Origin of the sequence: Loigolactobacillus backii, assembly GCF_001663675.1 — a bacterium.
Lineage (GTDB): Bacteria > Bacillota > Bacilli > Lactobacillales > Lactobacillaceae > Loigolactobacillus > Loigolactobacillus backii.
In genome coordinates, this window is sequence record NZ_CP014873.1 from 1,095,761 (window position 1) to 1,557,133 (window position 461,373).

424 protein-coding genes, 12 tRNA genes, 3 rRNA genes, 1 other RNA gene, 8 pseudogenes, 1 riboswitch and 3 other annotated features (2 of these 452 only partly in view) are annotated in these 461,373 nt (G+C 40.7%); of the genes and pseudogenes, 333 read left to right on the forward strand and 115 right to left on the reverse strand.

Annotation, left to right across the window (positions count from 1 at the left end; translation table 11 throughout):
* Window positions 1–11, reverse strand: the beginning of a protein-coding gene (locus tag AYR53_RS04725; RefSeq protein WP_068225746.1) for an MDR family MFS transporter. 1,429 nt of this gene lie to the left of the window's left edge; the window shows 11 of its 1,440 coding nt (coding positions 1–11); its start codon is at window positions 9–11; its stop codon lies off the left edge, out of view.
* Between the two features lie 681 nt (window positions 12–692).
* Here AYR53_RS04725 and AYR53_RS04730 point away from each other — a divergent pair.
* The 9 genes from AYR53_RS04730 (at window position 693) to AYR53_RS04770 (ending at window position 10,487) form a co-directional block, all read left to right on the forward strand.
* Window positions 693–1,256 carry a TetR/AcrR family transcriptional regulator gene (locus AYR53_RS04730; RefSeq protein ID WP_068225745.1) on the forward strand — a complete coding sequence of 188 codons (564 nt, stop codon included), beginning with the start codon at window positions 693–695 and terminating at the stop codon, window positions 1,254–1,256.
* Between the two features lie 256 nt (window positions 1,257–1,512).
* A complete protein-coding gene (pxpB, locus tag AYR53_RS04735) occupies window positions 1,513–2,235 on the forward strand; it encodes a 5-oxoprolinase subunit PxpB (RefSeq protein WP_068281239.1) in 723 nt (240 codons plus the stop codon).
* Complete coding sequence (locus AYR53_RS04740) at window positions 2,235–3,242, forward strand: 5-oxoprolinase subunit C family protein (protein WP_068281238.1); 1,008 nt, start codon at window positions 2,235–2,237, stop codon at window positions 3,240–3,242. The genes pxpB and AYR53_RS04740 overlap by 1 nt, the downstream gene beginning before the upstream one ends.
* 223 nt (window positions 3,243–3,465) lie before the next feature.
* Window positions 3,466–3,873, forward strand: a complete 408-nt coding sequence (locus AYR53_RS04745; RefSeq protein WP_068281237.1) for an acetyl-CoA carboxylase biotin carboxyl carrier protein — start codon at window positions 3,466–3,468, stop codon at window positions 3,871–3,873.
* 275 nt (window positions 3,874–4,148) lie between these two features.
* Window positions 4,149–5,477 carry an acetyl-CoA carboxylase biotin carboxylase subunit gene (locus AYR53_RS04750; protein WP_068281236.1) on the forward strand — a complete coding sequence of 443 codons (1,329 nt, stop codon included), beginning with the start codon at window positions 4,149–4,151 and terminating at the stop codon, window positions 5,475–5,477.
* Between the two features lie 127 nt (window positions 5,478–5,604).
* Window positions 5,605–6,402, forward strand: a complete 798-nt coding sequence (locus tag AYR53_RS04755) for a putative hydro-lyase (RefSeq protein ID WP_416361152.1) — start codon at window positions 5,605–5,607, stop codon at window positions 6,400–6,402.
* A gap of 223 nt (window positions 6,403–6,625) precedes the next feature.
* On the forward strand, window positions 6,626–7,375 hold the full coding sequence (locus AYR53_RS04760) for a LamB/YcsF family protein (RefSeq protein ID WP_068281234.1): 750 nt from the start codon (window positions 6,626–6,628) through the stop codon (window positions 7,373–7,375).
* A gap of 185 nt (window positions 7,376–7,560) precedes the next feature.
* Complete coding sequence (locus tag AYR53_RS04765) at window positions 7,561–8,775, forward strand: NRAMP family divalent metal transporter (RefSeq protein WP_068281233.1); 1,215 nt, start codon at window positions 7,561–7,563, stop codon at window positions 8,773–8,775.
* A 518-nt stretch (window positions 8,776–9,293) separates the two neighbouring features.
* Window positions 9,294–10,487 carry an NAD-dependent formate dehydrogenase gene (locus tag AYR53_RS04770; protein ID WP_068281232.1) on the forward strand — a complete coding sequence of 398 codons (1,194 nt, stop codon included), beginning with the start codon at window positions 9,294–9,296 and terminating at the stop codon, window positions 10,485–10,487.
* 318 nt (window positions 10,488–10,805) lie between these two features.
* On the opposite strand, the gene AYR53_RS04775 is transcribed toward AYR53_RS04770, so the two are convergent.
* Together AYR53_RS04775 and AYR53_RS04780 are read right to left on the reverse strand one after the other, a co-directional pair.
* Window positions 10,806–11,288: a pyridoxamine 5'-phosphate oxidase family protein gene (locus AYR53_RS04775; RefSeq protein WP_082920436.1), complete on the reverse strand. Its 483-nt coding sequence runs from the start codon at window positions 11,286–11,288 to the stop codon at window positions 10,806–10,808.
* A 203-nt stretch (window positions 11,289–11,491) separates the two neighbouring features.
* Window positions 11,492–12,799: an aspartate aminotransferase family protein gene (locus AYR53_RS04780; protein WP_068281230.1), complete on the reverse strand. Its 1,308-nt coding sequence runs from the start codon at window positions 12,797–12,799 to the stop codon at window positions 11,492–11,494.
* Window positions 12,800–13,529: 730 nt separating this feature from the next.
* On the opposite strand from AYR53_RS04780, the gene AYR53_RS04785 reads away from it, so the two are divergent.
* From AYR53_RS04785 to AYR53_RS04830, 11 genes and pseudogenes are all read left to right on the forward strand, one after another.
* Window positions 13,530–14,720, forward strand: a complete 1,191-nt coding sequence (locus AYR53_RS04785) for an acetate/propionate family kinase (RefSeq protein ID WP_068225734.1) — start codon at window positions 13,530–13,532, stop codon at window positions 14,718–14,720.
* A 511-nt stretch (window positions 14,721–15,231) separates the two neighbouring features.
* Window positions 15,232–15,696, forward strand: a pseudogene (locus tag AYR53_RS04790) (ATP-binding cassette domain-containing protein); the annotation flags it as partial.
* A gap of 131 nt (window positions 15,697–15,827) precedes the next feature.
* Window positions 15,828–17,186, forward strand: coding sequence for an IS4 family transposase (locus AYR53_RS04795; RefSeq protein ID WP_056973869.1), 1,359 nt, complete (start codon window positions 15,828–15,830; stop codon window positions 17,184–17,186).
* Window positions 17,187–17,206: 20 nt separating this feature from the next.
* Window positions 17,207–18,436, forward strand: a complete 1,230-nt coding sequence (locus AYR53_RS04800) for an ABC-F family ATP-binding cassette domain-containing protein (RefSeq protein ID WP_068281228.1) — start codon at window positions 17,207–17,209, stop codon at window positions 18,434–18,436.
* A gap of 72 nt (window positions 18,437–18,508) precedes the next feature.
* Entirely contained in the window at window positions 18,509–19,903 is a 1,395-nt protein-coding gene (locus AYR53_RS04805; RefSeq protein WP_068281227.1) for an FAD-binding oxidoreductase, read from the forward strand.
* A 412-nt stretch (window positions 19,904–20,315) separates the two neighbouring features.
* A complete protein-coding gene (locus tag AYR53_RS04810) occupies window positions 20,316–21,095 on the forward strand; it encodes an ABC transporter ATP-binding protein (protein WP_068477247.1) in 780 nt (259 codons plus the stop codon).
* 72 nt (window positions 21,096–21,167) lie between these two features.
* Window positions 21,168–21,980: a sugar-phosphatase gene (gene yidA / locus AYR53_RS04815; protein WP_068281226.1), complete on the forward strand. Its 813-nt coding sequence runs from the start codon at window positions 21,168–21,170 to the stop codon at window positions 21,978–21,980.
* Window positions 21,981–22,221: 241 nt separating this feature from the next.
* A complete protein-coding gene (locus tag AYR53_RS04820) occupies window positions 22,222–22,554 on the forward strand; it encodes a thioredoxin family protein (RefSeq protein WP_068225729.1) in 333 nt (110 codons plus the stop codon).
* A gap of 106 nt (window positions 22,555–22,660) precedes the next feature.
* Entirely contained in the window at window positions 22,661–22,810 is a 150-nt protein-coding gene (locus AYR53_RS13630; protein ID WP_100070757.1) for a hypothetical protein, read from the forward strand.
* A gap of 172 nt (window positions 22,811–22,982) precedes the next feature.
* Window positions 22,983–23,714, forward strand: a complete 732-nt coding sequence (locus AYR53_RS04825; protein ID WP_068225728.1) for an SDR family oxidoreductase — start codon at window positions 22,983–22,985, stop codon at window positions 23,712–23,714.
* Between the two features lie 161 nt (window positions 23,715–23,875).
* Window positions 23,876–25,225 (forward strand): IS4 family transposase, encoded by a 1,350-nt coding sequence (locus AYR53_RS04830; protein ID WP_068281225.1) that lies wholly within the window; start codon window positions 23,876–23,878, stop codon window positions 25,223–25,225.
* A gap of 148 nt (window positions 25,226–25,373) precedes the next feature.
* Here AYR53_RS04830 and AYR53_RS04835 read toward each other — a convergent pair whose 3' ends face one another.
* Window positions 25,374–26,183 (reverse strand): lp_1002 family arylesterase, encoded by an 810-nt coding sequence (locus AYR53_RS04835; RefSeq protein ID WP_068225727.1) that lies wholly within the window; start codon window positions 26,181–26,183, stop codon window positions 25,374–25,376.
* 154 nt (window positions 26,184–26,337) lie between these two features.
* Here AYR53_RS04835 and AYR53_RS04840 point away from each other — a divergent pair, with 154 nt between their 5' ends.
* The 5 genes from AYR53_RS04840 to AYR53_RS04860 all read left to right on the forward strand — a co-directional run bounded on the left by AYR53_RS04840 (window position 26,338) and on the right by AYR53_RS04860 (window position 31,682).
* Window positions 26,338–27,225 (forward strand): NAD(P)-dependent oxidoreductase, encoded by an 888-nt coding sequence (locus AYR53_RS04840; protein WP_068225726.1) that lies wholly within the window; start codon window positions 26,338–26,340, stop codon window positions 27,223–27,225.
* Window positions 27,226–27,248: 23 nt separating this feature from the next.
* Entirely contained in the window at window positions 27,249–27,827 is a 579-nt protein-coding gene (locus AYR53_RS04845) for a TetR/AcrR family transcriptional regulator (RefSeq protein ID WP_068225725.1), read from the forward strand.
* A 123-nt stretch (window positions 27,828–27,950) separates the two neighbouring features.
* Window positions 27,951–29,501, forward strand: coding sequence for an accessory Sec system glycosyltransferase Asp1 (gene asp1, locus AYR53_RS04850; RefSeq protein ID WP_068281224.1), 1,551 nt, complete (start codon window positions 27,951–27,953; stop codon window positions 29,499–29,501).
* Window positions 29,502–31,025, forward strand: coding sequence for an accessory Sec system glycosyltransferase Asp1 (asp1, locus tag AYR53_RS04855; RefSeq protein ID WP_068281223.1), 1,524 nt, complete (start codon window positions 29,502–29,504; stop codon window positions 31,023–31,025). It abuts the gene before it with no gap.
* Window positions 31,026–31,307: 282 nt separating this feature from the next.
* Window positions 31,308–31,682 carry a DUF190 domain-containing protein gene (locus AYR53_RS04860; protein ID WP_068281222.1) on the forward strand — a complete coding sequence of 125 codons (375 nt, stop codon included), beginning with the start codon at window positions 31,308–31,310 and terminating at the stop codon, window positions 31,680–31,682.
* A 60-nt stretch (window positions 31,683–31,742) separates the two neighbouring features.
* On the opposite strand, the gene AYR53_RS04865 is transcribed toward AYR53_RS04860, so the two are convergent.
* Window positions 31,743–33,101 carry an IS4 family transposase gene (locus AYR53_RS04865; RefSeq protein WP_056973869.1) on the reverse strand — a complete coding sequence of 453 codons (1,359 nt, stop codon included), beginning with the start codon at window positions 33,099–33,101 and terminating at the stop codon, window positions 31,743–31,745.
* Between the two features lie 141 nt (window positions 33,102–33,242).
* On the opposite strand from AYR53_RS04865, the pseudogene AYR53_RS04870 reads away from it, so the two are divergent.
* From AYR53_RS04870 to AYR53_RS04920, 12 genes and pseudogenes are all read left to right on the forward strand, one after another.
* Window positions 33,243–33,539, forward strand: a pseudogene (locus AYR53_RS04870) (DUF190 domain-containing protein); the annotation flags it as partial.
* Window positions 33,532–33,900, forward strand: coding sequence for a fluoride efflux transporter FluC (locus tag AYR53_RS04875; RefSeq protein WP_068225721.1), 369 nt, complete (start codon window positions 33,532–33,534; stop codon window positions 33,898–33,900). The pseudogene AYR53_RS04870 and the gene AYR53_RS04875, both read left to right, overlap by 8 nt.
* Before the next feature lie 144 nt (window positions 33,901–34,044).
* Window positions 34,045–34,401, forward strand: coding sequence for a fluoride efflux transporter FluC (locus tag AYR53_RS04880; protein ID WP_068281220.1), 357 nt, complete (start codon window positions 34,045–34,047; stop codon window positions 34,399–34,401).
* 712 nt (window positions 34,402–35,113) lie between these two features.
* Window positions 35,114–37,024, forward strand: coding sequence for a heavy metal translocating P-type ATPase (locus AYR53_RS04885; protein ID WP_068281219.1), 1,911 nt, complete (start codon window positions 35,114–35,116; stop codon window positions 37,022–37,024).
* Window positions 37,025–37,117: 93 nt separating this feature from the next.
* Window positions 37,118–37,348: a heavy-metal-associated domain-containing protein gene (locus tag AYR53_RS04890; RefSeq protein WP_068225718.1), complete on the forward strand. Its 231-nt coding sequence runs from the start codon at window positions 37,118–37,120 to the stop codon at window positions 37,346–37,348.
* A gap of 15 nt (window positions 37,349–37,363) precedes the next feature.
* Window positions 37,364–37,915, forward strand: coding sequence for a ferritin-like domain-containing protein (locus AYR53_RS04895; RefSeq protein WP_068225717.1), 552 nt, complete (start codon window positions 37,364–37,366; stop codon window positions 37,913–37,915).
* Window positions 37,916–38,068: 153 nt separating this feature from the next.
* Window positions 38,069–38,740, forward strand: a complete 672-nt coding sequence (locus tag AYR53_RS04900; protein WP_068225716.1) for a response regulator transcription factor — start codon at window positions 38,069–38,071, stop codon at window positions 38,738–38,740.
* Window positions 38,737–40,107: a HAMP domain-containing sensor histidine kinase gene (locus AYR53_RS04905; protein WP_068225715.1), complete on the forward strand. Its 1,371-nt coding sequence runs from the start codon at window positions 38,737–38,739 to the stop codon at window positions 40,105–40,107. The genes AYR53_RS04900 and AYR53_RS04905 overlap by 4 nt, the downstream gene beginning before the upstream one ends.
* Before the next feature lie 97 nt (window positions 40,108–40,204).
* Complete coding sequence (locus AYR53_RS04910) at window positions 40,205–41,275, forward strand: FtsX-like permease family protein (protein WP_068281218.1); 1,071 nt, start codon at window positions 40,205–40,207, stop codon at window positions 41,273–41,275.
* Complete coding sequence (locus tag AYR53_RS04915; RefSeq protein ID WP_068225713.1) at window positions 41,272–41,946, forward strand: ABC transporter ATP-binding protein; 675 nt, start codon at window positions 41,272–41,274, stop codon at window positions 41,944–41,946. Before AYR53_RS04910 ends, AYR53_RS04915 begins: the two co-directional genes overlap by 4 nt.
* A gap of 194 nt (window positions 41,947–42,140) precedes the next feature.
* Window positions 42,141–42,275, forward strand: a complete 135-nt coding sequence (locus AYR53_RS13860) for a hypothetical protein (RefSeq protein WP_257749635.1) — start codon at window positions 42,141–42,143, stop codon at window positions 42,273–42,275.
* Window positions 42,276–42,515: 240 nt separating this feature from the next.
* Entirely contained in the window at window positions 42,516–43,331 is an 816-nt protein-coding gene (locus AYR53_RS04920; RefSeq protein ID WP_068225712.1) for a Cof-type HAD-IIB family hydrolase, read from the forward strand.
* Between the two features lie 79 nt (window positions 43,332–43,410).
* Here the strand turns inward: AYR53_RS04920 and AYR53_RS04925 are convergent, their stop codons facing one another.
* Window positions 43,411–44,751: an Nramp family divalent metal transporter gene (locus AYR53_RS04925; RefSeq protein WP_068226262.1), complete on the reverse strand. Its 1,341-nt coding sequence runs from the start codon at window positions 44,749–44,751 to the stop codon at window positions 43,411–43,413.
* 385 nt (window positions 44,752–45,136) lie between these two features.
* On the opposite strand from AYR53_RS04925, the gene AYR53_RS04930 reads away from it, so the two are divergent.
* Complete coding sequence (locus AYR53_RS04930) at window positions 45,137–45,658, forward strand: PadR family transcriptional regulator (protein WP_068225711.1); 522 nt, start codon at window positions 45,137–45,139, stop codon at window positions 45,656–45,658.
* Window positions 45,659–45,791: 133 nt separating this feature from the next.
* Here AYR53_RS04930 and AYR53_RS04935 read toward each other — a convergent pair whose 3' ends face one another.
* On the reverse strand, window positions 45,792–46,433 hold the full coding sequence (locus AYR53_RS04935) for an SDR family oxidoreductase (protein ID WP_068225710.1): 642 nt from the start codon (window positions 46,431–46,433) through the stop codon (window positions 45,792–45,794).
* A 220-nt stretch (window positions 46,434–46,653) separates the two neighbouring features.
* On the opposite strand from AYR53_RS04935, the gene AYR53_RS04940 reads away from it, so the two are divergent.
* On the forward strand, window positions 46,654–47,814 hold the full coding sequence (locus AYR53_RS04940) for a pyridoxal phosphate-dependent aminotransferase (RefSeq protein ID WP_068225709.1): 1,161 nt from the start codon (window positions 46,654–46,656) through the stop codon (window positions 47,812–47,814).
* Between the two features lie 122 nt (window positions 47,815–47,936).
* On the opposite strand, the gene AYR53_RS04945 is transcribed toward AYR53_RS04940, so the two are convergent.
* From AYR53_RS04945 to AYR53_RS04955, 3 genes are all read right to left on the reverse strand, one after another.
* A complete protein-coding gene (locus AYR53_RS04945) occupies window positions 47,937–48,326 on the reverse strand; it encodes a hypothetical protein (protein WP_068225708.1) in 390 nt (129 codons plus the stop codon).
* A gap of 65 nt (window positions 48,327–48,391) precedes the next feature.
* Complete coding sequence (locus tag AYR53_RS04950) at window positions 48,392–49,531, reverse strand: ABC transporter permease (RefSeq protein ID WP_068225707.1); 1,140 nt, start codon at window positions 49,529–49,531, stop codon at window positions 48,392–48,394.
* Window positions 49,509–50,261, reverse strand: coding sequence for an ABC transporter ATP-binding protein (locus AYR53_RS04955; RefSeq protein ID WP_068225706.1), 753 nt, complete (start codon window positions 50,259–50,261; stop codon window positions 49,509–49,511). The genes AYR53_RS04950 and AYR53_RS04955 overlap by 23 nt, the downstream gene beginning before the upstream one ends.
* 175 nt (window positions 50,262–50,436) lie before the next feature.
* Here AYR53_RS04955 and AYR53_RS04960 point away from each other — a divergent pair, with 175 nt between their 5' ends.
* From AYR53_RS04960 to AYR53_RS04980, 5 genes are all read left to right on the forward strand, one after another.
* Complete coding sequence (locus AYR53_RS04960) at window positions 50,437–51,087, forward strand: TetR/AcrR family transcriptional regulator (protein ID WP_068281217.1); 651 nt, start codon at window positions 50,437–50,439, stop codon at window positions 51,085–51,087.
* 146 nt (window positions 51,088–51,233) lie between these two features.
* Window positions 51,234–52,172: a dihydroorotate oxidase gene (locus AYR53_RS04965; RefSeq protein WP_068225704.1), complete on the forward strand. Its 939-nt coding sequence runs from the start codon at window positions 51,234–51,236 to the stop codon at window positions 52,170–52,172.
* Between the two features lie 175 nt (window positions 52,173–52,347).
* Complete coding sequence (locus tag AYR53_RS04970) at window positions 52,348–53,787, forward strand: FAD-binding oxidoreductase (protein WP_068225703.1); 1,440 nt, start codon at window positions 52,348–52,350, stop codon at window positions 53,785–53,787.
* Between the two features lie 302 nt (window positions 53,788–54,089).
* Entirely contained in the window at window positions 54,090–54,644 is a 555-nt protein-coding gene (locus AYR53_RS04975; RefSeq protein ID WP_068225702.1) for an ECF transporter S component, read from the forward strand.
* A 145-nt stretch (window positions 54,645–54,789) separates the two neighbouring features.
* The gene (locus tag AYR53_RS04980; protein WP_068225701.1) at window positions 54,790–55,650 is read left to right on the forward strand and encodes an aldo/keto reductase; all 861 of its coding nucleotides are present in this window, start codon (window positions 54,790–54,792) and stop codon (window positions 55,648–55,650) included.
* A gap of 164 nt (window positions 55,651–55,814) precedes the next feature.
* Here the strand turns inward: AYR53_RS04980 and AYR53_RS04985 are convergent, their stop codons facing one another.
* Complete coding sequence (locus tag AYR53_RS04985; RefSeq protein ID WP_068225700.1) at window positions 55,815–56,036, reverse strand: P8 family protein; 222 nt, start codon at window positions 56,034–56,036, stop codon at window positions 55,815–55,817.
* Between the two features lie 591 nt (window positions 56,037–56,627).
* Between AYR53_RS04985 and AYR53_RS04990 the strand changes: the two genes are divergently transcribed.
* The 11 genes from AYR53_RS04990 (at window position 56,628) to AYR53_RS05040 (ending at window position 68,962) form a co-directional block, all read left to right on the forward strand.
* On the forward strand, window positions 56,628–56,828 hold the full coding sequence (locus AYR53_RS04990) for a cold-shock protein (protein ID WP_068225699.1): 201 nt from the start codon (window positions 56,628–56,630) through the stop codon (window positions 56,826–56,828).
* A 275-nt stretch (window positions 56,829–57,103) separates the two neighbouring features.
* Window positions 57,104–57,538 carry a CopY/TcrY family copper transport repressor gene (locus AYR53_RS04995; RefSeq protein ID WP_068225698.1) on the forward strand — a complete coding sequence of 145 codons (435 nt, stop codon included), beginning with the start codon at window positions 57,104–57,106 and terminating at the stop codon, window positions 57,536–57,538.
* Between the two features lie 300 nt (window positions 57,539–57,838).
* The gene (locus AYR53_RS05000; protein ID WP_068281216.1) at window positions 57,839–59,878 is read left to right on the forward strand and encodes a heavy metal translocating P-type ATPase; all 2,040 of its coding nucleotides are present in this window, start codon (window positions 57,839–57,841) and stop codon (window positions 59,876–59,878) included.
* Between the two features lie 231 nt (window positions 59,879–60,109).
* Window positions 60,110–60,850, forward strand: a complete 741-nt coding sequence (locus tag AYR53_RS05005) for a class I SAM-dependent methyltransferase (protein ID WP_068281215.1) — start codon at window positions 60,110–60,112, stop codon at window positions 60,848–60,850.
* Window positions 60,847–61,260, forward strand: coding sequence for a MarR family transcriptional regulator (locus AYR53_RS05010; RefSeq protein WP_068225695.1), 414 nt, complete (start codon window positions 60,847–60,849; stop codon window positions 61,258–61,260). Before AYR53_RS05005 ends, AYR53_RS05010 begins: the two co-directional genes overlap by 4 nt.
* A gap of 424 nt (window positions 61,261–61,684) precedes the next feature.
* On the forward strand, window positions 61,685–62,401 hold the full coding sequence (gene apf, locus AYR53_RS05015) for an aggregation-promoting factor (protein WP_068281214.1): 717 nt from the start codon (window positions 61,685–61,687) through the stop codon (window positions 62,399–62,401).
* Window positions 62,402–62,649: 248 nt separating this feature from the next.
* Window positions 62,650–63,900 (forward strand): MFS transporter, encoded by a 1,251-nt coding sequence (locus tag AYR53_RS05020; RefSeq protein ID WP_068225693.1) that lies wholly within the window; start codon window positions 62,650–62,652, stop codon window positions 63,898–63,900.
* Between the two features lie 289 nt (window positions 63,901–64,189).
* Window positions 64,190–65,746 carry a ClC family H(+)/Cl(-) exchange transporter gene (locus AYR53_RS05025; protein ID WP_068226261.1) on the forward strand — a complete coding sequence of 519 codons (1,557 nt, stop codon included), beginning with the start codon at window positions 64,190–64,192 and terminating at the stop codon, window positions 65,744–65,746.
* 27 nt (window positions 65,747–65,773) lie between these two features.
* On the forward strand, window positions 65,774–66,700 hold the full coding sequence (locus AYR53_RS05030) for a manganese-dependent inorganic pyrophosphatase (RefSeq protein WP_068225692.1): 927 nt from the start codon (window positions 65,774–65,776) through the stop codon (window positions 66,698–66,700).
* A 251-nt stretch (window positions 66,701–66,951) separates the two neighbouring features.
* Window positions 66,952–67,833 carry a cation diffusion facilitator family transporter gene (locus AYR53_RS05035; RefSeq protein WP_238595638.1) on the forward strand — a complete coding sequence of 294 codons (882 nt, stop codon included), beginning with the start codon at window positions 66,952–66,954 and terminating at the stop codon, window positions 67,831–67,833.
* A 295-nt stretch (window positions 67,834–68,128) separates the two neighbouring features.
* Window positions 68,129–68,962, forward strand: coding sequence for a YitT family protein (locus tag AYR53_RS05040; RefSeq protein WP_068225691.1), 834 nt, complete (start codon window positions 68,129–68,131; stop codon window positions 68,960–68,962).
* 148 nt (window positions 68,963–69,110) lie between these two features.
* Here AYR53_RS05040 and AYR53_RS05045 read toward each other — a convergent pair whose 3' ends face one another.
* Window positions 69,111–69,629 carry a DUF308 domain-containing protein gene (locus tag AYR53_RS05045; RefSeq protein WP_068281213.1) on the reverse strand — a complete coding sequence of 173 codons (519 nt, stop codon included), beginning with the start codon at window positions 69,627–69,629 and terminating at the stop codon, window positions 69,111–69,113.
* A gap of 205 nt (window positions 69,630–69,834) precedes the next feature.
* Window positions 69,835–70,134, reverse strand: coding sequence for a cupin domain-containing protein (locus AYR53_RS05050; protein WP_068281212.1), 300 nt, complete (start codon window positions 70,132–70,134; stop codon window positions 69,835–69,837).
* A 333-nt stretch (window positions 70,135–70,467) separates the two neighbouring features.
* Between AYR53_RS05050 and asnB the strand changes: the two genes are divergently transcribed.
* Window positions 70,468–72,360 (forward strand): asparagine synthase (glutamine-hydrolyzing), encoded by a 1,893-nt coding sequence (gene asnB, locus AYR53_RS05055; RefSeq protein ID WP_068281211.1) that lies wholly within the window; start codon window positions 70,468–70,470, stop codon window positions 72,358–72,360.
* 67 nt (window positions 72,361–72,427) lie between these two features.
* Here the strand turns inward: asnB and AYR53_RS05060 are convergent, their stop codons facing one another.
* The 4 genes from AYR53_RS05060 to AYR53_RS05075 form a co-directional block, all read right to left on the reverse strand.
* Entirely contained in the window at window positions 72,428–73,489 is a 1,062-nt protein-coding gene (locus tag AYR53_RS05060; protein WP_068225687.1) for a hypothetical protein, read from the reverse strand.
* Entirely contained in the window at window positions 73,482–74,372 is an 891-nt protein-coding gene (locus AYR53_RS05065) for a hypothetical protein (protein WP_068225686.1), read from the reverse strand. Before AYR53_RS05065 ends, AYR53_RS05060 begins: the two co-directional genes overlap by 8 nt.
* A gap of 449 nt (window positions 74,373–74,821) precedes the next feature.
* Complete coding sequence (locus AYR53_RS05070) at window positions 74,822–76,192, reverse strand: FAD-dependent oxidoreductase (RefSeq protein ID WP_068281210.1); 1,371 nt, start codon at window positions 76,190–76,192, stop codon at window positions 74,822–74,824.
* A 389-nt stretch (window positions 76,193–76,581) separates the two neighbouring features.
* The gene (locus tag AYR53_RS05075; RefSeq protein WP_068225684.1) at window positions 76,582–77,154 is read right to left on the reverse strand and encodes a DUF2179 domain-containing protein; all 573 of its coding nucleotides are present in this window, start codon (window positions 77,152–77,154) and stop codon (window positions 76,582–76,584) included.
* Window positions 77,155–77,433: 279 nt separating this feature from the next.
* On the opposite strand from AYR53_RS05075, the gene AYR53_RS05080 reads away from it, so the two are divergent.
* The 3 genes from AYR53_RS05080 (at window position 77,434) to AYR53_RS05090 (ending at window position 80,950) form a co-directional block, all read left to right on the forward strand.
* Window positions 77,434–78,300 (forward strand): hypothetical protein, encoded by an 867-nt coding sequence (locus AYR53_RS05080; RefSeq protein WP_068281209.1) that lies wholly within the window; start codon window positions 77,434–77,436, stop codon window positions 78,298–78,300.
* Between the two features lie 539 nt (window positions 78,301–78,839).
* On the forward strand, window positions 78,840–80,264 hold the full coding sequence (gene nhaC, locus AYR53_RS05085) for a Na+/H+ antiporter NhaC (RefSeq protein ID WP_068225682.1): 1,425 nt from the start codon (window positions 78,840–78,842) through the stop codon (window positions 80,262–80,264).
* A gap of 131 nt (window positions 80,265–80,395) precedes the next feature.
* The gene (locus tag AYR53_RS05090) at window positions 80,396–80,950 is read left to right on the forward strand and encodes an NUDIX hydrolase (protein ID WP_100070788.1); all 555 of its coding nucleotides are present in this window, start codon (window positions 80,396–80,398) and stop codon (window positions 80,948–80,950) included.
* Window positions 80,951–81,088: 138 nt separating this feature from the next.
* Here the strand turns inward: AYR53_RS05090 and AYR53_RS05095 are convergent, their stop codons facing one another.
* From AYR53_RS05095 to AYR53_RS05110, 4 genes are all read right to left on the reverse strand, one after another.
* The gene (locus tag AYR53_RS05095) at window positions 81,089–81,922 is read right to left on the reverse strand and encodes a transporter substrate-binding domain-containing protein (RefSeq protein ID WP_068281208.1); all 834 of its coding nucleotides are present in this window, start codon (window positions 81,920–81,922) and stop codon (window positions 81,089–81,091) included.
* Window positions 81,923–82,046: 124 nt separating this feature from the next.
* On the reverse strand, window positions 82,047–82,784 hold the full coding sequence (locus tag AYR53_RS05100; protein WP_068225679.1) for an amino acid ABC transporter ATP-binding protein: 738 nt from the start codon (window positions 82,782–82,784) through the stop codon (window positions 82,047–82,049).
* Window positions 82,777–83,466, reverse strand: coding sequence for an amino acid ABC transporter permease (locus AYR53_RS05105; RefSeq protein ID WP_068225678.1), 690 nt, complete (start codon window positions 83,464–83,466; stop codon window positions 82,777–82,779). Before AYR53_RS05105 ends, AYR53_RS05100 begins: the two co-directional genes overlap by 8 nt.
* Window positions 83,447–84,106: an amino acid ABC transporter permease gene (locus tag AYR53_RS05110; RefSeq protein WP_068225677.1), complete on the reverse strand. Its 660-nt coding sequence runs from the start codon at window positions 84,104–84,106 to the stop codon at window positions 83,447–83,449. The genes AYR53_RS05105 and AYR53_RS05110 overlap by 20 nt, the downstream gene beginning before the upstream one ends.
* Before the next feature lie 61 nt (window positions 84,107–84,167).
* Window positions 84,168–84,409: a binding site (T-box leader), on the reverse strand.
* Window positions 84,410–84,827: 418 nt separating this feature from the next.
* Here AYR53_RS05110 and AYR53_RS05115 point away from each other — a divergent pair.
* The 6 genes from AYR53_RS05115 (at window position 84,828) to dhaM (ending at window position 91,535) form a co-directional block, all read left to right on the forward strand.
* Window positions 84,828–85,922, forward strand: coding sequence for an SLC13 family permease (locus AYR53_RS05115; protein ID WP_068281207.1), 1,095 nt, complete (start codon window positions 84,828–84,830; stop codon window positions 85,920–85,922).
* A 57-nt stretch (window positions 85,923–85,979) separates the two neighbouring features.
* Window positions 85,980–86,546, forward strand: coding sequence for a sugar O-acetyltransferase (locus AYR53_RS05120; protein WP_068281287.1), 567 nt, complete (start codon window positions 85,980–85,982; stop codon window positions 86,544–86,546).
* 912 nt (window positions 86,547–87,458) lie between these two features.
* Complete coding sequence (locus AYR53_RS05125) at window positions 87,459–89,153, forward strand: BCCT family transporter (protein ID WP_225359723.1); 1,695 nt, start codon at window positions 87,459–87,461, stop codon at window positions 89,151–89,153.
* Between the two features lie 199 nt (window positions 89,154–89,352).
* Window positions 89,353–90,357, forward strand: coding sequence for a dihydroxyacetone kinase subunit DhaK (gene dhaK, locus AYR53_RS05130; protein WP_068225674.1), 1,005 nt, complete (start codon window positions 89,353–89,355; stop codon window positions 90,355–90,357).
* 228 nt (window positions 90,358–90,585) lie between these two features.
* Window positions 90,586–91,170 (forward strand): dihydroxyacetone kinase subunit DhaL, encoded by a 585-nt coding sequence (gene dhaL, locus AYR53_RS05135; RefSeq protein WP_068225673.1) that lies wholly within the window; start codon window positions 90,586–90,588, stop codon window positions 91,168–91,170.
* The gene (gene dhaM, locus AYR53_RS05140; RefSeq protein ID WP_068225672.1) at window positions 91,167–91,535 is read left to right on the forward strand and encodes a dihydroxyacetone kinase phosphoryl donor subunit DhaM; all 369 of its coding nucleotides are present in this window, start codon (window positions 91,167–91,169) and stop codon (window positions 91,533–91,535) included. The genes dhaL and dhaM overlap by 4 nt, the downstream gene beginning before the upstream one ends.
* Window positions 91,536–91,661: 126 nt before the next feature.
* Here dhaM and AYR53_RS05145 read toward each other — a convergent pair whose 3' ends face one another.
* Window positions 91,662–92,204 (reverse strand): hypothetical protein, encoded by a 543-nt coding sequence (locus AYR53_RS05145; protein ID WP_068225671.1) that lies wholly within the window; start codon window positions 92,202–92,204, stop codon window positions 91,662–91,664.
* A gap of 644 nt (window positions 92,205–92,848) precedes the next feature.
* Between AYR53_RS05145 and apf (AYR53_RS05150) the strand changes: the two genes are divergently transcribed.
* Complete coding sequence (gene apf, locus AYR53_RS05150) at window positions 92,849–93,466, forward strand: aggregation-promoting factor (RefSeq protein WP_225359719.1); 618 nt, start codon at window positions 92,849–92,851, stop codon at window positions 93,464–93,466.
* Between the two features lie 146 nt (window positions 93,467–93,612).
* On the opposite strand, the gene AYR53_RS05155 is transcribed toward apf (AYR53_RS05150), so the two are convergent.
* Window positions 93,613–94,461 (reverse strand): DNA/RNA non-specific endonuclease, encoded by an 849-nt coding sequence (locus tag AYR53_RS05155; protein WP_068225669.1) that lies wholly within the window; start codon window positions 94,459–94,461, stop codon window positions 93,613–93,615.
* Window positions 94,462–94,845: 384 nt separating this feature from the next.
* Here AYR53_RS05155 and AYR53_RS05160 point away from each other — a divergent pair, with 384 nt between their 5' ends.
* Both AYR53_RS05160 and AYR53_RS05165 read left to right on the forward strand, forming a co-directional pair.
* Window positions 94,846–96,174 carry a dihydrolipoyl dehydrogenase family protein gene (locus tag AYR53_RS05160; protein WP_068225668.1) on the forward strand — a complete coding sequence of 443 codons (1,329 nt, stop codon included), beginning with the start codon at window positions 94,846–94,848 and terminating at the stop codon, window positions 96,172–96,174.
* A gap of 190 nt (window positions 96,175–96,364) precedes the next feature.
* Window positions 96,365–96,598 (forward strand): hypothetical protein, encoded by a 234-nt coding sequence (locus AYR53_RS05165; RefSeq protein ID WP_068225667.1) that lies wholly within the window; start codon window positions 96,365–96,367, stop codon window positions 96,596–96,598.
* Window positions 96,599–96,757: 159 nt separating this feature from the next.
* Here AYR53_RS05165 and AYR53_RS13865 read toward each other — a convergent pair whose 3' ends face one another.
* Both AYR53_RS13865 and msrA read right to left on the reverse strand, forming a co-directional pair.
* Window positions 96,758–96,892: a hypothetical protein gene (locus tag AYR53_RS13865; RefSeq protein ID WP_257749630.1), complete on the reverse strand. Its 135-nt coding sequence runs from the start codon at window positions 96,890–96,892 to the stop codon at window positions 96,758–96,760.
* A 256-nt stretch (window positions 96,893–97,148) separates the two neighbouring features.
* On the reverse strand, window positions 97,149–97,679 hold the full coding sequence (gene msrA / locus AYR53_RS05170) for a peptide-methionine (S)-S-oxide reductase MsrA (RefSeq protein WP_068281206.1): 531 nt from the start codon (window positions 97,677–97,679) through the stop codon (window positions 97,149–97,151).
* Between the two features lie 198 nt (window positions 97,680–97,877).
* Here msrA and AYR53_RS05175 point away from each other — a divergent pair, with 198 nt between their 5' ends.
* The 11 genes from AYR53_RS05175 to AYR53_RS05225 all read left to right on the forward strand — a co-directional run bounded on the left by AYR53_RS05175 (window position 97,878) and on the right by AYR53_RS05225 (window position 107,851).
* Entirely contained in the window at window positions 97,878–99,149 is a 1,272-nt protein-coding gene (locus tag AYR53_RS05175; RefSeq protein ID WP_068279055.1) for an ISL3 family transposase, read from the forward strand.
* 68 nt (window positions 99,150–99,217) lie between these two features.
* Window positions 99,218–99,502: a binding site (T-box leader), on the reverse strand.
* Between the two features lie 128 nt (window positions 99,503–99,630).
* Complete coding sequence (locus tag AYR53_RS05180; RefSeq protein WP_068225665.1) at window positions 99,631–100,578, forward strand: NAD(P)-dependent oxidoreductase; 948 nt, start codon at window positions 99,631–99,633, stop codon at window positions 100,576–100,578.
* Window positions 100,579–100,651: 73 nt separating this feature from the next.
* Window positions 100,652–101,050, forward strand: a complete 399-nt coding sequence (locus AYR53_RS05185; RefSeq protein WP_068225664.1) for a hypothetical protein — start codon at window positions 100,652–100,654, stop codon at window positions 101,048–101,050.
* An 18-nt stretch (window positions 101,051–101,068) separates the two neighbouring features.
* Entirely contained in the window at window positions 101,069–101,395 is a 327-nt protein-coding gene (locus tag AYR53_RS05190; RefSeq protein ID WP_068225663.1) for a heavy metal-binding domain-containing protein, read from the forward strand.
* A 163-nt stretch (window positions 101,396–101,558) separates the two neighbouring features.
* The gene (galE, locus tag AYR53_RS05195) at window positions 101,559–102,548 is read left to right on the forward strand and encodes a UDP-glucose 4-epimerase GalE (protein ID WP_068225662.1); all 990 of its coding nucleotides are present in this window, start codon (window positions 101,559–101,561) and stop codon (window positions 102,546–102,548) included.
* Window positions 102,549–103,119: 571 nt separating this feature from the next.
* Window positions 103,120–104,130 carry a uroporphyrinogen decarboxylase family protein gene (locus AYR53_RS05200; RefSeq protein ID WP_068225661.1) on the forward strand — a complete coding sequence of 337 codons (1,011 nt, stop codon included), beginning with the start codon at window positions 103,120–103,122 and terminating at the stop codon, window positions 104,128–104,130.
* Window positions 104,131–104,142: 12 nt separating this feature from the next.
* The gene (locus tag AYR53_RS05205) at window positions 104,143–104,886 is read left to right on the forward strand and encodes an amino acid ABC transporter ATP-binding protein (protein ID WP_068225660.1); all 744 of its coding nucleotides are present in this window, start codon (window positions 104,143–104,145) and stop codon (window positions 104,884–104,886) included.
* Window positions 104,887–104,897: 11 nt separating this feature from the next.
* Window positions 104,898–105,569 (forward strand): amino acid ABC transporter permease, encoded by a 672-nt coding sequence (locus AYR53_RS05210; RefSeq protein ID WP_068225659.1) that lies wholly within the window; start codon window positions 104,898–104,900, stop codon window positions 105,567–105,569.
* 107 nt (window positions 105,570–105,676) lie between these two features.
* Window positions 105,677–106,387: an amino acid ABC transporter permease gene (locus AYR53_RS05215; protein WP_068225658.1), complete on the forward strand. Its 711-nt coding sequence runs from the start codon at window positions 105,677–105,679 to the stop codon at window positions 106,385–106,387.
* A gap of 14 nt (window positions 106,388–106,401) precedes the next feature.
* A complete protein-coding gene (locus tag AYR53_RS05220) occupies window positions 106,402–107,265 on the forward strand; it encodes a transporter substrate-binding domain-containing protein (protein WP_225359721.1) in 864 nt (287 codons plus the stop codon).
* A 13-nt stretch (window positions 107,266–107,278) separates the two neighbouring features.
* A complete protein-coding gene (locus AYR53_RS05225) occupies window positions 107,279–107,851 on the forward strand; it encodes an L-2-amino-thiazoline-4-carboxylic acid hydrolase (protein WP_068225656.1) in 573 nt (190 codons plus the stop codon).
* Window positions 107,852–107,981: 130 nt separating this feature from the next.
* Here the strand turns inward: AYR53_RS05225 and AYR53_RS05230 are convergent, their stop codons facing one another.
* The gene (locus AYR53_RS05230; protein ID WP_068225655.1) at window positions 107,982–108,212 is read right to left on the reverse strand and encodes a hypothetical protein; all 231 of its coding nucleotides are present in this window, start codon (window positions 108,210–108,212) and stop codon (window positions 107,982–107,984) included.
* 241 nt (window positions 108,213–108,453) lie between these two features.
* On the opposite strand from AYR53_RS05230, the gene AYR53_RS05235 reads away from it, so the two are divergent.
* From AYR53_RS05235 to AYR53_RS05260, 6 genes are all read left to right on the forward strand, one after another.
* A complete protein-coding gene (locus AYR53_RS05235) occupies window positions 108,454–109,266 on the forward strand; it encodes a Cof-type HAD-IIB family hydrolase (protein WP_068225654.1) in 813 nt (270 codons plus the stop codon).
* 41 nt (window positions 109,267–109,307) lie between these two features.
* Entirely contained in the window at window positions 109,308–109,841 is a 534-nt protein-coding gene (locus AYR53_RS05240; protein WP_082918526.1) for a VanZ family protein, read from the forward strand.
* 1,218 nt (window positions 109,842–111,059) lie between these two features.
* Entirely contained in the window at window positions 111,060–111,302 is a 243-nt protein-coding gene (locus AYR53_RS05245; protein ID WP_068225653.1) for a DUF1858 domain-containing protein, read from the forward strand.
* Complete coding sequence (locus AYR53_RS05250) at window positions 111,289–113,025, forward strand: DUF438 domain-containing protein (protein ID WP_068281205.1); 1,737 nt, start codon at window positions 111,289–111,291, stop codon at window positions 113,023–113,025. Before AYR53_RS05245 ends, AYR53_RS05250 begins: the two co-directional genes overlap by 14 nt.
* A gap of 241 nt (window positions 113,026–113,266) precedes the next feature.
* Window positions 113,267–114,583, forward strand: a complete 1,317-nt coding sequence (locus tag AYR53_RS05255) for a C1 family peptidase (RefSeq protein WP_068281204.1) — start codon at window positions 113,267–113,269, stop codon at window positions 114,581–114,583.
* A gap of 120 nt (window positions 114,584–114,703) precedes the next feature.
* Window positions 114,704–114,976 carry a hypothetical protein gene (locus AYR53_RS05260; protein WP_068225651.1) on the forward strand — a complete coding sequence of 91 codons (273 nt, stop codon included), beginning with the start codon at window positions 114,704–114,706 and terminating at the stop codon, window positions 114,974–114,976.
* A gap of 122 nt (window positions 114,977–115,098) precedes the next feature.
* On the opposite strand, the gene AYR53_RS13870 is transcribed toward AYR53_RS05260, so the two are convergent.
* Together AYR53_RS13870 and AYR53_RS05270 are read right to left on the reverse strand one after the other, a co-directional pair.
* The gene (locus tag AYR53_RS13870) at window positions 115,099–115,842 is read right to left on the reverse strand and encodes a C40 family peptidase (protein WP_068281203.1); all 744 of its coding nucleotides are present in this window, start codon (window positions 115,840–115,842) and stop codon (window positions 115,099–115,101) included.
* A gap of 297 nt (window positions 115,843–116,139) precedes the next feature.
* Window positions 116,140–118,074 carry a M13 family metallopeptidase gene (locus AYR53_RS05270; protein ID WP_068281202.1) on the reverse strand — a complete coding sequence of 645 codons (1,935 nt, stop codon included), beginning with the start codon at window positions 118,072–118,074 and terminating at the stop codon, window positions 116,140–116,142.
* Between the two features lie 182 nt (window positions 118,075–118,256).
* On the opposite strand from AYR53_RS05270, the gene AYR53_RS05275 reads away from it, so the two are divergent.
* Both AYR53_RS05275 and AYR53_RS05280 read left to right on the forward strand, forming a co-directional pair.
* Window positions 118,257–118,946, forward strand: a complete 690-nt coding sequence (locus tag AYR53_RS05275; RefSeq protein ID WP_068281201.1) for a hypothetical protein — start codon at window positions 118,257–118,259, stop codon at window positions 118,944–118,946.
* Between the two features lie 56 nt (window positions 118,947–119,002).
* Window positions 119,003–120,838 (forward strand): DUF2207 domain-containing protein, encoded by a 1,836-nt coding sequence (locus AYR53_RS05280; protein ID WP_068281200.1) that lies wholly within the window; start codon window positions 119,003–119,005, stop codon window positions 120,836–120,838.
* Window positions 120,839–120,982: 144 nt separating this feature from the next.
* On the opposite strand, the gene nrdI is transcribed toward AYR53_RS05280, so the two are convergent.
* A complete protein-coding gene (gene nrdI, locus AYR53_RS05285; protein WP_068281199.1) occupies window positions 120,983–121,441 on the reverse strand; it encodes a class Ib ribonucleoside-diphosphate reductase assembly flavoprotein NrdI in 459 nt (152 codons plus the stop codon).
* A gap of 269 nt (window positions 121,442–121,710) precedes the next feature.
* Here nrdI and AYR53_RS05290 point away from each other — a divergent pair, with 269 nt between their 5' ends.
* Both AYR53_RS05290 and AYR53_RS05295 read left to right on the forward strand, forming a co-directional pair.
* Window positions 121,711–121,911 carry a DUF2187 family protein gene (locus AYR53_RS05290; RefSeq protein WP_068225645.1) on the forward strand — a complete coding sequence of 67 codons (201 nt, stop codon included), beginning with the start codon at window positions 121,711–121,713 and terminating at the stop codon, window positions 121,909–121,911.
* A gap of 302 nt (window positions 121,912–122,213) precedes the next feature.
* Window positions 122,214–122,543 (forward strand): hypothetical protein, encoded by a 330-nt coding sequence (locus tag AYR53_RS05295; RefSeq protein WP_068225644.1) that lies wholly within the window; start codon window positions 122,214–122,216, stop codon window positions 122,541–122,543.
* A gap of 53 nt (window positions 122,544–122,596) precedes the next feature.
* On the opposite strand, the gene AYR53_RS05300 is transcribed toward AYR53_RS05295, so the two are convergent.
* Window positions 122,597–123,127 (reverse strand): DUF4811 domain-containing protein, encoded by a 531-nt coding sequence (locus AYR53_RS05300; protein ID WP_068281198.1) that lies wholly within the window; start codon window positions 123,125–123,127, stop codon window positions 122,597–122,599.
* A gap of 2 nt (window positions 123,128–123,129) precedes the next feature.
* Window positions 123,130–124,629, reverse strand: a complete 1,500-nt coding sequence (locus AYR53_RS05305) for an MDR family MFS transporter (RefSeq protein ID WP_068281197.1) — start codon at window positions 124,627–124,629, stop codon at window positions 123,130–123,132.
* A 646-nt stretch (window positions 124,630–125,275) separates the two neighbouring features.
* Between AYR53_RS05305 and nhaC (AYR53_RS05310) the strand changes: the two genes are divergently transcribed.
* The 3 genes from nhaC (AYR53_RS05310) to AYR53_RS05320 all read left to right on the forward strand — a co-directional run bounded on the left by nhaC (AYR53_RS05310) (window position 125,276) and on the right by AYR53_RS05320 (window position 128,484).
* Window positions 125,276–126,658, forward strand: coding sequence for a Na+/H+ antiporter NhaC (gene nhaC, locus AYR53_RS05310; protein ID WP_075168902.1), 1,383 nt, complete (start codon window positions 125,276–125,278; stop codon window positions 126,656–126,658).
* A 104-nt stretch (window positions 126,659–126,762) separates the two neighbouring features.
* A complete protein-coding gene (cls, locus tag AYR53_RS05315; protein WP_068281196.1) occupies window positions 126,763–128,220 on the forward strand; it encodes a cardiolipin synthase in 1,458 nt (485 codons plus the stop codon).
* Between the two features lie 99 nt (window positions 128,221–128,319).
* The gene (locus AYR53_RS05320; protein ID WP_156519999.1) at window positions 128,320–128,484 is read left to right on the forward strand and encodes a hypothetical protein; all 165 of its coding nucleotides are present in this window, start codon (window positions 128,320–128,322) and stop codon (window positions 128,482–128,484) included.
* Between the two features lie 212 nt (window positions 128,485–128,696).
* Here the strand turns inward: AYR53_RS05320 and AYR53_RS05325 are convergent, their stop codons facing one another.
* Window positions 128,697–130,061 carry a hemolysin family protein gene (locus AYR53_RS05325; RefSeq protein WP_068281195.1) on the reverse strand — a complete coding sequence of 455 codons (1,365 nt, stop codon included), beginning with the start codon at window positions 130,059–130,061 and terminating at the stop codon, window positions 128,697–128,699.
* Between the two features lie 367 nt (window positions 130,062–130,428).
* Here AYR53_RS05325 and AYR53_RS05330 point away from each other — a divergent pair, with 367 nt between their 5' ends.
* Both AYR53_RS05330 and AYR53_RS05335 read left to right on the forward strand, forming a co-directional pair.
* A complete protein-coding gene (locus AYR53_RS05330; protein ID WP_068281194.1) occupies window positions 130,429–130,986 on the forward strand; it encodes a CvpA family protein in 558 nt (185 codons plus the stop codon).
* A gap of 268 nt (window positions 130,987–131,254) precedes the next feature.
* Complete coding sequence (locus AYR53_RS05335) at window positions 131,255–132,400, forward strand: ArgE/DapE family deacylase (protein ID WP_068281193.1); 1,146 nt, start codon at window positions 131,255–131,257, stop codon at window positions 132,398–132,400.
* Window positions 132,401–132,463: 63 nt separating this feature from the next.
* On the opposite strand, the gene AYR53_RS05340 is transcribed toward AYR53_RS05335, so the two are convergent.
* Both AYR53_RS05340 and AYR53_RS05345 read right to left on the reverse strand, forming a co-directional pair.
* Window positions 132,464–133,264, reverse strand: coding sequence for a tyrosine-protein phosphatase (locus tag AYR53_RS05340; protein ID WP_068225636.1), 801 nt, complete (start codon window positions 133,262–133,264; stop codon window positions 132,464–132,466).
* A 284-nt stretch (window positions 133,265–133,548) separates the two neighbouring features.
* A complete protein-coding gene (locus AYR53_RS05345; protein ID WP_068477251.1) occupies window positions 133,549–134,160 on the reverse strand; it encodes a TetR/AcrR family transcriptional regulator in 612 nt (203 codons plus the stop codon).
* A 312-nt stretch (window positions 134,161–134,472) separates the two neighbouring features.
* Here AYR53_RS05345 and AYR53_RS05350 point away from each other — a divergent pair, with 312 nt between their 5' ends.
* Window positions 134,473–138,744, forward strand: a complete 4,272-nt coding sequence (locus tag AYR53_RS05350; protein ID WP_068281192.1) for a 2-hydroxyacyl-CoA dehydratase — start codon at window positions 134,473–134,475, stop codon at window positions 138,742–138,744.
* Between the two features lie 122 nt (window positions 138,745–138,866).
* On the opposite strand, the gene AYR53_RS05355 is transcribed toward AYR53_RS05350, so the two are convergent.
* From AYR53_RS05355 to AYR53_RS05365, 3 genes are all read right to left on the reverse strand, one after another.
* Window positions 138,867–139,232 (reverse strand): DUF488 domain-containing protein, encoded by a 366-nt coding sequence (locus AYR53_RS05355; protein ID WP_068281191.1) that lies wholly within the window; start codon window positions 139,230–139,232, stop codon window positions 138,867–138,869.
* A 110-nt stretch (window positions 139,233–139,342) separates the two neighbouring features.
* On the reverse strand, window positions 139,343–140,101 hold the full coding sequence (locus AYR53_RS05360; protein ID WP_068281190.1) for an SDR family NAD(P)-dependent oxidoreductase: 759 nt from the start codon (window positions 140,099–140,101) through the stop codon (window positions 139,343–139,345).
* A gap of 239 nt (window positions 140,102–140,340) precedes the next feature.
* Window positions 140,341–140,994 (reverse strand): HAD-IA family hydrolase, encoded by a 654-nt coding sequence (locus tag AYR53_RS05365; RefSeq protein WP_068281189.1) that lies wholly within the window; start codon window positions 140,992–140,994, stop codon window positions 140,341–140,343.
* Between the two features lie 120 nt (window positions 140,995–141,114).
* Here AYR53_RS05365 and AYR53_RS05370 point away from each other — a divergent pair, with 120 nt between their 5' ends.
* Window positions 141,115–141,990, forward strand: a complete 876-nt coding sequence (locus AYR53_RS05370; protein ID WP_068225630.1) for a hypothetical protein — start codon at window positions 141,115–141,117, stop codon at window positions 141,988–141,990.
* Between the two features lie 218 nt (window positions 141,991–142,208).
* The gene (locus AYR53_RS05375) at window positions 142,209–143,036 is read left to right on the forward strand and encodes an SDR family NAD(P)-dependent oxidoreductase (RefSeq protein WP_068281188.1); all 828 of its coding nucleotides are present in this window, start codon (window positions 142,209–142,211) and stop codon (window positions 143,034–143,036) included.
* A 295-nt stretch (window positions 143,037–143,331) separates the two neighbouring features.
* Here AYR53_RS05375 and spxB (AYR53_RS05380) read toward each other — a convergent pair whose 3' ends face one another.
* Window positions 143,332–145,080 carry a pyruvate oxidase gene (gene spxB / locus AYR53_RS05380; protein WP_068225628.1) on the reverse strand — a complete coding sequence of 583 codons (1,749 nt, stop codon included), beginning with the start codon at window positions 145,078–145,080 and terminating at the stop codon, window positions 143,332–143,334.
* An 839-nt stretch (window positions 145,081–145,919) separates the two neighbouring features.
* On the opposite strand from spxB (AYR53_RS05380), the gene AYR53_RS05385 reads away from it, so the two are divergent.
* Both AYR53_RS05385 and AYR53_RS13515 read left to right on the forward strand, forming a co-directional pair.
* Entirely contained in the window at window positions 145,920–146,105 is a 186-nt protein-coding gene (locus tag AYR53_RS05385; RefSeq protein WP_068225627.1) for a PspC domain-containing protein, read from the forward strand.
* A 447-nt stretch (window positions 146,106–146,552) separates the two neighbouring features.
* Entirely contained in the window at window positions 146,553–146,726 is a 174-nt protein-coding gene (locus tag AYR53_RS13515; RefSeq protein ID WP_156519998.1) for a hypothetical protein, read from the forward strand.
* A gap of 57 nt (window positions 146,727–146,783) precedes the next feature.
* Here the strand turns inward: AYR53_RS13515 and AYR53_RS05390 are convergent, their stop codons facing one another.
* Window positions 146,784–149,333 (reverse strand): YfhO family protein, encoded by a 2,550-nt coding sequence (locus tag AYR53_RS05390; RefSeq protein WP_068281187.1) that lies wholly within the window; start codon window positions 149,331–149,333, stop codon window positions 146,784–146,786.
* A gap of 666 nt (window positions 149,334–149,999) precedes the next feature.
* Window positions 150,000–151,526: a zinc ribbon domain-containing protein gene (locus AYR53_RS05400; RefSeq protein ID WP_068281186.1), complete on the reverse strand. Its 1,527-nt coding sequence runs from the start codon at window positions 151,524–151,526 to the stop codon at window positions 150,000–150,002.
* Window positions 151,527–152,108: 582 nt separating this feature from the next.
* Here AYR53_RS05400 and AYR53_RS05405 point away from each other — a divergent pair.
* From AYR53_RS05405 to AYR53_RS05415, 3 genes are all read left to right on the forward strand, one after another.
* Window positions 152,109–152,915 (forward strand): alpha/beta fold hydrolase, encoded by an 807-nt coding sequence (locus tag AYR53_RS05405; RefSeq protein WP_068281185.1) that lies wholly within the window; start codon window positions 152,109–152,111, stop codon window positions 152,913–152,915.
* Complete coding sequence (locus AYR53_RS05410) at window positions 152,908–153,642, forward strand: GntR family transcriptional regulator (RefSeq protein ID WP_068281184.1); 735 nt, start codon at window positions 152,908–152,910, stop codon at window positions 153,640–153,642. Before AYR53_RS05405 ends, AYR53_RS05410 begins: the two co-directional genes overlap by 8 nt.
* A 325-nt stretch (window positions 153,643–153,967) precedes the next feature.
* A complete protein-coding gene (locus AYR53_RS05415) occupies window positions 153,968–156,343 on the forward strand; it encodes a phosphoketolase family protein (protein WP_068225619.1) in 2,376 nt (791 codons plus the stop codon).
* 129 nt (window positions 156,344–156,472) lie between these two features.
* Here the strand turns inward: AYR53_RS05415 and AYR53_RS05420 are convergent, their stop codons facing one another.
* A complete protein-coding gene (locus AYR53_RS05420) occupies window positions 156,473–157,648 on the reverse strand; it encodes an IS256 family transposase (RefSeq protein WP_068223443.1) in 1,176 nt (391 codons plus the stop codon).
* A gap of 167 nt (window positions 157,649–157,815) precedes the next feature.
* Between AYR53_RS05420 and AYR53_RS05425 the strand changes: the two genes are divergently transcribed.
* The 7 genes from AYR53_RS05425 to AYR53_RS05455 all read left to right on the forward strand — a co-directional run bounded on the left by AYR53_RS05425 (window position 157,816) and on the right by AYR53_RS05455 (window position 165,131).
* Window positions 157,816–159,420, forward strand: a complete 1,605-nt coding sequence (locus AYR53_RS05425) for an APC family permease (protein WP_068225618.1) — start codon at window positions 157,816–157,818, stop codon at window positions 159,418–159,420.
* A gap of 315 nt (window positions 159,421–159,735) precedes the next feature.
* Entirely contained in the window at window positions 159,736–160,653 is a 918-nt protein-coding gene (locus tag AYR53_RS05430; RefSeq protein ID WP_068225617.1) for a DMT family transporter, read from the forward strand.
* Between the two features lie 138 nt (window positions 160,654–160,791).
* Complete coding sequence (locus tag AYR53_RS05435) at window positions 160,792–161,343, forward strand: SDR family oxidoreductase (protein ID WP_335625432.1); 552 nt, start codon at window positions 160,792–160,794, stop codon at window positions 161,341–161,343.
* Between the two features lie 33 nt (window positions 161,344–161,376).
* Window positions 161,377–161,841, forward strand: a complete 465-nt coding sequence (locus tag AYR53_RS05440) for a hypothetical protein (protein ID WP_068225615.1) — start codon at window positions 161,377–161,379, stop codon at window positions 161,839–161,841.
* A gap of 209 nt (window positions 161,842–162,050) precedes the next feature.
* The gene (locus tag AYR53_RS13935) at window positions 162,051–164,102 is read left to right on the forward strand and encodes a zinc ribbon domain-containing protein (protein ID WP_068225614.1); all 2,052 of its coding nucleotides are present in this window, start codon (window positions 162,051–162,053) and stop codon (window positions 164,100–164,102) included.
* Between the two features lie 167 nt (window positions 164,103–164,269).
* Window positions 164,270–164,836 (forward strand): TIGR01440 family protein, encoded by a 567-nt coding sequence (locus tag AYR53_RS05450; RefSeq protein ID WP_068225613.1) that lies wholly within the window; start codon window positions 164,270–164,272, stop codon window positions 164,834–164,836.
* Window positions 164,837–164,954: 118 nt separating this feature from the next.
* A complete protein-coding gene (locus AYR53_RS05455) occupies window positions 164,955–165,131 on the forward strand; it encodes a CsbD family protein (RefSeq protein ID WP_068225612.1) in 177 nt (58 codons plus the stop codon).
* Between the two features lie 331 nt (window positions 165,132–165,462).
* Here AYR53_RS05455 and carB read toward each other — a convergent pair whose 3' ends face one another.
* Window positions 165,463–168,561: a carbamoyl-phosphate synthase large subunit gene (carB, locus tag AYR53_RS05460; protein ID WP_068281183.1), complete on the reverse strand. Its 3,099-nt coding sequence runs from the start codon at window positions 168,559–168,561 to the stop codon at window positions 165,463–165,465.
* On the reverse strand, window positions 168,554–169,627 hold the full coding sequence (locus AYR53_RS05465) for a carbamoyl phosphate synthase small subunit (RefSeq protein WP_068225610.1): 1,074 nt from the start codon (window positions 169,625–169,627) through the stop codon (window positions 168,554–168,556). The genes carB and AYR53_RS05465 overlap by 8 nt, the downstream gene beginning before the upstream one ends.
* A gap of 239 nt (window positions 169,628–169,866) precedes the next feature.
* Here AYR53_RS05465 and argC point away from each other — a divergent pair, with 239 nt between their 5' ends.
* The 5 genes from argC to argF all read left to right on the forward strand — a co-directional run bounded on the left by argC (window position 169,867) and on the right by argF (window position 175,239).
* Complete coding sequence (gene argC / locus AYR53_RS05470) at window positions 169,867–170,895, forward strand: N-acetyl-gamma-glutamyl-phosphate reductase (RefSeq protein ID WP_068225609.1); 1,029 nt, start codon at window positions 169,867–169,869, stop codon at window positions 170,893–170,895.
* 30 nt (window positions 170,896–170,925) lie between these two features.
* On the forward strand, window positions 170,926–172,137 hold the full coding sequence (gene argJ, locus AYR53_RS05475; RefSeq protein ID WP_068281182.1) for a bifunctional glutamate N-acetyltransferase/amino-acid acetyltransferase ArgJ: 1,212 nt from the start codon (window positions 170,926–170,928) through the stop codon (window positions 172,135–172,137).
* A 21-nt stretch (window positions 172,138–172,158) separates the two neighbouring features.
* Window positions 172,159–172,905 carry an acetylglutamate kinase gene (gene argB, locus AYR53_RS05480; RefSeq protein ID WP_068225607.1) on the forward strand — a complete coding sequence of 249 codons (747 nt, stop codon included), beginning with the start codon at window positions 172,159–172,161 and terminating at the stop codon, window positions 172,903–172,905.
* A gap of 143 nt (window positions 172,906–173,048) precedes the next feature.
* Complete coding sequence (locus tag AYR53_RS05485; protein ID WP_068225606.1) at window positions 173,049–174,197, forward strand: acetylornithine transaminase; 1,149 nt, start codon at window positions 173,049–173,051, stop codon at window positions 174,195–174,197.
* Between the two features lie 13 nt (window positions 174,198–174,210).
* Window positions 174,211–175,239, forward strand: coding sequence for an ornithine carbamoyltransferase (gene argF / locus AYR53_RS05490; protein WP_068225605.1), 1,029 nt, complete (start codon window positions 174,211–174,213; stop codon window positions 175,237–175,239).
* A gap of 41 nt (window positions 175,240–175,280) precedes the next feature.
* On the opposite strand, the gene AYR53_RS05495 is transcribed toward argF, so the two are convergent.
* The 5 genes from AYR53_RS05495 to AYR53_RS05515 all read right to left on the reverse strand — a co-directional run bounded on the left by AYR53_RS05495 (window position 175,281) and on the right by AYR53_RS05515 (window position 179,918).
* A complete protein-coding gene (locus AYR53_RS05495; protein ID WP_068225604.1) occupies window positions 175,281–175,592 on the reverse strand; it encodes a DUF960 domain-containing protein in 312 nt (103 codons plus the stop codon).
* 87 nt (window positions 175,593–175,679) lie between these two features.
* Entirely contained in the window at window positions 175,680–176,555 is an 876-nt protein-coding gene (locus tag AYR53_RS05500; protein ID WP_068225603.1) for a DUF4097 family beta strand repeat-containing protein, read from the reverse strand.
* Complete coding sequence (locus tag AYR53_RS05505; RefSeq protein WP_068225602.1) at window positions 176,552–177,166, reverse strand: DUF1700 domain-containing protein; 615 nt, start codon at window positions 177,164–177,166, stop codon at window positions 176,552–176,554. Before AYR53_RS05505 ends, AYR53_RS05500 begins: the two co-directional genes overlap by 4 nt.
* Window positions 177,159–177,476 carry a PadR family transcriptional regulator gene (locus AYR53_RS05510; RefSeq protein ID WP_068225601.1) on the reverse strand — a complete coding sequence of 106 codons (318 nt, stop codon included), beginning with the start codon at window positions 177,474–177,476 and terminating at the stop codon, window positions 177,159–177,161. The genes AYR53_RS05505 and AYR53_RS05510 overlap by 8 nt, the downstream gene beginning before the upstream one ends.
* A gap of 990 nt (window positions 177,477–178,466) precedes the next feature.
* Entirely contained in the window at window positions 178,467–179,918 is a 1,452-nt protein-coding gene (locus AYR53_RS05515) for an aminotransferase-like domain-containing protein (protein ID WP_068281181.1), read from the reverse strand.
* A gap of 229 nt (window positions 179,919–180,147) precedes the next feature.
* On the opposite strand from AYR53_RS05515, the gene AYR53_RS05520 reads away from it, so the two are divergent.
* Window positions 180,148–180,765 (forward strand): LysE/ArgO family amino acid transporter, encoded by a 618-nt coding sequence (locus AYR53_RS05520; protein ID WP_068225599.1) that lies wholly within the window; start codon window positions 180,148–180,150, stop codon window positions 180,763–180,765.
* A 242-nt stretch (window positions 180,766–181,007) separates the two neighbouring features.
* On the opposite strand, the gene AYR53_RS05525 is transcribed toward AYR53_RS05520, so the two are convergent.
* The gene (locus AYR53_RS05525; protein WP_068225598.1) at window positions 181,008–182,513 is read right to left on the reverse strand and encodes a multicopper oxidase family protein; all 1,506 of its coding nucleotides are present in this window, start codon (window positions 182,511–182,513) and stop codon (window positions 181,008–181,010) included.
* A 175-nt stretch (window positions 182,514–182,688) separates the two neighbouring features.
* Between AYR53_RS05525 and AYR53_RS05530 the strand changes: the two genes are divergently transcribed.
* Complete coding sequence (locus AYR53_RS05530; protein ID WP_068225597.1) at window positions 182,689–182,886, forward strand: hypothetical protein; 198 nt, start codon at window positions 182,689–182,691, stop codon at window positions 182,884–182,886.
* A 188-nt stretch (window positions 182,887–183,074) separates the two neighbouring features.
* Window positions 183,075–183,272: a hypothetical protein gene (locus AYR53_RS05535; RefSeq protein ID WP_068225596.1), complete on the forward strand. Its 198-nt coding sequence runs from the start codon at window positions 183,075–183,077 to the stop codon at window positions 183,270–183,272.
* Between the two features lie 65 nt (window positions 183,273–183,337).
* Here the strand turns inward: AYR53_RS05535 and AYR53_RS05540 are convergent, their stop codons facing one another.
* Window positions 183,338–183,877 carry a dihydrofolate reductase family protein gene (locus AYR53_RS05540; RefSeq protein ID WP_068225595.1) on the reverse strand — a complete coding sequence of 180 codons (540 nt, stop codon included), beginning with the start codon at window positions 183,875–183,877 and terminating at the stop codon, window positions 183,338–183,340.
* Window positions 183,878–184,471: 594 nt separating this feature from the next.
* Window positions 184,472–185,782, reverse strand: coding sequence for an IS1380 family transposase (locus AYR53_RS05545; RefSeq protein WP_068279064.1), 1,311 nt, complete (start codon window positions 185,780–185,782; stop codon window positions 184,472–184,474).
* A 284-nt stretch (window positions 185,783–186,066) separates the two neighbouring features.
* Here AYR53_RS05545 and AYR53_RS05550 point away from each other — a divergent pair, with 284 nt between their 5' ends.
* From AYR53_RS05550 to AYR53_RS05620, 15 genes are all read left to right on the forward strand, one after another.
* Complete coding sequence (locus AYR53_RS05550) at window positions 186,067–187,029, forward strand: hypothetical protein (protein WP_068225594.1); 963 nt, start codon at window positions 186,067–186,069, stop codon at window positions 187,027–187,029.
* A 19-nt stretch (window positions 187,030–187,048) separates the two neighbouring features.
* On the forward strand, window positions 187,049–187,735 hold the full coding sequence (locus AYR53_RS05555) for an NAD-dependent protein deacylase (RefSeq protein ID WP_068225593.1): 687 nt from the start codon (window positions 187,049–187,051) through the stop codon (window positions 187,733–187,735).
* A 108-nt stretch (window positions 187,736–187,843) separates the two neighbouring features.
* Window positions 187,844–188,119, forward strand: coding sequence for a chorismate mutase (locus AYR53_RS05560; protein WP_068225592.1), 276 nt, complete (start codon window positions 187,844–187,846; stop codon window positions 188,117–188,119).
* Between the two features lie 452 nt (window positions 188,120–188,571).
* On the forward strand, window positions 188,572–189,054 hold the full coding sequence (locus AYR53_RS05565; protein ID WP_068225591.1) for an NUDIX hydrolase: 483 nt from the start codon (window positions 188,572–188,574) through the stop codon (window positions 189,052–189,054).
* A gap of 262 nt (window positions 189,055–189,316) precedes the next feature.
* A complete protein-coding gene (locus AYR53_RS05570) occupies window positions 189,317–189,793 on the forward strand; it encodes an Rrf2 family transcriptional regulator (protein WP_068281180.1) in 477 nt (158 codons plus the stop codon).
* 1 nt (window position 189,794) lies between these two features.
* Window positions 189,795–190,112: a hypothetical protein gene (locus tag AYR53_RS05575; protein ID WP_068225589.1), complete on the forward strand. Its 318-nt coding sequence runs from the start codon at window positions 189,795–189,797 to the stop codon at window positions 190,110–190,112.
* Window positions 190,113–190,216: 104 nt separating this feature from the next.
* A complete protein-coding gene (locus tag AYR53_RS05580) occupies window positions 190,217–191,062 on the forward strand; it encodes a DUF72 domain-containing protein (RefSeq protein ID WP_068225588.1) in 846 nt (281 codons plus the stop codon).
* Window positions 191,063–191,082: 20 nt separating this feature from the next.
* Window positions 191,083–191,655 (forward strand): DNA-3-methyladenine glycosylase I, encoded by a 573-nt coding sequence (locus tag AYR53_RS05585; RefSeq protein ID WP_068225587.1) that lies wholly within the window; start codon window positions 191,083–191,085, stop codon window positions 191,653–191,655.
* A 127-nt stretch (window positions 191,656–191,782) separates the two neighbouring features.
* The gene (metG, locus tag AYR53_RS05590) at window positions 191,783–193,813 is read left to right on the forward strand and encodes a methionine--tRNA ligase (RefSeq protein WP_068225586.1); all 2,031 of its coding nucleotides are present in this window, start codon (window positions 191,783–191,785) and stop codon (window positions 193,811–193,813) included.
* A 152-nt stretch (window positions 193,814–193,965) separates the two neighbouring features.
* The gene (locus AYR53_RS05595) at window positions 193,966–194,745 is read left to right on the forward strand and encodes a TatD family hydrolase (protein WP_068225585.1); all 780 of its coding nucleotides are present in this window, start codon (window positions 193,966–193,968) and stop codon (window positions 194,743–194,745) included.
* Window positions 194,738–195,322 carry a ribonuclease M5 gene (rnmV, locus tag AYR53_RS05600; RefSeq protein ID WP_068281179.1) on the forward strand — a complete coding sequence of 195 codons (585 nt, stop codon included), beginning with the start codon at window positions 194,738–194,740 and terminating at the stop codon, window positions 195,320–195,322. The genes AYR53_RS05595 and rnmV overlap by 8 nt, the downstream gene beginning before the upstream one ends.
* Before the next feature lie 230 nt (window positions 195,323–195,552).
* Window positions 195,553–196,431, forward strand: a complete 879-nt coding sequence (rsmA, locus tag AYR53_RS05605) for a 16S rRNA (adenine(1518)-N(6)/adenine(1519)-N(6))-dimethyltransferase RsmA (RefSeq protein WP_068225583.1) — start codon at window positions 195,553–195,555, stop codon at window positions 196,429–196,431.
* Window positions 196,432–196,549: 118 nt separating this feature from the next.
* Window positions 196,550–196,807 carry a Veg family protein gene (locus tag AYR53_RS05610; protein ID WP_068225582.1) on the forward strand — a complete coding sequence of 86 codons (258 nt, stop codon included), beginning with the start codon at window positions 196,550–196,552 and terminating at the stop codon, window positions 196,805–196,807.
* A 480-nt stretch (window positions 196,808–197,287) separates the two neighbouring features.
* Entirely contained in the window at window positions 197,288–198,118 is an 831-nt protein-coding gene (gene purR, locus AYR53_RS05615) for a pur operon repressor (RefSeq protein ID WP_068225581.1), read from the forward strand.
* 19 nt (window positions 198,119–198,137) lie between these two features.
* On the forward strand, window positions 198,138–199,295 hold the full coding sequence (locus AYR53_RS05620) for a VanZ family protein (RefSeq protein WP_068225580.1): 1,158 nt from the start codon (window positions 198,138–198,140) through the stop codon (window positions 199,293–199,295).
* 61 nt (window positions 199,296–199,356) lie between these two features.
* On the opposite strand, the gene AYR53_RS05625 is transcribed toward AYR53_RS05620, so the two are convergent.
* Window positions 199,357–200,538 (reverse strand): MDR family MFS transporter, encoded by a 1,182-nt coding sequence (locus AYR53_RS05625; protein WP_068225579.1) that lies wholly within the window; start codon window positions 200,536–200,538, stop codon window positions 199,357–199,359.
* Window positions 200,539–201,226: 688 nt separating this feature from the next.
* Between AYR53_RS05625 and AYR53_RS05630 the strand changes: the two genes are divergently transcribed.
* From AYR53_RS05630 to AYR53_RS05645, 4 genes are all read left to right on the forward strand, one after another.
* A complete protein-coding gene (locus tag AYR53_RS05630; RefSeq protein ID WP_068225578.1) occupies window positions 201,227–201,523 on the forward strand; it encodes an HIT family protein in 297 nt (98 codons plus the stop codon).
* Window positions 201,524–201,620: 97 nt separating this feature from the next.
* On the forward strand, window positions 201,621–203,000 hold the full coding sequence (glmU, locus tag AYR53_RS05635) for a bifunctional UDP-N-acetylglucosamine diphosphorylase/glucosamine-1-phosphate N-acetyltransferase GlmU (RefSeq protein ID WP_068281178.1): 1,380 nt from the start codon (window positions 201,621–201,623) through the stop codon (window positions 202,998–203,000).
* A 148-nt stretch (window positions 203,001–203,148) separates the two neighbouring features.
* Complete coding sequence (locus AYR53_RS05640) at window positions 203,149–204,126, forward strand: ribose-phosphate diphosphokinase (protein WP_068281177.1); 978 nt, start codon at window positions 203,149–203,151, stop codon at window positions 204,124–204,126.
* Window positions 204,127–204,492: 366 nt separating this feature from the next.
* A complete protein-coding gene (locus AYR53_RS05645) occupies window positions 204,493–205,422 on the forward strand; it encodes a YdcF family protein (protein ID WP_068281176.1) in 930 nt (309 codons plus the stop codon).
* A 303-nt stretch (window positions 205,423–205,725) separates the two neighbouring features.
* Here the strand turns inward: AYR53_RS05645 and mscL are convergent, their stop codons facing one another.
* The gene (gene mscL / locus AYR53_RS05650) at window positions 205,726–206,148 is read right to left on the reverse strand and encodes a large-conductance mechanosensitive channel protein MscL (protein ID WP_068225574.1); all 423 of its coding nucleotides are present in this window, start codon (window positions 206,146–206,148) and stop codon (window positions 205,726–205,728) included.
* A gap of 190 nt (window positions 206,149–206,338) precedes the next feature.
* Between mscL and rlmN the strand changes: the two genes are divergently transcribed.
* On the forward strand, window positions 206,339–207,334 hold the full coding sequence (rlmN, locus tag AYR53_RS05655) for a 23S rRNA (adenine(2503)-C(2))-methyltransferase RlmN (RefSeq protein ID WP_068281175.1): 996 nt from the start codon (window positions 206,339–206,341) through the stop codon (window positions 207,332–207,334).
* 218 nt (window positions 207,335–207,552) lie between these two features.
* Window positions 207,553–208,026 (forward strand): NUDIX hydrolase, encoded by a 474-nt coding sequence (locus AYR53_RS05660; RefSeq protein WP_068281174.1) that lies wholly within the window; start codon window positions 207,553–207,555, stop codon window positions 208,024–208,026.
* Here AYR53_RS05660 and AYR53_RS05665 read toward each other — a convergent pair.
* Complete coding sequence (locus AYR53_RS05665; protein ID WP_068225571.1) at window positions 208,023–209,375, reverse strand: HD domain-containing protein; 1,353 nt, start codon at window positions 209,373–209,375, stop codon at window positions 208,023–208,025. The two genes, AYR53_RS05660 and AYR53_RS05665, sit on opposite strands and share 4 nt — an antisense overlap.
* Window positions 209,376–209,529: 154 nt before the next feature.
* Here AYR53_RS05665 and AYR53_RS05670 point away from each other — a divergent pair, with 154 nt between their 5' ends.
* From AYR53_RS05670 to AYR53_RS05695, 6 genes are all read left to right on the forward strand, one after another.
* Entirely contained in the window at window positions 209,530–209,976 is a 447-nt protein-coding gene (locus tag AYR53_RS05670; RefSeq protein WP_068225570.1) for a YwiB family protein, read from the forward strand.
* A 121-nt stretch (window positions 209,977–210,097) separates the two neighbouring features.
* Window positions 210,098–210,748, forward strand: coding sequence for a DNA-directed RNA polymerase subunit delta (gene rpoE / locus AYR53_RS05675; RefSeq protein WP_068281173.1), 651 nt, complete (start codon window positions 210,098–210,100; stop codon window positions 210,746–210,748).
* Window positions 210,749–211,123: 375 nt separating this feature from the next.
* The gene (locus tag AYR53_RS05680) at window positions 211,124–212,722 is read left to right on the forward strand and encodes a CTP synthase (RefSeq protein WP_068225568.1); all 1,599 of its coding nucleotides are present in this window, start codon (window positions 211,124–211,126) and stop codon (window positions 212,720–212,722) included.
* Window positions 212,723–213,028: 306 nt separating this feature from the next.
* Window positions 213,029–214,312, forward strand: a complete 1,284-nt coding sequence (locus AYR53_RS05685; RefSeq protein WP_068225567.1) for a UDP-N-acetylglucosamine 1-carboxyvinyltransferase — start codon at window positions 213,029–213,031, stop codon at window positions 214,310–214,312.
* A 137-nt stretch (window positions 214,313–214,449) separates the two neighbouring features.
* Window positions 214,450–215,742, forward strand: a complete 1,293-nt coding sequence (rho, locus tag AYR53_RS05690; RefSeq protein WP_068225566.1) for a transcription termination factor Rho — start codon at window positions 214,450–214,452, stop codon at window positions 215,740–215,742.
* Between the two features lie 112 nt (window positions 215,743–215,854).
* Window positions 215,855–216,130: a type B 50S ribosomal protein L31 gene (locus AYR53_RS05695; protein ID WP_068225565.1), complete on the forward strand. Its 276-nt coding sequence runs from the start codon at window positions 215,855–215,857 to the stop codon at window positions 216,128–216,130.
* A 480-nt stretch (window positions 216,131–216,610) separates the two neighbouring features.
* On the opposite strand, the gene AYR53_RS05700 is transcribed toward AYR53_RS05695, so the two are convergent.
* Window positions 216,611–217,846, reverse strand: a complete 1,236-nt coding sequence (locus AYR53_RS05700; RefSeq protein WP_068281172.1) for a multidrug efflux MFS transporter — start codon at window positions 217,844–217,846, stop codon at window positions 216,611–216,613.
* Between the two features lie 517 nt (window positions 217,847–218,363).
* On the opposite strand from AYR53_RS05700, the gene AYR53_RS05705 reads away from it, so the two are divergent.
* From AYR53_RS05705 to AYR53_RS05750, 10 genes are all read left to right on the forward strand, one after another.
* A complete protein-coding gene (locus AYR53_RS05705; protein WP_068225563.1) occupies window positions 218,364–218,930 on the forward strand; it encodes a LemA family protein in 567 nt (188 codons plus the stop codon).
* A 17-nt stretch (window positions 218,931–218,947) separates the two neighbouring features.
* Window positions 218,948–219,847, forward strand: coding sequence for a zinc metalloprotease HtpX (gene htpX / locus AYR53_RS05710; RefSeq protein ID WP_068281171.1), 900 nt, complete (start codon window positions 218,948–218,950; stop codon window positions 219,845–219,847).
* Between the two features lie 330 nt (window positions 219,848–220,177).
* Window positions 220,178–220,951, forward strand: coding sequence for a hypothetical protein (locus AYR53_RS05715; protein ID WP_068225560.1), 774 nt, complete (start codon window positions 220,178–220,180; stop codon window positions 220,949–220,951).
* A 25-nt stretch (window positions 220,952–220,976) separates the two neighbouring features.
* On the forward strand, window positions 220,977–222,050 hold the full coding sequence (locus tag AYR53_RS05720) for a D-alanine--D-alanine ligase family protein (protein WP_068281170.1): 1,074 nt from the start codon (window positions 220,977–220,979) through the stop codon (window positions 222,048–222,050).
* A gap of 21 nt (window positions 222,051–222,071) precedes the next feature.
* Window positions 222,072–223,451, forward strand: a complete 1,380-nt coding sequence (locus tag AYR53_RS05725; protein WP_068281169.1) for a UDP-N-acetylmuramoyl-tripeptide--D-alanyl-D-alanine ligase — start codon at window positions 222,072–222,074, stop codon at window positions 223,449–223,451.
* 488 nt (window positions 223,452–223,939) lie between these two features.
* On the forward strand, window positions 223,940–225,493 hold the full coding sequence (gene cshA, locus AYR53_RS05730) for a degradosome RNA helicase CshA (protein WP_068225557.1): 1,554 nt from the start codon (window positions 223,940–223,942) through the stop codon (window positions 225,491–225,493).
* 194 nt (window positions 225,494–225,687) lie between these two features.
* A complete protein-coding gene (gene acpS / locus AYR53_RS05735; RefSeq protein WP_068281168.1) occupies window positions 225,688–226,047 on the forward strand; it encodes a holo-ACP synthase in 360 nt (119 codons plus the stop codon).
* Complete coding sequence (alr, locus tag AYR53_RS05740) at window positions 226,047–227,156, forward strand: alanine racemase (protein ID WP_068281167.1); 1,110 nt, start codon at window positions 226,047–226,049, stop codon at window positions 227,154–227,156. Before acpS ends, alr begins: the two co-directional genes overlap by 1 nt.
* 109 nt (window positions 227,157–227,265) lie before the next feature.
* On the forward strand, window positions 227,266–227,514 hold the full coding sequence (locus AYR53_RS05745) for a hypothetical protein (RefSeq protein ID WP_068225554.1): 249 nt from the start codon (window positions 227,266–227,268) through the stop codon (window positions 227,512–227,514).
* Window positions 227,515–227,535: 21 nt separating this feature from the next.
* Entirely contained in the window at window positions 227,536–227,892 is a 357-nt protein-coding gene (locus AYR53_RS05750) for a type II toxin-antitoxin system PemK/MazF family toxin (RefSeq protein WP_068281166.1), read from the forward strand.
* A gap of 146 nt (window positions 227,893–228,038) precedes the next feature.
* Here AYR53_RS05750 and AYR53_RS05755 read toward each other — a convergent pair whose 3' ends face one another.
* Both AYR53_RS05755 and cbpA read right to left on the reverse strand, forming a co-directional pair.
* Window positions 228,039–229,310, reverse strand: a complete 1,272-nt coding sequence (locus AYR53_RS05755; protein WP_035457977.1) for an ISL3 family transposase — start codon at window positions 229,308–229,310, stop codon at window positions 228,039–228,041.
* Window positions 229,311–229,730: 420 nt separating this feature from the next.
* A complete protein-coding gene (gene cbpA / locus AYR53_RS05760) occupies window positions 229,731–230,369 on the reverse strand; it encodes a cyclic di-AMP binding protein CbpA (protein ID WP_068281165.1) in 639 nt (212 codons plus the stop codon).
* A 113-nt stretch (window positions 230,370–230,482) separates the two neighbouring features.
* On the opposite strand from cbpA, the gene AYR53_RS05765 reads away from it, so the two are divergent.
* The 4 genes from AYR53_RS05765 to AYR53_RS05780 all read left to right on the forward strand — a co-directional run bounded on the left by AYR53_RS05765 (window position 230,483) and on the right by AYR53_RS05780 (window position 235,884).
* Window positions 230,483–231,175 (forward strand): O-methyltransferase, encoded by a 693-nt coding sequence (locus AYR53_RS05765; RefSeq protein ID WP_068225551.1) that lies wholly within the window; start codon window positions 230,483–230,485, stop codon window positions 231,173–231,175.
* 330 nt (window positions 231,176–231,505) lie between these two features.
* Complete coding sequence (ppdK, locus tag AYR53_RS05770) at window positions 231,506–234,157, forward strand: pyruvate, phosphate dikinase (RefSeq protein ID WP_068281164.1); 2,652 nt, start codon at window positions 231,506–231,508, stop codon at window positions 234,155–234,157.
* Window positions 234,158–234,292: 135 nt separating this feature from the next.
* Complete coding sequence (locus AYR53_RS05775) at window positions 234,293–234,928, forward strand: helix-turn-helix transcriptional regulator (protein WP_068225549.1); 636 nt, start codon at window positions 234,293–234,295, stop codon at window positions 234,926–234,928.
* A 140-nt stretch (window positions 234,929–235,068) separates the two neighbouring features.
* A complete protein-coding gene (locus AYR53_RS05780; RefSeq protein WP_068225548.1) occupies window positions 235,069–235,884 on the forward strand; it encodes a pyruvate, water dikinase regulatory protein in 816 nt (271 codons plus the stop codon).
* 243 nt (window positions 235,885–236,127) lie between these two features.
* Here AYR53_RS05780 and AYR53_RS05785 read toward each other — a convergent pair whose 3' ends face one another.
* Together AYR53_RS05785 and AYR53_RS05790 are read right to left on the reverse strand one after the other, a co-directional pair.
* On the reverse strand, window positions 236,128–236,793 hold the full coding sequence (locus AYR53_RS05785) for a histidine phosphatase family protein (RefSeq protein ID WP_068225547.1): 666 nt from the start codon (window positions 236,791–236,793) through the stop codon (window positions 236,128–236,130).
* 79 nt (window positions 236,794–236,872) lie between these two features.
* Entirely contained in the window at window positions 236,873–237,781 is a 909-nt protein-coding gene (locus tag AYR53_RS05790; protein ID WP_068281163.1) for a proline-specific peptidase family protein, read from the reverse strand.
* Window positions 237,782–237,994: 213 nt separating this feature from the next.
* Between AYR53_RS05790 and AYR53_RS05795 the strand changes: the two genes are divergently transcribed.
* The gene (locus AYR53_RS05795; protein WP_068225545.1) at window positions 237,995–239,011 is read left to right on the forward strand and encodes a DUF1002 domain-containing protein; all 1,017 of its coding nucleotides are present in this window, start codon (window positions 237,995–237,997) and stop codon (window positions 239,009–239,011) included.
* Between the two features lie 12 nt (window positions 239,012–239,023).
* A complete protein-coding gene (locus tag AYR53_RS05800) occupies window positions 239,024–240,454 on the forward strand; it encodes a C69 family dipeptidase (RefSeq protein WP_068281162.1) in 1,431 nt (476 codons plus the stop codon).
* Window positions 240,455–240,609: 155 nt separating this feature from the next.
* On the opposite strand, the gene AYR53_RS05805 is transcribed toward AYR53_RS05800, so the two are convergent.
* The 3 genes from AYR53_RS05805 to AYR53_RS05815 form a co-directional block, all read right to left on the reverse strand.
* The gene (locus AYR53_RS05805; RefSeq protein WP_068225543.1) at window positions 240,610–241,191 is read right to left on the reverse strand and encodes a hypothetical protein; all 582 of its coding nucleotides are present in this window, start codon (window positions 241,189–241,191) and stop codon (window positions 240,610–240,612) included.
* Window positions 241,188–243,023, reverse strand: coding sequence for a cation:proton antiporter family protein (locus tag AYR53_RS05810; RefSeq protein WP_068477254.1), 1,836 nt, complete (start codon window positions 243,021–243,023; stop codon window positions 241,188–241,190). Before AYR53_RS05810 ends, AYR53_RS05805 begins: the two co-directional genes overlap by 4 nt.
* 274 nt (window positions 243,024–243,297) lie before the next feature.
* A complete protein-coding gene (locus AYR53_RS05815; RefSeq protein WP_068225541.1) occupies window positions 243,298–243,951 on the reverse strand; it encodes a VTT domain-containing protein in 654 nt (217 codons plus the stop codon).
* A 343-nt stretch (window positions 243,952–244,294) separates the two neighbouring features.
* Here AYR53_RS05815 and helD point away from each other — a divergent pair, with 343 nt between their 5' ends.
* A complete protein-coding gene (helD, locus tag AYR53_RS05820) occupies window positions 244,295–246,589 on the forward strand; it encodes an RNA polymerase recycling motor HelD (RefSeq protein ID WP_068225540.1) in 2,295 nt (764 codons plus the stop codon).
* Window positions 246,590–246,882: 293 nt separating this feature from the next.
* Here helD and AYR53_RS05825 read toward each other — a convergent pair whose 3' ends face one another.
* Both AYR53_RS05825 and AYR53_RS05830 read right to left on the reverse strand, forming a co-directional pair.
* Window positions 246,883–247,749: a DegV family protein gene (locus tag AYR53_RS05825; RefSeq protein WP_068225539.1), complete on the reverse strand. Its 867-nt coding sequence runs from the start codon at window positions 247,747–247,749 to the stop codon at window positions 246,883–246,885.
* Window positions 247,750–247,822: 73 nt separating this feature from the next.
* Window positions 247,823–248,383 carry an SGNH/GDSL hydrolase family protein gene (locus tag AYR53_RS05830; protein WP_068225538.1) on the reverse strand — a complete coding sequence of 187 codons (561 nt, stop codon included), beginning with the start codon at window positions 248,381–248,383 and terminating at the stop codon, window positions 247,823–247,825.
* Between the two features lie 291 nt (window positions 248,384–248,674).
* On the opposite strand from AYR53_RS05830, the gene AYR53_RS05835 reads away from it, so the two are divergent.
* The 4 genes from AYR53_RS05835 to AYR53_RS05850 all read left to right on the forward strand — a co-directional run bounded on the left by AYR53_RS05835 (window position 248,675) and on the right by AYR53_RS05850 (window position 253,488).
* Entirely contained in the window at window positions 248,675–249,178 is a 504-nt protein-coding gene (locus AYR53_RS05835) for an acyl-CoA thioesterase (protein ID WP_068225537.1), read from the forward strand.
* 299 nt (window positions 249,179–249,477) lie between these two features.
* Entirely contained in the window at window positions 249,478–250,401 is a 924-nt protein-coding gene (coaA, locus tag AYR53_RS05840; RefSeq protein ID WP_068226256.1) for a type I pantothenate kinase, read from the forward strand.
* Window positions 250,402–250,674: 273 nt separating this feature from the next.
* The gene (guaA, locus tag AYR53_RS05845) at window positions 250,675–252,231 is read left to right on the forward strand and encodes a glutamine-hydrolyzing GMP synthase (protein ID WP_068225536.1); all 1,557 of its coding nucleotides are present in this window, start codon (window positions 250,675–250,677) and stop codon (window positions 252,229–252,231) included.
* Window positions 252,232–252,777: 546 nt separating this feature from the next.
* Window positions 252,778–253,488, forward strand: coding sequence for a class I SAM-dependent methyltransferase (locus AYR53_RS05850; protein WP_082918521.1), 711 nt, complete (start codon window positions 252,778–252,780; stop codon window positions 253,486–253,488).
* Window positions 253,489–253,636: 148 nt separating this feature from the next.
* Here the strand turns inward: AYR53_RS05850 and AYR53_RS13285 are convergent, their stop codons facing one another.
* Together AYR53_RS13285 and AYR53_RS05855 are read right to left on the reverse strand one after the other, a co-directional pair.
* Window positions 253,637–253,975, reverse strand: a complete 339-nt coding sequence (locus AYR53_RS13285) for a DUF3781 domain-containing protein (RefSeq protein WP_333781132.1) — start codon at window positions 253,973–253,975, stop codon at window positions 253,637–253,639.
* Window positions 253,976–253,993: 18 nt separating this feature from the next.
* A pseudogene (locus AYR53_RS05855) lies at window positions 253,994–254,725 on the reverse strand (DUF554 domain-containing protein).
* 184 nt (window positions 254,726–254,909) lie between these two features.
* Between AYR53_RS05855 and AYR53_RS05860 the strand changes: the two are divergent.
* Window positions 254,910–255,713: pseudogene (locus AYR53_RS05860) on the forward strand (fumarylacetoacetate hydrolase family protein).
* Window positions 255,714–256,253: 540 nt separating this feature from the next.
* Window positions 256,254–256,643 carry a hypothetical protein gene (locus tag AYR53_RS05865; protein WP_068225534.1) on the forward strand — a complete coding sequence of 130 codons (390 nt, stop codon included), beginning with the start codon at window positions 256,254–256,256 and terminating at the stop codon, window positions 256,641–256,643.
* A gap of 184 nt (window positions 256,644–256,827) precedes the next feature.
* Here AYR53_RS05865 and AYR53_RS05870 read toward each other — a convergent pair whose 3' ends face one another.
* Complete coding sequence (locus tag AYR53_RS05870) at window positions 256,828–257,508, reverse strand: alpha/beta hydrolase (protein ID WP_068225533.1); 681 nt, start codon at window positions 257,506–257,508, stop codon at window positions 256,828–256,830.
* A gap of 130 nt (window positions 257,509–257,638) precedes the next feature.
* Here AYR53_RS05870 and AYR53_RS05875 point away from each other — a divergent pair, with 130 nt between their 5' ends.
* From AYR53_RS05875 to AYR53_RS05885, 3 genes are all read left to right on the forward strand, one after another.
* On the forward strand, window positions 257,639–258,181 hold the full coding sequence (locus tag AYR53_RS05875; RefSeq protein WP_068225532.1) for a TetR/AcrR family transcriptional regulator: 543 nt from the start codon (window positions 257,639–257,641) through the stop codon (window positions 258,179–258,181).
* A 544-nt stretch (window positions 258,182–258,725) separates the two neighbouring features.
* Window positions 258,726–259,661 (forward strand): alpha/beta fold hydrolase, encoded by a 936-nt coding sequence (locus tag AYR53_RS05880; protein WP_068281160.1) that lies wholly within the window; start codon window positions 258,726–258,728, stop codon window positions 259,659–259,661.
* Window positions 259,662–259,985: 324 nt separating this feature from the next.
* On the forward strand, window positions 259,986–260,639 hold the full coding sequence (locus AYR53_RS05885) for an SDR family oxidoreductase (RefSeq protein ID WP_068225530.1): 654 nt from the start codon (window positions 259,986–259,988) through the stop codon (window positions 260,637–260,639).
* A gap of 349 nt (window positions 260,640–260,988) precedes the next feature.
* On the opposite strand, the gene AYR53_RS05890 is transcribed toward AYR53_RS05885, so the two are convergent.
* The 6 genes from AYR53_RS05890 to AYR53_RS05915 all read right to left on the reverse strand — a co-directional run bounded on the left by AYR53_RS05890 (window position 260,989) and on the right by AYR53_RS05915 (window position 265,291).
* On the reverse strand, window positions 260,989–261,195 hold the full coding sequence (locus tag AYR53_RS05890; protein ID WP_068225529.1) for a helix-turn-helix domain-containing protein: 207 nt from the start codon (window positions 261,193–261,195) through the stop codon (window positions 260,989–260,991).
* A 9-nt stretch (window positions 261,196–261,204) separates the two neighbouring features.
* A complete protein-coding gene (locus AYR53_RS05895) occupies window positions 261,205–261,684 on the reverse strand; it encodes a DUF2975 domain-containing protein (protein ID WP_068225528.1) in 480 nt (159 codons plus the stop codon).
* A gap of 212 nt (window positions 261,685–261,896) precedes the next feature.
* On the reverse strand, window positions 261,897–263,144 hold the full coding sequence (locus AYR53_RS05900) for an MFS transporter (protein WP_068225527.1): 1,248 nt from the start codon (window positions 263,142–263,144) through the stop codon (window positions 261,897–261,899).
* Between the two features lie 3 nt (window positions 263,145–263,147).
* Entirely contained in the window at window positions 263,148–263,849 is a 702-nt protein-coding gene (locus AYR53_RS05905; RefSeq protein WP_068225526.1) for a hypothetical protein, read from the reverse strand.
* Window positions 263,846–264,559 (reverse strand): ABC transporter ATP-binding protein, encoded by a 714-nt coding sequence (locus AYR53_RS05910; RefSeq protein ID WP_068225525.1) that lies wholly within the window; start codon window positions 264,557–264,559, stop codon window positions 263,846–263,848. Before AYR53_RS05910 ends, AYR53_RS05905 begins: the two co-directional genes overlap by 4 nt.
* A 99-nt stretch (window positions 264,560–264,658) precedes the next feature.
* Window positions 264,659–265,291, reverse strand: a complete 633-nt coding sequence (locus AYR53_RS05915) for a TetR/AcrR family transcriptional regulator (RefSeq protein ID WP_068225524.1) — start codon at window positions 265,289–265,291, stop codon at window positions 264,659–264,661.
* A gap of 182 nt (window positions 265,292–265,473) precedes the next feature.
* Here AYR53_RS05915 and AYR53_RS05920 point away from each other — a divergent pair, with 182 nt between their 5' ends.
* Together AYR53_RS05920 and AYR53_RS05925 are read left to right on the forward strand one after the other, a co-directional pair.
* Window positions 265,474–266,142 carry a response regulator transcription factor gene (locus AYR53_RS05920; protein ID WP_068225523.1) on the forward strand — a complete coding sequence of 223 codons (669 nt, stop codon included), beginning with the start codon at window positions 265,474–265,476 and terminating at the stop codon, window positions 266,140–266,142.
* Entirely contained in the window at window positions 266,139–267,035 is an 897-nt protein-coding gene (locus AYR53_RS05925) for a sensor histidine kinase (RefSeq protein ID WP_068225522.1), read from the forward strand. The genes AYR53_RS05920 and AYR53_RS05925 overlap by 4 nt, the downstream gene beginning before the upstream one ends.
* A gap of 88 nt (window positions 267,036–267,123) precedes the next feature.
* Here AYR53_RS05925 and AYR53_RS05930 read toward each other — a convergent pair whose 3' ends face one another.
* Both AYR53_RS05930 and AYR53_RS05935 read right to left on the reverse strand, forming a co-directional pair.
* The gene (locus AYR53_RS05930; protein ID WP_068281159.1) at window positions 267,124–267,810 is read right to left on the reverse strand and encodes an ABC transporter permease; all 687 of its coding nucleotides are present in this window, start codon (window positions 267,808–267,810) and stop codon (window positions 267,124–267,126) included.
* Window positions 267,803–268,729, reverse strand: coding sequence for an ABC transporter ATP-binding protein (locus tag AYR53_RS05935; RefSeq protein ID WP_068225520.1), 927 nt, complete (start codon window positions 268,727–268,729; stop codon window positions 267,803–267,805). The genes AYR53_RS05930 and AYR53_RS05935 overlap by 8 nt, the downstream gene beginning before the upstream one ends.
* A gap of 425 nt (window positions 268,730–269,154) precedes the next feature.
* Between AYR53_RS05935 and AYR53_RS05940 the strand changes: the two genes are divergently transcribed.
* The 4 genes from AYR53_RS05940 to AYR53_RS05955 all read left to right on the forward strand — a co-directional run bounded on the left by AYR53_RS05940 (window position 269,155) and on the right by AYR53_RS05955 (window position 274,413).
* A complete protein-coding gene (locus tag AYR53_RS05940; RefSeq protein ID WP_068225519.1) occupies window positions 269,155–270,924 on the forward strand; it encodes a CocE/NonD family hydrolase in 1,770 nt (589 codons plus the stop codon).
* A 131-nt stretch (window positions 270,925–271,055) separates the two neighbouring features.
* Entirely contained in the window at window positions 271,056–271,964 is a 909-nt protein-coding gene (locus AYR53_RS05945) for a LysR family transcriptional regulator (protein WP_068225518.1), read from the forward strand.
* Window positions 271,965–272,279: 315 nt separating this feature from the next.
* Window positions 272,280–272,846, forward strand: coding sequence for a PadR family transcriptional regulator (locus AYR53_RS05950; protein ID WP_068225517.1), 567 nt, complete (start codon window positions 272,280–272,282; stop codon window positions 272,844–272,846).
* Entirely contained in the window at window positions 272,833–274,413 is a 1,581-nt protein-coding gene (locus AYR53_RS05955; RefSeq protein ID WP_068225516.1) for an MFS transporter, read from the forward strand. The genes AYR53_RS05950 and AYR53_RS05955 overlap by 14 nt, the downstream gene beginning before the upstream one ends.
* Window positions 274,414–274,771: 358 nt before the next feature.
* On the opposite strand, the gene AYR53_RS05960 is transcribed toward AYR53_RS05955, so the two are convergent.
* Window positions 274,772–275,755, reverse strand: a complete 984-nt coding sequence (locus AYR53_RS05960) for a choloylglycine hydrolase family protein (protein WP_068225515.1) — start codon at window positions 275,753–275,755, stop codon at window positions 274,772–274,774.
* A 226-nt stretch (window positions 275,756–275,981) separates the two neighbouring features.
* Here AYR53_RS05960 and AYR53_RS05965 point away from each other — a divergent pair, with 226 nt between their 5' ends.
* The 9 genes from AYR53_RS05965 (at window position 275,982) to AYR53_RS06005 (ending at window position 285,959) form a co-directional block, all read left to right on the forward strand.
* Entirely contained in the window at window positions 275,982–276,434 is a 453-nt protein-coding gene (locus AYR53_RS05965; protein WP_068478781.1) for a MarR family winged helix-turn-helix transcriptional regulator, read from the forward strand.
* Between the two features lie 46 nt (window positions 276,435–276,480).
* Entirely contained in the window at window positions 276,481–277,455 is a 975-nt protein-coding gene (locus AYR53_RS05970; RefSeq protein WP_068225513.1) for an amidohydrolase family protein, read from the forward strand.
* Window positions 277,456–277,828: 373 nt separating this feature from the next.
* The gene (locus AYR53_RS05975; RefSeq protein ID WP_068226254.1) at window positions 277,829–278,113 is read left to right on the forward strand and encodes an ArsR/SmtB family transcription factor; all 285 of its coding nucleotides are present in this window, start codon (window positions 277,829–277,831) and stop codon (window positions 278,111–278,113) included.
* Between the two features lie 91 nt (window positions 278,114–278,204).
* Entirely contained in the window at window positions 278,205–279,647 is a 1,443-nt protein-coding gene (locus tag AYR53_RS05980; protein ID WP_068477280.1) for an MFS transporter, read from the forward strand.
* Between the two features lie 125 nt (window positions 279,648–279,772).
* Window positions 279,773–280,813, forward strand: coding sequence for a zinc-dependent alcohol dehydrogenase family protein (locus AYR53_RS05985; RefSeq protein ID WP_068281158.1), 1,041 nt, complete (start codon window positions 279,773–279,775; stop codon window positions 280,811–280,813).
* 604 nt (window positions 280,814–281,417) lie between these two features.
* Window positions 281,418–281,756 (forward strand): ArsR/SmtB family transcription factor, encoded by a 339-nt coding sequence (locus tag AYR53_RS05990; protein WP_068225511.1) that lies wholly within the window; start codon window positions 281,418–281,420, stop codon window positions 281,754–281,756.
* A 1-nt stretch (window position 281,757) separates the two neighbouring features.
* Window positions 281,758–282,762 (forward strand): NADP-dependent oxidoreductase, encoded by a 1,005-nt coding sequence (locus AYR53_RS05995; protein ID WP_202971684.1) that lies wholly within the window; start codon window positions 281,758–281,760, stop codon window positions 282,760–282,762.
* Between the two features lie 109 nt (window positions 282,763–282,871).
* Window positions 282,872–285,406, forward strand: a complete 2,535-nt coding sequence (locus AYR53_RS06000) for a M1 family metallopeptidase (protein ID WP_068281157.1) — start codon at window positions 282,872–282,874, stop codon at window positions 285,404–285,406.
* 31 nt (window positions 285,407–285,437) lie between these two features.
* Entirely contained in the window at window positions 285,438–285,959 is a 522-nt protein-coding gene (locus AYR53_RS06005) for an NUDIX domain-containing protein (RefSeq protein ID WP_068281156.1), read from the forward strand.
* Window positions 285,960–286,118: 159 nt separating this feature from the next.
* Here AYR53_RS06005 and AYR53_RS06010 read toward each other — a convergent pair whose 3' ends face one another.
* Window positions 286,119–287,138 carry an NAD-dependent epimerase/dehydratase family protein gene (locus AYR53_RS06010; protein ID WP_068281154.1) on the reverse strand — a complete coding sequence of 340 codons (1,020 nt, stop codon included), beginning with the start codon at window positions 287,136–287,138 and terminating at the stop codon, window positions 286,119–286,121.
* Window positions 287,139–287,255: 117 nt separating this feature from the next.
* On the opposite strand from AYR53_RS06010, the gene AYR53_RS06015 reads away from it, so the two are divergent.
* A complete protein-coding gene (locus AYR53_RS06015; protein WP_068281152.1) occupies window positions 287,256–287,678 on the forward strand; it encodes a MerR family transcriptional regulator in 423 nt (140 codons plus the stop codon).
* Between the two features lie 204 nt (window positions 287,679–287,882).
* Here AYR53_RS06015 and AYR53_RS06020 read toward each other — a convergent pair whose 3' ends face one another.
* Window positions 287,883–289,121, reverse strand: coding sequence for an MFS transporter (locus tag AYR53_RS06020; RefSeq protein ID WP_068281147.1), 1,239 nt, complete (start codon window positions 289,119–289,121; stop codon window positions 287,883–287,885).
* Between the two features lie 336 nt (window positions 289,122–289,457).
* Here AYR53_RS06020 and AYR53_RS06025 point away from each other — a divergent pair, with 336 nt between their 5' ends.
* Complete coding sequence (locus tag AYR53_RS06025) at window positions 289,458–291,041, forward strand: cation:proton antiporter (protein ID WP_068281146.1); 1,584 nt, start codon at window positions 289,458–289,460, stop codon at window positions 291,039–291,041.
* A gap of 258 nt (window positions 291,042–291,299) precedes the next feature.
* On the opposite strand, the gene AYR53_RS06030 is transcribed toward AYR53_RS06025, so the two are convergent.
* The 4 genes from AYR53_RS06030 to AYR53_RS06045 form a co-directional block, all read right to left on the reverse strand.
* Entirely contained in the window at window positions 291,300–292,055 is a 756-nt protein-coding gene (locus tag AYR53_RS06030) for an ABC transporter permease (protein ID WP_238595652.1), read from the reverse strand.
* The gene (locus AYR53_RS06035; RefSeq protein ID WP_068281142.1) at window positions 292,045–292,758 is read right to left on the reverse strand and encodes an ABC transporter ATP-binding protein; all 714 of its coding nucleotides are present in this window, start codon (window positions 292,756–292,758) and stop codon (window positions 292,045–292,047) included. The genes AYR53_RS06030 and AYR53_RS06035 overlap by 11 nt, the downstream gene beginning before the upstream one ends.
* A complete protein-coding gene (locus AYR53_RS06040) occupies window positions 292,751–293,128 on the reverse strand; it encodes a GntR family transcriptional regulator (protein WP_068225503.1) in 378 nt (125 codons plus the stop codon). Before AYR53_RS06040 ends, AYR53_RS06035 begins: the two co-directional genes overlap by 8 nt.
* 154 nt (window positions 293,129–293,282) lie before the next feature.
* Window positions 293,283–293,852, reverse strand: a complete 570-nt coding sequence (locus AYR53_RS06045) for an LOG family protein (RefSeq protein ID WP_068281140.1) — start codon at window positions 293,850–293,852, stop codon at window positions 293,283–293,285.
* Between the two features lie 496 nt (window positions 293,853–294,348).
* Here AYR53_RS06045 and AYR53_RS06050 point away from each other — a divergent pair, with 496 nt between their 5' ends.
* The 3 genes from AYR53_RS06050 to AYR53_RS06065 all read left to right on the forward strand — a co-directional run bounded on the left by AYR53_RS06050 (window position 294,349) and on the right by AYR53_RS06065 (window position 298,186).
* Window positions 294,349–294,669: a MazG nucleotide pyrophosphohydrolase domain-containing protein gene (locus AYR53_RS06050; RefSeq protein WP_068281137.1), complete on the forward strand. Its 321-nt coding sequence runs from the start codon at window positions 294,349–294,351 to the stop codon at window positions 294,667–294,669.
* A 237-nt stretch (window positions 294,670–294,906) separates the two neighbouring features.
* Window positions 294,907–296,688 carry a DNA helicase RecQ gene (recQ, locus tag AYR53_RS06055; RefSeq protein ID WP_068281136.1) on the forward strand — a complete coding sequence of 594 codons (1,782 nt, stop codon included), beginning with the start codon at window positions 294,907–294,909 and terminating at the stop codon, window positions 296,686–296,688.
* Window positions 296,689–296,914: 226 nt separating this feature from the next.
* Window positions 296,915–298,186, forward strand: coding sequence for an ISL3 family transposase (locus AYR53_RS06065; RefSeq protein WP_068279055.1), 1,272 nt, complete (start codon window positions 296,915–296,917; stop codon window positions 298,184–298,186).
* Between the two features lie 200 nt (window positions 298,187–298,386).
* Here AYR53_RS06065 and AYR53_RS06070 read toward each other — a convergent pair whose 3' ends face one another.
* Entirely contained in the window at window positions 298,387–298,665 is a 279-nt protein-coding gene (locus tag AYR53_RS06070; RefSeq protein ID WP_068225499.1) for a hypothetical protein, read from the reverse strand.
* A 260-nt stretch (window positions 298,666–298,925) separates the two neighbouring features.
* The gene (locus tag AYR53_RS06075) at window positions 298,926–299,759 is read right to left on the reverse strand and encodes a lp_1002 family arylesterase (protein ID WP_068281132.1); all 834 of its coding nucleotides are present in this window, start codon (window positions 299,757–299,759) and stop codon (window positions 298,926–298,928) included.
* 95 nt (window positions 299,760–299,854) lie between these two features.
* Between AYR53_RS06075 and AYR53_RS06080 the strand changes: the two genes are divergently transcribed.
* From AYR53_RS06080 to AYR53_RS06105, 6 genes are all read left to right on the forward strand, one after another.
* Window positions 299,855–300,418 (forward strand): GNAT family N-acetyltransferase, encoded by a 564-nt coding sequence (locus tag AYR53_RS06080; RefSeq protein ID WP_068281130.1) that lies wholly within the window; start codon window positions 299,855–299,857, stop codon window positions 300,416–300,418.
* A 123-nt stretch (window positions 300,419–300,541) separates the two neighbouring features.
* Window positions 300,542–301,105 carry a hypothetical protein gene (locus AYR53_RS06085; RefSeq protein WP_238595653.1) on the forward strand — a complete coding sequence of 188 codons (564 nt, stop codon included), beginning with the start codon at window positions 300,542–300,544 and terminating at the stop codon, window positions 301,103–301,105.
* 268 nt (window positions 301,106–301,373) lie between these two features.
* Window positions 301,374–301,889, forward strand: coding sequence for an Rrf2 family transcriptional regulator (locus tag AYR53_RS06090; RefSeq protein WP_068281127.1), 516 nt, complete (start codon window positions 301,374–301,376; stop codon window positions 301,887–301,889).
* Window positions 301,890–302,641: 752 nt separating this feature from the next.
* Window positions 302,642–304,318, forward strand: a complete 1,677-nt coding sequence (gene alsS / locus AYR53_RS06095) for an acetolactate synthase AlsS (protein ID WP_068281124.1) — start codon at window positions 302,642–302,644, stop codon at window positions 304,316–304,318.
* A 23-nt stretch (window positions 304,319–304,341) separates the two neighbouring features.
* The gene (budA, locus tag AYR53_RS06100) at window positions 304,342–305,061 is read left to right on the forward strand and encodes an acetolactate decarboxylase (protein ID WP_068281122.1); all 720 of its coding nucleotides are present in this window, start codon (window positions 304,342–304,344) and stop codon (window positions 305,059–305,061) included.
* A 41-nt stretch (window positions 305,062–305,102) separates the two neighbouring features.
* A riboswitch (Lysine riboswitch) is annotated at window positions 305,103–305,279 on the forward strand.
* Window positions 305,280–305,486: 207 nt separating this feature from the next.
* Window positions 305,487–306,938, forward strand: a complete 1,452-nt coding sequence (locus AYR53_RS06105; RefSeq protein WP_068225492.1) for an amino acid permease — start codon at window positions 305,487–305,489, stop codon at window positions 306,936–306,938.
* Window positions 306,939–307,303: 365 nt separating this feature from the next.
* Here AYR53_RS06105 and AYR53_RS06110 read toward each other — a convergent pair whose 3' ends face one another.
* The 3 genes from AYR53_RS06110 to AYR53_RS06120 form a co-directional block, all read right to left on the reverse strand.
* Window positions 307,304–308,800 carry a helix-turn-helix domain-containing protein gene (locus AYR53_RS06110; protein WP_068281120.1) on the reverse strand — a complete coding sequence of 499 codons (1,497 nt, stop codon included), beginning with the start codon at window positions 308,798–308,800 and terminating at the stop codon, window positions 307,304–307,306.
* A 239-nt stretch (window positions 308,801–309,039) separates the two neighbouring features.
* Window positions 309,040–310,350, reverse strand: a complete 1,311-nt coding sequence (locus tag AYR53_RS06115; RefSeq protein ID WP_068279064.1) for an IS1380 family transposase — start codon at window positions 310,348–310,350, stop codon at window positions 309,040–309,042.
* A gap of 320 nt (window positions 310,351–310,670) precedes the next feature.
* Entirely contained in the window at window positions 310,671–311,342 is a 672-nt protein-coding gene (locus tag AYR53_RS06120; RefSeq protein ID WP_068281118.1) for a deoxynucleoside kinase, read from the reverse strand.
* Window positions 311,343–311,655: 313 nt separating this feature from the next.
* Here AYR53_RS06120 and AYR53_RS06125 point away from each other — a divergent pair, with 313 nt between their 5' ends.
* From AYR53_RS06125 to rpoC, 22 genes are all read left to right on the forward strand, one after another.
* Window positions 311,656–312,333 (forward strand): Crp/Fnr family transcriptional regulator, encoded by a 678-nt coding sequence (locus AYR53_RS06125; RefSeq protein ID WP_068281116.1) that lies wholly within the window; start codon window positions 311,656–311,658, stop codon window positions 312,331–312,333.
* A 536-nt stretch (window positions 312,334–312,869) separates the two neighbouring features.
* Window positions 312,870–314,438, forward strand: a 16S ribosomal RNA gene (locus AYR53_RS06130).
* A 97-nt stretch (window positions 314,439–314,535) separates the two neighbouring features.
* Window positions 314,536–314,609, forward strand: a tRNA-Ile gene (locus AYR53_RS06135).
* 14 nt (window positions 314,610–314,623) lie between these two features.
* Window positions 314,624–314,696: transfer RNA gene (locus AYR53_RS06140), tRNA-Ala, on the forward strand.
* Window positions 314,697–314,850: 154 nt separating this feature from the next.
* Window positions 314,851–317,776, forward strand: a 23S ribosomal RNA gene (locus AYR53_RS06145).
* An 87-nt stretch (window positions 317,777–317,863) separates the two neighbouring features.
* Window positions 317,864–317,979: ribosomal RNA gene (gene rrf, locus AYR53_RS06150) — 5S ribosomal RNA — on the forward strand.
* Together the 16S, 23S and 5S rRNA genes with 12 tRNA genes alongside form the textbook arrangement of a ribosomal RNA operon.
* Before the next feature lie 10 nt (window positions 317,980–317,989).
* Window positions 317,990–318,062, forward strand: a tRNA-Val gene (locus AYR53_RS06155).
* A 3-nt stretch (window positions 318,063–318,065) separates the two neighbouring features.
* Window positions 318,066–318,138, forward strand: a tRNA-Lys gene (locus AYR53_RS06160).
* Window positions 318,139–318,150: 12 nt separating this feature from the next.
* A tRNA-Leu gene (locus tag AYR53_RS06165) sits at window positions 318,151–318,232 on the forward strand.
* A 21-nt stretch (window positions 318,233–318,253) separates the two neighbouring features.
* A tRNA-Thr gene (locus AYR53_RS06170) sits at window positions 318,254–318,326 on the forward strand.
* 13 nt (window positions 318,327–318,339) lie between these two features.
* A tRNA-Gly gene (locus AYR53_RS06175) sits at window positions 318,340–318,411 on the forward strand.
* A 22-nt stretch (window positions 318,412–318,433) separates the two neighbouring features.
* Window positions 318,434–318,519, forward strand: a tRNA-Leu gene (locus tag AYR53_RS06180).
* Window positions 318,520–318,533: 14 nt separating this feature from the next.
* Window positions 318,534–318,607 (forward strand) — tRNA-Arg (locus AYR53_RS06185).
* Between the two features lie 27 nt (window positions 318,608–318,634).
* Window positions 318,635–318,708: transfer RNA gene (locus AYR53_RS06190), tRNA-Pro, on the forward strand.
* Window positions 318,709–318,728: 20 nt separating this feature from the next.
* Window positions 318,729–318,800, forward strand: a tRNA-Gly gene (locus AYR53_RS06195).
* A gap of 17 nt (window positions 318,801–318,817) precedes the next feature.
* A tRNA-Pro gene (locus tag AYR53_RS06200) sits at window positions 318,818–318,891 on the forward strand.
* A 365-nt stretch (window positions 318,892–319,256) separates the two neighbouring features.
* Window positions 319,257–319,727, forward strand: coding sequence for a CtsR family transcriptional regulator (locus AYR53_RS06205; RefSeq protein WP_068225488.1), 471 nt, complete (start codon window positions 319,257–319,259; stop codon window positions 319,725–319,727).
* Window positions 319,728–319,747: 20 nt separating this feature from the next.
* Window positions 319,748–322,246 carry an ATP-dependent Clp protease ATP-binding subunit gene (locus tag AYR53_RS06210; protein ID WP_068225487.1) on the forward strand — a complete coding sequence of 833 codons (2,499 nt, stop codon included), beginning with the start codon at window positions 319,748–319,750 and terminating at the stop codon, window positions 322,244–322,246.
* Between the two features lie 373 nt (window positions 322,247–322,619).
* Entirely contained in the window at window positions 322,620–323,543 is a 924-nt protein-coding gene (locus AYR53_RS06215; RefSeq protein WP_068281114.1) for a peptidase U32 family protein, read from the forward strand.
* A gap of 1 nt (window position 323,544) precedes the next feature.
* Entirely contained in the window at window positions 323,545–324,777 is a 1,233-nt protein-coding gene (locus tag AYR53_RS06220) for a peptidase U32 family protein (protein ID WP_068281112.1), read from the forward strand.
* 564 nt (window positions 324,778–325,341) lie between these two features.
* Window positions 325,342–328,929 carry a DNA-directed RNA polymerase subunit beta gene (gene rpoB / locus AYR53_RS06225; protein ID WP_068281285.1) on the forward strand — a complete coding sequence of 1,196 codons (3,588 nt, stop codon included), beginning with the start codon at window positions 325,342–325,344 and terminating at the stop codon, window positions 328,927–328,929.
* A gap of 15 nt (window positions 328,930–328,944) precedes the next feature.
* Window positions 328,945–332,604, forward strand: a complete 3,660-nt coding sequence (gene rpoC / locus AYR53_RS06230) for a DNA-directed RNA polymerase subunit beta' (protein ID WP_068281110.1) — start codon at window positions 328,945–328,947, stop codon at window positions 332,602–332,604.
* Between the two features lie 131 nt (window positions 332,605–332,735).
* Here the strand turns inward: rpoC and AYR53_RS13940 are convergent, their stop codons facing one another.
* Entirely contained in the window at window positions 332,736–333,422 is a 687-nt protein-coding gene (locus AYR53_RS13940; protein ID WP_068281108.1) for a prepilin peptidase, read from the reverse strand.
* A gap of 465 nt (window positions 333,423–333,887) precedes the next feature.
* On the opposite strand from AYR53_RS13940, the gene rpsL reads away from it, so the two are divergent.
* The 3 genes from rpsL to fusA all read left to right on the forward strand — a co-directional run bounded on the left by rpsL (window position 333,888) and on the right by fusA (window position 337,183).
* Window positions 333,888–334,301, forward strand: coding sequence for a 30S ribosomal protein S12 (rpsL, locus tag AYR53_RS06240; protein WP_068225482.1), 414 nt, complete (start codon window positions 333,888–333,890; stop codon window positions 334,299–334,301).
* 48 nt (window positions 334,302–334,349) lie between these two features.
* Window positions 334,350–334,820: a 30S ribosomal protein S7 gene (rpsG, locus tag AYR53_RS06245; protein ID WP_068225481.1), complete on the forward strand. Its 471-nt coding sequence runs from the start codon at window positions 334,350–334,352 to the stop codon at window positions 334,818–334,820.
* Window positions 334,821–335,083: 263 nt separating this feature from the next.
* The gene (gene fusA / locus AYR53_RS06250) at window positions 335,084–337,183 is read left to right on the forward strand and encodes an elongation factor G (protein ID WP_068225480.1); all 2,100 of its coding nucleotides are present in this window, start codon (window positions 335,084–335,086) and stop codon (window positions 337,181–337,183) included.
* Between the two features lie 103 nt (window positions 337,184–337,286).
* On the opposite strand, the gene AYR53_RS06255 is transcribed toward fusA, so the two are convergent.
* Window positions 337,287–337,844, reverse strand: coding sequence for a cysteine hydrolase family protein (locus tag AYR53_RS06255; RefSeq protein WP_068281107.1), 558 nt, complete (start codon window positions 337,842–337,844; stop codon window positions 337,287–337,289).
* A 340-nt stretch (window positions 337,845–338,184) separates the two neighbouring features.
* On the opposite strand from AYR53_RS06255, the gene rpsJ reads away from it, so the two are divergent.
* From rpsJ to AYR53_RS06430, 36 genes and pseudogenes are all read left to right on the forward strand, one after another.
* The gene (rpsJ, locus tag AYR53_RS06260; protein WP_068225479.1) at window positions 338,185–338,493 is read left to right on the forward strand and encodes a 30S ribosomal protein S10; all 309 of its coding nucleotides are present in this window, start codon (window positions 338,185–338,187) and stop codon (window positions 338,491–338,493) included.
* A gap of 30 nt (window positions 338,494–338,523) precedes the next feature.
* Window positions 338,524–339,159, forward strand: a complete 636-nt coding sequence (gene rplC, locus AYR53_RS06265; protein ID WP_068281105.1) for a 50S ribosomal protein L3 — start codon at window positions 338,524–338,526, stop codon at window positions 339,157–339,159.
* 22 nt (window positions 339,160–339,181) lie between these two features.
* On the forward strand, window positions 339,182–339,805 hold the full coding sequence (gene rplD / locus AYR53_RS06270; RefSeq protein WP_068281103.1) for a 50S ribosomal protein L4: 624 nt from the start codon (window positions 339,182–339,184) through the stop codon (window positions 339,803–339,805).
* Window positions 339,805–340,089: a 50S ribosomal protein L23 gene (gene rplW, locus AYR53_RS06275; protein WP_068225476.1), complete on the forward strand. Its 285-nt coding sequence runs from the start codon at window positions 339,805–339,807 to the stop codon at window positions 340,087–340,089. Before rplD ends, rplW begins: the two co-directional genes overlap by 1 nt.
* A 36-nt stretch (window positions 340,090–340,125) precedes the next feature.
* On the forward strand, window positions 340,126–340,965 hold the full coding sequence (gene rplB, locus AYR53_RS06280) for a 50S ribosomal protein L2 (protein ID WP_068225475.1): 840 nt from the start codon (window positions 340,126–340,128) through the stop codon (window positions 340,963–340,965).
* Window positions 340,966–341,016: 51 nt separating this feature from the next.
* The gene (gene rpsS / locus AYR53_RS06285; protein ID WP_068225474.1) at window positions 341,017–341,298 is read left to right on the forward strand and encodes a 30S ribosomal protein S19; all 282 of its coding nucleotides are present in this window, start codon (window positions 341,017–341,019) and stop codon (window positions 341,296–341,298) included.
* A gap of 18 nt (window positions 341,299–341,316) precedes the next feature.
* Window positions 341,317–341,664 (forward strand): 50S ribosomal protein L22, encoded by a 348-nt coding sequence (gene rplV / locus AYR53_RS06290; protein ID WP_068225473.1) that lies wholly within the window; start codon window positions 341,317–341,319, stop codon window positions 341,662–341,664.
* 13 nt (window positions 341,665–341,677) lie between these two features.
* Window positions 341,678–342,322, forward strand: a pseudogene (rpsC, locus tag AYR53_RS06295) (30S ribosomal protein S3); the annotation flags it as partial.
* A 131-nt stretch (window positions 342,323–342,453) separates the two neighbouring features.
* Window positions 342,454–342,888: a 50S ribosomal protein L16 gene (gene rplP / locus AYR53_RS06300; protein ID WP_068281101.1), complete on the forward strand. Its 435-nt coding sequence runs from the start codon at window positions 342,454–342,456 to the stop codon at window positions 342,886–342,888.
* On the forward strand, window positions 342,878–343,075 hold the full coding sequence (gene rpmC, locus AYR53_RS06305) for a 50S ribosomal protein L29 (protein ID WP_068225470.1): 198 nt from the start codon (window positions 342,878–342,880) through the stop codon (window positions 343,073–343,075). Before rplP ends, rpmC begins: the two co-directional genes overlap by 11 nt.
* A gap of 39 nt (window positions 343,076–343,114) precedes the next feature.
* A complete protein-coding gene (gene rpsQ, locus AYR53_RS06310; RefSeq protein WP_075168919.1) occupies window positions 343,115–343,390 on the forward strand; it encodes a 30S ribosomal protein S17 in 276 nt (91 codons plus the stop codon).
* 32 nt (window positions 343,391–343,422) lie between these two features.
* Window positions 343,423–343,791: a 50S ribosomal protein L14 gene (gene rplN / locus AYR53_RS06315; protein WP_068225469.1), complete on the forward strand. Its 369-nt coding sequence runs from the start codon at window positions 343,423–343,425 to the stop codon at window positions 343,789–343,791.
* A gap of 32 nt (window positions 343,792–343,823) precedes the next feature.
* On the forward strand, window positions 343,824–344,135 hold the full coding sequence (rplX, locus tag AYR53_RS06320; protein WP_068225468.1) for a 50S ribosomal protein L24: 312 nt from the start codon (window positions 343,824–343,826) through the stop codon (window positions 344,133–344,135).
* 27 nt (window positions 344,136–344,162) lie between these two features.
* A complete protein-coding gene (gene rplE, locus AYR53_RS06325) occupies window positions 344,163–344,705 on the forward strand; it encodes a 50S ribosomal protein L5 (protein ID WP_068225467.1) in 543 nt (180 codons plus the stop codon).
* Window positions 344,706–344,719: 14 nt separating this feature from the next.
* Window positions 344,720–344,905: a type Z 30S ribosomal protein S14 gene (locus AYR53_RS06330; RefSeq protein WP_010011761.1), complete on the forward strand. Its 186-nt coding sequence runs from the start codon at window positions 344,720–344,722 to the stop codon at window positions 344,903–344,905.
* Between the two features lie 29 nt (window positions 344,906–344,934).
* The gene (rpsH, locus tag AYR53_RS06335) at window positions 344,935–345,333 is read left to right on the forward strand and encodes a 30S ribosomal protein S8 (RefSeq protein ID WP_068225466.1); all 399 of its coding nucleotides are present in this window, start codon (window positions 344,935–344,937) and stop codon (window positions 345,331–345,333) included.
* 28 nt (window positions 345,334–345,361) lie between these two features.
* Entirely contained in the window at window positions 345,362–345,898 is a 537-nt protein-coding gene (gene rplF / locus AYR53_RS06340; RefSeq protein ID WP_068225465.1) for a 50S ribosomal protein L6, read from the forward strand.
* 35 nt (window positions 345,899–345,933) lie between these two features.
* Complete coding sequence (gene rplR / locus AYR53_RS06345) at window positions 345,934–346,299, forward strand: 50S ribosomal protein L18 (protein WP_068225464.1); 366 nt, start codon at window positions 345,934–345,936, stop codon at window positions 346,297–346,299.
* Between the two features lie 21 nt (window positions 346,300–346,320).
* The gene (rpsE, locus tag AYR53_RS06350) at window positions 346,321–346,827 is read left to right on the forward strand and encodes a 30S ribosomal protein S5 (protein WP_068225463.1); all 507 of its coding nucleotides are present in this window, start codon (window positions 346,321–346,323) and stop codon (window positions 346,825–346,827) included.
* Between the two features lie 14 nt (window positions 346,828–346,841).
* Window positions 346,842–347,024, forward strand: coding sequence for a 50S ribosomal protein L30 (gene rpmD, locus AYR53_RS06355; protein WP_068225462.1), 183 nt, complete (start codon window positions 346,842–346,844; stop codon window positions 347,022–347,024).
* A 22-nt stretch (window positions 347,025–347,046) separates the two neighbouring features.
* Window positions 347,047–347,481 carry a 50S ribosomal protein L15 gene (rplO, locus tag AYR53_RS06360; RefSeq protein WP_068225461.1) on the forward strand — a complete coding sequence of 145 codons (435 nt, stop codon included), beginning with the start codon at window positions 347,047–347,049 and terminating at the stop codon, window positions 347,479–347,481.
* On the forward strand, window positions 347,481–348,779 hold the full coding sequence (secY, locus tag AYR53_RS06365) for a preprotein translocase subunit SecY (protein ID WP_068225460.1): 1,299 nt from the start codon (window positions 347,481–347,483) through the stop codon (window positions 348,777–348,779). Before rplO ends, secY begins: the two co-directional genes overlap by 1 nt.
* Before the next feature lie 60 nt (window positions 348,780–348,839).
* Entirely contained in the window at window positions 348,840–349,499 is a 660-nt protein-coding gene (locus tag AYR53_RS06370) for an adenylate kinase (RefSeq protein ID WP_068225459.1), read from the forward strand.
* Window positions 349,500–349,762: 263 nt separating this feature from the next.
* Window positions 349,763–349,981, forward strand: coding sequence for a translation initiation factor IF-1 (infA, locus tag AYR53_RS06375; protein WP_068225458.1), 219 nt, complete (start codon window positions 349,763–349,765; stop codon window positions 349,979–349,981).
* Between the two features lie 75 nt (window positions 349,982–350,056).
* Entirely contained in the window at window positions 350,057–350,173 is a 117-nt protein-coding gene (gene rpmJ / locus AYR53_RS13290; protein ID WP_068225457.1) for a 50S ribosomal protein L36, read from the forward strand.
* Window positions 350,174–350,206: 33 nt separating this feature from the next.
* On the forward strand, window positions 350,207–350,572 hold the full coding sequence (gene rpsM, locus AYR53_RS06380) for a 30S ribosomal protein S13 (protein ID WP_068225456.1): 366 nt from the start codon (window positions 350,207–350,209) through the stop codon (window positions 350,570–350,572).
* A gap of 24 nt (window positions 350,573–350,596) precedes the next feature.
* Complete coding sequence (rpsK, locus tag AYR53_RS06385; RefSeq protein WP_068225455.1) at window positions 350,597–350,986, forward strand: 30S ribosomal protein S11; 390 nt, start codon at window positions 350,597–350,599, stop codon at window positions 350,984–350,986.
* An 87-nt stretch (window positions 350,987–351,073) separates the two neighbouring features.
* Window positions 351,074–352,012, forward strand: coding sequence for a DNA-directed RNA polymerase subunit alpha (locus AYR53_RS06390; protein ID WP_068225454.1), 939 nt, complete (start codon window positions 351,074–351,076; stop codon window positions 352,010–352,012).
* 43 nt (window positions 352,013–352,055) lie between these two features.
* On the forward strand, window positions 352,056–352,439 hold the full coding sequence (gene rplQ / locus AYR53_RS06395) for a 50S ribosomal protein L17 (RefSeq protein WP_068225453.1): 384 nt from the start codon (window positions 352,056–352,058) through the stop codon (window positions 352,437–352,439).
* Window positions 352,440–352,970: 531 nt separating this feature from the next.
* Window positions 352,971–353,819 (forward strand): energy-coupling factor ABC transporter ATP-binding protein, encoded by an 849-nt coding sequence (locus AYR53_RS06400; RefSeq protein WP_068225452.1) that lies wholly within the window; start codon window positions 352,971–352,973, stop codon window positions 353,817–353,819.
* Window positions 353,795–354,673, forward strand: a complete 879-nt coding sequence (locus AYR53_RS06405) for an energy-coupling factor ABC transporter ATP-binding protein (RefSeq protein WP_068226249.1) — start codon at window positions 353,795–353,797, stop codon at window positions 354,671–354,673. The genes AYR53_RS06400 and AYR53_RS06405 overlap by 25 nt, the downstream gene beginning before the upstream one ends.
* Window positions 354,663–355,457, forward strand: coding sequence for an energy-coupling factor transporter transmembrane component T family protein (locus tag AYR53_RS06410; protein ID WP_068225451.1), 795 nt, complete (start codon window positions 354,663–354,665; stop codon window positions 355,455–355,457). The genes AYR53_RS06405 and AYR53_RS06410 overlap by 11 nt, the downstream gene beginning before the upstream one ends.
* Before the next feature lie 69 nt (window positions 355,458–355,526).
* Complete coding sequence (gene truA / locus AYR53_RS06415) at window positions 355,527–356,297, forward strand: tRNA pseudouridine(38-40) synthase TruA (RefSeq protein WP_100071634.1); 771 nt, start codon at window positions 355,527–355,529, stop codon at window positions 356,295–356,297.
* Between the two features lie 231 nt (window positions 356,298–356,528).
* Window positions 356,529–357,296, forward strand: a complete 768-nt coding sequence (locus tag AYR53_RS06420; RefSeq protein WP_068281099.1) for a YveK family protein — start codon at window positions 356,529–356,531, stop codon at window positions 357,294–357,296.
* Window positions 357,297–357,304: 8 nt separating this feature from the next.
* A complete protein-coding gene (locus AYR53_RS06425; RefSeq protein WP_068222928.1) occupies window positions 357,305–358,051 on the forward strand; it encodes a CpsD/CapB family tyrosine-protein kinase in 747 nt (248 codons plus the stop codon).
* Complete coding sequence (locus AYR53_RS06430; RefSeq protein WP_178378352.1) at window positions 358,048–358,818, forward strand: tyrosine-protein phosphatase; 771 nt, start codon at window positions 358,048–358,050, stop codon at window positions 358,816–358,818. The genes AYR53_RS06425 and AYR53_RS06430 overlap by 4 nt, the downstream gene beginning before the upstream one ends.
* Window positions 358,819–358,893: 75 nt before the next feature.
* Here the strand turns inward: AYR53_RS06430 and AYR53_RS06435 are convergent, their stop codons facing one another.
* Together AYR53_RS06435 and AYR53_RS06440 are read right to left on the reverse strand one after the other, a co-directional pair.
* Window positions 358,894–360,165, reverse strand: a complete 1,272-nt coding sequence (locus tag AYR53_RS06435) for an ISL3 family transposase (protein ID WP_068279055.1) — start codon at window positions 360,163–360,165, stop codon at window positions 358,894–358,896.
* 78 nt (window positions 360,166–360,243) lie between these two features.
* Window positions 360,244–360,948, reverse strand: coding sequence for a DUF3862 domain-containing protein (locus AYR53_RS06440; RefSeq protein WP_068281097.1), 705 nt, complete (start codon window positions 360,946–360,948; stop codon window positions 360,244–360,246).
* Between the two features lie 340 nt (window positions 360,949–361,288).
* Here AYR53_RS06440 and rplM point away from each other — a divergent pair, with 340 nt between their 5' ends.
* The 5 genes from rplM to AYR53_RS06465 all read left to right on the forward strand — a co-directional run bounded on the left by rplM (window position 361,289) and on the right by AYR53_RS06465 (window position 366,001).
* The gene (rplM, locus tag AYR53_RS06445; protein ID WP_068222934.1) at window positions 361,289–361,732 is read left to right on the forward strand and encodes a 50S ribosomal protein L13; all 444 of its coding nucleotides are present in this window, start codon (window positions 361,289–361,291) and stop codon (window positions 361,730–361,732) included.
* Window positions 361,733–361,746: 14 nt separating this feature from the next.
* Window positions 361,747–362,142, forward strand: a complete 396-nt coding sequence (gene rpsI / locus AYR53_RS06450; protein ID WP_068222939.1) for a 30S ribosomal protein S9 — start codon at window positions 361,747–361,749, stop codon at window positions 362,140–362,142.
* A gap of 228 nt (window positions 362,143–362,370) precedes the next feature.
* A complete protein-coding gene (locus AYR53_RS06455) occupies window positions 362,371–362,586 on the forward strand; it encodes a hypothetical protein (RefSeq protein WP_068222941.1) in 216 nt (71 codons plus the stop codon).
* 221 nt (window positions 362,587–362,807) lie between these two features.
* On the forward strand, window positions 362,808–364,187 hold the full coding sequence (locus tag AYR53_RS06460) for a class II fumarate hydratase (protein ID WP_068222947.1): 1,380 nt from the start codon (window positions 362,808–362,810) through the stop codon (window positions 364,185–364,187).
* A gap of 389 nt (window positions 364,188–364,576) precedes the next feature.
* Window positions 364,577–366,001, forward strand: a complete 1,425-nt coding sequence (locus tag AYR53_RS06465) for an APC family permease (RefSeq protein ID WP_068222949.1) — start codon at window positions 364,577–364,579, stop codon at window positions 365,999–366,001.
* A gap of 92 nt (window positions 366,002–366,093) precedes the next feature.
* Here the strand turns inward: AYR53_RS06465 and spxB (AYR53_RS06470) are convergent, their stop codons facing one another.
* On the reverse strand, window positions 366,094–367,827 hold the full coding sequence (gene spxB, locus AYR53_RS06470) for a pyruvate oxidase (RefSeq protein ID WP_225359761.1): 1,734 nt from the start codon (window positions 367,825–367,827) through the stop codon (window positions 366,094–366,096).
* 189 nt (window positions 367,828–368,016) lie between these two features.
* Between spxB (AYR53_RS06470) and AYR53_RS06475 the strand changes: the two are divergent.
* From AYR53_RS06475 to accA, 7 genes and pseudogenes are all read left to right on the forward strand, one after another.
* Window positions 368,017–369,122 (forward strand): annotated as a pseudogene (locus tag AYR53_RS06475) (lactate oxidase).
* A 448-nt stretch (window positions 369,123–369,570) separates the two neighbouring features.
* Window positions 369,571–370,548, forward strand: coding sequence for a beta-ketoacyl-ACP synthase III (locus tag AYR53_RS06480; protein ID WP_068222955.1), 978 nt, complete (start codon window positions 369,571–369,573; stop codon window positions 370,546–370,548).
* 15 nt (window positions 370,549–370,563) lie between these two features.
* A complete protein-coding gene (locus AYR53_RS13635) occupies window positions 370,564–370,767 on the forward strand; it encodes a hypothetical protein (protein WP_167574653.1) in 204 nt (67 codons plus the stop codon).
* A complete protein-coding gene (locus AYR53_RS13295) occupies window positions 370,700–370,957 on the forward strand; it encodes an acetyl-CoA carboxylase biotin carboxyl carrier protein (RefSeq protein ID WP_239691360.1) in 258 nt (85 codons plus the stop codon). The genes AYR53_RS13635 and AYR53_RS13295 overlap by 68 nt, the downstream gene beginning before the upstream one ends.
* Window positions 370,957–372,288 carry an acetyl-CoA carboxylase biotin carboxylase subunit gene (locus tag AYR53_RS06490; protein ID WP_068222961.1) on the forward strand — a complete coding sequence of 444 codons (1,332 nt, stop codon included), beginning with the start codon at window positions 370,957–370,959 and terminating at the stop codon, window positions 372,286–372,288. Before AYR53_RS13295 ends, AYR53_RS06490 begins: the two co-directional genes overlap by 1 nt.
* Window positions 372,285–373,079: an acetyl-CoA carboxylase carboxyltransferase subunit beta gene (locus AYR53_RS06495; RefSeq protein WP_068222963.1), complete on the forward strand. Its 795-nt coding sequence runs from the start codon at window positions 372,285–372,287 to the stop codon at window positions 373,077–373,079. The genes AYR53_RS06490 and AYR53_RS06495 overlap by 4 nt, the downstream gene beginning before the upstream one ends.
* Window positions 373,072–373,839, forward strand: a complete 768-nt coding sequence (gene accA / locus AYR53_RS06500; protein WP_068222969.1) for a carboxyltransferase subunit alpha — start codon at window positions 373,072–373,074, stop codon at window positions 373,837–373,839. Before AYR53_RS06495 ends, accA begins: the two co-directional genes overlap by 8 nt.
* 55 nt (window positions 373,840–373,894) lie before the next feature.
* On the opposite strand, the gene AYR53_RS06505 is transcribed toward accA, so the two are convergent.
* A complete protein-coding gene (locus tag AYR53_RS06505) occupies window positions 373,895–374,965 on the reverse strand; it encodes an LCP family glycopolymer transferase (protein ID WP_068281095.1) in 1,071 nt (356 codons plus the stop codon).
* A 174-nt stretch (window positions 374,966–375,139) separates the two neighbouring features.
* A complete protein-coding gene (locus AYR53_RS06510; RefSeq protein WP_225359762.1) occupies window positions 375,140–375,457 on the reverse strand; it encodes a chromosome partitioning protein ParB in 318 nt (105 codons plus the stop codon).
* A 178-nt stretch (window positions 375,458–375,635) separates the two neighbouring features.
* Here AYR53_RS06510 and AYR53_RS06515 point away from each other — a divergent pair, with 178 nt between their 5' ends.
* Window positions 375,636–376,577 (forward strand): AEC family transporter, encoded by a 942-nt coding sequence (locus AYR53_RS06515; RefSeq protein ID WP_068222982.1) that lies wholly within the window; start codon window positions 375,636–375,638, stop codon window positions 376,575–376,577.
* Between the two features lie 212 nt (window positions 376,578–376,789).
* Here AYR53_RS06515 and thrB read toward each other — a convergent pair whose 3' ends face one another.
* Window positions 376,790–377,653, reverse strand: a complete 864-nt coding sequence (gene thrB, locus AYR53_RS06520) for a homoserine kinase (protein WP_068222985.1) — start codon at window positions 377,651–377,653, stop codon at window positions 376,790–376,792.
* A gap of 453 nt (window positions 377,654–378,106) precedes the next feature.
* Between thrB and AYR53_RS06525 the strand changes: the two genes are divergently transcribed.
* On the forward strand, window positions 378,107–378,784 hold the full coding sequence (locus tag AYR53_RS06525; protein ID WP_068222988.1) for a 2,3-bisphosphoglycerate-dependent phosphoglycerate mutase: 678 nt from the start codon (window positions 378,107–378,109) through the stop codon (window positions 378,782–378,784).
* 297 nt (window positions 378,785–379,081) lie between these two features.
* Here AYR53_RS06525 and AYR53_RS06530 read toward each other — a convergent pair whose 3' ends face one another.
* From AYR53_RS06530 to AYR53_RS06540, 3 genes are all read right to left on the reverse strand, one after another.
* Complete coding sequence (locus AYR53_RS06530; RefSeq protein ID WP_068281091.1) at window positions 379,082–381,166, reverse strand: KUP/HAK/KT family potassium transporter; 2,085 nt, start codon at window positions 381,164–381,166, stop codon at window positions 379,082–379,084.
* A 285-nt stretch (window positions 381,167–381,451) separates the two neighbouring features.
* Entirely contained in the window at window positions 381,452–382,789 is a 1,338-nt protein-coding gene (locus AYR53_RS06535) for a C1 family peptidase (protein WP_068222994.1), read from the reverse strand.
* A 108-nt stretch (window positions 382,790–382,897) separates the two neighbouring features.
* On the reverse strand, window positions 382,898–383,176 hold the full coding sequence (locus tag AYR53_RS06540; RefSeq protein ID WP_068222997.1) for a GNAT family N-acetyltransferase: 279 nt from the start codon (window positions 383,174–383,176) through the stop codon (window positions 382,898–382,900).
* A gap of 147 nt (window positions 383,177–383,323) precedes the next feature.
* Here AYR53_RS06540 and AYR53_RS06545 point away from each other — a divergent pair, with 147 nt between their 5' ends.
* From AYR53_RS06545 to AYR53_RS06585, 9 genes are all read left to right on the forward strand, one after another.
* On the forward strand, window positions 383,324–383,863 hold the full coding sequence (locus AYR53_RS06545) for a dCTP deaminase/dUTPase family protein (RefSeq protein ID WP_178378338.1): 540 nt from the start codon (window positions 383,324–383,326) through the stop codon (window positions 383,861–383,863).
* Window positions 383,864–384,155: 292 nt separating this feature from the next.
* On the forward strand, window positions 384,156–385,526 hold the full coding sequence (gene radA / locus AYR53_RS06550) for a DNA repair protein RadA (RefSeq protein WP_068223000.1): 1,371 nt from the start codon (window positions 384,156–384,158) through the stop codon (window positions 385,524–385,526).
* A gap of 89 nt (window positions 385,527–385,615) precedes the next feature.
* On the forward strand, window positions 385,616–386,752 hold the full coding sequence (locus AYR53_RS06555) for a PIN/TRAM domain-containing protein (RefSeq protein WP_068223002.1): 1,137 nt from the start codon (window positions 385,616–385,618) through the stop codon (window positions 386,750–386,752).
* A gap of 123 nt (window positions 386,753–386,875) precedes the next feature.
* A complete protein-coding gene (gltX, locus tag AYR53_RS06560) occupies window positions 386,876–388,366 on the forward strand; it encodes a glutamate--tRNA ligase (RefSeq protein ID WP_068223005.1) in 1,491 nt (496 codons plus the stop codon).
* A gap of 566 nt (window positions 388,367–388,932) precedes the next feature.
* Window positions 388,933–390,342, forward strand: coding sequence for a cysteine--tRNA ligase (cysS, locus tag AYR53_RS06565; protein WP_068281089.1), 1,410 nt, complete (start codon window positions 388,933–388,935; stop codon window positions 390,340–390,342).
* On the forward strand, window positions 390,342–390,767 hold the full coding sequence (locus AYR53_RS06570; protein ID WP_068223014.1) for a Mini-ribonuclease 3: 426 nt from the start codon (window positions 390,342–390,344) through the stop codon (window positions 390,765–390,767). Before cysS ends, AYR53_RS06570 begins: the two co-directional genes overlap by 1 nt.
* Window positions 390,745–391,545: a 23S rRNA (guanosine(2251)-2'-O)-methyltransferase RlmB gene (rlmB, locus tag AYR53_RS06575; RefSeq protein ID WP_068223017.1), complete on the forward strand. Its 801-nt coding sequence runs from the start codon at window positions 390,745–390,747 to the stop codon at window positions 391,543–391,545. Before AYR53_RS06570 ends, rlmB begins: the two co-directional genes overlap by 23 nt.
* Window positions 391,542–392,075, forward strand: a complete 534-nt coding sequence (locus AYR53_RS06580; protein WP_068223020.1) for an NYN domain-containing protein — start codon at window positions 391,542–391,544, stop codon at window positions 392,073–392,075. The genes rlmB and AYR53_RS06580 overlap by 4 nt, the downstream gene beginning before the upstream one ends.
* 349 nt (window positions 392,076–392,424) lie before the next feature.
* Window positions 392,425–392,997, forward strand: coding sequence for an RNA polymerase sigma factor (locus AYR53_RS06585; RefSeq protein ID WP_068223023.1), 573 nt, complete (start codon window positions 392,425–392,427; stop codon window positions 392,995–392,997).
* 165 nt (window positions 392,998–393,162) lie between these two features.
* Here the strand turns inward: AYR53_RS06585 and AYR53_RS06590 are convergent, their stop codons facing one another.
* The 5 genes from AYR53_RS06590 to AYR53_RS06610 all read right to left on the reverse strand — a co-directional run bounded on the left by AYR53_RS06590 (window position 393,163) and on the right by AYR53_RS06610 (window position 398,849).
* Complete coding sequence (locus AYR53_RS06590) at window positions 393,163–394,434, reverse strand: ISL3 family transposase (protein ID WP_068279055.1); 1,272 nt, start codon at window positions 394,432–394,434, stop codon at window positions 393,163–393,165.
* Between the two features lie 294 nt (window positions 394,435–394,728).
* Entirely contained in the window at window positions 394,729–395,709 is a 981-nt protein-coding gene (locus tag AYR53_RS06595) for a polyprenyl synthetase family protein (protein ID WP_068223025.1), read from the reverse strand.
* Entirely contained in the window at window positions 395,696–396,316 is a 621-nt protein-coding gene (locus tag AYR53_RS06600) for a Gx transporter family protein (RefSeq protein WP_068223028.1), read from the reverse strand. The genes AYR53_RS06595 and AYR53_RS06600 overlap by 14 nt, the downstream gene beginning before the upstream one ends.
* A gap of 13 nt (window positions 396,317–396,329) precedes the next feature.
* Window positions 396,330–396,734 carry a NusG domain II-containing protein gene (locus tag AYR53_RS06605; protein ID WP_068226184.1) on the reverse strand — a complete coding sequence of 135 codons (405 nt, stop codon included), beginning with the start codon at window positions 396,732–396,734 and terminating at the stop codon, window positions 396,330–396,332.
* A 144-nt stretch (window positions 396,735–396,878) separates the two neighbouring features.
* Window positions 396,879–398,849, reverse strand: a complete 1,971-nt coding sequence (locus AYR53_RS06610; RefSeq protein WP_068223030.1) for an NAD(P)/FAD-dependent oxidoreductase — start codon at window positions 398,847–398,849, stop codon at window positions 396,879–396,881.
* An 833-nt stretch (window positions 398,850–399,682) separates the two neighbouring features.
* Here AYR53_RS06610 and AYR53_RS06615 point away from each other — a divergent pair.
* The 9 genes from AYR53_RS06615 to rplL all read left to right on the forward strand — a co-directional run bounded on the left by AYR53_RS06615 (window position 399,683) and on the right by rplL (window position 406,127).
* Window positions 399,683–400,660 (forward strand): UbiA family prenyltransferase, encoded by a 978-nt coding sequence (locus AYR53_RS06615; RefSeq protein ID WP_068223034.1) that lies wholly within the window; start codon window positions 399,683–399,685, stop codon window positions 400,658–400,660.
* A 221-nt stretch (window positions 400,661–400,881) separates the two neighbouring features.
* Window positions 400,882–401,031: a 50S ribosomal protein L33 gene (gene rpmG / locus AYR53_RS13300; RefSeq protein ID WP_075168922.1), complete on the forward strand. Its 150-nt coding sequence runs from the start codon at window positions 400,882–400,884 to the stop codon at window positions 401,029–401,031.
* A gap of 8 nt (window positions 401,032–401,039) precedes the next feature.
* The gene (secE, locus tag AYR53_RS06620; RefSeq protein ID WP_068223036.1) at window positions 401,040–401,222 is read left to right on the forward strand and encodes a preprotein translocase subunit SecE; all 183 of its coding nucleotides are present in this window, start codon (window positions 401,040–401,042) and stop codon (window positions 401,220–401,222) included.
* A gap of 236 nt (window positions 401,223–401,458) precedes the next feature.
* Complete coding sequence (gene nusG / locus AYR53_RS06625) at window positions 401,459–402,010, forward strand: transcription termination/antitermination protein NusG (protein ID WP_068223037.1); 552 nt, start codon at window positions 401,459–401,461, stop codon at window positions 402,008–402,010.
* A gap of 140 nt (window positions 402,011–402,150) precedes the next feature.
* Window positions 402,151–403,113, forward strand: a complete 963-nt coding sequence (locus AYR53_RS06630) for an alpha/beta hydrolase (protein ID WP_068223040.1) — start codon at window positions 402,151–402,153, stop codon at window positions 403,111–403,113.
* Between the two features lie 148 nt (window positions 403,114–403,261).
* A complete protein-coding gene (rplK, locus tag AYR53_RS06635; RefSeq protein ID WP_068223043.1) occupies window positions 403,262–403,687 on the forward strand; it encodes a 50S ribosomal protein L11 in 426 nt (141 codons plus the stop codon).
* Between the two features lie 165 nt (window positions 403,688–403,852).
* Window positions 403,853–404,551, forward strand: coding sequence for a 50S ribosomal protein L1 (rplA, locus tag AYR53_RS06640; RefSeq protein ID WP_068223045.1), 699 nt, complete (start codon window positions 403,853–403,855; stop codon window positions 404,549–404,551).
* A 344-nt stretch (window positions 404,552–404,895) separates the two neighbouring features.
* Window positions 404,896–405,041, forward strand: a sequence feature (ribosomal protein L10 leader region).
* A 51-nt stretch (window positions 405,042–405,092) separates the two neighbouring features.
* Complete coding sequence (gene rplJ, locus AYR53_RS06645) at window positions 405,093–405,605, forward strand: 50S ribosomal protein L10 (protein ID WP_068223048.1); 513 nt, start codon at window positions 405,093–405,095, stop codon at window positions 405,603–405,605.
* Window positions 405,606–405,758: 153 nt separating this feature from the next.
* Complete coding sequence (gene rplL / locus AYR53_RS06650; RefSeq protein ID WP_068223052.1) at window positions 405,759–406,127, forward strand: 50S ribosomal protein L7/L12; 369 nt, start codon at window positions 405,759–405,761, stop codon at window positions 406,125–406,127.
* 343 nt (window positions 406,128–406,470) lie between these two features.
* Here rplL and AYR53_RS06655 read toward each other — a convergent pair whose 3' ends face one another.
* Window positions 406,471–407,157, reverse strand: a complete 687-nt coding sequence (locus AYR53_RS06655; protein WP_068223055.1) for a hypothetical protein — start codon at window positions 407,155–407,157, stop codon at window positions 406,471–406,473.
* Window positions 407,158–407,610: 453 nt separating this feature from the next.
* Between AYR53_RS06655 and AYR53_RS06660 the strand changes: the two genes are divergently transcribed.
* The 6 genes from AYR53_RS06660 (at window position 407,611) to AYR53_RS06685 (ending at window position 413,865) form a co-directional block, all read left to right on the forward strand.
* Window positions 407,611–407,868 (forward strand): transposase, encoded by a 258-nt coding sequence (locus AYR53_RS06660; protein ID WP_017866964.1) that lies wholly within the window; start codon window positions 407,611–407,613, stop codon window positions 407,866–407,868.
* Between the two features lie 35 nt (window positions 407,869–407,903).
* Window positions 407,904–408,215 carry an IS3 family transposase gene (locus tag AYR53_RS06665; RefSeq protein WP_167574658.1) on the forward strand — a complete coding sequence of 104 codons (312 nt, stop codon included), beginning with the start codon at window positions 407,904–407,906 and terminating at the stop codon, window positions 408,213–408,215.
* A gap of 146 nt (window positions 408,216–408,361) precedes the next feature.
* Window positions 408,362–409,672, forward strand: a complete 1,311-nt coding sequence (locus AYR53_RS06670; RefSeq protein WP_068279064.1) for an IS1380 family transposase — start codon at window positions 408,362–408,364, stop codon at window positions 409,670–409,672.
* 188 nt (window positions 409,673–409,860) lie between these two features.
* Window positions 409,861–410,421, forward strand: a complete 561-nt coding sequence (locus AYR53_RS06675; RefSeq protein WP_068281284.1) for an IS3 family transposase — start codon at window positions 409,861–409,863, stop codon at window positions 410,419–410,421.
* Between the two features lie 184 nt (window positions 410,422–410,605).
* Entirely contained in the window at window positions 410,606–413,293 is a 2,688-nt protein-coding gene (gene mprF / locus AYR53_RS06680) for a bifunctional lysylphosphatidylglycerol flippase/synthetase MprF (RefSeq protein WP_068223058.1), read from the forward strand.
* 206 nt (window positions 413,294–413,499) lie between these two features.
* A complete protein-coding gene (locus AYR53_RS06685) occupies window positions 413,500–413,865 on the forward strand; it encodes an iron-sulfur cluster biosynthesis family protein (protein WP_068223063.1) in 366 nt (121 codons plus the stop codon).
* A gap of 236 nt (window positions 413,866–414,101) precedes the next feature.
* Here AYR53_RS06685 and nrdF read toward each other — a convergent pair whose 3' ends face one another.
* The 3 genes from nrdF to nrdH form a co-directional block, all read right to left on the reverse strand.
* The gene (gene nrdF / locus AYR53_RS06690) at window positions 414,102–415,091 is read right to left on the reverse strand and encodes a class 1b ribonucleoside-diphosphate reductase subunit beta (protein ID WP_068281087.1); all 990 of its coding nucleotides are present in this window, start codon (window positions 415,089–415,091) and stop codon (window positions 414,102–414,104) included.
* Between the two features lie 120 nt (window positions 415,092–415,211).
* On the reverse strand, window positions 415,212–417,383 hold the full coding sequence (gene nrdE / locus AYR53_RS06695; RefSeq protein ID WP_068281085.1) for a class 1b ribonucleoside-diphosphate reductase subunit alpha: 2,172 nt from the start codon (window positions 417,381–417,383) through the stop codon (window positions 415,212–415,214).
* Between the two features lie 329 nt (window positions 417,384–417,712).
* The gene (gene nrdH, locus AYR53_RS06700; RefSeq protein WP_068223071.1) at window positions 417,713–417,940 is read right to left on the reverse strand and encodes a glutaredoxin-like protein NrdH; all 228 of its coding nucleotides are present in this window, start codon (window positions 417,938–417,940) and stop codon (window positions 417,713–417,715) included.
* 308 nt (window positions 417,941–418,248) lie between these two features.
* Here nrdH and AYR53_RS06705 point away from each other — a divergent pair.
* From AYR53_RS06705 to tadA, 4 genes and pseudogenes are all read left to right on the forward strand, one after another.
* Window positions 418,249–418,853, forward strand: a pseudogene (locus AYR53_RS06705) (class I SAM-dependent methyltransferase).
* 252 nt (window positions 418,854–419,105) lie between these two features.
* Window positions 419,106–419,444 carry a hypothetical protein gene (locus AYR53_RS06710; protein WP_068223074.1) on the forward strand — a complete coding sequence of 113 codons (339 nt, stop codon included), beginning with the start codon at window positions 419,106–419,108 and terminating at the stop codon, window positions 419,442–419,444.
* Window positions 419,445–419,567: 123 nt separating this feature from the next.
* The gene (locus tag AYR53_RS06715) at window positions 419,568–420,416 is read left to right on the forward strand and encodes an aldo/keto reductase (protein ID WP_068223076.1); all 849 of its coding nucleotides are present in this window, start codon (window positions 419,568–419,570) and stop codon (window positions 420,414–420,416) included.
* A 26-nt stretch (window positions 420,417–420,442) separates the two neighbouring features.
* Window positions 420,443–420,949 carry a tRNA adenosine(34) deaminase TadA gene (gene tadA, locus AYR53_RS06720; RefSeq protein WP_206602491.1) on the forward strand — a complete coding sequence of 169 codons (507 nt, stop codon included), beginning with the start codon at window positions 420,443–420,445 and terminating at the stop codon, window positions 420,947–420,949.
* A gap of 135 nt (window positions 420,950–421,084) precedes the next feature.
* Here tadA and AYR53_RS06725 read toward each other — a convergent pair whose 3' ends face one another.
* On the reverse strand, window positions 421,085–421,765 hold the full coding sequence (locus tag AYR53_RS06725; protein WP_068281283.1) for an MgtC/SapB family protein: 681 nt from the start codon (window positions 421,763–421,765) through the stop codon (window positions 421,085–421,087).
* A 188-nt stretch (window positions 421,766–421,953) separates the two neighbouring features.
* Window positions 421,954–423,264, reverse strand: coding sequence for an IS1380 family transposase (locus AYR53_RS06730; RefSeq protein WP_068279064.1), 1,311 nt, complete (start codon window positions 423,262–423,264; stop codon window positions 421,954–421,956).
* Between the two features lie 552 nt (window positions 423,265–423,816).
* On the opposite strand from AYR53_RS06730, the gene apf (AYR53_RS06735) reads away from it, so the two are divergent.
* Complete coding sequence (apf, locus tag AYR53_RS06735) at window positions 423,817–424,770, forward strand: aggregation-promoting factor (RefSeq protein WP_068223079.1); 954 nt, start codon at window positions 423,817–423,819, stop codon at window positions 424,768–424,770.
* Window positions 424,771–424,846: 76 nt separating this feature from the next.
* On the opposite strand, the gene AYR53_RS06740 is transcribed toward apf (AYR53_RS06735), so the two are convergent.
* Both AYR53_RS06740 and AYR53_RS06745 read right to left on the reverse strand, forming a co-directional pair.
* Complete coding sequence (locus AYR53_RS06740) at window positions 424,847–425,725, reverse strand: IS3 family transposase (protein WP_238595646.1); 879 nt, start codon at window positions 425,723–425,725, stop codon at window positions 424,847–424,849.
* Window positions 425,722–426,444 carry a helix-turn-helix domain-containing protein gene (locus AYR53_RS06745; protein WP_057823861.1) on the reverse strand — a complete coding sequence of 241 codons (723 nt, stop codon included), beginning with the start codon at window positions 426,442–426,444 and terminating at the stop codon, window positions 425,722–425,724. Before AYR53_RS06745 ends, AYR53_RS06740 begins: the two co-directional genes overlap by 4 nt.
* A 229-nt stretch (window positions 426,445–426,673) precedes the next feature.
* On the opposite strand from AYR53_RS06745, the gene ffs reads away from it, so the two are divergent.
* The 13 genes from ffs (at window position 426,674) to AYR53_RS06810 (ending at window position 441,237) form a co-directional block, all read left to right on the forward strand.
* An RNA gene (gene ffs / locus AYR53_RS06750) (signal recognition particle sRNA small type) lies at window positions 426,674–426,770 on the forward strand.
* Between the two features lie 392 nt (window positions 426,771–427,162).
* Window positions 427,163–428,890, forward strand: coding sequence for a DNA polymerase III subunit gamma/tau (gene dnaX, locus AYR53_RS06755; RefSeq protein WP_068223084.1), 1,728 nt, complete (start codon window positions 427,163–427,165; stop codon window positions 428,888–428,890).
* A gap of 345 nt (window positions 428,891–429,235) precedes the next feature.
* Window positions 429,236–429,553, forward strand: a complete 318-nt coding sequence (locus AYR53_RS06760; RefSeq protein WP_178378335.1) for a YbaB/EbfC family nucleoid-associated protein — start codon at window positions 429,236–429,238, stop codon at window positions 429,551–429,553.
* A 154-nt stretch (window positions 429,554–429,707) separates the two neighbouring features.
* Complete coding sequence (gene recR / locus AYR53_RS06765; protein ID WP_068281083.1) at window positions 429,708–430,304, forward strand: recombination mediator RecR; 597 nt, start codon at window positions 429,708–429,710, stop codon at window positions 430,302–430,304.
* A gap of 2 nt (window positions 430,305–430,306) precedes the next feature.
* On the forward strand, window positions 430,307–430,585 hold the full coding sequence (locus AYR53_RS06770; protein ID WP_068223093.1) for a YaaL family protein: 279 nt from the start codon (window positions 430,307–430,309) through the stop codon (window positions 430,583–430,585).
* Window positions 430,586–431,213: 628 nt separating this feature from the next.
* A complete protein-coding gene (locus AYR53_RS06775) occupies window positions 431,214–434,609 on the forward strand; it encodes an SNF2-related protein (RefSeq protein ID WP_068223095.1) in 3,396 nt (1,131 codons plus the stop codon).
* 299 nt (window positions 434,610–434,908) lie between these two features.
* Window positions 434,909–435,553 (forward strand): dTMP kinase, encoded by a 645-nt coding sequence (gene tmk, locus AYR53_RS06780; protein WP_068223097.1) that lies wholly within the window; start codon window positions 434,909–434,911, stop codon window positions 435,551–435,553.
* Between the two features lie 523 nt (window positions 435,554–436,076).
* Window positions 436,077–436,409, forward strand: a complete 333-nt coding sequence (locus AYR53_RS06785; RefSeq protein WP_068223100.1) for a cyclic-di-AMP receptor — start codon at window positions 436,077–436,079, stop codon at window positions 436,407–436,409.
* Between the two features lies 1 nt (window position 436,410).
* Window positions 436,411–437,391 carry a DNA polymerase III subunit delta' gene (gene holB / locus AYR53_RS06790; protein WP_068281081.1) on the forward strand — a complete coding sequence of 327 codons (981 nt, stop codon included), beginning with the start codon at window positions 436,411–436,413 and terminating at the stop codon, window positions 437,389–437,391.
* A gap of 96 nt (window positions 437,392–437,487) precedes the next feature.
* Window positions 437,488–438,276 (forward strand): PSP1 domain-containing protein, encoded by a 789-nt coding sequence (locus AYR53_RS06795; RefSeq protein WP_068223103.1) that lies wholly within the window; start codon window positions 437,488–437,490, stop codon window positions 438,274–438,276.
* Between the two features lie 479 nt (window positions 438,277–438,755).
* Window positions 438,756–439,130: a DNA replication initiation control protein YabA gene (locus AYR53_RS06800; RefSeq protein ID WP_068281079.1), complete on the forward strand. Its 375-nt coding sequence runs from the start codon at window positions 438,756–438,758 to the stop codon at window positions 439,128–439,130.
* Between the two features lie 458 nt (window positions 439,131–439,588).
* Complete coding sequence (gene rsmI / locus AYR53_RS06805; RefSeq protein WP_068281077.1) at window positions 439,589–440,455, forward strand: 16S rRNA (cytidine(1402)-2'-O)-methyltransferase; 867 nt, start codon at window positions 439,589–439,591, stop codon at window positions 440,453–440,455.
* A 23-nt stretch (window positions 440,456–440,478) separates the two neighbouring features.
* Window positions 440,479–441,237, forward strand: coding sequence for an acyl-[acyl-carrier-protein] thioesterase (locus tag AYR53_RS06810; protein ID WP_068281075.1), 759 nt, complete (start codon window positions 440,479–440,481; stop codon window positions 441,235–441,237).
* A gap of 174 nt (window positions 441,238–441,411) precedes the next feature.
* Here the strand turns inward: AYR53_RS06810 and AYR53_RS06815 are convergent, their stop codons facing one another.
* Window positions 441,412–441,924, reverse strand: coding sequence for a hypothetical protein (locus tag AYR53_RS06815; RefSeq protein ID WP_156520041.1), 513 nt, complete (start codon window positions 441,922–441,924; stop codon window positions 441,412–441,414).
* Window positions 441,925–442,112: 188 nt separating this feature from the next.
* On the opposite strand from AYR53_RS06815, the gene AYR53_RS06820 reads away from it, so the two are divergent.
* Together AYR53_RS06820 and AYR53_RS06825 are read left to right on the forward strand one after the other, a co-directional pair.
* The gene (locus AYR53_RS06820; protein WP_017866964.1) at window positions 442,113–442,370 is read left to right on the forward strand and encodes a transposase; all 258 of its coding nucleotides are present in this window, start codon (window positions 442,113–442,115) and stop codon (window positions 442,368–442,370) included.
* The gene (locus AYR53_RS06825) at window positions 442,355–443,239 is read left to right on the forward strand and encodes an IS3 family transposase (protein WP_105782191.1); all 885 of its coding nucleotides are present in this window, start codon (window positions 442,355–442,357) and stop codon (window positions 443,237–443,239) included. Before AYR53_RS06820 ends, AYR53_RS06825 begins: the two co-directional genes overlap by 16 nt.
* Before the next feature lie 31 nt (window positions 443,240–443,270).
* Here the strand turns inward: AYR53_RS06825 and AYR53_RS13945 are convergent, their stop codons facing one another.
* The 3 genes from AYR53_RS13945 to AYR53_RS06835 form a co-directional block, all read right to left on the reverse strand.
* Window positions 443,271–443,681 carry an acyltransferase family protein gene (locus AYR53_RS13945; RefSeq protein ID WP_418287619.1) on the reverse strand — a complete coding sequence of 137 codons (411 nt, stop codon included), beginning with the start codon at window positions 443,679–443,681 and terminating at the stop codon, window positions 443,271–443,273.
* A gap of 514 nt (window positions 443,682–444,195) precedes the next feature.
* Window positions 444,196–445,080 carry an IS3 family transposase gene (locus tag AYR53_RS06830; protein WP_105782191.1) on the reverse strand — a complete coding sequence of 295 codons (885 nt, stop codon included), beginning with the start codon at window positions 445,078–445,080 and terminating at the stop codon, window positions 444,196–444,198.
* A complete protein-coding gene (locus tag AYR53_RS06835; protein ID WP_017866964.1) occupies window positions 445,065–445,322 on the reverse strand; it encodes a transposase in 258 nt (85 codons plus the stop codon). The genes AYR53_RS06830 and AYR53_RS06835 overlap by 16 nt, the downstream gene beginning before the upstream one ends.
* Before the next feature lie 212 nt (window positions 445,323–445,534).
* Here AYR53_RS06835 and AYR53_RS06840 point away from each other — a divergent pair, with 212 nt between their 5' ends.
* The 18 genes and pseudogenes from AYR53_RS06840 to AYR53_RS06930 form a co-directional block, all read left to right on the forward strand.
* On the forward strand, window positions 445,535–446,476 hold the full coding sequence (locus AYR53_RS06840; protein ID WP_068281072.1) for an NAD-dependent epimerase/dehydratase family protein: 942 nt from the start codon (window positions 445,535–445,537) through the stop codon (window positions 446,474–446,476).
* Between the two features lie 19 nt (window positions 446,477–446,495).
* A complete protein-coding gene (locus AYR53_RS06845) occupies window positions 446,496–447,170 on the forward strand; it encodes a sugar transferase (RefSeq protein WP_068281070.1) in 675 nt (224 codons plus the stop codon).
* Window positions 447,157–447,996, forward strand: a complete 840-nt coding sequence (locus AYR53_RS06850; protein ID WP_068281068.1) for a glycosyltransferase — start codon at window positions 447,157–447,159, stop codon at window positions 447,994–447,996. The genes AYR53_RS06845 and AYR53_RS06850 overlap by 14 nt, the downstream gene beginning before the upstream one ends.
* A 43-nt stretch (window positions 447,997–448,039) precedes the next feature.
* Entirely contained in the window at window positions 448,040–449,041 is a 1,002-nt protein-coding gene (locus AYR53_RS06855; protein ID WP_068281067.1) for a Stealth CR1 domain-containing protein, read from the forward strand.
* 220 nt (window positions 449,042–449,261) lie between these two features.
* Window positions 449,262–450,419, forward strand: a complete 1,158-nt coding sequence (locus tag AYR53_RS06860) for a hypothetical protein (RefSeq protein ID WP_068281066.1) — start codon at window positions 449,262–449,264, stop codon at window positions 450,417–450,419.
* Between the two features lie 71 nt (window positions 450,420–450,490).
* Window positions 450,491–451,558, forward strand: a complete 1,068-nt coding sequence (locus tag AYR53_RS06865) for a glycosyltransferase (RefSeq protein ID WP_068281063.1) — start codon at window positions 450,491–450,493, stop codon at window positions 451,556–451,558.
* Window positions 451,559–451,607: 49 nt separating this feature from the next.
* On the forward strand, window positions 451,608–452,192 hold the full coding sequence (locus AYR53_RS06870) for a glycosyltransferase family 2 protein (protein WP_068477258.1): 585 nt from the start codon (window positions 451,608–451,610) through the stop codon (window positions 452,190–452,192).
* A gap of 146 nt (window positions 452,193–452,338) precedes the next feature.
* Window positions 452,339–453,649 carry an IS1380 family transposase gene (locus tag AYR53_RS06875; RefSeq protein ID WP_068279064.1) on the forward strand — a complete coding sequence of 437 codons (1,311 nt, stop codon included), beginning with the start codon at window positions 452,339–452,341 and terminating at the stop codon, window positions 453,647–453,649.
* Between the two features lie 636 nt (window positions 453,650–454,285).
* Complete coding sequence (locus AYR53_RS06885; RefSeq protein ID WP_068281056.1) at window positions 454,286–455,317, forward strand: glycosyltransferase; 1,032 nt, start codon at window positions 454,286–454,288, stop codon at window positions 455,315–455,317.
* 149 nt (window positions 455,318–455,466) lie between these two features.
* A pseudogene (locus AYR53_RS06890) lies at window positions 455,467–455,772 on the forward strand (sugar nucleotide-binding protein); the annotation flags it as partial.
* Between the two features lie 188 nt (window positions 455,773–455,960).
* A complete protein-coding gene (locus tag AYR53_RS06895) occupies window positions 455,961–456,143 on the forward strand; it encodes a hypothetical protein (RefSeq protein ID WP_068222411.1) in 183 nt (60 codons plus the stop codon).
* On the forward strand, window positions 456,133–456,507 hold the full coding sequence (gene tnpB / locus AYR53_RS06900) for an IS66 family insertion sequence element accessory protein TnpB (RefSeq protein WP_068222408.1): 375 nt from the start codon (window positions 456,133–456,135) through the stop codon (window positions 456,505–456,507). The genes AYR53_RS06895 and tnpB (AYR53_RS06900) overlap by 11 nt, the downstream gene beginning before the upstream one ends.
* A 53-nt stretch (window positions 456,508–456,560) precedes the next feature.
* Entirely contained in the window at window positions 456,561–458,069 is a 1,509-nt protein-coding gene (gene tnpC / locus AYR53_RS06905; protein WP_068222405.1) for an IS66 family transposase, read from the forward strand.
* 175 nt (window positions 458,070–458,244) lie between these two features.
* Window positions 458,245–458,427, forward strand: a complete 183-nt coding sequence (locus AYR53_RS06910; protein WP_068222411.1) for a hypothetical protein — start codon at window positions 458,245–458,247, stop codon at window positions 458,425–458,427.
* Entirely contained in the window at window positions 458,417–458,791 is a 375-nt protein-coding gene (tnpB, locus tag AYR53_RS06915) for an IS66 family insertion sequence element accessory protein TnpB (protein ID WP_068222408.1), read from the forward strand. Before AYR53_RS06910 ends, tnpB (AYR53_RS06915) begins: the two co-directional genes overlap by 11 nt.
* A 53-nt stretch (window positions 458,792–458,844) precedes the next feature.
* Complete coding sequence (tnpC, locus tag AYR53_RS06920) at window positions 458,845–460,353, forward strand: IS66 family transposase (protein ID WP_068222405.1); 1,509 nt, start codon at window positions 458,845–458,847, stop codon at window positions 460,351–460,353.
* A 434-nt stretch (window positions 460,354–460,787) separates the two neighbouring features.
* A complete protein-coding gene (locus AYR53_RS06925) occupies window positions 460,788–461,180 on the forward strand; it encodes a DUF6978 family protein (RefSeq protein WP_068281054.1) in 393 nt (130 codons plus the stop codon).
* Window positions 461,170–461,373, forward strand: partial view of a DUF1828 domain-containing protein gene (locus tag AYR53_RS06930; RefSeq protein WP_068281053.1) — the 5' end (the start) only. Its footprint extends 615 nt past the window's final position; 204 of the gene's 819 nt are visible here — the first part of the coding sequence; it begins with the start codon at window positions 461,170–461,172; the stop codon falls past the right edge of the window. Before AYR53_RS06925 ends, AYR53_RS06930 begins: the two co-directional genes overlap by 11 nt.

Consider the following 461,373-nt stretch of genomic DNA (forward strand, 5'->3'; position numbering starts at 1 on the left):
GTATCCATCATAGTAAAGACCTCGATTAATAAATTTGCTAAACTGATTGTATCAGGTTATAAAGTATTATATACTGTTTTTAACAGAAAATAAACTGTTTATATAAGTTTGTTTTCAAAGCAAGTTATTTATTAGTCAAAATCTTGTTAAAAAGGGACCGCGTGACGGATTCTTATGGTAAAAATTCTGGCGTAAATTAATTGAAGTGGGCTATTATTGAAGTTAGATTATGGTTGGGGAATGTTTTTACTAGTATTTTTCAAACTAGTTTAATGGAAACGTGTTTGAAAAAGCAGATTCCTGCGGTTGCCATGCTTCAACTTGGCGATTTTCGCCATAGTTGAATGGACAACGTATGGAGCATCAAGATTATTAGCGCATCTGGCTAATAATCCTCAATTGCGGAATAGTAGCTACAACAGCCAAATCATCTGTTGCACAGATAATTCGTCCGTTTAGGCTGCGATTCGGACTTTGGTTCATCTTAGTCCGATCGACAACGTCAGTAATCCTCAGAATCTAACCGCTTTTTAAGGCACTCTCATTGGAAACGTGTTTGAAAAAGCAGATTATTGCGTATAGCTACGCTAGTCGAACGATCCGCTGCGCGGCTCTTTTCGCCTAGCTAGGCTATACTCCATAATCTAACCGCTTATTCAAGCACTCTAGATTAACGTGTAAGGAGCAACATAATGGTAAAGAAAAGAACGTTAACTAAAGAAAAGGTTTTAGAAATGGCCGAACAGTTAATTGAAGAAAAGGGTATCAATCAACTGACCATTCGTGATTTAGCGTCGGCCTTAGAAGTGCGCCCGCAGTCGATTTACAACTACGCCCATAGTCTTGGCGATTTGTTGGATCAAGTAGGGCTGCACTTCATCAACCAAATTTCACAACAATTAACAAAACAGTTGATTGGCATCTCTGGCCGCAAAGCGTTAATGACCTTTGCTCAAGAATTTCGCCAAGCTTGTAAGCAACATCCAGGGTTAGCGCCGTTATTACTAGATTTGAACACTTTACCCCGCACATCAAAAACGCACCAAGCACTGATCGAACTTTATCGAGATGTCTTTACGCCATTGCAATTAACCGATGACACCACAAAGGTTGAGGCGACTTTGTACCGCTCAACCCTGTTTGGTTTCATTGTTCAAGAAATTGGTGGTTTTCTCAATTTACCCGCTGAAGTGGTTGACGAACGCTTTGACCAAACTATGACGCTGGCAATTGATCAAGTCAGAAAAATGAAATAAAGCGTCGTGTAAAAAGCGGGCCTAATGATCCTTTTTAAAATGTGGCCAACATAAAGAAGTGCAGCAAAATAAAATTTGTTGCACTTCTTTATGTTGGCCTCTTTTATTGCCAATGTCAGCAGATCTGTCATATACAAAGATAAGTATGACGTAGTTTAAAAATAATTAGATATTAATTTGAAATTAAGATTGATTTTAATCTTAATTTAATCTAGAATGAATTTATTCTTTAAACTAGCTAAGGGGGTCATTGTAATTGTTACCCTATGAATTAATTCCCGCCAGTGACCAGGCGCTCAATGTAACCTTTTCTAACAAAATTGATCCACAGATTAATTTAATCATTAGTCGCTTGGCGGCAAAGTTAAGTAAACAAGCCGCAATTACAGCTTTATTACCAGCGTTTCGAACGTTGACGGTTTTTTATCAACCATTGGAGACAAGTTTGGAACAAATAGAGGCGTTAGTGACCACTTCACTTCAGCAATTGGATTTACACAAAGGTAGTGAGGCGCGAGTCGTTCATATTCCTGTTTGTTACACGACTGAATTTGGTCCTGATTTAGAAAAAGTGGCCGCCCACGCAAAATTAGATACCGCAGAATTAATTAAACGACACACAAAACCAAATTACTTGATCTACATGTTAGGCTTTCTGCCAGGGTTTGCCTATCTAGGCGGACTAGATCCACAGATTGCAATGCCCCGGTTGACTTCACCACGAGCAACAATTCCGGCGGGCTCGGTTGGCATTGCCGGTGAACAAACGGGGATGTACCCAGTGGTTTCACCAGGTGGTTGGCAATTAATTGGTCGCACGCCAATTAAATTGTTTGATCCCCAACGCGATCAGCCGCTATTGTACCAAGCAGGGGACTACATTCATTTTGATGAAATTAGTCAATCGGAATTTACCCAAATTACGGATAATTCGGCAGCTTACCAGATTAAAGTAACTCGAGAGCAGGTGAAAAGCTGATGAGTATTACGGTACTAAGTGGTGGTTTACTAACCACTGTTCAAGACTTTGGCCGCACAGCCCAGCAGGCAAGTGGCTTTTGTGTTTCCGGAGTGATGGATCCGTGGGCTTTTCGCTTAGCCAATTTATTAGTTGCCAATGATCCCAAAACTGCTGGGTTAGAAATCACCAGTATTGGACCAACGTTGCAGTTTAATCAGGATTGCATTGTCGCGTTGACAGGCGCAACTGGCAAGGCAAGTTTGGATGGACGGCCGTTTCCTTTTTACCAGGCACAGCTGGTATCAGCTGGTCAATGTTTAGCAATCAAACAGCTAACCAACGGTGTTCGGAGTTATTTGGCCGTTGCTGGTGGCTTTGCCTTACCTGAAGTGATGGGCAGTTTGGCAACCAGCACACGTTACCAGCTGGGTGGTTTTCACGGACGAGCTTTGCAGGCCGGGGATGTTTTACCGTTACAGCAGGCATCACCCTACGTCCCAAGCTATGGCAGTCGCAAGTTAGCTGTTTCGAGTTATGCCGAAAAACAGGTGACGGTGCGGGTGACGCCGGGCCCACAATTTAAGCAATTTACTGAGCAAGTTCAACAAGAATTTTTAAAAACGAGCTTTACGATTAGTGACGCTTCTGATCGAATGGGCTACCGCTTAAACGGTGCAAAATTAACCGTCGCGCAGACCGGAAACTTGTTGTCAGAAGGAACCTTCTTTGGCGGCGTACAAATTCCGCAAAATGGTGAACCAATTATTTTGTTAGCTGATCGCCAAACAACTGGTGGGTACCCAGTTATTGCAGTTTTGGCTAGCGTTGATTTGCCGTTGATTGCCCAAGCACAGCCGGGGATGCAAGTTAATTTTAAATTAATCCCCATCATGGCGGCCCAGAAGTTGTTACAAGAACGGCAAAAACAACTAACCCAGTTAACCCAACAAGTACAGCAACCAAGTCGGGAAGATTTAAGCCCCCGATTGCCAGCAAGCCGCGTGAGAAGGTTGTTTGACGACTAGAGTGTTTGGAAAGGCGGTTAGATTCTGAGGATTACTAACGTTGTCGATCGGACTAAAATAAACCGAAGTCCGAATCGCAGCCTAGATTGACAAATTATCTGTGAAACAGATGATTTGGCGATCGTAGCTAACCGCAGGAATCTACTTTTCCAAACACGTTTAATCTAGTTCGGCCCAAACCCAATTCCCAACACAATCTTATCGAGGAAGGATCGATAATTACATGAATGTGGATGAAATAAAAGCACTGATGGATCACATGGCGGCCAGCAATTTGACCTCATTTACCTATCAAAATGAACAAACAACATTAAAGCTAACTAAGGAACCAAGTAATTCCCCACAACCTGAATCAACTCAGCCGACGCCAGCGTTGGGAAAAAATCCAGCTGACACCAAGTCAACGCTGAAGTCACCTTTGGTAGGTGTCTTCTACGCTTCGGCTTCTCCCGATGAGCCACCATTTGTCAAAACTGGCGATAACGTCGAAGTCGGCCAGACGATTGGCATCATTGAAGCAATGAAAATGATGCATGATGTGAAAGCCGACAAGGCCGGTAAAGTTACCCAGATTTTAGTTGGTAACGAACAGCGCGTGGGTTACGACGATCCGCTGTTTGAACTGGACTAGAGAGTGTTTGAAAAAGCGGTCAGATGGGAGTGGGACAAAAGTCTGTTTTGGGTTGAAGCACGTGAACCCAGATTTTTGGTTCACGCTCTAGAGTAATGATCGGAAATAGTGATTTTATGACCAATTCTAGTGTAAACGTGTTTGAAAAAGCAGATTCCTGCGGTTAGCTACAACAGCCAAATTACCTTTTTCAAAGGTAATTCATCTGTTTAGGCTAATCCTCAGAATCTAACCGCTTTTTCAAACACTCTAGTTTTTAATTAGGAAGTGAGCTCGTGAAAAAAGTATTGATTGCAAATCGTGGTGAAATCGCGGTACGAATTATTCGGGCCTGTCGCGAACTTAATTTGCGGACAGTTGCCATTTATTCCGTGGCTGATAAAACGGCATTACACGTGCAACTTGCCGATGAGGCGGTTTGCGTTGGCGCGGCCGATCCACAAAAGAGTTACTTAAATATTAATAATATTGTTGCGGCGGCGGTTACTACTGGGGCGGACGCCGTTCATCCGGGCTATGGTTTCTTGTCAGAAAATGCCGATTTTGCCAAAAGTTGTGAAGAACAAGGCTTAACTTTTATTGGTCCTGCGGCAAAAGTGATCGCACAAATGGGTGACAAGGCAGCAGCCCGGGAGATTATGCAGGCCGCTGACGTGCCGGTTATTCCCGGCAGTCCTGGTGGCTTTACAGAACAAAAAGTTGGCTTGCGCTTAGCTGCCGATGTCGGCTACCCGGTCATGCTAAAAGCTGCGGCAGGCGGTGGTGGCAAAGGAATGCGTGTGATTGAGTCAGCCAAACAATTTAATCATGACTTTCAGTTAGCTCAAAGTGAAGCCGAAAAATCATTTGCTAATGGCGAAATGTACCTTGAAAAATACATCGATCGACCGCGGCACATTGAGGTTCAGATCATTGGTGATGAAAAGGGCCACGTTTTAGTTTTAGGTGAGCGTGATTGTTCGTTGCAGCAGCACCACCAAAAAATGATTGAAGAGGCACCTAGTGATGTGCTTGATGAAGCAACTAGGCAGCAAATGTACGCAACTTCCGTTAATGCGGCCAAAACAATTCATTACGTTGGCGCTGGCACAATTGAATTTTTATACGCTGGCCCAGGCCAATTTTATTTTATGGAAATGAATACGCGGGTTCAGGTGGAGCACCCAATAACGGAGCTCATCACCGATCAGGATATTGTTGCTTTACAGTTAAAAGTTGCGGCTGGTGAAGAACTGCCAGAAAAACAGGCAGCGGTTCACGGTCACGCTTTAGAATGCCGGGTGAATGCACAAACGCCCGGTAAGATTACTGGTTTACATTTACCTGGCGGCAACGGTGTTCGCGTCGACACGGCCCTTTATCAAGGTTACGAAGTTCCGCCGGATTATGACGCGATGATCGCCAAGATAATCGTTTACGCCAGCGACCGCCCAACTGCGGTTGCCAAAATGAAAGTTGCCATTGAAGAAACCGTGATTAGTGGCATTCAGACTAATCTTGATTTCTTGGACGAGCTGTTAAATGCGCCGGCCTATACCGCCGATGACATTAATATTACGTTTATTGATGATTTTGTGGCGACCAAAGTGGGCAGTAACGCTTAGAAAACTGGGCCGCGTTTGAAAAATACATTTATTAGCATTTATCTAACTAATTTAGTGTAACCGTGCTTGGAATATGGGTGCTTTTTCAAACACTTTCTAGGTTTTGGAAACTAAGGAGATGCATGGGATAGTGGAGACTGAACTAACACTGACGCCTACTAAATTGCGCCAGGCGTGTCGAACTGAGCAGTTTTGCGATCAAACAAGTGGCCTATGTCCCGGCTATACGCAAGCTAATTTAGTGATTTTACCGGAGAAAGATGCGTACGATTTTTTGCTATTTGCACAGCGTAATCCTAAACCGTGCCCTATTTTAGAGGTTACGGATAGCGGGAGTCGCCAGTTACAAAAATTTGCTCAGGATGTGGATTTGGCCCGGGATTTTCCCCAATACCGAATTTATCAAAGGGGCAAACTAGTGGCTGAGCCATTAAATGTGGTCGATTATTGGCGGCCTGATTTGGTTAGTTTTCTCATTGGGTGCAGTTTTTCGTTTGAAGCGGCCATGATTGCAGCGGGGATCGAAATGCGCCATATTACGGAGCACGTCAATGTGCCGATGTACAATACCAATATTCCGGCCAAGTCAGCTGGTCGTTTTCACGGCAATTACGTTGTCAGCATGCGGCCAATTCCGGAAAATCAAATTGTTCGCGCCGTAACCGTGACCGAACAGTTGCCGCAAGTCCATGGTACGCCATTGCAGATTGGCGATCCGGCGACAATTGGCATTACGGATATCTCTAAACCAGATTACGGCGATGCAGTGACCATTAATCCTGGTGAGGTCCCAGTATTCTGGGCCTGTGGGGTGACACCACAAGCTGTTGTCGTTGCAAGCAAACCAGATTTCGTTATTACCCACGCACCAGGGCATATGTTGGTAACTGATATCAAAGATACCGATTTGAAGTATCAACTGTAATGAAGAGTGCTTCAAAAAGCGTTTAGATTCTGAGCATTAGCCTAAATTGACGAATTATTTGCAAAGCAAATGATTCGTCAATTGTAGCTAAGCGCAGGAATCTGCTTTTTTAAGCACGTTTAAGCAAGATTCAAAAAGCGGTTAGATTCTGCTTCTTTAGGTACATTTTAGAATAGGTTTAGATGCTGAAATTAGTCCTTAGAAAACTTAGGAGGTTTTTAACGTGGCAAAGATAGATTTAAATTGCGATCTTGGTGAGAGTTTTGGTCGTTATACCTTAGGTTTGGACGCTGAGGTTTTGCCTTACGTCACTTCGGCCAATATTGCTTGTGGTTTTCACGCCGGCGATCCAACCGTGATGGCTAGTACCGTTGCGTTGGCCGAAAAAAATCACGTGGCTTTAGGCGCTCATCCTGGTCTACCGGACTTAATGGGCTTTGGTCGCCGCAAAATGCAAATAACACCTGCTGAGGCCAAAGACTACGTTCAGTACCAAGTTGGCGCTTTGGCCGCTTTTAGCCAAACGGGAAAGTTACACCACGTTAAGCCGCACGGTGCGCTATACAACATGGCGGCTAAGGATTACGATTTGGCCCGGGGAATTTGTTTAGGCATCAAGGCAGTTGATCCAACGCTGATTTTATTCGGCCTGGCTAACAGTCAGCTGATTAAAGCGGCCCAGGACGTTAATTTACCTTACGCCCAAGAAATTTTCGCCGACCGAAATTATTTAGCTGATGGATCATTAGTCCCACGTTCACAGCCCAACGCGATGGTAACCGATGAAGAAACGGCCGTTAAACGGACGATTGCGATGATTGAATCGCAAAGTGTCACTGCGGTTGATGGCCAAAAAATTGCTTTAAAGCCAGATTCGGTTTGTGTCCACGGTGACGGTGCAAAGGCAGTCGCTTTCGTTCAAAAAATTCACGCAGCGTTGTTGGCTGCTGGAATTGACGTCAAGGCAGTTTAGCGAGTGTTTAAAAAGGGCATTCAGGTTTCGAGCATTACTGACGATGTCGACCGTATCAAGATCAATCAAAGTCTGAAGCGCTGTACAGGCTAATAATCTTGATTGGCCATCTATTGTCGGTTCAACTATACAAGCGCAGAGATCTGCCTTTTTAAACACGCTCGAGCATGAGGGGAGAGAATTGAATGAAAGAGAATCAAACAGCAAAGAAACGTTCACCACTTAGTGTTGCCATGGGGGCAGCCTTTATGATGGCAATGGCCGCAGTTGGGCCAGGTTTTCTAACGCAAACGGCAACCTTCACGGGGAAGATGGGCGCCGATTTTGGATTTGCAATTTTAATTTGTATCATTGTTGATGTTGTTGTTCAATTGAATATTTGGCGCATTATCGTGGTTTCGGGAAAAAGGGCACAGGTTTTAGCCAACGAAGTGGTTCCTGGACTTGGGTATTTGCTGACGGCCCTCATTGTTATTGGTGGTTTCTTCTTTAACATCGGGAACGTTGGTGGTGCAGGCCTTGGGCTAAACGTCCTCTTTGGTATTTCACCGGAAAATGGTGCCCTGATTGCCGCCGCCGCAGCAATCGTTATCTTTTTAGTTAAGAATGCCATGTTAGTTGTTGATCGTTCGGTTCAATTTTTGGCCGTCATTAAGGTTTGTATTTTGATTTACATTTTGGCGGTATCGACAGTTCCGATTCAGCCAGCAATCGTGCATACATTTATGCCGACCAACGTTAATTTCTATTCAATCGTGACCATTGTTGGTGGGACGGTTGGCGGCTATATCTCTTTCTCCGGGGGCCATCGTTTGTTAGAAGGCGGCGTTCACGGTCAAGAGAACATCAAGTACGTTAAGGAAGGCGCATTAACCGGGATTACGATTGCGTCAATTATTCGGATCATGTTGTTCTTAGCTGGTTTGGCCGTTGTTATGGCCGGCCATAAACTGGATCCAGCTAATCCTGCTGCTTCAATTTTCAAAGACGCTGCTGGCCAGTTTGGTTATAAATTCTTTGGCCTATTGCTATTAGCGGCCGGGATGACTTCAACTTTAGGGTCAACCTTCACCTCCGTTTCTTTCTTAGATTACACAGTCAATCAAAGTAGTGAAAATAAGTATCTGCGTTTCCGTTCCTGGTTGATTGTTGCCTTTATTGTTGCTTCAACCGCAATTTTCTACTTTATTGGTAATCCGGCCAAAGTGCTCGTTTTTGTAGGTGCACTTAATGGATTAATTTTACCAATTGCGTTGGCGATTCTGTTAGTTGCTGCAACAAAAGAAAAGATCATGGGGGCGACTTACCGCCATCCACGGTGGTTGCTGATCACTGGTTGGATTGTCGTTGCGTTTATGGCCTATGCAGGCGTGCGCGCGCTTTTGACAATGCAGTTTTAGAAATAAAGAATTTTAAGAACGTTTAGATTCAGCTTTGTGATTTAGAATTACTGCAGTAAACACATTGCTACAAAAATAAGATGAGACTAGGGCTTTTGCTGTACCAGTCTCATCTTATTTTTTGCGCAATGCTACTGGCCAGTGTTACTTTTCGACAATACTTATCGGTTAAAGATCAACCCGGCAAATTTTCAAATTAAACTGCCGGCAGGCCAGTATTTTTTCTGAGCGGTTGGGACAAAAGTTCTAGCCCCTGACTTATTCCCGAGCATTACGCTAGAACGTGTGCCAAAAGTCTGGGTTCACGTGCCTAACTGCAGCTAATCTAATAACCACAGTGCGGTTATTAGATTAGCTTACGTTACGCAGTAAACCCAAAACCAACTTTTGGCACACTCCTTTAATTTATCGACGGATAAGAAAAATAATTCAAAAAAATGAAGCGCTTTCCCAAAATTAAAGTATAATGAAAAATGTAAATAAAATTTTCACTTTAAATTAAGAAAGAAGGATTTTAAATGGCTAAAATCTTATGTGTTTTATATCCCGATCCAATTAATGGCTATCCAACTGACTACGCCCGGGATTCAATTCCGCAAATTACGCAGTATCCGGACGGTAGCAGTGTGCCAACGCCTAAGGCAATCGACTTCACTCCGGGGCAATTACTAGGCAGTGTTTCTGGTGAACTTGGATTACGAAAGTTTCTTGAGGCCCAAGGTCATGAATTAGTTGTTACTTCTGATAAAGAGGGCCCTGATTCCGTTTTTGATCGTGAATTGCCAGATGCAGATGTGGTGATTTCGCAACCATTCTGGCCAGCCTATTTAACGGCTGAACGGATTGCAAAGGCTAAAAAATTAAAATTGGCGATTACGGCCGGAATTGGTTCTGATCACGTTGATCTTAATGCGGCTAATCAGCATAGTATTACTGTGGCCGAAGTCACATATAGCAATAGTGTTAGTGTTGCCGAACATGATGTGATGCAGGTCCTCGCCTTGGTCCGCAACTTTGTGCCCGCTCACGATGTTGTTCGTTCCGGCGGTTGGAATATTGCTGACATCGTGGAACATGCTTATGATTTAGAGGGTATGACAGTTGGCGTGGTTGGTGCCGGGCGAATTGGCCAGGCAGTGCTGCGGCGCCTCAAACCATTTGATGTTAATTTGTTTTACAATAAACGTCACCAGTTGTCGACTGAGTTAGAACAAGAACTTGGTGCAACCTACATCAAAGACGTTCACGAGTTGGCGGCAAAAATGGACGTAGTTGTTTTATGCCCACCTTTGCACAGCGAAACTTACCATCTATTTGATACGGAAATGATCAATTCAATGAAGCGCGGCGCCTACATTGTTAACGATAGTCGTGGTGAATTAGTTGATCGCGATGCCATCGTTACTGCCTTGAAATCTGGCCAATTAGCTGGTTACGCTGGGGACGTTTGGTACCCCCAGCCTGCGCCCGCTGACCATCCATGGCGATCAATGCCCCATGAGGCCATGACGCCACATATGTCAGGCACAACGCTGTCGGCCCAAGCACGCTATGCCGCGGGAACCCGGGAGATTTTGGAAGCCTTTTTGGCAAATAAACCAATTCGCCCAGAATATTTGATTGCCGAAGGGGGTCAACTTGCTGGGACTGGGGCTAAATCTTATACCGTTAAAAAAGGTCAAGATACTCCTGGTAGTGGGCACAAAGAATAATAGCGAAAACTTTTTAACGATAATTGTTTGCGCAGGACACATTAAAACGGCTACGACAAAATCTTATTTTTGCCGTAGCCGTTTTAGGTTATAAAATTAGTTTTTTAATATTATTTAGGCCGTGTCCTCAAATTTAAAATTGTTCGTTATTTATAAGAATTCAACTATTTTCAAAGCAAGTGTCCGACTGTTCCTAAATTACCTTACTAAATAACCGCAAAATTTCAGTAACGGAATAGGTTTATTGATTTTGAAAAGACACCCTAATTTTTTAAATCAAAATTCACTGCTCCTAGCTGCAAATTCAGCTAACATCAATTAAAACGTTAACGTCTCTGTTTGCTTATCAGCGGTAACGTCAACTGAATTAAAGTCAACCGTAAAGAAATCATTATGTGCAGCATAAGCGGCACTATTTGGGAATTTATCAAAGTAAGCCTGCTTCATTGAGTCAGTTAACGTTACTTTTTGAATCTTGGCCTGCTTGGCGCGGGCGTACTTTTGTTCACTAACTGCTTGCGTGGTAAAGGCCGCAACGGAATGAGCGGTGATTTCCGCGACTTTCGCTGAATCAGCACCGGACATGAACAATAGTTGATGTGTTTCTGGTAGGTAAACAAATAAAACGATTCTAACATCTGGTGCTTGACCATCAACCGTTAACGTTGCAATGGCTACTTGAGCGGCTTCTTGCATAATTTGATCAAATTTATCCTGTACATTCATAAATAATGCATCTCCTTGATAACAAAAATTAACACTGTTCATTATTTGGATAAAATCAGCAATTTTGTTTCTCATGCTTTATCCAACTTTATTATAAGATTTTAAAAATCACTGTCCATTAAATCGCTGTTCAAATTAAAGCAAAATTACGCACATAATTAGTCGTAGTCACGGTGGTTATACGACTTATTTGGAAAAGAGCTCAGGCCCTGAGTATTACTGCCGTTGTCGCTTGGACCAAGTCAGAGTAGCGCAAAAGTCAGATTTAGCAACACGCTTTAATAACGTTTAAAAGCCTGATCAATCACCGTAAAGGCTTGATCCAATTGTGCGCGGGTGATTACCAGTGGTGGTTGGAACCGTAAAATGTGATCCAGACCAGTAATCATTAAAACGCCGTGTTCAAAGCAGTCGCGGATAATCGTTTGGGCAGCGTTCACTGCTGGCTGCTTTGTTTGCCGATCGGTAACTAGCTCAATCCCGGCGTTAAGGCCAATGCAGCGCACATCGCCAATTAAGGGGTACTTTTGTTGTAGTGCCCGCCATTTATCGGCGGCATACTGACCATCAATTTTTGATTTAGTGACTAATTTTTCTTGATCAATGACGTCCAAAGTGGCTAGGGCGGCCGCACAACAAATTGGGTTGGCCGCAGTTGTTGTAGCGTTGGCCGGTGCCGGTAAACTGTCCATAATTTCAGAACGACCAATCACTGCCGACAAAGGCATGCCGGACGCTAGCGATTTACCAGTAGCCAATAAATCAGGGACAATACCGTAGTGATCAATCGACCAGTAAGTACCGCTGCGACCTAATCCTTGGTTGATTTCGTCAACGGCAAACATGATCCCATTTTGCCGACAAAAGTTAGCCAAGGACTGTAGGTAGGCCTTAGGCGGTGCAACAATGCCAGCGTCACCTTGAATCGGTTCAATGATAATTGCCGCTACCTCTTCAACAGGTAGGTCACGCTCAAATAATTGTTTGAATTCGTAAAAGCTACGTTTGGCAAAGGCCGCTGTCGATTCGTTGGGTAATTGATCACGGTAAGCGTTTGGAAAATGAACATGGTAGACGTCAGGCAATAAAGGGCCCATTTTTCGGTGCATGTTTGGGCTAATTGCGGACAAAGTTGCGGCACCCAAAGTCGTACCGTGCCAGCTGTTACTGAAAGAAAGGATGATTGGCCGTTTGGTATAGGCGCGGGCAAATTTAATTAAGCCCTCGGCGGCCTCAGAGCCAGAGGTACTAAAAGAAACCTTCTTCGACGCAGTACCAGGGGCTAATTTGGCCAAACGCTCAGCCAATTCAATTTCAGGTTGGTGGTAAAAGTAGCCCGAAATATAGTGAACGAGCTGATCAGCCTGCTGTTTGATGGCCTGGACCACTTCCGGCCTGCTGTGCCCGACATTAACGGCCGATACACTGGCCAGCAAATCAATGTAGTGATTGCCATCAACGTCCCACAACTCGGCTCCTAAACCATGATCAACGACTAAATTAAAAAAAGGTAAACGCCCTGCGCCAGCAAAATAGCGCTGGTCTTGGGTGACTAATTGTTCATCCCGTTGATGCTGTCTTGTCATAACTGCCACCTCCAAGGGAGTGTTTGGAAAAGCGTCCAGATTCTGAGGATTAACCTAAACAGACGAATTACCTTTGAAAAAGGTGATTTGGCTGTTGTAGCTACTATTACGCAATTGAGGATTATTACTAGCCTCGCTGACGATGTCGATCGGACTAGAATGAACCGAAGTCCGAATCGCAGCACAAAACGCTAATAATCTAGATGCTTCATACGTTGTCCATTCAACTACTACTTCGCAATTATGGTTAGTTATTTGCAAAGATCGCAAATAACTCATGATGCTTCGAATGTTGTCTATTCTTGTGGCAAAGTACGTGCCGCAAGAACTAGCACGGCCAAAACCGCCAAGTTGAAACATGGCAACCGCAGGAATCTGCTTTTTCAAGCACGTTTATACTAAATTAGTCAAGTAAATAACTAATAAAGGTGTTTTTTAAATATGACCCAAATTCTACCATTCAAACACTCTCTAATTATAGCAAAAATAAATGTGAAAATAGAAGTTAGATTTTGAACGCAACTTTATTCATGCTTTACTAGGATATAAGTTTTAAAAATTAAAGTAGGTAAGGTTGATATTGTTTGTAAAATGGTTGTGCTAAGAGTGAACCGCGGCTTCAATAACGGCCTTTGCAATAATTTAAAAACTTTATTTTCTGAAAACGTTGTATAAGGCTTTTCCCACCGCGCATTTATCTGTATGATAAAAGTGATAACGGAGGTGCGCTATGCAAAAGATTTTGATTTTAAATGCAGGAAGTTCGTCACTTAAGTGGCAGCTATTTGAAATGCCCAGTGAAACGGTGATCGCCAAAGGTGCAGTTGATCGTTTGGCGATGACCGATTCGATTTTTACCATTAAATATGCGGGCAATCAGAAATATACGAAAACAATTGATCATTTAGATCACGAAGACGCCGCACAATTATTGCTAGCCAAATTACAAGAGCTCAACATTATTACGAGTCTAAGTGATTTAAGTGGTGTGGGCCACCGCGTCGTTGCCGGTGGGGAAGTCTTCAAACACGCGGTGAAAGTAACACCAGAACGTCTAAAGCAAATTGATTCAATGAAGGCTTTTGCGCCCTTACACAACCCAATGGAAGTTAACTATATTAAAATAATGCAGCACGTCTTACCCCAAGTTGCGCAATATGCAGTTTTTGACAGTCAGTTTTTTACTGATTTACCAGAAGAAAACGCCATTTACAGTATTCCCTACGAAGATACGCAAAAGTTCAATATTCGGCGTTACGGCGAACACGGAATTAGCCATCAGTACCTGGCCAATCGCGCTGCCGAGCTACTTGGTAAACCATTAGCCGATTTAAAAATGATCACTTTACATTTAGGCAGTGGTTCATCAGTGGCTGCCGAAAAAAGCGGTAAGGCCTATGATACCTCGATGGGCTTTACGCCGCTGACTGGCCTGACGATGGGAACACGCGCGGGCGATGTTGATCCGGCGGTTGTGCCCTATTTAATGGAGAAGCTGCATCTAGACTCAGCAACGGATGTCATTAAACGTTTAAATCAGCAGTCAGGCCTACTGGGTATTTCGGGAATTTCTTCTGATATGCGTGATTTAAAGGCGGCCACCGATAATCCCCGGGCGCAGTTAGCAATTGAAATTTTTATCAACCGCGTAGTTAAATACGTAGGAAGTTACTTTGCCGAATTAGGTGGTTTGGACGTCCTTGTTTTTGCGGGCGGTATTGGTGAACATAACGCCGAACTACGGGCTGAGATTGGCAAACGGCTGGCAGCACTAGGTGTCACGATTGATTCAAAATTGAACGCGGCCGGCAAGGAAGGACTACTGTCAATGCCAGAAGCCAAGGTGCAAGTGATGCTAGTGCCAACCAATGAAGAATTGGCGATGGTTCGCCAGGTGGGAGCATCGCTAGAGAGTGTTTGAAAAAGCGGTTAGATTATGGAGTATAGCCTAGACGGGCGAAAAGAGACGCGCAGCGGATCGTTCGACCGGCGTAGCTAACCGCAGGAACCTGCTTTTTCAAACACGTTTCCGCTAAATCCGCTAGGGGGCTACTGTTAAAAATATTTTCAAAACACGATCTAAATCAATGTACGGTAAGCTGGATTCCTTTAAAATGAACCCTAATTAACTTAATTTTAAATACCGCAAACATCCTTTGCTTCAAATGGCCTGACTTAAACTATAAGTGCTACATTGACCCCTTAACTTAAACAGAGTCCCCCGTAATCCAGATTTCTTTTCTAGATTACGGGAGGCCCTTTTTTTGCTAGAAAGGCGTTTCTATGTTAAAGTGGTCCTTTGGGTCAATTTGAAATTTTTAATGAAAAGATTGTTATAGTAGTACTTTTAGTGTTGATCGAAATTGAAAGTTTAATAAAATTATAAAAATGCTGTTTATATTGTAGAAACACGAATTAAGGAGGTTCATTCATTGATTACTGTTAGTAATATGAGTTTAAGTTTTTCCGACCGTAAGCTGTATGATGACGTCAATTTGAAATTTACGCCAGGTAATTGTTACGGCATTATTGGTGCCAATGGTGCTGGCAAATCAACTTTTTTGAAAATATTGGAAGGTAAAATCAAACCGACTACAGGAACGGTTTCGATTTCACCAAATGAACGAATGGCGAGCCTGAACCAGGATCACTATGCTTTTGAAGATGAAACGGTGCTGAACACGGTTATCCAGGGGCATAAGCGTTTATACGAAATCATGCAGGAAAAGGATGCCTTGTACGCTAAGGCTGATTTTAGTGACGCCGATGGGATGAAAGCTGCCGAACTAGAAGGCGAGTTTGCTGAATTAGATGGTTGGAGCGCCGAAACTGAAGCTGATCAATTGCTGCAACAATTAGGCATTGATGAAAAAATGCAGCAGTTAAAAATGAGTGACTGAAACTTGAAAGCTAATAATCACGCCAAAGGCGTGTGGTTATTGGCTTTTTTGGCAAAAAAATAAACGCAAGCTCTCCTGCGTTGTATACTTTAGTCGACCAAAACCAAGATACAAAGGAGACTTACGTCATGAATATTATAAGACAAAAAAATACAGAAAACGAGCTTCACAATATTGTTCATCAATTTACTTCCCTCATTGGTCTATCTAAACTCACCAAGTTGGTGAATTATCGCCGGCATTCAGAAATCAGCTTGATGAAGGTCATTGAATGGCTGCTCACGACAAAGTTCCTGGGACGCTCGCTTTATCGAGCCCATGAAACACCTAACTTTACCAGTCGCACCGTCAGAAATAATTTGAACGATGGCCGGATCAATTGGCAACGCTTGATTTGTCAAGTTGGGAGTCATTTAATCAAGCATTTACGACCGTTTATTGACCGCCGGCGGCGGTTAGCATTGATCATTGACGATACACTCTTTTCCCGTGAGTACGCCACCCAAACCGAATTACTAGCGCGAGTCTTTGACCATGACAAACAGTTATATATTAAGGGATACCGGGCTTTAACTTTGGGTTGGAGTGACGCCAATACATTCTTACCGATCAACTTTGCATTAATGTCTTCCAAGAAGCCACAAAACGTCCTTGGAAAATCAGCTAAAACAACCGATCAACGAACAATTGCTGGCCGGAGACGTCGCCAAGCACAGCAAAAAATGAACCTCGTTTCATTGCAACTTGTCAAGCAAGCCCTCGCAAATGGCGTTCTAGCTGACTATGTGTTATTTGATAGCTGGTATAGCTCACCAAAAATGTTCTATGAATTAACCAAGTTGGGATTAAACGGCGTGGGCATGCTTAAACGGTCCAGCAAAATTTACTATCAATATCGCGGACGGCAATATTCAGTTAAAGCATTATACAAGCGACTGCAGGCCTCAAAATATCAACCCAAGCAAGCTTATCAATACAGCTGCTTTGTCGAAGCGCACGTCGGGAACCAAAAATTCAAGCTTCGCTTGGTATTTGTGGCTAATCGGGCCCGTCAAGATGACTACCTAGTACTGGCAACGACTCAGTTAGGCCTTCAGCCACAAGAGATCATTCAACTATACGCCCGAAGATGGCAAATTGAGAATTACTTTAAAGTTGCCAAGCAATACTTGCGGCTCGACAAATCACAAGTTCAAAATTATGACGGGCTTTGTGGGCATTTAGCAATTGTCATGATGACTTATGACCTATTAGCTTGGCAGGAACGGCAAAATCAGGATGATCGCACCATTGGGGATTTATTCTTTATAATGAACGAAGCCATGCCAGATATTGAGTTGTCTCAAGCACTGGTATGGCTTCTAAATTCGTTAAAAACGATTATTAATCATGAAGTTTATGCAAGAAGAGCCCAAATTATTCAGATGATGAATCAGTTCTTCACATTTTTGCCGAAACGGTTAGTTTCGCTGTTAACAGCAAGCTAAATGGTTAAATTAATTAAAATATGCCCTGTGATACCAAGGGATCAGTCTGTCTTCATACTTTCAAGTTTCAGATGAGTGAACTAACTGAAAACGATAAAGTTAAGGTCTTGTTGGGCCAAGCCTTATTTGGCAAACCTGATATTTTGTTATTGGACGAACCAACAAATGGCCTGGACACGCAGACAATTCAATGGTTGGAAAATTTCTTGGGCGATTTTCCCAATACAGTCATCGTTGTCTCACATGATCGCCATTTTCTGAACACGGTTTGTACCCAAATGTGTGACGTTGATTTCGGTAAAATCCAACTATTCGTTGGTAATTACGATTTCTGGCTGGAATCCAGTCAATTAGCTGCCAAGTTGAAATCTGACGCCAATGCCAAAAAAGAAGATCAAATTAAGGAATTACAAGCATTCGTGGCTCGTTTTAGCGCCAACGCTTCAAAATCGAAACAGGCAACGTCACGGAAAAAGCAATTAGAGAAAATTACCTTAGATGATATTAAGCCATCAAGTCGCCGCTACCCGTACATTAAATTTGAAAGCGAACGACCTCTGGGTAATGACTTATTACGTGTGGAAAATATTTCCAAAACCGTCGATGGCGTTAAGATCTTGGATAACATTACCTTTACCATTCAGCCGGGCGAAAAGGCGGCCTTAATTAGTCGTAGCGATTTGGCAACGACAACTTTAATGCAGATTTTAGCAGGCAAATTGCAGCCTGATCACGGCACGGTTACTTGGGGAATTACGACGCAACGTAGTTATTTGGCGAAGGATATTAACGCTGAATTTGATAATAGTGAACTTTCCATTTTGGACTGGTTACGCCAGTTTGCATCCAAGGAACAAAGCGATAATACGTTTTTACGTGGTTTCTTAGGCCAAATGCTATTTTCAAATGATGATGTGTTGAAAAAACTAAACGTACTATCTGGTGGCGAGAAGGTTCGCTGCATGTTAGCGAAGTTGATGCTAACCAAGGCCAACGTGCTCTTGTTAGATGATCCAACTAATCATTTGGATCTTGAATCAATTACAGCATTAAATAATGCTTTAGTTGATTATAAGGATTCCATTATTTTAACTTCCCACGATTACGAATTTATCCAAACCATCGCTGACCACATTGTCGAAGTAACGCCAAATGGTGCGATTGATCGTGCCGAAACGACTTACACGGAGTTCCTAGATCACCAAGACGTTCAAAAAAAGGTTGCGGCACTTTACGCCGAAGCCAAATGATTGAGCTAGCGTATGATAAATGGTAAAGTGGCTCCTGGAACTTGATTTTATTAGTTGAAGGGAAGTTTTAGTATGGCCGTTTTTCGTGCGTACAGTGATGAACAAAAAATTGAATATTTAAAACAAGCAGCGCCTAACTCTGATGTTTATACCGATAATGCAACCTTGGCGAAGCATTTAAATGCACCACAGGGAATGCAAGTCGCAACTGGTAAATTATTTGCTTATGTAGCGGTCAGCAATGTCGCGGATATTCAGGGCGTTTTACAGGCCGCCCGAAAATTTCACATTGCGGTTATTCCACAAACAACGGCAACTAGTACCGTTTCCGGCTCTGATGGCATTGATGGCGCGATTATCTTGTCGACTGCCAAGATGGCCAAAATTTTAGAAGTCAACCGTGAGGACCAAGTTGCCGTTGTCCAACCTGGTGTTATTAATAAGGATTTGGACACTGCCGCTAGAAAAATTGGTATGTTTTACGCACCAGATCCGGGTTCTAAACCAATTTCCGCAGTTGGCGGCAACGTTGCGACTAACGCAGGTGGGATGAGTACCGTGAAATACGGTGCAACTAAGGATTCGGTATTAGGGATGAAGGTCGTCTTGGCTGATGGCCGCGAAATCTCACTTGGTCACCGCACTTTAAAGCAGGCTTTTGGTTACAATTTAACCCAATTATTTGTTGGGTCAGAAGGAACTTTAGGCATCATTACTGAAATTACCGTTAAATTGTTCCCAATTCCTTTGGGCACATCCGTAACGGGGGTTGCTTTTTTCAAGGATATGACCGAATTATCTAAAGCAGTTACTGAAATTCGCGCCTCTGGTGTTTACCCAGCAATGCTTGAAGCCTTGGACGCACACACGGTTGAAGCAATTGATAAGTATGAAGGAACCCACTATTCTGATAATAGTGGCGCCATGTTGATTTTACGCCTTGATACTGGTGGCGATGCGGCCTTGAAGGCTACTGAAAAAATTCTGGATCAGTTTAACGCCCAGAACTTGCAGGTTACTTCTGATCCAAAGAAGGCTGCTGCAATCGAAAAATTGCGCCAAGATATGTTACCAGCAGTTTTTGCCAATGGTAATCACGTGATGGAGGATATGGCAGTTCCCATGTCTAAGCTGGCGCCAATGATGGATTACATCAGTGAAGTTGGCAAAAAATTGGACGTTGATATTTATACGGCAGGTCACGCCGGCGATGGCAATGTTCATCCAAGTTTAATTTGGCCAAAAGAAGAAAAGGAAGTCCCTGAAAAAGTTATTCAGGCTTTACAACTAATGTTCCACGAAACTTTACGCCTAGGTGGCACAATTTCCGGTGAACATGCAGTTGGCATGTTGAAAAATCAGTGGGTAAATGAAGAATTAGGTGACGATGTTGATATGCTTCAACACCAGATCAAAGATTTATTTGACCCAATGAATTTGTTAAATCCAAAACGGAAGATTGACTAGCAAGATCTACTTAAGAATTATAGCTAGTGTTTGGTACGTTTAAACTTAATTAATCTTTTTATACAATTGAATACGCTAATAACTAGGACCAGCTGATCAATTTGTCATCGGTTAGTAGGTCAAGGAGTGTTTTCCTGATTATTTTGATGGAAACGTGTTTGAAAAAGCAGATTATTGCGTATAGCTACGCCAGTCGAACGATCCGCTGCGCGTCTCTTTTCGCCTAGCTAGGCTATACTCCATAATCTAACCGCTTTTTCAAACACTCTCCTAGTTATTAGCGTATTTTTGTGCACCTAAAACAATTTTCGCAAGCAAATTGATGTATAAATATTAGGCCGCTTCTGCTAAAATAGGGCTATTTAATTGAAAACGTTTCTCAATTATGAATATGAGCCAAAGGTGGATTAGTATGGCAAAGTTAGTTGGAAAAGATTTGGTTATTGGTTACCGCCAGCAGGTTATTATTAAGCAGTTGAACGTTGTTTTTCCTGAACATGAGATCATTGGCCTAATTGGACCTAATGGTAGTGGCAAGTCGACCCTTTTAAATGTGTTATCCGGATTTCGGCAACCTAAAGCTGGCGTTGTTGAACTTGATGGGCAAAAGCTTAGTGATCTAGCGCCAAAACAACGCGCGCAAAAAATTGCTAGTTTACCGCAAAATCCCAGTGCACCAATGGATACGTTAGTGCGTGACCTAGTCGGTTATGGTCGTTATGCGTACCAAAAGCCACTGCAAGGACTGCAGAAAACTGATCAGGTGGCAATAAATACAGCGCTGGAACAGGCCGGAATGGTTGGTCTGGAACAGCGAACCATTAAGAATTTATCCGGGGGTCAACGGCAGCGTGCCTTTATTGCAATGATTTTAGCGCAAAATAGTGATATTTTATTGCTGGATGAACCGACCAGCTCACTGGATTTAATGCACCAGTTAGAAATTTTGAAATTATTACGTCAATTAAATCAGAAATTACACAAGACAATTATTTTAGTTATTCATGACCTTAATCAGGCCGCGCGTTTTTGCGACACGTTACTGTGTTTACGTGCCGGCAAGGTTCGTTATCAGGGTGCCCCGAGTAAAGTTTTTACTGAGCAAATGCTGGCCGAAGTTTTTCAAATTCACGCCAAAATGGGTATTGATCCGTTAACTAAACAGCCCATGATTTTGAGTTATGACATCTAATTGCCTGCTTGTAAATTAAAGGTTATTCCGCTAATCTTAAGAAGATTAGATTATGTTTAGAGGAGGATGACTATGGCTATTGAGTTAATAGCAATTGATATTGATGGAACATTACTAAATGAGAGAAATGAGCTGGCACCGGCCACGACGCAAGCGATAAAAGCCGCAACGAAAAAAGGAATTAAGGTCGTTTTATGTACCGGCCGACCAATGACCGGGGTCACTGCCTACCTTGATACTTTAGGCATAAATGCCGCCACGGATCAGTACGTTGTGACCTTTAATGGTGCTTTGGCCCAGACAACTGACGGAAAAGTTATAAGCGCAAACGCGTTAAGCTACGACGATTACCTTGATTTAGAGGCGTTGGCCCAGAAGCTTTCGATTCATTTTCACGTTGAAACTAGCGATCGAATGTACACGGCCGATCGCGATATGAGTGAATACACGGTTCACGAGGCCAAATTAGTTTCACTGCCACTTTCATATCGAACAACGGGGGAAATGCGTGGAATTACGATTTCCAAGGGCATGTATATCGATCAGCCTAAAGTGCTTGATGCAGCAATTGCGCACCAGGATATTTGGCGTCCTTTTGAAGAACAATTTACCTTTGTTAAAAGTGCCCCGTTTTACCTTGAGGCCACTAAAAAGGGGACGAATAAGGGGAACGCGTTGTCAATGTTGGCCCAAACGCTTAACTTAACGGCGGATAACGTGATGGCGATTGGTGATCAGCAAAATGATCTCAGTATGATTGAATATGCAGGCTTTGGGGTAGCTATGGGAAACGCCATTCCTAGCGTTAAGCAGGCAGCGCAAGCAGTTACTTTAGATAACGTGCACGATGGCGTTGCGGCGACAATTAATCAAATGTTAAGTTAGAGTGCGTTTGGCAAGATGCACGATAAATTGTACTTACCGTATTTCGGTTTAGCTTGTTTTTGACAAGTTGCTTTTGGCCGTCAAATCACTGGACATTTTAGTGGTTTGCGTTATTCTTTAAGCTAAGAAGTCAAGTTATGGCGGTGGCCAAAATTAGGTGTTTGATAAAAATTTTGTTTCACAGTGCCTGAAGATAGATTAATAATAGGTTACAATTATCGCAACCTGAGGAGGTTCTTCCATGGAAGCTTTACCAAAAGTTACGCAAGCAGAATTATTAGAGCGAATTAAGTCTGGTAAGTACATGTTATTCTTTTCGGCGGATTGGTGCCCAGATTGCCGCTTTATTAAGCCAGCAATGCCAGAAATTGAGGCCGAATATTCGGACTTTACGTTCTTAGCTGTCGATCGGGATGAAAATATTGATTTAGCGGCTGAACTGAATATTTTTGGCATCCCAAGTTTTATCGCTTATCAAGATGGCAAGGAACTAGGCCGCTTTGTTAACAAGGACCGCAAGACTAAGGTTGAAGTTGAAAAGTTCATTAACGAATTGCCAGTAACTGCAAAATAATATTTATTGTGTGTCAAAAAAGCTAAAGATGGTTATACTGAAGACAGAGGGTTCGGTAATCAACAATGTTGCTAACTCTGGTTCACTATAAAAGAGGCGAGACAGCATGGCAGAAAAACTCAGTAAAGCACAGAAAAAAGAAATGATTCAAAAAGCTGAAGAAGATCGTGCTAAACATCCTAAGGCCAAAAGTGACATTTCTGGTTTTGAAACAATCGATAAAGAGTCTAGAAAATTAGAAAAAGAGAACCAATAATGTTAATCATGTGGTATAAAATAGTTATACTCCGTGGCTACCTTAATCTTTAGTTAATGAGAATGAGGTGGCCATTGAGCCATATTTTATACCACATTTTTTGTGCAATAAAATAAGTTGAATTTTAAATAGATCCGCAAAATAATCCTTAAAGAATTTAGGAGGCATAAACATGGCGATTAAAGGAAAAGTTGTTGTAATTACTGGTGCATCTAGTGGTATTGGCGCGGCAACAACCCGGCGGCTAGCACAAGCAGGAGCCAAGTTGGTGATTGGCGCCCGGCGAAAGGATCGCCTGGAAGATTTGGTGACCGCTTTGGCACCGGCTGAAGTAATCTACCAGGTAACTGATGTGACTGATAAAAAGCAAGTACAGTCTTTAGTGAATTTAGCCGTAGAGAAATTCGGCCGCGTGGATGTTCTGTTTAACAACGCCGGTTTAATGCCACTTTCTGAGTTGAATGAGTTAAAAGTAAACGAGTGGGAACAAATGATTGACGTTAACATCAAAGGCGTATTGTACGGCATTGCCGCCGTGTTACCAATCATGGAAAAACAGGGCTCTGGTCACGTCATAACAACCGACTCGGTAGCTGGTCACGTTATTCATCCTGGAACTGCCGTTTACTCTGGTACCAAGTGGGCAATCCAGGCCATTATGGATGGTTTGCGGCAAGAACAAGCTGGTAAAATTCGGACAACGATGATTTCACCTGGTGCAGTTAACACTGAACTTTACCGAACCATCACTAACGAAAAAAAGCGGCAGCAAATTAAAAATGACGAGCAAACGTCTGGTTTAGCAGCAGAAGATGTTGCTAACGCGGTGGCTTATGCGATTGACCAACCAAATAATGTTGGTATTAACGAAATTTTATTGCGACCAATTACGCAACAACGTTAAGCAACAAAGCGCTAATGCTGTAAAACTAAAGGTTGAAAGTTAAATAGTTACCCAATACCCCAGTCTGCTGGGGTATTTTAATACAAAAATAGACATGAAACCATTCACATCTGTATACTTAAAGCGTCTAAACAAAAACCATACAGAGGAGTTTCATGCCCATGTCTATTATACAATACAATGACACTGATATTCATCATTCTTTTGCTCATTTTTCAAAATTGGTCCATCTCTCCGCTATTTTGCGTCGTGTCAATATCCATAAATCGCGCGGTATTAAAACTGAACGCTTATTTGAGTGGTTATTGACCACAATCTTTAATCGCTACTCCATTTTTAGAGCAGAAAAGGCTAACGATTTTTCAAAACGAACTGTTCGAAATTGCCTAAATGACCCGCATATTAATTGGCAACGGCTGGTTCAGCTATTAGCGATTCATTTGATTCAATACGTTCAACATTTTACCGATCCAAGACGGCGACAGGCTTTGATCATTGATGATTCATTGTTTAAACGTGAATTTTCACGCAAAACTGAACTATTGGCCCGTGTTTTTGACCACGACAAACAGCAGTATTTTAAAGGCTTCCGGACACTAACTTTAGGCTGGAGTGACGGCAACACTTTTTTACCGCTGAACTTTGCCTTGATGTCATCAAGCCACGCCAAAAATCGATTTGGGCGCCTTAAGTCCAATGATCAACGATCACTGTCCGCAAAACGACGTACGCAGGCAACACGTAAAATGACCGCTGTCGCTTTAGAATTGGTAGATGAGGCAATCAAATCTGGAATCAAGGCCAAATACGTCCTATTCGATAGCTGGTACACGTCACCGCGGATGTTTGCGGCATTGCTAAAACGTCACTGTCATGGGATTGGCATGTTGAAAAAAACTAAAAAGGTTTATTTTCGTTATCGTGGCCGCGAAATGGATATTAAGACCTTATACGCTAATTTGCGGCGCAGTAAATGGCCAATTAAGGATAACTATCTATACAGTCCCATCGTCACATTTGAAGTTGATGGCGAAAAGATCCCAATGAAATTAGTTTTCGTAACCAAACGCGGCCAGGTTGATCAATATCTTGTATTGGCGACCACAATGACTGCTCTAAGACCAGAAGCAATCATTCAGATGTACGGTCGGCGGTGGCAGATCGAATGTTATTTTAAAGTCGCCAAACAATACCTGCAATTTGATCAGACTCAAGTCCAAAGCTACGATGGGCTCTGCGGTCATCTAGCAATGGTCATGTTAAGCTATGACGTCCTTGCATTGGCACAACGCGAAAACATGGACGACAGGACACTGGGTGACTTATTTTTCGATTATGGGCGCCCGTTGCCCGATATTAAGTTAGTAAGTGCGTTGAATTGGTTGATACAAACAATTACTGGTCTAGGTGAAAAACTCGACATGGCGGTTGAAACATTAAATATGATTTTTGACGAATTTATAAAAGCATTACCGAATAGCCTTGGCAGGCTACTCGGTAATGCTCAATGAAGTGGAAATTAGTAATATAATGTGCCATAACCGTTTGGCATCAATGGTTACGGTCCATTTTGATACTTTCAACCTTTAGCTGTAAAAGTAAATTAATAAATTAAAGCGAAGTGCCGTGATTTCTAGGCACTTCGCTTTTTTGTTATTTTTAATCTAAAATATCATTCAACCATTCAGTGGCAAGTTCAAACCAATGACCAACGTGGGGATTAACCGTCTCACTATCATTACCCGTTTGTTGGTTGGCTAATGCAAGACCATGGGGACCGTGGCGGAAAAGGTGACTTTCAACTGAAACTTCGGCGGTCTTTAACGCCTCTACATAAGCGAGTGAATTAGCAGAAGGAACAACGTTATCATCCAAAGTTGTCCAAACAAAAGTTGGGGCGTTGGTGGCGGTCACTTGTTCGTCCGCGGCGATGAAGTCTGGATCGTCCGCCCACTTTTGAACGGTTGCGGCATCCTTTGGAAAACCGAGCTTAGGACTGACAACAGGATAGCCCATGATTGCGGCGTTAATTTTTAATTCATCGGCGCCAAAACCAGTTGCCTTAGTTAACCAAGCACTATCCCAATAATCATTATAAAGCCCAACAATATGGCCACCAACCGAGAAGCCAGCAATGACAATCTTGTCAGAATCAAGCTGCCATTCATCAGCGTTTTGGTGTAGTAGCTGGACGGCCTTAGCCAGTTCAATTAATGGTTGGGGCATTAACGGTTGGGCTTCATCCATAAAGGAATAACGAAGGTAAAAGCTCTGGAAGCCTTGGTTGGCGAAAGCCAGTGCCATTGTTTCGGTTTGTTCAACTGGAATATGCGTATAGGCGCCGCCCGGAATGATGATAATTGCTGGTAGTTTGGTCTGACCAGCAGCTGGATCAGGGGATTTTAATAATCCCTTCAAATAGGGACCGGCCATCCCTTTAGCCGTTAATGGTTTTTCAATAATCTGCATAAGCATCCTCCTTATCAAATTTGTTTCTAATCAATTCTAGTATGGGCCAACTAAGAAGAGAAGCAAGCACTTTACATTGTAAAATTTTAAAGTTCACAAAATCCAGTTAGTGGACTAAGCTAGTAGGGAGTACAACTGGAAAGAAGGCAAAAATATGGAAAAAATTGGTTTTGTGGGAACTGGTGTTATGGGTAGTGGCATCATCAATAACCTTTTGCAGGCAGGTTATCAGGTTGTTGTTTACAATCGGACAAAGGCACACGCAGCAGAGGTGCTTGCGGCTGGTGCAACCTGGGCGGACACACCAAAGGCCGTCGCACAGTCAAGTGATGTGACTTTCACAATGGTTGGTTTTCCGGCCGACGTTGAGGCAGTCTATTATGGTGCTGCTGGTATCTTTGCCGGTGCCAAGGCCAACCAGTTGTTAGTCGATATGACGACAAGTACGCCAACTTTAGCAAAAAAACTAGCGACGGATGGACAAGCGCAACAGTTTCAAGTAGCAGATGCGCCTGTTTCTGGTGGTGATATTGGTGCCAAAAATGGCACTTTGACCGTTATGGTTGGGGCTACGAAAGCGGCCTATGAACAAATGCAGCCAATTCTGAAAGCTTTTAGTCAACGCGTTAATTTATTTGGTGGACCTGGTTTGGGTCAGCACGCCAAGATGGCCAATCAGATTATGATTGCCGGCACGATGACTGGCTTGACCGAAATGTTAGTTTACGCACAGGCTGCTGGGCTTAACCTAACCGATGTTTTGGCCACCTTACATGCTGGTGGTGCTGACAATTGGAGTATGAATACGTACGCACCGCGAATCTTGCAGCACGATTATACGCCAGGCTTTTTTGCCAAACACTTCTTGAAGGATTTGCGAATTGCGCTGGATGAAGCCAAAAAGATGAAATTAGATTTGCCAGCAACCAAAACAGCTGCGCAACTATACGAGCAGTTAGTTGATCAAAAACAATTGGGCAATGACGGAACGCAGGCATTGATCAAACTCTGGTGGCCAGCTGGCGATCAGCCAACTAAATAACTAGGAGTAGTTTAGACTAAATTATGCGAATAAAAGACGATCAAAAACGCTTGGCTATTTTAAAAAGTGCAACTAATTTAATTGTTAAAAATGGATTGAGCAGTGTGACAACGGCCAAGGTTGCTAGGGCTGCGGGTCTTGTTCAGTCTAATTTGTATATTTATTTTTCTAGTAAGGAAGTTCTTCTAGCAACTGTTTTTAAAACAACGCAGGAACAGCTTGCCGATTATTTGCGGCAACAATTAACGGATGTTGAAACGCCGAAAGAACAGCTGGGAATTTATATGCGTGCGCTCTATCAATATAGTATTGAACATCCAGAACATGTTCAGTTGTTGCAACAATTTGCGGCCGATCCAATCTTACAGACACTGCCAGTACCAATTCAACAGCGGCAGGCCATTTTTAATGCCCCAACCGATTTTTTGGCGGCCGGTATCAAGGCAGGTGTTTTCCGTAAAACGGCTGCGTCAATTCTGCAAACCATGATTAGCACAACTTTATTGACTTACGCTCATGCAGTGACGGCTAAACAGTTAGATCCAGTCAAAGTACCATTAGAACAAATTTTAACGTTACTTAAGGCGGCCGTTTTAATTTAAAAGAGGCCTGAATTAATTAATGGATTGTGTTTAAATAGGTACTTTCCACCCACTGTTGTACAACCGGCTTTGAGCGTATAATAAAATTAAGTGGGATCTTAAGAACTGAGGAGGACTGACTAAATGTATTATTTTTTAAATGATAATATGCAAGCCCAAAAATCTGGTATTGAGCACGCCGAAATTAAGCGGTTAATGCTATTCAATAAAAATAATGTCGCCGCAAAAATTGTCACGCGTTCATTTGCGCTGGATCTTCATCAGGTACTGGCACAAGCGAATATTAGTACTGCTAATTTTATTAACTTATTTGATTTTTTTAATAACACTGAACAAGTGGATTATCAGCAGGTTACCGTGAATGATTTAAAGCTGCCAGATGATTGTTCGTTGCAAAAAAATGGTCATGATTATGTTGTGACCCAACAGGATAAGCGCTTGATGATTATCACAACGCGCGAACCAGAGTTTACTGATCTTAAAAATATTCAGTATCTAGAACCTAATGGTAAAACCGTAAAAATGATTTGGTACGATACGCGGGGCTTCATCAGTTTGGAGCAATATTTTGATTGGGATGGTAAGATTGCTAACGAACAATACCTTGGTCGCGATGGTGTGGCCCACATTCAAAAATTACATTTGTTGGATCGCCAAGGAAATGAACAAAATTCGTGGCGGATTTTAAATTATCACGGTCAAGACTATTCTTTTAACGGCATGGCCGAACTAACACGTTTCTTCTATGATGAACTGAATCAAAGTGATGGCGGGCACAATGTTTTCATTTGTGATCGAACGGTTGAGCTAGCTTGGTCGTTGTTCCACATGGAAACAAAGGCCTTCAAAGTGTTGCACTTGCATAACGACCACGTTAATGATCCTAGCGATATGCAACATTCAACTTTGAATTCCAATTACGAACATGCCCTTAATAATTTGGGCCAGTGGAATGCGGTTATTTCAGCAACGCCACAGCAAACAACTGATATGGTGGCGCGTTTTGGTGAAAAGGTTCCTGAATTTACGATTCCAGTTGGGTTTGTCGCCAATGAAACACTGAATGAGCCCCACGTCGATTGGCAAACGCGGACGCCTCAAAAATTGGTTGAAGTTGCTCGTTTAGCACCAGAAAAACAGCAAGATCAGGCCATTAAGGCGTTTGAAAAAGTTCACCAGCATTATCCTAAGGCAACCTTGGAATTCTGGGGTTACAGTAACGGCGATACTGAAGAAAAATTACGCAAACAAGTGACTGAAGCTGGCTTGACGGACAGTGTTAAATTTATGGGCTATTCAGAAAATGTTAGTGAGATCTATAATAGTGCGCAAATTGGGTTATTACCAAGTCGGGCAGAAGGCTTCTCACTGATGTTATTGGAAGCCCAGGCGCACGGGCTGCCGTTGATTGCCAACGATATTAAGTATGGTCCCGCTGATATTATTCAGGATCAGAAAACGGGAATTCTAACTAAAAATGATGATATCGACGGTTTGGCCGAGGCCATTCTTGATTTATTAAGTAATCCGGCAAAATTGATGAACTTTAGTGAGGCTGCTTACGATAATAGTCGGCGTTATTCAGAAGATGCAGTTATGGCTCAGTGGCAACTTTTAATTACTGAGGCTGATCGTTTTTACCAGCAGCAACAAACTGTCGCGGAGGTTGATTAAATGTATTACTTTCTAAATCAATATATTTTTGAACGCAATTCAGGGGTTGAACACGCAGAAATTAAGCGGGTGCAGCTATTTGACGCTAAGGGTGTTCCGGCAAAAATTGTTACGCGGGATTTCGATCGTTCACAGCACCGAACGATTAAGCAATTTGGGTTAACTGACGATGATTTGGTTAATATGTTCGACTATTTTCAAAACGCTGAGCACATTGATGAATCCGATTATAAAACCTTGCACATTCAAGACCTACATTTGCCAGTTGATTATCAAATTGAACCAGGCGCCAATGTAAGTCACGTTCGTAGTGGCGATCATTTGGTAGAAGACGTTTGGTTTACGCCGGGAACGATTGGCCAATTGTATTACGTTAACTTTTTTGATGCTTCGGGGAATTTAAGTCAAACTGATTTATATGATTGGCGCGGCTTCAAGTCTGCGGAACAACTCTACGGGCAAGATGGCCAATTAATGGCGGAAAATCTGTATACACCAACTGGTAAGCGCGTAATGGAGCGCTATTACGTTAAGGATACGCAGGGCAATCCACTGAACACGTTGATTAGGCTCATTACTGATCAAGACGTAGAGCACTATTTTACTAATGTTGAAGATCTATTTACCTTCTTCCTCGATAAATTAAATCAGCAAACTGAGGAAACTAACACCTTTATCGCCGATCGACCAGGAGTTGCCAATCAACCGCTACTGGCGATGACAACTAAGGCGCGCAAATACATCTTTTTCCCAATTGCCCACGCAACTGAACCAGAAGATCAGCTGAATGCGCCATTAGATGGCTATTATCAAGTTCCGTTAAGCATGCAAGGCTTGGCAAAATTGGACGGTCTAATTACGATGACTAACCGGCAGCGTGGTGATTTAGAAATGCGCTTAAAACAGCCGCAAATGCCAATTATGGCAATTTCCGGTGGTGTTATTCCGGCTGAACAGGCCGCAAAGGCACCAATTATGATGGCCAAACGAACATCACACAAGCTCTTATTTGTTGGGCGCTTAGGCTCAGAAAAGCGGGTTGATCAGCTTATTCGAGCGTTTAATTTAGTGCATAACGGTATGCCAGACGCAACGCTGGAACTACGGGGTTATGGTCCTAGTGAAACAATTGATGAGCTTAACGCTTTGATTAAGGAGCTTAATCTAACTGACGCAGTTAGCATTCCGGGCTACACGGCGGACTTAAACGATATTTATGATAGCGCCCAAGTCTTTGTCATTGCCAGTCGGATTGATGCCCAGCCTTTAGCCATGATCGAAGCCTTGAGCCATGGCTTACCAATTGTTAGTTATGATTTCAATTATGGACCCAATGAAATTATTGAAGATGGCGAAAATGGCTTTTTAATTGAAAATGGAAATATGTTTAGTATGGCCAATAGTATTATTGAGTTATTTAAGGATCCAAATAAATTACAGAAATTCAGTGAACAGGCCTATAGCAGCAGTTCACGCTTTTCTGAAGATACCGTTTGGCAGCAGTGGCAACAAATTGTCCAGTAGCACAGGCTTTTAGTGCACACTAGAATAATGATCGGAAATAGGAACCGCGATAACAAGCAATTTTGTCGTGGTTTTTTTTTTTGTTCGATTTTCTATTTTCAGAAAACTAAATAACGAGTAGACTAATAGCAATTAGGAATGGTGCTTAACTGGCGGCCCAACTTTTGTAAAAAATGACCGCCAACAATAATTTTTAGTTATCAATATTTTTTGTTGTCTAATCAATATGCATTAGGAAAGTAAGTCTTTACATATATAAAAAAATAAAGGAGGCCTGAACAGATGGCGACAGGCTATTTATTACGAATCGTTTTTAATGAATTAGAGATGGATAGTGGACACCATACGTTGGCCCACCGTGTGCTACGTTACTTATGGGCGCAGCATGTTGCCGGCGTTACTATGCGTAAAGGCATGACCGGAATTGATCAACATAATAAACGGCATGACAGTATTTTGGAGGACGAACCATTTAATGATTTGCCGCTCATTATTGAATCAGTCTTACCAGCGGAAACCTATCAGGCAGTTGTACCAGGCGTTAATCGGATTATTGCAAACAAAGGACAAATTAGTGCGGCTAGTGGTCAGATTGGGAGTGAAATGATGCAAACTGAGGGACAACATTACGTTGTAAAATTATTTACTGAAACTTGAAAGTATGAAGACAGACTGATCCCTTGGTATCACAGGGCATATTTTAATTAATTTAACCATTTAGCTTGCTGTTAACAGCGAAACTAACCGTTTCGGCAAAAATGTGAAGAACTGATTCATCATCTGAATAATTTGGGCTCTTCTTGCATAAACTTCATGATTAATAATCGTTTTTAACGAATTTAGAAGCCATACCAGTGCTTGAGACAACTCAATATCTGGCATGGCTTCGTTCATTATAAAGAATAAATCCCCAATGGTGCGATCATCCTGATTTTGCCGTTCCTGCCAAGCTAATAGGTCATAAGTCATCATGACAATTGCTAAATGCCCACAAAGCCCGTCATAATTTTGAACTTGTGATTTGTCGAGCCGCAAGTATTGCTTGGCAACTTTAAAGTAATTCTCAATTTGCCATCTTCGGGCGTATAGTTGAATGATCTCTTGTGGCTGAAGGCCTAACTGAGTCGTTGCCAGTACTAGGTAGTCATCTTGACGGGCCCGATTAGCCACAAATACCAAGCGAAGCTTGAATTTTTGGTTCCCGACGTGCGCTTCGACAAAGCAGCTGTATTGATAAGCTTGCTTGGGTTGATATTTTGAGGCCTGCAGTCGCTTGTATAATGCTTTAACTGAATATTGCCGTCCGCGATATTGATAGTAAATTTTGCTGGACCGTTTAAGCATGCCCACGCCGTTTAATCCCAACTTGGTTAATTCATAGAACATTTTTGGTGAGCTATACCAGCTATCAAATAACACATAGTCAGCTAGAACGCCATTTGCGAGGGCTTGCTTGACAAGTTGCAATGAAACGAGGTTCATTTTTTGCTGTGCTTGGCGACGTCTCCGGCCAGCAATTGTTCGTTGATCGGTTGTTTTAGCTGATTTTCCAAGGACGTTTTGTGGCTTCTTGGAAGACATTAATGCAAAGTTGATCGGTAAGAATGTATTGGCGTCACTCCAACCCAAAGTTAAAGCCCGGTATCCCTTAATATATAACTGTTTGTCATGGTCAAAGACTCGCGCTAGTAATTCGGTTTGGGTGGCGTACTCACGGGAAAAGAGTGTATCGTCAATGATCAATGCTAACCGCCGCCGGCGGTCAATAAACGGTCGTAAATGCTTGATTAAATGACTCCCAACTTGACAAATCAAGCGTTGCCAATTGATCCGGCCATCGTTCAAATTATTTCTGACGGTGCGACTGGTAAAGTTAGGTGTTTCATGGGCTCGATAAAGCGAGCGTCCCAGGAACTTTGTCGTGAGCAGCCATTCAATGACCTTCATCAAGCTGATTTCTGAATGCCGGCGATAATTCACCAACTTGGTGAGTTTAGATAGACCAATGAGGGAAGTAAATTGATGAACAATATTGTGAAGCTCGTTTTCTGTATTTTTTTGTCTTATAATATTCATGACGTAAGTCTCCTTTGTATCTTGGTTTTGGTCGACTAAAGTATACAACGCAGGAGAGCTTGCGTTTATTTTTTTGCCAAAAAAGCCAATAACCACACGCCTTTGGCGTGATTATTAGCTTTCAAGTTTCAGTTATTTACTAAAGCTGATAATCAGTGGTTTAGAAAAGATCACTACGAAGATGTGCTTGATTTGTTGCAGAAACACCATGTCGGCTGGGCAACCGTTACCCGGGGAATTGCCGGCTACGGCAAGGATCACGAAATCCACCGACCAAAAGTTTTTTCGTTTAGTCATAATGAACCAATTGTTGTCGAAGCGATTGTTGCTCAAGTTGACTTACAGCCACTATTAACGGCTATGGCTCCTTTGGCTGCGGATGGTGTCTTGTTTACAACGGCAGTGGATTTAGTTAATGGCGGTGATGTGAATGGATAGTTTAGCGGTTGCTTTTTTCGCCTTTCTCGGTGGCGATCTACGTTTTTTCTTAAGCTCAATCATCCCTAACCAGCATTTTCCAATTGCGACAGTATTAATTAATTTAACTGGGAGTTTTTTGCTGGCCTTTATCACAACTTACATTGCGGAACGCTGGCCCTTGCCCCATTGGCTTGTCGTTGGTATGAGTACGGGCTTTGTCGGTGCATTTACGACCTTTTCCGGTTTTAGTTTAGAGGAATTAACGTTACTAACGCGGCACCAACTGGGTCTAGGTGTAATCTATTTACTGACCTCATTAATCGGTGGTTTCTTATTGGCTAGTTTTGGAATGGCACTGGGACGAAAACTTTTAAATTAGCACGTATCGCAAAGGTACTTAGGTGTACTTTTAAACTAATTTTATTAGCAGCTTTCAATCAATTTAACACAATCACATTTGCAAAAAGTATTCGGTTCACGCGGCATAATTTTTTAGCCGTCGTTAAAAAAGGGGGAAGCGAAAATGGCATTTATGTTGGTTGATTTAGGTGCGGCAATTGGAGCGGTAATCCGCTTTACAATCAGTAATTGGGTTAAACGAGTTGCAAATATTCGCTTCCCAATCGCAACGTTTGGGATTAATCTAGTTGGCAGCTTCTTAATCGGATTATTAAGCTTTAATCCGGCCACTTCAATTAATCACCTACTATTTAGTACTGGTGTTTTAGGTGGGCTCACCACCTTTTCAACTTTGATGAACGAGTTAGTCATCTTTCAACGAAGGGGACAGTGGTATTCATTGCTGCAGTACTTAATATTATCTACCGTGTTAGGTGTTGGGCTGGCCTACTTAGGTGTTTGGGTTGCTGGGTGGCTGTAGGTGAGTTCTTGACTAGTGCATTGTCAACCATAAAACTGTGGTTCCTATTCAATTGTGTACTAACTAAACAATTAAATTAATCAATAATCAGAGTTCAATCACTGCCAAGGTGAAATGGAGGCGCTGGCGTATCAGCCGTGTCGAAGGTACTTGATGACCGAATTGTGGTCATTTAGTACCTTGCGTGATTGACAAGATCCATTTTCTTTTCCGAATGGGTTTAATCGGAAAGAAAATTAGCTTGGCAACGCGCCACTGTCGCTCATTCTTAACAACTAATTTTAGCAAGTATTAATTACTAGAGCATATTCGCTAAACAGGACTTGTTTCCCGTTGTCGATTGGACTAAGCCGAAGTCCGGCAAGTCCAAGTCGCACGCGTTCCATACGCCAGCGCCGCAGTGTAACCTAACCAAATCTGCCCACGTGGAATTCAGTAGCCAAGCGGTCTAAGCATTATTTTTAGTAGCGATATATTAAATATGAGCGCTACATCCCATTAGCCGCGTTTGGCAAATACCTTTACTAGTATTTACCTAACTCATTTAGTGGAAACCTGTTTGAACTTCCCATCTAGGCATTGTTGTGCTTAAATTAACTGCTTTTAAATTATTTTGATCAAAACTTGATGGTGATCAAGTTAAACTGAACAAAACCTCAGTATACTAAAGTCATTCAATCGATAAGGGTATTTTATTAAAGGAGTGACTGAGATGAAGTTTGAACGTTTTATTCAGAAGAACACGAACAATATTACGATTGCAACGGCGATTTTAATTGCCATTGGTTTTATTGCAAATTGGCTAGGGTTGCACACATTGTATACGGTGGCGTTTATCATCGCTTCGATTATAGCGGCGGTGCCAATTATCATTCGCGCGTATGAATCTTTGCGCGTTAAGACGATCAGCATTGAATTACTAGTCAGTATTGCGGTAGTCGGTGCTTTCATCATTCAAGAGTACAATGAATCAGCAATTGTTACTTTTCTTTTCTTGTTTGGCGGCTTTCTAGAAGAGAAAACTTTGGCCAGAACGCGCCAGTCAATTAAATCGTTGACTGAAATGGCCCCAACCACTGCCTTAGTGGTTCAGGATGATGGGACAACGGTTGAGACGGACGTTGATGATGTTGACGAAGGTGATGTCGTCTTGGTTAAAACTGGCGCGCAAGTCCCAGTTGATGGCGATATTGTTGATGGTGCTGGCTATTTAAATGAGGCCAGTGTTACTGGTGAGTCAAAGCTAGTGACTAAACGGGAAAAGGATGCCGTTTTCTCTGGAACAATTCTCGATAACGGAACCTTACAGATTCGTGCCACTAAGGTTGGTGATGACACCACTTTTGCTAAAATTATTGAGTTAGTTGAGGATGCTCAGGACACCAAATCTCATGCCGAGAAATTTATTGATCGGTTTGCCACTTACTACACACCAGCAGTTATTTTAATTGCTTTAATCGTTGGTCTGATTTCCCGGGATTTTCGTTTGGCAATCACGGTTTTGGTTCTAGGTTGCCCTGGTGCTTTGGTTATCGGTGCGCCAGTTTCTAACGTTGCTGGGATCGGTAATGGTGCCAAAAATGGTGTTTTGATTAAAGGTGGCGAGGTTGTGGATACCTTCGCCAAAGTGGATACATTAGTCTTTGACAAAACGGGAACCTTGACTAAGGGAACAACTGAAGTTTCTGCGGTCAAGAACTACGCGGCCGATGCCAAGCAGGTGTCCGCGCTCGTTGCTAAAATCGAGAGTCTTTCGGATCATCCGTTAGGTAAGGCAATCACTGATTACGCAACTAATAAACAAATCGATTTTGATAAATTGGCCGTCACTAATAGCACGACAGTCAAGGGACAAGGGGTTAGCGCCACAGTTTCTGATCACCAGTTGTTAGTCGGCAATCAAAAAATGATGACTGCTAATCAGGTTGAATTAACCACCTCACAGTTGGCTGACTTACACCAATTACAATCTGAAGGCAGCTCGACAGTGATTGTGGCAGTCGATCAGGTCATTCAGCAGATTATCGGTGTCTCGGATGTTGTCCGGGACAATGTGCGGCCAGCCTTGGCGCAGTTAAAGCAAATGGGGATTAAACATTTGGTTATGCTGACAGGGGACAATCAGATTACTGCTAATTACGTTGCTGAGCAATTAGGAATTGATGAAGTTCACGCCAATTTATTGCCTGAGGATAAAGTGAAATTTGTTAAACAGTTTAAGGTTGCCGGCCGAACAGTTGCTTTCATCGGTGATGGGATCAATGATAGTCCTTCAATTGCAACCGCCGATATTGGCATTGCCATGGGCGGTGGCACGGATGTCGCCGTTGAAACGTCCGATATTGTGTTAATGCGTTCCAGCTTTGCCGAACTAGTGCACGCGTATGGCTTGGCCAAAAAGACAGTTTTAAATACTCGCGAGAACATCGTCATTGCCATTGGGACCGTTGTTTTCTTACTCATTGGTTTGATCTTCGGTTATATTTACATGGCTAGTGGGATGTTTGTTCATGAAGCCAGTATCTTAGTGGTTATTTTTAACGCAATGCGCCTGATTCAGTACCGACCGCGCAGCTCTAAGCAACAAACAGCTACCAAACAATCAGAAGTATCCCACGCCTAATTAAAAGCAAAAACTTGATTTCAATCAATTTTTTTATAAAGCAGGCGTTCTATACTATAGATAATCAAATAAAGAAGAAATGAGGTTTTCACTATGGCAAAAGCAATTATGCAATTAGATGGTTTAACTTGCCCGTCATGTATGCAAAAAATTGAAGGGGCATTAAAGAAACAAACTGGTGTTGAGAACGTTAAAGTTTTATTTAACGCTAGTAAAGTAAAGACGGATTTTGATGAAAGTCAAACAACGGCCGAAGATTTGGCCGCAGTCGTAAATCGCCTGGGCTATGAAGTGCAAAGCCTCAAGGTTAAACAACCTAAATAACTGGAGGAAACAACAATGGCAGAACTAACAATCGATGAAAAATTTGAACAGGAATTAAAGCAAGCAGATATTGATCACCACACACCAACTGCTGGTGCCATGACGGGCCATATTTTGTCCAATTTGGTTATTCAGGCTAGTAAATTACAGCAGGCCGCGTGGTACGTTAAAGGGCCCGAACGTTTTTCATTGGTCCCTAAGTTCACTGAATTATTGGCCCAAAGCCAACAGTTAAGCAGTGAATTAGGTCACCTTTTGTTAGACGAAGGGGAAGTACCACCATCCACAACTGCTGATTATCAAAAGTACAGTATGCTAGAAGAATCCGGCAAGAATAAATATTTCACAGCAACGGCCATTGTCGACGCTACTGTGCATGACTACGATACGGAAAATTTATTTATCGATCGCGCAATTAAATTGGCTGAAAAAGAAGAACGACCGGCGTTGGCCGCCTTTCTAGTCAAATTGCGTGGCATTAATAATCATAATATCCGTGACCTTCAATTCTATCTTGGTAACGACGCACGAACTGGCCTGGATGAAGAAGACGATGACGACGATTAAATATCCGCGCTAATTAGTCAGATAGATACCAGCAAAAGTATTTTACAAACACTTTCTAAGGAGTTGTGCCAACTTATGGTGCAACTCTTTTTTGTCCGCTTGACTTACTTTTTGGTTACGCTTTTAATTAACGTAACGAGTGGGGGGACATTTATGCAGCAAATTTTAATTGCGGACGACAATACCGATTTGCGACGTTTAGTGCGTAATCAGCTAGCGGCAGCAGGCTTTGACACAATTGAGGCCAGCGATGGCCAACAGGCGGTTACGTTGGCTGAACAGTATGATGTTGTTCTGGTAATTTTAGATATCATGATGCCTAAGCTGGATGGCGTTGCGGCCTGCGCGGCGATTAAACGTGCGAAAGATTTACCGGTGATTATGCTAACGGCTAAAAGTGATATTTTTGATAAGCAAAAGGGTTTTGCGGCTGGCTGTGATGATTATTTAACCAAACCATTTGATGAGCGGGAATTGTTATTTCGGGTTCAGGCTTTATTGCGCCGTTACCATAATTTACTGGCCAATGTGATTGAGATTGGCAAAATCCGTTTGAGCCGGCAACAATATTCTTTAGAAGTGGCCGGGGAAGAACTTTATTTGCCACTGAAGGAATTCGAGTTGTTATACCAATTGGCGGCACGACCACAACAAATATTTCCCCGGGAAACTCTGATCCAGCACATCTGGGGCACTGATTACGATGGAAGTGACCGAACGGTTGACGTGCACATCAAGCGTCTCCGTAGTCATTTGCCAGCCAATAGTGGCATCGAGATTAAAACAATGCGGGGCGTTGGCTATAGCTTGGAGGTTACGGTATGAAAGCTTCGTTGTACCGTAAAAGTGTCCTAGTGATCGTGATCATTGTTGCCAGCAGTCTCTTCCTCGCTTTTTTAGGTGCAAATCACTATTATCACCAGCGATTACAACCGGCCAATGATAATAAAATGACGGCAATTACTAAGAAGGTTGGTCGTTTTTACCAACAGTTACCAATCAAACAGCGGCAAACGTATTTACAAACCATTGCCAAAAGTGGTTACCAGATTGCAGTAATTGACCGTAATGGTAAAACTGATTTTTACGGGCGCCAATTCCGGCAGAAAAATTTCCCGGGAAATAAACGACAATCCATTTTTGCCGGGCAAACGTACCACGGAATTCGGGCCTTTCGTAAAGGAATCTTGGTTACGGGCTTTTTTGACAGTGATATTACGGATACGATTGGTGTTCGGCTGAATCGACAGCAGGCGCTATTATTGCGAACGGACCCAAATGTTCAATTTGGCGAATTACGGGTTTACTTTACGGTGCTGAGTGTTTTAGCGGTTATTCTGGCCTTAGTGTTACTTTTTATTGCGCTGCGAATGCTAGTGCGGCCGATCTTACGGTTAACTAAGGCAACGGAAAAAATTGCGGCGGGAGATTACCAAAAGCCAGAAATTAAAGTATCTTCCCGGGATGAACTGGGGCGGCTAATTGTGGCATTTAAAAAAATGACGGCCGCACTAGCCCAGGTAGAAGCATCGCGAAATCAGTTTGTTGCTGACGTTTCACACGATCTTCAGTCGCCGTTAACCGCGTTAAATGGTTACGCTAAGGAATTACAGCAATCCGATTTACCAGCAGCCACCCGGGCAGAGTACCTCCAAATCATTCAACAGGAAACTGAGCGTTTATCTTCGCTAACCAAACAACTGCTTTTACTGGCTTCAGTTAGTCAGGAACAAGTTTTAACGCAAAAAGAATCAATTCAAGTGGCGGAACAGTTGCGCCAAGTGATTCAAACATTTTTATTTCAATTAGACGAAAAGGACTTACTAGTGAGCACACATTTAGTTGAAGCCATTGTGCTAGGGAACGCCGATCTTTTGTTTCAGGTTTGGCAAAATTTGTTAACCAACGCCATTCGTTACGCACCAGTGGGCAGTACTATTTCAATCACGCAACAAGTAAAAGCAGAAACGCTTCAAGTCGAAATAAGTAATCAAGGAGCACAAATTCCGCCAGCTATTCAGGCACATTTATTTGATCGTTTTTATCGGGCCGATCAAACTCGTGGGACGACCCATAGCGGATTGGGTCTGGCAATCGCCCAGGAAATTGTCACAATACATGGCGGTCAAATTTCCGTTAAATCAACGCCTGAAGTAACTTCTTTTTGTGTTTCGTTACCTTTAAAGCGGTAAGCTCAATTAAAATACGCTTTGTAATCACTTGTTCATATTCAGTTCATACTTCCTCTTTATAGTAATCTTATCAATACAAAAAGAGGAGTAGATGCAGATGTTTTTAGCATTACGTGATTTGCGCCACGCTAAACTGAAATTTGGGCTAATCAGTCTGATTATCTTTTTAATCGTCTTTTTAGTTCTTTTCATTACTGGACTAGCCGCTGGATTGGCTAGTGACAATGGCGCTGCAATTTCTGAAAGTCCGGCAAGTGGCTATGTTTTACAAAAGGGAGCAGAAAATCGTTTTAGTCGTTCAACTTTGACGAAGACTAAGGCGCAGCAGCTTGCTAAGAAATTTAAGCAGGCAACACCGTTAACGATTCAGCAAGGAACGATTCAAAGGGCAAAAGACGCCGCTAAAAAAACGGATATGGCCTATTTTGTGGTTAAACAAGGAAGTTTTATCGCGCCAAAAAGTGTTAGTGGCCAGACCCTAAATACTACTGGCGTGGTTGTTAGTGATAAATTAAAGGCTTCCGGCTATCGTTTGGGCCAAAAATTCAAGGACAGTCAAAGTGGTGTGACGTTAAAAATTATTGGTTTCACCACGGCGATGACCTATTCCCACACGCCGGTTGTTTACGTGACACCCAATCAATGGCAAAAAATGATGCCGCAAGAAACGCAAACTGTCAGTGCATTGGCGGTTAAACAAACAACAACCACCAAGCCTAAATTGGCCGGAGCAAACTTAGTGTCGAAAGAAGCAATTATTCAAAACGTGCCGGGATATTCGGCCGAGCAAGGTTCTTTAGATATGATAATTGCCTTTCTTTACATTATTTCCGTCGTTGTTCTGGCCGTTTTCTTCTACGTCATTACGATTCAAAAGATCCGCGAATTTGGCGTTTTAAAGGCTTTAGGAACCAAAACGAGTTATCTGGCACGTTATTTGATCGGTGAAATTGGTGTTGTTGCACTCTTAGCAGTCATCATTGCCGATATTGTTGTTGCGGCCCTAGCACAGGTGATGCCAGCAGCGATGCCGTTCATTATTTCCGGCCAGATTATACTAACGACGAGCCTGATCTTTGTTGTCGTTGCTGTTTTAAGTGCGGTGGTGTCACTGGTTAAGGTTGCCCGAGTAGATCCGAATACAGCGATTGGAGGTGCTGGCGAATGACTGAAACATTGAAATTGACCAACGTCGTTAAGTATTATCAAGATGGGGACGCACGGATTGAAGTATTACGGGAAGTTTCCTTGGCCGTTAAGCCTGGAGAATTTGCAGCAGTGGTAGGACCTAGTGGTGCCGGTAAAAGTACTTTTCTATCCATCGCCGGTGCGCTTTTACGGCCAAGTGAAGGTCAAGTTTATCTGGCGGGGCAAGAAATTACTCAATTATCGCAAAAACAGTGGACCAAAATACGTTTGGAACAAATTGGTTTTATTTTCCAAAATTCAGAGCTAATTCCTTACCTGACGGTTATGGATCAATTACGCTACATGAGTGTGTTAGCAAAGCGAAAGGGGCAGGAACAACGTGCTCAGGACTTGCTGACTCACCTTGAATTAGCCAATCGATTGCAACAATATCCAGCTGCCTTATCTGGTGGTGAGCGGCAGCGGGTGGCAATTGCCCGGGCGCTAATGAATGATCCCCAACTTATTTTGGCCGATGAACCAACTGCTAGTTTGGATTCAAAACGTGGTCGTGAGGTTGTGACGATGTTACGCGATGAAGTTCACGCAAATCATAAGGCGGCCGTCATGGTCACCCACGATGAACGTGTGCTGGATTTGGTTGATACCGTTTATCAAATTGAAGATGGTGTTTTGAAGAAAAAGGACTAAAGTGTGTTTGAAAATGGCCAGCAGAGGGCTTAACTAGATACTGCCTACTCGCGGATTCCACGTAATTTTGACTGTAAATAAAATAAGAATTTAATTTTAAGTTGTCAAAGCCGAATTAAATTGATATGATAGGAGCAGTTATTGTCTTGCTAATAGTGAGGTAGTTTAGAAGATTGTGAGAGGAGGGTTGCAGAATGGCACAAAATAACCATACTGGTGTCGGTAATAACCGCCGCCCAACAAACCATAAGAACCGTGATAAAAAGGCTAAAAGCACAAAAGCTGTTTTGGACTTCTTAAAAGAACGGGAAGCACAAGAAAGCAAATAAGTACGTTAGATGTCTATCTTTTTGGGTGGGCATTTTTTATTTTTTACTTATTTGTAATCGCTTTAATAATACTGGTTAAAGAAATAGTTTGGGTGGTAACATAAAATAGCCCTTAGAGAATTTAGGAGGAGCCATGTTTCGAGTACGCGTAGTTCGCGCAAGGAGAATGGACATCCTCCGTAACTAAGATTTTACGGTGCTAACGTAAAATAATCCTTAAAACATTTAGGAGGAGCTTTCTTGATTAAATTAATTGCAACTGATATTGATGGCACATTTTTAAATGATCAAAACGAGTATCCTGTCGAACGTTTTAATCAACAATTAAAGCAAATGCAACAGTTTGGTATTCATTTCGTCGTGGCGAGTGGCAATCAATACCACCATTTACAAGATATTTTTAAAGAAAAATCGCCGGTTAACACCTTTATTTCCGAAAATGGTGGCCTTATTATGCACCGTAATCAAGTGATCGATGCTGAACCATTGCCACAGCCACAACTAACGATGGTTCTCCAGCGTTTAACGCATGATCCTGCGTTCGCGGATAGTTCGATTAATTTATCTGGCCGTAATGGTAACTACATGGAAAAGGGCGACCGTCTAAGCGATGATCCGGAGATGCAGTATTACTTCAGTAATATCAAATTTGTTTCAGATCTGGCCGCCGTTCAAGATGAAATATATAAGGTAAATTTGATTAGTGAACACGCCAAGGTAGCACCGAACGCCCGGTATTTAAAGCAGATTTTGCCGACTGAGTTTCAGGCAACACCAAGTGGCTTTGGCAGTATTGATATTATTCCGACGGTGGTTAATAAAGGAACGGCGCTGGCGTTGTTAGAAGACTATTGGCAGCTGAATCCTAATCAGGTGATGGCCTTTGGTGATAATCTAAATGATGCGGAAATGTTGCAGCATGCTCACTACGGCTATGCGATGAAAAATGCGCGGCCAGAGTTAAAGGCACAGGCTAGTTTTGTGACTAATTTGGATAATAATTCCGCGGGAGTATTTGATGTCATTGATCAAGTTTTAACGCAGGTAAATGAATAAAAAAATGGGGTTACGACAAAAGTGAATTCTGCCGTAACCTCATTTTTTAGTGGTGCTTATTATTATCAAATTTCAAATGTTAAGCCACAACGCCAAGTGTTTGAAGGATTAAATAAATGTTTAGAACAATCAGGACAACAGCGATTATCCAAGCGGTCCATTTAACCCAGGGGCGGTTGGCGAAGGGTCCCATTAGTTCTTTATTACTGGTGAACATAACTAGGGGAACCATCGCAAACGGTAGCGCAACACTAAGGAAAACCTGCGAGAAAGTCAGGAGGTTTTCAATTTTGGCCTCATTACCATGATAGTAAATGGCAAAGATTAAAACTGGCGTAATTGAAAGTAGCCGGGTGATTAAACGTTGTGCCCAAAGTGGCATCTTCAAATGAATGAAGCCTTCCATAATGATTTGCCCTGAGAGTGTACCAGTAATCGTTGAACTTTGACCAGAAGATAGCAGCGCAACAGCGAATAGCATGCTGAGCACAGGACTGGCAATTGCACCAACGATTTTTTTATCACCAAGTGCGTGGTATAGATCAACGAAGCGTCCGAGATCACTGTGTGTGCCATAGAATAAAGCAGCGCCAAGGATTAAGAGCAAACAGTTAACAACGAAAGCGACGGTTAGCTGAATATTTGAATCAGCAACCGTGAAACGAATTGATTTAGCAACGTGTTTTTCGTTTTTGCGGTCAATGTGCCGTGTTTGCGAAATTGACGAACCAAGGTATAAGTTATGGGGCATAACTGTCGCTCCAACAATACCAAGTGCTAAATACAACATTGATTTATTCGTTACAATCTGGGTGGTCGGGATAAAGCCGCGGAAGATTTCTGGGACGTTTGGCTGAGCCAGAATAACTTCATATAAGAAAACAAAGAGAATAACTGCAACTAATGTCGCAACAATGGCTTCGATTTTGCGGAAGCCCATTTTCATTAATAATAGCAAGATTAAAACGTCAAAACCGGTGATGATAATACCGACGATCAGCGGAAAGCCAAAGAGTAATTCGATAGCAATCGCTGACCCAATGATCTCCGCAATATCAGTCGCCATAATGGCTAACTCAGTAATGATCCAAAGTATGGTTCCGACTGATTTTGAAGTTCGCTCACGGGTTAATTGCGCAAGATCGCGCCCAGTTACAATGCCTAACCGAGCGGCCATTGCCTGTAACAACATCGCAATTAAACTAGAAAGTAAAATGACGCTGATCAATACGTACTTGAATTGTGCACCACCGGCGATTGATGTAATCCAGTTACCGGGATCCATATAACCAACGGCGACTAGCGCACCAGGCCCTGTGTAAGCGAGTAAGGTTCGCCAGTAACCTGCATTTTCAGGAACGTCAATACTCCCGTTAACCTCAGATAAAGACTGCTGATTTGAACTAGTCGAATCAAAAATCTTTTCGTGTTTCTTCGGTTCAGTTGATGCCGATTTTTCTTTATTTTTCAAAATGTTTCCCTCTTTTCTATTGGCTTAGAATTGAGTGCGTTCTCCTAGGCCTTCAATCGAAAGTAAGCAATTGATTACTCACTTACTGCGACTATTATCATAAGCTTTTTTTGAAAAAAGTCAATAGTTATTGGATTAAAGTTAACCATACCTAAGTTTTTTTTAAAGGATTACAGTTTAATATCAACGAAGCGAATTCAAGCTTGTGTTTAGGTTTGATTAAACTTAACATAGACTTTACACATAGGTCGTGTTTGGAAAGGCAGATTCCTGTGGCCAATCCTTGGAATCTAAACACTTTGCCAAACGCTTCCGGCTTAAGGAGTTGTGAAAAATGATTAAGTTATTAATCTTGGGTCTACTGGCCCAAAATGGTATTAGTTACCCGTACGAATTATTGCAGTTAGTTAAGAAGCGCCACTACGATGCGTTTATTACAGTAACAAAGGGTTCGTTTTATTACAACGTAGATGCATTAGAGGCAGCAGGTGATATCGAAGTTGTTGCTTACTCACCGACTAAAAATGCCTTTGTCAGCAAAACAAGTTACCAGATTACAGCACAGGGTAAACAAACCTTTGCGGCCTTAAGCGTCCAGTATTTGAAACAACCAGACAAGGGCCAATCACCATCAAAGGTTGGTTTGCTATTTGCCGACCAAATTGAACCAACTGTTTTGCAAGCGGCACTAACGCAACATATTAGTCAGTTGAAGGCCGATTGTTTAGTACTAGCAGTCGCAATCAAGGAGGCACCAACAGCTGGTTTGGCCGCGGAGCTGTTAACACACAAATTGCAGGTGCAACAGGCAGAAATCAATTGGTACCAGAACGTAAAAGAAAAAAGCAATCGGTAAATTTAAGTATCTAAAGGCTAACAAACAATACTAAGCATCATTTTAGCCGATTAAAAAGGACAAGTATAGAAAAAGGGTTCAACCGTGATCTACTTTTTGGTTGAACTCTTTTTTGAATTAACTAAATTAAATTTTAATACCAAGCAGGTTTGGCACCATCGGTATTTGCTTTGTTAACGCCAATTGAGTGGTGAACTTCTTGCGTTGGGTCTTGGGTTAATTTAACGACAAGGTCGGCAATGCTCTTCCGGGATACCTCAGTACCTTTAAATGGCTCACCTTTTTGAGTTAATTCATAGTCGATTTCGTCTGTATTAGTTAACCAGGCTGGGCGAACGATTGTGTAATCTAGATCGGAAGCTTCGATGACTTTGGCTGCGGCAGCGTAGGTTTCGAGGTAACCACCGTCAAGCATTTGGTGGTTCCATTGGCCGAATTTACCCGGAACTTCATCGTAAATACCGAGTGTCGAAATCCAAATTAGCCGTTTAATGTTAGCGGCATCCATTGCCTTAACGACACTTTTGGCCTGAGCTTCAATATTGGCGCCAGCAAGGTTGGCGTAAACAACGTCTTGTCCTTTTACGGCCGCAGTCAATTTGGCTTCATCAATGGTATCACCGTCGATCAGCTTTTCCCGTTGCTCATCAGTGGCCGTTAAACGGTTGGCACGACGCAAATAAAGGGTTAACTTGTCATCAGTACGATCTAAAAATAATTGGGTTGCTAAACGTGCAATTTTACCTGCGGCACCTAAAATTAAAACGTTGCTCATAAAAAAACTTCCCTTCAATTTGATTTCAAATTAACTGTAATACTAAAAGTTACATTATGCAACTGAAGACACTTTTTAACTTATTCAAATAATAGTTGTCGCTGCTGCACAAAAAGTTTACGTAGTTTCTGACATTCCGATTAATAATGGAATAAATGAAAAATTTCTGCTGAACAGGTATAATTAAATTAGAATTAGCTTTGAAAGTGGGGAGAAAATTTTGCGCGAAGATTTTAATGAAGTGGTCAAGTCAATTGCAGTTTCAGATATTCGCCAGTTTGATAATGAAGTTAGCCAGATTCCAGGAATGTTGAAACTAACTTTAGGTGAACCAGATTTTAATACGCCTGAACACGTTAAGCAGGCTGGAATTAAGGCAATTGAAAATAATGAATCCCATTATACGCCTAATCCAGGCACACCAGAATTACGCCAGGCAGCCGCTGAATACTATAATGCTAAATTTAAATTAAATTATTCAGGCGAAAATGTGATTACAACGGTGGGGGCAACTGAAGGCATTGCGGCTGCATTACAGACCTTATTGAATCCAGATGATGTTGTCTTGATTCCAACACCAATTTTTCCAATTTATATACCCGATACCCAGCTCAATCACGCTACACCTGTTTTCATTGATACTAGTGCAGATGGTTTTGTTTTAACGCCGCAGCGTCTGGAAGCAGCGATTCAGGCTCAGGGCGACAAAACCGTTAAGGCGTTAGTTTTAAATTATCCAAGTAATCCGACTGGCGTTACTTATAGTTCAGCCGAGTTAGCAGGGCTAGCCAAGGTAATTAAGGCCCACCAACTTTGGGTGCTGAGTGATGAGATTTATGGCGAATTATCTTATTCTGAACCACACACATCACTGGCCAGCTATATTCCTGATCAAGTTATTATGGTGAACGGCCTTTCTAAATCACACGCCATGACCGGCTGGCGCTTAGGCTTTGTGCTGGCGCCAACGAATTTTGTTGAACAGATGGTTAAGGCACACCAGTACATGGTAACAGCGCCGACGACAATGGTGCAGGCAGCAGCTTTAGAGGCCGTTAAACATGGCCAGAGTGATAGTGCCATTATGGCTGTAGAGTATAAGAAGCGGCGTGATTATTTGATCTCTGCGTTGCAACCGTTGGGCTTTAAAATGGCACGACCAGATGGCGCCTTTTATTTATTTGCTAAAATTCCCGCTAATTGTCCGCAAAAGTCCTGGGATTTTGTTCGTGATTTGGCCAAAACTGAAAAGTTAGCACTAATTCCCGGAATTTCCTTTGGTCCTGGTGGGGAAGGCTACGTTCGAATTAGTTACGCTGCTAGTATGGAAAATCTACAAAAAGCAGTTACTAAGCTACAGGCCTACGTGGGAAAACACTAGTAAAAGTGGGTTGTAGGTTGGCACATCACACAAAAGTTGAGTGCACTTTAAAATACAACTTAAAATTGGCCCTAAATTCAGTTAATCCGACTGAATTTAGGGCCAATTTAAGTTGTTATTTTTTAATTTAGATGATATTTACGATCGTAGGCGGCGACTGTTCTAACCGTGAAATCATTGGTGTAGTAACTGGTTGCGTTGTTTTCTTGGTCAACTTGAACTAAATGGTTAGTGAAACTGTTCAAAAAGTGGCTGATTAAGTGGTGAATTTGAAGTTGTTCATCGTGGTAATCTGGTTCGATTGCCGCATCATCATCCTTTTTAAAACATTTACGCAGGATTTCCTCGGTAATATCAGTGAATAGCTGCGAATCGGGTTGGGTTTCATCGCTGCTTTCAGCAAGAAAAAACTGACCTTTCTCGGTTAACTGCCGGCGATATTCAATACTGACACGATCAAAAATAATTTCTTCGGCGAGCGTGTACTGCTCGTCAGTTAATAAATTTAGCATTCGTGGGCCTCCTTCCGCTTACTTTTATGATAGCATGCTTTAATCATTGGGTTCAATTTTAGCGGTTAGACCTTACGGAAACGACGCATACCCCGAATATTAAGCCAGATGAAGAGAATTGCGAAGCCCAGCAAAATTAGCAGGTTCAAACCAATGTCACTGAATGTGTAGCCCTTTGTAATGACGTTTTGAAGGCTAGTGCCAGCGTAGTAAAGGGGCATAATATGTGCAATGGCTTGGAGCCAGTGGGCCATGCCGTCAATTGGAATTAATCCGGAAAAGAAGACTTGCGGAATGACTAAAAGTGGAATGAACTGCATCATTTGAAACTCATTCTGAGCAAAGGTTGAGGCAAAGATTCCCATTGCTAACGCGATTAACGCGACCAAAATATTGGTTAATAGGACTAACCAAATACTGCCAACTAGTTGTATTTTTAGAATATAAACGGTGAAAAAGACAATAATAAAAGTTTGGATAACGGCGAAAATACCGTAGCCGCATAAATAACCGTAAATAATCTCATTCCGCTTAATTGGTGTTGCTAGCAAGCGACTCAAAGTACCTGAAGTTCGTTCGCTTAATAATGAAATGCCGGAAATCAAGAAAACAAAGAAAAAGACAAAGAAGGCAATGAGTGCCGGAAGTGCTTGATCAAAGAAGGTTGCACTGCCATTCGAATACAGATAGTGATTACTAATCTGATAGTTGGTTGGTTTACTTGGTACTTTTTGTGCTGGTGGCTGCTGCTTGGTGAGCACTAGTAAGGCCTGTTGTTGTCGCGTAATAACGTCACGCTGGGCCTTGGTCACATTAATTAACGCCTTGGTGTTCATTTTCATTAAACCAGCCCGTAGCGTGTTTTTGACGTAGGCGGTTTTGCTGAGATCACTGTTTTGGTAAGTGACGTCGATCTTCTTGCCTGAAACGGTGATAAAGGCATCTAGATCATGTTGTTTCATTTTGGCCTGCAACTTATTTTTGTTATTGAATGATTTGAGCGTTAATTTATTACTTTTAAGGTTAGTCACAATTGTGTCGTTAACTTGATAAATACCGACACGCGTTTTAACTGTATTGTTTGTGCTCAGTAGCAAGTACATTAGGGTGAGGATAAATAGGGGAGCAACAAACATTAATATAATTGTCCGTGGTGAGCGGCGCATTTGTTTTAAAATTCGATTAACCAACGCGATTATTCGCATCTTGAAGCCTCCCTGCCTTTAGAAAAACATCATCAATTGTTGTGACGTCAAACTGCCTTTTGAGCGCTGCTGGCGTTCCTTGAGTAATGGCCAAACCGTTCCTAATGAGCATTAAATAATCACACTGCTCCGCGTCTGCCATAACGTGGGTTGTAATGATAATTGATTTAGCGGCCTTCTTTTGAGCTTCCAGTTCCTGCCAGATTTGTTCTCTAAGTTCGGGATCAATTCCCACTGTTGGCTCGTCCAGAATTAAGAGATCAGGTGACTGAATGAGCGCTATTGCGACGGATAGGCGCCGTTTCATCCCGCCGGAGTATGCACTAACTCGGCGATCCAAAACGTGATCCAAATTAACAACTGCCGAGGCGTGTTGGATTGCCTGTTCCAGTTGGTTTTTAGGAACTGCCATTAGTTGACCAAAGAATTGTAAATTTTCCCGTGCAGTTAGCTCTTCATAAAGAGCATCACTTTGTGCCATGTAACCAATTCGGGCCATAATCTTTCGGTTCGGCATGGTTGTTCCAAAAATTTTAATTTCCCCGCGATCGATAGCTTCCATACCTAAAATAGCTTTAATCAAAGTTGTTTTTCCAGCACCAGATGGCCCAATTAGGCCTAGAATTTCTCCGGGGTGGAGGGTTAAGCTGATGTTCTTCAAAACAGGTTGACCACTGGTATAACTTTTGGCTACTTGCTTAACTATTATTGGTTCTGCAGTAGATGACATAACAAGGCCTTCTTTTTTAGATAATTTTGTTTAGTGAGGAACTACTCACTCACTCATAAAGTCATTCTTGCTCATTTTCATACAGTTGTCAATTGTTTTTTGAAATTGACAAGTTTCTAAAATTACGCTAACTTTGTTAGTGAATAACGACTCACTTTAGAAGGGAGTTTACATCTTGGCAATTTCAAAAACATTCGCGCTATACCAACAAAATTTAAATAATGATCCAACCTTACCGAAGAAACAGAAAGATATTCTACAGGCTAGTTTAAAGCTATTTGCCGCAAAGGGATTCCATGATACGAGTACCGCCGACATAGCTCAGGCTGCCGGAGTTGCGGAAGGCACCGTTTATAAACGGTTTAAGACTAAGGATGCACTATTAAGTGCAGTTTTATCACCGCTGACCAGTACTGTACTAGCCGAAACGGTTGCTGAATTTTCGGAAACAACGTTGGCTAAAGAATACACAACTTTGCACGCCTTTATTTCGGACGTTGTTACTAATCTGCTTGCTTTTGTTAATGATAATTTGGCCACCATTAAGATCCTTGTTGGAGAGGCTATCTATAATACTTCGATTCGTAATCAAATTGTTAGTGCAATGCAGGCGGTCTTAACCAATCAATATGCACATAGTGTTAAAGCACTGCAGCAAAAAAATTTAATTGTGGATTGGCCAATTAAATTGATTTTTCAATATACAATTTCAAGCATCGGTGGTTATTTAGTTAAACAAATAACTTTTCCAAAGCAGGTTAATTCTCCAGACGAGGAAGCACCACAAGTCATTCATTTTTTAGAAAAAGGCCTAGCACCAGAATAAATTTTAGGACTCTGATTAACGCGTCATACTGCTGATTTTGATTATCCGAGACGGAATTAATTGAGCTTGTGAGTTGACGAACAACCTAAAATACGTTAAAGTAACGTGAACTAAAAATAAGATCAGACAGGGAGCTGAACTTTTTAATGACAACTTTAAAAACAACTTTAGCAGGGTACAAATTTGATAATTGCATGATGAACGCAGCGGGAATTCGGTGCGCAACGGTGACTGATTTGGCTGGTTTGCGGGATTCACGAGCTGGCTCGCTAGTTACGAAGAGTGCAACGCCACAACCCCGTGATGGTAATCCAGAACCTCGGATGCGTGGCCTCCAATATGGCTGTATTAATTCAATGGGGCTACCGAATCACGGCTTTGACTACTACTTGAACTTTTTGTTGGAAGAGCAGAAGAGCCATCCCCAGCAAACGAATTTTATGTCAATCGCTGGTACCACGCTTGAAGATGACTTGAGTATGTTAAAGCAGATTCAAGAGTCTGCGTTTGCTGGGTTAACGGAATTAAACCTTTCTTGTCCCAATGTACCGGGCAAGCCCCAAGTAGGCTATGACTTTGATGCAGTAGAGCGCTATTTGACGGCGGTTTTTGCCTTCTTTAAAAAGCCATTAGGTGTTAAGTTACCACCTTACTTTGACTTGATGCACTTTGATCAAATCACGGCGATCTTAAATCAATATCCACTTGCTTTTGTTAATTCGATTAATAGCGTTGGTAATGGGTTGATGATCGATCCAGAGTCGGAAACCGTTTTAATTAAGCCGAAAGGCGGTTTTGGTGGAATCGGTGGTGCATACATCAAGCCAACTGCTTTGGCCAACGTTCGGGCTTTGGCTCAGCGCTTGAATCCTGGGATAGCGATCATCGGGACTGGTGGCGTGCAGAATGGGATGGACATTTTTGAACATATCTTGTGCGGTGCCAGTATGGTTCAAGTTGGGACCCAACTTGGTTTTGAAGGGCCAAAAATTTTCAACCGCTTAAGCCAGGAATTAACGCGAATTATGGCGGCAAAAGGATACGACAGCATTGCTGATTTTCGAGGTAAATTAAAAACTTTATAATAATAATTGCGGCTGAAGTTAAAGTAACACTTTAACTTCAGCTTTTTTATGCGAAATTTTTATCTGATTGATCGTTGCTTTGAATAAAAATAGCGTGCAAGTAAAATTAGTAGGTAATTTTGAAAAGTCATGCTAGAATGCTAATGTAAGCGAATACAAAAAAGGAGACATAATCATGGCCTATAATAAAGTGACTGAAGTAGACGTTGCGGCATTAACCAAGATTGTTGGTGCCGATCGCGTCATTTATCCAGCGACGGTTCATTATGATCACGATCAAATGAAATCTGTCCGTAGTTTGCCTGATGTTGCGGTGCAACCAATAAATGATGATGAGGTTGCAAAAATCATGGCGTACGCTAATGTGCATACAATTCCAGTAACAGTTCGGGGAAACGCAACTGGTTTGATGGGTGCTAACGTTGCAATTGAACACGGAATTGCACTTGATATGATAAAAATGAACCAAGTACTTGAATACGATCCAGAGAATTTAACCATAACGGTTCAAAATGGCCTACGGATTCGTGATATTAACGAATATTTGGCGGATAAACGGTTTATTTATGTGCCGGCCCCAGCAATGAAGTGGGCAACTATTGGCGGCAATGCTAGCACTAATGCTGGTGGGATGCGAGCAGTTAAATACGGAACCACCCGCGATTATGTACGCGGAATAAAAGTTATTTTGGCCGATGGTACGAGTCTACAGCTAGGCGGAAAAACGGTAAAGAATAGTTCGGGATATGATTTAAAGGACCTTATTGTAGGTAGTGAAGGAACTTTAGCCGTAATAACCGAGCTTGTTTTACGCTTGATTCCGCGACCAGTAATCACGATTGATGTTTTATTACCATTTGATTCAGTTGAGACAGCAATTAAGGTTGTTCCCAAATTTCTAGAGGCCGGAATTATACCAACAGGAATTGAATTCTTTGGTAGCCGTGAAATAGGTTATTGGGAAAAATACGCCGAAAAGCAGTTTGTTGATCATAGCGGAGGCGGCTATTTATTATTGACGTTTGATGGTAGTAATAAAGACGCCGTTCAGGCTGATTACGAACGAGCACTGGAGATTGCCAAAAACGCTGGTGCGAAGGCGCCAGTCTTAATGAATACGGCTGATCAGGCGGCACTAGTGTGGGAAGCACGAAATCAATTACTGACGGCAATTCAGGCGACTACGCCAGCAATGGATGAAGTTGATATTGTTGTGCCCCGTAGTAAAATTGCGGCCGTTTTGGAACAAGTGCACCAGATAGAAGAGACCGATCAGGTTCGGATGCCTAATTTTGGGCACGCAGGTGATGGTAACTTGCATATTTATATTTGTCAGGATAATTATTCGGCGGCCGATTTTGCGGTTAAAGTAGATATTGTCATTCGAAAATTATATCAAGTTGCGAAGAATATTGGTGGTGAGATGTCCGGTGAACACGGTATTGGTTATGCGCGGGAACCGTATTTTGCTGCATTTTATGGTGCCGATCGCGTTGCCTTATTAGATCGAATTAAGGATGCCTTTGACCCGAAACACATTTTGAATCCAGATAAGGTTTTCCCAGTTAAAGGGGAGACCGATCGACCTAATCGACCATTAGAATTAAAAAATTAGACGTGAAAATGTCACAATAAGTTATTGCTCGGCAAAAGTGTTGTCACAAAGGGAATTAATGATCCCTTGGGCAACACTTTTTTGGACTGCTTTTTTTCCGGTTGATTGGTACTTGTTCAAGAAAAGGGGCAGTTTATACTAAGGAGTAACTTATGGGAGTAAAATCTAACCACTTTTTCAAGTGCTTCCTAGGTTCTGCAACTGATGGGATTACTGGCCAAGAACTTACTACTTGGCCAAGTATTTTTAGAGGTACTTTAAATTGGTTATCTGTTTTGCTTTTATAAAAGGGGGAGTTGTCCGTGCAACACGATCATTTACGTTTAGTCACACAAGCGGCAATGTTTGCCGCTATTGATTATATTCTTGCAATGTTTCAATTTCACGTGCCATCACCAGTAGGCCATCCGTTTGTAGACCTTGGTTTCACTTTTGTGGCACTTGGAACACTATTTTTGGGTTGGCGTTATGCCATGCTGGCTGGTGCAATTGGGCTCGGCCTTTTTGATTTAATGAATGGGTACGCCAACCACGCTTATCTAACCGTTTTAGAAGTGGTTTTGTTAGTTGGTGTCGTTGCGCTTGCTTTTAAATTAATGCACCATCAATTGACTTCTGGTGTGGTTGTAAGTCTCGGTATTATCGCTGGCTTGACCAAAATGGTAACTGGCTTTATTCGTTATTTTATTGAAAGTAGTGTTGATCTAGGGTTGCCACCAATGCGGGCCTCCGTTCAAGCATTAGTTGGAATGCCTGCCGATATTTTAACGGGAATTTTGATGTTTTTTACCGTTCCATTATTCTTTTTTGTCTTACAACGAGTAACTCGACAAGTTCATTGGTATAGTTGGCAATAATTTTTACCAAATGACTTGACTAGGTGAATTGGAATGACTTTAATGGAAGTGGAAACTAAGTAATTTTAGAAGCTTAGTGGGGAAATAAAAATTACTAGCCGTTTCTGAAATACTTTACGGATGAGCTAAAAATAGGAGGTTGAGTATGACACAATTAACTAAATTAACGGATACTTATACGTTAAATAACGGGACACAAATTCCAATTGTTGGATTTGGTACTTGGCAGACGCCAGATGGTGATGTTGCCCGCCAATCGGTTAAAACTGCTATTAAGGCCGGTTATCGGCACATTGATACAGCCTTTGCTTATGGTAACGAGAAGAGCGTTGGTGCTGGTATCCGCGAAAGTGGTGTTAAGCGCGAAGATTTATGGGTAACGACTAAATTAACGAACGATGTCCATGGTTACGATAAAACTAAGGCTGCCATTGAGACATCGTTACAGAATCTTGGATTAGATTATTTAGATTTATATTTAATTCACTGGCCAAATCCAATTGCATCCCGTGCTAATTGGGAGGCAGATAATGCTGGTTCATGGCGTGCGATGGAAGAAGCGCAAAAGGCCGGTAAGTTACGCGCAATCGGCGTTTCCAATTTTCGACCTAAGCATATTGATGCACTCTTGAAGACAGCGACGGTTGTTCCCCAAGTCAACCAAATTTTCTTAAATCCAAGTGATCTTGAACCTGAGGTTGTTGCGTATAATAATGCACATCATATTTTATCTGAGGCGTACAGTCCGCTTGGTACTGGTAAGATATTTACCGTCCCCGAATTAAAGGAATTAGCGAAAAAATATGGTAAGAGTGTTGCTCAGTTGGTTCTACGGTGGTCATTACAACATGGATTTTTACCGTTGCCCAAATCCGTTCACGCCGAACGAATTGAAGCAAATACGAAGTTGTTTGATTTTGAGATCACTGCCGCCGATATGCAAAAAATTGACGGCTTACGTGGGGTTGCCGGCTTGGCAGCCGATCCAGATACAACAACATTTTAATTTGATTGGGAAGTGTTTGAAAAGGCGCAGGAAGTTGTTTTTTTAAGGCACAAAAACATTTGGTTGAAATACTAAAGAAAGATCTTATGGAAAACTATAAAAAGACGTGGTACCAGAATTAATCTTAATCCTAGTACCACGTCTTTTTTCATTGTCAATTCAAGCTATTTCTTTATGTTCTTTTCAACAAAGTCTTTAACTTTAGCATCATCTTGGCCATCAACGTATGGTTTCATTTCTGTTAATGACTTTTCAGTATCATGGTTATTATTTTCCATGAAATAATTCCAAACTGCATCACGAACGGGAATCGTATCCTTACTCCAGTCAAATGCTTCATTCATTTTCTTATCTAGAATTTTAGGTTCTGTAACTTCTTCTGCCATAGTGATAACCTCCGTATAATTATTTTTTCTTTCCTACAACTTCATTGTAGTCCTTTTTTGGAAAATGGTAAGTAATTCGCTTTTTTAGCGAAATAGGGTGACGAGCTGTTTACTTGCACTAATCGGGTAACTATGGTTAACTATACAAGTTGGTTTAAAACAACAACCCATGTTTTATCGGAACACCAACACTTCCAGTAGTTAGATAAGAAAGGAAGTGTGACTTATCAAGCAACAAGATTTGCAAAGTAAGGTACACAGCAATCCTGATTGGCGCTCCAAATCAGCAATCAGTGATTACTTAAATAATTTTATTGTTGTGCTTAAGCGTGAACAAGCACAACGTTCAAAACAAAATTAATTTATTGGTAGTCCGCATTCCCATTATAGTGGGATTTAGTGGGCTACCTTTTTAATTAATTAAAGATAATCGTCAAAACTAGTTGCTTTTTGTAGGATTAGTTGTTAAGCTAGACTCATGTATTTAATAATGATGACTTTAAAGAGCGCCAGGTTCCATTAAGTGCAATCCTCTTTAGTTTCACTTGATAAATGCAAAATTTTTGTGCAAAAGCACTGGAGGTTTCACTTATGGAACATGGTACAGTAAAATGGTTTAACGCAGACAAAGGTTACGGTTTTATCACAGCTGATAGTGGTACAGATGTATTCGTACATTTCTCAGCTATCCAAGGCGACGGCTACAAGTCATTAGACGAAGGCCAGAGCGTTAACTTTGATATCGAACAAAGCGACCGTGGACCACAAGCTTCAAACGTTACTAAAAACTAATTTTAGTTATTATGTAACTTTAAGGGTTGTTACTCATTTATTTGAGTAACAACCCTTTTTTTATTTCTGGTATAATGAAGTTGATTTAAAATTTGGATTAGCCAAAAGGTTTTCCAGATGAGCATTGCATAACTATTAACCCTAGAAGTATGATGGCGCAAAACTAGAATTCAAAAAGTATTCTAGTTTTTTGCTAGAGTTAATAATTGATACTTTTAGACTACGGATGTAAACTTACTTAACGATTTATGCTTATTCGAAAGGGAGGGTGAGTTATGGAAGTTAAAGCGCAAATGGAGATCAGTGATGCCGAATGGGAAGTAATGCGCGTTATTTGGACGCTGGGTTCGGCGACAAGTCATACGGTAATTGAGGCCTTATCTGAAAAGATGGGCTGGAAAGCGGCTACGACTAAAACACTATTAGGGCGTTTAATGAAAAAAGGGGCCTTAACGGCCAAAAAGAACGGCCGCGCTTTCACCTATTTCCCTGAAATCCCGGAGCAGGAAGCAATGGACGTTGCAACCATCTCCTTGTTTGATCATTTATGTCAGATGCGTGCCGGAGCGACACTAACTGCCTTAGCGAAGCATGTAAGCTTAAGTCAGACCGACATCGCCAACTTGCAAAAATTATTAACTGAAAAAGCTAAAACGGCACCAGAAAAGGTTTCGTGTAATTGCTTACTGGATGATTGTCACTGTCAATGATTTAGCGTGGTTTTACCAATTGTCCGGTTACTATTTTTTAAAATTCACTAGGCCAAGCAAGTCAATTAAGGGTAGTTAGATTAAACTATTTTCAATTGATTTACTTGGCTTTTTGTATTGTAAAGCGAATAGGTTGAGTTGTTTAATTTTCCTTTGTTACGATGAAGTAAAGGCGAAAGTTACCTAAACCAAGTAGTTTGGCTTGACACTTTTACTCCTACGATGTAATCTATGTTTATGGTTTACAAATGTAAACGTAAAAGGCCTTGTTTATTAAAAGCAACTAAGGGGGAAACAACGATGACTGATGATAAGATGACGATGCCAATGAATGGTGATCACTCTGATGATATGATGATGCACGGTGGACACATGATGCACATGGGAAATCTCCGCCGTAAGTTTTGGATTTCACTGGTACTGACCATTCCGATGTTACTAATGTCTGACATGATGGGAATGAAATTACCCTTCCAAATTACGTTTACGGGTTCCGATTGGGTAGTGGCCGTGTTAGGTACAATTCTCTTCGTTTATGGTGGCGCGCCGTTTTTCTCGGGGGCCAAAGGTGAACTGCAAGAACACAAACCTGCCATGATGACCTTGATTACGATGGGGATTGGCGTTGCTTACATTTATAGTATTTATGCCGTAATTGCGAATAATATTTTTCAAGTTCACCCGCTAGTTACTAATTTTTTCTGGGAACTCGCTACTTTGATCGATATTATGTTGTTAGGGCACTGGATTGAAATGAACGCCGTTATGAGTGCAGGCTCGGCGGTTGATAATTTGGCCAAATTACTACCAAGTACAGCGCACAAATTGGTTTCTGGTAAAATTCAGGACGTTGCGATTAGCGAATTGGTTGCGGGCGACCAGCTTCAAGTCAAGGCCGGTGAAAAAATTCCTGCTGATGGGAACTTAGTTAGTGGTGAAACTAGCGTAAACGAATCAATGGTGACTGGTGAAGCACGTCAGGTTACAAAAAGAAGTCAAGATAAGGTTGTTGGCGGTTCGGTAAATGGCGCTGGTACGTTTGAAATGACAGTCACTGGCACCGGGGATTCTGGCTATTTAGCACAAGTAATGAAATTGGTTAGTGATGCCCAACAATCTAAATCAAGTCAAGAAAATATGGCGGACCGCGTTGCCGGCTATCTATTCTATGCTGCCTTATTTGTTGGAATTTTAGCGTTCTTCATTTGGCTCTTTGTTGATAACTTAACGATGGCACTGCCGATTGCTGTAACGGTCTTTATTATTGCCTGCCCCCACGCATTAGGACTTGCGATTCCGCTGGTTGTTGCGCGAAGTACGTCGATTGCGGCCAGCAACGGTTTATTGATTCGAAACCGCGATGCTATGGAACAGGTAAAAGGACTCCGTTACACATTAATGGATAAAACTGGAACCCTTACGGAAGGTAACTTTAAAGTTGCCGCTTTTAAGAGCGTGGTGCCAGAACAAAATGACCAGGAGATTTTAGCACTTTTTGCCGCTTTAGAGAATGGTTCTAGTCACCCATTGGCCGTTGGTATTTTGAATGCGGCAAAGCAAAAAAAGCTTTCCCTACAACAAGCTAGTGACGTTAAGCAATTAACTGGTGTAGGTTTACAGGGTGTTATTGATAAAACAACTTACCGAATTGTTTCTGGTGCGTATCTAGATAAACAGCAGGTAAGTTATGATCGAAAGGCTTTTAGCAAATTAGCTTCCGCCGGTAATTCGGTTAGTTTCCTATTAAAAGGAAAAAATGTTTTAGGTTACGTTGCACAAGGTGATCAAATTAAACCAGCGGCCAAGAATTTAATTACTAGTTTAAAAGAACAAAATATTACCCCAGTGATGTTGACTGGTGATAATGAAGAAACCGCCAAAAAAGTTGCCCAACAGCTGGGTATTACCGAGTATCAGGCCCAGTTATTACCTGAGGATAAAGAACGACTTGTTCGTCGTTATCAGAAAAAAGGTAAGGTCATGATGGTTGGTGACGGCATCAATGATGCGCCAAGTCTGGCACGGGCCGATATTGGGGTTGCGATCGGTTCAGGCACGGACGTTGCAATTGACTCTGCCGACGTTGTTTTAGTCAAAAGTGATCCCAATGATGTCGTTGAGTTTCTTGAATTGGCGCGTAAAACAACGCGGAAAATGACCCAGAATCTCTGGTGGGGAGCCGGCTACAATATTTTGGCGATTCCATTAGCGGCCGGTATATTGGCACCAATCGGTTTTATTTTAGATCCGATGGTGGGGGCCGTTTTAATGTCATTGAGTACGGTTATCGTTGCAATCAACGCACTGACGTTACACGTTCGAAGGGAAAAAACTGAATAGCGATTATTGGAAAAAGATGGACCAAGATAAGTGATTTCAGCGATTACTTATCTTGGTCCATTTTATTGCGCTAGGTCGCTATTTAAGATGCTATACTGAAATTAATGATTTGTGGCAGCTAGGTTTCTTACTATAAGAAATAAAGTATATGTGGTGTGACTTTAGTTAGTGCGGGAGTGGTTACTTAATAATAGCTAAACCGTTATTTATTTGCGTAAAGGAGAATTCACCGTGGATGATGAGGAAAAAGAGGTAGCCGCTTTTTGGGATGATTTTGCGGCCAGCTATATTGCGGCCCAGCGGGAATCGCAGGTGCCAATTGTGCGGGATGTTATTCGAACGTTGCGCACCCAATTGACCGATCAGATTGTTTTGGATGTTGCTGCTGGTGCCGGGCGCTTTGCGTTACCTTTTGCCAGTAGTGCCAAAAGGGTTATTTTAAGCGATATTTCGGAAAATATGTTGGCTTATGCTAGCCAAATGGCGGCAAAACAGAAGTTAACCAATCTTAGTTTTCGGCATGAATCCTGGTCCCATTTAAGGCGCCAGCAATCACTGGCTGATGTTGTTTTTGTAAATATGGCGCCTTTTTTGCAGGCAGATGATTTAGCTGCTTTAACTAGACTTGCGCGAAAATTGGTGATTGTCAATCGTGTGGTTCAACGAAAAGACGTTTTACTGGATGACTTATTAGAAGGAATTAGTGATCCTTCTAATGAGCTGGAGTTAATGGCGACGTACGAAAAATGGTTGAACGCTAACAAAATCGATTACCGGCAACGGGTTTTTCATTATGCGGTTCATGAACAAGTTGAGCGGCAAGAAATCTGGGATAGTCTGGTTGACGAGCTTAATTTTAAACAACAACGGCTTGTGTTGCGGCGCTTAGAACAACGTTTTAAGCTGGAAACAGTATTTGAAAATACACGTTATTATGATTTTAAATTAATTTGGTGGCGGAGGATTAGATGAATTATTTAGAGCTCAGTACGGCTATTTTATTAATTAATCGGCAAATTGAAAGGCAGTTGAGCCTTTTTTTGCGGCAAAAAAAATTACCATTGACGCTACCAGAATTAAATCTACTATTACTGGTTGGTCAAACAGCGACAGTTAATCAACACACCATTGCACAAAAAATGCTTTTGGCAGACGATGAAATAACGCGAATGGTGCGTAAACTAATTAAATTGGCTTACCTTACTCGTGAGCAGGATATAGCAGATCATCGGAAAAAGTTACTTAATCTAAGTACTAACGGCCAAAAAGTTTTGGCGGCGGTGCAGCGTGAACTTCAAGATTGGTGGCAGCAGCAACCAGCTGATTTAGTCAATGAAGAGCTTGTTTCTAAACTTAAATTGATGGTGCACGTGCTAAAGTAACATTCAGAAATAATAAGAGGCTAGGACTTTTGTTCCAGCCTTTTTTGGTGGTTAAAAGAATAAAATCGGTCAATTTTTCATTTATTTTGCAGTTAAAAAAGTTTTTTCCGTCTTTTTAACACTAAAATTGCTAAAAAAAATCAATTTTGTAATTTTTATGTACATACGTTCGTACTTAGGTAAGAGTAGGATGATTGTATTTTACCGGTTTTATTATATTGCAGGATATGTCAGTGGTATGACAGTGTTGCGAAATTATTGATTTTTGTAACGCTCTAGGTATTTGTTTGTTACACCGAGTTGCTATACTAGGTCTCGTTGAATGTGATGGAAACAAATTAGCATTCTACTAAGAAGAGAGTTAGACAAAACAAACAAATCCCATTTAGGAGTGATTCTTATTTTATTAAGTAAACATATCAAAATGTTATTAGTTACAACTGCTGGTGCCGCTGGTTTATTAGTTGGTGGCGTTCAGGCCGCAAATGCCGCAACAGTTACTGCACAACAAGGAGACACGGTTGCCAAGCTAGCTACAAAATACGGTTCAACCGTTGATGCCATTGAAAAAACCAATGGTATTAGCTCAACAACGCATTTGATCTATGCTGGTCATCAATATAATATTCCTGATGGTACAACACAATCTACTGCGTCAACGCAGACAACTGCTGCAACACAGCAAACAACTCCTGTACAGCAGGCACAACCTGTTCAGCAGAAGCAAACTGTAGCGGCGCCAGTTCAGAAACAGGCACCAGTACAACAGACTCAACAAACACAAACAACAAACAATCAAAGTCAGGCACAACCAACAAGCCAAGCAACGATTAGTCAAAGTCAAGCACAGACAACAAGTCAGGCTCCGGCAACGACTAACCAAAGTCAGGCAACTACGCAAACAAGTACAGCTAGTTCATCTGAAGATGCTGCAAAAGCATGGATTGCTAACAAAGAATCTGGTGGTTCATACTCAGCAACTAATGGCCAGTACATTGGTAAATATCAATTAAGTTCTTCATACTTAAATGGTGATTACTCTGCCGCTAACCAGGATCGTGTTGCTAATCAATACGTTACTTCACGCTATGGTTCATGGACTGCTGCCCAGGCTTATTGGCAAGCTAACGGCTCTTACTAAAAGATAGATTAAGAGTTTAAATAACTAAATAAAGATAACGAGGAAGAGACTACGACAAAATTAATTTTGCTGTAGTCTCTTTATTTGTTATAAGTTACGAAAATTAATCCATTTATTTTTTTATTATCCGTTAAATGATAATTTGGTGAAGATATAAGTAAGATTACTAGCTAAAATAATGAAAGCGCTTTATAATTCGTTCATGATCTATTTTTGGGTAATAAGTCAATAAAAGGAGGCCAACAATTATGGCACAAAATGTACAAAAGAAACAAAGCTCACGGGGAATGTTGATGTTAGTGATACTTTGGCTAGCCTACGTTCTATTCGCAATGAACTGGGTAACAGGGTCAACGTTAACGCCTGAAATTATTAAGGCGTTTTTCAAAGGTCCAGTATCGCCATTAACGATGCAAGTAGTAAATTATTCGATTACATTAGCACGAGTTTTTGCTAATTTCTTGGCTGCATTTATTTTAATTAAATTAGGGCCAAAACATGCGGTTACGACTGCACTGGTTCTATTAATGTTTTCAATTATCGCTGTGTGGATTCCTAACTATTGGGGGTACACAGTTGCACGGATGATTATGACTTTAGGTGGTTCGATGATTATTGTTTATATGAACCCTGTAGTAGCGCGTTATGTCCGAACTGATCGTAAAATTATTGCTAATGCACTTAATACGGTTTCGTATAATTTTGGTGCCTTTGTGGTTGCACTAGCCTTTCTATTTGCGGGTAAATTTTTACGTTTTGATTGGCAAATCACATTAACTGTTTTGGCCTCTGTTAGCATTCTTTATTTACTTATTTGGCAATTAGAAGCAGTTAACTTCAACACAAAGCAAGATGTTGATGTCGGTGCACATGAAGAAGTGCATTATGGTTACCGGGATGCAATTCGTGATCCTTTTGTTTGGCACTATTCTTTAGGTTTTGGCGGTTTTCTTTTCCTTTATGTTTTATCGATTACCAGCCTGCCTTCATTATTTGCAACTTATGCACCTCGGGTTAATGGTTCTTTGATTGAATTGATGGTTACTGGTTTTGGTATCTTAGGCACAGTAGTAGGGACTATGATTGGCCTAACCAATCACGCGCGTAAGCCAATTCTTTTTTGGACTGGTGTGTTAATGATTTTAGGCTCAGCGGCTACGTTAATTTTTGCCGCCAAGGCACCTAGTTTGGCTTATGTGGCAGCTGGTGCAACAGGTTTTATTATGTTTATTATGTATCCGCTATATATGAATCTTCCTCACGAAATGCCTGATATGTCACCAGAAAAATTAACGATCATTTTTGGGATGTTCTGGGCAATTTCTTACTTCGTGTACACAATTCTTAATATTATCTGGAGTGTTATTCTAGGCAATTTAGGTTGGACCGCGGCGGGTGAGTTCTGGATTTTCGGTTCGTTATTGTACCTAGTTTTTGTTCTGCAATTACCAGAAACTAAACCACATGAATTACCGAAGTCAATGATTAAGCCAGTTTAATCGTTGTAAAAGGGGAGTTAGAAAATTAATTTTTCACATATCGATTTAGACTTACTTTTTGCAGATATGCTTGTTAAAAATGTTTGGCGGCATAGAAAAATAGGTACACCATTGAAAACCAACGATAATTTGATGAAAAAGTGGTCCTTTTAGTTTTTGCAGTAACTGGTATTGAAGTTAATTGCTAAAGTTTGTTATGATGAATAAGAAACTACGAGTGGCGGCACCGGTGGCTAGAGCTAACGGTGCTGTTTTTTTCGTTAAATGAAGTTGAAAGTGAGTGGGTATTTTGGTGGCACCAAAAAAGTTGCATCGTGTGGATACGACACACTTGGTTTTTATCCTGAAGGGATTGTTGGTTGGTGTTTTAACGGGAATTGTTGTTAGTTTATTTCGCTTGTTTATCGAAAAATCATTAGCGGCGTGGACCTGGGCGTACTTACAGGCTCAAAAACAACCGTTGTTATTATTGGCCATATTAGCTGGCCTCATGTTAATGGCCGTTTTTATTGCCTGGTTGATTAAGGCACAACCACATATTATGGGATCAGGGATTCCGGAAGTTGAAGGCCAGTTAGCCGGAGAGCTAGAAGTTCATTGGTGGTCAATTCTTTGGCGTAAGTTTATTGGCGGAATTTTGGGTATTGGTTCGGGTCTGTTTTTAGGTCGTGAGGGGCCCTCCATTCAGCTTGGTGCCGCGGTTGGTCAAGGAGTTGCCGAACGTTTTAAGGATGGCGGGATGCAGCGGCGCGTTTTAATTGCAAGTGGTGCTGCTTCTGGATTGGCGGCAGCTTTCAATGCACCGATTGCGGGAACTTTGTTTGTTCTGGAGGAGGTTTACCATAATTTTTCTCCTTTAGTGTGGATGAGTTCATTAGCAGGGGCGATTGGTGCTAATTTTGTTACAACTAACTTTTTTGGATTAGTGCCGGTCTTACATATCACTTACGCCCACAGTTTTCCATTGCGACTGTATTGGCATTTAATTTTACTGGGTTTGATTTTAGGTGGTCTGGGTTATTTTTATCAAATTGTCTTATTAAAATTACCAAGTTGGTACGCGCGTTTTATTCGGTTACCACGTTATTTAAACGGGCTGATACCATTTATTCTGGTTATTCCGATTGGTTATTTTTGGCCCCGGACACTGGGTGGTGGCAACGGTGTTATCCTCACTATCGCCAAAGTTAACCCTAGTATTCGTATTTTAATTGGGTTGCTAATTCTTCGGTTCGTTTTTTCGATGATTTCGTATGGCTCTGGATTACCAGGGGGGATTTTCTTACCCATTCTAACGTTAGGGGCAATTATTGGCGCACTTTACGGAACAATTATGTTCCACCTAGGTTTGTTGCCTAAAGATGATATTTTGAATTTACTAATCTTTTCAATGGCAGGTTATTTTGCCGGCATTGGAAAGGCGCCATTTACGGCCATTCTATTAATTACGGAAATGGTTGGAACCTTGCAGCATTTGATGCCGCTGGCAGTTGTTTCGTTAACGGCGTACGTTGTTGTCGACCTATTAGGGGGTGCACCGATTTACGCCTCACTGTTAGAACGGATGAATTTAGGTAAAAAATTAACCGTTTTAAGCGGGAAAAATGACCGAGTAGAGATTCCTATTTTTACGGACAGTCATTTTGCGGAGCAACAAGTTCGGGATATTAAGTGGCCGGATAATACTTTATTGATGGCAATTCGCCGCGGTGAACGGGAAATAATACCGCGGGGTGATACAAGTATTCATTCCGGAGATACGTTAATCGTATTGACGGATCATAATCAGCGGGCACACATTCGGCGAATGCTAACTATACTTGGCAAAAGTCAACCGATGAAGTAATCAATAATAATGAGGGGAAGAACTTTTTTGGAAAAGCAACTTGTTTTTGGACATAAAAGCCCTGATACCGATGCGATTGTTGCTGCAATTGGACTCAGTTATTTAGAAAATCAGTTAGGCAGGAATACAGAGGCAGTTGCTTTAGGTGATCCAACCGCTGAAACGCGCTTTGTTCTGGATTATTTTGGTGAAACAATGCCGCGAGTAATTACTAAGGCGGCAAGTGAAGTGTCAACGGTAATGTTGGTTGATCATAATGAACGGCAACAAAGTATTGCTGATATTGAGCAACTTAAGATATCCGTAGTAGTTGATCATCATTGTCTTGCTAATTTCACAACTGATCGGCCGCTGTATTATCGTGCTGAGCCAGTAGGGTGTACCAGTACTATTTTATGGGAATTGTTTAACGAATTAAACATTGCTATTCCCGTCAAATTGGCCGGACTATTACTATCTGCCATCATTTCGGATACTTTACTATTAAAATCACCAACAACAACTTTGTTTGATCGACGAGCATTAGCCAATTTGGCCACAATTGCTCAAGTTGATCCAGCCTTTTATGGACCAAAAATGTTACGTGCTGGAACACAAGTGGACACGAAATCGGTTCAGCAACTATTAGGTGCCGACGCCAAAGATTTTATAATGGTGGACCACGCAGTAAAAATCGCGAACGTTAACGTTGTGGCGGAGGCGGACATTTTTAAACGGCAGGCCGTGTTTGAACAGGCAATGCAACGAGAGGCGGATACTGGTTATGATTTAGTTATATTAATGGTGACGAATATTTTGCTTGGTCAAGTTGAATTATTAGTGATTGGAAACCAAATAAAGATAGTTGAAACGGCGTTTAATAAAAAGTTGCGGCAAAATCGAATGCAATTACCAAATGTAGTGTCACGAAAAAAACAGATTGTCCCGGCATTAATGGCGGCCTTTAAGCGTTAGAACAATGGACCAAAAAATACTTAAGGCAGAGCAGCATTTTTTGCTAAGTTGTGCCTGGGTAACACTTTTACTAGTATTTTCCGGGTTTATTTAGTGTCCCGTGGAAATCTGAACACCTTCTTTGTACGCGCTGTTAAGCGCCAAAACCTTGAGCTATTCTCTAGAAAAAGAGTTGACTAAGTAACAGCCAATATGCTAAATTTAATATATGAACAATTGAACATATATAAATATGACTGAGGTGTAAAAACATGCAAACGGGCCAAATGACGTACAGTAAAGCATTTAAAATCGGTGTTTTTTTAAATTTACTTTTTATTATTATTGAGGTTGGCTACGGCGTTACTAGTAATTCGTTGGCGTTAATTGCTGATGCTGGGCATAATCTTAGTGACGTCCTTGGTCTTGCCGTTTCGTGGATTGCTGTTTGGTTAAGTGGTAAAAATTCTAATCAGCGTTACACCTATGGCTATAAAAGTTCATCCATTCTTGCGGCCTTACTAAACGCAATTTTTCTTTTAATTGCAGTTGGTGGGATAGCAACGGAAGCCATTCAACGTTTTAATCAGCCAGCGGCAGTTGCTGGTTGGCCGGTTATTATTGTTGCAGCGATTGGTGTATTAATTAATGGGTTTACTGCGTTGTTATTTATGTCCGGGCGAAAAAAGGATTTAAACATTAAAGGAGCCTTCTTGCACATGGCGGCCGACGCTGGGGTTTCAATTGGCGTTGTTATTGCTGGATTTCTGATGTTATTTACAGGTTGGACGTGGCTTGATCCGTTAATTAGTTTACTGATTGCGTTGCTAATTCTTTTTGGGACTTGGGGCCTATTACGGGATGCACTCAATTTGGCTTTGGCAGCAGTCCCGGCAGCGATCAATCTTCCTGAAGTGAGGCAGGCCATCGAGGCGCATCCTGAAGTGAAGGCAATCCATGATTTACACATTTGGGCAATCGGAACCACTGATACGGCTCTAACTGTCCACATTGTTCGAACTGAATTAGCTAATAATAATGAATTGTTAGAAAACTTAAATCAAGAATTAATGACCAAATTTGCTATTAATCACGTCACGATTCAACCTGAATTAGGCAAGGTCACTCAAGAAACCTCAGACAATTGCATTTAACCAGGGCGTATCCAAAAAATATGCCGGTTCTGCGCTGCAATTAGTCACAAAAGTGCAGATAGCTTTTTATACTGTAAACAATTGTAATTTAGGTCTTTCAGGTTCGCCTAATAACTAAATTTTAGGTACTTGTACAAATAATGTGAGTAGGGTCTAGCAACAGTATTTTTAGATGTGCTTGAACCATTTTTTGCAAAATTCACAAAAATAGTTTTGCTGTTCCATATTAGCTGCAAATGAAATTAATTTTTGACATACTGGAAGTGGACAAACAAAATTAAAGTGAGTTGAAATAATGAAGAGAATTACCATGAAAAATATTCGTCAAGCTTTATTAATGTTGGTTGCCCTAGAAATTATCGCAATTAGTATCAATTTATTTTACGCACCGCATCAGGTTGCTGCTGGTGGTGCAACTGGGATCGCTATCCTATTGGAAGCAGCCTTCAATTGGAACGTTTCGCTAGTCGTTTTAGTTATTAATCTAGTGATGCTGGTTCTTTCTTACTTATTCTTGGGCAAAGGGACGACCTTAAGAATTATGGCCGGAAGTTTTTTGCTGCCAGTTTTCTTGGCACTAACGCCGCAGGTTAAAGTGGTTAATGATCGATTGCTGGCCGTAATTGTGGGTGGCGCGATTTTTGCGATTGGCCTGTCGATCCTCTATCGGATTGACGCCTCTAGCGGCGGAACGTCGGTGCCACCACTGATTATAAAAAAATATTTCCAAATTAAACCTTCGATTAGTCTTTTAGTAATTGATGGCATTGTTTGTTTCTTTAATATCTTTGTTTCCGGAACAGAAGCGTTTATTCTGGCACTGTTTTCATCAGTGATTACTTCGATACTGATGAACTATATTGAGACTGGTTTAGATCGTAAACGAGCAGTTTACATTATGAGCAATGAGGATTTAGCAGAGATTAAAATTCGTTTGTTACAACGGCTGGAAAAGGGACTGACCGTTTTTGCTGTAACGGGTGGTTATACCGGGGTTGAACGGGAAATGTTAATGTTAGTGGTTGAAAATCAAGATTATCAGGACGTCATTAACCAGATTCACGCAGTAGATTCGACGGCCTTTATCTTCACAACGCCAATTACCGAAATTCACGGTGGTCAAATTTAAAAGTAGGAAAAGGTTTGATTTTTGCAAATTTTCCGGCTGTAATAGCGATAAATATAAATAGGAGCAAGTGGGACAAAAGATGGTTTTGTCCCACTTGTTCCTAATTTAATTAATCAATTGAATTAGCCTTTGTACTATGGCTGTTTAATTAGCGATTACGAATGGTTTCGACTAACTCACGGCAGCCAATAACGACAAGGCTAACGCCGAAGATTTGTAGACCGAAGAGTACACTACGGAAAGGATTAAAGAGTAAGAAACCACCGACAATGATGATAATTGCGCTGTAAATAATCTCGGGGAAGCGACTAACGTTTACAAAATGACGGTGATTAAGCACGCCGACTAAGTGGCTAATTCCATAAATTAGAATGATAATTCCCAATAGGAAAGGCAACATGCTCACCAGGCCCGGGGCAAAGATTAGAACGAACAGTGCGGCCAAGCAAAGGACAATTCCAGAAGTACGCTGGTTTCTGTAACGACCACTTTGTTTAAATTCTTTATGCGCGGCCCATAAGGCAATAACCCCGAGGTAGATTAGATAAAGGGCAATTAGATAAATGACAATTTTAAAGATTGGGTGAGGCCAGATAATTAAAGCAATACCCGCAACAATGGCCAATAGCGTTTGCAGTACGCGATTTTTTTTAAATGAATTTGACATAGATAAGCTCCTCTCAAGTTTTTTACTTACTTCAAAGCCTACCACATTTAGCAGGCAGTACCATACGCCTTGAGACGGAAATTAGGCGGGAAAATAAAAAAACGTTTCGGTTAGCGGCTAGATAATAACTCGTTTTCGCCGTACTAACAAGAAACGTTTTTTTCATTAAACCTGTAAGTATTTAATAAGTACTTTTAAGTAATTGCTAACGGAGCAAATCTAAAACGACAATTATTTCGCTGTCTTCAATGCCGCGCATACAGTGGAGCTCACCTTTTTCCATTACGACGACTTTGCCAGGGTAGATCTCTTCGCTGTACCCATCTGTTTTGAATTCAATTCGGCCCTTAACCGGAATAACAACCCCGTGGGCTGGTGCCGGGTGAAGTTTACCATTACCGGTAATTTGTCCCTTTGCGATGATGCGGTGCCCAATTCGTTGTCCGTCGCTATTTAAAAGATGTTCGTGAACATCTGTACCTTGTGTACCTGTCAAAAATTGCATTGTGCCACTTCCCTTATTTCATTGACGTGGAAACCACGTTAAGTCTATTAAAGAAAAGGAAAAGTGAAAAGTCAATTAAAATTTCTTCATGTTACTAAAAATAAAAGCGCTACCGTCGCTACTTAATTTTCCAAAGGCTTAAACTTACGCTAAGAGTTGAGCGAAGTTTGGAAAAATTAGTTCATTTTATGTTAAAATAGCAAACATGATGAATTGTGCGGCTGGTCTTATTTAGTAACAGGTTAAGAACTAACTAGCCGTATTTTTTATAACTATGACTCGGAATAAGGTAGTCAAAGCACTACTTTTGATTTAAAAATGGAGGGTATGCACATGTGTGGCATCATCGGCTTTGCAGGCGGCGCTTTAAATCTTGAGGATAAGCAAACAATCCTTGATAAACAGGTAGAAGTTATTAAACATCGAGGCCCTAACGACAAGGGCTCTTTTGTTGATGACGATGTTGCGCTAGGTTTTCGGCGCCTATCAATTATTGATTTAACTAATGGTAAACAACCAATCTATAATGCCGATAATTCGAAATTAATTGTTTTTAACGGTGAAATTTATAACTATCAGGAAGTTCGTGATGAATTAGAAGGTCTAGGCTACGTTTTCAAAACGCACACTGACACTGAAAGCCTTCTTCACGGCTATGAAGCGTGGGGTCCTGATGTGTTAAAGAAGGTCCGGGGAATGTTTACTTTCTTTATTTGGGACACGGTTAAGGAAGAACTATTTGGCGCCCGGGACTTTTTCGGAATTAAACCACTTTATTATACTTATCTAGATGATGGTACTTTTATGTTTTCATCTGAGTTAAAAACATTTATGAAGCACCCTAAGTTTAAGAAGCAATTAAACAAAGAGGCGTTAAAACCGTACTTGATGAATCAGTATAATGACCTAGATGAAACCTTCTTTAAGGGCGTCTTTAAATTTCCTGCGGGCCATTATTTTATTTGGAAAGACGGTAAGGTGGACGTTGAACAATACTGGGATGCGGACTATACGCAAAACAACCTAAGTTTTGAAGATACAGTTAAGGAAATTAATAAGTCGGTTGAGGAATCAGTTAAATACCATAATATTGCTGATGTTCCGGTAGGTAGTTTCTTATCTGAAGGGGTTGATAGTAGCTACGTTACCAGTATCCTTAAACCACAAAAGGTGTTTAGTGTTGGTTTTGACGAGGCTTACAACGAAGCTGGCCGAGCCAAAGAGTTATCCGATAAACTAGGGTTAGAATTCAAGCAAACCACTGTAACGGCCGAGGAAGCCTTTGATAAGTTTCCGCTGATGCAATATCACATGGATGATCCCGATGGCAATCCAAGCTTGATTCCACTGTGGTTTTTATGTGAATTAGCCGCCAAAGATGTTACTGTTGTGCTATCTGGTGAAGGTGCCGACGAAATGTTTGCCGGTTATGTGAACTACGGAATGCACACGCATAATGAGGTTATTAAGGTCTTTGCTTCTGGTCTAAAAAAATTACCCCGCAATACCCGTTACCATTTGGCACAACGAATTAAGAAGGGCAGTAACTTCCGTGGCAAGGTTCATCTGTATACTACTTTGGCAAAACCAAGCGAATATTATGTGGGTCAATCGGTCATTTATAATTTTGAACAACCAACTATTTTTACGGCCAAACAGGCCAATGGTTTGGTGACTGAAAAATACCGTAATACGCTTGATATTAGAGGAAATTATACCCACGACTTTAAAAAAGTTGCTAACATTGATGAAGTGAAACAAATGCAGTACATTGATCTGCATCACTTTATGTATAACGATATTTTACAAAAGGCTGATAAAATATCGATGGCACACAGTTTGGAATTACGGGTACCATTTTTAGACGTTAAGGTTGCTCAATTGGCCAACAGCATTCCCACTAAGTACCTGCTGAATAACAAGGATACTAAGTATGCATTCCGCAAGGCCTCTGAAATGCATTTACCGAAGAGTTGGGCTGATCGACCTAAGTTGGGCTTCCCGGTTCCAATTAAGCAGTGGTTAGCTGAGGATAAGTATTACCAGAAGGTTCGGGATTTATTCACCCAGGATTTTGTTCAAGAATTTTTTGAGCAAGATAAAATTTTGAATATCTTGGACAAAACACATTCTGGTGAGCTAAATGGCCGACGTGAAGTTTGGGTCATTTATACATTCTTAGTTTGGTACCAGGATTACTTCATTAACTTAGATCAATTTCAATAAAAGGTTACAAAAAAGTCAAACTACGTTGTCGCAAAAGCGATTTGGTAGTTTGACTTTTTTAGCCTTTTTAATTTGCTTGAATAGCGAGATCCAACCATTTACTAAAGAATGGATAGAGGTGATTCAATTCATAAATTTGGGTTTCTGGATCGGGATAGTGGAGGCTCAATGTTTCATTTTGTGAGTTAATTGTTAGTTCAAGTTCTTTTTGATTTGGTAATTCTAACTTATAAGTACCAATCGTACTACCAGTTTTCATTAAAATATTATTACTGGAAGAGGTCACAAAAAGATCCTCTAGACAAGGTAATGCATCAACTTCAACCGCCGAAATGGTTAAGGTTAATTCATGGTTTAGTAGATCAGGAATTGTTTCGGCTTCCCAAGTAAATAGACCACTATCGGATATTTTGGAACGGCCGAGATCCGTCACGTCATTTTTTTCATCATCGTTAACTTTAAAATGACGAACATCAAAATTGCCAATATTGATGCTAAGCTTGGCCGGTTCATGAACGTTATCAGTAACGATTGTCCGAGTTGAAAAGCTCTTGTCCGCCGGGAAAATAACTTTAAAGTTCAGGTTATTAACTGGTTGCAGGACAGTTTCCCGCGGTGTTTGAAATTGAATTTTAGCCGCATAAAGCAGTTTGATCATTTGCATAAGGGCAGGAAATTGTTCCTCATCCATAAAGTAGGCCTCAGAAGCGTTTTCTTTGATTTGTTGTAGCGTTGGTAAATGTTGGGCCGTTAAGTAAGCCTTGGCTGTCAACGCCTCGTTAATTGAAAATAAGATTGTGTTATTTTGACCGTCGTCACTAGCGTAGTTAAGATTGATTGCCAGCCGTTGATTAGTATCCGACGCAACATTCATCCAAATGTGTTCCAATAATTCAGCCTGGCTGATTAACTTATCGTTATTAAAGGCCTCCCAGATTTTATCGGCGAAAACGCGCGTATAACTGGCAGTTAGCTCTAGTAGTGCCTGATCATTTTGCATCCATTGTTGTTTATCAATAACGTACTGGCGCTGTTTTTGGTAAAGGGTCATCGTTGTTTGCCGAATTTGGCCAATATCTGCTGGTGCAGCAATTAGATCTCTTAGCTGTGGCTGGTTAAAATTAAGCATGCTGGTCATCTCCTTCGCTAGCTAGATTAGGTGCTACCTGAAGATTATCTAAATAGCTTTCTTGAATATGAACCAGTGCATTTTCAAATTGAGTTAGCGAGCTATACTGATTGACGATTGCTTGGTATTCGTAGCGAATGACGGCCACTTCAACTTCTAACTGTCGTTTTTGCTCATCATAATGGGTATCGGCCAATTGTTTGGCGGCGGTAAAACGAGTCTTTAGATCATCAATTTCTGCCGCATTTGGTGCGGGAGTGGTTGTTTCAGAGTCCGCGGTCTCTTCATTTCCAGAATTATTGTCCATAAAATTAAGTAAATTTTTTAAGCGGCCACTATTCTGTTGTGGTGCCTTATCCCGATTTAGGCGGGACTGTGCTACGGCAGAGTCCGCGTTTTCTGTTGCTCGATCTAGATCGGCATGTAATTCGTTGGCCTCTTGGTAAAGCTGCTCGTGTAATTGATCTAATCGATTCTGTAAGTAGTTATCATTGTCCTTTTCGTAACCTTCAAGCTCAGGGAGAATTTGTTGTTGCAATTCATCCGTTTGAATAATTTGTCGATTCCACACGTCTAAAACACCAAATTGACGACGGTGGTACCAATCACCAAACATAACAACTCCTTCACTGTTAATTTCGAAGAAAGGAATATAAGTGCGTAACCATTTGGTAAGGCCTCTTTGTAAATAGGCTTTAAGCTCAGCTTGTGCTTGTTTATCGTAGGCCAGAATATAGGCCGGTACTTCCGAGGTCTCTAAACGAAGAGATGAGGCCGTTGTATCAATTTTACGATAGAGTTCTAAATCTGAACGATCGTGCCATGCCTGCGCAAAATCGATAAAAAACTGTTTTTGGTAGTTTAAACATTTTTCCGTATCCATTAGCGAAACTCCCCCGAATTTTTATTTAATTAACGCCAGAACAGTTGCTTTGCGCCAAAGCTGTTAATTGTTATAACGTAAAATTATTCTCTATAATTCTATTCTACAGCTTTTGAACGGTGCTTGGAAAGGATTAATGTTGCTTTAGTAAGATTCCTAGTGTAATTTTAAAGATTATTATCAAAAAATGAAAGTAGCAGTATTTTTAGGGGAAACTTATTTTAAATTGTTGCTGGGTAATTTTGAATTTTTAGTTCTTTTCTTCAGGTTAATATAAAAATTAAGTAGCTAAATAGAGGTAGGAGTGGAATAAAAGTCGCTTTTGGTGTACGTTCTAGAGTAATATGCACGGGAAAATAAAAACGAGGCTAGGATTTTTGTCCCAGCCTCGCCCCTATTAAAGTTATAACGTAAGAAAAGATTACTTTACAATACTTTAAAAAATTTAATTAGTCAGTAATTTGTTGGTGACCGTCTTCAATTGCCATTGCGTTTTGTGCAGCAACGTTCATGATATTCCACGGACGATTAAAGTTTGGCATAAAGAAGAAATCAGCGTAAGCTAAGTCATCAATTGTCCACTTAGCGGAAATTGCAACGGAAATGGCGTTAATATTAGCCGTTTCATTTAAGGTAGACATGATTTGACCGCCTAGAACACGACGAGTCTTTGGTTCGTAAATTAACTTAAACCAAACAGGTGCGTTACCAGCCTCATCAGGAACAAATGATGGGCGGGCAGTATCTTTGACCAAGACTGCTTTAACATCAAGGCCCATGAAGCCAGCAGTGGCTTCTTTAACGCCAGTTGAAGCAAACTTATAGTCAAATAATGAGTAGGCCACTGAACCGTTAACACTTGGGACGGGTTGATTAGCATTAACTAAATTCTTACCAGCAAAACGGCCTTGACGACGAGCGTTAGTTGCTGATGGAATAGGAGCAAGTGCGTTTCCAGCAGGGCCAAACTTAACCATTGTTGCGTCACCAACAGCAAAAATGTCGGGTTGGCTAGTTTGCATATATTCGTTAGTCTTAATTCGACCTTTTTTGTCTAATTCAAGCGTATCACTCAACCAATCCGTTGCGTAAGTTGTACCAGTAGCCTCGACAACAAGATCAGCTGGATATTCACCCTTATCGGTAATAACCTTAGTAACTTTTCCAGCTTGACCTTCATAGCGCTGAACAGTTTGGCCAGGGGCAGGCGTAATATTATGCTTAGTCATTTCATCCGTCAAGATATCGGTGAATTCTTTGTCTAAGTACGCTGAGAATAAACGATCAGGCTGGTCAATGAAAGTAACGTGTTTACCAGCAAGTGAGTAGATTTCAGCAAGCTCAATTCCAAAGCCGATAACGACAACGTTTTGGACGTCTGGATCAACGGTCTTTTGTTTGAGCTTAATTGCCCAATCACGACCACGCATGCTATAGATATTGTCTAGGTCACGGCCAGGAACCTTAAGTTCTGCAGGGTTGGCACCAGGACTAAGAACTAATTTATCGTAATTCTCGTCGCGTTCGGAACCATCATTATGATTTTGAACGTGAACAGTATGTTTTTTTGGATCAACTGCAGTGATTTCTTCACGAGTATAGACGTCAACACCCTTGGCCTTCATGCCTTCAGGAGTAGCATAGCGAACGCTGTTAACGTCCTTGACCACGCCCTCTAAGTAGAGCTGCATCCCACAAGATAGGAAGGAGAGAAAATCACCTTTTTCGTACCACTGAATTTTTGCGTCTGGATAGTCAGAAAGTGTCTCACGGACTGCCTCATAACCACCATGTGATGAACCGACAACAATAACCTTCATTAAAAATCAGCCTCCTAAATTTCATTTAGTACAGACTTATTATAGCAAGAAAACGTTTAATAGTATAGTTTTCTTTTAATAATCATTATCAACTGGAAAGGCTGCTTTTACTTAGTTGCTGATTAATTAATGCTAAATTACAAATAAATAGTTATTCTAATTTAAGTCAGATTTAAAAATGGCTTTCATCAACATTTCATAACAAAACTGGCGTAAATGTATTTTTTCAAACACACTTACGCCAGTTTGGTCAAGAAATATTCTTGTAGAAGTGATTTTCAAACACAATTGTTGCCGAAAATCGGTAAATTCAAGCGACAAAGTTAGCGGGGCAGCAATAATTTTCAATCGTAAAGTGGGATCTGGCTGCCTTGAGCTGGTTTCTGAATTTAATCCTTCTTTTTTTTCTTCATTACATTGCGAAAACGGTGATCAACTTCCTTGCTCCAAAACCCTCCAGAAAATTCAGTGGGCTCTTCAACCATGACAAATGCCTCTGGCGATAATTCCTTGATCGATTGCATTAAACGTTTATCGGCCTTCCGCGGTGCCAAAATGCTAAGAATTAAACGGGCACCATCACGACCGTAGCCCCAGGTTTCGGTGACACCATAACCACGGTCACGTAATTTTTCAGGTAAATCATGATTTTGTTGATAATTAGGTGCGTCATCGTTAATTTGGACGGTAACTTGGAAATTAACGTAACCTAAGGCCACCCGATCCTCCAACAAAATGCCGAGGTAAATCCCAATCCCGAAACCAATCGCATATGCAGCAACGTTAAGTGGTTTATCAATGTTCTGCAACGCGATTGCCAAAGCAATAACGTAAACTAATTCTTCGACAACGGCAAGTAAGGGTGCGAGATAACGCGAACGGCGAACAACTAACATTGTCCGTAAAGTATTTAATGTAATGTATCCGGCATTTAATAGTAAAATAGTTAAAGCAAGCTTCATAAAATCATCCTTTCGATTTAAACTAATGATTCTTCGGTCAGAATAAGTAAAGCATATCAAGTTTACGTGTTAAAAAGTAAAGATATGCTTGACCTAATACCGACACTAATTTGGTGAAATGGTAAATATAAATTGAATAATAAGTGAGTGTATCTGGTTTATACTGTAGGGAAGGTCAATAAGAAAATTAAAAATTGTGACATCTTTTAACCTAACAACAGTTAAGCAAATTTTATAACTAATCTGATATAAATCAACAATTATGAGGAGAAAAATAACGTGAGAAATGTTTATCGTGGTACTGTGGACCCTGCAATAACGACAGGTTGGGATTTTAATGGAACAAATGCCGCAAATTATTTACGAGCTCATTTAGATGGCGTTTGGCAAACTGCACAAACGCAAGGTGGCACTGGCCAACCACCGTTTACGTTAGAACAAGCGGAACTCGATAACTTGCAGACATTTACGCAATTTGATTTTGAAATTACGCGGCGTGCCGCACTTAATAGTTCCTTTGGTCAGTGGTACCAAGATTTTTTGATTAATTTATTAACGGATAAAACAAAATTAAAATTTTGGCCTAAAAAGCAAATTACGGATCATGGTCTGGCACATTTTAAGCACGATATGTATTATTGCTTATTGTTGGCGCAATTAGATCAAATGGCACAGCGGGATGCGCTTGTTCTACTGTTAACCGCGGCGCTACATGATATCGGGCGTTTTGATAATACTGCAGAAACAAGTCACGGGGAGCTAGCAGTTGAAAAGTTTTTGGCCTTATTTGAAATGACCAAGCAAACGGCCAATTATACGGCCCTGACGACGGCGTTTAATTTGCAGGTGTTAGCGCCATTAAATAGTACGAGTAATGCGCCTATTCCTGAGTTGACCAAAAATGATATGCACACAATTTTAGATCTAGTTGCGTATCATTGCCGTGATGAGCAGCAGGCAGCAGTGGATTTTAAGGCGGCGTATAACGATCGGGCTGCTGGACGCCGAATTAGATTGTTGGCCTACTTTAAAGATGCGGACGCACTAGATCGTGTTCGTTTTGCCGGGTTAGACGTAGGTTATTTACGGCAAGCGACTAGTAAGCGATTAGTTAGTATTGCGTGGCAGGCACAGGCTAAAATTTAAAAAGATTAGCCATTTAGAGCGGGAGTGGGCCAAAAGTCGTTTTTGGGTTCACTGCGTAACGCAGGCTAATCCTCAGAAGCTAACCGCTTTTTCAAATACTCTTTAGATTAAAATTAAATGATAAAAATTAGTTGACACTCATTAATTAGCGTGATAAGCTCTTATTAATCTCATAAATGAACGTTGAACGTCATACATGAAGTAGTTTAATTATCTGGGTGTCAGAAAGTCGGTGGGTGCTGCGAATCGATCAGGATAATTTAACCAAATACTTTGGCGGAGTTTCAATTTTGAACGGCTAATAACTAGATTCCGTTATCATCTAGTGAGTGGAGGGTAAGTTTGACTTACTTTCAAACTGGGTGGTACCACGGTAAATCGTCCCTATTGCAATTATTTGCAGTAGGGATTTTTTTATGGCCAAAATTTTGAGAAAAGAGTGCGGATAAATGTTGAAAACTTGTGGTGGGATGCCTCGTTACTGATTTTTTAAACGAATTTGACAAAGTTGGTTTGAAAAATTGAAAGAGGTAAATAAAATGAAAAAAATTCAAAAAGTAAACGTTGTGGAAGCAGGTTTAATTTTAATCATCGTTTTAGGCATTATGGGTGTTGGCGTCATTGGTTTTGGTCTATCACCACAAGTTCCCGTAATGTTGGCGATGAGTGTTGTTATTCTGTGGGCCAAACTACGCCATTTTGATTGGGAAAGTGTGAATAGCGGGATTAAAGAAGGAATCGAAAAGGGCATCATTCCGATTTTTATTTTTATTTTAATCGGCGCCATGATTAGTACGTGGATTGCTTCAGGCACGATTCCATCTTTAATGGTACTTGGTTTTAAGATTATTAGCGTTCGCTGGTTCTTACCCTCAGTTTTTGTAGTTTGTACCTTAGTTGGTGCGGCAGTTGGGAGTGCCTTCACTGTTTCATCAACTGTCGGAATTGCATTTATGGGGATGGGAATTACGATGAATTTAAATCCGGCGATGGTTGCTGGTGCAATTATTTCTGGTGCAATTTTTGGCGATAAATTATCACCACTTTCCGAAACAAATAATTTGGCTTCGGCTGTCGTCGATACGGATCTTTTTCAGCACATTAAGAATTTACTTTGGTCAACGTTGCCAGCCGGTGTTTTAACGTTTATTCTATTTGCCATCATTGGTCACGACGATGCGACCACGAGTTTAGTCAAAATTAATCAAACTGTTGCTGTTTTGAACACACACTTTAACATTTCTTTTTGGGCAATTATTCCGATTTTACTAGTTTTTGTTTGTGCCGGTTTCAAAATGCCCGCCGTCCCAACGATGTTACTCAATGTTCTTGTGACTAGTGCCATGATTTTTATCGAACAACCTAGCCTCCCTATTAAACAGTTGGCGTCAATCATTACGGATGGCTTTGTAGCTAAAACTGGCAACGCTACGGTGAACACGTTATTATCTCGTGGGGGCATTGTTAGTATGATGCCAACCGTTGCGTTAATTGTTCTAACTCTGTCACTGGGGGGCCTATTAGTGAAGTTTGGTTTGATTAGCGCCGTAATGACGCCTTTAGCCAAACACTTAAATAGTGATGGTAAGTTAGTGACTGCCGGGATTGTTACTTGTCTTGGGGTTAATATCTTCGTTGGGGAACAATTTTTATCAATTATTTTACCTGGACGTGCGTTTAAAAAAGCGTTTAACGATGGCGGTTTGGCCAATGATGCCTTAGGGCGTGTACTTGAAGATGGTGGCACGGTCATTAACTACTTAGTTCCTTGGGGCGTTGGCGGTGTTTTCTTAGCAAATACGCTTGGGGTACCAACGATTCATTACTTACCATTTGTTTTTTTCAGTCTTTTGTGCCCAGTATTATCGATCTTAAGCGGTTTTACTGGTGTAGGTTTAAAACATTTGCAACCTAAGACCAAAAAAGTACCTTCCGCTGATTTGCAAAATTCTTCAGTAAACTAAAATAATTAACAAGGATAGTGCCGGAAATTCAATCATTAACTGAGTTTCCGGCACTATCTTTGTTAGTTAGGTCGACTATAATTTCGTACGTGCCTTATACTAAGAGTAAACGTGAAATGAGGGGATTAAAGATGACAGTAAAAATTGGCCGTCAGGGAAATATTTTAGCGGAGAAGGTGCTCTACGTTGGACCTATTTTTAGTCTAGTTCAGCAGAAGATTAAAACGCCTGATGATTTAACCATTCAGCGGGATGTTGTGCAGCACCGGCCGGCAGTGGCAATGTTGGCAATGACCTCTGATCAGCAAGTCTTGATTAATGTCGAATACCGGGCTGGTACTAATTCAGAGAATATAGCTTTGCCTGCTGGTTTAATTAATCCAGGTGAAGACGTTTTAGCAGCCGCTAAACGTGAACTTCAAGAAGAAACGGGCTATGTTGCGACCAACTTGCGTGAAATGACAACTGTGACGTCATCAGAAGGCTTCACGGATGAAAAGGTAACCTTAATTTTAGCTGATATTTCCCGGGAAATGTTGGCCGCCAAACACTTTGATCAAGATGAGTTTGTTAACAGTCAATTAATGCCGTTCACAAAGGTCAAAGAATTGGTCCAGCAAGGTGTTATTCACTCTGCCCAAACAGTTTCTGCAATTGGTTACTATCTGGCTTTTATGCAGAAATAAAAATCTGGTCATAACTGGTTGTTATTATTTATATGGACAGAAGAGATCCGAAAAATTACGAAACCAAACTCAATAAAAGAGGTCGCCCGAATTAGATTTTTACCTAATTCGGGCGACCTCTTTACTATTTTATAAATTTTATTTAGTGATAATAATATCTTTTGCTGAAACATCAGAACCAAAGTATGGTTTGAGGTTTTGGTTGTAATCAGTCTTGAAGAAACCGTTCTTGTTTAATTTGTTGATTTCTTTATTTGTCCAGTTCAACAAGCTGGTATTGCCTTTCTTGATCCCAGGAGCAATGTACTGATTAGGGCCTAAATGCTTGATACCAACCTTGTAGTTAGGGTGATTCTTAACCCAAGCGTAAAGGTATGAATTATCATCAGCCAGAGCAACGGCACGGCCATTTTTCAAAGCGTTAAATTGCTGTGTTTTTGAATCGTATTTTTGTAATTGAACTTTTGGTTGTTTTTGGGTGAAGTAACTCTCAGCCGTTGTTCCTTTAGTAACAATTAAGTTTTTACCGTCCAACTGGTTCACCTTTGTAATTACTTTTTTCTTAGGTGAAACGACACCAACTGAGACTTTCATGTAAGGTTTAGCAAAAGCAACAACTTGTTTACGTTCAGGGGTGACGGTGAAGTTGGCCAAAACAATATCAACTTTGTTTGATTTTAAGGCATCAACACGGCTATCGGCGTTAACCTGAACAAATTTCACTTTGGTATTTAAATCTTTACCAATTTGTTTAGCTAAGGCAATGTCGTAACCAGTTCGTTTGCCATCCTTGTTAACCCAGCCGTAAGGTGGTAAATCGCCAAAGACGGCGACTTTAATTGTGCCTCGTTTTTTAATTGCGCTAACACTAGAAGGGTTACTAGCAGCCTTAGTTGGTTGCGGTGTTGTAAAAGCTAATGCAAAAACTGATGCTGCGGCGAGTAAGCCGGTTAAAATTCTTCCTTTTTTCATAAAAAATCAACCTCCAAAATAATTTTAAATTTACTACCCAGATTTTTGGCGCACGTTTTAGACTAACGATCGGAAATGGTCAGAGACTAGCCCTTTTGTTCCATTTCGAAACACGACTTAAGTTTTAAAATGCCATACTATCAAGAAATTCACGGGCCCGATCGGTTTGTGGATGCGTAAAGAATTGCTTTCCCTGGGTTTTCTCCAAAATAGCACCGTCCTCTAAAAATAAGACGTTGTCAGCAATCTGTTGTGCAAAGTTCATTTCGTGCGTTACAACTAACATAGTCATTTTACGTTTTGCTAAATTTAGCATGACTTCCAAGACACCACGAACCATTTCTGGATCAAGGGAAGCCGTTACTTCATCAAATAACATGAATTCAGGGTTTAACGCTAATGCGCGAACAATTGCGATCCGCTGTTTTTGGCCGCCAGATAATTGCCGGGGAAAAGCATCCGCGTAATCAGTTAAATCAACCTCTTTTAAAAGTTGTGTTGCCTGTTTTAAGGCCTCGGTTTTGCTACGTTTTTGAACCTTTAAGGGACCTAGCAAAATGTTGTCGATAACTGTTAAATTTGGAAAAAGATCGTAACTTTGAAAAACCATTCCAATTTTCTGACGTAGCTGTTGCCAAGTTTTAGGCGTTGGTTTAATTGGTTGGTCTTCAAAGCTTAATTGCCCACTTTGAAATTCTTCCAAGCCGTTAAGACAACGAATCAGCGTGCTTTTACCAGAACCAGATGGTCCGAGTAGAACAGTTACACTACCTGGAGTAACTGAAAAATTAATATCGTGGAGCACTTGTTTTGTGCCGTAAGCCTTATTTAAGTGTTCAACTTTAAGTAATGTATCAACCATTATTACGTAGTTTCTCCTTTCGCTCAATATGCCGGGCCCAAACGGATAGTGGGTAACATAAGATGAAGTATAAAATAAAGATAAAACCGTAAATCCAAAAGGCACCGTTTTGATAATGTTGGTTATTGGCTTCAATAATTTGTTGACCAACATTGATGACGTCCATAACACTAATTAATAGTAGAAGTGAAGTTGTTTTAATTACCCGCGTCGTTAAATTAATAGTTGCTGGAATCATTAACTGAATTGATTGGGGTAATAAAACGTAACGGTAAAGCTGTGGGGTTGTTAAACCAATTGCTTTACCTGCATCAACTTGGTGCCTAGGAACTGAAATTAATCCACTGCGGACAATGTCACTCATCTCAGCTGCGACCCATAAGGTAAAGACTAAGGTGGCAACCACTTCGGCGTTTAAGTTGATGTGAAAATTTTGTGGCAAGATATAATAGAACAAAAATAAAAGAACGACCGTCGGAACAATTCTGAAAAATTCTAAGTAAAGGCGCAAAATTACGCGTAGCAGCGGATTTTTTAACGTTCGCAGCATTCCTAAGATAATGCCAAGTAGAATGCCTAGCACAATTGCGATGAAAGCAATTTTAGCGGAGATCCAAAGTCCACCTAGAAGGCGAGTGAGATTACGACCTTCGAATAAAATATTAATGCCCGAATGTGCCATAACGAGCCCTCCTTTCCAACCAAGTTAAAATAAGCGACAGTGGAATGAGGATAATCGCGTAGCCAATCACCAAAACAAACAGTGATTCATCGGTGTGATAGTACATGCCAATCTGGTCTAAAGCAGTGTTGGTTAATTCCGGAATAGCAATCACCGTAAAAATTGATGTTTCTTTAATTAAAAAGATGACATTTGCCGCAATTGCGGGAACACTTAGAGCCAGTCCCTGTGGAAAAATAACGTAACGGGCCAGTTGGAGGTTAGAAAGGCCAATTGCCTTGCCAGATTCAATCTGAACCTTAGGAACACCGTCCAGACCACCAGAAAAAGCTTCGGCCATGTAACTACCGCCAAGAAATACGAGACCAATAATACCGCTAGTTTGAGCCGGAATTTTTAGTCCAATTTCGGGAAACGCATAATAGATAAAAAATAATTGAATTAATAAAGGCGTGTTACGGGATAATTCAATGTAGATATTTACCAGTTGTTTGGCCACTGGTATTTGAAAATAACGAATGAAACTTGCGAAAAGTCCCAGTAGACTAGCACCAATAATACCGTAGCACGATAATTTTAGTGTGAGCCAGAAGGCCTTCTCAAAAATAGGTAAACTCTGTTGGATCACAGTCCAACTCATATAAACACCTCCAAAAGCTAACCGTTAAAAAAACAAAAACGTCCCAACATTGTCGACACAATGTTGGGACGTTTTGTCGTGTTACCACCCAATTTTGTTTAAATTTCATAATTTAAACCTCAAACAGTACACCAAAGCTGCAGTAATACTGTGGCAATATAACGTTTGCTAACGGATTTCTAGCCAATTGACCAGCACATCAAGGCTCGGAGATCATCTTCAAACCAACTTAATTACTTCTTTGCAGCTGCCGAAGCTCTCTGTGAAATAAATTGGATTTACTCTTCTCTTCATAGCCAAATATTAACTTGGTTTTAATAATACACGCATTTTTCAGGCTGTCAACCATCTAAATTCTCATAAAGCAAATTGAACTAGGTTAACTGAGCTAGAGCCTAGGTCTGTTTGGAAAATAACTTTACGAGTTCTTTCTTAATCAATTTAGTATAAGCTTGTGTGAAAAAATAGGTTCCGGTGCTTGCCATAGTTGAATGGACAACGGGGAGCATCAAGATTATTAGTGTTTTGTACTGCGACTCGGACTTCGGTTTATCTTAGTCCGATAGATATTGTAGGCAAAGCTACTCATAATCCTCAATTGCGGAGTAAAATCCAACCACTTTTCGAAACACTCTTGGCCAGTTCAACTTGTGCTGTATAAAATTTGCGTTATGCAACTTTCACATGGCAGACTAGAGGTAAAGCAAAAGTGGGTGGGAGGATGTTAAGTCGATTACGGCACGACAAATTATTAGTGTGTGCGCTGATTGTTGCATTATTCAGCCTATTACTAAGTCGGCCAAAGTGGTCGGACATTAATAGCACAATGCTGCTTACTTTGTTTTCATTGTTATTGTTGGTTAAAATTTATCAGGCAATGCATGTTTTAGATTATTGGGCAATTTACTTAGTTAAACGAAGTCGGCATTTTCGCCAATTACAGGGATACTTAATTTTGTTAGCCTTTTTTAGTGCGATGTTTTTAACCAACGATGTTGCGATTATTACCTTTGTACCACTATTGTTATTGATAGCGACTAAATTAAAATTTGCGACACCAGTGCCAGTCACCTTAATTACCATTGCGGCTAATTTAGGCAGTAGTTTTACGCCGTTTGGAAATCCGCAAAATCTTTTTCTACTCTCCCATTACCGACTCTCGATTGGCACCTTTTTTCGCATGTCGGCGCCGCTGATGCTTGTCAGTCTACTATTACTTTTAAGTACGTTATTATTTTTTAAAAAGACACCACTAACGTTGCCTAAATTGAAAACAATCAAGGTGGATAAATCACCACTGTTGTACTTAATTCCAGTGACACTTTTAACTTTTTCAGTTGTTTTTTCGTTGGTGCCAAGTTTTGTGGCCGTCCTTGCAGTTGTCTTGGCCGCGTTATTGTACCGACCCAAGTTACTAAGTGAAGTGGACTATGGATTATTGTTAACCTTTGTCAGTTTCTTTATTGCCGTTGGGAATATTGGACGGTTTGCGCCAGTTGCCCACTTTTTTTCCGTATTGGAGCGAAAAGAGTGGTTGGTTTATTTAAGTGGACTCTTAACTAGTCAAGTTATTAGTAATGTGCCAGCCGTTGTTTTGCTAGCCAAGTTTACACAGCAAGTTCACGCTTTATTTTTAGGAGTTAATATTGGCGGGATTGGAACACTTCTGGCTTCCTTAGCGAACCTTTTAGCCTATAAACAATACCGGCTTAATACCAATACGCCCAATGATCATTTCCTCAGAACTTTTGCCATTATCAATGGCCTGTTTTTAATCATACTTGGTGCGATTGGATATTTATTACTACAATTTTAAAATGCTGATTTACCATTTTTTAAGGTTTATGTTAGCATTAGAAATATGAAAAAAGAAATGAAAACAAATCGCACAGAACGTGAAAAGATGACTGCCGGCGAACCTTACAAACAATTTGATCCAGAGTTGATTAAACGTCGTGTATTTATGCGGCAACAATTACAAGAGGTCAATCAGATTACTGATAACGATGATCGAAATCAACGTTTTAAAGAATTATTGGCTGCTACTGGGGACGACTTTTTTGTTGAAAGTGACTTTAAATTTGATTACGGCTTCAATATTCACATTGGGGACCACTTTTATGGTAATTATGACATGACATTCTTAGATACCTGTCCGATTACAATTGGTGATCATTGTTACTTTGGCCCCAACATTGGTTTGTACACGCCAGTGCACCCAATTACTGCAAAAGAGCGTAACGCTGATGTTGAGATGGGCGCACCAATTACGATTGGTAACAGTTGCTGGTTTGGCGGGCGAGTAACCATCTTACCTGGGGTAACCCTTGGAAATCGAGTTGTTGTCGGTGCCGGCTCAGTTGTGACCAAATCATTTGGTGATGACGTTGTTATTGCTGGTGATCCCGCGCGAATTATTCGGGAGATTAAGCAAGATTGATTTAAGGCGTGTTAATTCTGCCTTGGAATTGATTTGGTTAGCGCTGCCGATTGAACCGAGATAAATCAAGATTCGATTCGCAGTAAAATTGCTGCTTTCAAAAAGGAAATAAAGTAGTGGTCAATTTTGTGCACTACATAACGCTAATTTGGCCAAAATTACTGCTTAAAAAACAGTTCTCAGGTACCACCTAAATAAAACAGCAATTACATGTGAATTTATTATTGCTATGTGCCACTATAGCGCTGTTTACAGCGCTAAATAGTGGCACTTTTCATTTTCCATAATTAATAATAATGATAAATAAATCATTATGAAAAGGCTAACTGTTTGCAAAAATAAGCCTGATTCTAGGCATTTATAACCGATAGCATGTTTACTATCTAGATGATAAGTGTATACTGGATTTGTGATAATAGAATAAATTAACTAATTAACTGAGCTGGTTGAATTGTACAAAATCAATTTCACAAAGTGGTTAGCGTAAATTTAGTTCAGATAAAAGAGGGGGAAACAACCATGTCTCGACCGGCCGAACTCTAGATTGATTAATTAAGTTTAATCGATCTAAAATTTGACCCGCCATTAACCGAAATTCGCCGGAGTTCACGGCATAACCGTTGATGTGAAAGAATGGATTGTTAAAGAAAGAAGGCAATGCTATCGCTACCTTTAAAGGGAGTGTGTAACAAAAATTGGTTAAATTTTGCGAATAATTAACAGTATTCGTTTTAATGCTCAAACTAGGTCTAAATTTTGGGCTCTAATTGGCATTAGATTTAACTTTTCTGGTGAATGTTTCGTCGGTTAATCGACGTAAATGTTACTTAGCTATTTTGTTACATTCTCTTCGGTTTAGTTCTACTTATCAGTTGAATTATTCACTTAACTAGGATGATCAGTGACGTGGTTATGATGGTTAAGCTGAATGTTGATCAGGTAAATTGGACTATTGCTAGTGATAGGAAAATTATTTTAAAGAGAAAAAATATTGATAAAGTTGTTTTTGTACCAACAGCGATTTTGTTTGTTATTGCATCACTCGTTTTAATTCTTGGTGGTAGTTCGCTGCAACAGGGAATTAACTCATTGATGGCTTCAATTACGAATAATATGGGCTGGCTGTATTTGTCGGTTTATGTGATTAACTTTATCTTTTTTATTTATTTGGCCGCAAGCCACTACGGAAAGATTCAGTTAGGTAAAACCAAAACTGGTAAACCCGAATATAGTAATTTTCAGTGGGGTAGTATGGTCTTTGCGACGGCCATTGATGCTAGTATTTTGATGTTGAGCATGGTAGATCCAATTCGTTTTCTACAACACCCAGCATTTGGGATTAAACCATTTTCAGAGAAGGCCTACTCGTTTGCTAGTATGTTTGGCCAATTTGATTGGGGTCCCATGGCTTGGTTGATGTTTGCTTCGGCAACCATCGCAATTGCCTACGCAATGTACGTTAAGCACCGGAATATTCAGCGTTTAAGTGAGGCAATTACCTTGCTTGACGGTGACGGACTAGTAAAACATAGTTTACGGACTTTTATTGATTTCTTAGTTGTTGTCGGTATTATGGGTGGCATTGGTTCTTCAGTTGGGATGGAAATCCCGGTATTATCAAAGGTAATTAGCTCCTCAACTGGGATTCCAAACAACTTATGGTTGACACTTGCACTATTTGTTATTTTATTGGCGTTATTTGCCACAACCGTTATGGGAGGATTAAAGGGCGGTATTGATCGCTTGAGTTCAGCCCATATCTGGACTGCACTAGGCTTCTTAGTGTTTATTTTAATTGTAGGACCAACCCTTTACATTTTAACTACTGAAGGACATAGCTTGGGTATTTTAGGAACTCATTTTGCGGCCTTAAGTACTAACATGGTATCTAATGTTGGTTCTGGATTTGCCAAGAGTGAGACGATCTTCTACTGGGGCTGGTGGTTATCTTACATGCCATTTACAGGCTTGTTCATTGCCCGAATTTCCAAAGGCCGGACAATTCGTCAGGTTATTGTCGGTATGGTTGTATTTGGGGCCTTGGGCTGCATGAGCTTCTACGCTATCTTAGGTGGCTATTCGTTATATTTGCAGCACGCTGGTATTTTAAATTTGGCTCATATTTTAAACACGCAGGGACAGGCCGCGGTGATTGCGAGCGTTATTTCGACGTTACCACTTAAATCACTCGTCCTTATCTTCTATAGTATTTCGTGTTTTATCTTCTTGGCTACAACAATTTCATCATCCGCCTTCATTGTTTCTTCATTGACTAGTTTGAAGTTAAAGGCCAGTGAAGAACCAAGCCGATTTAACCGAATGATCTGGGTATTAATTTTTATCCTCTTTGCTTTTGGGATCGTTATGGTTGGTGGTTTTAAAACCGTTCAAACTATTTGTACAATGGCTGGTTTCCCACTTATCTTTGTTTGTCTGTTACTTTTGGGCTCAATTGTCAAAATGGTTTATACAGATAAAACAGTGGCAGTACAAAGACGAAAGAAATGGGCTGTTAATTTGGAACGTGATGCCGAAGTCGATTTTGATCAGGTTCGTTTTGAACAAGAACGACATACGCCTGCGCAAACGGCGTCAATTCAAAATTGATCTATCTATGACGTGAAATTTTTGAATTAAACTAATAATTAGAATGAGGGCTGGCCGAACGCCGCCCTTTTTTATTAGGAATAATTTAAGTAGGCTGATTGGCCAAAGTTGCTTGAAGTTGTACTTGTTTATAAGTTGTGGAATGGACTTCCGATGCTCTATAATGACGTTGAACGACAAATAGAAAGGTGTGTATTTGTTGAAAAAAATCATGAATGATCCGAAGAATATTGTTGCCGAAATGGTTGAAGGCATGGTTCGTGCCTACCCACAATTTGTTGAAAGATTGCCAGAGACGGAAGCGTTAGTTCGTAGTGACAAGTCCTCAATGACGGGGAAAGTTGGTCTGATTAGCGGCGGTGGTAGCGGCCATGAGCCAACGCACGCCGGTTTTATCGGTGAAGGAATGCTATCGGCTGCTGTTTGCGGTCAGGTTTTCACGTCGCCAACACCTGATCAAATTTACGCCGCAATCAAAGCGGCCGATCAAGGAAAAGGTGTTTTTATGGTCATCAAGAACTACTCTGGTGATGTCATGAATTTTGATATGGCCAAAGATATGGCCGATTTAGATGGCATTGAGGTTAAATCGATTACCGTTGATGATGACATTGCGGTTGAAAATAGCACCTTCACACAAGGTCGGCGGGGGGTTGCCGGGACCATTTTCATGCATAAGATACTTGGAGCGGCAGCCGATCAGGGCGCCTCACTAACTGAGCTAGAAACATTGGCCAAGAAAGTACTGCCAAATATTAAAACAATTGCCGTTGCCTTAAGCGGCGCGACAGTTCCAGAAGTTGGTAAACCTGGCTTTACATTAGCTGATGATGAATTGGAATACGGTGTTGGTATTCATGGAGAACCAGGCTACCGAAAAGAAAAGATGCGGCCATCGAAAGATTTAGTTAAAGAATTGTTAGGCAAGTTGAAGGCGGCATTTAATTACCAGGCTGGAGATAAATTTGCGGTTTTAGTTAACGGTATGGGTGCAACTCCACTCATGGAACAATTCGTTTTTATGCGCGATGTTTTAAATCAGTTGAAAGATGAGGGTGTCAACGTAGCCTTTACTAAAGTAGGCAATTACATGACGTCCTTAGACATGGCTGGTGTTTCCTTAACGTTATTTAAATTAACTGATGATTCGTGGTTAGACAATTTAAATTATCCAGTTAATACGATTGCTTGGACGCAAAAATAGACTTTAAGAATTGAGGAGGGCCATGTTTCGAGTGGGCGAAGTGAGCACTAGGAGAATGGTCATCATCCGAAAATAAGATTTTTGCGGTGACGCAAAAATAGACCTTAAGAATTGAGGAGGGCCATGTTTCGAGTGTGCGCAGTGAGCACTAGGAGAATGGTTATCATCCGAAAAAAGGATTTTTGCGCTTGGCAAAAATAGACCTTAAGAATTGAGGAGGTTGGTTTTATGTTAACTACTGATATCATTTTGACTTGGATTCATGATTTCGATAAAAAAATCAGTGAAAAAAAAGATTATTTAAGTGAATTAGATACACCAATTGGTGACGGGGACCACGGTAATAATTTGGCCCGTGGTGCGGAAGCAATTGAGGCTGCCTTGAATAAAGAAACCCCTGCCGATGCTACCGCGGCCTTGCGTGCCATTGCAATGGCATTGGTCAGTAAGGTTGGTGGCGCTTCGGGCGCATTGTACGGCACGGCCTTTTTGGAAATGGCCAAGACAAGCCGGGACACGACGAAGACGGCCGATTTATTGGCCGCCGGTTTGGCAGGCTTACAAAAGCGTGGTGGTGCAACTACGGGTGAAAAAACGATGATTGATGTGTGGGCGCCAGTTGTTACAGCAACTAAAGGTGGTCAATTAACACAGAAAATTATTGATGATGCTGTTGCAGCAACCAAGCCAATGCGGGCAACAAAAGGGCGTGCGTCTTACGTTGGTGATAGTTCCATTGGACACTTAGATCCTGGTGCTGTATCAAGCGGCTATTTGTTCACGAGTCTTTTGGAAGCTGGAGGTGCTAAATGAGCTTAGGTGTAGTGGTTGTATCACATGTTCCGGACATTGCGGCGGGTATTAAAACACTGCTAACCCAAATCGCGGCAGATGTTTCCATCACAATTGCAGGTGGAACAGATGATGATGAAGTGGGAACTAGTATTAATAAGATCCAACGTGCGTTTACCGAAAATACGGCCGATGAATTATTAGCTTTTTATGATTTAGGTAGCGCCAAAATGAATTTAGAAATGGCAATGGATTTAAGTGATAAAACAATTCATTTATATAATACGGCTTTAATTGAGAGTGCTTATACGGCGGCCGCATTGATTCAGGCGGGAACTGATTTGGCTGAAATTGAAGCCCAGTTAGCGCCGCTTAAAATAAAGTAGCAATTTGCTTTCAATTTTTACGTCAAAAAGCGGAATTTACGTACTGGCCTCAATAAATAAAAAGACGATCCAACTTTGAGTACATAGTTACACTCAAAGTTGGATCGTCTTTTTGATTTATTAAGACTAAAAACGATTATAAGTAATTTGACCGCTCTTTGCGGTAAGCAACCGTTCTTTTTGGTTGTTAGAACTATAAAGCGTTACGGAAGTCCCATTGGCAGCCTGACTGGCCTTAATAATGTAAGGAGCTAAACGATTGGTGACAAAACCAGCTTTGTCATTATTTTTGAGTGCTTTTTTTACTGCAGTGATTGTGGTTGGTTGCGCTGGTTGTAATGAAAAGCCAGTTGTATTTAATTTGGCGCGAAGGCCGCTACCGGTAATAGCAGTGCGAACGTCAGGCAAATAATTGGCGGGGTTTTGACGTTGCGCGACGATAATGCTATCTCGGTGAGTATCGCCGGACTGATTAGAGCTAGCAGGAACTTCGTGTGCTTTGAAGCCATTAGTTGATTTAGTTGCATTAGAAGACGCGTAATTTTTTCGATTAATTTTAGTTGAATCATTTGTTTGTGGTTGGTTTTGTGATTCGGTATTTTGTTTGTGACAGCCACTGAGCAATAACGGTAAAAACAAGAGCAGTGCTATCTTGACCCAATTTTTCATTACTGTTCCCCCAAGCTCATTTCGTGAAGCCAATTAATAATTAAGGACTGGTAAAAATGACTATCAAGTAGTTTTTAGCCCTTACCAGAAAATTGATTATGTAGCTTTCAGCCTCTATCTTACTGAATATTTACCGATAAAGCCATTATTTACGGTAAGTTTAGTGATTATCTTAGTGGAATTTAGTGAAACAAAATTTTAGAAAATACGTTTATCCTAAATTGGTCAGAAAACTATTAGTAAAAGTATTTTCGAAACACGACCCAGGTTAGATGTAAAAATTATTTTTGCTAATGTTTCCCGATCAAACTCCCCATAAACGTGTCCAAGGCGTGAATGCTTCTCCAAATATTTCTTAAATTAAATCCTTTTTTGAAGAAATCATGAAATTATTATGACGAAATATTACGACTAAATGACAATGTTGCGAATTTAGGGAAAATTGTAACCTCTTAGGCATTTGTTTGTTACAGTTTCTTACTATAATAGGCATTGTTGTCAGAACCAAACGGAACAACTTAAGTAACTATAAATTCAAATTAATCATAATAACTTAAAAAAACTAATTTCAGGAGTGATTTATTATTAAACTTACAAAACGGACAAAAACTTTATTATTAACAACTGCTGGTGCAGCTGGTTTATTGGTTGGTGGTGTTCAGGCCGCTAATGCCGCTACAGTTACTGCTAAAGCAGGCGATACTGTATCAGGGTTAGCTAAACAATATGGTTCAACTGTTGATGCTATCGAAAAAGCTAACAACATTAATTCTTATACACATTTGATCTTTGCTGGTCAAAGCTATAATGTACCTGATAGTGCCTCACAACAGGCCGCTACAACACAGCAAAATACTGCTGCACAACAAAGTACAACGGCTCAAGCAACACAGCAAAGTACAACTACTCAGGCTGCTAGCCAACAAACACAAAACCAACAAGTTGCCCAAGTTCAGCAACAAGCAACACAGGCCCAAGCCCAACAAGCTGCTCCAGCACAACAAACACAGACACAGCAAACAACTAGTTCTGTTTCTGGTTCAGATGCTTCTGCTAAAGCTTGGATTGCTAACAAAGAATCTGGCGGTAGCTACTCTGCCCAAAATGGCCAATATGTTGGTAAGTACCAATTAAGCTCTTCATACTTAGGTGGCGACTACTCAGCTGCTAACCAAGAACGTGTTGCTAACAACTACGTTACTTCCCGTTACGGTTCATGGACTGGTGCCCAGGCCTTCTGGCAAGCAAACGGTTGGTACTAGACTTAAATTAAATAAATGATAAAACTAAAAGCGTTAATTAGTTTGATTAAAAAATCAAATTAATTAACGCTTTTTTATTTGGTTTAAACAATGGAACTAATACAAAACTAAAGTAGTTGTTATGTGAAATACAATCTAAGTGCAATTTAATTGTTAAAGCTTGGTGCGTTAGCCGGGGTTGGGACATTCATACTGCCTTGAACGCTACGGCCAGTTGTATAATCGAAAACAAAATTAGGTTGGACATTGAAAATATAAACGTTAAAATTTAGAGTTTTATCGGTACTAATTGCCTGAAGCTGAACGCCCCGGGGCATGAGCTCATTTCCGCGGAAGATTGCGTGGGGTTGATAAATAACTTGTTTGCCAGCGCGCAGTGCATCGCGAACTTCGGTTTCGTAAATTGTTTGGATTCTTTGGTTACTAAAGGCGGTCTGTGTAAATAAATTTTTAAGGTTGTTTTGATCGCCACTTTGTTGGCTAGGGTCATAATTACCGTCAAGGCTAATTCCCTTTGATAGGGAGTAGGCAACTAAATGCCCGCGATTTAAAATCGCCGTTTTACCCGCAAATTTTTGGTGCCAGCCAGTTGGTTGAACAGTTTGTCGGACACGAAGTGCATCATTTGCGACATTTCGTGATTCCAAATAGGCAGTGTTTGCACTGCTCGTTCGATTTAGACTATCCAGTGAGGAATAAATAACGCGGTTGGTGTGCCAATCAGCCGGATTGAGTGTTGATTTACCACCATTAACTTGGACGATTGGGTTTTGACCAGACTGATAATTAAGCGCGGCTAACTGAGTGGAACTAGTTGCTTTTGTGTTAGTTGCTGAAGATGATTGCTTAGTTTTATTTTTAGTCTGTGTAACGGTCGTGCTAATATTTTCGGCAACTGTGGTAACTTGGTGTGCCTGCTGTGGTTTTAGGCCAAAGAAGCCAGCAATTAGTAAAATTGCTATTAGAGTTAATGAAGATTTTCGTTTTTTACGCATATATGTAAAAGATCCTTTGCTAATGTCAGGAGTAATAATTGCAAACGTCTGTTCTCGCGTACCTATGATAGCAAATTTAGGCCGAAATGACAAACTGAGATCTGCCGGTTTGCTAGTTAGAGCGCCAGCAACAATAATTAAGTTTCGCTTATTTAGAGTACATGAATCCTAATACTTGTTAAATAGTCGCGCCAGTCCGTGTTTGGAAAATACTTTTATTTGTCTTTTCCTAACTAATCTGCTTTTTCAAACGGTCTCTAGTCTATTTTAAATACTAGTTACGCAGATTTCTTAGTGAATGCGTCAAACGTGAATTCTTAAGTCGGGTTGTTTACAATAGACTTGTAGTCCAATTTCGGTACGCGGAAGGGAGCTTGATGTTTAATGTATGATGTATTATTTCTTGGTAGTGGGCAAGGAGCTTGGAATGCAGCTGTTCCATTAGGTAAGGCAGGATTAAAGGTTGCGGTAGTTGAAGAAGATCGATTTGGAGGCGTTTGTACTAATCGAGGCTGTAACGCAAAGATTACTTTGGATAAACCTGTTGAATTAGTGCACACAATTGAACAATTGCAGGGCCGAGGTTTTGACACTGTACCCAAGATTAATTGGCCTGATTTGATGGCCCATAAACATGAAGTAATCGATGGTCTAGCCGCTGGTATCCAGCAACGATTAGTGGCGGCTGGTGTCGAAATTATTGAAGGTCATGGTACTTTTAAAGATGCGCGTACTATTCAAGTGGGTGAACGAACAGTTACTGCGAAAAAAATAGTGATCGTCTCTGGACAACGGCCCCATCAATTAAAAATTCCGGGACAAGAATTGATGCATAATAGTACTGATTTTCTCGTAATCCCAGAAATGCCCGCGCACATTACTTTGATTGGGGCCGGTTACGTTGCAATGGAAACTGCAAGTATTGCCAATGCTGCTGGGGCTAAAGTTGATATCGTTTTACGAGGTCATCAGCCGTTACGTGAGTTTTATCAACCCTACGTTCAACGCTTAATTAATAATATGCGCAATCGTGGGATTAAATTCTACTATGATGAAACAATTACGGCGGTGGTAAAAAAAGAAAGCCGGTTGGAGCTTCAAGGAACGGCTGGTTTTAGTTTACAAAGTGACTATATTGTTGACGCAACTGGACGTGTACCTAACGTTGAAAAATTAAATCTGGCCGCCGTTGGGATTAATTATAGTGAGAATGGCATTATTGTTAATGATCATTTAGAGACCAATGTTGCCGGTGTTTATGCAACTGGTGATGTTGTTGATAAAAAGTTGGCGAAGATCACGCCGACCGCAATTTTTGAGGCCCAGTACTTGGTAGCGTTGTTTACACAAAAAACTGAAGCAGCGATTAATTATCCACCAATCGCGACAACCGTCTTTACTTCACCACGTGTTGCCCGGGCAGGAATTTCACCAACTACTGCTAAGCAGCAGCCTGAGACTTATAGTATCGAGGTTGTTGACTATGAAAACGATTGGTTCCATCAAGTTCAAAACGAAACGGATGGTAGTTTAACGTTAGTATTTGATCGAAAAACGGATCGTCTGGTTGGTGCCACTGAGTACAGTAACGAGGCAGTTGATACGATTAATGGATTATTAGATTATATGGAATTAGGTGTTACTAAAGCCCAATTACAACGCTTGATTTATATTTTTCCAAGCACACAGCACAGTTACATGCGTAAAATTTAAACGTTGGGTTAATTGACCATTAAGTATTAAATCGGTAAGACTAAAGGGCTAACGTAAGCGCAATGTGACCTGAAGCATTGGGCGATAGATCTGTTCTATTTGGTTAGCAAATCCGGCAATTAAGTTGTTGTGTCAATTTGCGAGATTTGCTAGAATAAAAGAATACTTTAGAAAATAGGATGGAAAACGAATGAAAAAATCATTTTTCACGCACTATAGTCGTTATTACTGGTTTCGAATGGTCACAGATGCAAGTTTATTTTTACTCATTTTACTGGCCAGCAATATCATTGGTAATGAATTAAGCTTGGTTGAGGAATTATTTGGCAGCCTTACTTTGGGCCTGACAGCAGCACTGGCAGCGCCTAATCAACGTTTGGCAGCGCCGCAACCTAATGAACACATCCAAACAATTAAATCGTAAATAAAACAAATAGGGACTGAAACAAAATTTACTTTTGTTTCAGTCCCGTTTTCTGTCTATTGCGTATTTTTAATGTTAAATCTGGTAGTCGATACTTGAAATTTAACTGAACTTAACTCAAGTTGAGTGACTAGGCAATATATCAAGCTTAACAACCTTTTATTTTGTTTTCTTTTTCTTCGGATCCGTGGGTAAGCGCCGACCCGGTCGGTTTTCAAAAAGTGCTGCCAAGGCATCATTAACTTGGTCTGCTGACAAAGCTTTCTTATTATCTTGTTCGACTTTATCTGTCAAAATATCAACTCCTTTGTTAGCTGAAAGGCCAGCGGGATAAAAAGACAGTACAACAAGTTTCTTAACTTAATCGGTTAAGGAAAGTTCCGGTGGTTAATTTATAACCAACAATCTGTTTTTTGATCCCACAGTTATAGAATTATCATTTTTTGGACGAAAGTCAAAGTACTCCTCTAGACTACGTTTTTGGCGTTCATTTGCGGAGATAGTCACAGATTCCGTCCGGACTTAATCCTATGCCTTTACGCGACAAAGGTCAATTAACTGACTCAACTTGGCGCCAGTTATTTTTGGTGAATTTCTTTCGCTTGGCAATCTCTTCTTGGTAACGTTGTGGATGATGTTTATAAAATTCTTGGTGTTCTGGTTCTGCCGGGTAAAATGGTTGAATCGCCTCAATTTTGGTCACAATCGGTTGATCAAAACGGCCACTTGTTGCTAAAGCGTGTCGTGAATCTTCAGCAATTTTTCGTTCATAATTATCAGCAACAAAGATGATTGGTCGGTAATTATCGCCACGATCTTGAAATTGGCCCATGGCATCAGTTGGATCAGTTTGCTGCCAGTACAAGGCGATTAAGTCCGAATAACTGATAATTGCTGGATCGTAAACAATTTTGATGGCCTCTGTGTGGCCAGTTAAGTGTGCTTTGACCTGTTCGTAGGTTGGATTTACTGTGTGGCCTCCTGTGTAGCCAGAAATCACTTGTTTAATGCCAGGTGTTTCGTCAAACGGCCGAACCATACACCAAAAACACCCACCTGCAAATATTGCTATTTTTACCATTTTGACAACCTCCTTCATTAAGTTTTTAAAATTAAGGCACTAAAAAAGGGTTCTACAATATCTGTTGTTGGTAATAGATTTTCATCTATTACTGATGACAGATTTTTTATTTATGGCTAGAATAAAAAAGCGGACATTTCCTGTCCGTTCATCCAAGTCAACCACCACGAAGATTTTTCAGAAAGAAGGAAATGCCCTATGTGTCATGATACTACAAAATTATTATTAGGAATAGCTGACGAGAACCTAAAAATTACTGACGGTGAAACTGGAGAAGACGGGGTTATTCGCTTAACTGGCCACTTGGATTACACGCCGAAGGCTTGTCCCAAGTGCGGGATTATCAATGATCAAAAGATTATTAACTACGGCTGGCGCAATACCACTATCAGATTCTCGAAGGTTCTGAGCAACACCGTCATCTTAGCCTTAAAGCGCCGCTATTTCCACTGTAAAGAATGTCACGGCAACTTTCTTGCACAAACATTGGCAGTTCCGAAACACTGTACAATTTCAAACACCAGCCGCAAAGAATGCCTAGAGAAGCTCGGTGAACCGGTCTCTTTGAAGCACATTGCCAATGAAGTATCGGCATCAGATTCATTTGTGGGCCGCCAGTTAATGCGCGCTGAACGAGACTTTCAAACCAATTGGCACTATTTACCAGAGATCATCTTAATGGATGAGGTGAAGAGTACCAAGAGCGCTACTGGTGCCATGAGCTTTGAGTTCATGAATGGCGAAACCCATGAATTAATCGACTTACTCCCTTATCGAACCATCAATAAACTAGAGAAGTATTTTTACCGCTTCGATCAAGCTGCCCGAGAAAACGTCAAAATTATTGTGACTGATATGAATTATACCTACCCCAAGCTTGTGCAGACCGTGTTCCCCAATGCCATGGTGGTCATGGACAAGTTTCATATTATCAACGCCCTAAATCGGGCGTTTAACAAAACCAGAATCAAGGTGATGAAGAAGTTTACCCCGTCTTCTCGCGAATTTCACGCCCTTAAGCGCTACTGGAAGCTGTTGTTAGTACCAACTGAACAGCTTAACTTTGAACAATTCAAAAAGTGGACTAATTTTCCTTACTGGATGGCTGCCACCGATGTTGTCCATCAGCTGTTATCGTTGGATTCAGAACTAGAACAAACTTATCAAGTCTTAAACAGCGTCCGGTCAGCTGTCCAACATCAAGATTGGCATAACTACAATGCGGCATTTTGGAATAACAAAACGTATTCTGAAGAAATGAAGAACACGATTAAAACACTTGAAAGCCATCATGATGAGATTCGTAACACCTTTACCACACACTATTCAAATGGTCCTTTGGAAGGTTCTAATAATAAAATCAAGGCGATCAAACGAGCCAGTTTTGGCTATCGCAGCTTCTGGAGGTTTAGAACTCGAGTACTATACGTTTTCAAAATCAAAACAAAAAGAGCCCTAATCACGAAGTGATTAGAACTCGAAATATGGATTCACCAACAACAGTTGACGAAGAGCCTAAAAAAGTCCCTTTCCAAACGGAAAAGGACGCTTCTGCGCGGTACCACCTTATTTGCAATTAACATTGCCACTTAAAACACTTTTATAGAATAGGTTTTATAAATTTTTGGTCCCGGACTAACAAAAATAGTTGCGGGACGTATTCTAGTAAAAATGTACCGCTATAACGAACGCTAATCGTTGTCTACTAAATACCGGTAGACACCACTCCAAGACCATCTTCCTCAACCTAACGTGGCATCTTCTCAGCTACCGATGTTCTCTAATCACGCCTAAGTGAGTACTCTTCTCTTCTTCATGTTTTTTCATTAAATTAACCTTTAGTTTAAACACTATTTTAATTCTGTCAAGTCCTGATTAAGTTTTTTACTTTGCTCGCCGTTCACTGTGCGTTAAGATCAAGAGTGAAATAACAATTTAGGGGGATGATCAAGTGACTATTTTATTACTTGGTGCAGCGGCCAAAATGAAGGCACAACTCGAACAACAAACACAATTAACTGTGGTAGCGGCGACTACTGATATGACAAATGAACAATTACAGCAGGTAACAATTGTATTAGGCTGGGAACAGCAACTTGGTGAGCGTTTGCTACACTTAACCGATTCAAAATTAAAGTGGGTTCAGACTTATTCTGCAGGCGTTGATGATTTACCACTTGATGAATTGCGGCAAAAGGGTGTTTTAGTTTCCAATGCTAGTGGTATTCACGCTGAGCCCATTGCGGAATCCGTATTTGGCATGCTGCTATTTGCTACCCGGGGATTTAAATTGGCCGTGGATCAACAGGCACAGCATGTGTGGCACCGTCCTAGTGACACGTTTGACTTGGTAGCGGGCAAACAATTTTTAATTTATGGTACCGGACATATTGGCAAGCGAGTTGCTGAGTTGGCACAACAATTCAAAATGCAGACAATTGGGGTTAATCATGATGGCCACGCGGTTAATCACTTTAATCAGACAACGGATGATCAGGGCGGCCGTGCGTACTTAAAAACGGCAGACGTTATTTTGAATATTATGCCACTCACGGAAACAACCCGGAATTTTTTTGATGCCAGTTACTTTAAGCAAGTTAAACGGCAACCGATTTTTATTAATGCAGGTCGAGGGCCCTCAGTTGTTACTGCTGATTTAATTACTGCTTTACAAACTAGCCAGTTGGGCTTTGCCGCGTTGGATGTTGTTAATCCGGAACCACTACCAAGGACAAATCCACTGTGGCAATTACCTAACGTACTGCTAACACCACATATCTCCGGTGTATTTCCTGAATATGGTCAAGCGGTATTACAGATTTTCATGAAAAATTTAGCTACTTTTTTAAAAACTAGTAATTTAGAATTAAATCAAGTTAATTTAGAGCGAGGCTATTAGTTTAGGGTGATTAAAAGATTAGTGTTAATTCTAGAAATATGCTAGGGTTAAATGAGGGAATGGGGGCGATTGCTTGCAGAATTTTCGAATTAATTTTACTAATAAAGTGCGAACAGATCGTGTTGTGATTGGTTATACGGCAACAACGCGGACTCAAGATGGCCGACAGCGAATTATCTATCATGGAGAACAGGATTACTACCGGGATGTGGTACCGTTAATTTTTCTAGAGAGTGGTGCGGCCGCAGTTGAAGCGATCGGTCAAGTTATAAAGGGAATTGATACTGACTATGTTTTAAGTGAAGTTATTTTTGCGGTTCCACAAAATACGGCAATTCTAACGGTGCCTTCTTTTATGAGCTTTACGCGGTATTTGACGGATAATGGGTATTTGAGTCGGGTTTTAACGCACGCAACGGCGGAAGGCCAAATTGTTGATACTAAATTTTCACAGGAGTTACGCCTAGGCTAATTTAAGGGGATGAAGTAATTGACAGACAAAATTTTGGTAACGACGACCGAGCAAATACCTGGACAAAATTATGAAGTCATTGGGGAAGTTTTCGGTCTAACAACTCAATCGAAAAACATTGCCAAAAATATTGGTGCGGGGTTAAAAAATTTAGTTGGCGGAGAAATCAAGGCTTATACGGAACTGCTAAGTGATGCACGGGATATTGCAATTCAGCGATTACGGGCTAACGCAGTTGCACTAGGCGCGGACGCCGTTGTTATGATGCGTTTTGATTCTGATTCAATTAGCACGGATATGGAGACGGTGGCGGCATACGGGACAGCCGTTCGATTTAAGGATTAGGAGTGTTCGAAAAAGTGCCCAGGACACTGCTTTTTCAAACACGTTTATACTAAATTGGCTAGGAAAATATTAGTAAAGGTAATTTTCAAATAGGGACTAGTTATCGAATACGCTAGTTTGTGCTATGATTAGCAAGGTAAATTATCTTATCTGGAGGTAGAATATGGCAATTCTAGTAGCAGGTGGCGCAGGTTATATTGGGTCACACATGGTTGATCGATTAATTGAAAAGGGTCGCGATGTTGTTGTGGTTGATAATTTATCCACTGGACACCGTGCAGCAATTAATACTAAGGCACGTTTCTATGAGGGCGACACCCGTGATCACGATTTTTTGGAACAAGTTTTTACTAAAGAAACGATTGAGGGCGTTATTCATATGGATGCCTTTTCGTTAGTTGCTGAATCAATGAAGGATCCGTTGAAGTACTTTGATAATAACGTAATTGGAATGGTGGCTTTACTTGAAGTTATGCACCAGCATAATGTGAAGTACATGGTCTTTTCTTCCACCGCCGCAACTTACGGTGTGCCGGAACGAACACCAATTCATGAAGAGGATCGTAAGGAACCGATTAATCCTTATGGTGAAAGTAAATTAATGATGGAACACATGATTCGTTGGTGTGATAAGGCCTATGGGATTAAATTTGTTGCGCTGCGCTACTTTAATGCTGCTGGGGCCAAAGCAGATGGTAGTATCGGGGAAGATCACCATCCTGAAACTCATTTGATTCCGATTATTTTACAAGTCGCCGCTGGTCAACGGGACAAATTGAAGATCTTCGGAACAGACTATGCCACACCTGATGGAACCAATGTTCGTGACTACGTACATATTGTGGATTTGGCGGATGCTCATATTTTGGCGTTAGATTATTTAATCCAGGGTAATGACAGTCAGGCCTTCAATTTAGGTTCTTCTACTGGTTTCTCGAATAAACAAATTTTAGAGGCCGCTCGTGAGGTAACTGGAAAAGAAATTCCGGCCGAAGAAGCACCGCGTCGTGGCGGTGATCCTGATTCATTAGTTGCTAACTCAGATAAGGCGCGTAAGGTTTTGGGTTGGAAGCCACAATACGATGATGTTCACGATATTATCAAAACGGCCTGGACCTGGAAACAAAAACATCCAAAGGGTTACGAGGATTAATTTTAAGTAACCTAAGCAAAATTTATTTTATATGGTTACTAAATAATTGAATCAAAGGAGCTTGTTCAAATTGTGATCTTTCCCTCTAAAAATGGAGTGCGGATCGCTTTGGGCAGGCTCTTTTTATTATTTAGATCTAACTAATTTTCTTTCTTGGAGAATAATAAAAATTAAAGCGGCAAAATAAGTAGTTGACAATTCAAACAAATGGGATTATTCTAATTTTTAATTAATCGTATTGTTATTTATTTCTAATCTTTACGCATAAAAAAACATGTTGATGAGAAGAGTAGACTAAAAAGTAGCGTGAATAGCGACTATCGTTGGTGGAAGGATAGCATGTGAATTTAGTTGAAGATGATCTCGGAATCATGATTTACGATGAAAGTCAAAAATCCGGTAGGAACCGTTATTTTCCCAAGCATTTTGAGTGCTGTTGAGGTAATTCACGTGAATGAATTACGAATAAGGGGTGGTAACGCGGTAAATCGTCTCCTAATCATATTTATGATTAGGAGACTTTTTTATTTTGTAAATAATTTTACTTTACATTAAGGAGGAACATTTGATCATGGTTGATTTAAAAAAGAACGTTTTAAGGGCATTTGCAAATGAAGAGGAGGAGAAGGTACCAGTTTCATTTTGGCGGCACTTTGCTAAAAGTGAATTTACTGATGCCGCAACACATCCGGAGATAGTTGATATTAATGTAAAAGGGCATGAATCCTATATCAAAAAAGTTTCCCCAGATTTTATAAAATTTATGACTGATGGCTATTTTATTTATCCCTTTTTAAATGTAAAAGATGTTCGGCAACTCACTTCACTGGAACACTTAAAAAGTCTACCTAAAGATCATTCGTGGTTTAAAGAGCAAGCTTCCTTGGCCAAAAGACAAGTAAAAATTGCCAATGACCAATTTACTTTTTATACAATATTTTCACCACTTACCATTTTAAAGTGGGCGTTGATCGACCATGCTAAGGAACCTTTAACGTTAGCAGATAAAAGGTTTGCCGATCTTTATAGTGAAGATCCTAGGGCCTTGAAAAAAATTCTCACGATCATTGGTACGGATTTGAAGGAATTAGTAAAAGTTGTTTTAAATGCTGGAATTGATGGCATTTATTACAGCACACAGTCTATCCAGGATTCAAGAACTGATAATCTGGACTTCTTCAATGATATTCAAAGAGTTATTGATCACGATGTCATTAAAACAATCAATGAAAGGGCAGATTTTAATGTTTTACATATTTGTGGTTTTGATGGTGCTACTAATCACTTGGAATGGTATCGAGATTACCAACTTCAAATCATTAATTGGTCCACGCATAGTGATGGTTACTCATTAGCCGAAGGGAAAAAACTGTTTGGTGATCGGCCTGTTTTAGGCGGCTTTGGAATAGAAAAAACGGATGTACTGTATTCTGGATCAAAAGCAGAAATTCAGGCTGCCGCAAAAGAATTAGTTAATGAGGTTGGTAAGAAAGGAGTCATTATCGGTGCCGACTGTACAATTCAACGTGATATACCTTATGAGCATTTGATTTGGGCGATTGAGGCGGTACATAGCGTATAGGAGGAATGTCACTTGCTACTTGAAATAAAGAGTTTGAAGAAAAAATTTGCAAATAATACAGTTTTAAAAGGGATTAATCTTTCCATTAAGGCCGGGGAGGTTGTGGTAATTATTGGGCCTTCAGGTTCTGGTAAGACAACATTATTACGAAACATTAATTTTTTAGAACAGGCCGATTCTGGAACAATGGTTTTTAAAGATAAACAACTTAATTTAGCAAACTTATCGAATGAAGAAATTCTTTGGGTGAGAAGGCACACTGCGATGGTTTTCCAAAATTATAATTTATTTAAAAACAAAACGGCCATTGAAAATATTTCTGAGGGACTAATTTTTGGACAAAATAGATCTAAGAAGGACGCTCTTCAGTTAGCAAAGAAGGCCCTAGACAGTGTGGGACTTTTGGATAAACAGGATTTTTATCCTGCTCAATTATCTGGTGGTCAGCAACAAAGGATTGGAATCGTTCGCGCAACCGTTTTAAATCCTGACATCGTTTTATTTGATGAACCTACTTCTGCGCTTGATCCAGAGTTAGTTGGAACAGTTCTTTATGACATGAAGCAATTAGCGGATCAAGGGCAGACAATGATTGTTGTCACCCATCAAATGTCCTTTGCACGAAACGTAGCTAGCCGGGTTGTGTTTTTTGCTGACGGCGAGATTATTGAAACTGGTACGCCAAGTGAGGTTTTTGATCATCCTAAAAATAAACGGACAAAGCAATTCTTATCGGCAATAGCTGAGGATTATTAAGGAGGCCATCTATGAAGGTTAGTAAAGTTATTGTTACGTTATTGAATGGATTACCGGAGACCTTAAGTCTGCTTATAGCATCATTTTTCTTTGCCAGTTTGATCGGACTAGGTATGGCCTGGCTTTATCTACGAAAGAATCCAATTCTAAGTGCTTTGGCAAAATTTTATTTAGGAATCGTCCGGGGGACACCACCGTTATTAATGCTTTTATTATCGTATTTTGGCTTACCAAAACTTTTTACTCTAGTTGGAATCAATATTAATGATTGGGCAAAAATATTTTTCGGAATTGTTGGACTGTCCATAGGATGGGGTGCTTATCTAGAAGAAGCGTTTAGATCGGCCTACCTGTCAGTAGATAAAGGACAATATGAGGCCGCATTATCCGTTGGCATGGATGCTAAACACGCCTTCTTTCAAATCCTAATGCCACAAACATTTTTGATTGCTCTACCAAACATAGAAAACCTATTAATAGGTTTGGTTAAGGCAACATCCCTAGTCTATGTAATGGGGATGGTTGATATGTACAGCGAAGCCACTGATCTATCTAATCAAAATCAAGGCATATATCAATTGGAAATATTTATCATTTTAGCATTACTTTACTGGTTAATTGTTTTGCTAATTGAATGGGTATTCCGAATGTTTCACAGATATTATCGGTATGTCGAAATCTAAGTGTGTTTCAGAAAAATTAGATTTCATTCCGTCTTTTTCAACTAATTTTAATGCTCATTATAATAAAAAAATAATTTTAAGTGACACTTAAGGGAGGTGGACCACACTTGTTTGATTCTAATTTTGCAATCCAATCTTTTCCCAAAATTCTGGCCGTCGCACCAATGACAATTTATCTGTCAATTATTGCTGCAATAATTGGTTTGATTTTGGCCGTTTTAATTGCCGTTGTACGTGAACGCAAAGTACCTGTGCTAAGTCCAATTATCGGAATTATTGTTTCGTTTATCCGTGGTACACCAATTATTGTTCAGATGTATGTTGTTTATTATGGATTACCACAATTATTAATCGCCTTACAGAAATGGGGAATAAGCACTAATAGCAGTGGGGTTCCAGCAATTATGGTGGCAATTACTGCTTATTCGCTAAACGCGGCATCAAATATTTCAGAGAGTATTCGTTCAGCTTACCACTCAGTTGATTATAAACAGTATGAAGCGGCCATATCAGTTGGAATGACACCAGTAAAGGCAATGACCAGAATTATTGTGCCACAATTAATTGCTAATCTTATACCTAATTTTTCAAATATCTTTATTGACCTAATAAAGGATACGGCACTGGTGTATAACATTGGAATTGTTGAAATAATGGCGAAGGCCAATATCATTTCATCAGTAGGATTCAAATATATAGAAACATATTTAGATGCCCTAATTATTTATATTATAATTTGTTGGATTTTTGCGAAGTTATTTCAAATTAGTGAAGTCATTATCCGACGACGTGTTTTTGCAACTCAAAGAATAAATTAGAAAAAGAGGAAATTATGATGAAAATTAAAAATATTTTAACTGGTATTATTGCAACTTTTGCAGTTAGTGGGGTGTTCTTGCTTAAAAATAATGAAAAAACACCTGTTCAGGCCGCAAAAGTTCAAACGATTAATGTAGCAGCACCGAATAATAATCGACCTTATACTTATCCAAAAGGTTCAGGTATTGGTGGGTATTATGGCGATTTATTAAAACAAATAGATAAGGATTTGCCGCAGTATAAATTTAACGAAACTACTACATCGCAGAATTCAGTGTTTGTGGGTCTGCAATCAGGAAAGTATGATGTAGCGGCTTCAAATTGGTGGTATTCAAAGGATCGGTTTAAAACCTATTTACATTCAGATTCCAACGCGTTGGATGATTTACGTTTAGTTACTAAAAAGGGTGGCAAAACGGCAAATTCATTGGAGGATATTTCAAAAAAGAAGTTAAAGTTAGTGCCAATTTCAACGGATGATGCGCGTTATAGTTTTATCGAGACTTATAACCAACAAAATAAAAAACATAAAATCAGTTTGGAAGGTATCGGTGATCAATCCGCCGGCGATGCATTAAAAGAAGTATCTAATGGTAAATATGATGTGGCCATTTATCCTTATGCGGCCTATAAACCAGTGGCCAATAAAGCAGAAGGAAAGAAATTAGTAGTTTCTAAGTCAATTGGTTTAGAAAATAGCTACTTTTTACTAAATAAAAATAGTAAGAATAAGGCATTGGTTAAAGCAATCAATAATGATTTAAAAAAGCTAAAAGCAAATGGTTACTTGGAAAAAATTACTAAAAAGTATTTATATGAAGATACCTTTAAATTAGCAAACGCCAATAAAACTTTTAATTCCGAGGCTCATAAATAAGGAGGTCAGTATTATGATTGGTGACGGAAAAGTTGGTAATCTCAATCAAATTAAAGCAGTGAATAATCCTAAGTTGGCCGATGAAACAACGCTGGCCTTAAGGGCAATCACTGAAAAACGGGCATCCACACTTACATACATGGTGGATAACGCTAAAGAAGATACTGCTTTTGCAGTTAAATCGATTGAACAGTATGGGATTGATAACGGTCAGGATTTTAAAAAATCAATGACAAATCCGCATGATTTAAACGAGTTTGCTGATAAATTTACGGCGGGACTTGAGCCCCAGGTTTATGAAATGGAAACTGTTAGTCAAAACGATAAAGAATTTGAAGTACACTTTCATTATTGTCCGTATGTAAATCGGTGGCTTAAAATGGGGAAAACGCCAGATGAAATGAGTCAGTTATGCGATCTTTGTATGGGTGGTGATGCGGCGACTGCTTCGGTATTTGAAGATATCGATTTTCAATTAGGTACGACGATTGCAAAGGGTGGAAATTTTTGCGAACTACACTATTTGAAAAAAAGTAATGTGACAGCCGGTAAGAAACCACGAATTATTATGAGGAAAAATGAGTGACAACTTATCTTTCATTTTGAAGTGCCACTAGGAAGAATAAGTTTAATCCTTTGCCTGCATTCTATAAAAATATTTATAAAAAAGACGGGAGTGGGACAAAAGTCGGTTTTTGTCTCACTTTCGTCTGTTTTTACGATCGATTGGATGAAATTCGGTTAAAAATAACCAGATACTTAGTGTAAAATAGATTAATTATCGTCATGATGCCAGTTATAGCTAAGTAAATTCCTAAAAATAATTCTCCTTGAACCGCTAAGTAGATAACACTGAAAACGGCCGCCATCAAAACTGCATTACCAATTTGTAATAATGCCTGCCTCGGGGTCGCGTTTTTAAAACTTGATTTAACTTGTAAATGCATACAATCACCCTACTCCTTATTTATTTTTAATCTAGTATAACGTGTTTTTACCAGAAATCTAGAAAAATTTTATTAAAGTTTAGTAACGATAATCGCTGGCTAATTGTTAGGCTAAGTGAGCTCTTTTGAATTTTTAACCTTTTTTATCGCAAATTTCACTACATTTGGCGTAAAATAGTTGTAAATGAAATTTTTAGGATTACGCAAAATAAGGTTCAAAGAATTTAGGAGGACTACAGCGATGGCAGTGCAAATGATTGTGACCGATATGAATGGAACATTGTTAAATAATGTTCAGGAGTTTGATAAACGCCGTTTGGAACGGCAACTTACCAAAATGAAGGCTGCTGGAATTTGGTTTGTTGTTTGCAGCGGGAATCAATTTGCCCATTTAAAACGTTTGTTTTCCGGGATGACAACAGATAATGTGATCTTTGTTGCTGAAAATGGTGCCTCAATTTATCAGCAAGGGCAAGAAATATTTGATGGCGCAATTGCGGCGAATCGTTTGCAAGATTTCTTACAACACGATTGGCAATTACCGTTACTCAAGGCAGCACGAGTTATTTTGGTTGGTGCACAAGGAGCCTATACATTAAAAGGGGCGCCAAAACGATTAGTAGCCGTTGCCCGGCAATTTTATGATCAATTAGAGGAAGTAACTGATTTAACCCAAGTGACTGATACAATAAAAAAAATCAGTTTGAGTTGGGATGAAGGGGCACCAAAAAGTATCGTGCCCGAACTTAATCAATTATTCAAGAACAGTTTGGTGGCGCAAGATAGTGGCTATGGTGTTATTGATCTCATTCGGAATAATATTGGTAAGTTACCCGCTGTTCAGTTTCTACAGCAGCGTTTTAAGGTAGCCAATGCTGATGTTGTTGCTTTTGGCGATGGTGCTAATGATCTGGCAATGTTGCAGGCTGTTGGTAATGGTTACGCTATGAGGAACGCTTCGACTACTGTTAAACAGGCCGCTAAGTTTGTTACTACGAAAGATAATGAGCATAGCGGGGTGCTCGCCACCATTGAACAATTATTGGCCTTATAAATTATTGAGCGGCTAATTTTTAATAAAAGGGAGCGAAGAATTTGCGTCTGATTTTTCAGTGGTTACCACTAGTTCTAGCAGTGGTGGCCGGGTTTTATATTAGTCCTAAAATCTTATCTGGCAAAAAAACGGTTGGCCAAAAGATAACTTTATTAGCATTGGTAATCTATTTAATTAGTTTAGTGGCATTGTGTCTAGTCCCTGCGTTTTATTCGGTCAGTACTCATCAAGCAAGTTACATTATTGTAGGCCGAGCAATCGTTATTTACCGACCGTTTCAAGATCTAGATTTAGAGTATTGGCTAAACGCGGCCATGACCTTACCGCTGGGTATTTTATTAACGTTGATTTACCGGTTAAATTGGCGCCAATTAATTATGATTGGTTTTTTAACTAGCCTTTTTATTGAGACTAGCCAGTTTATCCTGGATCAATTGGTTAATTTGCAGCGAACTGCCGATATTGATGATTTAATCACTAACACGGTTGGTGTTGTTATTGGCGGTCTAGTTGTTTACGGCTTAAAGAAAACGCGATTACGCCGTTTTGTTAGTTGGTTCAGTTTTAGTGAGTGATTGCTTGTGGTGGTTTTGGTAAGTGGTTAAAACGATACCCGCTAGTCGTAGCGTTGAAATATATCGCGATTAAAAATAATGCTTATGCCGATTGGCCACGGAATTATACGTGAACAGATTTAGTTAGGTTCCATTCCGGCGCTGGCGTATGGAATGCGTGCGACTTGGACTTGCCGGGCTTTGGCTTAGTCCAATCGACAACGGGAAGCGAGTTCTGTTTAGCGAATATGTTTTAGTAATTAATACTTGCTAAAATTAGTTGTTAAGAATGAGCGACAGTGGCGCGTTGACAAGCTAATTTTCTTTCCGATTAAACCCATTCGGAAAAGAAAATTAGCTTGTCAATCACGCAAGATACTAAATGACCACAATTCGGTCATCAAGTATCTTCGACACAGCTGATACGCCAGCGCCTTCATTTCACCTTGGCAGCGGTTGAGCTTTGATTATTGATTGATTTAATTATTTAGTTGGTCCAATTGAGTCGGAACCCACAGCTTTAATGCTACGCAACTTAGCGGTGATCTTAATTAGCCATAGACAATGATGAAGGCAGCTTTCACCTATTTGCAACACAATAACTGGCAATCGTTTTAAATATGGTCGCTATGATGCACTAAGCTCTTAATTGAAAGTATTTGAAGATTAAAATAGAGGTAACAACAAAAAACAATTTTGTTGTTACCTCTATTTTTTATTTTAGATTAGAAAGGGATCTAATTTCTTAATGACCACCTGAACGGACACCACGGCGGTGAGCGCTTAGATTATTAGTCTGTTTTTTAAATTTCTGCCAAGTTGTGTTTGTATTTTGTGTCTTTTTTTGTTTGTGCTGTTTAGTGTATTTCAATTTATGTCACCTCACTATGGATCAAAACTATGTGTTTCAATCATAACGCAAATTAATTTGTTTGCAATGAACTTGGTTACTTTTTGTTAGAAAAATTATAAAAAATAGAAGGACTTTTTTCTTTCAGAATTTTCTAAGATTAGGCAGCAGTTACTAGCAATAACTTTTTGGCAGCACGCTCTTGAACTTATGGCAAAACGGTTTTATCAAAAATACCGTTACGTTTTCGTTAGTCATTAGATCAAGTTGTGGGGAAGTCCCTAATTTTATTGAGAAGTATTCTCAATTGGGTACCCGCCTGTTATACTTAGACTCATCAAATAGAATTTTAATACTAAGGTATTTTCACATATAAGGGGATAATGTTGATGACAACTGGCACGATTGATTTAAGCAAAACAGTTTACGAATTAGTGACGGCACACCCTGAAGTTGCCGAAATTTTGTACGGAATTGGCTTGAAAGAAATAAAAAATCCCGCAATGCTGAACACTGCCGGACGTTTCATGACCATTCCAAAGGGAGCGGCCTTGAAAAAGGTATCACTAGATGAAATTGTTGCCCAATTGAAGGCGCTGGGATTTGAGGTGATTAATGATGCCGGAGAATAAACATAACAGTGTTTTTCGGCAAAAAAAGATTGTCGAAATTCTGAAAATGTTGCATGAAGGTGGCAGTTTTGATGAAGCCAAAAAGATCTTTGATGCTACTTTTTCCAGTGTTGACGTATCCGAAATTACTTCCGCAGAACGTGAACTAATTGGCAGCGGACTGAATCCAATGGAAATTCAAAATTTATGTAACGTTCATGCCGCAGTTTTTAAAGGATCAATCAATCCAACTAAACCAATGAGTGCCGAGGATGAACCAGGGCATCCTGTGGCAGTAATGAAATTGGAAAACGTTGTCTTGACTTCGTTATTAGATGATGAATTATTACCTTGTTTAAAAAAATGGCAGCAATCGGCCAATGGTGATAGTGCAACGGCGACCGACCAACAATATTTAACTAGAATGCAAAATGCTTTAAAAGATTTGCAAACAATTGATTTACATTATGCCCGGAAAGAGAATTTGTTGTTTCCGTTGATGGACAAGTACGGTATTACTGCACCACCAAAGGTTATGTGGGGTGTAGATGATGAAATTCGGGGCTGGATTAAGGATGCCATTCGGTTGGTTAACACCACACCAATACCAGCAAAATATGATATTGAAGCGGCTATTGAAAAAGTAGCTAAAGAAATTGAAGAAATGATCTTTAAGGAAGAACAGATTCTATTGCCAATGGTTGCAGAAGTTTTTAAACCAGCGGACTGGGAACTAATTGCCAGCGAAAGTGATGAGGTCGGCTATACATTGATTCCCGATCCATTACCGTGGCACCCCTCACAAAAAGATATCGAAGAAGCGGCCAAACGCAAACCTTCGAAGATGGCGCAAGAATTGAATTCAATGGCGCAGTCCTTAGCTGACCAACAAGGTTTGGACGGTAAGGCACCTGCAAAAGATGCTAAGGCAACGATTAGTGAAGCAATGACGGACACAGTCGATGCGATGACCGATGTTGTTAAAGAAAATGAGGCCACAATTCCGACTAATTTAAAGGCTAAAGAAAATGATCCTGAAGCAATTAATGCACTCCCGTTACACTTACGCGCCGAATTTGGCGAAGTTAAGGCTTCTGCGCCAGCCAAAGATGATGCGCGGCAACAAATTGACGTGAACATTACAGCTCCTAAAAAGGCCGAAGTGGCCGAAAAGGCTGCTGAAACAGTAGAAGAAAAATCAATTGAACCTAAGACAACAGATGAAGCGGCAGGAATGCCTGATTTTGTTAAAAAGATGTTGGCCGATAAAGACAAGCCGACTACTCATAAACGGCACAAGAAACCAGCGCCACAAACCCATTTAGAAATTGGGGCCGACAATAGCGCGACAATTGTACTGCCAACTGGTAATTTGGATTTACGGCAATTAACGGCCATCCTGGGCGTTTTACCACTTGATGTGACGTTCGTTGATGCTAATGACATTGTGCGTTGGTTTTCGGATAATGGCGACCGGGTTTTCCCTAGAACACGAACAGTTATCGGTCGGGCGGTAGTTAACTGTCACCCACCAAAGAGTATGGGTAAGGTTCAAACAATCTTGGATGATTTTCGTAGTGGTGCGCAAGATCATGCTGATTTTTGGATTAATCTACACGGAACAAAGATGGTCTACATTCGCTATTTTGCAATGCGTGATCCCCAGAATAATTATCTAGGTTGTCTAGAAGTAACGCAAGAAATTACGGAAATTATGAATTTAAAGGGCGAAAAGCGCCTTTAAAAATGAAATTCGTAAGGCGTGGGGCAAAGTCAGTTTTGGCGCACGTTCTAGTGTGGCGCTGACTATTTCTGATCATTGCTCTAGAATGTGCGCCAAAACCGATTTTTTGTTTCACTCCCGCTTCCTATTGCTTCTCCGAACAGTAGGGCACACTCTCTATTTTAATTGTTGCGAGTTGTCATTAATTTCACTTTAGCCTAAAATTAAGACCAATAAACCAAGGAAAGAAGTGGACGTTTTAATGAGTCGTGAAGTGACATTACAGGATATAAAAAACTATCAGGCCGCTTATCATGCGGTTCCTGGTGGCGCCGTAGTTAAGCGGACGGTCATGAATAACGGTATTAATGCCGCAAGTGAAGATACGGCGGTTAAGGCCAAATTAAATCGTGCATTTTCACTGGAATTAGATACTGGCGCTGTGTCTAATCAGAAGAAAAGTGGTCGTTGCTGGTTATTTTCAACGTTGAACACAATTCGGCATGATGTGGCCAAGCAAATTAATCTGAAGGATTTTGAGTTCTCTGAGAATTATTTATCTTTTTGGGACCGTTTTGAAAAAGCCAATGCCTTTTATGAACACATTTTAGCAACTGCTAACGAACCAGCGGATAGTCGAATCGTGACCTGGCTATTAGAAATGCCGGATGACGATGGTGGTCAGTGGGATAATGCTGCGGCACTTATCAAAAAATACGGTGCCGTACCGCAATCGGTCATGCCAGAAACTTTTAATAGTGAAAATACTGCCGAATTCAGTCAAGTATTGGGACTTAAGTTACGCCATGATGCGGTGGGCTTACGAAAATTAGTTCAAAACGAAGCCGCGGCTAGCAAAATAACGGAGACTAAGCAAAAAATGCTTGGTGAGGTCTACCGAATGTGTACTTATACTTTTGGCGAAGTGCCATCAACGTTTACGTTCACTTATCGGGATGATAATAAAAAATATCATCGGGAAACTAATTTAACGCCACAGCTTTTTGCACAGAAATATATTAGTCGTGATCTTGGCGATTACGTTGTGCTGATTAATTCACCAGATAAACCATTTAATCGCCTTTATACATTACCGATGGAAGACAACGTGATTGGTGGTCAACACGTGACTTTTTTAAATGTTGATCTCATAACTTTCAAGGTCTTAACGATTCAACAATTGAAGGCCGGAGAAACAATCTGGTTTGGTAACGACGTTTTACAACAAATGAACCGACAAGAAGGGTTGCTTGATTCCGGACTTTATAAGCGGGCCGAATTATTTGGTGTTGATCTTAGCCTGTCTAAGGCTGATCGGCTGACTTATCGTGAAGCAGTTGTTTCTCACGCGATGACGTTAACTGGGGTTGATTTAGTTGCTGATCAACCAACTAAGTGGAAGGTCGAAAATTCTTGGGGTGAAAAGAATGGTGAAAAGGGTTATTTTGTGATGAGTGATGATTGGTTTGATGATTTTGTCTACCACACGGTCATTAATAAGAAGTTCTTAACGCCGGCGCAGCAAAAGATGTTAACAACGACACCAACTGAGCTAACGCCTTGGGATTCGATGGCTTAAATATAATGTGTGTTATAACTTACCTTTGCTAATAATTTTTGGATCAAGCTGGATAAATGCATAAAACTTGAGAACTTCCTTTAGTCGATGTTATAGTCGATATTAAGGAAGGTGTTTAATATGCAGATACAAAAAATTGTGGTACAAGATCTTGATGGTAAGAAACTTGGCAATTATTCTGGACGTTTAGTGGAAACGCCACATCATTGGCAACTTCAACTAACCGATCCAGTTGAGGCGGATGCCTTAGAGGAGCTGCTGGTTAAACATACCGATCAAAAATTAAATTTTAACCAACAGGCAATTTCACTAAAGAAAGTTGATCGAGGAACTATTGAGCACCAGGAAGATCCCAATGATTATTCGCATACAACTTTTATGATTGAAAAATAAATGGACGCTAACGAAAAATATTTAACGCAAAAAAAGAAGCCGTGACAAAATTTTGTCGCGACTTCTTTTTACAAGTAGCTAATAGTTTATGTTAAGAAATTCAATTGTAATTTAGTGTGCTTTTAGTAGTTAACCCGGACACCAAATGAAGGTTGGAAATAAGAGTTAATTGTCTGAATTTCAACATTTTGGCCTGGTTGAGGTGCACTAACATATTGGTTATTGCCAATATAAAGGGCCACGTGGTACGAAGCACCTTGAGCACCCCAGAAAACTAAATCACCAGGTTGTAATTGATCAAGTGGTTCTGCAACGCCGGCTGATTCCTGGTCAACTGTATAATGACCAACAGTAACGCCTGCCTGAGCTAACGCATACTGGGTAAGGCCAGAGCAATCAAAACCGACACCTGCTGTAGTACCGCCCCAAACGTAAGGTGTACCAACTTGTCCGATGGCAGCATTGACTGCGGCTTGTGCACCAGCGGTCGTTTGCGTACTTGTGGTCGTCGGTGTTGTCTGCGCGTTTACAGTAGCAGTCGTTGCTTGTGCATTTGTGTTACCAGTGTAAGCAACAGTCGCAGGTGCTACTTGGGTACTAGTCGTATTACCTGTTGTCGCCTGAGTATTATTTGAGTTGTTAGTGTAAGTAACGTTAGTCGGCGTTGTTTGTGTCCTTGCAGGGGTAACAGTTGGTGTAGTGTTGTTCGTATTTGAAGAATACCAAGCCGTTGTTTGTGCGGTTTGGGGATTATATTCGGCAGCATTAGCGTGTGCACTTGTTGCACCGAAAAGGGCTGCACCAGAAAGGCCCATGATACCAGTGGCCGTGATAGTTAGTAAGTTTTTCTTGAAATTTATAATCATAATGTACTCCTTTATTATTTGCCATTTATGTAAAGAACTGAATTAACATCAGTTCTTAATCTCAACATTGACTATCATAAACATTTTAGGTTACAGAGTGGTGACTTCATGATAACAACTCGTTTACAGACTATTACAGTTTGACGTTAAAATGATTTAATTGGTTGAAATACACTACTAATGATAACTAGTTATTGGTTTGCACAAAAAAGGGGCCGGGACACAAGTCCTAGCCTCTTATTATTTTCGAATCATTATTCTAGAACGTGAATCCAAAAGTGACTTTTGGCCACGCCATTACCAAATGTGAACGCGCTTTTCAGTAGCTAAGTACATGCCATCGCCTTGTTTAACGTCAAAGGTTGTGAAGAAATCATCAAGATTTTGGATTTGGACGTTGGCTCGTAATTTTGCGGGTGCGTGGACATCAATCGCCAATAATAGTTGTTGGTATTCTGGTTGGGCCTTGGTCCGCCAGATGGTTGCCCAGTTGGTAAAGAAGACAGAAAGGTCAACGTCACTTTCACCTTTGGCGGCTTCAAGCGCACAGCTTAAACCGCCGGCATCGGCAATATTTTCCGATACGGTTAATTTACCATTCACTTGTTGACCTGCAAACGGTAAGCCAGCGAATTCGGTAATCATTGCTTGTGCCTTTTCTTTGAATTGCGCCGAATCTGCTTTGGTCCACCAATTGTGTAAATTACCAAATTCATCGAATAAGGCACCATTGTTATCGAAGGCGTGGGAAATTTCATGAGCAATTACTGCGCCAATACCACCGTAGTTTGCGCTGGAAGGCTGATCCAAGCTGTAGAATGGTGCCTGTAAAATTGCGGCCGGAAAAACGATAATATTACGGAATGGATGGTAATAAGCATTTACGGTTGCAGCGCTCATTTCCCATTTATCGCGATCAACAGGTTGTTGCCATTTTGCAAACCGATCTTGCTGGCTAATTCGAACAAAGTTAAGTGTATTTTCCAGTAGGGTACCGCCTTGAGCAGCAGTTTTTGTTTTGAACAATTTGTACAAGGGATCTAACTGGTCAGGATAGCCAACTTGAATACCCAGATTATTAAGCTTAACAACGGCCTTTTCCCGAGTCGCTTTGGATAACCAATTATTATTAGTTAGACGTTGTTTATAGACACTAATCATCTTAGTAACCATGTCGTGGACGTCCTGCTTAGCAGTGGCACCAAAATATTTGTGACCATAATAAAGGCCGACGACTTGATCAAATTGGCCAGAAGCAAGATAGTAGGCACTTTTTTGCTGCTTCGTGGCTTCTTTGCTGCCGGAAAGGGCGCGACCGTAAATACCAGCAGTTTGGCGGAAGTCTTCAGATAGATAGCTTGAAAATCCCCGAATCGTTTGAACTAGTAACCAGCTCTTTAGTAACGGGAAGGTAGTATCATTAATCATTTCATCAAAGGCAGCGTAAAATTTAGGTTCAGTCACAATAATCTGTGTTGGTGTGCCCTTAACTAGTTGTTTAATTAGACTACCTAAATCCAGTGAGTGACTATTTGCTGTGAAAGTTGAAAAGTCTTGGGGATTATACATTTTGCTATAATCCGCGCTTTCTTCCGCACTCTTAACGTGAGGAGCAAGTGACTTATCAAAGGCCAGTGCTTCCGAAATGATTTTCTCTGCGTCGGCTGTTTGGTAACCGGCTAATGTAAATAACTTAGTCATCATTTGACTGAAGACTTGAAGCAGCTGGGGGCCGGCTTGATTGTCCTTAGCGTAGTAGGTCTTATCTGGTAGGATCAGATTTGGTGCACTGGCAAATAAAGTGTTGATTTTAGTATTTTTCATGTCGGCGTCAACATCGATATCAAACGGTGTTGGCAGGCCACTTAGAATCCATTCGGCCAGATTATTTTGCCAATCCTTTAGGCTAGTTAAGTTAGTAACTTGTGCCAGGATAGTTTTCAGCGGGGCAGCGCCATCTTGATCACGCTTAGTAAAGTCGGCTGCTAAACGATAGTAAGCTAAGAAAGATGCTAGTTGTTCGTTAGGAACAGTCAGTTGACCAGCATTCATCTGCTTAAAGTCGGCCATTAAGGTTTTATCAATCTCATCAACTAAATCTTGAAAACCGCCTGTTGCTGGTTTATCGGCCGGAATTGTCGCTGTTTTCAACCAATCAGCGTTAATTGCTTCATAGAAGTCATCTTTCAAAGTTGGTGTTGCAGTGTTAGTTGTTGTTTTATCTTGCGTCATCAAATCATCCTTCCATAGGTATCAATCAATACCACTTTAAAATCCATGATACACGGATTAAGTGTAAAATAAAAAATAAAGTTACTTTTATTTTACATTAATGCTGGTATTTAATTGGGGCACAATTGACAGTCATTCTGAAAAACAAGTATGATGATAAAAATAGGTTATGTGGAGGTATTATGAAATTAAAATTTTGGGGTAATTTGTTTTTGATTAGTTCGCTACTTTTACTTTTTAATCAACCAGTCATAGCGGCAAAAAAAGCAACAACTTATGTGGCTCCGTACGCTGGTAAGATTGAAAACTATCAGTATCAAGGTAAGAAATATCGAATCCCGGCCGCTTACATTCAACAAAAGGGACAGAAGATGGCGGCGCTGGCAGTAACTAATGATCATAGAGGCCACGTCATCTTGGTAAGTTACATTGGCGATGCAACGGCAACAAAAAAGTATTTTGCGTTTAAGGGCACGGTCCGTTACTTTGCCAGTCTCTATAACGAAAAAGACTTCATCGCTCGTTACTTGGAAGGCCAAGCCAGTTCAACTAAGCAAGATTATTTGGCCGCTTTGACCTACGCTGCAACGCACACCGTGCCAGTCATCAATAAAAATAAACACTCAACCCAATTTCAAACAGTTCCACAGCTTTATCAATTGGAAGACGTAAATGCGACCAGTTCAAATAAATTGATTCGAGCAAAATTAAAAATGTACACTAAAAAGGAACAGATGGATCTAGGCCAGTCGGTCTTAGCTACACCTGAGGTCACTATGTTGAATCAACAGGGTGAGCGCGGGGCCGTTTCTTATCAAGCAGGCGACGTTAGCCAAATTAATGTTGATCCACTGGCCTTTTTACGTAGCTGATGCTCACAAACTGAGCGTCTCTTCAAACACTCTTTAAAGTGAGGATAGGTGAAGACATGCTAAAAAAGCATTCGTGGTTAGTAGCGCTATTAGGATTGCTGTTGGTTATGTGCTGGTCACAACCGGCTGCGGCGAAAAGTTATAATATTACTAATTATTCAGTCAATATTAATGTGACAAAGAGCGGTGACGCGCAAGTTACCCAACGCATTCGTTATGATTTTGATGGTGATTTTAATGGTGTCTATTACAAACAAGATATTGCCGGTATTAAGGGATTAGTTAATCCACAGGTTGCAATTGACCAAGATGGTCACGAGCAACGGCTAGCGGAGAATACAACCGGGGCGCCTAATACTTTCAGTACAACGCAGACTGATGATGCCTACCAGCTAAAGGTTTACCATCCGATTAGTAACCAGGCGGCCACGTTTATTTATCGTTACCAGTTAAATGGGGTGGTTACTAACTATGCCGATACGGCTACGCTGAATTGGAAGGTAATTGGTACCGGCTGGGAAGTTCCGCTTAATAATGTTCACATTACAATTCAATTGCCGCAAAAATCTGTCCAAGGACTGCAGGCATGGGCACATGGTCCGCTAAATGGGCAAGTAGCCGTTGACCGGAAAAATGGGCGTGTGGTGATGAAGGTGGCAGAAGTACCTGCGAAAACTTTTGTTCAAAGTCGCCTACTATTTCCGACAACGGTAACGGCGCAAAATCCACAACGCAGTACTAAAAAAATGAAGCACAAGATTCAAAAGCAAGAGGCAAAATTTGCCCAAGAAGCCAATCAGAAACGGGAAATGCAACGGCGAATTCCAATCATTATTGCGTTTTCAGCCTTGGCGATTGCTGCATTTAATTTGATTTATCAGCTTATCTGGCTAACGCGGCATCCTGCTGATCATTATCCTAGGCCCACGCCAGTTCCACATAGTTTTGATATTCCGCCGTACTCACCAGCAGTTGCTCAGCGTTTGTTGAAGCGCGATGGACCAGACGCAAAGGCTTTTACAGCGACATTAATGGCGTTAGCGGCCAAAGGTGAGATTGTGATTGAAGCAGATCATAAAACTTATCGGCTTACCAAAACGGCCAAATTATCGGCCGCTACTTTGAAGCAACCGATTTTTGATTTGTTATTTAACCAGATTGGTAAGGCAGGTTCAGTCACTATGGCCCAAATTCAGGCCTATGGTAGACAGCAAAACGGGCGGTTGAGTGACGCCTTTTCTAGTTGGGTAACTCACCAACGGCAACAAACAACCGCGTTAGGCTTCAACAATAAAACAAATCAGCTAGTACGCTCCCACGCTTTTACACTTGCTATCATCAGCAGTATTTTTACTGTGATTGCGCTAATCTGTGACTTTTATATTGCAACTGGAACAAAAAATAGTCCGTTAACCTGGCCAGTTATCGTTACGGCGGGTTTATTATTAGTGGTTAGTTGGGGCGTTTGGCTAGTTAAAGTGAGCCATTTGCCACGTTATGTTCAATCAGGTAGTCAAGCAATTGAAAAACTTCATGGTTTTGATCGAATGCTACGCGACATTGGTCATTTTGATACGGCAAAAGTTGGTGACTTGCTACTGTGGGAGCAGATCTTACCCTATGCAGTTGCGTTTGGTTCGGCCAAAAAGGTTGCTGCAGCGTTGAAGGCCAATTTCTCTGATGAACAATTACGCGTTGGGTTACCGATTGGCTATCCATTATTTATTTACCCACAGGCATTTGCCGGCACTGATTTTAGCAGTAGTTTCACAAGTACATTCTCTTCAAGTGTTGCTGCTAATTCAATATCAAGCACTAGTGGTGGTTCGGGTGGTTTCTCTGGTGGTGGCACTGGGGGCTTTGGTGGTGGTTCCGGCGGTGGCGCTTTCTAAAACGTAATGGAAAAAACGTTTAGGTGCTACTTCGAAGGACTACTAGAACTAACCGCCATTGTGCGGTAAGTTAGCTTTTAAAATACAGGTAAAAAAACAATGTTCCGCTATTTTTTAAATAGTCAGAACATTGTTTTTTTAGTATTACGCCGATTTAGATTGTTGTTCCTTTAAAATGGCGTAAATTCGTTTAACGTCGGCACTAGTTCCACGTAACTCGTAATCACCGATAAAGGGCATGTTGTAATCGCGGGCGTACATTTTTGCTGTTAAGCAGTATTGCTCGTTAAAATTACGGTTACCGGAGCCAACGACGCCTAAACAGTAATTGCGGTTCTGGTGGTAAGCAATATATTCACCCATTGCGTTGGTCATTAGCTCATCGACGCCATTATCAATGCCATTTCCGCCGTCTAAATAGGTGGGGACGAAGGCGAAATAGGTTTGTGTTTCATCGGCGTAAGGTGTTGCTTCCGAAATTTCTTTGAGGCTAATCAGGGGCTCATTAATATCTTCTTGGTGTTTTTTTGCAGCATAGGTTTGTAAATCTTCAACAAAAGAGCGCGTATTACCGGAGATTGAAATATATAAAATGTTTAACATGATGAACTCCTTCAAGAATAAGATAATTTCTGTTCTTAATTTAACACAATCTGGCTCTTCAAACACGTTTACGTTATCAATTGAAAAATATAAAGTCGGGTTAAAAAGGGTGTCAGGACCTACTTGGCGCTATGTTTAATTTGGTGGTTACTTTTTAGTGAAAAAAGTTTAAGGGCATTTTAAAAAACCATAAATATTTCTTGCAATCCCAAAATAATCGCGTTAATATATGGCCTAAGTTATTTATTGAACAATACGGAGGAATTTTTATGGAGATCCAAATAGGCAATACTGTTCGATGCAAGGCAAATGGTAATATGGAAGCTGATTTTTCCGGTAAAGTGGAGAAAGTGTACGATAATTCAGCGTTAGTTAATATTACTGATTATGCCAAAACAGATGAAATCAACTTTGATGATTTACAGCACAAAGCCGTAATTAGTTTGGCTAAAATGAAGTTAGTTGAATAGTGTGTTGGATGCTTTTTGTTCAATAGGGAGTGTTTGAAAAAACGCTTAAAATCTGCGGATGCTGTTTTTTTAAACACATTTACGCCCAATTAGTCAGGAAAATACTAGTAAGCCTACTTTCTATATCTGATTGCGACCTTAATTAATAATAGTGCCACTTGGGTTCGCTTTCATTAAACAATTTTCAAAAAAAGGACTATCATGAAGTAGTAAGGTGAAACGTGGCTACAATAATGAGTGTTAATTTACCCATCGGTGCAAGAACGCTAAAATAACCTTTAATTTGTAAAGGAGATCATATTTTGGCAGAAGAACAGGCTAAGACTAAAAAACCGGAGATTACGTACGATCAGGCAGATATTGATAAGGCAGTTGACTTGATTAAAAAACAAGGCTACGTAACGCGTAAGGACATTCCTAACATTGACAACGATGATTGGGCGAAGGGCTTCACAACTAAGATCAGCGATACTTTTCATAATGCTGATGAAGATCCATATATTTATTACGAGCGGTACGATTTTGCTGATCATGAAATCACGGGAATTATTTTTGATATGGATCAAACTAAAACACGGCAAGAAGCTGGCCGGCTACTCGGACAGGCACTTAAATTAAAATCTTTTGAATAAAAAATAAAAGTGAGTGGGTAACAGCAGAATCTCTGCCGCTTACTCACTCATTTTTATTTTTGGATTTTTTTTGCTGCAGTAGTACTTAAAGTCTGCCAAGCATTGGTCAACTTAAAGGTATAGTGTCGCCGCTGAAATTGGTTATTTTCACCAGTGATACCAAACAAAGTGTGCATCAATTGATTTCGGTACACCCACCGCGTTGTAGCAATGCTAACCTGAGCCTTATTCTGCCCTTTCTTGACGGTGTAACTAGTACGGACAGTTGAAGTTGGCGTTGGTTTTACTTGTTTTGAATTTGTTCGGTAAAGGTAAATTCTTTCGGTGCCATTTGTTCCTAGTGGTTGGTAGAGTAATAAGTTCATCTTGCTAGCGGGCGTACTAGATAGGAGTGGTCTTTTACGGGTACTTGTTACTTCGTGCATTCCGAAGTGTGCCGTGTCGTTAAGTGTAATTAAACCCATACTAACAAAAATTAAAATTAAACTTAGCCAATTTATCCAGCTTCGGCTGCCACTCTTTTTTAAAAAGATCATTGAACCACTAAAAATAAGAATTCCAATGGTTAAAAAGATTAAAATCATCGCTACTTGGCCTCCTTAGCATCCAGCACTGAAGTACTCTGTGCGTTATTACCATCTTTCAGCATAAAGGTTAGGCAAAGTCCGATGGCGCAGAAGACAAGTGAAACGATGAAGGCAGCGTGGTAACCGGCCAAATTAGCGTTGATTGCCTGCGTTCGGTAGGTAAGGGGTGCTTGGTGTAAAAGTACTTTGGCCGGTAGTCGGTTAGTGGTAACGTTAGTTAAAATACTAATCAAAATGGCCGTTCCCATTGATGCTGCAACTTGCCGAGCAGTATTGTTGACGGCCGTTCCGTGACTAATTAAGCGAATTGGTAAGGCGTTCATACCAGTTGTAGTTACGGGCATTGTGACCATTGTGATACCAAACATTCGCATCGTATAAAGTGCCGTTATATAAATGAGCGGCGTTTTAGCAGTTAGTGTAACAAAGAAAACCGTACCAGTGGTTAGTAGAATCATGCCTGTCATTGCTAAACGTTTGGCACCAATTTCGTCAAAAATTTTACCAGTGATCGGGCTCATAATTCCCATCATAATGGCACCAGGTAGTAAGATTAAACCAGACTGAAAGGCGGATTCGCCCCGAACGGTTTGGATATAGAGGGGTAAGATCATTTCGACACCCATCATTGCCATGTAGGCAACGGCAGTTAAAATTGCTGACAAGGTGAAGGCCTTAACCCTAAAGACACGCAGTTCAAGTAACGGCTTGTCCATGTGTAGCTGGCGGTAGACAAAGAGCGCGACAAAGATTATCCCAATAATAAGGGGTACGTACACCTGGACATCACCCCAGCCCTTAGCGCCAACTGATGAAAAGGCATAGAGCATGGTCCCAAAGCCGATTGTAGAAACAATAACGGATAGGATATCAATTTTTGGATGTGAGGTCTGTAAAACTTTCCGCATGGTGAAAAATGATAATACTAAAACAAAGCCGTTAACTGGTAGAATGACTAAAAACAGCATTCGCCATGAATAATGAACTAAAATCCAACCAGAAAGAGTTGGGCCAATAGCCGGTGCTAGACCAATAACAATTCCGGCCAGGCCCATGGCAGTACCACGTTTTGCGGGCGGGAAAATAGTAAGCATGATCGTTTGAAAAACAGGTGCTGAAATACCAACACCCATCGCTTCAATTAAACGCCCTGTGAGCAGCATTCCGAAGCTGCTGGCTTCATAACAAACGAAGGTACCAATCCAAAATAAGCTCATAGCTGTTATGTAAAGGTATTTTGAATTGAAACGAGTAAGCAACCATGCGGTAATAGGAATCATAATCCCCATAACAAGCATGAAGCCCGTTGTTAACCATTGAACGGTATCCGCCGTGATGTTAAAGTGTTTCATCAGGGTTGGAAAAGACGTTGTTAGAATTGTCTGCATAATGAAAGTTGAAAAAGTACCAACCAATAACGTTAAAACTAATAGTAGCCGATTATAAGGTCGTCCATTAGCATCGATAACTTGATCAGTTGATGTTGATTGCTGTGCCATAAAATGTTCCTTCTTCTTTTTAGGATAATCACAACCGTTAATTATACCACTTGTTATGATTGAGCCACCAATTACTGACTGTGAGCTTAGACTAAGGCGTGTTTGGAAGATACTTTTAATAGTCTTTCCTTGATCAAATTTGCGGAAACGTGTTGGGAAAGGCAGCTTCCTGCGGTTGCCATGTTTCAACTTGGCGGTTTTCGCCGTAGTTGAATGGACAACGTATGAAGCATCTAGATTATTAGCGTTTTGTGCTAATAATCCTCAATTGCGGAATAGTAGCTACAATCGCCAAATAATTCATTGCATGAATTATTCGTCAATTTAGGCTAATGCTCGGAAGCTAATCGCTTTTCCCAACACTCTCTAGTTGACGGCTAAGTAATTTGATGCTATGCTCCAATGAGTTTAATAAAAATGTGAGGTAGACCTTTAAGTAATCTATTATCTGGGTGTCAGGAAGTCGGTGGGTGCTGCGAACCGATCAGGGTAATAAGCTTGAAATACGGTTTACTGTTGAAGCATACGGTAGAAATCTCGTTAACGATTTTTAAGTGGAGGCCAGATTCTGGTCTCAATTTGGGTGGTACCACGGTTAAATCGTCCCTGTTGCAATTTTGCAGCAGGGACTTTTTTTATGGAAAGGATGAAGAAAATGCGGACAAAGGTTGGTTTTAGTGAGGCACTTGTTGTTTTAATTATTATGTTAACAATCATGGGGGTTGGCGTGATCGGCTTTGGCCTATCACCACAGACACCAGTTATGCTAGTAATTGCGTTAATCATGTTGTGGGCACGTTTGCGTCATTTTGAATTTACAGTGATTAACAAAGGTATTCAAGAAGGAATTGAAACTGGTATTATTCCAATCTTTATTTTTATTTTAGTTGGGGCACTCATTAGTACTTGGATTGCCGCTGGAATTATTCCTTCGTTAATGGTTTTTGGTTTTAAATTAATTAGCGTTCGTTGGTTTGTTCCATCAGTATTTGTTGTTTGTGCACTCGTTGGAACGTCGGTTGGTAGTGCTTTTACGGTTATTTCGACTGTAGGGATTGCTTTCTTTGGGATGGGAATGACCATGGGTGTTAATCCAGCATTGGTCGCTGGAGCAATCATCTCCGGTGCCGTATTTGGCGATAAGTCGTCACCTTTATCAGAATCGACTAATCTGACCGCGGCAGTCGTAGGAGCAGATTTATTTAAACACATTGAAAATTTAATGTGGACCACTATTCCAGCTTTTATCATCAGTCTGTTGGGTTTTACAATTTTAGGCCATGGTGCGGCGGCCGCAAACTTTGGCAAAATCAATCGAACTGTTGCCGTTCTAACACAGAACTTTAACGTTTCACTGTGGGCGATCGTGCCGATAAGTTTAATGTTTATCTGTGCTTGGCGAAAGATGCCCGCTATTCCAACTTTATTTTTGAATATTTTTGTCTCAGTTTTGATGATTTTCATTGAACAACCTTCAATGTCCTTGAAAAAGATTGCCGCCATTATTGAAACAGGTTTTGTTGCCAAAAGCGGTAATACTGATGTTGATATGTTACTAACGCGGGGTGGAATTTCCAGTATGATGGGGACGGTTTCGTTGATTGTTTTAACCTTATCGCTAGGTGGTCTTTTAATGAAATTAGGTTTAATTGATGCAATTATGGTGCCACTGGCCAAACGACTTAATACTGATGGTAAATTGGTAACGGCTGGGATTGTCGCTGGGATCGGTGTTAATTTATTTATCGGCGAGCAATTCTTATCCGTTATTTTGCCAGGCAAGGCTTTTAAAAAGGCATTTAATCAGGCTGGACTGGCTAATGTTGCATTGGGGCGTGTTTTGGAAGATGGCGGAACCGTAATTAATTATTTAGTTCCTTGGGGAGTAGCTGGTGTTTTTGCCGCGAATACATTAGGGGTTCCAACGCTGGACTACTTACCATTTACTTTCTTTAGTTTGCTCTCGCCAATTTTTTCTTTACTAAGTGGTTACACTGGTATTGGTTTGAAACGAATAGCTAGTAAGTAAGTGGCGTTTGAAATTATCCTTTTTAAAGGCGCGCAAGTAAGATTGACGAAATTTTTGCGCTAGGGGCGTATAATAGACAACATCAGATATAGGAGTTGATGAGGATGGATTGGTTTAAGGTGATGTGGGATTGTATTATCACCCTTAACACCGTACTTGCTGTTGTAACGGTTTTTCGCCAGCACCGTGATATTTCAACAACGTGGGCCTGGTTATTGGTTTTAGTAATGTTGCCAGTTATTGGTTTTATTTTATATCTCTTTACCGGGCGCGGACTAGGCCGGGAAAAGATTTTTAATTTAGAACATCAGGATCGCACGGGGCTGGCCCAGATGATTGCTTCCCAAAGAAAGGATGATATTGAATTTGCAACGCCAATATCGGAGAATATGACCGCCAACGCTAGCAGTCTTGTTCATTTTTTTGAAATGACTGATCAGGCACCCTTGACTAAACGTAATAAAGTTGAGATTTTTACTGATGGTGAAGAAAAGTTTGCCGCTTTATTTAAAGACATTCGGCAGGCAAAGCATAGCATTCACGTTGAATATTACACAATTTATAATGATCAAATTGGTAACGAATTGCTGCGGATACTGGAACAAAAGGCCAAAGAAGGCGTCGAAGTTCGTGTACTCTACGATGCATTCGGTTCGCACGGGACAACGGCCAAGTGGTTCCGCACCTTGGAATCATTAGGCGGCCAAGCAGCGACTTTTATCACATCGCATAATTCAATCACCAAAACCCGCTTAAACTATCATGTCCATCGTAAAATTGTCGTGGTGGATGGTCAAATCGGCTATACCGGTGGATTTAATGTAGGCGATCAATATTTAGGCCGAAGTAAGAAATTTGGTTATTGGCGTGATACACACCTACGTATTATTGGTACCGGCGTTATGGCGTTACAAACGCATTTTATTATGGATTGGAATGCCTCGGTTAAAGAAGATCGACACCTTAATTACCAATTACGTTTTTTCCCGACGCCATTACGGCCGAAGGATGCAACAACGGCGTTACAAATTGTGACCTCTGGCCCGTCAGCACAGAAAGAGCAAATTAAATCTGGTTACATTAAAATGATTAGTATGGCCAAAAAAAATGTCTGGATTCAATCGCCCTATTTAGTACCAGATGAAAGTGTACTTTCGGCGCTAACGATTGCGGCCGAATCGGGGATTGATGTTCGCATAATGATTCCGAACATGCCAGATCATCCGTTCATTTACCGGGCAACGCAGTATTACGCAAAAATTTTATTCGCGGCCGGGGTTAAAATTTACATCTACGAAAAAGGCTTCCTCCACGCTAAAACAGTCGTCACTGACGGTAAGTTGGCGACCGTTGGTTCAGCAAATCAGGATTTTCGTAGTTATAAGTTGAATTTTGAAGTGAACGCTTTTCTTTATGACATTAAAGTTGCACGCCAGCTGGCCCGAATTTTTGAAAAGGATATGACTGATTCTCGCTTGTTAACGCAGGCCGAAATCGATGATCAATCACGTTGGCTAGTATTAAAACAGAATTTTTCTAGATTGTTATCGCCAGTTCTATAATTTTCGCCTTACAATTATTTTAATTATTGCCAAAGGGAACGAAGGGAAGTTTCAAAAATTAAACGACAAATTAATTGGCGTCAATTGGGCGTGGGTATTTTGGCCTTTTTAGTGGCCGTACTTTTAGGTTATGCAATTATTTATCGATTAACCCACCGTGGCCACTTTGGAATTGGTCCTTTTCGGCTGTTACGATTAGGTGTCTTGATGGTAATTGCGTTATCGTTTGGAATTCGCCAAATCCAAAATAGTTTAAACAAATAGCTAAGTGACGTAATAAAATTGGGACCTGCTGTTCAGAAGTTTAGTGTTCGAAAAATTAAAGCAGGAGAAAGTGGGACAAAGGTCGGTCTTGGGTGAGCTCAAGCTTTTGGCGCACGTTCTAGAAGTAAATACGCGGAAATAGTAAGCAGCTAAGACTTTTGTCCTGGTCACCTACTATTTCCGCGTATTTGTGTAAGGATGCAATTAAAAGCTTATTTTTGCTCGTCTTGCTCACTTTCGACAAGTTTTGGTATTATCGGCTGAATTTTAACCTCAAACCAATTAATGTAGGCATTTTCCATATCGGCAACTTTTAAAGAAAACTGATCGATTTGAACAATATCATTCAAATGAATACTAGGATTATCTTTCATGACAAAACCAGTTAAAGTGACGGCGTCTGAGTCATCAAAGCTTTTGATTTTAACGTTGAAGTAGCGTTCAAAATCGTAAAGCGTTATTTTACCATTAACCCGGTAAGTTTCATCGGCCTGCTTGAGCACATATTCTTCAGAAGGTTTTTCATTTTCATCCTTAACGGTTCCAAAAAGTTCTTCATAAATATCCCGATCAGTGACAATACCACTGGTACCACCGTATTCATCAACAACGACGACAATTGGTGTTTGCTTTTGGACCATCTGTGCCAACACGGTTTGTAATGAGGCCGTTTCTGGAACGGTAATAATATTGCGAAGCATTTTACTGACGTGAATTGAATCATCACTTTCGGCTTGTTTGATTAAATCGTAATTATAAACGTAGCCTAAAATGTCGTCCTTGTCATTGTGTTCAACGACTGGAAAACGGCTGAAGCCTTCTTTAACGTAAAGATCAATTACTTCGGCAACAGTTGCTGTAACATCAACCACAATTAAGGAAGTGCGATCAATCATGATATCCTTAGCGACTTTATCGTTCATTTCAAAAGCACGTTCCATATAAATGTAGTCGTTTCGTTCCAATTGACCGCCGGAAACTGCATTTTTAGATAATTTCAAAATTTCGGCCTGGGAATAGTTAGCATTTTCTTCATCTGCTGGTTGTAAGCCGATTAATTTAACGACGCCAGTTGAGGAAGTATTTAGGAGCCAAACAAACGGATAAAATAGAATGTGAAAATAATGTAATGGTGTTGTGACAAACATCATCGCCTGCATTGGCATATCAATTGAGATATTTTTTGGAACAATTTCGGTAAAGACAACTTCTAAGTAGGTTAGAACTAGGACACCGAGAATTGCGCCAACAATGTGTAAAACGGCGGGACTCAGTAAATGATCAAGATTGAATAGATCAATTAAAATGGATTCCACTGTTGATTCACCAATCCAACCTAAAATAATCCCAGCAACACTAACCCCAACTTGAGTAGTCGATAAATATTCATTTAATTTGTGTACCATGTCTAAAGCGGTACTGATTTTACGTGACTTACCCCCACGTTTTTCTAATTCTTCCTCTAAAGCGCTAGGTCGAACCTGAACTAAGGCAAATTCACAGGCAACGAAGAAAGCCGCAAAGAGAAAGGTGATTAACATAATCAGTAGGTTAATAGCGATTTGACTACTTGCCACAATTATTCCCCATTTCACTCGATAATTAGTCTATTTTAACATGTTTAACTTTAAGAAGCCTAAAATAATTAAATTTATACTTATAGTTATGTCATTATTAAGGTATATTCAAAAAGTAAATTTAACCGGCATTTAATATATAATGCTTAACGATTACTTAAATCGGCCTTCAGACCGTTTTTATTCACTAGCACTGTGCTAACATGTAGAAAAGATTTTACGTTTACACGAAAGATAGACATAGAGAATGAAGAGGAGCCATGTTTCGAGTGCACGGTTTTCGTGCAAGGAGAATGGACATCCAATGAAAATGAGATTTTTACGTTAACGTAAAATAGACATTAATAATGAAGAGGAGCCCGCCACTATGCTATTAACTATTATTATCGTTGTGCTTTTAGGCTTAGCAATCTATCGCGGCTTGCATCGTGGCCTAATTGTTGAATTATTATATTCACTAGGCTATATTGCCGTTTTTATCTTTGCCCGAATGACCTACCAAACAGTTGGGGCGGCATTAGCTAATCTAACTGGAACAACGACAACCAATTTTGGACTTGCAAATTCAATTGCCTTTTTGTTACTTACTGCAATTGGCTGGATGCTAATTCACTTTATTGCTAGATTATCACGTTACATTACCTTTTTACCGGTTATCCATCAGGCCAATGGTTTGGCAGGTGGCATTGTTGGTTTCGTGATTACTTACCTGATGGTTTTTGTAGTTCTTTGCATTGGCGCGCTGTTACCAGTGCAGTCATTTCAAAATCAACTGCAGGAATCAACCGTTGCACAAACTATTTTGACTAAGACCCCCGTTCTAACCAGTAACTTATTGCAACGGTATCTAGGGCATACGGATTCTAATTCCGATACTTCAAATAAAACCACTACCGATCAAACAACTAATCAGACATCGATCTAAATAGTGGGACAAAGTAACTAGCAGTAGGCAATCTAAGCCGTGTTAGTAAAATGCTTTTACCACAAGAATAGACAACATTCAAAGCGGCATCAGCCAGTTGCGATCTTTGTAAATAACTAACTTTAACTGCGAAGTAGAAGCTAACCACTTTTTCAAACACTCTCTAAGCGGATTACTTTGGCCCACTTTTTTTAATTAAAATTAAAAAAAGTGGGCCAATTCTGCTATGATGTACTTAATTGGGAAATGGAAAGGTTAGTTGTCGCTTATGAAGAGAGAAAATGCGCTATCAATTTTAAAAAAACTAATTCAAATTAAGTCAGTTAATCAAAATGAAGCGACCGTGGCGGATTATATTGCGGATTTATTTCATCCGTATCCGGCTGCACAAGTAACGCGCGTTGAGTACGCACCAGGCCGAACTAATTTAGTAATTACAGTGAATGGTCAGGCTGATGGGAAAATAATTGGTCTAGCCGGACACACCGACGTTGTTGCGCCAGGGGATGTTGCTAATTGGAAGTACCCGCCATTTAGTGGAACTGAGGCAATGAATAAGATTTATGGTCGCGGTGCTACTGATATGAAGAGCGGGTTAGCGGCTATGGTTTGCGTTTTGTTAGATCTCTTAGCGGCAGGGACACCTTTTAACGGAAAAATTCGTTTATTTGCAACTGTTGGTGAAGAAACCGGGGAGTACGGTGCCGCCCAGTTAACTAAACAGGGATTTGCGGATGATTTAGACGCTTTAATCATTGGCGAGCCTAGTAATCTGAATGTTGAATACACTCACCGCGGTGTCATTGACTATACTGTCATGTCTGTTGGTAAAAGCGCCCATAGTGCTGAGCCACAACGCGGTATTAATGCTATTCAGAATCTACTATTGTTCTATCCGCGAATTCAGGCGTTAATGGCCAGCAAGGATCAGGTTGATCCGGTACTTGGTGGGCTATTACATAATATTACGTTGATTTCTGGTGGTGATCAGATTAATAGTATTCCGGCACGGGCAATGCTGTCGGGCAATGTGCGGACAATTCCGGCATACCCAACCAAAAATTTAATGACAGAAATAACGCAGTTAGTTGCTGAGCTTAATCAAATAGATGGTGTTCATCTTGAAATCACTTATCATTATCCAGAAAGCCCGTTACCTGGCAACCCTAAGGCACCATTTGTTCAGCTAGTTAAACAAATCGCTGCTGAACGATTGGATCGAGAAATTCCAGTAGTTGGCGATAGTGGTGCAACGGATGCTTCAGAATTTATTCACGCTGCAAAACGATTTCCAATTGTTATTTTTGGACCAGGTAACGATTCGGGACATCAAGTTGATGAGAACGTAGTAATTTCAAATTATTTGGCTGCGATCCAAATTTACCATCAGGTTATTGATACGTTTTTAAAATAGAAAATAAATAGGACTTCAGAATTGGCCATCTTAGCTGGCAATTCTGAAGTCCTTTTAGGTGCTTTATACTAAGTAAATTTGTTGAAGTTCCTTGATATCGTGATCACTCAGATCAAGATCAGTGTGCAAGTAATTTTTTAGATCACCAGCCTCGTGCTTAATTTCAGTTAAGGCAGTAGCCAGGTAATCAGGATGAACGGTTAACAGCGACTGAATATTTGTGACGACGTTTTGATGTGCGTTTAGTGATTTTAATTCAGCGAGCCGGTGTTCAATGTGCGGGGCCGCAATTGTATTTGTTAGTAAATAATCAGCCTTAATTGTTTCACGGTCCACACCTAACGCAGTGAGCAAGAAAACGGCACCCATACCAGTACGGTCCTTCCCAGCAGTACAGTGAAATAAAACAGCCTCATTATCCTCTGTATTAGCCAATAACGTTGCAAAAAAATCATGATAAACTTTTTTGGCGTGGGGATCGGCAATCAAATTATGGTAGACCTTGAGCATTCGTTCATGGCCGCTATTTGGATTATCCCGGTATTCAATTTCTAATTCGTGCATTGATTGTGAATTTTGGGTCTGATCATAATCAAATACTGGAAGATAGTGATAGGTTGCACGAACAGGAACCTTATCTGGTGTTTGAGTAACTTCATCATTTGAACGAAAATCGATATCTTGACGGACACCGTAATCACTTAAATAGGTTAAGTCACGGGAATTTAGTTCGCCTAATAGGCCTGAACGCACTAATTTATGGTACTTAACGTGTTGACCGTTTTGTGATTCGTAACCACCAAGTTCACGAAAATTACTGCCAGTTGTGATGGGTAATGCCTGATTTGCTGTCTGTTCTACCATTTGTGGATCCTCCTAAGTTCTGTAAGGGTTATGTGACATGAAATTTATTTTCAAAGGCCAACGGTTTATTTGGGCCATGTTTAAAAATTACTTTTGCGAAAGTATTCTTCTGACTGATTTAGTGTAAACGTGCTTAAAAATTGGCTTTTTCAAACACTCCTTGTAACCCCATAGCGTGCACTAGAAACGTGGTCACAAATAAAGGCAGCTTAAAAGAAGTTGCCTTTCGTCAATACTGTACCATAAAAAGTGTCTTTAACGGTAAAATTTGTTCAATCAGATCGTTAATCGTTAACCATTTCAAGACCAAGTACGGTCAAGTGACCATTGGCGATTAACTGAATGATTAATTTAGCGAGGTGCTCCGGTGAAAAACTACCATCAGAATACACCCACCAATGAACCGTGCCAATAAAAATCGAAGTCATGTAGGAAACAATAAAGCTAGTCGGAATGGGTGTTTCGTCCTGGGTAATTTTAAGTTGCGAGAATAATTGTGCGTATCTTTTTTGTAAAAGATCCTGAAGCATTTTTGCCAACGTATTTTGATTGGTTCCGCTAGATGCTAATACGAAAAATTCACGGTTGGCCCAGATTTCTTGAAAGAGTTGCGTTAAGAGGGTTTCAATTGTATTTATTTTGAGTTTGTTGCCATCGCGGATGATATCAGCATCCAGAATTTTCGCGAATGAAGTTATCGCTTTATTGAAAATTTGTTGGTAAAGGTCCTGCTTATCCTTGAAATGGGCGTAGAAGGTAGCACGATTGATCATTGCCTCATCGGCAATTTCCTGAATTGTTACGGCAGAAAGGCCTTTTTTTTCCACCAATTTCATAAAAGCACTGAAGATCATCTTTTTAGTTCGAATAACACGCAAATCAGTTTGTTTGGCCATAGAGGCACTTCCTAAACGTTTTTTGAGTAGAGTTCGATAACATATAAAAATTGATTATTTGTAGAATGGATATTTCCTGGGACTTTACCGGCCTATGCAAAAATAAAATAACCAGATATCCAACAATTTTAAACTGTTCGTCGTGTAAGCTCACAAATCGGCCTAAATTGCTGATTGCATAAACATTGTGAAGCAGTAGACTAAACATATATAGTATAACAGATAAGTTGTTGGTTATTCAACGATCTGTTAGTGAATGAAGGACAACTGATGTGATCGCTAAGGGCGAGAGACTTAGATGGGAGGAATACTATGACAAAACTACGTGGTGGGATCGACGTTGGGTCGACAACTGTGAAACTTGTTATTATGAATGAGCAAAATGAGACGTTATTTGCTCGTTATGAGCGCCATTATTCCGATGTGAAAACAGCGAGTAAAAAAATTATCGATGAAGCAATTAAGGAATTAGGGCCGACTGTGCCAATTTCATTTACAATCACGGGTTCTGGTGGTATGGGCCTCGCAAACTTACTACAACTTAAATTTATTCAAGAAGTTATTGCTTGTACCAAAACGGTTGAGGAATTAATTCCGCAAACGGATGTCAGTATTGAACTTGGTGGTGAGGACGCCAAGATTACGTTCTTTGGTGCTTCACTTGAACAACGGATGAACGGTAGTTGTGCCGGTGGGACTGGTGCTTTTATTGACCAAATGGCAACACTTTTAAAAACCGATGCAAATGGCCTTAATATAATGGCTAGGGATTACGAAATGATTTATCCGATTGCTTCGCGTTGTGGTGTCTTTGCAAAAACGGATGTTCAGCCGCTGATTAATGATGGTGCTAAAAAGGCGGATATCGCTGCGAGTATCTTTCAGGCAGTGGTCAACCAAACAATCGCCGGGTTGGCCTCTGGTCGTAAAATTCGCGGTAAGGTGGCCTTTCTTGGTGGCCCACTGTATTTTATGGATCAACTGCGCGCCCGTTTTATTGATACTTTGAATTTAGCACCAGAAGATGTTGTCTTTCCAGCTGATCCACAATTATTTGTGGCTAAAGGTGCCGCATTTTATGCTGCTGACCAACCAGAAATAACGTTAGTCACTTTGGCCGATCGGTTAGTTAACGGCGATGATAGTGTTATGAAACCTTCCCGCTCCTTAGCGCCATTATTTAAAAATGATGATGAGTTGCAGGAATTTCGCAAGCGCCACGCCCAGGCTAAGGTTGAAGAACGTGATCTAGCTAGTTATCACGGCACGGCCTTTTTAGGAATTGATGCGGGATCAACCACAACTAAAGTGGCTTTGATGAGTACCGATCACAAGCTACTATATACTTATTATGACAGCAATGATGGCGATCCGCTAAAGAAAACGGAAGAAATTTTGAGGGACTTATACGCTAAATTACCTGCTGATGTGGTTATTGGTAAAACGGCCGTTACTGGTTACGGTGAACATTTAATCAAAAACGCCTTAATGGTTGATATTGGTGAAGTTGAAACGGTAGCCCATTACCGAGCGGCTCATTATTTCCAACCAAACGTCGATTTTATCCTCGATATTGGCGGTCAAGATATGAAAGCAATGACCGTTAAAAACGATGCTTTAGCGACAATTAAATTGAACGAGGCCTGTTCTTCTGGGTGTGGTTCTTTCATTGAAACGTTTGCGACCTCACTAAAGTATTCAGTTAAGAATTTTGCGCAGGCGGCTTTGCTTGCACAGCATCCCGCTGATCTTGGTTCCCGCTGTACTGTCTTTATGAACTCTAAGGTCAAACAAGTTCAAAAAGAGGGTGCCTCAATTGGTGACATTTCTGCCGGCTTATCAATGTCGGTAATTAAAAATGCCCTTTATAAGGTTATTAAATTACGGCGGCCTGAAGATTTAGGCGAGAATATTGTTTGTCAAGGTGGGACTTTTTATAATGAGGCCGTTTTACGGGCCTTTGAACTTATTTCTGGGCGCCAAGTAATCCGGCCTAACATTGCGGGTTTAATGGGCGCTTATGGGGCGGCGTTGATCGCCGAAGAGGCGTACCAAGATGGGGACCAAACAACCTTACTAAAGCCTGAACAGATGGATAACTTAACCTCTAAAAAAGAATTTATGCACTGTGGCCTTTGTGAAAACAACTGTGCCTTAACGATCACTATTTTTAATGATGGGCGCCGCTTTGTCACCGGTAATCGGTGTGAACGTGGTGAGGCACGGGGCATGAAGCAACGAGTGCCGAAGAGTAACGGTAAAATTAATCTTGTTCAAGAAAAGTATAAATTACTATTTAGTTACCGGCCACTACGTAAAAAATTAGCTACCCGGGGTATTATTGGAATGCCACGCGTTCTAAATATGTACGAAGACTATCCTATGTGGCAAACTTTTTTTACTAAGTTAGGTATTCGTGCTGAATTATCACCAAAAGGCAGCAAGGAACAATACGAAAAGGGAATTGAAACGATTCCTAGCGATACAGTTTGTTATCCGGCCAAACAAGTTCACGGTCATATTCAGGCTTTAATTGACAAGGGTGTTAAGACAATTTTCTACCCCGGAGTTGTTTATGAACGCGAAGAAAATAAAGATGCACAAAACCATTTTAACTGTCCAATTGTTCAGTCATACCCCGATGTTATCAAAAATAATGTTGACGAGATTCGTGAGGGTAAAGTGAACTACCTCGATCCTTATTTAAACTTGGCCGATCACGAATCAACGGCGAAAAACCTTTGTGAGGCACTTAGTAGTTTTGACGTTAGCTTAGATGAAGTCAAAACGGCCTTAGAAGCGAGCTATGCTGAATTGGAACACTTTAAACAGCAGGTTCGCGATCGCGGTGAAGATACCTTACGTTTATTAAAACAAAATGGTGAACGGGGGATTGTTTTAGCCGGCCGACCTTATCACTTGGATCCTGAAGTCAACCACGGTATTTCACAAATTATGACTGCGGAAGGCTTCAACGTGTTGACGGAAGACTCAATTGCGCATCTTGGCGACGTTAAAGGCTTACGAGTTGTCAATCAGTGGGTTTATCATTCACGTCTTTACGCTGCGGCTCGAGTAGCGGCGCGTGATCCACAGCTGGAACTAGTTCAGTTAAATTCGTTTGGTTGTGGCCTAGACGCCATTGATACGGACCAGATTGAAGATATTATGAGCCAGTACAATCGACTTTACACCGTTTTGAAAATTGATGAGGGTACCAATATGGGTGCCGTTCGAATTCGGTTACGTTCGCTAAAGGCTGCGGTTAAGGAACGAAATAAACGCTTGATTATGCCAACGAAACAATTCGAAGATGACAAACCAATTACCTTTACCAAAGATATGCAAAAAGAACACTATACTTTACTGATGCCAATGATGTCCCCAATTCATCAAAATGGGTTGGTTGATGTTGCTTTACAAGCGTCTGGTTATAACGTGGTTAATTTACCAACTGATGACCACCACGCAATTGATGAAGGGCAGAAGTTTGTTAATAACGATGCTTGTTTCCCGGCTATCATTTCAATTGGCCAGATGTTAGAGGCTTTAAAGAGTGGTAAATATGATCTAGACCATACGGCCGTGATGATGACGCAAACAGGTGGTGGCTGCCGTGCAACCAACTATATTCCCCTGATCCGTAAGGCCTTGAAAGACGCTGGCTTCGCAAAGATTCCAGTTGTTTCAATGTCATTAGGTAATCAAGGTGTTGAAGAAACACCCGGCTTCAAGTTAACCTTACCGTTACTCAAACGAGTAGCATTAGGTTTCTTGTATGGTGATTTATTCGAGCGTGTGGTTTATAAGACTCGCCCTTATGAACAGAATCCAGGGCAAGTTGACCAAATGCATGCGGATTGGTTAAAGCTTGTTAAACCAAGTATCGTTAAGGGCAGCTTCCGGCAATTCAAAAAGAACGTTCGCCAGATTGTTCGCGACTTCGATACTGTTCCGTTAACTGATGAAATCCGACCAAAAGTTGGTTTAGTAGGCGAAATTTTGGTTAAATATTCGCCAATCGCTAATAATGATCTTGTTCATTTATTAGAAAGTGAAGGTGCTGAAGCCGTTGTTCCTGATATCGTCGGTTTCATGAATTACTCGCTTTATAATCAAATTTATAAGTATAAACAGTTTGGTTTTGCTAAAAAGTCAGAGGTTCTGGCGGAGATGGGCCTGAAACTGATTAATTGGTGTGAGAAGCCAATGCAGGCGGCTTTAGTTGCTTCCGATCGTTTTACTGGGATTGATGCAATTGAAACGTTAGCAAATGATGCCAGCAAGGTACTTTCATTAGGAAATCAAACTGGAGAAGGTTGGTTCTTAACTGGTGAAATGATTAGTCTGTTGAAAGAAGACGTCAATAATATCATTTGTATGCAGCCATTTGGTTGTTTGCCCAACCACGTTGTTGGTAAAGGTGTGGTCAAAGAATTACGCCGGGAATATCCGAAGGCCAACATCGCTCCAATTGACTACGATCCTGGTGTTTCAATTGTTAACCAACTTAATCGCATTCGGCTGATGTTGGCTACGGCTAATAAAGCTTTGGCTAAGGACGAAGAAGTTAAGGTTCATTAATTGACTCTGAGCAACTACTTGATTTGATCTATCTGCCAGTAATAAAGCCAATTTTTAAGACGCAATAAAAAGAACGTAGCCGTTACTTGGCTACGTTCTTTGCGTCTCGGAAATAAATAAAGTTATTGAACTAGTTTCTGCTGGAGAAATTCTTGAAGAACGACGGCCTGATTATGAGTCTCATCCTTTGCACCGAAAAGTAAAATGACGTTACCAACGGCCAGTTTTTCTTTAACTAGTTGGCAAAAATCAGTAGTTGCTGGATTACTATTTAATTCGGTGAGGTAACGTTGTTTAAATTCCGGGTATTTAGAAATTTCGTGGTTAAACCACTGCCGCAATTCTTTACTAGGCGCAATCTCTTTTTCCCAGCTGGCCAATGCTGCATTGACCTTAGAAATACCACGTGGCCAAACACGATCAACCAAAATTCGGTAGCCGGCAGTATCAACTGGTTTTGTATAGATTCGTTCAATTTTTAATGCCATACTGTTCCACCTCTTTTTAAATTTAATCAATTATGACAGGTGTATCGAGAAATTAATTTTACTAATGTTTTTTGCCAAGCTTAATCTAAATCGCAGATTGTAAAAATAATTTACCAAGCGACAGTTCCGTAAGTATTCGTAAAAGTAGCAGTAGCTTGATTATTGGGACTAGTGGCAAGTTCAATTGTACGTGCGATTCCAAAACTAACTGGTTTTGCGCCTAATTTCTTGGCCAGTTCAGGTGTGGCACCGCCAAATTCGGTTGCCACCATACCTGGGTCGATTGCATTGACTGTAATTGGCAAATTGGCGCTAGACATTTCCTTAGCCAGCTGAACGGTATACATGTTAGCCGCCGCCTTTGCTGATTGGTATCCGACTGCCACAGCGTGATAGACGTTTGCTTTGGGATTCAGCGCTTCGGTCTTAGAGCCCATGATACTTGAAATGTTAATAATCTTGGACTTTGAACTCCTTTTAAGTAAAGGTAACATTTTTTGGGTGACGTCAACCAGACCAAAATAGTTAATTTCAAAATCCGCGCGGAGGTTAGTCAATTTAACTTCAGATGGCTTTTGTTGAAAATCAAATACCGCACCGGCATTGTTAATTAATATGGTAAGATACCCGTATTTTTCAGTGATAGTTTGGGCGGCCTTTGAAACGGAGGTCGGATCCATCACGTCTAATTGGACTAAATCTGCTTTAATTCCCGTTTGTGATAGGCGAGTAATGGCCGCTTTTCCCTTTTCCAAATTTCGCGAGCCCATGATGACCCGCTGACCTTTTTGACTTAATTCTTTGACAATTTCTAATCCCATACCGCGATTACCGCCGGTTACTAAGGTAATAATTTCATTTGTATTCATAAGCGTTAACTTCCTTTCAGGTAATTAATAGTTAATTCAATCCACTTGTATTGCTAGGAGGAGCCAGCACTTCGCGAACACTTAAATGATAAAGTGAATCAGAACATGACTACTTATTGAGAAACAAAAAGATTCGGTCTTAAAAGGTACGCACCAAAATAAGCGGCAACAATATCAGTAATGATCTTAAATTGAAAAGTAGAATCTAAATATCCTTTGCGGCGCACACCAGTGACTTGTTAGAGTAATTGCAAGGTTGGTAGTAATTTTTCTGGCTGGTCAATAAATTTTGTCGGTTTGGCGGCTGAGAGTTCTGTTATTGAGCCGAAACCATAAGTTACCGCAACGCTTTGTAAATGGTGATCATGGGCGCCATTAATGTCATTTTCCCGGTCACCAACCATAGCAATTTTGGCAGGCTGGGTGAGCTTTTCCGCGTTGAGGGCGTAGGCAATAATTTCACTCTTTGCTGCGCGTTTTTCATCCATACTGGCACCATAAATACCATTAAAATAGGTTGCTAGACCAAAGTGTTCGCAGATTTGTTCCGCGTATTTTTCAGGTTTAGAGGTTGTCATAAAAATTTGGTAACCAGTTTGCTGTAATGCAGCAAGCATCGCCGGGACACCTTGATAAACGGAATTTTCAAAAATACCTTGTTCAACGTAATATTCTCGGTAAGCCTTAAGGGCATCTTCTGCTTGCAGTGCTGTTAGACCAAAGTATTTTTCGTATGAGGCCAACAGTGGTGGCCCGATAAAAAGCTGTAGGGTAGCCGCCGATTTTTGCGGTAAACCAAGCTTTTTAATTGAATAGTTTAACGAATTAATAATTCCTGGCTTTGAGTCGGTTAAGGTACCATCGAGGTCAAAGAGGACTGTTTTGATTGTCATTGCGATCCAACTTTCTAATCGATTTATCCTTATTATAAGTCATGTTCAAAATGGTTGACAGTGTCCGGGTCAATTCTGTGGTAAAATAAGTTTAATTTGACGAAAGGACGTGAAAACGTCATGCGTGAAACACGAAGAGCACAGCAACAGGGTAATCGCGCTCAAAAAGAACCACGGCCCGTAAAACACCATTCTGTGATCGGTGCACTACTAACTATTATTTTAACTTTTAGCTTATTTATAGCCGTCGGTAGTGGGGTTCTAAGGCAAACAGCATTTAATCCAGATTTTGTTGCTAATGAAATCACTAAAACTAACGCTGCCAAGACACTGACGAAAAAAGTTAATACTGAGGCCGTAAATTACGCAACACAGTATCACATTCCGGCATCTGCAGTCGCTCATTTAGTAACTAAAACTGCGGTGCAAAGTGATCTGACGCAAACGATTAAAAATATTTACGCAAATAAAACTGATCCTGTAAGTACGACCCACATTATTGCCCACGTTAAGCAAAATTTAACGACTGCAATTGAAAAGAATGTGCCTTTACTAGCAGGTTCGACAACAATTGTTGATTTAATCACAACGCAGCTTACTTCAAGTTATCAACAAATGCTGCAGGTGCCACAAGTGACGCAAGCTGAATCACAATTGGCTAGTTATAATCAGATCATTCAGGCCGTCTTTTGGATTGCTTTAGTTATTTCAGTAGTCGGTTTAATCCTATTATTGATTAGTGATCATCATTTATTTTTGACGTTACGGCATATTGGTTGGGCAGCCTTAATTAGTGGCGGACTCCTATTTTTACTACGAATAGGAATGAACGCCTTAGGGATTGTTGATTATCTGGCCATTGCGGCAAAAGAGTTTAGTGAAGTGGCTACCCAGTTAGGGAATTCGATTATTAGCAGTTTTACACTGCCTAGCATAGTTTTAATGTTAATTGGAATAGTTAGCTTGATTGTTGGTCATTTAAAACGAGTTCGCTAAAAAAGTAGGACAAAAAGTCGGTTTTAGGTTCACTGCGTCAGGCAAGCTAATCTAATAACCATACTATGGCTATAGGCACGTGAACCCAGACTTTTGGCGCACGTTCTAGGGTAACGTTCAGAAACAATAAGAGGCTGGGACTTTTGTCCCAGCCTCTTTAAGCATTTTAGTTGTTTTCATTTTGGAAAACTAATTTAATGAAAAAAGGAGGTAACGCTATGAAAAATAATTTTCAAGCACGACATGTTTTAATTACGGGTGCGTCACGCGGCTTTGGCAAAGAATTAGCCTATGCTTTTGCTGAAAAAGGAGCCCGTGTGGACATAGTAGGACGTGATAGTAAGCAATTACAGCGCGTTAGTCAGTGCATTCGCCACCTGTCCAAACAACCTAGTCACTTTTTTAGTGCCGATTTAAGTAAAACAAGTGTTCAAAATAATTTATTAGCGGCCGTTCGGCATACATCTGGTCAAGTCGATGTGTTGGTTAATGCTGCCGGGTTACCTGGTTTTGGTCCCATCGTTAGTTTTCAGGCTGCTGATTTAAAAAAAGTTTTAGCGGTGAACACATTAGTACCGCTTGAATTAAGTCGCCAATTAATTCAGGGATGGCAGGGTGAAAATCGCTCGGGAATGATCATTAATATTGCGTCGCTTGCTGGTCAACTACCATTACCATACGCAAGCATACATGCGGCCAGCAAGGCTGCAATGATAGCCTTTACCACGAGTCTGCGTTATGAATTGCGACGTTGGCCGATTCAACTTTTAACGGTCAGTCCTAGTTTACTTGCCACTGGTCATTTTGATCAGGAAACTAGGCGTTATTTAAAACACCAATCATTGGTGGATCAATTAAGTGCTGCGTTACTTAAACAAAGCCAGTTAGATCCGGCAAAAGCAGCAAAGAGGGTTATTAAAGCGGCTGAAATGGGTAAAAGTGAATTAGATTTGCCGTATGCGACAACAGGTCTAGTTCAACTTTATAATCTTTGCTCTGCACCAGTTCGCGCTTTAATTGCAAACCGCTATCAATTGAAAAAGTGATAAAAAGAGGGGCCTTAAGCTGTGAGTTGGTCTGGGTAGTATTTGGAAAATGCTTTACCTGACTAATTCAGTGTAAACGGGTTTAAAAAGGCAGTTTCTTGCGTGCCTTCTAAACACTCTCTAAATTTGGTCACAAAAAAGCCGTGATGCTAAACATCACGGCTTTTAAGAATGGGTAATAATCGGATCTTTCTATGATCGGTTATAATTACCAAAAGATTTATCTAATAAAATCAATTGTTAATTTAAGCCAATCCACAGAAGCTAACTAACTTTTACACCATTTTGGTAGTTACTATTTTTGAGCTTCCTTCATGAAGTAACCGAATGGTTTCAAGTCTTGTGCTTGGTACTTTTCAACAAAGGCTTTAACCTTTTCAGGATCAGTGAAGTTTGGATCAATATCTAAGTGTTCAGTTGTTAATGGCATCTCATGAGTTAACTTAACGTCAATAACAACTGGGCCTTTAACGTTTTTAGCATCTGCTAAGGCGTTCTTCATATCGTCAACTGTACGAACAGTATAGCCTTTAGCACCCATACCTTTACCAACAGTTGCCCAGTCAGTATCGATCAAATCAACACCAGAAAGTGGTTGCTTTGAATCGTCACGTTGTTCAGCTTCAATAAAGCCTAAGGTTTCGTTACTGAAGACAACGTTGATAATATGTTGTTGGTACTTAACTTGTGTCAAGATATCTTCAACAGTCATTGCGAAGCCACCTTCACCGCTTAAACTATAAACATCGCGGTCGGGATAGCTTGTCTTAGCAGCAATTGCAGCGGGAATACCGTAGCCCATTGTTGCGTATTGACCAGAAGTTGTCCACTTTTGCGTTGTCTTAAGATCGATTAGGCGCATGAAGTTAATGTTGACATTACCAACATCAATAGCGTAGACAGCTTTGTCGCTAGCATCTTTGTTAATTAAATCAAAGATTGGTTCTGGACGAACTGGAACGTCAGTATTGCTCTTAAAGCTATCTTGCCAATCACGCCAGTTCTTACGATCAGCCAAAGCTGCCTTATAGAATGGTGTTGGTTGTAATTCGTCGCCTTTAGCGGCAATTGCAGCAAGAGCCTTTTTAGCATCAGCCAAAATTGGAACTTCAATTTTATGACGTTTGCCAAGCTTTTCGTTGTCAATATCAATTTGAATAACCTTAGCTCTACGGTTAAATAGGAAGATACTAAATGGAACATCATTACCAACCCAAAGGATTAAGTCAGTACCAAAACCAACTTCAACACCTGGTTTTGGTGCAACCCGACCAGTTGAGCCAAGGTAGTTCTCGTATTCATCTTCAACAACGCCCTTAGCTAAAACGGAAGAAACAAGCGGCATCTTGAATTTTTCAGCAACGGCCTTCAATTCGGCACCGGCCTTTTTAGCACCAATACCAAAGTAAACCATTGGAGCTTTAGCATTCTTGATTAATTCAACTGCTTCGTCAATAGCTTTAGGATCTGGATCTGGATAGATTGGGTCAACGTGATTTTCGGCGTTAGAGACAAAGTTATCCGGAATTGGAGTCCAGCCGAAGTCTTTAGGAATCGTTACAACAGCAACACCACTGTGTTTGTAAGCTTGACGAATTGCTTCATCAATCATTGCAGGAACACTCTTAGCTGTCATTGCAATGCGGTTCCAAACAGCGACATCGCTAAACATTGGTTCTTCGTCCATTGCCTGGAAGAAGTCAATGTTCATTCGACTTGTTGGAACTTGGGCAACAATTGCTAAAACTGGTACGTGGTCGTGCTTAGCATCATACAACCCATTAAGTAAATGAACGGCACCAGGACCTGCAGAACCAAATGTTACTGCAAGTTTACCAGTTAGTTTAGCATCGGCGGCGGCTGCAAGAGCACCAACCTCTTCGTGGCGAACCTGAATGTATTTGAGTGTATCTCTTCTATTATAAATGGCGTTCATTGTTGAGTCGAAAGAACCACCAGGTAATCCATAAAGGTGTTTAACTCCCCAGTCTTCAAGAACTTTTAAAGCTGCATCAGAAGCATTGATCATGTTTACATCTGCCATTGAAAAAACCCTCCTTGATTAATTAAGTATTAATTATCGCTCGTTGAGATTCAACTTACACACATAGTATATAACCAAAAAAAAAAATGTAAACGATTTAATTCAGACTTTTGAAGCGCTAACAAGTGAAAACCAACACAAAAAATGTATTTAAAATTTCTTAGTAACAGAAGAGTCATTGAACAAAGTTGGCCAAAAGCACGTCTTAATAATTTTTATCATTTTATTGTTGCTTAAGTATGGTCTATCTATTTGGTAGTATTTGATTTTGTTTGAAATTATTTGTGAGAAGTGTTCATTAGTCAATATTTTATTGCTCAATTAAGTTGCTTTTAACTTGTTAGTTATTTTACAAAGTGAACAAAATTCTACAAAACTTTTTTTGCTCACTTTGTAAATAATTGTAAATCTTTGCAGTTGGGAACCAGCTTAGTTAAACTAAAGTAAGTAAAATGCTTCAGAATTTTGCTTGAATTTGCTTTATGTAGTTTGTATTAAAACAATTAGCGCGGCCGTGTTTGGAACCGGCTTTTAGTATCTTACTGACTGGTTTGGTGTTGAAAGAGCAGCTTTCTGCAATTGTCGTAGTTGAATATAAACAACAGTTGGTGCATCAAGATTATTAGCGTACTTGGCTGCGATTTGGATTTTGGTTCATCCTAGTCCGATCGACATCGTCAGCGCGGCTGCTAGTAATCCTCAATTACGAAGTAAAATCTAGCCGCTTTTCCAAACACTCGCAAGGCTTAAATCCGTCGTTGGACCAAAATAAATTCAGCCTAGCGATGGAGCTTTAATTGACCGATTATTTATATAATAAAGAAAAAGGGTGGTGCAATATGAATAAAAAATTAACTAAATCAAATGAACGTATTATTTCTGGGGTTGTTGGTGGGATTGCCGAATATTTCAATATTGATAAAACGTTATTACGAGTAATTTATGCTGCTGCAACAGTTTTTACTGGTATTTTTCCATTAATTATTCTTTACATTATTGCGGCGTTGATTATGCCTAATAATTAGAAGATATTGCGGCCAAAGATGGTCGTTTTAGACACATTAAACAAGGTATTAGACCTACGCTAACTAAATGTTTAATTAAATAAAGCAGGTCCACAGAACAAAAATCGTTCTGCGGGCCTGCTTTGATCATTTGGGCATCAGTACCTGTTATTTGTTTTCACTTATAACAGGAGCTGATGCCTTCAGATACATCGGTGTAGCCAAAGACATCACCTCCTTTCTTAGCAAGGTCTACTCAATTCGTATCAAGCAGAACGTTACTTTATATGTCTGTAGACTAGCACGCTAGTTTTGACCTGTCAATTGATTAGCACTCTGTATTTGGTTGCCTAACATTAGTGTTAAGTTTACGAAAATCTAATTGATTATCCCTAAATTAAATTCTATAATTAATTTCATTAAGAACTCTAGATTCGCGGTTCTGATAACAGTTTGGAGGCGAGAAACGTGCTAGGGTTTCATTTTAAAGGACGAAAAAAGAATAGTCTAGATACTAATTTAAAAACGCATGATTTTCAAAATATTGTAAAAACGGCACAGAATGACAAACGTTATCATCAACTCCAAGAAAAGTTTGATGAGCTGACCGTGAATTATAAAAAAGAAACTAAAAATAAATAGTTAATAAAGAACGCCCCAACTTAACGGTAATTTACTTCGTTAGGCTGGGGTGTTTTTTTATTTTTTGCGATAACGGTGGAACAATAAGGAGGTTATTCCGTACATGATTAAACTAAGAAGACTAATCAAAAGGCCAAGTCGTAATCCAGGAACGTGGTAGGTTAAATGAACATGGTGTTGCCCAGGTTTTAAAGAAACGCCAGTAAGATTACCCATGACCCGGTAAGTTTTAATTGGCCGGTGATCAACGCGAACGCGCCAACCCTGATCGTAAGGAATTGATAGGAATAGGCTAGTTCGGTTAGCCGGAACCTGAATTTGGCCCTTTAAATTATGACTACGCCAGCCAGACTGTAATTGTAGCGTGTTAGCTCGTAGCGTGGTTGCGGCCGTTTGAAATTTGCTTTGATCAAGTTGGGCAAAGCGACTAGTGATCTTACCTAATTTTTTAGGCGTCTTTAATTGAACGTGAATAATCTGTCCTTTCTTGAATGTTCCTAAAGCGAGATTTGCGTGGGTGGTCACTTTAATTCGAGTTCGCTTTTTTCGACCATTAATGTGTAAGGAAACGTGATCGACAGGAATATTTGGAAAATAGGCGTAAAGCGGCCCATTTGTTGGGACCTTCATTTGTAGATCATAATGGTGCCCGTATTTAGTTTGATTTTTCTTATGCTGAACAACAGTAAGTGTTTGGAAGTAATTAACGTGATTTCCAAGCATGCTCTGTAAACTATGATTCTGGTTGAGTAGTGGATCACCTTTAACTAACTTAACGTGTTGCAAATCTTTGTTGACGGCAAAACCAAGCCCTAGTGATTCAGGGTGATTGGTCAGCTTATAAGAGTTGGTGGTCATGCTAAGTTCTTTTTGTTCCGCTAAGAGTAGATTGGTAAATGAGGTTGTCCCTTCATTGCTAATTCGGCGATCATTCTTACTAAACAGCCCTAAGCGAAGCAGCATTGTCCGTGTTTGATTATTCAAGGTGGAGCTGTACATACTAATGCCACGAAAGCCAAAGAGCGCGGCGTCGTTATAATTATTATAGGGTTCACGAAAGGCACGACTAATCAGCAAATTTTGACTATTTAACCGGTAAAATGTTTTTACGCGGCTTTTCTTGATCCAACGTGCTTCCGTTTCGTAGTTTTTAGCGTAAATTGGTTGATTACCAAGTGGGGCGGTCGTTAGAGCAGTCGTAAAGTTAAGTACCAATTCGCTTAAGCATAATAGAGCCAAGACCAGCATGGGTAAGTGTCGTTGCCGGAAAGTTAGTAGGCAGGTACTAAGTAAAATAAATATTAGTGACCAAAGCAAATATCGGTTACTGACAAAAAATGGGTAACGAACATTAAAGTAATGCTTAACAATAAATTGGATTAAATTGGCACTGAGATAACCAATGATTAAAAGGGTGGCCGCAATTACGCCACTGTGCCAGATTAATCGTGGGGTGTGCCAAGGCTTAGTCAGCCAAACCTGATAGGCCAAGCTGATAGCAATAAACGAAAACATATAGACATTGCGAAAAGGAAAACCATTTGGTTGCTGAAACATATGCCAGATAGTATTAATTGGTAAGAGCCAAAGACTCAGACCAATCAGGCCGAGAAAAGTGCCAGCGGTATTTTTTTGGTGTTGCTTAATTTGTGGGCTTAGGAAGAACATGATTAATAATAAAAACATTAATGAACCGACAAATAAGCTTGGCGGATGGTGTAGTCGACCCGCATAATTACTGCCACCCATACCGAATTGAGTAAAAATATCCAGACCAAATTTGGGTAAGGGTAAGAAACTTGTTAAGCTAAGCTGTTCTTTACTTGTTTTTAGCATACCAAGCATTGCAGGTAATAAAATAACGGCAGTCGCTAAACCAGAAAAAAGCGATGTCAGGCTAAATTGAATGATTGACTGACTTTTTTTCTTGAGGTAGTGGGGCCATGAATCACCTGTTGTTTTATCATTTGCTAGTAGGTAGCCAAAATAACAGAGCGCGTATAAACAGGTCATATAACCGAGGTAGTAGTTCGTTATAATTGTTAAAGCGAGCGTGACAAAATAAAGACCAGTTTTCTTTGTGTTGTATAGATGACTAATACTCAATGTAATTAGCGGTAGGTAAATCAGTGCGTCTAGCCACATAATATCGTAGAAATACATTGCCACAAAGCCACAAAGGCTATAGGCGGTACTAAATAATAAAGTGGTCAGACTGACTTTACGGTAAACACGTTGCAGGTAGTATGCCATACTTAAACCAATCATTGCAATCTTTAATAAAATAATGAAATTAATGGCCACTGGGACTTCGGAGGCCTTGAAAAGCAGCAATATAAGGTTGAACGGACTAATTAGATAATAAGCGAATAAGGGAAAGGCGCTATCACCTAACGAAAGTGAAAACGAGTAAAAACTAAACTGATGGGTTAATAAATGACGACGTAGTTCTGTGAAAAAGGCTATGTATTGAGTACCCATATCGCTAATTAATAAATTGTGGGAGCCAAAGGGGGCCAAACCTAATTGCATAAAAGCAGCGCTTAAAGTTATTAAAGGTAGTAAAAATGCCAACAAATAATAAAGTGGCCGCCGTGATTTTTGCAAAACTAATTCCTCCTTATTTCTCAGTGTCGGTTAGGCTTTTGCCACAAAAATAGGGGCCGGGACAAAGATTCTAGCCGGGTACTATTTCCGATTATTATTCTAGCGGCGTGTAGCGCTCATATTTAAATTAAATTATATCGCTACTGAAAATAATGCTTATGCCACTTGGTTACTGAATTACACGTGGTCAGATTTAGTTAGGTTCCATTCCGGCGCTGGCGTTTGGAACGCGTGGCGCGTTGCCAAGCTAATTTTCTTTCCGATTTAACCCATTCGGAAAAGAAAATGGATCTTGTCAATCACGCAAGGTACTAAATGACCACAATTCGGTCATCAAGTACCTTCGACACAGCTGATACGCCAGCGCCTCCATTTCACCTTGGCAGTGGTTGAGCTCTGATTATTGATTAATTTAATTGTTTAGTTAGGACACAATTGAGTTGGAACAACAGCTTTGATGCTGTTCCACTTCCTGTGAGTAATTTTCGCCAATAATTGTTTGTGGAGTAGAATCTGAGCACCTTTCCAGACACCTACTAGTTTAGCGCCCGTGGTAAGGGACTTCAAGAAAATGTCTTTTTGACAAAAAAAGTTACGCCAAATTAAATTCATGCTAGGCGGCTCAAGCAACCCACGCTGGATTTTTGACGTAACTTTTATATTAAATTAATTTTCACTAACGTTAATTTTAGTTGGTGTAACACTCAAGTGCTTAGTTAATTCTGAGATCTGCCGCAAGCCGCGCTGACGAATATTAATTGCTGCGACTTGGTCATCATTAATCGTGTGACCGCAGTTCAAACATTTAAATTGATGAACTTCTTTTTGACGATTATCAGCATTAGTAAAGCCACACCAAGGGCAAATAATTGAGGTTTCGTTATTAGGAACCTGAATCACGGCTGCCCGATCGCCCACCATTTCAAATAAAACGGTGAACAGTGCTTTGTAGAAATAATCAGGACTTAAGATAATATTTTGTGGTCGGCCAGTCTTTAAGCTTGGGTGCATTTCTGTCACGTAGATAACGTTGTTGCCATAAAATTCAACTAAACGACTGACAATTTTACGGCAGGATTTAAGGACGTAGCGTTTAAGCATATAGGTCAAACGAGCCAATTCAACGTCATCGTCTAGGTCAATGGAGCCTAATTGTAACTGGCGAATGGCGTGTTGGTACTCTAAGATATGATTCGAAATAACTGACCCGGGAACCTGAAGTAAATGGTCCATCCCATCGGTGGCCGTAATCATATTGATCTTACCGTAATCAAGGCCAATAACGCGGTAGGCCTGACCAGTCCCAACTAATTCAGTAATAAGCTCTTTGGGATCACGAGAAGTACTAATCGTCGCCTTTTTTGCAGGCTGAGCAGCAATGTCATCAGACTTAGCCGGTGAGTTTGGCGCAGTTGAAGTGGCGATCGGCGCCGTAATCAACTTAGCCGCAGAGGCAACTGGCGCATTAGACTGAGCAATACTGTTTATTGAATTTGTGGCAATTGATTGTGGCCTTGCAGCAGCACTACTAGTAGTTTGTGGTTCACTACTTGTGTTACTTATGTGGGGCTTGGCACTGTGTTTCACTTGCTTTCGTTGGTGCGGCAGCTTTGTGGCCTGACTGCTAGGTTGTTTAGTAATTGCCTTTTTGGATATTTGTTTTTGCAGTGCCGGTTTTTTGACAATCTTTTTCTGGGAATTACTGCTATCTTTAGTTGATTTAACACTATCCGGTAACTCAAGGTGTAGCGCATCAGCATCATTTTGGGTGGGTAGTCGTAAGCTAATGTGATCGCCGGCCAACGTAAATAACCAAGCACGTCTGGGGCTAGCAAATAATTGATCAGATTTGCCGGCCGTAAGTGTAACAACGTAGGTGTCTTGCTTATTTAGCTGTAGCAACAATTCGTTTGTTTCACGATCGTGGGGATTAAGCGTTGTTCTAGAGAATAAATAAAAACTACCGGTTGGTACGCTCGTGATTTTCTCCGTCTTAAAAATGTCTAGCATAACGTTGATCATCTCTTGCGTCATTCGCCGCCGTTGACCAATATTTTTGTTGAGCTGCTGCAGTAAGGCTCCTTTATTAGGCTCGCCTTTTTGTAATAGGGTAAGGGCACGCTTTTGTAAACTATTTTGGCGATTAATTAATCGCTTGATTTCATTAATGTTCTGAAATTTTTTAAAAACCAAAAAGATTCCTCCAAGAATAAGTGACATAGGTTGTGTTTGGAAAAGACTTCAGTGCAACACTTCAATTGCAAAGTAGGAGTTGAACGCTTTTTTTGACGTTCTCTAAACATTCTAACTAATACTCCTATCATACCTCCAATGTCAAAGGTTGCCTAGCAACAAAACCTAGATTATGTTTGGAAAATATTTTTACTAGTATTTTCCTGACTAATTTAAGGTAACCAGATTTGAAAAAGCAACTTCCTGCGGTGACCGAGACGAACTTAGCCGCGGAGACAAGTTTATGGGCCTTATAATTGTACCCTTTTTCTTTTCCGAATGGGTTTAATCGGAAAGAAAATTAGCTTGTCAACGCGCCACGTGTTCCATACGCCAGCGCCGGAATGGAACCTAACTAAATCTGTTCATGTATAGTTCCGTGGCCAAGTGGCATAAGCATTATTTTTAATCGCGATATAATTCAATTTAAATCTGAACGCTACGATGCACTAGATTAATCAAAAAAGTATTATTGAGTTAAAATTTGAAAAACGGTATGCTGACTTACAGAAGAAAACGATTTAAAAATTGGTGGTGTCAATAATGAACTTTACAACAAATGATTTTGTACGCTTGACGTATACCGATGAGGGCCACGGACGGCCAATCATAATTTTAACGGGAATTGGTGGTTATAAAGAAATTTGGTTGCAACAAATCACTTACCTGGTTGCCCGACATTACCGGGTGATTAATTTGGATTGTCGTAACCAAGGACAATCTGAACAAACGGTAAAGGGGCGGCGAATTTCACGGCACGCAATGGATCTAGCCGAGCTCATTCAACAATTAGGGCTTAAACAGGTGATTCTTGTGGGAAATTCAATGGGGGCCGCAACTATTTTTGCTTATATATCCTTATTTGGTGACCAAAATGTGCGAGCAGTTGTCGATGTCGATCAATCGCCTAAAATGATCAACGATCAAACTTGGACGTATGGTTTTAAAACGTTAACCGAAGAAAACTTTATTTCTTATTTACGGAAGCCGTTTGGCCATTCCACCTTTAAACACATTGATGATCAAACATTTCAGGCGGTTCAGTACGCGGCCAAACAGCAGGCTTATGATGCAAAGCTAAACTTTCCTTTTTTGTTAGATCATGGGCTTCAAGATTGGCGTGATGTCTTGTCTTCCCTGACGTGTCCGGCTTTGATTATTGCTGGTGGCAACAGTCCCTTCTTTCCACCCCGGTTTGCTCAAGTTGCCGCTAAAATGGCAGTAAGAGGGACAGCCGTTGTTATTCCGGAAGCAGGTCACATCGTCATGGCCGAACAATCTCAGGCTTTTAATGCTGTTTTAGGTGAATTTCTGGCTAATCAGGTGGAAGGAGAAAAGATAAATGGCTGATTTAGTTTATCAAAAAATTATTCGTGATTTAAAAAAACAAATTTTTGCCGGAAAGTACGCCCCGGACATGAAATTGCCGGATGAGCGTTCTTTGGCCGCTATTTATCAAGTTAGCCGTAGCTCAGTGAAGCGGGCTCTAGCAATTATGGCCAGTGACGGTATTATTTTTAAAAAACGTGGTTCGGGTACATTTATCAATCCGCTTTATTTGGAAAACCAATCAGTGTTTAATTATCAGGGGGCCAACCTAGGCATTACCGACAATCTGCAGATGGCCGGTAAAAAGCCGGGTATTAAGCTATTGGCATTTGATGTCGTTAAGGTGACCGAAGAATTAGCGCGGGATTTATTTCTCCAAAAGGATGACTTTGTTTACCGAATCAAGCGCCTGCGTTTATTGGATAACGTACCGTTTATGATTGAGTTAAGTTACCTACCAATTAAATTTCTGCCAGAATTAAATCAAAGAATTGCGGAAGAATCAATTTTTAATTTTCTACAGAAAAAAAGAAAACAGGCAGTGACGAAGGCTTATTTAACAATCTCGGCGGCGCCTTCTAACGAAGAAGACCAACAACAATTACGGTTAAAGCCGACTGAACCAGTTGGCATCATGGCGGGCATCTTCTTTCTTGATGACGGAACGCCGATTGAATATTCAACGATGCGTTTGCATTACGCGTACCTTAAGTTTAATTCCTTCGTTTCGATTGAGCCGAAAGATTAGTTCAGATAGGGAGTGGGACAAAAGTCGGTTTTGGATTAGCTTGCGTGAAGTAAACCCAGACTTTTGGTGCACGTTTTAGAGTAACGTTCAGAAATAGTAAGTGGCTAGGACTTTTGTCGCAGCTTCATATAGTGCTAGTGCGCATATAATATAGTAGAATTTTGATTTGCTTTGGCCGCAACCGAAGCAAATTTTTTATTTAGGCAAAAAATTAGTTTTATAATTGGAGCGTACCAATAATCATAAAAGTTGATTTTTAATTATTAATTGGTATTATAGAAAATGAAATGACGAAAACTAATTTAAACTAAAGGAGCTACCAATTATGGAACAGCAAACTGTTGACTACGCTTCACCTGAATACTTTGCGTTAATGAATGCTTATTGGCGGGCCGCTAACTTTTTATCGGTTGGGCAACTCTATCTACGGGATAATCCATTACTGAAACGGCCATTAAAAGATACTGACGTGAAGGTACATCCGATCGGCCATTGGGGGACTATCGCTGGACAGAACTTTATTTATGCGCATTTGAACCGAGTTATTAATAAATATGATTTAAATATGTTCTATTTAGAAGGACCAGGTCACGGTGGGCAAGTAATGGTTTCAAATTCTTACCTTGATGGTTCTTATAGTGATATTTATCCGGAAGTTTCACAGGACGAATTGGGTATGAAAAAGTTATTTAAACAGTTTTCCTTCCCAGGTGGGATTGCTTCACACGCCGCACCAGAAACACCGGGGTCAATCCATGAAGGTGGCGAACTAGGCTACACTTTGTCTCACGCAACAGGGGCCATTTTGGATAATCCCGAAGTTATTGCCGCAGCCGTTATTGGTGATGGTGAAACTGAGACTGGACCCTTGGCCGCATCTTGGTTTAGTAATGCCTTTATTAATCCAATAAATGATGGTGCTGTTTTGCCGATTATTAATATGAATGGTTTTAAAATTTCTAATCCAACTATTTTAGCGCGAAAAACGGATGAGGAACTAACTAAGTACTTTGAAGGTGCAGGCTGGGACCCGCTTTTTGTTGAAGGTGATGCTCCTGAAAAAATGCATCCTGAATTGGCTGCGGTGATGGATGAAGCAATTGAAAAAATTAAGGCAATTCAAAAAAAGGCGCGGGACAATAACGATCCAACCCAACCAGTATGGCCAATGATTATTTTCCGTGCTCCCAAGGGCTGGACTGGGCCTAAAACTTGGGATGGTGAACCAATTGAAGGCTCATTCCGGGCCCACCAAATTCCGATTCCGGTGGATGCTAATGATATGGAGCATAGCGATTCATTAACTGCTTGGTTAAAATCTTACCGGCCAGAAGAATTATTTGATGAAAAGGGTAGCTTGAAGCCTGAATTACGCAATTTAGCGCCAAAAGGAATGCGGCGGATGGCGGTTAATCCAATTACGAATGGGGGAATTGATCCCCATGATCTACGTTTGCCTGACTATAAAAAATATGCTCTAGATAATACAAAGCGGGGGACACAAGTTCAGCAAGACATGTTAATCTGGTCGCAGTACCTTGCGGATTTAGTTAAATTAAATCCAACTAATTTCCGGATATTTGGACCGGACGAGACGATGTCTAATCGCTTATACAGTCTGTTTGATGTCACTAAACGGCAGTGGTTAGAGAAAATTGAAGAACCGCAAGATGAGGCTTTAGCACCGGCAGGACGGATTATTGATTCACAATTGTCCGAGCATCAGGCCGAGGGCTTCAATGAGGGCTACACATTAACTGGTCGGCATGGTTTATTTACAAGTTACGAGGCTTTCTTACGCGTTGTGGATTCAATGCTAACCCAGCACTTCAAATGGATTCGTAAGGCCGCAGAACTTGATTGGCGCCACGATTATCCATCATTAAACATTGTTTCGACTTCAACAAGTTTTCAACAGGATCATAATGGTTATACACACCAGGATCCAGGTATTTTAACGCATATGGCCGAAAAGAAACCGGAATTCATCCGGGAATATTTACCGGCCGACGCAAACTCACTATTGGCGGTAAGCCCGCTAATCTTCAATAGTCGCGAAAAAGTTAATATCTTGATCACCTCAAAGCAACCACGGCCGCAATTTTATTCAATTGATGAAGCGACAATGCTTGCTCAGCAGGGGCTAGGAATTATTGATTGGGCGTCAACTGATCAAGGTAGTGAACCTGATGTTGTTATTGCGGCCGCTGGCACAGAGCCTAATATGGAAAGCCTGGCTGCCATTAATTTACTTCACGATAGTTTTCCAGAATTAAAGATTCGCTTTGTTAACGTTGTTGATTTACTCAAGTTACGAAGCCCCAAATTGGATCCACGTGGTTTAAGTGATGAAGAGTTTGATCATTACTTTACGGCTGATAAGCCCGTTTTGTTTGCCTACCATGGTTTTGAAGATCTGATTCGTTCAATTTTCTATGATCGCCATAACCGAAACGTGATGTTTCATGGTTACCGTGAGGAAGGCGACATCACGACAACTTTTGATATGCGGGTAGTTAATGAATTGGATCGTTATCATTTGGCCAAGGACATCATGATGCATGTTGCCGGATACCAAGATAAGGCCGCCGCATTCATTCAGCAAATGGATCAGCAACTACAAAAACACCACGATTATATTCGCGAAAACGGCGAAGATTTACCAGAAATTGAAAATTGGGTTTGGCAAGCGCTTAAATAAAAATTAAATAAAAAGTGGCTCTTTTTGACGACTAGTCTCTGCAAATTACACGGACTAGCCTAGACTAGGAGAGTGTCAATAATTTTGTGTAAATGAGTAACTCTTATTCGCACGATTAAATAACCAATTTCAAAACATTGATTCTAATGTATCTTGGCATTGTTTGAAACCACGATGAGACTTACCAAAGTTCTTATCGTTGTAGGCCAACATCTGTGTGACTAGGAAACGATCCAACGCAGCTTCATTTGGAAATTGTTCTTTCACTTTGGTTTTTCGCTTAATTGATTTGTTGAAAGATTCAATAAGATTGGTTGAGTAGATCGAGGCTCTAATACTTGTCGGGAAATCAAAGAAAGTAAGCAGATTTTTGGTCTCCGCTAAGTGCTTCGTCATTCTAGAATAGCTAGGTGCCCAGTGTGTAATAAAGGTGGCCAGAATCGCTTGTGCCTCAGATTTGGTCGTTGCTTGATGGATCTGCTTGAATTCAGACATAACGGCCTGTCGGTCACTAACACGTACTTTTTTGAAAATATTACGACTCATATGAACGAGGCAACGCTGAAACTTTGCCTGTGGGTAGCTTCTTTCAAGTGCTGATTCAAGGCCCACCATTCCGTCAGCGATGACTAGTTGGACGTTGCTGATACCTCTTTTTACAAGTCCACCTAATAATTCTGACCAAACTTCACCATTCTCAGTTGGAGCGATTTGGTAATCAAGGATCTGTTTCTCACCGCTTGCTGTAATGCCAATCGCGATATGGACCGCCTCACGTTCAACCGTCTTTCGTCTGAGCGGAAGATAAGTCGCATCGATGAAGAGACAAACGAAGCTTGACTCAGTAAAATGACGCTTATGAAAAGCCGCAACTTGCCCTTCGACGACCTGGGTCATGTTTGAGATTGTGGTTGCGCAGTAGTGCGATCCATACATTTTCTCAATGAGATCGGCAATTTCACGTGTTGTGATCCCTTTTTCGTAGAGCTTGAGAACCATTTCTTCTAGGGCATCAACCCGGCGCGTATAGGATGGAATAAGTGCTGCTTTGAATTCACCATTACGGTCACGGGGCACACAAATATTTAGTTTTCCATACTCGGAAGCTATTTGGCGAAAGTACTGTCCGTTTCTGGAATTACCGCTGTTGAAGCCACTGCGATCATATGGATCGTAGCCTAAAATTGCGGTCAGTTCAGCTTGAAGCAGGCTGTTGACTGTTTTCTCCAATTGAGTACGAAAAACCTCCTTTAAATTTCCTTGAGCTAGTAGTGTTTGGGCGATTTCTTTGTTAAACTGATCCATGGGGAAGGCCTCCGTTGATTATGTTTGGCGATTTAATCATACGGGGAAGGTCTTCCCTTTTCAATTACTATTTACACAAAATATTGTACACTCCCTAGACTAGGCCTCTTTTTTTGTTTGTAAAAAAAGAATACAATAAGTAAATATCTTTTTACGGGGGAATTATTATGGAAAGGCAAAAGATGGGGTTGTTTTCGCTGGTGATGTTGGCCTTAAGCTCAATTATTGGTTCCGGCTGGCTTTTTGGTTCTGGTGAGGCCGCGCGTGTTGCTGGTCCGGCAGCGATTATTTCTTGGATAATCGGCGCAGTAGTTATTATCACAATTGCGTTTAATTACGTTGAACTCGGTACGATGTTTCCCGAAAGTGGAGGGATGAGCCGCTATGCCCAGTATAGTCACGGACCACTACTTGGCTTTATTGCAGCGTGGGCTAATTGGGTTTCATTAGTTACAATTATTCCAATTGAGGCGGTTGCGGCCGTCCAGTATATGAGTTCTTGGCCCTGGTCGTGGGCGAGTTGGACACACCATTTTTTGGCCAAGGGAAATGTAACGACGGCTGGTCTTGGAGTCGTGTTTATTTTCATGCTAATTTTCACATTACTAAATTTTTGGTCAGTCAAACTATTAACGCGTTTTACTAGTTTACTGGCCATTTTTAAAATGCTGATTCCTACTTTAACTATTTTACTATTGCTTTTTTCCGGTTTTCATGCAAGCAACTTTGGGCATAATTGGCAAACTTTTGCGCCTTATGGCAGTTCGGCCATTTTTGAGGCAACAACGGCCTCAGGAATTATCTTTTCGTATAACGCTTTTCAAACGGTAATTAATATGGGAAGTGAAATTGAACGACCACACAAAAATATTTTACGTGGAATTGCCATTTCGTTGGCCATTAGCGCAGTTATTTACACATTACTGCAGGTTACCTTTATTGGAAGTGTTCGACCTTCCTTATTGGCACGAGTTGGCTGGCATGGGTTGAATTTTCAATCACCATTTGCTGATTTGGCGATGATGTTAGGGCTATATTGGCTCTCACTATTACTTTATCTAGACGCCTTTGTTTCGCCATTTGGAACTGGTGTTTCCTTTGCCGCAACGACCGCACGGACCTTGGCCGCAATGACGCAAAATAGGCACATGCCAGGCTGGTTAGGCCGTTTGAATCGGCGTTACTTAATTCCGCGCTTTGCCATGTTGGTGGACCTTTTTGTCAGTATGCTGTTAGTTAGTGTTTTTCGGAATTGGAGTACTTTGGCCAGTGTCATTTCAACTTCTACCTTAATCGCCTATTTAACCGGACCAGTTACGGCAATCTCACTACGAAAAATGCGGCCTAATTTTAAGCGGCCGTTTAAATCAAAATGGCTACACGTAATGGCACCACTTGCCTTTGTGTTAGCAAGTCTGGCAACTTATTGGGCAATGTGGCCCACAACTGTAGAAGTGATCTGTGTTATTTTGTTGGGGTTACCATTTTACGTTTATTACGAGCACCGCTATGGCTGGAAGTTATGGCGGGAACAAGTGAAAGGAAGCTTGTGGTTAATCGTATACTTGGCCTTTCTGTCCGTTGTTTCTTTTATTGGTAGTAAAGGATTTGGTGGCATTAATTGGTTGCATTATCCGTGGGATTTTTTAACCATCACGGTAGTGGCACTGATCTTTTACCGCTGGGGCATTGCCAGTCGATTGGATAGTTCAGAGTTGGTGGCGGCAGCAAAGGTTAATCAAGCAGTTATTATGCCAGAAGATGAAGATTAATAGAGAGTGTTTGAAAAAGCGGTTAGATTCTGAGGATTAGCCTAAACAGACGAATTACCTTTGAAAAAGGTGATTTGGCTGTTGTGGCTACTATTCCGCAATTGAGGATTATTAGCACAACTCGCTAATAATCTAGATGCTTCATACGTTGTCCATTCAACTAAGGCAAAGACCGCCAAGTTGAAACATGGCAACCGCAGGAATCTGCTTTTTCAAACATGTTTCCACTAAATTGGCTAGGGAGAAACTAGTAAAGGTATTTTTAAACGCTTTGGTTTCACTGAATAATTAGCAGTAAGGAAGGTAAGTAAGTTAATGGGAAGACAAACACAGGGAATTTTGTTGGCTTCAGGTGGGGCCATCCTTTGGGGGATTGCTGGTCCAGTTGCACAGCTTTTATTTGATGACTATGGAGTAAACTTGGACTGGTTGATTGGCTCTAAAATGTTAATTGCCGGCGTGATTTTGTTGATACTAGGTAGCTTTTGGCCAGCACAACGTCGCCAAATATTAGGTATTTGGCGCAGTCGGCGGTCAATTATGCAACTTTTAATTTTCACGATTTTTGGCATGACGGCGATGCAATACGTTTACTATAAAGCAGTTGCGGTGGGTAATGCGGCGACTGCCACCATTTTACAGTTTCTATCACCAATTTTTATCGTGCTTTACATTGCTTTTCGTTATCGCACACAACCGCGGCGCCCAGACGTTATTGCTATTATTGCGGCTTTAGTTGGCACTTACTTATTAGTCAGCGGGGGTAACCCGACCAAATTAACTGTGGCACCAGCCGCCCTTTTTTGGGGAATTGTAACGGGTATTGCCGCGGCTGCCTATGTACTGCTACCAGAGGGCTTATTGGATCAATATGGTTCACTAGCCGTTTCAGGTTGGTCAATGACGATTGGTGGTATTTTGTTTAATTTTCGTCAGCCAATTTGGCGTGATGTCCCGCGACTTGATTGGCGGGGTCAGTTGGCCTATTGGTTTATCGTTATTTTAGGGTCAGTCGTAGCCTACTTTGTTTACTTAGCGAGTTTGCAGTATATTTCGGCGACCGCAGTTGGGTTGCTAGATGCATTTGAACCCTTAGCTGCAACCGCCGTTTCGGTGTTATACTTACATTTGAAGTTTGGTTTAGCCGAAATTATTGGAACAGTGCTGATTTTGAGTACAGTTTTCATCCTTGCAGTTGCCAAACCGCGTTCATTGGAAGAAAAGAATAATTGATTCACATAAGATAACAACTATATTTATATAATACGAGGAGGAACGATTATGACAGTCTTTGTAGTTGGTGCTCATGGTCAGATTGGTCAGATGGTAACTGCTAAGTTACACCAAGCCGGGTAGGATGTTATTGCCGGAATTCGTGATTCGGAACAAGCGGCCTTGTTTACGAAAATTGGCGTTAAAAGTCGGCAGTTTGATTTGCTTGATTTACCAGAAACAATGGCAGCGGCATTTTCAGATTGTGACACGGTAATCTTTACGGCCTGTTCAGGTGGCAAGACTGGCTATGATGGTACACTCAATATTGATTTAGATGGTGCCGTCAAGACGATGACGGCGGCAAAACTTGCTGGAGTTAAACATTATTTAATGGTAAGTGCAATGGGAACGGCCGATCGTACTTTTTGGCCGCAATCAGGTATTCGACCGTATTATGTTGCCAAGTATTACGCCGATGAATGGTTAATTAATCGGAGCCAACTTAACTATACAATTTTGCGTCCAGGAGCTCTAACGAATGATCCGGCGACTGGACTAGTAACAGTTGATCCTGATAAATCGGCGGGTAAATCAATTACCCGTGAAGACGTTGCCGAAGTATTAGTTCAACTTGTGATTAAACCGGCTAATGAAAAAATTATTACTGTTGTTAACGGTGCGACACCAATTTTAAAAGCATTGGCTTAGTTAGTTTGGCCGAGCCATACGGAGGAAATCAAAATGAAGATTAAGACACAGGATTTTTTGGATCAGGTCAGGGCAGAAACATTTACCAGTGACCAGATTGAAATCAAACAAGCAGATTTGAAAAAAGACATGACTAAATTATTAGCGCCAGGTTACCAATTCTTGCTTTCAAATTTAAAAGAAAATCAAATCAGTCAATTTAAATTAATGCTGCCATTTGAAGTGCCAGCAACGATTGAATTACAGGCTGGTATTATCAATTTACCATTTGAGTTAGTTGATAAAATTGCACTATTGACCAATAGTGAAGATGAGGTTCCCGTTAGGCTATATTTAATTACGACCGCCGAAAACTTAAACAAATCGGGAATGCGCATCGATGAAATGGCAACCGTGACTGAATTCTTAGCCAAACCGACCGAAATTGAGGCCAAAATTACAACTGAAATCAATCAGAAACTGGTTGAATTACAGGAAGCACCAGCGGCACTTGAATAACTGGTAAACTTAAGAAAATTGAAATTGAAGCGCTGGCTAAATAATGCTATTCTAAAGGTAGCATTTTTTTGAATTTACCCAGTGTTTATTGCGGGGTTAAGGACCGGTAGCAGCACAAATTAATCGGTTTTTAAATAATGATAGCAGTGCTTTAAAAAATTATAAGTTAACGAAATTTCGGATTTTGGCCTAGAAGAAGGAGTCACAGAATGAATCGATTGGCACATTTGAAATTAAATACGCACCTTTTTGCGACTGATTTGGGCGATCTAGGCGCAGGGGAATTCTTTTGCCCTAACTGTGGTGCACCAATCACTGCTGCTGATCAAAAATGTCCCAACTGTCATTTTGATTTAGTTGCTTATCGGCAGCAAACGACAGGGGAACCGGCAGATAATAAGCCGGCATCTGAAGTGGCAAAGAAAAAAATAACCCAAACAGCGGCAACCGATAAGCAAAAGGCTGCTGATTCAGCTAATAATGTTGCAACTTCAGCGGCCGATATTTTATCAGAAATTAATTCTGAAGAAAATCCTGAAGAAATTTTCAAGAAATTAAAGGCGGCAAGCACTCAAATTGCCGCTGAGGAACCTAAGCTAACCCCGAAAAAAGGGGAATCTGTTGCTAGTTCGGCAATGGAAAGTCGGCGGGTAACGCATGCTTTAGATAAAACAAAAGATATTTCGGATTTGGTTGATCAAGTTCGGGCAGTTTCAAACGATCAAGAACAAGCTAAGATTGCAAGTAGTTCAGCTGCAGAGGATAAGGCGCAACAAGCACCCGCGCTGAAGACCGATCAGCCGGTTAAAAAGACCGTAAAGCCCAAAGCAACGGAAGACTCACAGGCACCGGTTAAGCGGCCGATTGCAAAAAAATTGGAACAGCCAGCAGAGCCAGTTAAGGATGATTCTCAGGCCATTTCTGCCACAGAAACCGCCCAAAAAGGGTCAAAACCGACAACTAATGAAAAGAAGACTAATCCTGAAGAAAAGGTTCAGCGCAGTTCTAATGCGAAAAAGCAGCGCTCGCTAAGAACTTGGTTAGGTGTGCTGATTGCGCTTATTATCGTTTTGTTAATTGCTTTCTTTTGGGGAAAAGCACACTATAGTCGGCAGGCGCAATTGGACCGTACTTTTACTGCTTTAGCAACTGAGAAACCAAGCACGGTTAGTGACGTGATGGTTAGTTCAAACAAGAACTTAACGCTAAATCTTGGTAATAGCCGACCTTTTGTTCGCTATTTAAGGGCTAATAAGAATTATTTGGCTACTAGTAAAAAACAACTGAAAACAGATTCTAAAACGACGGATGGAACCTTATCCTTTGTTAAAACAGGTCGGACGTTTATTTTTGATAAATACCAATTAGAGATTAAACCAATTTACCGTTTAATTAAGACTGATATTCCGTCACCTTCGATTTACCTAGATGGACAAAATATGACGGCGAAAAAAGAAAACACGGTCCAAAAAATTGGGCCGTTTATTCCTGGCAAATATACACTAACTGTTACTGGCGAGACGCAAAATAAAACACTGAAACGTACAGCTTATCCGACTTTTTTAGCGGCCGACGCACAGACCATCGATTTAACGTTGAAGCCAGTGGCGCCGGTTATTCAGAGTAATGTCGCTGACGGGCAGGTTTACGTTAACAATGAAAAAAAGGGTGATCTAAAGAATGGCCAGCTTAAGTTGAATTCATTAACTTGGCAGCCGGACCTTAAAGTGGTGGTCAAAAAAACGGTGGATTCTAAAACGTATCAGTCAAAGGCCGCTACAATTTCTAAAAACAGTGACGGCCAGACAATTGATGCTTCCTTACCGCAATTTTTAACAACAACTAAAGCGCAAAATTCTTTAGAACAACTTTATAAAACAGTTAGCAGTGAAACTCACGGGCAGAATAAAAGTTATCAAACCAATCAACAGTTGGCTAATTATTTTACGCAGGGAGCTAGTGCTGATTGGTATTCACGCTTGAATAAATTTATTCAACAAGCACAGATGCCAACTAGTAATATTGACTACACAGATTTTGCCGTTAAGGTTAACCAGGTCCAGGCGCAGTCTTTGACTGATGCAACAGTTAATTTTGATGTGACTTATACAACCCATTACTTGGCAAGTTCTGGTAAGCAACCTCGAATTCAAACTTTCCGTTACACAACGGCACATTTGAAAACAACTAACGGTACAACTAAGATCGTTGACCTTGGGAGCTCTGAACAAAAGATTGCTGATAATAATGCAAATAGCTAAGTAACGAATGAGAGAGTGCGTTTAATTAGGCTTAGGCCTGATTTAAAGCACTTTTTTTCTATTTAAGTTAATTAAATGCACATTTTTAATAAGTGTGTAATTAACTGGCGACGTATTTTGGCGGTTAAATGGTAGAATAGAGTCAAATTCATTAATGAGGTGACAAAATGGCAACTTTTGATTTAACGGAAATTCGCCAGCAATTAGTACAGGGGGTAACTGAATTCTTAGATCAGGCTAATTTTCCTAAGGATTCGTTACTTGTACTTGGCTGCAGTACCAGTGAGATTCACGGTCAACAAATTGGCAAGGATTCGTCGATTGCGATTGGCCGGGCCGTTATTGATGTATTAATGACGGTGTTTAAGCAGCGTGGTTTACATTTGGCCGTTCAGGGGTGTGAACACATCAATCGCTCATTACTATTGGAGCGGACAGAGGCCGAAAAACGTGGTTTTGATCAAGTAACAGTTGTACCAGCATTACACGCTGGTGGGGCGGCACAAATGGCGGCGTACGAACGCTTTGCTGATCCAGTAGAAGTGGAACACATTGTTGCCGCCGGAGGATTGGATATCGGTGATACTTCAATCGGAATGCACGTTAAATTTGTTCAGATCCCCGTTCGTACTTCAATTAAAGAGATTGGTGCCGCGCACGTGACTTATTTACGCAGTCGGCCTAAACTCGTTGGTGGACAACGGGCACAATATGTGTGGCATGGCATTGATTAAATAAGGTTTACGAGTTTAAGCAGTGTCTTTGAAAAGATAGTTTTTAGTCAGCATATTTCTGGCATCGACCTTCCTTAATTTGTCATACTTAAGTTAATAAATTAAGGGAGGTCATTTTATGACTGGAAAACTCGATAAAGTAAAAGGTAAGATCAAGGAAAAGACTGGCGATTTAACTAATAATGAGAAGCTAAAGGCCAAGGGTAAGGCAGATCAGGCTAAAGGCAAGGCCAAAGAAACGGCGGATGACTTAAAGAAAAAGACCGACGATTTAGGTGACAATATTAAAAAATAGGCATATAAAAACAAGGGGAGTGGGGCAAAAGTCGGTTTTGGGTTCACTGCGTAACGTAAGCTGATCCAATAACCGTACTATGGTTATTGGATCAGCTTACGTTACGCAGTGAACCCAGACTTTTGGCGCACGTTCTAGAGCAATGTTCGGAAACAAGAAAGGGCTAGGACTTTTGTCCCAGCCCCTCTTAGTTTTACGATTAAAAAAGGGGGTACGACATATATAATTTATGTCGTACCCCCTACCTTTTTGGCTTGAAAACATTACTCTAGAACAGAACCTAAAACTGATCTTTGTCTCCCTTTTAAATAACGACCTAGTCAATTGTTAATTAGTGTTCAATTAAATTAGTTACGGCGGTTATCGTGTCTTTAGCGGTGAAAAGGGATAGGTTGTGACTTAACGCGTAATAAACCAGTGAATCCGTCGTAGTAGCATCGGCGTTGCAGGCACCAACAAAGGCGACATCCGCAGTTGTTAGTGAATCTAGTTTGGTAGGTGCAATTGTCTGCCAACCAGCTACTGGAAGTTGACTAACTAAAATTGGTGTCATTTCCTTGGCCAGTAGTTGTTTTTTTAGTCCGTAATCGGACTGAAAACTAGTATCTAGTAAAACAATCTTGGCCGTCGTGGCCGGTTTAAAATGATAGCTATCTAAAAGTGCCTTGGTTAACGTCTGCTGGTAGGTTTTACCTTGACCAATCGTTTCACCAGTTGATTTCATTTCTGGACTTAAGGTTGTTTTCATTGCTGGTAACTTCATAAACGAGAAAACTGGTGCTTTGACCGCCACTGTTTCGGGCGTTTTGCCTAAACCAGGTTGTAAATGTAAGTCGGTCAGTGTTTTACCAAGAATTAAGCTGGTTGCAATTTTAGCTAAATGTTGGTGGGTGACTTTACTCATGAATGGAACCGTCCGGCTGGCCCGGGGATTAACTTCAATGACGTAAAGTTGATCGGCAGCAATAAATTGAATGTTCATCATTCCGACACAGTGAACTTGCTCACCGATTTTAATGGCGGTGGCAACAATTGCCGCTTGTTGCGACGCGCTTAAACGTTGTGGGGGGTAAACGGCAATTGAATCGCCAGAATGAACGCCAGAACCCTCTAAATGCTCCATAATTCCCGGAATAAAAACTTGTTTACCGTCACTTAAAATATCGACTTCACACTCAATGCCCTTAACGTAATGGTCAATTAGAATTGGCTGCCCTGGAGCAACGGTCAGCGCCCGTTTTAAATAACCCGTTAAGGCCTGTTCATCTTGTACAATTGCCATTGCCCGGCCCCCAAGCACGAAACTGGGCCGAACCATTACGGGGTAGCCGATTTGTTGCGCAATTTTTTGGGCCGTCGCTAAGTCAGTCGCAGTTGCCCCGGCCGGCTGTTTGATCGCTAGCGATTGTAGTAGCTGTTCAAATTGTTTGCGATTTTCAGTTTGTTCAATTCCCTTTAATGATGTGCCAAGAATTTTTACACCGTTGCTAACGAGATCTTTCGTTAGATTAATGGCAGTTTGACCACCGAATTGAACAATAACACCAAGGGGCTGCTCCAGTTTAATGACGTTCATGACACTTTCTAGCGTTAATGGTTCAAAGTAAAGCTTGTCGGAAATGGAAAAATCGGTTGAAACGGTCTCTGGATTGTTATTGATGATAATCGCGTTATAGCCATTTTGTTGAATTGATTGGACACAGTGGACAGTTGTGTAATCAAATTCAATTCCTTGCCCAATTCTAATTGGACCAGATCCAATAACAAGAACACTATTTCCCAGGGGCTTACTTTCGTTTTCACTAGCAAAATAGGTGCTATAAAAATAGGGCGTCGTGCTGGCAAATTCACCGGCGCAAGTATCCACCATTTTATAAACAGGTTTTAAAGATTGTGTTGCCAGTGTTTGCTCAATGGTTGCAGTAGGTAAGCCACTGGCGGCCGCAAGCATTTGATTACTAAGACCAAATTGCTTAGCTTGCCCAATGGCAGTTGCCGTTGGTTTAAGTTTTAACGCTTGTTGAAGTTGGTAAATGTGGTCCAATTTTGTTAAAAAGAATAAATCAATTTGGGTTAAAGCATGAATTTCAGTGATTGCTAAACCAGCCTGCAGGGCGCTAAACAAGTAAAATAAACGGACATCAGTTGCGTGTTTTAGTTGTTGAACAAGTTCAGTGTGCGTTGGTCGTTTTTTTGGTTGCAGAGTAATTTGGTAATTAGAGTCAATTTCTAACGATTGAACGCATTTCAAAAGGGCCTCTTCAATTGTAATTCCAATCCCCATGACTTCGCCAGTGGCCTTCATTTGGGTGCCTAATGTACGTTCGGCATCGGGAAACTTATCGAAGGGAAAACGCGGAATTTTGGCGACTACGTAATCCAGGGCTGGTTCAAAGGCCGCAAAAGTTGTCTTAGTTACTGGATTTTGAATTTCACTCAAATTCAAACCAACGGCGATTTTGGCAGCAATTTTGGCAATTGGATAACCAGTTGCTTTTGAAGCCAGTGCTGACGAACGGCTGACTCGTGGGTTAACTTCGATAATGTAGTATTGGGCACTAGTTGGATCCTGCGCCAATTGAACATTGCAACCACCTTTGATATCTAAGGCATCAATAATTTGAAGGGAAGCCTTACGTAATGTTTGATATTCTTGATCAGTCAAGGTTTGCGAAGGTGCGAAAACGATTGAATCACCTGTGTGGATGCCAACGGGGTCCATGTTTTCCATATTACAAACCACTATTTTGTCGCCTAAATTATCGCGCATTACTTCATACTCGATTTCTTTGTAGCCGGCAATACTTTTTTCAACGAGACATTCATTAACTGGTGAAAGTGTTAAGCCGCGTTGCATTATTTTGGCCAATTCGGCTTGGTTATTAGCAATACCACCACCAGTGCCGCCTAAAGTGTAAGCCGGGCGAACAATGACTGGATAATGGATGCTGTTGGCAAAAGTAATGGCGGCCGCAATTGAATGAACAGTCAGGCTTTCCGGAACTGGTTGGTGAAGTTTTTGCATGAGTTCTTTAAAGGCTTTCCGGTCCTCTGCCTGCTTAATTGTTTTTAAACTGGTACCCAATAATTGAATTTGGTAGCGATCTAAAACGCCAGCATCATCTAGTTCAACGGCAAGATTGAGACCTGTTTGGCCACCTAAAGTTGGTAATAAGGCATCTGGTTTTTCTTTGGCCAAAATCTGGCTCACTGAATCTAGCGTTAATGGTTCAAGGTAGACCTTATCGGCAATTTCGTCATCGGTCATGATGGTTGCTGGATTGGAGTTAATCAAAACAACTTCATAACCTTCTTCCTTTAGGCTAAGGCAGGCTTGACTGCCAGCGTAGTCGAATTCTGCAGCCTGACCAATGATGATTGGCCCAGAGCCGATAACAACGATTTTATGAATTGTACGATTCTTAGGCATGCTGCAAAACTCCTTCCGTCATTAGTTGGTTGAATTGGTTAAAGAATGAATTGCCATCACTTGGACCTGGATTTGCTTCGGGATGGTACTGAACGGAAATGGCAGGCAGTGTTTCGTGTTTTAGTCCTTCAACGCTGCCATCGTTACCCTCAACTTGCGTCACTTGCAGTGGTGTAGTTGCCAATGAATCGGCAGCGACAGCGTAACCATGATTTTGACTCGTCATGATCGTTTTACCGGTTATTAAGTTTTTAACCGGATGATTAAGCCCGCGATGACCATAACTCAATTGATAGGTAGTTGCACCGTTGGCCAACGCAAATAATTGATGGCCTAGACAAATTCCGGCGAGGGGGTAATGCGTTTGTAGTTGTTGAATTAATGGTAGGCTATCTGCATAATCAGTGGGATTGGCAGGGCCATTAGAAAGTAAAATGCCGTCCGGGTTTAAATTGGCAATCGTTGTGAAATCACTAGCGTAAGGAACAACATCAACGGAGCATTCATGGGCCAATAGATTGTCAATAATGGCCTGTTTTACGCCAAAATCGATTAACACAACGTGATGTTTTGCCAGATTAGTTGAATAATACTGTGTTTGGTAAGCTGGTTCTTTTTCTGTGAGCGTTTGTTGTGCCGCTTTAGCAAAGTTTGTGACGTGCGCCTGCTTGCTTAAAATTCCCGCCATTGTCCCGTGCTGCCGTAAATGTTTGGTTAAGGCCCGAGTATCAATACCACTGATACCCGGAATTTGTTGTGTCTTCAAAAAGTTATCCAAACTTTCTTGACTTGTATAATGGAAGCTTTGTTCGGCAAGTTGATGAACAATCACCGCCGTACAAGTAGCCTTTAATGATTGACTCCGATTTTGATCGATTCCGTAATTACCAATTAATGGATAAGTAAAAGTAATTAGTTGATTTGTATAGGATGGATCGGTAATTGCTTCTTGGTAGCCAGTCATTCCAGTATTAAAAACAACTTCGCCACTAACCTCTTTAGTTAAATCGCCGAATGCTTGTCCAGCAAATGTCGTGCCGTCTTCTAAAATGAGATATCGTTTCATAAAATTCATTACCTTTCATTTTATATTCATTTAAATTTAATTATCTTTGTTAACAGTAAACGGCATTTTTGATAAATAGTCAATACTTTATTCATTAAAAACGGAATAATAACCATAAAATGACTATTTTTTGAATAAAAATATAAAAGTATTGCATTTTAAGTGGAACTGGTATATTGTAATTGGCATACAGAAAAAATGATTAAATATTAATTTAAAGTCTTGGTGAGGTGACTTTTATGCACGTCGCGTTAGTTGGTGTCACGGGATACAGTGGCATGATTTTATATCAGTTATTGCAGCAACATCCAGAAGTAAATCAAGTTGATCTATACGGGCATAAGAATGCTAAGGCACAGTCGCTAGCTACAGCAGTACCCCAGTTTATTGGTAGTCAGGCGATGATTGAACCTTTTGCCGCTGAAAAAATTATGGCGGTTGATCAGGTTATCTTTTTTGCAACTTCAGCAGGGGTAACAACTGAACTTGCGAAAACATTTATTGCCGCCAATTTTCCGGTGATTGATCTTTCTGGTGATTATCGGTTACGAAGTCGTTCCTCCTTTAAGAAGTGGTATCACAAAGAGGCACCTGATCAGGCTGCACTACAGCGAGCCCATTATGGTTTGGCCGAATTTCATCAAGCTAGTGGCCAAACGTATATTGCCAATCCAGGGTGTTACGCCACGGCAACGTTGTTGGGGTTGGCACCATTAGTTCAACAAGGTTTAATTGAACCAGATTCAATTATTGCTGACGCTAAATCCGGCACTTCAGGGGCTGGGAAAAAATTAGCCGCTAACACACACTTCACGCAAACAAATGAGAACTTACAAGTGTATAAAGTTAACCAGCACCAGCACATTCCAGAAATTATGCAGCAACTACAAGAATGGAACTCACAAGTGCCGGCCATTCAATTTACAACTACCTTACTACCCATTACCCGCGGGATTATGAGCTCGATCTACGCCACAGTTAAACAAGGCGTGACTACGCAAGCTTTACAACACGCGTTTCAGGATACTTATCAGGAGCAACCTTTTGTTCGTGTCTTTACCGAACAGCTGCCAACTTTAAAACAAGTTATTGGTACAAATTTTTGTGACATTGGCATCGTTTTTAATCCCATTACGCAAAAAGTGTTTGTCGTCAGCGTGATTGATAATTTGCTGAAGGGTGCAGGCGGGCAAGCAATTCAGAATTTTAATCAACTATTTTCATTTCCAATAGCGAGTGGTTTACCGCAAACACCAATATTGCCCTAGCAGTTTTACTTAAGAGAGGATTGAAGCAAGATGCAAGAAATAAAAGAAGAAACTAAAATGAAGATTATTGATTTTACCTGGCCAGCAGGCTTTTATAGTGATGGCATTAACGCTGGATTACGACAAGTGAAAAATGATTTAGGCTGGTTGTACTCTAAAGTCCCAGCGCAAGCCGCAGGTGTTTATACCACTAATCAATTTCAGGCTGCTCCAACGAAACTGACCAAACAAACAATCAATGCCAAGCATGTCCTGCAAGCAATTGTCATGAATAGCGCTAACGCTAATTCATGTACAGGAGCCCAAGGCGAGGCGGACGCATTGGCGATGCAACAGTTAGCGGCCACCAAATTAGAACTTAAACCAGCTCTAATAGGCGTTGCTTCTACGGGCCTAATTGGTAAAACATTGCCGATGAAATTGATTAAAGCAGGTATCAAACAGTTACAACTCACTAAAACAACGGCTGTTACCAACGCTATTTTAACGACGGATAAACAACCGAAGACTTGCAGTGTTCAATGTAAAATTGCCGGTAAGTTGGTTACAATCAGTGGCTTTGCAAAGGGATCCGGGATGATTCACCCAAAGATGGCAACCATGTTAGGCTTCGTGACCACGGATGCCGCAATTTCTGGGACTCAATTGCAAGAATTGCTTAGTCAACAAGTTGATGCGACCTTTAACCAAATTACGGTGGACGGTGACACGTCAACCAACGATATGGTGGTTGCGCTGGCAAATGGGTTAGCGGGTAATCAAGCGTTAGTACCAAATAGCCCAGATTATTCTAAATTTAAGGCTAATTTTAGTTACGTTTTAGGTGAATTGGCCAAAAAAATTGCGGCCGATGGTGAAGGGGCTTCAAAATTAGTTGAAGTGAACGTTCACGGTGCGGCTGATAAAGCGGACGGTCAAAAAGTGGCTAAGGCAATTGTCGGTTCTAATTTGGTCAAGGCCGCCATCTTTGGTGAGGACCCTAACTGGGGCCGCATTATGGGTGCAATTGGGCAGACGGACGCCAAATTAGATATTAGTAATGTCGCCATTCAAATGAATGGGCAGGCATTGGTAAAAGGCAGTATAGCAGTTGATTTTGATCCGACAGCGATGAAGCTTGCTTTGGCCAAACCAAAAATCATAATTGAAGTTGATCTACATAATGGTGTCGCGAGTGGCCAGGCCTGGGGTTGTGATTTGACTTATAATTACGTCAAAATTAATGCCAGCTACCATAATTAACGAATATCGGGGGAATTAGAAATGACGCAAACGATTGTCATTAAAGTTGGTGGAAACGCCATTAATGAACTTGATGCTAACTTTTTTAACCAGCTACGACAGTGGCGTGAAGCGGGTAAGCAAATCCTGATTGTCCATGGTGGTGGCCCAATTATTACGGAGTGGAGTAAGAAGTTGCACCTTTCAGTAAAAAAAATTAACGGTATCCGGGTGACTGATCAGGCCGTTTTAGCAGTGACCAAGGCCGTTTTGCTAGGTCTAATTCAACCACAATTATTAAGCAAATTAAGTGCTAATAACTTGCTGGCCATTGGTTTGAATGCCAGTGATCAGCACTTGTTGGTTGGTGAAACACTCAATCAATCACTATATGGTGAAGTTGGAAAAATTACCCAAGTTAATTTGCCATTATTACGGCAGTTATTACAGAAACAAATAGTTGTCTTGGCACCGTTAGCACAAACAAAGACCGGAGATTGGCTGAACGTAAACGCCGATCTTGCGGCCGCAGAGATTGCCAGTCAGCTAAACGCAACTAAATTAGTGTTGATGACGGACGTACCAGGAGTCATGACAAAGGGGCAAGTGATGTCCCATTTGAACTGGCCAAAGGCACAACAACTTTTGGGTAAACGGATCATTAAGACGGGGATGGCACCTAAAATCAAAGCAGCATTTCAGGCCTTAAATAAAGGGGTGGCGCAGGCCTTAATTACCGACGATCTAGCGCACGCCGGAACAACACTGACAACTGTTGCAACGGACTAATAGGCCTGTTTAGCGGTATAAAAATATTTAGGTGCCATGTTTCCAGTGCACGATTTTTGTGCTAGGAGAATGGACAACCTACGATAATAAGATTTTTGTGTAAGACACAAAAACACCCATAAGAATATTTAGGAGGTAATTCTATGCAGTACGTTTTTCCAACTTATAATCGCTTCCCGTTAGATATTGTCGCGGGTGAGGATTGGCATTTAACTGATGATAATAATAAAACCTATTTGGATTTTACAAGTGGGATTGGTGTTTGTAATTTTGGTTATAGCAACGAGTTGATTCAAAAAAGTGTGGCCCAGCAATTAACGAAGATTTGGCACACTTCTAATTTATATGAAAGTCACTTGCAAGATGAGGTGGCCCACCAATTAGTTGGAACTGAGGATCGGCTGGTCTTTTTTTGTAATTCGGGGACGGAGGCCAATGAGGCGGCGTTAAAGCTCGCGCGTAAATTCACTGGTAAAAGTGCCGTATTATCTTTTAACAATAGTTTTCACGGGCGGACATACGGGTCAATGTCATTGACCGGAAACCCAGCAATTCAAACTGGTTTTGCGCCGTTAGTACCCGGAATTTCTTTTGCAGACTACAATGATCCTGCAGCGATTGAACAGATTAAACCAGATTTGGCGGCAGTGATTTTAGAAGTTATTCAAGGTGAAGGTGGCGTTTACGCGGCCAAGGCTCAATGGTTAAAGGCGGTGGCCAAGGCCTGCCACGAACAACAAGTGTTATTGATTATTGACGAAGTGCAAACGGGTATCGGGCGAACTGGCAAACGTTTTGCCTACCAGTACTACGAACTAGACCCGGATATTGTGACCGTGGCTAAAGGATTAGGGAATGGCTTGCCAATTGGCGCAATGATTGGTAAATCTAATTTGGCGGTGGCGTTTGGACCGGGTAGTCACGGAACAACTTTTGGTGGTAATAAAATTGCCTTGGCGGCTGCTACGGCCGTTTTACAGCAACTAACACCTGAATTTTTAGCAGGTGTACAAACTAAAGCGACGCAGGTTTGGCAGACTTTACAAAATGAAATTCTAACTTTACCGGTAGTTACTAGTGTTACAGGTTTGGGCCTAATGATTGGGATTCATTTAGACGAAACTGTTGCCGTCGCTGATGTTATTGAAGAACTACAACAAAATGGTTTGCTGACACTTTCGGCGAAACATAATACTTTGCGTTTACTGCCACCATTAGTGATGGATTCTACAGATTTGATGTTCGGCCTACAAAAAATCAAACAAGTTTTAAGTTCTAAAACTCAAAAATAAAGGAAGATGTGCTATGAACCATTTTCAAAATAAAAGTTTTTTAAAAGAAATTGATTTCACGACCGCCGAGCTAAATTACTTGATTGATTTTGGCTGTCACTTAAAACAACTAAAAAAGCAGCACATCCCGCACCCTTATTTGCAGGGCAAGAGTATTGCGTTGTTGTTTGAGAAGACTTCCACGCGGACACGGTCGGCGTTCACTGTTGCGGCCACTGATTTAGGGGCGCACCCAGAATTTTTAGGAAAAAATGATATTCAATTTGGAAAAAAGGAATCCACGATTGATACGGCAAAAGTTTTGGGTAGCATGTTTGATGGGATTGAATACCGTGGTTTTGCACAAAAAACGGTTGAACAGTTGGCAACCTTTAGTGGGGTTCCCGTTTGGAATGGGCTAACTGATACTTGGCACCCAACGCAGATGATCGCTGATTTCATGACGTTAAAAGAACAATTTGGTCAATTAAAGGGGTTAACCTTGGCCTACGTGGGCGATGGGCGTAATAATATGGGCAACTCGTTATTAGTTACCGCAGCCAAACTAGGGGTTAACATCCGAATTGGTAGTCCCAAGGAATTACAACCAGACCAGAAAATTGTGGCGTTGGCTAAACAGGCCGCCGTTGATAGTGGGAGTGACATTACTTTGACGACTGATCCTGAGGCTGCAGTTAATGGTGCCGATGCGATTTACACTGACGTTTGGATTTCAATGGGTGAAAAAATTGATGTTGCCGCACGGGTCAAGGCACTGTTACCTTACCAAGTTAATGCCAAATTGTTGGCCGCAACGGGTAAAAAAACAACGATTTTATTACACTGCTTGCCGGCCTACCACGACGATCAAACAGAAGTTGGAAAATCGTTAGAAGAGCAGTTTAACGTCTCGGCGTTAGAAATTACGGATGATGTCTTTAACGGCCCACAATCATTAGTTTTTCAAGAGGCCGAAAACCGTTTACACGCGATTAAGTCAATCATGGCCGCTACTTTAGGCAATCTATTTATTCCGGACACATTATTTAATTCGGCAAATTAAAAATGCTAGTCAACAGGTTTTTACCTTGCGACTAGCATTTTTTAGTTGTTATTGGCTTCATCCGGTAATAGAATCGTTTGATTTTCACCATCATCGTAGGCCAGCAGTAAATCGGGATAACCAGGATCGGACGGAAAGTCAGTGTCAAAGCTTGCTACCACGTCATTGTCTTGAATGTAATCGTAACTAATCGTGCCGTTATGATTGGTTAACTGAAAAGCAAGCGTTTGACCAAGTGGAAAAATACCCTGCAGATTATTATCGATAATCGACCAAACCTGATCAATTAATTCACCAGGAATCTGGGCGATAACACCGTAAGTTGCAAAACGATTCCGATTATTTTCAAACATTGGCTATACCTTCTTTTTTGTGAATTACACTGACTACAGTATAACGTATTTGGCCTAAAAAATCGTGGAGTTAACTTCACGATTTTTTTAACGAATAACTTTCACGATTCCATTTTTTGTTTCTAGATTAAGGGTGTCCCCCGTATTTTGATTTTTAACCAGTGATTCTTTGAAGGATTTACCGAAAAAGTCATTATATTTAGAATTACTACTGTGAATAACGTAACCAGTGGTCGGAGTGGCCTGCACGCCAATACTGCCATTATTGGTGTGTAAATTAATTTGGCCGTGAATTTTATTGTGGCGAAGGTGGATGTCACCGGAAGTACTAGCTAGGCTAGTTTTTGTCAGCTGGCTTTTGACAATGGTGATTTCACCACTTTCAGTTATCACATGACTATTTTTTAGCCGAACTGTGTTAAACCGGATTGCACCATTACGTGAATGTAGTTGACTTGATTGCTTAGCTTTAACAGATTTCATGGCCAGGCTTCCGTTATTCGTTGTTGCACTTAAGTTTTTGCTGGTTTGATCTTTAACGTAGATATTACCGCTAGTAGTGGATAATTTAAGGTGGTTTAATTCACCTTTAGGTAACGTTAGAATGACCTCAACTGGCTTATCATTTGCGTCAAAATTTAACTTGGCCTTAGCTACCGGTGTTCTTTTTACCCGGACGGTTAAATGGCCATCTTTAACTGTGACCTGTGGTTGGCCAGTTTTTATGGTTCTTGTGGTAAGTTGGCGGCGGTTACCCGCTTTTACGGTAATAGCGGCATCTTTGGTATTAATCAGAACGTTATTAATTTTGGGCAATGATCTAGTTTTAGTCGTTTTTTCAATGATTCTAAAACCATGAGCATAGTAACCAACGTTTTTGTGGGCGCCAAAAAGAAGGCCAAGCACAATTAAAATGGTACCAGTGAGTAAGAGCAGCGCACTCCATTTAAAAAGTCGTTTCATTTAGCTGCCACCTTTCTTTGTGAATGCTGGCGGATTTTTTGGTATAAGAATTTGGTGAGGGTGGCGCCAGCCTGAAGTAAGACTTTAAGAATGAGGTAGCCGAGAAGGCTAATCAAAATAGTGGCACCTAAGGCTGCCAGACCGACACCAATATAAAAAATACCCGTAACGAAAGAGCTGAATAAAACACTCGCGCCGGCGATAATACTGAAAACACTAACAACGCCGGCCGCTAGTGTCAGTACTAAAAGAAGGACACAGCAAAGTAAGAACATCAAGATTCCTAACGCAAAGAAAAGTGCTATGGCCAATGCTAAAGGAATTGCAATGGGGGAAGCCATGACAGCTAGTAAGATCAACCAAATTAAGTGTGCATTATGTTTGGGTGTTGTTACCGTTGGTTCTTCTTCAGTAGCGCGAATTGAGTAATCGGCCAAAGTCTTACGAGCAAGTCGCTTTGGAGAACCAAGTTTTGCTGTGATTTCTTCGGTAGTCGTCAGTTCAGCATCTTCAATATACTCGGTATAAAAATCGATTACATCGGCACATTCATCTGCCTTTAACGGCGTCAATTGTTGTTTTAGTTGTTCTAAGTAAGTCTCTTTATCCATGGTTATCTCCTTTCAACAACCAGTCAATATTATGTTTGTAACTTTCCCAGTCGTTACGGATTACCCCTAACTGTTTAGTTCCTGCCTTGGTTAAGCGGTAATACCGGCGGTTACGACCTTTAAATGACTCATCATAAGTTTCCAACCAACTTTCCTTATGCAGCCGGCGTAGTACTGGATAAAGGGTGGATTCAGAGATTGGGATTGTTTGCTGAATTCGTTGCGTGATTGCGTAGCCGTAATAATCTTTTTCAGCAAGCAACGCCAACACGCAGCCATCAAGTAATTCCGTGCTAACTTGAATTTTCATAGCTATTCTCCTAACTATATTATACGTCGTATAGTATTAATTTAAATATAGTATAGGTAACCACTGGTGTAGCGGTCAAGCGTTTTTCGGGATTGGGACTAAAAATCAGTCGTAAGTAGTAGTTCTCAGGCACGCTTAAACTAAATCGAACAGGTAAATACTAAAAAAGCCTTTTTCAAAACTCGATGGGGTGTAGCGTTCATATTTAAATTGAATTATATCGCTATTAAAGATAATGCTTATGCCGCTTGGTTACTGAATTGCACGTGGTCAGATTTGGTTAGGTTCCATTCCGGCGCTGGTGTATGGAACGCGTGGCGCGTTAACAAGCTAATTTTCTTTCCGATTAAACCCATTCGGAAAAGAAAATGGATCTTGTCAATCACGCAAGGTACTAAATGACCACAATTCGGTCATCAAGTACCTTCGACACAGCTGATACGCCAGCGCCTCCATTTCACCTTGGCAGTGGTTGAGTTCTGATTATTGGCTAATTTAACCGTTTAGTTAGTGCCATTGAGTAGGAATCACAGCCTTAATGCTGCGCAACTTATCGGTGATCCTAATTGGCTATCAACACTGACAAAGGTAGTTTTTCCTACTTACTGGCCATACAAACTGGGACAGTAGCTGTCAGAGAAACAAATAACGCTTAAATGCTCCACTGTGGCCAGATTTCATTTTGGTGCGCGAGGGTCAGCTGTGTCGATAATTATTAATGGCGATCTGGGCCATTTAGAGCCATGTTTCAGCTTGGCACTTTATGCCTTAGTTGAATGGCCATCGTCCGTAGCATCTAAGATTTTCGTTTCGAAAATCGTCCACTATTGCGAAGTAGAATCATGTGGGCTTGGCGAGATCCATTTTTACTCCGGCTTGCCTTTATCTGGTAAAAGTTGGCTCGCCAACCCGCCCTCGCGCATCGGAATGGGATCTAATCTATTCTGTCTCGTTCCAGTTAAGTTTTGGCGTGTTGCTACGACGCACTAGTCAGTCCGTGGTCTCCAGCTGTTGTTTAATCAACTGTTGAAGTTGACAAATTGTTTTTCGGAAAATTATGGGCTCGGTATAAGCAAAGGATAGGCGAATCATTTGGGTTGCTTGATTGCCGTAAACTTTGCCGGGATTAAACAGAATCTCACTGCCAATGGCCTGATGAAATAATTGATTAACGGAAATTTCTGCGTTAAGTTGTAGCCAAATATAAAAACCACCAGTTGGTTTTCGCCAAGTTGCGTAAGGGGTTAAGTAATCCTGTAGGGCAGTTAGAGCCAGCAGGCAACGCTGCTTCAATTGTTCGCGAATATCATTCAAATAAGTGGGAAAGGCCGAACTTTGCAGAACCTTGGTTAGTGTCAATTGAGCTAATGAACTAGCACCGTAATCAGTTTGCATTTTAACGTCACTCAAACGGCGAATAATAGCTTGTGGTCCTACAATCCAACCGAGGCGTAAGCCAGGTGCTAAAAATTTTGAGGCGGTCCCTAAATAAAGAACGGTTTGGTGTGTATCAAGACTTTTTAACGGTAATGGCGGTCGTTTAGCAAACCAAAGATCTTGGTACGCGGAGTCCTCAATGATTGGCAAGTGGCGTTTGGCCGCAAAGGTAAGTAGGTCTTGGCGGCGTTTAAGCGACATGACGAGTCCAGTTGGATTTTGGTAACTTGGAATAGTGTAGAGAAGTTGTTGTGCGTTGGATTGGGGAATTTGCCAAAAAGCAACGCCTTCATTATCAAACGGTAGGCCGACCAAGTGACTTTTAACCGATTGAAAAACTTCTAATGAATTCAAATAGCTAACCTTTTCGGTAAAAATAGTTGCACCATGGGTTAATAGACCAACTGAGATTAGTTGTAGTGCTTGTAAAGAGCCAGAAGTAATTAGGATATTTTCTGGATTGACCTTAATTTGCCACTGTTTTAAATATTCGGCAAGTGCCACCCGTAGCTCGTATAGGCCTTCTGGCGGTAGGTAATTGAGACTGTTAAGCTCAGTTGTCACGTCCGTCAGGGCCTGGCGCATTAATTTTTTTGGAAACAGACTAGGGGCTAGCTCGCCAGTACTTAATCTAGTGAAATCAGTTGTTTCTAGCTGATTAATCGTTTGGATCGTCGGTTGATTGGGAACAAATTGACCCGAAGAGGTGTAATTATGCCAGTTGAGTGCTGGCCGGGACATTAATAGTGACCAAGTGTTGCTACTTATTTTGGTTCCGCCGCCAGTCGTTGCACTGATAACACCGTAAGAATGCAGTATGGCGGTTGCACTTGCTAGGGTACTGCGGTTTACGTTAAATTGTTGCGCCAAGCGACGTTGATTAGGTAATTGATCACCTACGACCCAATTACCTGTTGTAATTTGTTTTAAAAAATAATCGGTTATTTGCTGATAAAGGGGTGCTTTTTTAGTTGGATCAGGTTGCCAATTGATTGTTAATTTCATTTTAGGACCTTCATTTTAAATTTGGTTGGATAAATTATTTAATTTGGCTGGGTAATTCTCATTGAAAATAACTTAAACTCAGATTTGTGTCAAACACCTAGGAAGTGTTTTTCCAAACAGGTTTACACCAAATTGGTCAAGAAAATACGAATAAAAATATTTTTCAAACATGGCCTAGGAAACGTTTGGCATAATTTAAAGTAATTTAGTTTGGTGGGATAATTTTAGAATGACTTATTTACAAGGATTATTATTTGGTGTGGCCTACATTGCACCAATTGGAATGCAGAATCTGTTCGTGATTAATACGGCCTTAACCCAACCGCGCGGGCGTGCCTTTCGAGTTGCGTTAATTGTGACTTTCTTTGACGTCACGCTTGCATTGGCCTGCTTTTTTGGCATCGGTCAATTATTGACCATGTTTCATTGGTTAAAGGCGGCCATCTTGTTAGTGGGCGGCCTAATCGTTATTTATATTGGCCTGACTTTATTAAAGGCGCGGGATGTCACCGTAACTACAGCAACAACTGAGCCAACGTTTAGTTATTGGCGGGCAACAGGGACGGCCTTTGCAGTAGCTTGGCTGAATCCACAAGCCCTAATTGACGGCACAATGTTATTAGGGGCCTTTCGTGCGTCGTTGCCAGGTGCCAAGGGGAACTTTTTTATTGGCGGCGTAATGACTGCATCGTTGATTTGGTTCACTAGTCTAACCGGCCTAATCATAATCTTTAGAACACATTTAAAAACGTCCTTTTTGTTGTTGCTAAACCGAATTTGTGGCGTGATCATTATTGGTTACGGTCTAAAATTATTAGTTAATTTTTGGCAAAGTTACGTCCATTAAGAAAAAACTAAAGTTTATTTGAAGGATAGGCTGAACCAACAGTGGTGCAAATTATTTGTAAAAAAATAATTCTTAATTAAAAATAGTGCAAAAAAATAAGCCAGAAGTATAGTAACTTCCAAATCAAGCACAATTACTGAATAATTTACCGATCTAAACTATTTTGGTGATTGTGGTTGGTTTTGAAGTTAAATATCTTTTGACTTATTTTTTGTAGATCTTGAAACAAGTTCAGTTAATGCTTACATGCCAGGCATCCATAGATCCTTACGATCAACACCGCGCTCTTTAGCAAAGGCGTTCATTAAAGTGTTCATATCCATTAAATGATATTGACGGGGGTGCTTCGGATCATAAGATTCAATTTGGGCCATCATACCGCCATCTTCGTGTTCAATAATGTGGCAATGGTACATGTAAACGCCGGTTAAATCGAAACGAACTTTAATTCGGACAGTTTCCTTTGGGTTAACCCCAACAGTATCTTTTAGCCCATGTTCGTTTGGATAAGGTTCGTGACCATTGCGCGAAACAATTGTGAACTGCGTACCGTGAACGTGGAAGGGATGAACCATGCCATCTTTTGTACTATTAGTATTGGTGATGTCCCAGTATTGGGCGGTACCAACTTCTTGACGCGCATCAATTCGTGACATATCAAATTTCTTGCCGTTTAAGGCAACTTCTTCATCCATACCATCCATCGTAATTTTACGAATTGGTGTATCCGGACTTGGATCAGGGTCGTCAATCGTCACTAAGTGGTCTGGTAATTTGGTATTATCAGGCTTGAAATCATGAATCTTAAATTTAACCAGGGGAACGTCATCTGTGTAGAGTGTGACCTCATCGCCGGGCTTATATTTACCAAAGTCAACGATAACTTCTGCGCGCTCGGCACAAGTTAACATTAGTTTGGTGAGGTAAACTGGTTCAGGTAAGACACCACCATCCGAAGCAATTTGGGTAAATTCAAGGTCATCGCTGAAATGCAAGCGCCATTCACGGCGATTAGCACCATCTAAGAAACGGAGACGTAACCGCTGAGTTGTTACGTCAAAATATGGATTAACAGTGCCATTGATCAAGGCAGTTGGACCTTGAACGCCATCTGGATCGTAGTCAGCCTTGTAATCCCACTGATTATTTTCGTGGAAACGACGGTCTTGTAAAATTAACGGAATATCGTCAACACCATAATTTCGTGGGAAAGGTAGCTTGGCTTCAACATCGTCCTTAATAATGACGCCAGTCGCTAGTCCGTGCCAAACTTGGACTGCAGTTGATGGACAGGGGTGAGCATGAAGCCATGATAATGAGGCGGGCTGTTCAAGCGTGAAATCAATTTGGTTAGTTTCACCAGGGTAAACTGGAGCGTGACAACCGCCATCAGTAATGGGTCCAGAAACATCTAAGCCGTGCCAATGGAAAGTTGTTAATTCAGGAAGTTCATTTTTTAAATTAATGTGAATGTGTTTGCCACGTTGAAAAACGATGGTTTGACCTAATAACGGTGCGTTGTAACCCCAGGTCTTAGTCTTGGCACCGGGAACGAGCTGTGATTCGCCGGTTTGGGCAATAACGGTGTAGTACGTATCCGTTGCAGTTTCTTTATCAGGTTTTAAGAGTGGTGGAACTGCTAGCGGTTTTTCCGGAGCATCATAAACCTCTAGCGGAATATAACCACCATCGTGCGTATTAAAAGCAGGTTCATCAAAGAAGTAGTCAGTATAAACTTTAGTTGCCATTTTAACTTCCACACCTTTCTTAATATCAACCACATTATAACGCAAGAAAAAAGAAAGCGATTGCCTATTTTTGCTGGTCGGACCATTACCCAACTTATTACTGGTTAATGAATCCGCCCTAAGCCCTAAGACAGACCGCTTGAGGCTTGATAGGCTAATTATGGAGGCGAATAAAATGTGGTTACAACAATTTTGGCACCGACGTTCTTACTATAGTAAAAATATGTTGGTTGCAATCTTATTATTTTTAATAATGAATACATATACTGTTTCGTTAGTACTGATTACGCTGATTGTTATTGTGGGAACGCTGTTTTTCAGTTACTTACAACGACTGACGCTATTTTTACGCGGCGACTATGGTAGTTTCTAACAAGTGATTGGAAAACGGTTAGAAGTAAACTCTTTAGGCCTTAATCTAATTAGGATTCAGACTAAATTCATTTTGTGTGCCCTTGCAGACACTTACTAGTCATCTAGTGATAAAGCGCGTATACTTAATTAAGAAAGCGCTGTCTCTAAAAACAAAGATCTTTGTTTTTTAAAGAAGGGGTGATTGTAATGCGACGTATTATTAATTACTGTCAATTGCATTTTTGGGTGAGTATCATGTTACTTTGTGTCCTTTGGGTTAGTTCCTTTTCACTAGCGTCATATTGGCTGGGAACCGGGCACATTATTATTCATAATTTTGTTTTTCTAACTTTGATTTTGGTTTGTGCGCTACTTGAAAAATTCGATCGGATTAAAACGAAGTGAAATAAAAATAGGGGGAACCGCTAAAACAATTATTTGTTTTAGTGGTCTCCCTATTTTATTTGGCGCTATTGTGGTTCGATTTGATAAGTTAGCTGAACTAATTGACCAATTTTTTGTGCTTTTTGAAGTGCCAGTGGAACATCTTTTAAATTTGTGTTAAGTAACGGAATTCCCTTTCCTAGCAAAACTGGTGCAATTGTAATAACCAATTTATCGATTAGATGCACTTTAAGTAACTGAGAAAAGAGATCAGCACCACCAACTAACCAAATGTCCTGGCCCAATTCATTTTTCAATTGTCGGACAAATTGGGTAACGTTACCCGCTACAACCGTTGCTCGGTCTTCAGTATCATGAAGCGTTGTTGAAAAAACGTAATTTTGTTTATCACTGTAAGGGTAACTGCCAGCCAAGTTATTTGCTTGTAAATAGGTTTTGCGGCCCATGATGACTGTATCAATTGTACTGTAAAAGCTTTGGTAAGAGCTGTCTGCTTCAGTTGTATCTAATTGTTGTAACCAAGCCATGTCGCCATCTTCTTCGGCAATGTAACCATCAAGACTTTGAATCAAATATAAAACAACATTTCGGTTCTGTTCAGACATATGATCACCCCGTTTATTTAGGATCAGGGTAGTGCACCCCAATTCATTGAATCAATTATATCACGAAAGCGCTTTAAAAAGTGTGACTTAATAGTTAAACTAGGGAGTGTTTGGAAAAGTGCCAGATTCTACTCCGCAATTACGATTGGTCATTTGTAAAGACCGCAAATAATTGTTGGCGCTACGAATGTTGTCTATTCTTGCGGCAATGAGTTAAGAAACACAGTTATACAAAGTCTGGAACTGCGCGCGACTTAATTTGTCGCGAACACAAGACATAAAGCGCCAAATTGAAACACAGTAAGCACAGGAGCCTGCCTTTTCAAACACGTTTACACCAAATTAGCCAGAAAAATACTAATAAAGGTATTTTTCTGGCTAATCTAATATAACCCGAATTATTCATACGAGGTTTAATATCGGCATACCGCACAATTTTGGACCAATTCTCGTGCTGCTATGGCGTAGTCAAACCAAGATGTACTGTTTTTGCTAAAGGCTACCAAATTATGGGGCTGGATAAATTTTTGATCCTCAATTTTGAGCATACTTGCCCCTTGGCCGAACCGACTTTTTTTGATTTTTTGCACCAGTTTAGCCCCACTGTAGCGCTTGGATTCGAGCTAACAGTTGATAAAACAAATCCTGATAGACGTGGTGGCGGCTTAATTTTAGATAAAGTTGCCGGCCGCTGGTCACCAGCTTACCCGCTACTTTAAACAGCCATAAGCGCAAGGTTGTAACCTGTAATCGCTGATGTTGTACAGGCAACAATTGGCGCATCAAGCTGACTAAATTATAAGCGAGGACACTGAGCATCATGCGGGCATAATTTGGTATAAATTGCGAGCTAGTCATTTTATCCAGGTAAAAGCCAGCCTTGGCTTCCTTGATATAGTTTTCCATTTGACCCCGTTGGTGATAGGCGTGAAATGCATCTTCGGCGACAAAACTCGTTAAATTGGACACGAGGTATTCATGTTGAAATAACAATTCACCAGCTGGTCGAGTTGATTTAATATAGATCTGGCGCGGCTTAGACCATGATCGGGCTTGATAAGACGCGCGATAATAATGGACCTCGGTCTCAGTCCAATTCTGCTCATCACTGATCTGAACAAAACGTTCAGCCAGTTGGTTCAGCCGCCGATTGGCTTTCAGGCGGATCAAGTAAAAAGTGTCGTTGGCTTCACAAGTTTCGTATAATTCTGGAGTCGCAAAGCCACTATCCCCGCGGACCAAGATATCAGCGTTCGGTTTGACTTGATGATAGTGCTGTAGTAGTGGTGTGATAAAGGGGGCAATATCCGTACTGGTATAAACATTACCTGGGCGCAATTGAGCCTTTAAACAGTGGCCCGTTTGCCCGTCAAAAGCGACCAGCGGATGGTAACCCGTGGTACCGTAATGCGCATTAAAGGCCGTTTTTTCCTGATGACCATGAGTATCGGCGTGAGTCGAGTCAATATCGAGGATCAGCTGTTGTTGCTTGGCGCCAGTCCACGCTTGGTCAAGCAATGCTTGATTCAACGTTTGTAATGAGGTGATGGTCTGCTCGTCACAGCGTTGCCAAAAACGGGATAATGACGGTTGTGAGGCCAATTGCGGTTGTGCCAATAGTAATTTAAATGTGGGGTCATTGCGCAAACTGGTGGCAGCTAGATCGGCCGGGTAACCGGCGATCAACTGCAGCACGACCTGTTCTAGTAGACTAACGTTGCTGTAACGAGCGTAATGGCGCTGGTCATCAAAATGGACTAATTGATACGCTAAGGTCGTGAAATTGAGTTGCGCCATTAATTCTTTGACCAACACTAGCCCAGCATCAGTGGAAAGTTCACCACCAGTGTGCGAAATATGTAATTTAGGATTGAAATTAACTCGTTTTCCCGGTAAAGTTGCCATGAGAAGGACCTCTTTCTTTGGGTGGATAGCTGACTTGTGGTGAATCAACTATACCAAATCGGAGGTTCTTTTTCTGCACTAAAAAGGTGAAAAATAAAAAACACAGTACCGCCCATGATACCGGGGTGACACTGTACTTGGAGAACTTATGGTGAATAATTCAGGTATAAAGGTATTTATTTGTTGGCATCGTGCAGAGGTAGTCTCAAGACACTCCCAGTTCACAATCACTAAAAGCTTTGCTATGATGAAGGAGATAAACTACGATAACGAAGGAGTCAGTTATGACAGAAGATCAGTTTTCACAGCCAGTTTTAGATTTATTAGCAGAAGTTCGCCAACGCTTTACTGGTGAGGTTAAAGTTCGAGTAAGTGATGAAAGTAGTGGCTATTTACGGCATGATCAAGCCCAACAGGTTTTAAATCCAGATGGCAGTTTAGCTATCTTAGTTAACGATGCGACCGATGTTGATTACACCGTCTCACATGAGCTATTACATTTATTGATGGTGATGCAGGGTTATCCGCAGATTTATTTTAACTTAACAACTAACGATGAGGCACTAGACCAACAATTAATGGCAACGGCAACTGATTTATATAATGCCGTTTGTCACGTTGTTGTTGTCAGTGAACAGCATAAACATGGTCTACTGACGGATACGGTTAAGCGCCAATACTTAAAGGGAATCCTCGATGTCGTCACGCCTGAGGATCCTAAAAAAGCGGATCGCTTGTTAGTTTTCCGAGCAGTTAGTTTGTTAGATGCGCTAGTCTTTTATCAAGGAGAGACTGAGTTTTTTGACGATCTATTTACGCAACGCTATACCGTGGCGTACGCTGCTGCCAAACAACTATACCAAGTGGTTAGTGCTAAACCAATTACGTCACCATTTGCGTTACGACGGACAGTGGTTAACTTATTTCGGGCCTTTGATCAGTGGTTGGAAAGCGCTGGTTTGCCAGTAGCACACCACGATCAATTTACAACCTTGGCCGGTGTCTTTTCAGATCGACAGTCAAGGCTGGAAGTGCGGCAAGTCTTTGACGTTTTTCATTCTGAATTGACTACCAAGGGTTCAAACGAACGTGCTTACATCGGTTTAGGCAAAAACGATCAACAAAATACGTTTGTGGTAACACCACCTAAGAATGAAAAGGATAGTGCCGCCTACTTCAAAGAACTTTACGCACTATCGGTTCAAGAATTAATGGAAAAAATTAATATGGCTTTTACGTTGCGTTAAAAATTTAGGGGGCTTTTTTATGTTTGATTTAAAGCAAGCAATAACAAAGGCGCACTACGTCACTTTTTTAACTGGAGCAGGCGTTTCAGTGCCTTCAGGAATCCCGGATTACCGGTCAAAGAATGGCTTATACGCGAATCAGCAAAATCCGGAGTACTTATTAAGTCACGATAATTTAGTTGATCATCCCGCCGATTTTTATAAATTTGTAAAGGACAATATGTACTATCCTGCTGCTAAACCGAATATTATTCACGAAAAAATGGCGGCCATTAGCAATGCCAAGGGTATGATTGTTACGCAAAATGTTGACGGGTTGCACACTGCAGCTGGTGCTGAGCACGTGGTGGAATTTCATGGCAATTTGTACCAAGTCGATTGTCAGCGGTGTCACCAGACCGTTCCTTATCAAGAATATTTGCAGGATTATCACCATAAAAGTGATGGCGGTATTTTGCGGCCAAAAATTGTTTTATATGGCGAAGGATTAAATGAGCAGGCAGTCAGTACGGCAATTGATGCTGTCGCTAAAGCCGATTTAATTATTATTTGTGGAACGTCATTTCGGGTAGCACCGTTTTCGATGTTGACAAATTATGCCCGACCTAATGCGGAAATTGTGGCTGTTAATGAAGAAAAGCTTGATTTGCCGTTTAAGTTCACAATGGTGCAGGCCAATGCTACTGACGTTTTCGCCAAGCTATAGCGGCACGGACTTGTGTTGAAAATGAAAATTCAGTAAAATAAAATTTAAAATAACGAATGGAAAGTGGCTTCCGGCTGCTTTTTTTATTAAGAAGAGGGGGTCATCGATATGTTAGAAGAAGAACGCAAACAGATTGATGAAATTGATCGGCAGTTAACGGCCTTATTTGAGCAACGTCTAGCCGTTTCAAAGAAAATTGCTACGGTTAAACATCAGCAGAAAATGTCACTAACCAATCCCACGCGCGAGACCGAAGTTATTCAGGCGCAAACTAAGAACTTAAGTGACCAGACGCTGGCACCGTATTTAACCGACTGGTACCGGAGCACCATGTTGCTGTCTAAGCAATATCAGGCTAATGTGATTAAAAAATTACGGCAGTAAAGACTAGAGAGTGTTTGAAAAAGCGGTTAGATTCTGAGGATTAGCCTAAACAGACGAATTATCTGTGCAACAGATGATTTGGCTGTTGTAGCTAACCGCAGGAATCTGCTTTTTCAAACACGTTTCCACCAAATTAGTCAGGTGAATACTAGTAGAAACTATTTCCAAACATGGCCTAAACAGCCGAATTATCTGTACAACAGATGATTTGGCTGTTGTAGCTACTATTCCGCAACTGAGAATTATTAGCTAAGTACGCTAATAATTTTGATGCTTCATCCGTTGTCCATTCAACTATGGCGAAAAGCGCCAAGTTGAAACATGGCAACCGCAGAAAGCTGCTTTTTCAAACACGGTGATACGAAATTAGTCAAGTAAATACTGGTAAAAGTATTTCCAAAACACGATTAGGCAGTGCAATATGCTAGAATAATCCCAGTGGAGGCAATAAGATGACCTACAAATATACCTTAGCGATTGTTCACGCACAAGAACAAATTTTGGTGATCAATCGGTTGAAAAAGCCGTATCCAGGGCAGTGGAATGGTGTAGGCGGTAAGGTTGAACCACACGAAACCGCAGATGTGGCAATGCAGCGTGAAATACAAGAAGAAACACAATTTCGGCCGAACGATTATCAACTAACGTTGGCCGGAATTCTTGATTGGCATATTGATGGCCGTTACATTGATAGTATTTACGTTTACGTGGCTGCACTGACTAAGGCTGCACCACAAAAATACCCACAAATGACGCGTGAAGGAATTTTGAATTTCTTTTCATTAGATTGGTTAACCCAATCTGCCAATTTAGGAGTTGTAGCTGATTTTCAACAGATATTGCGGCCAGCACTTTCTGGGAAAAAGCAGCGTTATAATACGAACTTTATTGACGAACGATTAGTTGACTTTAAAGTGACACCATTGATAATGTAACTAGGCGGAAGGGCCGCCTAAGAGAAACTTAGTTTGACTATAACGTTCAGAAAAGCAAACAGAAAGTTGCAATCTAGGTTGTGTTTAGAAAACACTTTTTACTATTGTTTTTTGGCCAATTTAGTGTAAGCGTATTTAAAAAACAGCTTTCCTAGTGTTTTTCTAAATGCCCCTTAAATTATAGATTGCGCAATTTTATCAATTGCAAAGTAGCGTTTTGATGGAGGACACTTGCTAAAGAATTGGGAGGTGTAAATTAAAAATGAGATTAGATTTTTCTGTTGCCGTTCATAGCTTACTTTATTTGGAACAAAAACAACCGGCCGTTATTTCAAGTCGTGAGTTGGCCGTTTCCATGACGACTAACCCGGTAATGATTCGAAATATTCTATCGGTTTTACATAAGCAACATTATATTCGCGGTGTTGTTGGGAAAAACGGTGGTTATCAACTCGACCGGACACTTGCGGAGATTAACGTTGGAGAGCTCTACGATTTAACGATTCCGCCAACAATTAGTTACGCTCGTTTTACGACTGGAAATACGGAGGCCAGTGGTGCGGGCAGTGATATTAACCGTAATATTGAGGCCACGTTGACGGATTTATTTACACTTGCTGACACGGGTTACCGTGCTTTTTACCATCAATTTACGATGGCCGATTTAAAGCAGGATATTGCTCAACACGGTTATTTTAAACAAATTGCGCGGTTGCCTTATCAAGGAGGCACGGAGTAAAGTGGTGCACGAGGATCTATTACTGGCGCTTCAGTTATTGATGATTCGGATGCGGCGGACCAAACGATTACAGTATTTTGTTGGTATCATTACAGTGTACGTCGTGCTTAAAATCTTCTTTCAGGCTACCCCAACGTTATTTGCCGTTTCTTTTACGCGCACGCGGGCATCCTTGGTCGCTTTTTTAACGGTGATTATTATGATTGCCCTGAATAGAATACGCCGTAATTATCGTGTTAGCGGTCAACAACTAATCTCGATGTTGGGACCACTGAATCAGCAAGAAGCTGCAATTGTCCAACAATTCAAACGTTGTTAAAATCGTAGGATGAGGATTAAAATAGTAAAATGAGTAATTGGAGCTTGGGGATTTTCCAGACTCTTTTTTTGTAAAGTATGATTTTGGAATTGGAGGATGTTGCCGTGATTACGATTGGTTTAACAACGTGGACGGAACACGGCAGCTTAATGGGCGCCGATCAGTCACGTAAGTTAACGTTACCAGAGTATAGTGAATTTCTACCCTGTGTTGAACTAGATACGCCATTTTACGGAATTCCGCGACAAAGTTCTTTTGCTAAATGGGCGCAAGAGACGCCGGAACAGTTTCAATTTATTGTTAAGGCCAATCAGGTTATGACGCGCCATCGTGATTATCAAGAGACTGGGGCACCAAGTGTTGAAGCCGTATTTCAGCAATTTAAGGACAATAGCCAACCACTTGTTGAAGCCGGAAAGCTCAAGACGATCTTGCTACAATTTCCACCGTACTTTGGGGTTTCTAGAGAAAATATTTTGTATTTGCAACAGGTTCGCCAGTTTTTACCTGATCTGCCGTTAGCCGTTGAATTTCGGAATAAGACTTGGTATGAAGAAATTTATTTAAAACGAACTTTAAATTTATTAAGGCAGTTTGCGTATAGTCACGTTATTGTGGATGAACCACAAACGCCGGCGGGTAGTGTTCCGTACTATCCAGTGGCAACTAATGACGATTTAGCAGTTTTTCGGTTGCACGGTCGCAATTTTAGTGGCTGGGCAAATCAGGATCGTAATTGGCGTAGTCAGCGAACACTTTATCGCTACCGTGAAAGTGAATTACAAGCGCTGGTGCCAGATATTCAGCGTTTGGCGGCCACAACCAAGGAAATTTGTGTTATTTTTAATAATAATTCTGGTGGCGATGCCGCAGGTAACGCCTTAACCTTGAAAAAACTATTAGGGCTAGAGTTTACAGGCCTCAATCCCCAGCAAATTGATTTATTTTAGATTAAAAAAGGAGAATGAGCATGACGATTCAACGTTGCACTTGGGCAGAAGCTGATCCTTTGTTGCAGGCTTATCATGATCAAGAGTGGTGTCGACCAACCCATAATGACCGAACACTGTTTGAATTACTTTGTATGGAAACGTACCAGGCTGGTTTAAGTTGGTTAATTGTATTACGGAAGCGAGTGGCCTTTCATCAGTATTTTCATGACTATGATCCGCAGGTTGTTGCTCAAATGTCGGTAGCAGAAATTGATTCGGCCATGCTTGATCCAGCAATTATTCGTAATCGCCGTAAGCTAGAAGCAACAGTAATCAATGCTCAATCTTTTTTAACAATCCAAAGGCAACAGGGCAGCTTTGCTAATTATCTTTGGCAATTTGTTGCCAACCAGCCAATTGAGCATCAGATTACTGATGCAAGGGAATTACCGGCTAAAAATGAATTATCCCAGCAAATTGCTAAAGACTTGAAGCAACGTGGTTTTAAATTTATGGGCCCGGTAACAACTTACTCATTTATTCAGGCTGCTGGGCTGATTAACGATCATGTTATGAATTGCGCCTTTCGGCAGGTAACACCACGAAGATAGCGTGATGACGCAGAGTCTTTTATGGTATACTTTTGAAAAGGCCCTAACGTTTAAAACGGCGGGTTAGTATGGCTTGCGCTCATTTGTGCACAACGCTCATTAAACTGAATTAAGGGAGTTAGATTATATGGCAACAACAGAAAAGAAACCAACATTTTATATCACATCACCAATTTATTATCCATCCGGACGGCTGCATATTGGTAATTCATACACAACGATTGCGTGTGATGTTTTGGCACGTTATAAGCGATTACAGGGGTATGATGTCTTTTATTTAACCGGCACAGATGAACATGGTCTAAAAATTGAACAAAAAGCAGAGGAAATGAATATTAGTCCCCAGGAATACGTTGACAGCATGGCGGCCGACGTTAAAAAGTTGTGGAAATTACTAGAAATTTCTAATGATAAATTTATCCGAACAACCGATGACTACCACGTTAAGGCCGTTCAAAATATTGTTGAACAGTTGATTAAGCAAGGTGATGTTTATCTAGGTGAGTACGTGGGCTGGTATTCGGTTTCTGATGAAGAATACTTCACAGAATCACAGTTGGCCGAGGTTTACCGGGATGCTGCTGGTAAGGTTATTGGTGGTAAAGCACCAAGTGGCCATGAAGTTCAGCTAGTTAAAGAAGAGTCTTATTTCTTCAAAATGAGCAAGTACGCTGATCGGTTAGTTAAGTATTACGATGAGCATCCTGATTTTATTCAACCAGTTTCACGTAAAAAGGAAATGTTGAAGAACTTTATCGAACCGGGGCTGGAAGACTTGGCAATGTCACGGACAACTTTTAATTGGGGAGTGCCAATCAAGAGTAACGATAAGCACGTGGTTTATGTTTGGGTCGACGCCTTATTAAACTATATAACGGCTTTAGGTTACGGGACCCCTGATGATCACTTGTTTAAGAAGTATTGGCCGGCTGACGTTCAATTAGTTGGTAAAGAAATTGTTCGTTTTCACACAATTTATTGGCCCATTATTTTAATGGCCCTTGGTTTACCGTTACCAAAGAAAATCTTTGGCCATGGTTGGTTGATGATGAAGGACGGTAAAATGTCTAAATCTAAGGGTAACGTTGTTTATCCAGAAATGTTAGTTGAACGTTATGGGCTTGATGCTTTGCGTTATTATTTGATGCGAGCAATTCCGTTTGGCAATGATGGTGTTTTCACGCCGGAAGATTTTGTTGCGCGGATTAATTATGATTTGGCCAATGATTTAGGTAATTTACTTAACCGTACGATTGCTATGATCAACAAGTATGATGATGGTCAAGTTCCGGCTTGGGTGGATAACGGGACTGATTTTGATGCCGATCTGACTAAGACTGCTAATGAAGTGTTGCAGAAATACGATGACAACATGACTGCGCTGCATTTTTCGGATGCCTTAGATGAAGTCTGGCGTTTAATTAGTCGGGCTAATAAATATATTGATGAAACAGAGCCGTGGAAATTAGCTAAGGATCCAACCCAGAAACCTGCCTTAGATAGTATTCTTGTTCATTTGGCGGAAACTTTACGGATAGTTGCTTTGCTATTGCAACCGGTTATGACGCATGCACCAAAGGAAATGTTCCAGCAATTAGGCTTAGATTTTGCCGATGATACAGCGAAAAAGTTAGTTTACGGCAATTTCCCAGCAAACACTAAGGTTGTTGCTAAGGGAACACCGATTTTCCCACGATTGGATATGGACGCTGAAGTTGCCTATATTCAAGAACAGATGAAAAAGACGGTTGGTACCAACAAAAAAGATCGTTCAGTAGCAAAGACCGCCACTTGGGATCCCGCAACAACGGAATTGAATCTAACCAAGAGCAAGATCAAAATTGATGATTTTGATAAAAATGAACTTAAAGTTGCGGTAATTAAGCAAGTCCAAAAAGTTGAAGGCGCCGATAAATTATTACAATTTCGCTTGGACGCTGGGGATAATCAAGATCGGCAAATTTTATCAGGAATTGCCGAATACTATCCTGACTTTGAAAAGCTCGTAGGTAAGCACGTAATAATCGTTGCTAATTTGAAACCACGTAAAATGCGCGGTCAGCTGAGCCAAGGCATGTTACTTTCGGCTGAGCATGAAGGTAAGGTTCAATTAATAACGATTAGCGAGTCGATTCCCGCCGGTGCATTAATTAGTTAATTAGGAAGAATAGCAGCTATTTTGAAGAGTGATCAGTAAACTGGATTTGGTTGTGGAATAGAATTTGCAGAACCACGTCAGTGCTTTTATACTGAAGAAAACTTATTTAAAATGGCGGCTATTCTTTTTTGTTCTAGAAAGAGAGATAAAAAATGCAGATATTTGATTCACACACACATTTAAATGATCAAGCGTTTGCTGGGAAAGTACCAGAATATATCAAGCGTGCTCAAGATCTAGGCGTGACAAAAATGGCAATTGTCGGCTCTGACGCAACCTTGAATCAAGGAGCACTTGATTTGGCACATCAGTACGCCAACTTATACGCCGTGATTGGTTGGCACCCAGAAGAGGCGTTAACTTATAATCAGCAAGTTGAGGATCATTTAGTGACACAACTCCAGGATGACAGAGTGGTCGCCCTAGGTGAGATTGGCCTAGATTACCATTGGGATAAGGAGCATCATGAACAACAACGAGCAATTTTTACTCGCCAAATTGAACTTGCTAAGACGTTACACTTACCAATTTCAATCCACACACGGGATGCTTTTGAAGATACCTACCGAATTTTAAAAGCGGCCGATATTCGAGATATTGGCGGAGTTATGCATAGCTTTAATGGTAACGCCGAATGGTTACAAAAATTTCTCGATCTTGGTTTAATGATTTCTTTTAGTGGCGTTGTTAGTTTTAAAAATGCACCTGAAGTACACGAGTCCGCTAAATTAGTACCGGCTGATCGCTTTTTAGTTGAGACGGATGCCCCATATTTAACACCAGAACCACATCGTGGCGAACAAAATCAACCGGGGTACACACGCTACGTTGTTGAAGCAATTGCAAAATTACGGCAAGAGGAAGTTACCACAGTGGCCGCGCAAAGTTACCGTAACGCAAGCCGATTTTTTGGAGTAGTGGCCAATGGTTGAGGAAAAAATCAAAGAAATTATTGTAGTTGAGGGACGTGATGATACACGGCGCCTACAGCAGGTTGTAAATGCTGATACGATAGAAACCAATGGCTCAGAAATTAGTGACGCCACGTTGACTGCTATTGCCACGGCCCAAAAGCGGCGCGGTGTGATTGTGTTTACCGATCCTGATTCGCCTGGAGAAAAAATCCGTAAAACGATTTCGGCTCAGGTTCCTGGTATCAAACACGCTTTTTTGTCTCAAGGGCAAGCTCAGCCGGAAAAACATAAAAGTAGCTTAGGGGTTGAACATGCTGGCAACAAAGCCATTAAGCACGCTTTAGCGCATTTATATACGCAAATGCCAACTACTGCTAAGCCCATTATTTCGCGGCAGGTCTTACAGGCAATGGGATTGACGGCAGGTCCGAACGCAAAGGATCGACGGCAACGGCTGGGAAATATTTTACAAATTGGTTATACCAACAGCAAACAACTATATAAACGGCTACAGTTATTTCAGATTAGTGAAGCCGAGTTTGCGGCCGCGATGAAACAAGTTCAAAAAGATAGTGATTTAAGTGAACAAAAATAGACCAAATAGAACTTAGGAGGGCCATGTTTCGCGTGCACGGTTTTCGTGCTAGAAGAATGGACATCCTCCGGAAATAGGATTTTGCGGCTTGATGCAAAATAGACTAAATAGAACTTAGGAGGGCCATGTTTCGCGTGCACGGTTTTCGTGCTAGAAGAATGGATATCCTCCGAAAATAGGATTTTGCGGTTTGATGCAAAATAGACCAAATAGAACTTAGGAGGAAAATAATGGCAGAGGATGAACGGCCGATCGGCACTCGCAGTCGTACGCGGGAGATTTTAGATACTTATGGTTTATCGTTTAAAAAAAGTCTTGGCCAAAACTTTTTAACTGAACCAGCAATTTTAAATGAAATTATTACTACGGCCGATTTAACTACGACGGATGATGTCATTGAAATTGGACCAGGAATCGGTAGCCTAACTGAACAATTGGCGCAACGTGCTCATGAGGTTCTCGCGCTAGAAATTGATCAACGTTTGATTCCGATTTTAGCGGATACGTTAGCCGCCTATAAAAATGTAACGGTGATTAATCAGGATGTATTAAAAAGTGATTTGGCGACACTCGTTCGTGACCATTTGGATGGAAAGCACCAAATTAAGGTAGTTGCTAATTTACCGTATTACATCACGACGCCTATTTTATTGCGGTTATTAGACAGTGATTTGGATTTCACACAAATTGTGGTAATGATGCAGCGTGAGGTTGCGGAACGTTTGGCCGCTGATTCGGGAAACAAGGTTTATGGCTCATTAACGGTTGCCGTTCAGTACCGAATGCAGGTTGATATTGCCCATATTGTGCCAAAGACAGTTTTTGTACCACAACCTAATGTTGATTCGGCGATCGTTTCACTAACCAAGCGAACAGATTGTACGGAAAGTGCTAATGACTTTAAGGCTTTTTCACGATTGGTCAAAGGGAGCTTTGCTAAACGGCGTAAGAGTTTGTGGAATAATTTACTGGCGCTCTATGGGAAGGATGAATCTACCCGTGAGCACTTGACGGCGGCCTTAACGGCGGTTGATATTAGTCCTGGTAAGCGTGCTGAACAATTAAGCATTACTGACTTTGTCCGTTTGGCAAACGCAATAAATTTGTAACTGCTACTAGAAAATTCATTGGGATATTTAAGTTGCAACGAAAAACGGCTTGTGGTATAATTGCAAATTTTGTAAAATCGTGTTATACTAATATTCATCTTAAGAAGAGGTGAAACGAATGCCAATTACACTAGCGAGCATTAAGGAAAATCTCGATAGCAAAGTCGGACAAAAAATGATGGTCGTTGCGCAGGCTGGACGCAAGAAAATCACTAAGCGAAAAGGAATTCTTCACGAAACTTATCCTGCAGTATTTGTTGTAGACTTAGATCAAGAAGAAAATTCTTTTGAACGTGTTTCATATAGCTATGCGGATCTTCTTACAAAGTCTATTGAAATCAAGTTCGATGATGATAAGCAAAACGTTGCATCGTAAATAAAAATTTAAGTGAGTGATATTGCAGTCTGTTAGGTTGTTTGGCCTAGATTAGCGACTGCTGTTGCTTATTTTTTTTGCTCTTTTTATTTACTGAAAAATCAGTATAATAAGAAACAAATTAAAAACGGCTTGGGGCAAAGCAATGATTACGGAGAAGGCGGCGGCCAAAATACGCCAATTTGGGGTCGATGTCGGTAGTAGCTCAACTATTTTTAGCTTATGTAATAAACAATTTGGGCCCAACACATTTACAACAGTATGCGCGGTTTTTGCCAGGAGGTTTACCTAGTTCACTCCTTACATTAAAACATTGATGGGATTAAATGGTCTTACTGCTTCTTTTTAATTCAAATTTCGGTTGATTTCTAATTATTTCCGAACAATTTAGGCTAATTTGGGTAAATCGCTAGTTTTTTAAGAATAATATCTTTATAATGAGTAAGCAAACTTTTTGAAAATGAAAATTGAGGTGTACTTATGAAGATCAGAAGAAGTGAACGGTTGATTGATATTACTCATTACTTACTGGAAAGACCGCATACGTTGATTCCGCTAACTTTCTTTGCAAAGCGCTACGAATCTGCAAAATCATCGATAAGTGAAGATTTAGGCATTATCCGCCGAACCTTTGCAACACGGGGGACAGGGATTCTTGAAACGGTACCTGGGGCCGCAGGTGGTGTCCGTTTTATTCCGACAATTAGTGAAGAAGAAGCAAAACAATTTATTACTGAAATGACAGTGCGTTTGGCTGAACAAAGTCGTTTGTTACCTGGTGGTTACGTTTATTTGTCCGATTTACTTGGACAACCAGAAGTGTTGCGCCAAGTTGGACGTCTAATCGCCACGCAGTATGTCGATCAAAAGATTGATGCAGTTATGACAGTTGCGACTAAGGGCGTGCCCATTGCTCAAAGCGTTTCAATGTACTTAAATGTTCCTTTTGTTATCGTTCGACGGGATTCAAAAATTACGGAAGGTTCAACGGTAAGTGTCAATTACGTTTCTGGTTCATCAGAACGTGTTGAAAAGATGGAATTATCGAAACGTAGTCTACCGCGTGGCGCACGAGTACTGGTTGTGGATGACTTTATGAAGGGTGGCGGTACAGTTAACGGTATGCGCAGCCTGATTACGGAATTTGAAGCTGAATTAGTTGGTATAACCGTATTTGCTGAATCAACCTTTGATGGTCCACGGGCGATTGATGATTACACTGCGTTATTATCAGTAGATAAAGTAAACAGTCAGAGTGATACTATCCACGTTAAGGCGGGTAATTATTTACAACGCGCATTTAAACATTAAAAAGTTTGAGGGTGATTAAGTGGCCAGCTATTTGTTTCCCATTAAAATGGCTTTACTTGTTTTTCCACCGCTTGCGTTGGTTATTACAATACCGTTCTTGGTATTACAGTATCGGCGTTACGGTGCGTTAACTTTTTGGCGTGCTTTTGTGCTGTATACATTTGTCTTTTATTTATTGTCGGCCTATTTTCTAATTATTTTACCATTGCCAACACGGACAAGTGTGGCGCTGTTAACCACGCCAAAGTATAACTTACAGCCGTTAATGGTGTTTCGCCAATTCTTTGATAACACAGTATTACAGCCATTACACCCAAGCACTTATTTACCGGCCCTAAAGCAACCAGGATTCACACAACCGTTTTTTAACCTTGTACTAACGATTCCCTTTGGCATTTACCTACGTTATTACTTTCAACGTTCGTTAAAACAGACGATTTTACTATCCTTTTGTTTAACGTTATTTTTTGAAACCACGCAGTTAACTGGTTTATATGGTTTGTACGTCCGGCCTTATCGGCTATTCGACGTTGATGATTTATTAATAAACACATTAGGTGGCATCTTGGGCTATTTCTTAGCACCAATTTTTATTAAGCTATTCCCATCGTATTCAGATATGAGTATTGCTGATTCAAAAAAGGGAAAACGGGTAAGTTATACCCGTCGGTTTATTGCCTTTATTATTGATTGGGGTATTGTTTTAATGGCCACGGTTACTAGTGTTGTCGCTGTTCACCGGCTGCTAGGTATTTTTGGACTGAGACAATATCTAACTGGTATCTACATTGTGATGGTACTTGGTTATTTTGTCTTAATTCCGTTACTTACTAATGGAATGACAATTGGAAAATGGTTCGTCCGAATTCAAATGGTGAGTAATAAGGCCAAGGCAACTAGTATTACGGTAGGTCAATTGTTAGTCCGCCAAAGCGTTCTTTACCTGGGAATTTTACCGGTGTTTGTTTACTGGTTTCCAAGAATGGCCCGGGCGGCATTACATGCACCTTACCGCCAGGTCGATTTTTATTTATTGCTAACTTTGGTAATGGCTATCTTGGCCGCCGTCTTTTGTGTTCACGTTTTAGTGAGTATGTTGTTTCATAATGATCGGTTAATTTATGAACGATTAAGTCATACTAAACAAATTAGTACCGTTACAACACAGAATCGATAAAAATGACCAGCAAGTATCTACGCTTTTAGCGAGATATTTGCTGGTCGTTTTTTTGCGGATATTATTGGTTATTTGTTTGCTTTTCGCCGGTTGTTCGATTACCCAAGGCAAAGAACACAGTGGCCAGTAATATACTGCACACACAAAGTAGGAAGACTAGTTGGTAGGAGCTAGATTCAATAATTGTGGCACCAACTAAAGGACCAACTGCGCGGCCCGCCGAAGCAAAGACGTTGACAAGACCTTGGTAACGTCCCTTTTGGCTTAAGGTCACACGTTGATCAACGTAGGTCGAAACAGCAGGTAGTGCTAGTATTTCGCCAATCGTTAAGACGCCCATTGCTAAAATAAAAAGGTGGTATGATTTGGCGATTAAAAGTAAGGCAAAAGACGATGCAAAGAGTGTAAACCCAAGGTACATTCTACCGTGTAAATGCTTTAGTAAAAACTGATCGAAATAAGTTAAAATTGGCTGTAATAAAACAATTAAGACGGCGTTAAATGTCCAAAGAAGGCTGTAATCTTTAACGGTCATTTGGTGGGCAACCATGTAGGCGGCAATATTGCTTTGCCACTGTTCGTAGGCCACCCAAGTAACGAATAAGGTAAATAATAGCAAAAAGATTTGGTGTTGACTGCGTCGATTGAGTACTTGAGTTGCGGCCTTTGCCCTATTAATTGGGTTCTTAATTGGATCAACGCGGTAGGTAATGGCGGCAACAATTAAAAATAGCGCGAATAAACTGAACGCTAAGACGAAAATGTAGGTAATACCATAGGGTAAAATGAAACCAACTATCAACGTTCCTAGGACAAGGCCTAAGTTATTTGTAAAGTATAAAAGGTTAAAGACATAGCTAGCTGGTCGTCCGGCCACAACCGTTGCAAAAGAATTAATGCAAGTGGCCACGATTCCGTTTCCCAAACCAGATAAAATTAGAAATAGTGGGTAGGCGGGCCAACCGTGGAAGAAGATCAAAAAACCAGTGGCGATCGTAGCCAAGCTAATACCACAAAGCGTCGTGTAGTAACGATTCCAACGATCGAATAAAAGGCCGCCAAGGTAATTACCGATGATCATAAATAATGAATCGGCAAATAAAACAATTCCGGCCGTAGTTAAACTTTCGTGCAAGTATTCATGCATGTAAATTGTTGTTAGTGGCCAAATAAAACTAATCCCAGTGTTGGTGATTAGCGATCCTAATAGTAGCCATTTTAAACTTAGCGTCTTTTTCTGCACTACTCTAATACCTCCCCAACTTTTAATAGCTATTTTTGGCGAACCAGGCGCACACCTATCAATGACGTTGTCTATTGCAATTGCCAAGTAAGTTTGGGCCATTATTGGTATTCCCTAGGCTATGTTTGAAAAATGCTTTAACTAGTATTTCCCTGACTAATTTGGTGTAACCGTGTTTGAAAAAGCAGATTCCTGTGGTGACCGAAACGAACTTAGTCGCGAGCAGTTATGGACTTTGTAACTGTGCTCCTTGGCAAATTTTGCCACAAGAATAGATAACATTCGAGGCAGCAAAAGTTATTTGCAAATAACTAGCCATACTTGCGAAGTAGTAGTTGAACGGACAACGTCTGGACATCAAAATTATTAGCGCCTTAGGTTGCGCTTCAGACTTTGGTTTATCCAAGTCCAATCGACATTGTCAGTAATGCCCGGAACCTGGTGCTTTTTCAAACACTTCCTAAAGTATGAGCCGCGTGTACCTGAAGGCTCCTCCAATCAATCATTATAACTGACTGGAGGAGCCGTCCGCTACGTAATAAAGAACATTCTCATCTGAAGCTTATTTTCAAACACACGCTTGATCGTATTTTAAAATTACTTTTGTGTAACAAAGCTAGTTTTAATTGAATTTACGTTTATATTAGAAGTTATAGATTAATTATTAAATTAAGGGGGTTTGAGGCCCATGGATTGTACTTATTGTCAAAGGGAAGATTTTGTTTTAGAAAATAAACTAGCCGGTGCCTTTTTTTCGGATAAGCCACGAGCAAAAGGTGATATGTTAATTATTCCTAAGGCACACGTTGAGAATTTTGTTAAGCTAAGTCCGAAGCAAAAGGCAGCAATCGATCAGCTAATTTTTTTAACTAAGAAATACCTTGATCAAAAATACCAGCCAAGTCACTATAATCTTGTTGTACCAGAGGAAGATAAAATTACGGCACCGAAGCACCTTTACATTAATTTGGTACCCGGCTATTAAAAATCAATAAGTTTGACCTAGTACCTTGTTGCTTTAATTTTTCTAGGATATGATAAAGAAGTAAAATAATGAATTGGATAAGAATGGAGCGTTTTTAATGATGTCTCGGTACACAATAATTCTTGCGGCTGGTCAGGGTACGCGCATGAAATCAAAGTTAGCCAAAGTATTGCACCCAGTTTGTGGTCGGCCAATGGTAGATCACGTTTTAACGCAGGTTGAGCAGATTAATCCGGACAAAGTGGTTACGATTGTTGGCCATGGTGCCGGTGAAGTTGAAGCGGCGTTAGGCAAACGAACTGAGTACGTTTTACAGGCAGAACAAAAAGGGTCTGGCGATGCTGTATTGCGCGGGGAACCAGTGTTAGGCGATCTAGATGGTATGACCCTAGTCGTCAGTGGTGATACACCGCTGCTCACTGCCAAGACTTTTGAGCAACTCTTTGAGTACCATAAAGAAAAGGGTGCTAAGGCAACTGTTTTAACTGCAGTTGCGGATGATCCAACTGGCTATGGCCGGATTATTCGGAATGATTTAGGTGTTGTTGAAAAGATTGTTGAACAAAAGGACGCTAGTAAAGAAGAAGCAGCAATTAATGAAATTAATACCGGTGTTTATTGCTTTGACAACAAAACATTATTTGCTGCATTGCATGAGGTTGGTAATGACAACGCCCAAGGTGAGTATTATTTAACCGATGTTATTGGAATTTTGAAGCAAAAAGGTGAAATTGTTTCGGCTTTTAAAATGAAAGATTTTGAAGAATCCATGGGCGTCAATACCCGGGGAGCGCTTGCTAACGCAACACGGGTGATGCAGCGCCGGATCAACGCCGAACATATGGCCAATGGTGTCACGCTAATTGATCCTACAACGACGCGGATTGATATTGGGGTTAAGATTGGTGCCGACACAACAATTGAGGCCGGTGTATTGTTAAAAGGACAAACAGAAATCGGTGAAGATTGCTACGTTGGTTCACACTCAGAATTACGTGACGCTAAGATTGGTGCTGACGTGACGATAACCAGTTCAACAATTGAAAAATCGGTTATGCATGCCCACAGTAATATTGGCCCAATGAGTCATCTTCGGCCTAACTCAGAAATTGGCGAATACGTTCATATTGGGAACTTTTGTGAAGTTAAAAATGCTCAGATTGGCGCTTACACGAAGGTCGGGCACCTCACTTACGTTGGCGACGCAACTTTGGGTCAACACATCAACGTTGGCTGCGGCGTTGTCTTTGTTAATTATGATGGTTTGGATAAACACCACACAGATGTTGGTGATTGGGCATTTGTTGGTAGTAACGCTAATGTTGTGGCGCCGGTTAAGGTTGCCGATCACGCCTTTATTGCGGCTGGATCAACGATTACGGCCGATGTTGATTTTCATGATATGGCCATTGCTCGTGCCCGACAGGTGAACAAACCAAATTACTGGGATAAATTACCACATGAGCCAGAAAATTAGGCTTTCATGAAAATAATATTAGTTTTTTAACTGACGCTTGATTTGTTGTTGTAAATTGAATATCATTGGAACTGAGTGTTTTACTCGATAAACAGTGAATTATTTGGTGATTTGTTGAAGCGCACTAAAATTATAAATGGAGGCTCTTATGTCAGAACATTATTTTGATCCGAAGCTAAAAATCTTTGCTTTGAATTCTAATAAGCCATTAGCGGAGAAGATTGCGCAAGAAGTTGGTGTTGAATTAGGCAAAACAACTGTTACTAAGTTTAGTGATGGTGAGATTCGGATCAACATTGAAGAAAGTATTCGTGGTGATCAAGTCTACGTTATACAATCAACATCGGCACCAGTTAATGATAACCTAATGGAATTGATGATTATGATTGATGCATTGCGCCGCGCATCGGCTGCTTCAATCAATGTTGTTATTCCTTATTATGGTTATGCTCGGCAGGATCGTAAAACACGTTCCCGGGAACCAATTACGGCTAAGCTTGTTGCCAATATGTTAGAAATGGCCGGAGCCACGCGAATTTTAGCTTTAGATTTACATGCGGCACAGATTCAAGGATTTTTCAATATTCCAGTTGATCATTTGATGGGAGCGCCCTTGATTGCTGACTACTTCTTAACACATGGTGTTGATAAGGATGCCGTTGTTGTTTCACCTGATCATGGTGGCGTAACGCGGGCACGTAAGCTAGCTGAATTTTTAAAGGCGCCATTAGCAATTATTGATAAACGCCGTCCACGAGCCAACGTTGCTGAAGTAATGAACATTATTGGTGACGTTAAGGGTAAGAAGTGTATCTTGATTGACGATATGATTGATACGGCCGGCACGATTACTTTAGGTGCTCAAGCTTTGATGGATGCTGGTGCAACCGAAGTTTATGCCAGTGCCACACACCCCGTTCTTTCTGGTCCAGCGATTCAACGAATTTCTGATTCCGCAATTAAGCAATTAGTTGTGACGGATTCAATTCAATTACCAAAAGAAAAATTAATTGATAAAGTTGTCCAAATTTCAGTTGGCCCATTGATGGGTGATGCGATTAAACGTATTCACGAAAATAAGCCAGTTAGTCCATTATTTGAGAATAAATTTCATAAAGATGCTTAGCGAGTGTTTGGAAAAACGTTTAGATTCAGAGCACGTTTGGGCCAAATCATTTAGTAAATACTAGCAAAAGTAATCTGCAAGCATGACTTGGTTTGGAGCGTGTGTTAAGTACATGCGAGACTATGTAAAAATAGGTTTAAGGTACGCTCTAAGTAATTAAATAAAAGTAACGGCAAGCGTGGAACGAAAATTAATTTTCGTTCCACGCTTTTCTAAAATTAAATTTAAAACCCTAGTTTTTGCCTTGGCTGGGCTTGGAAAATTCCTTTACTAGTACTTACCTGATTAAGTTAGTGTGAACGCTTTTCCAGGCATTCCTTAGCGTTAATATAGTAGTGGTGAGTTAGTGATTAAGGAGGAGAGAATATGTTACTAAGGTGGTTAATTATTTCGATTATTTTATTGCTTGGTTTAACTCGGTATGATCGCCGCCTCCTGCTTAATGGCTATCTTGTGGTTTTAATTGGTGGTTGCCTGATCTGGATGGGGTATGCGGCTAGTCCACCTTTTTTTAAAAATGGCGGTCTAGTGTTAATTCGCATAGTCAGTTATTTAAGTGTTGGCGCAATTGGTTGTGGCATGCTATTTTTAAGTTATCGTTTGCATTTAAGCAAACTTCAACGTTGTTTGTTATTTAGTGCTGGTTGTTGGCTAATTGTGACGATTATTTTTAGTTTTACCAATTCAGTCGGCGTAAAGCTATCGTGGCTGATTATTGGCTATTTTGCTGTTGGGTTTGTCGCCTACCTTGCGGGGACGTTACTGGATATTATTTCGTTTAAAAGGCCGGCAACACCATACCTATTGGTTCTGGGCTCAGGGTTACGCCGTGATGGCTATGTTTCGCAAGTTTTACAGTGGCGGTTAGATCGGGCGGTTCGGCTATACCAGCAACTTACCATTAAACCTAAAATTATTGTTTCTGGTGGACAGGGCAGCGATGAACCACGTACAGAGGCCGCCGCGATGGCCGAGTATTTGCAGCGGCATAAAATTCCTAGTAAGCGAATTATTCAAGAGGTAAAGGCAACGTCAACTTTGGAAAATCTTAGTTATACCAGGCAGTTGATTTCCGGTGATTTAACAATAATAACTAGTAATTTTCATATTTTTCGAACTGGATTATACGCCCGCCGATTACGTATTTCCTGTCAATTGGTGAGTGCACCTACACCACCTAATTATCTATTGTGGGGGACTTTGCGGGAATACGTTGCTTTAGTTGCTATGAATCGCTGGTGGCATTTAGTTATCGGCCTTTCGTTGCTTATCGTTGGTGGATTTTTACTTAGGTAAGTAAACTAGTTTACAAAATATGGTCTAATAATTAGGACCTAAGAAAAGCTGGAGGCACAGGAGTGGAACAAAAGTCGGTTTGGCATGTGAACCCAGACTTTTGGCGCGCATTCTGGAGTAATACTCGGAAATAGTAAAAGGCCAGGACTTTTGTCCCAGCCTTGTAACGACAACTTTTGTGCTGAGTTTAGGTTGTGTTTGGAAAATGACTTCATTAGCTTCTCTTCGGCCAATTTAGTGGAAGCACCTTTTCAAACACTCTATGACACTTTATACTTCCTGCGATTTAACGATTTTGCTACATCATTCGGTTTTGTCTGGTGTGACACCAGGCGTGCCACTAGTTGTTGTTTTACTGGCTAAAAGATCGCGAATTTCTTTTAAATAAAGTTCTTCTTGAGTTGGTTCGATTGTTTCTTCTTGTTTCTCATGGCCGGACATTGTTTGTACACGTTTCAGAGCCTTTATTAATAAGAAAACAATAAAGGCAATGATGATGAAGTTAATAACGTCGTTCAAAAATGAACCAACTTTGAATTCGGTTTGGCCAACGTTAACGACCCAACTGGATAAATCTACTTTACCAACGACTAATGCTAAAATTGGGTTGATCAAGTTAGTTGTCAGTGATTTGACAATGGTAGTAAAGGCACCACCTATAATAACCCCAACTGCTAAGTCCATTATGTTACCGCGCATAATAAAATCACGAAATTCTTTTAACATACTTGCCCTCCTTGGATAACAATTATCTTATACGGAACCTATCTCTATTATACAAATAGATAACAGCAGCACAAAATTTTTGCTTAATTTCAATGGCGATTTCTGCCGTTCAGCAGAGGTTGGCTTGAAAGCTAACCCAACATAGATTAGTATGAAGCGTAGACTTTTAAAAAGTGAGGAAAATATAAAAATGATAAAAACAACCATTTACGGCTTAACTAAGAAAGAACTTCTTCAGTGGTTCCTTGATGCCGGTGAAAAAAAGTTCCGGGCAACTCAAACCTGGGATTGGCTTTATAATAAGCGGGCTGCTAGTTTTGAAGCAATGACAAATTTGTCAAAGGCGACAATAGCTAAATTAACGGAGAGCTTTTCGTTCAATCCACTGACACTAGTGAAAGAAAAAGAACAACAGGCAGCAACTGATTATTCATTTCAATTGGCCGATGGCGCTAATATTACAACGACTTTAATGCACCATGATTATGGCTTGTCTGCTTATGTTGCTAGCCAGGCTGATGACGATGATGAACGTAATTTGTCCACTGGCGAATTAGTTGCTCAGGTAGTAACTTTGCAACATTATCTGGATGAAAAGGAAACTGACGAACGAATTAGCCATATTATGGTGATCGGTCAGGAACCACTGGCAGATCTTACAAGTGTGCTAGGCTTTCTAAAAATTGTTAACGATCAGGCGGGGCTTGAAATTGGTGCCCGCCATATGACGGTGACGACTAATGGGTTAGCTGATAAGATTCAAAGGTTTGCTAACGTTGACCTTCAAGTTAACTTGGCAATTACTTTAAATGCACCTAGTAATGATTTGCGCAGTCGCTTGGTACCAACCAACCGGGATTGGAGCCTGGATAAGTTATTTAACGCGGTTCACTTTTACGTTGATCGGACTAACCGGCGGATTACGTTCCAATATGTAATGCTGAAGGACGTCAACGATCAGCCGGAAGATGCCTTACAACTAGTTAACCTACTAAAAGATATTCATCATTTGGCTTACGTTAATTTGATTCCTTATCAGGCACTTGAGGATGATAGCCGTTACGCAGCTAGTTCACGCAATCGCCAATTGGCCTTCTTTGATGTTTTAAAAAAGCAAGGTATTAATACGGTGATCAGAAACGATTACAGTCCAGAATTAATGTTGGCAATTAAACAATTAAAGTAAACGCGATCTGAAAATAAGTTTATGGTCAAAAAAACGTGGTGTGCTCGAACAGCTAATAGTTGCTCGGGGACACCACGTTTTTTTGAAATACTTCTTAATTAATGATTATCATTTGGGTGAGTAATCTTCCCAAGTAGAAGTGAGTTAGTTATAATGAGAACAATTAAATAGCTTTAGTAATGTAAAAATGGACACTAGAACATTAAGGAGGCTTGATCATGGCACCGGAGATTGTTTTTGGAAAAAAAGACCCGGCAATTCAGTATAAAAAACGAATTGGTGCGTATATTGTTATCCCTGATGTAAGTGAAGAAAATATTCTTGTCGTATCACCACCGAATAAAACATTTTTACTTCCTGGAGGCGGTATTGAAGCCGGCGAAGATGATATTGCAACTATTTCGCGGGAACTCATTGAAGAAGTTGGCGGTACTATCACCATTAATTGTTATCTGGGTGCGGCTAGTGAATACTTCTATTCAACTTTTCGGCACAGTGGCTATTATCATCCGGCCCACTTTTATTCTGGCAAAAATTTTGTGAAAATTCAGGAACCCTTGGAAGGCGACTTTAATCGGATTTCTTGGATGCCAGTTAAAGAGGCGCAGCAAAAGCTAAAGCGACCAACTCACCGCTGGGCAGTTAAGCAGTGGCTTCAGCGCCCTAGAAACACTTTCAAGGACACGTTCTAATCTGAAGTGTGGATTAGGGTACCATTTAAGATATGTTGTTGAAAACTGTCATAGGTCTCAGCAAAGAGATTATCAGTTGTTTCTGCCAACATTTCTTTGGGAAAGAAGAAGCGCTCATCACCAGTAAATTTACCGCTAATTGCCGCAACAATATCACTTAAGGTTGATAATTCAATCAAGCTACCATCGGGTTGACTAATCTCAATTTGGGTCTTTGGATTGGCTGCTTTTGGATTGTACGCATCATAAGGCAAGTCAAAACTATTGTTGATTGCAGTGTAATAATTAGCGTCATAACCGACGGCGGCGACCTTCTTTTGCAAAATTGGGACTAAATCCTTGGTGTCCTCAGTTACTTGCGCCGATTTTAATGGGCGCCGATTTAAAAAGCGGTAGGCTAAATCACTGAGAATTGGGTCACTGGAATCCTGCCAATGAATAAAGTAAGTGGTTAGCACCCCATCATCTAATTTTAGATAATCCGCTAAGGTGAAATCATCTTCAAGAAATGGAACTAATAGGTGCGGAATAAAGCTTTCACTTAGAGCATGACGATCATAAAGTAATTTAGCTCGTTTGAGTAAATGTTCTAAGATAACTTCCATGGAACGAGAAACAGGGTGAAAGTAGACCTGCATATACATCTGGAAGCGACTAAGGATGTAGTCCTCAACTGCGTGCATCCCTTCCATTGAGAAAGTAATCCCATCTTTATAAGGTTGCATGACCCGTAAGATGCGGGTGAGGTCAAACTTACCGTATTCAGTTCCGGTATGGTAAGCATCCCGCAGTAAATAATCCATTCGATCAGCGTCGATTTGGCTTGAGATCATTTGAACAACTTGTGGATTAGGGTAGTCATGCGTGATGACACTGGCCACTTGTTCGGGAAAATCTGGGCTAACTCGGCGCAAAACGTGGTTAACTTCAGTTTCTGGAGAAGTCAGGATGGCTACAGTAATTTGCTCATGATTAGTGTGAAAAATATGTTCAAAAGTATGTGAATAGGGGCCATGGCCAATATCGTGAAGTAAAGCGGCGCATAAAACGACTAAGCGTTCTGAGTCGTCCCACAGCCCATCACCAGGTTCTTGGCTAGGAAAATTGCGGGCAAAATTATCACAGATTTGGCGGGCAATTTCGTAAACACCAAGTGAGTGACCAAAGCGACTATGTTCAGCACCATGAAAGGTAAATGAGGCCGTTCCTAATTGCTTAATTCGGCGTAAGCGTTGAAATTCCTTAGTATCTATTAAATCTAGAATGACACGGTGTTGGATGTGAATATAATTGTGAACAGGATCGCGAAAAACCTTTTCTCGTTTTAGTAGTTGGTTACGATAAGACATTTGAATAACTCCTTTGATTGATCTTTGTTTTCATTATACCTGTCTAGAATAAATTTGGCTTTAAGCATTTATTAATAAAGGTTAGCTTTCTTTGGCAAAGGTTGTTAAATGACTTATAATATTCACAAAGTCTAAATAAAGAAGGTTATAAGTCATGGATTTATCAACTGGTTTACCAATTGCAATTCATCTAGAAACATTTGTAACTCAAGATGATGAAGAAACGCAACACGTTTTTGATGAAGCCGGCCAACTGGTAAAAATGGGTCAAACATTATATATTCGCTATAAGGAAACTTCTGAAGATGATGGCTCCTTAATTCCAGTCACACTTAAGGTGGAGCCTGAAGGTGACGTTAAGCTAACTCGTGGTGATCGAGAAAGTGGCCAACAGTTGCATCTACGTTTTAGTCGTAATACACGCTTAGTCGCTCACTACCAAACCCCATACGGCACTATTCCAATTGAGACAATTACGCCGCGGTTGAATATTCGGGTTAAAGAACAGCCAGTATCTGGTGAAATCTACATTGAGTACCAATTATTTGCTCAAAATGAACATTTAGGTGATTATCGGCTGCGGTTGGTTTTCACTGCTTAGAGTGTTTAAAGAGAGTATTGTTGATGTTTTTCTGGAAGAACTAATGTAAACGTGTTTGACTTGCTAATTTTAATAAAAGAGTGTATGCTATCGGTTAGACTGCTGAAAGGACGTGTACCTGTTGGAACTCGACGTTTTTAAAGGACAAAAGAAAAATGAATTATCAATGATCGAAGTGGCACATGCTATTTTAGAGCAAAAGGGTGATGTCTTACCATTTGCCGATTTAGTAAATGCTATTCAAGGTTATCTTGGTGAGACTGATGCTGAGGTTAGAGACCGTTTATCACAATTCTATACGGATTTAAACGTTGATGGCAGCTTTATTTCGTTGGGCGAAAACGTTTGGGGTCTACGTTCATGGTACCCATTCGATTCAGTCGATGAAGAAGTGAATCATCCAGAAGATGATGAAGATCAGCCACAACGTAAGCGGCGTAAGAAGGTTAACGCCTTTCTTGCTGACGTCAATGATGACGATGATGTAATCGATTATAATAATGATGATCCAGAAGATGACGATTCTGACCTCGATGATGAGGCTGAATACGTTGACAATGATGATGCAACTGATGCAGCAGTTACACCAAAGCATTTAACGTCTGATCTTGATGATGTTGACGCGGACGATGATGATGCAGATACTGGCCTCCCAGACGGTATGGAAGGTGAATTATCTGAATTCAACGTTGATGCGGATGATGATTCGGATTCAGCTGACTTCAGTGCTGATGATGACGATGATACAGATGACGACGATGATGATGAATAATTAAGTAAAGATAGACGAGGAAGTGGGACAAAAGTCGGTTTTGGTCCAGACTTTTGGCGCATATTCTAGCGTAATATCCGGAAACAATAAGCGGCTGGGATAAAATTCCTAGCCGCTTTTATTACTCTAGAACGTGTGTCCAGACTTTTGTCCCACCCGTCATTTTTTGATAAACATGCCCATTTTTAACACTTTGGACTTGACGCTATTTTGATTTCCATGTATTATATTGCTTGGGCGCTTTACAGGTCTTATCTGTAAAGCCAACGGAACGGTTAGTAAGCTCCCTGTTCATTTGAATAGGGAGCTTATTTTTGTTTTTTGGTGAAAACCGGGTTTGTGGATCCCGCAGAAAAAATTTAAAGGAGTTTTGATATGACCAAGTATATCTTTGTAACAGGCGGCGTTGTTTCTTCACTAGGTAAAGGTATTGTAGCAGCTTCACTTGGACGTCTTCTAAAAAACAGAGGTTTGAAAGTAACGATTCAAAAATTTGATCCTTACATCAACATTGATCCCGGCACGATGAATCCATACCAACACGGGGAAGTTTTTGTTACTGATGATGGTGCCGAAACTGATCTTGATCTTGGTCACTACGAGCGTTTTATTGATGAAGATTTAAATCAATATTCTAACGTGACTACTGGTAAGATTTACAGTGAAGTTTTACAAAAAGAACGTAATGGCGATTATTTAGGCGCCACGGTTCAGGTAATCCCGCATATTACTGATGCTTTAAAGGAAAAAATTATGCGGGCAGCAACAACAACTGATTCAGATATTATCATTACCGAAATTGGTGGGACAGTCGGTGATATTGAATCCCTACCTTTCATTGAAGCAATTCGGCAGATGAAGGCCGATGTTGGTCGCGATAATGTTTTGTACGTCCATGCGACATTGATTCCTTATTTACGGGCGGCTGGTGAAATGAAAACTAAGCCAACCCAGCATTCGGTTAATGAATTACGGGGGATGGGGGTTCAACCAGACGTTTTGGTTGTTCGTTCTGAAAAACCAATTACGCAAGAAATGCGTAATAAAATTGCTTTATTCTGTGATGTTGACCCTGAGGCTGTTATCGAATCCTTAGATGTTGATACACTTTATCAAATTCCGCTTAATTTACAGGCACAAAATATGGATGATATTGTTTTAAAACATTTTAAGATGACGGCACCTAAGGCCGATATGTCTGCATGGAGCGCACTAAATGATAAAGTTCATAATTTGAAGAAGACAACTAAAATTGCTTTAGTTGGTAAATATGTTGAATTAAAAGATGCGTATATTTCAGTTGTTGAGGCATTAGAACACGCTGGCTATGCCTTTGATACTGATGTTCAAGTTGAGCGGATTAACGCTGAAAACGTTAATGACGATAATGTTGCGTCCATCTTAAAAGATGCCGATGGCTTATTGGTTCCTGGTGGTTTTGGCGATCGTGGCTTGGAAGGTAAAATTGCGTCAATCAAATACGCCCGGGAAAATAATTTACCATTTTTAGGTATCTGTTTAGGCATGCAAATGGCCTGCGTTGAATTTGCCCGGAATGTTGCTGGTCTAAAGGATGCCGGCTCATCCGAAACGCGTCCTGATTCAACGGAACCCGTTATTGATTTAATGCCTGATCAAAACGCGGAAGAAAACCTTGGTGGCACTTTGCGTTTAGGTCTATATCCTTGTAAGTTAAAACCAGGTTCAGTTGCGGCACAGGCGTATAATAATGTTCCTGAAATCCAAGAACGTCATCGCCACCGTTATGAATTTAACAACAAATACCGCCAGCTATTGGCTGACAAAGGTTTAGTTTTCTCTGGGGTTTCACCTGATGATCGTTTGGTTGAAATCGTTGAATTACCACAAAATGACTTCTTTGTTGCTTGTCAGTATCATCCGGAATTTATTTCCCGCCCAACTCGTCCAGAGGGCCTGTACAAAGCATTTATTAAAACGGCTAGTCATAGTTAAACCATAGTAAAGTTTAAGATTTACAGTAAGAACTTGCCTTTTGGTTAACGACTATGTCAAAATATTTAAGGAGGGGCTGGACTTCCAGCCCCTTTGCTGTATCCAGATCTTCGTGTTGTACTATTATGTGATGGCAACCGGCTAAATTTTTGTTGTATCGTCAAATATTTGTTAAATAAACGGAGATTTTCAAAAAAATGAGCGCAATTTGTGAGAATTTACTAACCAATTGAGATAAGCTATTGTATTTTTACAGTTCTTTCTTTATTATTGAAATGATTATAATTGAAGTGAGGAAAGCAAAGTATGAAGAAAATGAGGATCATGGGCGGAAAACCGTTATCCGGTGAAGTAACCATCGGCGGTGCTAAAAATAGTACTGTTGCGCTGATTCCGGCTGCAATTTTAGCCGATACACCGGTAACGCTTGACGGCGTGCCGGACATAAAAGACGTGCACAATTTAATGTCAATTCTAAAGTCAATGCAGGTTTCTTCAAAGTTTGAAGGTGACGTACTGACAATCGACCCAACCCATATTTTGCCAACACCACTTCCTAACGGTCGGATAAAGAGCCTGCGGGCATCATATTATTTTATGGGTGCATTGCTGGGTAAATTTGGTGAGGCGATTGTTGGGCTCCCAGGTGGCGATGATATTGGTCCCCGACCAATAGACCAGCACATTAAGGGTTTTGAGGCTCTGGGCGCACAAGTAACTAATGAACATGGTGCAATGTACATTAAAGCGCCTGATGAAGGGCTACATGGTGCCCGTATCTTTTTAGATATGGTTTCCGTTGGCGCAACAATTAACGTTATTCTAGCGGCCGTTAAGGCTAAAGGAAAAACAATTATCGAAAATGCTGCTAAAGAACCAGAGATTATTGATTTGGCGACTTTTTTAAATAACATGGGCGCTAATATCAGGGGTGTCGGCACGGACACTATCCGAATTGAAGGCGTGGATCATCTGGCCGCGCATAATTCCCATACGATCATCCCTGATCGAATTGAGGCCGGAACATATTTAGCAATGGCGGCCGCTGCCGGTGATGGGGTTCTGGTTAAAAATATTATTGTTGAACATTTGGATGCGTTTCTTGCCAAAATGGAAGAAATGGGCGTCCAGCTGGATTATTATGAAGATAGTATTTTTGTTCATCCAACCAAGTCATTAAAGATGGTTCAAATTAAAACTGCACCGTACCCAGGTTTTGCCACTGATTTGCAGCAGCCGATTACACCTTTAATGCTCAAAGCAAAGGGTGAAGGGCTAATTGTTGATACAATTTACCCTAAGCGGGTTAAGCACGTACCTGAATTGATTCGAATGGGTGCGGATATTACAATTGAAAATGATGTTATTATTTTGCACCATGCTGATCAGTTATCCGGGGCCGAAGTGTCGGCCGATGAAATTCGTGCCGGCGCTTGCTTGATGACGGCTGGTTTAATGGCAAAGGGTGTCACAACGATTTATAACGTTGATAATATTTTGCGTGGCTATGATCGTGTTGTTAGTAAACTTCGTGGCCTAGGTGCCCAAGTTGAAATTATTGATGACGTTAAGTCTGCATCGGCAAGTTAAGTATAAATTTAAATAATTAAGAGAGTGAGACAAGGAATGACTGAATTTCGATGAAGATCAAGCGAAATCAGTTTTTACCGATTAGTTCGGTGAAATTGTTTAGCTCTCTTTTTAAGTGAAAAGAAAGCAGGGTTGAAATGAGCGACTTTTTGACCATGGGTGAATTAGAAAATCGAACACTAAAGGAAATCTATCAATTCGCGCGGGATTTTAAAATTCCTTATTATAGTCAAATGAATAAGAAAGAACTCTCCTTGGCCGTCCTACGAGCACAGGCTAAAAAGCAAGGATTCGTGTCGATGGAGGGCGTTTTGGAGATTGTTAGCAGTGAAGGATTTGGGTTCTTACGACCAATTAATTATGGTCCTTCACAAGAGGATATCTATATTTCAGCATCGCAGATTCGCCGTTTTGGATTAAGAACTGGTGACAAGGTAGTTGGCCGTGCGCGGCCACCTAAGGCCTCCGAACGTTATTATGGCCTGATGCACGTCGACACAGTTAACGGAAAAGATCCTGAGGAGGCCAAGGCAAGGCCCCATTTTCCAGCCTTAACTGCACTTTATCCGCAGCAACAGCTTAAGGTAACGACAACCCCACAGCAACTTGCTACACGATTAATTGATACGTTTGCCCCAATTGGATTTGGTCAGCGTGGGCTAATCGTTGCCCCACCGAAGGCCGGAAAGACAAGTTTACTTAAAGCGATAGCAAATGGTATCGCCAAAAATTATCCGGATGCTTATTTGATTGTATTGCTAATTGATGAACGACCTGAAGAAGTGACGGATATTGAACGTTCGGTTAAGGGTGATGTTGTTTCTTCGACTTTTGATCAGCAACCCCAAAATCACGCGCGAGTCTCTGAGCTAGTGTTGGAGCGTGCTGAACGCCTAGTGGAAGATAAACAAGATGTTGTTATTTTACTAGATTCTATAACTCGATTGACACGGGCCTATAATTTAACGACACCTTCTAGTGGGCGAACGTTATCCGGAGGTCTTGATCCAGCGGCCTTTTTCCGGCCAAAACGGTTCTTTGGTGCGGCGCGTAACATTGAAGAAGGTGGCAGCCTAACAATTATAGCAACTGCTTTGGTTGATACGGGAAGTCGAATGGATGACGTTATTTATGAGGAATTTAAAGGAACCGGCAATTTAGAGTTACACCTATCCCGTGAATTATCGGAGCGCCGAGTTTTCCCAGCACTTGATCTTAAACAATCAGGTACACGTAAAGAGGAGTTATTAATCTCCAAAGCACAATTAGAAGATGTTTGGCGGCTTCGGCGTTCAATGTCTGGTGACGCACTGGATTATACGAGCCAGTTATTAGGCTTTCTTAAAAAGACGAAAACCAATGCTGAATTTTTCCAGCAACTTAATAAATTAGAATTAAGAAAAAATAATAATCGAAATTTGCGGCACTAATTGCAAATTAAGTTTGACCATGTTATTATTTACTAGTTGCATTAGGCTAAATATTATCTCTGTCTCGCAGGCTCGTTTACGGGTATGATTCAGGGCAAAGGAGCGAAAGATTATGAAACAAGGAATTCATCCAGATTATCATTCAGTTGTCTTTCAAGATTCAACAACTGGATTCAAATTCTTATCTGGTTCAACAAAGACATCCGATCAAACAGTTGAATGGGAAGATGGTAACACTTACCCATTAATCTTGGTCGAAATTTCTTCTGATTCTCATCCATTCTACACTGGTAAGCAGAAGTTCACGCAAGCCGATGGCGCAGTGGATCGTTTCAACAAGAAATATGGCTTTGCCGATCAGAATGCGGCACCAAAACAAGACGATTAATAAGCTTGAATATTTCAAAAAAGGCTATGAACTTTCCCGGCAGTGTGACTGTTCGGAAAGTTTGTAGCCTTTTTAGTTATTTATAAATTGCTTTAAACTCGATTATTGAAAATAAAAGTCTTAAATAATGAGCTTAAAATCAGGCTGGAGTGCGGTATACTAAAGATACTTAAAGTGTAGTGATATACTTTAAGTTCACACATTAACTTACACTCTAAAAAAGTTCCCCCAAACTTTCCGTCGCTCGTTTGTGACGGTTTTTTATACAACTTTAAGGTAAATATAAATTTTATCAAAAAAGTGTGGGGGAAGTATACTCTATTGGGCGTACGAAAATACGTTATTTTATTAGCAATGTATAATAGTGACACTAATCACTGGAGTAAGCACAGGAAAGCTATTTTTCCAAATACTTTCTAATTTAAAAAACACTGACCAGCCGTTAGACGTAAGATCTAATGGTTGGTCAGTGATTTTTTACTATTTTTTTTGCTTCCGGGCCAGCCGGAGCGGCCCAGTGCTGCGCCAGACCCAAATTAAGTTTACAAATTCCAAGATTGATGTTGATAGAAAAACACCACCATAACCAAATGCGCCGGAGATACTAGATCCTAATAATGGTCCAACTACTTGACCCATTGATTGGAATGATTGATTATAACTAAAAATTCGGCCGGCAACGGTGTGCGGTGAGTATTTAGCCAATAAGGTTTGAACGGCGGGTAATAACGCAGCGTCGGAAATACCCACTAATAAGCGTAGTGCACCTAGCTGCCAAACATTACGGACAAAGGTTTGTGGTATGTAAACACACATTGCAAAAATTAGGCCAACGATTAGGATTCGTTCCGTACCAATTCGGTCACCGAGCTTACCAAACTGAGGGGCCGCAAAGAGCGTAGCGATTCCGGGTAGTGAGGCGATAATGCCGCTAACCAGCGCAACGTTTCCGTGGTAGTGCATTAGTTGCCGGACAAACAGACTAAGGATTGGACTAATCGAATTATTGGCCGCCTGGATAATCATAGTTGTAATAAACATACCAATAATGACGTGCGGAAACTTAAGTTCATGAAAAATTTGTTTGGCCGGTAATTGCTTTGCTTTTTCAACTGGTGTAAAAGTTTCGTGAACAAAGAACAAACAGAGAAAAAAGACCGTGGCGAGCAAACCACCAGTGATGAAGAAAGTAAGCCGATAGCCAAACGATCCGGCAATTGTGCCACCAAGTAGTGGTCCTAGCATCATTCCGGATACGCTACCGGTGGTTAAAGTTCCCAGCGCCTGGCCACTTTTTTCGCGGGGGGCCGAAGTTGCAATAAGCGCATTGGCGTTACTAATAAAGCCGGAAAAAACACCCTGAAGTGCACGTAGCGCGATTAATTCATAAACGTTACTAACTAGGCCCATTGCGGCAAGAACAATTGCCATTCCGGCCGAGGCTCGCAGCAACATCAACTTACGACCTTTTTGATCGGCCAATTGGCCCCACCATGGCGAAATAACTGCCGTTACAAGGTAAGTGGATGAATAGGTCAAACCACTCCAAAAGTTGAGTTGTAAAGTGGAAAATTTACCTAATGTATCAATATAAAGTGACATAAATGGTAGCACTAGGCTGAAGCCCATGCCCGCCATAAAACAACCAAACCAAAGAATGAATAAATTTTGGCGCCACTCAGGACGCCTTGGTCGCTTAGTTACTGTCTGTTCCAAAGTCGAACCTCCTTAGTTTTTAAATGATTATTGTAGTTTGTGTGCCCTTTCAACGCCAATCCAAAATTTATCTGAACAAGTTTAATAAAGTGCCGCCACGTAATTATCAACACGATTGTTAAAACTAGTTATTTAGAAAATCTCAAAAGACATTTAGGGATTACGATTACGCCACAGATTGAAGATTATTGGTGCCACGTTTAAGCTAAATTTGACCAGAAAAATATTAGCAAGAATAATTTTCAAATAAACCCAGCACGTTCAAGCTAAATTGAGTTACGAATATAAAAATAGTATTGCGCCGCAACTTGGTTTGTTACTAATTATTTGTGTAAACACGATAAAAACATTATAAGCCATCTTACCACTAAATGCTTTTGGTAATTCATTATTAAATTAATTAAGTTTAAAATCAGTAATTGTTAAATTCTATCCAAGTTGATTAGTTTTACTTTATTAAAAGGTGGTGCTCTGGTAGTATAAGGGCAAGTTACTTGATGTTAAAGGAGGTTTTATTATGCTATGGATTATCGTAATTGTTATTGTGTTGGCAATCATAGCCGCAGGTAGTTATATTGGCTTTTACAATAGCATTGTACGCACACATAATTGGACTGATGAAGCTTGGAGTCAGATCGACGTCCAGCTCAAACGGCGGAATGATTTAATTCCTAATTTAGTGGAGACAGTTAAGGGTTACGCTAAACACGAACAGAAGACACTAACGGACGTCATTGATAAGCGTAACCAGTTGGCAACGGTGCCTGCAGCTAATCACGAACAAACTATGGCCGCATCAAATCAATTAAGTGATTCTTTGAAGGGTATTTTTGCACTTTCTGAGAGTTACCCTGATTTGAAGGCCAATCAGCAATTCGGTCAGTTAATGGAAGAACTTTCAAATACTGAGAATAAGCTTGCCTATTCACGGCAACTTTATAACTCTAGTGCAGTTAATTACAACAATAAAATTCAAACATTTCCGGGTAATATTATTGCACCAATTCATAATTTTTCAAAAATAAATTACCTTGAAACACCTAGTGATGAAAAAAAGGCGCCTAAAGTTTCGTTTAACGATTAAAAAGGTGGGCAAGCTAAATGTTATATCAGCAAATTGCGCAGAATAAACGAAAGACCTGGCTCGTTATGCTTAGCTTCTTTTGTTTACTGCTTATCATTGGGGCTGCGGTCGGCTATGCTTTTTTCTCAAGTAGTCTGCCGGGAATTGTTTTGGCGGCTATCGTTGCTGCCATTTATATTACCGTAATGGTCGGTAATTCAACTGGAGTCGTCATGGGTCTCAATCACGCCCGCGAGGTTACTGACACTGAGCAGTACCCGCAACTATGGCATATTGTTGAAGATATGGCCATGGTTGCACGGGTACCAATGCCACGAGTATTTATTGTGACTGATTCGAGTCCCAATGCATTTGCTACCGGTAATGACCCGAAACACGCTGCCGTGGCCGTCACAACTGGTTTGTTGGCTATGATGGATCGTGAGGAATTGGAAGGCGTTATTGGCCATGAGATTTCGCATATTCGAAATTATGATATTCGCTTGGCCACGATTGCCATGGCCTTGACCGCTGCTATCTCGTTATTGGTTAACATTGGAATGCGCTCCTTTTGGTGGGGCGGTGGCCGCCGGCGAAGTCGTAATAATAACGAAGGTAATTCGGGGCAGATTATTTTATTAATTGGCTCAATCGTTGTTGTTATCTTGGCGCCAATAGCGGCAAGTCTTGTTCAAATGGCCTTGTCGCGTAATCGGGAATACTTAGCGGATGCTTCTAGCGTTGAATTAACGCGTAATCCAACGGGCCTAATTACGGCGCTACAAAAAATTGGTAATAGCAAGCCGATGAAACAGGCGGATTCGGCTAGTGCCGCTCTTTATATTGCTGATCCATTTAAAGAAAAACGTTCATTGACGCATTTATTTACAACACATCCGCCAATTGAACAGCGAATTAATCGTTTGGAACATTTATAAATTGGGAGTGTAACAAAAGTCGGTTTTGGGTTTACTGCGTAACGTAAGCTAATCCAATAACCGTACTATGGTTATTGAATTAGCTTACGTTACGCAGTAAACCCGGACTTCTGGCGTACGTTCTAGAACAATGTTCGGAAATAAAAAGGAGGTTAGGACTTTTTGTTCCAGCCTCAATTTACCCTTTTTAACGTACGTGATCATTGAAACATTTGTAGCTATAAAAAAGGTTGTGGTCAAATTAATTTTTGACACAACCTTTTCTTCTAATTTCGTAGTAAAATAAGGTAGATAGATCAGTTGTTTTAGTTGTGTGGGTGGGGTGAGATTATGAGTGCAGATATTATTTATATCCATTTAGAAACGGTTTCTAATTTGATTTTATCCTATGGGATTAGTCTGCAGGACTTTGCTGGCGCATTAAAGCGCCTGCCTAGCCACTTGTTGTTATTAACGGCAGTGGACCCAAACGATAATGTTGATTCACATACAGGTTTTAATGTTATTGGTGGTACTGATGATATTTTAGACTACTTTGATGATCGCAAAATAACGGTTCATAAATGGATTGATTTCGAACAATCACTTTATTTAGAACAGCTAACGCCAATTGAAGTGTCGCAACTACTCTATTTAGGGCACGCTTATACACATTTGGAATCACCTTTTTATTATAAGTTACAAAATAATTACGTTTATTTAACTTTGCCTGATCAAACGGTAAAGACATATTATCGCTATTTAGAACAATTTTACCGAGTACTCAATCGGAGTCTTAAGCGACATTTACAGGAACAATTACCTGAGGCCCGTTTTCTATTTAGACGGCGGTCAACGATTCCGAATATTGATCCAATAATTTTAAAACAACTTCAGCCGCTCTTTATTGACGGGGCACTTTTTTCTTTTGAAGAAATCGGGTTTTTACAAAAAGAAATTCACATTCCAATTTATGGTTTAACCGGGCGGTTTAGAGCCGTTAACGATGCCTGGACCAATAACGTTCAAGAGAAGGTTGCCGAGCTGATTTATGATCAATCACTACAGAAATGGCGATTATCAGTTTTTAATGAGGCCGCATTTTCTAGTCAAGGTTTGTTTTAGTGTTTTAGTGTGTGGGGGATAGTTTATGCAAATTTACTTAATTTATGGTGGTCATAGTGCCGAGCATGAAATTTCAATTGCTTCGGCATTTGCTGTAACACAGGCCATTGATTATCAACAATATTCAGTTATTCCAATCTATATTTCAAAGGATGGCTTGTGGTTACAGGGGCCAGAACTATTTGCGCCTGTTCGGCAGCAACTTAATTTACAACTTAAGCAGGGACTTACTTCGCGCTTGAGCGAACAAAAAAAATCCAGTGGGATACCTTTTAAATTTGACCGTTTCAAAGCGGCCGATGCAATTATTTTTCCGCTAGTCCAAGGCAAGAATGGTGAGGACGGTAAATTGCAGGGATTATTAGAAACGTTACGGGTTCCCTACGTCGGTGATGGCGTTCTTGCTAGTGCGGTGGGGATGGATAAAATTGCTAGTAAGATGATTTTTCAGCAAATCAATTTGCCCCAGGTTCCTTACGTTGCTGTCTTGAAAAATAACTGGCTAGCCAATTCTGAGGTGATTTTGACCCGGGCGGAAGGCTCTTTACTTTACCCAATGTACGTTAAGCCGGCTAACAGTGGTTCTAGTGTCGGCATTAGCCAAGTTGCTAACCGGGATGAATTGGTTGAAGCAATCAAGGTAGCTTTTCGGTACGATCAGCGAATTTTGATTGAGCAAGGAATTGAGGCACGGGAACTTGAAGTCGGTTTACTTGGAAATGGTAAAATTGATGTAACCCCGGCCGGCGAGATTATGAAGGATGGCCTCTTTTTTGACTATAGCAGTAAATTTGCAACGAAAAGGCCAACACTAGCTATTCCTGCAGATATTGATTCGAAAACGCAACAGGCAATGCAGGATTATGCTAAAAGGGCATTTGCAATTATTGGTGGTCACGGTTTGGCACGTTGTGACTTTTTCTTAACCGCTAATGGTGATGTTTTTTTAAATGAAATTAATACCGTTCTTGATTTATCAACCGATGCTATGTTTCCTCGATTATGGCAAGCGGCAGGAATGTCCTTTGCACAATTAGTGGAAGAATTACTAGAATTAGCCTTAGAAAAGTTTCGGCAACAACCAAATCAAAAGAAATAGGATTGAGAGAGGGAAGTCATAATGAAAATGCAGCTTGCGGAGATTGCTAACGCAGTTCAAGCGAAGAATGATATAAGTCAGTGGGCAGGAACCGAAATTTCAAGCGTTGCCTTTGATTCAAGAAAATTAACGTCAGGTGCGCTCTTCATTCCGCTTGTTGGCGCTAACGATGGTCATGATTATTTGGCCAACGCGCGAGAACATGGTGCAGTTGCAACCTTCTGGCAAAGTGGGCACGTAGGAGAGCCAACTGATTTTCCGGTGTTGGAAGTTGCTGATCCATTAAAAGCATTACAAAAGTTGGCGCAATATTATTTAGTGAAAGTTAATCCACGGGTGATTGCCGTAACTGGCAGTGATGGGAAAACCACAACTAAGGATATGATTGCGGCTATTTTGAGTCAAAGATTTAACGTTCACAAAACGCAAGGTAACTATAATAATGAAATTGGTGTGCCGACAACAATTTTAAGCATGGAAACCAATACTGAAATTCTTGTTTTAGAAATGGGAATGGATCGACCGGGCCAGCTTGATTTTCTTAGTCAGTTAGTCGAACCAGATATTACTTTGATAACTATGATTGGCGAAGCACACATTGAATTTTTTGGGACACGAGATAAGATCGCTGATGCAAAAATGGAGATTACTAATGGTCTTAAAGAAGATGGTTACTTTATTTATAATGGGGATGAACCACTTTTACGGCAACGAGCTAAGTCGGTTTCACAAAATCAACTAACCTTTGGTAATAAAAAAAGTGATGATTTATGTGCGATGACAATTGAAACAACCAAGGATCAAACTAGTTTTACGTTGGCCACTTATCCAGAAATGATGTTTACAATTCCGTTGCTAGGCGCCTATAACGTGAATAACGCAATGGCGGCCATTAGTGTTGGTCAGATTTTACGAATTAAACCTGAAGAGATGCGGACTGCCTTGGCCCATTTCAGTTTAACTAAGAACCGTACCCAGTGGCTAACAGGGGCTAAGGGCGAATCGATTTTAAGTGATATCTACAATGCTAATCCAACGGCCATGAAGGCAGTTTTAACGGCTTTTCAAGAAGTGCCCGTCACTGGCCGGCGGATTGCTGTACTTGGTGATATGTTAGAATTGGGTGATCAATCGGCGACGCTGCATCGAAGTGTCGCTACTGCCATTCGACCGGATAAGTTAACGGGGATCTATCTGTACGGTGATGAGATTAAACCGCTAGCCGATGAGTTAAAGCGTAATCCTACTTACCAAGAACATGTTCATTATTTTAAGAAGACGGAAAAACAATTAATGATCAGTGAGTTAGTTGCCCAAATTCATCCTGATGACGCAGTATTACTTAAAGCTAGTAATGGGATGCATTTGGATGAGGTTTTAAAGCAATTAGAATTAGCGTAAATCGCAGACGAATAAATTAAGCAGGAACACTTAATTCTAATATTGCAATTGCGATAAACTATTTTTACTTGTGTTTCTTTGACCAATATTAGTGTAAATCTGTTTTTTTAAACACTTTCTAGCGCAGCTTAGCGACCATATTTAAACCTATTAGCAATATAATTTAAATATGAGTGCTACACTCCACTAGAACGTACGCCAAAAAGTCTGGGTTTACGTTATGCAGTAAATCCGAAACCGACTTTTGTCCCGCTCCCTACAGTATTATTTATTGGGTAAATCAAGTTTCAACATGGTATTTTAATTAAGGACCAATTTAATCTCATATTTTCATGAAAACTTTATTAACTATTTATTTGTCATGGACGAACTTTCGTGATAGGATAGATAAGATGCGAAATTAAGCAGGAAATTATTTGCAAGGCAGACGAGTTTTGGGATCGGGAACTGTTTTGCAAATGTGTAACAGAACCCGAGGAGGAACTTATTTGAAATTTACAGATCTAGGTTTAGAACCAGACATATTAAAAGCAATTCGTCGTCAAGGCTATGAAGAGGCAACACCAATTCAGGCTGAAACGATTCCTATGGTATTAGATGGCTTAGATGTTATCGGCCAGGCTCAAACTGGTACCGGTAAGACCGCGGCATTTGGTTTACCAATTATTCAAAAAATTGACAAAAAGAACCCTAACGTTCAAGCATTAATCATTTCCCCAACACGTGAATTAGCAGTTCAAACCCAAGAAGAACTCTATAATTTAGGTCAAGATAAAAAGGTTAAAGTCCAAGTGGTTTATGGTGGCGCTGATATTGGTCGTCAAATTCGTTCCTTAAAAGAGCACCCACAGATTGTTGTTGGTACACCTGGACGAATGCAAGATCATATTAATCGTAAAACACTTCGTTTGGACCACATTCAGACTTTAGTTTTGGATGAAGCCGATGAAATGCTTGATATGGGCTTTGTGGAAGATATTGAGAAGATTATTAAGGCAGTTCCAGAAGATCGCCAAACATTATTGTTCTCTGCAACAATGCCTGCTGCAATCAAAAAAATTGCTGACCGTTTCATGCACGATCCCAAAACGGTTCAGATTAAAGCTAAAGAATTAACGGCTGATCTCTTAGATCAGTATTTTGTTCAAGTTAAAGAATACGAAAAATTTGATACGATGACGCGTTTGTTTGATGTTCAAGAACCTGAAATGGCAATTGTTTTCGGACGAACAAAACGTCGGGTTGATGAATTATCTAAAGGTCTACGTGCACGTGGCTATAACGCTGAAGGGATTCACGGTGATTTATCACAGCAAAAACGGATGAGCGTTTTACGTTCGTTTAAGGCTGGCCGTTTAGACATTTTAGTTGCAACCGATGTCGCTGCTCGTGGCTTAGATATTTCTGGTGTTACTCACGTTTATAACTATGATGTTCCTCAGGATCCAGATAGTTATGTTCATCGGGTTGGCCGTACTGCTCGTGCAGGCCATAAGGGAACTTCAGTTACCTTTGTTACGCCGAATGAAATGAGTTACTTACGGACCATTGAAAAGTTAACTCGTCTAAAGATGAATCCATTAAAGGCACCAACCGTTAAGGAAGCATTTAACGGTCAAATCTCATCGGCTGTCGAAGAAGCTCATAAATTGATTGATAGTAATGATTTAACCAAGTATGAGGCCCAGGCAGAAGAATTGATGAATGACTATACGCCGTTACAATTGGTTTCAGCTTTCTTGAAGTCAATTAGTAAAGATGATGCTTCATCAGTACCCGTTAAGATTACACCAGAACGTCCATTACCAAATCGTGGTGGACATGGCGGTGGCGGTCGAAATCGTCGTGGCGGTGGTTATCGTGGTGGCAATCGGTCATCATATCGTGGTGGTAACAACCATGGTAGTCGTAATGGCGGTGGCGATCATCGACGCGGTGGTAGTGGTAGTAGTGATAACCACTATGATCGTAATAAACGTTACGCAAAGAAGGGTGCAAGTAAAGGCGGTCGCCGGAACTACACCGTTCATGAACATGCTTAATAAGTAGGCACGTTTTCCAGTTATTTTCTTAAAATGAGATAAAAAAGTGATCAACTTTCATGTTGATCACTTTTTTAATGCATAGAATTCGCTATAACTCATTACTTATTACTACTATTTGCTGAAAAATTTGGTAAAATAAATAGTAACCATCATTTACTAAGTTACTAATGTTATACATAAGGAGCGCAATTATGGTTTTTGGAATTGGCGTAGACATCACAGATATTGCAAGGATTAAGGCGGCCCGCCAAAAGAATCCAGGGTTTGTCCAGCGTGTTTTAACGGCAAATGAACAAGTTATCTTTAACACGCTCTCGACTAAACGTCAGGCGGAATTTTTAGCTGGCCGTTTTTCTGCTAAAGAATCCTTTGGTAAGGCCCTAGGATCGGGAATTGGAAAAACCAGTTTCCAAGATATTGAAATTTTAGATAATGCTATAGGTAAGCCAGAAATTACGTTAAATCCTTTTGATGGTAATGCGTTTGTTTCAATCTCGCATACTGATACGCTGGTCATGACCGAAGTTGTTTTAGAAAAGAGGTTAGAATAATGGTGATTGGAACACACCGGCCGACAAAATTAGTGATCGATCGCCAAGCAATTAAGACTAATATTCGGCAGGAAATGAAGCGTTTAAACGATGATACTGAAATTTGGGCGGTTGTAAAGGCTAACGGGTATGGTCATGGCATGGTGGAAGTTGCTACTGTGGCCCAGGCCGCCGGTGCAACTGGCTTTTGTGTGGCAATTCTTGATGAGGCGTTAGCACTGCGCGCGGCTGGATTTACTGAACCTATTTTGGTATTGGGTATTACTGAGCCACAAGCAGCAGAATTGGCGGCTAGCCAGCAGATTTCATTAACAGTCGGTTCTTTAGCTTGGCTGGAGACAGCAGCAACGGAATTACATCAAACAGTACTTCAAGTTCATTTTGCTTTAGATACAGGAATGGGCCGAATTGGGTTTCAAACACCTGCCCAACTTCAGGCGGCCGAGGCATACATAACTGAACACAGTAAATTTAATTTGGCCGGTATTTTTACGCACTTTGCAACTGCTGATGAGGCGGATACGGCTTATTTTGAAGGGCAAGTCAAGAAATTCAATACGTTAATGGCAAGTTTAAAAGAACGGCCGCATTACGTCCACGTGTCTAATTCGGCAACGAGTTTGTGGCATGCGGCCTGTAACGGTAATGTCATTCGTTTTGGCGTCGCAATGTACGGATTGAATCCCTCTGGCGGCGAATTAAGGCCACCTTATTCACTGCAACCAGCATTGCGGCTTGAATCTACATTGAATTTTGTCAAGCAAGTACACGCTGGTGATGGTATCAGTTATGGTGCAACCTATAAGGCGACTAAAGATGAATGGATTGGAACAATTCCAATTGGCTATGCCGACGGTTGGCCCCGGCGAATGCAAGGATTTCACGTTCTGATTAACGGTGAGTACTGTGAAATTGTGGGGCGTGTTTGTATGGATCAATTAATGGTGCGCTTGCCAAAAGAATTGGCAGTGGGAACCAAGGTTACTTTAGTTGGTCAAAATGGTTTACACGCTATTACATTACAAGATGTGGCTACTTACGCTGAAACAATTCATTACGAAATTGCTTGCGGTTTCGCAACAAGGGTACCAAGAACGTACCAGAATTAAAACGTAATATTGCTGTAACCTTATGCCCATTTAAATGTCTCCTAAAACATGTTAAGATTATGAAGATATGATGAATATCCCGTGAACTAATGTGATGGAGGTCATGACGATGGAATTAAAGACCAAAGAGTTCGTTGCGTTTGATGAACAAACAAAGAAAAAAATCGACGCATACTGTGAATATTATTCGGTGGATGAAAATGACTTAGTAAATGGTGCTATGATGGAATTCTTTAAAATCCACCAACAGAAACTTGACACTCTCATCAACGGTTATATTGAGATGGGACATTTAAACGCAGAGATTGCGCGTGAATTCAGTCCGTGTGAATGTGAGGCGGATCAGCTCATCCGTTAGGAGTGTCGTCGGGAGGCATCTATGGATCCAGTTGTAAAACGCGGGGATATTTTTTATGCAGATCTTTCACCAGTCGTTGGTTCAGAACAAGGTGGAATGCGACCAGTATTAGTGGTCCAAAATAATATTGGTAATCATTACAGCCCAACTGTCATTGTTGCGGCGATTACTGCCAAGATCCAAAAGCCCAAAATGCCAACACATGTAGGTATAACGGCCAAACAGACTGGCATTGAAAAAGATTCAGTAATCTTGTTAGAACAAATTAGAACAATTGACAAACAACGTCTACGCGATAAGGTGGCACATTTGGCTGATGATTTAATGGCCAAGGTTGATAGTGCAGTTGCGGTAAGCGTAGGTCTTAAAAGTATTTAAACTGCTATTATCTATTTTCTAGAGCGAGGTAAAACGTTACTTTTAGCGGCATAGTTTAACTCAGCGAAGAACCAATTGAATGGCTGAAGTTGACTTGTTGGGCTCTTCGTCAACTGTTGTTGGTGAATCCATATTTCGAGTTCTAATCACTTCGTGATTAGGGCTCTTTTTGTTTTGATTTTGAAAACGTATAGTACTCGAGTTCTAAACCTCCAGAAGCTGCGATAGCCAAAACTGGCTCGTTTGATCGCCTTGATTTTATTATTAGAACCTTCCAAAGGACCATTTGAATAGTGTGTGGTAAAGGTGTTACGAATCTCATCATGATGGCTTTCAAGTGTTTTAATCGTGTTCTTCATTTCTTCAGAATACGTTTTGTTATTCCAAAATGCCGCATTGTAGTTATGCCAATCTTGATGTTGGACAGCTGACCGGACGCTGTTTAAGACTTGATAAGTTTGTTCTAGTTCTGAATCCAACGATAACAGCTGATGGACAACATCGGTGGCAGCCATCCAGTAAGGAAAATTAGTCCACTTTTTGAATTGTTCAAAGTTAAGCTGTTCAGTTGGTACTAACAACAGCTTCCAGTAGCGCTTAAGGGCGTGAAATTCGCGAGAAGACGGGGTAAACTTCTTCATCACCTTGATTCTGGTTTTGTTAAACGCCCGATTTAGGGCGTTGATAATATGAAACTTGTCCATGACCACCATGGCATTGGGGAACACGGTCTGCACAAGCTTGGGGTAGGTATAATTCATATCAGTCACAATAATTTTGACGTTTTCTCGGGCAGCTTGATCGAAGCGGTAAAAATACTTCTCTAGTTTATTGATGGTTCGATAAGGGAGTAAGTCGATTAATTCATGGGTTTCGCCATTCATGAACTCAAAGCTCATGGCACCAGTAGCGCTCTTGGTACTCTTCACCTCATCCATTAAGATGATCTCTGGTAAATAGTGCCAATTGGTTTGAAAGTCTCGTTCAGCGCGCATTAACTGGCGGCCCACAAATGAATCTGATGCCGATACTTCATTGGCAATGTGCTTCAAAGAGACCGGTTCACCGAGCTTCTCTAGGCATTCTTTGCGGCTGGTGTTTGAAATTGTACAGTGTTTCGGAACTGCCACTGTTTGTGCAAGAAAGTTGCCGTGACATTCTTTACAGTGGAAATAGCGGCGCTTTAAGGCTAAGATGACGGTGTTGCTCAGAACCTTCGAGAATCTGATAGTGGTATTGCGCCAGCCGTAGTTAATAATCTTTTGATCATTGATAATCCCGCACTTGGGACAAGCCTTCGGCGTGTAATCCAAGTGGCCAGTTAAGCGAATAACCCCGTCTTCTCCAGTTTCACCGTCAGTAATTTTTAGGTTCTCGTCAGCTATTCCTAATAATAATTTTGTAGTATCATGACACATAGGGCATTTCCTTCTTTCTGAAAAATCTTCGTGGTGGTTGACTTGGATGAACGGACAGGAAATGTCCGCTTTTTTATTCTAGCCATAAATAAAAAATCTGTCATCAGTAATAGATGAAAATCTATTACCAACAACAGATATTGTAGAACCACTTGTTGTGCGGTAGCTTTTTGACTCGTATTTTTTTGATTAAATTAAAGGTCTGCGCTACGTTATTATTGAACGAAGTTTTTCTGGAATGTTTAAATCTATTTTATTATAAATTTTCGGTAAATATGCTTGAATATTGTCAAAGCAGTATTGTTATCAATAATTTCAAGCGGTCATAATTTTTAATTACGAAGTAGAATGAACCTCTTTTACGACATTCTCCAAATAAAAAAAGTTGGCCAAGGGACCCAACTTTTTGATAGTTATTAGCTATTCAGTTTGAAGATTTTCAACTTCTATTACTTCAAATCCCTTTCGTTGTAAGTGGTCAATAATTTTTTGTAAAGTTGCTTCAGAAGTACCTTCAGGTAGTGTAAAAAGCGTCCGCCGAACTAAATCACCTTCTGTGGCGTCTAGTGTTAGGCAGTTAGCGATGGAGACGTAGCGCGTGATGATCCGTGACATGTCGGTTAACTCACCACGTCCATCTGGAGAGGTGACTGTAATCACGTAACTACCAACTTTAACGTTCCAAGATTGGGAAAGCATGCCCAGTAAGTGGTTATGGGTTAAAATACCGTAAAAATAGCCGTGTTCATTCAAAACGGCTATGTAAGGTAAATCCTTAATTGTAAAAAAGACTTTAAAAAATGGTGCATCCAAATTAATGTACTTAGTTGCATTTTTTAGTAAATGAGTTACAGGTAAGCTCATGTCGCCGCCACGTGATTTATGACGGTAAATGTGCATTTTATAAATATTTCCACGGAAAATCTTGCCTGATTCGTCTAAAACAGGCACACAGCGAAAGTTTGAATTTTCGAGAATTTCAAGTGCTTCTTCAAGTGTTGCTGACTCCTCAACGGTAGTTAGCTGAGCCTTAGGTTGAACTAATGATTCCAATAACATTATATGATTCCTCCAAAATTAAAACTTTCTCATTTTGTACTGAATAATCATAGCATAAAAAGGCGACTATTAACACAATAAATATGTGAATCTTCACATAAAAAGGAGAAATAATGCGTAACGAAATGATGCACCGGCCAGTGATTGACCACGAAGTTTTGGCCTACTTACGCCGCGGCCAAATGCCATTAACCGGACAATTAGGTAACATAGAAGCAGTGGCGCGAAAAAAAGGAATTCCGATTATTCCGGCAGAAACGGCGGCTTTTATTAGCACACTGTTTAAGGCACTGCAACCGCAAAATGTTTTAGAAGTTGGAACAGCGATTGGATTTTCGGCGGCCTTAATGTTGACTGCAATGCCTGAAAATGGGCATGTAACGACAATTGATCGCTTTCCAACCATGCAAGAACGAGCAAAGGCCAACTTTGAACTGTTAAATATTAGTAAACAGGTGACACAGTTGGCAGGTGATGCCGCTACAATTTTACCCAATCTAACAGGAATTTATGATGTTGTCTTTATGGATAGCGCCAAGGCAAAGTATTTAGACTTTTTATCTGATTGTCTTCGTTTGGTTAAGCAAGGTGGTGTCATACTGATTGATGATATTTTGCAGGGTGGTACAATTTTGGATTCACCGAAGACAATTCGGCATCGTGATCATGCCATTCACCGTAAATTAAATTTATTACTGGATTATGTTTTTCGTGAAGAACAATTGCAGGCTAGCCTATTACCTTTAGGTGATGGTTTGTTAATGATTACTAAGTTAACTGCAGGGCCCTTTCATATTCCTAACTAATACAAAATAGCGCACAGTTTTATTCGCTAAGTGATAGGTTAGTTAATAGGGCAGGCTGTTAATGGCTAGTGCCATCAGTATTTATGAATAACGGTAATAGTGACGTACTAATATCATCAAACGATTAAAAAAAGAATAGCTTAGTTTAATTTTAGCCTTAAAAAGTGAAATTAGACTAGGCCTTTTTAGTACCAAAAAGCTTGATATTACAGCAAAATGGCCGACAAGTAAGTGGAAACTAAGTTATTTCTTTATTGAAAAGGCTTGCATTTTTATAGTATGTCATATATATTTAATGACGTACTATAAAACTAATAGAGGTGTCCATTTATGAAACAAATTTATTTCTTTGCTGAAGGTAATCGTGATATGCGTGCTTTACTTGGTGGTAAAGGCGCGAACTTGGCCGAAATGACTGGTCTTGGTTTACCAGTACCTAGTGGTTTCACCGTCACAACTGATGCATGTCACCAATATCAGACAAATAATAACAATATGACGTCACAATTAGAAGAAGAATTGAAAGACGCGTTACAACACTTAGAAGAACAAACCGGTAAGTTATTTGATAATACGGCCAATCCATTATTGGTCTCTGTCCGCAGTGGTGCGGCCATTTCAATGCCAGGTATGATGGATACAATTCTGAATCTTGGATTAAATGATCAGACCGTACTTGGTTTGGCTAAACAGACTAATAACGAACGTTTTGCCTGGGATTGTTATCGCCGTTTGCTACAAATGTTTGGCAATGTTGTTTTTGGAATTCCTGAGAAGACTTTTGATAATGAAATGACCAAACTTAAGCAGGCCAAACATTATCAATCAGATTTAGAATTAACAACTGCCGATCTAAAACAATTAGCACAACAATTTAAGGCACTATATACGGCCACTGAGCATAAGGCGTTTCCACAAAATCCACACGAACAACTGCAACTGGCCGTTGACGCCGTCTTTTCATCTTGGCAGAATAATCGGGCCAAAGTTTACCGTAAGTTACACGGTATTCCCGAAACTCTTGGTACGGCCGTTAACGTTCAAATGATGGCCTTTGGTAATAGCGGCCAGGATAGTGGTACCGGCGTTGCTTTTACACGTAATCCAGTTACTGGAGAGGCCAAGCTGTTTGGTGAATTCTTAAAGAATGCACAGGGCGAGGATGTTGTATCTGGTTTACGGACACCGCAACCAATTCATGAGTTGGCCGATTCAGATCCAGAAATTTACCAACAATTTGTTGATAGCGTGCAAGAATTAGAAAATCATTACCGTGATATGCAAGACGTCGAATTTACGATTGAACACGGTAAACTTTACTTCTTACAAACACGAAATGGTAAGCGAACACCCAAGGCTGCTGTTCAAATTGCCGTTGACCTAGTTGAAGAAGGCAAAATCAGTGAAGCTGAGGCATTGATGCGAGTTGATCCAGAACAAATTACGCAACTACTGCATCCAGAATTTGCGGTCGACGATTTAAAGGGCAAAGCTGCACTTGCTAAGGGCCTACCTGCAAGTCCAGGGGCCGCTAGTGGTCAGATTTACTTTACGGCAGCTTCGGCCAAGGCAGCACACGAAGCAGGTCATCAAGTTGTTCTTGTTCGGCAAGATACTTCTCCCGAAGACATTGAAGGCATGGTTGTTAGTGAAGCAATTGTGACGAGTCGTGGTGGCATGACCTCCCACGCGGCTGTTGTTGCCCGGGGAATGGGTAAATGTGGCGTTGTTGGTTGTGCAGCAATTACAATTGAATCCGACAAGTCAGTTAAAATTGGTGAACAAACTTTTCATGAAGGCGATAATTTATCTGTTGATGGAACAACTGGTAAATTATATGCCGGTATTTTAAGCACAACAAAGGCAGCACAAGATCCTAATTTACAAAAATTTCTGCAGTGGGCGCAGAAAAATGGGAACGTTGACGTTTTTGCTAATGCTGATACACCAGCCGATTTTGAACAGGCATTACGGTTTGGGGCCAAGGGAATTGGATTGACCCGAACTGAGCACATGTTCTTTAAGTCCGAACGATTATTTCAGATGCGTCGGTTAATCATTGCCCGAACGGCGGATGATCGAATTGACCCATTGAATAAATTACGTGAAATGCAGCAAAAGGACTTTGTTGCCTTGTATCGTTTGGCTGAAGGCAAGAACGTGACGATTCGGCTACTGGACCCACCATTACACGAGTTCCTGCCCCATGATGAGGTAGAATTAAAAGAAGTCGCTACTGCCATGAACGTCTCGGTAGATAAATTACGTAATCGGGTTGCTGAATTAAAGGAAGTTAACCCGATGCTTGGTCACCGTGGCTGTCGTTTGGCTGTTACTTATCCGGATATTTATGAAATGCAGGTCACTGCGATTGCAAATGCGGCGTTGCAGGTTCGATCTGAAGGCATTAACGTTAAACCGCACATCATGATTCCATTAATTGGTTCGCTAGTTGAAATGCGTTGGGTTAAGGATCGTTTAGTCGCCAAACTGAATGAAGTGTTCGCGACCACAAAGCAGCCACTTCATTATCAGATCGGGACTATGATTGAAATGCCCCGTGCTTGTCTAGTTGCTGATCAAATTGCGCAAGAGGCCGATTTCTTTAGTTTTGGGACTAATGATTTAACCCAACTAACTTATGGCTTTTCACGTGATGACAGTGGAAGTTTCTTGCCTGATTATATTGAAAAAGGCTTGTTACCGGCCGACCCATTTAAATCGCTTGATCAAGAAGGTGTGGGCGCCTTAATGAAGATGGCGGTTAATGGTGGTCGTAAAGAAAAACGCTCATTGCCAATTGGTGTTTGTGGCGAACTTGGTGGCGATCCCGAATCAATCAAATTCTTTGATGCGATTGGAATTGACTACGTTTCGTGCTCACCATACCGAGTTCCCGTTGCAGTCTTGGCCAGTGCGCAGGCAGCAATTAATCGCCGCCACCAACCAAGTTTTGCTAAGTCAACACCAACAACACATTAATATATTATTGCGAGCGTAATTTAAAGGGCAGGCGAGTATGGTAAAAGTATATTTTGCCACGCTCACCCGCCTTTTAAGTCGCTCCTTAATCAGTTATACTGACAGTAGTGAAATTAAGATAAGGCGGCAATTAGCGTGGAATTTACAAAAAGGCAACGGGAAATTATTGAGATTGTTAAAAATGAACAACCAATTAGTGGTAATAAAATTGCCCAACACCTTAACTTAACGCGACCAACTCTGCGGAATGATTTATCAATTTTAACGATGACAGGGATGCTAGATGCTAAACCAAAAGTGGGGTATTTTTATTCTGGTCAACACGCTAATCCGTTAACTTTTGAGACATTATATGAAGTGCCAGTAGCAACTGTGATGTTGACACCAGTTTTAATTAAACCGACAACAACACTACAGGATGCGGTTACGACGTTGTTCATGTATGACATTGGATCACTCTATGTTGCTGATGATGAGCAACAATTGTTAGGGGTCATTTCGCGAAAGGATCTACTACGGGCTACTTTGAATACGCAGGATTTAACACAAATCTTTGCGTCGATGATTATGACCCGAATGCCAAATATTACAACAATTACGGCGGAGGATCGAATCTTAGATGCAGGTTATTTGCTCATGTCGCACCAGGTTGATTCATTACCAGTACTGGCCGAGCGAAGTAAAAAGGTTGTCGGTAAGGTTACTAAAACTAAAATAATGCAGTATTTTGTGGAAGTCGGAATGAAGATTGAACATGAAAAATATGATTAGAGGTCACTTTTAGGTATGATTAGACTAATTTAGTTGATAGAAATTGTTTCAAAAAATATCCGGTTAGGTCTAAAGGCGTTACTAGAATTAAAGTTTCAAACGATTAGCCTTAGATTAGTTGATAGATGGGAGTAAGCTAGATGACAAAACAGCAAGTCAAAATTTACGTCATTTCGGATTCAGTAGGTGAAACGGCACAACGAGCTATTCAGGCAACTTTGCTGCAGTATCCAGCGGTAGAGGCGACGATTAAGATATTTCCGTTTGTAACGGAAATTGACGAGCTTGAACCAATCATGCGTGAGGCAGCAGTCGAGAAAGCACTTATTGCAATAACACTTGTCGATCCGAAACTTGTTCAGTGGGTAACGGACTTCACCTCTACCCACCAGATGACGCTGGTTGATTACATGACTCCCTTAATGACCAAATTAGCTGGATTAACGCAAGAGCAACCGATTCGTAAGCCTGGTATTCGTCACGCGATTAATCAAGATTATTTAAAGAAGGTCGCCGCAATTGATTTTGCCGTTGCTCATGATGATGGACAACAGTTACAAAGCTTTTTGAAGGCCGATTTAATTCTACTAGGTGTTTCGCGAACGGCAAAAACACCAGTTAGCCTATACTTGGCAAATCAACGGTTGAAGGTAGCAAACTTACCGTTAATTCCCGGGACACCACTGCCCGAAGATCTTCTTAGCTGGCCAAAGGAAAAATTGGTCGGTTTAACGATTGATCCTAAACGGTTGCAATCCGTTCGGCAAACACGGATGGCCGGTATGGGATTAGCCAAGGCCAATCAATATACAGATTTAGAACAAATTAGGGCCGAATTGCAGTACGCCGATCAATTATTTTCACAATTAAAAATAGAACCCATTGATACAACTGTACGTTCAGTTGAAGAAACGGCGGCCGTAATTTTAGCGGCAAGAAAAGCCCAAAGTGATTAAAGGACACTCAAACGTTGTCTTGTGGAACATATTTTGACGATAATATTCGAAAAAGCAAGCGGCTGGGACTTCTGTCTTGGCCGCTTGCTTTTTCCGAACATTGCTCTAGAACGTGCGCCAAAAGTCTGGCTCACGTGCTTAACTACAACTAATTCAATAAACGTACTATGGTTATTGAATTAGCCTACGCCACGCAGTGAACCTAAAATCGACTTTTGATGCACTCCTTTGATGTTTATTATTTTAAAGTTGACCTTCAATTCGGTTATAGTAGTCAACCGCAATATCCGTATCACTTACGCGTAACTTGGTGACACTACCGTTTAATGGACTTTTGGTTAAATCAAATTGGTTGGTGCCGTATTTGCCAACAATGCTACGAATTGTAGTCCCGTGACTGACCAGTAAAACGTTAGTGTCCGTCTGATTTTCTTCACGAATTTTAGCAATTCCCTGTAAAAGGCGATGCCAATATTCAGTGCTGTTTTCGGCGTCATGAAAAGGATCAGCTTCCTTCATAAAATCCTTTGAAGCATCAATTGAGTAGTTCGTAATAATTTCGGCGAAGTTTTTGCAGCCGTGCGGATAACCGGCCATGTACCAGGTTTCTGAAGAATTGGCACCTTCAAAATAACCGTAGAATTGCTCACGAAAATAGCTAGTTTCTTCTGGTTCAGTTATTAAAGAGGAGTCATTGGCCCTTAAAATAAGGCGGGCCGTATTACGTGCACGGCCGGTATCGCTGCAATAAGCTCGGGCAAATTTGAGTTGTGCCAAGCGATTACCTGTATTTTCGGCGTCCTGGATACCCTGTTCAGTTAGCGGGGAGTCCGCCCAGCCTTGCATGCGATTGTAGCGATTATAGTAAGTTTGGCCGTGACGTACAAGGTAGACCGTCAAATTTTTCATGTTGCGTTAACCTCCAAATTAAATAAAATGTCTAAAATAGCGCGAAAAGCAGAAATTACTTTTTTCGCGCTATTTTTAATTAAGGTTTAAAAGTACCAGCTTCAACATCTTGAATGAACTGTGTCAGGTGTTCGAAGTAAACTGGTGCATTATCGATCATGTGGTGGTGACCACCATTAGGGGTTGTCACTAAACGAGCATTAGGCATTTGTTCCGCCATTCGTTTTGCTGTCGCTAATGGCATTGTTTCGTGTTCACCAAAGGTTAATAGTGTCGGAACCTTGATGTTTTTAATTTGATCACGAATATCCCACGACTTTAGCTTACCAGTCACAACGAATTCATTATTACCTTGAAAATCATTGTAGACGGGCGTTGCTGTTGTATCAACCAAGTGGCTAATTGCCGGTGGCTGTTTACGGTCAACGTAACCCTTATTGAGAATATCAACGTAACCTTGATAACGTTCATTGTCGAGGTCATTGCGGTTTTCGCAATCTTGCATGTAAGCAACGGCATCAGCAGGTAAAGCCTCTTCACGTACTTGGTTAATGTGCGTGACGTATTCATCAATATTATCCACCATACTAGAGATGATGGCTCCCTTTAAGTGTTGGCCGTACTTTAATGCGTAAAGCATGGTCAGGGCACCACCCCAAGATTGGCCAATTAGATAGAAATTATCTAAACCTAATTTCTGGCGAACTTCTTCTACTTCATCCAAATAATAATCGTAAGTCAAAAAACGATCGCGATTTGCTTTTTGATTAAAATCAGGTTGGTCAGAGTACCACGAACCAAGCTGATCGTACATTGAAACCTGCACGCCGATTGGGGCTAATTTATCCGCGAAGTTCTCGTAATATTCGTGATTGCCACCAGGGCCACCGTGAAGTGTGAGAAGTTTGATGTCGCCAGTGCCATCAGTGTGCGTCCAGAGATGGTAACCATTCTCCAACGTAATAATGTGTGTTCCATTTTCTGCCATACTATCACCTAATTCCTCTATATAATATGTCTATCTTAGCACAATCGTAAGCGAAGGAAAAAGAGACGGCTAATTACAGAAATCGATCACACTGTCTAAGTTTTTTTAAAAGTGCTTAAGAGATCACTAAGCTATCGGCTTACTGGTCAATTTCAGGTATAATGAAAGATAAGGGAACGGGACTAAATTAAGTTATAGAAGGAGTAAGAAGTTATGAGTAGAAAATGGCAGCAATGGTTAGGTGTCGCTATGCTTCTTGTTGGTGGGTTGTTCTTATGGCGCACTACTACAGTGCAGGCGGACGATACAACCACCACTAGTTCAAGTTCGGTAGTCAACGAGCGCTGGGGGAAACCAACATTTATTTATGGTGGTGGTCTCACACAGGATCAGGTGCAGCAAACAATGCAGATCATGAATATTTCATCGGATCAAGTAACGACGGAAAGTGTGACTGGGCAAGATCTTGTTCATTACCTCGGTTCTGGTTCCGGCGATACTAGTGTAATGATTTCCTCAGTGCTTGTCACCCGTGAGGATAGTGGTCATGGGATTACTGTAAAAATTGATACACCAAGTGATATTACACAAATTACGGCCGATGAATATAAAAATCCGTTGATCACAGCGGGAATTAAGGACGCAACCATTGAAGTGGCCAGTGTTAAACCGGTGACCGGGGAAAGTGCCTTGACTGGAATTTATAAGGCCTTTGATGTTAATGGTGAAAAAGTTGATCCAACCCGGGCAGCCTTAGGCCAACAGGAATTGGAAACGACGAATGACGTTGCTCAAGATGCGGCTCAAGAAAATGAACAGCAAAATCCTAATCAAAGTAGTAGCGAGAATAAATCCGACACGACAAAAATTAAACTGCAATTGGCCAATGTGTTAACTGATATCAAGCAGCAGCTGGCAGATTTGAAGAACGAAGGTAAGACGGCCAACACAACCCAGATTACTACGATTGTTAATAATTCGATTAAGGATAATCATTTGGAGGGTAAAATTAGCCAAACAAACATTACCAAGATTGTTAATTTGGCTCAAAAATACCAGTCAACTTCTGGTGTATTAGATAAATCTAGTATGAATCAGTTGGATAAAGCTAAGTCGAGTATTAATAGTACTTTAAATAAAGTGGGTGGCGTTTTGCAGAACGCCCAAAATTCTAGCTGGTGGCAACGTTTTGTTAATTGGGTTAAGAACCTTTGGAATAGTATTTTTTAGTGAGGTTGGCAAATGAATAAACGAATGACACATGCAGCGTGTACCTCGATTTTGGTAGGTAAGGATGCAACAATTGATGGTTCCACAATAATCGCCCGTAATGAAGATAATTACGTTGCAATAGCTCCGAAACGACTAATTATTCGTGCGGCCAAAGACTATCATTCTGAGTATTTTGTATCAGCCAATAATGGATTTAGGTGGCTACTTAACGGTCCGGCACTGCGCTATACGGCGACACCTGATCGGGATGCCAGTGCGGGATTGTACGAGGAATCGGGAATTAATGGGCATAATGTCGCAATGAGCGCCACGGAGAGTGCCTACGCCAATAATCAAGTTTTGGCGGCTGATCCGTTAGTTGGTAACGGGATTGCAGAAGACGCAATGGTCAGCGTGGTTTTACCTTTCGTCAAATCGGCCCGGGCTGGTGTTGAACGCCTAGGCCAAATTGTCACTCAATCTGGCGCGGCCGAAACTAACGGGGTTCTTTTTAGTGATGCCAGCGAAGTTTGGTATATGGAAATTGCTACTGGACATCAGTGGGTGGCCCAACGAATTCCTAGCAACGCTTATGCAGTTGTGGCCAACCAATTGGCGATTCAAGAGATTAATTTTGCTGATCAGGAAAACTTTATCACGGCACCTGGGTTACAAGATTTTGTAGTGCTGAATCATTTAAATCCACGACCAGCAACGTTTAATTTTCGCGTGATTTTTGGGACCCAAACACAAGAAGATGTTCACTATAATTCACCGCGAGTTTGGGAAGGACAGCGAGTACTGACGCCAACGGTGATACAGCAACCGGAGGCCACTGATTTACCATTTGTTCAGTATCCCGACCAGCGGCTCAGTTTGGCGGATATTCAACGAGTTTTACGTTCCCACTATAATGGAACGCGGTATGATCCGCTGGGAACAACAGGAGACCAAAATAGTCGAGAAAAGTACCGCGCAATTTCCTTATCCCGAACACAAAATTCACACATCTTACAAATCAGGGCGGATAAACCTGAAGCATTGGCGGCCATTCAATGGGTGGCCTTTGGCATTAGTGCGTTTAGTCCGTACGTCCCTTTTTATAGTAACAGTACGGTAATTCCACAGGCTTACGCCCAGACGCCGGCTAAAGTGACGCTAAGTAGCGCCTACTGGCTATATCGTGTTTTGGCGGTCTTAGTTGAGCCACATTATTTAAAGCTGGCACCAACAGTAGTCGATTTTCTTACCGAATGTGAACGGATAGCGTTGCAGCACGTTACGGCTACTGATCACCTAAGTGAATTGCTACCGGACAATGTTATTTCAACCGTATTAACGCAAGCTAACAAGGAAATGACACAGCAATTCATGACTAAGACGCAGGCCTTTCTTGGCGAATTGGTTATTAAGAATTCAGCCCTGTCGAAACTAACTTTTGCCATGGATAAAAATTTGTAATTAAAATAATCTAAGCTTAGTTCTGCTGTTAATCGATGAAAAATCGATTAACAGCAGAACTTTTTTGTTTACAATGAAAAAAAGGCCAAAAGCTGGTTTTGGATTTACTGCGTAACGTAGGCTAATCCAATAACCGCGACTTTTGAGACACTTTTTTAGTGTAATTGATTTCGTTGCAAAATATCGCCTGCTTTGGCATCTAGTCGTAATTGGACGGTACCGACACTTGGACTTTTTAACGTTAGGTCGTAGTAGGTGACACTGTTAGCCTTGCCCAAAGTATAGCGCAACAATTTACCATCCTTTACCTGATTATGAGCAATCATATTCATTATTTTTAATGATTTAACGCCGGTTAAGTTTAAAGGTTCGGCGTTTTTTAAGGTACTTGAACTTGCTTGGTGAGTGACCTTAGCCGTGTTTGGCTGCATAGCGCTAACGGTCATTTTGATGAAGCGTTGGTGTACTCGCCCGATCAGGTGGTAAGTATAAGTGTGGTGCTCTTGTTGTAAAGTAACTTGTAGTAAGGTGGCGTTAGGTTGTTTTTGGTTAAACAACTCAACTGCCTGCGTAAGGCCCACTTTTGCTGTAAAAATATTCTTTGGTTGATTTTGTTTAACGGGTGAATTAGTGCTGGATTGGCTAGTTTGCCGCTGTGAATTTGATGAACTACAGCCAGATAACGTTAATAGTAGCAGGCCAATTAGGGTTAATTTTAAAGCCCGTTTAAACATCAATTCTTGATACTCAATTGATGTCGAATTTCTGGAACATCGGCCTTATCGCCAGTAAAAATCAAGTGATCACCCTTTTCTATAAAAGTGTCGCCGTGAGGGGCGATAAATAGGCCATTACGATAAATTCGACTGATCGTAATACTATTAATAAACGGTAAATTTTGCAATTCCATTCCTGCGTAGCGCCGATTTTGGACCGCTACCTCATAAAGGCCAGCAGAAGTGTCAGTTAGCAGTTTCAAGGTGGAAGGCGATTCAATCATTCCGCGGAGCAAACTAATATTAACGTCAAAGGAGTTAAACAATTCAACTCCTTGCTGATTTAGGATCTCGTCCTTATTATCCGCAACGTTTTTTTCTTCAAACCGGGCAATAATTCGGGGAACATTATGTTTGCTGGCGGTCTGAGCAGTGCGAAAGTTTAAGTTATAGTCAAAATAGCCTAAAACCATAATATCAGTATTAAAAGCGTCGGCATCCAGCAGCGTTTGTTCATCAAGGTCAGGAAGAAGTTCAACGTTGGCCTCACTGTTGTACGTATGATAATTTTTAGGTATCGTGGTAAACATTTTAATGTCATACCAGCCCTTAGATAGTTGTTGCGCCACCGGAATAGTTAGTAGATTTGTACCGATAAAGGTTACGCGGGTTTTAACCAAATCTTCTTTTTCTGGTGCGTAAAGTTTGTTGAAAATAATTGGCGAGAAGATACAAGTAATGACAGCAGCCAAAATAAAAGCACCCGCTTGTTGGCTTGTGATTGCGTGTAGGTTTTGCGCAACGGTTAAAGTTGGGATCACAACCGTAATTGTGGTGGAGGCAAGAAAGCCGCCGGCCCAAGCATTTTTAGTGGTGTACCGTTGGCGATAGAAAAATACCGGAATAATCTTAGCAAGCATGAAGCAAGCAAAAAAGACGGGAATTAAAACTAATGATTGTCGATTTGATAATAGTTTGGGCAGATCTAATTTTACTCCGGTAGTAATAAAAAAGATCGGAATGAAAAAGCCGTAGCCAGTTGACGTTAACTTGTCCCGGGTCGCGTCACTAGGCTGCAGTAGTTTCATAACAATACCTGCCAAAAAGGCGCCTAAAATATTTTCGGCACCGACTCTTTCCGCAATTGTGACTAACGCGAAGATCAGGAAAAATGCCAGCCGAATATCCAATTGGGTTGTTGATTTATCAATTCGTGAAAAGAATTGGTGAATACTGCGAAAACGTAATAAAAGAAAAATTGCGGCAAGAAAAATCAAAAGAACTAACCACAAACTTTTAGATTGACCACCGTTAATTGAAGCGTAGGCAGTCAATGCGAGTAATGGCACAATTTCGCCTAACGCGGCAGTAAGTAAAATTGTTTGGCCAAACGCCTTACTTAAAAGTTCTTTTTCGGTTAAAGCAGCGATAACCACGCCTAAAGCGATGGTAGAGAAAATAATGGTAGCCAGTAAAATATCGTTGAACAAACCAGTCAAATGAAGTAACCAGCCTAAAAGTGCAGAAGTAATGACAATACCAGTGTAAGCACCAACGGCCAATTTGACAGGAGTCCACTTTGCGGGCTTAGCATTACCAATTGGCTTTTGCGGTCGAAATAAATTGAAGTCGATTTCCATCCCAGAAAGAAAGATAAGAATAATCACTCCGAGACTAGATAATTCCCGCAGGTTTGCCGTAAAATGAACCAGATTCAAGAAACTCTTACCTAAAATAATACCAACGATAATTTCGGCCACAGCTGTTGGCACTAACGTGATTTTAAAGCGTGCCATGAATAATGGTGTCATTAATGCTGCTAGTAATACGATCAGTAGTGATAGTTGTGCCATTGCTTTACGCCTCTTTTTTGTTTTTATCATAACATTTTAGAGAAAAATGGCACAAATAAAAATGAATGACTAAAGGATGAGCATCTTCCTTAAAGCATCTCCTTGGCAGATACTAACTAAAATAGTTGGGCCATAAATTAAGAGACCAGGACAACGGCCCTAGTCTCTTATTTTTCCGAACATTACTTTAGAATATGCGCCAAAACTGACTTCTGTCTACTTGAAAGCTCCAACTATTTTTCGTAGTAGAATAAAAAGTACCATTTAACGTTACCTAATCATCCATTTTTTTAATGTGGTGTTTTTTAATGAGATTATAAATGCCAATTGTGCAACCAGGAATTAAGGCAACAATAACGACACTCAATAAGATTAATGAAAAGTGATTTTGAACTAAGGGCAAACTGCCAAAGTAGTACCCTAAAAGTGAACCACTGGATACCCAAATTAAAACACCAAGAAAGTTATATAGAATAAAACGGCGGTAGCTCATTTTGAATATACCCGCAATTAACGGGATAAAGGTTCGAATCATTGGAACAAAACGGCCGAAGATCACTGTTTTACCACCATGCCGAATAAAAAAAGCAGAAGCGTGCTCAAGTTGATCATCTTTGATATGGCGCTTGATAAACCTTAAACGTCCAAGGTGCCGGCCAATTTCAAAATTAACGGTGTCGCCGATTAATGCGGCAAAGAAGAACGTTAAAAAGAGTAATTGCATATCAAGAAAGAAGCCATTACGTGCTGCTAAAGTACTGCTAATAAAAATAACCGATTCACCAGGTAAAAAAGGAAAGATGACTAGGCCGGTTTCAATAAAAATCATTAAGAATAAAATGGCGTAACTGTAATGACCAAAATATTGAAAAAGCGGCAATAGGACAGACTCCAAGTGGGTTAGGCCGTAAATTAATGTGTGTACCAAGTCATCCCTCCTCATCAACAACATTAATTCTAGAGTACACTGTTTATAGCAAATGGTGCAACGCCAAACGTAAAAAATAGGCATGATTTAAACAAAAATTTATAACTAACAGTTGTACTTAAACGAGGTCGCATACTGTTTAACAACTAGTTGATTCAAACGACATTAAAACAGAGAACCCACGGGTAGATAGGTTAGTAGGTATTTAAGTATATTTACTAGTTGACTGACATTCGATCACTATGTGGTTTCAGTTCGCACCGATTGTATGAAGCCGCGGAAAGTGCTAAAATTGAATATCCAAATAACTTAAGTTTAGTGTTCATAAGGAGGCAGTGCATCAGTGACTGAGAAGCAAAAAGAACAAGCACGAGTAGATGATGTTGTAGCCAAAATTAAGTCAACTGAAAGTAAATTGACTAAGAAGATCAGTGAAGCTAAAAGTGATGAACAATCCATCAACGATAACTTTAATAATGATGTGAAGCTAAATACTGGCTCTTATGAAGGCATGATGGATACTGCCCTATCGATCAGGCAGCAACAGCAAATGCTGAATGAGCGGAATAATAGTTGGCAGCATTCAGCACAGCAACTGGATGTTTTACAGCGTTTGGATAAGACGCCTTATTTTGCGCGGATTGATTTTCAGGAAGATAAGGCCAAGGCGGCAGAAACGATATACATTGGGTTAGGTTCCTTTACCGATTCTACGGATCACTTTCTAATTTATGACTGGCGGGCACCAATTTCGTCGATTTATTATGATGGTAATCTTGGCCGAGTGACCTACCAAACGCCAGACGGTGAACAGGCCGTTAACGTCAGTTTAAAACGACAATTTTTGATTGAAAATGGTCAGATTAAAACCATGTTCGATACCCAAGAGACCATCGGCGATCAAATGTTGATGGAAGTACTGGGTGAACAATCTGACACTAAGATGAAGAGTATTGTCACCACAATTCAGCGGGAACAAAACCAGATTATCCGTGATACTTCGGCTAAACTGTTATTTGTTCAAGGTGCTGCTGGCTCTGGGAAAACGTCAGCAATTATGCAGCGAGTTGCGTATCTGTTATACCGGTACCGGGGAAATTTAAAGTCTAGTCAAGTGATTATGTTTTCGCCTAATCAGTTATTTAATGACTATATTTCTAACGTTTTACCGGAATTAGGTGAACAAAATATGGTGCAGTTAACGTATCATCAATACGCTGCCCGGCGTTTGCCCAATATTGAGGTGGAGGATCTATTCACTCAATTTGAAAAGCACGAAAATCACGTTGACAAGAAGGTCAGTCGCTTAAAATCCAGTTTGGCATTTCTGGAAGCAACCCAGAAGTACGCTGAACATTTGGAAAAGGCGGATATGCATTTTCGGGATGTGAAATTACGTAATGAAGTTTTTATCGATAAAGATCGAATTGAAAAAACTTATTATAAATACAATGAAAACTATCATTTAGGTAATCGATTAACTGCCACAAAGGAAAATTTATTACGTTATTTGGGACGCCGAATTAATTCGGAAATGCGATCTAAATGGGTTAGTGAATTTATTGAAAGCCTTGATTCAGAGGGAATTAATAAGTGGTATGGTGATCATCCGCATAATTTTGAGAATGGTGACAAGGAATTTAGTTTCTTAGCCCGGCGTGTTGTAACGGCCGCCTTTGAAAGTGTTCGCCGAGGAATTAGTCGGAATCATTTCTTAAATATTAAGGGTCAGTACATCGACTTTCTACGGCAAGTACCAAAATATCTAGATCTAAAACAGTTTAACGTTAGCGAAGAAGAATGGCAGTTGGACGTTAACCAAGTTTTAGATCGTTTGCGTCAGAAAAAGTTAGCAATGGATGACGTGACACCTTACCTTTACATGTACGATTTAATAACTGGTAAACACGGTGATCGGGATATTCGCTATTTATTTATTGACGAAATTCAGGATTATACACCTTATGAATTAGGCTTTTTGAAAACTAGTTTTCCACGAGCTCGTTTTACGCTGTTAGGCGATTTGAATCAAGCTATTTTCACTCAAGAAAGTAGCTTGCTTAAAGAATTGGGAACGATGTTTGAAAAGGAAGATACGCGGGTTATTCAACTAACTCAGTCTTATCGCTCTACTGAACAGATTACGAATTTCACTAAGGCACTGTTGAAAAATGGCGAGAAGGTCACTGCTTTTAATCGTGAGGGGCCAACTCCTAATTTGATTGTCCGACCAACAACTCGTGATTTAGTGACGGCCTTAAAGCAGCAGCTAACGGTTAACGATGAAGCCGGTCAGACTACGGCGATCATTACGAAGACTCGGCAGGACAGTGAGGCACTTTACACGATAATGCATGATCAGAAAGTGCCAGTGACGCTGATTCGGTCTGAAAATCAACGTTTGGCGGCTGGAACAATTATTGTCCCATCCTACTTGGCCAAAGGGCTAGAATTTGACGCGATTATTGCTTGGCAAGTCACAGCGGCCAATTACGGGAATGACGACGAACGGCAGCTACTATATACAATTGCTTCGCGGGCAATGCATCATTTAACGCTAATGGCTGAAAAAACGGTTTCACCATTGTTGAATGACGTGCCAAAAGAACGGTATACAGTTGATAAAAAGAGTGTTTGAAAAAGCGTTCGGATGCTACGCTACAATTGAGAATTAGCTATAACCGGAGTCGGCTTTTTTGAACAGGTTTACGCTAGATTGGCTAGGGCGATACTAGCAAGCGTATTTTGCAAACACGACCTAGACCAGTTAAACTTATTTATAGAAAATAGAAAAGCAGCGTACTCGTTTAGCCAATTAATCTGGTTTTAAACGAGTACGCTGCTTTTTTGCTAGTTATTAGTTGAAAATTAGAACACATTTAATAGGTAATTTTTTGTTAGTTACGATCAGAAACCAGTCATCACCGAGTCTTATAGTAGGCTCTTCCAGTCACGAGCCCAAACGGCGCCCATAACCTTTCGACCGGCATGAACCCCAAGCACTGGCCCTAGGGTACTGGTATCAATGGCAACTTGTGGGTAACTAGCCTGAAAATCATTAACCCAGTTTTCACTTTCGGCCGCATTATCGCCGTCAATGACGTCAATCCGAACGGGATAATCAACTTGATTAATGTAATCAGTGATTTCACGTTTAACGTGGTTAAAGGCACGCCGGGAAGTACGTTCTTTAGCAACCGCGACAATCTTTCCTTGTTTATCAAAGTTTAAAATTGGTTTGATACGTAACATGTTGCCAACAATAGCCGAGGCGTTGCTTAGCCGGCCAGTACGAACTAAATGGCTGAGATCGGCAACAATAAAGTCAACCCGTTGGCTATCACGTAGTATTTTTAAGGCTGCAAGAATTTCGTCAACGGATTTACCAGCCTTAGCTAAATTAGCAGCCAATAAAGCCATGTTGCCTTCTGCTGCGGTGGTTAATAGTGAATCAAAAGGATAAACTTTTATGTTAGTAATGTTCGGTAAATAGGCCTCTAAATTAGGAATAAAGCTGGTGATGCCGCTGGACAGGTGAATACTGATAACAGCATCGTAACCTTGTTCTGCTAGATCATCGTATACAGCCTGAATTTGGCCCATGGAAATCTGAGCTGTACTAGGTAGTTCCTTATGTGTTTGTAACATATCGTAAAATTGTTTAGTTGTAAGATCGACATTTTCTTTGTAAGTAGTTTTTCCAAAAATAACGGTAATTGGGACGACCGTTATATTATTTTCGTTTGCTTGTTGTTCGGTTAAGTAGGATGCACTATCAGTTACAACAGCAATCTTCATCTATTTCACTTCTTTCATCATTTTAGAGTACAATCATATTCACCAGTCTACGCTATTTAACGGGACAATGCGACTAATTTTTCATTAGTCGTTGGCGTAAATGTTCGGTAATTAAGGAACATAGCAATTGATTACCAGCAGAATTAAAGTGAAGGCCATCATCTTGGTGTAGTGGTTTCACTTGAGCCTGCATGGCGGCGCTTAGGTTAATAAAATCAACGTGGGCCTCTTTAGAAACGTCGTTGACAATTTGATTGTATTCGGTGATACGATGAATTGGCCGATCAGGATTTAACCTTTCGTCAATCATTGGTGGACCAATCATAATTAGTTTGTTGGCCCCGATTTTTCTGATTAATTCAGTTAGATTTTGCCGGTAAGCTTGGGGGCTAATGCCCAGAATTTGCGATAAATCATTGGCACCAAAAAAGAGAACGACAGCGGCCGGCTTACGACTTAAAACGTGTGCCGTAACCCGATCAAGGGCGTCTTTTGTAGTGTCTCCGGGAACGGATGCATTAAAAACGTGGTCGTTGGGAAAGGCTTGCTGGATCGTCTTAGTAATGACCGGATAGGTCCAACCATGATTAAAGCCAGCAAGAATACTATCACCAAAAAGAATAATTTCTGCCATGTTTTGTCTCCTTAAAAGTATGTTTGTTACCACTAAGAGTAGTTTTTGGTAAGAGAGTGGGACAACAGTTTGGTTCTTATTGTTTCCGCACGTTACTCTAGAATGTGCGCCAAAAGTCTGGGTTTACGTGCCTAACTACAGTTCATTCAATAACTGTACTATGGTTATTGGATTAGCTTACGTTACGCAGTGAACCCCAAAAACGGCTTTTGTCCCACTCCCAGGACAAACAACGGACAATCTTGTGCTATACTTTTGCTTAAATATTTCCGTGTAAAGGATAAAATAATTATGAAACAACAAATAAAAACGTGTGCGGCCTCAACCGCACTACAAGCACATCACATATTGTATCAAGATTTGAATCCGCTGCAAACTTTACATGGCGGGCATTTAATGGCGTTAGTCGATAATGTGGCTTCTATTAGCGCACTACGATTTGCGAACACGGCGGTGATGACTGCGACCGTGGATCATTTTGAATTTAAGCAAGCCTTTCAAGTTGGCCAAATTGTCACGGTTCAAACCTACGTTAGCGGTGCCGGTAATCGCTCCCTAGAAATTTTTGCCAAGGTTATTGGCGAGGATGCATTAAGCGGTGAACGTTACCTTGGCGCAACGGCTTTTCTGACTTTTGTCGCTTTAGATAAGCAGGCAGTGTTGCCCACTTTAAGACCAGAAAATCGTGAAGAAAAACTAGTTTGTGCTGCCTACGAACAACGGCGAGCCGCTAATTTGAAGGCACAACAAGAAAGTAGTGAACTAGCACAACAATTAGATCTCAGTGTTAAATAAAAGGATTGTTGGAACTGTTGGTGGTGCCACTTTGTAAAAATAAATGCTGCGTGTTCAAAGATCGATTTTGGTGGTCGGGCTACGATCATTAAATGATATGCTAGCCTAAACGAGTCATTTGATGATCTAGGCATTACTCTGAAATTAATTTTACTAGTATTTGTCTAACTAATTTAGCGGGAACGTGTTTAGGTTAATCCTCAAAATCTAAACGCTTTCCAAACACGCTTTAAAAAACTCCGGTAAAATTTCAGAGGTATGCTAAAATAGAGGCATCATGGATGTGGTGGGGGATTAAATTGCAAGATGAGATGAATTACTACCGGATCAGTCGGGATGAATGGCGCCGTTTCTATCGTAATGGAATGGCACCGCTTACCCAGGCCGAACTGGACCAAGCCAAATCATTAAACGATCAAATATCGCTAGAAGACGTACGGGAGATTTATTTACCTTTACGCCATTTGATTCATGTTTACTATGATCAATATCAAGCGCAACAGCATGATCGCACGAATTTTTTGCGAGTGCGCGCGCATAAAACACCATTTATCGTTGGTATTGCCGGTAGTGTAGCAGTGGGCAAAAGCACCACGGCGCGCTTACTAGAAATTTTGTTAACCCGGGCTTACCCGACAAAACGAATTCAAAATATTACTACCGATGGTTTCTTGTACCCTAATGCTGAGTTGAAGCAACGAAAAATATTGGAACGCAAAGGCTTTCCAGAAAGTTATGATATGCAGCGGTTAATTAATTTTTTAACCGACGTTAAAAATAATAAGGGCCCTGTGAAGGCACCAAAGTATTCGCACCAAATTTACGATGTGATTCCTAACGAATATGATGTAATCGATTCACCGGATATTCTAATTGTTGAAGGGATCAACGTCTTGCAGCTACCAAGCAATCAATTGGTTTATGTTAGTGATTTCTTCGACATTTCAGTTTACGTTGATGCAGAACCGAATCTGATTGAGAAATGGTACTTGGATCGTTTTAAAGTGCTACTAGATACAGCCTTCACTGATCCAACAAATTATTATTATTCTTATGCGGTTGGTGATCGCGCGGCTGCTTTGAAAATGGCCCGTCACGTTTGGGAGACCAACGATTTACCGAACTTAAAGGAATACATTTTACCAACCCGGAATCGTGCTGACGTCATTTTGCATAAAACAAACAACCATAAGATTGATCACGTTTATTTTCGTAAATTTTGAGGTCAATGAGTGTTTGTCCAGAAAAATACCAATAAAAGTAGTTTTTAAACTTACTTAACGCTAGCAATTAGTATTTTTTTAATTGAGCTACCCTAATAATTAGATGAAAAGCGGCTTTGAAAGGTTGACCGAATGGACGACAATCAGTAAAATGAGTTTATTGAAAATATTTATGAAAAGAAAGTGCTTAAAAAGGTGTTCACAGACTGAATGCAGGAATTGGTTTTTTAGGTACGTTTAAGTTACTTACATCAAATGAATGAGGTGAATTATTTGGCAACGACGGACATGCAAAATTTTGATAAGATCATCGTCCTCGATTTTGGGAGCCAGTACAATCAATTGATTACCCGGCGAATTCGTGAATTTGGGATTTATTCTGAATTGTTATCGCATAAACTGACTGCTGCGGAAATCAAAGCAATGGCACCAAAAGGCATTATTTTTTCTGGTGGACCAAACAGTGTCTATGATAAGGATGCTTTTCGAGTTGATCCAGAAATCTTTAATCTAGGTATTCCGGTTTTAGGAATCTGTTATGGCATGCAGTTAATGGCAGATATTCTGCCTGGTGGCGACGTTGAACCAGCTAATAATCGTGAGTACGGTCGGGCTGATATTCAGGTTACTGATCCAACTGCCGTATTATTCAAGGATTTACCAACTGATCAGTACGTTTGGATGAGCCACGGTGATTTAGTGACGAAGGTACCTGATGGTTTCAAACAAACCGCAACTAGTAAGAACTGTCCAATCGCGGCAATGGCTGATGATAAACGGAAATTCTATGGCTTGCAGTTCCACACTGAAGTTCAAAATACCGAGTATGGTAATGACATTTTACGGCACTTTGCTTTCGACGTTTGTGGCGCCAAGGCCAACTGGTCCATGAACGATTTCATTGACTTACAAATTCAAAAAATTCGGGAACAAGTCGGTGATCGCAAGGTCTTACTTGGACTTTCCGGTGGGGTTGATAGCTCCGTTGTAGGAGTTTTACTCCACAAAGCAATTGGAACTCAGTTGACAAGTATTTTCGTTGACCATGGTTTACTACGTAAGGGCGAGGCTGATCAAGTCATGGCTAGTCTTGAAGGTAAATTCGGTTTAAATATCATTAAAGTTGACGCGCAAAAGCGTTTCTTAGATAAATTAACCGGCGTATCTGATCCTGAAAAGAAACGCAAGATCATTGGTAACGAATTTATTCAGGTCTTTAACGACGAAGCAATTAAGCTTAAAGGCATTGATTTCCTTGCCCAAGGGACACTGTATACCGACGTTATCGAGAGTGGTACTGATACTGCGCAAACAATTAAATCGCACCATAACGTTGGTGGTTTGCCCAAGGACATGCACTTCCAGTTGATTGAACCATTACGGACTTTGTTCAAGGATGAAGCACGTGATTTAGGCGAAAAATTAGGTATGCCGGAAGAACTTGTTTGGCGACAACCATTCCCTGGCCCTGGCCTGGGAATTCGAGTTATCGGTGCCATTACCGAAGACAAACTCAACATCGTGCGCGACAGTGACTTCATCTTACGGGATGAGATCCAAAAGGCTGGCATGATGCGTGATATCTGGCAATACTTCACCGTTTTGCCTGGTATTCGTAGTGTTGGTGTTATGGGTGATGGTCGTACTTACGATTACACAGTTGGTATTCGTGCCGTCAACTCGATTGACGGCATGACCGCCGACTTTGCACGCATTCCCTGGGACATCTTGCAAAAGATTTCCGTCCGAATCGTTAACGAAGTCGACCACGTCAACCGCGTAGTGTACGATATTACCTCCAAGCCGCCGGCGACGATTGAGTGGGAATAAAAAAATAAGATTTTAAACAAGTTCAGCCCTGTAGTAACCCGTTAAAAGGTTATTGCAGAGCTGTTTTTTGTTTAAGCAAAAATGGTATAAAATGATTAAAATTGGTTATTATCCGGTACATTAGACGGTACGTTTTAATTTGCCCATTTTGTACCGTCTATAGCTTTGAGACTGGTTTTATTCATTGAAAAAGGGTAATGGTCACTGAAAAATTAAATGGCTATTACCTTTTCTATTTTGCGTGTGCCTTAAATGAGTCTATAAAAATGGACCAGTAATAGAGCGAATGCTACTTATGGAGCCAGAAGGTGTTCCCGAAAAAGCAATCTCACCGCTATTTCTACCGGATCCTGGGCCAAGATTGACTATTCAATCTGCCTGTTTTATAAATTGCAAATTATATGCAATGACGATCAGAGTTTATTCACGGTCTAGATTGCTTAAACCTGTGGTGGGTTCATCAAGAATAATCGTTTTATTTTTGATTCAAATGTGATTATTAACTATGCTATACTTTTATTAATATATTTTTTGGAGGATGAATTGATGAATAAGGGTATTGACGCCCCTCTAGTTCCATTTTTATTGTGTTTGGGTGGGTTAGCGCTAATTGGTTTAGGATTAGTTCCACCGATTGAAGTCGGTATGAGCTTGGCCTTGCAGTTAGCTGGTGGACTTTATTTGATAGCGTGTGGTTGTGTGTTTATCCATACCAGTCTAGTTGGTAAAGAAAAAATCTGGGATAAAGTCTTGAATCAAAATAAGATTGACTCAACAGCCAAATGCCTCGATATAGGCTGTGGCAATGGCTTGGTCATGTTTAAATTAGCAAAAGTAGCTTTGAATGGTAAAGTGGTCGGAATTGATATCTGGCGCAGTCGTGATCAGTCGAACAATTCTAAGCGAAAAGTAGAGACAAACATTAGACAAATGAATTTAGACAAGCGAGTTGAAGTCTTGACGGCCGACATGAGAGAAATGCCTTTCGACACGGATAGTTTCGATGTTGTTGCATCTAGTCTAGCAATTCATAATGTGAAGCCTGCAAAAGAGCGAGAGAAGGCGCTGCGAGAAATTGCGCGAGTGCTAAAGGATTCCGGTAAATTACTGTTGGTTGATATGGAACGTAAGGATAACGAATACATAAGTGTTTTGAAATCATTAGGGTTTAGTCATTTTGCGGTGCAATATTCAGGATTTAACGGCTGGTGGGGCGGTCCATGGGCTCCAACGTTTGTGCTTGTGGCCTCACGATAGAATTAAGTAATAAAAGAACGGCATCAACTAAACACTGATAACTTAAGTAATCCAAATTATCGGCGGTAAAGTTTACAACTAATATGGGTAAAAACCATTAGCGTGATAAAATCCATGGATCTTTTTTAATGGACTGATCATTTTTCGATTAACATAAGTTATTTGCGGTTATTACTCTATAATTATTGGCATTTATTGTTAGTGAAATACCAGGATTTGAACAATTAACGTAATAGTTTTTACCTTTTTTTAAAATTGAATCCGCATCATTAATACACGCTTTTACTAGATCTTCAATTTGATGATTAGTAAAAGCCTCTTTTAACTTCTTATTTATTCTGTTATAAACGAGTGGAGTATAGCAGACTGAATTGGTGATTTCATGTTTTAAACTATTTAGAGAACTAATATGACTCAACTTCCTTTGTAAATACTCTTTAATTTCAAATCCTTTGCAATGGCCTAATTCTGTGACCTGGGTCAACAATAATATTGAATAAGATTCTTAAACGTATGCCACATACAGTACAACCACAATCAGCGCCGGCAACATATTGGCCACCCGAATTTTCATATCAAAAAGCAAGTTCATCCCAATACAAAAAATCATCATTGAACCAACTAACGAAATCCCGTTAGTCATGGCGGTTGATAGAAATTGATTGATTAAAACTGCTAGTAATGTGATTACCATCTGAAAAATAAAAACCGGTAGCGCACTGAAAACAGCACCAAGGCCAAAAGCTGACGCATAGATGGCCACAATCACGGCATCTAAAATTGCTTTTGTGAAAAGCATGGTTGGATCATGCTGCAGTGCATCTTGCAGTGGACCGATGACGGCCATTGCGCCCACGCAAACGGTTAATGAGGCACTGACAAAGCCGTCCACAAATTTAGAATCATCAGCAGAACCAACGTGCCGCCGTAACCATTTGCCAAATTTGACGAATTGATTGTCAATGTCGATTAGCTCGCCAATCAAAGTTCCTAGTACTAGTGAGATGGTGGCCATAATCGTTCCGGTTGTACTAATTTTAGTTCCGTGAATCACCAAAATTTAGGCTAGCGCACCGGCCAAGCCAATAAAGATTACGGCAACGCCAATCGCCTGCATAATTGCTGTTTTCAGTTTTTCATTGAGTAACCGTTGAAAAATGTACCCGATAATACCACCGCCAACAATTGCTCCTGTGTTGACGAACGTTCCAGTTCCCACTATGTAAATAACACTCACTCCCTTTAACTAATAGCGTTATTATACTATACCGTCTGGAATATGGTTTAAAAGTACACTAGTTTTGAAGAAAATGGTTTTAAGTTCAGTTGCTAATTGATTATTTACCAATTAAAATATAGTCAGTTTAGCATTCGTAAGTTAATTACCGTACTCGTTAGTAAAATGTGAAGAGGCTATTTTTATGAAAATTGCAAGATTGTCTAACCGACCATTCTTAATTGTGGATAGTCATCATGGTAGGCCAATCTAAAATTTTGAAAAGGTGGAAGAAGCAGCGCTACAAGCAAAAAGTGCCTTAATCCTTGGCGATTTAGTTGCGTTCGACGTTAATCAATTACAGGCACCAGTGAAGGCGCCATCGCAAATTCTTGCGGTGGGCATGAATTATGCGGATCACTCCAAAGAAATTCATTTGAATCTACCAAAAACACCGAGTACGTTTACAAAGTTTGTTAGTTCACTAGCCGATCCAAGTGCTGAAGTTAAACGCCATGGTCCGCGAACAGATTGGGAAACCGAATTAGTGTTAGTAATCGGTAAGGCCGGCAGAGATATCGACGAGCAGGATGCTTCAGCGCACCTAGCAGGTTATATGATTGGAGAAGATATCTCTGATCGTGACGTTCAATTTGCCAACCACCCGGCGCAATTTTCATTGGGGAAATCATTTGAACACTATTCACCAATTGGCCCGTGGCTGACCACACCAGATGAAATTGCTGATTTAGGGAAGCTAGAGATTATCACTAAAGTCAATCAGCAAATTATGCAACAGTCATTACTTGAACAGATGGTATTTAGTCCATCTGCTTTGATTAGTTATTATTCATCGATTATTGAATTACACCCAGGTGATTTAATATTCACGGGAACTCCCAGTGGAACAGGCGTTGGTCACGATCCAGAAGTGTACCTTAAGAAGGGCGACCTGCTGACTGGTCAAATCAGTGAATTAGGGCAATTGACCATGAAGATTGTTGATTAACAGAAAAGTGGTTTTAGACTTGTATAAACGTGAGTCTAAAACCACTTTTTACTTTAAAACTTAAACAAGTAACTGCAAATAAATTATAGTGCTAATTGCTGATTTAACGGGAATGCTATGAAACTTAGCATTGAAATTTAACGTCAAATTCACCTGCCACAATTGGTTGCTAGTATAATTAAACAAATGATCTATTCTTTGAGTAAAGAGGTGTTCATGATGGAAATTGGTGAACGATTAAAGTCTGCACGGCGGGCCAAACAATTATCTTAACAAACAGTAGCAAATCAGATTTATGTGTCACGGCAAACTATTTCTAGTTGGGAAACCGGCCGTAGTTATCCCGACATTGCCAGGTCATGTTAGGAAAAGCAGATTCCTGCGGTTAGCTACAACAGCCAAATCACCTTTTTCAAAGGTAATTCGTCTGTTTAGGCTAATCCTCAAAATCTAAACGCTTTTCCAAACATTTCTAGTCTTATTGCGCTCAGTGACATCTATGAACTCTCTTTGGACCAGCTACTCAAGGAGGATGTCAAAATGATGAATAATATTAAAGCCAAGGAAAGAGAATTGAAGCAGGCCAGGTATGTCTACTGGGCCTCACTAATAGTTGATTTATTGCTCGTTGCAATTCTAGTGTTGGGTTTATATCTCAAAGAGTTAGCCGTCTCAACCACTGTGCTTGGATTGTTGTTGGCCATTATTATTTTTAATGGTTTCGTGCTAATTTCGTCCACTAATAGGTACCGAAAGTTACAAGGAAAACCTTTAGCGACAACTAAACGAGAATGGAATCGGCTGACCGTTGGTGTGATAATAGTGGTGGTTATTGTTAACGGTTTTGCTATTTGGCGGCAGGGATTAACTAGCTTTACATCCGGCCTAATGGTTGGTAGCACTTTATGTGGTGTTTTGATACTGAAGTGAGTTAAAAAAATGACTATTTTTTTGGTTAATTTTATTTTTTAACTGTGTTGGAAAATAAAAAGTTGGTCACTAATTTACTTGTTTCTTCAGCCTTTTCAATTAAAACGAGGTGGCTGGCATTGTGTACTGTTTTAAATAAGGTTTGTGGTAGCCTGCCATAATGTTGTTGGTCACTTAACCGTCCCTAATTGGTTGCTAACTGATCTTGATCACCAAAAATAATTAATGTTGGGATCGAACTATAGGGCATTAAACGCTGGTCCATCGGTACGTTGGCCGTATAGCGAGCAAATAAAGTTAATTCTTGTTTGATTGCAATACGTGACTTTTGAATTAATGGTTCAATTATAAATCTTGGATCGCTAATGTTGTCTGAATTCAATAATGATCTGTAACTAAGCCATCGTTGCAAGTGTCTTAATACGAATTTGATCATTGAACTAATAACTGGAAATCCTAATAATTTTACACTTGGATTTAAATGGATGTATTTTGCTGTTACTGATGTGCTAATTAAAATTAATGCTTTAACTTGGATAGAACGTTGCGTTAACATTTCAGTAGCAATACTGCCTCCCAGTGAATGACCAATCAGTATAACAGGAGTAATTATTTGTAATTTATCGATTGCGGCCCATAACGATTGGGCCGCTTTTTTAACCGTATAATTACTGGTGTTAATATTATCTGATGGGGGTGTTCCTAATAAATTAAAGGCCAGGACATCATATTGCTGCAAATATGGTGTCATCATTTTAAAATAAGCTGCCGAACCACCAAGGCCATGAATAGCGATTATGACTGTTTTTCCGGTTAAAGTTCCGGTGTAAGTTAATTTACCAAATGGTGTTTGCACGGATTTCATTGTTAATTGCTCCTTCTATGTTACATACTGTTATATAATTAATTTCACAACCAAATTATATTTTAGCTCTAGTAGAAGCACAATCACACAGTTAGAGTTATGTAACAAAATGAGAAAGTTGGCACATATTATGGATAAACGGCGAGCAACATCACATCAGGCTATTCTTCAAGCACTAGCTCAGTTTGCGGTGGAGGGGCATCCATTTGCTACACTCACCGTGGCAGATCTTGCGAAACAAGCGCATATTTCGCGACCGACGATTTATCGTAATTATCTTACACTTAAAGAGCCACTGTTGTTGGAACTGCGGATTAAAATGACTGCATTCACTGATTCATTACAAAATGAACCGATCAACAGCACATCATTTTTTAAATCAATTTTATTTTACTGGCAGCAAAATCTTGATTTATTTGAGTTACTTATGTGGGCTGACCTCACTAATGATTTAAATCACATCTTTGCGCGATGGATCGTCACAATATTGGATAAACGGTCTTTATCAAAACAGACTAAGACTTACATTGCCAATTTTTATGCGGCAACGACGGTATCTTTTATTCACACCTTCATTGATATTCACGACTTTTCTGACGCATCAATTGATCAAGCGGTGCGCTTATTAAATAAATTGACGAATGATTGTGGTCAACTGTTTTACCAAGAATAGAATCTACAAATGCTTAAAATAAAGTATATAAATGGTATATGTTAATTTTAACGACTATTTTATTTCAAGATAAAATGCCCCATAATTGCTAGCTAATCTGCTAATAATTATGGGTACTCCATTTTACATTGCCTTTTTTGGGGGACAAAACAGTAATATTAAGTTATTCAAATTACAAAATAACAGGCCGATTTCCTTAACTTTAGATTATGCCGATTGAATGGAATGAATTGACTATTGGCATAATATCATTGTTGATTGTTGCCATTTGGCGGCAAGGGTTAACTAGTTTTACATCTGGCCTAATGGTTGGTAGCATTTTGTGTGGTGTTTTGATACTGAAGTGGATTCATAATGATGTAGATAGACACAAAAAATAATTTATAAATTATTTTATCAGTGTTAGGCTTCTGAAGTAGAGCCAATCTGATTGATTGAAGGCAAAGGATTGGTGGTTGTTCACTATTTTTAAGACCTCATTTTACGGTATAATAACCAGCGTACACGGAAAAGTTTTAAAAATAAATGAATGGAGGTCATTAATATGACGCAACCAATATTGGATCACGAAAGCAATGTTTTTAAGCAGGCCGAGGCGGCGGAAACAAAGCTACTCAGCGATTACGGGCTGAAGGGTGAAAATCGCTGGCTGACGTATCAAGGCCTTCAAGTACGAATCCTAATTATTGGGGAGGGCACTCCGGTTTTAGTGGTTCCAGGAAATACTGACGACCCATACCCGTGGATTCCACTGTTTTCTAAACTACCTGGTTATAAGTTTTACGTAATGGCACGTCCAGGTGGCGGCCTAAGTGATGGTATGGATCACAATCAAGTGGAAGTCCACGATTTTGCCATCAATCTATTTACTAGTGTATTGGATCAACTAAAATTGGATCGGGTACCACTGCTTGCTCACTCGATGGGGGCCCATTGGAGCACTTGGTATGCGTTGGCCCACCCGGAACGGGTTACGCAAGTGATCACAACCGGTAATCCAGGCCGCATACTAATGGACAAAACGCCAGGATTCTTGAAGGCGATGGCACTACCTGGTGTATCAAAATTGGCGGATAAACTTGTAGTGCCGAAAGATGCTGATCACGCGCTGCGCAACCAGAAGTTGATGGGGACTGATCCAGATGCTGTGGCTAAACTGCCGCATTCATTCGCTGAAGCAACTTTTGCTTTTGATCAGTTGCCAAGTTTTGGGTTGTCCACCATCAGTTTGCTGCAGGCAATGAATGACCCGAAGAAACATAACGGAATTACCGCTGAACAGCTTGCAACGCTACAGGTCCCCATGACCTTGTTGTGGGGCAGTAATGATACCTTTGAGAAGCCTGAACTTGGAGAAAAAATTGCGCAGGCAACGCCACAGGGCAGGTTGGAAGAAATCAAAGGAGCAGGTCACATGCCGTGGTTGGATCAGCCGGAAGAGGTTGCCAACATAATTTTGAAACAATTGGCGGCTAAATGATTATTTTAAGAACGTCGTCTTTAATCAAGTAGTTAGTTCTCTTTTAAGGGGATTAGCTACTTTTTCTTTATAAATACCATACTGGGTTTCTTGTTACGACAAGAGCTTTCAATTTTGCTGAATTTAAATTGCAGAAACGCGAACTAATTGAATCTTGTGCTTGCTATGGAGTGTACACGATGGTTTATACTACGGGCATAGTCGAAATGACGAAAACTACTGATCTTGAAGAGCATAGATCTTTTGAAGGCGATCAGTAGCCAGACGAAAAAATAATGGTTATCATCATTATTTTTATTATTCTTGAAATTGGAGGAATTTAAAATGACCAAAAATGTTTTAATTATTGCAGCTAATGGACAAATTGCTCGGTTAGTTGAAGAACAAATTTTGAATGAAGATAAGTTTGCAGATGTTCGCTTGACGCTTTTCTTACGTAATAAGTCCCGGTTAGCCGCTTTGGCCAACAATTCGCGGGTCACGTTGATTGAAGGTAGTTTGGATAGTCTAGAGGATCTCAAGCAGGCGGTTAAGGGTCAAGACATTGTCTTTGTTGGGGTGGTGGATCACACTAGTGACAACCATCAGACGCAAAACGTTGTTGCCGCAATGCAGGCAGCTGGTGTTAAACGATTGGTCTACACTAATGTTCTGGGTATTTATGACGAAGTACCTGGCGCTTTTGGCAAGTGGAACCAACAAACGATTGGTGCTGGATTATCATCGGCATTGAAGTCCGATCAAATCATGGAACAATCAGGATTAGATTACACAACACTGCGTTTGCCATGGTTAAATGATCGTGAAGTTAAGTATGAAATCACCCATAAAAATGAGCCGTACCTTGGTGTTTCGGGTTCACGGAAAAGTATTGCCGATGTTGTTTTACGGATAATTGCTGAACCAGAATTTTTGAAAAATGATAGTGTTGGGATAGCTGATCCGGCAACGCAAGGAGAAAATCAACCAGTTTATTAAGGTAAATGATAGATTGATTTGTGGTTTAAGTTTACTCACTTTTACTTAAATAATTAGGGTGGCTTTTCGGCCCTTTGAGGATGCATTGTATAAAAATAATAGCCTCAAAAAGTTGGACTAAATATGAAGTACCTCATAATCGTTAGATTCTTTGTCTAACAATTATGAGGTGTTTCAATGTCTTACTTTTTGAGGCTATTTTTAGTAAATTCGATAATTTAGCAATCGTGCATTAAATTCGGTTGTTTAAGTGTCTTAGCAGAATTATTGTCAATAACTGCATTACCTGCAATAACAGTATTTTTGCTGAATGACGCCAAGCAAAATAGCAATCTGGACATTATTTCACTTACAGTGCACGATATTCGAGAATGTCTCCGGGTTGACAATCCAAGGCGGCACAGATCGCTTCTAGCGTAGAAAAACGAATTGCTTTGGCCTTGCCGTTTTTTAAAATGGAAAGATTGGCCATGGTGATGCCGACGTGCTGTGATAACTTGGTAACGCTCATTTTACGTTTGGCCAGCATAACGTCTAGATTAATAATTATTGCCATAGGCGCACCTCAGACCGTTAAGTCGTTTTCGCGTTTTAACGCGATGGCGTGGGTCAATAGTTTTTGTAAAACGGCCGCGAAGACTGCAATCGTACTAGCAGCAACCACAAACAGGCAACAAATAACAATGATTCCGGGGGCGTCTTGTTCTTGCGCGGCGAGGTAGGACATGGGTAGACCGAGAAAATACAAACCGCTCATTACCGCTGCACTCACTTTAATTTTGCGTAAGGCGTGAATCGACAATTCGGAAAAAGCGCTGTCGTTGTCAATGTAGCTAAGCAGCAATAAACCTTGCCATAAAGCTACATAAAATGCCGCGGCACTAGCGTATAAACCAATAGAAGTAGCGGCATACATTAATTTAAGGTTCCAGTGCGGGGCCGTAATCGCACTAGAAACTAAGGGCAGTGCCACGATACATAGACCTAAAACGAATAAGGCCATTAGATAAATTACGGATTTAAGAAAAAGTGTTTCACGTTTCATCAGCGTTCACCTCATAATTTAGTTGATTTTATTTTACCATAAATTTATCGTTTATCAATAAAAATATATTCTTTTTCAATATAACTATTGTGCTGATGACGGTTTGAATTAGTGGTTTAGTGATTGAAGAGTAGGAAGAAAAAATGAGATGCAGAAGGTCACCTTGTTTCACACATTTTAGTAGTTGCCAAAATTAATATATGAATAGAAGATCATCGTGGCTTTGTTTTTTTATTATCAGTAGGGTGGTCAAAGATTTGCCAACTGAATTTTGCTAACATAATTGTGATTGTACTAATTGCGCCTACTAAATAAATCATTTGCGTGTTGGTTAGCGTATTACTTAACCAGCCAAACAATATTTGGCCTAGTGGTGTTGCCAACGTACCAGCGATCATGACGAATGACATTAAACGACCTAATAACTGGGGCTCGGCAGTGATTTGAATAAAAACGATCAATTGAACCGAAACCATTGTGACCAAGGCAAGTAAAATAGCGACAAGGCCTGTCATAAAGTTAAAACTGATTGCCCGTTGTGTGAACCAACCTAGTGGCAAGGCCAGGGTTAGAAAAAGTAAACCAATAATAACAAGTTGTTGTGGAATTGAGGCTGGGTGAATTTTTTTCGAAAGAACACCGTATAAAATTGAGCCAAGGAGCCCACCGAGTGCGAAGAAAGCGTTCATGAGACCAAATTGTTGATTGCTGACGGCTAATTTAATTCTGGCCAGGTAAGGGATGACAACTTGAATAAATGAACTTAAAAAGAGATTCAATAAAAAAATTAAAAGATAAATCTGGAAAATCGCTATTTGACGTTTTAGGTAAGCGGTGATTTCCAAAGTATCCGCTTTAATAACTTGCTGAATTGACACAAATTTATTTTTGACCGGTAGTTCCTTGAAGTGCAGGAAATACTCAAGGCCAATGGCAAGGATGAAAAACAAACCGCAAAGTAAGAAAATAAATTGCATTGCATTTTGCTGGTAAATTGCACCGGCCAGAATTGGTCCAAACAAATTACCGAGGATGCCGATACCATTGACAATACTGGTTATTTTGGGTAGATCATCAGCGTTACTGATCAAAGGAATCGTCGACTGTGCGATTGGCGTTTCAAAAGCAGAGACCATTCCCATGATACAGGTTAGCCCGCCAATGAACAGAATGCGATTATTGGCGCCAACTGCCAAGGCCATTAGAATAGTCACGCCAAGATAGGCACTATCCATCAAGATCATGACCAACCGTTTATTCATTCGATCGGCCAAAATGCCACAGAAAGGTAACATCACCAACCGGCCAACAACGGCCAGACTGGTGATCACACTAAAAGTTAATGCAGAGCCGGTTAAATCTAAAATGTATAAGGAAAGTGCAAATTGAATGATGACTGTTCCGATGACCGAAAACAATTGGCTCAAAATTAGCAAAATCCACGTTTTTATGTAGACCATGGGCTAAACCTCCATTTTGTCGACCTTTGAGATCAGCGATAAAGTCACGATTACAGCCAGAAACAGGTAAATGAAAGTAAAAGCATAGAAAGTAATGCCGCTGCCAAGACTAGCGGTGTTACTCATCAATGAAAAAAGAATGATCGCAGAGAAAATTAATAATGCCAATGAATTCTTTTTCCAACCGATCCACAGTGAGCAAAGACTGATTGCCGGTACAATCAATGCAGATAACAGGATAAAAGGTAACTGACCAAGATAAGTAGTCAAGGTTAATTGATCCTGAACGATTGGTATGACTGCTTCAATTCCGAGAAAAATTGAAATAACTAGCGCAAAACTCAGCATTGATAAAACACCACAAAACAGATTCACGAGTTTTAATTTTACAAATAATAATTTGCGGCGAGAGACCGGATAACTTAATGTCAGGTAGACGTTTTTTTCTGAATAGGCGTTCATCACGATTTTTCCCATCATGGTGGCGCCAAGAAAAGTGAAAGCGGCAGTATTCAAGAGGAAGCCCATTAATAAAATAAAGTTATAGGATAAAAGCTCCGGATCCGTGGTTGCTGTTGTTGCATCAAAATAAGGGACGCTGGCAAAGAAGTAAACGAAAATTAACACGATGAGTGGAATGAATAGGGCAATCCGCAAATAGTTTTTAAGATCAACTTTTTCAAGTTCCAGTTTGAATAATTTCATTTGGCCAAACCCTCCATTAAATTGATCATCGCTGTTTCAAAATCAGTTGAGTCAGCGGCCAACCAGACCTCTTTAGTCTCATCGGCAACGATGCTTCCTTCAGCGAGAACCACAATCCGTGTTGCGACGCTTTGTACCTCTGCCAAAATATGGCTCGACATAACAATGGAGACACCAGTTTTTTGCAAACTTTCCAGCAAACGACGAAAATCGCGAATTCCTTTGGGATCAAGTCCATTCAACGGCTCGTCAATAATTACCAATTCAGGCTTGTGCAACAAGCAACGTGCAATTGATAAACGTTGTCGCATGCCCAAAGAGTATTGTTTGACCGGCGTTTGATTGCTGGGTTCAAGATCGACGGCGAGCAATGCTTGGTTAATATTGACGGCTTTAACACCATAATAGGCGGCGTGGATCTGTAAATTTTGCCAACCAGATAGATGTTCGTAGAAAACAGGTTCATTGATTGTGATACCCATGTGTTTCCGAATTTTAGGGTCAGTCGGATCCGAATTGAGAACCTCGATTCTACCGCCCGTACAGGTTGCCATGCCGGCAATTAATTTGAATAAAGTAGATTTACCCGCACCGTTTTTGCCGAGGATTGCGCAAATTTCACCAGGTTGAATTGTGAGATTAATTTCGCGTAAAACAGGCTTTCCCTGATAACTTTTTTCAAGGTTATGAATATTGATGATTGGTTTCATAGTTTACCTCCGTAACATACTATTGGTATGTAATATTTTAAAAAATATTGGCTAGCTAACATACTAGCAGTATGTAGCTCGCCTAAAAAATAGCCGCTGCTATTCTTTTTTCAAATGATTGAATAATTTGTAAATCAGGTCCAAGAGCTCATCGTTGATCACTGGTACGCCTAATCCGTCAAAAGTCAGTTTGATAAAACTGATTTTACGGCGTAACTCATCTTCTGTGAGTACTGAAGACTGGAAACCGATCCAAATATTTAACGTGAGGACGATTAAATCAGCCAATTCTTCTGGATAGTTCGTTTTAATTGAGCCATCCGCACGGCCTTCTTGAATTAATGCCTGAATTTCGGGGACCGCATATTTGAACATGTCGAGATATTGTTCACCAAGTAATCGCGGACTGCGCAAAGTGATTGCCGCCGAGTAGGCGAGCTTTTGCTGTTCCAAATTGCTAAAGGCCTCTTTCAACGAATTCTGCAATTTTTCCAAACCATTATTGCCGTGCCATTTGAATTCACCAACGTCCTGTTCAGTCACATTAACGATTGCCTGTAAAATATCAAATTTTGACTTGAAGTGATAATAAATAACACCCTTGGTCATGCCGCCAAGCTGATCAATAATGTCTTGAACACTTGTATTATCGAAGCCTTTTTCCAAAAATAATTTTCGTGAGACCTCCAGAATTTTTCTACGTGTCTCTTCGGGATTACGCCCTCTTGCCACGAATCATTCACCGCCTTTACATACCATTGGTATCTAATGCCAGAATAAACTCCTTTGGTAGTTACGTCAACTAGAATTTTAGGAACAGGATAGGGGCTTTATTCGGAAGAAACTGCAAATTTCTTGATTTTCACTTTTTGTGACTTGTGCAGGTTATAATAGATTTAAGGTGGGATGTGTCTATGAAAACAATTTTAATTGTCGAAGATAATAATGAAATGCAGGAATTACTCAAAAAAGTTTTGCAAGCACATTATCAGCTTGTCAGCGCTTATTCCGGGACAGAAGGATTACTGTTGTTTAATGCAAATTCAATTGATTTAGTTTTGCTCGATCGAATGTTGCCGGGAAAAAGTGGCGATGAAGTTTTAGGCGAACTCCGCCAGCAGACAAAAATTCCCGTCATTATTTTGACGGCCTTAGATACACGTCCAGATATTGCCAAACTTCTATTGGCGGGTGCAAACGACTACATCACGAAACCATTTGATATTGAAGAATTACAGGCGCGCATTAGTGTTCAATTGCGAGATCATGTCACTAAAAGTACTGTGGCAAGTGTGCAGTATAAGGCCATTACGTTATTACCTGCGACTTTTTCGATTACCAATGGCGCACAAACACAATTACTGAAAAAGAAAGAATTTGATATTCTCAAAACATTATTCACACATCCAAAACAAATCTTCACTAAGAAGCAACTTTACCGTGCAGTTTGGCAGGCAGAATATTACGACGATGACAACACGATGAATGTTCACCTTAGTAACTTGAGAAAAGTTCTGCAAACAATGGATCCTAACAATAATTATATCCAAACGGTATGGGGAATCGGGGTCAAACTCGCATGATGATTTTAGCAATTATAGTTATTATTTTATTGTTGCTTTGTGGCTACCTGTTGTTTGTTTTATTTGACGTAAAACGGGTGATTTCCCAGCTAAATGTGATTATCCAGGATTCCACAAATCAAGAACTGAATCTCCATTCGCGTAATTTTTTAGTTAAGGATCTCGCTCACAAAGTGAATCTCTTATTAAATAAACATCAAAAAAGTGAGCAGCAACTCTACCAGTTGAAAGGGGAACAAGATGTCGCCATTCACAATATTGCCCATGATTTAAGAACTCCATTGACGGTGGCCAGTGGGTACACGCAAGTTCTGCTGAAGAATACAACTATCCAAAATGATGATCGACAAAGTTTGGAACGGATCGAACAGAATTTAAATAATGTCGCCAAGCATCTAGATTTATTGTTGATGTATAATCGTTTGAACGAACATAAATTGGCTCTTAATTTCCAAAAAATTAACGTGACCAACTTCCTTCAAGAAATGATTTTGGGGATGTACGAAGCGCTTACAAGTAAAAAAATTGAACTGAAACTAAATCTTCAGTCCAATTGCTGGTGGGTGGTCGATCATGATGCATTCCAACGGATTTTACAAAACATTTTGGGCAATATTTTAGAACATGGAACTGCCACGGCCACGATTACTTTAAAAAGTGATGACCAGCGTTTGTGGCTAAAGTTTGAGAATTCGTTAGCCCAACCAATTAGGAATCCAGATCGGTTGACTAATCGTTTTTACACCGAGGATTTAGCGCGTAAGTCGGAAAATGCCGGCCTAGGTCTATACATCACGGAAAAATTGGCCAAGCTGATGAATGGCACAATGACTATTCAAACCAAGAAGACAAATTTTACAATTGAATTAGCCTTTATCAAAAAAAATCTGTGAGTGAATCACAGATTTTTTTGATTGAAAATATAAGTAGACAATAATCCACAGACAACAATGGTGCCACAGGCTGCCAAAATGTAAAACTCTAAATTTTGGGTTGAAAATGAGTGAAATAGGCAGAATCGATCGTTCCCTGAAAATCGAAGTATTTGAGCCAAGCAACCTTAATGAAAATCATGTGTAAAATGTTCACCAGTAGTGGAAAAATAATAGTAGTTACAACAGCCGAAATCGTAGAGAACGTGATAAAGAGGACTAATATAGAAACAGAAAAAATTGCTAATAGTAATAACAACTGTAATAAAATTGCTTGTGCCATTTTAATTCCAAAATTTAATGTAAAAATACCAAATCCGTTTTTAATACCAGTAACGACATAGACTGTTCCGTAATATAAAATTACTTGAAGCAAAACAATTACGATAAATACAGAATATTTTGATAAATAATAATTTAGCCTTGTCATACCGCTACTTAGAGGATTTTTATAGGAACGCCGTGAGAATTCAAAACCAGTTGTCATAATAAATAATGGGAGAATTAAATAAATCAAAAAACTGCACATGCTGGTCATTAATTTTGTTGCTTTAACCGCGTTCCAGGCGCCACCGGCTTGCTGAAATTCCTCTATCGAGTCAGAGCGAGCACCAATAGTGCCTAAAGTACCTGTTAAAACCGAACTTAGAACTAAAGCAATCAGAATAAATTCGGTAATGTAAAATCCTTTGGAGTGTTTTAAACGATAGAAATCACCGCGAATCATATTAAACATCTTGTTCACCTCCCATTCCATCAATTAATTGTTTGAAATATTGTTCCAGATTTAAACCTTCACGCGTAATCGTTGATAATTGGACTTGGTTTTCAATTAAACTAGATGCAATCTTTGCATTAGCAATATCCAGTTGATAAATATTAATCCGATGGTCGTTAATCACTTTAAAATTAGAGCAGCCAATTTTTCGAAGCACATTCGTGGCCAGATCAGGATTATCGACCTCAAGTTTGATAAATTCACGGCTCTGTTCTTCAAATTCCTGCTTAGTGATTTCCTTGACGATAGTACCATTATTTAAAATGCCAAAGCGTGTGGCCAATTGATAAAGTTCATCCAAAATATGACTTGAAATTAGAATCGTCATTTGTTGGGTACGATTGAGTTTTAAGAGTAGTTCACGAAATTCAACAATAGCGATTGGATCAAGACCGTTAATTGGTTCATCCAAAATAAGGAAATCCGGTTTATTGAGAAGGGCAATTGCCAATCCCATTTTTTGCTTCATTCCCAGAGAAAAATCTTTAAATTTCTTTTTTCCTGTTGTATCTAGGCCAACAAACTTTAAAGTGTCATCTACAGCGTTTGAATCAACCACGCCATGGATTTTACTGTAATAAATTAAGTTTTGACGGGCCGTTAGCTGGTCAACTGCCACTGGACTTTCGATAATACTTCCGGTTCGCCTGAGCTGGTGAATATAATTTGAGCCCTTAGTTACACCAAACAGAGTAATTGTTCCTTTAGTAGGTTGAATAAGTTTAATGATTGATTTTAGAATGGTGGTTTTTCCAGCACCATTTCGCCCGATGAGCCCATAAATATCACCACGATGAAGCGTGATATTAACATCATTTAAAACGGTTTGCCGACCAAATTGTTTTGCTACTTGATCAATTTTTAAAACCTCTTCCATCATTGCGACCTCCTTTTTCTGACTATCTTCAGCATGTGGTCAGAATCTTAACAAGAAGTTAATTGAAAGCTTAATTATTTATTAAATGGTGTTGGTAGAACGTAATAAACAATGTTTTTTTTCCTAAAATTATAGTCATAGCTGCCTTTTTAGAAATTATTGTGTAAATTAATAACATTGACATATTTTTGATTAGCAAAAATTTGTCGGAAAAATACGGGCAAAGTTGCTCAACATACTCCAATTACCAGTTGACTTACTATAAAGGTCTTTATGAAAATGTTGAAGCCACCTGCTATTCACTTTATAAATAACACGGTATTCATAAAATGAGTATCCAGAAAAACGATTGTACTTCCGCAATGCTGGCCGATATACTTCAAAGTAGTTAATCACTTAGACATATTTAATTGGAGGTAATACGAATGACTGTAAAAATTACTGAAAAAATGAAATTTAGCCCATCTTTTGATTACATTGATAATGGCGTTGAACATGGTGTTCTTAGTCCATTTGAAACAAAAGAAATGATTTTAAAAAAGGGTCAACAAATTGCTGAAGGATTCAAACCATTAACTTGTGATATTAAAATGTTAAAGGACGTCCCGGTTAAATTACGCGATGGCGTCACAATTTATACAGATATTTACCTACCAACAACTGGCGAAAAGGTACCAACATTGATTGCTTGGAGTCCTTATGGTAAGAGCGCCGGTACGGCACCACGTTACGTCAATCTTTTCAATATGCTTGGGATGGGTGAAAAATGGAATTCTGGTTTAACTAAGTTCGAAGCGCCAGATCCGGCCTATTGGGTATCAAAAGGCTACGCTGTTTGTAATCCTGACATGCGTGGTATCGCTCATAGTGAAGGTAATACAACTATGCTCGGTTCACAAGAAGCAGAAGATGGCTATGACCTAATTGAATGGTTGGCCGCCCAATCATGGTCTAATGGTAAAACTGCATTGACGGGCACATCCTATCTGGCCTTTTCTCAATGGTATATTGCTGCCGCAAAGCCACCACATTTAACTTGTATCAACCCGACTGAAGGGCTGGCTGATGGCTACCGCGATTTAGCCTATATTGGCGGTATTCCAGACGAAAACTTTATTGAACGTTTGGCGGTTAACCATGTTAGTGCAACTGGCGCAAAACGTGAAGATTTGACGAAGGAATTGCAGGCTGAACCTTTGGCTACAGCAGATATTTGGCAAGATAAAGTTGCTCATCCAAGTGAAATCACTGTTCCTGCCTTTGTTATTGCCAGTTATTCAAACACGTTGCACACAATGGGAACATTCCGTTCGTGGCGGACGTTAGGCTCAAAAGAAAAATGGCTTCGAATTCATGATCGGCAAGAATGGCCATATTACTACGATGAAGCTAATACCGAAGAATTACGCCGTTTCTTCGGTTATTATCTTTTAGACAAGGACAATAACTGGCCAGATACACCTAAGGTTCGTTATACGGTCATTGATTTTGAAGGTCATAATCAAACTGATATACCGGCCGCTGCATTTCCACCGGCCGGCAGCCAAAATACGCGTTATTACATGAATGGTTTAGCACGAACATTGCAGGCTCAGCCCGAAGTAAAAGATTTCCCGGTTAAATATGTGGCGGGTGGTCTTCCAGGACGGGCTTCATTCCAAACAACTTTTGCTAAAGATACGCAGTTTGTCGGCTATCCTAAGGCAAAACTTTTTATGGAAGTTGACGGCTATAATGATATGGATGTCTTCGTTTGGATTCAAAAATTGGATAAATTTGGGAATGTTTTAAGCGAATTTGTCGTACCTAATCACGGTGCTGCCCTCCAAGATTTCACGCAAGAAGGGGCATCTGCACTTCGTTATAAGGGTGCGTGGGGGCGTTTGCGCGCTTCAATGCGGCACCTGGATGATCAAGTCGCAACCGATGAGATTCCAGCATACACATTTGACCGAGTAGAAAAACTTGAAAAGGGCGAAATTGTTTCATTAGACATTGTTCTAAGTGCCATTGGCTTGGAATACAAAGCAGGTGAAACGCTAAGAGTTGTTATCAGCTCCAAAGATGAGCTCGGCGGCGTAATGCCTGGAACACCAGGTGGTCAGGTTGATAATAAGGGGGTACACATTCTCCATACAGGTGGCGAATACGCTTCCTACCTTCAATTACCATTAATGACAACTCCAGCAAATTAGTGGGTCGCAAAAATCTGCTTTTTTAAGTACGTTGCTGTTAAATAAATAATAGATATTGTCGAACTAGTATGTTTGTAGTAACTTTAAGCTAAAGTTGCTACAAACATATTTTTTTAGAATGGAGCTATCTATTGAAGCTATCAACGTTAAACTATTTTGTTGCGGTTGCGACTGAGAAAAGCTTTACTAAGGCTTCAGAAAAGCTTTTCATCTCGCAACCAACGCTAAGTAGACGAATTCAGGAATTGGAAACTGAATTAGGAGTCACATTATTTATTCGCCAGAGTCACTCGTTAAAATTATCGCGTGAAGGTGAAAGATTTTTAATTGAAACAACGGATGTTTTAGAACGCGTTGATCATTTAGCGCACATGTTTGACCAGCAAGCAAACGCGGGACAGACAGCAGTCATTTTAAAAATTGGTTATTTACCAAATTTTAATTTGGGGCACATGTATAAATTGTTGGATCGGTTTAAAGCTGAACATACAAATGTTCAATTTTTAATGAATCAGGATATACCGCTGAATTTAGCAGACGGTCTCGATGATGGGCGCTATGACTTGGTTTTTGGACTAACTTCTTATTTTAAGACCAACAAAAATATTAAGAAGTCGCTCTTTATGAAAAATCATTTACAAATTGCAATACCCATTCAGCACCCACTAAGTCAGCAGCAAAATATAGTTTTTGCTGATTTAAAGCAGGAAACGTTTATTTTACTTGAAAGACAGCAGTCGCCAGTGATTGTGGATTACGTTATTAATCAAGGTCTTAAAAATGGGTTTAACTTAAAGGCAAATTATTACGTCAAGGATCTCGATGAGGGCCTGTCCATGGTTTCAATGGGGAAGGGATTGGCCTTTTTATATTCAGGAATGAATGATGGTACGTTGGAAGAAAAATATCACATCAAAATTAGTGATTTAGAAAACGTTGGCCGCGACCAGGATATTATCAGTGCCATTAATAAAAGTAATGATAATAAACTTCTTCAAGAACTGTTTGCATTTATAAAAAGAAATTCATCTAAGTTGTAAGTAATCTGGTATTACCAGAATTGTTGTTTTTGGGTTAGATTTCAATTACGCAAGATTAGGCAGTAATCAGTTAATTGTTTAAATTCGAAAATAGATTAAAAGTGGTCCCTTTATGGTTAGCCGATGAGATAGCATCATTCATCAGTTAACCATAAAGGCCTTTTTTATCTGCTTAGCGCTAACCAATACCAAGAAGGAGCAGCCGTTTTTCGGAGATTTTAAGACTTCAAATAAAATTACTGAAAATATTTGGCTTGCGTAATATGTCGTACCGACGTATACTTAATCAGTCGCTACGACATATAGGAGGCAAACATGTATGAATTATTGATTTTAGGTATTTTAAGAACGCATAAAATGTCGGGTTACAAGCTTGGCCAAGTGCTGGAGAGTAGCTTGGTACCGCGCCGTGTAATTTCGAATGGGGTTATGTACCCGTTACTTAATCGCCTCACAAAACAAGGCTATATTGAAGAGATAGCCAGCCAAGATGAGTCTCGAAATAAAAAAATGATGCAGATTACGGAATTAGGCAAACAGCGTTTTCAAGAATTAATGTTGCTACCTGTGGCAATGGATGCCAAACGTGAATCGATTTATCGCTTTAAATTTCGGGGAATGTCTGGGGTGGATATCGCAACGCAGCGGGTAATTCTGAATGAATACGCTACAGCAACGCAGACTGATTTGGATGTTTACCGGCATTTTCAGGCACATTTACAAGCCCAGCTAACGAATGAAGAACCCACAATTGCTGCTTCGTTTGAGGCGGGATTGCGGGCGCTAGATTTAAGTATTGCTATTTGTAAAACTAAACAGGATTGGATCAAGCAATATCAGGCTGATCTGGAACAAAAGGAGAATCTTAATGCAACAGAATGAGAGTAAAGTAAGACAGTGGATTGCACTGGCAGCAATGAGTTTAGGTGTTTTTATGGGTCTACTTGATGTGACTGTTGTTAATGTGGCACTACCAACAATGGTGCGCAGTTTTAAAACAACTTTTACTAATCTACAGTGGGTGTTGAACGCCTACACTTTGGTCTATGCAGTAACCTTGCTGATTATGTCAAAATTAGGCGATATGTACGGCCGTAAAAAGATCTTCCTCGGTTCATTAATTTTATTTGTAATCGCTTCGGCTGTAAACGGTATGGCACCAAGTTTGTTGGCCCTAGATATTGGCCGTGGGATCCAGGCAATTGGTGGCGCCGGAATGATGTCACTGTCAATGGCGCTAGTTGCCTCTAACTTTAGCGGGCGCAATCGTGGTTTGGCACTGGGTATTTTAGGTTCGATTATGGGAATCTCAACTGCTTCGGGACCACTGATCGGTGGTTACTTGGTCGATCATTTTGGTTGGTCGGCCATTTTTTACGTTAATGTACCATTTGGTATTTTGGCGGTGATCATGATAATTATTTTTGTCAAAGAAACACCAAGTTACGGTAAGAACCAACGAATTGATTTAGGTGGAATGCTCCTTTCGGCCGCTGGTTTGTTTGCCATTATTTATGGCTTGATTGTTAAAGAAAGTCGGCCCCATTTAAGTTGGGCAAGCATTCAGGTTAGTGGCTGGTTAGTAAGTGGTGTCATTTTATTGATTGTTTTTGTGATCGTTGAGCTGCACGTCGCTGATCCGATGGTTGACGTTAGCATGTTTAAGCGGCCCCATTTTATTGGTATTATCCTTGTCGCCTTTGTTTTAGGTGCAGGTCTCTACGCCTTCAACGCTTATTTAACACCGTTGATGCAAAATTACATTGGCTATTCGGCCATCCAAACTGGTGTCCGTCAATTAACCATCAGTGCGTGGTCATTAATTTTGGGCCCAATTGTTGGTATTCTGAGTTCGCGTTATTCTAAAAAATGGATGATTGTCATCAGTTTATTTATTGGTGGAGTTGGCTTTTTATTGATTGCTCGGGCAATCAGTCCTGGAGTCAGTTTTGTTGATCTGTGGCCCGGCATGGTTCTGATTGGGTTTACCAACGGGATGGTTAATCCGTTACTGAATACGACTGGTATGGAAGGCGTTATTCCTAGTGAAATGGGGATGGCCTCAGGGCTTTTAAATGTCTTCCGGCAATTGGGCACAACAGTTGGAGTTGTCGGTTTAGGTCTCATTCAAAATTCACAGTATGAAACTTATCTCAATGGCCATCTTGGTCGGATCAACATGCCTGTTGCAGCAATGAATGGTTTGAAACAGGCATTGATCAAGGCCGGACCATTTTCTGGTCATGGAATTGCTTTTTCTCATCGTGTCAGTCAAGCACCATTTGCCCAAGCGTTCCAGCATGTGGTGGTTAGGGCCTACGATAAAGGAATGGTTGCTGTGTGTGTAACTACAGCAGGAATTGTTATTTTTGGCGGTATCGGTTCTATGCTATTATTGCATAATCACGTTGCCGCGCCAGAAATCTCGGAGCGGCCAAAAAATCAATAAAAATGGTCTGGAAAGTCAGACCATCTTCAAATGGCAATTGAAAATGAATTTTAAATAATCGCTAAAATAAAGGTTCTCGCAAACAAAAGTGTGGTTACACTTCTGGCTGGGAGAACCTTTTATTAATTATTAGGTTATTTGGAAGACTAATGGTTACTGGAGTTAATTAAGATTGAGATATAAGCAATCAATTTGAATAAAAATTAATTTGAATAAAAATTAATTTAGCAATAGGCCGTGAATAGGGAAATAACTGTTTCAGCCACTATCTGGACTTTGGTTCACCTAAAATTGATCGTGGCAATAAAGTCGGTAATGATTTTCAATGGTGAAATAGACTCTAAAGTGTTTTTAAACACTAATTCACTTCATTGAATTGTTGGTGTGTTTGTAATTTAAATTCTACAGGCGCCTTACTGTTCAAAAGTTCTTCTGTCAGTTTAACCTTTGTAATTGTTTGGTCGGCGTAAGGTTGCATGTAAAATGTTGGTGTCGCCAAATTCATATAACCACGGTACTGTGTATAATCAAAGTCGCCATCTGCCTGAATCTTAAGTCCCTTTGGAATCTCAACGTTATTCAAAATGTGGGTCAAAGTATTGATAGCTGCGTCTGTATCCTTTGCAACCTCAGTATGTTGTCGGGTAAATGCAGTCCGAATAAAACGTGAAACGGACGTATAATCACCAGGTAGACCAAGTGCACCTGTTCCGGCGCCAAAGCCGTTGGCAACGAGCGTACCGTAGGATTTAGCACTGTGTAATGCAGGGTTTAATTGAACGTAGTTGTTTAAATTTTTTAAATGCCAATCGAATTCCGGCGAATTGGCCATTACACCGACTGGATTATCGATAATTTTTACCCCATCCGCTTGTTGCTCAATGACAACGCTAGCCCCAGTGTTATCGGCAACGATCCAGTGAAGGGGGACAACAATTTTTAAGAGACTATTGGGCACAGCCATAATGTTAACTTTTTCAAATTTCTTCTTTAAATCGGGAATGCTGGCTACATTACCCAAAATCCAGTTAAGGACTTCGTGAGAAGCAAGGTTAGTTGCACCATTTTGGGGCTGGTCAGCATAAACTGATTCGTTGAAGTATAAGGCCGCCGCACCAACTCCTTTTTCGTTGACGCCATCCACGAGGATATAACCGTTTAGATTTCGGCCTGCACCGACAAAACCGTAGTTAGTAGTAAAACCTTCTGCAGAAGCATCGCTTGTAAAATGATGCCGGCGGGGGATCGCCACCGGCCGGCCACCTAGTTCAAATCCGAAATCCATTGTTCGTGCTAAAAACCAATCATCATTGGCATTTTTGTAAGTTAGACTTGTACACACGCTGCATCACGCTCCCTAATAATTTGTTTAAGTTTAGCACGCAAAATCAATATAAAAAAGTCCTTACCTTATGCTGGCCCATGATGGTTGGACAATTAGATCGACTGAGCGTCGGTTTTTATGATCAAATTGAATGGTTGGGTTTGTTTATTTTTAAGCCAACTAATTAGTTGCGCACGCAAGTATTATGGTACATAATGTATTTTACCTGCAAGGAGGCGAAACTTTGTCAGAATCACGTGAAAATTCAATTCATAAATGGCTGCTAATTGCCGGCCGCCAAGTTAGTCGGCAGCTTGATCGGCAATTGGCCAGGATTGGACTTAGTACCAGCCAGTATTTTTATATTCTAAAGATCCATGATCATCCGGGACTAACGCAGAAGGCTCTGGGGGCAACAGAGTTTATTGATCCTAGCAATGTCACGCGGGCAGTTAAACAACTTATTGATCAAGGTTTGATTGAACGACGTCAGAATTCACAGGATAAGCGAGCCTATCAACTTGCTTTAACTGCTAAAGGAAAAGCAATCTATCCACAAATTCTTCAGATTCTTGATGCTGAGGAAGTTGCGTTAACTAAGATCGTTACAGCACAAAAAAATAGTTCTGATCGGCAAAATTTTGTTAATGCCTTGCGCAGTATGAGTCGGATACCAGATAAGCGGGACGATCGTTAAGCTATGCCTTTGTGTTTTTAGTAAATAAATTAGAGGAGCTAACATTTTGAAAATAATTACAGTCGAAGAGCATTTTGATACACCAGCCAATATTAAGCAGTTTAACGCCTATTCAAAAGTGAAAAATAATAATCCGCAGCAAGAGAAGTTAAGCGCAGTTTTAACTAATTTCGACAAACGGATTGAATATATGGATAAGTATGGTATCGATATGCAAGTGATTTCTGACGCCGGTAATTCACCACAAGTATTACCTGATGAACTTACAGTGGATGCCTGTCGCGCGCAAAATGATACGTTGGCGGAAGCGGTAGCAGCACATTCGGATCGTTTAGCCGGTTTAGCCGCCTTACCAGTTAACGTGCCTGATGCCGCGGCTAAAGAACTTGAAAGGGCCGTTAAAACACTTGGCCTGAAAGGCGCAATAATTAGTGGCACGGTGGACGGTCAGTTTTTGGACGATCCGAAATTTGAACCAATTTTTGCTATGGCTGCTAAATTAGATGTGCCATTGTATTTGCATCCCGGTGTCATTAAGGACGAACAAAAGGCAATTTTATACGACAGTAAAGCATACTCACCCGCACTTGCCACATTTATGGGCGGTGCTGCTTGGGGCTGGCACATGGAACAAGGTGTTCAAATGGTGCGTTTAATCATTTCCGGTTTACTGGAAAAATACCCCAATCTTAAATTAGCTTCTGGTCATTGGGGCGAGTTTGTGCCAATGTTCATGGAACGACTAAGTGAGTTTTTACCTTTCTCTGGTTTAGATCTACCACACTCATTTGAGTACTACTACAAGCGTAACGTCTACGTGACGCCATCGGGTATGTTTACTGATCCACAACTGAAATTAGTACTTACTGAGATGGGCGCCGATCATTTAATGTATTCGGAGGATTATCCGTACATTAATCGCAAAGACAAAGTTGGCCAATTCATCACTCAGGCCGACCTCAGTGACCAGGAACGTGAGCAATTTGCCCACGGAACGGCCGAAAAATTGTTTAAACTATAAAGTATTTCGAGAAAAATATTTTCGAAAATTAGGCGATGCTTACCACTAAAAATGGACATTGCGTGTTTACTTTCAGTTAAGGAGGTAAATAACGTAGTGTCCATTTTAGATTAATACGCTATCTGCAAATAATATGAATCAATAAAGCAGGTAAGAAACGCCAAATTTTATGTGTAATTATAAAAATCATTCTTTTTTTAAAGTAACTTAATTTTTTATGACTGCGTTGGTCAAATTTGTCATTGTAATTCAGAATGATGTTTATCAAACGCTCCCCCAACAATTTTTGGTTCTCTATAAATCACTAACCAATAATTATTTAAACACGTGAAATGTATTTGAATAAAACAAGAATAAGTAATATCATATGTTTATGACAATAGAACAAAGAGATTTAAAAATGGCTGAAATATTTAAAGTATTATCGGATGCAAATCGACTTCAAATGATTAGAATTTTGTATCAAAGTGGTAGCGAGATGACATGCGGGGAGGTTGGCAAAAAACTTGAAGTGAGTAAATCAACCGTTTCTTACCACTTCAAGGTTTTAAGATCAGTTGGTTTAACAAACACGAGACAAGAGGCACAAAGTAAATTTCTGTCACTTAATTTAAATACATTCAAGGAATACTTACCTGGCTTTTTAAGTTCGCTTTAAAAGCCAGTTTATTTTTAGCTATTAGTTCTATGACTATCGAACAAAAAAGAAGGAGAAAGATTTGAAAGTAAATCAGGATTCAAAACTATTAATGATCATGACTGCCATTTTTGTAGCAACATTTATGACATCGGTTGAAACAACTATTGTTACTACAGCATTACCCACAATTATTAGCAAATTGAATGGATTATCGCTACAAAGTTGGGTGTTTGCGATGTATCTTCTTACCACAGCCGTGAGGACACCAATTTATGGTAAATTAGCAGATCGTAGTGGTAGAAAACAAATTTTTATTAGCGGACTAATTGTTTTTTCCGTTGGCTCTTTTTTATGTGGGATTTCGACCAATATTTATGAATTGATTTTGTTTAGAGCAGTCCAAGGTATTGGTTCTGGCGCAATTATGCCAATCACATTTACGATAATTGCCGATTTGTTTACTTATGAAAAGCGGTCGACAATGTTAGCATTAAATAATACAGCATGGGGAATTTCTGCGTTGCTAGGCCCATTAATCGGTGGGTTTATTGTTGATCAGTTAAACTGGCACTGGATTTTCTTTATTAATGTACCATTAGGTGTAGTTGTCCTGATTTTAGTTATATTTGGGTTTAAAGAGCAACCGCGTAAAAGTGAAAAAAGGCCGATTGATTTTAAAGGGATTTTTAGTTTATCAGGATCATTAGTTTTTTTGCTATTATTATTTCAGATATTAGGGAATCAACGGGTGAAGTTATCAGTTATTGGCGCCATGGCGGCCTTCTTTTTGGCCTTTCTTTATTTGTTTTGCAGAGCAGAAAAAGATGCTCAAGATCCCATTATTCCGTTAACTTTATTTAAAAACCAATTATTTACAATTCAAATAGCAACTGCACTTTTACTAAGTGGCATTCAAATAGGTTTTCAAACCTATTTTCCGATATGGTTACAATCAATTTATAAAGTGTCTGCTTCGGTGGCTGGACTTGCGGTAACACCTAGTCCAGTTTTATGGTTAATTAGTTCATTTTTTGTCGGTGCATTGGTTAGGCGATTTGCGCCAAAACGAATTACAGGTCCCATTATTTTAATTCAGTTACTGTTTTATGTGCCTTTAGTAATTGCAGGTGTTAAATTCCCAATGCCGCTATTTTACATTATTGCTGGCGTTACCGGTGCCGGTCTGGGCATCATAATTACTATGAATACCTTGATCTCGCAAAGAGTAGTACCTGGCAACAACGTTGGTACGGCCTCTTCAATGTTAACTTTGGGAAGAACGTTGGGCCAAACGATCATGACGGGCGTGTTTGGCCTAATTTTTAATTTATCAATTAATCGATCATTAATGACACATCAAAATGTGAATCTTGTGCAGGTAAATAAGTTTATTAGTTCCACACAAAAGAATAATGTAAGTTCTAATTCGGTTATAACGATGGAAAATATTATTGTGGGTGGTATGCATCATATATTTGCGGCCGTATTAATTTTATTTGTGCTGATTTTATTACTTAATATCTCAGATAAAAACAAATACGCCATTAATTAATGGGAGCCAGTAGCGCGTTATTCAAATATGTTATTTAATAAAACAAAAATAAAGCACTTGCTATGAAGTGTACTTCAAGGTTTAAAATAACCTTGGTAGATAAAATAAGTTTAGGAGATGTTTCTTTGAAAGCAGCGGTATTTATTGAACCTGGCAAAATGGCAGTTCAAGAAGTCGAAAAACCTAAAATTGAAAAGGCAACTGACGCCGTTATTCGTATTGTTAGAGCGTGTGTCTGTGGCTCTGATTTATGGTGGTATCGTGGAATTGCAAAACGTGATCCGAATTCGTTAGTCGGTCATGAAGCAATTGGTGTTGTTGAAGAAGTTGGTGCCGAAGTGACTGACATTAAAGTTGGTGATTTTGTGATCGCACCATTTACACATGGCTGTGGTCATTGTGCTGCGTGCTTGGCTGGTTTTGATGGCGACTGTATGAACCAAGAGGCAGGTGGAAATTCTGGCTATCAAGGGGAGTACCTACGTTTTGTTAACGCAAATTGGGCCTTAGTCAAAGTTCCTGGTGATCCTAAATCTTATTCCGATGCGATGTTAAACTCACTGTTAACCTTGGCCGATGTTATGGCAACTGGTTATCATGCAGCTGCAAGTGCCGAAGTTAAAAAAGGTGATACAGTCGTTGTTATGGGCGATGGCGCGGTTGGCCTATGTGGCGTGATTGCCGCCAAGTTACGTGGTGCTAAGCGTATTATTGCAATGAGTCGGCATGAAGATCGGCAAAAGCTTGCTCGTGAGTTTGGTGCAACCGATATTGTCCCGGAACGTGGTGCTGAAGCGGTTGAAAAGGTTATGAAATTGACGGATGGTGGTGCTGATGCCGTCCTTGAATGTGTCGGAACAGAACAATCAGTTGCGACAGCAGTTAAAGTTGGGCGCCCGGGAGCCATTATTGGCCGGGTAGGGGTTCCGCAAAAGGCTGAAATGAATACCAATGATCTTTTCTGGCGAAATATTGGATTACGCGGTGGTATTGCCTCGGTAACTACTTATGATAAGAACGTGTTACTGGATGCCGTACTAAGTGGCAAAATTAATCCAGGCAAGGTGTTTACTAAACGGTTTGACCTTGATCATATTCAGGCCGCCTATGAAGCAATGGATCAGCGAACGGCCATCAAGTCGTTGATTACGGTTAGTGAAGTTTAAAATTAAAAACGAGACCGGGAAAAGGCAACTTTTTCGACTCAATTTTTTAGTCTTACGACTATTTTTGAAGATGTGATTCATAGAATGAATTATTCTCTGAATATGATTAAGACTGGAAAATCTGAAATGTTTGTTGGCTTAAATTTTCAGTGACTTTTACCACTTTGATTTATTTGTTAACCTGGCAAATAGATCTTCCTATATTTGGTGTAGGGGTTGAATAGATCAGTATTGTTAATGATTTGAGCCAATAATTTGCAGTGATAGAACCAACTCTAAGCTTTTTTAGACAAATGTAACGATAAATTTCAAATTAATGCTAAAGAAAAAATGATCTAGTGAAAATATCACTGGGTCATTTTTTGATTGATAAACGAAATGGCCTAATCTAAGATTATTTGGGGCCGGATTAAATTTTGACTTTTACTGTATGTTAGGTGGAGAAACAATGATTATCTGAAGAAGATGGGTTCAAATAACGGATACTTCAGTTAATCCGTCTCGATTTACTTTCTGGATATGGTTTTATTGGTATTAACCAGTTAGACTAACAACATAACATTCAAACGATTAAACCAATAGATTTAGGGATGGCGAATTATTGATGAATAAAGAAATGGCGTTAGAAAGAATTAAACAGGGCTTTCTGCAGTCACAGGCTATGTTGTTGGCTTTAGGGGATGAGAATCGCCAATTAATTATTGTGGCGTTGTTACAAGTGGGGTGTACAGGAACTCGAGTTGGCACTTTAACAGCAGAAACTCATTTATCACGGCCTGCAATTTCGCACCATTTAAAAATATTAAAAGTGGCTGGGTTAGTGACCTTACGTAAGGTGGGGACTAAACACTATTACGCAGTAAATCCCAGTGCTAATTTTGCTGTTTTGCAAAGTACCACTGCCGTGATTCAGCAATTAGCCCAGGAGGAAATAAATGAATAAAATGATGCAGGCCATGCAGATTAAAACATACGGCCAAGTACCAGTGCAGTTGGTATCAGTTCCGGTACCGGCAATTGAACCAACCGATGTTTTGGTGGCAGTTAAGGCTGCCGGGGTAAATCCAATCGATTTTAAAACGCGAAACGGAGAAGTTAAGTTGCTGGCTAAACACCAAATGCCTTTGACGTTAGGCCATGAATTTGCTGGTGTAATTGTTAAAGTGGGTGGCCAGGTCAAACAGTTTAAAGTTGGGGATGAGGTTTATGGTCGGCCACGGGATTCGCGAATTGGAACGTTTGCCGAATATTTAGCAGTGGATACTGGTGACATTGCGCTAAAACCACAGAATTTATCATTCATTGAGGCGGCAGGTTTACCGTTGGTTGGTTTGACCAGCTATCAGGCATTGGTAGATATTGCCCACATCCAGGCCGGCCAAAAAATTCTGATTCAGGCCGGTGCTGGGGGTGTAGGTTCAATTGCCATCCAATTGGCCAAAAGTTTAGGCGCTTACGTTGCTACTACGGCCAGTCCCACCAGCACAGTGTTAGTGAAACGATTTGGCGCGGATAAGGTGATTAATTATCATCAGCAAGATTTCAGTCAAGTATTACATGGCTATGATCTGGTTTTCGATACTTTAGGTCACACCAATTTAAAGAAGGCCTTTCGTATTTTAAAATCAGGTGGTCGGATTGTTTCAGTTAGTGGATTACCCAATGCCCGCTTTGCCCGCCAAACACACCGCAGTTGGCGGAAAGCAGTACTTTTCGGCCTGGCGACGTTAAACTTAACTTGGTGGGAGCAAAAATATCACGTTCGCTATGATTTTTTGTTTATGAAAGCCAATGGGGCAGAGTTGGCCAAACTGACAAATTTAATTGAACAGGGTAAGATTAAACCGCTGGTCGACCAAGTATTTCCACTGGCGAAAACGCAGGCAGCACTAGATTATTCAGAAAAAGGTCGGGCCCACGGCAAAATTATTGTGAAAGTGGCTGATTAGGCGTTGAATTACTTCAATTTAAAATACGTCCAAAATTTCAGTAGAAAAACATTTTTATGCTTCAAAGTCGTATAATGACCTTATTAATAAGATGATGAGAGGTAAATTTATGACAGAATTAACTCGTTTTTACAATACGTTTCAACCAAGCCACTATAATATTTTTTTGGATATTAACCGTGAAAGCAAACAATATACTGGTAAGACAACGATCACCGGTGACGCCAAAACACAAACAATTGCCGTGCACCAAAAAGATTTAACGATCGAGTCCGTGCAAGTAGACGGGCAAAACAGACCTTTTACGATTGATGCCAAGGCCGATGCCGTTCGAATTGAGCTGGCAAATACAGGTGATGTGACGTTAACAATCACTTATAAGGCGGCGTTAACGGATTCTATGATGGGCATTTATCCGTCCTATTACGAATTAAACGGGGTAAAGAAACAAATTATCGGGACCCAGTTTGAAACTAATTTTGCCCGGCAAGCTTTTCCGTGTATTGATGAACCGGAAGCTAAGGCAACCTTTGCTTTAGCCATCAAATTCGATGAACATCCTGGTGAAACAATCATTAGCAATATGCCAGAAGTTCGGAATGAAAATGGGATTCACTATTTTGATACAACGGTGCGAATGTCAACGTACCTGATTGCTTTTGCCTTTGGTGAGTTGCAAAGTAAACAAACAACTACTAAAAGTGGTGTGCAAGTTGGTGTTTTTGCAACCAAGGCACATCAAGCCAATGAATTAGATTTTGCGTTGGATATTGCTAAACGTTCAATTGAATTTTATGAAGATTTCTATCAAACGCCATATCCGTTACCACACTCTTGGCAATTGGCTTTACCAGACTTTTCGGCCGGAGCGATGGAAAATTGGGGCTTAGTAACTTACCGCGAGGCGTATCTATTACTTGATCCGGAAAATACGGCGCTGGATATGAAACAACTCATTGCAACGGTAATTGCCCACGAGTTGGCCCATCAATGGTTTGGTGATTTGGTCACGATGAAATGGTGGGATGATCTATGGTTAAACGAAAGTTTTGCCAATATGATGGAATATGTTGCCATTGATGCGCTTGAACCAGATTGGCATATCTGGGAAATGTTCCAGACCTCAGAGGCCTCGGCCGCCTTACAACGAGATGCCATTGATGGCGTGCAGTCAGTGCACGTTCAAGTTGAGAACCCAGCAGAAATTGATGCGTTATTTGATAGTGCAATTGTTTACGCAAAAGGGGCACGGATGTTGGTCATGGTACGGGCCTTAATCGGTGATGATGCGCTACGTGCCGGATTAAAAGATTACCTTGGAACTCATAAGTATAACAACGCAACTGGCGCCGATCTATGGTCTGCTTTAGGAGCAGCATCTAAGATGGATTTAGGCACCATTATGAAATCATGGTTGGAACAACCTGGCTATCCAGTAGTGACCGCGGCGGTTGTTGCTGGTAAATTGACTTTAACCCAACAACAATTTTTCAGTGGCAAAGGTCAGGAAGTTGGCCGAAAGTGGCAAATCCCGTTGAACAGTAATTATGCTGCTGCACCGGCAATAATGGCCGAAAAGACTTTAGCGGTTGGGGACTACGCACAATTACGGGCGGCTAATGGCAAGCCGTTCCGCTTAAATTTAGGTAATAATTCACACTTCATCGTTAAATACGATCGTACATTATTGGCAGATATTTTGAACAATCTTACGCCATTGGACGCTATTTCACAGTTGCAAGTATTACAGGATCTCCGTTTACTAGCGGAAGGACGCCAAATAGCATACGCTGATATCGTGCCGCTGCTGGCCCGGTTTGCGGACAGTCATTCGAACGTCGTCAATGCTGCCTTATACCAAGTTGCAAGTAATTTGAAGAAATTCGTAACGCCTAATTCTGCTGAAGAAAAGGATCTGCAGGCTTTCTTTAACCAATTAAGTAGTGCGCAAGTTGCGCGTTTGGGGTGGACACCTAAGGCTAGTGAAGTAAATGATGATCAGCTAACGCGGCCAGTTGTTTTAAACGCGGCGTTATACGCACAAAATAAAAATGCAGTTAAAACGGCACATGATTTATTCACGGCCAATAAGGATCACCTTGCAACTTTACCGGCTGCGACGCGGGTTTTCATTTTGAAAAATGAGGTCAAAAATTTTGGTAGTGCCGAATTATTCAATCAACTGTTAGCAGCGTACCGGCAAACCGCTGATGGGAGTTATAAGTCAGATTTGTGTGCGGCTTTAACAAGTACACCTGATGCGACGTTAATTGCACAGCTAATTGAAAAATTTGAAGATGCAGACACGATTAAGCCACAAGATTTGCGTGCTTGGTTCCGTGGCGTTTTGGCAACTAATGAGGGTGAACAGGCTGCCTGGGACTGGATTCGCCGTGATTGGCAGTGGTTAGAAGAGACTGTTGGTGGTGATATGGAATTCACCACGTACATCACCGTTATTGCTAGTATTTTCCGGACGCCTGAACGTTTGGCTGAATTCAAAGCCTTCTTTGAACCTAAGTTAAACACGCCTGGGTTAACCCGGGAAATCACGATGGATACCAAAATGATTGAAAGTCGCGTTGATTTAATTGAGGCAGAGAAGGATGCCGTCAATGCGGCCATTACTAAAATTATTCGGTAGTTTACTCACTTAATAAGGAAGCTTATAGATTATGGTATATAAATATTGTCCCACTTGCGGTACAAGGCTAACTAAGAAAATGGCCGGCGATGATGGGTTAACGCCATTTTGTCCAAACTGTGAGCGTTACTGGTTTCCGACCTTTTCGGATTGCGTGATTGTTCTAGTTGCAAATGAACTTAACGAGATTGTTTTGGCAAAGATGCCTTATTTATCACATCAATATGCTTCGTTGATTTCTGGTTACATGCAGCCAGGCGAGTCCGCCGAAACAAGTGCAAAACGGGAAGTTGAAGAGGAACTGGGCATTACTTTGGGCAACATTGAATACGCAGGGACTTACTGGTTTGGAAAAAGTGAGGCCTTGATGCACGGTTTTATTAGTCGGACGACCAATCAGGATTTGAAATTGTCTAGGGAGTTAGCCTCTGCAAAATGGGTTTCGGTTAGTGAAGCACCTAAATATATGTTTCCCGATAGTCCCGGTAATGCGGCCGCGGCGGTTTACCGTAAATTTGTTCACGAAATTGCTAGTCAACAGACTAATCGTTAGGCTTATGGGCAATGGTTTAAAATTTTATTGTAAAAGTATATCTAATTAAGCGTGAAAAAGGAGCCAAACGAGTTAGTTCTTTGTCTAACTCATTTGGCTCCTTTTTGTGTAGATTTTATGTTTGACTATTTTTTAGATTCAGAGTTAACGATCTTCAAATCAATGCAAAAGGTCGTATTTTAATAAGGTATCAACTGTGGCCAAAATGGTAGTTTCATTATTACTTAGTGGTTGCCAGCCCAATACTTGTTTAGCCTTTTGATTACTAACGTTGCGGTTGATATCCAAGAAGAACTTGCCTTCTTGTGCTTGCTTATTGACCAATGCGCCAGTCTGAATTATCCAATCGGGCAGCACTTTTGTGGAAATTTGGTTGGCAAGTTGCGGCCGCTTTTGTCTGATCAGGGCACCAATTTCGGGTAGTGAAATTTGGCCATCTTCACTAGCAATGAATCGCTGGCCCTTAGCCTGAGGAGTGATCATTGCCCGGATGTGCAGATCAACAACATCCCGAACATCAACAACATTTAAGGGAATGTTAGGTATTCTTTTAAGTGACCCATCGATTAGGTTTTTGATCAAACCAAAGCTGTCGGAAACGTGCTCGTTGAGCACTGAACCTAAAATGGCCACGGGATTAACAGTTGTAAATTCAAGCTTACTGTTTGCAGTTTTGAGGTATTGCCAGGCTGCTTTTTCAGCAAGTAATTTTGATTTTTCGTAGGCGGACAGGCCTTTTTCGTTTGGGTTCGTCCAATCTGCTTCAGTAGTTAATGACTGTTTATCTTTATTGCTGAAACCAATGGCGCCAAAATTGGCGGTCATAACAACACGTTTGACGTGAGCAGTTTGGGCCTGTTTAAGAATTCGTAAAATACCTTCCGTCGCACCATTTTTATTCTTTGAACTAGCCGAAAACATGGGTGAAGCGACACTTAAAACGTAGGTCACGTTGTGCATTGCCTCTTCCCAACCAGCATCACTTGTTAGGTCGGCCTTCACAAAACTTAATTTTTCAAGATTGATAACGCTATTGGCCTTGAGTGTATTGATAACCGTTGCTTTCTTTTCTAAACTACGCAAAGTTGCCCGTACACTGTAGCCCTGTTTTAAAAGTTGCAGAATAAGTTGCATGCTTAAAAAGCCATTACCACCAGTTACTAAGACGTTATTATTCATCGTTGCCTCCATATGATTGCTTAATTGTTGTTATTTGTTCATAATGATCACAGTAAACTATCGACAATACTCTAGGGCAAGAATAAATCATTAAAAGTTTAGGAAAAGAGTTGGCATATGACTTATACAATTAAAGAAGTGGCACAGAAGGTGGGTTTATCAATTTATACACTAAGATTTTATGATAAGCAGGGTCTGTTGCCATTTGTTATGCGAAATGCGGCTGGTTACCGCACCTTTACGGACTCGGATCTTAGCATTATCCATACGATTTGCTACCTAAAAAATACAGATATGAAGATTAGTGATATTCGGCAATATATTGATTATGTGATGGTTGGGCCGGCCACAATTGATAAAAGAGCCAAGTTGCTTTCAGAACAACGCAATAAAGTGTTGGCCAAACAAAAGCAATTGACCGAAAGCCTGGGGGAAATTGACTATAAGCTTAATATTTATAATTCTCCAGAAGCCGAACAAATCATCAAACAAGCAAGAGCATACGTCAAAAATGAAAAACAACTTAGTGACCATTTTTAGTTGTAGAGTAAAGGGCGCACGTTCTAGAGAGTGTTTGGAAAAGCACCAAGGAGCACAGTTATGGACTTTATAACTGTGTTCCTTGGCGCTTCAATTTGTCTCAGTCACTGTAGAAAGCTGCCTTTCAAACACGTTTACACTAAATTGGCCAGAGGAGAAACTAGTTAAGGTATTTTCCAAACATAGTCCCTTGAATTATCTACCCTAATTTTCAGTTTTAGGGTGCAACCATTTAGTCACAAGTGGTCTATTTTTGATTAAGACTGGTGCCAGTAGCAGCAACGCTAGAAAGCCACAGGCAGGAAAGCCCCAGAAACCTGAGCTAACATCCATAATGCCACCAACAAATAGACTGCCCACCGGGGTTGTCCCTTGATTAAGTAGAACGTAAACGCTCATAATCCGGCCGCGTAATTCATTTGGAATTGAGAATTGGAACGAAGCATTAGATTGATTTAAGAAAATCATATTACAAAAGCCGATTAATACCATCATCAGCATTGCCATCCAATACGTGTGTACGAAGATCATTGCGGCCTGCAAAGCGGCCGTACCAACGCCGACGTACAAGTAGATGTTACGTTGCAGGCCAAAGCGGGAAAGGTAACTCATTAAAAATGCGGCAATTAACGAACCAATTCCGGTTGCCGATAGTAGATTGGCGTAAGTTTGTGCACCGGAATGGAGTACCGTCTTCGCAAAAATGGGAATGATGACGTTATTATTATAGTTCAGTGTACAAACAACCAACATCAACTCCGCACTTAGTCGGACCGCACTATGACGCCAAACATAAGATAATCCGTCTTTGACATCACTCCAAATGCGTTCGTGGGAGTGTGAAGCAACGACATTCTTTTGTTGAATTAAAAATAAACCAAATAAAACGGCAACGTAACTGATCGTGTCAACTAAGAAGCAAAAACTAACACTGAATTGAACCATGAGCAGACCCGCCAACGATGGTCCGGCAATTTTTGCCAGGTTAAAGATGGTTGAGTTTAGCAAAATACCGTTCATTAGGTTTTTCTGGCCCACTAATTCAACCACAAATGACTGTCGGGTTGGGGTATCAAAACTTTGTAGAATTCCGTAGCCTAACGCGATCAATAAAATTTCCCAGTATTGAACAATTTTAAGGTAAACCAAGGTAGTCATGATGGCACCTAAAATTAGAAAACCAAATTGAGTGACGAGCAAAATTGTACGTTTGGGGAAACGGTCGATTAAAGTTCCCGCTACTAGCGTTAGCGCCAGAATGGGGATGAACTGAAAGGCTGATAGAAGACCAACCTTGAAGGCAGATTTGGTCATTTGGTAGACTAGCCAGGTCTGCGCGGTCCGTTGTACCCAAGTTCCCATAACGGAGATACACTGACCAATCCAGAAGTAACGAAAATTTTTCTCACTTAATGATGAAAAGGTACTGCGTAAAAAATTCATAGCCAGACGTCCTTCAAAAAATTTTTCGAAAAAATATAACTTTACCTACTTTAGACTTTATTTATCGGTTGTCAATTGAGGTAAACAGTGAAATTATTGCTACTATTTTAAACTGGAAATTTCAAAAAACAATTCTAAAATACTTCTAATTGGCGGCCCAGATGTCCATTGCGTCACATGCTAATAATAGTTAGTATAATAACTATGGAAGATTTATTAACAAATTCGTGTTTAAAAATCACTTTTAATAGTGTGTATCTGACTAATTCAGTGTGAACGTGGCAAGCACAGGAACCTGGGCGCTTTTCCAAACATTTTTTAAGGGAGGCTTGATCTATGGGGCTTTTAATCTCGTCGTTTGTCATTTTGGTGGCAGTGGCCGCCAGTAATATTATTGCTAAATATATTCCTGGTATTTCGCGAACCTACATTAACCTTGCTGTTGGCGTACTAGTGGGCTTAATGCCAATGACTAATCACTTGGTTTTAGGGTTTAATGATAATGTCTTCATGATTTTAATTTTAGCACCGCTATTATTTTTTGAAGGACAAACGACACCATTGTTAACAGTGCGTAAAAAAGTTAAAAGTATTGTGGGAACGGCGGTTATTTTGGCTGTCCTGTCGGCAGTTTTAGTGGCAATCGTCATTCATAAAACGTTTAATCTAATTATTCCGGTGGCGTTAATTATTGTGGCCATTAGTACACCAACTGATGCGACGGCCTTTGATTCGGTGGTTGAAGGACGTAAAATATCACAACCATTAAAGAATAATTTGAAAATGGAATCTTTATTTAATGACGCTACTGGTATTATTCTACTTCAAGCAGCAACTTTATGGTTAAGTACCGGTCATTTATCCTTGTGGGGCAATGTGACTGCCTTTTTGGTTTCGGCAATTGGGGGAATTGTTGTTGGTTCAATTTTGGCCTTTGCGTTTATGGCCTTTCGCCAATATTTTGTTCGTTCAACCAATAATGTTATTTCGTCACAAACCTTAATTTATATTTTAACGCCGTTTTGTATTTATTTTTTGGCCGAAAAATTAGGTGTTTCGGGCATCATTGCCGTTGTTTCGGCCGGATTGGTCCATAATAGCGAGGCCAATCGTAGTCGTTTTTCCTCGCCGCGGCAAATGCATTTAGGGCTTCAAATGATTAATTTTGCGAATGAAGTACTAAATAGCTTTGTTTTTGTGGTCCTGGGAATCAGTTTGGAGCGAATCTTTTTCAGTCGCTATAATATAATGATCAGTTCGTTAAAGTGGCTTGCAGTAGGGATTGTCGTCTATGTTTTGTTACTGGGCTGTCGTTATGTTTACGCGCGTTTCTTTATTGGTGATAAACGGCGTCTAACTGCGAGTCTGTTTGCGCTTGGTGGTGTTCATGGGACCGTTACCTTGGCGATGACTTTTTCGATTGGTGGCGACATTGCACGTTCAACTTTTCATTTCATTATTATTGTGGAAACTGTTGTTATTATTTTAAGCATGTTAGTGCCAACAATTGTCTTTAAATTTGTTTTACCAATTGATGCGGACGAGCAGAATCGTGCTGATCAATTGCAAAGGTTACGTCACGAAATGGTTATTGTTGGTATCAATCAAGTAAAATCAATGACGTTGACGGCAGAGGTCAGTGCTAGTGTCATTTATGACCTGCGCGATCAAACACAGAAAAACACGCTTAAATCCTTTTATCGACAATGGCGTGCGGTAACCTCGAATAAGGCAATGTTAACCGGATTACAAAGCGTTGAAGAACGCCGTGCTTTGATGCATGCTTTTGATGCTGAACGGCAATATTTGTACACTTTAGCAAAAAGGCACATGGTTAGTTCAGATTATGTTTATGAAATTTACAGTGAAATATTACTGTCTGAATCGTTAGTACTTGATCCCAAAAACCAAATGATTTGATTCTTTTCAAGCATAGTTGAGTTTAAAAGGTAGCAAGCTGGGAGTGGGACAAAAGTCTATTTTGAATTGGCTGTAGTTAGGCACGTGGACCCAGGCTTTTGGCGCACGTTCTAGAGTAATAATCCCCAATTGCGGAGTAGAATCTGGACGCTTTTTCAAATATGCTAGATTTAAACGTAAGAAAGGTCCACTGCGTATCAGGCAATTAAGTCTGATACGCAGTGGACCTTTCAATTATAATCGTGACTATTTTTATAATTAGGCGTTTTGTTTAGTTTCTACCCAATTCTTTAACAGGTAGATGTTGAGTAGTGAGAAGACGATTGTTATTAAGAAAAGTATCCCACTAAAACTCAGTAGGCCAGGATTAATGGTTGCATTATATTGGCCCGTGAAGAGCGGGGTAACAAATTTCCCTAGCAAATTGCCCATCGTAGATAAAATCTTCAAAAGAAGAATCCCAACTACAACGTATAACACGAAATAAATAAATTTGGAGCGCATTTCTGGTAACCAAGTGCTAATGGTTACCCCCAACAAATGAACTAAACTAATGAACGCCCAACCGTATAAAGTCAGTGCCAGAATGGTCGTTAGACTAGTAGCGGTATAAGGCAAAATTTGCTGGAAAGAAGCGTGGATATCTGATAAAGCACCGATACTGCAGATCCCGCCGATTATCAGTTCCAGCACTAGAAAGTAAATGAAGCTGAGTAACGTTGAACCCAGATTAGCTAAGTATAATTTGGTGTCGGTGATGGGTAATAACCGCGCTGAACTGCTGGTCCAAACGTGTTCGATTCGGCGTGCCAATAATATAAATAAAATTAGACCAGCAAGAAAACCATAAGAAAGCGTTAATCCAATTGGGTCTATCCGATCAAAAGTGTGCTTCCATAGCATGTTGATCAAAGTGATCACTAATGCCAGTAGCTGCAAGCCAACAATGGCGTGTACACTATTACTCTTTTTGCGAAATAAGTTTGTCGTTAATGCCAATATTTTAGTCATCATTCTCGCCTCCAGTATAAAGATTTTCGTAATAGTCCTCGATACTTTCGCCGTATTTTTCACGAATTGTGTCAGCCTGTTCTTGAGCAACGACGTGCTTATCCTTGACAATAACCACTGCGTCCAATAAATTAGCGATATCGTTAACGTGATGATCGCTGATGAGAATTGTGGCCGTTTCTGATTTCCATTTTAGAATACTGGCAATAATCTTTTTGCGGCTCATGACGTCAATCCCATCAAATGGTTCATCCAACAAATAAAGGGGGACTTGACGTGCCAAAGTTAATGCAACGATAAATTTGTTGCGGTTACCCTTAGATAATTTACTGAGGCGCTGGTGCAAATCAAGTTCAAGAAAATCTGCCAATTGTTGAAATTGCGTAGCCGAAAAATCAGGGTAAAGTAGCGTGTAGTCATGAACAATTTGTGCCAAACGAGCTCGCCGATCGCTACCGTCTAATTGATGACTAAAGCTGATTTGTTGCTTCCGATTAACGACACTGGTTTGTTGATTAACGCTGATTTCGCCATGGAAACCTTTGGCAACACCACTAATCAAACGCATTAACGTTGTTTTGCCGGCACCATTTGCGCCCAATAAACCAACAATGCTGCCTGCCGGTATAGTACAGGTGAGATCGTCAAGAATGCTAACTAAATTTAATTTGTAAGTTAGATTTTTAATTTGTAGAACTTCAGTCATGTTGTACTTCCTTTCGTTGGTCAATGTAGTTTTTTAAATATTGCACCATTTCTGCAGGAGTGATTTTGAGGGCAAGCATTTTATCATATAATTCACTAAATTGTTCCGTAACTATGCGTTTTTTTAGCGCTTGCAGTAGTTGGGTATCGCTAGTCACAAAATTACCCTTACCACGTTGGGTGATAATGATCCCTTCCGTCGTTAACTCACTCAGTGCTCGTTGGATTGTGTTGACGTTAACCGTTAACGTTACCGCCAATTGCCGAATTGCTGGCAGCTTCTGCCCGGCCTTGAGATGTCCTAGAATAATTTCTTGATAAACGTACTGTTTGATTTGGTAATAAATCGGTACCTTATCGTTGAATTTCATGTGGCCCTCCTTAATAGTGTATTAGCTTTCTATTACACTATAGAATGCTTTAATAAATTTGGCAAGAAATATTTTTTGCTAGTTATTGTATGAAGCAATAGCTAGCAAATGATAAGTTTATCAAGTGCGTAAAAGCGGCGGGGCGGGTAAGTAATTAGTTTTGATAATGGCGAACTTTAGGCGGAATATAAGTGGTCATGAAGGCTAAAATCTCAGTTAATGAATCAGAAAACAGGAGCTTTTCCCGGTCAATCTGGGTGAGAAAATCGGCGTGCACCATTTCGTCAAACATAGTTTTCAATGGATTATAGTAGCCATTAATATTGTAAAGGACGCAGGGATTATCGTTATTGCCAATTCTTGCCCACGAGAATGCTTCTACAATTTCTTCCAAAGTTCCAGGGCCACCTGGTAAAGCAATACAGCCATCCGCCATCGTTAACATTTCCTGTTTCCGAATGGACATATTGGCCACAACTTCTAGATCAGAGAGTTCACTGAAGGCGGCACCCCGATCGACTAATTCCTGAGGCATAACGCCGTGTACTTTACCACCATTATGTAGGACTTCGCTTGCCAGTGTACCCATTAAACCGACGCCGCCACCGCCATAAACTAATTCAAGGTTTTCATGTACTAGCCAGCGACCTAATTTGCGAGCGGCATCCTGATAAATTTTATTATTACCAGAGGAGGCACCACAGTAAACGGCAATTTTTTTCATTTTAAAACCAACTTTCATTTCTAATTTGATTAAGGCGTGTTGAAAAAAAGAGGTTTAAGCTTGTGAATAAACATGGGAAGTTGAGTAATTTTTTAAACACTCTCCTAGTGGCGTGTAGCGACCATATTTAAAACTATTAGCTAGTTTTCAGAACGCCAAAGCCTAACTTGAACAAGCCAGAACAGATTAGATTCCATACGCCAGCGCCGGAATGAAACCTAACTAAATCTGAGCAAGTGCAATTCAGTGGCCAAGCAGCATAAACATTATTTTTAATAGCTATGATGCACTAGGATTGTCTACCTATAGTGAAATAACAGGCTATATCTGGCTGATTTTTAGGTTATATCTAAACTAACGCTTTAATTTTACAGCAATAAATTTCAGAAAGAAGAATAGAATTTAAATTAAGAACTATTTTTTGAATATCGTCCGAATTATTTTAGCGATAGTTTATACTTGTCCTACAAAACTAATAGAAACTAAGGGGCTTAATATGACTTTACAAGAACATCAACAATGGTTGGTTACTTTTTATAAGCAGCGTAATTGGTACCAGTATTCACCGTTTATTCGGTTGAATTTTCTAACTGAAGAAGTTGGGGAACTTTCCCGGGCGATTCGGGCGTTAGAAATTGGCCGCGATCATCCTGGGGAGAAACCGGGATCGGATGCCCAAAAACGCGCAAATCTCCAAGAGGAATTAGCAGATATTTTAGATCAAGTGTTGATCATTAGTGCAAAATACGATATTGTTCCAGAAAATTTGTTAACTGCTAGTGAAACCAAATTAGGGCAACGATTCAAAAATAGTTAATGGTCGATTATTTTTGGTGGGGTTATTTAAATTGGTGTTAAAGTTAGGAATGCATTAACTAGTAAAGGTATTTTCCAAATACAAGCTGGCTAATTAGTACAAGCTACCATTTATAACTAATTCGGCGGATATTAAATGAAATTTGGCGGAGTTTCTAAGTAGTGGCATTGGTAGTTGAAACTTAAATGATTGCCGCTTAAAATAGAGGGATCAGTAAAAACGGAAAGTGAGCGAAATATGCAACTAACAGCAGCGACCCTTTTGAAAACAAAATTTGGTTATGATCATTTTCGCCGCGGGCAAAAGACAGCAATTGATAAGGTACTTGCTGGTGAAAATAGCTTAGCGTTAATGCCAACTGGTGGTGGTAAATCACTGTGCTACCAAATACCGGCCTTATTGCTGCCGGGCATCACTTTAGTAATCTCGCCACTGATTTCGCTAATGAAGGACCAAGTGGATGCCTTACACGAAAATGATATTCCAGCGACTTTTATTAATAGTACTTTGGATTATGCCGAAATTAATGAGCATTTGCGGTTGGCTGCTAGTGGTGAGGTCAAGCTGCTCTACTTAGCACCAGAACGGTTAGATTCAAGTTCTTTTTTGGCCGAGCTTGGTCAACTTAATATTTCATTAATTGCAGTTGATGAGGCCCACTGTATTTCGCAGTGGGGCCACGATTTTCGCCCTAGTTACTTAAACTTAACGACTAGTTTGGCGCAACTACCAAGTCAGCCACCGATTATAGCCTTGACGGCCACCGCCACCATCCAAGTCGCAGACGATATTTGTCGGCGTTTAGAAATTCCGACCGAAAATGTTATTCGAACTGGTTTTGCTCGGGATAATCTGGCCTTCCAGGTGATTAAGAATCAAGACCGTGATCGTTTTTTATTAGACTATTTGAAGTTGAATCATGATCAGTCTGGAATTATTTATGCGAGTACCCGTAAAGAGGTGCAACGCTTGGTCCACTTACTACAACAGCGTAAAATTAAAGCAACGCAGTATCATGGAGGCTTATCAGAGCAAGAACGGCGCCGAAACCAAGAGGATTTTTTGTATGATCGCGTTCAGGTAATGGTGGCAACTAACGCTTTTGGCATGGGGATAGATAAAAGTAACGTCCGCTTTGTGATTCACGCTCAGGTACCAGGAAGTTTAGAGGCTTATTATCAAGAGGCTGGCCGGGCCGGGCGTGATGGCCTACCCAGTGAGGCAATTCTAATCTTTAGAGCGCAGGACACACAAATCCAGCATTTTTTCATTGATCAGTCAGAAATGGACGATGAACATAAACAAAAGGAGTACCGCAAGCTACAGGAAATGGCGCAGTACGCCAATACGCAGACCTGCTTACAACAGTTTATTTTACGTTATTTTGGGGATGAGCCTGGCGAGCCGTGCGGGCGTTGCAGCAATTGCCTGGATAAACGAGAAGAGCAAGATATCACTGTTGATACACAAAAGGTATTATCCTGTGTGATTCGAATGCACGAGCGTTTCGGTAAAGCAGTAATTGCGCAAGTTTTAACTGGTGCTAATACGTTGCGTGTTCGACAGCAGCATTTTCAAGAACTCTCTACTTATGGATTATTAAAACGGCAGTCACAGAAAAAAGTGATTGGGTTAATTGATTTTTTAACGGCGGCGGGTTTTCTGAGGGTTAGTGGTGGGAAATTTCCACTAGTTCAGGTGACAGCAGCGGGCGAGCAAGTGTTACGTGGAAAGCAGCAAGTGTTACGTAAGACAGCGGTAAAAGCACAGCAATCCTTACCCGAGGATGATGAGCTATTTCAGAAATTACGTCAGTTACGGCGCGAGTTAGCCGAAAAGCAACAAGTTCCCCCGTTCGTTATTTTTTCAGATAAGACACTTCATGCTCTAGCAGGTGAGCTACCAACTAATTTAACCGAAATGTTAGAAGTCAAGGGGATTGGTCAAAGCAAGCTAGACAAGTACGGGCAACAGTTTCTTGATGCGATTAATACTGCAACGACAACAAAAAAAGATTAGGGGGCAATTTTTGCGACCGTAATCTTGGAAGATACAAAAAGAGGTTGACGCTTTTGCGTCAACCTCCTGCTATTTCGGTTCTACAATATCTGTTGTTGGTAATAGATTTTCATCTATTACTGATGACAGATTTTTTATTTATGGCTAGAATAAAAAAGCGGACATTTCCTGTCCGTTCATCCAAGTCAACCACCACGAAGATTTTTCAGAAAGAAGGAAATGCCCTATGTGTCATGATACTACAAAATTATTATTAGGAATAGCTGACGAGAACCTAAAAATTACTGACGGTGAAACTGGAGAAGACGGGGTTATTCGCTTAACTGGCCACTTGGATTACACGCCGAAGGCTTGTCCCAAGTGCGGGATTATCAATGATCAAAAGATTATTAACTACGGCTGGCGCAATACCACTATCAGATTCTCGAAGGTTCTGAGCAACACCGTCATCTTAGCCTTAAAGCGCCGCTATTTCCACTGTAAAGAATGTCACGGCAACTTTCTTGCACAAACATTGGCAGTTCCGAAACACTGTACAATTTCAAACACCAGCCGCAAAGAATGCCTAGAGAAGCTCGGTGAACCGGTCTCTTTGAAGCACATTGCCAATGAAGTATCGGCATCAGATTCATTTGTGGGCCGCCAGTTAATGCGCGCTGAACGAGACTTTCAAACCAATTGGCACTATTTACCAGAGATCATCTTAATGGATGAGGTGAAGAGTACCAAGAGCGCTACTGGTGCCATGAGCTTTGAGTTCATGAATGGCGAAACCCATGAATTAATCGACTTACTCCCTTATCGAACCATCAATAAACTAGAGAAGTATTTTTACCGCTTCGATCAAGCTGCCCGAGAAAACGTCAAAATTATTGTGACTGATATGAATTATACCTACCCCAAGCTTGTGCAGACCGTGTTCCCCAATGCCATGGTGGTCATGGACAAGTTTCATATTATCAACGCCCTAAATCGGGCGTTTAACAAAACCAGAATCAAGGTGATGAAGAAGTTTACCCCGTCTTCTCGCGAATTTCACGCCCTTAAGCGCTACTGGAAGCTGTTGTTAGTACCAACTGAACAGCTTAACTTTGAACAATTCAAAAAGTGGACTAATTTTCCTTACTGGATGGCTGCCACCGATGTTGTCCATCAGCTGTTATCGTTGGATTCAGAACTAGAACAAACTTATCAAGTCTTAAACAGCGTCCGGTCAGCTGTCCAACATCAAGATTGGCATAACTACAATGCGGCATTTTGGAATAACAAAACGTATTCTGAAGAAATGAAGAACACGATTAAAACACTTGAAAGCCATCATGATGAGATTCGTAACACCTTTACCACACACTATTCAAATGGTCCTTTGGAAGGTTCTAATAATAAAATCAAGGCGATCAAACGAGCCAGTTTTGGCTATCGCAGCTTCTGGAGGTTTAGAACTCGAGTACTATACGTTTTCAAAATCAAAACAAAAAGAGCCCTAATCACGAAGTGATTAGAACTCGAAATATGGATTCACCAACAACAGTTGACGAAGAGCCGCTATTTCCGAGCATTACTCTAGAATTGTGTGCCAAAAAGTCTGGGTTTTCCTGCCTAGTCTAATAATCGTACTATAGTTACTGGACTAGCTTACGTTATGTAGTAAACCCGAAACGGACTTTTGTCCCACTCCCAAGTAATTAATGATTTTAATTAAAAATAAGCGTAATCTTCGTAGTCTTGACCATCGACAACTTCGAAATGACTGGGATCAATTCCGGTCTCTTTAGCAATAACTGCTGTAAAATCAGCCTTACTAATGTGACTCCAGAAACGGTAATCAGTGTCACCGTAAGCCATCCAGTCACCTAATTTAGTGACACGTGGAAAGGCTTTAAGATCTGGTCGTGGGATATCAATAAAATGGAGAACAAAGTCAGAAGCATCATCATTGAATGCTGGTCTGAGTTGAAAATAGTTGCGTACTGCCATGGTCGTTTCCCTCTTTCTAATCGTGGCGGAAATACGAAAGTAACCTTAAACACTGTATTAAGTATACCGTAAAATGAGAATTTAACAAGTAATTAGCATCCTAGATAACGTAATTAAGCTATACCACTTCACTTAAAGATGGCTTGTACCGCAGTTAGTGGCATATTTTATAAAGAATTTATAATGATTGGTTGGTGATGATTAACTAGACCAGTTAGTGGCTAAAGTCAATGTAGCTTTAAGCAATTAAGTGGGCCTTTTTAGAAAAGATTTAAAGCTAAGGTTTCATTTAACCATTCAATCGCCAAATCAACCCAGTGTGCGACGTGTGGTTGATTAGCATCGGCCTTCCAGGCTGTTTGTTGATTAGCAAGTGCTAGGCCGTGGGGACCGTGATGGAAAAAATGGGCCTCTACGGGAATTTTTTGTTGATAAAGTGCAGTCAAATAACGCAGACTATTGCTAACGGGTACCATTGGGTCATCCATCGTGTGCCAGATAAAGGTCGGTGGATTAGCGTTAGTGACTGCCTCATCTGCCGCAAACTTTGCCGGTTGATCAGTTATTTTGGTCAATTGTTCCTGACTGGCCGGGAAACCAGCATCTAAACGGATAACTGGATAACTAAGAATGGCCGCCGTTAATTTGAGTTGTTCTGGGTGGACATTGAGTGCTTGCGTTAACCATTTTGATTGCCAATAATCAGCGTAAAGGCTGACAATATGGCCACCTACTGAGAAACCAGCCGCAATAATCTGTGTAGGATTGATCCGAAACTCGCTAGCGTGCTGGCGTAAAGTCAAAACTGCAGCTCCTAAATCAATAATTGGTTGAGGTAATAGTGGTTTTGGTGCGGTATCTTTTATAAAGTGATATCGTAAATAAAAGACTTGTAGGCCATGGGCAGCAAATGCCAGCGCCATGGTTTCTGCTTGTGCCTCAGGAATATGAGTATATGAACCACCAGGAACAATTATCAAAGCTGGGTACGCCGTTTGGGTTATTTTTGGATCTAGCTCACGCACATACCCTTGTAAGTACGCGCTGGCCACTCGTTCACTTATCTGGGGTAAGGGTAAAGTTAGAGTTTTCATAAGATCATCTCCCACAAATAAGTTTATAATGATTAAATTGATTTTACAGCACAAAATAATGAATTTAAACTAAAAATAAGAAAGAGGTTAGCAGGTTGGCACGTTTAGAAACGCAACGATTGATTCTTCGCTCGTTCGCAGAGAATGATTTGGGTGATTTACATCATTTTGCGCAGAATCCCAAACTAGGTAAAATGGCTGGTTGGCAGCCGCATAGTGGGCTTGGTGAAAGTCAGGCAATTTTAACGTTATTCATTCGTAGTGACGAGGTTTTTGCACTTGAATTAAAGGAAACACATCACGTAATCGGTAGTATCGGTCTACACCGCAGAGCGCCATCAGGATCAACGCCTGAGGACAGCGAGCGTGAGTTAGGTTTTGTTTTGGATGAGGACTATTGGGGGCAGGGCCTAATGCCGGAAGCCATCATGGGTATACTGGCCTTTGGGTTTAATCATTTACACTTAATGACAATTTGGGTGGGCCATTTTGCAAGTAATCGCCAGTCAAAACGTGTAATCGAAAAAACAGGATTCCATTTTGAATATGAATTAGAACGCCCAAAGTTATTTGCGGATGATGCACCAGTAACGGAATGTTATTATAAATTAACGGTGACTGATTACCGGGCGCAACAGGCCAAATTAGAGAATTCTTAGTTTTGAAGTAATTCTAATGGGGCTTTGATGAAAACAGTATGAAAATCTCTATCCTATAATGATTATCCATTAAAGACGTCGTTGGTTATGGTATAATAAATTTGATTATGGATAGGGGGAACTATGATGGATGAGCAAAAAGAGCGTGAAAATGCAATGAAAAAGGCTTACGCTGAACGCTTAACCGCGATTGAAGCTGATGCTGATTTAACGATACTTGAAAAACAAGATAGAATTGAAGCACAACCGAAGAAAATTACGCCATATATTGTTTACACGAATCTAAATCGGGAACGATTTAATGAACGAAGCTGTTCGGTATTTGTGTATACCCCGTACGCAAATGTTGATAAGTACGGCCATTCCAAAACAGACTATCAAAGTGAGCTACTTTTTGAATACAGTGCGTGGGACAACGAGATTCACATGACCGTTCTGGAGACACTTGGTTCCGAGAGCCAACTTGCTTTTTATGATTTTCAAAATCATGGGATGGCACAATTAGCAATTATTAATTTACTTAAAATTGCACGCAAAATAAACGTTACTGAAATTGAGGGTAATGTCAGTTCCTTTGATGGTGAGGGTTTAAAAAAGGTTATTTACCTATTGAGTAAGTTTGGTTTTACGTTTGATATTCAAGATAAAAAGCAAGGCCTAGCCAGTTTTAAGTTGAAACTCGAATAGGCAGTTGGCTTGGCAGTTAGTTTAGATTGCAGTACAATTGAGAAACACCCTTGGCAGGAGGAACGTGTTGTAATGGGTCTAGCAACCTTTTACAAGCGTTCTTTTTTGATATGTTGGCAAAGTTGATGATGAATATGCTATGATAACTTTGAGTGGCAATCTAGGGAGTGTCCGAAAAAGCGTTCAGATGCGATTTCTTAATTATGGGGAAAATTCGAACGCCCTTTTAGGACACACTCTAATTTTGTAGAAAAAAGGTGTATCAGTCATGCAATTGACGCGAGGCTTCGAACAGGCGGCTTGTATTATTACATTATTAGCAACGCAAGACCCAGACTTTCCGATCTCATCAGAAGTTATTCATCATCGGTTAAACGGCTCCCAAACGTATTTACGTAAAATTATGCGCAAATTAGTGGTAGCAGGGTTAGTGAAGTCGGTTTCAGGGAATAATGGTGGTTTTACAATTGCTCGGCCTGCCAAGAATATTAGTCTTTATGACGTTGTCCAAGCGACTGAAGGGGATATTCATACTTATCCTGATTCAGGCCTAATTGATATTGTTTTTAAAGATTTTCAACCAGTCGCAAGGCAGGGAACATCGGTGGTTAATTCAGTTTTTAGCCGTGCGGATTCGCTGTGGGAAGATTCATTAAAAAAACAGAGTGTTTACCAACTGATTAGCGAGACTTTAGGTGAATCTGAAATTCCGTTGATTAATTGGAATGAGACTGATGAAAAGCGTGAACTATTGATTCAACGATTACTGCATAATCTTCATTAAAATCCAAATTAAAGCTGGAGTGTGACAAAAGTCAGTTTTTGGGTTTACTGCGTAACGTAAGCTAATCCAATAACCGTACTATGGTTATTGGATTAGCTGTAGTCGTGTTTGAAAAAACAGATTCCTGTGGTTGCCATGTTTCAACTTGGCGGTTTTTGCCGTAGTTGAATGGACAACGGATGAAGCATCTAGATTATTAGCGTTTTGTGCTAATAATCCTCAATTGCGGAATAGTAGCTACAACAGCCAAATCACCTTTTTCAAAGGTAATTCGGCTGTTGTAGGCCGCGACTCGGACTTTGTTTTATCCTAGTCCGATCGACAACGTCAGTAATCCTCAGAATCTAATCGTTTTTTCAAACACTTCCATTAGGTACGTAAACCCAGACTTTTGGCGCGCGTTCTAGAGCAATGTTCGGAAATAAAGGGGCTAGGGACTTTTATCCCAGCCTCTTTTTTAGACGAATCTTTGTCAGGTAGAGGAAGATTCGGCATGAAACTGCGCTTAAAAGGACTCCCAAATTAAATGCTGCACACATGTGGTGTAATTTTATAGTTTGTGAAAAGAAACCAAGCATATAAAGAGTGATTTAGCAAGATTGAAATTGAATTCACAAAATAAATTGCACAAGCTTTTTGCGGTTAGATATGCTATGATAAAAAACGGTTTTTGGTACACATTAGCGTTAGATACGTTTGATAAAACTTGGATCAAAACATAATAGACCTTAAAGAACCGAGGAGGAGACTTTTTGACAGAAAAACGATATGGTGCGGATATTATTTTAGAAAGCCTAATTAATCATGATGTTAAGTACGTATTTGGGATTCCAGGGGCTAAGATCGACCGTTTATTTGATCGCTTAAGTCATAGTAAAAACCCGAAAACGCCACAATTAATCGTTACCCGGCACGAACAGGATGCTGCTTTTATGGCCGCAGGAATTGGCCGGATTACCGGTAAACCTGGCGTGGTCGCGACAACATCTGGACCTGGGGTAAGTAATTTGGCCACAGGGTTGGTAACAGCAACTGCCGAAGGTGATCCAGTATTAGCTATTTCGGGGCAAGTTCAGCGGACTGATTTACTGCGCTTGACGCATCAAAGCATGGCTAATGCAGCTATGATGGCACCAATTACTAAATATAGTGCTGAAGTTCAGGAACCAGAGAATGTTTCTGAGGTTTTAGCCAATGCCTATCGCGAGGCAACTTCGGCTAAGCAAGGCGCTAGTTTTATTAGTGTGCCCCAAGATGTGGTTGATTCTGAGGTTAAAAGCCCAGCAATCATGCCACTACAGGACCCAAAATTAGGTCCCGCCAGTCCGGCTAATATCACCGTTTTGGCTCGGGAAATCAAAGAAGCACAATTACCGGTTTTATTAGTCGGCATGCGTGCTTCTTCGGAAGAAGTGACCCAGGCAATTCGGAATATTTTAGAAGTTTCTGATTTACCAGTTGTTGAAACCTTCCAGGCAGCAGGAATTATTTCGCATGATTTAGAGAAGAATTTCTTCGGTCGGGTAGGATTATTCCGTAATCAACCAGGCGATATGTTGTTGAAACACAGTGATTTAGTCATTGCGGTGGGCTATGATCCAATTGAGTATGAACCACGAAATTGGAATGCCGAAAGCGATGCCCGAATTATTGTCATTGATGATATGAAGGCACAAATCGACCATAATTATCAGCCTGAACAGGAGCTTGTTGGTGATATTGCCCAGACATTAGAATTCTTGTTACCTTATTTAAAGGGGCTCAAGATTAAAGAAACTTCGCAACATTATTTGGAACAATTACACACAAAATTAGAACAGCGTGACTTACCACCAGTTATGCCACCAGAAACAAAATTGGTCCATCCTTTAGCAGTTATTTCGGCCTTACAGAAACGGGTCGATGATTCAATGACGGTCGCGGTTGACGTGGGAAGCCATTATATTTGGATGGCCCGGCATTTTCGTAGTTATGAACCACGTCATTTGTTGTTCAGTAACGGAATGCAGACACTTGGGGTGGCCTTACCGTGGGCGATTTCTGCTGCATTATTGCGGCCAAATACCCAGATTATTTCAGTTTCCGGTGATGGTGGTTTCTTATTTTCTGGTGAAGAATTGGAAACGGCTGTGCGACTTAATTTAAATATTGTTCAGCTGATTTGGGATGATGGCCATTATGATATGGTTAAATTCCAAGAAGAAATGAAGTACGGCGAGTCCGCCGGGGTTGATTTTGGCGCGGTTGATTTTGTGAAATACGCTGAAAGCTTTGGTGCAACTGGTTTGCGGGTTAACCAATCCGGGGACTTGAACCAGGTTTTGGATCAGGCATTTGCAACGCAAGGCCCGGTGATTGTTGATATTCCAATTGATTACAGTGATAATAAGAATTTAGGTGAGACAATTTTACCTGATCAGTTCTATTAAGATTTAAGCAAAGGAGCAAGAAAATGGCAGTAACAGATAAATCAGTATTGTACCAACATGGCACGTTGAGTTTGTTAGTTCCCGGTCTGTTTGAAGGAACAATGACTATCGGTGAATTGCTGCAACACGGGAATTCCGGTATTGGAACCGTCCAAGATTTTAATGGTGAAATGGTTATTTTGGACGGCCACGCCTATCAAGTTGTTGAAACAGGTGAGGTGCACGAACTGACGGCCGAACAATCAGTTCCTTTTGCAACGGTGCACTTTGACGACCCTAAAGTAACGACCCACGAGACTAAGTTGACCAAGGCTGATGTTGAGCAAAAATTACTAACGGATTATCCTTACAAGAACGTTTTTTATGCGGTTAAAATCCGAGGAATATTCAGTCACATGTTGACCCGCGTTGTTCAAAAACAGGAAAAGCCGTACCCCAACCTAACTGAGTCAACAAAAACGCAGCCAAAATTCAAGCAAGAAAATGTTGAGGGAACGTTAATCGGTTATTACGCACCAGAATTATTTCAAGGTGTTGCAGTTGCTGGTTACCACGTCCATTTTTTGAGCAATGATCATTCCATTGGCGGGCACGTGCTTGATTACACTCTGGCCGAAGGGGACGTTTCGATTCAGCCATTTGCGTCATTGCAGCAACACTTCCCGTTAGAAGATCCGGCTTTTTTGAAGGAAGATTTTAATTACGCCGGAATGAGTACGTCAATTAACAAGGCAGAAAAATAAATGAGCTTGTTTCTAGCATAGAAGTTAGCTATAATAAAACAATATAAGATTGAGGTTGCGGAGATCAAAAGTCACAAACTGGAAGCGAAAAGCGCTGGTGAAGGTTTGTAAAAGGGTGATCCGCCGAAGTCATGGCTTGCTTTTTCAAGTTGTGGTTGGGACTTGGCTTAAAAGGCTAAGAACTGTCGTAACAATAGTTACGGAGCGCTATCGACTGACTGTGAAGACTAATCGTCTTTTTTGCCGTTGTAGTAGCTTGGGCAAAAAGGACGTTTTTTATTTGTTCTAAAGTGTGGGCAAGAATGAATGACGCAACAGGAGAAAGCGACCTCTAAAAATTTAAAGTCTAGCCAGTGATGCTTGACCAGTAGTTTAAAGGGTACTGGTTTTAGCGCACTTAGGTTAGGCAGAGGAGGATTTTTTAGATGGCGCAGGAGAATAATGGTGGGGTTAAGCGTGAGTTAAAGACGCGACACCTATCGATGATTGCTTTAGGCGGTAGTATTGGGACTGGGCTTTTTGTTGCCTCAGGATCAGCTATTTCTACCGCCGGGCCAGGTGGAGCCTTAGTTGCCTATATTGGCATTGGGCTAATGGTTTACTTTTTAATGACGAGTTTAGGTGAGATGGCAACCTACATTCCAGTTTCCGGTTCGTTTGCCACTTATGCTGGGCGCTTTGTTGATCCAGCTTTGGGTTTTGCGATGGGGTGGAATTATTGGTTTAACTGGGCGATTACTTTGGCTGTTGATGTTTCTACCACTGGGATTGTGATGCATTTTTGGTTACCACACGTTCCTGGTTGGATTTTTAGCGCCTTCTTTCTGGCAGTAATTTTTGTGATTAATGCGCTATCTGTACGAACCTTTGGTGAAACCGAGTATTGGTTGTCGATTATTAAAGTTGTCACGGTGATTGTGTTTCTGATTGTTGGCTTCTTAACTATCTTTGGTATTATGGGTGGTAATGGGCCAGCAATTGGGCTGAAAAACTTCTCAATCGGTAAGGCGCCTTTTGTTGGCGGAATTCCTAGTATTCTCAGCGTCTTCGTTGTAGCTGGGTTTTCTTTCCAAGGAACGGAATTAATTGGGATTACTGCTGGTGAGTCAGAAACACCAGAGACAAGTATTCCTAAGGCAATTAAGCAGGTATTTTGGCGAATCCTATTATTCTATATTTTAGCTATTTTTGTAATCGCCGCTATTTTGCCTTATACAAGTAAGGATTTATTAGGTTCGAGTGCTAGTGATGTTGCGATCAGTCCCTTTACACTAGTTTTCCAGCGGGTTGGGCTAGCATCCGCCGCCAGTGTAATCAATGCAGTTATCTTAACGTCAGTTATTTCGGCCGCAAATTCAGGGATGTACGCGTCCACGCGGATGTTATGGGCAATGTCAAAACAACACATTGCGCCAAAAGCATTCGGGCGAGTTAATAGTCATGGTGTTCCAATTCCGGCTTTGTTGTTAACAACAGTTGTTGGGCTATTTACCTTTATGACCGGTATCTGGGGACCGCGGATCTATATGTTCCTTGTGTCGGCTTCTGGTTTAACTGGCTTTATTGCCTGGTTAGGGATCGCAATCTCGCATTATCGTTTCCGTAAGGCCTTTATTGCTCAAGGTCATTCGTTGGGCGAGTTAAAATATCATGCCAAACTATTTCCATTTGGTCCAATTTTGGCAATGGTGTTAGGTGTTTTAGTTATTGTTGGCCAGGATTTAAACGCTGTAAAAACGTTAGATTGGCAAGCACTTGGTATTAGTTACATGAGTGTGCCCTTATTTATAATTTTATATGGTTATTATAAAATTCGGCATAAAACGCACGTTATTCCGCTAGAAAAGGTTGATTTAAGTAAAATACGGGATGATTAAATAAAAGAACGAAACAATCTAAGATTAGTTCTGAGGTTAATCGATTTTCATCGATTAACCTCAGAACTTTTTTTGTTTAGACTGAGAGTGAAGCTACGGTCGAGCATACTCCCTGGGACTTCGAATTCGTAATAAAAAAGACAGCCAGCACTTTCAACGCACAAATATGATTTAAGCTTAAAAATGGGAAAAAAGTCGGTTTTGGGTTCACTGCGTAACGTAAGCTAATTCAATAACCGCACTATGATTATTGAATTAGCCGTAGTTAGGCACGTAAATCCAGACTTTTGACGCACGTTCTAGAGCAATGTTCGGAAATAAATAGCGGCCAGGACAAAAGTCCTGGCCGCTTACTATTTGTACTGCTAAGTAAGTTTAGTAAGGTATGTGTGCTTGATTTTCATGTATAAACTATAAAAATCGCTGTCTTGTGCGTCTAAATTCCAGTGTACAATTTTTTTGTCATCCGGAAATTTAACCCCCAGATAATGTGAAACATCATCAACGGTTGTCACAATAAGATCTGCATCCTCAAAGCTGGCCTTATTGTCTAAAACTTGGACAATACTGATATCACGCAAAAAGACTGATACATCGCGGGTAAGCAAATCGTTGTTTTCCATAAGTAGTCGGACTTTAACAATCTGTTTTTTTTCAAATTGGCGTAGATAAGGGATCAGTAGGTAATAGAGGTAGTGCGCCAAACTCTTGTGGCAGCTATAGATAATTTTAAAGTCTGGGTTTGTTTTAATCGTTTGAAAATAATTTCTAATAATCTGGAATAGGTTAGATTGTTCGTATTCGGGATGCTCATGGGAATAAAAATCCATTAATTTTGGATGGTCTTCTTGTAAAACTTCTGCTGCCATGGCCAAGCGTAAGACATTGGTCGTCAATTGACGGTCATTTATAATCTTACTCTGTTTTTCAGGCACTGAATATTGAACTAGATAGGTCATAAAATTTTGAGTGAATTTCCAAACCGTATTGTTTTCAGTTGCGAAGTGTTTATAAAATTCTTGCGATTGATCGCTGAATTCTGGGGAAAATGAAATCGTGATGTATCGTGAAAAAAAGAAAAATTTATGTTCGTTTAACGACTGGTTTTTTGAAAGCCCAGGAATTACATCTTCAGCGAAAGATAATTTTTCAAAAGTAGCATTGTTGTGGGTTAGTAGATCGAAATCAGAACCATTATGGATTAAATAGCCATGTTCAACACGAGTACGGCAAATACCTAACATTAAAACTTCTTGTAATTCAACAATAATATCATTATTTTCCATGCCTATCCTTTGGTAATTGCGAAACATATCCTTAAATGAAAATTCATTAATTGGCCATTCAATACCATGAAAACCAATCCAATAGAAAGTAAACAGAAGTAGGCGAATATTGCGCTCATCACCGATAATTCTTAAATGGGTGTAAGAAAAGCGTAATGAATAACGATTCATAAATTTTTTAAGTGCTGCCGTCTTACGCAGTAAAGTTGATTTACTGACAAATTGTGTTTCACAAAAATTATCGATTGTTGGGTTTGCGTGTTGAACTAAATAATCAACAAATTGAAAAACCAATGAGTGCTTTAATAAAAATAAGCGATAACGATCAAGCGTAACATGAAAGGAATCTTGGGACATTAATTTATGGCGACCAACATTTTTATCAATGTTTTTATCCAGAACCCGCATATCCGTCAATAAATCCTGAAAAGCATTATAGGTCTGCTGATAAGATAGATTTAACGCGGTACTAATATCGTTTATAGTAAACGAATTGGCGTCGATGGTTTTTAGAACACGAAACATTAAAAATTTTTGGAGGTCCGTTTTTTCTAAAAACAGTTCTTCGAATAACATCCGTTTACCCCCCTATCTTTAACCTGTCTAATTTTACCCCGAATTATTCATACGAGGTTTAATATCGGCATACCGCACAATTTTGGACCAATTCTCGTGCTGCTATGGCGTAGTCAAACCAAGATGTACTGTTTTTGCTAAAGGCTACCAAATTATGGGGCTGGATAAATTTTTGATCCTCAATTTTGAGCATACTTGCCCCTTGGCCGAACCGACTTTTTTTGATTTTTTGCACCAGTTTAGCCCCACTGTAGCGCTTGGATTCGAGCTAACAGTTGATAAAACAAATCCTGATAGACGTGGTGGCGGCTTAATTTTAGATAAAGTTGCCGGCCGCTGGTCACCAGCTTACCCGCTACTTTAAACAGCCATAAGCGCAAGGTTGTAACCTGTAATCGCTGATGTTGTACAGGCAACAATTGGCGCATCAAGCTGACTAAATTATAAGCGAGGACACTGAGCATCATGCGGGCATAATTTGGTATAAATTGCGAGCTAGTCATTTTATCCAGGTAAAAGCCAGCCTTGGCTTCCTTGATATAGTTTTCCATTTGACCCCGTTGGTGATAGGCGTGAAATGCATCTTCGGCGACAAAACTCGTTAAATTGGACACGAGGTATTCATGTTGAAATAACAATTCACCAGCTGGTCGAGTTGATTTAATATAGATCTGGCGCGGCTTAGACCATGATCGGGCTTGATAAGACGCGCGATAATAATGGACCTCGGTCTCAGTCCAATTCTGCTCATCACTGATCTGAACAAAACGTTCAGCCAGTTGGTTCAGCCGCCGATTGGCTTTCAGGCGGATCAAGTAAAAAGTGTCGTTGGCTTCACAAGTTTCGTATAATTCTGGAGTCGCAAAGCCACTATCCCCGCGGACCAAGATATCAGCGTTCGGTTTGACTTGATGATAGTGCTGTAGTAGTGGTGTGATAAAGGGGGCAATATCCGTACTGGTATAAACATTACCTGGGCGCAATTGAGCCTTTAAACAGTGGCCCGTTTGCCCGTCAAAAGCGACCAGCGGATGGTAACCCGTGGTACCGTAATGCGCATTAAAGGCCGTTTTTTCCTGATGACCATGAGTATCGGCGTGAGTCGAGTCAATATCGAGGATCAGCTGTTGTTGCTTGGCGCCAGTCCACGCTTGGTCAAGCAATGCTTGATTCAACGTTTGTAATGAGGTGATGGTCTGCTCGTCACAGCGTTGCCAAAAACGGGATAATGACGGTTGTGAGGCCAATTGCGGTTGTGCCAATAGTAATTTAAATGTGGGGTCATTGCGCAAACTGGTGGCAGCTAGATCGGCCGGGTAACCGGCGATCAACTGCAGCACGACCTGTTCTAGTAGACTAACGTTGCTGTAACGAGCGTAATGGCGCTGGTCATCAAAATGGACTAATTGATACGCTAAGGTCGTGAAATTGAGTTGCGCCATTAATTCTTTGACCAACACTAGCCCAGCATCAGTGGAAAGTTCACCACCAGTGTGCGAAATATGTAATTTAGGATTGAAATTAACTCGTTTTCCCGGTAAAGTTGCCATGAGAAGGACCTCTTTCTTTGGGTGGATAGCTGACTTGTGGTGAATCAACTATACCAAATCGGAGGTTCTTTTTCTGCACTAAAAAGGTGAAAAATAAAAAACACAGTACCGCCCATGATACCGGGGTGACACTGTACTTGGAGAACTTATGGTGAATAATTCAGGTTTACTTTACTATTATGGCAAAGATTTGCAACAGCAACAATCTTTTGAAAGTCTGCTAAACCAACTGTTTTACTTAGATTGTTACCTGCTTTGCCGAAAAAAGGCCCGTCTAAATTTGGAAGAGATCCTTCAAAATTAAACGGGCAATAAGTTATTTAGTTGTGGTTACCAACAGCGTTTAATTGATTTAACCGTGGGAGAGTATCTAATTTTTGTTCAATGAGCGTTAGAACCTTTTTGCGTGCTAGCTCATCTTCAACAAAATCAAGACTATCACCATTAATTTGCATCTTCGGGCTTTCATGGTAGGATTCATACCAAGTGTTGTAACGCTGATTTAGTTCATGATAGTAATTGTAAAGGGTAGGATCTTGATCAATTTGTTCGTAAGGACGATTGCGTTTTTGTATCCGCGTTAACATAGTTTCGAAAGAAATGTTGATGTGAATAAGTAAGTCTGGTTTCTTCTTATAAGTTGTGTGCGGTAATTCTTGCATCATATTTTTCATCAGTGAATCGTAGACGCCAACCTCGGTTTCAGTAGCACGCCCTAGATCTGCGTTTAAGTGAAAAAGCAGTGAGTCTTCAAAAATAGAACGATCCATTACGCTTTCACTTTGTTGATCCGCCAATTTAAGCTGAGCAAGACGTTTATTTAGAAAGTAAATTTGCAGTAGAAATGCATATTTTTTAGGATCCTTATAAAAAAATGGTAAAACGGGGTTGTCATCGACAGATTCGTAAAATGCTTTAGTGTGGAGACGTTGTGCTAATAAGGTAGTGAGACTAGTTTTACCCGCTCCAATAGTACCTGCTAATACAATCATAATTGCTGAGCTCCTTAATTAATTGGTGGACTACCAAAATTTGAATACTATATATTGTACCATCAACTGTGATGATTGCAATATGTTGCTATTAGTTTTATATCTCAGCAAATTTAACGATGTAACTTGATTCAAATCAATTCCCTATGACAATTAAATGTGTAAAATGATAGTTAATAAAAGTGATTAAGCAAAATAGACTTTGAAGATTGAAAAGAAAAGAGTATAAGGTTTGTGCTGAGGGGATAAGTACTCTTGGTCAGTGAAGTTTGTGATGGCGTAAAGTAAACTTTGGAAATAAAGGAGGACAAAAATGTATTCAACTCATGACTACACAGCGTGTTTAAGTTTGGTACCAATTTTTGAAACATTACCACATGCTGATTTAAAAACAATTGCAACGGTGATTCGACCAACAAAACAACCACGTGGAACTATTCTATATCAGGCAACTGACTTGGCCGATACGCTTTACATTGTTGACTCCGGGCAAGTTAAGATCTACCAGTTGGCCGCAAATGGCCGCGAACAGTTACTACATTTACTAAATCCAGGAGATTTTGATGGTGAATATGCCTTGTTTAAGGAAAACCAGGCCCATCAGTCTTACGCAGAAACTTTAACTGAAGCGACCGTTTGTGAGATACGACGTCAAGATTTCCAAAAGCTACTATTAGATTACCCGTCAATTGCGTTACGTATTTTAAATGTACTGGCAAAGCGAATTCAACTTTTGGAACAACAAACAACACGTGTAACTACGGAAAGCATTGAAACTAGATTGGCACTTTATTTATTGGATATGGCGGATGCAGATAAAACGGATGAGTTTAAACTACCAATGAAGAAAAAGGAATTGGCCACTTATTTAGGGACAACGCCTGAAACGATATCACGAAAATTAACGGCTTTTGAAGAAGCAGGTTACATTAAGCAAATACCGCAGAGAATGATTCAGATTCGTAACCGGGATGGATTGTTATTTGTCTGATTCCAATGTTACTTTAAATGATGAATAAATGAATATTTAGCAATTATTATACTGGATTTAAAATGGAAATCCGAATCCTAGTTTTAAGTATAACTATAATTGTTCGTGCATAAGTTTTTTCCTGATTTATTTAGAAGATATGCTTGACCGTGGGACGTATTGTTGGTATAGTTATTTCTGTTGTTAAAGCAGTCACGAATCAATTCTGATTCATAGAAAAGTTCTTGACAACAAATTAGATTCTTGCTAAACTATAAAAGTTGTCGCGTTAAGCAAACTTGAATATTGATTGAATAAAAATTCAAATTATTACTTGACAAGCAACCGCTTAATCTGCTATACTGATTGAGTTGTCGCTGACAATGATTCAACGAAGTAGACCTTTGAAAACTGAACAAAGTTTCGACAAATCAAATGTGTAGGGTCTTTTTTAACCGTTCTTCGGACCGGTTGGAAGAAGCAAACATTTGCGAAGTCAATTCAATTTGAATTATAACTCGCTAGCAACAAAATCAATTGAGCAATCAATTTTCATTTTATATGAGAGCTTGATCCTGGCTCAGGACGAACGCTGGCGGCGTGCCTAATACATGCAAGTCGAACGCACAGATATTAACAGAAGCTGCTTGCAGTGGAAGTTAATTGATGTGAGTGGCGGACGGGTGAGTAACACGTGGGTAACCTACCCAAAAGTGGGGGATAACATTTGGAAACAGATGCTAATACCGCATAATTTAAGTGACCACATGGTCACTTAATGAAAGATGGTTTCGGCTATCACTTTTGGATGGACCCGCGGCGTATTAGCTAGTTGGTGGGATAACGGCCTACCAAGGCAATGATACGTAGCCGACCTGAGAGGGTAATCGGCCACATTGGGACTGAGACACGGCCCAAACTCCTACGGGAGGCAGCAGTAGGGAATCTTCCACAATGGACGAAAGTCTGATGGAGCAACGCCGCGTGAGTGAAGAAGGTTTTCGGATCGTAAAACTCTGTTGTTGGAGAAGAACAGGGACTAGAGTAACTGTTAGTCCTATGACGGTATCCAACCAGAAAGCCACGGCTAACTACGTGCCAGCAGCCGCGGTAATACGTAGGTGGCAAGCGTTGTCCGGATTTATTGGGCGTAAAGCGAGCGCAGGCGGTTTTTTAAGTCTGATGTGAAAGCCTTCGGCTTAACCGAAGAAGTGCATTAGAAACTGGGAAACTTGAGTGCAGAAGAGGAGAGTGGAACTCCATGTGTAGCGGTGAAATGCGTAGATATATGGAAGAACACCAGTGGCGAAGGCGGCTCTCTGGTCTGTAACTGACGCTGAGGCTCGAAAGTATGGGGAGCGAACAGGATTAGATACCCTGGTAGTCCATACCGTAAACGATGAATGCTAAGTGTTGGAGGGTTTCCGCCCTTCAGTGCTGCAGCTAACGCATTAAGCATTCCGCCTGGGGAGTACGACCGCAAGGTTGAAACTCAAAGGAATTGACGGGGGCCCGCACAAGCGGTGGAGCATGTGGTTTAATTCGAAGCTACGCGAAGAACCTTACCAGGTCTTGACATCCTTTGACCACTGTAGAGATACAGCTTTCCCTTCGGGGACAAAGTGACAGGTGGTGCATGGTTGTCGTCAGCTCGTGTCGTGAGATGTTGGGTTAAGTCCCGCAACGAGCGCAACCCTTATGACTAGTTGCCAGCATTAAGTTGGGCACTCTAGTGAGACTGCCGGTGACAAACCGGAGGAAGGTGGGGATGACGTCAAATCAGCATGCCCCTTATGACCTGGGCTACACACGTGCTACAATGGTTGGTACAACGAGTTGCGAACCCGCGAGGGTAAGCTAATCTCTTAAAGCCAATCTCAGTTCGGATTGTAGGCTGCAACTCGCCTACATGAAGTCGGAATCGCTAGTAATCGCGGATCAGCACGCCGCGGTGAATACGTTCCCGGGCCTTGTACACACCGCCCGTCACACCATGAGAGTTTGTAACACCCGAAGCCGGTGGGGTAACCTCTATGAGGAGCTAACCGTCTAAGGTGGGACAGATGATTGGGGTGAAGTCGTAACAAGGTAGCCGTAGGAGAACCTGCGGCTGGATCACCTCCTTTCTAAGGAAAATATTACGGAAACCTACACGATTTGTTGAAACTTTGTTTAGTTTTGAGAGGTTTACTTCTCAAAACATAGATTAATTAGACGCTGTTTGGGCCTATAGCTCAGCTGGTTAGAGCGCACGCCTGATAAGCGTGAGGTCGATGGTTCAAGTCCATTTAGGCCCATTTCTAATTAATATGGGGGATTAGCTCAGATGGGAGAGCGCCTGCTTTGCACGCAGGAGGTCATCGGTTCGATCCCGTTATCCTCCATTTAACAGCTTTGCTGTTAAAACTTTGTACTTTGAAAACTGGATATTCTATTTTCTTTGTTTAAAAACCGAGAACACTGCGTTTTAAATGAGTTTTTTAAGAAAGTTTTTTTAATCGCTAAAACTCAAAACCACAATACCGTAGGTATTGAATAGGTTAAGTTAACAAGGGCGCACGGTGGATGCCTTGGCACTAGGAGCCGATGAAGGACGGTACTAACACCGATATGCTTCGGGGAGCTGTACGTAAGCTTTGATCCGGAGATTTCCGAATGGGGGAACCCAGCCAGCTTAGTCGCTGGTTACTAAGTTGTGAATACATAGCAGCTTAGAGGTAAACGTGGGGAACTGAAACATCTCAGTACCCGCAGGAACGGAAAGAAAAATCGATTCCCTAAGTAGCGGCGAGCGAACGGGGAACAGCCCAAACCATTGAGCTTGCTCAGTGGGGTTGTAGGACTGAACATTAGAGTTACCAAAGTTAGTGGTAGTCGAAGCAGTTGGAACGCTGCGTCAAAGAGGGTGAAAATCCCGTAGACTAAACTGCTAACCCTCTGTTCAGGATCCTGAGTACGGCGGAACACGTGAAATTCCGTCGGAATCTGGGAGGACCATCTCCCAAGGCTAAATACTACCTAGTGACCGATAGTGGACCAGTACCGTGAGGGAAAGGTGAAAAGAACCCCGGAAGGGGAGTGAAACAGTTCCTGAAACCGTGTGCCTACAAGTAGTCAGAGTCCGTTAATGGATGATGGCGTGCCTTTTGTAGAATGAACCGGCGAGTTACGTTTGCTTGCGAGGTTAAAGTGAAAAACTGGAGCCGTAGCGAAAGCGAGTCTGAAACGGGCGCTTTAGTAAGTAGACGTAGACCCGAAACCAGGTGACCTACCCATGTCCAGGTTGAAGGTGTGGTAAAACACACTGGAGGACCGAACTCGTGTATGTTGAAAAATGCTGAGATGAGGTGTGGGTAGCGGTGAAATTCCAAACGAACTTGGAGATAGCTGGTTCTCTCCGAAATAGCTTTAGGGCTAGCCTCGGAGTTAAGCATCATGGAGGTAGAGCCACTGTTTGGACTAGGGGCCCGTCTTGGGTTACTGAATTCAGATAAACTCCGAATGCCATTGATGTTCTATCCGGGAGTCAGACTATGAGTGATAAGATCCGTAGTCGAAAGGGAAACAGCCCAGACCACCAGTTAAGGTCCCTAAATTTATGTTAAGTGGAAAAGGATGTGGGGTTGCATAGACAACTAGGATGTTGGCTCAGAAGCAGCCACCATTTAAAGAGTGCGTAATAGCTCACTAGTCGAGTGACCCTGCGCCGAAAATGTACCGGGGCTAAACATAATACCGAAACTGTGGATGATCACGTTAGTGATCGTGGTAGGAGAGCGTTCTAAGGGCGTTGAAGGTCGATCGTAAGGACGACTGGAGCGCTTAGAAGTGAGAATGCCGGTATGAGTAGCGAAAGATCAGTGAGAATCTGATCCACCGAATGACTAAGGTTTCCTGGGGAAGGCTCGTCCTCCCAGGGTTAGTCGGGACCTAAGCTGAGGCCGCGAGGCGTAAGCGATGGATAACAGGTTGAGATTCCTGTACTAGTTTATTTTGTTTGAACGATGGAGGGACGCAGGAGGCTAAGGAATACGCACGATTGGAAATGTGCGTCCAAGCAATAAGTCTTAGTTTGAGTTAAAGGCTTGAACTTTTACGGACAAGTTGTGATGGGGAGTGAAATTTAAGTAACGAAGTTCCTGATGTCACACTGCCAAGAAAAGCTTCTAGTGAGAAATAAACTACCCGTACCGCAAACCGACACAGGTAGTCGAGGAGAGAATCCTCAGGTGAGCGAGAGAACTCTCGTTAAGGAACTCGGCAAAATAACCCCGTAACTTCGGAAGAAGGGGTGCTGATCTAACGATCAGCCGCAGTGAATAGGCCCAGGCGACTGTTTATCAAAAACACAGGTCTCTGCTAAATCGTAAGATGACGTATAGGGGCTGACGCCTGCCCGGTGCTGGAAGGTTAAGTGGATGAGTTAGCGCTTCGGCGCGAAGCCCAGAAATGAAGCCCCAGTAAACGGCGGCCGTAACTATAACGGTCCTAAGGTAGCGAAATTCCTTGTCGGGTAAGTTCCGACCCGCACGAAAGGCGTAACGATCTGGGCACTGTCTCGACGAGAGACTCGGTGAAATTATATTACCCGTGAAGATGCGGGTTACCCGCGACAGGACGGAAAGACCCCATGGAGCTTTACTGTAGCTTGATATTGAGTGTTTGTACAGCTTGTACAGGATAGGTAGGAGCCGTTGAAGCCGGAACGCTAGTTTCGGTGGAGGCATTGGTGGGATACTACCCTTGCTGTATGACCACTCTAACCCGCGCCACTTAGCGTGGCGGGAGACAGTGTCAGGTGGGCAGTTTGACTGGGGCGGTCGCCTCCTAAAGAGTAACGGAGGCGCCCAAAGGTTCCCTCAGAATGGTTGGAAATCATTCATAGCGTGTAAAGGCATAAGGGAGCTTGACTGCGAGACTAACAAGTCGAGCAGGGACGAAAGTCGGGCTTAGTGATCCGGTGGTTCCGTATGGAAGGGCCATCGCTCAACGGATAAAAGCTACCCTGGGGATAACAGGCTTATCTCCCCCAAGAGTCCACATCGACGGGGAGGTTTGGCACCTCGATGTCGGCTCATCGCATCCTGGGGCTGTAGTTGGTCCCAAGGGTTGGGCTGTTCGCCCATTAAAGCGGTACGCGAGCTGGGTTCAGAACGTCGTGAGACAGTTCGGTCCCTATCCGTCGCGGGCGTAGGAAATTTGAGCGGAGCTGTTCCTAGTACGAGAGGACCGGAATGGACATACCGCTGGTGTACCAGTTGTGCCGCCAGGTGCAGCGCTGGGTAGCTATGTATGGCCGGGATAAACGCTGAAAGCATCTAAGTGTGAAGCCCCCCGCAAGATTAGATTTCCCATTCCTTTATGGAAGTAAGACCCCTGAGAGATGATCAGGTAGATAGGTTGGAAGTGGAAGTGCCGTGAGGCATGGAGCGGACCAATACTAATCGGTCGAGGACTTAACCAAGTCGGAAACAACTGTTTCCGCGTAGTGTTCAAAGGTCAAAGAAAATAGAAGGTCCAGTTTTGAGAGCACAAAGTTCTCAGATAGTGGTGTGGTGACAATGGCAGGAAGGATACACCTGTTCCCATGTCGAACACAGAAGTTAAGCTTCTTAGCGCCGAGAGTAGTTGGGGAGCACCCCCTGCGAGGGTAGGACGTTGCCATGCTATTTCATTTGGAGGTTTAGCTCAGCTGGGAGAGCACCTGCCTTACAAGCAGGGGGTCACAGGTTCGAACCCTGTAATCTCCATTTGAGCCGTTAGCTCAGTCGGTAGAGCATCTGACTTTTAATCAGAGGGTCAACAGTTCGAACCTGTTACGGCTCATTGCCAGTTTTTGCGGGTGTGGCGGAATTGGCAGACGCACTAGATTTAGGATCTAGCGCCGCGAGGCGTGGGGGTTCGAGTCCCTTCACCCGCAGTTGTATGAAGTAAGTAGTATGCCGACTTAGCTCAGTTGGTAGAGCATCTGATTTGTAATCAGAGGGTCGGGCGTTCGAATCGTCTAGTCGGCATTTTTATTGTTATGCGGAAGTAGTTCAGTGGTAGAACATCACCTTGCCATGGTGGGGGTCGCGGGTTCGAATCCCGTCTTCCGCTTAGTTCCGAGTTTTTCAACCTTGCCGGGGTGGCGGAACTGGCAGACGCACAGGACTTAAAATCCTGCGGTGAGTAATCACCGTACCGGTTCGATTCCGGTCCTCGGCATTAAATAAATATTTGCACCCATAGCGCAATTGGATAGAGTGTCTGACTACGAATCAGAAGGTTGTAGGTTCGACTCCTACTGGGTGCATTTTTTGTTTTTACAAAAAAGTAACATCGGGAAATAGCTCAGCTTGGTAGAGCACTTGGTTTGGGACCAAGGGGTCGCAGGTTCGAATCCTGTTTTCCCGATTATAATTAATATTTTTCATGCGGAAGTAGTTCAGTGGTAGAACATCACCTTGCCATGGTGGGGGTCGCGGGTTCGAATCCCGTCTTCCGCTTGTTTTTTGCTATTTTTCGGGAAGTAGCTCAGCTTGGTAGAGCACTACGTTCGGGACGTAGGGGTCGCAGGTTCGAATCCTGTTTTCCCGACTATTGAAAATAATATTATTCGGAGATTTAAAATTGGGACTATATCGTAAGCTATTTACGAGGTAGTCCTTTTTAGTTATTGGTCTAAACTACTGGCTTTAATGCCAAATGCTCTTTCAAATATCAATTTGGCGTATGGCCTCAAACTTATTCCAATGCTAATTGATGGTCATTTTTAAAAACATTTACACCAGATTAGTCGGAAGAATACTAATAAAAGTATTTTCCAAACACGACCTATTCTTAACTACAAATTAACGCATCATTTTGTAATGTTAGTAAATTATTTAATCTAAATTCTTTGCAAATTTATAATTATCTTCTATAATAATAGTCAATATTAGTCAAAGTTAAGGTGAGGACAGATGCAAGGACAAAATATTTCTGATATTATCGAGGCCTATTTAAAACAGATCCTGAATGAATCAACTCGTGTCGAAATTCGGCGTTCCGAGGTAGCAGAATTGTTTAACTGTGTTCCATCCCAAATTAATTATGTGATTAATACTCGTTTTACAATTCAACGTGGTTATCTTGTTCAAAGTAAGCGTGGTGGTGGTGGTTATATTCGTATTGAAAAGGTGAAATTATTAGACGATCGTGATATGCTAGATACACTCATAGGACTGGTTGGACACCAGATTAGCCAGCGGGATACGTTGGCGATTGTTCAAAAGCTTTATGAGGATAATGCTATCGAGCGAAGAGACGCCAATTTAATTTTGGCCGCGACTAGCCACCAGACGTTAGCTTTAAATGATCGACAATTGGAAGCAGAGTTAAGAGCGCGAATTTTAACCAGTCTTCTAAATCATTTGCGTTATGAAAGAGAGTAAGCGAAAGTGAGGGACGCTTAATGGATAATTTATTTACACCGAGTGCAAAAAACGTTTTAGTTCTCGCACAGGAACAAGCAAAGTATTTCCGCCATCATGCTGTGGGTACGGAGCATTTATTACTTGCACTTGTCATTGAAAATGACGGGATTGCAGGTAAGACATTGCGGCAATTATCAGTTAATGAAACTGACATCCGTGAGGAAATTGAACGTTTTACTGGCTATGGTACTTCAGCAGAAACCAAAAAGGACGTCTACCTTCCTTACGCACCCAAGGCCAAACAAGTGCTTTCATATGCCGGTGATGAGGCCAAACGCATGGGCGCAATGAAGATTGGCACGGAACATATTTTGTTGGGGTTACTCCGTGAAGATGACATTCTGGCTTCACGTATTTTAACTAATTTAGGGTTAAGTCTAAGTAAAACTCGGCAAATGGTTCTAAAAAAATTGGGTGTTAACGATACAACAACTAAACGTCGTGGCCAAACTCGAAATCGTCAGGCGCAGCAAAGTGAAGGAACACCAACGCTAGATTCTTTAGCGCGTGACCTAACACAATTAGCACGCGAAAATAAAATGGACCCTGTTGTCGGACGAAGTAAAGAAGTTCGGCGCTTGATTCAAGTCTTATCCCGCCGAACTAAAAATAATCCTGTTTTAATTGGCGAACCTGGGGTTGGTAAAACTGCCATTGCTGAGGGCTTAGCACAAAAGATTATTAATGGTGATGTACCGGACGATATGCGTAAAAAGCGCTTAATGGCGTTAGATATGGGATCATTGGTCGCTGGCACAAAATATCGTGGGGAATTTGAAGATCGTTTAAAGAAAGTAATCGACGAAATTTATAAAGATGGACAAGTTATTCTATTTATTGATGAATTGCATACTTTAATTGGTGCCGGGGGTGCTGAAGGCGCGATTGATGCTTCCAATATTTTGAAGCCGGCCTTAGCTCGTGGCGAAATGCAAGTTATTGGTGCAACTACTTTAGATGAATACCAAAAATATATTGAAAAAGATGCTGCCTTAGAGCGACGATTTGCTACAATTCAAGTTAACGAACCAACGCAAAAAGAGGCAGAAGAGATTTTACTTGGACTACGAAGTCGTTATGAAGAACATCATGGCGTCACAATTACTGACGAGGCCGTTCATGAAGCGGTTGTCCTTTCTGCACGTTATATTAGTGACCGTTTCTTACCAGATAAGGCAATCGATTTAATTGATGAATCAGCGGCTTCAGTACGTTTGGATGCCGCCAGTAAGAAAACACCTGAAAACAAGTTAGAAACACGGCTAACCGAACTAACTAAGTCTAAAGAAAAGGCCATTGAAGAACAAGACTTTGAAAAGGCCGCCGCTATTCGTGAAGACGAAATGAAGGTAAAGGCAAAGTTGGAAGCTAAGGCGGCCAAGACAGGTGAAACAAACGGTGTGCGTAAGGATGTTAAGGTTATGCCAGAGGATATTGCGACGGTTGTTTCGCAATGGACTGGTGTGCCTTTGACCCAATTGCGTAAAAGTGAAAGTGACCGGTTAGTTAATTTAGAAAAAGTTTTGCATAAACGAGTAGTTGGTCAAGAAGAAGCAGTTTCAGCTGTTTCGCGGGCAATTCGCCGGGCTCGTAGTGGGCTAAAAGATCCACAACGGCCAATTGGTTCATTTATGTTTCTTGGACCAACTGGTGTTGGTAAGACTGAATTGGCGAAGGCCTTGGCTGAAGCAATGTTTGGTTCAGAGGATAATATGATTCGAGTTGATATGTCCGAATATATGGAGAAGTATTCAACCTCCCGTCTTGTCGGAGCACCGCCTGGCTACGTTGGTTATGACGAAGGCGGTCAGTTAACCGAGCAAGTTCGGCAGAAACCATATTCGGTTGTGTTATTGGATGAAGTTGAAAAGGCGCATCCGGATGTCTTCAATATTTTATTGCAGGTGTTAGATGATGGCTATTTAACTGACTCTAAAGGGCGCAAGGTTGATTTCCGCAATACAATTTTAATTATGACGTCTAACCTTGGTGCAACAACTTTACGCGATGAAAAGTCGGTTGGTTTTGGCGCTAAAAATGCGCAACAGGATTACAAAGCAATGCGCAGTCAAATCCTTCAAGAATTGAAGAATTCGTTCCGACCTGAATTTCTCAATCGAATTGATGAAGTTGTCGTTTTCCATTCTTTGACTAAGGTTGAGCTGCACGAAATTGTGAAGATTATGGCTAAAACTGTGTTACGCCGCTTGCAAGAGCAGAAAATTGCGGTTAAAATTACGCCGGCCGCAATTGATGTGATTGCTAATGTTGGTTTTGATCCGGAATACGGTGCGCGGCCAATTCGGCGGGCACTCCAAACTGAAGTTGAAGATCGTTTAAGTGAAGAACTTCTTTCGGGAAAAATCAAATTAGGTGATTCTCTAACTATTGGTGCTCGGCAGAATAAGATCACAATTAATATTCGTGACGAAAATGAAAAAAATAAAAAAGCAACAGATTCAACCGTAAAGGCATAGTTGCGCTAGTTGTTTAAGGGTGTGAAGAAAATCTTTTCTTCACACCCTTTTTTGTGTGGGTTCGGCTGTCCGAAAAGGCACAGGGTTGGTTTTCTATAGAAGAAATTGCAGAGACGTTAACATAAGAGGATTTGGCCGTTGAATTGCTAAGACCAGCGCTAAAAATAGGTAATAATAACCATTAAAAGGAAAATCGGTTTGATTAATCTAGTAATTGCAGGTTCAATTATTAAATCTCTGGCAGATTTAGGAAACGTATTTAATTCTTTTTTGAAACGTACTTTTGGGCGGCCCAACGTTTTCAATTAATTTGAAGTATGTTATTCTAAAAACAATTAGCGCTTAATCCGTTATTAAGAAAGAAGCGAAGAGTTTGATTGATATAATAGCGACTGTGGACTCACAGGAGCAAGCAAAAATGTTATTAACGGCAGACGTTGATACTTTATATTTAGGCGAAGATTTCTTTGGTTTACGCCTACCCCATAGTTTTAAACGATCGGAATTGGCAGAAATTGTTCAATTGGCTCATGCTGCAGGTAAAAAAGTGACAGTGGCCGTTAATGCCATCATGCATAATGATCGGATTGCTAAGGTTGCTAATTATTTAGATTTTTTAGCCGATTTGCAAGTGGATCAAATTACAGTTGGTGATCCTGGTGTCATTTACTTACTACAGCAGAAAAAATTAAACCTACCATTTATTTATGATGCGGAGGTATTAGTTACTAGTGCACGGCAGGTTAATTTTTGGGCAAAACATGGTGCTAGTGGGGCGGTAATTGCCCGCGAGGTTCCCCATGATGAATTAACTGAAATGGTGACGGAATTACAGATTCCTGGTGAAATTCAAGTTTACGGCGCTACTTGTATTCATCAATCTGGGCGACCACTACTGCATAATTATTTTAACTTTGTTAAAGAACATCAAGATCGTGCGGACCGGGCGCGTGGTTTATTTGTTTCGGCGCCCCATAAACCAGAAACTCATTACTCAATTTATGAAGATTTCAATGGTACGCATGTGTTTGCCAATAATGATTTAAATTTGATAACCAAACTGGCCGAGTTAAATGATTTAGGGCTGACCCACTGGAAGTTAGACGGGTTATTTGCTGACCACGATCAATTTGTTAATATCGCTCAAATTTTTGTGGCCGCCAAAAAGGCCATTTTGGCACAAAAATGGACGCCAGATCTGGCTGAGCAATTGGACGGGCAAGTCGGTGCTAATCAACCAGCCAATCGTGGTTTGGATACTGGTTTTTACGAAATAGATCCTAGCGAGGTGCAATAAAATGCGAACTATTATAAATAAACCCGAAGTACTAGCACCAGCTGGTACCTTGGAAAAATTAAAAGTTGCCATCAATTATGGTGCGGATGCTGTCTATATTGGCGGCGATGCATACGGGTTACGCACACGTGCTGGCAATTTTTCCTTTGATCAAATGCGTGAAGGGGTAGCTTTTGCCAAAGCGCATAACGCTAAAGTTTACGTCGCGGCAAATATTGTTGCTCATGAAGGTGATGTTCAGGGTGCCGGTAAATTTTTCCGGACCTTACGCGACATCGGCATTAGTGCAGTAATTGTGTCTGATCCTTCATTGATTGAAATTGCGATCACTGAGGCACCGGGCTTACCGGTTCATTTATCGACCCAGGCCTCGGCCACTAATTATGAAACGTTAAATTTTTGGCAAAACGAAGGTCTGGAACGGGTTGTATTGGCCCGCGAAGTTGGCATTGAAGAAATAAAGGAAATGCGGCGACATACTAACGTTCAAATTGAGGCCTTTATTCACGGGGCAATGTGTATTGGTTATTCAGGACGTTGCGTTTTATCCAATCACATGAGCATGCGTGATGCTAATCGTGGTGGTTGTGCTCAAAATTGTCGTTGGAAGTATGATTTATTTGAAATGCCGACAATGGGAGAAAAACAAACTGAAACGGATCCAAAGACACCTTTTACTATGAGTGCTGTCGATATGGCAATGATTGAGCATATTCCTGACTTAGTTGAAGCAGGCGTTAATTCATTTAAAATTGAAGGTCGAATGAAATCAATTCATTACGTGTCGACAGTTGCCAATGTTTACCGCCGGGCGGTTGATAGTTATTGCGCCGATCCTGATCATTACGTTTTAAACCAAGATTGGGTGGATGAATTGTGGAAGGTTGCTCAGCGCGAAATGTCAACTGGTTTTTACTACGGTACACCAACACAAGATGATGAATTATTTGGAAAGCGCCGTAAGCGACCACAGTATACGTTTGTTGGCCAAGTGCTTGATTATGATGCCAAACGGCAAGTTGCGATGGTTCAACAACGTAATAATTTTGGTGTTGGTGATAAGGTTGAATTTTACGGTCCACATTTCACACACCATGAAGAAGTCATTCAGCAGTTGTGGGATAAAGACAATGATATTTTACGTCGTGCCCCTGACGCAATGATGGTTTACCAAGTACCAGTGGATATTCCAGTAAAGGCCGGCGATATGTTACGTAAGGAACGGGCAAAGTAGTTGCTATTTTGCTGATTTGGGTTAGACTGAAAGTGCTGACGCATTTAGTGTGGCCTAATTTTTGAAACAATAGCGCCCAATTTTAACGCCTAATCTAGTGGTAACGTGTTTAGCAGGGTGGATTCCTGTGCGCAGCCATAATCACCGAGTGATTCATTTAGTGGAATCTAAATACCTTGCTAAGGGCGCGCTAGTTGGTTGACAGTTAAATATAACAAGTGTATGATTAGTAATTGCTAAAACTGCGAATACAACTGCTCTGCGATCTATTGTCCGGAGGGTAGTTTATAAGAAAACTCAAAAGTAGCTGACAAGTTTGAATAGAACAATGTCCTATTTTTGGTTTTTTTTTGCTTAAAATTCGGGTTGATTAGCAATTGTAATGTAACTTTAACAATTGTATTGTTTTTGTAATGTGAAGGCTAGAGTGTGTTTGAAAAGGCAGATTTTGAACCTGCTATTTTCAACTTGATGATCTTTATTGCAGTTGAATGGTTAATGCTCAGTGCAGAAAACCAAACATTCTCTAAGCAATTCGTAGATACTACAGAAGGGGTGAACAATTTGGCAGGTCATTTAGTTAAATACGGAAAACACCGTACGCGTCGAAGTTATTCACGTATTAAAGAAGTGCTGGATTTACCAAACTTGATTGAAATCCAATCAAATTCGTATAACTGGTTCTTAAATGAAGGCCTGAAAGAAATGTTCAATGACATTATGCCGATTGAAGATTTCGCAGGGAACCTATCATTAGAGTTCGTTGATTATCAATTATTGGAAGCAAAGTACTCAGTAGAAGAAGCACGACAGCATGATGCTAATTATTCAGCACCACTCCACGTGACTTTGCGCTTGACCAACCATGAAACTGGCGAGATCAAATCGCAGGACGTTTTCTTTGGTGATTTTCCATTAATGACCGATCAAGGTACCTTTATTATCAATGGTGCCGAACGGGTTATCGTTTCCCAGTTGGTACGTTCACCTGGTGTTTATTTCAACAGTGAGCTTGATAAGAATAGCCGCACTATTTATGGTGCTACTGCCATTCCTAATCGTGGGGCGTGGTTAGAATATGAAACTGACGCCAAGGATATTTCATACGTTCGAATTGACCGGACGCGTAAAATTCCAATGTCAGAATTAATTCGTGCCTTAGGCTTTGGCTCTGATGACGACATTATCGGTATGTTAGGCGATAATGATAGTTTGATGTTAACCCTAGAAAAAGATGTTCATAAGAACACTGACGACTCTCGGGTTGAAGAATCGCTAAAAGATATTTACGAACGACTTCGGCCAGGTGAACCAAAGACAGCCGATAGTTCAAGAAGTTTATTGACCGGACGCTTCTTTGATCCAAAGCGCTATGACTTAGCAGCTGTTGGTCGCTATAAAATTAACAAGAAATTAACCTTAAAAACACGTTTATTGAATCAGACTTTGGCTGAAACCTTAGCTGATCCAGATACTGGTGAAGTTCTTGCGCAAAAGGGTGACGTTGTTGACCGTGGGGTTATGGAAAAATTAAGTCCTTATTTGGACCGCGATGATTTCATGACAACGACTTACACACCATCTGATGAAGGGGCCGTTACTGACCCAATGATCTTACAATCAATTAAAATCTTCTCTAAAGTTAATCCTGAAAAAGAAGTGCCATTAATCGGTAATGGTCACATTGAACTTGCCTGGAAGCATATTCGACCAGCTGATATCATCGCGTCAATGAACTACTTCTTGAACTTACAAGAAGGTATTGGCACAACTGATGATATTGATCATTTAGGCAACCGTCGGATTCGTTCAGTTGGTGAGTTATTACAAAATCAATTCCGAATTGGTTTATCACGGATGGAACGGGTTGTCCGTGAACGGATGTCAATCCAGGATACGTCAACTGTAACACCACAACAATTGATCAATATTCGGCCAGTTGTTGCTTCAATTAAGGAATTCTTTGGTTCATCACAATTGTCACAGTTCATGGATCAGACGAACCCGCTTGGCGAATTAACGCATAAGCGGCGGTTATCTGCCCTTGGCCCTGGTGGTTTAACGCGTGATCGTGCCGGATATGAAGTTCGTGATGTGCACTATACTCATTACGGTCGGATGTGCCCAATCGAAACGCCTGAAGGGCCTAACATTGGTTTAATTAACAGTTTAGCTAGTTATGCCGTCGTTAATAAGTATGGCTTTATTGAAACACCATACCGCCGTGTTGATTGGACGACACATAAAGTTACCGATAAAATTGACTATTTAACGGCCGATGAAGAAGATAACTACGTCGTTGCTCAGGCCAACTCACCATTAAATGATGATGGCTCATTCGTCGACGATACCGTTTTGGCTCGCCGTGTTGATGAAAACTTGGAAATTTCTACTGATCGGGTCGATTACATGGATGTTTCGCCTAAACAAGTTGTTGCCGTAGCAACGGCCTGCATTCCTTTCTTGGAAAATGATGACTCTAATCGTGCCTTGATGGGTGCCAATATGCAGCGCCAAGCTGTTCCGTTGATTAACCCTCATGCACCACTAGTAGGAACTGGTATGGAATATAAGGCGGCCCATGACTCAGGGACTGCCGTTGTCGCTAAGCACGCTGGAACTGCTGAATACGTTGATGCTAAGCAAATTCGCATTCGCCGTGAAGACGGTACTTTAGACAAATATAATTTAATGAAATTCCGTCGTTCTAACTCAGGTAAGAGTTACAATCAGCGTCCAATCGTTAAGTTGGGCGATAAGATTGATGCTAGTGAAATTCTAGCTGACGGACCTGCAATGGAAAATGGTGAACTTGCTTTAGGGCAAAACCCAATCATTGCTTTCATGACTTGGAATATGTATAACTACGAAGATGCCATTGTCTTATCTGAAAAGCTAGTTCGTGAAGATGCGTACACGTCAATTCATATTGAAGAATATGAATCAGAAGCTCGTGATACAAAGCTTGGACCGGAAGAAATCACCCGTGAGATTCCTAACGTTGGTGAAGATGCTCTGAAGGATTTAGATGAATTTGGTGTCGTTCGAATTGGTGCTGAAGTTAAGGATGGCGATTTATTAGTTGGTAAGGTAACACCTAAGGGAGTTACTGAATTATCAGCTGAAGAACGTTTGTTACACGCAATCTTTGGTGAAAAAGCGCGTGAAGTTCGGGATACATCGCTACGAGTACCTCATGGTGGCGGCGGAATTATCCAGGACGTTAAGATCTTTACTCGTGAAGCCGGTGACGAATTATCACCTGGCGTTAACATGATGGTTCGGGTCTATATTGCCCAGAAACGTAAGATTCAAGTTGGGGATAAAATGGCCGGACGTCATGGTAATAAAGGGACCGTTTCAATTGTTGTTCCGGAAGAGGATATGCCTTACTTGCCAGATGGCACACCAGTTGACATTTGCTTGTCACCAATGGGTGTTCCATCCCGTATGAATATTGGTCAGGTTATCGAACTTCATTTAGGTATGGCAGCACGTAACTTAGGTATCCACGTTGCAACGCCAGTCTTTGATGGTGCGCAGGATAAAGATATCTGGGATGCTGTTAAAGAAGCCGATATGGATAACGATGCTAAATCAGTACTTTATGATGGCCGTACTGGTGAACCATTTACTAACCGAGTTTCTGTTGGGGTTATGTACTATATGAAATTAGCCCACATGGTTGACGATAAATTACATTCTCGTTCAATCGGACCTTACTCATTAGTGACACAACAGCCATTAGGTGGTAAAGCTCAGTTTGGTGGTCAGCGTTTTGGTGAAATGGAAGTTTGGGCACTTGAGGCTTATGGTGCAGCTTACACACTTCAAGAAATTTTGACTTATAAATCCGATGATGTTGTTGGCCGGGTTAAGACCTACGAAGCAATCGTTAAGGGTGAACCAATTCCTAAGCCAGGTGTACCAGAATCTTTCCGTGTTTTAGTCAAGGAATTACAATCTCTTGGTTTGGACATGAAGGTTTTGGATGCCGATAATAAGGAAATTGAATTACGCGACATGGACGATGAAGACGATGACGTTGTAAGTGTTGACGCCTTGTCTAAATTTGCCAAGGAACAAGAGGCAGCTAAGGCTAAAAAGGCTGCTGAAGAAGCAACAAAAGCTAACAATGACAACGATAAATAATAGGAGGTCGGCCAAGTGATAGATGTTAATAAATTTGAGAGTATGCAGATTGGGCTTGCATCTCCCGATAAAATCCGCAGTTGGTCTTATGGTGAAGTTAAAAAGCCAGAAACAATCAACTACCGAACACTAAAGCCAGAACGCGATGGTCTGTTTGATGAACGGATTTTTGGCCCGACGAAAGACTGGGAATGTGCTTGTGGTAAATACAAACGAATTCGCTATAAGGGAATCGTTTGTGATCGCTGCGGGGTTGAAGTTACGCGTTCTAAGGTTCGTCGTGAACGAATGGGTCACATTGAACTAGCAGCGCCAGTTTCACATATTTGGTACTTCAAAGGTATTCCAAGCCGAATGGGTCTTGTTTTAGACATGAGCCCCCGCGCTTTGGAAGAGATCATTTACTTCGCATCCTACGTTGTCATTGAATCCGGCAACACTGCCTTAGAAAAGAAACAACTTTTAACTGAAAGTGAATACCGTGAAAAGTATGAACAGTACGGTCATGAGTTTAAAGCTAAGATGGGTGCTGAAGCCATCAAAGAATTATTAGATGACGTTGACCTAGATAAAGAAGTTGCTGGGCTTAAGGAAGATCTAAAGACTGCTCAAGGCCAAAAACGGACTCGTGCTATTCGACGTTTAGATATTCTTGAAGCTTTCCGTCAATCTGGTAACGAACCTAGTTGGATGGTTATGGATGCCATTCCTGTTATTCCACCGGATTTACGACCAATGGTTCAATTAGAAGGTGGCCGTTTTGCCACTTCTGATTTAAATGATTTATACCGGCGGGTGATCAACCGGAATAATCGGTTGAAACGACTACTTGATTTAAATGCGCCTAATATCATTGTTCAAAACGAAAAACGGATGCTCCAAGAAGCCGTCGACGCTTTGATCGATAATGGCCGTCGTGGCCGTCCAGTTACTGGGCCTGGTAATCGTCCGTTAAAATCACTTTCACATTTATTGAAGGGGAAACAAGGACGTTTCCGCCAGAACTTGTTAGGTAAGCGGGTTGATTATTCAGGTCGTTCAGTTATTGATGTCGGCCCAACGCTTAAATTCTATCAATGTGGTTTACCACGTGAAATGGCACTTGAATTATTCAAACCATTTGTCATGCATGAATTAGTTAAACGTGAATTAGCGTCGAACATTAAGAATGCTAAGCGTAAAATTGATCGTCGGGATGAAGATATTTGGGATGTCTTGGAAGATGTTGTTAAAGAACACCCAGTACTATTAAACCGGGCACCTACATTACATCGTTTGGGTATTCAGGCATTTGAACCAGTTTTAGTTGATGGTAAATCAATTCGTCTGCACCCACTTGCTTGTGAAGCCTACAACGCCGATTTTGATGGTGACCAGATGGCGATCCACGTACCATTATCTGATGAAGCTCAGGCTGAAGCACGGATGTTAATGTTAGCTGCTCACCATATCTTGGCCCCACGTGATGGTAAGCCAATTTCAACACCTTCACAGGACGTTGTGCTTGGTAACTACTTCTTAACAACTGAAGAAGCTGGCATTAACGGTGAAGGCATGATCTTTAAGGATCCTAATGAAGTTGTTTTGGCTTATCAAAATGGCTACGTTGAATTGCATACGCGAATTGGTTTAGCGACCAATTCATTACTAGACAAGCCTTTCTCTGATAAACAACGAAATAAAATTATGATTACTTCAGTTGGTAAGGTAGCCTTTAACGCAATTTTGCCAAAGGACTTTGTTTATTTGAACGAACCAACTAACGGTAACTTGATGGATGGAATTGACGATAAGTTCTTTATTGAACCTGGTACTGATATCAAGGCCGCCATTAAGGATCGTGATTTGAACCAGCCCTTCAAGAAGAGTTTCTTGGCGGACATCATTGCACAAGTCTTTAAGATCTATAAGGTAACTGAAACATCTGAGTTATTGGATCGAATGAAGACTTTAGGTTATACGGAAGCGACGCATTCAGGGATTACCGTTGGGGTTTCTGATGTCAATGACTTGCCTGAAAAGCCTGCCTTAGTTGCAGAAGCACATAAGCAAGTTGCTTTGATTACGAAACAGTTCCGTCGTGGTTTAATTACTGATGATGAACGTTATCAACGTGTCATTGGTATTTGGAACAGCGTTAAGGATCAAATCCAACAACGGTTAATGGAAAATATGCCTGCAAACAACCCAATCTTTATGATGAGTGATTCTGGTGCCCGTGGTAATGCATCTAACTTTACACAGTTAGCTGGTATGCGTGGTTTAATGGCTGCTCCTAATGGACAAATCATGGAATTACCAGTTATTTCAAACTTCCGTGAGGGTCTCTCCGTTATGGAAATGTTTATTTCAACCCATGGTGCTCGTAAAGGGATGACCGATACAGCACTGAAGACCGCTAACTCCGGTTACTTAACTCGTCGTTTAGTCGATGTTGCCCAGGATGTTATCGTTCGTGAAGAAGATTGTGGAACTGATCGTGGCTTAGAAGTATCTGCCATTATGGAAGGTAACGAAGTCATCGAACCACTTTATGATCGAATTCTTGGTCGTTACACGATGAAATCAATTTATGACCCTGAAACCGGTGAAGAATTTGCCGGTAAGAACGTTATGATTGATGAAACGTTGGCGCAAAAGATTATTAATGCCGGAATTAAGACCGTCACAATTCGTTCCGTCTTTACTTGTAACACTGAACATGGTGTTTGCCGTTATTGCTTCGGTCGTAACTTGGCCATTGGCGAAACCGTTGAAGTTGGTGAAGCTGTTGGGACAGTTGCTGCGCAGTCAATCGGTGAACCTGGTACACAGTTAACAATGCGGACTTTCCATACCGGTGGTGTTGCCGGTGGCGATATTACGCAAGGATTGCCTCGTGTTCAGGAAATTATGGAAGCACGTAATCCTAAAGGTCTTGCAACGATTACTGAAGTTACTGGTGAGATTACAGCAATTGATGAAAATCCAGCTGACCACACTAAGGAAATTACGGTTCAAGGCGAAACTGATACACGAACTTATAGTGTACCGTTCACATCACGAATCCGAATTAAGGAAGGCGACCTCGTTAATCGTGGTGATTCACTAACTGGTGGGTCAATTGATCCTAAACAACTATTACAAGTCAGTGATACCTTAACAACTGAAATCTATATGCTTCGCGAAATTCAAAAAGTATACCGGATGCAGGGTGTTGAAGTTTCTGATAAGCATATGGAAGTTATGGTTCGGCAAATGATGCGTAAAGTTCGGGTTATGGATCCTGGCGATACGGATATCCTGCCAGGAACATTACTTGATATTGCCGACTTTAAGCGAGCAAACTATAAGACCTTAATTGCTGGTGGTATTCCAGCAACAGCACGTCCTGTTTTACTTGGGATTACTAAAGCTGCTCTAGAAACTAATAGTTTCTTATCCGCAGCTTCTTTCCAGGAAACAACTCGTGTCTTGACTGACGCCGCAATTCGGGGCAAGAATGATCCATTACTTGGTCTAAAAGAAAATGTTATTATCGGGAAGATTATTCCTGCTGGTACTGGTATGGCTAAGTACCGCCATACAGAACCAAAAGAAGTTGGTGTTGTTTCTGAGAACGTCTATTCAATTAGTGATCTTGAAAAACAAATGAACGCCAATAACGGTGAGGGTCAACAACCAGATAATAATTAAAGTTAAAAAGGCGTCGGACATTGTCCGGCGCTTTTTTTGAAGTAAGTGGGACAAAATCAATTCTTTGGCGCACATTCTAGAGTAACGTTCGGAGACAATAAGCGGCTGGGGCAAAAGTCCTGGTCCTTTTTTTAGTGCCAGAAATATAAAATAAAAAGGGCCACACTTAAATAAGGGATGAAGGCAATTTGGTGTACTTTATGGTGGTACAAAATCGGGTAGGTCAGCAAACAGAGACCACAGGCTAACATAATAACTTGGCCTAAACGCCAGCTACCAAATAATAGGGCGCATAGAACAAGTAAATCAACGTCCCCACAGCCGAAACTATGCGTTAGACTACTGAATAGATAAAAAATACTTGCTGTAAACAGGGCACTTTTCCAATCTAGTATTGAATGAGAATAAAAAAAACTAATGCCAGATAAATAAATTGCAAAAATTATGAAGATTGGAAAGTGAATGGCGTGGTAAAAAAGGTCCATTAGACTGAAACAAAGACAGAAGGCCAGTAAACTTAAACTAAAAATTAGTTGCGATCGTGTACCACTAAAATAAAAGCAACTAACACTTAATAATCCGGCAGTAATTTCGCCTAACAACAGTACTGGGGATAATCTTTCCTTGCAGTAACGGCAACGGCCTTTATTCAACGAAAAACTTAAGATCGGTATTAAGTCATTCGTGCCTAAACGGTGTTGACAGTTGTCACAGTGCGATCGGGGTGCGATAATAGATTCACCCCTAGGAACCCGCCAAGCGACAAGTGTCAAAAAAGAGCCAATAATTGTACCGATTAGAAAATATAACGCTAGCATAATAGTTAACCTCGTTTCGTTTTTTACTGTATTTATTAATAGCAACGGTGCAAATTAATTCTATTCAGGGAGTGTTCCTTTGCTAGTAAGCTAATCGTTAAATACGAAGAGCAATAAAATGTCTGCCGGAAAAAGTCACCTTCGTTTCAACTTCTTATTAATAAGCTACGTAAAGGGGTTGAATTCCAGTGACCGGTTGACACGTCTATTACATCATGGTATTCTTACAAAGGTGCTTTTTGTTGAGCAGTTTTCCGCAAATGCGGACGTGCTGACTGTGAGCGACAGCACATTGTCTTCCAGATGTGTTTTCACTCTTTTTTGTTGCTTGAAACCAAGCTGAAGCAGTCGCTAAGAAGCTACTTATTTAGTTACTCATGGTATTGGAGTTTTTTGCAATTCAAAAAGAGACGCCTGGAAGTGTGGACTTAAATTTTTATATGTTAAGAAGGGAGAATGCTTTAGATGCCTACTATTAATCAATTAGTACGAAAAGGCCGTAAATCTAGAACAACAAAATCTGATGCACCTGCTTTGAATTTTGGGTACAACAGTATGAAGAAGATCCAAACGAACAACCCTGCACCACAAAAACGTGGGGTTGCCACTCGTGTCGGCACGATGACACCAAAGAAGCCTAACTCAGCATTACGTAAGTATGCTCGTGTACGCTTATCTAACTTAATTGAAGTAACAGCTTATATCCCTGGGATTGGCCATAATCTTCAAGAACATAGTGTTGTCTTAATCCGTGGCGGACGTGTTAAGGATTTACCTGGTGTCCGTTACCATATTGTTCGTGGTACTTTAGATACTGCCGGTGTTACAGATCGTAAACAAGGCCGTTCTAAATACGGTACTAAGAAACCTAAAAAATAATTAAACTGATTTAAAGTCAATTTTATTTAACTCGGGAGGTTACGTAATATGCCAAGAAAAGGCGCTGTTGCAAAACGCGACGTATTACCAGATCCAATTTACAATTCTAAATTGGTTTCCCGCTTAATTAACCGTTTGATGGTTGATGGTAAGCGCGGTACTGCGTCAACAATTCTTTATAAAGCATTTGATATTATCAAGGACTCAACTGGTAACGAACCATTAGAAGTCTTTGAAGAAGCAATGAAAAACATCATGCCTGTCCTTGAAGTTAAGGCTCGTCGTGTTGGTGGATCTAACTACCAAGTACCGATTGAAGTTCGCCCAGATCGTCGAACAACATTAGGTCTTCGTTGGTTGGTTCAATATTCACGTCAACGTGGTGAACACACTATGGATGAACGCTTAGCTCGTGAAATCATGGATGCTGCAAACAATACTGGTGCAGCAGTTAAGAAACGTGAAGATACCCATAAAATGGCAGATGCCAACCGTGCATTTGCACATTATCGTTGGTAATCTAAGTTATTTCGAAAGTAGGGCTATTATATGAGTTTTCCATATAGTAGCCCCTTTTGTTGAGATTGGTAACGTGCTTGAAAAAGCACTTAGATACTACTCCACAATTGTGGCTGAACAGGAAGCTGCCCTTTCTGGTACGTTTTGTTTACGCCAGCTTTCTTAGAAATTACTCACTTAATAAATTGAAATAAAAGAGATAGTTACGCTAATTATTGAGGCTGTTTAATCAGCTTTTTAAACGAGAGGAGAAACATTCTTAAATGGCAAATACTCGTGAATTTCCATTAGAACGAACACGGAATATTGGTATCGTTGCACATATTGATGCTGGTAAGACGACTACGACTGAACGTATTTTGTACTATACCGGTAAGATTCATAAGATTGGTGAAACCCATGAAGGTGCTTCACAAATGGACTGGATGGCACAAGAACAAGAACGTGGGATTACAATCACTTCTGCTGCAACAACAGCACAGTGGAAAAATCACCGAATTAACATCATTGATACTCCAGGACACGTTGATTTCACTGTTGAAGTTGAACGTTCATTACGTGTTTTAGATGGTGCAGTAGTTGTACTTGATGCTCAGGCCGGTGTTGAACCACAAACCGAAAATGTTTGGCGTCAGTCAACAACTTATAGTGTTCCCCGGATTGTTTTTATCAATAAAATGGATAAAATCGGCGCAGATTTTGACTATTCTGTTGATACGATTAGGGATCGGCTACAAGCTAATGCGTTACCTATTCAAATGCCAATTGGTGCTGAAGATAACTTCGAAGGTGTCATTGACTTAATCGAAATGAAGGCTGACCTTTATGACGAAGATGAATTAGGTACAAAATGGGATACTGTAGACGTACCTGATGAATATATGGAAGAAGCTAAAAAACGCCGTAACGCAATGATCGAGCAGTTAGCTGATATCGATGATGGCATTATGGAAAAATACCTTGAAGGTGAAGAAATCTCCAAGGATGAAATCAAAGCAGCTATTCGTAAGGCAACTTTAAACTTAGAAGCTTATCCAGTACTTGCTGGTTCAGCTTTTAAAAACAAAGGTGTTCAAATGATGCTTGATGCGGTTAACGATTTCTTACCATCACCACTTGATGTTAAGCCATACAATGCAACTAATCCTGAAACGGGTGAAAACGTTGAATTGACTGCAGGGGATGATAAAGATTTCGCTGCCTTAGCATTTAAGATTGCAACCGATCCATTCGTTGGCCGGCTAACCTTTATTCGAGTTTACTCCGGTACACTTGAATCTGGTTCGTACGTTATGAATGCAACTAAGGATACACGTGAACGTGTTGGTCGTTTACTCCAAATGCATTCAAATCACCGGACAGAAATTCCTGAAGTTTTCTCTGGTGATATTGCAGCCGCAATTGGTTTAAAGAATACGACAACAGGTGATTCTTTGACATCAGTTAAGCACCCATTGATTCTTGAATCAATGGAATTCCCAGATCCAGTTATTCAGGTTTCAATCGAACCTAAGACTAAGGCCGATCAAGATAAAATGGATGTTGCCTTACAAAAACTTGCTGAAGAAGATCCTACTTTCAAGGCTGAAACTAATCCTGAAACTGGTGAAACTTTGATTGCCGGCATGGGCGAACTTCATTTGGATATCATTGTTGACCGGATGCGTCGTGAATTTAACGTTGAAGCAACTGTTGGTGCACCACAAGTTGCTTACCGTGAAACATTTACCAAACAGGCCTCTGCTCAAGGTAAGTTTATTCGCCAATCTGGTGGTAAAGGTCAGTATGGTGATGTTTGGGTCGAATTCACTCCTAACGAAGAGGGTGGCGGCTTTGAATTTACCGATGATATTGTTGGTGGGGTTGTTCCTCGTGAATTTATTCCAGCAGTTGAACAAGGTTTGAAAGAATCGATGGCCAACGGTGTTTTAGCTGGTTATCCATTAGTTGACGTTAAGGCTCGGCTTTATGATGGTTCTTACCATGATGTCGATTCTAGTGAAGCAGCATTTAAGATTGCAGCTTCAATGTCACTACGCGCAGCTGCTAAAAAGGCTGGCGCAGTTATCCTTGAACCAATCATGAAAGTTGAAATTGTTGCCCCAGAAGATTACTTAGGTGATGTTATGGGTCACGTTACAGCTCGTCGTGGTCGTGTTGAAGGGATGGAAGCACGTGGTAACTCGCAATTAGTTAACTCGATGGTTCCATTATCTGAAATGTTTGGTTACGCAACGACTTTACGCTCTGCAACACAGGGCCGTGGAACATTCACAATGACGTTTGATCATTATGAGGCCGTTCCTAAGTCTGTTCAAGCTGATATTATTAAGAAAAATGGCGGTACACCAGCCGAAGATTAATTCAGCAAAAGTAACCATCGCTGTACAATTAAAAGACGATTTATCTCAAGTGGATAAATCGTCTTTTTTGTTTCTTCTATATAATATAGGGAAAGGCTAACATCTATAGCACGGTTGCCCCTAAAACAGATTTGAAGTGATCCAATGCCCAGGACTGTCTTTCTGGATTCAGGGTCGCCGTCGCCTGCTGGTAGACGATAATTTGGTAAGGCAAATTATAAGCGTCAACGGCAGTGTGCAGCACACAGATATCAGTATCGACACCAACCAGATTTAACGTCGTAATTTTACGCTCGCGTAAACGAAGATCTAGATCCGTCCCGGCAAAAGCACTGTAGCGAGTTTTATCAAACATATAAACGCGCTCATCATTTTGATGCTGCTCAAACCATGGTTGTAAAGCACCAAAGAATTGGCGGCCCCAAGTATTACGGACGTTATGCGTTGGAAAAAGTTTGCTTTCAGGATGGAAAGGATCATGAGGTGTATGGACGTCAGTTGGTAAAATTACCCAACTGCCTTGGTTGACGAACTGATTCGCTAATTGAATTATTTTTGGCGCTAACGCCTGAGCAGGTAAGCCGGCAGTTAAGACACCATTCTTTGCAACAAAATCGTTAGTATAATCAATAATAAGTAATGCTTCATTTTTATGTGCCAATTGAATCACCTCTAGTTTAAAGTTGTGCTAAGCATACGAAGGATAGTAGTTACCGTCAAGTAATATTAGTCAAAGTTAAAAACATATGGTACACTAACAAGCGTTGTCCATTGATTTGAAATTTAAATATTGATTTTACGAGAAAAGTCTTGTCAGATAATTTATTTTCTTGTACAATAGACAAGGTGCTAATTTTGAAGAGTTAGTACCCCTGTATTAATGGAATACAGGAGCTTAGATGTGAAAGGTTGCGACACACCCGGCTGCTTTGCCATGGCGGGCGTGTTGGGAATTTTCACGGAGCAAGTTCATTTTTAAAACGAACGAAGGAGGGAAAAACATGGCAAAACAAAAGATTCGGATTCGGTTAAAAGCATACGAACATCGTGTTTTAGACCAATCTGCTGAAAAGATTGTTGAAACGGCAAAACGGACGGGCGCTACAATTTCAGGTCCTATTCCATTGCCAACCGAACGGACACTTTATACAGTGCTTCGTGCAACACATAAGTTTAAAGACTCACGTGAACAATTTGAAATGCGCACTCACAAGCGTTTAATCGATATTGTTAACCCAACACCCAAAACTGTTGATGCGTTAATGAAGCTCGATTTACCAAGTGGTGTGGATATCGAAATTAAACTATAGTTCAAATACATTTATATTGGAGGTGTACTCATGACCGGAAAAGGAATCTTAGGAAAAAAAGTAGGTATGACGCAAGTCTTTACTGAATCAGGTGAATTAATCCCAGTTACAGTTGTTGAAGCAACACCTAACGTTGTGTTGCAAGTTAAGACAGTTGAATCTGATGGTTACGAAGCTATTCAAGTAGGTTATCAAGATAAGCGTGATGTGTTAGCAAACAAGCCTGCTAAGGGTCATGTAGCAAAAGCTAAAACTGCTCCTAAGCGCTTCATTCGCGAATTTCGCGACGTTGCTTTAGGAGATATCAAAGTTGGAGACGAAATCAAAGTTGATACTTTCGAAGCCGGCGAAATCGTCGACGTAACGGGTACAACTAAGGGTCATGGTTTCCAGGGTGTTATTAAAAAGAATAACCAACACCGTGGACCTATGGCGCATGGTTCTCGTTATCATCGTCGTCCTGGTTCATTGGGTGCCATCATTAACCGTGTTTTCCCTGGCAAGCAATTACCAGGCCGCATGGGTAATAACACTGTAACAATTCAAAACTTAGAAATCGTACGTGTTGATACAGATCGCAATGTTATCTTAGTTAAAGGGAATGTTCCTGGTTCTAAGAAATCATTGATTACGATCAAGAATGCTGTTAAAAACACAGCAAAATAATAGCGGAAGGGAGGATTTCTAAATGCCAACTGTAGCATTATACAAGCAAGATGGCAGCCAAAATGGCGACGTTACTTTAAACGACGACATTTTTGGTATTGCCCCTAATGAAAATGTCGTTTTTGATGCCATTTTGATGCAACGTGCATCATTACGCCAAGGTACACACGCTGTTAAGAACCGTAGCGCTGTACGTGGCGGTGGTCGCAAGCCATGGCGTCAAAAGGGTACTGGTCGTGCTCGTCAAGGTTCAATTCGTTCACCACAATGGCGTGGCGGTGGTACGGTCTTTGGCCCAACACCTCGTTCATATAGTTATAAATTACCTAAGAAGGTTCGTCGCTTAGCAATTAAGTCTGTTTTATCGCAAAAGGTTATTGATGAAAACATAGTTATCGTTGATGCCTTGAGTTTTGAACAACCAAAAACAAAACTTTTTGCTGAAGCACTTAAAAACTTAGATGTACAAACAAAAGCATTAGTAGTTCTTGAAGACGGCAATGATCAGGCTGCACTAGCTGCACGCAACTTACCAAATGTAACGGTTATCCCTGCAAATGGTGTTAACGTGTTAGATGTTGTAGCTAACGATAAATTAATCCTGACTCAAGCTGCTCTCACTCAAGTAGAGGAGGCTCTTGCATAATGGAAGCACGCGATGTTGTTTTACGTCCAATGGTTACTGAAGCTTCAATGGCCAAAATGGATGATAAAAAATATACTTTTGAAGTTGATGTGCGCGCAAACAAGACGCAAGTCAAATATGCGGTTGAAGAAATTTTTGATGTTAAAGTTAAAAACGTTAATATCATGAACGTTCGCGGCAAAAAGAAACGTCAAGGCCAATTTGTTGGTTTGACTAAGAAACGCCGTAAAGCAATTGTTGCTTTAACAGCAGATTCAAAAGATATTAAGATTTTTGAAGACTAATAATTAAACGAAAATAAAAATTTAGGAGGGAAAAACGTGGGTATTAGAGTATACAAACCAACTACCAATGGTCGTCGTAATATGACTGGCTCCGATTTTGCCGAAATTACAAAGACAAAACCAGAAAAGTCATTGACGGAATACACCACAAAGACGGCTGGTCGTAACAATTACGGCCATATTACCGTTCGCCATCGTGCTGGCGGTCATAAACGTCAATATCGTCTGATTGATTTTAAACGTCAAAAAGATGATGTCCCAGCAATTGTTAAAGCAATTGAATATGATCCGAACCGTTCGGCTAATATCGCTTTACTACAATACGAAGATGGGGTTAAGGCTTACATCCTAGCACCAAAAGGACTAGAAGTTGGTACAAGGATTCAATCAGGTGTTGATGTTGATATCAAGCCCGGTAATTCTTTACCACTAACTAACATTCCAGTTGGTACTGTTATTCATAACATTGAATTAAAGCCAGGTCATGGCGGTCAGCTAGTTCGTTCTGCTGGCGCTTCAGCTCAGGTCTTAGGTAAAGAAGGCAAATACGCCTTGGTTCGCTTAGGTTCTGGTGAAGTTCGCATGATTCTCCTTGTTAACCGTGCAACAATTGGTTCTGTCGGTAATGAACAACATGAGTTGATCAATATCGGTAAGGCCGGTCGTAAACGTTGGATGGGTATTCGCCCAACTGTTCGTGGTTCTGTAATGAACCCTAACGACCATCCACATGGTGGTGGTGAAGGTAAAGCACCTATCGGCCATCCATCTCCAATGTCACCATGGGGTAAGAAAACCCTTGGTAAGAAAACGCGTAACGTTCGCAAGCAATCATCTAAATTCATTGTACGTGGACGTAAACGTGGTAAACATTAATTTTAAACTGAGCTATTTTAGAATAATTAATGCTGAAAAGGAGGTTTCATAATGAGTCGGAGCTTAAAAAAAGGACCATTCGCCGATGAACATTTATTGAAAAAAATTGCTGCGCAGGCAGACCAAGATAAAAAATCTGTTATTAAAACCTGGTCACGTCGTTCTACGATTTTCCCAAGTTTTATTGGTTATACAATCGCAGTTTATGACGGACGGAAACATGTCCCAGTTTTCATTCAAGAAGACATGGTCGGCCATAAACTAGGCGAATTTGCACCAACACGTACGTTCCACGGTCATTCAGGCGACGATCGCCGTACGGCTGCTAAATAAGCGAGAGGAGGATAAAATATGTCAGAACAAGTTACTGAAGCACGTGCAATTGCTAAAACTGTTCGGATCGCGCCTCGTAAAGCTCGCTTAGTGGTTGATTTGATCCGGGGTAAAAGTGTTGCTGATGCAATTGCGATTCTGAAGTTTACGCCTAGAGCTGCTTCACCAATCGTTACTAAAGTATTGAATTCAGCTATTGCCAATGCTGAAAACAACTTCGACTTAGATGCTGAAAACTTGGTTGTAGCACAGGCCTTTGTTGATGAAGGACCAACGTTAAAACGTTTCCGTCCTCGTGCCAAGGGTTCTGCTTCACCAATTAATAAACGAACAAGTCACGTCACCGTCGTTGTAGCTGAAAAATAAGGAGGGATAACGCGTGGGTCAAAAAATTAATCCACTTGGTTTACGAGTAGGTATTTCTCGTGACTGGGATGCAAAATGGTATGCCGAAAAAGATTACGGCACACTTTTAAATGAAGACTTAAAAGTACGTAGTTTCATCAGCAAGCGTTTAGCTGACGCCTCTGTCTCCCGAGTTGAGATTGAACGTGCAGCAAACCGCGTTAATATTTCAATTCATACTGGTAAACCTGGTATGGTAATTGGTAAAGGCGGTTCTGAAGTTGAAACTTTACGTAAACAATTAAATAATTTAACTGGTAAACGAGTTCACATCAACATTGTTGAAATTAAACAACCTGATTTGGATGCTCATCTTGTCGGCGAAAGTATTACACAACAGCTTGAAGGTCGTGTCGCTTTTCGCCGTGCTATGAAGCAAGCTATTCAACGCACAATGCGTGCTGGAGCTCATGGTATTAAGACAATGGTATCTGGTCGTTTAAACGGTGCTGATATTGCCCGTAAGGAAATGTATTCAGATGGAACTGTTCCATTGCATACACTACGTGCCGATATTGATTATTCATGGGATGAAGCTAAAACGACTTATGGTCAACTTGGCGTTAAAACATGGATTTATCGTGGCGACATTTTACCAGGCCAAACACATGGTGATTCTTTAAAAGATAATGCACCATCAGCAAATAACCGTGGCGGCAATCGTCGTAACAATAACCGTGGCGGCAACCGCAACAATAACGGTCGTAACAATAACAACCGTAATAATGGAGCGAAGGGAGGAAACTAAACATGTTAGTACCAAAACGTGTAAAATTCCGTCGTGAATTTCGTGGCCACATGCGTGGTGAAGCGAAAGGCGGTAAGACAGTTGCCTTTGGCGATTATGGTTTGAAGGCTCTTGATTCTTCATGGATCACGAACCGTCAGATCGAAGCAGCGCGTGTTGCAATGACACGTCACATGAAGCGTGGTGGGCGAGTATGGATTCGAATCTTCCCCCACAAATCATATACTGAAAAAGCTATTGGTGTCCGGATGGGTTCTGGAAAAGGTACGCCAGCTGGCTGGGTATCTCCAGTTAAACGTGAAAAAATCATGTTTGAAGTCGGCGGCGTTACTGAAGAAGTTGCACGTGAAGCACTACGGCTTGCTTCGAATAAATTACCAATTCGGACCAAGGTTGTAAAACGTGAGGAAGTAGGTGGCGAATCAAATGAAGGCTAAAGAAATTAAAGACTTAACCACTGCTGAAATGCTTGACCGCGAAAAAGAATACAAAGAAGAATTATTTAATCTTCGTTTCCAATTAGCTACTGGCCAGTTGGAAAATACAGCTCGTTTAAAACAAGTTCGCAAAAATATTGCTCGTATTAAGACAGTATTGCGCCAACAAGAATTAAACCAAGACTAGTCGCGATACAACCACTTTTGGAATAGGAGGTCAAACATTTTGAGCGAAAACAATGAAACACGTAACGCAAGAAAAGTCGTTCAGGGTCGTGTTGTTTCTGATAAAATGGATAAAACCATTACAGTAGCTGTCCAAACAGTTAAGCAACATGCAACTTACGGCAAGCGTATCCGTTATACTAAAAAGTATTACGCACATGATGAAAAGAATGAAGCGCAAACTGGTGACATCGTTCGAATTATGGAAACTCGTCCGTTGTCTGCTAAGAAGCGGTTCCGCTTAATTGAAATCGTTGAAAAAACGGTTATTTTATAAATCTGAATTATTAACGAAGGGAGGACCTTTCCGTGATCCAACAAGAAAGTCGTTTAAAAGTCGCTGATAATTCTGGTGCTCGTGAGATTTTAACCATCAAAATTTTAGGCGGTTCACGCGTAAAGACAGCGAATATCGGTGATATTATCGTTGCAACGGTTAAACAAGCAACACCAGGTGGCGTTGTCAAAAAAGGTGACGTCGTAAAGGCGGTCATTGTTAGAACTAAAACTGGTGCCCATCGCACTGACGGTTCATACATTAAATTTGACGAAAATGCAGCTGTTATTATTAACGCTGATAAGAGTCCACGAGGAACACGTATCTTTGGACCTGTTGCACGCGAATTACGTGACAGCAACTTCATGAAGATTGTTTCCTTAGCACCTGAAGTACTTTAATTAACAATCTTTATAAAGAAGGAGGCTATTCCATGTTCGTAAAGACAGGCGACAAAGTTCGTGTCATTAGTGGTAAGGATAAGGGCAAAGAAGGTTCCGTTACAAAGGCTTTCCCTAAAACTGACCAAGTAATCGTTGAAGGTGTACATGCAATCAAAAAGCATCAAAAACCAACGAACGATAACCCTCAAGGCGGCATTGTAGAACAAAATGCGCCAATTCACGTTTCAAACGTAATGTTACTTGATCCTGAAACCAACGAACCAACCAAAGTTGGCTACAAAGTTGAAGACGGTAAAAAAGTACGCGTTTCTAAAAAAACTGGCAAAGTTATCGATAAATAACTTTTGTTGAAAGGAGGAAAACAACTAATGGCTAATCGCTTAAAAGAAAGATATGTTAAAGAAATTACCCCTGCTATGATGGAAAAGTTCAATTACACTTCTGTTATGCAAACTCCTAAGGTTGACAAGATCGTGTTGAACATGGGTGTTGGTGATGCTGTTTCAAATGCTAAAAACTTGGACCATGCTGTTGAAGAATTAGCGTTGATTTCAGGCCAACAACCATTGATCACAAAAGCAAAGAAATCGATTGCCGGTTTCCGTTTGCGTGAAGGTATGTCAATCGGTGCTAAAGTAACGTTACGTGGTGAACGTATGTATGACTTCTTAGATAAGCTCATCAACGTATCCTTACCACGTGTTCGTGATTTCCATGGCGTCAGTAAAAAATCTTTTGACGGTCGTGGTAACTTTACATTAGGTGTCCGTGAACAATTGATTTTCCCAGAAATCGATTATGATAAAGTTGATAAAGTTCGTGGGTTAGATATCGTTATTGTGACAACAGCAAATAGCGATGAAGAATCACGTGAACTATTAACTCAAATCGGAATGCCATTTGCAAAATAAAGGAGGTAAATATCTTGGCTAAAAAATCAATGGTAGCAAAGCAACAACGTCCTGCTAAATTCTCATCACAAGCTTATACACGTTGTGAACGTTGTGGTCGTCCGCATTCTGTATATCGCAAATTCCATTTATGCCGGATCTGCCTTCGTGAATTAGCACATGCTGGTCAAATTCCTGGCTTGAAGAAAGCTAGCTGGTAAAAAAGTCTAACTCAAAGGAGGGTAATTTAATGGTCATGACTGATCCAATTGCAGACTATCTAACTCGTATTCGTAACGCCAACATGGTGCGTCACGAATCTCTAGAAGTTCCTGCTTCAAATATGCTTCGTAGTATTTCAGAAATTTTAAAACGCGAAGGTTTTATTCGTGATTTTGAATACATTGAAGACGACAAACAAGGTTTAATTCGTGTATTTTTAAAATATGGTAAAAACAATGAACGTGTTGTCACTGGTTTGAAACGTATTTCAAAACCAGGTTTACGTGCGTACGTTAAGGCTGATGCTGTACCGAAGGTTTTAAACGGCTTAGGTATTGCAATTCTTTCTACTGCTGAAGGTGTTCTCACCGATAAAGAGGCACGTGCAAAGAACGTTGGCGGCGAAGTACTAGCTTATATCTGGTAATTATTTTTTAAACAAGGAGGTGTAACACGTGAGTCGTATTGGTTATAAAGTCATTGAAGTTCCTGAAAAAGTAACCGTTACTCGTGAGGGTGAAACCGTTACTGTTAAAGGACCAAAAGGTGAATTAACACGCGAATTTAATCCATTAATTTCTATTACAATAGAAGGTAATAAGATTAGTTTTGAACGTGTTGATAACAGTAAAAAAGGCCGCGAATTACATGGTACAATGCGTGCCAATTTAGCAAACATGGTTGAAGGCGTAACTGATGGCTTCACTAAGAAGTTAAAATTAGTTGGTGTCGGGTACCGTGCACAACTACAAGGTAAAAAACTCGTTTTAAACGTTGGTTACTCTAACCCCGTTGAAATGGCAATTCCTGAAGGTTTAAGTTTAGAAGTACCTTCAAACACTGAAATTAACGTTTCTGGTATTTCTAAGCAAGATGTTGGTGAATTTGCTGCTGTAATCCGTAGCGTTCGCTCACCTGAACCTTATAAAGGTAAAGGAATTCGTTACGTCGATGAATATGTTCGTCGTAAAGAAGGTAAAACAGGTAAATAATGCAGCTTAAACAGCTGAAACAATAATTTTAAGAGGTGAACATTGTGATTTCGAAACCAGACAAAAATAAGACACGTCAAAAGCGTCATTTACGTGTTCGTGGTAAGATCTCTGGTACTGCTGAGCGCCCACGCTTGAATATTTATCGTTCTAATAAAAACATCTACGCGCAATTAATTGATGACGTAGCGGGTGTGACGCTAGCAAGTGCCTCGACATTAGATAAAGAAGTTAGCGAAGGAGCAAAAACCGAGCAGGCTACCGCCGTTGGTGCACTAGTTGCAAAGCGTGCTGTTGCTAAGGGCTTGAAAGATGTTGTCTTCGATCGTGGCGGCTATTTATATCATGGCCGTGTTCAGGCTTTGGCTGAAGCTGCACGCGAAAACGGACTAGATTTCTAGGAAAAGGAGGAAAACCCATTTATGACTACAACGTTTATTGATCCAAACAAATTGGATTTGGAAGATAATGTCGTTTCGATTAACCGTGTAACAAAAGTTGTTAAAGGGGGCCGTCGCCTTCGTTTCGCAGCAATCGTTATTGTTGGTGATCGTAATGGACATGTTGGCTTTGGTACTGGTAAAGCACAAGAAGTTCCTGAAGCTATTCGAAAAGCAGTTGAAGACGCAAAGAAGAACCTGATCGAAGTACCGATTGTTGGGACAACTGTTCCTCATGAAGTCATTGGTCGTTTTGGTGGTGGTCGTGTTTTGATCAAGCCTGCTATTGCTGGTTCTGGGGTTGCTGCTGGTGGCGCTGTCCGTGCTATCATGGAACTTGCCGGTGTTCAAGATGTTACAAGTAAGTTCTTAGGCTCTCACACACCAATTAATGTGGTCCGCGCTACTATTGAAGGTTTAAAGACGTTACGTCGTGCTGATAAAGTAGCAGAACTTCGTGGTATTCCAGTCGATCAATTAGAAAACTAGGAGGGGCGAAATTCATGGCACAATTAAAAATTACTTTAAAGCGCACTGTCGCACATCGTAAGCCAGCTCATCGCCGGATTGTTAAAGCTTTAGGACTTGGCCGTGTTGATAGCTCAGTTGTATTGCCTGATAACCCAGCAATTCGTGGACAAATCTTTAAGATTGCCTACTTGCTGGACGTTGAAGTAGCTAAATAAATTATAAGGAGGTGCGCACGCAATGGAATTGCATAATTTAAAACCAAGTGAAGGTTCACGTCAAATACGTAATCGTGTTGGCCGTGGTACTTCATCCGGTAACGGTAAAACTGCTGGCCGTGGCCAAAAAGGTCAAAAGGCTCGTAGTAAGGTACGTTTAGGCTTTGAAGGTGGCCAAATGCCTTTATTCCGTCGTATGCCAAAACGCGGCTTTACGAATATTAATCGTAAAGAATATGCACTGGTTAGTCTTGACGACTTAAATCGTTTTGACAACGGTACAGAAGTAACACCAGAATTATTAATTGAATCTGGCTTACTTAAGAAGCAAAAAGCTGGCGTTAAGCTATTGGCAAACGGCGAAGTCACTAAAAAATTAACAGTTAAAGTTAGCAAAGCATCGATGGCTGCTAAAAAAGCTGTCGAGGCCGCTGGCGGTAAAATTGAGGTGATTTAATGCTGTCGACCATCAAAAATGCTTGGCAAGTAAAAGATATTCGTAACCGAATAATTTTTACTTTAGGCATTTTGTTTATTTTCCGGCTTGGAACGGAAATAACGGTTCCCGGCGTTAATGCCAAGGCACTGACGTCGATTGCTTCGTCAGGATTAGTTAGCATGTTAAACATGTTTGGTGGTGGTGGTTTAACAAACTATTCCATCTTTTCAATGGGGGTTTCACCATTCATTACCGCACAGATTGTTATTCAGTTATTACAAATGGATATTGTGCCTAAATTTGTTGAGTGGAGCAAACAAGGGGAAGTTGGTCGACGTAAATTAAATCAAGTAACACGCTACTTAACTATTGTATTAGCGTTTGTTCAATCAATTGGGATTACGGCCGGTTTTAATGCGTTAAGTGGGCTTGGCTTAGTTAAACACCCAAATATCCAAACATACGTTATGATTGGGATCATCTTAACGGGTGGTACCATGTTAGTAACTTGGATGGGTGAACAAATAACTGATAAAGGTATTGGTAATGGTGTTTCTATGATCATCTTTGCTGGTATTGTTGCCCGAATTCCTACGGGGATTCAACAACTTTATCAAGAATGGTTTGGCACTAATCCTGATACTGCACAGTTCTGGTTATACGTGCTCTATTCGGTTTTGTTATTTGTTGCTATTTTAGCTGTTGTTATAGTTGTTACTTGGGTTCAGCAGGCCAATCGGAAGATTCCAATTCGCTATACGCGAAGAGTAACCGACGCCGGGGATCAAAGTTATTTACCACTTAAAGTCAATGTGGCTGGTGTTATCCCAGTTATTTTTGCAAGTTCGTTTATTGCAACGCCACAAACAATTCTTCAAGCTTTCCAGGGTACGCATTCTGAAGATACTTGGTTCCAAGTTATGACCCAAATTTTCAGTATGACAACTGTTCCTGGTTCCATTCTTTATACTTTGTTGATTATTGTTTTTACTTTTTTCTACGCTTTTGTTCAGGTCAATCCAGAAAAGGTTGCAGACAATTTGCAAAAGCAAGGTAGTTACATTCCTAGTGTTTGGCCGGGTAAGGAGACCCAGAAGTATATTTCTGGGACTTTGATGCGACTTAGCACGGTTGGTTCAGTCTTTCTTGGTGTTGTAGCTTTACTACCAATTTTGGCCGCCAATATTTGGAATTTACCAGAATCAATCGGTTTAGGCGGAACTAGTTTGTTGATTGTTGTTGGTGTTGCACTCGATTCGTCACGCCAAATTGAAGGATTGATGATGAAACGACATTATGTTGGTTTCATTCGTTAAAGAAAGTGTGTTGAAGTGTTCACTTTGACACTTTCTTTATAATCTTGAAAGGGGAAAATTATGAACCTCATTTTAATGGGACTGCCAGGTGCCGGTAAAGGGACTCAGGCAGAACGGATTATTGATACTTATCATATTCCACATATTTCCACAGGTGACATGTTCCGTGCAGCAATGAAAGATCAGACTGAACTTGGTCTTAAGGCAAAAAGTTTTATTGATAAGGGCGAACTTGTTCCTGATGAAGTAACAAATGGTATTGTGAAAGATCGTTTAGGAGAGGCCGACACAAAAGTTGGTTATTTACTAGATGGTTTTCCAAGACAAATTAGTCAAGCTGAAGCGTTAGAGGCGATTACGGCCGAGTTGAATAAACCATTAGATGGTGTTATTAACATCGATGTTGATCCAGCATCATTAATGGAACGTTTAACTGGACGCTTCATTTGTAAGACTTGTGGTGCAACTTACCATAAAGTTTATAATCCACCTAAGGTTGCAGGGACTTGTGATCGCTGTGGTGGACATGACTTTTTCCAACGTGATGACGATAAGCCAGCGACGGTAAAAAATCGTTTGGCAGTCAACGAGAAAATGAACACACCCTTGTTGGATTTTTATAGCAAGAAGAATTTACTTTTCAACGTTGATGGTAATCGGGACATCGATGAGGTTTTTCAGGATATTCGTAAAGTTCTTGATCCATTAGCCGGTAAATAAGTGTGACGAGTGATCTGCTAACTTGCGTCATAAGAGTCCTTTTGCTATAATGGGCAAGGTTATCTTTTCGAACTAGCCAAAGTCTAATTCGGACGTTGGCTTAATAAGAAAGGGTGAGTGCGCTAGCTCTCACCATTTTTATGTGTTGAATTGATGTGGTATAAAAGTCCTTAGCGCTTGCAATGAGCGCAATGGCTTTTGTCAATTGCGCAGCCTGTTTTCAGCAAGTTGCAACCCTAATATAACTAAGGAGGTACTTTTGCGTGGCGAAAGATGATGTGATTGAGGTTGAAGGAAAAGTTGTTGATACGTTGCCAAATGCGATGTTCAAAGTTGAACTCGAAAATAATGCAACAATCTTAGCAACGGTTTCTGGTAAGATCAGAATGCATTATATCCGGATCCTGCCGGGTGATCGGGTAACGGTTGAATTGTCACCGTATGATTTAACGCGTGGCCGCATTACCTATCGCTTTAAGTAGCATTAATGCAGGTACGAAATAAGTTACGGTTTGTCATATTGCTAATGTGTTCAGCTTTTATAGGAGGTAAAATTCATGAAAGTACGACCATCAGTACGACGGATGTGTGAACATTGCCGCGTTATTAAACGTAAGGGCCGTGTCATGATCATCTGCTCTGCTAATCCAAAGCATAAACAGCGTCAAGGTTAATATAAAAATCAATTTAATGGAGGTGTCATATTAATGGCTCGTATCGCAGGTGTTGATTTACCACGTGGTAAACGTATCGTAATCGCATTAACTTATATCTTTGGTATCGGTAATACGACTGCACAAAAAATCTTAGCTACTGCTGGCGTTTCTGAAGATGTTCGTGAAGAAGATCTTACACCAGACCAAGAAGATAAGATTCGTGCTGCTGTTGATAACGTTATGGTTGAAGGTGATCTTCGACGTAAGGTTAACTTAAATATCAAGCGGCTACAAGAGATCGGTTCATATCGTGGCATGCGTCATCGTCGTGGTTTACCAGTTCGTGGCCAAAACACGAAAAACAACGCACGTACTCGTAAGGGCAAAAAAGTATCAATTGCTGGTAGAAAGCAATAATTCGGTAAGGGAGGTTAGCAATTAATGGCAACTAGAAAAACAACACGTCGTCGCCGGGTAAAAAAGAATATTGAAGCCGGTGTCGCGCACATTCACTCTACTTTTAACAACACTTTAATTATGATCACTGACCCACAAGGCAATGCTCTTGCTTGGGCATCAGCTGGTTCATTAGGCTTTAAGGGTAGTCGTAAATCTACTCCATTTGCTGCACAAATGGCTGCAGAAAGTGCCGCAAAGGCATCAATGGAATATGGTATGAAGGCTGTCGAAGTCGCAGTTAAAGGTCCAGGCTCAGGTCGTGAAGCAGCTATTCGTTCTTTGCAAGCTACTGGTTTGGAAATTACTGCTATTCGTGACGTAACGCCAGTTCCTCATAATGGATCTCGTCCTCCGAAACGCCGTCGTGTTTAATGTGAGTACGCTTCATTTTGAGTTTAAAACTGAAACGTATTTCATATTTAAAAGACACTTCTCGTTTTGAAAGGGGTAAGAAGCTAAATGATCGAATTTGAGAAACCAAACATTACCAAAGTTGATGAAAGTACAAACTATGGTAAGTTTGTCATTGAACCGCTAGAACGTGGTTATGGGACGACTTTGGGTAATTCTTTACGGCGAATTCTATTGGCATCATTACCAGGTGCTGCCGTCACAAGTGTTCAAATTGATGGTGTTTTGCACGAATTCTCAACCATTGATGGTGTAACGGAAGATGTTACCCAGATTATTTTGAACGTAAAAAAGCTTGCTTTGAAGTTGGATTCAGATGATGATAAAACAGTCGAAATCGACGTCAAAGGTCCAGCAACAGTAACTGCTGGTGATATTGAAGCCGACAGTGATGTTGAAGTTTTGAACCCAGATCTTTATATTTGCACTGTCGCTAGTGGTGGACATTTCCACGCACGGATGACGGTTCGTAAAGGTCGTGGCTATGTCGCTGCTGAAGATAATAAGGTAGACGATATGCCGATTGGTGTTTTACCAATTGATTCGATTTATACCCCGATCAGTCGTGTTAATTATCAAGTTGAGAGTACCCGTGTTGGGCAACGCAATGATTATGATAAGTTAACATTGGATGTTTGGACGGATGGTTCTATCAATCCTCGAGAAGCCATTAGTTTGGCGGCTAAGATTTTAACCGAGCATTTGGATATCTTCGTTAATTTGACTGATGACGCTAAAAACGCTGAAATCATGGTCGAAAAAGAAGAAACGCATAAAGAGAAAATGCTTGAAATGACGATTGAAGAGTTAGATTTATCAGTACGTTCATACAATTGTTTGAAACGTGCCGGTATTAATACTGTTCAAGAGCTCACTAATAAAACTGAAGCCGATATGATGAAAGTTCGTAACTTAGGTCGTAAGTCACTTGAAGAAGTGAAAGCTAAGTTAGCTGATCTTGGTCTTTCTTTGCGTAAAGAGGACTAGTGACATTTAAGTAATATAACCAACCAAGGGAGGGAACCTGTTAATGAGTTACCGTAAATTAGGTCGCACAAGCTCACAACGTAAGGCCTTACTTCGCGATTTAACGTCTGATTTAATCATGAATGAAAAGATTACAACTACTGAAGCTCGTGCTAAGGAAGTTCGTAAAACAGCTGAAAAGATGATTACTTTAGGTAAAAAGGGTGATTTAGCTGCCCGTCGTCATGCTGCTGCTTTTGTTCGTGATGAGGTCGCTGATGTTCATGAAGAAGACGAAAACGTTGTTATTCAAACTGTCTTACAAAAATTATTTGCCGATATTGCCCCACGTTACACTGATCGTACTGGTGGTTATACCCGCATTTACAAGACAATGCCTCGTCGCGGCGATGGTGCACCAATGGTAGTTTTACAATTGGTAGACTAGTAGTTCTGCGAGACGAAGTTAAATCATAGTATGATTTAACTTAATTATGGAGGATCACTTCTGAATTGTTTTGACTAGAGTGTTATGATGTTGGTTAGTTGTTTTTCCAAGTCTAGCTCGATGGTCGGCCAGTACACGTAACCGTTTGGTGCTGTACCGGAACACAATTTGGAATGTGATTTTTTTGTGTTCAAAAAGGAGTTACGTTTAATCGTGTAGGATGACGGTTAAACGTAACTCCTTTTTTACTGAATAAATACTTAGACAACTTTTCGAAGTTAATTTATAATCCCGTTAAAAATTAGAACGTAAACGGCCTAAGTATGATATTATTGAAACATTAATATGCAAGGAGACTGTTTAATTTTTAATTGTATTTTCTTGTGAAATTCGGAAGTCAGAATAATGTTGGTTGACTTTATGGTTAAAACTTAGTCAAGGTATTTAATTAGTATTTTTTAAGATTGACCAATTGGCCTAATAGACAATTATTTTATTTAATGACTTCTTTAAATAAAGGTGAGTTTAAGATTGGCGAAAATTATTGACGTAACAAACTTAAATTACCGCTACCCGCAGCAAACGGAACATCCGGCGTTGAAAGATGTTAATTTTTCAGTTGATCAGGGTGAGTGGGTGGCTATTATTGGTCATAACGGTAGCGGAAAATCAACGCTTGCCAAATCAATTGATGGGCTATTACCGATTGGCGAAGGTGATTCTGGAACCATCAAAGTAGGTGGGATAACCTTAACTGAAGATAGTGTTTGGGATATCCGCAAAAAAATCGGAATGGTATTTCAAAACCCAGACAATCAATTCGTTGGCGCAACGGTTGAGGATGATGTGGCTTTTGGTTTAGAAAATCACGGAATGCCCCGTGAAGAGATGGTGACCCGGGTTCATGAGGCATTAAAACGTGTGCGCATGCTTGAATTTGCTAAACGGGAACCAGCACGTCTATCTGGTGGGCAGAAGCAACGAGTTGCCATCGCAGGTGTTATTGCCCAGCAGCCGGATATTATCATTTTGGACGAGGCAACGAGTATGTTGGACCCTGAAGGACGGGTTGAGGTTTTAGAAATTGTTCGAAAGTTAAAAGAAGAAGAAAACATGACCGTTTTATCGATTACTCACGATATTGATGAGACTGAAAATGCTAATCGAATTATTGTCCTGGATGATGGACAATTACAAGAATCAGGTACCCCGGAAAAAATTTTTGCTTACGGTAATCGGCTAATTGCAATGGGTCTTGATGTTCCTTACGCCGAGCGTTTACGAACGGCATTACGTAAGCGTGGTACTATCGTTCCTGCGCAATATTTAAATGAAGAAGGGATGGTTGATTGGTTATGGACATCACATTTAAAGATGTAGGCTACACCTATCAAGTTGGAACTCCCTTTGAGAGTCGTGCGTTACACGAGATTAATTTAACTTTACGCGATCATGCTTTTACGGCTATTATTGGCCATACAGGTAGTGGAAAATCAACGTTGGTGCAGCATCTCAACGCATTACTAAAACCAACTAGTGGGACTGTGACGATTGGCGACCGGGTCATTACTCCAGAAACCAATAACAAAAATTTAAAACCCATTCGGCAAAAAGTCGGGATGGTTTTTCAATTTCCTGAAAGTCAATTATTTGAAGAGACAGTAGCAAAAGACATTGCCTTTGGACCGATGAACTTTGGTGTTAGTGAAGAGGAATCGTTAAAGCGAGCTAAAGAGATGGTTCAGCTGGTTGGACTTAAAGATGCCGTTTTGGAACGTTCACCCTTTGATCTTTCTGGTGGTCAAATGCGCCGGGTGGCAATTGCCGGTGTTTTAGCAATGAAACCAGAAGTTTTAATTTTAGATGAGCCCACAGCCGGATTAGATCCAGAGGGTCGGCGGGACATAATGGGAATGGTTCAGCGGCTGCATCAAGAAAATCAATTAACGGTTATTTTAATTACCCATTTAATGGAAGATGTGGCAAATTATGCTGATCAAGTGGTCGTCATGGAAAATGGTGGCGTGGTTAAAGTCGGAACACCGCGCGAGGTTTTTAGTAACGTTCAATGGTTGCGGGATAAACAATTAGGTGTTCCCGAGACAGCTGCATTTGCGGACCAATTAATTAAAAAGGGTTTTCAGTTTAAGCAGATGCCATTAACCGAAACTGAGTTGGCCGACGAGTTGTTACCACAATTACCACAGGCCGGGAGGAACGATAATGTCGAATAAATTATTATTGGGACGTTTTATTCCGGGTGATTCAATAGTTCACCGATTAGATCCACGAGTTAAGTTGTTAATGAGTTTTTATTTTGTTGGGATTATCTTTCTTGCAGATAATTGGCAAACTTATCTTTTCTTGTTTCTTTTCACAATGGTTGCAATTTTATTAACGAAAATAAAGCTAGGTTTTTTTATTAAGGGCGTTCGGCCTTTGATTTGGCTGATTCTATTCACTGTTTTACTGCAAATGTTATTTTCAAGCGGTGGAACAGTCTACTGGTCCTGGGGGCCAATTGTCATTTCTAGTTACGGTGTTGTTAACGGGATTTATATTTTTATGCGTTTTGTGTTAATTATCTTTATGTCAACTTTATTAACTTTGACGACACCGCCACTATCTTTGGCCGATGCGATTGAGTCACTTTTGAAGCCACTAAAAGTCATTCACTTTCCCGTTTATGAAGTTGCCTTAATGCTGTCAATTGCGTTACGTTTTGTGCCAACTTTAATGGACGAAACGGAAAAAATTATGAATGCGCAACGTGCACGGGGAGTCGATTTTGGGGAAGGTAATATTTTCCAACAAATGCGAGCAATTGTACCATTGCTAATTCCTTTGTTTGTAAGCTCCTTTAACCGCGCCGAGGATCTAGCAACGGCAATGGAGGCCCGCGGCTATCAAGGTGGTGAGGGGCGGAGTAAGTACCGTGTTCTTTCGTGGCAACTTGCGGATAATTTAACGATACTTGCTTTTGCCTTAGTAACCGTTGTTTTAGTAATCTTACGTTGATGATAATTTGTGAGGTGGGATTTAGCGCCCATTCTCTTTTTTTATGAGAAGGGACGGATAAAATTAATGGTGGTACGTTATAAAGTTACGTTGGCGTATGATGGTACCCAATTCGCTGGTTTCCAGCTACAGCCTAATCAGCGCACAGTTCAAGGTGTTATCGAAAAAGCATTAATGATAATGGCAAAGTCTTCACGAATTCCAGTCAGTGGGTCTGGACGAACCGATTCCGGTGTCCACGCCCTGGGCCAGGTAATTCATTTTGACTTTCCATTTTTACTGCCCGCCGAAAAAATGTTAAAGGCGCTTAATAGTTTGTTACCTTTGGATGTTAAGGTTGTCGCTTGTGAAATAGCTGAATCTAATTTTCATGCACGCTATAATACGACTGGTAAAAAGTATCGCTACCGTGTTAACCTTGATTATTATACAAATCCTTTTACACGTTTTTACACGGGTCACTGGAAGTATAGTTTAGACGTTAAAAAAGTCCAAATTGCGGTTAAAGATTATATTGGAACCCATGACTTTACCAGTTTTGCGGCATCAGGGGGCAGTATTAAAAACAAGGTTCGAACCATTTATGCCTCAACGGTTCACTTTGACCAACCGAATAACGAGCTTATTTTTGAGTTCTATGGTGATGGCTTTTTGTACAATATGGTCCGAATTATGGTTGGTGTTTTGCTGGAGATCGGTAATGGGCGACGAGCATTACATGATATTCCTCGACTTTATGCAGTTAAGGATCGCAGACAGGCTCGGCTTACGGCAGCAGCGAGTGGGCTGTACCTCGAAAAAGTTTATTATGGTGATGGGCCTGCCGATCAAATTAAATGAGATTACGATTTTAATTTGATGATCTTTTTCTTGTAAATCTTGACAAGTAAGTGATAAGCGGTAAAATATGGAGGTTTAGTGCAATAATATAGTAGGCGTTTTATGGAGAATTTCTACTTATTTGGACAATATCTTGTAAATCTTTAATATAGATTTGGTATTTGCGCGCTCTTCGGATAAACTTTTAGTAGATAAAGTAAGCTATCGCAATGAAATTGATGGAGGTATTTCATGAACGAAACGTTGGATTTAGAACATATTTTAGGTATTTTACGGAAACACGTAAAGACTATTGTTTGGTCAACAGTCTTGGTCACCGCGTTGGCCTTTATAATTACTTTCTTTTTTTTGACGCCTAAGTATAGTGCTTCAACACAAATTTTGGTTAATCGTAAACAGACATCCGAGGCATTACAGGCCCAACAGGTTCAAACGGATGTCCAGATGATTAATACATATAAAGACATTATTGTTAGCCCTAGTATTTTAGGTGATGTTAGTTCACAACTACATAAGACCAGTAATTTTAAAGGTGACGTTAATCTGCTAACTAACGAGATTAGTATTTCTAGTCAACAGAACTCACAGGTATTTGCAATTGCCGTGAAGGATTCCGATCCGTATATGGCAACTAATATTGCCAATACGACGGCCAGTGTTTTTAAGCAAAAAATCAGTAAAATGATGAATGTTGATAACGTTTCAATCATTTCTAAGGCTAGACCGGATACGACTGCCGTTTCGCCTAAATTAAAACTCAATTTATTAATCGGGGTCGTTCTCGGATTATTATTAGGTATTGGGATTGCTTTCTTACGTGAGTTTACTGATACAACGGTTAAGGATGAGGAATTCTTAAGTGATACTGTTGGCCTGACTAATATGGGAATTATTAATAGCATACCAGAATCAGATTTGACAAAGAAAAATAATAACGTAGTCAATAAACGTTCTAGTAAAGTGGAAAATAGGCGAACCGTTAACGAGAGAAGGGTCTAATAAAAATTATGGCATTATTTCGACGTAAAGAGAAAAAATTAGAAGATAAGAGTATGAAGTATGGTGTTGACCTTTATACATTATCAAACCCAACTTCAACAATTGCGGAACAATTTAAAACGATCAGAACAAATATTCAATTTTCAATGATCGACCGTAAGTTAGAAACCCTTTTAGTAACATCAGCAGGACCATCAGAAGGTAAATCAACTGTTAGTAGTAATTTAGCAGTTACGTGGGCCGGGCAAGGCAAAAACGTATTATTAGTTGATGCCGATCTGAGAAGGCCGACAGTTCACCAGACGTTCCAGGTCAGTAATTCACAAGGTTTAACTACCCTGTTAACTAATCCAAAGTTAAATCTGGATCAGGCAATTACTGAAACCGCAATTGATCATTTGTACGTGTTACCAAGTGGACCAATTCCGCCTAATCCGGCTGAACTCTTAGCAACTGAACGGATGAATCATTTAATTGAGGCTTTAAAAGAACATTTTGATTTAGTACTGTTTGACGTACCGCCAGTAATTTCTGTCACTGATACTCAGATTCTTGCCAGTAAGGTTGATGGTACAATTTTGGTGACGCCACAAGGAATAGTTGAAAAGGCTGCAATTTTAAAAGCAAAAGAGTTATTAGATAAAGTTCACGCAAGAATCTTAGGGACGGTTATGAATCGAGTGACACCGCAGAATTCCGGTGGCTACTATGGTGGTTATTATGGTGGCTATTACGGAACAGATGATAAGAAATGATCGATTTACATTGTCATATCTTACCAGGTGTTGATGATGGTTCAAAAACGATGGCCCAATCCTTGGCTATGGCCCAAGTTGCCGTTGAAAACGGGATTACACATATTTTAGTAACACCGCACCATATGGATAGCGACTACACTAACCACAAGCAAAAAGTCATTAAACATACGGTTCAATTTCAACAAGCAATTGATCAAGCAAAAATCCCGTTAAAAGTCTTTCCTGGACAAGAGGTTCACTTAACCGGAGATCTCTTGGCCGCCTTGGATCAGGATGACATTCTTTTCGCAGATACTGGCAATCGGTACCTAATGTTAGAATTTCCCCACCAAGAGGTTCCCGCATACGCGCAACGGATGATTTTTGATTTACAAGCAAGGAATATTATTCCAGTTATTGTGCATCCTGAACGAAACCAAGGTATTCAGGCTGATCCAACAATTTTGTATGATTTAGTTGCTAGTGGCTGCTTAACGCAGCTGACTGCCAGTAGCTATCTTGGTGTGTTTGGGGATGAAATCATGAAGTTCATGCAGCAGATTATTGATGCGGGTCTGGGCTTTGTTTTTGCTTCCGATGCGCATAACCTAAAAGGACGCAATTTTAGAATGAAGCGTGCCTTTGACAAGCTTCGTAAGGAAAATGGGCAAGAACTCGTTGATACGTTCCAAAACAATGCTAAGGCTATTATAAATGGTGATCTAATTGTGCCAACTGGCTTTACCCAAGTTGCTAAAAAGAAAAAACGTTTTTGGCTTTTTTAAGTAAGCTAATGGTCTTGAATTAGTTTTATGGCTCTTCGTCAACTGTTGTTGGTGAATCCATATTTCGAGTTCTAATCACTTCGTGATTAGGGCTCTTTTTGTTTTGATTTTGAAAACGTATAGTACTCGAGTTCTAAACCTCCAGAAGCTGCGATAGCCAAAACTGGCTCGTTTGATCGCCTTGATTTTATTATTAGAACCTTCCAAAGGACCATTTGAATAGTGTGTGGTAAAGGTGTTACGAATCTCATCATGATGGCTTTCAAGTGTTTTAATCGTGTTCTTCATTTCTTCAGAATACGTTTTGTTATTCCAAAATGCCGCATTGTAGTTATGCCAATCTTGATGTTGGACAGCTGACCGGACGCTGTTTAAGACTTGATAAGTTTGTTCTAGTTCTGAATCCAACGATAACAGCTGATGGACAACATCGGTGGCAGCCATCCAGTAAGGAAAATTAGTCCACTTTTTGAATTGTTCAAAGTTAAGCTGTTCAGTTGGTACTAACAACAGCTTCCAGTAGCGCTTAAGGGCGTGAAATTCGCGAGAAGACGGGGTAAACTTCTTCATCACCTTGATTCTGGTTTTGTTAAACGCCCGATTTAGGGCGTTGATAATATGAAACTTGTCCATGACCACCATGGCATTGGGGAACACGGTCTGCACAAGCTTGGGGTAGGTATAATTCATATCAGTCACAATAATTTTGACGTTTTCTCGGGCAGCTTGATCGAAGCGGTAAAAATACTTCTCTAGTTTATTGATGGTTCGATAAGGGAGTAAGTCGATTAATTCATGGGTTTCGCCATTCATGAACTCAAAGCTCATGGCACCAGTAGCGCTCTTGGTACTCTTCACCTCATCCATTAAGATGATCTCTGGTAAATAGTGCCAATTGGTTTGAAAGTCTCGTTCAGCGCGCATTAACTGGCGGCCCACAAATGAATCTGATGCCGATACTTCATTGGCAATGTGCTTCAAAGAGACCGGTTCACCGAGCTTCTCTAGGCATTCTTTGCGGCTGGTGTTTGAAATTGTACAGTGTTTCGGAACTGCCAATGTTTGTGCAAGAAAGTTGCCGTGACATTCTTTACAGTGGAAATAGCGGCGCTTTAAGGCTAAGATGACGGTGTTGCTCAGAACCTTCGAGAATCTGATAGTGGTATTGCGCCAGCCGTAGTTAATAATCTTTTGATCATTGATAATCCCGCACTTGGGACAAGCCTTCGGCGTGTAATCCAAGTGGCCAGTTAAGCGAATAACCCCGTCTTCTCCAGTTTCACCGTCAGTAATTTTTAGGTTCTCGTCAGCTATTCCTAATAATAATTTTGTAGTATCATGACACATAGGGCATTTCCTTCTTTCTGAAAAATCTTCGTGGTGGTTGACTTGGATGAACGGACAGGAAATGTCCGCTTTTTTATTCTAGCCATAAATAAAAAATCTGTCATCAGTAATAGATGAAAATCTATTACCAACAACAGATATTGTAGAACCTAAATGGCTTCCAGAGATACGCTGCTCTAGGTAGCTATCAGGCTTACCATAAGTTGCAATTGTATCTTTATAAGTGGTTGCTTGAGCCGTTAAAGTATCGTAATCAGCCACAGTAATACTTTTTGCGCGTGATTTGGCTTGGTAATTAGTTAAATCCTTACTATAAACGTGATTTTTAACTAAATTAAACTTTACTTTTGCCTTACTGGTACTACCAGTGACATTTGTCCAAGTGACTTCCTTGGTCTTAACTCCTTGAACAGTAGCCGATTTAGTTTTATTCGGTTGGCCGAATTGCTGCGTAAGCGTTTGGTAGCTAGTGCCGTTCACAGCGTTCTTAGTTAAGTCACCAAGCTTAATCTTACCAATTGCCGTGTAGGTTAGCGGCGTTGTCTGTGCCGACTGCTTATTAGTTGTGGAGGTGTTGGTAGTAGTCTGCTCAAAACGAACCTTACTATTGTGCAGTTGCTCAGCAAGTGCATTCTTTTTCCAGATAGCACCAAGACCAATAATAACTAAAATAATAATGACAATGATAATTGCTAGTAAACGTCGGAACCATCTGTGTTTGTAAAATGGGCGGTGTGGCCGATGATGTGTAATGTGGTTCGTATGTTTCGTATGATCTGCCATGTTACTTAACTCCTTTAATCATTTATGTATTTGAGGTGAAGACTGAGTAATTACGCTAGAACGTGAACCCAAAACCGACTTTTGTTCCACTCCCTTAACACTATCTATTTTAAACAAGAATTGCGAGCAGCGAAAGGCTTTTATGCACTTTTCACAAAAATATTGGTAGATTTTCATTTTTACTATTTTAAGTTGAAGGTTACTAACAAATTTTATCCATTTTAGAATTGACATTCTTAAAGAAAATAGTTATGATTGTAGCTGGTATTGTTTGCCCCACAATAAGCCCCGGAAACTTATTAGGTGTTCAAACAGACACAGAAAAATGGAGGAAATACACGTGCGATCAACTTATTTAGCAAAACCCAGCGAAGTAGAACATAACTGGTACGTTGTCGATGCTACGGATATTCCGTTAGGTCGACTTTCAGCAGCTGTGGCTTCTATCCTTCGCGGTAAAAACAAACCCACATTCACAACTAACGTTGATACAGGTGACAATGTCATCATTGTAAACGCAGAAAAAATTCGCTTGACTGGTCGAAAAGCAGACCGAAAGATTTATTATCATCATACCCTTCATCCAGGTGGTTTGAAGCAGGTTACTGCTGGTCATTTGCGCGAAACAAACCCAACTCGTTTATTGGAAATCTCAATTAAAGGGATGTTACCAAAGAACACATTGGGTCGTACGCAATTCTTGAAATTGCACGTTTACGCAGGTCCTGAGCATAAAAATGCTGCACAACAACCAAAAGCTTTGGATATTTCAAAGTTAATTTAAGGGAGGGAAATTAATTGGCAGAAACAGTTCAATATATTGGTACTGGTCGGCGTAAAGATTCTGTAGCGCGTGTACGCTTAGTCCCTGGTACTGGCAAAATTACAATCAACGGTAAAGACCAAACAGATTATATTCCATTTGCAAATGTACGCCAAGATATGATTCAACCATTTGGCATAACTGAAACAAATGATAGCTATGATGTTTACGTTAACGTAAATGGCGGCGGTTTTTCTGGTCAAGCTGGTGCAATTCGGCATGGTATTGCCCGTGCACTTCTTAATGTTGACCCTGACTTCCGTGGTCCTTTAAAACGTGCAGGTCTCTTAACTCGTGACCCACGTATGAAAGAACGTAAGAAGCCAGGCTTGAAGAAAGCTCGTAAAGCTTCACAGTTCTCAAAACGTTAATATTTTATCAGATCAACGTTTTAAAAGCATTCATCAATTTATTTGGTGGGTGTTTTTTTGTTTACAGTAGAAAGTTACCATTTTATAGCCGCAGAGCCGTACTTGCAATAAATGAAAAATGTTTTCTCAGAACTATTGCGGTCCAAAAATAAAAGTGCTAGAATCTTCTCATGTCGAAAAATAAATGGTTTCTGAACAAAAAGAAACTATAAATTGGGAGGGTCCGAAGTGTTCTTTAGTAAAGCGCAGGATTATGCAGTGGAGTGTCGGTATCAAAGGGCTGGGCAGGTAATTTCTGAACAGCGTATCTGTCATAATACAACAAAAAAAGAAGCTAGGGCCCAAACTTTTAATCAACTATGTGTTAATGGTCGTTACCGACACGTTGCAGTTGATGATTTGATTGCTATTAAGGTAAAAGCAATTGCAAGTAAAGTAAACTAAGTTAATTTTGAAATTGATAAACAGTCGGTGATTGCTGACTGTTTTTTTATATGCTCAAGTAGCAGTTGAAACCAGGTTAGGGGAAATAATGATTGCGTAAAAGGAAATCAAGTCCTTTTCTTAATTAATAATCGTGGAATTTGCTTTAAAAAGAAGTTGGCGTTCGTTAAGATAGAAATATTGAAAGTCGCTTATAATAAGGTAAAAAAAGGAGAGTTCTAATGGTTGATTATCGAATTGAAGAAGATACGATTGGTCCGGTTAAAATTCCAGTAACAGCATTGTGGGGGCCACAAACCGAGCGTAGTCGGCACAATTTTACAACTGGACCCAAGATGCCACTTACTATTATTCGTGCCTTGCTACAGATTAAACGGGCGGCGGCAATGGCCAATGGCGAGCTAGCACAACTACCAGTGGCCAAGGGGCACTTAATTGCCCTGGCGATTAATCAGTTGCTAGACCTCGATGATGCTGAATTGCAACGGGATTTTCCGTTATCAGTTTATCAAACTGGTTCCGGAACCCAAACTAATATGAACGTTAATGAAGTTGTTGCTCACGTTGCTGCTAAGCTAAATTCAGAGTTGAAAATTTTAGCGAATGATGATGTTAATCATGGGCAAAGTTCTAATGATGTTTTCCCGACGGCGATGAATATTACTGCAAGTATTGCGGTGAACGCTTTAGAGAAAACGGTGACTCATTTAATTACTGAATTGAAGCAAAAGCAAGATAAATATTGGCAAGTCGTTAAGATTGGGCGTACCCACCTACAGGATGCCACACCGATCACTTTTGGCCAGGAAATTAGTGGTTGGGTCAGTATGTTAGAACACGATCAGACCTTTTTAAAACAGTTAAAACCAACGCTTTATGAGCTGGCCATTGGTGGTACGGCCGTGGGCACAGGTTTAAATGCTGCACCGGGCTTTGCGGATAAAGTTGCCGAAAAACTTAGCCAAGTATATAAGCTACCTTTTACGGCCAAAACCAACAAATTTTATGGTCTAGCCGCACATTCGGGCCTAAACGTGGTCCATGGCGCTTTAAAAACGTTGGCTAGTGATTTACTCAAGATTGCCAATGACGTTCGCTTCTTGGCCAGTGGACCTCGTGCAGGCTATGGTGAGCTAACAATTCCGGCCAATGAACCTGGGTCGTCAATTATGCCAGGTAAGGTAAACCCAACTCAAGCCGAGGCGCTCACAATGGCGGCAACGCGAGTTTTAGGCAATGACGTTACAATTGGGCTTGCCGCCAGTCAAGGTAATTTTGAAATGAACGTTTACAAGCCAGTTTTAATTAGTACGTTTTTGGAATCGACTGATTTACTGCAGGGTACCATCCAAGGCTTTACGGATAAATTAATTACGGGTTTAGAAATTAGGCCAACGCGGATGGCAGAGCTAGTTGATCGGTCGTTAATGACCGTTACAGCGTTATCACCACATATTGGTTACCATGCTAGTGCCAAGATTGCCCAGGCAGCAGAGAAGGCGGGAACAAGCTTAGAGGAAGCAGCACTAAAATCTGGGTTGGTTACTCAACAAGAATTTAATGCGTGGGTTGATCCTTTAGCAATGACGAATTTAAAATAGGCTAATTTGCTTGTTGAAAGTTTATAAAAAATAGTTTACCGGAGGAAGTGTGACAAAGAGCCTAGCCGCTTATTCTTTCCGATCATTGCTTTAGAACGTGCGTCAAAAGTTTGAATTTAAACTCAAAACCGATTTTTGCTCCACTCTCAAAATACGTTAAATGAATAAATTATGATTTACTTTAAAATTTAAGCTCTAAGAGAATTATTTAGTCGATAGCCCGCCACTATGGGCTATTTTTGTTTATTAAGTGGTGTAAAACAGAATGAAAATTGACATCTGCTGTTGGCTGAATTAAAATTAAATGACTAATAAATGAAAGAACCCTAATGATTCAATAAATGGTTATGTTATTGGAAGTGAATCGGCGGGAGAGGGAGGTACTCGGGATGAAGTTTACCCGACAGAATTTGTTTGTAAAGAAGCAGGTTGATTTAGAAAAAATTGCCAATTCAAAAGAAGGGTTAGAAAGAAACCTTTCTGCATTTAGTTTGAGCATGATGGGAGTCGGTGCCATTGTTGGCGCCGGTATTTTTATTTTGCCTGGTATTTTGGCCGCAAAATATACGGGGCCAGGGGTTATGTTTTCCTTTCTGTTAGCGGCGGTGGTTTGCTCGATGGCCGCACTTTGTTATTCGGAATTCTCGTCAACAATTCCGTTGGCAGGTAGTGCCTATACGTATATTTATAGCGTATTCGGGGAGTTTATTGCCTGGATACTTGGTTGGGCGTTAATCTCAGAATATTTGTTTGCCGTTTCGTCGGTGGCCGTGAGTTGGTCGGCCTACTTTCAAAATATTCTGGCGGGCTTTGGTTGGAAGCTACCAGCATTTTTATCGGCCGCAATTGGGACGTCAAGCGTTCACGGTGGCATCTTTAATTTACCGGCCTTCTTGATTGTCCTAGTAATCGCTCTTTTGTTAACAGGTGGCGTGTCCGAATCGACACGTGTTAATAATATAATGGTAATGATAAAGATTGGTGTAATTTTGCTTTTTGTTGTGGTTGGCGTATTTTACATTAAGCCGTCAAACTGGCATCCATTTTTGCCATTTGGTATTAATGGAGTTATCTCGGGATCAGCGGTTGCTTTCTACGCTTATATCGGCTTTGATGCTGTATCGACGGCCTCTGAGGAAGTTAAAAATCCTCAGCGTGATATGCCAATTGGGATTATTACATCACTGTTAATCACCACTATTTTATATACGGTTTTGTCTACTGTTTTGACGGGGGTTGTTCATTACACGCGCCTAAACGTTGATGATCCAGTTGCCTTTGCGTTAAACCTAATGCATCAAAATTGGGTAGCGGGTATTGTTTCAGTTGGTGCTGTAGTTGGGATGACTACCGTTTTGCTGGTCATGTCTTACGGGGGAACACGCCTGCTATTTGCGATTAGTCGGGATGGCTTGTTACCAAAATCCTTACACAAATTAAACGCTAAAACGCACGTTCCAGTAGCAAACACCTGGATTTTTGGACTGATTGCGGCTATTTTTGCCGCGGTTATTCCCCTTGATAGAATCGCAGAGTTAGTTAATATCGGGACACTTTTTGCCTTTGCAATGGTTTCGATTGGTGTCGTTTTCTTACGGCGGGACAAAGTCTTAGGTCACGTTGAAAAATCGTTTAAGGTACCATTTTATCCTGTTTTACCAATTGTATCTTTCTTAATGTGTCTTTATTTGATGACAAGATTACGGGCTTTTACTTGGATCGCTTTTATTATCTGGTTAATAATTGGATTAATCGTTTATTTCAGTTACAGTTATCACCACAGTATTGCCCGTGAAACACAATTCAAAGATTGACGCCAAAAGAGGCCAAGACAAAAGTCCTGGCCTCTTATTATTTCCGAACCTTGCTCTAGAACGTGCGCCAAAATCGACTTTTGTCCTGTTTGTTAGGCCTGATACTGCGTCAGATATTTTTGGAAAGGAACTAATGCTTTAGAAGCATAAGTTTGGTTGAATTGGTCGATATCAGTTTGACTGTGGCCGGCCTCTGGGTCAATTACAAGGTGTTCAACCGGAATTGGCCGTTCATTAGCAATTTTAACGTCAATCACAATTGGACCAGTAGCACTGGCGGCCTGATCAAAAGCCGCGCGCAGGTCCGTTAAATTATGAACTGAATAACCTTCTGCACCCATTGCCTTAGCAAAGGTGGCGTAATCTGCGCTGGCCAAGTCAATTCCTGAATGTGGCTGGGGTGTATCGTCTTGTTCGGCTTCAATAAAGCCTAATGAGTCGTTACTTAACACGACATTAATAATTGGCAGTTTATATTTAACGGCGGTGATTAGGTCCTGCATGCCCATTGAAAAACCACCATCCCCGGCAATATTGAAGACTTGGCGTTTTTTGTAATTCAATTGGGCGGCTATTGCAGCAGGAAGACCGTAACCCATAGTGGCAAACCAACCTGAAGTGGTAAATTTCTGGTTAGGTGTCAGCGAAAGTAAACGAATCCCGTCAATTGTCACGTTACCAACATCGACGGCAAAAATCGCATCTTCTTGAGCAATGCGATTAATTTCGGCAAAAATTGGTTCGACTCGTAACGGTATTTGTTTGGCGGTGGCAAAACTTGCAAGCCAATTACGCCAATTTTTATTATTAGCGAGTGCGGCCTGATAAAAACTATTTTTTTCTTTTGGTTGACCTTGTTCAAATAGTTGGCGCATCGTTGTTTTGGCGTCACCTAAAATAGCTACATCTGTATGGTGACGTTTACCCAGTTTAGAAGAATCAATATCGATTTGAATAAATTTAGCCTGAAGATTAAAGGTAGAGGCGGCAAAAGGAAAATCACTGCCGATGAATAAAATCAGATCAGCAGTGGCCACAATTTCATTACCTGGTTTAGAGGCAACACGGCCGGCCGTTCCCATGTATGCCGGGTGATCGTCGGGAATGATTCCCTTAGCCAAAACAGAAGATACGATTGGCATTGAATAATAGTCGGCCAAAGCAACGACCTCATCAGTGGCCCCACGAGTACCTTGACCAATGTAAAGTGTCGGTCGTTTAGCGGCCGTTAATAGTTTAACTGCAGCGTTAATATCGGCCACTTCGGCTTGAGGGTAGCCTTGGCGGTAATTTTTAGCCGTAGCTGTAAAGCTATCTTCAATTTCAATCCAACCGAGATCAGTTGGAATTGTAACAACTGCGACACTGCTTTCCTGATAGGCGTGTTTGATTGCTTGGTCAACCACATGGGGCAATTGCTGCGCCGTTGTGACGGTTCGGTTATAAACTGCAACGTCGTTAAACATTGGATTTTCGTTGAGTTCTTGAAAACCATCGGTATTCATTGTGCTCGTGGCGACTTGACCAACTAAAGCCAGAACAGGGACGTGATCCATTTTTGCATCGTAAAGTCCGTTGAATAAGTGGGTTGCACCAGGGCCGGCCGATCCAAAAGCAACACCAATCTTGCCAGTTAATTTAGCATCGGCTGCTGCGGCCAGGGCGCCAGTTTCTTCATGCCGTACTTGAATATAATTAAGCTCAGAAGTTTCGTGTAGTGCGTTCATAGTTGAATCAAATGAACCACCTGGTAGTCCGTAAAGATGATCAACCTTCCAATCCTTTAAAACATTTAACATTGCGTTTGCGGCTTTGATTTTTGGCATAATTTGGTCCCTCCGCTAGTTAATAAAATTAAATAAATAACTAATTTCAATAGTAACGAGATTATAGTTAGCAGTAAATTTATATGCTGTCTTGCCAGCCAAGTCGATTTGCTTGCTTATCTTTAGTAAGTTGAATATAATCTTAAATTGAAAGCGCATTCTTTATTTGTGATAAGGAGGGATTAGGTTATGAGTAACACGTATAAACAAAGTACAAACGAACAGGCAATTGAAATTGTCAATTTAGACGAATTACAAGAAAGAGCGAAAGCCATCATTCCAGCGGGTGGCTTCGGTTATATTTCAAGTGGTTCTGAGGATGAGTGGACACTAAGGGCCAACCGGGAGGCATTTAATCATAAATTAATTGTACCGCGATCACTGACGGATATGGAGAAACCGCTAATTGATACTAGTATTTTTGGTATTCCGTTAAAAACGCCGGTCATGATGGCACCAACTGCCGCTCAAGGTTTGGCCCATATTGAAGGTGAGGCTGATACGGCTCGGGGTGTTGCTGCGGTTGGCGGATTAATGGCGCAAAGTACCTATTCTTCAAGAACAATCACGGAAACAACGACGGCCGGGAACGGTGCACCGCAGTTCTTTCAACTTTATATGAGTAAAGATTGGTCCTTTAATAATGCATTGCTAGATCAAGCTAAGGCAGCGGGAATTAAGGCGATCATTTTAACGGTTGACGCAACTGTTGGTGGTTACCGTGAGGCCGATGTACGAAATAAATTTTCTTTTCCAATTCCAATGGCCAATTTGGAAAATTTCAGCAAGGACAATGGTGAGGGGAAAGGAATCTCTGAGATCTATGCCGCAGCGGCCCAGAAAATTAGTCCCAAGGACATTGCCCGGATTGCTAACTATACTGATTTACCCGTTATCGTTAAAGGCATTCAATCACCAGAAGATGCGGAATTGGCCATTAGTTCTGGTGCGGCTGGGGTTTATGTTTCTAATCATGGTGGCCGGCAGCTAAATGGTGGGCCGGCTTCCTTTGACGTTTTATAGCGTCAGTGGCACAGGTGGTTAATCATCGAGTTCCGGTTATCTTTGATAGTGGTATTCGGCGTGGATCACACGTATTTAAAGCTTTGGCCAGTGGGGCCGATTTAGTAGCCTTTGGTCGCCCGGCCATTTATGGATTAGCTTTAGGTGGCGCGCAGGGCGTTCAATCAGTATTTGAACACATCGATGATGAGCTTAAAATTGTGATGCAATTGGCCGGTACGCAGACAATTGCCGCAGTTAAACAAACGAAACTATTAGATAATCATTTCTAGACTAGAGCATCTCCCCGAGGCTACCTTTCGAACACATTTATACTTGAGCTCATAGTTCATGTAAAGTGGCTTTAAGATCCGCCATCCTGACAGTGCTTGAAAAAGTATTTTTATTGGCACCTTCGTAATTTAGTTTGAATAAACGTGGAACAAAACAAGTTGTGGTTCTAGCTCTGGATTACTTACCGAGTGGTTGGTGTTTTCACCCATTTGGTGATTGAATGCAGATTGGCTACAGTTACTTTTGTCCCACGTTTTTGTTTTGTGAGAAATGCTTAATAAAATGACAAGTTTCTCGCCAATTGCTTGTGAATATTCCGCTGCTTACTTATAATAGACTTATTTGAAAAGACGAAAAGAGGCCTGCCCGTCGAACTCTTTAGCAGCATAAGGCGGAAGGCCATTTGTATTGTAGATAGTTCTTAAAAATGAAAAAGGAGCCAAAAATATGGCGAATTACGTGACAATAGATGAGACGGCGCATTATGTTCCAGAAAAGGTTGTCACCAACGATGAGCTGGCTGCCTTAATGCCCACCAGTGATGCTTGGATTCAAAGTCATACGGGAATTAAAACGCGCCACATTGCGCTGGAACAAAATACATCTGATTTGGCCGCTAAGGTTGCCACAAAATTATTACAACAGGCCAATCTGGCGGCTACTGATATTGATTTAATTATCGTTTCAACAATTACACCTGATTATTTGACACCGGCAACTGCTTGTCTGATGCAAGATAAGGTTGGGGCGACAAATGCAGTTTGTTTTGATATTAGCGCAGCCTGTGCGGGCTTTATTTTTGCGGCTAGCACAGCAGAAAAGTTTTTACGCCGTGGTCAATTTAAGCATGCTTTGGTGATTAGCGCCGAAACGAATTCAAAAATGATGGATTGGCAGGATCGGACAACAACGGTCTTCTTTGGCGATGGCGCTGGGGGAGCATTGTTAAGTCAAACCGCCGATGCCAGCAAGGAAAGTTTTTTAGCGGAACAGTTAGAAAACGATGGCCGACAACATGAAGTTATTGAAAGTGGTGCAGTTAAGCCCCTTTCAACAATTAGTGCAACGCACCGACCTGAGATTGCCCCCTTTAAAATGCAGGGACGCGCGGTTTTTGATTTTGCCACTACGGCCGTCCCAAAACAAATCCAGCAGTTATTAACCCAACAGCACTTAACCGCAGATGATGTGGATCTCTTTGTCTGCCACCAAGCCAATTTACGGATTATTGAGGGAATTGCAGCAAAGTTAATGCAACCAATGACTAAGTTTCCAGTTAATGTGTCGGAGTACGGGAATACGTCCTCGGCTGGGGTCCCAATGGCTTTAGACCAAGCACTGCAACACCAATTTACTGGTAAAATAATTGTTTTATCCGGTTTTGGTGGGGGTCTAGCTTACGGTAGCTTATTAATACGTCTTTAGAGGAGCGTGGTTTCGGTGGAAATTAATGAGTTGAAGGAAATTTTAGGGGTTTTAAGGGAAAGTGGTTTTAGCGAAGTTGATTTGCAAACGGAGCAATTTCACTTGCGAGTTAAACAGGCAGGAGCCACAGTTGCTGTGGATGAACCGGCAATTGAAAAAAAAAGAAACGGGGACAACGGTGAAAAGCCCGATGGTTGGGATTATTCACTTGCTAGATGAGCAAAAGAATCCGTTAGTCGAAGTTGGCACAGAGGTTAAGGCCGGTGATATTTTGGCCCAAATTGAAAGTATGAAGTTATTTAATGATATCAAAAGTCCTGTGACCGGGACTGTTACGGCAGTAAAGGTTAGCGACAGTCAAGGCGTTGAATTTTCAACGCCTCTGTTTATTATTCAAGGTGTTGACTAATGTTTAAACGTGTTTTAATTGCCAATCGTGGGGAAGTTGCTTTGCGAATTATTCAGGCCTGTCGCAAGTTAAAAATCGAAACGGTAGCAATTTACGCTAAAGTGGAAGAAAATAGTCGCTTTGTTCAGGCGGCCGATTTTACTTATTGTGTTGGTCCTAATACTGCCCAATCAAGTTACTTAAATCGTGAAGGAATCCTAATGGCCGCCTTATTAAGTGGTGCTGATGCAATTCATCCTGGGTATGGCTTTTTAGCTGAAGATGCACTATTTGCAGAGATGTGTGCGGAATGTGATTTAACTTTTATTGGACCTAAGCCCGCAATGATTCGATTAATGGCGGACAAGGCCGCGGCTAAAAATTACGCTAAAACCCAAGGTGTGCCCATCATTCCAGGCGCAAGCGCCATTACAAGTGCTAATCAACTGAAACAGGCCGCCCAAGCGGTGGGTTACCCAGTTATGTTAAAGGCCAGCTTAGGTGGCGGCGGTAAAGGGATGCGCGTTATCTATAACGAGGCGCATTTGCAGCAAAAATACCACCTCATCCAAGAGGAAGCACAGCAGACCTTTTTAAATGATGCCATTTATTTGGAGAAGTATTTAACGGTGGCCCGACATATTGAAGTACAAATTTTAAAGGATCATGTTGGCAATCTTCAGATTGTTGGTGATCGAGAATGTAGTTTACAACTTAACCACCAAAAAGTAGTGGAAGAGAGTTCTGCGACTATTTTGCAACCACAGCAACGGCAGCAATTATACGATTTAGCTAAACGGTTATTGGCCAAATTGGATTATTGTGGTTTGGGAACTTTAGAATTTTTGTTCGCTAATCAGCAATTTTACTTTTTAGAAATGAATACACGTTTACAGGTCGAGCATGGTGTGACTGAATTAACCTCTGGAATCGATTTAGTGACAACTCAAATTAAATTGGCTGCGGGGCAAACGGTTCGGCCCGGAATTTTACCGTTTAGTGGGCACGCCATTGAGGTTCGTCTCAATGCACAGGCCGATGCAAAGCAACATTTACTGGCAACCGGCAAGTTAACCCAATTTTGTTTTTCAGCAACTGAGCGAATTGATACCGGTTATCAAAAAAACGATATTATTCAACCTTACTACGATGCTTTACTGGCAAAATTAATCGTTAGCGCTACGACACGAGAACAAGCAATTGCCAAAATGCAGCAAACTCTAAAGCATACCCACGTGACGGGAGTAGGAACTAATTTAGCAACCTTAAGCCAAATTCTGAATTCACCAGCATATAATGCCAATCAGATCGATATTCATTTTCTGGAACAAATGGAGGGGGCAGTTCAATGAGTCATTTACCCAAGACTAACCTTTGGCAAACCTGTTCTGCCTGTAAACGTCACGTTCATCAAGGACAATGGGGTAAATTTAACGTTTGTCCTTACTGTGGCCACTACCAACGCTTGAATGCCAAGCAACGCCTAACATTATTGACGGATACAAAAAGCTTTACGGCTTTACCCCCAGTAAACATTAAACAACAACGTCATTTCCCGGGTTATACTGTGAAATTACAAGCGGCCCAAGAAAAAACTGGTGAGGTGGAAGCTTTTCTCGCCGGAACGGCAATGATAAAACAGCAAAAAGTAGTTATTGGTGTAATGGATAGTCAATTTATGATGGGGACCCTTAATACCGTTGTTGGCGCGGGCATTCGCCAGGCAATCAGAACTGCTTTGAACCAGCGGTTGCCTTTGATCTTAGTTATTGCTTCCGGTGGTGCGCGAATGCAAGAAGGAATTTTATCGTTACTACAGATGAACACTATTTTGGCTGAACTGACCAAACTAAATGAGGCTGGTATTCTGACCATTTCAGTTTTAACGGATCCAACAATGGGTGGTGTGACCGCTAGTTTTGCTCTGGAAAGTGATTTTGTATTCGCCGAACAGGGTGCCACAATAGGTTTTGCAGGTAAGCGGGTGATTCAGCAAACGAATTCGGCTGCGTTACCGACTGATTTTCAAACGGCGGAGCGCCTTTATCGTCAAGGCTTTTTGGATGCCGTTATTAAGCGCGAAAATTTACGGACTTACCTTGGCTGTTTATTAATGATTCAGGCAGGTGATTTAAATGAGTGATGCTTTAAAGGTGATTCGTAGTGCCAATAGAATTGGGACGCAACAAGTTATTGCGCAGTTAATAACGAATTTTTTTCCACTGCACGGTGATCGTGTCAGTGGCGATGATCCAGCACTGACGGTTGGTACTGGTTTGTTTCATCAACGGGCGGTAGTTGTTGCTGGAGTGAATCGTGGTGCCACGTTAGAAGAACGCCAGCGTTACCATTTTGGTGCTGTAGCGCCGGCGGGGTACCGTAAATTTATTCGTGGACTTGAATTAGCAGAAAAATTTAGCCGACCGGTGATTACTTTGATCAATATGCCAGGGGCTGACGCTAGCGTTGCGGCGGAAGATGACGGACAAAACCTGGCTATTGCTGACGCTATCACTAAAATGAATGGTTTGCGGGTTCCCAATATTGCTGTTTTTCTTGGCGAAGGCGAAAGTGGGGGGGCATTAGCTCTAGCAACATCCAACCGTTTAATTATGTTCACTAACAGTCTATATTCGGTTGCTTCACCAGAGGCGATTCAAACGATCTTAAAGGGTCATGTGGCTGCTAAGCAAACACTTGACCATATTCTACCAATGCAAGCCGCAGCACTTAAAAAATTGGGCCTAACTGACGTTGTATTACCAGAAACGGGCGATTTAATGCAAAGCTTAGATAATGCCTTACAACAACAATTAGCGCAACTAAGCAAGTTATCGGCCGCGGAGTTAATTGAACAGCGCCAGAATAAATATTTAGAATTGGTCGCACAATTTGCCGAGTAGTTTTATTGAAAATTAAGCACAAAAAAAGACTGGAATCTCCAGTCTTTTTTTGTGCTTAATTTGTATAAGGATCAGCGTTATTTGAACCAGCATCAGTAGCCTGACCTTGACTATTTTGTTGTGTTTCAAGATTATTAACTTTTTCCTTTGGTAAATTGAGCTGTGTGCGGATTAAAGAAGAAATACGATTTAATTCTTTAGTTGTTGCAACCTGATAAGAACCGCCGTCAATTGTAGCGTTCTGACCTTGTAAGTGATCATCAACCATATTAGTAGCAGCGGACTTATAGTTCTTTTGAATGGTTTGCATGTTCTTGAAGGTTAAATCAGTTTGAACATTATCACTCATTGATTGCAGAATATCATCAAAGTTCCATAATGTTTTAACGGAAACAGCGCTCTTAACGATAGATTCGATAACCTGACGTTGGCGCTTTTGTCGGCCGTAGTCGCCTTCAGGGTCATCGTAACGCATCCGTGAATAGGCTAATGCTTGCTTACCATTTAAATGCTGGCTACCTTTTTTAAAGGAATTACCATCATATTTAAAAGCAAATGGTGCATCAATTGTTACACCACCTACTGCGTTAACAATTCGTTGAATACCGCCCATATTGACGGTTACATAATAATCAATTGGAATATTTAATAGCTCTTGGGTTGTATTGATTGCCATTGCCGAGCCGCCATAACTGTAAGCCGAATTAATTTTTTCTATGTAATTAGCACCCTTACCGACGATGTGTGCCTTAGTGTCCCTGGGAATACTGACCATTGTCAATTGCTTATTTTGTGGATTGACAGTTGCGACAATCATTGTATCAGAACGACCATGGTAGGTCCGTCCTAGTGCACCAGTATCCGTTCCAAGTAATAAAATCGAAATTGGTTTCTTAGCGTCCAAAGTTGTTTGTGGGCTACGTTGGTGATTAGTACCGCTTTCTTTTTTGTAAACTTTGTTAGCCGTATTCTGGACATCATGGTACATCTTGTACGCGTAGGCGCCACCGCCAACAATTAGGACTAAGATGATGATCAAAAAGGTGTAGAGGACGGTGTGGCGTTTTTTCCGTCCATTATGGAGGTGATTGTGGTGCTGTGCGCGCCGTTTTGTTTGTTCTGACATAATTTTTCTCCTTTTGTAACTTTTCATACTTGCAGTATACTACAAAAATTCACACAAAAGACTAATTTACGGCCATTTTTAATAAATCACATAAAAATAATACTAAAAAGAGTCAGTGTACAAACTAATGTCTAAAAAGCTTGTACATTGCCCCTGTCTAGCAAAATAATAAATTTAAAGTCCAATGTTACTTAACGTGTTTACTGCATCGCGGAATTCATCCTGCCGTTGACTTCGTTTAGCGGTTGGTCCAGGAACTTCAGTCATATCAATTCGAACAACGCAATTTCGTAACAAATTAACCAACGTTGTATCGTTCATTTCGATATACAGATTGTCAGCAGTCACTTTTTTACAAGCGTCCTGCCAGACCGCAGTTTCAGTGGCCTCTGAATAAATATTACGTTTGATAATTGCTTTACCATCAATTGTGTGAAATGTAATGTCAAAATACTTTCCCATAACTGGATCACCTACTTTAGTTTCTTCCATTATAACGCTTTCTTGTAGTTAATGTTAGTTAGCGCAAAGCGAGCTAATATTAGGAGACAATACCGGTGATTGGCGTACGGCCACTAATTTTAAAAGATTAATACTTTTCTCATTGGTTTTTCATTTTTGGTCAAAAGTGCTAAACTGAAAACTATCTTATTAGTTAAGGCGTGATCAAATGGGCATTTTTATTCAAAGTGTTGAGGGTGTTTTTGTCATTCTTGGCATGATTGTTGTTGGCTACTGTCTTGCACGTGCAGGGTGGTTTGATGAAAAAAGTAGTAAATTAATTGCTAGATTAGTGACGCAAATTGCGTTACCGTGCTATATGCTTGATACGATCATGACGGATTTTACGACGAAGGAATTAAAGCAGTTATTGCCGGACCTTAAATTTCCAGTTGTTTCAATGCTGATTTTATTTGGTATTTCGGTGGCGGTTGCAAGAGTCCTGCAGATTAGGAAGTCACGTCGTGGTTTGTTTGAATCCATGTTTTTCAATTCCAATACTGTTTTTATTGGTTTGCCAATCAATATGGCATTGTTTGGATCAAAAAGTTTACCCTACGTTTTGGTCTATTACATGGCTAATACGACTTTCTTCTGGACTTTAGGCGTTTATCTGATTAAGCGTGATGGGGACAGTACTGAGAAACTTAATTTGTGGACAACCGTGAAAAAGGTTTTCTCGCCACCATTGCTTGGTTTCATGGTGGCCGTTATTTTAGTGATCTTACATATTAAATTACCAGCATTTTTGATGTCCGATTTTAAGTATATTGGTGGTTTAACAATTCCACTATCCATGTTTTTCATTGGGATTGCGATTGAAGGCGCAGGATTACGACAAATGAAGCTCTCCCGTTACAGTCTCGGAATTTTATTTGGCCGGTTCTTACTGGCACCAATTTTAATGAGCTTATTGGTTATACCATCGGGAATGCCGTTACTGATGAAACAGGTTTTCATCTTACAGTCAGCAATGCCCGTTATGACCAACGCACCAGTAGTTGCAAAACTATACGGAGCGGATGCCGACTATGCTGCGTTAATGGTTACTGAATCAACCTTACTTAGTTTAGTGGTAATACCGATTTTAATGACACTTATAAAACAATGAGTTACTAAAAATGAGGTTCCATTTACAAGCTAGACCGCGTTAGAAAATTACTTTTGTTAGTATTTTTCTAAGTAGTTGGGTCCAAACGTGCTTGTTAATGGAATCTCATTTTGATTTGCTATTTATAAAAAATGTTCAGTACGTGTTTTAAACGTACTTATGTTAGATTGAATGACGAAGCAATTTAGCGATGTCTTTTACCCGGTTATAATTTAGAAAACCTGGGTGCCATCTTTATCAACCACTAGTGAACTTAGAGAAGCATCTGGGCAAACCGAAGCCAGTTCGGCCTTGATTTTTTCCGTTAAACTATCACGGCACATCACGATAATGGTTGGACCAGCACCAGAAATGAAAGTACCGTATGCACCTAAGACTTTAGCCTTTCGGCGTATTTCTTTAAGGTGGGGAACAAAATTATCCCGGTAACGTTCTTGTAATAGGTCGCGTTCCATCATTTCTCCTGCTAAATTTAGATCGCCATTTAAGATTGCGGCGATCATGACGTTAGCCACAGCGCTACCTTCAATCGCTTGACGGTAAAGAACGGTATGTGGCAGAACTTCACGACTTTTAACCGCGGGTAGCTTTTTATTGGGGACACAAAGAATGAAGTCCGACTCGGGAAAAAGATGGCGAACGGAATAAACTTGATCGCCAGAAACTGCGGCCGTAACAAAATTACCACGAACGGCGGGGGCAACGTGATCAGGGTGTTGCTCAATTTGTGTAGCGATTGTGATTTTTTCTTCTTGACTCAACGTTAATTGGGCCAAACGATTGGCCAGCTCAATGCCGGCAACAACTGCGGCTGCACTGCTCCCAAGCCCACGCTCAATGGGAATATCCGAAGTTAAAATTAATTTATGCGGCTTAATATGTGGTGCAACGTGTAATGCCGTTTGTACGACAAGATTAGTGGCGTCAGTGGCAACTAGAGGCCCAAGATTATGTTGAACTTCCCACGAATCAGCACTGGCACCAACTTGTACACGTAGATAAAGTGCTAACGCAAGACCGCATGAATCAAGTCCTGGTCCAAGGTTGGAGGTCGTTGCGGGAACTTGGATTTTCATAATGTTCCTCCTTAATGAATAAACGTGAAGCATCGTGTCACGCCATTCAACTCAATAAATTAGAAATAGATTAAAGAACGATTTAAAAATAATTATAACGAATCTGGTGATTTTACGCTAGTCTCTGGCCAAGTTTTTTATTTATAATAGTGTTAATTTTTAGGAAAATTCGGTACTATGGGGGTAGTTAATCAGGTCTTTTCTGTAATTAGGGTCTCCGATTGACTACTGGCGGTAGCAATCAAAATTAAGTAAATTTTGTGGTTAAAGGCGCGGCAGAGTAGTAGAGCGCGATCAATAGCAAAAAGTAAATTATGCCTATTTAAGGCGAACGGATAGACTGTTATCTGATAAAATAGTGTTAAAGAGTGGCGATGCGGTATTTTTTAGGCACGTTTAAATAACACTAAGTAAAACAGTTTCAAGATACATTTGATAAAGAAGGGGAAGTAAATGGTCAAATTGATGTTATTACGTCACGGTGAAAGTACGGCCAATCGGGAAAATGTTTATACTGGTTGGTCGGATGTTCCGTTAACGGCGCAAGGAATTCAAGAGGCTCATCAGGCTGGCCAGCTTATTCGACGAACTGGTTTAAGTTTTTCGGCAGTGCACACTTCCTACCTGAAACGTGCCATTATAACGGCCAACATTGTTATGGACGAGTTGGATCAGAGCTATTTGCCGATTTATAAAACCTGGCGTTTGAATGAACGTCACTACGGGGCACTTCGGGGTCAAAATAAGGAGGCAACGCGCCAAGAATATGGAGTTGAGCAGGTTGCCAAGTGGCGGCGGAGCTACACAACAGTGCCACCAAAATTGACGCAGCCAGATTTTGAACGACGTTACACACGTCTGGGTTATGATTTTGAGCCGCGGGCAGAGAGCCTACAGATGGCCCTGCAACGATTAGTTCCTTACTGGCTTGATCAAATTGGTCCACGGTTGATTGACCATAAAAACCAATTAATCGTGGCTCATGGTAGTACTTTGCGGGCCTTAATTAAGTACTTAGAAAATATTTCTGATCAGGGGATTGACGGTGTTGAAGTTGCTAATGGACAACCAATTTTATACACGTTACGTTCAGACCTTAGCATTCAAGATAAACAAATTTTGACTTCCTAGGGTGAGCTTTGATTTAACTAAGGTGTCAAATGTGTTCGCACTACATTAGTTAGCATTAATAAAAGCGATTTTTGAGCACTTTGCTGATTTAACCGCATGTGGCTTTTCTTTATTACACACACGGCACTAAAATGGTTAGAAAAAAATAAAGAGGCTGGGACAAAAAGTCCTAGCCTCTTACTGTTTCCAAACATTGCTCTAGAATGTGCGCCAAAAGTCTGGATTAGCCTACGTTACGCAGTAAACCCAAAACCGACTTTTGCCACACTCCCCTTTATTTTTTGCTGTCAAACACGTTTAGGATTGATCTTCGTCCTCTAATTCGTTTTCTTCATCTGTGTCTGATTTTGGTATTTTATCCAATCGAGTTAAGCGGTGTAATTTATGGAAATAAGGTTTACCTAAAATTAATGGCACGTGTTCAACCAATGAATCGGCGTACTCTAAACCAAACCAAGTCGTTGGGGTAATCGTAATTTTCTGGAGAAATAGGCGCAGTTGAATGATTACTTTTTCCCAGCCGTTAATCTGTGTTTCTGGCGATAGATTTTCTTGAATTAAAACAAAGGAGAAGTCACCAACTTTGCGATCAGGAATTGTTGTGTAACGCTGCGGTTGCCGTGGTAGCTGACCACTCTTCATCATATCCGCGATAATTTGGCGGAGAAAGACGTTGACACGTTGCTCCATGCGGAAACCTAAATAAAGTTGTACGTTCACCATGTAGTCCGTATCGAACATTTCAGTTGTGTAAGAAGCGGTGTACGGCTCATCGGTAACGTTAACGGTCACGAACCAATAGACTTCGGCCCGTTTTGGGCGCTTATCTAAGATCGAATATAAAATATCCTTTTTTATTCGATATTTATCTTTGACCCGGGTCATGTAGACTAAGTTTGTTGTAAATAGTGGGTAGTCAGCATCATTTTTTAAATCATTAAGTTGATTCTTGTAGGCCAGAAGCGAAACGTCTTCAGTGTGGTAAGATTTATTATTTTTAATATAATCACCATATTGCCAAATAAACATGATTGCCAAAATGACAAAAGCAATGAAAGCAGTGACGTAGCCACCATGAAGAAACTTAGCAGCACTAGAAATGAAGAAGATCAGTTCAATTGAGCCAAAGAAAAGAACCATTAACCAGGCCAAAATAGGTTTGGCGTTTTTACTGCGTAGATACTGGTAAAGCAGTAAGGTTGTCATTAACATCGTCACCGTAATTGCCAGGCCGTAAGCGGCTTCCATTGCGGAGGAAGTGCGGAAGAACATGACAATTGCTAGACAGGCCAACCATAGAATTAAGTTAACCGACGGAATATAAAGCTGCCCTTTTAAATTGGTAGGGTAGACAATGTGCAAACGTGGTAAGAGTTTTAATTTGATGGCCTCAGAAACCAAAGTAAATGATCCAGAAATTAAGGCCTGGGATGCAATAATAGCGGCCAAAGTGGCCATTGCTATTCCGAACAGTCGCAACCACTGGGGCATGATTTCAAAAAAGGGATTAAAATTGGTAACGTGATTATAAGCAGTCGTGTGTGCGTGCTGAATAATCCAAACGGCCTGGCCAAAATAATTTAAAATTAAGCAGATTTTAACGTAGGGCCAGGTGCCGTAAATATTTGCCCGGCCAACGTGACCTAAATCAGAGTACAGGGCCTCAGCACCGGTTGTCGCTAGGAAAACACTGCCAAGAATCAGTAGGCCAAGTTTATTTTCTGGGCTAACTAGTAATTTAATGGCGTAATAGGGATTGAGTGCCCGCAAAATACTAAGGTCCTGGCTGATATAGCTAAGACCAAGTACACCAATAAAGGTGAACCAAATAAGCATGATTGGGCCAAACGCTCTACCAATAATCTCAGTACCGAAACGTTGAATAAAGAATAAGAAAGTGAGAATGACCATGGTCCACAAAATAACGTGGCCTTGTGTCGCAATTGGAATGTGATTAGCAATCTTCATTCCCTTTAGGCCCTCAATTGCGGTGGTAACCGTAACTGCCGGGGTTAGCATACCATCGGCCAATAATGCAGCGCCACCTATCATAGCTGGAATGACCAACCACCGGGCCCGCCGGCGAACTAGCGTGTAAAGGGCGAAAATACCACCTTCACCGTTGTTATCGGCACGCAGAGCAATTCCAACGTATTTAATGGTTGTTAGTAAAGTAATTGTCCAGAAAATGAGTGAAACGCTACCAACGATAAAATCATAGGAGACGTGGTCCATGCCGCCGTTACCGTTAATGATTGACTTCATAACGTAGAGTGGTGAGGTTCCGATATCACCGTATACAACGCCCAGCGTTATTACTAAACCTGCGGCGGATAGCTTATGCTGTGGTTGTTTTTTTGTTTTTTGTTCTAGGGAATTCATCTTAAGTAACCTACCTTTATTCGAAGATTCATCATCAATACATTATAGCTGTTCAATTTAAGATTGCCATCCTTAAGCAGCATTTTCTAAATAAAAATAAGGGTATTTGGTAAAAGATATTCGTGGGTTTTGACTAAAATATTTTGGACCATAAAAAGGCTAGGACAAAAGTCCTAACCTCTTATTGTTTCCGAACATTACTTTAGAACGTGCACCAAAAGTCTGGACCTACGTTACACAGTAAATCCAAAACCGACTTTTGGCCCACTCCTGTAAAAAAATTTATTAACGGCCAGCTAGTGCACCCATTGGATCCCATGGTTCAAGCACCTTTGGATCTTCTTCGGTAACTTTTTTTAAGTCAGCTGGTAAATATTTTTTATTAATCACAATTTGATAAACATATTCATCAAACCAAGCATCACTCATAACGAAATAGCCTTTTTCGCCGACTTTATCCCCCCATGAGTTTTCGACTTTCCATTTGGTTGGCTTGTCATCAACTAGGTCAACACCAGTAATTACCATGGCGTGTGTCATTAGGCTTTCACCGTAATCCAGTCGTTCGGCCTTTGTCATACCAAAGTCAACGTCAAAAAGTTCATCTGCTTTATAGATTTCAGGATCCATAATTCCAACTTTACGATCAGAAGATTGGCCAACATCGCTGCCGAACCAAACACTTTCACCAGCTTGTAGTTGTTCAATTGCCAATTGCTTGAAGGTTGCAATATCCAAGTTTAAATGCTGAACGCGCCGACCACCAACAACGTTACCCAACATTTCAATCGTGTACATGTGATTATAGGGTTTATCATCGGTTGGTGCGTTGATAATCGATTGGTAGTCATCCAAGTTCCAACCAACGTATTTTTTAAAAAATGTTTGTGGCGTCAAATTGCGATCGAGGTGATAAGCCTTATCATCATCGCGGTATTCAAAATCAAATTTAACGGGTGGCTCCCCTAAAGCGTAAACTAAAATCCGGTAATCTTCATTTAGCATTTGATTACGGGCAGTATTAATATTGGTTTCACTGGCATTAGTGGCCACCATTTGGCGCAAAGTAACGGCGTCTTTGCGCAGTTTAAGGTTAAGTGTGCTGTTAAGTTCTGAAGAACGTGAACTGTTATACGTTTCTGGCATCACGGACTTCGGTACAATACCATACTTAGCAATTAAAGCCGTCAACATGTCCCACTGACCACCATCCTGTTGTGGTGTTGCCATTAAAAAGGCAACCTTACGGCTACTGGTTGGTTCGGTTGCAGTACTAAGAACATTTTCGTAAAAATAATTTGATTTTTCAAACTTATCCCAAAAGTTAGTGTAATTTTGCGACAATTCAAAATCTTTAAGGTTGAACTGATCGGCTAATGAACGGCGCATTGTATTTAAGGCCGCAAACATCCAGCAACGGCCACTTTGTTTTTGATCCGCAACTTTTTCAGCTGTTAGATCAACTGAAAAAGTTTGGGTCATGGCAACCTTTGCGTCAGTATTCTCACTTGCAGCAAGGATACCATTATTCATAACGGCCCGTTTTAAAGAAGCTGCTTGGGGGTGCTTTTGTAAATTCTCTTGATATTGTTTGAGTATCTCTGGTGTAATCTCCTGACTCAATTTAGTCACTCTCCTTAATTCATTTTAAATCTAAATAACAGACTTAAAATACGTTAGAATGCCATTATTCTAGTACAATTAAGGCTAATAGTAAACTTCGAATACTTGCTATTTGGCGAGTAGTCCTTGATATTCCGGCTTGCGTTGGAAGAAGGATTTAGCGTAAGAACAGATTGGCATAATTTTAACGTTACTGGCCTGTGCACGTTGAATAACAGCCTTAACTAATTGACTAGCGATTCCTTCTCCACGGTGATCATCGCGGACAAAGGTGTGATCAATAGCGTAGACAGTCCCATCGTGTAATTCTTGAAAAGTAATTTCAGCAATTAAGCGACCAGCAGCATCATTTTTAAAGTAACGTCCAGGTTCATATTGAAATCCCATTGTGGTCAGCCTCGCTTTCTATTTCTAACTTCAGTTTAAAAGATTCGCACGTTAAAGGCAAGAAAGGGTTTACATAAATTGGCAATCAAGGAATCAAAAAAACATGCTATGATAGAACAAGTTTTTAAAATTGAGGGAGCGATTAAAGTGAAAAAACGTGGATTTGGAATTGTAGAACGGTATCAAGGACAAGGGCTAACCTTACCCAAACGATCAACTAAACAGGCGGCGGGCTATGACTTTGCTGCGGCAGAAGATTTTGCTTTACCAAGTATTTGGAAAAGTGGTTTTGTGAAATTATTTTGGCAGCTCAAGCATGGAACGCCGTTAAAGGATGAAGATTACGTGCAGGCAAATAAAGTTTTAAAGCCCCGCTTAGTTCCTACAGGCATTAAGGCCTACATGCAAGAGGATGAGGTCTTAATCTTGGCCAATCGTTCAAGCAATCCGTTAAAACGCGGTTTGATTTTACCCAATGGTGTTGGCGTAATTGATGCCGATTACTACAATAATGATCAAAACGAAGGTGAAATCTTCTTCCAACTAGTTAATTTAGGGGTACGCGATTTAGTGATAAAAAAAGGTGAGCGGATTGGTCAGGGAATTTTCATGCCTTACCTTAAAAGTGATCAGGATGATGGTGGGACTGCAGAACGGCTTGGTGGCTTTGGTTCATCAGGACGCTAAAGTAGCAGGCAAAACTCGGTCCTACGCCGTATTAAGCTTATTTAATTTATGGTAAACTAAGATGTATTTAAAAATTATTTTTATACGTAAATTTAATGACCATTTTAGTGCAAAAATAGTTAAAAATGTTGCTACTTAGGTTTGATAGCGTCATTAAGTAAGTTATCCGTTTTTGATTTTTTAACCAAGCGACTAGTTGATTCTCGTTGCTGATTAAGCTAATGCGGTGAAAGCTGGGCTTTTTTAAATAATTTCTAAATGAAGAAGATAAGTACTAGAAAGGGGCTATTTTGTGACAAAACAAAAAACACAATATGTTTGCCAGAGCTGTGGTTATATTTCACCACGCTTTTTAGGCCGTTGCCCAAACTGTGGGGCCTGGAATCAGATGGTTGAAGAGTTAGTTGCGGCTAAAAAACCGGTAGCCAATGCTCAGACTAATTTGGCGGGCAAGGTGTCTAAGCCGGAATTAATGAATCAAGTTAACATTGAAAAAGAACCACGTGTTAAGACAAAAATGGTTGAATTAAATCGAGTACTGGGTGGCGGAATCGTTCCTGGTTCTTTAGTGCTGGTTGGTGGTGATCCGGGGATTGGTAAATCAACCTTGTTACTCCAAGTTTCTGGTCAATTAAGTGAGTTAGGCGAGCGAGTGCTTTACGTTTCCGGTGAAGAGAGTGCCTCGCAAATTAAAATGCGTGCTGGACGACTAGGTGTCTCTGGGCAAGGACTTTATTTATACCCGGAAACAGATATGGTCAGTATCAAACAACAGATTAATGAGCTGAAGCCGGCCTACGTCATTATTGATTCAATTCAAACCATGCAAGAGCCGGAATTAAGCTCGGTTGTGGGCAGTGTTTCGCAAGTTCGTGAAGTAACCGCTGAATTGATGAAATTGGCCAAGCAGAATCAAATTACGATTTTTATTGTTGGACACGTGACTAAAGATGGGTCAATTGCGGGTCCGAAAATACTGGAACACATGGTTGACACAGTTTTGTACTTTGAAGGCGATCGGAACCGAACTTTCCGAATTTTACGGGCGGTTAAAAATCGCTTTGGTTCAACTAACGAAATTGGTATTTTTGAGATGCATAACGGTGGTCTACATGAAGTTAAAAACCCCTCGGAGATCTTTCTTGAGGAACGCTTGGAAGGAGCTACCGGCTCAGCGGTGGTTGTATCGTTAGAGGGAACGCGGCCGATTCTAGTTGAAATTCAGGCGTTAGTGACACCAACAGTTTTTGGTAATGCAAAGCGGACTACTACGGGGCTGGACCATAACCGAGCGGCCCTAATTATGGCAGTGCTAGAGAAGCGAGCAAACCTAATGTTGCAGAATCAGGATGCTTATTTAAAGGCCGCTGGTGGCGTTAAGCTTGATGAGCCGGCAATTGACTTAGCAATTGCGGTTAGTGTTGCTTCCTCATACCGCGACAAGGAAACGAGACCGACGGATTGTTTTATTGGTGAAATTGGTTTGACTGGGGAGATTCGGAGCGTTAATCGAATTGAACAGCGAATTAAGGAAGCGGCTAAACTTGGTTTTAAGCGTGCTTTTGTACCACGCAATAATATGAAGGATGTTGAAGTTCCTAAGTCAATTCAGATTATTACTGTCACGACAATTGCGGAGGCTTTAAAAAAAGCATTTAGTTAGAGCAACTTGGCTAATTTTAATTGTACTGTAACAGCCGAGTGATTCTAGCAAAAATAGTTTTGGAACACACCTTGGAAAGGAGGAATATTATGCGTAAACGAATTGTAACTATTTTATTAGTTTTAATTGGTGCCTCACTAGGAGCAACCGCGCTACCAATTTTATGGCAAATAACTGGTCTGGTCCAAGTTCATTATTTAAATAACGTAGTAACTGACCTATTAATCGGGGCAGTACTGTTTTACCTGCTATCATTCGCAATTACTGGACCAATCGTTCGTTTAGCTGATCAATTTTTTAAACGAACGGAGAACTTTATTAGCAAACAGTCGCCAGTTTATGTTTTATTTGGCAGTATTTCGACGATTATTGGCCTAATTTTGGCCAACATTATTTCGATTCCATTATACCGAATGAACTTTTTTGTGTTTAACACGGTGGCACCAATTATTATCATGTTAGTTTTAGGCTACCTAGGTTTTCGGGTTGGGACGACCCGGACTGAGGATTGGCGTAAGCTATTTCAGTCACGGGGAAAGAAGCAGGTCATTGAATCTCCGGATGATAAGGTCTTGGAGCGTAAGGTTGATGACAACTTTCATAAGTACAAAATTTTGGATACAAGTGTCATAATTGATGGCCGGATTTATGAGATTGCCAAAACAGGTTTTCTTGAGGGCACTTTGTTAATTCCAAATTTTGTGCTGCATGAACTGCAGCTAATTGCTGATTCGGCTGATTCGCTGAAACGTGCCAAAGGTCGGCGGGGATTAGATATTTTAAATGATCTTCAAAAGACCGATGCGATGCCGGTTGAAATGTATGATGGTGATTTTGAGGATCTAACTGAGGTTGATGGTAAGCTGATTAAATTGGCCAAATTATTGGATGCCATTGTGGTAACCAATGATTTCAACCTTAATAAAGTGAGTGAATTTCAAAATGTTCCGGTTTTGAATATTAATGAGTTGGCGAACACATTAAAACCAGTAGTCATTCCTGGTGATGGGATGACCGTTACGGTTGTTAAATCAGGAACCGAGCGCCAACAAGGAGTTGCCTATTTGGATGACGGAACCATGATTGTTGTTGAGGATGGTCAATTCTACATGAATAAAAAGTTGGCGGTTATTGTGACTAGCGCTTTACAAACGGCGGCTGGGCGAATGATCTTTGCTAGGCCAGCACACGCACAAAAAGGGATCCGCGAAAAGAACAAGGACTAGGCCTTATTTCCCGGGAAATAAGGAACTGGTACCTTTACAAGTAACTAACTAAACAGGTACAATAAAAGGGCAATTGCGGCCAGAATATGGGATCGCAAAATTAAAAAAGAGGCGGGAATTAAATTGGCAGACAAACAAATTCGCGTGCGGTATGCACCGAGTCCGACAGGCCACTTACACATCGGTAATGCTCGAACAGCATTATTCAACTATCTTTTTGCACGACATAATAACGGGAAGTTTATTATTCGGATTGAAGACACGGATACAAAACGGAACGTTGAGGGTGGCGAAAAGAGTCAGCTAACGATGCTAAAATGGCTTGGGATTGATTGGGATGAAGGTCCTGACAAACCAGGTGATGTTGGCCCATACCGGCAATCAGAACGTAAAGAGATTTACCTACCATTGATTCAGGATTTACTTGATCGTGGTTTGGCCTATGAATCTTACATTACTGAGGATGAACTAAAGGAACAACGTGAGGCTCAAAAAGCACGCAAAGAAATGCCGCACTATGAAGATGAATATGCAGGTTTAAGCGCTGAAGAAAAGCAGGCTAAGATTGATGCTGCTAAGGCCAAAGGGGTTAAGCCAGTTGTTCGTTTTCACGTTCCTGTTCATAAGAAATACGAATTTGAGGATATGGTTAAAGGTCACATTGAATTTGACTCCGATTCCATTGGTGGCGATTTCGTCATTTTAAAGCGTGATGGCATGCCAACTTATAACTTTGCTGTTGTCGTGGATGATCATTTGATGAAAATTAGTCACGTTTTGCGTGGGGACGACCATATTGCCAATACACCAAAACAATTAATGATTTACGAAGCCTTTAACTGGGAACCACCAGTTTTTGGTCACATGACCTTAATTATTAATACGTTAACTGGTAAAAAGCTATCTAAACGTGATGAATCAACCTTACAATTTATTGAACAATACCGTGAATTGGGTTATTTACCAGAAGGTATGTTTAACTTTATTACTTTACTTGGCTGGTCACCAGTTGGGGAAGACGAGATTTTTACCCAAAAACAATTAATTAAGATGTTTGACCCTAATCGTTTAAGTCGCTCACCAGCTAAATTTGATGCTAAGAAGTTAGAGTGGGTTAACAATCAGTACATGAAGAAAACTGATGATAGCCGGGTAACGGACCTAGTCTTGTACCAATTAATTAAGGCTGGTCGTTTACCAGAAAATCCGGATACAAAGACGATTGAATGGGCACGGATGCTTACTAGTTTGTACCACGACCAGATGAGTTATGCGGCTCAGGTTGTTGAAGAATCAGATGTTTTCTTCACTGAACCACCGGCACTTGATGATGATGCTAAAAAAGAATTAGCGGTTGAATCAGCGCCAACTGTTTTACAGCACTTTGCAAAATTGGTTAAGGAAATCAAAATTTTTGATGCCACTGAGATTAACAACGTTATTCAATCAGTTCGTAAGGAGACTGGCGTAAAGGGACGGCAATTGTACATGCCAATTCGGATTGCCACAACGCGTGAAATGCACGGACCCCAGATTGCTGAATCCATTGAATTACTTGGGCGTGAGAAAACGTTACACCATTTAGAAGTAACGTTGAAGGAATTGACCAACTAAAATACTGATAATTTCAGTGATTGATAAGAAAGTGGGACAAAAGTTAGTTTTGGGTTTACTGCGTAACGTAGGCTAATCCAATAACCTTACTATGGTTATTAGATTGGCTGTAGTTAGGCACGTGAAACCAGACTTTTTGGCGCACAGTAATACTCGGAAAGAATAAGAGGTTGGGGTAAATCCCAACCTCTTATTCTTTATTACAGAGACTAAAAAATGTGCTTGGTGAGCTGCTACGAGATGCTTTTTGCTAATGATTTTCTAGCTAATTTAGCGAGAATTTATTTTGAAAGGTGACTTGTCAACACGAGTAACAAGTGTTCAGAGGTCCAAGGTTCTATAAAGTAAAGGACTATTGGCCTTCCGACGACCACTTTACAATAATGGTTGGCAGCAAGGTTCATAAAGAACCTTTTTATGGTCATGTTTGCTGAATGGAATTCCGAATCTGAATACATTTTCAAACACTGACTGAGAAATAATTGGCATCAAGCAGGACACCTAGTATGATAAGGGTATAGTTATTTTAATTGCTAACGCAGTCGTTAAAAGGGGGAACAACCTAAATGATTAAAGTTTTTAATACTTTAACGCGTGAAAAAGAAATTTTTAAATCAATTCAACCACATCAAATTAATATGTATGTTTGTGGGCCAACCGTTTACAATTACATTCACATTGGTAATGCTCGTTCTGCGGTTGCCTTTGATACAATTCGTCGTTATTTTGAATACCGTGGTTATAAAGTTAATTACGTCTCTAATTTTACCGATGTGGACGATAAAATGATTAAACAGGCCAAGAAAGATGGGATCACCGTACCGGAATTGGCGGATAAATTTATCGCTGCTTTTATGAAGGATACTAAAGCGTTAAATATTGAACCGGCCACTCTTCATCCACGGGCAACGGAAAATATTAAGTCAATTATTGCTTTCATTGAAGTCTTAATTGCTAAAGACTATGCGTACGAAACAGCCGGCGATGTTTATTACCGGGCACGAAAATTTAAGCATTACGGCGCGCTTTCTGATCAAAATATTGATGAGTTAGAACAAGGTGCCAGTGAACACGTTAATGATGAAGAAACCGCGCGTAAGGAAGATCCAGTCGATTTTGCTTTATGGAAAGCAGCAAAGACTGACGAGATTTCGTGGCAATCACCTTGGGGAGCGGGTCGTCCGGGCTGGCACATTGAGTGTTCAGTAATGGCTACTAAGTATTTAGGCGAGACGATTGATATTCATGGTGGTGGTCAGGATTTAGAATTCCCCCACCACGAAAATGAAATTGCCCAAAGTGAGGCCAAAACGGGCAAGAAATTTGCCAATTATTGGATGCACAATGGGTTTGTAACAATTGGTGACGATGACGAAAAAATGAGTAAGTCGCTGGGAAATTTTGTGACCGTTCATGATTTAATTCAAAAGGTCGACCCCCAAGTTTTACGCTTTTTTATGGCAACAACTCAATATCGGCGGCCGATTCGTTACAGTGATAGCACCGTTAGTGAGGCCGCTAATAATCTGACCAAACTGCGCAACGCCTTCAATAATTTAAATTATCGTTTCAAGGACGCTACTGAAGGCGATATGGCCCAGTCGGTGGCCAAACAACTCAAAGAGTTAGAGACTAAGTTTATTACCGAAATGGATGATGATTTTAACGTCCAAAATGGGATGACGACTGTTTATGAATTGGCCAAATTAATAAATGTTTACGCTGAACAGGATCAAGTGACTAAGGCAACCTTGATGCAGTTACGGGATGCGTTTACTTCTTGGCTGCAGATTTTTGGTGTGCATTTTAAGGCCGTAGGTTTATTAGATGCCGAGGTAGAACAACTTATTAAGGATCGAAATACAGCCCGGGCCAACAAAGATTATGCGCGCAGTGATGAAATACGTGATGAATTAAAAGAACAAGGAATTGCGCTGGAAGATACGGCGCAAGGAACTCGTTGGCGGAGGATATAATGGATAATCAAACGGACTATAATCAGTTAAATGGGATTGCCTTAGCGTACGTTGGGGATGCAATCTATGAAGTATATATTCGGCGGCGTTTGCTAAGTCTTGGTTTTACTAAACCAACTCATTTACAGCATCAGGCAACCCACTACGTTTCGGCCAAGGCACAAGCGGCCTTGATTAGTTTGATGTTGGAACAAAAAGAACTAACTGATGAAGAGTTAACTTTTTATAAACGTGGACGTAACGCGAATAGTCATACTCACGCCAAAAATACGCGGGTAACTACTTACCGCATTTCAACTGGCTTTGAAGCGGTCATGGGTTACCTCTTCTTAAGTGAACAAAAGAAACGCCAGGATCAATTAATTAGCTGGTGTATTCAACAAGTCGAAGGGGGTAAAACACGTGAAACCAGAACAAACGTCTAAAACGACACGGACGCCACAAACGGACGCCAGTGATTTTGTTATCGGCCGGCACGCTGCGGCCGAAACACTTAAAACTGAAGGGGCCAAGCGGGTTAACAAAATATTTTTGCAAGAAGGTATGAAGGCTGATGCGCTTTATGATCTACAAAAATTGGCCAAGAATCTTCGCATTCCTGTTCAGTTGGCACCTAAAAATAAACTAGATACTTTAAGTGATCGGGGCAATCATCAGGGGGTTGTTTTAGCAATTTCGCCGTTTGCCTACGCCACAATTGATGATCTTTTTGCAAAGGCAGAGGAAAAGAAACAACCGCCATTTTTCTTAATGTTGGATAATATTGAGGATCCTCATAATTTAGGCTCCATTATGCGAACGGCCGATGCAGTTGGCGTTCACGGAATTATCATTCCAAAACACCGGGCAGTCGGTTTAACTAGTACTGTAGCCAAAACTTCTACTGGCGCAATTGAGCACATTCCAGTTGTCCGGACGACCAACTTGGTTAATACCGCTAAAGAATTGAAACAGCGGGGAATGTGGTTATTTGGGACGGATATGGCTGGCACTGATTACCGTAAGTGGAATGCGAAAGGGGCAATCACGATTGTCATTGGCAACGAAGGTAAGGGAATTTCGCCATTACTAAAGAAAGAAATGGATGAAATTGTTACTATTCCAATGATTGGCCACGTTCAAAGCCTTAATGCCAGTGTGGCCAGTGCGTTGTTGCTTTACCGAGCATTTGACGTCAAACAGGTTGCTGGTGAACTGTCATGATGCATGAAATTCTGATTGTCGATGGCTACAATGTCATTGGCAATTGGCCTGAGTTAGCTAAGTTGAAACAAGACGATCATTTGGCGGATGCTCGTGATCAATTATTGGCCCAGTTGGCAGAGTACCGTAAGTACGAAGAAGCACGGATTATCATAGTTTTTGATGCGATGTACGTTCGTGGAATTACTCAGCGTTACGATCAGTATAACTTAGAAATCGTTTGGACCAAAGAAGACCAAACGGCCGATAGTTACATTGAAAAAATTGCTGGTGAATTGAATAATCGTTTGACCCAAGTTACGGTTGTCACCAGTGATCAGGCTGAGCAATGGACAGTTTTCTCACGGGGTGCGATTCGTATTTCTTCTCCAGAATTCAAGAAAGTGATTCAACAAACCAAATCCGCAATTCTGCGGGACGCCCAACACTATCAAGATGTTGCACTGCGCCGGCGCTCGCCCTGGAATAACCAGCAGCTATTTCGTTTGGAAAAGTTACGGGACAAGTTGTCGGACCATAAAGCAGAATGAGCACGGAAAACTAAGGTTTGAACTTACCAAATTTTAGCTTAGGCCAACTGATAATGAAGGTGAGTTGCCATTTATTTCGAACACATGAATCTAAATACTTGCTAGCTGAGTCGAGTAACGGTGTTTTTTCAAACCCGATTACACTAAATTGGTCAGGAAAATATTGGCATAAATTATTTTAAGGTTGGTTCTAGATGCGCCTAATTAGCGATTATGTTTCGTAGTGAGTATAGCGTCTAACTATTACTGAATTAATGGCCAAAATTGGCCAAATTAAACGTCTGTTCGCTTGTGAAACGCTTTCTCGATTGCTATTCTAAAGACATGCTTTCGTTCGTCTGGTATGCTTATGACCAGCTTAGACGATGTTATTCGAGTAGCCGCCAGTGGCAATTCTGACGCTTTAGAATGGCTCTTTCAAAAATATTTACCATTATTAAAGTCTTTACAGCACCGCTATTATTTACGACTTTACGACTATGACGATTGGTGTCAAGAGGCGCGCCTTATTTGTTATCATTCGGCGCAACAGTATGATCATAACAGCCACCTTAGTTTTGGGCGTTTTTATCAAATGCAATTACAGCACCACATCATTAATTTAATTAGACGTCAGTTGGCGCAAAAGCGGCAGGTTGATCGGTTACAAATTCCAGTAGAGCAGGTTGATTTAGAAAATGCCTACTTAAAAAAGTCATTATTGCGGCCGTTACCTAGTGATTGGGCGGCGATAAATTGTGATTTAATGCAGTATTGGCAGAGCTTATCGCAATTTGAGCAGCGTGTTATGTTATTGGTGCTAGAATCAACTGAGCTTTCCGCGATCGCCAAGCAGATAGCCTGTACAGAAAGTCAGGCAAATTGTGCAATTGCGCGTTGCCGGACCAAATTACGCCGCTATTTGTATCAAGGAAGTAGTTGAGTCCAGAATTTATCTTTTCAAATGGTTTACACTAAATCAGCTAGAAAATGTTAGAAAAAATTTTTTCTAGCTATGGCCGACTACCAATCTTATTTAATTAATTTAATCATAGTTAAACTGGCTCTTCGTCAACTGTTGTTGGTGAATCCATATTTCGAGTTCTAATCACTTCGTGATTAGGGCTCTTTTTGTTTTGATTTTGAAAACGTATAGTACTCGAGTTCTAAACCTCCAGAAGCTGCGATAGCCAAAACTGGCTCGTTTGATCGCCTTGATTTTATTATTAGAACCTTCCAAAGGACCATTTGAATAGTGTGTGGTAAAGGTGTTACGAATCTCATCATGATGGCTTTCAAGTGTTTTAATCGTGTTCTTCATTTCTTCAGAATACGTTTTGTTATTCCAAAATGCCGCATTGTAGTTATGCCAATCTTGATGTTGGACAGCTGACCGGACGCTGTTTAAGACTTGATAAGTTTGTTCTAGTTCTGAATCCAACGATAACAGCTGATGGACAACATCGGTGGCAGCCATCCAGTAAGGAAAATTAGTCCACTTTTTGAATTGTTCAAAGTTAAGCTGTTCAGTTGGTACTAACAACAGCTTCCAGTAGCGCTTAAGGGCGTGAAATTCGCGAGAAGACGGGGTAAACTTCTTCATCACCTTGATTCTGGTTTTGTTAAACGCCCGATTTAGGGCGTTGATAATATGAAACTTGTCCATGACCACCATGGCATTGGGGAACACGGTCTGCACAAGCTTGGGGTAGGTATAATTCATATCAGTCACAATAATTTTGACGTTTTCTCGGGCAGCTTGATCGAAGCGGTAAAAATACTTCTCTAGTTTATTGATGGTTCGATAAGGGAGTAAGTCGATTAATTCATGGGTTTCGCCATTCATGAACTCAAAGCTCATGGCACCAGTAGCGCTCTTGGTACTCTTCACCTCATCCATTAAGATGATCTCTGGTAAATAGTGCCAATTGGTTTGAAAGTCTCGTTCAGCGCGCATTAACTGGCGGCCCACAAATGAATCTGATGCCGATACTTCATTGGCAATGTGCTTCAAAGAGACCGGTTCACCGAGCTTCTCTAGGCATTCTTTGCGGCTGGTGTTTGAAATTGTACAGTGTTTCGGAACTGCCAATGTTTGTGCAAGAAAGTTGCCGTGACATTCTTTACAGTGGAAATAGCGGCGCTTTAAGGCTAAGATGACGGTGTTGCTCAGAACCTTCGAGAATCTGATAGTGGTATTGCGCCAGCCGTAGTTAATAATCTTTTGATCATTGATAATCCCGCACTTGGGACAAGCCTTCGGCGTGTAATCCAAGTGGCCAGTTAAGCGAATAACCCCGTCTTCTCCAGTTTCACCGTCAGTAATTTTTAGGTTCTCGTCAGCTATTCCTAATAATAATTTTGTAGTATCATGACACATAGGGCATTTCCTTCTTTCTGAAAAATCTTCGTGGTGGTTGACTTGGATGAACGGACAGGAAATGTCCGCTTTTTTATTCTAGCCATAAATAAAAAATCTGTCATCAGTAATAGATGAAAATCTATTACCAACAACAGATATTGTAGAACCGTTAAACTAAAAGCGATCAACACCGGAAATAGGGTGTTGATCGCTTTTTGGCATACGATACTAAAAACGACTAACGTGAAGTTGAATTCTCAAGATCGGAAAAGGGCCAAATCCTGAGTTTGCTTCACATTAGTCGTTTTAGTTTTAGAACTGGCGCTGTAACAATTGTTTTGTTAAGCGTAACAAGCTTGCTTTAGCCGGTATATCAGGTAATTTATTTAAGCCTTTCAATGCTTTGTCCGTGTAACTAGCGGCCAAAGCGTGGGCCTTTTCAAGTCCAGAATATTGTGTCACTAATTTTGTGACAACATCAATGTCTGCCGCAGTCATGTTAGCCCGTTTTTCAAGGTAAGGAATAAATTCACCTTGGTGCTGATCTAGAGCTAATAGTAGGGGCGCAGAGTAGACACCCTGGCGAACGTCCTCTAATACTGGCTTGCCAAGTGTGGCGGTTGATTGGCTATAATCCAGTAGGTCATCCATGATCTGAAAAGCCATTCCAATGTTAAGACCAATCTTTTGACATTGGCGGGAAAAGCTAAGGCTGTTACCACTTTCATAAGCTCCAACAAAACAAGCTAAACCAAAAAGTTGGGCCGTTTTACCTTGGATTTGCTTAAGGTAGTCATCAATGGTCATTTCATAATTGTAGCGCATTCGCTTTTGGCTTAATTCGCCGTTCAAAATTTTTTCCATACCTTGGGCATTTTGACGGATACTGCGAAGGTCACTTGTGTGGTTCGCTAATAGTTGAAAACAAATCACAAATAGATAATCACCGGCGTAGACCGCGACATCCTGACCAAAGCGGGCCTGGATAGTTGCAATATTACGTCTTGTTAGTGCACGATCGACAACGTCATCATGAATTAGCGTGGCAGTGTGCAGGGTTTCAATTGAGGCGGCCAACGCAACCATTTTTTTATCGTCGACTGGCTTAAATTGACTGAATAATAAACAATAAGCTGGCCGTAATAATTTGCCACCGGAATTAATCATATCAAGAATTGCTTCAGTAACTGCTCGATCATCAGTATGAATATGTTTTTTCATTAAGGCTAGTACGGCAGTTAAATTTGGTACCAGTTCAGGGTATTGCTGCCACATGGGGTTAATTTTCGTCATAGTGGGACTCCTTTTGCGCGTGTGTATTTAAGCAGTGGTGCTGCCGTTTCTGGTGGGGACGTCGTGTTTGTTTTAGGTGTTGATAATTATCTTTTAAATAATTTAGCGTTGTAACGTGTTCAAATAAATAATTTGCGGCAATGCCAATTGCAACGCCCGCTAAAATTCCGATAAACGAAAGCACAGGTAAGTAGAGCATTACCGTCCAACTTTGCGCAATTAGGCTAGCCACTAGTAACTGCCCAACGTTATAAAGTAGGCCACCAGTTGCTGAAATACCAATAATACTAACGCGTGTTGGTCCCAATTGTTTTACAAGCAACATACCAAAATAACTGAAGATTGCACCACTTATACTGTAGAGAAAGGTGGATAAAGTGCCACCTAATATTGCGGTTAAAATGAGCCGCATCCATAGTAATAGAAAACTATCATTAAATGACATGGTGAATAATGAAACGATAGTGATTAAGTTGGCCAAGCCTAGTTTAGCGCCAGGTGCGAATGAAAAAGGAAATGGAATCATTCGTTCTAGTAAACCAATAACGACCCCCTGGGCGACTAAAAGGGCGATATAAACGTACTTTGCAATTTTAGGTTGTGTCATTTTTTGACCTCGATCATTCTGTGACCAAACCGCCCTGAGTTGTTGAACCCTGATTAGTTTTGATCTCAACCAGTAATTTATGGGGAAGACAGACAATTGTTTGTCCAGATTTACTTATCCAGCCACGCTTTACGCAAATTTGATCACTACAATTAGCATCAGTGATGGCAACCTTATCATTCTTAAATACGATTTTATTATAATCACCATTCGCGGCCCGGTAGGTATAAGTTGTTGTTCCGCGGTGGTTAGTTAGTTTTAATTTGTAAATTTGTTTGCCATCATGACTGACAACGGCCGTTTTAACTGGGATGTTGGCGGCGGCAGTATTTCGTTCATGAATTGAAAAAATCGCCAATGGTGTAAACGATAGGATAATCAGGAACACAATAATAATAATGTCCCAAGGTCTAAGCATATTTAAATATTTTTTCGACAAATTTCGTTTCTTACTTGCCAAATCGCCACTTCCAGCCCGTTGAGTTTCATTTCATAAAAAGAATGGTCCTAGGCTAAAGAATACCCTAGAACCATTCTTCCTGCAATGACTACTTGACTAATACTATTTTTGTGGACCGTTGTAGAGCGGTTTGAGATCGCCATACCACCAGTGACCCAAATGCTTTTGTAACCACGGAACAACCCAGTAATCTAAACCAAATGATCGTCCGGAACCGTTCATCAAGGCTAAGGCAACGAAAGGCATCCAAATATTAACCCAGTAGAACATACCTGAAAGGCAGAAGACAGCAACTAAACCAATAGTGGCCGCGTTAGCTAACCAAGTAAATAAACCGAAGAGAATACAAAATGCAATCCCAATTTCAACAATGGTCATAAATTCCTGCATAAATAAAGCAGTTGATTTATTTGGCATGAAGAACTTCGTAATGCTTTCATACCATTTTGGTAAATGCTTGAAGACCATCATTGGTTGCTTACCATAGTCATATGATAAACTGAAAAATTCTTTGGGTGTTGCAGGTGTTGTAGAAGCAGCAGCCTTAACAGCAGTTTTAGCAGTTGAAGCGGCCTGTGAAGCACCAGTAGTTGTTGATGAGGCAACACTGCTAACAACCTTTTTGGCTGCAGAACTAGCAGATGAAGCACCACTAGTAGCGGCTGAAGCAACCTTAGGATATAACCAAGTAAATGGTAGCCGTAACTTGCCGCTAAACCAAGAGCCTGAACCTTGAACCTTTGACCAACAATCAACTAACCACATTGCGGCGTAGAAGATTCGTAAAGGAACACTCCATAAAACGTTACCGTAACGTGAAATGTGACCCCAGAATGGTGTCCGGCCATTACGATTACGGAAGAATTCATGCATACTGTACTGGTAGAGATAGTAACCAGCAAAGGTTTCAATGAAGTAAAGTAAGTTGATCAAATGTTTCATGATTGTTGCAAACCAACCACTTAAATGAATGTGCTTGAAGACAACGGCCACACTATAATGCGAACCGATTGAAATGACTGAACCAGAATAGCTAGATTTCATAGCCTTTGGTGTTGTGCCATTAACAGCGGCAACAATGCTTTCGGCCGCTGCATTACCAGTTTGTTCAGCTGCTTCAACAAGCTGTGGTGTACCGCGATCACCTTCATTGGTGTTTAACGATAAATCACCGGCAACATAAGTGTTCTTGTATTGATTTGATTGCATATATTTGTTGGTGATTAACCGACCGGCACGGCCAGTTTCCATATTGTAATCACTAGTATCAGTATTAGCTTTCAAACCAGCAGTCCAAACAACCGTCTTCGTTGGAATATGGGTGCCATCTTTCAAAGTCATGTCATCAGGGCTAACTTCAGTAATTGGAGCCGCAGTCTTAACGTCGACGCCTTTACGTTGCATATATTTCAAAGCAAGGTCAGCGTCAGGACGATCAAACATGTTTAAAATCGTTGGAACAGCTTCATCCAAAATTAAAGTGATTTCTTTTGGATCAAGATGGTTTTCTTTGGCCAAAATAGGGCGCCAATCAATTAATTCACCCATTGTTTCAACACCAGTGGCACCACCACCAACGACAACGAAGGTTAACAATGCCTTACGTTTGGCCGGATCATGTTCAATTGCACCTTGAGCAACAGATTTTTCAAAATGCTCCTTTAAGGCAACTGCGTCTTCCAATGACCAGAGCATATGGCCATATTTCTTAACGCCAGGTGTACCGAAATCATTTGGTTCGGCACCCATTGCCAAAATAAGGTAATCAAATGAGTATGAACCGTGTTCTGTTGTAACAACGTTCTTATCGTGATCAACGTTAGTAACGTTATCAGTCACGAGTGAAACGTTCTTTCTATGTGCAAACAAGCGGCCGAGGTCGTACTGGACTGCTTCTTTTGGTACACGATCGGTTGCAACTTCATGCAACTCAGTCATATACGTCATGTAAGAATGGCGGTCAATCAGTGTGATTTGTACGTCGGCATTCTTCTTGAATCGTTTTGCTAAGCGTCTCGTTGCAGCAACGCCGGCAAAGCCAGCACCTACAACGACAACATTTTTCTTAGCCATATTAACACTTCCTAAAGTATAGAATAATAAATTCACAAATAAATAAGTTCATGACTATTGTCAAATAAATTATACAGAAAAGAAAACGCTTTGTCCATGCCATTTACAAAAAAATGAAACGTTTCCTTTTGTGATTTAATGCGTTTTTAGTTTATTCATAGAATTAACTTAAAAATAGCACTAATTGTTTGGTTTGTCACATATTAAAAAACGCTTCGAAACTAGCTTTTGCGAAAAGTTGCATTAAAGTTAACTTAAACTTGTTAAAGCAGTGTTGTCGCTACTAGTAAACTTGTAGTTTTTTATTTTTTTAATCAAAAAATAGGTAATTTATTGGTTGGTTGTGTAATTCTTAATTTCAATTTAGAAACCAAATATTTTTTTGAGGTATTTTTCATAAGATTATTTTTTTAAGGTCACTTGATAGTCATTGATGTTTTTATTCTGACTACTTTGCGTAAATCAGTGTTGCTAGATTTACGCGAAGTAGTTTAAACAAAGTTAGTCGTTAGAATTTTTGCGAATAGGTCGATTGTGTATTTTTATAATTAGGTTGGTTGGAGTAGCAATGGATTGAACTCCCAACGTATTAGTCAGATAAATACTATTAAAGCCTTTTTCAAACATGGTCTAGTTTTAAATTGTGGTTGCGTACTTGATCCGGCTATGGTGTAATTAAAAAGGTCAGCCGGTTGTTAGTACGAATTTGCATGGTAATGTATTTCTTGGTGTGTGGTTAGTGCCGCTTAGCCTTTTCTCAATAGTGGTCGAGCTGGCATACTTATTTAATTAATCTTAAAGAACTTTTTTACTGACATAGAGGAGACGTATTTATGGAAGCAACAGAAACAAAACCAATGACGTTTAAGCTCTTTTTAGAATTTATTCGTTTTAACGCTAAGACGGCGAGTGCAATTCCGTTCTTAATTGGATTGCTGTACAGCATTTATTATTTTCAGGAGGTTAATTGGTTAAGTTCCCTGATTTATTTTGTTGCGCAAATGTCAATTGCTTTTTTTGTCACCGGCTTTAATAACGTCCAGGATTATAAATTGGCGGTAGACAAGACTTACCGTGATACGGATAATATTATTGGGCGGGAACACCTATCACCTAAGCACGCACTGCATTTAATGCTTTTTTTTCTGGCGCTTTCTTGCTGTTTAGGTGTTTGGCTAGTATTTCGAACGAATCTATTGATGCTATTTATGGGCGCCATTGGGATTGGGGTTACGATCTTTTATACATACGGTCCAATGCCGTTTTCTCGCTTTCCATTAGGCGAAATTTTAGCGGGTTGTGCCGAGGGCTTTGGCGTTTTCTTCTTAACGGCTTACATCAACGTTGCCCCAACAACCTTAATGGGCTTGTTTGTTAACTGGCCTGAGTTTCAATTAAAAGGGAATTTACTGTCACTATTTATTCTTGTACTGGTTGGTTTGCCCAGTATTTTGGCGGATTCGAACATTATGTTTGCCGATAATATTTGTGATCTTGAGCAAGATCAGCGTAATCATCGCTATACATTACCGTATTACCTTGGTAAAAAAAGGTCGTTAAAACTTTATCCCTTGGTAATTTTAAGTTGTTATGTGACGGCCTCTTTGGCCATTATTTTGGGCCTGTTGCCACCAGAAGAATTAATTATTTTTCTGGTTTTGCCTAAAATCATTCAAAATATTCGGACTTTTGAACGAGTTCAAATTAAAAAAACAACTTTTGAAACAGCAATCCATAATTTAATATTATTTCATAGTATGCAAATTATTGCGCTGGCCATTGCAATTGTACGAACGCAATTATTGAAGTAGGTCTTGTTTGACTATCGAATGCTGACATGCTAGAGTAAATGTGCATATCTTATCAGAGCGTGATTGGTGAATTCTACAGTAGTTATGGCTTATTGCTAGTAGCGTTACACAAGGTAAGTAAGGTGAAGTGTGTAGTGTAACTGGATGCTTTTTCTGACACATTTATTGGATTGGTTAGAAAATGTTCGGTTCTAAACGCGTTTTGAGTGGGAGAAATTTGAATGTCACAAATAAAAATAACTTTGGCGTGCAGTATCTGCGGCTCACGGAATTACCAAGTATCCATGAGCCAGCAGCATATGGCGCGGTTAACTCTGAATAAGTACTGTAAACATTGCAATAAACAGACGTTGCATCAAGAAACGAGGTAAATACGACAATGAGATTAATTCATTTTTTTGGTGATGTTGGGCGGGAAATGAAGGCTGTAAGTTGGCCGACGCGAAAAGAATTACGCCATGATACTGGAACAGTAGTTGGAATGACTGTATTTTTTGCAGCCTTCTTTGCTGTTGTTGATAACGGCCTACAGTGGCTTTTAAATTTATTAGTTTCTAAATAGGCTTAAACTTGATTAAAAGAATAATTATTCTTAGCTAAGCTACTATTACCTTAGTATTTGCGTATGAATTTTGGGTAAATAGTTTTAGTTCAGGATTTATTTAAGCTTACTTGTTTATTTTTAAGTAGGCAAAGTGATAAAATTTTGCTATAATGAATTTACGCGTTACTAAAACTTCGCTAGGCGAGGTTTTTTTATTTTGTTAAAAAAGTCATTCAGATAAAGGAGAAACTAGCATGTCAGAAACAGAGTCAGCATCAAAGCAATGGTACGTTTTGCACACTTATTCCGGTTACGAAAATAAGGTCAAAAGTAACATTGAATCCCGGGCCCAATCAATGGGGATGGAGGATAATATCTTCCGCGTTGTCGTACCTGAACAAGAATCACATGAGATCAAGGATGGTAAGGACAAAGTAACGATGCAGAAGGAATTTCCAGGCTATGTGTTGGTCGAAATGGTTATGACCGACCAGGCTTGGTTCATTGTTCGAAATACACCGGGTGTGACTGGTTTTGTTGGCAGCCACGGTTCTGGTAGTAAGCCAGCGCCACTTTTACCTGATGAAGTTGAACGGATTTTACGCCAGCTTGGCATGAGCGCCCGGCACAGCAACGTCGATTTCGAAGTTGGTGACGTCGTAACGATCGTTGACGGCGCTTTTGCTAAATTGACGGGTAAGATTACGGAAGTTGATAAAGAAAAATTAAAATTAAAAGTTAACATTGATATGTTTGGCCGCGAGACAAGTACTGAACTTGATTACGATCAGGCTGATAAGATCTAAGCTTTTTAAATAAAATGTTTTATAATGAAGTTGGTGCAAAATTTATTTTGTTCCAGCTTTTTTATTAGCAAATATAAGACTAAAAACGTGTGAAAATGATTGTCGTTGGCACATTTTAATTTTGGTGGTGATGAATTATAGTGCAACTCATTATTCTATTAGTGGTCATTCTTTTCGGGGCAGTCCTACTTGTTCTGGCCGATCAATTACACCAGCTGGCTTTACCGAAATACCGGTTACCTGCGCCAAAACAGCTAAAACAAGCACTGGGCTTTACCCGAACGCCAACGATTTTCATTCATGGTTTTCATGGTAATCGTTTTTCTTTTGGGCGTATGTTGGCCCGTTTTAATCGGCAGGGGATCGCGCAAAAGGCCTTAGTAATTCGAGTTAGTTCGGCAGGTCGCGTAAGTGTGCGCGGAAAATTGCCAACTGCTGTAGCCAATCCAACAATTCAACTTTTATTTAGTGATAATGGCGCTTCATTAAAAAAGCAGAGTGATTGGCTGCGCCTTGTGTTGGCCCAGCTTAAACAGAATTACCATGTTGAACAAGTGAATCTAGTTGGTCATTCGATGGGGGCGGTCAGCCTATTTCGTTATTTATTGGCCGCAGGTGGAGATGAGGATCAGCCGACTATTAAAAAGGTGATCACGCTGGCGGGCCCGTTTAATGATTTAGACGTTGGCGAAGATGGGGCCCAGGTTTTTTCTTACGAGTTACGTGGGGATGGGCCAGTTGCTAAGACGCCAGTCTATCAAGCCTTTGAAAAAAACATGTCCTACCTGCCAACTGGAGTTGCTTGGCTAAACATTGCCGGTGATTTATTAGATGGTAGTGATAGCGACGGTTCAGTCTCGGTTGATAGCGCGTTATCGCTGCGTTTTCTACTGGATAAACGAATTGGCCGTTATCGCGAGAGCTTGATTACCGGATTGAAGGCGGCTCATTACCGTTTACATGAAAATCCGCAGGTTGATCAAGCAATTTGTCATTTTCTGTGGCCTGTGAAACGAATAAAGGTGACTAGGGATAAAACTGGCCGCATTGATCACGCGACTTATCAGCGGCTTTTACGTTCTGATTTAGTCTCATTGACGTAGATGATTGTTTGATATTAGCGTTGCTTCTAGCTTAATGGCATGCTATACTGTTTTGGTGCGACCAGTCTTATTTTGGCTGCACGTTAAGTGGGAGGCTAAATATACTAGCCAAAATGACCACATCACGGACTTAAGGAGGTTATGTCTCGTGGCTAAAAACGTTGTTAACGTTGTAAAATTACAGATTCCTGCCGGTAAAGCAACTCCGGCTCCACCAGTTGGTCCAGCATTAGGACAAGCAGGTATTAACATTATGGGCTTCACTAAGGAATTTAACGCACGCACTGCTGATCAAGCAGGCATGTTAATTCCAGTTGTGATCAGTGTTTATGAAGATCGTTCATTCGATTTCGTAACTAAGACCCCACCTGCTGCTGTTTTGCTTAAAAAGGCTGCTGGTGTTGAACACGGTTCTGGCGAACCAAACACGAAAAAGGTCGCTGAAGTTTCTAAAGACCAAGTACGTGAAATCGCTACAACAAAAATGCAAGACCTAAACGCGTCAGATGTTGAATCTGCTATGCGCATGGTTGAAGGTACAGCACGTTCAATGGGCTTTACTGTTAAAGACTAAAGAGTACCGTAAAAGATGCTTAGATTGGTTATAAAATACTAATCAATAGTTCTTAAAACGGGTCCTAATTAAAAACGTACATGTGCGGATTTTCAATGAAAATTGGCTAATCAAGTGGAAGGGATACGCTCCCAGTGACCACATTTGCAAGGAGGAAAAACACAAATGGCTAAAAAGAGTAAAAAGTATACAGCAGCTTTGGAACAAGTTGATATTAACAAAAACTATGACGTAAAAGACGCCGTAGCACTTGTTAAAAAGGTTGACTTTGCCAAGTTCGACGCAACTGTCGAAGTTGCTTATCGTTTAAACGTTGATCCTAAACAAGCTGATCAACAAATTCGTGGTGCCGTTGTTTTACCAAATGGTACTGGTAAAACACAAAAGGTAATCGTCTTTGCCCAAGGCCCACAAGCCGAAGCTGCAAAGGCTGCCGGTGCTGATATTGTCGGTGCCGAGGATCTTGTTAAAAAGATCCAAGACGGCTGGTTAGATTTCGACGTTGCCGTTGCAACACCACCAATGATGGCTCAAGTAGGTCGTCTTGGCCGTGTCTTAGGACCTAAAGGCTTAATGCCTAACCCTAAGACTGGTACTGTAACAATGGACGTAACAAAAGCAGTTAATGACATCAAGGCAGGCCAAGTTGCTTACCGGGTTGACAAAGCTGGAATTGTTCACGCACCAATTGGTAAGGTATCATTTGCTGATGACAAATTATTAGAGAACTTCCAGACATTGCAAGATACAATTATTAAGGCACGTCCCGCTTCAACTAAGGGTACTTATATCCAAAGCTTAGCAGTCACTTCAACTTTTGGACCTGGTGTCCACGTTGATCTTGGTTCTTTTGCTAAGGCTTAATTAAAACTGTTATGAAAATAGAGTTGCGACAAATTCACTTTTGTTGTAACTCTTTTTTATTGTTAATGTGAAATAAAAGGTAGTTTTTGATGATAAAATAAGGCCGGGACAAAAATCCTAGCCTTTTATTATTTCCGAGTATTGCTTTAGAACGTGAACCCAGACTTTTGTCCCACTCTGGGTTGGTATTTTTCTTGATTAGTTTCGGGTTAATTTTATAAAAGGTGCTGAAACAACACGCCTTTCAAAACATTCTTACGGTCAATTCTGGAATATAAGCGTCTTTTACTGAACTTCTTTTCAAAACTAAATTTGACCGGATGACTGGAATATGCTATATTTATAAACGGTTATTATTTCTACCTAAGACTCAGGTGTTTACCTTAAATGCTTATTTATAAGCGGCCCGCCGAGGAGAAAGTTTGTACGGTTTTTAGCAGACTCTCAATCGGCGTTGTGTCCTTAGGCACAGCGTTTTTTATTTAGGAGAAAGCCCCTGGTGGCATTTGGTCACCAAATAATTTCAGGAGGTGAAATACTCGTGAGTGAAGCAGTTATTGCTCAAAAAGCAAAAGTTGTTGATACAGTTACTGATCGCTTTAAAAATGCGGCTTCGGCCGTTATCGTTGATTCTCGTGGCTTAACAGTTGCGCAAGATACTGAGTTACGTAAGCAATTACGTGATGCAGATGTTGAATTACACGTTATCAAAAACACGATTTTACGTCGTGCGGCTGATAAAGCAGGTTTTGAAGGTTTGGATGATACCTTTGTTGGTCCTACAGCAGTTGCCTTTTCAAATGAAGACGTTGTTGCCCCAGCCCGGATCATTGCTAAGTTTGCCGAAACAGCCGACGCTTTGGAAATCAAAGGCGGTTTAATCGAAGGTAAAGTTGCTAGCTTAGACCAAATCACTGATTTGTCCAAGTTACCAGATCGCGATGGCTTATTATCAATGTTGCTTTCTGTCTTACAAGCTCCAGTTCGCAACGTTGCTTACGCAGTTAAAGCAGTTGCTGACGCAAAGCCTGAAGACGGCGCTGATGCTGAATAAAATATTGTTAGGTTAACTGACAATTAGTTTTACGGAAGGATGCTGCTGAACCCAGGCACTTTTTTGCTGGAGTTCAGGTAGTCATCCTCCGAAAATCCAAAGCTTTTGTTAAAAATAAAAGCTAATCAATTATTCCTGAGGAGGAAAACGAACATGGCATTAGATACAGATGCAATCGTTGCACAATTAAAAGACGCAACAATCCTTGAATTAAACGACTTAGTTAAAGCAATTGAAGACGAATTTGGTGTTAGCGCTGCTGCTCCAGTAGCTGCTGCAGGTGCTGCTGGCGGAGACACTGCTGCTGCACAAACTGAATTTGACGTTGAACTTACTTCTGGTGGTTCAGCTAAGATCAAAGCAATCAAAGCAGTTCGTGAAATCACGGGTGCTGGTTTGAAAGACGCTAAAGATATGGTTGATAACGCTCCTACAGTTATCAAAGAAGGCGTTTCTGAAGACGAAGCTAACGAACTTAAGGCTAAGCTTGAAGAAGCCGGCGCTGAAGTTACCGTTAAATAATAAATTAACATTTATTTGAAGGAGACCAAATACGTCTAACTTTGATTGCGATAAGTGATTTAAAAGTTTTGGAGTATGATTTGGTTTACTGTTAAAAGATCTGCCAAGTAATTTTGGGAGGTCTTTTTTGATTAATTCGAAATAAAAACTGGTATTAGTTATTTGTTAATACCAGAAGGTAGATCTAAATTAAAAAAGAACAGCTTTTTACTTAGACGCATCATTAAATGTGAAGAAGTTTAAAGAATAAGAGAATTGTTATTAGCGCGAAAAAAGGGTCGGAATTTTTTTATTTGAACAACTAAACTGATTATGATTTATGATAACTAAACGTTCCGGCAAGCTAAAATCCTGTACTATCTCGGTTAACCACAGTACCATTCGGGTAAACGTAGTAATCTAGGCCGTCGTACGAGCCGGCACCTGATTTTTGGTACGCTTCAATGGCCGAGCGGCGTTCGCCACGAATCCAGTAATAGGAGTTGCCGTTGGGGTCGGTCAGCATTTTGTTGTCACCGCTGGCCATGTAGGTCCAAGTTATTGGATCGCTTTGATCGCCGTTGCCAACTTTGGCTACTACGGCGGCTTCGGCCTGCTGGGGGCTACTAATCGTGTTGGTGTTTTGCGTTGCTGGTGTACTTGAGCTACTTGCGGAATAAGCAGAACTAGCGGCATTTGAATTATTATTAACTTTGTTATTAGAACTATCGTTAGCATTATTTTGCATCATGTTTTGTTGTTTTGCCGCGCTCTGCGAATTTTGTGCTGAGCTACTAATTGCTGCGGCCGATTGTGCGGCAGCCGCTGCTTTTCTAGACTCTTTTGAAGCCGCTGTGGCCTCTTTTTTTGCATTACGGGACATTTTTTTGGCGCTACTTATTGATTTTGCTTTGGCACGTGAAGCGCTGTTCATTTTTACGATGCTTTCAGAATGTGAGGCGCTATCCTTGTCCGCCGAGTCATTATGGCCACATGCTGCTAAGGTGAGAGTGGATAGCGTGATGATGCCTAAACTAACCAATTTTTTCATAATTTATTCCTCCAAATAAAATTATTGTTGTTTTTCGCCAAATAACGGTGGTTAACTGAACCGTCGTTGAACGAAAATGGTCTTTGTTCAATCCAAAATCAGTCTTACACGCAGTTCGTTCCCATTTTTGAAGCCTGGTGATTGACCAATTTTGAAAACTATCATTACTAATTTAATAGTAGCATGATTGAATGAAAGGTAAAATAACTATTTTAGGTGATAAGATAAATTCAAGTTTGTTTGCCGGATATTTAAAATAGAGCCACTTACGAAAGTAGCTTTAGTTTAGTGGTGCATTCTAAATGCATTCGGCAGATAAATTAGTAGCAACGCGTTAAAACACAATCATCTTATTTCGCAATACAGGTAATCTTAATTGCTAAAGTAGTGAAGGTAGTATGAAATCATGGACACGATTTAGTATAATTCCATAATAGGAAGGATTGTGTTTTTATGACCAAGAAAAAGTACTCAGTAGATTTTAGAAAAATGATTGTCAAGCTGTACCAGGATGGCGCCCCGGTAGCTGATCTTACAGACGAATATGGTGTATCAAATGTAACTATTTACAAATGGATTAATCTATATAAAGAAGACAAAGGAAGTGGAATTTCCAAATCAGATGTTTTAGCGTTGCAAAAACGTTTGAAACAGCTAGAAAGTGAGAATGACATCTTAAAAAAAGCCTTAACCATATTCGCCAAAAAGTAAACCCAGATGACTGGCAGACAGCCGTTGATATTAATTTGAAGCACCATAGTATCAAAGAAACCTGTAAAGTACTCTCAGTTCCACGCTCAACTTACTATGAACATCAGCAGAATCATGTATCGCCACAAGCCAAGCGTCGTAAGACACTTAGCCAGTCGATTAAACGCATTTACTTTAATTCTAGACGTATCTACGGGGCACCTAAAATTCTAAAAGCGTTACAAAAAGAAGGTAAGACTGCCAGTATTAAGCTAGTTCAACGATTAATGCGCCAAATGGGGTTAAAATCAATCACGCGCAAGAAGTGGCATTATCAACAAACTAATGACCTGAATTATTCACCATAAGTTCTCCAAGTACAGTGTCACCCCGGTATCATGGGCGGTACTGTGTTTTTTATTTTTCACCTTTTTAGTGCAGAAAAAGAACCTCCGATTTGGTATAGTTGATTCACCACAAGTCAGCTATCCACCCAAAGAAAGAGGTCCTTCTCATGGCAACTTTACCGGGAAAACGAGTTAATTTCAATCCTAAATTACATATTTCGCACACTGGTGGTGAACTTTCCACTGATGCTGGGCTAGTGTTGGTCAAAGAATTAATGGCGCAACTCAATTTCACGACCTTAGCGTATCAATTAGTCCATTTTGATGACCAGCGCCATTACGCTCGTTACAGCAACGTTAGTCTACTAGAACAGGTCGTGCTGCAGTTGATCGCCGGTTACCCGGCCGATCTAGCTGCCACCAGTTTGCGCAATGACCCCACATTTAAATTACTATTGGCACAACCGCAATTGGCCTCACAACCGTCATTATCCCGTTTTTGGCAACGCTGTGACGAGCAGACCATCACCTCATTACAAACGTTGAATCAAGCATTGCTTGACCAAGCGTGGACTGGCGCCAAGCAACAACAGCTGATCCTCGATATTGACTCGACTCACGCCGATACTCATGGTCATCAGGAAAAAACGGCCTTTAATGCGCATTACGGTACCACGGGTTACCATCCGCTGGTCGCTTTTGACGGGCAAACGGGCCACTGTTTAAAGGCTCAATTGCGCCCAGGTAATGTTTATACCAGTACGGATATTGCCCCCTTTATCACACCACTACTACAGCACTATCATCAAGTCAAACCGAACGCTGATATCTTGGTCCGCGGGGATAGTGGCTTTGCGACTCCAGAATTATACGAAACTTGTGAAGCCAACGACACTTTTTACTTGATCCGCCTGAAAGCCAATCGGCGGCTGAACCAACTGGCTGAACGTTTTGTTCAGATCAGTGATGAGCAGAATTGGACTGAGACCGAGGTCCATTATTATCGCGCGTCTTATCAAGCCCGATCATGGTCTAAGCCGCGCCAGATCTATATTAAATCAACTCGACCAGCTGGTGAATTGTTATTTCAACATGAATACCTCGTGTCCAATTTAACGAGTTTTGTCGCCGAAGATGCATTTCACGCCTATCACCAACGGGGTCAAATGGAAAACTATATCAAGGAAGCCAAGGCTGGCTTTTACCTGGATAAAATGACTAGCTCGCAATTTATACCAAATTATGCCCGCATGATGCTCAGTGTCCTCGCTTATAATTTAGTCAGCTTGATGCGCCAATTGTTGCCTGTACAACATCAGCGATTACAGGTTACAACCTTGCGCTTATGGCTGTTTAAAGTAGCGGGTAAGCTGGTGACCAGCGGCCGGCAACTTTATCTAAAATTAAGCCGCCACCACGTCTATCAGGATTTGTTTTATCAACTGTTAGCTCGAATCCAAGCGCTACAGTGGGGCTAAACTGGTGCAAAAAATCAAAAAAAGTCGGTTCGGCCAAGGGGCAAGTATGCTCAAAATTGAGGATCAAAAATTTATCCAGCCCCATAATTTGGTAGCCTTTAGCAAAAACAGTACATCTTGGTTTGACTACGCCATAGCAGCACGAGAATTGGTCCAAAATTGTGCGGTATGCCGATATTAAACCTCGTATGAATAATTCGGGTAATGATATTGATGCGACTGATTATTCAAATATACTCGCGCAAGATTTTCGTACAACCAGTCCAAATCAAAAGTGGTGTGCAGACATAACTTATATTCACACCAAAGCCAATGGCTGGTGTTATTTATCAAGCATTCAGGATTTATATTCACGTAAAATCATTGCCCATAAAATCAGCCGTCATATGACTGCTGATCTTGTGATCAGCACTTTTCAACAAGCCTTTGAAACTAGAAAGACGACTAATAACTTAATTGTGCATACCGATCTGGGTAGCCAGTACCGCAGTGCTGGCTTTGAACAGATCTTAGCGCAACACCATATTCGCCATTCTTATAGCAAGCGTGGCTGTCCCTATGACAATTCATGTTTGGAATCATTTCACGCCAGTTTGAAAAAAGAAGAGGTTTACCAACACCATTATCAGGATTTTGAAGAAGCAAATGCTGCAATATTCAGCTACATTGAGAGCTTTTATAACAGTGCTCGAATTCACAGTAGCATTGATTATTTAACTCCAAATGAAAAGGAAAAATTAGTCGCTTAAATTATACATAAAATGTGTCCAGATTCTTGACCTAAATCCATAGTTGTTGTGCGAAGCATTCGTTACTTTGGCTTACTACGCAAAACTTAACTGGTTTTTAGTTAAACTACAAGCGGGTTTGTTGAAAACTAGCGAACTTATTGCGATAATAGATGCATGACAAGAAGGAGCGGGTGGATTAGGTTTGAAGAAACTTAGAGTACTTTTTCGGCGTGTATTAGCATTTATCGAGAAGCGATTAACTATTTTAAAATCACTGTTTGTTTTATCAATGTTAGTATTCGTTATTTTTGAGATTGGTAACATCAGCCGGCAGTTAAATGGTCGCCAACTACGAGCAAGTCTGGCCACGCAAGATCCAGGCACACTTTTATTAATGTTAGTTGCTGGTTTTGTGGCTGTTTTGCCCATGCTAAATTATGATTTTACCATTGTCCAATTTCTACCAGGCGAATATAAAAAGCGGTATATCGTTAAATCTGGTTGGATTGTCAATACCTTTACGAATATTGCGGGCTTTGGTGGTTTTTTAGGGGCAACTTTACGGGCTAATTTTTATAGTAAACAGGCAACCCACAAGCAGGTTGTGTTTGCTATCTCAAAAATTGCTTTATTCCTACTATCTGGTTTGTCGTTATTATGTCTGGTTTCACTAGGCTTAATTTTTGGGTTTAATGTAGGTTCAGTCTATGGTCATTATTGGATTTGGTTAGTTGGTGGTGGGCTTTATTTTCCATTGTTGATGCTAGTCACTCATTTGCGGGATTCTAAGTTCTTTGCTGATTTACCACTCCGGCGTGAGCTACGTTTGACGATTGGCTCAAGTTTTGAATGGGGTTTTTGTGTACTCTTCTTTGTCTTTATTGGTTACTTACTTAAGGTTCCGGTCAATTTACCTAATGTGGTTCCCTTATTTGCGATTGCTTCGGTGATTGGCGTTGTTTCCATGCTACCTGGTGGTTTGGGAACTTTTGATGTTTTTATGATTATCGGGTTGGGCTTTATCGGCGTTGATCGTTCGACGGCAGTTATTTGGCTCTTATTCTACCGTCTGTTTTACTATATTTTTCCGTTTTTAGTGGGTGTTTTTCTTTTTATTCAGGATGCTGGACAACGACTGAACACCTTTTTGCAGGGATTGCCAAAATTAGTACTCCAGAAGACAGCCCACGGTATTTTAGTGATCTTCCTATATTTCTCTGGCGTAATGCTCTTAATTCTTTCGACGGTACCTAATTTTGCGCTAAATAACCGTTTATTTGCTCGTCTTTACCCGTATACCTTTGTTTTCTTAGATCAGGTTACGAATATCATTATGGCTTTCTTACTACTGGGATTTGCGCGGGGGATTGCGGCTAAGGTACAACGTGCCTACTATCCAACTTTGATTTTACTGGTAGTTGCGATTCTTAACACGTTGTGGCGTGATTTTTCATGGAAAATGGCGCTATTACTTGGCGTGATCTTAATCGCAACGATTTTTAGCAAGCATGAGTTATACCGTGAAAAAATGGCTTTGTCGTGGGGAAGTACTCTATTTGATTGGGTTTTATTTGCTGGATCCTTCATTGTTTACACAATTGTTGGGGTTTATAATCTGCCTCAATCGCCGCACCACGTTCACAAGGTACCAACCGCGTTATTTTTCCCGTCGGAACGTTTGTGGATCACTGGTTTTATTGGCATGCTGATTGCGGCCTTAGCGTTATTGGTTATTTATCAGTATTTAACTTATTCCCGGCGCCAACTGGCCGCGGCTTTTGATGAACAGCGTGTTCATCAGTTGATTAAAAAATTTGGTGGTAACGAGGTTTCGCACTTGGCTTATTTACGCGATAAGGAGCTTTATTTCTACCAAGTTGATGGTGAAGATCAAGTCATGTTCATGTACCAGCAAAAGGCCAATCGACTGATTGTTATGGGGGAGCCAGTCGGTAATCCCCAAGTGTTAACTACCGCTATTGAAAAGTTTATGGATGATGCGGATAGTCTCGGTTTTAGCCTCGTATTTTACGAAATTTCTAGTGAACTAACGATGCAATTACATGAGATTGGGTACGACTTCATTAAGATTGGTGAAGAAGGCTACGTTCGGTTGGCGGACTTTTCGTTAAGTGGTAAAAAGCGTAAGGCCGAGCGTACTTTGATGAACAAATTCAATCGCGAAGGCTATCAATTCCAACTGATTCAACCACCGTACACGGCCGAGCAATTCGCGAAACTACGCCGAATTTCTGATAGCTGGCTGGATGGACGGCATGAAGAAGGCTTTTCTTTAGGCTTTTTTGATGAATATTATCTGAATCGCACGCCAATCGCGGTAATTAGTGATAAGAATGGTCAGTGGGTCGCCTTCGCCAATTTGATGCCAATGAGTAACGGTGTTCTTTCGATTGATTTAATGCGCCATTTGAAGTCGGCGCCTTCAGGAATAATGGATGAGGTTTTCATTCATTTATTTCAAGAGGGTCAGGCACAAGATTATCAATCGTTTGACCTTGGGAACGCGCCACTTGCGAACGTTGGCGTTTCTAAGTACAGCTTTATTCAAGAACGACTAGCACACCTGGTTTACGAGTACGGCTACCGTTTTTATGGGTTCCAAGGCCTGCGTGCTTATAAAAATAAGTACGTGACCCAGTGGATACCCAAATACATTGCTTACAGTAAACACAGTTCTATTTTGTTTGTCCTGTTACAGATTATGTTGGTGGTTAATCAGAAGGTTAAGGCGCCCAAACACCGTCATTTATTGCTTATTCCACGCTTTTTACGGGTAGAACAACGCAAGGGACCAGATGAAACGTTGGCCGATTTGCGTAGTGGCCTGGGCAAGCATTTACCGCGAAAATCGCGTGATAAAACACAATAGTTGCTTTTTAGGTGTTAAAAATCGTAGACTGAAATTACGGTGAAAGTGTTTAAGAAAGCTCAATCTTATGAGATAGCGCTGAGGTTCAAATACAGTTACGGTAATTTAGGAGCAAACTTCACAACTAAGCAAATTGGTTGTATTCAATAATAAATTGCGTACAATATAATTTGTGAGGTATTAAAAAAGCAAAGGAGTGTTGGTTGATGAAATTAACAATTACGGATGCAGCAAAGCAGAAATTGGCAAATTATTTAGGCGCCGATAAGAAATTGATTCTTGATTTGGATGATGGTGTCGGCAAATATTCAAAGCTTGGCTCGTGCGCACTTAATCTGAGCTACCGGTTATTAGTTGTTGATCAGGACGAAGCGATTGGTGACGAGTACGGTGGAACAATTGATAGTACTGTCGGCCCAATTAACATCAAACCATATTCCAAAACCTATTTAGATGAAAATATGAAATTGGACGTTAATCCGCGCCTGAACACGCTAAGTTTATCTAGTGAAAGTGAACAAATGGATCCTAACGTTAATATTGTTGATATTAGCGCTGAATTGAACGTTTAATTTATCGAGTGGTGGAAAAGGTACAGGAAGTTGCTCTTTCAGTATTTTTCACCCAGGTTAAGCAGAAAAATACCGACAAAAATAAATTTTTCTGACTAGGCCTAATCGATTAACGAATTAAATAAAATAATCATAAAAAGCAGTACTGCAAAAGAAGAAGCGTCCGATATTATTAGACAGTTAAGTCTAATGGTGTAGGACGCTTCAAAGTTGCAGTACTGCTTTTGTGTTATCTTTTAGTCTTTTGGTTTTGGTTCTTTTGGTGCACCGACTGAATAATCGTCGTCTTTCATGGCCTCAACTTGGCCGAGGCGGTAACCATTACCAACTTGCGAGAAGAAGTCGTGGTTAGCTGTGGAAGTTGAAATTCCGTTCATGACGATCGGGTTGACGTCGGCCTCTGTGTCAGGAAAAAGCGCCGACTGGCCTAGATTCATCAACGCTTTATTGGCGTTATAACGCACAAAGGTCAAAACGTCTTCGGTCCAACCAACTTGATCGTAAAGTAAATGGGTGTATTTCTCTTCATTAGCGTAAAGTTTATACATGAAGTCGTATAACCAATCGCGCATACTATCTTGTTCATTTTTGGAAAGTTGATTGAAGCCTAACTGGAACTTGTAGCCAATGTAGGTGCCATGAACTGATTCGTCCCGCAAAATTAATTTAATAATTTCGGCCACGTTGGCTAGTTTGTTATTGCCTAGATAAAATAGTGGTGTATAAAAACCAGAGTAGAAAAGGCAAGTTTCAAGGAAGACGTTGGCCACTTTTTTCTTCAAAGGATCAACGGTGGTATCACGATAAATATCGTAGATCCAAGAAGCCTTATTTTGCAGGTATTCTTCGGTGTCACTCCAGTCGAAGATCTCGTTAATTTGGTCAGGTGTATTCAAGGTTGAAAAAATAGTTGAATAACTTTTGGCGTGGACAGATTCCATAAATTGGATGTTATTTAAAACGGCCGTTTCATGGGGGGTCCGCACATCTTGGCGCAAGGCGGCTAGGCCATCTTGTGATTGCAAGGTGTCTAAAAGAGTTAAACCGCCAAAAACGTGGCCAACAAGCCATTGGTGGGTATCATCTAAGGTACGCCAGTCATCTAAATCGTTGGAAACGGGAATTCGGGTATCTAACCAAAATTGCTCAGTTAATTTCTCCCAAGTTGCTTTATCAATTGCATCGGAAACGGCATTCCAGTTAATTGCGTCATATCTTTCCGTCATGTGAAACTTCCTTTCCATCTGTCGCGGAGTAGGTTCGTTACTCGAAAAAGAATAGGGACAAACAGTGTTGCCACCGTCTTTTGTCCCTATTACTTGTCTGTCAAACCAGTGTCATTGTAGCTAAATTACGCAGCTTTCGCAAGCATTGGAACCAATCTCATCTTCATCGTCGGTGTAGGTACGAATATAATAAATTGACTTGATTCCCTTGTTATAAGCGTAATTACGCAAAATATTAAGGTCACGAGTGGTCATTTTATTTGTGTCGCCATTTTTCCATTCGTAGAGACCTTCTGGAATAGTGGAGCGCATAAAGAGCGTCATGCTCATGCCCTGATCAACGTGTTGTTGGGCAGTGGCGTAAATATCAATTACGTGGCGCATGTCCATATCGTAGGCCGATGAATAGTAAGGCATTGTGTCGTTAGAAAGGTAAGGCGCTGGGTAATAAATCGTACCAATCTTCTTTTCTTGACGATCTTCAATTCGGTTAACGATTGGCTGCAAGCTAGCCGAGGTGTCGTTAATGTAAGAAATCGAGCCATTGGGTGCGACAGCCATTCGGTTTTGGTGGTACAAACCATCTTTCATGACCGCTGCCTTTAGTGCTTGCCAATCGGCTTTGGATGGAATGAAAATATCCTTGAAAAGTTCCTGAACCTTTTTCGTCTTTGGCTGCCAATCTTGGTTGACGTACTTATCAAAATAGCTGCCGTCAGCGTATTTGCTGTTTTCAAAGTTAACGAAAGTTTCGTGGCGTTCCCGGGCAATTTCGTTGGAAGCCTTTAACGTCCAGTAGTTTAATAGAAGGAAATAGATGTTGGTGAAGTCAAGGCTTTCTTGATCGCCGTACATCATGTGCTCCTTGGCAAAGTAGCTGTGCAGGCCCATTGCCCCTAAACCAATTGTGTGCGCCTTATGGTTACCATTTTGAATGGATGGAACAACGTCAATGTTTGAATTGTCAGTGACAAAAGTTAGGGCGCGAACCATGGTTTCAACGGAGTGGCCAAAGTCTTTTGCGTGCATCAAATTCGGGATGTTCGTTGAACCTAAGTTACAGCTAATGTCCGTTCCCAATTGATCGTAATTCTGTTCATTATTAACTTTTGAAGGGGTCTGAACTTGTAAAACTTCGGAACACAAATTACTCATGATAATTTTACCGTCAATTGGGTTAGCCCGGTTGGCCGTATCAACGTTGACGATGTAAGGATAACCGGATTCCTGTTGTAATTTACTGATTTCATTTTCCAGGTCACGAGCCTTAATTTTCTTATGCCGAATATCAGGGTTGGCGACCATTTTATCGTATTCTTTGGTGATATCAACGTAAGAAAATGGCTTGCCGTAAATTCGTTCAACGTCGTAGGGGCTAAACAAGTACATGTCAGCGTCCTTACGCGCCAATTCGTAAAATTTATCCGGCACAACTAAGCCCAGTGATAACGTCTTTAAACGATACTTTTCGTCGGCATTTTCTTTTTTAGCACCAAGAAAAGCGATTACGTCTGGGTGGAAGGCGTTTAGGTAAACGACTCCGGCACCTTGGCGCTGGCCTAATTGGTTAGAATAACTGAATGAATCCTCTAATAATTTCATGACCGGTAAAACGCCAGAAGCGGCACCTTCAACGTGCTTGATTGGATCGCCGGCCGCGCGTAGGTTGGTCAAAGTAATCCCAACACCGCCACCAATGCGAGAAAGTTGCAGGGCCGAGTTAATTGTTCGGCCGATTGAATTCATGTCGTCCGTAGTTTGGAGCAAGAAACAAGAAACCAATTCGCCACGACGAGCACGGCCGGCATTCAAAAAGCTGGGTGTTGCGGGTTGGTAGCGCTGGTGGATCATTTCATCGGCAATATCATGAGCCAATTTCTCATCACCAGCAGCGAAGTAGAGGGCGTTAAATAAAACCCGATCCTGAAAGCTTTCAAGGTAATATTCGCCGTCGTTAGTTTTTAAGGCGTACTGGGCGTAAAATTTATAAGCGGCCATGAATGACTTGAACTTAAAATTGGCGTCCTCCAAGTAATTGTGTAATTGATCAATGAAGTCGGCGGAGTAGTCGGCCAAGAAGGGCTTTTCTAGATATTGATGGTCGACTAAGAAGGAGATCTTAGCTTGAAAATTAGGGAAGACTTTAGTGTTTGGCACGACATTTTCACTTAAAAAGGCCTTTAAAGCTTCTTTATCCTTATTCAACGGGATTTGGCCGTCAACGGGGATGTTAATTTCATTATTTAAAGCGTAGTAAGAAACACTTTGCGGATCAATTGTTTTTAAAGACATTTGGACACCACTTTCTTAATGATCGATAGGGATTGAGCAAAAAATAGTTGGTTGTAAACCTGCTGGGAAAGTACTTCTAGTTAGTACTTTCCTGACTAGTTTAGTGGAAACGTGTTTGAAAAGGCTAATCCTCAGAATCTAACCGTCTTTTCAAACACTCTGAGCAAAAAATAAAAGGCACCCGGCGTTCCCGCAAGTGGTGCGAGAAACGTTGTGTCTTATGGTTTACGACGTTGCTAAGTTGGTTACTTATTGGAATCTGGTGCTATTATGATGTTTAAGCGGTAAAATGGCGTAAGCATAAGCGTTTGACCGCCACTTTTATCACTTTAAACTGCTAATTGGCGTAATTGGTCGGGGCGGAAGCCGGTGAAGCTGATGTCTGATGCTTCAATCACTGGTGTTGCTTGAAAGCCCTTTTCCCGCAGATAGTCGACGTATTCTGGTTCTTGATCAATATTGTGTTCTGTAAAAGGAATATTGTGCGAATTGAGGAAGCGTTCAGTCATCTTGCACTGCATGCAACCATTTTTTGTGTAAACTGTTAAGTTATTCATGTGGTTCACCTTTCTCTCTGGTACTTTTTGTTTATGTTCTTAGTATAACCAGTCACTTACAATAAATCAACAAAAAACACTATATTCGGTAGCTAAATTTAAAATAGCTACTAGATATAGTGTTGGCCGGAACTTCTGGCGATTCATGGTACAATTAGTTTACCACAAGCCATTTCGTTTGAGTATGTTTTGGGGGTCAAAAATGGTCGTTAGGTTGTCAATTTTGAGTCCAAAAGGGCGGCGACGTAGGCCTGATTCCTAAAAATAAAAATTTAATAAATTAATTATAGCTCCGGGGGAATTTAATCATGACAAATTATTATTATTCAGAAAATCCTGATGTGGTTCACGAAAAAAAGATTGGTCGTTTACGTTGCGAGGCCACGAATTTCATTTTGTAACTGATAATGGTGTGTTTTCAAAACGAACCGTTGATTTCGGGACACGCACCTTACTAGAAGCGTTTAGTTTTACTGACTTGCCTGCAGGTGATTTACTGGATGTGGGTGCCGGTTACGGCCCAATTGGGTTAGCGTTGGCCAAAGAGGCTCCTGAACGCCAAGTTGATCTGGTGGACGTCAATGAGCTGGCTTTATCATTGGCCCGGGAAAATGCCGCAAATAATCACGTGGCTAACGTTGCTATTTTCACTTCTGATCAATACGCAGCTGTAGAGAAGCAGTACGCGGCTATTTTATCCAATCCGCCGGTCCGGGCTGGTAAACAAGTCGTGACGGGGATTTTAGTTGGCGCCAAGGATCACTTACTGCCAGGGGGAACGTTAACGATTGTTTTACAGAAAAAACAGGGTGCACCTTCCGCCCAAAAAACGATGCAAGAAACCTTTGGCAACGCAACAATCGTGAAGAAAAATAAAGGTTACTATATTATTCAAAGTGTTAAGCAAGTATGAGTGCGCTTTAGTCCCCAAGGAAGCAAGATTATGGTACACTGAAATTAAGCATTACTGGATACTTTACTAGATCGGTTGGAAATTATTTTTCGGACTGATTCTGGTGGAAATGAAACGTGACTAAAAAGGCAACTCCTTGTGCTTAGCTACGATCGCCAAACGATACGCGAAGCGGATCGTTTGGTGGTCTAGGCTAATGCTCAGGGGCTGAACGCCTTTTTAGGCACTCTCTCTAATAAGGAGGCTGACTTTATGAAAACTGGTAGCAAAATTTTACTTGGTATTGGTATTACGACAACGCTTGCCGCAACCGGCGCCTATTTAGCAGCGGATGCCATTGTCGAACAAATTCAAACCCGTAGAAATCGGTATAAAGTGAAAACGTTCGTGCGGGACAACCTTAAGGGCAACGAGCGGATACTTGACCTCGTTGATCGAATTGACAACGATGATCTCAATCACTTGGTTAATGCGGTTGAAAAGTTAAGCAAAGTTCGCAATAAGGCTGGTGTGTACGTTGGCTCAGCAGGCAACGCAGCTAATGAATTGACTGCAACGTTGAAAGATTGGCTACACGAATACCGGCATTAAAATAATGGGCTCCCGAAAAGCTAATTGCTGCGGGAGCTCTTTTTGTCCCGTGCTTTAATGATCGCGGTGGCCCTAATCAGCGTTTATTTATCGTAGCAACTTTGTTTTGAAAGGAAGTTAAAAATGCGTTATCTAGATTTTAAGGGCGAGCGCTTGCCCGTCATTGGGATGGGAACTTGGCACATGGGCGACGATCCGAATAAACGCGGCGGAGAAATTCAGGCGCTGCGTTACGGCCTTGAGCACGGTAGCAATCTCATTGATACCGCGGAAATGTATGGGGACGGTCGTTCCGAAGAATTGGTCGGTGCGGCTATTAAGCCGTATACCCGGGAAAAATTATTTTTGGTTTCAAAATTCTATCCGCAAAACGCATCAATCAAGCGGATGAAGCAGAGTTTAACCGCCAGTTTGAAACGACTGCAAACGGACTACCTCGACCTTTATTTACTTCATTGGCGGGGGCAAGTTCCGTTAAAGGAAACAATTACCGGGCTGCGTCAATTACAGCAAGCGGGCAAGATTCGGCATTGGGGTGTCTCTAACTTTGATACAGCTGATATGTTAGAATTGTTTCAAGAAACTAACGGTGCGGACGTTTTTGCCAATGAAGATTTGTATAATTTGGCGGACCGCGGCGTGGAATACGATTTATTACCTTGGCAACTGAAAAATGGGGTTCCTTTTATTGCCTACTCGCCGATTGCCCAGGGGGATAGTCGAGGCCAGCAATTGACGGCTAATCCTGTGATTCAAAAAATTGCTAAGGCACACCAAATTACGTCGATGCAGCTTTTATTAGCGTGGACGATTCGGCAACCACAGCTGCTTGCGATTCCCCAAACTAGTCAGTGGAAACACATGCAGGCTAATTTGGCGGCGGCTGATGTCACGTTAACGCCGGCAGAAATAGTGCAGATTGACGCAGCCTTTCCGGCACCGACTAAAAAGCGGCCCTTGGCGATTATTTAATTAATAGTAGGAATGGAGTTAGGAATTTGGTATTTGAGCAAACTGAAAAAGAATTTTATATGCGTGAGGCCTTATTTGAAGCAAAAACGGCGGCCTTGATCGGTGAAGTGCCGATTGGGGCCGTTATTGTTTACCGCGGTGAAATTATTGGCCGTGGTCATAATTTGCGGGAACACAGCCAGGACGCAACGACCCACGCCGAAATTTTGGCGATTCAGGAGGCCTGCGCCACAATTCATAGTTGGCGTTTGGAGGATGCAGCAATTTTTGTCACCTTAGAACCTTGTCCGATGTGCAGCGGGGCAATTATTAATTCGCGCTTAAGTGAAGTCTATTACGGTGCCCCTGACCCAAAGGCAGGTACGGCGGGCACTTTCATGAATTTACTAACGGACGAGCGCTTTAACCACCAAGCTGAAGTGGAAGCCGGCGTTTTAGCAGATGACGCGGCGGGATTATTGCAGCAATTTTTCCGCCAAATTAGGGCTAAACGAAAGGCTAAAAAGAAGCAGAAGACAGAAAAACAGTCGTAGTTTGGCCGCCGAGCAATTCGGTAATCAAACTACGACTGTTTTCTGCGATTAAATATGCTTAAATCTTGTTGGCGTTGGTCACTTTTTGTCAATGATATTAAATTCGTGCTAGGGCTTACGGCCCTCGCTACAGGGTTAGTAATCAACACTCTGAATGGCCTCGTTTTCACCTAGTAGGCTCATCAAGCTGGCCACTTTGTAGTGAGGGGGTAGTTTGACGGCCAGTCTAATTTCGACTAGGTGGTGGCGTTGGCGTTCAATATGAAGGTTTAGCAATTCAATATTGTGTTGCTGTAACATTTTTTCCAAATTATTGATTGCTTCTGGTTGGTCCAACATTTCCAGTGAAAGTTGTTCGGCCACTGCATTGGGCAAAAATCGAAGCTGTTTGTGGAGTAAGATCTGAATGAGCAGCACTAAAAGTGTGGCGGAGATACCAACAACGTACAGGCGGGCACCAATGGCCATGCCGACTGCCGCGGTGGTCCAAATTCCGGCTGCGGTGGTGAGGCCGTTAATGCCTTGACGGCGAACTAAGATTGTTCCGGCACCTAAAAAACTAATCCCGCTGACAATTTGGGCGGCAATTCGGGAAGGGTCCAAGACGACATTTTTAACGTTAAGGACGTCAAAAAAACCATCTTTGGAAACAATCATGATCAAGGCGGCTCCTAACGCAACAATCATGTGGGTGCGGATACCGGCCTCTTTTAAACGATTTTTACGTTCATAGCCGATGGCAAAGCCGCACAATGCCGCCAGGATTAAACGTAGAACTAATTCTAACTGAGCAATAATAAATCCCGAATTATTCATACGAGGTTTAATATCGGCATACCGCACAATTTTGGACCAATTCTCGTGCTGCTATGGCGTAGTCAAACCAAGATGTACTGTTTTTGCTAAAGGCTACCAAATTATGGGGCTGGATAAATTTTTGATCCTCAATTTTGAGCATACTTGCCCCTTGGCCGAACCGACTTTTTTTGATTTTTTGCACCAGTTTAGCCCCACTGTAGCGCTTGGATTCGAGCTAACAGTTGATAAAACAAATCCTGATAGACGTGGTGGCGGCTTAATTTTAGATAAAGTTGCCGGCCGCTGGTCACCAGCTTACCCGCTACTTTAAACAGCCATAAGCGCAAGGTTGTAACCTGTAATCGCTGATGTTGTACAGGCAACAATTGGCGCATCAAGCTGACTAAATTATAAGCGAGGACACTGAGCATCATGCGGGCATAATTTGGTATAAATTGCGAGCTAGTCATTTTATCCAGGTAAAAGCCAGCCTTGGCTTCCTTGATATAGTTTTCCATTTGACCCCGTTGGTGATAGGCGTGAAATGCATCTTCGGCGACAAAACTCGTTAAATTGGACACGAGGTATTCATGTTGAAATAACAATTCACCAGCTGGTCGAGTTGATTTAATATAGATCTGGCGCGGCTTAGACCATGATCGGGCTTGATAAGACGCGCGATAATAATGGACCTCGGTCTCAGTCCAATTCTGCTCATCACTGATCTGAACAAAACGTTCAGCCAGTTGGTTCAGCCGCCGATTGGCTTTCAGGCGGATCAAGTAAAAAGTGTCGTTGGCTTCACAAGTTTCGTATAATTCTGGAGTCGCAAAGCCACTATCCCCGCGGACCAAGATATCAGCGTTCGGTTTGACTTGATGATAGTGCTGTAGTAGTGGTGTGATAAAGGGGGCAATATCCGTACTGGTATAAACATTACCTGGGCGCAATTGAGCCTTTAAACAGTGGCCCGTTTGCCCGTCAAAAGCGACCAGCGGATGGTAACCCGTGGTACCGTAATGCGCATTAAAGGCCGTTTTTTCCTGATGACCATGAGTATCGGCGTGAGTCGAGTCAATATCGAGGATCAGCTGTTGTTGCTTGGCGCCAGTCCACGCTTGGTCAAGCAATGCTTGATTCAACGTTTGTAATGAGGTGATGGTCTGCTCGTCACAGCGTTGCCAAAAACGGGATAATGACGGTTGTGAGGCCAATTGCGGTTGTGCCAATAGTAATTTAAATGTGGGGTCATTGCGCAAACTGGTGGCAGCTAGATCGGCCGGGTAACCGGCGATCAACTGCAGCACGACCTGTTCTAGTAGACTAACGTTGCTGTAACGAGCGTAATGGCGCTGGTCATCAAAATGGACTAATTGATACGCTAAGGTCGTGAAATTGAGTTGCGCCATTAATTCTTTGACCAACACTAGCCCAGCATCAGTGGAAAGTTCACCACCAGTGTGCGAAATATGTAATTTAGGATTGAAATTAACTCGTTTTCCCGGTAAAGTTGCCATGAGAAGGACCTCTTTCTTTGGGTGGATAGCTGACTTGTGGTGAATCAACTATACCAAATCGGAGGTTCTTTTTCTGCACTAAAAAGGTGAAAAATAAAAAACACAGTACCGCCCATGATACCGGGGTGACACTGTACTTGGAGAACTTATGGTGAATAATTCAGGATAAATGCTTGCAAAACGATCACACCCTAACTCTAAACGATACTTATAGTATAGTTTAAAGCGCTATCAAATGATATTAAGGACCTTTAATTTAGTCGATTTTAATCTTTTTTGATGATTATTCCGAAAAGTTTCACTTATTTTGGTACCAGAGCAGGTGCGCGCCGATGGGGTTGAAACGGCTTAGATAACAAACAGATGACAATATTACAATAAAAGGCCATTTTGTAACGTAACTGCTATTTACATGTTACAGAGCCCTGCTATACTTACGCCTGTTGAATGCATTTCGGTACCAATGGAATGCAAAGCAGAATTTCGTAATCAAATTTTGAAGTCAATCATAAATTAGGAGTGATTTTTATTTTATTAAGTAAACGTCTAAAAATGGTATTACTCACAACAGCCGGTGCCGCTGGTATCTTGATCGGTGGCGCTAAGGTCGCTGATGCAGCAGTCATTACTGCTAAGGTTGGCGACACGGTTTCTGATCTTGCCGAAGATTACAACACAACAATCGATTCAATTGAAACAGCTAATAACATCAATAAAACCACGCATTTAATCTATGCCGGTCAAAAATATAATATTCCAAGTAGTGCAGTTGCATCTACGGCAGCCGCTGCTCAGCCAAGTGCTGTTCAACAGCCTGCTAGTGCAGCACCAGTTTCACAGGCTGCACCAGTCAGTTCAGTTGCGCCTGCTGCTTCAGTGGCACCTGTCTCATCTGCAGCGCCAGTATCAGCCGTTGCAGCTTCTTCAGTTGCGCCAGTTAGTAGCGTTGCAGCTGTCAGTTCGGTTGCGCCAGTAAGCAGTACTGCACCAGTTAGTTCCGTTGCCCCAGTAAGCAGCGCAACGCCTGTTAGCTCAACTGCTCCTGTCAGTTCTGTTGCCCCAGCAAGCAGTACGGCCCCAGTTGGTTCAACTGCGCCAGTCTCATCTGCAGCGCCAGTTTCACAGGCTTCTAGTGTAGCTGCAACTAGTGCTGCTTCTGCCGTATCGGCTCCAGTAAGCACACAATCGACATACACTGCACCACAAGCACAGGCAACACAAAACACACAATCAACTGCTAGTTCAGCAACTAGTACTAATAACGCCGCTACTTCAACAAGTAGCTCCGAAGCTGCCGCTAAAGCTTGGATTGCTAACAAGGAATCTGGCGGTAATTATTCAGCAACTAACGGTCAGTATATCGGTAAGTATCAATTAAGTTCTTCATATTTAAATGGTGATTATTCGGCATCAAACCAAGAAGCTGTTGCTAACTCTTACGTCACTTCAACTTACGGTAGCTGGAGTAAGGCACAGTCATTCTGGGAAGCAAATGGTTGGTATTAATATTAATAAGTAAATTATTTTAAAAAGGCCAAGTGGCTCGGCTCCTGTCAAGAGGACAATCAAATAATTAAAGTGTTTATGCACATTCTTGAACGGCATGATTTCGATATTCTATCGGCGTCATGCCGTTTAATGTTACTTGAAGCCGCTCAAAGTTATACCAGCGAATAAACTCATTGATCTGAGCAAGTAATTCACTCTTTGATTGCGCCGTTCTGAACGCAAAAAATTCGTCCTTCATGTGACTCCAAAAGGATTCTATAGGACTGTTATCGCCAGGGGTACCCGCTCGTGACATACTATGATTGATGCCATGACCTGCTAGGAAAGTGTTGTATTCACCAGAGGTGTAGCTAGAACCCTGATCGCTGTGTAAAATGGCTGGTTTAATTGCATTTGTGTTCTCTAAAGCCAACCTGATCGTATCGGTAACTAACACCGATGTCTCAGTTTCGGCTACCTGCCAAGCAATAATACTATGATCATATAGATCCTTAATGGCGCTTAGGCGAAGCCGATACTGATTTCTAAGACCATATCTTAATTCGCTACAATCAGTTACCCAAATATGGTTAGCCTCATCTGGATGAAAATTATGACCCTTATCTGCATCATACAGAAGGTTAGCCGAGAGTTGCTCTTTATGTTCCTCATGTCGATCATGTTTCTTAACCCTGATAGATGCTTTGATTTCATTTTCGACCATTAATCGTCGCACTTTATTGTGTCCAACATGATACTTGGTATTCTTATTAACATACATTGTTAGACTCTCAACACCGTAGATATAGTTGTGTTGTTTCTCTAGCTCGATCATATACTTTACAACAGCTTGATCGTCGATCTGACGCTGACTTAGACCGTGATTTAACCACTTATAGTAACTTGATCGTGAAATTCCCGTATAGGTACACAAATAGCCGATATTATAAGGTTGATCGTTATCTGAATTCACTTCTTGTGTGAGTTCTTTAATAACTTGATATTTTTCTGTTTGAGGACATTCCTTCTCTCTAATTCTTGGATTTTTTCCCGCACGGCTAGCTCCGTTGAGAGCCGCATTACGCGGGCCTGAAGCCGTTTGTTTTCAAGCATTAATTTCTCGTTCTCAGTTAATTGACCATGATCTTCTTTCGCCTTACCACGACGATCCTCTAGGCCCATCGAACCATCTCGTTTGAACTTTCTAACCCAGGTATAGGCTTGTCCATATGAGACGTTAAATTTCTTTATAGCACCGACGTAGTCTAGATCATTGGCAATCACCCATTGTGCGATCTCAATTCGTTCAAGTTGAGTTGTTTTACGACCATCTCTCATATCGTTTTTCTCCCTAGTAGTTTCTAATGATTTACCACTAGTATACCGGGTTACCCACTGATATATAACTGCCACGTTAGGAATTTGATATTCTCTGGCCAATTGTGGATATGACGTGTGTCTTGTTAGATATTTTTGAACGATTTCCAGCTTTAGCTCGGTTGGATAACGGTGCGGCCAAGCTCGCTTTAATCCCGCTTCGCCATCTTTGTGATAACGTTGAACCCATTGCTGGATCTGTTCACCTTTAATATTGTACTGAGTGCCAACTGCGTTAGGAGTAATTCCCTGCTCCACTAAGCTAATACACGCCAGTTTTTCCTTCAATGTATAGCGGGAACCTTTTCTTCCCATAAAAAACTCCTTCCTAAGTGTACAAGCTTTGATTATTTGCTTGTCTACTTAAGTAGGAGTATAGCCAGTCTTGACTTGGCCTTTTTTTTGTGGTGTTCATGCTAAAAAATCCATGGCGTTGGACAAAAACCACTACCAAGGTCGTTTTGGTTGGCTGTCAAAAAGATTTCTGATTTTTCAGGTCTAGCACTAGCTTTTTTCGGAATAGTTTTGTATAATAATAGTTGCCGAAAGGCCTTGAGACAATGTTGCGCTTACGAATCGTGTCAGATTCGGAAGAAAGCAGCACTAAGTAGGATGTGGCATGTGTCTCTTGTTTTTTTGATGATAAACAAGCTCTTAGTTGAAAGTGACTAAGAGCTTTTAATTTGTGCTTAATTATAGCGGTGGAATTATTTTTTGAGATTATTTTGGCCAGCGTCTTTACTGTTAATCTGGTAAAAGGATGGCCATTTTGGCATTAGTTGCCACGTGGCGGAGGTCGTTTTACTTGGCTGATTAAGCTATACTAAAGACTGGTTCGATGATTGCTTTTTCAAACGCAGTACACTTGAATGGCTAGGAAAAAGCTAGTAAAATTATTTTTCAAACGCAATCCGGCTTGCCTGCCACCTAAAATTTTTAGAATGTTGTTTGAACTACTATTATTTGATCACTGAAATAAACTAACAAAATGATTAATTGGTGTCTGAAAGAATCATGAAAGGAGGACGTTAATTTGGCCTATCAAGCTTTATACCGTACTTGGCGGCCGCAGAAATTTGCGGATATTGTCGGGCAGGAGACGATTACGAAAACGTTGCGCAATGCGTTAATTGCTCAGCAGACTAGTCACGCTTATTTATTTACTGGTCCGCGGGGGACTGGTAAAACGTCGGCGGCAAAGATTTTGGCTAAGGCCATTAATTGTCCTAATTTGAAGAATGGCGAGCCTTGCAATGAATGTGAAACTTGTAAGGCGATTACGGCCGGTACGCTAAACGACGTCATTGAAATTGATGCGGCGTCGAATAATGGTGTTGACGAAATTCGCGATATTCGGGACAAGGCGAAATATGCGCCGACTGCGGCCAAATATAAAGTTTATATTATTGATGAAGTCCACATGTTGTCCACGGGCGCTTTTAATGCTTTACTGAAAACATTGGAGGAGCCGCCGGAACACGTTTTGTTCATTTTGGCGACAACTGAGCCGCATAAGGTACCGTTGACGATTATTTCCCGGACTCAGCGTTTTGATTTTCGGCGGATTAATAGCCAGGATATTTATCAGCGGATGGTGTACATTTTGCAGGAAAAAGAAGTCACTTTTGAGCCGGAAGCTTTGAAGGCCATCGCGAAGGCTGCAGAAGGTGGCATGCGGGATGCGCTGAGTATTTTGGATCAGGTTTTGTCCTTTAGTGATAATCACGTGACGTTGGACAATGCGTTGCAGGTGACTGGCAGTACAACACGGGCGCTGTTGGCTGATTACATGCAAACAATTCAGGATCAGGCAACGGCTAAGGCACTGGAAATTTTGCAGCAGTTGTTGGCTGCGGGCAAAGATGCCAGCCGCTTTATTGAAGATTTAATCGAATATAGTCGCGACTTGCTCCTTTACCAAAAAGCGCCGGAAATGGTGACTGAAATTGAAATGGGCAGCGTGGATGATCATTTTAAGGCGTTAAGTCAGAGCTTGGCGGCGACTACCTTATATGAAGTAATTGATATTTTAAATGATATGCAGCAGCAATTGCGCTTTACTAACCACCCAGATATCTACCTGGAAGTGGTTACCGTGAAATTGACCCAGCTTAAGGTGGCGGCGGTCACAGCCCAAGTGGATCAGCCAGAGGTGCAATCAAAGGCGACTTCACAGGCTGCACCAGAGGCAACGGTGGCGGCGTTACAGGCGCAAGTTAAGCAATTAACTCAGGCGGTCGATCAGTTGCAGTCAAGTGAAGGTCAGGCTGCACCAGTTGCAGCGACACCGCGGCCGGTGAAACGGACGACTACTCCGGCGCGGCACGCCAATCCAGCGGCCGTTTACCCAGTACTCGACCACGCAACAAAGGAAAATTTACAGCAGTTAAAGGGCGTTTGGCAAGATCTATTACAAACACTGTCCGTGCAGTACCGTGCCTTAATGCACGCTTCAGAGCCAGTGGCGGCCAGTCATGACGGCGTCGTTGTGTCCTTTGATAACGACTTTTTATTGGAACGAGCCAGCAATAACCCAGAAATGGTTGATGGCTTAGAAAACGGCCTGGATCGGCTGGTAGGCTATACACCTAAAATTATTTTTGTCCCTCAAGATGATTGGCCGAAAGTCCGCCAAGCCTACATTGAAGAGCACCATCGCGGTAAACAACCCAAGGCGGACGAAAAGCCACAAGTGACCCCAGTTGTTGAAAAGGCGACAGAATTGTTTGGTTCTGCTAATATTGAAGTTAAGGATGATTAGAGTGTTTGAAAAAGCGGTTAGATTCTGAGGATTAGCCTAAACAGACGAATTATCTGTGAAACAGATGATTTGGCTGTTGTAGCTAACCGCAGGAATCTGCTTTTTCAAACACGTTTCCACTAAAATAGTCAGGTGAATACTAGTAAAGACAGTTCGCAAACGCGGCCTAGGTTTCTTACACTATTTACTTAGCCCAAACGTGCCTAAAAAGGCAGGTTCCTGTGCTTAGCCTAGATTACCAAATAATTTATTTCATAAATTTTTCGATAATCTAGGCTAATGCGTGGAACCTGAGCGACTTTTGCGACACTCTTGATAAACTTGAAAGGATTGATTGATAAAATGATGCGTGGAATGGGTAATATGCAAGGTATGATGAAAAAGATGCAGAAAATGCAGAAGGAAATGGAACAGGCACAGAATGATTTAAACGGCACTGCTTTTACAGGTAAGGCCAGTGATGACGCGGTTGTCGTTACTTTTACTGGTGATAAGCAAATGACTGATATTTCGATTAAGCCTGAGGCCATTGATCCTGACGATCCTGATATGTTGCAGGATTTGATCATTATGGCCGTTAACAATGCAATGAACGAGATTGATACTAAGACGCAAGCTACCATGGGTAAATATAGCAAAGGTATGAATATTCCTGGAATGTAGTTATTGTGCGTGAAGAAGCGTGATCATATTTTGAGAATTAGGTTAACGGGTTACTTTTACTGGGCAACGGCTGAGACGACTGTTGTAATTAATTTTCAGAATCTGAACGCTTTTTTGGATGTGTTACCTATTTAGCAGAAGAGAGGACGAGGGCATGCAATATCCAGAACCGATTGCAAAATTGATTGAAAGCTACATGAAGTTGCCTGGTATCGGTAATAAAACGGCGACGCGGCTAGCTTTTTACACAATTAATATGCATAAAGATGATGTGACTGATTTTGCCAAGGCGCTGATTTCTGCCCAACGTGATCTGCATTATTGCAGTATTTGCGGTAACATCACCGAGGAGGATCCTTGTGCGATTTGCCAGGATAAATCCCGTGATCAAAGCGTTATTTTGGTGGTGGAAGAGCCCAAGGACATCATGACGATGGAAGGCATGCGCGAATATCATGGCTTGTACCACGTGTTGCACGGCGTTCTATCACCGATTGACGGCAAGGGCCCGGAAGATATCAACATTGCCGGATTGCTGAAGCGGCTTCAAAATGATCAGGCCAAAGAAGTGATCATCGCCACCAACGCTACTCCAGAGGGCGAAGCAACAGCAACGTACATGTCACGGCTGATTAAACCGGCGGGCATCAAGGTCACGCGGTTGGCCCATGGTTTATCAGTGGGCAGTGACATTGAATACGCCGACGAGATGACGTTACTTAAGGCAGTTGAAGGACGGCAGGAGATGTAAATATGGCCAGCAGTTTTCTTGGGCGCCACAAGGGTCGGTCTTCAAAGCTGATCAAAGAATATGATGAAAAGCTTTTGGCCCAAATCGCGATGGCAATGAAAAATTGGAATAAGGTAAAAGATAACTCAGATCGAGTTATTAATGCTGCAATTGATGATGAGCTATACTACCAGCGACAATTGGCCAGGGCCAAGTACCTCTACTTGTACCACGAGGCAAGATTGCGCGGGACAAAAAGCGATCAGTTAATGCCAGGAACAGAGAAAAAGTTTTTGGAATAAAAAAGAGCAAAAAAAAGAGCGGTAGATTCTGAGGATTAGCCTAAGTAGGCGCTTTGGCCGTGAAACGGCCGAAGTGACTGCTGTAGCTACTATTCCGCAATTGAGGATTATTACTAGCTTTGCTGACGATATCGATCGGACTAGGGTGAACCGAAGTCCGAATCGCAGCCTAATACGCTAATAATCTTGATGCTTCATACGTTGACCATTCAACTACTACTTCGCAATTAAGGTTAGTTATTTGCAAGAAACGCAAATAACTCATGATGCTACGAATGTTGTCTATTCTTGTGGCAAAGTTCATGCCGCAAGAACTAGCATGCCGAAAAACGCCAAGTTGAAACATGGCAACCGCAGGAATCTGCTCTTTTTTTCGCGTTTGCTGCAGAGAAGGGGCAAATTCGCCCAATTAATTCTAGCGACGTAAAATTTAGTTTAAATCTAGTCGTTGTGTAGCAGGATGATTATTTACCTTAACCAGCGAATGAACGTTTAGTGGTGTGCAAAATACGAATTAATTTTAGATTCAGTCACTAATCTGACTGAATCTTTTCTTTTTTCAGCAGCATTATTGTAGAATAGGTAACAGTATAACGACATGAATTAGGCATAGAAGATGGAGCAAGCAATGGAAAAAAGAATAATACCAATCAAAATCTGGAATCGTGGCACAAAAATTGCCAATAATGGTGATGTTGTGATCCAATATATTGATAATGATCGGCAAGAGGTGGAAGCAACAGTCTTCGGAACTGAGGCATATGGCGTTACCGTCAACCAAAACGATGCCGGTAGCGATTTTTGTGAATGCCCCTACTTTCCTGGTCACGGTTACTGTAAGCATATTGCGGCCGTGGTCAAGTTGTTGAAGTCACAGGGGCGACCAATTGAGCAGCTATTTAATGACCAGACTGATGATTTGAATTTTCCTAAAAAGATGGGCGCTCATTACTTGTTAATCTCGGCGAAGTTTGAACAACAATTGTTGGATCATCCGGAAGCCGCACGGGAAGTTTACGCCAATAAACAGCAATACAATCAGTTGCGCGCTGATTTGGATGGACGGGCTAGCTTTTTTGCCAAGCCAGTCCTTAAACAAGCACTCCCAAAATCGGCGCTACCACCTGAATTTGAACAATACCGAAAAGCTCTGGAACCCCAGGCCAGTGGCGAATATTTTTTAGAGCAGATTCAATTACCAGAGAAGCATTATTTTCAACCACTGCAGGCGAGCACTGATACAGCACTACACTTAGAAGTGACCCTGGTTGTCGGTCAAACTGCTGCCGACTGGAGCTATCAGGAAGTAGATCGTTTCTTCATTAAATTACGGGTTGCCGGGGCGGATTCGAAATTTTATGTGGTCAGTAATATTGATCGTTTTTTGGCGGCATACCGTAATCATGCTGTGTATCAAACTAATGGTAAGCGGGAGTTTCAGCTTAGCGCCACTGCTTTTGCGCCCACCGAGCAAGCGTTACTTGACTTTTTAAAGCAGCTTGAAAACGAGGCCAAAATTGATATTTACGGGGCGAGTGCCAGTAGATACATGGTGCTGCCAACCTATAATTTTGCGCATACAGTCGCTTTATTGACTGCGTTACCCACGTTTTATTTTAAATCAGATGAGCAGACTAAACGCTATGAAACTATCAAGCTTGAAGCCTTCACGGCGGAGGCTGGCCTACTGAGTGGTGAGCTAGTGGCCAATGCTACTGGCTATAATTTGACAATTAAGGCTGATTTTCAATCGTTTGTCAATTCTAATTTAGTCCTCATCCGCCGAAACACGCTTTATCAAGCAACTAGTGAACAATTTAGAATTATTGCGCAGATCAACGATAATTATAATGAAGTCGTTGAATACCATTCTCAGCGTCACGCGCTGCATTTTCCGCTGGACAGTGAGAGTCAACTTAGTGATTTTGTAACTTTGTTTCAGCAAGTTGGTATGATCAAATTTCCGCCCCAGCTGGTAGTTAAGAAAATGATTCCGCATTTTGACTTAAGTCGTGATAAGCAAACCTTGGTATTAAAGTTGGCCTTCGAATACGACGGTGAGATCACTGACAGCAATGATATTGCTAAAAATAAGACGATTGTGCGCAATTCAGAAATGGAAGCACAGGCAGCAACTTATTTACGCAGCCTGGAATTCCACCAACATGGGCGCAGCTGGACTAAAAGTTTCGTCGCGGCCGAAGAATTGTACCGTTTCTTTGTGGACGAGTTGCCTAACTTGCGTACCAACGGGGTGGTCACACTGACGCCAGAATTAGAAGCTTTATTACAGGATTCGGCTGAATTAACGCCAAAAATCGATGTTAGCCAGGCAGATGGGTTCTTAGCGGTTAGCTTCTCCTTTGGTGGGATCAATGAAAATGAGGTCGATCAAGTTTTAGAACAATTAGACGTTGCACAGCCGTTTATTGCGCGGCCTGATGGGTCAATCGTCCTTGTTGACGATGAGCTGAAAAAGGTGGCGGCGGCCTTGGTTAAGGTGCGTGCGCAAGGCAAGTTTAAACATGGACAAATGAAAGTCCACGCCTCACAAGCCTTGGCCATTCAAGCTGCACTGGGGGATACAGCAAACTTTGATCAGAAGTTTAAACGTTTGACCACTGATCTGGCCCATCCGGAACAGTTTGCGGTCGCCGCCAGCCAACCAGTTAATGCCAAATTACGGCCCTACCAAAAGCTAGGCGTTAAGTGGCTAGAAATGTTGGATTCATACCATTTTGGTGGTATCTTGGCCGATGAAATGGGGCTGGGTAAAACACTGCAGATGATCACGTTTTTGAATAATCATTTAGTGCCTGATCAAACTAATCTAGTCGTTTCGCCCGCGTCATTGATCTATAACTGGCAAGAAGAATTCGCTAAGTTTGCGCCGAAGATTGAGGTCGAAGTGGTTGATGGCACCAAGGCACACCGTCACCAATTGATCGCAACCAGCTCGGCGGCAGTATTGATCACCAGTTATAACAGTGCTCGCTTAGACATTGAAGACTACCAGCAGCGGGAGCTTAATTATTTAGTGTTGGATGAAGCCCAATACGTGAAAAATGGTAGCTCTAAAACCAATCAGAATTTGCGTAAATTGACGCCGAAAAATACCTTTGCCTTATCGGGAACGCCAATCGAAAATCGCGCCGAAGAACTCTGGGCGATTTTTGCCTTGGTTATGCCTGGTCTGTTACCGAGCAAGAAGGCCTTTAACAAGCTGACGCCGGATGAAATTGCGGTGCGGGTTAAACCGTTTATTTTGCGCCGTGAGAAGGTGGCAGTGCTAAAAGATTTACCGGCCAAGGTTGAATCTAATTTGTACAATGAAATGACCACGGAACAAAAGACTGTTTATTTGGCGCAGCTGAAACAGATGCAGATTACGATCAAGGGCATGTCCAGCGAAAATTTCGTAAAAAATAAAATTGCCATTTTAGCGGGATTGACGCGCTTACGCCAAATCTGCGACACGCCAGCGTTGTACGTTGATGACTACCAAGCGAGTTCTGGCAAGTTGGATCAGCTTAACGAAATCTTACACCAGGCAGTGGATAATCAACACCGGGTTCTAATTTTTTCCCAGTTTACCAGTATGCTGAATATGATTGAAGCGGAACTGGCCAAACAGAATATTGCGACCTTTATGCTACAAGGGCGGACCAAGCCTAAGGAACGACTGGCCATGGTTGATGCCTTTAACGCCGGCGAAAAGACCGTCTTTCTAATTTCACTGAAAGCTGGTGGGACTGGGTTAAATTTGACGGGCGCCGATACGGTGATCCTAGTTGATCTTTGGTGGAATCCGGCGGTGGAAGACCAAGCAACGGCGCGGGCCCACCGCATTGGTCAAACCAAAAAGGTGGAAGTTTACCGTCTAATCACGAAAGGCACGATTGAGGAACAGATCTATAAACTACAAGAAAAAAAGCGCAATTTTGTCGATCAAGTGTTGAGCGGCACGGAGAACAAAGGCTCATTGACCGAAGAAGAAGTCCGGTTAATTTTGGGGATCGAATAAGCAAAGTAGTGCTGGTCGCGGGTGAGCAGCACTATTTTTGTGCGGTTTAGTTCAGGCTATTCTATCTGAGTAACGAATTCCGCGGTTAATATCCTCGCAGGTTAGTTAGTGTAAATAAGGTAGCTATTTCTAAATAAATTTCAAAAGCAGGTCAGTGTCCGTTAAGACGGCCTTTAAACGCTGAAAAAGTTTTCAATCAAAATGGACAGCAGGGGTTTCTTAAAGTAAAATAAAGCTAGATTTAGCTTGAATCTGGCCTTAGTTAGGTTTGAGACTTAAATGAAGCTGGGGGAAGTAGTGTGATAGGCAGATTTATTACATTTGAAGGTCCAGACGGCGCAGGGAAAACGAGCGTCTTAACGGCGTTAGTCCCACGCCTGAAAGCGTTGGCCCAGGTGCCATTGATTGAAACTCGTGAGCCAGGGGGCAACCCAATTTCCGAAGCCATTCGGCAGATTATTCTGGACCCCAAAAACACCGCAATGGATCCACGAACTGAAGCATTGCTTTATACAGCAGCGCGGCGGCAACACATTATCGAAAAAATTCGGCCAGCTTTAGCGGCGAATAAATTAGTTTTGTGCGATCGTTTCGTGGATAGTTCGTTGGCTTACCAAGGTGCCGGTCGCGAGATTGGGGTTGCGGAGGTGGCACAGATGAACTTGTTTGCCACTGAGGCGCTACAACCTGATTTAACCTTATACTTGGATGTCCCATCTGAGGTTGGGTTAGCGCGGATTTCGGCTCACCGGCCGGATCAAAATGACCGTTTAGATCAGGAAGCACTCAGTTTTCACCAGAAGGTTCGCGGTGAATACTTGCAGTTAGCTAAAGATAATCCCCAGCGAATTAAAGTGATCGACGCGACACAAGCAATTGAGCAAGTGATTGCGGCTTGTCAGACGTTGGTGACTGCTAGTTTTCCGGAAATGTTTCGGGGATAGGAAGTTGAAACGTGGCAAAATCGGCAACTTACTCCATGTAGCTACAGAAATCGATTTGTCTGCTTCGCAGTCAAATTCGCTTTCTTAGGCTACATTCCGTAAGTTAAGCGTTGGTTTGGCTACTCTATTCTAAAACGTGGTAACACCGGCAACTTGTTCCATGTAGCTACAGAAGTCATTTTGCCCGTTACACGGTCAAAAGTGCCTTCTTAGGCTACACTCCACAAGTTAAGCGCCGGTCTTACCACTCTCTATTCTAAAACGTGGTAAACAGAGCAGTTTACTCCGTGTAGCTACAGAAGTCATTTTGCCCGTTGCACGGTCAAAAGTGCCTTCTTAGGCTACACTCCGTAAACTAGCGCTCTTTTTACCACTCTATTCTAAAACGTGGCAAAATCGGCAACTTACTCCATATAACTACAGAAGTCATTTTGCCCGTTACACGGTCAAAAGTGCCTTCTTAGGTTATATGGAGTAAGTTAAGCGCCGATTTGGCCACTCTCTCATAGGAGCGTGATTAACCATGAAGATGATTTTTGCCATTGTGCAAGATAAAGATAGTAATCGCCTGAGCTCTGAATTTGTTAATGCCAATATTCGGGCGACTAAATTGGCTAGTAGTGGTGGTTTCCTGCGTTCTGGGAACACGACTTTCATTATTGGACTTGAGGATGAACGGGTGAAGGATGCTTTGCGGATTATTCGCGAGACTTCTCACAGTCGGGAACAGTTCATGACGCCGCCGATTAATTTGGATAGTTCGCTTGATGGCGGCGAAACAGCCTTCCCGGTTGAGGTTCAGGTTGGCGGTGCGACGGTTTTCGTCATGCCAGTCGAACAGTTCCACCAATTTTAAGATGACATTTACAATTGAAACCTTGCAGGGACGCTTAGTTGAGCTATTTCGGCGGATTATTGGCCAGGGCCAGCTGAGTCAGGGCTACTTATTTGCCGGTGACACTGGGACTGGCAAAATGGAACTGGCTCAATGGATTGCGCTGCGGCTTTTTTGCCAGCACGTGGACGCCGCCGGAAATCCTGACGGGACCTGCAGTGAATGTCAGCGAATTTTGTCCGGTAATCACCCGGATGTCGTTGTTGTCGCACCAGAAGGGCAAACGATCAAAGTTGATGAGATTCGTTTTTTGAAAAGTGAATTGAGTAAGCGCGGCATGGAAACCAATCAGCGCGTTTTCATTATTCAAGACGCCGATAAGATGACCACTGGCGCCGCTAATGGGTTATTGAAATTTTTAGAGGAGCCAGCGCCGCAAACTTACTTGATTTTAACGACTTCTGCCAAAAATCAACTGTTGCCCACGGTGTTATCGCGGTTACAGATTATTGATTTTCAAGATTTGCCGCGGCCTGAATTGTTAAAACGGCTGCAAGCACAAGAAATTTCGGCCAACGATGCGGCCTTATTGGCGCACATGACTAATAGTGTCACCGTGGCCAGCGAATTGGCGGCCAGTGATTGGTTTAATCCGTTGAAGGAGCGGCTGTGGCAGTGGCTAACCCACGTCCAGCAGCATAACGGCCAGGCGTTCGTCGCGGTGCAGACGCAGATTGTGCCCTTGGTGAAGGATAAAATTGCCCAGGGCCAGGCTTTGGCAGTCATTTTACTGCTGTATCAAGATATTCTGGCGCTTCATTTTGACCAGCGCGGCGACCTTAGTTTTCCCCAAGCGGAAAAAACGTTGACCAGTTGGGCAGAAAATACGACGGTGGCGAAGTTACTGCAACAAATGGAGGCCGTTTTACAGGCTCAGCGTTATTTAAACGCCAATGTCAGTTTTCAGAATACGTTAGAGGATTTAACTTTGAAATTATTATAGTGGGTAGTTTTGTCATTATTTAAGTAGTTTGAGCAGGGATTAGCAGTAGTGTGGCAAATTTGTTCTTCTAAGCACTTTGAATTGGGGGGTCCAGGGATGGAAGTAATCGCAATCCGCTTTCGAAAAGCGGAGAAGTTAGCTTATTTGGAAAATAAATTACGAATTAAAGTCGGCGAAGCGGTTGTCGTGGCGGTCGATCACTGTGAGGAAATTGCGCGGGCGGCTCAAAGGCTTGAGCTTGATCCTAGCGAAATTGTGCTCAGCAATGAAGTGATTGAACGCACCGCTAGCCAACTGGATTTGGCCCACTACGCACAAAACAAAGTTGCGGCGGTAAAGGCTTTGCGGACGGCCAGGGAACAAGTCATGAAGTTGCACTTACCGATGAAATTGGATTTGGCCTACTACACGTTGAACAAACATAAATTAATTTTTGACTTTACGGCGGCCGGCCGAGTTGATTTTCGGGAACTCGTTCGTAGTTTGGCGGCCATTTTCAAGACCAGAATTGAACTGCGCCAAGTTGGTGTGCGGGATGAGGCCAAGATTCTAGGCGGCATTGGTCCTTGTGGCCGGCCACTATGCTGTTCGGAATTTCTCGGTGAGTTTGCGCCAGTTTCGATCAAAATGGCGAAAAACCAGAATCTGTCACTGAACCCAACTAAAATTTCCGGGCTCTGTGGCCGGTTGATGTGCTGCCTGAGTTTTGAAGATAAAACTTATGAAGCAGAAAAGGCGGCCATGCCTGATTACGGCAGCCGCATCGAAACGGCTGATGGTGGCGGTAAAGTGGTGGGAATGAATTTACTAACCCACGTTATCCGCGTCCGGTTGGATGGCCATGAAGTGCCAGTGGAGTATGATTTGGACGAGATCAAAGTGTGATGAAAAGCGGGTAGCTTCTGAGGATTAGCCTAAAAAGGCGGCTTATCCGTGAAACGGATGAGACGACTTTTGTAGCTAACCGCAGGAAGCTGCTTTTCAGCACACGATTCAGAAGAGAAGACTGCACTTGTGGACTGTATAATCTAGGAGAAAGTTTTGGCTGTGCAACGGCCGAAGGAACTTCTGTAGCTACATGGAGGAATTTGCTTTTCAGCACACGATTCAGAAGAGAAGGCTAAGGCTGTCTGGACTTGCGAACTGTATAATCTAGGAAGAAGTTCTGGCCGGTGCAACGGCCGAAGGGGCTTTTCTGTAGTTATATGGAAGAATTTGCTTTCAGCACACGATTCAGAAGGAAGAGCTAAAGTGGCGACTGACTTTAAAGTGTCAGCTTAAGAGCTAAAGCCAAAGTCTGATGTAGTTTTCAAAGCAAACCCAGCACCCCACCAACAAACCCTGCTTTAAGAGAGGTGAGTAATTTGGACAAACGCGAATTGTACGATAGTTTCGTTAATTTAGAGCAAAATACCCAGCAAATGTTGGCCAAGATAGACGAAATGAAAACCGACATGACGCAAATCTTAGAACGCAACGCCGAGTTGGAGATCGAGAACCAACACTTACGCGAACATTTAGAAGAACTCCAAACGCCAGAAAGCGAGGCGGCTCAGGCCAAGAGATCAGACGCCAATGGGGCAGACGATAAAACCCCGCAACTGTCAAAATCCCGGGCCAACCTGGAAAAGCTCTACGAAGAAGGCTTTCACGTCTGTTACCTAATGTACGGCTCAAGAAGAATCGACGACGAACCATGCGCTTTTTGCTTGGACGTGATTTATGGAGAAAGACACTAGAGTGCCCAAAATGGCGCCTAACTTGTGGAATGTAGCCTAAGAAGGCACTTTTGGCCGTGTAACGGCCAAAATGACTTCTGTAGCTACATGGAACAAGTTGCCATTTTTGGCACGTTTCAGAAGAGAGTGGCCAAAAGAGCGTTAGTTTACGGAATGTAGCCTAAGAAGGCACTTTAGCTGTGCAACAGCAGAAGGGACTTCTGTAGCTACATGGAGTAAACTGCTCTGTTTGCCACGTTTCAGAAGAGAGTGGCTAATTGTGGCATTCAGGGAGAAGGTACTTTAGCCACGCAACGGCCAAAATGCCCTCTGTAGCTACAGGTAGTAAGCCACCATTTGTGCCACGTTTCAAGAATCCTCTTCTGAACAGCACTATCCATTCCATAATTGTCATTCCATCACGGCAGGTCCAGTTCAGCGAGGAAGAGCCTCGCTTTTTTAATTGAGAAAGGAAAATTATGAACGCACAACAAAGTTTTGCCGCCCATGATTGCGGCAGTCTGTACCTTGTCCCAACGCCAATCGGCAACTTGGAAGATATGACCGTTCGTTCGATTAATATCTTAAAAGAAGTTGATCTGATTGCTGCGGAAGATACGCGTAATACCCAGAAATTACTGAATCATTTTGAAATTGAAACTAAACAAATTAGTTTTCATGAACATAATACGCAAGAACGGATTCCAACTTTACTTAAACGCCTGCAAAATGGGGAAAGCATCGCCCAAGTGAGTGACGCCGGCATGCCGTCCATCAGCGATCCGGGCCATGAATTAGTCGTTGCTGCCATCAAGGCTGATATTCCGGTTATTCCGATTCCTGGGGCCAGCGCTGGTTTAACAGCCTTGATCGCTTCCGGATTATCACCGCAGCCGTTTTATTTTTACGGCTTTTTATCCCGGCAACACAAAGCGCAAAGTGATGAGTTGGCCAAATTGGTCAATCGTGAAGAAACCACCATTTTTTATGAAGCGCCACACCGGTTGAAAAAAACCTTGCAGGCAATGGCGAAGGCTTACGGTGCAGATCGACAAGTTGTTTTGGCCCGAGAACTGACGAAGAAATTTGAAGAGTTTCTCCGTGGTAGTTTTCAGGAAGTTCAGGACTGGTTCAACGACCATGAAGTGCGCGGCGAATTTGTGATTTTGGTGGCGGGCAACACTAATCCAACGGCGGAAGTTGATCCCTACGCCGATTTGGACAACAACGCTTACGTGGCGGCTCTGATGGAAGCGGGAATGACCACTAAAGACGCCATCAAACTCGTTGCCAAGCGCCGGGGTGTACCAAAGCAGGACGTTTATCGCAGTTACCATGAATTTTAAAAAAAGCGCAAAGGGGTAGGCAGATGGGAATAAAATACACAGAAGATCACCGGGTGACTTATTACGAGGGTGACACCAAGGACCAAATGACGCTGGCAATGCTGATTAATGTGGCCATCATGGTGTCTGAGCACCAGAATGACGCTTTAGGGATTGGCAACGACTACATTCATGAATTCGGCGCTGGCTGGGTGGTTACCCAGTACAACCTTAAAATTACGCGGATGCCGCGGGTGGACGAGACGGTCACGTTTGGCACCGAAGCAACAGGCTTTAACAAATACTTCTGTTACCGGGATTACTGGGCGCAGGACGCTGCTGGCAACCGTTTGGCCACCATTCACAGCATTTGGGCGTTGATGAGTTACGAAACGCGGAAAATGATTGCCGTCATTCCGGAAATTGTGACCAAATACAAAACGGCTAGTGTTAAGGGGGTCAAACATTTTCCCCGCATTAGTCGGATCGACGCCGCCAAAGAAGTTGCCACGCAAAATTACCGCGTGCGTTACTTCGATATTGACGGCAACCAACACGCCAACAACGCGCACTACTTCGATTGGATGTTTGATCATCTCGGCTTTGATTTTTGTAATGAGCATGATATTGCTACGGTTAACATTCGCTATGAGCGGGAAGTTAAGTATGGCGAGCTGCCTGAAAGTCGGTATCAACTTGCGGAGACCACTGCCGCTGGCTCAGTCACTAGTCTTCACCAAATTATTAACAATGGGAAACGCTGCGCTGAGGCAGAAGTGGTCTGGACGAAACATGAAGCTTAATGAAGTGGGGATGGCTGCCGGTGAGGCGGCTTTTTGTTTTGGCATTATTGAAAGAGATTTCATTAATTGATTTCTACGAGAAAATGTTTACGTATTAAATTGAAATAAGAAAATAACGATAATCGATTTCTAAAAATCAATTATCGTTATTTTCTTTGAATTTGATAAAGGCCCTTATTTAGGCGTTCGATGAAACAGAGTAAAGATAAATCCGAAAATCTGTTGTCGACAAAGATCAATAAGGGAACAAACGACAAAAATTAGTGCGACTATAACGATACCGTATATTGGCAGAAGAAAGGAGTTCTGAAAGCGGGCGGCATTAACTATTTTGGACCACAACATAGAGCGTACTAACGGTTGTTCTGTGATTAAATAAGATGCAAAGACTGTACTAGCAGTTAAATTAATTATTTTGATGGGAGGAATATTTAATTGTAAGAAGATACAGAAAACTGAGATTCCCAAAAGAATGGCCAAATTATCAGTAACAAAATGTGCAGCATGACCAAAGGAAATTCCGGCAAAGCTCAATATAGTAATGGACAATAAATCCAAAAGATAGATTAAAAAGGATACACCTAAAAGCTGCTTGATGGAAGGCAACTTAATTTGTTGAGTGAATTTCTTTAAGTAAGCTCCAATAAAATAGGCAAGAATTGATAAATAAAAATTAGAAATCAACATATTCCCAAATAGTTCTGTTAAATCAAGTAAAAAAAGCATGATAATTAAATATTTAAACTCATTTTTATTTAAGTGCTGTATTAGTCTATTTAAAAAAGGAATTACAAAGCATAACATGATATATGAAGGTAGTATGAAATCATGGACACGATTTAGTATAATTCCATAATAGGAAGGATTGTGTTTTTATGACCAAGAAAAAGTACTCAGTAGATTTTAGAAAAATGATTGTCAAGCTGTACCAGGATGGCGCCCCGGTAGCTGATCTTACAGACGAATATGGTGTATCAAATGTAACTATTTACAAATGGATTAATCTATATAAAGAAGACAAAGGAAGTGGAATTTCCAAATCAGATGTTTTAGCGTTGCAAAAACGTTTGAAACAGCTAGAAAGTGAGAATGACATCTTAAAAAAAGCCTTAACCATATTCGCCAAAAAGTAAACCCAGATGACTGGCAGACAGCCGTTGATATTAATTTGAAGCACCATAGTATCAAAGAAACCTGTAAAGTACTCTCAGTTCCACGCTCAACTTACTATGAACATCAGCAGAATCATGTATCGCCACAAGCCAAGCGTCGTAAGACACTTAGCCAGTCGATTAAACGCATTTACTTTAATTCTAGACGTATCTACGGGGCACCTAAAATTCTAAAAGCGTTACAAAAAGAAGGTAAGACTGCCAGTATTAAGCTAGTTCAACGATTAATGCGCCAAATGGGGTTAAAATCAATCACGCGCAAGAAGTGGCATTATCAACAAACTAATGATATTGATGCGACTGATTATTCAAATATACTCGCGCAAGATTTTCGTACAACCAGTCCAAATCAAAAGTGGTGTGCAGACATAACTTATATTCACACCAAAGCCAATGGCTGGTGTTATTTATCAAGCATTCAGGATTTATATTCACGTAAAATCATTGCCCATAAAATCAGCCGTCATATGACTGCTGATCTTGTGATCAGCACTTTTCAACAAGCCTTTGAAACTAGAAAGACGACTAATAACTTAATTGTGCATACCGATCTGGGTAGCCAGTACCGCAGTGCTGGCTTTGAACAGATCTTAGCGCAACACCATATTCGCCATTCTTATAGCAAGCGTGGCTGTCCCTATGACAATTCATGTTTGGAATCATTTCACGCCAGTTTGAAAAAAGAAGAGGTTTACCAACACCATTATCAGGATTTTGAAGAAGCAAATGCTGCAATATTCAGCTACATTGAGAGCTTTTATAACAGTGCTCGAATTCACAGTAGCATTGATTATTTAACTCCAAATGAAAAGGAAAAATTAGTCGCTTAAATTATACATAAAATGTGTCCAGATTCTTGACCTAAATCCAATATGCAGAAACAAACCAATATTCGTTTAGTGTAAAAGGAAAAATTGCTTTTGCTATAATTTTTAGAGGAACAGAATGATTGGTCAATAAAAAAATAATTAAGATAGAAATTGAATAAAACATAGTTTGTAACCAAATATTAAGGCCCTTATGTAATTCTTTTCTTATGCTTAATTGAAAAGTGGCCGTTGATTTGTATGTAAAGTAACCAGTTATAATAAAGAATATGAGTGCACTGGCCGGTCCTAGTGGATCAAATAGCAATAATCTTGTAGTGGTAATTGGAGTTAATCCTGCCTTATTCCAATTACCAAATAATGAAAAGTGTGAGAGAACAATACAAAACATGGCTATAATACGTAATAATTCAATATTTGATTTTCTATTTGAAATATGGATAATCTACACCTCATTTTATAATTATCTATAGATCATAACATAATTTTTAAAGGGATAATGTTTACTAATATAAGATTTTAAATACTGCAAGACTTTTGTACCAAATATTTTATTAAAAAATAATCTTTGGTAAAACACTTAACTACTGAAGCAGCAGTTGTTTCATTTAAAATAGTGGACTTTTAAGCGCGTAAAATAATGTTTAGTTTGATTAATAAACGTGTATAACTTAATTGAATTCAAAATAAACACAATTTTCAAAATATATTAATTTAAACACTAATTATAGTAAAAAAGCACAATTTTAATTTAATTAATTTCACAAAGTATAACTAAGTTGGAAAATTCTCTCATTTTCCAAGTAACCGGTTAACCTATTGGTATAGTGCAATTTGAAGTGAATATTGATATTTTAAATCTAATTACTTGATTACATATATGTAACAATTTTTCAAAGTAGCTTGTGTCAGTGTAATATGGATTTAGGTCAAGAATCTGGACACATTTTATGTATAATTTAAGCGACTAATTTTTCCTTTTCATTTGGAGTTAAATAATCAATGCTACTGTGAATTCGAGCACTGTTATAAAAGCTCTCAATGTAGCTGAATATTGCAGCATTTGCTTCTTCAAAATCCTGATAATGGTGTTGGTAAACCTCTTCTTTTTTCAAACTGGCGTGAAATGATTCCAAACATGAATTGTCATAGGGACAGCCACGCTTGCTATAAGAATGGCGAATATGGTGTTGCGCTAAGATCTGTTCAAAGCCAGCACTGCGGTACTGGCTACCCAGATCGGTATGCACAATTAAGTTATTAGTCGTCTTTCTAGTTTCAAAGGCTTGTTGAAAAGTGCTGATCACAAGATCAGCAGTCATATGACGGCTGATTTTATGGGCAATGATTTTACGTGAATATAAATCCTGAATGCTTGATAAATAACACCAGCCATTGGCTTTGGTGTGAATATAAGTTATGTCTGCACACCACTTTTGATTTGGACTGGTTGTACGAAAATCTTGCGCGAGTATATTTGAATAATCAGTCGCATCAATATCATTAGTTTGTTGATAATGCCACTTCTTGCGCGTGATTGATTTTAACCCCATTTGGCGCATTAATCGTTGAACTAGCTTAATACTGGCAGTCTTACCTTCTTTTTGTAACGCTTTTAGAATTTTAGGTGCCCCGTAGATACGTCTAGAATTAAAGTAAATGCGTTTAATCGACTGGCTAAGTGTCTTACGACGCTTGGCTTGTGGCGATACATGATTCTGCTGATGTTCATAGTAAGTTGAGCGTGGAACTGAGAGTACTTTACAGGTTTCTTTGATACTATGGTGCTTCAAATTAATATCAACGGCTGTCTGCCAGTCATCTGGGTTTACTTTTTGGCGAATATGGTTAAGGCTTTTTTTAAGATGTCATTCTCACTTTCTAGCTGTTTCAAACGTTTTTGCAACGCTAAAACATCTGATTTGGAAATTCCACTTCCTTTGTCTTCTTTATATAGATTAATCCATTTGTAAATAGTTACATTTGATACACCATATTCGTCTGTAAGATCAGCTACCGGGGCGCCATCCTGGTACAGCTTGACAATCATTTTTCTAAAATCTACTGAGTACTTTTTCTTGGTCATAAAAACACAATCCTTCCTATTATGGAATTATACTAAATCGTGTCCATGATTTCATACTACCTTCAATATTATAGTTATACTAAAAAATGTTATGAAAAGCTTAAGCTGATAAAAAATGTTTGTACTATATTTAAATACTCAGTTTAATTTACAAAGCAATCGTTATAAAATAAAAAAGTTAAGCACAATTTATGTGGATTAGGCTCGAAAGGATGAAATTCTTGGATAAGGTTTTAGTAACGGGTGGCGCAGGTTTTATTGGCTCTAACCTCATTGAGAGATTGATTGAGGATGGTGATCAAATTACCATAGTCGATGATTTATCAATGGGTTTAAAACAAAATATTCCCACTTCAGATCAAGTGACGTTCTATCAAAAGAGCATTACTGATTCTACTTTTATGAAGGAACTACTCCTTGAACAGAAATTCGATTATATCTATTTATTGGCCGCAGTGGCGAGTGTCGCTGATTCAATTGAACGTCCATACATAACCCATGAGATTAATCAAAACGCGAATGTCTTTATCTTGGAAACAATTCGTAAATATAAGTTACCATTAAAGAAGTTATTATTTTCATCTTCGGCGGCGGTTTATGGTAATAATCCAAAATTACCGAAACAAGAAATGGATGCAGTTGACCCATTAACACCATATGCGATTGATAAATATGCGACAGAGCGTTTTGTTATCAATTACGGTCGACTATATAACATACCAACGGTTGCCGTTCGTTTCTTTAATGTTTACGGGCCACGGCAGAATCCAAAATCACCATATTCTGGGGTTTTATCTTTGATTAGTGAGGCGGCGATTCACCACGCAATGTTTACTGTTTTTGGGGATGGTGAACAGACGCGTGATTTTGTGTTTGTAAAAGATGTTATTCAAGCGTTAATTTTATTAACGAAGAAGACGGATACTAGGCATGCCGTTTTCAATGTTGGAACAGGACGTGAAACGAGTCTTAACGCAGTTATTAAAGCATATACAGAAATTGCTCAGCACGATATTCCGGTCCGAAACTTATCAGAACGGACGGGAGATATTAAACGATCAGTAGCTGATATTTCAAGTTTAGAAGCAATTGGTTACCGACCAAATTATGATCTAACGACTGGTTTAGGAAAGTATTGGCAGTCACTAAGTTAAATAATACGGGGGTTTTAGGATGGAAGATCAAGCACACAATCAATACGGGAGCACTATTGAAACCGAATATGTGAATCATAGTTTTATTGAAAAACTTTCTGAACCAGTTTGGACAATATATACACCTTTTAAACGGCTTTTTGACCAAGTTTTTGCGACATTATTATTGATCATTACTTCGCCGGTTGTGTTACTTTTTATGGCACTAGTCAAATTGGAAACACCAGGTGATTGTTTTTACAGTCAAGAACGTGTTGGTATCATGGGTAAATCTTTTAAGATAACTAAACTACGGTCAATGTATCAAGACGCAGAGAAAAAATCTGGCGCAATGTGGGCAAAGAAACAAGACTCAAGGGTAACTCGGGTTGGGCATTTTATGCGTAAAACTCGGATTGATGAATTACCGCAATTGTGGAGTGTCATTAAGGGTGATATGAGTCTAATTGGTCCTCGTCCAGAGCGGCCAAAATTCACACAGCAGTTTAGTGATCAATATCCTGGATTTGAACAACGTTTATTGGCTAAGCCTGGTTTAAGTGGCTATGCTCAAGTTCATGGTGGTTATGATGATGCACCAGATCAGAAGGCCAAGAACGATAGATATTACATAGAGCATTTCGGTGTTGTGATGGATTTGGGAATTTTCTTTGAGACAATTCGAGTAGTGGTGACCGGTGATGGAGCCAGATAAAGAGAGATATACTGCATTAATTTCAGTGTATGGGAAAGAAAATTTCTCCTTTTTTGAAACTGCTCTAAACAGTATTCAATTACAAACAATTCGGCCGACACAGATTGTTATTGTTAAGGATGGACCATTAGATGATCAATTAGAAAAAGTAATCGCAAAATTTAAAATAATTTTTTTGAAAGAAAATATTGAGTGTATAATCAAAGAAAATAAAGTTAACCGAGGGTTAGGCTATTCCCTAAATAAGGGACTAAAGTTTAGTTCAGAGGAATTAGTTGCTAGATTTGATAGTGATGATATTAACGAGCCTAAACGAATGGAGAAAACACTTGAGGTTTTTCAAAGTAATAAGACACTTTCAGTAGTTGGCAGTTATATAGACGAATTTAATGAAGATAGTAAAGTGCCACTAACTAAAAGGACAGTACCAGTTACTTATGGAAAAATAAAAAGTGAGTCTAATTCAAGAAACCCAATGAATCATATGTCGGTCACTCTTAGAAAGATAGATATAGAAAAAGTTGGCGGATATGAAGATGTGCCGTATTTTGAAGATTACTATTTATGGATGAAGCTTATTAAGAGTGGTTATAAATTAGTAAATATACCTGAAGTGTTGGTGCATGCGCGTGCCAATGCTTCATTTTATAAGCGAAGAACTGGTTTTTCTTATCTGAAAAAAGAAATTCATTTTCAATATTTATTGGTTAGTGGACATATGATATCCGGCCTAGTATTTTTAAGAAATATAATAATGCGCGGAGGGGCACGTTTACTGTCCCCCAAAAAAATACGGCTAATATATAGGCTACTTAGAAAAGATTAATTTAATACACATTTATACTATAATTACATTAAAGGGGCTTAAAATGGGTTCTAAAGATCAGTTTCCGGTTGATTTTATAATAACTTGGGTGGATCAGTCTGATCCAGAATGGTTGGCCAAATTTAATAAATATTCTGATGTTAAAATAGATGGTGAAAGTGAAAGATTTCGTGACTATAGCACTTTACGCTATCTTTTTAGGTCTATCGAAAGGTTTGCTCCTTGGGTAAGAAAGATATTTTTAGTTACAGATGATCAGGTGCCTGAATGGTTAAATGAAGATAGCCCAAAAATTCAGGTTATATTTCATAATGACATTATACCTAATAAGTATTTACCTACATTTAATTCAAATGTAATTGATCTTAATTTAGTAAACATTCCCAATCTGGCAGATCATTTTGTCTATTTTAATGATGATATGTTTTTAAATGCACCAGTTAAACAAGCAGATTTTTTTACAGAAAAAGGACTCCCGCGAGATACATTTGCTTTTAATGCAATTATGCCAACGGAGGATTTTGATCATATTTTTGTTAATAATGTAACTTTAATAAATAAATTGTATAAAAAGCAAGATATCATGAAAACAGAATTTTTTAAACTTTTTAATTTTAAAAATTTTGAATTCAATTTTTTAAATCTTCTACTAGCACCATTTCCTAAATTTTCTCGATTTGTAGATCCCCATATTCCAATTTCATTCCGGAAAGATTGGATTCAAGACACACTAGAGAACTTTCCTGATGTTATTAATGTGACTAACCCTAATCGCTTTAGAAGCAAAAATGATTATTCTATTTGGCTATTTCGTTATGTTGCAATGCTTAATGGTAATTTTTCTGTTCGATCAGCACATTTTGGCAAAGGCTACAAATTATCACAAATAAATCAAGTTTGTGCTGATATTGAAAAAAATCGACATAAGTTATTAAATATAAACGATTCGGACAAGATACAAACCGATGAATTTAAATTTTTGACATTTAGGCTTACTAAAACGTTTAATAAAAAATTTAGTTTAAAGTGTTCATTTGAAAAGTAATGGGTCAGTAAGTTTATTAGATTTATAAGTAAGTTGGAGTGATTGGCGTTCGTAATGTTCAATATTCGCTTTGTAGAGTACGAAATATAAATGAACGATATAAGAGCTCAATTCTAATGGAAGAAAAAGATGGATTTAAATTATATTAATGTACACGACACAACTGCATTATTGCCGCTATCGTTAGCAGCAAACGTTTTGAAATGAGGATTTAACTTTTATGTATAAAAATAATGATAGTACAAATAGAGAATTAAAAACAAAGTTTTTACAAATAATTTTAGGCATAATTGTTTTTTATCAATTCTTTATTGGTAGTTATTGGTCTACAATAAATACTTCTTCAGTTTGGAAATATGTTAGTTATTTTTTATATGCACTTTTAGCTTTAGTTTGGTTTTTTTTCTTTTTAAGAAGCAAATTTTCACTTAAACAGTTAATTTTTGTTTGTATATTGTTAAGCCTAGCAATATTTTTTGCGTTTAAACAAAGCTCAAATGTTGCAGTAATATTCTTGGTTGGTTTATATTCGTTAAATTTAAATTTAAGGAGATTAGTGTCCACATACTTATACGCTTCCTTGGCTGCAATCTGTTTTATAGCAACATTAAGTATATTTGGGGTTCTTCCTAAAGTTGTCAATGTTCTTGGAATAAACTATATGACACTTGGATTTACGAACCCCAATAATACGGGTATGCTTTTAGTGACGATTTGTCTGTTAACTTTGACACTAGAATGGGAAAAAAGGATGCCCTTCTTTTCAATACTTGAGTCCTTATTTGTAGGATTCTTTATTTTAAAAGAATTACAGGATAGTACGGCCATTATAATGCTGATTGGAATGTTTATGTTATGGTTGGTTTCGAGATCACCTATAAATTTTTATAATTGGAAGATAGTAAGGTTTGTCTGTACAATGCTTCCAATAGAGCTAACACTAATAGCATTTTGGATAGGTAATAATTTTGGAAAATACTACATTCTTAATAAACTTGATTCAGTTTTTACAAGTCGTCCATCAATATGGCACTATTATTTAAATTTATATCCTTTAAAATTGTTAGGTAATCAACTACAACAGGTGATAAGTATGGGTTATAATACAACAGTTGGCAATGGCGCATTTGATGGGGCATATATAGTATTTCCTATTATGTATGGAACATTGGCGTTTGCAATTGTTTTGTTTATTCTTTCGTTTGCAATGAGAACTTTATTGCAAATTAAGGATATTGCTCTTATAAGTTTGTTTATCATTCTCTTATTTTCTGGGTTTTCCGAAAACTCTCTTATGTACGCTTTTGCAACACCTATCTTACCAATCTCTTTTGTACTTTGTAGTCCGGATTGGCGGCATGAGAATATTGTGAATTAAATAAATTTAGAAAACTTAATTTAATGTGTACAGTATTATTATTGGTCTATAGTTTGGAGGAATATTTTGTCATGAAACGGTTATTGATTCTCACTGGACCAATGGAAGGTCATGGAGGAGAAGAGACTGCTATTATAAAATTTATAAGCGAATTAAGGTCAAAATATGTTTTTGATCTTTATGTCTCTGAAATGAATGACGAAGATGACTGGCTTCAAAATATTTTGCCCTTGATTAGAAATTTACGTACTAACTCTGACATTGGACAACTAAAAAAGTATCTTAGAACGGTTTCTTTTTTAGTTAATACTGATGTTGATGCAATAATTACTTTGACACCACGTCTAGTTTTTATTGCTTCTTTAATAAAGAAAACTTTTCGAAAAAAATACATAATTATATCCTGGATTCAATTTTCAATTACAAATAAATTTAATCAAAAAACACAAAACTTACTTAAACAAGCAAACTTCCACCTGGCTATTAGTTCAGGTATTAAAGAGCAGTTGGTGCAAATAGGCATTGATGAAAAAAGTGTCTTTACAATCTATAATCCTGTAGAACGAATGCTAAAATTAATCACTTCCACAGTATATTCATATACAAGATTTGTTTATATTGCTCGCATTCAATTTCAAAAAGAGAAAAATCTTCAAGATTTATTAACTGCATGTTCCTTATTAAAAGGTAATTGGCAATTGGATATTTACGGCTTTGATGCGTCCAAGAATCATGAAGAAACAAAAAAATGCTTAGAGTATGCCAAACATTTAGAAATAACTAAACATATAAATTGGGTAGGCTGGAAAGACAGTCCTTGGGACGAGATAACTAATGCAGATGCTCTAGTTCTTACCTCCAATTCTGAAGGTTTTGGAATGGTGCTTTGTGAGGCTATTAGCAGAGGCCTACCAGTTATATCTTCTAATTGTCCAACAGGTCCTGCAGATATCGTGAATAACGATAATGGATTTCTTTATGAAATGAAAAATGTAAAACAATTGGCCAAATATATGCAAGGATTTATTAATTCAGAATATAAATTTATTCCAAACGAAGTAAAAAACAGTATAGAACCGTTGTATATGGATAACTATATTAATCGAGTTAATGATATTTTAAATGTTATCTTAAATTAGCTTTGGTGTTATATTTAGCTCCTCATAATGGTTTAAAAAGGAAATTCAAATGATAAAGTTCTCTATAATAACATCGGCTTTTAATGCAGAAAAATATATTGGTGCGAGTATTAAATCAGTTCTGGCAAATAACTATCCTGATTTTGAATTAATCATTATAGATGACGGATCAACAGATAATACTATGAAAATAATTAGATCATTTGATGAAAAGAAAATTCGTATAATTAGTTTAAAGCACGTAGGGCCAGCAAATGCTAGGAATACTGGGATTAAGAGGGCAACAGGGGACTTTATTCTTTTTCTTGATTCGGATGATATTTTGGCAGTAAATGTGCTTTCAACATTAAATAGCCGAATCAGCAAACAAAATTATGATTTTGTTATCTTTCAATGGCTACCTTTTAAAAAAGAAATTGGTGATACTCGTGAGCTTCCACATGCAACTAATTCTATAGATGGAATGGAGACAACAATTTGGAATAAAGCATATTCAATAAACCTTGTAAAAGAAATTGAATTTCCTAGTGATACTACATTTGAAGATGTTGCTTATAGTGCACAAGCTTATATTCGTGCAAAAAATATTGGTTATATTAAACAAACACTTTATTACCTGAATTATTCACCATAAGTTCTCCAAGTACAGTGTCACCCCGGTATCATGGGCGGTACTGTGTTTTTTATTTTTCACCTTTTTAGTGCAGAAAAAGAACCTCCGATTTGGTATAGTTGATTCACCACAAGTCAGCTATCCACCCAAAGAAAGAGGTCCTTCTCATGGCAACTTTACCGGGAAAACGAGTTAATTTCAATCCTAAATTACATATTTCGCACACTGGTGGTGAACTTTCCACTGATGCTGGGCTAGTGTTGGTCAAAGAATTAATGGCGCAACTCAATTTCACGACCTTAGCGTATCAATTAGTCCATTTTGATGACCAGCGCCATTACGCTCGTTACAGCAACGTTAGTCTACTAGAACAGGTCGTGCTGCAGTTGATCGCCGGTTACCCGGCCGATCTAGCTGCCACCAGTTTGCGCAATGACCCCACATTTAAATTACTATTGGCACAACCGCAATTGGCCTCACAACCGTCATTATCCCGTTTTTGGCAACGCTGTGACGAGCAGACCATCACCTCATTACAAACGTTGAATCAAGCATTGCTTGACCAAGCGTGGACTGGCGCCAAGCAACAACAGCTGATCCTCGATATTGACTCGACTCACGCCGATACTCATGGTCATCAGGAAAAAACGGCCTTTAATGCGCATTACGGTACCACGGGTTACCATCCGCTGGTCGCTTTTGACGGGCAAACGGGCCACTGTTTAAAGGCTCAATTGCGCCCAGGTAATGTTTATACCAGTACGGATATTGCCCCCTTTATCACACCACTACTACAGCACTATCATCAAGTCAAACCGAACGCTGATATCTTGGTCCGCGGGGATAGTGGCTTTGCGACTCCAGAATTATACGAAACTTGTGAAGCCAACGACACTTTTTACTTGATCCGCCTGAAAGCCAATCGGCGGCTGAACCAACTGGCTGAACGTTTTGTTCAGATCAGTGATGAGCAGAATTGGACTGAGACCGAGGTCCATTATTATCGCGCGTCTTATCAAGCCCGATCATGGTCTAAGCCGCGCCAGATCTATATTAAATCAACTCGACCAGCTGGTGAATTGTTATTTCAACATGAATACCTCGTGTCCAATTTAACGAGTTTTGTCGCCGAAGATGCATTTCACGCCTATCACCAACGGGGTCAAATGGAAAACTATATCAAGGAAGCCAAGGCTGGCTTTTACCTGGATAAAATGACTAGCTCGCAATTTATACCAAATTATGCCCGCATGATGCTCAGTGTCCTCGCTTATAATTTAGTCAGCTTGATGCGCCAATTGTTGCCTGTACAACATCAGCGATTACAGGTTACAACCTTGCGCTTATGGCTGTTTAAAGTAGCGGGTAAGCTGGTGACCAGCGGCCGGCAACTTTATCTAAAATTAAGCCGCCACCACGTCTATCAGGATTTGTTTTATCAACTGTTAGCTCGAATCCAAGCGCTACAGTGGGGCTAAACTGGTGCAAAAAATCAAAAAAAGTCGGTTCGGCCAAGGGGCAAGTATGCTCAAAATTGAGGATCAAAAATTTATCCAGCCCCATAATTTGGTAGCCTTTAGCAAAAACAGTACATCTTGGTTTGACTACGCCATAGCAGCACGAGAATTGGTCCAAAATTGTGCGGTATGCCGATATTAAACCTCGTATGAATAATTCGGGTTATTACTATAGACAAAGAGAAAATTCAATAACTAGAAAAATACATAATCCGAAGCGTCGTTTAGATATTCTTGTTGGATTTAATAAATTGATTCAAGACATCAATAATAAAAGTTTGAAAATTGAAATAGAAGAAATAAATCAAATTGGTTTATTAATAAATCAGATAGTCTATGCTCATATTAAATGTATCCTGAGAGAAAATAGATTGGATAAGGATGCGTATTTTGTATTATCTGCTTTAAGTAAATTTCTAAAAAATAACGAAAATCTTTTGCATTGTAAGTTTTATCGAAATCGAAAAAGAAACGATTTAGCCAAATTTTTAATGTTCTTAATAAATCGTCGGTTTTATAAATTAAGTCGATTAATTTTAAAATTTAACGGTTAGATTATAAAAAAATTGGAATTCATTATTAACTAAGGGGATCATTGTGAAAAAATATGTTGTAGATATAGTTAGGAAAAAGGAAAATAATGCGTTGTCTAAAGCTAAAGAGGATGTTACTTTCTTTTTAAAACAGGAACAATACTTAAAAATTAGTTTGAATATTTTTCGCCACCGTTATGAAAAAATTTTCACCAAACATATTATAAATAGTAAGTTTAAAGATGTTAAAAGGAATGATGTACTTGTAGTTCAATATCCCACTTATTTAGGTGCTTATTTTGAGAATAATTTAAATCAAATACTTCAAAGCCGTGGTGTCAAAATAATTGGATTAATACATGACTTAGATACGTTAAGGTATCCACTTGCTGATGCAACACAACAATCCATAAAGTTTAGAAATGAGATAGATCGTTTAAACAAATATAATATTGTAATTGCTTCAAACGATGTTATGAAAGATTTTTTAATAGCTAATGGATTGACAGCCGAAGTAATTACTTTAGGTATTTTTGATTATCGTCATAATATTGATCTCAAAAGTTATCCTAAAAAATCTAATGTTTTAAATTTTGCGGGTAATTTAAATAAATCCCAATTTTTGTATTCCTTTTCTGAAAATATAGAAACTAAATTAAAACTTTTTGGAAATTATGATCATACACGTAAACTACCAGTACATGCAGATTATCAAGGTGTTTTTAAACCAGAAGAATTAATAAAGGAATTGAATCAAGGATATGGTCTAGTCTGGGACGGTTTAAGTGCGCATCGGATTGAGGGACCATTTGGTGATTACTTACGTTACAATAATCCGCATAAAACTTCTCTTTATCTGAGTAGCGGATTACCGGTTGTCATTTGGAAAGAAGCAGCCTTGGCAGATTTCATTAAAGAAAACCATGTCGGCATTTTAATTGCCTCTTTGGATGACGTTGATAAAGAATTAGGCAAGGTAAGTGATGCCGAATACCAGATTATGGCAAAAAACTCTTACAACATCGCGTTAAAGTTAAAAAAAGGTTTTTATATAAAAAGTGCTGTTAAGGATGCAGTGCATTTATTGGAAAACTAATTTAATAATATGATTTTTGCTTTTTTGAAACTGTCCTAATAATTGACATGTTATATATGAATTATTGTTTAAATTAAGGATTAATTAAAGTATATAGCTACTAAATATAGGAAATTTACTAAAGAATTTGATATTTCAGAGTTTAATATCAGTTTGGTCGGCCATCTTGGACGCGCACCTTGGCTGAATTTATGACTTACGCCATCGACCAACAGCTTGCTTTTGGGATTTATCATCTATCCAACGATAATAGTTGTAATTGGTACGAGTTTGCGTCAGCAATTTTGGCTGACAAGGATGTGACGGTGAGTCCTGTGACCTCGGCGGAATATCCCCAGAAGGCATGGCGGCCACGGCATTCAATCCTTGATTTAAGTAAAACTAAGGCAACTGGCTTTAAACTGCCAACTTGGCAAGCAGCTTTGAAGACATTTATGAGTGAGATTGAAAAATAAAGCAATGACTAATTTGGCGCTTCAATTCTGGGAAGAATTGGAGGGCTTTTTTTGATAATTTAGCGGGATCTTTTTTGAGAAAAATAGTAAGCAGTAAATAACGTAAGCAGTAAATAACTGACCGACTTCAAAAATAATTTAATTCAAGTTATGATTGCCTCATCAAATAATTGGTGAGGTGATTTTTATTGGATAAACCGGATATTGTTCAAATTAAAATGGATCATTCTGGTTCTCAATCGCGATCTACTATGGCAACAAAAGCCCTGCAAATTAGAGTTGATGCTAATAAATCGGTCGTAGTTTACAATCGAATTAACAACTATATTTTAGAGGCAGTTTTAAAGGCGGTGTTCGCTGGTGATAATTGATCAACGACAGATTCAACAGGTCTTTTTAGTTTGTGGAAAAACCGATTTACGTCGGGGAATCGATGGTTTAGCTGGTGTTATCCAAGATCAATTTGATTTAGATCCGTACAATCGCGCCTTATATTTATTCTGTGGAACCAGAAAAGACCGTTTTAAGGCCTTATTTTGGGACGGTGATGGTTTTTTATTACTTTATAAGCGGATCGAAAACGGTCGACTTCAATGGCCGACTGATCAGAATGCACTCCGTAAATTAAATTCTAAACAGTTGACACGATTACTCAGTGGTTGGTCATTAGACGCGACAATTCATCAAACATGTCCGCCTGGACATGAAAGAAGAAAAAATAACTATCCAAATTAGTGTAAGACATGGTAAACTCAATTCAACAAATACGGATTGAGTGGATAAAGCTAATGACACCCGAAGAAGAAATTATAGCGCTACGTAAGCAAGTCGCGGAACTAACTGAAATGGTTGCCTACTTGACTAAAAAAATTTACGGTCAAAAATCAGAACAAATTGATCCTAACCAACTGTCACTACTAGAAGGTAATGACGGTGTTTTTATCACGCCAGAGCAACCTGGCCAACAAAGCGACGCAGATCAAGTACCGGCAAAGAAAAAGCGCAAAAAGACACGGCAAGAAACTCTAAGTCGTGATTTACCAGTAAGAGAAACTGTTATTGATCTACCAACGCAACAATGTGCCTATGGGCACGAGTTGACACCGGTTGGGAAAAAGTTTGTTCGTGAAGAGGTGCATTTCATTCCGGCCAAACTTTATCGAGAACATATTTATACGCAAACCTATAAGTGTTCTGAATGTGAGCTTGAAGCTGGCAGCGCTCATTTGGTGCAAGCCCAAACGCCAGTCGCTTTAATTCCGCATAGTCTCGCCTCGGCTTCGTTAGTCGCGGAGATCATTCATAAAAAGTTTCTATTGGCAACACCACTATACCGACAGTTAGCAGATTGGCAGCGCTTGGGTATTGCGTTATCAGAGGCAACAATCTCAAACTGGATTATCAAAACGAGTCAGTTGGTCGAACCAATTTATAATTTATTACAGCAGCGACTCAGCAACCAACGTTATTTACAGGGTGACGAAACACCGATGCAGGTGTTACGTGAGCCTGGTAAAACAGCAGCCGCTAAATCATATATGTGGGTGGCTAGAACAGTAAAACAAAGTCCGCAGCAAATCATTTTTTATGCTTATGGCAGTACGCGTTCAGGAACCTTTGCGCAAAAGTTATATCGGAACTTTACCGGCATCCTGCAGTGTGATGGCTATACCGGCTATAATCTGTTAGAAAATAGTGTTACGCGTATCGGTTGTTGGGCGCATGTGCGCCGTAAGTTTTACGATGCCACCCAAGCTAATGGTAAGCCAATTAGCAGTGTTCCCTTAGCGCTAATTGACGAGATGTTTGCCTTGGAGCGTCAATGGCAACATTTTTCGCCCCGGGTACGTCGTCGAAGACGCCGTAGTAAAGTGCGTAAATTATTGAAGCGATTCTGGCAGTGGATCGATTCGGCCGACGTATTACCTAAATCACGTTTGGGTAAAGCCGTCACTTACGCGATCGATCAACGATCTACACTAGAGCGGCTAGTCAACGTTGGTATCATGGACTGGAGTAATAATGCGGCGGAGCGCAATATGAAGAGCCTGGTGATTGGTCGAAAGAACTGGCTCTTCAGTACCAGCCAAGCAGGCGCAAGATCAACGGCTATTTGGTTAACTTTAGTGGAAAGTGCTAAAGCTAACGGGCTTGATCCGCGAGGCTATATCACCTATTTATTAAAAACAATGCCCCAACACCCTAGTTTCACCGATTTGGCCCAGCTAGAGGGTTATTTACCATGGAATTATTCTGGGGCAAGACATCAAGATAGAAATAAAGCGTCAAATGAATAGAAGCCAGAAATAGTGGCGTAATGTAAAAGACAAACCGATTTCTCAATTTCGAGAAGCCGGTTTGCCTTTTTTAAACGGTCGATTATTTACTGCTTACTAAATAACTGACCGACTTCAAAAATAATTTAATTCAAGTTATGATTGCCTCATCAAATAATTGGTGAGGTGATTTTTATTGGATAAACCGGATATTGTTCAAATTAAAATGGATCATTCTGGTTCTCAATCGCGATCTACTATGGCAACAAAAGCCCTGCAAATTAGAGTTGATGCTAATAAATCGGTCGTAGTTTACAATCGAATTAACAACTATATTTTAGAGGCAGTTTTAAAGGCGGTGTTCGCTGGTGATAATTGATCAACGACAGATTCAACAGGTCTTTTTAGTTTGTGGAAAAACCGATTTACGTCGGGGAATCGATGGTTTAGCTGGTGTTATCCAAGATCAATTTGATTTAGATCCATACAATCGCGCCTTATATTTATTCTGTGGAACCAGAAAAGACCGTTTTAAGGCCTTATTTTGGGACGGTGATGGTTTTTTATTACTTTATAAGCGGATCGAAAACGGTCGACTTCAATGGCCGACTGATCAGAATGCACTCCGTAAATTAAATTCTAAACAGTTGACACGATTACTCAGTGGTTGGTCATTAGACGCGACAATTCATCAAACATGTCCGCCTGGACATGAAAGAAGAAAAAATAACTATCCAAATTAGTGTAAGACATGGTAAACTCAATTCAACAAATACGGATTGAGTGGATAAAGCTAATGACACCCGAAGAAGAAATTATAGCGCTACGTAAGCAAGTCGCGGAACTAACTGAAATGGTTGCCTACTTGACTAAAAAAATTTACGGTCAAAAATCAGAACAAATTGATCCTAACCAACTGTCACTACTAGAAGGTAATGACGGTGTTTTTATCACGCCAGAGCAACCTGGCCAACAAAGCGACGCAGATCAAGTACCGGCAAAGAAAAAGCGCAAAAAGACACGGCAAGAAACTCTAAGTCGTGATTTACCAGTAAGAGAAACTGTTATTGATCTACCAACGCAACAATGTGCCTATGGGCACGAGTTGACACCGGTTGGGAAAAAGTTTGTTCGTGAAGAGGTGCATTTCATTCCGGCCAAACTTTATCGAGAACATATTTATACGCAAACCTATAAGTGTTCTGAATGTGAGCTTGAAGCTGGCAGCGCTCATTTGGTGCAAGCCCAAACGCCAGTCGCTTTAATTCCGCATAGTCTCGCCTCGGCTTCGTTAGTCGCGGAGATCATTCATAAAAAGTTTCTATTGGCAACACCACTATACCGACAGTTAGCAGATTGGCAGCGCTTGGGTATTGCGTTATCAGAGGCAACAATCTCAAACTGGATTATCAAAACGAGTCAGTTGGTCGAACCAATTTATAATTTATTACAGCAGCGACTCAGCAACCAACGTTATTTACAGGGTGACGAAACACCGATGCAGGTGTTACGTGAGCCTGGTAAAACAGCAGCCGCTAAATCATATATGTGGGTGGCTAGAACAGTAAAACAAAGTCCGCAGCAAATCATTTTTTATGCTTATGGCAGTACGCGTTCAGGAACCTTTGCGCAAAAGTTATATCGGAACTTTACCGGCATCCTGCAGTGTGATGGCTATACCGGCTATAATCTGTTAGAAAATAGTGTTACGCGTATCGGTTGTTGGGCGCATGTGCGCCGTAAGTTTTACGATGCCACCCAAGCTAATGGTAAGCCAATTAGCAGTGTTCCCTTAGCGCTAATTGACGAGATGTTTGCCTTGGAGCGTCAATGGCAACATTTTTCGCCCCGGGTACGTCGTCGAAGACGCCGTAGTAAAGTGCGTAAATTATTGAAGCGATTCTGGCAGTGGATCGATTCGGCCGACGTATTACCTAAATCACGTTTGGGTAAAGCCGTCACTTACGCGATCGATCAACGATCTACACTAGAGCGGCTAGTCAACGTTGGTATCATGGACTGGAGTAATAATGCGGCGGAGCGCAATATGAAGAGCCTGGTGATTGGTCGAAAGAACTGGCTCTTCAGTACCAGCCAAGCAGGCGCAAGATCAACGGCTATTTGGTTAACTTTAGTGGAAAGTGCTAAAGCTAACGGGCTTGATCCGCGAGGCTATATCACCTATTTATTAAAAACAATGCCCCAACACCCTAGTTTCACCGATTTGGCCCAGCTAGAGGGTTATTTACCATGGAATTATTCTGGGGCAAGACATCAAGATAGAAATAAAGCGTCAAATGAATAGAAGCCAGAAATAGTGGCGTAATGTAAAAGACAAACCGATTTCTCAATTTCGAGAAGCCGGTTTGCCTTTTTTAAACGGTCGATTATTTACTGCTTACGAAAAATATGGTAATAAACTTATTTATCAGGTATACTGATAGTACAAGAACACACGTTTGCATGTGACGCCTACAGAAGAATATAGCTAGGGCTAGAATCTAATGGATTTTTTAATTTGTAAATGTTCAGTTTACGGATATTACTACTAAGATCAGAATAATTATAAATTTTAGATTCGTCATCATTCTTAAAACATTCATCGGGACGTGAGTTAGTGACTATTTTTGAAGAGGACAATTTAACTGAAACAGATGTTGACCATTTGGTTCATGCCTTAAATATCCAAGCAGATTATTAGCCTTTGATCAATTGCGCTCAAAGATTGAGCATTCGGTTATGTTAAAGGGAACAGAAATAGATGGGGACACCGTAATTATAGGTGATGTTGATGATATAGAATATATTTTACATGTATTTTGTGGTGATCCGTTGATAATTCGGCCTAAATACACAATTAATTTACGTTTTAAAAAATCCAATATTCAATTGATTCGCGTAGATATTGGCGGCCGGCATAGGAATCCCAATGAAAAAAGCGCAAGAAATTATCCGCACATTCATATTTATAATCCGAATTATAGTAAGAAAGATCGCATTGCCTATCTACTGGATTCAAAAAAATTTCCTAATATAGATAATATATTACGGACATTTGAAGATGTTCTACGCTATACTAACATTCAAAGGAAATTGAACGAATATTGGAGGCCTGAGGACAATGATATCTGATTTTAACGCAATGAAACTCAAAAACGAATATTTTGATTGGTTGAGTGAGCAAGAATCATTTGCCGATGTTGGTTCCGCTTCTCGGCCAGTTGTGGAAATTAAAACCCCATTTCTCGATGACTTTTCCGATGGGATTGATCTCTATCTCTATCCCGATCAGGATGGTCAGGTCTTAATTACTGATAATGGCGAT

Coding starts and splice junctions, on each gene's coding strand:
- AYR53_RS04730 (WP_068225745.1), top strand. CDS start 693: ATGGTAAAGAAAAGAACGTTAACTAAAGAAAAGGTTTTAGAAATGGCC.
- AYR53_RS04740 (WP_068281238.1), top strand. CDS start 2,235: ATGAGTATTACGGTACTAAGTGGTGGTTTACTAACCACTGTTCAAGAC.
- AYR53_RS04745 (WP_068281237.1), top strand. CDS start 3,466: ATGAATGTGGATGAAATAAAAGCACTGATGGATCACATGGCGGCCAGC.
- AYR53_RS04765 (WP_068281233.1), top strand. CDS start 7,561: ATGAAAGAGAATCAAACAGCAAAGAAACGTTCACCACTTAGTGTTGCC.
- AYR53_RS04770 (WP_068281232.1), top strand. CDS start 9,294: ATGGCTAAAATCTTATGTGTTTTATATCCCGATCCAATTAATGGCTAT.
- AYR53_RS04775 (WP_082920436.1), bottom strand. CDS start 11,288: ATGAGAAACAAAATTGCTGATTTTATCCAAATAATGAACAGTGTTAAT.
- AYR53_RS04780 (WP_068281230.1), bottom strand. CDS start 12,799: ATGACAAGACAGCATCAACGGGATGAACAATTAGTCACCCAAGACCAG.
- AYR53_RS04785 (WP_068225734.1), top strand. CDS start 13,530: ATGCAAAAGATTTTGATTTTAAATGCAGGAAGTTCGTCACTTAAGTGG.
- AYR53_RS04795 (WP_056973869.1), top strand. CDS start 15,828: ATGAATATTATAAGACAAAAAAATACAGAAAACGAGCTTCACAATATT.
- AYR53_RS04800 (WP_068281228.1), top strand. CDS start 17,207: ATGCCCTGTGATACCAAGGGATCAGTCTGTCTTCATACTTTCAAGTTT.
- AYR53_RS04805 (WP_068281227.1), top strand. CDS start 18,509: ATGGCCGTTTTTCGTGCGTACAGTGATGAACAAAAAATTGAATATTTA.
- AYR53_RS04810 (WP_068477247.1), top strand. CDS start 20,316: ATGGCAAAGTTAGTTGGAAAAGATTTGGTTATTGGTTACCGCCAGCAG.
- yidA (WP_068281226.1), top strand. CDS start 21,168: ATGGCTATTGAGTTAATAGCAATTGATATTGATGGAACATTACTAAAT.
- AYR53_RS04820 (WP_068225729.1), top strand. CDS start 22,222: ATGGAAGCTTTACCAAAAGTTACGCAAGCAGAATTATTAGAGCGAATT.
- AYR53_RS13630 (WP_100070757.1), top strand. CDS start 22,661: ATGGCAGAAAAACTCAGTAAAGCACAGAAAAAAGAAATGATTCAAAAA.
- AYR53_RS04825 (WP_068225728.1), top strand. CDS start 22,983: ATGGCGATTAAAGGAAAAGTTGTTGTAATTACTGGTGCATCTAGTGGT.
- AYR53_RS04830 (WP_068281225.1), top strand. CDS start 23,876: ATGTCTATTATACAATACAATGACACTGATATTCATCATTCTTTTGCT.
- AYR53_RS04835 (WP_068225727.1), bottom strand. CDS start 26,183: ATGCAGATTATTGAAAAACCATTAACGGCTAAAGGGATGGCCGGTCCC.
- AYR53_RS04840 (WP_068225726.1), top strand. CDS start 26,338: ATGGAAAAAATTGGTTTTGTGGGAACTGGTGTTATGGGTAGTGGCATC.
- AYR53_RS04845 (WP_068225725.1), top strand. CDS start 27,249: ATGCGAATAAAAGACGATCAAAAACGCTTGGCTATTTTAAAAAGTGCA.
- asp1 (WP_068281224.1), top strand. CDS start 27,951: ATGTATTATTTTTTAAATGATAATATGCAAGCCCAAAAATCTGGTATT.
- asp1 (WP_068281223.1), top strand. CDS start 29,502: ATGTATTACTTTCTAAATCAATATATTTTTGAACGCAATTCAGGGGTT.
- AYR53_RS04860 (WP_068281222.1), top strand. CDS start 31,308: ATGGCGACAGGCTATTTATTACGAATCGTTTTTAATGAATTAGAGATG.
- AYR53_RS04865 (WP_056973869.1), bottom strand. CDS start 33,101: ATGAATATTATAAGACAAAAAAATACAGAAAACGAGCTTCACAATATT.
- AYR53_RS04875 (WP_068225721.1), top strand. CDS start 33,532: ATGGATAGTTTAGCGGTTGCTTTTTTCGCCTTTCTCGGTGGCGATCTA.
- AYR53_RS04880 (WP_068281220.1), top strand. CDS start 34,045: ATGGCATTTATGTTGGTTGATTTAGGTGCGGCAATTGGAGCGGTAATC.
- AYR53_RS04885 (WP_068281219.1), top strand. CDS start 35,114: ATGAAGTTTGAACGTTTTATTCAGAAGAACACGAACAATATTACGATT.
- AYR53_RS04890 (WP_068225718.1), top strand. CDS start 37,118: ATGGCAAAAGCAATTATGCAATTAGATGGTTTAACTTGCCCGTCATGT.
- AYR53_RS04895 (WP_068225717.1), top strand. CDS start 37,364: ATGGCAGAACTAACAATCGATGAAAAATTTGAACAGGAATTAAAGCAA.
- AYR53_RS04900 (WP_068225716.1), top strand. CDS start 38,069: ATGCAGCAAATTTTAATTGCGGACGACAATACCGATTTGCGACGTTTA.
- AYR53_RS04905 (WP_068225715.1), top strand. CDS start 38,737: ATGAAAGCTTCGTTGTACCGTAAAAGTGTCCTAGTGATCGTGATCATT.
- AYR53_RS04910 (WP_068281218.1), top strand. CDS start 40,205: ATGTTTTTAGCATTACGTGATTTGCGCCACGCTAAACTGAAATTTGGG.
- AYR53_RS04915 (WP_068225713.1), top strand. CDS start 41,272: ATGACTGAAACATTGAAATTGACCAACGTCGTTAAGTATTATCAAGAT.
- AYR53_RS13860 (WP_257749635.1), top strand. CDS start 42,141: ATGGCACAAAATAACCATACTGGTGTCGGTAATAACCGCCGCCCAACA.
- AYR53_RS04930 (WP_068225711.1), top strand. CDS start 45,137: ATGATTAAGTTATTAATCTTGGGTCTACTGGCCCAAAATGGTATTAGT.
- AYR53_RS04935 (WP_068225710.1), bottom strand. CDS start 46,433: ATGAGCAACGTTTTAATTTTAGGTGCCGCAGGTAAAATTGCACGTTTA.
- AYR53_RS04945 (WP_068225708.1), bottom strand. CDS start 48,326: ATGCTAAATTTATTAACTGACGAGCAGTACACGCTCGCCGAAGAAATT.
- AYR53_RS04950 (WP_068225707.1), bottom strand. CDS start 49,531: ATGCGAATAATCGCGTTGGTTAATCGAATTTTAAAACAAATGCGCCGC.
- AYR53_RS04955 (WP_068225706.1), bottom strand. CDS start 50,261: ATGTCATCTACTGCAGAACCAATAATAGTTAAGCAAGTAGCCAAAAGT.
- AYR53_RS04965 (WP_068225704.1), top strand. CDS start 51,234: ATGACAACTTTAAAAACAACTTTAGCAGGGTACAAATTTGATAATTGC.
- AYR53_RS04970 (WP_068225703.1), top strand. CDS start 52,348: ATGGCCTATAATAAAGTGACTGAAGTAGACGTTGCGGCATTAACCAAG.
- AYR53_RS04980 (WP_068225701.1), top strand. CDS start 54,790: ATGACACAATTAACTAAATTAACGGATACTTATACGTTAAATAACGGG.
- AYR53_RS04985 (WP_068225700.1), bottom strand. CDS start 56,036: ATGGCAGAAGAAGTTACAGAACCTAAAATTCTAGATAAGAAAATGAAT.
- AYR53_RS04990 (WP_068225699.1), top strand. CDS start 56,628: ATGGAACATGGTACAGTAAAATGGTTTAACGCAGACAAAGGTTACGGT.
- AYR53_RS04995 (WP_068225698.1), top strand. CDS start 57,104: ATGGAAGTTAAAGCGCAAATGGAGATCAGTGATGCCGAATGGGAAGTA.
- AYR53_RS05000 (WP_068281216.1), top strand. CDS start 57,839: ATGACTGATGATAAGATGACGATGCCAATGAATGGTGATCACTCTGAT.
- AYR53_RS05010 (WP_068225695.1), top strand. CDS start 60,847: ATGAATTATTTAGAGCTCAGTACGGCTATTTTATTAATTAATCGGCAA.
- apf (WP_068281214.1), top strand. CDS start 61,685: ATGTTATTAGTTACAACTGCTGGTGCCGCTGGTTTATTAGTTGGTGGC.
- AYR53_RS05020 (WP_068225693.1), top strand. CDS start 62,650: ATGGCACAAAATGTACAAAAGAAACAAAGCTCACGGGGAATGTTGATG.
- AYR53_RS05035 (WP_238595638.1), top strand. CDS start 66,952: ATGCAAACGGGCCAAATGACGTACAGTAAAGCATTTAAAATCGGTGTT.
- AYR53_RS05040 (WP_068225691.1), top strand. CDS start 68,129: ATGAAGAGAATTACCATGAAAAATATTCGTCAAGCTTTATTAATGTTG.
- AYR53_RS05045 (WP_068281213.1), bottom strand. CDS start 69,629: ATGTCAAATTCATTTAAAAAAAATCGCGTACTGCAAACGCTATTGGCC.
- AYR53_RS05050 (WP_068281212.1), bottom strand. CDS start 70,134: ATGCAATTTTTGACAGGTACACAAGGTACAGATGTTCACGAACATCTT.
- asnB (WP_068281211.1), top strand. CDS start 70,468: ATGTGTGGCATCATCGGCTTTGCAGGCGGCGCTTTAAATCTTGAGGAT.
- AYR53_RS05060 (WP_068225687.1), bottom strand. CDS start 73,489: ATGCTTAATTTTAACCAGCCACAGCTAAGAGATCTAATTGCTGCACCA.
- AYR53_RS05065 (WP_068225686.1), bottom strand. CDS start 74,372: ATGGATACGGAAAAATGTTTAAACTACCAAAAACAGTTTTTTATCGAT.
- AYR53_RS05070 (WP_068281210.1), bottom strand. CDS start 76,192: ATGAAGGTTATTGTTGTCGGTTCATCACATGGTGGTTATGAGGCAGTC.
- AYR53_RS05075 (WP_068225684.1), bottom strand. CDS start 77,154: ATGAAGCTTGCTTTAACTATTTTACTATTAAATGCCGGATACATTACA.
- nhaC (WP_068225682.1), top strand. CDS start 78,840: ATGAAAAAAATTCAAAAAGTAAACGTTGTGGAAGCAGGTTTAATTTTA.
- AYR53_RS05090 (WP_100070788.1), top strand. CDS start 80,396: ATGACAGTAAAAATTGGCCGTCAGGGAAATATTTTAGCGGAGAAGGTG.
- AYR53_RS05095 (WP_068281208.1), bottom strand. CDS start 81,922: ATGAAAAAAGGAAGAATTTTAACCGGCTTACTCGCCGCAGCATCAGTT.
- AYR53_RS05100 (WP_068225679.1), bottom strand. CDS start 82,784: ATGGTTGATACATTACTTAAAGTTGAACACTTAAATAAGGCTTACGGC.
- AYR53_RS05105 (WP_068225678.1), bottom strand. CDS start 83,466: ATGGCACATTCGGGCATTAATATTTTATTCGAAGGTCGTAATCTCACT.
- AYR53_RS05110 (WP_068225677.1), bottom strand. CDS start 84,106: ATGAGTTGGACTGTGATCCAACAGAGTTTACCTATTTTTGAGAAGGCC.
- AYR53_RS05115 (WP_068281207.1), top strand. CDS start 84,828: ATGTTAAGTCGATTACGGCACGACAAATTATTAGTGTGTGCGCTGATT.
- AYR53_RS05120 (WP_068281287.1), top strand. CDS start 85,980: ATGAAAACAAATCGCACAGAACGTGAAAAGATGACTGCCGGCGAACCT.
- AYR53_RS05125 (WP_225359723.1), top strand. CDS start 87,459: ATGATGGTTAAGCTGAATGTTGATCAGGTAAATTGGACTATTGCTAGT.
- dhaL (WP_068225673.1), top strand. CDS start 90,586: ATGTTAACTACTGATATCATTTTGACTTGGATTCATGATTTCGATAAA.
- dhaM (WP_068225672.1), top strand. CDS start 91,167: ATGAGCTTAGGTGTAGTGGTTGTATCACATGTTCCGGACATTGCGGCG.
- AYR53_RS05145 (WP_068225671.1), bottom strand. CDS start 92,204: ATGAAAAATTGGGTCAAGATAGCACTGCTCTTGTTTTTACCGTTATTG.
- AYR53_RS05155 (WP_068225669.1), bottom strand. CDS start 94,461: ATGCGTAAAAAACGAAAATCTTCATTAACTCTAATAGCAATTTTACTA.
- AYR53_RS05160 (WP_068225668.1), top strand. CDS start 94,846: ATGTATGATGTATTATTTCTTGGTAGTGGGCAAGGAGCTTGGAATGCA.
- AYR53_RS05165 (WP_068225667.1), top strand. CDS start 96,365: ATGAAAAAATCATTTTTCACGCACTATAGTCGTTATTACTGGTTTCGA.
- msrA (WP_068281206.1), bottom strand. CDS start 97,679: ATGGTAAAAATAGCAATATTTGCAGGTGGGTGTTTTTGGTGTATGGTT.
- AYR53_RS05175 (WP_068279055.1), top strand. CDS start 97,878: ATGTGTCATGATACTACAAAATTATTATTAGGAATAGCTGACGAGAAC.
- galE (WP_068225662.1), top strand. CDS start 101,559: ATGGCAATTCTAGTAGCAGGTGGCGCAGGTTATATTGGGTCACACATG.
- AYR53_RS05200 (WP_068225661.1), top strand. CDS start 103,120: ATGGTTGATTTAAAAAAGAACGTTTTAAGGGCATTTGCAAATGAAGAG.
- AYR53_RS05210 (WP_068225659.1), top strand. CDS start 104,898: ATGAAGGTTAGTAAAGTTATTGTTACGTTATTGAATGGATTACCGGAG.
- AYR53_RS05220 (WP_225359721.1), top strand. CDS start 106,402: ATGATGAAAATTAAAAATATTTTAACTGGTATTATTGCAACTTTTGCA.
- AYR53_RS05225 (WP_068225656.1), top strand. CDS start 107,279: ATGATTGGTGACGGAAAAGTTGGTAATCTCAATCAAATTAAAGCAGTG.
- AYR53_RS05230 (WP_068225655.1), bottom strand. CDS start 108,212: ATGCATTTACAAGTTAAATCAAGTTTTAAAAACGCGACCCCGAGGCAG.
- AYR53_RS05235 (WP_068225654.1), top strand. CDS start 108,454: ATGGCAGTGCAAATGATTGTGACCGATATGAATGGAACATTGTTAAAT.
- AYR53_RS05245 (WP_068225653.1), top strand. CDS start 111,060: ATGACAACTGGCACGATTGATTTAAGCAAAACAGTTTACGAATTAGTG.
- AYR53_RS05250 (WP_068281205.1), top strand. CDS start 111,289: ATGCCGGAGAATAAACATAACAGTGTTTTTCGGCAAAAAAAGATTGTC.
- AYR53_RS05255 (WP_068281204.1), top strand. CDS start 113,267: ATGAGTCGTGAAGTGACATTACAGGATATAAAAAACTATCAGGCCGCT.
- AYR53_RS05260 (WP_068225651.1), top strand. CDS start 114,704: ATGCAGATACAAAAAATTGTGGTACAAGATCTTGATGGTAAGAAACTT.
- AYR53_RS13870 (WP_068281203.1), bottom strand. CDS start 115,842: ATGATTATAAATTTCAAGAAAAACTTACTAACTATCACGGCCACTGGT.
- AYR53_RS05270 (WP_068281202.1), bottom strand. CDS start 118,074: ATGACGCAAGATAAAACAACAACTAACACTGCAACACCAACTTTGAAA.
- AYR53_RS05275 (WP_068281201.1), top strand. CDS start 118,257: ATGAAATTAAAATTTTGGGGTAATTTGTTTTTGATTAGTTCGCTACTT.
- AYR53_RS05280 (WP_068281200.1), top strand. CDS start 119,003: ATGCTAAAAAAGCATTCGTGGTTAGTAGCGCTATTAGGATTGCTGTTG.
- nrdI (WP_068281199.1), bottom strand. CDS start 121,441: ATGTTAAACATTTTATATATTTCAATCTCCGGTAATACGCGCTCTTTT.
- AYR53_RS05290 (WP_068225645.1), top strand. CDS start 121,711: ATGGAGATCCAAATAGGCAATACTGTTCGATGCAAGGCAAATGGTAAT.
- AYR53_RS05300 (WP_068281198.1), bottom strand. CDS start 123,127: ATGATTTTAATCTTTTTAACCATTGGAATTCTTATTTTTAGTGGTTCA.
- AYR53_RS05305 (WP_068281197.1), bottom strand. CDS start 124,629: ATGGCACAGCAATCAACATCAACTGATCAAGTTATCGATGCTAATGGA.
- nhaC (WP_075168902.1), top strand. CDS start 125,276: ATGAAGAAAATGCGGACAAAGGTTGGTTTTAGTGAGGCACTTGTTGTT.
- cls (WP_068281196.1), top strand. CDS start 126,763: ATGGATTGGTTTAAGGTGATGTGGGATTGTATTATCACCCTTAACACC.
- AYR53_RS05330 (WP_068281194.1), top strand. CDS start 130,429: ATGCTATTAACTATTATTATCGTTGTGCTTTTAGGCTTAGCAATCTAT.
- AYR53_RS05335 (WP_068281193.1), top strand. CDS start 131,255: ATGAAGAGAGAAAATGCGCTATCAATTTTAAAAAAACTAATTCAAATT.
- AYR53_RS05340 (WP_068225636.1), bottom strand. CDS start 133,264: ATGGTAGAACAGACAGCAAATCAGGCATTACCCATCACAACTGGCAGT.
- AYR53_RS05345 (WP_068477251.1), bottom strand. CDS start 134,160: ATGGCCAAACAAACTGATTTGCGTGTTATTCGAACTAAAAAGATGATC.
- AYR53_RS05350 (WP_068281192.1), top strand. CDS start 134,473: ATGACAAAACTACGTGGTGGGATCGACGTTGGGTCGACAACTGTGAAA.
- AYR53_RS05355 (WP_068281191.1), bottom strand. CDS start 139,232: ATGGCATTAAAAATTGAACGAATCTATACAAAACCAGTTGATACTGCC.
- AYR53_RS05360 (WP_068281190.1), bottom strand. CDS start 140,101: ATGAATACAAATGAAATTATTACCTTAGTAACCGGCGGTAATCGCGGT.
- AYR53_RS05365 (WP_068281189.1), bottom strand. CDS start 140,994: ATGACAATCAAAACAGTCCTCTTTGACCTCGATGGTACCTTAACCGAC.
- AYR53_RS05370 (WP_068225630.1), top strand. CDS start 141,115: ATGCGTGAAACACGAAGAGCACAGCAACAGGGTAATCGCGCTCAAAAA.
- AYR53_RS05375 (WP_068281188.1), top strand. CDS start 142,209: ATGAAAAATAATTTTCAAGCACGACATGTTTTAATTACGGGTGCGTCA.
- spxB (WP_068225628.1), bottom strand. CDS start 145,080: ATGGCAGATGTAAACATGATCAATGCTTCTGATGCAGCTTTAAAAGTT.
- AYR53_RS05385 (WP_068225627.1), top strand. CDS start 145,920: ATGAATAAAAAATTAACTAAATCAAATGAACGTATTATTTCTGGGGTT.
- AYR53_RS05405 (WP_068281185.1), top strand. CDS start 152,109: ATGAACTTTACAACAAATGATTTTGTACGCTTGACGTATACCGATGAG.
- AYR53_RS05410 (WP_068281184.1), top strand. CDS start 152,908: ATGGCTGATTTAGTTTATCAAAAAATTATTCGTGATTTAAAAAAACAA.
- AYR53_RS05415 (WP_068225619.1), top strand. CDS start 153,968: ATGGAACAGCAAACTGTTGACTACGCTTCACCTGAATACTTTGCGTTA.
- AYR53_RS05420 (WP_068223443.1), bottom strand. CDS start 157,648: ATGGATCAGTTTAACAAAGAAATCGCCCAAACACTACTAGCTCAAGGA.
- AYR53_RS05425 (WP_068225618.1), top strand. CDS start 157,816: ATGGAAAGGCAAAAGATGGGGTTGTTTTCGCTGGTGATGTTGGCCTTA.
- AYR53_RS05430 (WP_068225617.1), top strand. CDS start 159,736: ATGGGAAGACAAACACAGGGAATTTTGTTGGCTTCAGGTGGGGCCATC.
- AYR53_RS05440 (WP_068225615.1), top strand. CDS start 161,377: ATGAAGATTAAGACACAGGATTTTTTGGATCAGGTCAGGGCAGAAACA.
- AYR53_RS13935 (WP_068225614.1), top strand. CDS start 162,051: ATGAATCGATTGGCACATTTGAAATTAAATACGCACCTTTTTGCGACT.
- AYR53_RS05450 (WP_068225613.1), top strand. CDS start 164,270: ATGGCAACTTTTGATTTAACGGAAATTCGCCAGCAATTAGTACAGGGG.
- AYR53_RS05455 (WP_068225612.1), top strand. CDS start 164,955: ATGACTGGAAAACTCGATAAAGTAAAAGGTAAGATCAAGGAAAAGACT.
- carB (WP_068281183.1), bottom strand. CDS start 168,561: ATGCCTAAGAATCGTACAATTCATAAAATCGTTGTTATCGGCTCTGGG.
- AYR53_RS05465 (WP_068225610.1), bottom strand. CDS start 169,627: ATGAAACGATATCTCATTTTAGAAGACGGCACGACATTTGCTGGACAA.
- argC (WP_068225609.1), top strand. CDS start 169,867: ATGCACGTCGCGTTAGTTGGTGTCACGGGATACAGTGGCATGATTTTA.
- argJ (WP_068281182.1), top strand. CDS start 170,926: ATGCAAGAAATAAAAGAAGAAACTAAAATGAAGATTATTGATTTTACC.
- argB (WP_068225607.1), top strand. CDS start 172,159: ATGACGCAAACGATTGTCATTAAAGTTGGTGGAAACGCCATTAATGAA.
- AYR53_RS05485 (WP_068225606.1), top strand. CDS start 173,049: ATGCAGTACGTTTTTCCAACTTATAATCGCTTCCCGTTAGATATTGTC.
- argF (WP_068225605.1), top strand. CDS start 174,211: ATGAACCATTTTCAAAATAAAAGTTTTTTAAAAGAAATTGATTTCACG.
- AYR53_RS05495 (WP_068225604.1), bottom strand. CDS start 175,592: ATGTTTGAAAATAATCGGAATCGTTTTGCAACTTACGGTGTTATCGCC.
- AYR53_RS05500 (WP_068225603.1), bottom strand. CDS start 176,555: ATGAAACGACTTTTTAAATGGAGTGCGCTGCTCTTACTCACTGGTACC.
- AYR53_RS05505 (WP_068225602.1), bottom strand. CDS start 177,166: ATGGATAAAGAGACTTACTTAGAACAACTAAAACAACAATTGACGCCG.
- AYR53_RS05510 (WP_068225601.1), bottom strand. CDS start 177,476: ATGAAAATTCAAGTTAGCACGGAATTACTTGATGGCTGCGTGTTGGCG.
- AYR53_RS05515 (WP_068281181.1), bottom strand. CDS start 179,918: ATGAAATTAACAATCAATTGGCAACCTGATCCAACTAAAAAAGCACCC.
- AYR53_RS05520 (WP_068225599.1), top strand. CDS start 180,148: ATGACTTATTTACAAGGATTATTATTTGGTGTGGCCTACATTGCACCA.
- AYR53_RS05525 (WP_068225598.1), bottom strand. CDS start 182,513: ATGGCAACTAAAGTTTATACTGACTACTTCTTTGATGAACCTGCTTTT.
- AYR53_RS05530 (WP_068225597.1), top strand. CDS start 182,689: ATGTGGTTACAACAATTTTGGCACCGACGTTCTTACTATAGTAAAAAT.
- AYR53_RS05535 (WP_068225596.1), top strand. CDS start 183,075: ATGCGACGTATTATTAATTACTGTCAATTGCATTTTTGGGTGAGTATC.
- AYR53_RS05540 (WP_068225595.1), bottom strand. CDS start 183,877: ATGTCTGAACAGAACCGAAATGTTGTTTTATATTTGATTCAAAGTCTT.
- AYR53_RS05545 (WP_068279064.1), bottom strand. CDS start 185,782: ATGGCAACTTTACCGGGAAAACGAGTTAATTTCAATCCTAAATTACAT.
- AYR53_RS05550 (WP_068225594.1), top strand. CDS start 186,067: ATGACAGAAGATCAGTTTTCACAGCCAGTTTTAGATTTATTAGCAGAA.
- AYR53_RS05555 (WP_068225593.1), top strand. CDS start 187,049: ATGTTTGATTTAAAGCAAGCAATAACAAAGGCGCACTACGTCACTTTT.
- AYR53_RS05560 (WP_068225592.1), top strand. CDS start 187,844: ATGTTAGAAGAAGAACGCAAACAGATTGATGAAATTGATCGGCAGTTA.
- AYR53_RS05565 (WP_068225591.1), top strand. CDS start 188,572: ATGACCTACAAATATACCTTAGCGATTGTTCACGCACAAGAACAAATT.
- AYR53_RS05570 (WP_068281180.1), top strand. CDS start 189,317: ATGAGATTAGATTTTTCTGTTGCCGTTCATAGCTTACTTTATTTGGAA.
- AYR53_RS05585 (WP_068225587.1), top strand. CDS start 191,083: ATGACGATTCAACGTTGCACTTGGGCAGAAGCTGATCCTTTGTTGCAG.
- metG (WP_068225586.1), top strand. CDS start 191,783: ATGGCAACAACAGAAAAGAAACCAACATTTTATATCACATCACCAATT.
- AYR53_RS05595 (WP_068225585.1), top strand. CDS start 193,966: ATGCAGATATTTGATTCACACACACATTTAAATGATCAAGCGTTTGCT.
- rnmV (WP_068281179.1), top strand. CDS start 194,738: ATGGTTGAGGAAAAAATCAAAGAAATTATTGTAGTTGAGGGACGTGAT.
- rsmA (WP_068225583.1), top strand. CDS start 195,553: ATGGCAGAGGATGAACGGCCGATCGGCACTCGCAGTCGTACGCGGGAG.
- AYR53_RS05610 (WP_068225582.1), top strand. CDS start 196,550: ATGCCAATTACACTAGCGAGCATTAAGGAAAATCTCGATAGCAAAGTC.
- purR (WP_068225581.1), top strand. CDS start 197,288: ATGAAGATCAGAAGAAGTGAACGGTTGATTGATATTACTCATTACTTA.
- AYR53_RS05630 (WP_068225578.1), top strand. CDS start 201,227: ATGGATTGTACTTATTGTCAAAGGGAAGATTTTGTTTTAGAAAATAAA.
- glmU (WP_068281178.1), top strand. CDS start 201,621: ATGATGTCTCGGTACACAATAATTCTTGCGGCTGGTCAGGGTACGCGC.
- AYR53_RS05640 (WP_068281177.1), top strand. CDS start 203,149: ATGTCAGAACATTATTTTGATCCGAAGCTAAAAATCTTTGCTTTGAAT.
- AYR53_RS05645 (WP_068281176.1), top strand. CDS start 204,493: ATGTTACTAAGGTGGTTAATTATTTCGATTATTTTATTGCTTGGTTTA.
- mscL (WP_068225574.1), bottom strand. CDS start 206,148: ATGTTAAAAGAATTTCGTGATTTTATTATGCGCGGTAACATAATGGAC.
- rlmN (WP_068281175.1), top strand. CDS start 206,339: ATGATAAAAACAACCATTTACGGCTTAACTAAGAAAGAACTTCTTCAG.
- AYR53_RS05660 (WP_068281174.1), top strand. CDS start 207,553: ATGGCACCGGAGATTGTTTTTGGAAAAAAAGACCCGGCAATTCAGTAT.
- AYR53_RS05665 (WP_068225571.1), bottom strand. CDS start 209,375: ATGTCTTATCGTAACCAACTACTAAAACGAGAAAAGGTTTTTCGCGAT.
- AYR53_RS05670 (WP_068225570.1), top strand. CDS start 209,530: ATGGATTTATCAACTGGTTTACCAATTGCAATTCATCTAGAAACATTT.
- AYR53_RS05680 (WP_068225568.1), top strand. CDS start 211,124: ATGACCAAGTATATCTTTGTAACAGGCGGCGTTGTTTCTTCACTAGGT.
- AYR53_RS05685 (WP_068225567.1), top strand. CDS start 213,029: ATGAAGAAAATGAGGATCATGGGCGGAAAACCGTTATCCGGTGAAGTA.
- rho (WP_068225566.1), top strand. CDS start 214,450: ATGAGCGACTTTTTGACCATGGGTGAATTAGAAAATCGAACACTAAAG.
- AYR53_RS05695 (WP_068225565.1), top strand. CDS start 215,855: ATGAAACAAGGAATTCATCCAGATTATCATTCAGTTGTCTTTCAAGAT.
- AYR53_RS05705 (WP_068225563.1), top strand. CDS start 218,364: ATGCTATGGATTATCGTAATTGTTATTGTGTTGGCAATCATAGCCGCA.
- htpX (WP_068281171.1), top strand. CDS start 218,948: ATGTTATATCAGCAAATTGCGCAGAATAAACGAAAGACCTGGCTCGTT.
- AYR53_RS05715 (WP_068225560.1), top strand. CDS start 220,178: ATGAGTGCAGATATTATTTATATCCATTTAGAAACGGTTTCTAATTTG.
- AYR53_RS05720 (WP_068281170.1), top strand. CDS start 220,977: ATGCAAATTTACTTAATTTATGGTGGTCATAGTGCCGAGCATGAAATT.
- AYR53_RS05725 (WP_068281169.1), top strand. CDS start 222,072: ATGAAAATGCAGCTTGCGGAGATTGCTAACGCAGTTCAAGCGAAGAAT.
- acpS (WP_068281168.1), top strand. CDS start 225,688: ATGGTTTTTGGAATTGGCGTAGACATCACAGATATTGCAAGGATTAAG.
- alr (WP_068281167.1), top strand. CDS start 226,047: ATGGTGATTGGAACACACCGGCCGACAAAATTAGTGATCGATCGCCAA.
- AYR53_RS05745 (WP_068225554.1), top strand. CDS start 227,266: ATGGAATTAAAGACCAAAGAGTTCGTTGCGTTTGATGAACAAACAAAG.
- AYR53_RS05750 (WP_068281166.1), top strand. CDS start 227,536: ATGGATCCAGTTGTAAAACGCGGGGATATTTTTTATGCAGATCTTTCA.
- AYR53_RS05755 (WP_035457977.1), bottom strand. CDS start 229,310: ATGTGTCATGATACTACAAAATTATTATTAGGAATAGCTGACGAGAAC.
- cbpA (WP_068281165.1), bottom strand. CDS start 230,369: ATGTTATTGGAATCATTAGTTCAACCTAAGGCTCAGCTAACTACCGTT.
- AYR53_RS05765 (WP_068225551.1), top strand. CDS start 230,483: ATGCGTAACGAAATGATGCACCGGCCAGTGATTGACCACGAAGTTTTG.
- ppdK (WP_068281164.1), top strand. CDS start 231,506: ATGAAACAAATTTATTTCTTTGCTGAAGGTAATCGTGATATGCGTGCT.
- AYR53_RS05780 (WP_068225548.1), top strand. CDS start 235,069: ATGACAAAACAGCAAGTCAAAATTTACGTCATTTCGGATTCAGTAGGT.
- AYR53_RS05785 (WP_068225547.1), bottom strand. CDS start 236,793: ATGAAAAATTTGACGGTCTACCTTGTACGTCACGGCCAAACTTACTAT.
- AYR53_RS05790 (WP_068281163.1), bottom strand. CDS start 237,781: ATGGCAGAAAATGGAACACACATTATTACGTTGGAGAATGGTTACCAT.
- AYR53_RS05795 (WP_068225545.1), top strand. CDS start 237,995: ATGAGTAGAAAATGGCAGCAATGGTTAGGTGTCGCTATGCTTCTTGTT.
- AYR53_RS05800 (WP_068281162.1), top strand. CDS start 239,024: ATGAATAAACGAATGACACATGCAGCGTGTACCTCGATTTTGGTAGGT.
- AYR53_RS05810 (WP_068477254.1), bottom strand. CDS start 243,023: ATGGCACAACTATCACTACTGATCGTATTACTAGCAGCATTAATGACA.
- AYR53_RS05825 (WP_068225539.1), bottom strand. CDS start 247,749: ATGAAGATTGCTGTTGTAACTGATAGTGCATCCTACTTAACCGAACAA.
- AYR53_RS05830 (WP_068225538.1), bottom strand. CDS start 248,383: ATGGCAGAAATTATTCTTTTTGGTGATAGTATTCTTGCTGGCTTTAAT.
- AYR53_RS05835 (WP_068225537.1), top strand. CDS start 248,675: ATGAAACAACAAATAAAAACGTGTGCGGCCTCAACCGCACTACAAGCA.
- AYR53_RS05850 (WP_082918521.1), top strand. CDS start 252,778: ATGAATAAGGGTATTGACGCCCCTCTAGTTCCATTTTTATTGTGTTTG.
- AYR53_RS05865 (WP_068225534.1), top strand. CDS start 256,254: ATGATGAATAATATTAAAGCCAAGGAAAGAGAATTGAAGCAGGCCAGG.
- AYR53_RS05870 (WP_068225533.1), bottom strand. CDS start 257,508: ATGAAATCCGTGCAAACACCATTTGGTAAATTAACTTACACCGGAACT.
- AYR53_RS05875 (WP_068225532.1), top strand. CDS start 257,639: ATGGATAAACGGCGAGCAACATCACATCAGGCTATTCTTCAAGCACTA.
- AYR53_RS05880 (WP_068281160.1), top strand. CDS start 258,726: ATGACGCAACCAATATTGGATCACGAAAGCAATGTTTTTAAGCAGGCC.
- AYR53_RS05885 (WP_068225530.1), top strand. CDS start 259,986: ATGACCAAAAATGTTTTAATTATTGCAGCTAATGGACAAATTGCTCGG.
- AYR53_RS05890 (WP_068225529.1), bottom strand. CDS start 261,195: ATGGCAATAATTATTAATCTAGACGTTATGCTGGCCAAACGTAAAATG.
- AYR53_RS05895 (WP_068225528.1), bottom strand. CDS start 261,684: ATGAAACGTGAAACACTTTTTCTTAAATCCGTAATTTATCTAATGGCC.
- AYR53_RS05900 (WP_068225527.1), bottom strand. CDS start 263,144: ATGGTCTACATAAAAACGTGGATTTTGCTAATTTTGAGCCAATTGTTT.
- AYR53_RS05905 (WP_068225526.1), bottom strand. CDS start 263,849: ATGAAATTATTCAAACTGGAACTTGAAAAAGTTGATCTTAAAAACTAT.
- AYR53_RS05910 (WP_068225525.1), bottom strand. CDS start 264,559: ATGAAACCAATCATCAATATTCATAACCTTGAAAAAAGTTATCAGGGA.
- AYR53_RS05920 (WP_068225523.1), top strand. CDS start 265,474: ATGAAAACAATTTTAATTGTCGAAGATAATAATGAAATGCAGGAATTA.
- AYR53_RS05925 (WP_068225522.1), top strand. CDS start 266,139: ATGATGATTTTAGCAATTATAGTTATTATTTTATTGTTGCTTTGTGGC.
- AYR53_RS05930 (WP_068281159.1), bottom strand. CDS start 267,810: ATGTTTAATATGATTCGCGGTGATTTCTATCGTTTAAAACACTCCAAA.
- AYR53_RS05935 (WP_068225520.1), bottom strand. CDS start 268,729: ATGGAAGAGGTTTTAAAAATTGATCAAGTAGCAAAACAATTTGGTCGG.
- AYR53_RS05940 (WP_068225519.1), top strand. CDS start 269,155: ATGACTGTAAAAATTACTGAAAAAATGAAATTTAGCCCATCTTTTGAT.
- AYR53_RS05950 (WP_068225517.1), top strand. CDS start 272,280: ATGTATGAATTATTGATTTTAGGTATTTTAAGAACGCATAAAATGTCG.
- AYR53_RS05955 (WP_068225516.1), top strand. CDS start 272,833: ATGCAACAGAATGAGAGTAAAGTAAGACAGTGGATTGCACTGGCAGCA.
- AYR53_RS05975 (WP_068226254.1), top strand. CDS start 277,829: ATGACAATAGAACAAAGAGATTTAAAAATGGCTGAAATATTTAAAGTA.
- AYR53_RS05980 (WP_068477280.1), top strand. CDS start 278,205: ATGATCATGACTGCCATTTTTGTAGCAACATTTATGACATCGGTTGAA.
- AYR53_RS05990 (WP_068225511.1), top strand. CDS start 281,418: ATGAATAAAGAAATGGCGTTAGAAAGAATTAAACAGGGCTTTCTGCAG.
- AYR53_RS05995 (WP_202971684.1), top strand. CDS start 281,758: ATGATGCAGGCCATGCAGATTAAAACATACGGCCAAGTACCAGTGCAG.
- AYR53_RS06000 (WP_068281157.1), top strand. CDS start 282,872: ATGACAGAATTAACTCGTTTTTACAATACGTTTCAACCAAGCCACTAT.
- AYR53_RS06005 (WP_068281156.1), top strand. CDS start 285,438: ATGGTATATAAATATTGTCCCACTTGCGGTACAAGGCTAACTAAGAAA.
- AYR53_RS06010 (WP_068281154.1), bottom strand. CDS start 287,138: ATGAATAATAACGTCTTAGTAACTGGTGGTAATGGCTTTTTAAGCATG.
- AYR53_RS06015 (WP_068281152.1), top strand. CDS start 287,256: ATGACTTATACAATTAAAGAAGTGGCACAGAAGGTGGGTTTATCAATT.
- AYR53_RS06020 (WP_068281147.1), bottom strand. CDS start 289,121: ATGAATTTTTTACGCAGTACCTTTTCATCATTAAGTGAGAAAAATTTT.
- AYR53_RS06025 (WP_068281146.1), top strand. CDS start 289,458: ATGGGGCTTTTAATCTCGTCGTTTGTCATTTTGGTGGCAGTGGCCGCC.
- AYR53_RS06030 (WP_238595652.1), bottom strand. CDS start 292,055: ATGATGACTAAAATATTGGCATTAACGACAAACTTATTTCGCAAAAAG.
- AYR53_RS06035 (WP_068281142.1), bottom strand. CDS start 292,758: ATGACTGAAGTTCTACAAATTAAAAATCTAACTTACAAATTAAATTTA.
- AYR53_RS06040 (WP_068225503.1), bottom strand. CDS start 293,128: ATGAAATTCAACGATAAGGTACCGATTTATTACCAAATCAAACAGTAC.
- AYR53_RS06045 (WP_068281140.1), bottom strand. CDS start 293,852: ATGAAAAAAATTGCCGTTTACTGTGGTGCCTCCTCTGGTAATAATAAA.
- AYR53_RS06050 (WP_068281137.1), top strand. CDS start 294,349: ATGACTTTACAAGAACATCAACAATGGTTGGTTACTTTTTATAAGCAG.
- recQ (WP_068281136.1), top strand. CDS start 294,907: ATGCAACTAACAGCAGCGACCCTTTTGAAAACAAAATTTGGTTATGAT.
- AYR53_RS06065 (WP_068279055.1), top strand. CDS start 296,915: ATGTGTCATGATACTACAAAATTATTATTAGGAATAGCTGACGAGAAC.
- AYR53_RS06070 (WP_068225499.1), bottom strand. CDS start 298,665: ATGGCAGTACGCAACTATTTTCAACTCAGACCAGCATTCAATGATGAT.
- AYR53_RS06075 (WP_068281132.1), bottom strand. CDS start 299,759: ATGAAAACTCTAACTTTACCCTTACCCCAGATAAGTGAACGAGTGGCC.
- AYR53_RS06085 (WP_238595653.1), top strand. CDS start 300,542: ATGATGGATGAGCAAAAAGAGCGTGAAAATGCAATGAAAAAGGCTTAC.
- AYR53_RS06090 (WP_068281127.1), top strand. CDS start 301,374: ATGCAATTGACGCGAGGCTTCGAACAGGCGGCTTGTATTATTACATTA.
- budA (WP_068281122.1), top strand. CDS start 304,342: ATGGCAGTAACAGATAAATCAGTATTGTACCAACATGGCACGTTGAGT.
- AYR53_RS06105 (WP_068225492.1), top strand. CDS start 305,487: ATGGCGCAGGAGAATAATGGTGGGGTTAAGCGTGAGTTAAAGACGCGA.
- AYR53_RS06110 (WP_068281120.1), bottom strand. CDS start 308,800: ATGTTATTCGAAGAACTGTTTTTAGAAAAAACGGACCTCCAAAAATTT.
- AYR53_RS06115 (WP_068279064.1), bottom strand. CDS start 310,350: ATGGCAACTTTACCGGGAAAACGAGTTAATTTCAATCCTAAATTACAT.
- AYR53_RS06120 (WP_068281118.1), bottom strand. CDS start 311,342: ATGATTGTATTAGCAGGTACTATTGGAGCGGGTAAAACTAGTCTCACT.
- AYR53_RS06125 (WP_068281116.1), top strand. CDS start 311,656: ATGTATTCAACTCATGACTACACAGCGTGTTTAAGTTTGGTACCAATT.
- AYR53_RS06205 (WP_068225488.1), top strand. CDS start 319,257: ATGCAAGGACAAAATATTTCTGATATTATCGAGGCCTATTTAAAACAG.
- AYR53_RS06210 (WP_068225487.1), top strand. CDS start 319,748: ATGGATAATTTATTTACACCGAGTGCAAAAAACGTTTTAGTTCTCGCA.
- AYR53_RS06220 (WP_068281112.1), top strand. CDS start 323,545: ATGCGAACTATTATAAATAAACCCGAAGTACTAGCACCAGCTGGTACC.
- AYR53_RS13940 (WP_068281108.1), bottom strand. CDS start 333,422: ATGCTAGCGTTATATTTTCTAATCGGTACAATTATTGGCTCTTTTTTG.
- rpsL (WP_068225482.1), top strand. CDS start 333,888: ATGCCTACTATTAATCAATTAGTACGAAAAGGCCGTAAATCTAGAACA.
- rpsG (WP_068225481.1), top strand. CDS start 334,350: ATGCCAAGAAAAGGCGCTGTTGCAAAACGCGACGTATTACCAGATCCA.
- fusA (WP_068225480.1), top strand. CDS start 335,084: ATGGCAAATACTCGTGAATTTCCATTAGAACGAACACGGAATATTGGT.
- rpsJ (WP_068225479.1), top strand. CDS start 338,185: ATGGCAAAACAAAAGATTCGGATTCGGTTAAAAGCATACGAACATCGT.
- rplC (WP_068281105.1), top strand. CDS start 338,524: ATGACCGGAAAAGGAATCTTAGGAAAAAAAGTAGGTATGACGCAAGTC.
- rplD (WP_068281103.1), top strand. CDS start 339,182: ATGCCAACTGTAGCATTATACAAGCAAGATGGCAGCCAAAATGGCGAC.
- rplW (WP_068225476.1), top strand. CDS start 339,805: ATGGAAGCACGCGATGTTGTTTTACGTCCAATGGTTACTGAAGCTTCA.
- rpsS (WP_068225474.1), top strand. CDS start 341,017: ATGAGTCGGAGCTTAAAAAAAGGACCATTCGCCGATGAACATTTATTG.
- rplV (WP_068225473.1), top strand. CDS start 341,317: ATGTCAGAACAAGTTACTGAAGCACGTGCAATTGCTAAAACTGTTCGG.
- rplP (WP_068281101.1), top strand. CDS start 342,454: ATGTTAGTACCAAAACGTGTAAAATTCCGTCGTGAATTTCGTGGCCAC.
- rpmC (WP_068225470.1), top strand. CDS start 342,878: ATGAAGGCTAAAGAAATTAAAGACTTAACCACTGCTGAAATGCTTGAC.
- rplX (WP_068225468.1), top strand. CDS start 343,824: ATGTTCGTAAAGACAGGCGACAAAGTTCGTGTCATTAGTGGTAAGGAT.
- rplE (WP_068225467.1), top strand. CDS start 344,163: ATGGCTAATCGCTTAAAAGAAAGATATGTTAAAGAAATTACCCCTGCT.
- rpsH (WP_068225466.1), top strand. CDS start 344,935: ATGGTCATGACTGATCCAATTGCAGACTATCTAACTCGTATTCGTAAC.
- rpsE (WP_068225463.1), top strand. CDS start 346,321: ATGACTACAACGTTTATTGATCCAAACAAATTGGATTTGGAAGATAAT.
- rpmD (WP_068225462.1), top strand. CDS start 346,842: ATGGCACAATTAAAAATTACTTTAAAGCGCACTGTCGCACATCGTAAG.
- rplO (WP_068225461.1), top strand. CDS start 347,047: ATGGAATTGCATAATTTAAAACCAAGTGAAGGTTCACGTCAAATACGT.
- secY (WP_068225460.1), top strand. CDS start 347,481: ATGCTGTCGACCATCAAAAATGCTTGGCAAGTAAAAGATATTCGTAAC.
- AYR53_RS06370 (WP_068225459.1), top strand. CDS start 348,840: ATGAACCTCATTTTAATGGGACTGCCAGGTGCCGGTAAAGGGACTCAG.
- rpmJ (WP_068225457.1), top strand. CDS start 350,057: ATGAAAGTACGACCATCAGTACGACGGATGTGTGAACATTGCCGCGTT.
- rpsM (WP_068225456.1), top strand. CDS start 350,207: ATGGCTCGTATCGCAGGTGTTGATTTACCACGTGGTAAACGTATCGTA.
- rpsK (WP_068225455.1), top strand. CDS start 350,597: ATGGCAACTAGAAAAACAACACGTCGTCGCCGGGTAAAAAAGAATATT.
- AYR53_RS06390 (WP_068225454.1), top strand. CDS start 351,074: ATGATCGAATTTGAGAAACCAAACATTACCAAAGTTGATGAAAGTACA.
- rplQ (WP_068225453.1), top strand. CDS start 352,056: ATGAGTTACCGTAAATTAGGTCGCACAAGCTCACAACGTAAGGCCTTA.
- AYR53_RS06405 (WP_068226249.1), top strand. CDS start 353,795: ATGGACATCACATTTAAAGATGTAGGCTACACCTATCAAGTTGGAACT.
- AYR53_RS06410 (WP_068225451.1), top strand. CDS start 354,663: ATGTCGAATAAATTATTATTGGGACGTTTTATTCCGGGTGATTCAATA.
- AYR53_RS06420 (WP_068281099.1), top strand. CDS start 356,529: ATGAACGAAACGTTGGATTTAGAACATATTTTAGGTATTTTACGGAAA.
- AYR53_RS06425 (WP_068222928.1), top strand. CDS start 357,305: ATGGCATTATTTCGACGTAAAGAGAAAAAATTAGAAGATAAGAGTATG.
- AYR53_RS06430 (WP_178378352.1), top strand. CDS start 358,048: ATGATCGATTTACATTGTCATATCTTACCAGGTGTTGATGATGGTTCA.
- AYR53_RS06435 (WP_068279055.1), bottom strand. CDS start 360,165: ATGTGTCATGATACTACAAAATTATTATTAGGAATAGCTGACGAGAAC.
- AYR53_RS06440 (WP_068281097.1), bottom strand. CDS start 360,948: ATGGCAGATCATACGAAACATACGAACCACATTACACATCATCGGCCA.
- AYR53_RS06460 (WP_068222947.1), top strand. CDS start 362,808: ATGGTTGATTATCGAATTGAAGAAGATACGATTGGTCCGGTTAAAATT.
- AYR53_RS06465 (WP_068222949.1), top strand. CDS start 364,577: ATGAAGTTTACCCGACAGAATTTGTTTGTAAAGAAGCAGGTTGATTTA.
- spxB (WP_225359761.1), bottom strand. CDS start 367,827: ATGCCAAAAATCAAAGCCGCAAACGCAATGTTAAATGTTTTAAAGGAT.
- AYR53_RS06480 (WP_068222955.1), top strand. CDS start 369,571: ATGGCGAATTACGTGACAATAGATGAGACGGCGCATTATGTTCCAGAA.
- AYR53_RS06490 (WP_068222961.1), top strand. CDS start 370,957: ATGTTTAAACGTGTTTTAATTGCCAATCGTGGGGAAGTTGCTTTGCGA.
- AYR53_RS06495 (WP_068222963.1), top strand. CDS start 372,285: ATGAGTCATTTACCCAAGACTAACCTTTGGCAAACCTGTTCTGCCTGT.
- accA (WP_068222969.1), top strand. CDS start 373,072: ATGAGTGATGCTTTAAAGGTGATTCGTAGTGCCAATAGAATTGGGACG.
- AYR53_RS06505 (WP_068281095.1), bottom strand. CDS start 374,965: ATGTCAGAACAAACAAAACGGCGCGCACAGCACCACAATCACCTCCAT.
- AYR53_RS06510 (WP_225359762.1), bottom strand. CDS start 375,457: ATGGAAGAAACTAAAGTAGGTGATCCAGTTATGGGAAAGTATTTTGAC.
- AYR53_RS06515 (WP_068222982.1), top strand. CDS start 375,636: ATGGGCATTTTTATTCAAAGTGTTGAGGGTGTTTTTGTCATTCTTGGC.
- thrB (WP_068222985.1), bottom strand. CDS start 377,653: ATGAAAATCCAAGTTCCCGCAACGACCTCCAACCTTGGACCAGGACTT.
- AYR53_RS06525 (WP_068222988.1), top strand. CDS start 378,107: ATGGTCAAATTGATGTTATTACGTCACGGTGAAAGTACGGCCAATCGG.
- AYR53_RS06530 (WP_068281091.1), bottom strand. CDS start 381,166: ATGAATTCCCTAGAACAAAAAACAAAAAAACAACCACAGCATAAGCTA.
- AYR53_RS06540 (WP_068222997.1), bottom strand. CDS start 383,176: ATGGGATTTCAATATGAACCTGGACGTTACTTTAAAAATGATGCTGCT.
- AYR53_RS06555 (WP_068223002.1), top strand. CDS start 385,616: ATGCGTAAACGAATTGTAACTATTTTATTAGTTTTAATTGGTGCCTCA.
- cysS (WP_068281089.1), top strand. CDS start 388,933: ATGATTAAAGTTTTTAATACTTTAACGCGTGAAAAAGAAATTTTTAAA.
- AYR53_RS06570 (WP_068223014.1), top strand. CDS start 390,342: ATGGATAATCAAACGGACTATAATCAGTTAAATGGGATTGCCTTAGCG.
- AYR53_RS06580 (WP_068223020.1), top strand. CDS start 391,542: ATGATGCATGAAATTCTGATTGTCGATGGCTACAATGTCATTGGCAAT.
- AYR53_RS06585 (WP_068223023.1), top strand. CDS start 392,425: ATGACCAGCTTAGACGATGTTATTCGAGTAGCCGCCAGTGGCAATTCT.
- AYR53_RS06590 (WP_068279055.1), bottom strand. CDS start 394,434: ATGTGTCATGATACTACAAAATTATTATTAGGAATAGCTGACGAGAAC.
- AYR53_RS06595 (WP_068223025.1), bottom strand. CDS start 395,709: ATGACGAAAATTAACCCCATGTGGCAGCAATACCCTGAACTGGTACCA.
- AYR53_RS06600 (WP_068223028.1), bottom strand. CDS start 396,316: ATGACACAACCTAAAATTGCAAAGTACGTTTATATCGCCCTTTTAGTC.
- AYR53_RS06605 (WP_068226184.1), bottom strand. CDS start 396,734: ATGCTTAGACCTTGGGACATTATTATTATTGTGTTCCTGATTATCCTA.
- AYR53_RS06610 (WP_068223030.1), bottom strand. CDS start 398,849: ATGGCTAAGAAAAATGTTGTCGTTGTAGGTGCTGGCTTTGCCGGCGTT.
- AYR53_RS06615 (WP_068223034.1), top strand. CDS start 399,683: ATGGAAGCAACAGAAACAAAACCAATGACGTTTAAGCTCTTTTTAGAA.
- rpmG (WP_075168922.1), top strand. CDS start 400,882: ATGTCACAAATAAAAATAACTTTGGCGTGCAGTATCTGCGGCTCACGG.
- secE (WP_068223036.1), top strand. CDS start 401,040: ATGAGATTAATTCATTTTTTTGGTGATGTTGGGCGGGAAATGAAGGCT.
- nusG (WP_068223037.1), top strand. CDS start 401,459: ATGTCAGAAACAGAGTCAGCATCAAAGCAATGGTACGTTTTGCACACT.
- rplA (WP_068223045.1), top strand. CDS start 403,853: ATGGCTAAAAAGAGTAAAAAGTATACAGCAGCTTTGGAACAAGTTGAT.
- rplL (WP_068223052.1), top strand. CDS start 405,759: ATGGCATTAGATACAGATGCAATCGTTGCACAATTAAAAGACGCAACA.
- AYR53_RS06655 (WP_068223055.1), bottom strand. CDS start 407,157: ATGAAAAAATTGGTTAGTTTAGGCATCATCACGCTATCCACTCTCACC.
- AYR53_RS06660 (WP_017866964.1), top strand. CDS start 407,611: ATGACCAAGAAAAAGTACTCAGTAGATTTTAGAAAAATGATTGTCAAG.
- AYR53_RS06670 (WP_068279064.1), top strand. CDS start 408,362: ATGGCAACTTTACCGGGAAAACGAGTTAATTTCAATCCTAAATTACAT.
- AYR53_RS06675 (WP_068281284.1), top strand. CDS start 409,861: ATGAATAATTCGGGTAATGATATTGATGCGACTGATTATTCAAATATA.
- AYR53_RS06685 (WP_068223063.1), top strand. CDS start 413,500: ATGAAATTAACAATTACGGATGCAGCAAAGCAGAAATTGGCAAATTAT.
- nrdF (WP_068281087.1), bottom strand. CDS start 415,091: ATGACGGAAAGATATGACGCAATTAACTGGAATGCCGTTTCCGATGCA.
- nrdE (WP_068281085.1), bottom strand. CDS start 417,383: ATGTCTTTAAAAACAATTGATCCGCAAAGTGTTTCTTACTACGCTTTA.
- nrdH (WP_068223071.1), bottom strand. CDS start 417,940: ATGAATAACTTAACAGTTTACACAAAAAATGGTTGCATGCAGTGCAAG.
- AYR53_RS06710 (WP_068223074.1), top strand. CDS start 419,106: ATGAAAACTGGTAGCAAAATTTTACTTGGTATTGGTATTACGACAACG.
- AYR53_RS06715 (WP_068223076.1), top strand. CDS start 419,568: ATGCGTTATCTAGATTTTAAGGGCGAGCGCTTGCCCGTCATTGGGATG.
- AYR53_RS06725 (WP_068281283.1), bottom strand. CDS start 421,765: ATGAATAATTCGGGATTTATTATTGCTCAGTTAGAATTAGTTCTACGT.
- AYR53_RS06730 (WP_068279064.1), bottom strand. CDS start 423,264: ATGGCAACTTTACCGGGAAAACGAGTTAATTTCAATCCTAAATTACAT.
- apf (WP_068223079.1), top strand. CDS start 423,817: ATGGTATTACTCACAACAGCCGGTGCCGCTGGTATCTTGATCGGTGGC.
- AYR53_RS06745 (WP_057823861.1), bottom strand. CDS start 426,444: ATGGGAAGAAAAGGTTCCCGCTATACATTGAAGGAAAAACTGGCGTGT.
- AYR53_RS06760 (WP_178378335.1), top strand. CDS start 429,236: ATGCGTGGAATGGGTAATATGCAAGGTATGATGAAAAAGATGCAGAAA.
- recR (WP_068281083.1), top strand. CDS start 429,708: ATGCAATATCCAGAACCGATTGCAAAATTGATTGAAAGCTACATGAAG.
- AYR53_RS06770 (WP_068223093.1), top strand. CDS start 430,307: ATGGCCAGCAGTTTTCTTGGGCGCCACAAGGGTCGGTCTTCAAAGCTG.
- AYR53_RS06775 (WP_068223095.1), top strand. CDS start 431,214: ATGGAAAAAAGAATAATACCAATCAAAATCTGGAATCGTGGCACAAAA.
- AYR53_RS06785 (WP_068223100.1), top strand. CDS start 436,077: ATGAAGATGATTTTTGCCATTGTGCAAGATAAAGATAGTAATCGCCTG.
- holB (WP_068281081.1), top strand. CDS start 436,411: ATGACATTTACAATTGAAACCTTGCAGGGACGCTTAGTTGAGCTATTT.
- AYR53_RS06795 (WP_068223103.1), top strand. CDS start 437,488: ATGGAAGTAATCGCAATCCGCTTTCGAAAAGCGGAGAAGTTAGCTTAT.
- rsmI (WP_068281077.1), top strand. CDS start 439,589: ATGAACGCACAACAAAGTTTTGCCGCCCATGATTGCGGCAGTCTGTAC.
- AYR53_RS06810 (WP_068281075.1), top strand. CDS start 440,479: ATGGGAATAAAATACACAGAAGATCACCGGGTGACTTATTACGAGGGT.
- AYR53_RS06815 (WP_156520041.1), bottom strand. CDS start 441,924: ATGTTGATTTCTAATTTTTATTTATCAATTCTTGCCTATTTTATTGGA.
- AYR53_RS06820 (WP_017866964.1), top strand. CDS start 442,113: ATGACCAAGAAAAAGTACTCAGTAGATTTTAGAAAAATGATTGTCAAG.
- AYR53_RS06835 (WP_017866964.1), bottom strand. CDS start 445,322: ATGACCAAGAAAAAGTACTCAGTAGATTTTAGAAAAATGATTGTCAAG.
- AYR53_RS06840 (WP_068281072.1), top strand. CDS start 445,535: ATGAAATTCTTGGATAAGGTTTTAGTAACGGGTGGCGCAGGTTTTATT.
- AYR53_RS06845 (WP_068281070.1), top strand. CDS start 446,496: ATGGAAGATCAAGCACACAATCAATACGGGAGCACTATTGAAACCGAA.
- AYR53_RS06850 (WP_068281068.1), top strand. CDS start 447,157: ATGGAGCCAGATAAAGAGAGATATACTGCATTAATTTCAGTGTATGGG.
- AYR53_RS06855 (WP_068281067.1), top strand. CDS start 448,040: ATGGGTTCTAAAGATCAGTTTCCGGTTGATTTTATAATAACTTGGGTG.
- AYR53_RS06860 (WP_068281066.1), top strand. CDS start 449,262: ATGTATAAAAATAATGATAGTACAAATAGAGAATTAAAAACAAAGTTT.
- AYR53_RS06865 (WP_068281063.1), top strand. CDS start 450,491: ATGAAACGGTTATTGATTCTCACTGGACCAATGGAAGGTCATGGAGGA.
- AYR53_RS06870 (WP_068477258.1), top strand. CDS start 451,608: ATGATAAAGTTCTCTATAATAACATCGGCTTTTAATGCAGAAAAATAT.
- AYR53_RS06875 (WP_068279064.1), top strand. CDS start 452,339: ATGGCAACTTTACCGGGAAAACGAGTTAATTTCAATCCTAAATTACAT.
- tnpC (WP_068222405.1), top strand. CDS start 456,561: ATGACACCCGAAGAAGAAATTATAGCGCTACGTAAGCAAGTCGCGGAA.
- tnpC (WP_068222405.1), top strand. CDS start 458,845: ATGACACCCGAAGAAGAAATTATAGCGCTACGTAAGCAAGTCGCGGAA.
- AYR53_RS06925 (WP_068281054.1), top strand. CDS start 460,788: ATGTTAAAGGGAACAGAAATAGATGGGGACACCGTAATTATAGGTGAT.